At 62.5% G+C, this 458017-nt stretch carries 407 protein-coding genes, 1 other RNA gene and 13 pseudogenes (2 of these 421 only partly in view); 186 read left to right on the forward strand and 235 right to left on the reverse strand.

From position 1 onward, the window contains the following. The 4 genes in view from L1P09_RS23110 to L1P09_RS23125 are tightly spaced (at most 47 nt apart) and all read right to left on the reverse strand, a layout consistent with a single transcriptional unit that may run on beyond the window. A protein-coding gene (locus L1P09_RS23110) for a methyl-accepting chemotaxis protein (RefSeq protein ID WP_225624749.1) crosses the window boundary here: on the reverse strand, positions 1 to 1802 show its 5' portion. Its footprint begins 223 nt before the window's first position; the window shows 1802 of its 2025 coding nt (coding positions 1-1802); the start codon lies at positions 1800 to 1802; its stop codon lies off the left edge, out of view. Positions 1803 to 1849: 47 nt separating this feature from the next. After that, a complete protein-coding gene (locus L1P09_RS23115) occupies positions 1850 to 2404 on the reverse strand; it encodes a chemotaxis protein CheW (RefSeq protein ID WP_029887363.1) in 555 nt (184 codons plus the stop codon). After that, positions 2401 to 2766, reverse strand: coding sequence for a twitching motility response regulator PilH (gene pilH, locus L1P09_RS23120; protein ID WP_054904977.1), 366 nt, complete (start codon positions 2764 to 2766; stop codon positions 2401 to 2403). Before pilH ends, L1P09_RS23115 begins: the two co-directional genes overlap by 4 nt. Positions 2767 to 2813: 47 nt before the next feature. Further along, complete coding sequence (locus L1P09_RS23125; RefSeq protein WP_009682818.1) at positions 2814 to 3215, reverse strand: response regulator; 402 nt, start codon at positions 3213 to 3215, stop codon at positions 2814 to 2816. A 242-nt stretch (positions 3216 to 3457) separates the two neighbouring features. On the opposite strand from L1P09_RS23125, the gene gshB reads away from it, so the two are divergent. The 14 genes from gshB (at position 3458) to L1P09_RS23195 (ending at position 17584) form a co-directional block, all read left to right on the forward strand. Continuing rightward, complete coding sequence (gene gshB, locus L1P09_RS23130; protein WP_054904978.1) at positions 3458 to 4411, forward strand: glutathione synthase; 954 nt, start codon at positions 3458 to 3460, stop codon at positions 4409 to 4411. A 91-nt stretch (positions 4412 to 4502) separates the two neighbouring features. Continuing rightward, complete coding sequence (locus L1P09_RS23135; protein WP_054904979.1) at positions 4503 to 5408, forward strand: energy transducer TonB; 906 nt, start codon at positions 4503 to 4505, stop codon at positions 5406 to 5408. Between the two features lie 357 nt (positions 5409 to 5765). Beyond that, a complete protein-coding gene (locus tag L1P09_RS23140; RefSeq protein ID WP_054905285.1) occupies positions 5766 to 6335 on the forward strand; it encodes a YqgE/AlgH family protein in 570 nt (189 codons plus the stop codon). Beyond that, a complete protein-coding gene (gene ruvX, locus L1P09_RS23145; RefSeq protein ID WP_054905286.1) occupies positions 6335 to 6760 on the forward strand; it encodes a Holliday junction resolvase RuvX in 426 nt (141 codons plus the stop codon). The genes L1P09_RS23140 and ruvX overlap by 1 nt, the downstream gene beginning before the upstream one ends. Positions 6761 to 6809: 49 nt before the next feature. Then, positions 6810 to 7328, forward strand: a complete 519-nt coding sequence (gene pyrR, locus L1P09_RS23150; protein WP_054905287.1) for a bifunctional pyr operon transcriptional regulator/uracil phosphoribosyltransferase PyrR — start codon at positions 6810 to 6812, stop codon at positions 7326 to 7328. A 12-nt stretch (positions 7329 to 7340) separates the two neighbouring features. Next, on the forward strand, positions 7341 to 8345 hold the full coding sequence (locus L1P09_RS23155) for an aspartate carbamoyltransferase catalytic subunit (RefSeq protein ID WP_009684474.1): 1005 nt from the start codon (positions 7341 to 7343) through the stop codon (positions 8343 to 8345). Continuing rightward, a complete protein-coding gene (locus L1P09_RS23160) occupies positions 8342 to 9613 on the forward strand; it encodes a dihydroorotase (protein ID WP_029887681.1) in 1272 nt (423 codons plus the stop codon). The genes L1P09_RS23155 and L1P09_RS23160 overlap by 4 nt, the downstream gene beginning before the upstream one ends. 269 nt (positions 9614 to 9882) lie before the next feature. After that, positions 9883 to 10413 (forward strand): ATP-dependent protease subunit HslV, encoded by a 531-nt coding sequence (gene hslV / locus L1P09_RS23165; RefSeq protein ID WP_009682353.1) that lies wholly within the window; start codon positions 9883 to 9885, stop codon positions 10411 to 10413. Positions 10414 to 10489: 76 nt separating this feature from the next. Further along, positions 10490 to 11833: an ATP-dependent protease ATPase subunit HslU gene (gene hslU / locus L1P09_RS23170; RefSeq protein WP_009682354.1), complete on the forward strand. Its 1344-nt coding sequence runs from the start codon at positions 10490 to 10492 to the stop codon at positions 11831 to 11833. Between the two features lie 143 nt (positions 11834 to 11976). Further along, positions 11977 to 12354 (forward strand): gamma-butyrobetaine hydroxylase-like domain-containing protein, encoded by a 378-nt coding sequence (locus L1P09_RS23175; RefSeq protein ID WP_029886361.1) that lies wholly within the window; start codon positions 11977 to 11979, stop codon positions 12352 to 12354. Between the two features lie 267 nt (positions 12355 to 12621). Beyond that, entirely contained in the window at positions 12622 to 14301 is a 1680-nt protein-coding gene (gene phaC / locus L1P09_RS23180) for a class II poly(R)-hydroxyalkanoic acid synthase (RefSeq protein ID WP_235768153.1), read from the forward strand. 62 nt (positions 14302 to 14363) lie between these two features. Continuing rightward, a complete protein-coding gene (gene phaZ, locus L1P09_RS23185) occupies positions 14364 to 15215 on the forward strand; it encodes a poly(3-hydroxyalkanoate) depolymerase (RefSeq protein WP_029886363.1) in 852 nt (283 codons plus the stop codon). A 58-nt stretch (positions 15216 to 15273) separates the two neighbouring features. Next, positions 15274 to 16956, forward strand: a complete 1683-nt coding sequence (gene phaC / locus L1P09_RS23190) for a class II poly(R)-hydroxyalkanoic acid synthase (RefSeq protein WP_054905289.1) — start codon at positions 15274 to 15276, stop codon at positions 16954 to 16956. 13 nt (positions 16957 to 16969) lie between these two features. Continuing rightward, on the forward strand, positions 16970 to 17584 hold the full coding sequence (locus L1P09_RS23195; protein ID WP_029886365.1) for a TetR/AcrR family transcriptional regulator: 615 nt from the start codon (positions 16970 to 16972) through the stop codon (positions 17582 to 17584). A 110-nt stretch (positions 17585 to 17694) separates the two neighbouring features. Here the strand turns inward: L1P09_RS23195 and L1P09_RS23200 are convergent, their stop codons facing one another. Then, positions 17695 to 18486: a phasin family protein gene (locus L1P09_RS23200; RefSeq protein ID WP_235768154.1), complete on the reverse strand. Its 792-nt coding sequence runs from the start codon at positions 18484 to 18486 to the stop codon at positions 17695 to 17697. A 10-nt stretch (positions 18487 to 18496) separates the two neighbouring features. Next, positions 18497 to 18916 (reverse strand): phasin family protein, encoded by a 420-nt coding sequence (locus L1P09_RS23205; RefSeq protein WP_235768155.1) that lies wholly within the window; start codon positions 18914 to 18916, stop codon positions 18497 to 18499. A 40-nt stretch (positions 18917 to 18956) separates the two neighbouring features. On the opposite strand from L1P09_RS23205, the gene L1P09_RS23210 reads away from it, so the two are divergent. Next, positions 18957 to 19676: a hypothetical protein gene (locus L1P09_RS23210; RefSeq protein WP_232892238.1), complete on the forward strand. Its 720-nt coding sequence runs from the start codon at positions 18957 to 18959 to the stop codon at positions 19674 to 19676. Between the two features lie 61 nt (positions 19677 to 19737). Here the strand turns inward: L1P09_RS23210 and L1P09_RS23215 are convergent, their stop codons facing one another. Beyond that, complete coding sequence (locus tag L1P09_RS23215) at positions 19738 to 20013, reverse strand: polyhydroxyalkanoic acid system family protein (RefSeq protein ID WP_009682366.1); 276 nt, start codon at positions 20011 to 20013, stop codon at positions 19738 to 19740. A gap of 124 nt (positions 20014 to 20137) precedes the next feature. Between L1P09_RS23215 and ubiE the strand changes: the two genes are divergently transcribed. The 13 genes and pseudogenes from ubiE (at position 20138) to L1P09_RS26460 (ending at position 30307) form a co-directional block, all read left to right on the forward strand. Next, positions 20138 to 20908 (forward strand): bifunctional demethylmenaquinone methyltransferase/2-methoxy-6-polyprenyl-1,4-benzoquinol methylase UbiE, encoded by a 771-nt coding sequence (ubiE, locus tag L1P09_RS23220; RefSeq protein WP_009682367.1) that lies wholly within the window; start codon positions 20138 to 20140, stop codon positions 20906 to 20908. After that, the gene (locus L1P09_RS23225) at positions 20908 to 21531 is read left to right on the forward strand and encodes a ubiquinone biosynthesis accessory factor UbiJ (RefSeq protein WP_054905292.1); all 624 of its coding nucleotides are present in this window, start codon (positions 20908 to 20910) and stop codon (positions 21529 to 21531) included. Before ubiE ends, L1P09_RS23225 begins: the two co-directional genes overlap by 1 nt. Further along, positions 21528 to 23147, forward strand: coding sequence for a ubiquinone biosynthesis regulatory protein kinase UbiB (ubiB, locus tag L1P09_RS23230; protein ID WP_054905293.1), 1620 nt, complete (start codon positions 21528 to 21530; stop codon positions 23145 to 23147). Before L1P09_RS23225 ends, ubiB begins: the two co-directional genes overlap by 4 nt. A 72-nt stretch (positions 23148 to 23219) precedes the next feature. Next, positions 23220 to 23612, forward strand: a complete 393-nt coding sequence (gene hisI / locus L1P09_RS23235) for a phosphoribosyl-AMP cyclohydrolase (RefSeq protein WP_054905294.1) — start codon at positions 23220 to 23222, stop codon at positions 23610 to 23612. Position 23613: 1 nt separating this feature from the next. Next, positions 23614 to 23949: a phosphoribosyl-ATP diphosphatase gene (locus tag L1P09_RS23240; protein WP_009684306.1), complete on the forward strand. Its 336-nt coding sequence runs from the start codon at positions 23614 to 23616 to the stop codon at positions 23947 to 23949. A gap of 62 nt (positions 23950 to 24011) precedes the next feature. After that, positions 24012 to 24284: a twin-arginine translocase TatA/TatE family subunit gene (locus L1P09_RS23245; RefSeq protein ID WP_029886370.1), complete on the forward strand. Its 273-nt coding sequence runs from the start codon at positions 24012 to 24014 to the stop codon at positions 24282 to 24284. 3 nt (positions 24285 to 24287) lie between these two features. Then, complete coding sequence (gene tatB / locus L1P09_RS23250; protein WP_009684305.1) at positions 24288 to 24665, forward strand: Sec-independent protein translocase protein TatB; 378 nt, start codon at positions 24288 to 24290, stop codon at positions 24663 to 24665. Beyond that, on the forward strand, positions 24662 to 25450 hold the full coding sequence (gene tatC, locus L1P09_RS23255) for a twin-arginine translocase subunit TatC (RefSeq protein WP_009684304.1): 789 nt from the start codon (positions 24662 to 24664) through the stop codon (positions 25448 to 25450). The genes tatB and tatC overlap by 4 nt, the downstream gene beginning before the upstream one ends. Then, on the forward strand, positions 25447 to 26154 hold the full coding sequence (locus tag L1P09_RS23260) for a 16S rRNA (uracil(1498)-N(3))-methyltransferase (RefSeq protein ID WP_054905295.1): 708 nt from the start codon (positions 25447 to 25449) through the stop codon (positions 26152 to 26154). Before tatC ends, L1P09_RS23260 begins: the two co-directional genes overlap by 4 nt. A 217-nt stretch (positions 26155 to 26371) precedes the next feature. Next, positions 26372 to 27316, forward strand: a pseudogene (locus tag L1P09_RS26445) (methyl-accepting chemotaxis protein); the annotation flags it as partial. 141 nt (positions 27317 to 27457) lie between these two features. Then, complete coding sequence (locus L1P09_RS26450) at positions 27458 to 28171, forward strand: methyl-accepting chemotaxis protein (RefSeq protein WP_404940681.1); 714 nt, start codon at positions 27458 to 27460, stop codon at positions 28169 to 28171. A gap of 192 nt (positions 28172 to 28363) precedes the next feature. Beyond that, positions 28364 to 29452: pseudogene (locus L1P09_RS26455) on the forward strand (methyl-accepting chemotaxis protein); the annotation flags it as partial. Between the two features lie 141 nt (positions 29453 to 29593). After that, the gene (locus L1P09_RS26460) at positions 29594 to 30307 is read left to right on the forward strand and encodes a methyl-accepting chemotaxis protein (protein ID WP_425595024.1); all 714 of its coding nucleotides are present in this window, start codon (positions 29594 to 29596) and stop codon (positions 30305 to 30307) included. 123 nt (positions 30308 to 30430) lie between these two features. On the opposite strand, the gene L1P09_RS23275 is transcribed toward L1P09_RS26460, so the two are convergent. The 7 genes from L1P09_RS23275 to pip all read right to left on the reverse strand — a co-directional run bounded on the left by L1P09_RS23275 (position 30431) and on the right by pip (position 39272). Beyond that, positions 30431 to 31165, reverse strand: a complete 735-nt coding sequence (locus L1P09_RS23275; protein ID WP_054905304.1) for an amino acid ABC transporter ATP-binding protein — start codon at positions 31163 to 31165, stop codon at positions 30431 to 30433. Next, positions 31158 to 32120 (reverse strand): amino acid ABC transporter permease, encoded by a 963-nt coding sequence (locus L1P09_RS23280; RefSeq protein ID WP_054905298.1) that lies wholly within the window; start codon positions 32118 to 32120, stop codon positions 31158 to 31160. Before L1P09_RS23280 ends, L1P09_RS23275 begins: the two co-directional genes overlap by 8 nt. Before the next feature lie 153 nt (positions 32121 to 32273). After that, a complete protein-coding gene (locus tag L1P09_RS23285) occupies positions 32274 to 33071 on the reverse strand; it encodes a transporter substrate-binding domain-containing protein (RefSeq protein ID WP_033690660.1) in 798 nt (265 codons plus the stop codon). Between the two features lie 235 nt (positions 33072 to 33306). Then, entirely contained in the window at positions 33307 to 35880 is a 2574-nt protein-coding gene (gene mdoH, locus L1P09_RS23290; protein WP_192441198.1) for a glucans biosynthesis glucosyltransferase MdoH, read from the reverse strand. Further along, a complete protein-coding gene (locus L1P09_RS23295; protein WP_313903869.1) occupies positions 35873 to 37603 on the reverse strand; it encodes a glucan biosynthesis protein G in 1731 nt (576 codons plus the stop codon). Before L1P09_RS23295 ends, mdoH begins: the two co-directional genes overlap by 8 nt. 263 nt (positions 37604 to 37866) lie before the next feature. Further along, complete coding sequence (dtd, locus tag L1P09_RS23300) at positions 37867 to 38304, reverse strand: D-aminoacyl-tRNA deacylase (RefSeq protein ID WP_192441200.1); 438 nt, start codon at positions 38302 to 38304, stop codon at positions 37867 to 37869. Continuing rightward, positions 38301 to 39272 carry a prolyl aminopeptidase gene (gene pip / locus L1P09_RS23305; protein WP_029885408.1) on the reverse strand — a complete coding sequence of 324 codons (972 nt, stop codon included), beginning with the start codon at positions 39270 to 39272 and terminating at the stop codon, positions 38301 to 38303. Before pip ends, dtd begins: the two co-directional genes overlap by 4 nt. A 148-nt stretch (positions 39273 to 39420) precedes the next feature. On the opposite strand from pip, the gene L1P09_RS23310 reads away from it, so the two are divergent. Further along, positions 39421 to 44874: a dermonecrotic toxin domain-containing protein gene (locus tag L1P09_RS23310; protein WP_235768160.1), complete on the forward strand. Its 5454-nt coding sequence runs from the start codon at positions 39421 to 39423 to the stop codon at positions 44872 to 44874. A 28-nt stretch (positions 44875 to 44902) separates the two neighbouring features. On the opposite strand, the gene hutG is transcribed toward L1P09_RS23310, so the two are convergent. From hutG to hutC, 7 genes are all read right to left on the reverse strand, one after another. Further along, a complete protein-coding gene (gene hutG, locus L1P09_RS23315) occupies positions 44903 to 45706 on the reverse strand; it encodes an N-formylglutamate deformylase (RefSeq protein ID WP_235768162.1) in 804 nt (267 codons plus the stop codon). 10 nt (positions 45707 to 45716) lie between these two features. After that, positions 45717 to 46922: an imidazolonepropionase gene (hutI, locus tag L1P09_RS23320; protein ID WP_054905301.1), complete on the reverse strand. Its 1206-nt coding sequence runs from the start codon at positions 46920 to 46922 to the stop codon at positions 45717 to 45719. A 15-nt stretch (positions 46923 to 46937) separates the two neighbouring features. After that, a complete protein-coding gene (locus L1P09_RS23325) occupies positions 46938 to 48341 on the reverse strand; it encodes an amino acid permease (protein ID WP_235768164.1) in 1404 nt (467 codons plus the stop codon). Between the two features lie 135 nt (positions 48342 to 48476). Beyond that, complete coding sequence (hutH, locus tag L1P09_RS23330) at positions 48477 to 50009, reverse strand: histidine ammonia-lyase (RefSeq protein ID WP_192441204.1); 1533 nt, start codon at positions 50007 to 50009, stop codon at positions 48477 to 48479. A gap of 105 nt (positions 50010 to 50114) precedes the next feature. Continuing rightward, on the reverse strand, positions 50115 to 51788 hold the full coding sequence (gene hutU, locus L1P09_RS23335; RefSeq protein ID WP_054905303.1) for a urocanate hydratase: 1674 nt from the start codon (positions 51786 to 51788) through the stop codon (positions 50115 to 50117). Positions 51789 to 52015: 227 nt separating this feature from the next. Next, entirely contained in the window at positions 52016 to 52588 is a 573-nt protein-coding gene (locus L1P09_RS23340) for a HutD/Ves family protein (protein ID WP_235768166.1), read from the reverse strand. Next, on the reverse strand, positions 52585 to 53295 hold the full coding sequence (gene hutC / locus L1P09_RS23345) for a histidine utilization repressor (protein WP_154211989.1): 711 nt from the start codon (positions 53293 to 53295) through the stop codon (positions 52585 to 52587). The genes L1P09_RS23340 and hutC overlap by 4 nt, the downstream gene beginning before the upstream one ends. Before the next feature lie 144 nt (positions 53296 to 53439). On the opposite strand from hutC, the gene L1P09_RS23350 reads away from it, so the two are divergent. Then, positions 53440 to 54804 carry a formimidoylglutamate deiminase gene (locus L1P09_RS23350; protein WP_235768168.1) on the forward strand — a complete coding sequence of 455 codons (1365 nt, stop codon included), beginning with the start codon at positions 53440 to 53442 and terminating at the stop codon, positions 54802 to 54804. Positions 54805 to 55179: 375 nt separating this feature from the next. Here the strand turns inward: L1P09_RS23350 and L1P09_RS23355 are convergent, their stop codons facing one another. From L1P09_RS23355 to L1P09_RS23375, 5 genes are all read right to left on the reverse strand, one after another. After that, positions 55180 to 55752: a lipocalin family protein gene (locus L1P09_RS23355; protein WP_235768170.1), complete on the reverse strand. Its 573-nt coding sequence runs from the start codon at positions 55750 to 55752 to the stop codon at positions 55180 to 55182. Continuing rightward, on the reverse strand, positions 55749 to 56003 hold the full coding sequence (gene bamE, locus L1P09_RS23360) for an outer membrane protein assembly factor BamE domain-containing protein (protein WP_009681214.1): 255 nt from the start codon (positions 56001 to 56003) through the stop codon (positions 55749 to 55751). Before bamE ends, L1P09_RS23355 begins: the two co-directional genes overlap by 4 nt. Positions 56004 to 56230: 227 nt before the next feature. Further along, on the reverse strand, positions 56231 to 56827 hold the full coding sequence (locus L1P09_RS23365; protein ID WP_054906162.1) for a DUF924 family protein: 597 nt from the start codon (positions 56825 to 56827) through the stop codon (positions 56231 to 56233). A gap of 3 nt (positions 56828 to 56830) precedes the next feature. After that, positions 56831 to 57841 carry a class 1 fructose-bisphosphatase gene (locus L1P09_RS23370; RefSeq protein WP_009681216.1) on the reverse strand — a complete coding sequence of 337 codons (1011 nt, stop codon included), beginning with the start codon at positions 57839 to 57841 and terminating at the stop codon, positions 56831 to 56833. Between the two features lie 192 nt (positions 57842 to 58033). After that, on the reverse strand, positions 58034 to 60484 hold the full coding sequence (locus tag L1P09_RS23375) for a glycogen/starch/alpha-glucan phosphorylase (RefSeq protein WP_232892332.1): 2451 nt from the start codon (positions 60482 to 60484) through the stop codon (positions 58034 to 58036). A 186-nt stretch (positions 60485 to 60670) separates the two neighbouring features. Between L1P09_RS23375 and L1P09_RS23380 the strand changes: the two genes are divergently transcribed. After that, entirely contained in the window at positions 60671 to 61075 is a 405-nt protein-coding gene (locus L1P09_RS23380) for a YkgJ family cysteine cluster protein (protein ID WP_003249225.1), read from the forward strand. Positions 61076 to 61260: 185 nt separating this feature from the next. Here the strand turns inward: L1P09_RS23380 and typA are convergent, their stop codons facing one another. Next, a complete protein-coding gene (typA, locus tag L1P09_RS23385) occupies positions 61261 to 63081 on the reverse strand; it encodes a translational GTPase TypA (RefSeq protein WP_009681218.1) in 1821 nt (606 codons plus the stop codon). Between the two features lie 128 nt (positions 63082 to 63209). Continuing rightward, positions 63210 to 64664 carry a tRNA uracil 4-sulfurtransferase ThiI gene (thiI, locus tag L1P09_RS23390; RefSeq protein WP_009681219.1) on the reverse strand — a complete coding sequence of 485 codons (1455 nt, stop codon included), beginning with the start codon at positions 64662 to 64664 and terminating at the stop codon, positions 63210 to 63212. 635 nt (positions 64665 to 65299) lie between these two features. On the opposite strand from thiI, the gene glnA reads away from it, so the two are divergent. From glnA to ntrC, 4 genes are all read left to right on the forward strand, one after another. Next, entirely contained in the window at positions 65300 to 66706 is a 1407-nt protein-coding gene (glnA, locus tag L1P09_RS23395) for a type I glutamate--ammonia ligase (protein WP_009685006.1), read from the forward strand. 155 nt (positions 66707 to 66861) lie between these two features. Then, positions 66862 to 67404 (forward strand): chorismate mutase, encoded by a 543-nt coding sequence (locus tag L1P09_RS23400; protein ID WP_182389455.1) that lies wholly within the window; start codon positions 66862 to 66864, stop codon positions 67402 to 67404. Between the two features lie 263 nt (positions 67405 to 67667). Further along, on the forward strand, positions 67668 to 68753 hold the full coding sequence (gene glnL / locus L1P09_RS23405) for a nitrogen regulation protein NR(II) (protein ID WP_054905873.1): 1086 nt from the start codon (positions 67668 to 67670) through the stop codon (positions 68751 to 68753). Then, on the forward strand, positions 68750 to 70186 hold the full coding sequence (ntrC, locus tag L1P09_RS23410) for a nitrogen regulation protein NR(I) (protein ID WP_009685003.1): 1437 nt from the start codon (positions 68750 to 68752) through the stop codon (positions 70184 to 70186). Before glnL ends, ntrC begins: the two co-directional genes overlap by 4 nt. Before the next feature lie 627 nt (positions 70187 to 70813). On the opposite strand, the gene L1P09_RS23415 is transcribed toward ntrC, so the two are convergent. Next, positions 70814 to 71251, reverse strand: a complete 438-nt coding sequence (locus L1P09_RS23415) for a hypothetical protein (RefSeq protein ID WP_054905874.1) — start codon at positions 71249 to 71251, stop codon at positions 70814 to 70816. Between L1P09_RS23415 and trmL the strand changes: the two genes are divergently transcribed. Then, on the forward strand, positions 71250 to 71711 hold the full coding sequence (gene trmL / locus L1P09_RS23420) for a tRNA (uridine(34)/cytosine(34)/5-carboxymethylaminomethyluridine(34)-2'-O)-methyltransferase TrmL (RefSeq protein ID WP_009685001.1): 462 nt from the start codon (positions 71250 to 71252) through the stop codon (positions 71709 to 71711). The two genes, L1P09_RS23415 and trmL, sit on opposite strands and share 2 nt — an antisense overlap. 119 nt (positions 71712 to 71830) lie before the next feature. Here the strand turns inward: trmL and secB are convergent, their stop codons facing one another. Genes secB through L1P09_RS23435 form a run of 3 tightly spaced genes read right to left on the reverse strand, consistent with a single transcriptional unit; the run spans position 71831 to position 73025 of the window. Then, positions 71831 to 72316, reverse strand: a complete 486-nt coding sequence (gene secB, locus L1P09_RS23425) for a protein-export chaperone SecB (RefSeq protein ID WP_009685000.1) — start codon at positions 72314 to 72316, stop codon at positions 71831 to 71833. A gap of 39 nt (positions 72317 to 72355) precedes the next feature. Next, a complete protein-coding gene (gene grxC, locus L1P09_RS23430; RefSeq protein ID WP_029886544.1) occupies positions 72356 to 72610 on the reverse strand; it encodes a glutaredoxin 3 in 255 nt (84 codons plus the stop codon). Position 72611: 1 nt separating this feature from the next. Beyond that, entirely contained in the window at positions 72612 to 73025 is a 414-nt protein-coding gene (locus L1P09_RS23435) for a rhodanese-like domain-containing protein (protein ID WP_054905875.1), read from the reverse strand. 206 nt (positions 73026 to 73231) lie between these two features. On the opposite strand from L1P09_RS23435, the gene gpmM reads away from it, so the two are divergent. From gpmM to L1P09_RS23455, 4 genes are all read left to right on the forward strand, one after another. Next, positions 73232 to 74767 (forward strand): 2,3-bisphosphoglycerate-independent phosphoglycerate mutase, encoded by a 1536-nt coding sequence (gpmM, locus tag L1P09_RS23440; RefSeq protein WP_054905876.1) that lies wholly within the window; start codon positions 73232 to 73234, stop codon positions 74765 to 74767. 138 nt (positions 74768 to 74905) lie between these two features. Then, positions 74906 to 76219 (forward strand): murein hydrolase activator EnvC family protein, encoded by a 1314-nt coding sequence (locus L1P09_RS23445; protein ID WP_235768173.1) that lies wholly within the window; start codon positions 74906 to 74908, stop codon positions 76217 to 76219. A gap of 78 nt (positions 76220 to 76297) precedes the next feature. Next, positions 76298 to 77614, forward strand: coding sequence for a S41 family peptidase (locus L1P09_RS23450; RefSeq protein ID WP_235768175.1), 1317 nt, complete (start codon positions 76298 to 76300; stop codon positions 77612 to 77614). An 8-nt stretch (positions 77615 to 77622) separates the two neighbouring features. Continuing rightward, positions 77623 to 78390 (forward strand): divergent polysaccharide deacetylase family protein, encoded by a 768-nt coding sequence (locus L1P09_RS23455; RefSeq protein WP_054905878.1) that lies wholly within the window; start codon positions 77623 to 77625, stop codon positions 78388 to 78390. A gap of 34 nt (positions 78391 to 78424) precedes the next feature. Here the strand turns inward: L1P09_RS23455 and L1P09_RS23460 are convergent, their stop codons facing one another. The 3 genes and pseudogenes from L1P09_RS23460 to L1P09_RS23465 form a co-directional block, all read right to left on the reverse strand. Beyond that, a complete protein-coding gene (locus tag L1P09_RS23460; RefSeq protein ID WP_235768177.1) occupies positions 78425 to 83080 on the reverse strand; it encodes a dermonecrotic toxin domain-containing protein in 4656 nt (1551 codons plus the stop codon). Between the two features lie 120 nt (positions 83081 to 83200). After that, the gene (locus tag L1P09_RS26465) at positions 83201 to 83665 is read right to left on the reverse strand and encodes a hypothetical protein (protein WP_390898555.1); all 465 of its coding nucleotides are present in this window, start codon (positions 83663 to 83665) and stop codon (positions 83201 to 83203) included. Beyond that, positions 83610 to 85147 (reverse strand): annotated as a pseudogene (locus L1P09_RS23465) (BCCT family transporter). Before L1P09_RS23465 ends, L1P09_RS26465 begins: the two are co-directional and overlap by 56 nt. A 533-nt stretch (positions 85148 to 85680) precedes the next feature. On the opposite strand from L1P09_RS23465, the gene betI reads away from it, so the two are divergent. The 7 genes from betI (at position 85681) to trxC (ending at position 97040) form a co-directional block, all read left to right on the forward strand. Next, entirely contained in the window at positions 85681 to 86337 is a 657-nt protein-coding gene (gene betI / locus L1P09_RS23470) for a transcriptional regulator BetI (protein ID WP_009684989.1), read from the forward strand. 38 nt (positions 86338 to 86375) lie between these two features. Further along, entirely contained in the window at positions 86376 to 87848 is a 1473-nt protein-coding gene (gene betB / locus L1P09_RS23475; RefSeq protein WP_009684988.1) for a betaine-aldehyde dehydrogenase, read from the forward strand. A 157-nt stretch (positions 87849 to 88005) separates the two neighbouring features. Beyond that, positions 88006 to 89697: a choline dehydrogenase gene (gene betA / locus L1P09_RS23480; RefSeq protein ID WP_009684987.1), complete on the forward strand. Its 1692-nt coding sequence runs from the start codon at positions 88006 to 88008 to the stop codon at positions 89695 to 89697. 155 nt (positions 89698 to 89852) lie between these two features. Continuing rightward, complete coding sequence (locus L1P09_RS23485; protein ID WP_235768979.1) at positions 89853 to 91595, forward strand: potassium/proton antiporter; 1743 nt, start codon at positions 89853 to 89855, stop codon at positions 91593 to 91595. Positions 91596 to 91630: 35 nt separating this feature from the next. Beyond that, positions 91631 to 94939, forward strand: a complete 3309-nt coding sequence (gene mscK / locus L1P09_RS23490; RefSeq protein ID WP_235768178.1) for a mechanosensitive channel MscK — start codon at positions 91631 to 91633, stop codon at positions 94937 to 94939. Between the two features lie 127 nt (positions 94940 to 95066). Then, positions 95067 to 96527, forward strand: a complete 1461-nt coding sequence (gene selO, locus L1P09_RS23495; protein ID WP_054906262.1) for a protein adenylyltransferase SelO — start codon at positions 95067 to 95069, stop codon at positions 96525 to 96527. 78 nt (positions 96528 to 96605) lie between these two features. After that, positions 96606 to 97040 carry a thioredoxin TrxC gene (gene trxC, locus L1P09_RS23500; RefSeq protein ID WP_054904607.1) on the forward strand — a complete coding sequence of 145 codons (435 nt, stop codon included), beginning with the start codon at positions 96606 to 96608 and terminating at the stop codon, positions 97038 to 97040. A gap of 3 nt (positions 97041 to 97043) precedes the next feature. Here trxC and L1P09_RS23505 read toward each other — a convergent pair whose 3' ends face one another. The 4 genes and pseudogenes from L1P09_RS23505 to L1P09_RS23515 form a co-directional block, all read right to left on the reverse strand. Beyond that, positions 97044 to 97400: a helix-turn-helix domain-containing protein gene (locus tag L1P09_RS23505; protein WP_235768179.1), complete on the reverse strand. Its 357-nt coding sequence runs from the start codon at positions 97398 to 97400 to the stop codon at positions 97044 to 97046. After that, positions 97390 to 97521, reverse strand: a pseudogene (locus L1P09_RS26190) (type II toxin-antitoxin system HigB family toxin); the annotation flags it as partial. The gene L1P09_RS23505 and the pseudogene L1P09_RS26190, both read right to left, overlap by 11 nt. 13 nt (positions 97522 to 97534) lie before the next feature. Beyond that, a complete protein-coding gene (locus L1P09_RS23510) occupies positions 97535 to 98308 on the reverse strand; it encodes a ParA family protein (RefSeq protein WP_009684980.1) in 774 nt (257 codons plus the stop codon). 16 nt (positions 98309 to 98324) lie between these two features. Beyond that, on the reverse strand, positions 98325 to 99254 hold the full coding sequence (locus L1P09_RS23515) for a LysR family transcriptional regulator (RefSeq protein WP_235768180.1): 930 nt from the start codon (positions 99252 to 99254) through the stop codon (positions 98325 to 98327). Positions 99255 to 99361: 107 nt separating this feature from the next. Here L1P09_RS23515 and L1P09_RS23520 point away from each other — a divergent pair, with 107 nt between their 5' ends. After that, positions 99362 to 100606, forward strand: coding sequence for an MFS transporter (locus L1P09_RS23520; protein ID WP_054904609.1), 1245 nt, complete (start codon positions 99362 to 99364; stop codon positions 100604 to 100606). 36 nt (positions 100607 to 100642) lie between these two features. On the opposite strand, the gene L1P09_RS23525 is transcribed toward L1P09_RS23520, so the two are convergent. From L1P09_RS23525 to pilM, 24 genes are all read right to left on the reverse strand, one after another. Continuing rightward, positions 100643 to 100990 carry a YgiW/YdeI family stress tolerance OB fold protein gene (locus L1P09_RS23525; protein ID WP_235768181.1) on the reverse strand — a complete coding sequence of 116 codons (348 nt, stop codon included), beginning with the start codon at positions 100988 to 100990 and terminating at the stop codon, positions 100643 to 100645. Positions 100991 to 101051: 61 nt separating this feature from the next. Beyond that, positions 101052 to 101531, reverse strand: a complete 480-nt coding sequence (locus L1P09_RS23530) for a hypothetical protein (protein ID WP_232892338.1) — start codon at positions 101529 to 101531, stop codon at positions 101052 to 101054. After that, complete coding sequence (gene gspL / locus L1P09_RS23535) at positions 101528 to 102637, reverse strand: type II secretion system protein GspL (RefSeq protein ID WP_235768182.1); 1110 nt, start codon at positions 102635 to 102637, stop codon at positions 101528 to 101530. The genes L1P09_RS23530 and gspL overlap by 4 nt, the downstream gene beginning before the upstream one ends. After that, positions 102630 to 103487: a type II secretion system minor pseudopilin gene (locus tag L1P09_RS23540; protein ID WP_054904613.1), complete on the reverse strand. Its 858-nt coding sequence runs from the start codon at positions 103485 to 103487 to the stop codon at positions 102630 to 102632. The genes gspL and L1P09_RS23540 overlap by 8 nt, the downstream gene beginning before the upstream one ends. Then, positions 103484 to 104062: a type II secretion system minor pseudopilin GspJ gene (gene gspJ, locus L1P09_RS23545; protein ID WP_235768183.1), complete on the reverse strand. Its 579-nt coding sequence runs from the start codon at positions 104060 to 104062 to the stop codon at positions 103484 to 103486. The genes L1P09_RS23540 and gspJ overlap by 4 nt, the downstream gene beginning before the upstream one ends. Next, positions 104049 to 104432 (reverse strand): type II secretion system minor pseudopilin GspI, encoded by a 384-nt coding sequence (gene gspI / locus L1P09_RS23550; protein WP_192441218.1) that lies wholly within the window; start codon positions 104430 to 104432, stop codon positions 104049 to 104051. The genes gspJ and gspI overlap by 14 nt, the downstream gene beginning before the upstream one ends. Next, complete coding sequence (gspH, locus tag L1P09_RS23555; protein WP_054904614.1) at positions 104410 to 104874, reverse strand: type II secretion system minor pseudopilin GspH; 465 nt, start codon at positions 104872 to 104874, stop codon at positions 104410 to 104412. The genes gspI and gspH overlap by 23 nt, the downstream gene beginning before the upstream one ends. Beyond that, the gene (gene gspG / locus L1P09_RS23560) at positions 104871 to 105317 is read right to left on the reverse strand and encodes a type II secretion system major pseudopilin GspG (protein ID WP_009684967.1); all 447 of its coding nucleotides are present in this window, start codon (positions 105315 to 105317) and stop codon (positions 104871 to 104873) included. Before gspG ends, gspH begins: the two co-directional genes overlap by 4 nt. A 1-nt stretch (position 105318) precedes the next feature. After that, on the reverse strand, positions 105319 to 106524 hold the full coding sequence (gene gspF, locus L1P09_RS23565) for a type II secretion system inner membrane protein GspF (RefSeq protein ID WP_235768184.1): 1206 nt from the start codon (positions 106522 to 106524) through the stop codon (positions 105319 to 105321). 1 nt (position 106525) lies between these two features. Continuing rightward, complete coding sequence (gene gspE / locus L1P09_RS23570) at positions 106526 to 107989, reverse strand: type II secretion system ATPase GspE (RefSeq protein ID WP_235768185.1); 1464 nt, start codon at positions 107987 to 107989, stop codon at positions 106526 to 106528. Next, positions 107986 to 109827 carry a type II secretion system secretin GspD gene (gspD, locus tag L1P09_RS23575; protein ID WP_235768186.1) on the reverse strand — a complete coding sequence of 614 codons (1842 nt, stop codon included), beginning with the start codon at positions 109825 to 109827 and terminating at the stop codon, positions 107986 to 107988. Before gspD ends, gspE begins: the two co-directional genes overlap by 4 nt. Then, positions 109824 to 110318, reverse strand: coding sequence for a type II secretion system protein N (locus tag L1P09_RS23580; RefSeq protein ID WP_235768187.1), 495 nt, complete (start codon positions 110316 to 110318; stop codon positions 109824 to 109826). Before L1P09_RS23580 ends, gspD begins: the two co-directional genes overlap by 4 nt. 5 nt (positions 110319 to 110323) lie before the next feature. Continuing rightward, positions 110324 to 110836 (reverse strand): cytochrome b, encoded by a 513-nt coding sequence (locus tag L1P09_RS23585; protein WP_235768188.1) that lies wholly within the window; start codon positions 110834 to 110836, stop codon positions 110324 to 110326. A gap of 51 nt (positions 110837 to 110887) precedes the next feature. Further along, positions 110888 to 112351 (reverse strand): N-acetylglucosamine-binding protein GbpA, encoded by a 1464-nt coding sequence (gene gbpA / locus L1P09_RS23590; protein ID WP_235768189.1) that lies wholly within the window; start codon positions 112349 to 112351, stop codon positions 110888 to 110890. 197 nt (positions 112352 to 112548) lie between these two features. Further along, positions 112549 to 113613, reverse strand: a complete 1065-nt coding sequence (gene hemE, locus L1P09_RS23595; protein ID WP_054904621.1) for a uroporphyrinogen decarboxylase — start codon at positions 113611 to 113613, stop codon at positions 112549 to 112551. A 194-nt stretch (positions 113614 to 113807) separates the two neighbouring features. Then, positions 113808 to 115226 (reverse strand): FAD-dependent oxidoreductase, encoded by a 1419-nt coding sequence (locus tag L1P09_RS23600; RefSeq protein ID WP_009684959.1) that lies wholly within the window; start codon positions 115224 to 115226, stop codon positions 113808 to 113810. 123 nt (positions 115227 to 115349) lie between these two features. Continuing rightward, entirely contained in the window at positions 115350 to 119795 is a 4446-nt protein-coding gene (gene gltB / locus L1P09_RS23605; RefSeq protein ID WP_235768191.1) for a glutamate synthase large subunit, read from the reverse strand. Between the two features lie 373 nt (positions 119796 to 120168). Then, positions 120169 to 121758, reverse strand: coding sequence for an SPOR domain-containing protein (locus L1P09_RS23610; RefSeq protein ID WP_054904623.1), 1590 nt, complete (start codon positions 121756 to 121758; stop codon positions 120169 to 120171). Between the two features lie 15 nt (positions 121759 to 121773). Continuing rightward, the gene (gene aroB / locus L1P09_RS23615; protein ID WP_054904624.1) at positions 121774 to 122871 is read right to left on the reverse strand and encodes a 3-dehydroquinate synthase; all 1098 of its coding nucleotides are present in this window, start codon (positions 122869 to 122871) and stop codon (positions 121774 to 121776) included. 97 nt (positions 122872 to 122968) lie between these two features. After that, the gene (gene aroK / locus L1P09_RS23620; RefSeq protein ID WP_009684951.1) at positions 122969 to 123487 is read right to left on the reverse strand and encodes a shikimate kinase AroK; all 519 of its coding nucleotides are present in this window, start codon (positions 123485 to 123487) and stop codon (positions 122969 to 122971) included. Between the two features lie 4 nt (positions 123488 to 123491). After that, entirely contained in the window at positions 123492 to 124760 is a 1269-nt protein-coding gene (locus L1P09_RS23625) for a type IV pilus secretin PilQ (RefSeq protein ID WP_235768192.1), read from the reverse strand. After that, on the reverse strand, positions 124684 to 125682 hold the full coding sequence (locus L1P09_RS23630; RefSeq protein ID WP_054904648.1) for a pilus assembly protein PilP: 999 nt from the start codon (positions 125680 to 125682) through the stop codon (positions 124684 to 124686). The genes L1P09_RS23625 and L1P09_RS23630 overlap by 77 nt, the downstream gene beginning before the upstream one ends. 11 nt (positions 125683 to 125693) lie before the next feature. Further along, positions 125694 to 126230, reverse strand: a complete 537-nt coding sequence (locus tag L1P09_RS23635) for a PilN domain-containing protein (protein ID WP_232892345.1) — start codon at positions 126228 to 126230, stop codon at positions 125694 to 125696. Beyond that, positions 126227 to 127108, reverse strand: a complete 882-nt coding sequence (pilM, locus tag L1P09_RS23640; RefSeq protein WP_232892346.1) for a type IV pilus biogenesis protein PilM — start codon at positions 127106 to 127108, stop codon at positions 126227 to 126229. The genes L1P09_RS23635 and pilM overlap by 4 nt, the downstream gene beginning before the upstream one ends. A gap of 178 nt (positions 127109 to 127286) precedes the next feature. On the opposite strand from pilM, the gene L1P09_RS23645 reads away from it, so the two are divergent. Beyond that, the gene (locus tag L1P09_RS23645; RefSeq protein WP_054904628.1) at positions 127287 to 129740 is read left to right on the forward strand and encodes a penicillin-binding protein 1A; all 2454 of its coding nucleotides are present in this window, start codon (positions 127287 to 127289) and stop codon (positions 129738 to 129740) included. Positions 129741 to 129904: 164 nt separating this feature from the next. On the opposite strand, the gene L1P09_RS23650 is transcribed toward L1P09_RS23645, so the two are convergent. The 3 genes from L1P09_RS23650 to rpmE all read right to left on the reverse strand — a co-directional run bounded on the left by L1P09_RS23650 (position 129905) and on the right by rpmE (position 132391). Further along, a complete protein-coding gene (locus tag L1P09_RS23650; RefSeq protein WP_009684943.1) occupies positions 129905 to 131173 on the reverse strand; it encodes a malic enzyme-like NAD(P)-binding protein in 1269 nt (422 codons plus the stop codon). 178 nt (positions 131174 to 131351) lie between these two features. Beyond that, positions 131352 to 132173, reverse strand: a complete 822-nt coding sequence (locus L1P09_RS23655) for a thermonuclease family protein (RefSeq protein ID WP_110677643.1) — start codon at positions 132171 to 132173, stop codon at positions 131352 to 131354. A gap of 2 nt (positions 132174 to 132175) precedes the next feature. Continuing rightward, entirely contained in the window at positions 132176 to 132391 is a 216-nt protein-coding gene (gene rpmE / locus L1P09_RS23660) for a 50S ribosomal protein L31 (RefSeq protein WP_009684941.1), read from the reverse strand. A gap of 167 nt (positions 132392 to 132558) precedes the next feature. On the opposite strand from rpmE, the gene L1P09_RS23665 reads away from it, so the two are divergent. From L1P09_RS23665 to L1P09_RS23675, 3 genes are all read left to right on the forward strand, one after another. Beyond that, the gene (locus L1P09_RS23665) at positions 132559 to 134778 is read left to right on the forward strand and encodes a primosomal protein N' (RefSeq protein WP_009684940.1); all 2220 of its coding nucleotides are present in this window, start codon (positions 132559 to 132561) and stop codon (positions 134776 to 134778) included. A 295-nt stretch (positions 134779 to 135073) separates the two neighbouring features. Continuing rightward, on the forward strand, positions 135074 to 136810 hold the full coding sequence (gene argS / locus L1P09_RS23670; protein ID WP_009684939.1) for an arginine--tRNA ligase: 1737 nt from the start codon (positions 135074 to 135076) through the stop codon (positions 136808 to 136810). Between the two features lies 1 nt (position 136811). Continuing rightward, positions 136812 to 137510: an SPOR domain-containing protein gene (locus L1P09_RS23675; protein WP_192441223.1), complete on the forward strand. Its 699-nt coding sequence runs from the start codon at positions 136812 to 136814 to the stop codon at positions 137508 to 137510. Positions 137511 to 137606: 96 nt separating this feature from the next. On the opposite strand, the gene L1P09_RS23680 is transcribed toward L1P09_RS23675, so the two are convergent. Then, on the reverse strand, positions 137607 to 138026 hold the full coding sequence (locus tag L1P09_RS23680; protein WP_009684937.1) for an NINE protein: 420 nt from the start codon (positions 138024 to 138026) through the stop codon (positions 137607 to 137609). Positions 138027 to 138192: 166 nt separating this feature from the next. Here L1P09_RS23680 and L1P09_RS23685 point away from each other — a divergent pair, with 166 nt between their 5' ends. After that, positions 138193 to 138816 carry a C40 family peptidase gene (locus tag L1P09_RS23685; protein WP_054904631.1) on the forward strand — a complete coding sequence of 208 codons (624 nt, stop codon included), beginning with the start codon at positions 138193 to 138195 and terminating at the stop codon, positions 138814 to 138816. A gap of 309 nt (positions 138817 to 139125) precedes the next feature. Here the strand turns inward: L1P09_RS23685 and L1P09_RS23690 are convergent, their stop codons facing one another. After that, on the reverse strand, positions 139126 to 140121 hold the full coding sequence (locus L1P09_RS23690; RefSeq protein WP_192441224.1) for a type IV pilus twitching motility protein PilT: 996 nt from the start codon (positions 140119 to 140121) through the stop codon (positions 139126 to 139128). A 65-nt stretch (positions 140122 to 140186) separates the two neighbouring features. Here L1P09_RS23690 and L1P09_RS23695 point away from each other — a divergent pair, with 65 nt between their 5' ends. The 9 genes and pseudogenes from L1P09_RS23695 (at position 140187) to L1P09_RS23730 (ending at position 146427) form a co-directional block, all read left to right on the forward strand. After that, entirely contained in the window at positions 140187 to 140882 is a 696-nt protein-coding gene (locus L1P09_RS23695; protein ID WP_009684933.1) for a YggS family pyridoxal phosphate-dependent enzyme, read from the forward strand. A 38-nt stretch (positions 140883 to 140920) separates the two neighbouring features. Beyond that, entirely contained in the window at positions 140921 to 141739 is an 819-nt protein-coding gene (gene proC / locus L1P09_RS23700; protein WP_029886159.1) for a pyrroline-5-carboxylate reductase, read from the forward strand. Between the two features lie 10 nt (positions 141740 to 141749). Beyond that, positions 141750 to 142340 (forward strand): YggT family protein, encoded by a 591-nt coding sequence (locus L1P09_RS23705; RefSeq protein WP_009684930.1) that lies wholly within the window; start codon positions 141750 to 141752, stop codon positions 142338 to 142340. A gap of 88 nt (positions 142341 to 142428) precedes the next feature. After that, the gene (gene metX, locus L1P09_RS23710; RefSeq protein WP_232892349.1) at positions 142429 to 143568 is read left to right on the forward strand and encodes a homoserine O-succinyltransferase MetX; all 1140 of its coding nucleotides are present in this window, start codon (positions 142429 to 142431) and stop codon (positions 143566 to 143568) included. Positions 143569 to 143575: 7 nt separating this feature from the next. Next, positions 143576 to 144196, forward strand: a complete 621-nt coding sequence (metW, locus tag L1P09_RS23715; protein ID WP_054904635.1) for a methionine biosynthesis protein MetW — start codon at positions 143576 to 143578, stop codon at positions 144194 to 144196. Positions 144197 to 144233: 37 nt separating this feature from the next. Then, a pseudogene (locus L1P09_RS26470) lies at positions 144234 to 144326 on the forward strand (DUF4426 domain-containing protein); the annotation flags it as partial. Next, entirely contained in the window at positions 144323 to 144919 is a 597-nt protein-coding gene (rdgB, locus tag L1P09_RS23720) for an RdgB/HAM1 family non-canonical purine NTP pyrophosphatase (protein ID WP_235768194.1), read from the forward strand. The pseudogene L1P09_RS26470 and the gene rdgB, both read left to right, overlap by 4 nt. Continuing rightward, complete coding sequence (gene hemW / locus L1P09_RS23725; protein WP_054904636.1) at positions 144916 to 146091, forward strand: radical SAM family heme chaperone HemW; 1176 nt, start codon at positions 144916 to 144918, stop codon at positions 146089 to 146091. The genes rdgB and hemW overlap by 4 nt, the downstream gene beginning before the upstream one ends. A gap of 9 nt (positions 146092 to 146100) precedes the next feature. Beyond that, positions 146101 to 146427 carry a DUF3392 family protein gene (locus L1P09_RS23730; RefSeq protein WP_009684924.1) on the forward strand — a complete coding sequence of 109 codons (327 nt, stop codon included), beginning with the start codon at positions 146101 to 146103 and terminating at the stop codon, positions 146425 to 146427. A gap of 347 nt (positions 146428 to 146774) precedes the next feature. Here the strand turns inward: L1P09_RS23730 and trmB are convergent, their stop codons facing one another. From trmB to L1P09_RS23750, 4 genes are all read right to left on the reverse strand, one after another. After that, positions 146775 to 147497, reverse strand: coding sequence for a tRNA (guanosine(46)-N7)-methyltransferase TrmB (gene trmB, locus L1P09_RS23735; protein ID WP_009684922.1), 723 nt, complete (start codon positions 147495 to 147497; stop codon positions 146775 to 146777). 9 nt (positions 147498 to 147506) lie between these two features. After that, a complete protein-coding gene (locus L1P09_RS23740) occupies positions 147507 to 148319 on the reverse strand; it encodes a thiazole synthase (protein WP_009684921.1) in 813 nt (270 codons plus the stop codon). A 54-nt stretch (positions 148320 to 148373) separates the two neighbouring features. After that, positions 148374 to 148574, reverse strand: a complete 201-nt coding sequence (gene thiS / locus L1P09_RS23745) for a sulfur carrier protein ThiS (RefSeq protein ID WP_009684920.1) — start codon at positions 148572 to 148574, stop codon at positions 148374 to 148376. 102 nt (positions 148575 to 148676) lie between these two features. Next, positions 148677 to 149048 (reverse strand): DUF423 domain-containing protein, encoded by a 372-nt coding sequence (locus tag L1P09_RS23750; protein WP_232892350.1) that lies wholly within the window; start codon positions 149046 to 149048, stop codon positions 148677 to 148679. Positions 149049 to 149112: 64 nt separating this feature from the next. On the opposite strand from L1P09_RS23750, the gene mtgA reads away from it, so the two are divergent. After that, entirely contained in the window at positions 149113 to 149823 is a 711-nt protein-coding gene (mtgA, locus tag L1P09_RS23755; RefSeq protein WP_009684918.1) for a monofunctional biosynthetic peptidoglycan transglycosylase, read from the forward strand. A gap of 75 nt (positions 149824 to 149898) precedes the next feature. On the opposite strand, the gene rpoH is transcribed toward mtgA, so the two are convergent. From rpoH to ftsY, 4 genes are all read right to left on the reverse strand, one after another. Next, the gene (gene rpoH / locus L1P09_RS23760) at positions 149899 to 150753 is read right to left on the reverse strand and encodes an RNA polymerase sigma factor RpoH (protein WP_009684917.1); all 855 of its coding nucleotides are present in this window, start codon (positions 150751 to 150753) and stop codon (positions 149899 to 149901) included. Positions 150754 to 150864: 111 nt separating this feature from the next. Next, complete coding sequence (gene ftsX, locus L1P09_RS23765; RefSeq protein WP_029886166.1) at positions 150865 to 151890, reverse strand: permease-like cell division protein FtsX; 1026 nt, start codon at positions 151888 to 151890, stop codon at positions 150865 to 150867. Then, positions 151887 to 152558 carry a cell division ATP-binding protein FtsE gene (gene ftsE / locus L1P09_RS23770; RefSeq protein ID WP_009684915.1) on the reverse strand — a complete coding sequence of 224 codons (672 nt, stop codon included), beginning with the start codon at positions 152556 to 152558 and terminating at the stop codon, positions 151887 to 151889. Before ftsE ends, ftsX begins: the two co-directional genes overlap by 4 nt. A 2-nt stretch (positions 152559 to 152560) precedes the next feature. Next, a complete protein-coding gene (gene ftsY / locus L1P09_RS23775; RefSeq protein WP_235768195.1) occupies positions 152561 to 154033 on the reverse strand; it encodes a signal recognition particle-docking protein FtsY in 1473 nt (490 codons plus the stop codon). A gap of 231 nt (positions 154034 to 154264) precedes the next feature. Between ftsY and L1P09_RS23780 the strand changes: the two genes are divergently transcribed. The 6 genes from L1P09_RS23780 (at position 154265) to L1P09_RS23805 (ending at position 161557) form a co-directional block, all read left to right on the forward strand. Beyond that, positions 154265 to 155620, forward strand: coding sequence for a M16 family metallopeptidase (locus L1P09_RS23780; RefSeq protein WP_029886168.1), 1356 nt, complete (start codon positions 154265 to 154267; stop codon positions 155618 to 155620). Continuing rightward, the gene (locus tag L1P09_RS23785; RefSeq protein WP_232892353.1) at positions 155613 to 157103 is read left to right on the forward strand and encodes a M16 family metallopeptidase; all 1491 of its coding nucleotides are present in this window, start codon (positions 155613 to 155615) and stop codon (positions 157101 to 157103) included. Before L1P09_RS23780 ends, L1P09_RS23785 begins: the two co-directional genes overlap by 8 nt. Continuing rightward, positions 157103 to 157705: a 16S rRNA (guanine(966)-N(2))-methyltransferase RsmD gene (gene rsmD / locus L1P09_RS23790; protein ID WP_232892354.1), complete on the forward strand. Its 603-nt coding sequence runs from the start codon at positions 157103 to 157105 to the stop codon at positions 157703 to 157705. Before L1P09_RS23785 ends, rsmD begins: the two co-directional genes overlap by 1 nt. Before the next feature lie 70 nt (positions 157706 to 157775). Then, the gene (locus L1P09_RS23795) at positions 157776 to 159110 is read left to right on the forward strand and encodes a M16 family metallopeptidase (RefSeq protein WP_235768197.1); all 1335 of its coding nucleotides are present in this window, start codon (positions 157776 to 157778) and stop codon (positions 159108 to 159110) included. Further along, entirely contained in the window at positions 159107 to 160504 is a 1398-nt protein-coding gene (locus L1P09_RS23800) for a M16 family metallopeptidase (protein WP_235768198.1), read from the forward strand. The genes L1P09_RS23795 and L1P09_RS23800 overlap by 4 nt, the downstream gene beginning before the upstream one ends. A gap of 60 nt (positions 160505 to 160564) precedes the next feature. Then, positions 160565 to 161557: a hydrolase gene (locus L1P09_RS23805; RefSeq protein ID WP_192441239.1), complete on the forward strand. Its 993-nt coding sequence runs from the start codon at positions 160565 to 160567 to the stop codon at positions 161555 to 161557. 33 nt (positions 161558 to 161590) lie between these two features. Here the strand turns inward: L1P09_RS23805 and L1P09_RS23810 are convergent, their stop codons facing one another. Together L1P09_RS23810 and L1P09_RS23815 are read right to left on the reverse strand one after the other, a co-directional pair. Next, entirely contained in the window at positions 161591 to 162445 is an 855-nt protein-coding gene (locus L1P09_RS23810) for a sulfurtransferase (RefSeq protein WP_235768201.1), read from the reverse strand. A gap of 48 nt (positions 162446 to 162493) precedes the next feature. Beyond that, positions 162494 to 163159 (reverse strand): TetR/AcrR family transcriptional regulator, encoded by a 666-nt coding sequence (locus L1P09_RS23815; protein ID WP_029887460.1) that lies wholly within the window; start codon positions 163157 to 163159, stop codon positions 162494 to 162496. 151 nt (positions 163160 to 163310) lie between these two features. Here L1P09_RS23815 and L1P09_RS23820 point away from each other — a divergent pair, with 151 nt between their 5' ends. The 5 genes from L1P09_RS23820 to L1P09_RS23840 all read left to right on the forward strand — a co-directional run bounded on the left by L1P09_RS23820 (position 163311) and on the right by L1P09_RS23840 (position 167808). Further along, positions 163311 to 164741 carry a coniferyl aldehyde dehydrogenase gene (locus L1P09_RS23820; protein WP_235768203.1) on the forward strand — a complete coding sequence of 477 codons (1431 nt, stop codon included), beginning with the start codon at positions 163311 to 163313 and terminating at the stop codon, positions 164739 to 164741. Between the two features lie 10 nt (positions 164742 to 164751). Then, positions 164752 to 165237: a twin-arginine translocation pathway signal protein gene (locus tag L1P09_RS23825; RefSeq protein WP_115294992.1), complete on the forward strand. Its 486-nt coding sequence runs from the start codon at positions 164752 to 164754 to the stop codon at positions 165235 to 165237. Positions 165238 to 165257: 20 nt separating this feature from the next. Continuing rightward, positions 165258 to 166856: a GMC family oxidoreductase gene (locus tag L1P09_RS23830; protein ID WP_154211505.1), complete on the forward strand. Its 1599-nt coding sequence runs from the start codon at positions 165258 to 165260 to the stop codon at positions 166854 to 166856. Positions 166857 to 166968: 112 nt separating this feature from the next. Beyond that, the gene (gene coaD, locus L1P09_RS23835; RefSeq protein WP_009683358.1) at positions 166969 to 167454 is read left to right on the forward strand and encodes a pantetheine-phosphate adenylyltransferase; all 486 of its coding nucleotides are present in this window, start codon (positions 166969 to 166971) and stop codon (positions 167452 to 167454) included. Positions 167455 to 167556: 102 nt separating this feature from the next. Next, positions 167557 to 167808: a YfhL family 4Fe-4S dicluster ferredoxin gene (locus tag L1P09_RS23840; RefSeq protein WP_009683359.1), complete on the forward strand. Its 252-nt coding sequence runs from the start codon at positions 167557 to 167559 to the stop codon at positions 167806 to 167808. Between the two features lie 178 nt (positions 167809 to 167986). Here the strand turns inward: L1P09_RS23840 and mutM are convergent, their stop codons facing one another. Both mutM and L1P09_RS23850 read right to left on the reverse strand, forming a co-directional pair. Further along, complete coding sequence (gene mutM, locus L1P09_RS23845; protein WP_009683360.1) at positions 167987 to 168799, reverse strand: bifunctional DNA-formamidopyrimidine glycosylase/DNA-(apurinic or apyrimidinic site) lyase; 813 nt, start codon at positions 168797 to 168799, stop codon at positions 167987 to 167989. Between the two features lie 3 nt (positions 168800 to 168802). Beyond that, the gene (locus tag L1P09_RS23850; RefSeq protein WP_172828440.1) at positions 168803 to 169621 is read right to left on the reverse strand and encodes an HDOD domain-containing protein; all 819 of its coding nucleotides are present in this window, start codon (positions 169619 to 169621) and stop codon (positions 168803 to 168805) included. A gap of 178 nt (positions 169622 to 169799) precedes the next feature. On the opposite strand from L1P09_RS23850, the gene L1P09_RS23855 reads away from it, so the two are divergent. Together L1P09_RS23855 and ilvD are read left to right on the forward strand one after the other, a co-directional pair. After that, positions 169800 to 170996, forward strand: coding sequence for a class I SAM-dependent rRNA methyltransferase (locus L1P09_RS23855; protein ID WP_054906221.1), 1197 nt, complete (start codon positions 169800 to 169802; stop codon positions 170994 to 170996). Positions 170997 to 171287: 291 nt separating this feature from the next. After that, positions 171288 to 173129, forward strand: coding sequence for a dihydroxy-acid dehydratase (ilvD, locus tag L1P09_RS23860; protein WP_009683363.1), 1842 nt, complete (start codon positions 171288 to 171290; stop codon positions 173127 to 173129). A gap of 168 nt (positions 173130 to 173297) precedes the next feature. Here ilvD and L1P09_RS23865 read toward each other — a convergent pair whose 3' ends face one another. Then, positions 173298 to 174353, reverse strand: coding sequence for an HAD family hydrolase (locus tag L1P09_RS23865; RefSeq protein WP_009683364.1), 1056 nt, complete (start codon positions 174351 to 174353; stop codon positions 173298 to 173300). Between the two features lie 244 nt (positions 174354 to 174597). Here L1P09_RS23865 and L1P09_RS23870 point away from each other — a divergent pair, with 244 nt between their 5' ends. Further along, entirely contained in the window at positions 174598 to 175989 is a 1392-nt protein-coding gene (locus L1P09_RS23870) for an L-cystine transporter (RefSeq protein ID WP_235768205.1), read from the forward strand. 398 nt (positions 175990 to 176387) lie between these two features. On the opposite strand, the gene L1P09_RS23875 is transcribed toward L1P09_RS23870, so the two are convergent. After that, positions 176388 to 176903: a dihydrofolate reductase gene (locus L1P09_RS23875; protein WP_029887255.1), complete on the reverse strand. Its 516-nt coding sequence runs from the start codon at positions 176901 to 176903 to the stop codon at positions 176388 to 176390. A gap of 54 nt (positions 176904 to 176957) precedes the next feature. Between L1P09_RS23875 and L1P09_RS23880 the strand changes: the two genes are divergently transcribed. Together L1P09_RS23880 and L1P09_RS23885 are read left to right on the forward strand one after the other, a co-directional pair. Continuing rightward, a complete protein-coding gene (locus tag L1P09_RS23880) occupies positions 176958 to 178349 on the forward strand; it encodes a DUF2868 domain-containing protein (protein ID WP_235768207.1) in 1392 nt (463 codons plus the stop codon). Next, complete coding sequence (locus L1P09_RS23885; protein WP_029887257.1) at positions 178342 to 179706, forward strand: GTPase/DUF3482 domain-containing protein; 1365 nt, start codon at positions 178342 to 178344, stop codon at positions 179704 to 179706. Before L1P09_RS23880 ends, L1P09_RS23885 begins: the two co-directional genes overlap by 8 nt. A gap of 44 nt (positions 179707 to 179750) precedes the next feature. Here L1P09_RS23885 and L1P09_RS23890 read toward each other — a convergent pair whose 3' ends face one another. Further along, on the reverse strand, positions 179751 to 182009 hold the full coding sequence (locus L1P09_RS23890) for a heavy metal translocating P-type ATPase (protein WP_235768209.1): 2259 nt from the start codon (positions 182007 to 182009) through the stop codon (positions 179751 to 179753). An 82-nt stretch (positions 182010 to 182091) separates the two neighbouring features. On the opposite strand from L1P09_RS23890, the gene cadR reads away from it, so the two are divergent. Continuing rightward, positions 182092 to 182535: a cadmium resistance transcriptional regulator CadR gene (gene cadR / locus L1P09_RS23895; protein ID WP_182369553.1), complete on the forward strand. Its 444-nt coding sequence runs from the start codon at positions 182092 to 182094 to the stop codon at positions 182533 to 182535. A gap of 190 nt (positions 182536 to 182725) precedes the next feature. Here the strand turns inward: cadR and L1P09_RS23900 are convergent, their stop codons facing one another. Genes L1P09_RS23900 through L1P09_RS23910 form a run of 3 tightly spaced genes read right to left on the reverse strand, consistent with a single transcriptional unit; the run spans position 182726 to position 185354 of the window. After that, a complete protein-coding gene (locus L1P09_RS23900) occupies positions 182726 to 183697 on the reverse strand; it encodes a thymidylate synthase (protein ID WP_029887260.1) in 972 nt (323 codons plus the stop codon). Positions 183698 to 183748: 51 nt separating this feature from the next. Further along, positions 183749 to 184555 (reverse strand): prolipoprotein diacylglyceryl transferase, encoded by an 807-nt coding sequence (gene lgt, locus L1P09_RS23905; protein ID WP_009685084.1) that lies wholly within the window; start codon positions 184553 to 184555, stop codon positions 183749 to 183751. A 16-nt stretch (positions 184556 to 184571) separates the two neighbouring features. Then, entirely contained in the window at positions 184572 to 185354 is a 783-nt protein-coding gene (locus tag L1P09_RS23910) for a sulfite exporter TauE/SafE family protein (protein ID WP_054882076.1), read from the reverse strand. Between the two features lie 129 nt (positions 185355 to 185483). Here L1P09_RS23910 and L1P09_RS23915 point away from each other — a divergent pair, with 129 nt between their 5' ends. Next, a complete protein-coding gene (locus tag L1P09_RS23915; protein ID WP_235768211.1) occupies positions 185484 to 186230 on the forward strand; it encodes an NRDE family protein in 747 nt (248 codons plus the stop codon). Between the two features lie 57 nt (positions 186231 to 186287). Here L1P09_RS23915 and ptsP read toward each other — a convergent pair whose 3' ends face one another. From ptsP to ilvA, 4 genes are all read right to left on the reverse strand, one after another. Then, a complete protein-coding gene (ptsP, locus tag L1P09_RS23920; RefSeq protein WP_009685081.1) occupies positions 186288 to 188567 on the reverse strand; it encodes a phosphoenolpyruvate--protein phosphotransferase in 2280 nt (759 codons plus the stop codon). A 22-nt stretch (positions 188568 to 188589) separates the two neighbouring features. Continuing rightward, entirely contained in the window at positions 188590 to 189069 is a 480-nt protein-coding gene (locus tag L1P09_RS23925) for an RNA pyrophosphohydrolase (RefSeq protein WP_003249017.1), read from the reverse strand. A 148-nt stretch (positions 189070 to 189217) separates the two neighbouring features. Then, entirely contained in the window at positions 189218 to 189643 is a 426-nt protein-coding gene (locus L1P09_RS23930) for a DUF2269 domain-containing protein (RefSeq protein WP_232892951.1), read from the reverse strand. A gap of 43 nt (positions 189644 to 189686) precedes the next feature. Continuing rightward, positions 189687 to 191201 carry a threonine ammonia-lyase, biosynthetic gene (ilvA, locus tag L1P09_RS23935; protein WP_235768212.1) on the reverse strand — a complete coding sequence of 505 codons (1515 nt, stop codon included), beginning with the start codon at positions 191199 to 191201 and terminating at the stop codon, positions 189687 to 189689. A gap of 133 nt (positions 191202 to 191334) precedes the next feature. On the opposite strand from ilvA, the gene rpiA reads away from it, so the two are divergent. After that, a complete protein-coding gene (gene rpiA / locus L1P09_RS23940) occupies positions 191335 to 192009 on the forward strand; it encodes a ribose-5-phosphate isomerase RpiA (protein ID WP_047150262.1) in 675 nt (224 codons plus the stop codon). Positions 192010 to 192112: 103 nt separating this feature from the next. Here rpiA and L1P09_RS23945 read toward each other — a convergent pair whose 3' ends face one another. From L1P09_RS23945 to L1P09_RS23960, 4 genes are all read right to left on the reverse strand, one after another. Further along, positions 192113 to 193015, reverse strand: coding sequence for an SdiA-regulated domain-containing protein (locus L1P09_RS23945; RefSeq protein ID WP_054905146.1), 903 nt, complete (start codon positions 193013 to 193015; stop codon positions 192113 to 192115). A gap of 90 nt (positions 193016 to 193105) precedes the next feature. Continuing rightward, positions 193106 to 194026 carry an SdiA-regulated domain-containing protein gene (locus L1P09_RS23950; protein ID WP_029887617.1) on the reverse strand — a complete coding sequence of 307 codons (921 nt, stop codon included), beginning with the start codon at positions 194024 to 194026 and terminating at the stop codon, positions 193106 to 193108. A gap of 211 nt (positions 194027 to 194237) precedes the next feature. Then, positions 194238 to 194903, reverse strand: coding sequence for a fumarylacetoacetate hydrolase family protein (locus L1P09_RS23955; RefSeq protein WP_029887616.1), 666 nt, complete (start codon positions 194901 to 194903; stop codon positions 194238 to 194240). 25 nt (positions 194904 to 194928) lie between these two features. Continuing rightward, on the reverse strand, positions 194929 to 196326 hold the full coding sequence (locus L1P09_RS23960; protein WP_235768213.1) for an FAD-binding oxidoreductase: 1398 nt from the start codon (positions 196324 to 196326) through the stop codon (positions 194929 to 194931). 171 nt (positions 196327 to 196497) lie between these two features. Between L1P09_RS23960 and serA the strand changes: the two genes are divergently transcribed. Beyond that, the gene (gene serA, locus L1P09_RS23965; RefSeq protein WP_009683687.1) at positions 196498 to 197727 is read left to right on the forward strand and encodes a phosphoglycerate dehydrogenase; all 1230 of its coding nucleotides are present in this window, start codon (positions 196498 to 196500) and stop codon (positions 197725 to 197727) included. A gap of 152 nt (positions 197728 to 197879) precedes the next feature. Here the strand turns inward: serA and L1P09_RS23970 are convergent, their stop codons facing one another. Continuing rightward, positions 197880 to 198356: a DUF4399 domain-containing protein gene (locus tag L1P09_RS23970; protein WP_054905149.1), complete on the reverse strand. Its 477-nt coding sequence runs from the start codon at positions 198354 to 198356 to the stop codon at positions 197880 to 197882. 224 nt (positions 198357 to 198580) lie between these two features. On the opposite strand from L1P09_RS23970, the gene L1P09_RS23975 reads away from it, so the two are divergent. Continuing rightward, positions 198581 to 199069 (forward strand): transporter substrate-binding domain-containing protein, encoded by a 489-nt coding sequence (locus L1P09_RS23975; RefSeq protein WP_009683689.1) that lies wholly within the window; start codon positions 198581 to 198583, stop codon positions 199067 to 199069. An 83-nt stretch (positions 199070 to 199152) separates the two neighbouring features. Here the strand turns inward: L1P09_RS23975 and L1P09_RS23980 are convergent, their stop codons facing one another. Beyond that, positions 199153 to 199785, reverse strand: a complete 633-nt coding sequence (locus L1P09_RS23980) for a 2OG-Fe(II) oxygenase (protein ID WP_054905165.1) — start codon at positions 199783 to 199785, stop codon at positions 199153 to 199155. 113 nt (positions 199786 to 199898) lie between these two features. Between L1P09_RS23980 and L1P09_RS23985 the strand changes: the two genes are divergently transcribed. Then, positions 199899 to 200651, forward strand: a complete 753-nt coding sequence (locus L1P09_RS23985; RefSeq protein WP_054905150.1) for a DUF2059 domain-containing protein — start codon at positions 199899 to 199901, stop codon at positions 200649 to 200651. Here L1P09_RS23985 and L1P09_RS23990 read toward each other — a convergent pair whose 3' ends face one another. Next, the gene (locus L1P09_RS23990) at positions 200652 to 201578 is read right to left on the reverse strand and encodes a phospholipase BipL (protein ID WP_054905151.1); all 927 of its coding nucleotides are present in this window, start codon (positions 201576 to 201578) and stop codon (positions 200652 to 200654) included. It lies immediately after the preceding gene. A gap of 217 nt (positions 201579 to 201795) precedes the next feature. Here L1P09_RS23990 and L1P09_RS23995 point away from each other — a divergent pair, with 217 nt between their 5' ends. Next, the gene (locus L1P09_RS23995) at positions 201796 to 202365 is read left to right on the forward strand and encodes a DUF6436 domain-containing protein (protein WP_054905152.1); all 570 of its coding nucleotides are present in this window, start codon (positions 201796 to 201798) and stop codon (positions 202363 to 202365) included. Here the strand turns inward: L1P09_RS23995 and L1P09_RS24000 are convergent. Further along, positions 202344 to 202910 (reverse strand): sugar O-acetyltransferase, encoded by a 567-nt coding sequence (locus L1P09_RS24000; RefSeq protein ID WP_054905153.1) that lies wholly within the window; start codon positions 202908 to 202910, stop codon positions 202344 to 202346. The two genes, L1P09_RS23995 and L1P09_RS24000, sit on opposite strands and share 22 nt — an antisense overlap. A gap of 85 nt (positions 202911 to 202995) precedes the next feature. Here L1P09_RS24000 and L1P09_RS24005 point away from each other — a divergent pair, with 85 nt between their 5' ends. Further along, positions 202996 to 205359, forward strand: a complete 2364-nt coding sequence (locus L1P09_RS24005; protein ID WP_054905154.1) for a penicillin acylase family protein — start codon at positions 202996 to 202998, stop codon at positions 205357 to 205359. Between the two features lie 162 nt (positions 205360 to 205521). On the opposite strand, the gene L1P09_RS24010 is transcribed toward L1P09_RS24005, so the two are convergent. From L1P09_RS24010 to L1P09_RS24060, 11 genes are all read right to left on the reverse strand, one after another. Further along, positions 205522 to 206307, reverse strand: a complete 786-nt coding sequence (locus L1P09_RS24010; RefSeq protein WP_054905155.1) for a MetQ/NlpA family ABC transporter substrate-binding protein — start codon at positions 206305 to 206307, stop codon at positions 205522 to 205524. 161 nt (positions 206308 to 206468) lie between these two features. Continuing rightward, complete coding sequence (locus L1P09_RS24015) at positions 206469 to 207311, reverse strand: sigma 54-interacting transcriptional regulator (RefSeq protein WP_054881744.1); 843 nt, start codon at positions 207309 to 207311, stop codon at positions 206469 to 206471. Between the two features lie 49 nt (positions 207312 to 207360). Beyond that, the gene (locus L1P09_RS24020) at positions 207361 to 207942 is read right to left on the reverse strand and encodes an alpha/beta hydrolase (protein WP_054905156.1); all 582 of its coding nucleotides are present in this window, start codon (positions 207940 to 207942) and stop codon (positions 207361 to 207363) included. Between the two features lie 201 nt (positions 207943 to 208143). Beyond that, a complete protein-coding gene (locus L1P09_RS24025; RefSeq protein ID WP_009683702.1) occupies positions 208144 to 209133 on the reverse strand; it encodes a sulfate/molybdate ABC transporter ATP-binding protein in 990 nt (329 codons plus the stop codon). Positions 209134 to 209136: 3 nt separating this feature from the next. Next, positions 209137 to 210009: a sulfate ABC transporter permease subunit CysW gene (cysW, locus tag L1P09_RS24030; RefSeq protein ID WP_009683703.1), complete on the reverse strand. Its 873-nt coding sequence runs from the start codon at positions 210007 to 210009 to the stop codon at positions 209137 to 209139. 11 nt (positions 210010 to 210020) lie between these two features. Further along, positions 210021 to 210839, reverse strand: a complete 819-nt coding sequence (gene cysT / locus L1P09_RS24035) for a sulfate ABC transporter permease subunit CysT (RefSeq protein ID WP_009683704.1) — start codon at positions 210837 to 210839, stop codon at positions 210021 to 210023. A 172-nt stretch (positions 210840 to 211011) separates the two neighbouring features. Beyond that, positions 211012 to 212019, reverse strand: a complete 1008-nt coding sequence (locus L1P09_RS24040; RefSeq protein WP_235768214.1) for a sulfate ABC transporter substrate-binding protein — start codon at positions 212017 to 212019, stop codon at positions 211012 to 211014. 47 nt (positions 212020 to 212066) lie between these two features. Beyond that, a complete protein-coding gene (gene oscA, locus L1P09_RS24045; RefSeq protein WP_009683706.1) occupies positions 212067 to 212249 on the reverse strand; it encodes a sulfur starvation response protein OscA in 183 nt (60 codons plus the stop codon). 244 nt (positions 212250 to 212493) lie between these two features. Continuing rightward, on the reverse strand, positions 212494 to 215547 hold the full coding sequence (locus L1P09_RS24050; protein ID WP_235768215.1) for an efflux RND transporter permease subunit: 3054 nt from the start codon (positions 215545 to 215547) through the stop codon (positions 212494 to 212496). Continuing rightward, positions 215544 to 216611, reverse strand: a complete 1068-nt coding sequence (locus L1P09_RS24055; protein ID WP_235768216.1) for an efflux RND transporter periplasmic adaptor subunit — start codon at positions 216609 to 216611, stop codon at positions 215544 to 215546. Before L1P09_RS24055 ends, L1P09_RS24050 begins: the two co-directional genes overlap by 4 nt. Beyond that, positions 216608 to 217696, reverse strand: coding sequence for an efflux RND transporter periplasmic adaptor subunit (locus tag L1P09_RS24060; protein ID WP_054905161.1), 1089 nt, complete (start codon positions 217694 to 217696; stop codon positions 216608 to 216610). The genes L1P09_RS24055 and L1P09_RS24060 overlap by 4 nt, the downstream gene beginning before the upstream one ends. A 314-nt stretch (positions 217697 to 218010) precedes the next feature. Here L1P09_RS24060 and L1P09_RS24065 point away from each other — a divergent pair, with 314 nt between their 5' ends. Beyond that, positions 218011 to 218466 carry an REP-associated tyrosine transposase gene (locus tag L1P09_RS24065; protein WP_235768217.1) on the forward strand — a complete coding sequence of 152 codons (456 nt, stop codon included), beginning with the start codon at positions 218011 to 218013 and terminating at the stop codon, positions 218464 to 218466. Positions 218467 to 218572: 106 nt separating this feature from the next. On the opposite strand, the gene L1P09_RS24070 is transcribed toward L1P09_RS24065, so the two are convergent. The 7 genes from L1P09_RS24070 to L1P09_RS24100 all read right to left on the reverse strand — a co-directional run bounded on the left by L1P09_RS24070 (position 218573) and on the right by L1P09_RS24100 (position 226883). Continuing rightward, positions 218573 to 219466, reverse strand: a complete 894-nt coding sequence (locus tag L1P09_RS24070) for an ABC transporter permease subunit (RefSeq protein WP_054905162.1) — start codon at positions 219464 to 219466, stop codon at positions 218573 to 218575. Continuing rightward, positions 219463 to 220383, reverse strand: coding sequence for an ABC transporter permease subunit (locus tag L1P09_RS24075; RefSeq protein WP_009681714.1), 921 nt, complete (start codon positions 220381 to 220383; stop codon positions 219463 to 219465). Before L1P09_RS24075 ends, L1P09_RS24070 begins: the two co-directional genes overlap by 4 nt. Then, complete coding sequence (potA, locus tag L1P09_RS24080) at positions 220380 to 221522, reverse strand: polyamine ABC transporter ATP-binding protein (protein ID WP_009681715.1); 1143 nt, start codon at positions 221520 to 221522, stop codon at positions 220380 to 220382. The genes L1P09_RS24075 and potA overlap by 4 nt, the downstream gene beginning before the upstream one ends. A 71-nt stretch (positions 221523 to 221593) precedes the next feature. Continuing rightward, positions 221594 to 222688: a polyamine ABC transporter substrate-binding protein gene (locus L1P09_RS24085; RefSeq protein ID WP_009681716.1), complete on the reverse strand. Its 1095-nt coding sequence runs from the start codon at positions 222686 to 222688 to the stop codon at positions 221594 to 221596. A 159-nt stretch (positions 222689 to 222847) separates the two neighbouring features. Continuing rightward, the gene (locus L1P09_RS24090; RefSeq protein WP_009681717.1) at positions 222848 to 223945 is read right to left on the reverse strand and encodes a polyamine ABC transporter substrate-binding protein; all 1098 of its coding nucleotides are present in this window, start codon (positions 223943 to 223945) and stop codon (positions 222848 to 222850) included. A 169-nt stretch (positions 223946 to 224114) separates the two neighbouring features. After that, positions 224115 to 225476 (reverse strand): aspartate aminotransferase family protein, encoded by a 1362-nt coding sequence (locus L1P09_RS24095; protein WP_144189495.1) that lies wholly within the window; start codon positions 225474 to 225476, stop codon positions 224115 to 224117. 48 nt (positions 225477 to 225524) lie between these two features. Next, positions 225525 to 226883 (reverse strand): glutamine synthetase family protein, encoded by a 1359-nt coding sequence (locus L1P09_RS24100; RefSeq protein WP_009681719.1) that lies wholly within the window; start codon positions 226881 to 226883, stop codon positions 225525 to 225527. Between the two features lie 574 nt (positions 226884 to 227457). Between L1P09_RS24100 and L1P09_RS24105 the strand changes: the two genes are divergently transcribed. Then, a complete protein-coding gene (locus L1P09_RS24105; RefSeq protein ID WP_009681720.1) occupies positions 227458 to 228834 on the forward strand; it encodes a glutamine synthetase family protein in 1377 nt (458 codons plus the stop codon). Positions 228835 to 229135: 301 nt separating this feature from the next. Here L1P09_RS24105 and argA read toward each other — a convergent pair whose 3' ends face one another. Both argA and argE read right to left on the reverse strand, forming a co-directional pair. Further along, positions 229136 to 230434: an amino-acid N-acetyltransferase gene (argA, locus tag L1P09_RS24110; RefSeq protein WP_029888017.1), complete on the reverse strand. Its 1299-nt coding sequence runs from the start codon at positions 230432 to 230434 to the stop codon at positions 229136 to 229138. A 124-nt stretch (positions 230435 to 230558) separates the two neighbouring features. Further along, entirely contained in the window at positions 230559 to 231701 is a 1143-nt protein-coding gene (gene argE, locus L1P09_RS24115; RefSeq protein WP_029888016.1) for an acetylornithine deacetylase, read from the reverse strand. A gap of 230 nt (positions 231702 to 231931) precedes the next feature. Here argE and L1P09_RS24120 point away from each other — a divergent pair, with 230 nt between their 5' ends. Continuing rightward, complete coding sequence (locus L1P09_RS24120; RefSeq protein WP_054905210.1) at positions 231932 to 233299, forward strand: CYTH domain-containing protein; 1368 nt, start codon at positions 231932 to 231934, stop codon at positions 233297 to 233299. A 134-nt stretch (positions 233300 to 233433) separates the two neighbouring features. Here L1P09_RS24120 and L1P09_RS24125 read toward each other — a convergent pair whose 3' ends face one another. Next, complete coding sequence (locus tag L1P09_RS24125; RefSeq protein WP_054905209.1) at positions 233434 to 233907, reverse strand: Lrp/AsnC family transcriptional regulator; 474 nt, start codon at positions 233905 to 233907, stop codon at positions 233434 to 233436. Positions 233908 to 234280: 373 nt separating this feature from the next. Here L1P09_RS24125 and L1P09_RS24130 point away from each other — a divergent pair, with 373 nt between their 5' ends. Continuing rightward, entirely contained in the window at positions 234281 to 235954 is a 1674-nt protein-coding gene (locus tag L1P09_RS24130) for a GspE/PulE family protein (RefSeq protein WP_235768218.1), read from the forward strand. Between the two features lie 86 nt (positions 235955 to 236040). After that, positions 236041 to 236355 carry a DUF2388 domain-containing protein gene (locus L1P09_RS24135; protein WP_009684128.1) on the forward strand — a complete coding sequence of 105 codons (315 nt, stop codon included), beginning with the start codon at positions 236041 to 236043 and terminating at the stop codon, positions 236353 to 236355. Positions 236356 to 236401: 46 nt separating this feature from the next. Here L1P09_RS24135 and gcvP read toward each other — a convergent pair whose 3' ends face one another. The 10 genes from gcvP to L1P09_RS24185 form a co-directional block, all read right to left on the reverse strand. Then, the gene (gcvP, locus tag L1P09_RS24140; protein WP_235768219.1) at positions 236402 to 239275 is read right to left on the reverse strand and encodes an aminomethyl-transferring glycine dehydrogenase; all 2874 of its coding nucleotides are present in this window, start codon (positions 239273 to 239275) and stop codon (positions 236402 to 236404) included. 411 nt (positions 239276 to 239686) lie between these two features. Further along, on the reverse strand, positions 239687 to 240070 hold the full coding sequence (gene gcvH / locus L1P09_RS24145) for a glycine cleavage system protein GcvH (RefSeq protein WP_054905396.1): 384 nt from the start codon (positions 240068 to 240070) through the stop codon (positions 239687 to 239689). Positions 240071 to 240121: 51 nt separating this feature from the next. After that, a complete protein-coding gene (gene gcvT / locus L1P09_RS24150; RefSeq protein ID WP_009684131.1) occupies positions 240122 to 241204 on the reverse strand; it encodes a glycine cleavage system aminomethyltransferase GcvT in 1083 nt (360 codons plus the stop codon). Positions 241205 to 241328: 124 nt separating this feature from the next. After that, the gene (locus tag L1P09_RS24155) at positions 241329 to 242951 is read right to left on the reverse strand and encodes an ABC transporter permease (RefSeq protein WP_054905397.1); all 1623 of its coding nucleotides are present in this window, start codon (positions 242949 to 242951) and stop codon (positions 241329 to 241331) included. Between the two features lie 162 nt (positions 242952 to 243113). After that, positions 243114 to 244115, reverse strand: coding sequence for an extracellular solute-binding protein (locus L1P09_RS24160; RefSeq protein ID WP_235768220.1), 1002 nt, complete (start codon positions 244113 to 244115; stop codon positions 243114 to 243116). Between the two features lie 117 nt (positions 244116 to 244232). Beyond that, entirely contained in the window at positions 244233 to 245450 is a 1218-nt protein-coding gene (locus L1P09_RS24165) for a 2-octaprenyl-3-methyl-6-methoxy-1,4-benzoquinol hydroxylase (RefSeq protein ID WP_166524963.1), read from the reverse strand. Positions 245451 to 245458: 8 nt separating this feature from the next. After that, complete coding sequence (locus L1P09_RS24170) at positions 245459 to 245941, reverse strand: DUF4442 domain-containing protein (RefSeq protein WP_009684137.1); 483 nt, start codon at positions 245939 to 245941, stop codon at positions 245459 to 245461. Then, positions 245938 to 247137: a 2-octaprenyl-6-methoxyphenyl hydroxylase gene (ubiH, locus tag L1P09_RS24175; RefSeq protein ID WP_054905399.1), complete on the reverse strand. Its 1200-nt coding sequence runs from the start codon at positions 247135 to 247137 to the stop codon at positions 245938 to 245940. Before ubiH ends, L1P09_RS24170 begins: the two co-directional genes overlap by 4 nt. Beyond that, positions 247134 to 248468 (reverse strand): Xaa-Pro aminopeptidase, encoded by a 1335-nt coding sequence (gene pepP / locus L1P09_RS24180; RefSeq protein WP_009684140.1) that lies wholly within the window; start codon positions 248466 to 248468, stop codon positions 247134 to 247136. The genes ubiH and pepP overlap by 4 nt, the downstream gene beginning before the upstream one ends. A 21-nt stretch (positions 248469 to 248489) precedes the next feature. After that, positions 248490 to 249044: a YecA/YgfB family protein gene (locus tag L1P09_RS24185; RefSeq protein WP_054905400.1), complete on the reverse strand. Its 555-nt coding sequence runs from the start codon at positions 249042 to 249044 to the stop codon at positions 248490 to 248492. A gap of 181 nt (positions 249045 to 249225) precedes the next feature. On the opposite strand from L1P09_RS24185, the gene L1P09_RS24190 reads away from it, so the two are divergent. From L1P09_RS24190 to L1P09_RS24205, 4 genes are all read left to right on the forward strand, one after another. Then, positions 249226 to 249408, forward strand: a complete 183-nt coding sequence (locus L1P09_RS24190) for a TIGR02449 family protein (protein ID WP_029886233.1) — start codon at positions 249226 to 249228, stop codon at positions 249406 to 249408. Continuing rightward, positions 249405 to 249725, forward strand: a complete 321-nt coding sequence (locus L1P09_RS24195; RefSeq protein ID WP_009684142.1) for a cell division protein ZapA — start codon at positions 249405 to 249407, stop codon at positions 249723 to 249725. Before L1P09_RS24190 ends, L1P09_RS24195 begins: the two co-directional genes overlap by 4 nt. 17 nt (positions 249726 to 249742) lie before the next feature. Continuing rightward, positions 249743 to 249922, forward strand: a non-coding RNA gene (gene ssrS, locus L1P09_RS24200) — 6S RNA. Positions 249923 to 250002: 80 nt separating this feature from the next. Further along, on the forward strand, positions 250003 to 250611 hold the full coding sequence (locus L1P09_RS24205) for a 5-formyltetrahydrofolate cyclo-ligase (RefSeq protein WP_009684143.1): 609 nt from the start codon (positions 250003 to 250005) through the stop codon (positions 250609 to 250611). Positions 250612 to 250630: 19 nt separating this feature from the next. Here L1P09_RS24205 and L1P09_RS24210 read toward each other — a convergent pair whose 3' ends face one another. Next, positions 250631 to 250783, reverse strand: coding sequence for a hypothetical protein (locus L1P09_RS24210; protein ID WP_009684144.1), 153 nt, complete (start codon positions 250781 to 250783; stop codon positions 250631 to 250633). A 179-nt stretch (positions 250784 to 250962) separates the two neighbouring features. Between L1P09_RS24210 and L1P09_RS24215 the strand changes: the two genes are divergently transcribed. Next, a complete protein-coding gene (locus L1P09_RS24215; protein WP_009684145.1) occupies positions 250963 to 251412 on the forward strand; it encodes an EVE domain-containing protein in 450 nt (149 codons plus the stop codon). 22 nt (positions 251413 to 251434) lie between these two features. Here the strand turns inward: L1P09_RS24215 and L1P09_RS24220 are convergent, their stop codons facing one another. After that, complete coding sequence (locus tag L1P09_RS24220) at positions 251435 to 251839, reverse strand: flagellar basal body-associated protein FliL (protein ID WP_009684146.1); 405 nt, start codon at positions 251837 to 251839, stop codon at positions 251435 to 251437. A gap of 169 nt (positions 251840 to 252008) precedes the next feature. On the opposite strand from L1P09_RS24220, the gene L1P09_RS24225 reads away from it, so the two are divergent. Further along, positions 252009 to 252986 (forward strand): NADPH:quinone oxidoreductase family protein, encoded by a 978-nt coding sequence (locus tag L1P09_RS24225; protein ID WP_009684147.1) that lies wholly within the window; start codon positions 252009 to 252011, stop codon positions 252984 to 252986. Between the two features lie 119 nt (positions 252987 to 253105). Here L1P09_RS24225 and L1P09_RS24230 read toward each other — a convergent pair whose 3' ends face one another. The 5 genes from L1P09_RS24230 to trxA form a co-directional block, all read right to left on the reverse strand. Further along, the gene (locus L1P09_RS24230; protein WP_009684148.1) at positions 253106 to 253756 is read right to left on the reverse strand and encodes a gamma-glutamylcyclotransferase; all 651 of its coding nucleotides are present in this window, start codon (positions 253754 to 253756) and stop codon (positions 253106 to 253108) included. Between the two features lie 245 nt (positions 253757 to 254001). Beyond that, complete coding sequence (locus L1P09_RS24235) at positions 254002 to 254970, reverse strand: CDP-6-deoxy-delta-3,4-glucoseen reductase (RefSeq protein WP_232892098.1); 969 nt, start codon at positions 254968 to 254970, stop codon at positions 254002 to 254004. Next, entirely contained in the window at positions 254970 to 256436 is a 1467-nt protein-coding gene (gene ubiD, locus L1P09_RS24240; RefSeq protein ID WP_054905402.1) for a 4-hydroxy-3-polyprenylbenzoate decarboxylase, read from the reverse strand. The genes L1P09_RS24235 and ubiD overlap by 1 nt, the downstream gene beginning before the upstream one ends. Before the next feature lie 205 nt (positions 256437 to 256641). Continuing rightward, positions 256642 to 257901, reverse strand: a complete 1260-nt coding sequence (gene rho / locus L1P09_RS24245) for a transcription termination factor Rho (protein ID WP_029886229.1) — start codon at positions 257899 to 257901, stop codon at positions 256642 to 256644. A 226-nt stretch (positions 257902 to 258127) separates the two neighbouring features. Next, the gene (gene trxA, locus L1P09_RS24250; protein ID WP_054905403.1) at positions 258128 to 258457 is read right to left on the reverse strand and encodes a thioredoxin TrxA; all 330 of its coding nucleotides are present in this window, start codon (positions 258455 to 258457) and stop codon (positions 258128 to 258130) included. A 242-nt stretch (positions 258458 to 258699) separates the two neighbouring features. Between trxA and ppx the strand changes: the two genes are divergently transcribed. Next, positions 258700 to 260202 carry an exopolyphosphatase gene (gene ppx / locus L1P09_RS24255; protein WP_029886228.1) on the forward strand — a complete coding sequence of 501 codons (1503 nt, stop codon included), beginning with the start codon at positions 258700 to 258702 and terminating at the stop codon, positions 260200 to 260202. Here the strand turns inward: ppx and ppk1 are convergent. Then, positions 260189 to 262438: a polyphosphate kinase 1 gene (gene ppk1, locus L1P09_RS24260; RefSeq protein WP_054905404.1), complete on the reverse strand. Its 2250-nt coding sequence runs from the start codon at positions 262436 to 262438 to the stop codon at positions 260189 to 260191. The two genes, ppx and ppk1, sit on opposite strands and share 14 nt — an antisense overlap. Positions 262439 to 262649: 211 nt before the next feature. On the opposite strand from ppk1, the gene L1P09_RS24265 reads away from it, so the two are divergent. Together L1P09_RS24265 and elbB are read left to right on the forward strand one after the other, a co-directional pair. Further along, entirely contained in the window at positions 262650 to 263252 is a 603-nt protein-coding gene (locus L1P09_RS24265) for a DedA family protein (RefSeq protein ID WP_054905406.1), read from the forward strand. A gap of 187 nt (positions 263253 to 263439) precedes the next feature. Then, entirely contained in the window at positions 263440 to 264099 is a 660-nt protein-coding gene (gene elbB, locus L1P09_RS24270; RefSeq protein WP_054905405.1) for an isoprenoid biosynthesis glyoxalase ElbB, read from the forward strand. 194 nt (positions 264100 to 264293) lie between these two features. Here the strand turns inward: elbB and L1P09_RS24275 are convergent, their stop codons facing one another. Further along, on the reverse strand, positions 264294 to 264746 hold the full coding sequence (locus tag L1P09_RS24275; protein WP_009681655.1) for a YaiI/YqxD family protein: 453 nt from the start codon (positions 264744 to 264746) through the stop codon (positions 264294 to 264296). A 168-nt stretch (positions 264747 to 264914) separates the two neighbouring features. Here L1P09_RS24275 and L1P09_RS24280 point away from each other — a divergent pair, with 168 nt between their 5' ends. Continuing rightward, a complete protein-coding gene (locus L1P09_RS24280; protein WP_235768221.1) occupies positions 264915 to 267764 on the forward strand; it encodes a class I adenylate cyclase in 2850 nt (949 codons plus the stop codon). A 39-nt stretch (positions 267765 to 267803) separates the two neighbouring features. On the opposite strand, the gene rnk is transcribed toward L1P09_RS24280, so the two are convergent. The 3 genes from rnk to cyaY form a co-directional block, all read right to left on the reverse strand. Then, complete coding sequence (gene rnk, locus L1P09_RS24285) at positions 267804 to 268214, reverse strand: nucleoside diphosphate kinase regulator (protein WP_009681653.1); 411 nt, start codon at positions 268212 to 268214, stop codon at positions 267804 to 267806. 146 nt (positions 268215 to 268360) lie between these two features. Continuing rightward, positions 268361 to 268585, reverse strand: coding sequence for a DUF1289 domain-containing protein (locus L1P09_RS24290; RefSeq protein ID WP_009681652.1), 225 nt, complete (start codon positions 268583 to 268585; stop codon positions 268361 to 268363). Between the two features lies 1 nt (position 268586). After that, entirely contained in the window at positions 268587 to 268919 is a 333-nt protein-coding gene (gene cyaY, locus L1P09_RS24295) for an iron donor protein CyaY (RefSeq protein WP_054905168.1), read from the reverse strand. A gap of 250 nt (positions 268920 to 269169) precedes the next feature. On the opposite strand from cyaY, the gene lptM reads away from it, so the two are divergent. The 6 genes from lptM to L1P09_RS24325 are packed head-to-tail and all read left to right on the forward strand — an operon-like array spanning position 269170 to position 273790. Beyond that, positions 269170 to 269382, forward strand: coding sequence for an LPS translocon maturation chaperone LptM (gene lptM, locus L1P09_RS24300; RefSeq protein ID WP_054905169.1), 213 nt, complete (start codon positions 269170 to 269172; stop codon positions 269380 to 269382). A gap of 10 nt (positions 269383 to 269392) precedes the next feature. Beyond that, entirely contained in the window at positions 269393 to 270640 is a 1248-nt protein-coding gene (gene lysA / locus L1P09_RS24305) for a diaminopimelate decarboxylase (protein WP_235768222.1), read from the forward strand. A 4-nt stretch (positions 270641 to 270644) separates the two neighbouring features. Next, positions 270645 to 271475: a diaminopimelate epimerase gene (gene dapF, locus L1P09_RS24310; protein ID WP_192441268.1), complete on the forward strand. Its 831-nt coding sequence runs from the start codon at positions 270645 to 270647 to the stop codon at positions 271473 to 271475. 13 nt (positions 271476 to 271488) lie between these two features. Then, positions 271489 to 272199, forward strand: a complete 711-nt coding sequence (locus tag L1P09_RS24315) for a DUF484 family protein (protein WP_009681647.1) — start codon at positions 271489 to 271491, stop codon at positions 272197 to 272199. Continuing rightward, positions 272199 to 273098, forward strand: coding sequence for a tyrosine recombinase XerC (xerC, locus tag L1P09_RS24320; protein WP_054905171.1), 900 nt, complete (start codon positions 272199 to 272201; stop codon positions 273096 to 273098). Before L1P09_RS24315 ends, xerC begins: the two co-directional genes overlap by 1 nt. Beyond that, positions 273095 to 273790, forward strand: a complete 696-nt coding sequence (locus tag L1P09_RS24325) for an HAD family hydrolase (RefSeq protein ID WP_054905172.1) — start codon at positions 273095 to 273097, stop codon at positions 273788 to 273790. Before xerC ends, L1P09_RS24325 begins: the two co-directional genes overlap by 4 nt. Before the next feature lie 152 nt (positions 273791 to 273942). On the opposite strand, the gene sutA is transcribed toward L1P09_RS24325, so the two are convergent. The 3 genes from sutA to glnK form a co-directional block, all read right to left on the reverse strand. Further along, entirely contained in the window at positions 273943 to 274272 is a 330-nt protein-coding gene (gene sutA / locus L1P09_RS24330; protein WP_009681644.1) for a transcriptional regulator SutA, read from the reverse strand. A gap of 431 nt (positions 274273 to 274703) precedes the next feature. After that, positions 274704 to 276035, reverse strand: a complete 1332-nt coding sequence (locus tag L1P09_RS24335; RefSeq protein WP_029887805.1) for an ammonium transporter — start codon at positions 276033 to 276035, stop codon at positions 274704 to 274706. Positions 276036 to 276081: 46 nt separating this feature from the next. Beyond that, complete coding sequence (gene glnK / locus L1P09_RS24340; RefSeq protein ID WP_002555808.1) at positions 276082 to 276420, reverse strand: P-II family nitrogen regulator; 339 nt, start codon at positions 276418 to 276420, stop codon at positions 276082 to 276084. Between the two features lie 382 nt (positions 276421 to 276802). Between glnK and L1P09_RS24345 the strand changes: the two genes are divergently transcribed. Beyond that, positions 276803 to 277069 (forward strand): accessory factor UbiK family protein, encoded by a 267-nt coding sequence (locus L1P09_RS24345; protein ID WP_235768223.1) that lies wholly within the window; start codon positions 276803 to 276805, stop codon positions 277067 to 277069. Positions 277070 to 277092: 23 nt separating this feature from the next. Here L1P09_RS24345 and L1P09_RS24350 read toward each other — a convergent pair. After that, positions 277093 to 279105: pseudogene (locus L1P09_RS24350) on the reverse strand (DUF4034 domain-containing protein). Positions 279106 to 279362: 257 nt separating this feature from the next. Between L1P09_RS24350 and L1P09_RS24355 the strand changes: the two are divergent. The 4 genes and pseudogenes from L1P09_RS24355 to L1P09_RS24370 form a co-directional block, all read left to right on the forward strand. Continuing rightward, a pseudogene (locus L1P09_RS24355) lies at positions 279363 to 280325 on the forward strand (YifB family Mg chelatase-like AAA ATPase); the annotation flags it as partial. A gap of 40 nt (positions 280326 to 280365) precedes the next feature. Then, entirely contained in the window at positions 280366 to 282096 is a 1731-nt protein-coding gene (locus tag L1P09_RS24360) for a recombinase family protein (protein ID WP_235768224.1), read from the forward strand. Between the two features lie 728 nt (positions 282097 to 282824). Next, positions 282825 to 283187 (forward strand): plasmid mobilization relaxosome protein MobC, encoded by a 363-nt coding sequence (gene mobC / locus L1P09_RS24365; protein ID WP_235375573.1) that lies wholly within the window; start codon positions 282825 to 282827, stop codon positions 283185 to 283187. Then, positions 283184 to 284791, forward strand: a complete 1608-nt coding sequence (locus L1P09_RS24370; protein WP_235768225.1) for a relaxase/mobilization nuclease domain-containing protein — start codon at positions 283184 to 283186, stop codon at positions 284789 to 284791. Before mobC ends, L1P09_RS24370 begins: the two co-directional genes overlap by 4 nt. Positions 284792 to 284813: 22 nt before the next feature. Here L1P09_RS24370 and L1P09_RS24375 read toward each other — a convergent pair whose 3' ends face one another. The 6 genes from L1P09_RS24375 to L1P09_RS24400 form a co-directional block, all read right to left on the reverse strand. Then, positions 284814 to 285422: a hypothetical protein gene (locus L1P09_RS24375; RefSeq protein WP_235768226.1), complete on the reverse strand. Its 609-nt coding sequence runs from the start codon at positions 285420 to 285422 to the stop codon at positions 284814 to 284816. Between the two features lie 295 nt (positions 285423 to 285717). Further along, the gene (locus L1P09_RS24380) at positions 285718 to 286203 is read right to left on the reverse strand and encodes a hypothetical protein (protein WP_235768227.1); all 486 of its coding nucleotides are present in this window, start codon (positions 286201 to 286203) and stop codon (positions 285718 to 285720) included. A gap of 20 nt (positions 286204 to 286223) precedes the next feature. Further along, complete coding sequence (locus L1P09_RS24385; RefSeq protein WP_235768229.1) at positions 286224 to 286877, reverse strand: hypothetical protein; 654 nt, start codon at positions 286875 to 286877, stop codon at positions 286224 to 286226. Then, positions 286874 to 287212: a hypothetical protein gene (locus L1P09_RS24390; RefSeq protein WP_235768231.1), complete on the reverse strand. Its 339-nt coding sequence runs from the start codon at positions 287210 to 287212 to the stop codon at positions 286874 to 286876. Before L1P09_RS24390 ends, L1P09_RS24385 begins: the two co-directional genes overlap by 4 nt. After that, complete coding sequence (locus L1P09_RS24395) at positions 287212 to 287616, reverse strand: hypothetical protein (RefSeq protein WP_235768233.1); 405 nt, start codon at positions 287614 to 287616, stop codon at positions 287212 to 287214. Before L1P09_RS24395 ends, L1P09_RS24390 begins: the two co-directional genes overlap by 1 nt. Further along, complete coding sequence (locus L1P09_RS24400; RefSeq protein WP_235768235.1) at positions 287613 to 288572, reverse strand: RepB family plasmid replication initiator protein; 960 nt, start codon at positions 288570 to 288572, stop codon at positions 287613 to 287615. The genes L1P09_RS24395 and L1P09_RS24400 overlap by 4 nt, the downstream gene beginning before the upstream one ends. Before the next feature lie 432 nt (positions 288573 to 289004). Between L1P09_RS24400 and L1P09_RS24405 the strand changes: the two genes are divergently transcribed. Next, on the forward strand, positions 289005 to 289388 hold the full coding sequence (locus L1P09_RS24405; protein WP_235768238.1) for a hypothetical protein: 384 nt from the start codon (positions 289005 to 289007) through the stop codon (positions 289386 to 289388). A gap of 2 nt (positions 289389 to 289390) precedes the next feature. Beyond that, positions 289391 to 289837 carry a hypothetical protein gene (locus L1P09_RS24410; protein ID WP_235768239.1) on the forward strand — a complete coding sequence of 149 codons (447 nt, stop codon included), beginning with the start codon at positions 289391 to 289393 and terminating at the stop codon, positions 289835 to 289837. A gap of 4 nt (positions 289838 to 289841) precedes the next feature. On the opposite strand, the gene L1P09_RS24415 is transcribed toward L1P09_RS24410, so the two are convergent. Next, positions 289842 to 290018: a hypothetical protein gene (locus L1P09_RS24415; RefSeq protein ID WP_235768241.1), complete on the reverse strand. Its 177-nt coding sequence runs from the start codon at positions 290016 to 290018 to the stop codon at positions 289842 to 289844. Positions 290019 to 290180: 162 nt separating this feature from the next. Here L1P09_RS24415 and L1P09_RS24420 point away from each other — a divergent pair, with 162 nt between their 5' ends. Then, on the forward strand, positions 290181 to 290888 hold the full coding sequence (locus L1P09_RS24420; protein WP_235768242.1) for a hypothetical protein: 708 nt from the start codon (positions 290181 to 290183) through the stop codon (positions 290886 to 290888). A gap of 294 nt (positions 290889 to 291182) precedes the next feature. On the opposite strand, the gene L1P09_RS24425 is transcribed toward L1P09_RS24420, so the two are convergent. Then, on the reverse strand, positions 291183 to 292142 hold the full coding sequence (locus L1P09_RS24425) for a hypothetical protein (protein ID WP_235768243.1): 960 nt from the start codon (positions 292140 to 292142) through the stop codon (positions 291183 to 291185). Positions 292143 to 292233: 91 nt separating this feature from the next. Here L1P09_RS24425 and L1P09_RS24430 point away from each other — a divergent pair. Continuing rightward, positions 292234 to 292776 (forward strand): annotated as a pseudogene (locus L1P09_RS24430) (ATP-binding protein); the annotation flags it as partial. 45 nt (positions 292777 to 292821) lie between these two features. Here L1P09_RS24430 and L1P09_RS24435 read toward each other — a convergent pair. Together L1P09_RS24435 and L1P09_RS24440 are read right to left on the reverse strand one after the other, a co-directional pair. Continuing rightward, positions 292822 to 293190, reverse strand: a complete 369-nt coding sequence (locus L1P09_RS24435) for a response regulator (protein ID WP_009681637.1) — start codon at positions 293188 to 293190, stop codon at positions 292822 to 292824. Beyond that, complete coding sequence (locus L1P09_RS24440) at positions 293187 to 294179, reverse strand: response regulator (protein ID WP_125854677.1); 993 nt, start codon at positions 294177 to 294179, stop codon at positions 293187 to 293189. Before L1P09_RS24440 ends, L1P09_RS24435 begins: the two co-directional genes overlap by 4 nt. Before the next feature lie 242 nt (positions 294180 to 294421). Here L1P09_RS24440 and L1P09_RS24445 point away from each other — a divergent pair, with 242 nt between their 5' ends. Next, positions 294422 to 299470 (forward strand): trifunctional serine/threonine-protein kinase/ATP-binding protein/sensor histidine kinase, encoded by a 5049-nt coding sequence (locus tag L1P09_RS24445; protein ID WP_232892088.1) that lies wholly within the window; start codon positions 294422 to 294424, stop codon positions 299468 to 299470. A 92-nt stretch (positions 299471 to 299562) separates the two neighbouring features. On the opposite strand, the gene ycaC (L1P09_RS24450) is transcribed toward L1P09_RS24445, so the two are convergent. Together ycaC (L1P09_RS24450) and L1P09_RS24455 are read right to left on the reverse strand one after the other, a co-directional pair. Further along, the gene (ycaC, locus tag L1P09_RS24450) at positions 299563 to 300189 is read right to left on the reverse strand and encodes an isochorismate family cysteine hydrolase YcaC (protein ID WP_009681634.1); all 627 of its coding nucleotides are present in this window, start codon (positions 300187 to 300189) and stop codon (positions 299563 to 299565) included. A 72-nt stretch (positions 300190 to 300261) separates the two neighbouring features. Further along, the gene (locus L1P09_RS24455) at positions 300262 to 300624 is read right to left on the reverse strand and encodes a helix-turn-helix domain-containing protein (RefSeq protein ID WP_054905177.1); all 363 of its coding nucleotides are present in this window, start codon (positions 300622 to 300624) and stop codon (positions 300262 to 300264) included. A gap of 180 nt (positions 300625 to 300804) precedes the next feature. Here L1P09_RS24455 and L1P09_RS24460 point away from each other — a divergent pair, with 180 nt between their 5' ends. Together L1P09_RS24460 and L1P09_RS24465 are read left to right on the forward strand one after the other, a co-directional pair. Further along, positions 300805 to 301779, forward strand: coding sequence for a GlxA family transcriptional regulator (locus tag L1P09_RS24460; RefSeq protein WP_054905178.1), 975 nt, complete (start codon positions 300805 to 300807; stop codon positions 301777 to 301779). Positions 301780 to 301964: 185 nt separating this feature from the next. Continuing rightward, positions 301965 to 303752, forward strand: a complete 1788-nt coding sequence (locus L1P09_RS24465) for a monovalent cation:proton antiporter-2 (CPA2) family protein (protein WP_054905179.1) — start codon at positions 301965 to 301967, stop codon at positions 303750 to 303752. A 4-nt stretch (positions 303753 to 303756) separates the two neighbouring features. On the opposite strand, the gene L1P09_RS24470 is transcribed toward L1P09_RS24465, so the two are convergent. Both L1P09_RS24470 and L1P09_RS24475 read right to left on the reverse strand, forming a co-directional pair. Beyond that, the gene (locus L1P09_RS24470; RefSeq protein WP_009681630.1) at positions 303757 to 304041 is read right to left on the reverse strand and encodes a HigA family addiction module antitoxin; all 285 of its coding nucleotides are present in this window, start codon (positions 304039 to 304041) and stop codon (positions 303757 to 303759) included. 13 nt (positions 304042 to 304054) lie between these two features. Beyond that, complete coding sequence (locus L1P09_RS24475; protein ID WP_082414659.1) at positions 304055 to 304333, reverse strand: type II toxin-antitoxin system RelE/ParE family toxin; 279 nt, start codon at positions 304331 to 304333, stop codon at positions 304055 to 304057. A 394-nt stretch (positions 304334 to 304727) separates the two neighbouring features. Here L1P09_RS24475 and L1P09_RS24480 point away from each other — a divergent pair. Continuing rightward, a pseudogene (locus L1P09_RS24480) lies at positions 304728 to 305000 on the forward strand (hypothetical protein); the annotation flags it as partial. Positions 305001 to 305115: 115 nt separating this feature from the next. Here the strand turns inward: L1P09_RS24480 and ycaC (L1P09_RS24485) are convergent. Beyond that, a complete protein-coding gene (gene ycaC / locus L1P09_RS24485) occupies positions 305116 to 305745 on the reverse strand; it encodes an isochorismate family cysteine hydrolase YcaC (protein ID WP_009681627.1) in 630 nt (209 codons plus the stop codon). 191 nt (positions 305746 to 305936) lie between these two features. Between ycaC (L1P09_RS24485) and L1P09_RS24490 the strand changes: the two genes are divergently transcribed. Next, the gene (locus L1P09_RS24490) at positions 305937 to 306848 is read left to right on the forward strand and encodes a LysR substrate-binding domain-containing protein (RefSeq protein WP_125854672.1); all 912 of its coding nucleotides are present in this window, start codon (positions 305937 to 305939) and stop codon (positions 306846 to 306848) included. A gap of 175 nt (positions 306849 to 307023) precedes the next feature. Here the strand turns inward: L1P09_RS24490 and L1P09_RS24495 are convergent, their stop codons facing one another. From L1P09_RS24495 to ycaC (L1P09_RS24510), 4 genes are all read right to left on the reverse strand, one after another. Beyond that, complete coding sequence (locus L1P09_RS24495; RefSeq protein ID WP_235768980.1) at positions 307024 to 308865, reverse strand: amidohydrolase; 1842 nt, start codon at positions 308863 to 308865, stop codon at positions 307024 to 307026. A gap of 387 nt (positions 308866 to 309252) precedes the next feature. Then, a complete protein-coding gene (locus L1P09_RS24500) occupies positions 309253 to 310071 on the reverse strand; it encodes an alpha/beta fold hydrolase (RefSeq protein WP_235768244.1) in 819 nt (272 codons plus the stop codon). Between the two features lie 37 nt (positions 310072 to 310108). Then, the gene (locus tag L1P09_RS24505) at positions 310109 to 310417 is read right to left on the reverse strand and encodes a hypothetical protein (protein WP_192441278.1); all 309 of its coding nucleotides are present in this window, start codon (positions 310415 to 310417) and stop codon (positions 310109 to 310111) included. A 114-nt stretch (positions 310418 to 310531) separates the two neighbouring features. Beyond that, positions 310532 to 311161: an isochorismate family cysteine hydrolase YcaC gene (ycaC, locus tag L1P09_RS24510; protein ID WP_009681621.1), complete on the reverse strand. Its 630-nt coding sequence runs from the start codon at positions 311159 to 311161 to the stop codon at positions 310532 to 310534. 289 nt (positions 311162 to 311450) lie between these two features. Between ycaC (L1P09_RS24510) and L1P09_RS24515 the strand changes: the two genes are divergently transcribed. Beyond that, on the forward strand, positions 311451 to 312878 hold the full coding sequence (locus tag L1P09_RS24515; protein ID WP_235768245.1) for a mechanosensitive ion channel family protein: 1428 nt from the start codon (positions 311451 to 311453) through the stop codon (positions 312876 to 312878). Positions 312879 to 312986: 108 nt separating this feature from the next. On the opposite strand, the gene amaA is transcribed toward L1P09_RS24515, so the two are convergent. After that, the gene (gene amaA, locus L1P09_RS24520) at positions 312987 to 314273 is read right to left on the reverse strand and encodes an L-pipecolate oxidase (RefSeq protein ID WP_054905183.1); all 1287 of its coding nucleotides are present in this window, start codon (positions 314271 to 314273) and stop codon (positions 312987 to 312989) included. A gap of 166 nt (positions 314274 to 314439) precedes the next feature. Further along, the gene (gene amaB, locus L1P09_RS24525) at positions 314440 to 315930 is read right to left on the reverse strand and encodes an L-piperidine-6-carboxylate dehydrogenase (RefSeq protein ID WP_290129188.1); all 1491 of its coding nucleotides are present in this window, start codon (positions 315928 to 315930) and stop codon (positions 314440 to 314442) included. 136 nt (positions 315931 to 316066) lie between these two features. On the opposite strand from amaB, the gene L1P09_RS24530 reads away from it, so the two are divergent. Then, positions 316067 to 316957, forward strand: a complete 891-nt coding sequence (locus L1P09_RS24530) for a LysR family transcriptional regulator (protein WP_054905184.1) — start codon at positions 316067 to 316069, stop codon at positions 316955 to 316957. A gap of 179 nt (positions 316958 to 317136) precedes the next feature. Beyond that, the gene (hglS, locus tag L1P09_RS24535) at positions 317137 to 318531 is read left to right on the forward strand and encodes a 2-oxoadipate dioxygenase/decarboxylase HglS (RefSeq protein ID WP_054905185.1); all 1395 of its coding nucleotides are present in this window, start codon (positions 317137 to 317139) and stop codon (positions 318529 to 318531) included. A 130-nt stretch (positions 318532 to 318661) separates the two neighbouring features. Here the strand turns inward: hglS and L1P09_RS26475 are convergent, their stop codons facing one another. The 3 genes and pseudogenes from L1P09_RS26475 to L1P09_RS24545 form a co-directional block, all read right to left on the reverse strand. Continuing rightward, a complete protein-coding gene (locus L1P09_RS26475) occupies positions 318662 to 319522 on the reverse strand; it encodes a methyl-accepting chemotaxis protein (protein ID WP_371105801.1) in 861 nt (286 codons plus the stop codon). Continuing rightward, positions 319517 to 320761: pseudogene (locus tag L1P09_RS26480) on the reverse strand (Cache 3/Cache 2 fusion domain-containing protein); the annotation flags it as partial. The pseudogene L1P09_RS26480 and the gene L1P09_RS26475, both read right to left, overlap by 6 nt. After that, entirely contained in the window at positions 320736 to 321662 is a 927-nt protein-coding gene (locus L1P09_RS24545; RefSeq protein ID WP_054905187.1) for a LysR substrate-binding domain-containing protein, read from the reverse strand. The pseudogene L1P09_RS26480 and the gene L1P09_RS24545, both read right to left, overlap by 26 nt. 153 nt (positions 321663 to 321815) lie before the next feature. Between L1P09_RS24545 and L1P09_RS24550 the strand changes: the two genes are divergently transcribed. Beyond that, positions 321816 to 323204, forward strand: a complete 1389-nt coding sequence (locus L1P09_RS24550) for a NorM family multidrug efflux MATE transporter (protein ID WP_154211411.1) — start codon at positions 321816 to 321818, stop codon at positions 323202 to 323204. 84 nt (positions 323205 to 323288) lie between these two features. Here the strand turns inward: L1P09_RS24550 and L1P09_RS24555 are convergent, their stop codons facing one another. Further along, entirely contained in the window at positions 323289 to 324956 is a 1668-nt protein-coding gene (locus L1P09_RS24555) for a putative bifunctional diguanylate cyclase/phosphodiesterase (RefSeq protein ID WP_047150067.1), read from the reverse strand. Positions 324957 to 325253: 297 nt separating this feature from the next. Here L1P09_RS24555 and rep point away from each other — a divergent pair, with 297 nt between their 5' ends. Together rep and L1P09_RS24565 are read left to right on the forward strand one after the other, a co-directional pair. After that, positions 325254 to 327263 (forward strand): DNA helicase Rep, encoded by a 2010-nt coding sequence (gene rep / locus L1P09_RS24560; RefSeq protein WP_029887601.1) that lies wholly within the window; start codon positions 325254 to 325256, stop codon positions 327261 to 327263. Between the two features lie 64 nt (positions 327264 to 327327). Then, positions 327328 to 327900 (forward strand): xanthine phosphoribosyltransferase, encoded by a 573-nt coding sequence (locus L1P09_RS24565; protein WP_009683322.1) that lies wholly within the window; start codon positions 327328 to 327330, stop codon positions 327898 to 327900. Between the two features lie 123 nt (positions 327901 to 328023). Here L1P09_RS24565 and L1P09_RS24570 read toward each other — a convergent pair whose 3' ends face one another. The 5 genes from L1P09_RS24570 to dadA form a co-directional block, all read right to left on the reverse strand. Then, complete coding sequence (locus tag L1P09_RS24570; RefSeq protein WP_235768246.1) at positions 328024 to 329880, reverse strand: acetyl-CoA hydrolase/transferase C-terminal domain-containing protein; 1857 nt, start codon at positions 329878 to 329880, stop codon at positions 328024 to 328026. Positions 329881 to 330044: 164 nt separating this feature from the next. After that, a complete protein-coding gene (locus tag L1P09_RS24575) occupies positions 330045 to 330449 on the reverse strand; it encodes a c-type cytochrome (RefSeq protein ID WP_033690433.1) in 405 nt (134 codons plus the stop codon). Between the two features lie 154 nt (positions 330450 to 330603). Then, a complete protein-coding gene (locus L1P09_RS24580; protein ID WP_009682929.1) occupies positions 330604 to 331152 on the reverse strand; it encodes a cupin domain-containing protein in 549 nt (182 codons plus the stop codon). A 109-nt stretch (positions 331153 to 331261) separates the two neighbouring features. Continuing rightward, positions 331262 to 332335: an alanine racemase gene (alr, locus tag L1P09_RS24585; RefSeq protein ID WP_235768247.1), complete on the reverse strand. Its 1074-nt coding sequence runs from the start codon at positions 332333 to 332335 to the stop codon at positions 331262 to 331264. 144 nt (positions 332336 to 332479) lie between these two features. Continuing rightward, a complete protein-coding gene (dadA, locus tag L1P09_RS24590) occupies positions 332480 to 333784 on the reverse strand; it encodes a D-amino acid dehydrogenase (protein WP_232892083.1) in 1305 nt (434 codons plus the stop codon). A 156-nt stretch (positions 333785 to 333940) separates the two neighbouring features. Here dadA and dadR point away from each other — a divergent pair, with 156 nt between their 5' ends. Then, positions 333941 to 334429 (forward strand): transcriptional regulator DadR, encoded by a 489-nt coding sequence (gene dadR, locus L1P09_RS24595; RefSeq protein WP_003258963.1) that lies wholly within the window; start codon positions 333941 to 333943, stop codon positions 334427 to 334429. 2 nt (positions 334430 to 334431) lie between these two features. Here the strand turns inward: dadR and L1P09_RS24600 are convergent, their stop codons facing one another. Further along, a complete protein-coding gene (locus tag L1P09_RS24600; protein WP_054905192.1) occupies positions 334432 to 334785 on the reverse strand; it encodes a YkgJ family cysteine cluster protein in 354 nt (117 codons plus the stop codon). A gap of 196 nt (positions 334786 to 334981) precedes the next feature. Between L1P09_RS24600 and L1P09_RS24605 the strand changes: the two genes are divergently transcribed. Then, a complete protein-coding gene (locus L1P09_RS24605) occupies positions 334982 to 336274 on the forward strand; it encodes an NAD(P)/FAD-dependent oxidoreductase (RefSeq protein WP_235768248.1) in 1293 nt (430 codons plus the stop codon). A 247-nt stretch (positions 336275 to 336521) separates the two neighbouring features. Here the strand turns inward: L1P09_RS24605 and L1P09_RS24610 are convergent, their stop codons facing one another. Further along, positions 336522 to 336752: a DUF1127 domain-containing protein gene (locus tag L1P09_RS24610; RefSeq protein WP_029885735.1), complete on the reverse strand. Its 231-nt coding sequence runs from the start codon at positions 336750 to 336752 to the stop codon at positions 336522 to 336524. Between the two features lie 179 nt (positions 336753 to 336931). Here L1P09_RS24610 and L1P09_RS24615 point away from each other — a divergent pair, with 179 nt between their 5' ends. Then, a complete protein-coding gene (locus L1P09_RS24615; RefSeq protein WP_161893043.1) occupies positions 336932 to 338362 on the forward strand; it encodes an aminotransferase-like domain-containing protein in 1431 nt (476 codons plus the stop codon). Positions 338363 to 338422: 60 nt separating this feature from the next. Next, a complete protein-coding gene (locus tag L1P09_RS24620; protein ID WP_054905195.1) occupies positions 338423 to 339976 on the forward strand; it encodes a phospholipase D family protein in 1554 nt (517 codons plus the stop codon). Between the two features lie 37 nt (positions 339977 to 340013). Here the strand turns inward: L1P09_RS24620 and L1P09_RS24625 are convergent, their stop codons facing one another. Together L1P09_RS24625 and L1P09_RS24630 are read right to left on the reverse strand one after the other, a co-directional pair. Next, positions 340014 to 341153 (reverse strand): MFS transporter, encoded by a 1140-nt coding sequence (locus tag L1P09_RS24625; protein ID WP_235768249.1) that lies wholly within the window; start codon positions 341151 to 341153, stop codon positions 340014 to 340016. A gap of 144 nt (positions 341154 to 341297) precedes the next feature. Beyond that, positions 341298 to 342791 (reverse strand): aldehyde dehydrogenase, encoded by a 1494-nt coding sequence (locus L1P09_RS24630; RefSeq protein ID WP_144189520.1) that lies wholly within the window; start codon positions 342789 to 342791, stop codon positions 341298 to 341300. Positions 342792 to 342987: 196 nt separating this feature from the next. Here L1P09_RS24630 and L1P09_RS24635 point away from each other — a divergent pair, with 196 nt between their 5' ends. Both L1P09_RS24635 and L1P09_RS24640 read left to right on the forward strand, forming a co-directional pair. Continuing rightward, positions 342988 to 343347 carry a cupin domain-containing protein gene (locus L1P09_RS24635; protein ID WP_009682916.1) on the forward strand — a complete coding sequence of 120 codons (360 nt, stop codon included), beginning with the start codon at positions 342988 to 342990 and terminating at the stop codon, positions 343345 to 343347. An 82-nt stretch (positions 343348 to 343429) separates the two neighbouring features. Next, positions 343430 to 343633, forward strand: a complete 204-nt coding sequence (locus tag L1P09_RS24640) for a hypothetical protein (RefSeq protein WP_009682915.1) — start codon at positions 343430 to 343432, stop codon at positions 343631 to 343633. 67 nt (positions 343634 to 343700) lie between these two features. Here the strand turns inward: L1P09_RS24640 and rpmG are convergent, their stop codons facing one another. Then, the gene (gene rpmG, locus L1P09_RS24645) at positions 343701 to 343856 is read right to left on the reverse strand and encodes a 50S ribosomal protein L33 (RefSeq protein ID WP_003253507.1); all 156 of its coding nucleotides are present in this window, start codon (positions 343854 to 343856) and stop codon (positions 343701 to 343703) included. A gap of 11 nt (positions 343857 to 343867) precedes the next feature. Next, positions 343868 to 344104: a 50S ribosomal protein L28 gene (rpmB, locus tag L1P09_RS24650; protein WP_003253504.1), complete on the reverse strand. Its 237-nt coding sequence runs from the start codon at positions 344102 to 344104 to the stop codon at positions 343868 to 343870. 361 nt (positions 344105 to 344465) lie between these two features. On the opposite strand from rpmB, the gene L1P09_RS24655 reads away from it, so the two are divergent. Next, entirely contained in the window at positions 344466 to 346070 is a 1605-nt protein-coding gene (locus L1P09_RS24655) for an ABC transporter substrate-binding protein (RefSeq protein WP_192441292.1), read from the forward strand. 121 nt (positions 346071 to 346191) lie between these two features. Here L1P09_RS24655 and radC read toward each other — a convergent pair whose 3' ends face one another. Beyond that, the gene (gene radC, locus L1P09_RS24660; protein WP_029885730.1) at positions 346192 to 346872 is read right to left on the reverse strand and encodes a RadC family protein; all 681 of its coding nucleotides are present in this window, start codon (positions 346870 to 346872) and stop codon (positions 346192 to 346194) included. A 129-nt stretch (positions 346873 to 347001) separates the two neighbouring features. Here radC and coaBC point away from each other — a divergent pair, with 129 nt between their 5' ends. Then, a complete protein-coding gene (coaBC, locus tag L1P09_RS24665; RefSeq protein ID WP_235768250.1) occupies positions 347002 to 348213 on the forward strand; it encodes a bifunctional phosphopantothenoylcysteine decarboxylase/phosphopantothenate--cysteine ligase CoaBC in 1212 nt (403 codons plus the stop codon). 5 nt (positions 348214 to 348218) lie between these two features. Then, positions 348219 to 348674, forward strand: a complete 456-nt coding sequence (dut, locus tag L1P09_RS24670) for a dUTP diphosphatase (protein WP_029885729.1) — start codon at positions 348219 to 348221, stop codon at positions 348672 to 348674. On the opposite strand, the gene L1P09_RS24675 is transcribed toward dut, so the two are convergent. Continuing rightward, positions 348656 to 348796: a hypothetical protein gene (locus L1P09_RS24675; RefSeq protein WP_165944130.1), complete on the reverse strand. Its 141-nt coding sequence runs from the start codon at positions 348794 to 348796 to the stop codon at positions 348656 to 348658. The two genes, dut and L1P09_RS24675, sit on opposite strands and share 19 nt — an antisense overlap. Before the next feature lie 16 nt (positions 348797 to 348812). Between L1P09_RS24675 and L1P09_RS24680 the strand changes: the two are divergent. Together L1P09_RS24680 and argB are read left to right on the forward strand one after the other, a co-directional pair. Further along, a pseudogene (locus L1P09_RS24680) lies at positions 348813 to 350186 on the forward strand (phosphomannomutase/phosphoglucomutase); the annotation flags it as partial. Positions 350187 to 350216: 30 nt separating this feature from the next. Then, entirely contained in the window at positions 350217 to 351122 is a 906-nt protein-coding gene (gene argB, locus L1P09_RS24685) for an acetylglutamate kinase (RefSeq protein ID WP_009681993.1), read from the forward strand. A 118-nt stretch (positions 351123 to 351240) separates the two neighbouring features. Here argB and pyrE read toward each other — a convergent pair whose 3' ends face one another. After that, the gene (pyrE, locus tag L1P09_RS24690) at positions 351241 to 351882 is read right to left on the reverse strand and encodes an orotate phosphoribosyltransferase (protein ID WP_054905201.1); all 642 of its coding nucleotides are present in this window, start codon (positions 351880 to 351882) and stop codon (positions 351241 to 351243) included. A gap of 80 nt (positions 351883 to 351962) precedes the next feature. On the opposite strand from pyrE, the gene L1P09_RS24695 reads away from it, so the two are divergent. After that, on the forward strand, positions 351963 to 352742 hold the full coding sequence (locus L1P09_RS24695; RefSeq protein ID WP_003253401.1) for an exodeoxyribonuclease III: 780 nt from the start codon (positions 351963 to 351965) through the stop codon (positions 352740 to 352742). Between the two features lie 140 nt (positions 352743 to 352882). Here the strand turns inward: L1P09_RS24695 and rph are convergent, their stop codons facing one another. After that, positions 352883 to 353605 (reverse strand): ribonuclease PH, encoded by a 723-nt coding sequence (gene rph, locus L1P09_RS24700; RefSeq protein WP_009681991.1) that lies wholly within the window; start codon positions 353603 to 353605, stop codon positions 352883 to 352885. Between the two features lie 205 nt (positions 353606 to 353810). Between rph and L1P09_RS24705 the strand changes: the two genes are divergently transcribed. Together L1P09_RS24705 and gmk are read left to right on the forward strand one after the other, a co-directional pair. Continuing rightward, the gene (locus L1P09_RS24705) at positions 353811 to 354674 is read left to right on the forward strand and encodes a YicC/YloC family endoribonuclease (protein WP_009681990.1); all 864 of its coding nucleotides are present in this window, start codon (positions 353811 to 353813) and stop codon (positions 354672 to 354674) included. A gap of 13 nt (positions 354675 to 354687) precedes the next feature. Next, positions 354688 to 355308: a guanylate kinase gene (gmk, locus tag L1P09_RS24710; RefSeq protein WP_235768252.1), complete on the forward strand. Its 621-nt coding sequence runs from the start codon at positions 354688 to 354690 to the stop codon at positions 355306 to 355308. 123 nt (positions 355309 to 355431) lie between these two features. Here the strand turns inward: gmk and L1P09_RS24715 are convergent, their stop codons facing one another. From L1P09_RS24715 to L1P09_RS24725, 3 genes are all read right to left on the reverse strand, one after another. Then, complete coding sequence (locus L1P09_RS24715; protein WP_047149774.1) at positions 355432 to 356973, reverse strand: APC family permease; 1542 nt, start codon at positions 356971 to 356973, stop codon at positions 355432 to 355434. A gap of 79 nt (positions 356974 to 357052) precedes the next feature. Continuing rightward, complete coding sequence (locus L1P09_RS24720; RefSeq protein WP_235768254.1) at positions 357053 to 357826, reverse strand: gamma-glutamyl-gamma-aminobutyrate hydrolase family protein; 774 nt, start codon at positions 357824 to 357826, stop codon at positions 357053 to 357055. A gap of 4 nt (positions 357827 to 357830) precedes the next feature. Further along, positions 357831 to 359174 (reverse strand): glutamine synthetase family protein, encoded by a 1344-nt coding sequence (locus tag L1P09_RS24725; RefSeq protein ID WP_370593786.1) that lies wholly within the window; start codon positions 359172 to 359174, stop codon positions 357831 to 357833. A gap of 246 nt (positions 359175 to 359420) precedes the next feature. Between L1P09_RS24725 and L1P09_RS24730 the strand changes: the two genes are divergently transcribed. The 5 genes from L1P09_RS24730 to L1P09_RS24750 all read left to right on the forward strand — a co-directional run bounded on the left by L1P09_RS24730 (position 359421) and on the right by L1P09_RS24750 (position 364124). After that, complete coding sequence (locus L1P09_RS24730) at positions 359421 to 360293, forward strand: LysR family transcriptional regulator (RefSeq protein WP_009684533.1); 873 nt, start codon at positions 359421 to 359423, stop codon at positions 360291 to 360293. Between the two features lie 205 nt (positions 360294 to 360498). Next, positions 360499 to 360762: a DNA-directed RNA polymerase subunit omega gene (rpoZ, locus tag L1P09_RS24735; protein ID WP_003253383.1), complete on the forward strand. Its 264-nt coding sequence runs from the start codon at positions 360499 to 360501 to the stop codon at positions 360760 to 360762. 59 nt (positions 360763 to 360821) lie between these two features. Further along, on the forward strand, positions 360822 to 362930 hold the full coding sequence (spoT, locus tag L1P09_RS24740; RefSeq protein ID WP_009684532.1) for a bifunctional GTP diphosphokinase/guanosine-3',5'-bis pyrophosphate 3'-pyrophosphohydrolase: 2109 nt from the start codon (positions 360822 to 360824) through the stop codon (positions 362928 to 362930). 23 nt (positions 362931 to 362953) lie between these two features. Then, the gene (locus L1P09_RS24745) at positions 362954 to 363334 is read left to right on the forward strand and encodes a RidA family protein (protein ID WP_009684531.1); all 381 of its coding nucleotides are present in this window, start codon (positions 362954 to 362956) and stop codon (positions 363332 to 363334) included. Between the two features lie 58 nt (positions 363335 to 363392). Then, on the forward strand, positions 363393 to 364124 hold the full coding sequence (locus tag L1P09_RS24750) for a hypothetical protein (protein WP_009684530.1): 732 nt from the start codon (positions 363393 to 363395) through the stop codon (positions 364122 to 364124). A 142-nt stretch (positions 364125 to 364266) separates the two neighbouring features. Here L1P09_RS24750 and L1P09_RS24755 read toward each other — a convergent pair whose 3' ends face one another. Further along, complete coding sequence (locus L1P09_RS24755) at positions 364267 to 365124, reverse strand: SDR family oxidoreductase (RefSeq protein WP_054881210.1); 858 nt, start codon at positions 365122 to 365124, stop codon at positions 364267 to 364269. A gap of 191 nt (positions 365125 to 365315) precedes the next feature. Here L1P09_RS24755 and exbB point away from each other — a divergent pair, with 191 nt between their 5' ends. The 6 genes from exbB to L1P09_RS24785 all read left to right on the forward strand — a co-directional run bounded on the left by exbB (position 365316) and on the right by L1P09_RS24785 (position 372026). Continuing rightward, a complete protein-coding gene (exbB, locus tag L1P09_RS24760; RefSeq protein ID WP_009684526.1) occupies positions 365316 to 366281 on the forward strand; it encodes a tonB-system energizer ExbB in 966 nt (321 codons plus the stop codon). Between the two features lie 3 nt (positions 366282 to 366284). Next, entirely contained in the window at positions 366285 to 366713 is a 429-nt protein-coding gene (gene exbD / locus L1P09_RS24765; protein WP_009684525.1) for a TonB system transport protein ExbD, read from the forward strand. Further along, a complete protein-coding gene (locus L1P09_RS24770) occupies positions 366710 to 367441 on the forward strand; it encodes an energy transducer TonB (RefSeq protein WP_033690730.1) in 732 nt (243 codons plus the stop codon). Before exbD ends, L1P09_RS24770 begins: the two co-directional genes overlap by 4 nt. A gap of 94 nt (positions 367442 to 367535) precedes the next feature. Next, a complete protein-coding gene (locus L1P09_RS24775) occupies positions 367536 to 368462 on the forward strand; it encodes a hydrogen peroxide-inducible genes activator (protein WP_009684523.1) in 927 nt (308 codons plus the stop codon). Between the two features lie 3 nt (positions 368463 to 368465). Beyond that, the gene (gene recG, locus L1P09_RS24780) at positions 368466 to 370544 is read left to right on the forward strand and encodes an ATP-dependent DNA helicase RecG (RefSeq protein WP_009684522.1); all 2079 of its coding nucleotides are present in this window, start codon (positions 368466 to 368468) and stop codon (positions 370542 to 370544) included. Between the two features lie 78 nt (positions 370545 to 370622). Beyond that, entirely contained in the window at positions 370623 to 372026 is a 1404-nt protein-coding gene (locus L1P09_RS24785) for an aminoacyl-tRNA deacylase and HDOD domain-containing protein (RefSeq protein WP_235768257.1), read from the forward strand. A gap of 31 nt (positions 372027 to 372057) precedes the next feature. Here L1P09_RS24785 and L1P09_RS24790 read toward each other — a convergent pair whose 3' ends face one another. The 4 genes from L1P09_RS24790 to L1P09_RS24805 form a co-directional block, all read right to left on the reverse strand. Then, positions 372058 to 372435: an SCP2 sterol-binding domain-containing protein gene (locus L1P09_RS24790; protein ID WP_009684520.1), complete on the reverse strand. Its 378-nt coding sequence runs from the start codon at positions 372433 to 372435 to the stop codon at positions 372058 to 372060. Positions 372436 to 372581: 146 nt separating this feature from the next. Next, positions 372582 to 372887 carry an HU family DNA-binding protein gene (locus tag L1P09_RS24795; protein ID WP_009684519.1) on the reverse strand — a complete coding sequence of 102 codons (306 nt, stop codon included), beginning with the start codon at positions 372885 to 372887 and terminating at the stop codon, positions 372582 to 372584. A 187-nt stretch (positions 372888 to 373074) separates the two neighbouring features. Continuing rightward, a complete protein-coding gene (locus L1P09_RS24800) occupies positions 373075 to 374223 on the reverse strand; it encodes an NAD(P)/FAD-dependent oxidoreductase (protein ID WP_054905394.1) in 1149 nt (382 codons plus the stop codon). A 16-nt stretch (positions 374224 to 374239) separates the two neighbouring features. Next, the gene (locus L1P09_RS24805; protein WP_003253349.1) at positions 374240 to 374407 is read right to left on the reverse strand and encodes a rubredoxin; all 168 of its coding nucleotides are present in this window, start codon (positions 374405 to 374407) and stop codon (positions 374240 to 374242) included. A gap of 190 nt (positions 374408 to 374597) precedes the next feature. On the opposite strand from L1P09_RS24805, the gene L1P09_RS24810 reads away from it, so the two are divergent. Both L1P09_RS24810 and ubiA read left to right on the forward strand, forming a co-directional pair. Then, entirely contained in the window at positions 374598 to 375155 is a 558-nt protein-coding gene (locus L1P09_RS24810) for a chorismate--pyruvate lyase family protein (protein ID WP_054905393.1), read from the forward strand. Then, positions 375155 to 376045: a 4-hydroxybenzoate octaprenyltransferase gene (gene ubiA, locus L1P09_RS24815; protein ID WP_054905392.1), complete on the forward strand. Its 891-nt coding sequence runs from the start codon at positions 375155 to 375157 to the stop codon at positions 376043 to 376045. Before L1P09_RS24810 ends, ubiA begins: the two co-directional genes overlap by 1 nt. A 64-nt stretch (positions 376046 to 376109) precedes the next feature. Here the strand turns inward: ubiA and L1P09_RS24820 are convergent, their stop codons facing one another. Next, a complete protein-coding gene (locus tag L1P09_RS24820) occupies positions 376110 to 376478 on the reverse strand; it encodes a COG4315 family predicted lipoprotein (protein WP_033690727.1) in 369 nt (122 codons plus the stop codon). A gap of 173 nt (positions 376479 to 376651) precedes the next feature. On the opposite strand from L1P09_RS24820, the gene phoB reads away from it, so the two are divergent. From phoB to L1P09_RS24835, 3 genes are all read left to right on the forward strand, one after another. Further along, positions 376652 to 377341 carry a phosphate regulon transcriptional regulator PhoB gene (gene phoB, locus L1P09_RS24825; protein WP_003253341.1) on the forward strand — a complete coding sequence of 230 codons (690 nt, stop codon included), beginning with the start codon at positions 376652 to 376654 and terminating at the stop codon, positions 377339 to 377341. Between the two features lie 163 nt (positions 377342 to 377504). Beyond that, the gene (gene phoR, locus L1P09_RS24830) at positions 377505 to 378812 is read left to right on the forward strand and encodes a phosphate regulon sensor histidine kinase PhoR (protein ID WP_054905391.1); all 1308 of its coding nucleotides are present in this window, start codon (positions 377505 to 377507) and stop codon (positions 378810 to 378812) included. A 117-nt stretch (positions 378813 to 378929) separates the two neighbouring features. Then, positions 378930 to 380270 (forward strand): hemolysin family protein, encoded by a 1341-nt coding sequence (locus tag L1P09_RS24835; protein ID WP_009684513.1) that lies wholly within the window; start codon positions 378930 to 378932, stop codon positions 380268 to 380270. Between the two features lie 94 nt (positions 380271 to 380364). On the opposite strand, the gene L1P09_RS24840 is transcribed toward L1P09_RS24835, so the two are convergent. From L1P09_RS24840 to L1P09_RS24875, 8 genes are all read right to left on the reverse strand, one after another. Continuing rightward, positions 380365 to 381261 (reverse strand): peptidoglycan DD-metalloendopeptidase family protein, encoded by an 897-nt coding sequence (locus L1P09_RS24840; protein ID WP_054905390.1) that lies wholly within the window; start codon positions 381259 to 381261, stop codon positions 380365 to 380367. Positions 381262 to 381341: 80 nt separating this feature from the next. Beyond that, positions 381342 to 382238, reverse strand: a complete 897-nt coding sequence (locus L1P09_RS24845) for a response regulator (RefSeq protein ID WP_235768259.1) — start codon at positions 382236 to 382238, stop codon at positions 381342 to 381344. A 162-nt stretch (positions 382239 to 382400) separates the two neighbouring features. Beyond that, entirely contained in the window at positions 382401 to 383171 is a 771-nt protein-coding gene (gene phoU / locus L1P09_RS24850; RefSeq protein ID WP_029886885.1) for a phosphate signaling complex protein PhoU, read from the reverse strand. A gap of 130 nt (positions 383172 to 383301) precedes the next feature. Beyond that, complete coding sequence (pstB, locus tag L1P09_RS24855; protein ID WP_009684509.1) at positions 383302 to 384135, reverse strand: phosphate ABC transporter ATP-binding protein PstB; 834 nt, start codon at positions 384133 to 384135, stop codon at positions 383302 to 383304. A 101-nt stretch (positions 384136 to 384236) separates the two neighbouring features. Beyond that, complete coding sequence (pstA, locus tag L1P09_RS24860) at positions 384237 to 385853, reverse strand: phosphate ABC transporter permease PstA (RefSeq protein WP_154211365.1); 1617 nt, start codon at positions 385851 to 385853, stop codon at positions 384237 to 384239. A 71-nt stretch (positions 385854 to 385924) separates the two neighbouring features. Next, entirely contained in the window at positions 385925 to 388213 is a 2289-nt protein-coding gene (locus L1P09_RS24865; protein WP_235768262.1) for an ABC transporter permease subunit, read from the reverse strand. Between the two features lie 139 nt (positions 388214 to 388352). Then, positions 388353 to 389351 (reverse strand): phosphate ABC transporter substrate-binding protein PstS, encoded by a 999-nt coding sequence (locus L1P09_RS24870; protein WP_009684506.1) that lies wholly within the window; start codon positions 389349 to 389351, stop codon positions 388353 to 388355. Between the two features lie 140 nt (positions 389352 to 389491). Next, positions 389492 to 390781: an MFS transporter gene (locus L1P09_RS24875; RefSeq protein WP_009684505.1), complete on the reverse strand. Its 1290-nt coding sequence runs from the start codon at positions 390779 to 390781 to the stop codon at positions 389492 to 389494. A gap of 361 nt (positions 390782 to 391142) precedes the next feature. Between L1P09_RS24875 and L1P09_RS24880 the strand changes: the two genes are divergently transcribed. Beyond that, positions 391143 to 391541, forward strand: a complete 399-nt coding sequence (locus L1P09_RS24880) for an acyl-CoA thioesterase (protein ID WP_003253317.1) — start codon at positions 391143 to 391145, stop codon at positions 391539 to 391541. A 71-nt stretch (positions 391542 to 391612) separates the two neighbouring features. After that, positions 391613 to 392509 carry a D-hexose-6-phosphate mutarotase gene (locus L1P09_RS24885; RefSeq protein WP_235768264.1) on the forward strand — a complete coding sequence of 299 codons (897 nt, stop codon included), beginning with the start codon at positions 391613 to 391615 and terminating at the stop codon, positions 392507 to 392509. A 333-nt stretch (positions 392510 to 392842) separates the two neighbouring features. Here the strand turns inward: L1P09_RS24885 and L1P09_RS24890 are convergent, their stop codons facing one another. From L1P09_RS24890 to purE, 4 genes are all read right to left on the reverse strand, one after another. Then, on the reverse strand, positions 392843 to 393376 hold the full coding sequence (locus L1P09_RS24890) for a DUF3299 domain-containing protein (protein ID WP_033690729.1): 534 nt from the start codon (positions 393374 to 393376) through the stop codon (positions 392843 to 392845). A 48-nt stretch (positions 393377 to 393424) separates the two neighbouring features. Continuing rightward, positions 393425 to 393670: a GlsB/YeaQ/YmgE family stress response membrane protein gene (locus L1P09_RS24895; protein WP_009684502.1), complete on the reverse strand. Its 246-nt coding sequence runs from the start codon at positions 393668 to 393670 to the stop codon at positions 393425 to 393427. Positions 393671 to 393766: 96 nt separating this feature from the next. After that, positions 393767 to 394849 carry a 5-(carboxyamino)imidazole ribonucleotide synthase gene (locus L1P09_RS24900; protein ID WP_029886439.1) on the reverse strand — a complete coding sequence of 361 codons (1083 nt, stop codon included), beginning with the start codon at positions 394847 to 394849 and terminating at the stop codon, positions 393767 to 393769. Positions 394850 to 394859: 10 nt separating this feature from the next. Beyond that, a complete protein-coding gene (gene purE, locus L1P09_RS24905; protein WP_009684500.1) occupies positions 394860 to 395351 on the reverse strand; it encodes a 5-(carboxyamino)imidazole ribonucleotide mutase in 492 nt (163 codons plus the stop codon). Positions 395352 to 395620: 269 nt separating this feature from the next. Between purE and L1P09_RS24910 the strand changes: the two genes are divergently transcribed. Further along, positions 395621 to 396238, forward strand: coding sequence for a zinc metalloprotease (locus L1P09_RS24910; protein WP_009684499.1), 618 nt, complete (start codon positions 395621 to 395623; stop codon positions 396236 to 396238). 6 nt (positions 396239 to 396244) lie between these two features. Here L1P09_RS24910 and L1P09_RS24915 read toward each other — a convergent pair whose 3' ends face one another. Then, positions 396245 to 397150 (reverse strand): LysR substrate-binding domain-containing protein, encoded by a 906-nt coding sequence (locus L1P09_RS24915; protein WP_161891645.1) that lies wholly within the window; start codon positions 397148 to 397150, stop codon positions 396245 to 396247. Between the two features lie 182 nt (positions 397151 to 397332). On the opposite strand from L1P09_RS24915, the gene aspA reads away from it, so the two are divergent. From aspA to L1P09_RS24935, 4 genes are all read left to right on the forward strand, one after another. Further along, on the forward strand, positions 397333 to 398757 hold the full coding sequence (aspA, locus tag L1P09_RS24920) for an aspartate ammonia-lyase (protein WP_029886441.1): 1425 nt from the start codon (positions 397333 to 397335) through the stop codon (positions 398755 to 398757). Between the two features lie 234 nt (positions 398758 to 398991). Beyond that, positions 398992 to 399984: an AraC family transcriptional regulator gene (locus L1P09_RS24925; RefSeq protein WP_047149778.1), complete on the forward strand. Its 993-nt coding sequence runs from the start codon at positions 398992 to 398994 to the stop codon at positions 399982 to 399984. Positions 399985 to 400147: 163 nt separating this feature from the next. Beyond that, entirely contained in the window at positions 400148 to 401191 is a 1044-nt protein-coding gene (locus tag L1P09_RS24930) for a histone deacetylase family protein (RefSeq protein WP_029886443.1), read from the forward strand. Continuing rightward, entirely contained in the window at positions 401191 to 402294 is a 1104-nt protein-coding gene (locus L1P09_RS24935; protein WP_054904323.1) for a polyamine ABC transporter substrate-binding protein, read from the forward strand. The genes L1P09_RS24930 and L1P09_RS24935 overlap by 1 nt, the downstream gene beginning before the upstream one ends. Positions 402295 to 402416: 122 nt before the next feature. Here L1P09_RS24935 and pdxR read toward each other — a convergent pair whose 3' ends face one another. Continuing rightward, positions 402417 to 403949, reverse strand: a complete 1533-nt coding sequence (pdxR, locus tag L1P09_RS24940; protein ID WP_235768267.1) for a MocR-like pyridoxine biosynthesis transcription factor PdxR — start codon at positions 403947 to 403949, stop codon at positions 402417 to 402419. A gap of 90 nt (positions 403950 to 404039) precedes the next feature. Here pdxR and L1P09_RS24945 point away from each other — a divergent pair, with 90 nt between their 5' ends. Genes L1P09_RS24945 through L1P09_RS24955 form a run of 3 tightly spaced genes read left to right on the forward strand, consistent with a single transcriptional unit; the run spans position 404040 to position 405805 of the window. Then, the gene (locus L1P09_RS24945) at positions 404040 to 404669 is read left to right on the forward strand and encodes an FMN-binding negative transcriptional regulator (RefSeq protein ID WP_054913819.1); all 630 of its coding nucleotides are present in this window, start codon (positions 404040 to 404042) and stop codon (positions 404667 to 404669) included. 12 nt (positions 404670 to 404681) lie between these two features. Further along, positions 404682 to 405128: a GNAT family N-acetyltransferase gene (locus L1P09_RS24950; protein ID WP_054904320.1), complete on the forward strand. Its 447-nt coding sequence runs from the start codon at positions 404682 to 404684 to the stop codon at positions 405126 to 405128. 5 nt (positions 405129 to 405133) lie between these two features. Beyond that, positions 405134 to 405805, forward strand: coding sequence for a GNAT family N-acetyltransferase (locus L1P09_RS24955; RefSeq protein WP_192441305.1), 672 nt, complete (start codon positions 405134 to 405136; stop codon positions 405803 to 405805). A gap of 48 nt (positions 405806 to 405853) precedes the next feature. Here L1P09_RS24955 and L1P09_RS24960 read toward each other — a convergent pair whose 3' ends face one another. The 4 genes and pseudogenes from L1P09_RS24960 to L1P09_RS24975 all read right to left on the reverse strand — a co-directional run bounded on the left by L1P09_RS24960 (position 405854) and on the right by L1P09_RS24975 (position 410992). Next, positions 405854 to 406132, reverse strand: coding sequence for a helix-turn-helix domain-containing protein (locus L1P09_RS24960; RefSeq protein ID WP_054904328.1), 279 nt, complete (start codon positions 406130 to 406132; stop codon positions 405854 to 405856). Then, positions 406129 to 407454, reverse strand: a pseudogene (locus L1P09_RS24965) (type II toxin-antitoxin system HipA family toxin). The gene L1P09_RS24960 and the pseudogene L1P09_RS24965 overlap by 4 nt, the downstream one beginning before the upstream one ends. Positions 407455 to 407669: 215 nt before the next feature. Next, positions 407670 to 409478 carry a sodium-extruding oxaloacetate decarboxylase subunit alpha gene (gene oadA / locus L1P09_RS24970; protein ID WP_047149780.1) on the reverse strand — a complete coding sequence of 603 codons (1809 nt, stop codon included), beginning with the start codon at positions 409476 to 409478 and terminating at the stop codon, positions 407670 to 407672. A gap of 98 nt (positions 409479 to 409576) precedes the next feature. After that, positions 409577 to 410992, reverse strand: a complete 1416-nt coding sequence (locus L1P09_RS24975; protein WP_009684483.1) for an acetyl-CoA carboxylase biotin carboxylase subunit — start codon at positions 410990 to 410992, stop codon at positions 409577 to 409579. Between the two features lie 204 nt (positions 410993 to 411196). Here L1P09_RS24975 and L1P09_RS24980 point away from each other — a divergent pair, with 204 nt between their 5' ends. Beyond that, a complete protein-coding gene (locus tag L1P09_RS24980) occupies positions 411197 to 412144 on the forward strand; it encodes a LysR family transcriptional regulator (protein ID WP_165944129.1) in 948 nt (315 codons plus the stop codon). On the opposite strand, the gene L1P09_RS24985 is transcribed toward L1P09_RS24980, so the two are convergent. Together L1P09_RS24985 and hexR are read right to left on the reverse strand one after the other, a co-directional pair. Beyond that, positions 412086 to 412304, reverse strand: coding sequence for a PA3496 family putative envelope integrity protein (locus L1P09_RS24985; protein WP_082437917.1), 219 nt, complete (start codon positions 412302 to 412304; stop codon positions 412086 to 412088). The genes L1P09_RS24980 and L1P09_RS24985 overlap by 59 nt on opposite strands. Before the next feature lie 152 nt (positions 412305 to 412456). Then, positions 412457 to 413323, reverse strand: coding sequence for a transcriptional regulator HexR (gene hexR / locus L1P09_RS24990; RefSeq protein ID WP_192441307.1), 867 nt, complete (start codon positions 413321 to 413323; stop codon positions 412457 to 412459). Between the two features lie 103 nt (positions 413324 to 413426). On the opposite strand from hexR, the gene zwf reads away from it, so the two are divergent. The 5 genes from zwf (at position 413427) to L1P09_RS25015 (ending at position 419133) form a co-directional block, all read left to right on the forward strand. Further along, a complete protein-coding gene (gene zwf / locus L1P09_RS24995; RefSeq protein WP_197884907.1) occupies positions 413427 to 414869 on the forward strand; it encodes a glucose-6-phosphate dehydrogenase in 1443 nt (480 codons plus the stop codon). Between the two features lie 88 nt (positions 414870 to 414957). Then, positions 414958 to 415266 (forward strand): hypothetical protein, encoded by a 309-nt coding sequence (locus L1P09_RS25000; protein WP_235768269.1) that lies wholly within the window; start codon positions 414958 to 414960, stop codon positions 415264 to 415266. A gap of 133 nt (positions 415267 to 415399) precedes the next feature. Next, on the forward strand, positions 415400 to 417586 hold the full coding sequence (uvrD, locus tag L1P09_RS25005; protein ID WP_235768271.1) for a DNA helicase II: 2187 nt from the start codon (positions 415400 to 415402) through the stop codon (positions 417584 to 417586). A 176-nt stretch (positions 417587 to 417762) separates the two neighbouring features. After that, on the forward strand, positions 417763 to 418611 hold the full coding sequence (locus L1P09_RS25010) for a Tim44 domain-containing protein (protein WP_054904314.1): 849 nt from the start codon (positions 417763 to 417765) through the stop codon (positions 418609 to 418611). 114 nt (positions 418612 to 418725) lie between these two features. Beyond that, positions 418726 to 419133: an SMI1/KNR4 family protein gene (locus L1P09_RS25015; RefSeq protein WP_009683533.1), complete on the forward strand. Its 408-nt coding sequence runs from the start codon at positions 418726 to 418728 to the stop codon at positions 419131 to 419133. Positions 419134 to 419234: 101 nt separating this feature from the next. Here the strand turns inward: L1P09_RS25015 and L1P09_RS25020 are convergent, their stop codons facing one another. Continuing rightward, on the reverse strand, positions 419235 to 420995 hold the full coding sequence (locus tag L1P09_RS25020) for a cation:proton antiporter (RefSeq protein WP_009683534.1): 1761 nt from the start codon (positions 420993 to 420995) through the stop codon (positions 419235 to 419237). On the opposite strand from L1P09_RS25020, the gene L1P09_RS25025 reads away from it, so the two are divergent. Beyond that, a complete protein-coding gene (locus L1P09_RS25025) occupies positions 420990 to 421199 on the forward strand; it encodes a hypothetical protein (RefSeq protein ID WP_125854445.1) in 210 nt (69 codons plus the stop codon). The two genes, L1P09_RS25020 and L1P09_RS25025, sit on opposite strands and share 6 nt — an antisense overlap. A gap of 136 nt (positions 421200 to 421335) precedes the next feature. Further along, positions 421336 to 421821 carry an acyl-CoA thioesterase gene (locus L1P09_RS25030; protein WP_009683536.1) on the forward strand — a complete coding sequence of 162 codons (486 nt, stop codon included), beginning with the start codon at positions 421336 to 421338 and terminating at the stop codon, positions 421819 to 421821. Here the strand turns inward: L1P09_RS25030 and pdxY are convergent. Continuing rightward, positions 421818 to 422690 (reverse strand): pyridoxal kinase PdxY, encoded by an 873-nt coding sequence (pdxY, locus tag L1P09_RS25035; RefSeq protein ID WP_235768272.1) that lies wholly within the window; start codon positions 422688 to 422690, stop codon positions 421818 to 421820. The genes L1P09_RS25030 and pdxY overlap by 4 nt on opposite strands. A gap of 121 nt (positions 422691 to 422811) precedes the next feature. Here pdxY and L1P09_RS25040 point away from each other — a divergent pair, with 121 nt between their 5' ends. Further along, positions 422812 to 423204, forward strand: coding sequence for a DUF3301 domain-containing protein (locus L1P09_RS25040; RefSeq protein ID WP_009683538.1), 393 nt, complete (start codon positions 422812 to 422814; stop codon positions 423202 to 423204). Here the strand turns inward: L1P09_RS25040 and L1P09_RS25045 are convergent, their stop codons facing one another. From L1P09_RS25045 to zigA, 3 genes are read right to left on the reverse strand one after another with little or no spacing between them, the layout of a single operon-like run. After that, a complete protein-coding gene (locus L1P09_RS25045; protein ID WP_192441317.1) occupies positions 423205 to 424176 on the reverse strand; it encodes a CobW family GTP-binding protein in 972 nt (323 codons plus the stop codon). A gap of 39 nt (positions 424177 to 424215) precedes the next feature. After that, complete coding sequence (locus tag L1P09_RS25050; RefSeq protein ID WP_192441319.1) at positions 424216 to 424842, reverse strand: DUF1826 domain-containing protein; 627 nt, start codon at positions 424840 to 424842, stop codon at positions 424216 to 424218. Next, positions 424839 to 426047: a zinc metallochaperone GTPase ZigA gene (gene zigA, locus L1P09_RS25055; protein ID WP_192441321.1), complete on the reverse strand. Its 1209-nt coding sequence runs from the start codon at positions 426045 to 426047 to the stop codon at positions 424839 to 424841. Before zigA ends, L1P09_RS25050 begins: the two co-directional genes overlap by 4 nt. A gap of 115 nt (positions 426048 to 426162) precedes the next feature. Here zigA and L1P09_RS25060 point away from each other — a divergent pair, with 115 nt between their 5' ends. Together L1P09_RS25060 and folE2 are read left to right on the forward strand one after the other, a co-directional pair. Further along, positions 426163 to 426543 carry a hypothetical protein gene (locus L1P09_RS25060; RefSeq protein ID WP_054913670.1) on the forward strand — a complete coding sequence of 127 codons (381 nt, stop codon included), beginning with the start codon at positions 426163 to 426165 and terminating at the stop codon, positions 426541 to 426543. A 23-nt stretch (positions 426544 to 426566) separates the two neighbouring features. Further along, positions 426567 to 427472 (forward strand): GTP cyclohydrolase FolE2, encoded by a 906-nt coding sequence (gene folE2, locus L1P09_RS25065; protein WP_235768273.1) that lies wholly within the window; start codon positions 426567 to 426569, stop codon positions 427470 to 427472. Here the strand turns inward: folE2 and L1P09_RS25070 are convergent. Continuing rightward, on the reverse strand, positions 427456 to 427983 hold the full coding sequence (locus tag L1P09_RS25070; RefSeq protein ID WP_009683544.1) for a DUF3617 domain-containing protein: 528 nt from the start codon (positions 427981 to 427983) through the stop codon (positions 427456 to 427458). The two genes, folE2 and L1P09_RS25070, sit on opposite strands and share 17 nt — an antisense overlap. A gap of 131 nt (positions 427984 to 428114) precedes the next feature. On the opposite strand from L1P09_RS25070, the gene cls reads away from it, so the two are divergent. Next, a complete protein-coding gene (cls, locus tag L1P09_RS25075) occupies positions 428115 to 429554 on the forward strand; it encodes a cardiolipin synthase (RefSeq protein WP_235768276.1) in 1440 nt (479 codons plus the stop codon). A gap of 26 nt (positions 429555 to 429580) precedes the next feature. Here the strand turns inward: cls and cfaB are convergent, their stop codons facing one another. Then, complete coding sequence (gene cfaB / locus L1P09_RS25080) at positions 429581 to 430765, reverse strand: C17 cyclopropane fatty acid synthase CfaB (RefSeq protein ID WP_235768278.1); 1185 nt, start codon at positions 430763 to 430765, stop codon at positions 429581 to 429583. Between the two features lie 207 nt (positions 430766 to 430972). On the opposite strand from cfaB, the gene lpdA reads away from it, so the two are divergent. Then, on the forward strand, positions 430973 to 432373 hold the full coding sequence (gene lpdA / locus L1P09_RS25085) for a dihydrolipoyl dehydrogenase (protein WP_235768280.1): 1401 nt from the start codon (positions 430973 to 430975) through the stop codon (positions 432371 to 432373). A 157-nt stretch (positions 432374 to 432530) separates the two neighbouring features. Here lpdA and L1P09_RS25090 read toward each other — a convergent pair. The 6 genes and pseudogenes from L1P09_RS25090 to L1P09_RS25115 all read right to left on the reverse strand — a co-directional run. After that, positions 432531 to 434503, reverse strand: a pseudogene (locus L1P09_RS25090) (GMC oxidoreductase); the annotation flags it as partial. A 93-nt stretch (positions 434504 to 434596) separates the two neighbouring features. Next, positions 434597 to 435436, reverse strand: a complete 840-nt coding sequence (locus tag L1P09_RS25095) for a DUF3800 domain-containing protein (RefSeq protein ID WP_235768281.1) — start codon at positions 435434 to 435436, stop codon at positions 434597 to 434599. 95 nt (positions 435437 to 435531) lie between these two features. After that, positions 435532 to 436953, reverse strand: a complete 1422-nt coding sequence (gene ltrA, locus L1P09_RS25100) for a group II intron reverse transcriptase/maturase (protein WP_222186725.1) — start codon at positions 436951 to 436953, stop codon at positions 435532 to 435534. Between the two features lie 473 nt (positions 436954 to 437426). Then, positions 437427 to 440588 (reverse strand): CusA/CzcA family heavy metal efflux RND transporter, encoded by a 3162-nt coding sequence (locus L1P09_RS25105; RefSeq protein WP_100852539.1) that lies wholly within the window; start codon positions 440586 to 440588, stop codon positions 437427 to 437429. Positions 440589 to 440612: 24 nt separating this feature from the next. Continuing rightward, entirely contained in the window at positions 440613 to 441893 is a 1281-nt protein-coding gene (locus tag L1P09_RS25110; protein ID WP_013974879.1) for an efflux RND transporter periplasmic adaptor subunit, read from the reverse strand. A 69-nt stretch (positions 441894 to 441962) separates the two neighbouring features. After that, entirely contained in the window at positions 441963 to 443234 is a 1272-nt protein-coding gene (locus L1P09_RS25115) for a TolC family protein (RefSeq protein ID WP_080563836.1), read from the reverse strand. 401 nt (positions 443235 to 443635) lie between these two features. Here L1P09_RS25115 and L1P09_RS25120 point away from each other — a divergent pair, with 401 nt between their 5' ends. From L1P09_RS25120 to L1P09_RS25130, 3 genes are all read left to right on the forward strand, one after another. Beyond that, positions 443636 to 444979 carry an OprD family porin gene (locus L1P09_RS25120; protein WP_013974881.1) on the forward strand — a complete coding sequence of 448 codons (1344 nt, stop codon included), beginning with the start codon at positions 443636 to 443638 and terminating at the stop codon, positions 444977 to 444979. 490 nt (positions 444980 to 445469) lie between these two features. Next, the gene (locus L1P09_RS25125; RefSeq protein WP_013974882.1) at positions 445470 to 446144 is read left to right on the forward strand and encodes a heavy metal response regulator transcription factor; all 675 of its coding nucleotides are present in this window, start codon (positions 445470 to 445472) and stop codon (positions 446142 to 446144) included. Between the two features lie 355 nt (positions 446145 to 446499). Next, positions 446500 to 446895, forward strand: a complete 396-nt coding sequence (locus L1P09_RS25130) for a hypothetical protein (RefSeq protein WP_230384856.1) — start codon at positions 446500 to 446502, stop codon at positions 446893 to 446895. Positions 446896 to 447477: 582 nt separating this feature from the next. On the opposite strand, the gene L1P09_RS25135 is transcribed toward L1P09_RS25130, so the two are convergent. The 8 genes from L1P09_RS25135 to L1P09_RS25170 all read right to left on the reverse strand — a co-directional run bounded on the left by L1P09_RS25135 (position 447478) and on the right by L1P09_RS25170 (position 456733). Further along, complete coding sequence (locus L1P09_RS25135) at positions 447478 to 447804, reverse strand: four-helix bundle copper-binding protein (RefSeq protein ID WP_371928162.1); 327 nt, start codon at positions 447802 to 447804, stop codon at positions 447478 to 447480. Between the two features lie 159 nt (positions 447805 to 447963). Then, positions 447964 to 448317: a copper-binding protein gene (locus L1P09_RS25140; RefSeq protein WP_094010849.1), complete on the reverse strand. Its 354-nt coding sequence runs from the start codon at positions 448315 to 448317 to the stop codon at positions 447964 to 447966. Next, positions 448314 to 451472 carry an efflux RND transporter permease subunit gene (locus L1P09_RS25145; RefSeq protein WP_104963039.1) on the reverse strand — a complete coding sequence of 1053 codons (3159 nt, stop codon included), beginning with the start codon at positions 451470 to 451472 and terminating at the stop codon, positions 448314 to 448316. The genes L1P09_RS25140 and L1P09_RS25145 overlap by 4 nt, the downstream gene beginning before the upstream one ends. Beyond that, entirely contained in the window at positions 451469 to 452932 is a 1464-nt protein-coding gene (locus tag L1P09_RS25150) for an efflux RND transporter periplasmic adaptor subunit (protein WP_100852537.1), read from the reverse strand. The genes L1P09_RS25145 and L1P09_RS25150 overlap by 4 nt, the downstream gene beginning before the upstream one ends. Then, positions 452929 to 454179, reverse strand: coding sequence for a TolC family protein (locus L1P09_RS25155; protein ID WP_100852536.1), 1251 nt, complete (start codon positions 454177 to 454179; stop codon positions 452929 to 452931). Before L1P09_RS25155 ends, L1P09_RS25150 begins: the two co-directional genes overlap by 4 nt. Before the next feature lie 86 nt (positions 454180 to 454265). Further along, on the reverse strand, positions 454266 to 454613 hold the full coding sequence (locus tag L1P09_RS25160) for a hypothetical protein (protein WP_060519763.1): 348 nt from the start codon (positions 454611 to 454613) through the stop codon (positions 454266 to 454268). A 36-nt stretch (positions 454614 to 454649) separates the two neighbouring features. Further along, the gene (locus L1P09_RS25165; protein ID WP_100852535.1) at positions 454650 to 456056 is read right to left on the reverse strand and encodes a heavy metal sensor histidine kinase; all 1407 of its coding nucleotides are present in this window, start codon (positions 456054 to 456056) and stop codon (positions 454650 to 454652) included. Further along, positions 456056 to 456733 carry a heavy metal response regulator transcription factor gene (locus L1P09_RS25170; protein ID WP_100852534.1) on the reverse strand — a complete coding sequence of 226 codons (678 nt, stop codon included), beginning with the start codon at positions 456731 to 456733 and terminating at the stop codon, positions 456056 to 456058. The genes L1P09_RS25165 and L1P09_RS25170 overlap by 1 nt, the downstream gene beginning before the upstream one ends. A 165-nt stretch (positions 456734 to 456898) precedes the next feature. On the opposite strand from L1P09_RS25170, the gene L1P09_RS25175 reads away from it, so the two are divergent. After that, positions 456899 to 457105, forward strand: a complete 207-nt coding sequence (locus L1P09_RS25175; protein WP_100852533.1) for a co-regulatory protein PtrA N-terminal domain-containing protein — start codon at positions 456899 to 456901, stop codon at positions 457103 to 457105. Between the two features lie 181 nt (positions 457106 to 457286). Beyond that, positions 457287 to 458017, forward strand: the 5' end (the start) of a protein-coding gene (locus tag L1P09_RS25180; protein ID WP_100852532.1) for a copper resistance system multicopper oxidase. The gene runs 1135 nt beyond the window's last position; the window shows 731 of its 1866 coding nt (coding positions 1-731); the start codon lies at positions 457287 to 457289; the stop codon falls past the right edge of the window.

Genomic DNA, 458017 nt, shown 5'->3' on the forward strand with positions numbered 1-458017 from the left:
TTCTGCGACACCCCTTCGATCTCGGCCAGCGCCACCCCGGCATCCTGGGCCAGGCGGGCACCGCGCACCACCTCGGCGGTGGTTTGCTCCATGGATATGACGGCTTCGTTGGTGTCGGCCTGGATGGTGCGCACCAACGCCTCGATCTGGCGGGTGGCCGACGACGAGCGCTCGGCCAGGCGCTGCACTTCGTCGGCGACCACGGCAAAGCCGCGCCCGGCTTCGCCCGCCAGCGAGGCCTGGATCGCCGCGTTCAGGGCAAGGATATTGGTCTGGTCGGCGATATCGTCGATCAGGCTGACGATATCGCCGATTTCCTGGGACGACTCGCCCAGCCGCTTGATGCGCTTGGCGGTGTCCTGGATCTGCTCGCGAATGTTGTCCATGCCGTTGATGGTGTTGTGCACCACCTCGTTGCCCTTGTTGGCGATGGCCACCGAGCGCTCGGCAACCTTGGCAGATTCATAGGCATGTGCGGAAACCCGGTCGATCGACTCGACCATGTCGCCCACCGCCTCGGACGCCTCGCTGATCTGCTCAGCCTGCTGCTCGGAGGCCTTGGCCAGCTGCCGCGCGGTGTTCTGCGTATCCTGCACGGCGGCGGCAACCTGCACCGCACTGTGGTTGATGGTAGCGACCAGGTCACGCAGCTGGTCGACCGAATAGTTGATCGAGTCGGCAATGGCGCCGGTAAAGTCTTCGGTGACCGAAACCGTCACCGTCAGGTCGCCATCGGCCAGCTCTTCGATTTCATCGAGCAGGCGCATGATTGCCTGTTGGTTGCGTTCGTTCTTTTCTGCCGTCTCGCGCAGCTGGCGGTTGGTGGTACGCACCATCACCAGGCCGATGAGGATGATCGAAGCCAGGGCCAGCAGGCCCAGGGCGTAGCCACCCACGGTATCGAGGGTGCGCCCGCCGGCCAGGTTTTCAAAACCGTTGGCCAGGTGCGAGGCCTCGTCGAGCAGGGTTTGCGACAGGCTGAAGATATTGCCCGCCGCCTCGCGCACCCGGAACAGCTCTGGGGAGGTTTCGAGAATTTCGTCCACCGAACCGGCAACGAACTGGAACAGCTCGGCAATTTCGGCCAAGCGGGCACGGGCGTCGGCATCTGCAACTCGGGTTACCTGGATGCCCGCATCGCCGTTGAGCATCCCTTGCAGCACCTGGCCGAAACGCCCGGCATCACGCCCGAACGCATCGGCCGCCTGGGCTGCCGCGTCATCACCGGCCAGCACGGTGTTGACCGAGCCGAGGATCCGCTCGGCCAGCAACAATTGGCGCTGGGCCACCGCCACCTGGTTGGCCGGGGCGCCGCTCTGCAGCAGGATCTCGACGACCTTTTCGTACTCCACCTGCAGTTGCGGCACGGTTTCGGCCAGGGTCGCCGCCACCTGGTGCAGCGACAGCACCGTCTGTTCAGTGGCCAGGATGGTATCGGTGTTCTTGCGCAGGTTTTCCCAGTCACGCCGCACCGCTTCCATTTCATCACGCACGGCGGGCGGCGCCGGCGGCAGGCCGGTGGCCTTGTCACCTTGGCGCAGGTAGCCCCAGCGCCGCTCGAAATCGTTGCGCGCATCCGACAGCAACTTGAACGCCAACGCCTTGCCTGCAGCGGCTTCGGTGGCGTTCTTGGCGATGCGCTGCGACAGCACGCGCAACTCGCCGGCATGGCCGATGTACTGCTTGTCGTAGTTGGACTGGGTGTTCAGGTAAGCGAAATTGGCGAACAGCAGGATGATCGACAGGATCAGGATCAGGAACAGCACGGTGATCTGCGCGATGCTGCGGGTACGCGGGGTCACGGTGGTGGCCGTGACGGGGGCGGCGGGTGTGTTCACGTTCGCAGGTCCTATAGCGCCACATCGAGAAAGCCCGGCGCCTGGGCCAGGGCGAAGGGGCTGAAGATCGCCCAATTGCGTTCACGCGGGAAGTGCCCTTGCACAAAGCGCGCAGCGGCACGAATCAGCGGCTGTGGCGGGGACAGTTGCAGGCTGTCGAGGGTAAAGTGCTGCAAACCGAGCACTTCGTCCACCAGCAGGCCGACGAACAGGTCGTCGTGGTCCACCACCAGCACCCGGCGCTGCTTGCCCGGGGCGGCGTGGCCCAGGCCAAAGAAGCTGCTCAGGTCCATTACCGGCAACAACCGGCCACGCAGGTTGGCCACGCCGCAGACCCATGGCTGCACCCCCGGTACCCGGCTGCTACGCGGCTCGCGCAGCACCTCGGCCACCTCGCCCATGGGCGCGACGAACCATTGCCCGGCGGTGCGAAAGCCAATGCCACTCCACTCTTGCAGGCGGTTGTCTTGCGGCGGCTGGTCAGCGACCAGCAAACGGCAGCGCCGGTCGATGTCCAGCAACAACTCGAAGGCGGTCAGTGACGCGCCCTGCGGGCGGCTGGTCAAGCCCCCAGCACTTCTTTGAGCTTGGCGATCAGCGCCTCTTCGCCCACCGGTTTGGTGAGGAAGTCGCGGGCGCCCTGGCGGGTGGCCCAGATGCGGTCGGTCTCCTGGTCCTTGGTGGTGACCATGATCACCGGGATGGCACTGGTTTCCGGGTCTTTGCTGAGCTGGCGGGTGGCCTGGAAGCCGTTCATGACCGGCATGACGACGTCCATCAGCACGGCGTCCGGCTTTTCTTGCCGGGCCAGGGCCACGCCATTGGCACCGTTTTCGGCCTTGCTCACTTGATGGCCATGCTTTTCAAGAAACTCGGTCAAACGTTGCATCTCTGTCGGCGAGTCGTCGACAATCAGAACTCGGGCCATGCTGTTACCCCATCAGGAAAGTAGAACCGTGCCATGGCGGGGCGCGGTCAGGGTGCTTGTGGTTCAGGTGCCGCAAAACCGGGCACATGGGCACGGATTGCGTCGAGCAGTTCTTCCTTGCTGAACGGCTTGGTCAGAAACTGATCAGAGCCGACTACCCGGCCGCGGGCCTTGTCGAACAGCCCGTCGCGCGACGACAACAGGATCACCGGGGTGTCCTTGAAGGCGCTGTTGTGCTTGATGATGGCGCAGGTCTGGTAGCCGTCCAGGCGCGGCATCAACACGTCGACGAAGATGATGCCGGGGCGGTGATCGACGATCTTGGCCAGGGCATCGAAGCCATCGCTGGCGGTGATCACCTCGCAGCCGGCTTCACCGAGCAACATCTGCGCAGTGCGGCGGATCGTGCGCGAGTCGTCGATCACCATCACCTTCAGGGGTTGTTCCATAGACGCCTACCCGTAGGAATTGAGCTGCAAGTTGCAAGCGGCAAGGTACAACAAAAGCCCAGCCGGCACGCGGCTGCTTTGCTCTTGAGGCTTGGAGCCAAGGGCTTGCAGCTGCATTTTTAACACACTCCGGGTGGCCGTTCCATCTGCGCCGCCCCTTGACCAGCGGCGTTCACAGCGCCACCCTGAGCCACTTTTCTTCCGACCCATCGCGGCAACGCGCCGCCAAGAGGAACCACCCCATGAGCGTTCGCCTCGGCATTGTCATGGACCCGATCGCGTCCATCTCCTACAAAAAGGACAGCTCGCTGGCCATGCTGCTGGCCGCCCAGGCACGCGGCTGGAGCCTGTTCTACATGGAGCAGCGCGACCTGTACCAGGGCGAAGGCAAAGCCCGTGCACGCATGCGCCCGCTGAACGTTTTCGCCGACCCGGCCCGCTGGTTCGAGCTGGGCGAAGAACAGGACAGCACCCTGGCCGAGCTGGACGTGATCCTGATGCGCAAGGACCCGCCGTTCGACATGGAGTTCGTCTACAGCACCTACCTGCTGGAGCAAGCCGAGAACGATGGCGTGCTGGTGGTCAACCGCCCGCAAAGCCTGCGTGACTGCAACGAAAAACTGTTCGCCACGCTGTTCCCGCAGTGCACGCCACCGACGCTGGTCAGCCGCCGCCCGGACATCATCCGCGAGTTTGCCGCCAAGCATGGTGACGTGATCCTCAAACCGCTGGATGGCATGGGCGGCACGTCGATCTTCCGCCATCGGGTGGGCGACCCGAACCTGTCGGTGATCCTCGAAACCCTGACCGCGCTGGGTGCCCAGCAGATCATGGCACAGGCCTACCTGCCGGCGATCAAGGACGGCGACAAGCGCATCCTGATGATCGACGGCGAGCCGGTCGACTACTGCCTGGCGCGCATTCCGGCCAGCGGCGAAACCCGTGGCAACCTGGCTGCCGGTGGCCGCGGCGAGGCGCGCCCGCTGAGCGACCGGGACCGCTGGATTGCCGCCCAGGTGGGGCCAACCCTGCGCGAGAAAGGCCTGTTGTTCGTGGGCCTCGACGTGATCGGCGATTACCTCACCGAGATCAACGTCACCAGCCCGACCTGCATTCGCGAAATCGACAACGCCTACAACACCGATATCGGCGGCAAGCTGATGGATGCCATTGATCGCCAGTTGCAGGCGCGCTGACCGCCGACGCACGGCATTTACCCGGAGTGGGGTATGATGCGGGTCCCATTTGCCTGGCCTGCTGCCCCGCCCTGCGGTTGCTGGATACCCGATGACGCTGCCCGCTGATATCCCTTCCGACCTGCTGCCCCCACGCGTTCGCCCAGTGGACCGGCTCGGTTTCACGCTGTTCCTGGCTGCGCTGGTGCACCTGGCGCTGATCCTCGGCGTCGGTTTCACCGTGGTCAAGCCTGCCGAAATCCGCCATACCATGGACATTACCCTGGCCACCTTCAAAAGCGAAAAACCGCCGGAGAAAGCTGATTTTCAGGCCCAGGACAACCAGCAAGGCAGCGGCACCCTGGACAAGAAGGCGGTGCCCAAGACCACCGAAGTGGCGCCGTTCCAGGACAGCAAGATCAACAAGATCACCCCCCCGCCGGCAGCCAAGCCGGAAGTAGTGCCGCCACCAACCCCGCAGAAGTCGGCGGTGGTGACCACCGCGCCCAAGGCGCACAAGGTCGAGCCCAAGCCCAAGCCCAGCAAGGCGCAACCCAAGCCAGCCGCGCCCGCCCCGGACTTCGACAGTTCGCAGCTGTCCAGCCAGATCGCCAGCCTGGAGGCAGAGCTGTCCAACGAACAGCAACTGTACGCCAAGCGCCCGCGCATCCACCGCCTGAACGCTGCCTCGACCATGCGCGACAAGGGCGCCTGGTACAAGGAAGAGTGGCGCAAGAAAGTCGAGCGGGTGGGCAACCTCAACTACCCCGACGAGGCGCGCCGGCAGCAGATCTACGGCAACCTGCGCATGATGGTCTCGATCAACCGCGACGGCTCGCTGTACGAAGTGCTGGTACTGGAGTCGTCCGGCCAGCCGGTGCTGGACCAGGCAGCGCAGCGTATCGTGCGGCTGGCGGCGCCGTTCGCACCGTTTACCGGGGACCTGGCCGAATTCGACCGCCTGGAGATCATCCGCACCTGGCGCTTTGCCCGTGGGGACCGTTTGTCCAGTAACTGAGTTATGCCTTGGGTTTAGGGCTTGCGATATGCGGTGGCGCGGATATCGAGCGCCGCCCGCGCGGCGCATCGCGAGCTGCGCTCGCTCCTACGTTTGTTTCGGGCCAGTCATGCCTGTGATGGCGGCGCGCGACCGCCTTGTCTGTACCCTTCCATAGTGAGCCATGCGCCAAGACGGTCGCGCGCGATGGGCACAGGATTTATTGGCCCGAAACAAACGTAGGAGCGAGCGCAGCTCGCGATGCGCCGCGCGGGCGGCGCTCGATCTCACAACCAACAAAACCCTCAAGACACTGACCAACCAAACGACACAAAGCGGACCTTGTCAGCCCCGCCACCTGGCGCCACACTATCCCCCATGAAAACCCTCGCCCCGAGCTACCTCAAGCATCAGTTCCTGATCGCCATGCCGCACATGGCCGATCCGAACTTCGCCCAGACCCTCACGTACATTGTCGAGCACAACGCCCATGGTGCCATGGGCCTGGTGGTGAATCGGCCGCAGGAACTGAGCCTGGCCGATATTCTCGAGCAATTGCGCCCGGACGAAACGCCGCCGGACAGCACTTTGCAAGTGCCGATCTACCAGGGCGGCCCGGTGCAGACCGACCGTGGCTTCGTGCTGCACAGCAGCGAGTGCAGCTTCCAGGCGAGCGTGGCGCTGGAAGGGCTGACGCTGAGCACGTCGCAGGACATCCTGCTGGCCATTGCCGCCGGGGTCGGCCCCAAGCAAAGCCTGATCACGCTCGGCTATGCCGGCTGGGAAGCCGGCCAGCTGGAAGCGGAGCTGGCCGAAAATGCCTGGCTCAACTGCCCGTTCGACCCGCAAATCATCTTTGAAATGGCCAGTGACCTGCGCCTGGAGGCCGCCGCCGCCAGCCTGGGCATCAACCTGCACCTGCTGACCAGCCAGGCGGGCCACGCCTGATGACCGAACTACGCCTGCTGCTGGGTTTCGACTATGGCAGCAAACAGATCGGTGTGGCCGTCGGCCAGGTCATCACCGGCCAGGCCCGTGAGCTGTGCACGCTGAAGGCGCAGAACGGCGTGCCGGACTGGGCCCAGGTGGAAAAGCTGATTGCCGAATGGAAGCCGGACGCCATCGTCGTCGGCCTGCCATTGAACATGGACGGCACGCCCAGCGAAATGAGCGCCCGCGCCGAAAAATTTGCCCGCCGCCTCAATGGCCGCTTCAACCTGCCCGTGCACACCCACGACGAGCGCCTGACCACTTTCGAGGCCAAAGGCGAGCGCATGGCCCGTGGCGGCCAGCGCGGCAGCTACCGCGACAACCCGGTCGATGCCATCGCCGCGGCCCTGTTGCTGCAAGGCTGGCTGGAGGCCAATACCTGATCATCTTTGCCGCCGGCCACGCCCGGCGCACCCTTCCGAGGAGCCCGCAATGAGCCTACCCAACCCCGCCGAGCTGGTCCGGCAGATGGCTGTCGACCTTCGCGCCCACCTGGCCCGCCGCAGCATCAGCGGGCCGCGTTACATCGGTATTCGTACAGGTGGTGTCTGGGTTGCCCAGGCCCTGCAGGAGGCCATGGGCGACGAGAGTGCCATGGGTACCCTGGACGTCTCGTTCTACCGCGATGACTTCAGCCAGAATGGCCTGCACCCGCAGGTACGCCCGTCCGAGCTGCCGTTCGAAGTCGAAGGTCAGCACCTGGTGTTGGTGGATGACGTGCTGATGAGCGGCCGCACCATCCGCGCGGCGCTCAACGAACTGTTCGATTATGGCCGCCCGGCCAGCGTCACCCTGGTCTGCCTGGTGGACCTGGATGCCGGCGAACTGCCAATCCGCCCGAATGTGGTCGGCACCACCCTGTCGCTGGCCCCCGATGAACGGGTAAAATTGACCGGACCCGCACCGCTCGCCCTCGAGCGCCAGGACCTCGCCCCCGCTTCCGCCCTTTAAGAGTCCCCCGCGATGACGCCAATCGACGCCAAGCGCCCGCTGCAGCTCAATGACCAGGGCCAGCTGCGCCACTTCCTCTCGCTTGACGGTTTGCCCCGCGAACTGCTCACCGAGATCCTCGACACCGCCGACTCCTTCCTGGAAGTCGGTGCCCGGGCCGTGAAAAAAGTCCCTTTGCTGCGCGGCAAGACCGTGTGCAACGTGTTCTTCGAGAACTCGACCCGTACCCGCACCACCTTCGAGCTGGCAGCCCAGCGCCTGTCTGCCGACGTGATCAGCCTGAATGTGTCGACGTCCTCGACCAGCAAGGGCGAGACCTTGTTCGACACCCTGCGCAACCTCGAAGCCATGGCCGCCGACATGTTCGTCGTGCGCCACTCCGACTCGGGGGCTGCGCATTTCATCGCCGAGCACGTGTGCCCGCACGTTGCCGTGATCAACGGTGGTGACGGCCGCCATGCGCACCCGACCCAGGGCATGCTCGACATGCTGACCATCCGTCGCCACAAGGGCAGCTTCGAGAACCTGTCGGTAGCGATCGTCGGCGATATCCTGCACTCGCGGGTAGCCCGCTCCGACATGCTGGCGCTCAAGGCCCTGGGTTGCCCGGACATTCGCGTGATCGGGCCGAAAACCCTGATCCCGGTCGGTATCGAGCAGTACGGCGTGAAGGTCTACACCGACCTCGCCGAGGGCCTGAAGGATGTCGACGTGGTGATCATGCTGCGCCTGCAGCGTGAGCGCATGGCCGGTGGCCTGCTGCCCAGCGAAGGCGAGTTCTACCGCCTGTTCGGCCTGACCACCGCCCGCCTGGCCGGGGCCAAGCCGGATGCCATCGTCATGCACCCAGGCCCGATCAACCGGGGCGTGGAGATTGAATCGGCGGTGGCCGACGGCAAGCATTCGGTGATCCTCAACCAGGTTACCTACGGCATCGCTGTACGCATGGCAGTGCTGTCCATGGCCATGAGCGGGCAAAACGCGCAACGTCAATTCGACCAGGAGAACGCCCAGTGACCATCAGCATTCTTGGCGCCCGGGTCATCGACCCCAACAGCGGCCTGGACCAGGTCACCGACCTGCACCTGGACGGTGGCCGCATTGCTGCCATCGGCGCCGCCCCGGCCGGTTTCAGCGCCAGCCGCACGATCCAGGCGCAAGGCCTGGTTGCCGCGCCTGGCCTGGTCGACCTTGGCGTGTCCCTGCGCGAACCGGGCTTTAGCCGCAAAGGCAACATCGCCAGCGAAACCCGCGCAGCCGTGGCCGGTGGCGTGACCAGCCTGTGCTGCCCACCGCAAACCAAGCCGGTGCTGGACACCTCGGCCGTGGCCGAGCTGATTCTCGACCGTGCCCGCGAAGCGGCCAACAGCAAGGTCTACCCGATCGGCGCCCTGACCAAGGGCCTGGAAGGCGAGCAACTGGCGGAACTGGTGGCCCTGCGTGACACCGGCTGCGTGGCATTCGGCAACGGCCTGAAGGAAATCCCCAACAACCGTACCTTGGCCCGCGCCCTGGAGTATGCCGCCACCTTCGACCTGACCGTGGTGTTCCATTCCCAGGACCGCGACCTGGCCCAGGGCGGCCTGGCCCATGAAGGCGCCATGGCCAGCTTCCTTGGCTTGCCGGGCATTCCGGAAAGCGCCGAAACCGTGGCCTTGGCGCGCAACCTGCTGCTGGTCGAGCAGAGTGGCGTGCGCGCGCACTTCAGCCAGATCACCAGCGCCCGTGGCGCGCGCCTGATCGCCCAGGCCCAGGCACTTGGCCTGCCGGTAACCGCTGACGTGGCGCTGTACCAGCTGATTCTCACCGACGAGTCGCTGCGCGAGTTCTCCAGCCTGTACCACGTGCAGCCACCGCTGCGTACTGCTGCTGACCGTGACGGCCTGCGTGAAGCGGTCAAGTCTGGCGTGATCCAGGCGATTTCCAGCCACCACCAGCCGCACGAACGCGATGCCAAGCTGGCCCCTTTCGGTGCTACCGAACCGGGTATCAGCAGCGTCGAGTTGCTGCTGCCGCTGGCCATGACCCTGGTGCAGGACGGCCTGCTCGACCTGCCCACCTTGCTCGCCCGCCTGAGCAGCGGCCCGGCTGCCGCCCTGCGCCTGCCTGCGGGTGAGTTGAAAGCAGGCGGCGCGGCCGACCTGGTGCTGTTCGACCCGCAAGCCTCGACCGTTGCCGGCGAGCAATGGCTGTCGCGGGGTGAGAACTGCCCGTTCATCGGCCACTGCCTGCCGGGTGCAGTGCGTTATACCTTGGTCGATGGGCACGTTTGCCACGAGGCCTAAGGGCTAGCTGCAAGCTGCAAGTCGAAAGTCGAAAGTCGAAAGTCGAAAGTCGCAAGAAGAAGCAAGCCTCCCACGGATCTGCTTTTTCTTGCCGCTTGTAGCTTGTAGCTTGCAGCTTGCAGCTTGCAGCTTGCAGCTTGAAGAAGAAGCAAGCCACCCACCGATCTGCTTTTTCTTGTCGCTTGTAGCTTGAAGCTTGAAACTCTCCCCCCCACCCCCATATGAGTCTGCATCAGGCACTTTCGCCCCGCTGCGTGGAGACTCTCCCCTTGACCACCATCGTTTCTGTCCGCCGTAACGGCAAAGTCGTCATGGGCGGCGACGGCCAGGTATCCCTCGGCAACACGGTAATGAAAGGCAACGCCAAGAAAGTGCGCCGCCTGTACCACGGCCAGGTCATCGCCGGCTTCGCCGGTGCCACCGCCGACGCATTCACCCTGTTCGAGCGCTTTGAAGGGCAGCTGGAGAAACACCAGGGCCACCTGATCCGTGCTGCCGTCGAGCTGGCCAAGGAATGGCGTACCGACCGTTCCCTGAGCCGCCTGGAAGCCATGCTGGCCGTGGCCAACAAGGATGCCTCGCTGATCATCACCGGCAACGGCGACGTGGTCGAACCCGAAGATGGCTTGATCGCCATGGGTTCCGGTGGTGCCTACGCCCAGGCTGCCGCCCGCGCACTGCTGAACAAGACCGACCTCTCGGCCCGTGAAATCGCCGAGACCGCCCTGAACATCGCCGGCGACATCTGCGTGTTCACCAACCATAACCTGACCATCGAGGAGCAGGACCTGGCCGACTGACTCAGCTGTTCTGGCGCCCCATCCCGGTGATGGGGCTTTTCCACGCTGACTCATCTGCCCAAGGACCCAATTGATCATGTCCATGACCCCCCGCGAGATCGTCCACGAACTCAACCGCCACATCATCGGCCAGGACGACGCCAAGCGCGCCGTGGCCATTGCCCTGCGCAACCGCTGGCGGCGGATGCAGCTGCCGGCTGAGCTGCGCGCCGAAGTGACGCCGAAGAACATCCTGATGATCGGCCCGACCGGTGTCGGCAAGACCGAAATCGCCCGCCGCCTGGCCAAGCTGGCCAACGCCCCGTTCCTCAAGGTCGAAGCCACCAAGTTCACCGAAGTCGGCTACGTCGGCCGTGACGTCGAGTCGATCATCCGCGACCTGGCCGATGCCGCACTGAAGATGCTGCGCGAGCAGGAGATCATCCGTGTGCGCCACCGCGCCGAAGACGCCGCCGAAGACCGTATTCTCGATGCCCTGCTGCCGCAGGCGCGGGTGACCAGCTTCAACGAGGAAGCCGCGCAGACCAGTAGCGACTCCAACACCCGCCAGCTGTTCCGCAAGCGCCTGCGCGAAGGCCAGCTGGATGACAAGGAAATCGAGATCGAAGTCGCCGATGCCGTAGGTGTCGAAATTGCCGCGCCGCCCGGCATGGAAGAAATGACCAACCAGCTGCAAAGCCTGTTCGCCAACATGGGCAAGGGCAAGCGCAAGGCGCGCAAGCTGAAGGTCAAAGAAGCGCTGAAGATGGTCCGCGATGAAGAAGCGGGCCGCCTGGTCAACGAGGAAGAGCTCAAGGCCAAGGCCCTGGAAGCGGTCGAGCAGCACGGTATCGTGTTCATCGACGAAATCGACAAGGTCGCCAAGCGCGGCAATGTGGGCGGTGCCGATGTGTCCCGTGAAGGCGTGCAGCGCGACCTGCTGCCGCTGATCGAAGGCTGCACCGTCAACACCAAGCTGGGTATGGTCAAGACCGACCACATCCTGTTCATTGCCTCGGGCGCGTTCCACCTGAGCAAGCCCAGCGACCTGGTACCCGAGCTGCAAGGCCGCCTGCCGATCCGTGTAGAGCTCAAGGCACTGACCCCGGAAGACTTCGAGCGTATTTTGCGCGAGCCGCACGCTTCGCTGACCGAGCAGTACCAGGCGCTGCTGAAAACCGAAGGCCTGAACATCGAGTTCGTCGCCGACGGCATCAAGCGCCTGGCCGAAATTGCCTATCAGGTCAACGAGAAAACCGAGAACATCGGTGCCCGTCGCCTGCATACCCTGCTGGAGCGCCTGCTTGAAGAGGTGTCGTTCAGTGCCGGTGACCTGGCCAGCGCCCATGACGAAACGCCGATCCAGATCGACGCGGCCTATGTGAACAGCCACCTGGGTGAGCTGGCGCAGAACGAAGACCTGTCGCGTTACATCCTGTAAGCGGCAAGCTGCAAGCGACGAGCTGTTAGGCGTCGCTTGCAGCACCGCAAAACATGGCCGTTACATGTCTTGGCCATCTCCTCTTGCAGCTTGAGGCTCGAAGCTTGAAGCTTGAGTCTTGTCGCCAAGAAGAGATTCAGCCCATGGCCCGCATGCCCACCGCCATCAACCTGCACAAAGCCTCGAAAACCCTCAGCCTTACCTATGCGCCCGGTGAGGTCTACACCCTGCCCGCCGAGTTCCTGCGCGTGCACTCCCCCTCCGCCGAGGTCCAGGGCCACGGCAACCCCATTCTGCAATTCGGCAAGCTCAACGTCGGCCTCAGCGGCATCGAGCCAGCCGGCCAATATGCACTGAAACTGACCTTCGACGACGGCCATGACAGCGGCCTGTTCACCTGGGAATACCTGGAACAGCTGTGCCTGCGCCAAAACGAGCTGTGGGCCGAATACCTCGACGAGCTGCACAAGGCCGGCAAGTCCCGCGACCCGGCGGAGTCGGTCGTCAAATTCATGCTCTAGCGCAAGGGCTGCAAGGTTTAGAGCGCATTTTCTAGTTTCATCTGTTTGAATGATTGGCAGACGGCCCAGTGACGGGCTGTCTTGCGCATTACATGAAAGTCGGGTAACCAATGTGAGTGGCAAGTTCCCTGCATCACGCTGCAGGTATTCAGAACCCCGCAGCACCGCTGTTCCTTATCACTGGTCACCCGAGTAGCAGTACCGGGCTCAGGGCTGTGCCCCCGTCACAGCAACCGGTACTCGTCTCAGGACAACGGAGCGTCGTAGATGAGTAACAAGAACAACGATGAGCTGCAGCGGCAGGCCTCGGAAAACACCCTGGGGCTGAACCCGATCATCGGCATTCGCCGCAAAGACCTGCTGAGTTCGGCACGCACCGTATTGCGTCAGGCCGTGCGCCAACCGCTGCACAGCGCAAAGCACGTGGCCCATTTTGGCCTGGAACTGAAAAACGTCCTGCTGGGCAAGTCCAGCCTGGCCCCGGAAAGCGACGACCGACGCTTCAACGACCCGGCCTGGAGCAGCAACCCACTGTACCGCCGCTACCTGCAGACGTATCTGGCCTGGCGCAACGAACTGCAGGACTGGATCGGCAGCAGTGACCTGTCACCTCAGGACATCAGCCGCGGCCAGTTCGTCATCAACCTGATGACCGAAGCCATGGCGCCGACCAACACTTTGTCCAACCCGGCGGCGGTCAAGCGCTTCTTCGAGACCGGTGGCAAGAGCCTGCTCGACGGCTTGTCCAACCTGGCCAAGGACATGGTCAACAACGGCGGCATGCCTAGCCAGGTGAACATGGACGCCTTCGAGGTGGGCAAGAACCTGGGCACCAGCGAAGGCGCGGTGGTGTACCGCAATGATGTGCTGGAACTGATCCAGTACAGCCCGATCACCGAACAGGTGCACGCCCGGCCACTGCTGGTGGTGCCGCCGCAGATCAACAAGTTCTACGTATTCGACCTGAGCCCGGAAAAGAGCCTGGCTCGTTTTTGCCTGCGCTCGCAGCAGCAAACCTTCATCATCAGCTGGCGCAACCCGACCAAGGCCCAGCGTGAATGGGGCTTGTCCACCTACATCGACGCACTCAAGGAAGCCGTCGACGCCGTATTGGCGATTACCGGCAGCAAGGACCTGAACATGCTCGGTGCCTGCTCTGGCGGCATCACCTGCACGGCACTGGTAGGGCACTACGCAGCCCTCGGCGAGCACAAGGTCAATGCCCTGACCCTGCTGGTCAGCGTGCTGGACACCACGATGGATACCCAGGTGGCGCTGTTCGTCGACGAGCAGACCCTGGAAGCCGCCAAGCGCCACTCCTACCAGGCCGGTGTGCTGGAAGGCAGCGAGATGGCCAAGGTGTTCGCCTGGATGCGCCCCAACGACCTGATCTGGAACTACTGGGTGAACAACTACCTGCTCGGCAACGAGCCGCCGGTGTTCAACATCCTGTTCTGGAACAACGACACCACGCGCCTGCCCGCCGCCTTCCATGGCGACCTGATCGAAATGTTCAAGACCAACCCGCTGACGCGCCCCAACGCCCTGGAAGTGTGCGGCACCCCCATCGATCTGAAAAACGTGCAGTGCGACATTTTCAGCGTGGCGGGTACCGCTGACCACATTACCCCGTGGCAGTCGTGCTACCGCTCGGCCCACCTGTTCGGGGGCAAGATCGAGTTCGTGCTGTCCAACAGCGGGCATATCCAGAGCATCCTCAACCCACCGGGCAACCCCAAGGCACGCTTCATGACCGGTGACGACCGCCCGGGTGATCCGCTGGCCTGGCAGGAAAATGCCACCAAGCATGCCGACTCCTGGTGGCTGCACTGGCAAGGCTGGCTGGCCGAGCGCGCAGGCGAACTGAAAAAAGCGCCGACCCGCCTGGGCAACCGTGCCTATGCTGCGGGCGAGGCGGCCCCAGGCACCTACGTTCACGAGCGTTGAGTGGCAGCGCCGTGGCGGCCCTCAGGGCGCCACGGTGTTCATTTCACCCAAGAGTCACGCGCATGACGCAACCGTATATCTTCCGGACCGTCGAGCTGGACAACCAGTCCATCCGCACCGCCGTCCGCCCCGGCAAGCCGCACTTGACGCCGCTGCTGATCTTCAATGGCATCGGCGCCAACCTGGAGCTGGTATTCCCGTTCATCGAAGCACTGGACCCGGACCTGGAAGTGATCGCTTTCGACGTTCCCGGTGTCGGCGGCTCGTCCACCCCGCGCCACCCGTATCGCTTCCCCGGGCTGGCCAAGCTGACGGCACGGATGCTCGATTACCTCGATTACGGCCAGGTCAATGTGATTGGGGTGTCCTGGGGCGGCGCCCTGGCCCAGCAGTTCGCCCACGACTACCCCGAACGCTGCAGGAAGCTGATACTCGCCGCCACTGCCGCCGGTGCCGTGATGGTACCCGGCAAGCCCAAGGTGCTGTGGATGATGGCCAGCCCCAGGCGCTATGTGCAGCCATCGCATGTCTTGCGCATTGCCCCGCTGATCTACGGTGGCGGTTTTCGCCGGGACCCAGAGCTGGCCATGCACCACGCAGCCAAGGTGCGCTCCGGCGGCAAGATGGGCTACTACTGGCAGCTGTTCGCCGGCCTGGGCTGGACCAGCATTCACTGGCTGCACAAGATCCAGCAGCCGACCCTGGTGCTGGCGGGCGACGACGACCCGCTGATCCCGCTGGTTAACATGCGCCTGCTGGCCTGGCGGATTCCCAACGCCGAGCTACATATTATCGACGACGGCCATTTGTTCCTGATTACCCGAGCCGAGGCTGTCGCGCCAATCATCATGAAGTTCCTGCAGCAAGAACGTCAGCGCGCCGTGATGCACCCGCGCCCGGCCTCGGGAGGGTAAGCGCCAGCACCGCGAAAGGGGCTATAACGCGCAATGGGTCAGACAAGGGAGTGTTGCCATGACAGACAAACCGGCCAAAGGATCGCAAACGGTCCCTGCCGGCAGAATGACCGTGCAGCATGCCATGCTCGGCCTGCGCGGCCGCGACCTGCTGGCCACGCTACGCAATGTCGGCCGCCACGGCCTGCGCCACCCGTTGCATACCGCCCATCACCTGCTGGCCCTTGGCGGGCAACTGGGGCGGGTGATGCTGGGCGATTCACCGCTTCAACCCAACCCGCGTGACAACCGGTTCAGCGACCCTGCATGGAGCCTGAACCCGTTCTACCGCCGAGGCCTGCAAGCCTACCTGGCCTGGCAGCAGCAGACCCGCCAGTGGATCGACGAAAGCCAGCTGCATGACGATGACCGGGCCCGCGCCCACGTTCTGTTCAACCTGCTCAACGATGCGCTGGCCCCCAGCAACTCGCTGCTCAACCCGCTGGCCGTGAAGGAACTGTTCAACACCGGTGGCCAGAGCCTGGTGCGCGGCCTGGCCCACCTGCTCGAAGACCTGCGCCACAACGATGGCCTGCCGCGCCAGGTCGATGAGCGGGCCTTCGACGTGGGCCGCAACCTGGCCGCCACCCCTGGGGCCGTGGTATTTCGCAACGAGCTGCTGGAGCTGATCCAGTACCGGCCGATGAGTGAAAAACAGCACAGCCGCCCGCTGTTGGTGGTGCCGCCGCAGATCAACAAGTTCTATATCTTCGACCTGAGCACGAACAACAGCTTCGTCCAGTACATGCTCAAGAACAACTTGCAAGTGTTCATGGTCAGCTGGCGCAACCCAGACCCGCGCCATCGTGAATGGGGCCTGTCCAGCTACGTGCAGGCGCTGGAAGAAGCCCTGGATGCCTGCCGCCGCATCAGCGGCAACCGCGACCCCAACCTCATGGGCGCTTGCGCCGGCGGCCTGACCATGGCCGCCTTGCAAGGCCACCTGCAAGCCAGGAACCAGTTGCGCCGGGTGCGCAGTGCCACCTACCTGGTCAGCCTGCTGGACAGCAAGTTCGACAGCCCGGCCAGCCTGTTCGCCGACGAGCAGACCCTGCAGGCAGCCAAACGCCGCTCTCACCAGCGCGGCGTGCTGGACGGCGCCGAAGTGGCGCGGGTGTTTGCCTGGATGCGCCCCAACGACCTGATCTGGAACTACTGGGTCAACAACTACCTGCTCGGCAAGACACCGCCTGCGTTCGACATTCTCTACTGGAACGCCGACAGCACGCGCCTGCCTGCCGCATTGCATGGCGACCTGCTGGATTTCTTCAAGCTCAACCCGTTGACCTACCCGGCCGGGCTGGAGGTCTGCGGCACGCCAATCGACCTGCAACAGGTCAGCGTGGACAGTTTTACCGTCGCCGGCAGCAACGACCACATCACCCCCTGGGACGCGGTGTACCGGTCGGCCTTGCTGCTGGGCGGTGAGCGCCGCTTCGTGCTGGCCAACAGCGGGCATATCCAGAGCATCATCAACCCGCCAGGCAACCCCAAGGCCTATTACCTGACCAACCCCAGCCTGAGCAGTGACCCGCGCGCATGGTTCCACGAGGCTACGCGCAGCGAGGGTAGCTGGTGGCCGTTGTGGCTGGCGTGGATCACCCAGCGCTCCGGTCCGCTCAAGGCGCCACGCAACGACCTGGGCAACGCCACCCACCCGCCCCTGGCCCCTGCGCCCGGCACCTATGTGCTGACCCGATGAGCAGACCGACCGGATGAAAACCCGCGATCGTATCCTTGAGTGCGCCCTGCAGCTGTTCAACCAGCAGGGCGAGCCGAACGTATCGACCCTGGAGATTGCCAACGAGCTGGGTATCAGCCCGGGCAACCTCTACTACCACTTCCACGGCAAGGAGCCCCTGGTACTGGGGTTGTTCGAGCGCTTCGAGGAAGCGCTGATGCCGCTGCTGGACCCGCCGCTGGAAGTGCGCCTGGATGCCGAGGACTACTGGCTGTTCCTGCACCTGATCGTCGAGCACATGGCGCAGTACCGGTTTCTGTTCCAGGACCTGTCGAACCTGACCGGGCGCCTGCCCAAGCTGGCCCGCGGCATGCGCAGCCTGATCAACGCCCTGAAGCGCACGCTGGCGGCACTGCTGGCCAGCCTCAAGGGCCAGGGCCTGGTACAGAGTGACACCCAGGCCTTGGGGCAACTGGTGGAACAGATCACCCTGACGCTGCTGTTCTCGCTGGATTACCAGCGGGTGCTGGGGCGCGAAGGGGATGTGGGGATCGTGGTGTACCAGGTGATGATGCTGGTGGCGCCGCACCTGCAGGCTCAGGCCAGGGGGGCAGCCGAGCAGTTGGCGATGAAGTATCTGGAGGACTAGCCCTGCAGGGGCTGTGCTGCCGCCGCCGACGCATTCGCGGGTGAACCCGCGCCTGCAGGGTTGTGCTGAACCTGAGGCGCGGGGCCACCCGCGAAGAGGGCGTTGCGGTATCAGATCAGGGTACCGGTCCCGTTGGCCGCCGACGGCGTGTTGCTGGCCGGGGCTGCAGCCGGGGCAGGGGCATCGGTTGCGGCAGGTGCAGCGCTGGCCGCCGGCTTGGCCGGTGCTTTCTTCGCTGCAGGCTTCCTGGCTGCTGCCGGTTTGGCTGCTGCCGGCTTTGCCGCAGGCTTGGCGGCGGGTTTCGCTGCTGCCGCCTTGCTTGCAGGTTTGGCAGCCGCAGGCTTGGTCGCAGGTTTTGCCGCGGCCGCCTTGGCTGCAGGTTTCGCCGCAGCGGTTTTGGCTGCGGGTTTGGCCGCTGCCGCCTTGGCCAGTGGCTTGGCTGCCGCCTTGCTGGCTGCCGGCTTGGCTGCGGCCCCTCGCGACGAAACCGGCGCCACCGAGGCACCGGTCAGCTTCTCGATCTGCTTGGTCAGGCTGTCTACCTGCTGGTGCAGGACCTTGATTTCGTTGCGGCTCGGTACACCCAGGCGCGAGATGGCGCTGTTCAGACGTTTATCGAAAGCCTCTTCGAGTTCGCTCCACTTGCCCAGCGCCCGGTCCTTCACGCCGGACACCCGCGAAGTGGTCGAAGACTTGGCGCTTTCGGCCACATCTTCGGCGCTCTTCTTGGCCTGCTTTTCGGCCTTCTCGCCATCTTTCACCAGCGAGTCGAAAAGCTTGGGGCCGTCCTGGTCGATCTTCGAATAGATACCCAGCCCCGCCAGCCAGATCTTGCGGGAGTACTTTTCGATCCCGCCGACCCAGGTGCTGCCTGCTTTGTCGGTATTCTTCTTGCCAGCCATCCTGCTCTCCTTATGGTTTGTGCGCGACGCGCTCAAGCAGCTCGTGCAGCTGTTCAAGCTTGATCGACAGCGCCTCAACGTCATGTTTAGACGGTATGCCAAGGCGATTCAAGGCGCGCCCTACCCGTGCGTCGAAAGCTTTTTCGATCTTGTCGAGTTGAATTTCAACCTTGCCACGTACGCGGCTCACTTCCTGGGCGGCGTCATCGATCTGCTGGTTGGCGGCGTCCAGCTCTTTATCAATGCGCTTCTTGCCCCGCTTCTCGACACCTTCGCCGGCCTTGACCAGCGCCTGGAAATAGTCGGCGCCTTCGTGGCCGACACGCGCATAGGCGCCGATGCCCGCCAGCCAGATCTTGCGTGCGTAACCCCGCACCTCACCCAGCGTGCCCGGCGCGTCCGCCTTTTTCTTCACATTCACTTTGGTCATGCTCTGTACCTCATGCTCATGAGTGGAGGAGGAACCGCCCATGGAGGGTGGGCTTGAGCATAAGGTAGAGGCAGGAATTAGAATCTTCACCCTAAGATCGGCGCACTGCTTTATCTACCACAGGGCCCAGATCATCAGTGACCTGCATCAACTCGTCGTCCGCAGGGACCGGCTCAGCGCAGACGATTTCGAAAGTACCCTGCTCGCCCAGCAAACCCTGCGCGGCAAGCATTTTCACGAAGCACTGCTGAGCCACGACAGCCTGGCTGCCGCCGGCCTGACGCCCGAACAACAGAAGGCGCCCCTGGAGAGCGCCCTTCGCGAATACAAGCTGGCCCTGAGCAATGCCCAGTACCTGCTTTCACGCAACATGCCTGCGGTGGACAGCAGCCAACTCGAGGCCTACATCGTTGAGCTCAATATACTGATAAGCCTGGGCGAGGATGACATGGCCAACCTGGCGGCCGCGACCGATCGCCAGGATGCAGTACCCGAGCAACCACTGACCCACAGGGCGCGCAAACAGCTCAAGCCCAATGACTTTCTGGATGTGTACGACATCTATCGCCTGCAGCCCAGGCAGATATCGCCTGCAGCCCAGGCAGAAGCTCTGGGAGGCGCACTTCCACTACACCACCGCCACCGCCAATGCCCGGCGCTTTGCCAAAGGCCATTTGAAGTTTCCGGAGGCCATGGGCCGCGACGAGCGCTTGCAACGGGCACAGGCTTCGGCGGAGCGTTGCCAGGTGTACCGGGGTGACCTGCGCCTGGACCAGATCGAAGACCTGATCCCGTTCCCCGCCAGCTGAATAAAGCGGGCGTCAGGCCAGTGCCTTGTCCAGCGCCCGCTCGATCTCGCCCTTGATGGTGCCGCTCATCATCGACAGCATCATGCCCAGTTTCAGCTCCACGCGGATGCTGTCTTCGCCGATCTGCACGCTACCCTTGGCGCCGCTGCGCGCCACATCGACCCGGTCACCGTTCCAGGTGGCCTGGAGGTCGTACTCGCGGCTGAGCTTGTCGACCAGCGCCTGGGCCTTGGCACGGGCGGCGTCACGGCCGAGGGAGTGTTTGCGTTCGACGCTGATCTGGGTCATGCAGGTGTTCCTGAAGATGTAGACATAATCGGCATTATGCCCGCCCCCGGCCACAGGCACACCCTGCCAAGACAAATCCGCCCGTTCGCCCTAGAATGGCGGTAATTTTTTCCGGTGAAGCGATATGAACGACCAGCGCAAAGGCGACCACGCCGAACCCACCACCCATTTCGGCTACCAGGACGTCCCTGAAAGCCAGAAAGCCAAGAAAGTTGCCGAGGTATTCCATTCGGTAGCTGCCAAGTACGACCTGATGAACGACGTGCTCTCCGGCGGCATGCACCGCCTGTGGAAGCGCTTCACCATCGAGCTCTCGGGTGTGCGCAGCGGCAACCGCGTGCTGGACATCGCCGGTGGTACCGGCGACCTTGCCGCCAAGTTTTCGCGCCTGGTCGGCCCGACCGGGCAAGTGGTACTGGCCGACATCAACGACTCGATGCTCAAGGTTGGCCGTGACCGCCTGCTGGACCGCGGCGTGGCCGGCAACATCGAATTCGTGCAGGCCGACGCGGAAAAGCTGCCGTTCCCGGACAACCACTTCGATTGCGTGACCATCGCCTTCGGCCTGCGCAACGTCACCCACAAGGATGCAGCCATCCGTTCGATGCTGCGTGTACTCAAGCCCGGTGGCCGCTTGCTGATCCTGGAGTTCTCCAAGCCGACCAACAAGCTCATGTCCAAGGCCTACGATGCCTACTCGTTCGCCTTCATGCCCCTGGCCGGCAAGCTGATCACCAACGACTCCGAAAGCTACCGTTACCTCGCCGAGTCGATCCGCATGCACCCCGACCAGGAAACCCTGAAAAGCATGATGGTCGAGGCCGGCTTCGACCGCGTCACCTACCACAACATGACCAGCGGCATTGTTGCCGTGCACCGGGGAATCAAGCCCTGATGCTGCTGGCCGGGCTGCTCGCCAGTGTCGAACAGGGCCTGAACCGCGTCCTGCGCATGGACAGCACGGCCCTGCCGCGGCTGGGCGCGCTGGCGGGCAAGGTCATCGAGATAGACTGCCGCCAACCGGCCTTGCAGGTGTTCATCCTGCCCGATGAAGAGGGCCTGATGCTCGCCGCCCACTGGGAAGGCGAGGTCGACTGCAGCCTGCGCGCCCCGGCCGGCAGCCTGGTGCAACTGGCCGTGACCAAGGACAAGACTGGCGTGTTGCACAGCCCGCAGGTCGAGCTGCACGGCGACAGCGCCGTGCTGCTCGACCTGTTCGGTGTGCTGCAGGACCTGGAACTGGACTGGGAGCACGAGTTGCAACGCTGGCTCGGCCCGGTGGCCACGGCCATGCTGGCCGGCCACATCCGCCTGCGCGCACGCTGGACCCGCCAGGGCCTGGCGCGCTTCAGCCAGAATTTGTCCGAGTACCTGGCCGAAGAGTCGCGCACGCTGGTCGGCAAGCGCGAAGCCGAGGCTGCCTTCAGCGAACTCGATGCCCTGAAACTCGACACCGAACGCCTTGAGGCGCGCCTCAAGCGCCTTTCCCGATCCCTTGATTCCAGCGATAACGCATGAAGCTGCTCGCCGTCCGCCGCCTTTTCCGCATTCAGCGTGTGGTCATCCGCTACCGCCTGGATGACCTGCTGTTCGATCAACCCCTGCTGCCCTGGTGGCTGGCCAGCCTGCGCCTGCTGATGCCGTGGCGCTGGCTGCCACGCAAGCCGTCCGAGCTCAACCGTGGCGCACGTCTGCGCCTGGCGCTGCAGGACCTGGGGCCGATCTTCATCAAGTTCGGCCAGTTGCTGTCCACCCGCCGCGACCTGCTGCCCCCCGACATCGCCGACGAGCTGATGCTGCTGCAGGACCGCGTGCCGCCATTCGACCCGAAACACGCCGTGGCGTTGATCGAAGCGCAACTGGGTGCCAAGGTGGGCGAGCTGTTCAGCCGCTTCGACGTCGAGCCGCTGGCCTCGGCCTCGGTCGCCCAGGTGCATGCCGCGCGCCTGAAAACGGGCGAAGAGGTGGTGGTCAAGGTGGTACGCCCCGGCCTCAAGCCGGTCATCGCCCAGGACCTGGCCTGGCTGTTCCTGATTGCCAAGGCCGCCGAGCGCGCCTCGGCCGATGCCCGCCGCCTGCACCCGGTGGACATCGTCGGCGACTACGAAAAAACCATCTACGACGAGCTCGACCTGTTGCGCGAAGCGGCCAATGCCAGCCAGCTGCGGCGTAACTTCGAAGGGTCCGAGCTGATGTACGTGCCCCAGGTGTACTGGGACCTGTGCCGCCCCAAGGTGCTGGTCATGGAGCGCATCTATGGCGTGCCCGTGACCGACATGGCTACCCTGGCCGACCAGCGCACCGACATGAAGCTGCTGGCCGAACGGGGTGTGGAGGTGTTCTTCACCCAGGTGTTCCGCGACAGCTTCTTCCATGCCGACATGCACCCGGGCAACATCTTCGTCAGCACGGTCAAACCGTGGAGCCCGCAGTACATCGCCATCGACTGCGGGATCGTCGGCAGCCTCACCGCCGAAGACCAGGACTACCTGGCGCGCAACCTGTTTGCCTTCTTCAAGCGCGACTACCGGCGTGTGGCCGAGCTGCACATCGATTCGGGCTGGGTCCCGGCGCATACCAAGGTCAACGAATTCGAAGCCGCGATCCGCACCGTGTGCGAACCGATCTTCGAAAAACCGTTAAAGGATATTTCCTTCGGCCAGGTGCTGATGCGCCTGTTCCAGACCGCACGGCGCTTCAACATGGAAGTGCAGCCGCAGTTGGTGCTGCTGCAAAAAACCTTGCTCAACATCGAAGGCCTAGGCCGCCAGCTGTACCCTGACCTGGACCTGTGGAGCACCGCCAAGCCCTACCTGGAACGCTGGATGCGCGAGCGCTACAGCCCCAAGGCCATGTTCGGCAACCTGCACAGCCATGTCGAGCAGTTGCCGCACCTGGCCGGTATGACCCGCGACCTGCTCGAACGCCTGTCGCAACCGCATTTGCATGACCCGCAACTGCCAGAGCGCCGCAAGGGCGACCGCTGGGCGCTGCGCCTGCTGGGTGCCGGCCTGCTGGGCGGGGGCGCGGTACTGGCCGCGGGTGCTGCCGAGGCCGCCAGCCTGGCCGCGCCTGCAGCCTGGCCAGCCTGGCTGATGCTGGCCGCCGGCCTTTACCTGATCGTGCGCCAATAGCCAGCCGCGCCTGTGGCTGGCACACTAGCGCAAATGGCCCGGTACAGGAGCGGGCTCGCTTTGGAGTCGACGATGAAAGACTGGCTGGACGAGATCAAGTGGAACAGCGATGGCCTGGTGCCAGCGATCGCCCAGGACCACAAGACCGGACGGGTGCTGATGATGGCCTGGATGAACCGCGAATCGCTGGCGCTCACGGCCGCCGAGCAACGCGCCATCTACTGGTCGCGCTCGCGTGGCAAGCTGTGGCGCAAGGGCGAAGAGTCCGGGCATGTGCAGAAGCTGCATGAGCTGCGCCTGGACTGCGACGCCGACGTCATCATCCTGATGGTCGAGCAACTGGGCCATATTGCCTGCCATACCGGCCGTGAAAGCTGTTTCTATCGCGTCTACGAAGACGGCCAGTGGAACATCGTCGACCCGGTCCTCAAGGACCCGGGTGCCATCTACAGCGCAGGACACTGACATGAGCGACACCCTCAACCGCCTGGCCGCCGTGCTTGAAGAACGCAAGCAAGCGGCGCCCGACAGCTCCTATGTGGCCAGCCTGTACCACAAGGGCCTGAACAAGATCCTTGAAAAGCTCGGCGAAGAGTCGGTCGAAACCATCATCGCCGCCAAGGACGCCGCGCACAGCAAGGATTACAGCGATGTCATCTACGAAACCGCCGACCTGTGGTTTCATAGCCTGGTGATGCTCAGCGCGCTGGGCCAGCATCCGCAAGCGGTGCTGGACGAACTGGAGCGCCGCTTCGGGCTGTCCGGGCATGATGAGAAGGCTGCGCGAACGCCTTCTGCCTGATGCATTTGCGGGGGGCGCCGGGCGCCCCTGAAGCTTCACTGACATTTTTTCAGGAGTACGAAATGGGTATCTTTGACTGGAAACACTGGATCGTCCTGCTGGTGGTCGTGGTGCTGGTATTCGGCACCAAGAAGCTGAAGAACTTCGGCAGTGACCTGGGCGAGTCGATCAAGGGCTTCCGCAAGGCCATGAACGATGAAGAGCACAAGCCGGCCGAGCAAACCCCGCCGCCTGCCCAGCCTGTGCCGCCGGTGCAGAACACCGCCCAGCCGCAGCCAGGCCACACCATCGAGGGCCAGGCACAGCCGGTCCAAGAGCCACAGCGGAAAGACTGACCCATGTTCGGCATCAGTTTCAGCGAGCTGCTGCTCGTCGGCCTGGTCGCCCTGTTGGTGCTCGGCCCCGAGCGCCTGCCAGGCGCCGCCCGCACCGCAGGTTTGTGGATCGGGCGGCTCAAGCGCAGCTTCAACAGCATCAAGATGGAAGTGGAGCGTGAAATCGGCGCCGACGACATCCGCCGTCAGCTGCACAACGAGCACATCCTGCAGATGGAAGAGGAAGCCAAGCGCATCCTCAACCCGCTGACGCCACCGGCACAGCCGCCCGTGACCACCGCCACCGTGCAGCCACCCGCCGGGGTCGCAGCCAGGCCAGTGGAAACACCGGCCACCCCGGGCACAACCACTGAACCGCCTCAACCGCCGCGAGCCCCATGAGCGAGAATCCGGAACACGACCAGCCAATGCCGCTGGTTTCGCACCTGACCGAACTGCGCACCCGCCTGCTGCGCTGCGTTGCGGTCATTTTCCTGATCTTTGCCGGGCTGTTCTCCTTCGCCCAGCAGATCTACACCCTGGTCTCCGCCCCCCTGCGTGATCACTTGCCGGCCAACGCAACGATGATCGCCACCGACGTGGCCTCGCCGTTCCTCACGCCGTTCAAGCTGACCATGATCGTGTCGCTGTTCCTGGCCATCCCCTTCATCCTCCAGCAGATCTGGGGCTTCATCGCGCCTGGGCTGTACCGCCACGAAAAGCGCATCGCGATCCCGCTGCTGGTGTCGAGCATCCTGCTGTTCTATGCCGGTATGGCGTTCGCCTATTTCCTGGTGTTCCCGCTGATGTTCAAGTTCTTCGCGGCAGCCACCCCGGCAGGCGTGGCCATGATGACCGACATCGCCAACTACCTCGATTTCGTGATGACGTTGTTCTTCGCCTTTGGCGTGGCCTTCGAGATCCCGGTGGCGGTGGTGCTGCTGGTGTGGATCGGCGTGGTCGACGTGAAGTACCTGAAGAAGATCCGCCCTTACGTGATCATCGGCTGCTTCGTGGTCGGCATGATCCTCACGCCACCGGACATCTTCTCGCAGACCCTGCTGGCCGTACCCATGTGGTTGTTGTTCGAAGTCGGCGTGCTGTGCGGCAGCCTGGTGCGCAAGCGCAGTGCCCACGACGAAACTGCCGACGATTCCAACGACCAGCCGCCAGCGACTCAACCGTGAACCTGCTGCTGCTTGAACAGGCCGACTTCGTTGCGGCCGACCGCGTTGTGCTGGCTGACCGGCGCTTCACCCACATGCAGGAAATCCACCGCGTGGCGGTCGGCGACCAGCTGCGCGTGGGCCGCGTCAACGGCTTGATGGGCAAGGCCACGGTGCTGCGCCTGGCACCGCACCAGGCCGAGCTGGAGGTAGCCTTCGACCAGCAACCGCCGGCCAAACTGCCGCTGACCCTGGTGCTGGCTGTACCCCGCCCGAAGATGCTGCGCCGGCTGTTCCAGACCGTGGCCACACTGGGTGTACCGCGGCTGATCCTGCTGAACAGCTACAAGGTCGAGAAAAGCTTCTGGCAAACGCCGTTCCTGCAGCCGGAGAGCATTCGGGACAACCTGATCCTCGGCCTGGAACAGGCCCGCGACACGGTACTGCCCGAGGTGATCATCGAGAAGCGCTTCAAGCCGTTCGTCGAAGACCGCCTGCCCGCGATCGCTGCTGGTACCCTGGGCCTGGTCGGTCACCCCGGCCCGTACCCTGCCTGCCCGCGCGCCGTGGACCAGCCCGTGACCCTGGCCATCGGCCCCGAAGGTGGCTGGATTCCTTACGAAATCGACCTGCTGGGCAAGGCAGGCCTGGCGCCCGTGCAGCTGGGTGAGCGCATTCTGCGCGTGGAAACGGCCGTCACTGCGCTGCTTTCGCGCATTTTCTGACGCAAACGCCACCTAATCGCCCATCAAGTTTCCCCTTCCCGGGCCGATGGCCTTGGCAACACAACAAAGTTTCGTGCTGCCAAGCCGACCGGGAGTCTACATGTATCAATGGTTAGCCCAATCGCTGGGCAATATGAGCGTGAACCGCAAACTGGGAATGGGTTTCGGCCTGGTCCTGCTATTGACCGTGGCCATCACCCTGACCGGCTGGCACGGCATGGACAGCATCACCGCCCGTGGCGACAAGCTGGGGAATATCTCGGTCATTCAGCAGCACACCCAGGAACTGCGTATCGCCCGCCAGCGCTATCAACGCGAGCGCGACGAAGCCTCGATCGCAGACGTGGAAAAAGCCCTGGCTACGCTGGACCGCCAAGTGCAAGTGATGCTCGGCCAGATCGAGCAGCCCGCCGACCACCAGCGCCTGGAGCAGCAGCGCGAGGCCGTGCGCGGCTACCAGCAGGCCTTGGGCGAGCTGAAACAGGCCGGCCAACGCCGCGAGGCAAGCCGCGCAGTGCTCGGCGATAGCGCCGACAAGGCCGTGGAACTGCTGAGCCGGGTGCAACAGCGCCTGCGCCAGGGCGGCGACATAAGCCAATACCAGTCCGCCGTGGAGGTCAGCGCCCTGCTGCAGCAAGCCCGCTTCCAGGTACGCGGTTATACCTACAGCGGCAATGCCGAGTACCAGCAAACCGCTTTGAAAGCCATTGACCAGGCCTTGCTCGAACTGCGCGCGCTGCCGGCCAAGGTGCCGGCCGACTACGCCGCCAGTCTGGACGATGCGACCACCGCCATGGGCGGCTACCGGGATGCGGTCAGCCAGTTCGGCGCTGCCCAGACGGCCAGCGATCAAGCCTTGCAACGCATGGTCGAGTTCGGCGCGGCGCTGCTGCAGACCAGCGAGGCGATGACCACCTCCCAGACCGCCGTACGGGATAGCGCTGCCGCCCAGGCCAAGACCCTGCTGCTGATCGCCACGGTGCTGGCGCTGGCCCTTGGCCTGCTGGCAGCCTGGGCGATTACCCGGCAGATCGTCGTGCCCCTGCGCCAGACCCTGAGCGCCGCCGAGCGGGTAGCCAGCGGCGACCTCAGCCACAACCTGCAGGTAGACCGCCGTGACGAGCTGGGCCAGTTGCAAGCCAGCATGCAGCGCATGACCCAAGGCTTGCGCGAGCTGATCGGTGGCATCGGCGATGGGGTAACGCAGATCGCCAGTGCGGCCGAGCAACTGTCGGCGGTGACCGAGCAGACCAGCGTCGGGGTCAACAACCAGAAGGTCGAGACCGATCAGGTGGCGACTGCCATGAACCAGATGACCGCGACCGTGCACGACGTGGCACGCAATGCCGAGCAAGCCTCGGAAGCGGCCTTGATGGCCGACCAGCAGGCCCGTGAAGGTGACCGGGTGGTGGGCGAAGCGGTGGCGCAGATCGAGCGCCTGGCCGGCGAAGTGATCAACTCCAGCGAAGCGATGAACCAGCTCAAGGCCGAGAGCGACAAGATCGGCAGCGTGCTCGACGTGATCAAGTCGGTGGCTCAACAGACCAATTTGCTGGCGCTCAACGCAGCGATCGAGGCTGCCCGTGCAGGCGAAGCCGGGCGCGGCTTTGCCGTGGTGGCCGACGAGGTACGCAGCCTGGCCCAGCGCACCCAGCAGTCGACCGAAGAAATCGAAGAACTGATTGCCGGCTTGCAAAGCGGAACCCAGCGGGTGGCCAGCGTGATGGACAGCAGCCGCCAACTGACTGACAGCAGCGTCGAGCTGACCCGCCGCGCCGGCAGCTCGCTGGAAACCATCACCCGCACCGTGTCGTCCATCCAGGCGATGAACCAGCAGATCGCCACCGCGGCAGAAGAGCAAACGGCCGTGGCCGAAGAGATCAACCGCAGCGTGATGAATGTGCGGGACATTTCCGACCAGACCTCGGCGGCCAGTGAGGAGACGGCCAGCTCCAGCGTGGAGCTGGCGCGGCTGGGCACCCATTTGCAAGGGTTGGTGGGGCGCTTCAGGCTCTGATCGGGTGTGCCTGGCCTCTTCGCGTCAGTTCGGCGCGGAGCGGCCAGGCACAAGCGACACATTTCCTACTAGCCGCAGCGAAATTTCCTACCTGATTATCAGGTCAAGTCCTACAGCTCCGCTGCCGATGGGCAAAGGTGTCATGCCGGCAATACGCCTGCATGCCCTCCCCCTTTCGCACGGAGACTCACCATGCTCGGCTACCTCAACCGCAAGCTCGGCAACATCAGCGTGGCTGCCAAGCTGGCCCTCGGCTTCGCTGTGGTCCTGCTGCTTACCCTGGCCACCACCATCAGCGGCTGGCGTGCGTTGGACGACGCCATCGTCCGCTCGCAACAGCTCAGCGAAATCGGCCGGATCAACGACCTGACCAAAGACCTGCGCGCAGAGCGCATCACCTTCCGCGTGCTCAACGACGACGCCAGCAAGGCCACTATCGGCAACATCCTCGACCAGCTCAACAGCATGCTCAACACCCTGCAGCAGCGCAGCAACGTCGATGAGTCGCGCCAGATGCTGACCGATAAGCTGACCCTGCTGCAGCGCCTGCGCGATGACTTCACCGAGTTGCAGCGCACCGTCGCCAACCGGGTGGCCTTGCGCCAGGCAATGCAGGAGCAGGAGCAGAAGCTCAACGATGCCATCGACGAGCTGCAGACCCAGGCGTTGCTGAACATGCCGGCCCACAGCCAGCAAAATGGTGCCCTGGCGCAAATGGACACCCTCAGCCGGCAAGTGGACGGTGCCAACCAGCAAAGCCTGGTACCCGCCTACACGTTCGCCCCGGTCGAGGACTTTGCCAAAGTCGGCGACAGCGCCCTGGACGCAGCCCAGGCCAGCCTCGAGCAACTGCTCAAAGGCCTGGCGCCGCTTGGCCTGCCACGCGCTGTCAGCGAGCAGCCCGGTGTCGAGCTGGCCAAGTACCGCGCCAGCCTGGACCAATACCGGCGCGCCGCCGTGCGGGTCGAGCAATTGCAGAACAACATGGAGCGAATGGGCAACGAGTTGCGCGCGCTCAGCCTGGAACTGGGTAAACGCAAGGTCGAGCAACGTGACCGCGAAGCCTTGGCCGCCCGCTCGCTGCTGACCAGCGTTGCGTTGCTGGCACTGGTAGCGGGGGCCCTGGCTGCCTGGCTGATCACCCTGCAGATCACCCAGCCCTTGCGCCAGACCCTGGCGGTGGCGGCGCGCATCGCCAAGGGCGACCTGAGCCAGGTCGACACCGTGCAGCGCCGTGACGAAATGGGCCAGTTGCAGACCAGCATGCGGGAGATGACCTTGAGCCTGCGCGAACTGATCGGGGGCATCGACCAGGGCGTCGGCCAGCTGTCGCAGGCGGCCTCGCAGCTGGCGACCAGCAGCGAAGACACCAAGCTGCGCATCAACCAGCAGCGCGAGGAAACCGACCAGGTTGCCACCGCCATGAACCAGATGAGCGCCACGGTTCAGGAAGTGGCGCAAAACGCCGAGCAGGCCTCGCAGGCCGCCACCAGCGCCGACCAGCAGGCCCAGGTAGGCGACCAGGTGGTGGCCGAAGCCATCGGCCGCATCGAGCAACTGGCCGGGCAGATGGACCATTGCCTGGCGGCCATGCATCACCTGGCGGGCGAAAGCCAGCGGATTGGCAGCATTCTCGATGTCATCAAGTCGGTCTCCGAGCAGACCAACCTGCTGGCCCTGAACGCTGCCATCGAAGCGGCACGGGCCGGTGAAGCCGGGCGCGGTTTTGCCGTGGTGGCCGATGAGGTACGCGGCCTGGCCCAGCGCACCTCCACGGCAACCGAAGAGATCGGCCAGTTGATCGACAGCCTGCACAGCGGCACCGACGAGGTCACCCGCTTGCTGGACAACAGCAAGCAGCTGACCGAACAAAGTGTGGAGCTGAGCCGCAGGGCCGGCGATGCCTTGGGCCAGATCACCAACACGGTGTCGAACATCCAGGGCATGAACCAGCAGATCGCCACGGCCAGCGAAGAACAGAGCGTGGTGGCCGAGCAGATCAACCGGAGCGTGCTGAATGTGCGGGATGTGTCGGACCAGACCAGTGCGGCCAGTGAGCAGACAGCGATGTCGAGCGGCGAGCTGGAACAGCTGGGGCAGCAGCTGCGGGGGATGGTCGGGCGGTTCAATATCTGAGGGTCGCGACGCGGACATCGCAGTGGATGGCACCGGCATTGCCGGTGTTCGCGGCTAAAGCCGCTCCTACACCGACCACGTTGCGTGTAGGAGCGGCTTTAGCGGCGAAGAGGCCGGTGCAGGTTAAAGCACCTGGCGCAGGAAGGCCTGCGCGCGCGGGTCTTTCGGCGCGGCAAAGAACGTGGCCGGGGCCGAGTCTTCCAGCAATTTGCCGTGATCGAAGAACAGCACCCGGTCGGCCACTTCGCGGGCAAAGCCCATTTCGTGGGTGACGCAGACCATGGTCATGCCTTCCTGGGCCAGGGTTTTCATCACGTCCAGCACCTCGCCGACCATTTCAGGGTCCAACGCAGAAGTCGGTTCATCGAACAGCATGACCTTGGGCTCCATGCACAAGGCGCGGGCAATCGCTACACGCTGCTGCTGACCGCCGGAAAGCCGTGAGGGGTATTCGTTGGCCTTCTGTGCAATGCCCACCTTCTCCAGCAACGCCCGGGCCTTGGCCTCGCGGTCCGCCTTGTTGCGCTTGCGCACCACCTTCTGCGCCAGGCACAGGTTTTCCAGCACGGTCATGTGCGGGAACAGGTTGAAATGCTGGAACACCATGCCGACTTCACGGCGGTAGGCGTTGATGTCGGTCTTCGGGTCAGCCAGTTGCAGGCCGTCGATGGCGACATAACCCTGGTCGAAGTGCTCCAGCCCGTTAAGGCAACGCAGGAAGGTGGACTTGCCCGAGCCCGACGGGCCCAGTACCACCACCACTTCGCCCTTGGCCACCTGGGTGGTGACGTTATCCACAGCCCGGACCACCTGGCCGCGGGTGTCGAATATTTTCAGCAGGTCACGGACTTCAATCACTTTGCGCAAGCCTCCGCTCGAGCCGGCTGGCAATGTGCGACAGCGGCAGGTTGATCAGCAGGTACAGGCCTGCCACGCAGAACCAGATCTCGAAGGTGGAGAACGAGGTGGTAATGGCCTCGCGGCCGCTCTTGGTCAGTTCGGTAATGGCGATCACCGACACCAGCGAGGTGTCCTTGACCAGGCTGATGAACTGGCCGGCCAAGGGCGGCAGTACGCGTTTGAAAGCCTGGGGCAGGATCACGTGGCGCATCGACTGGCCGGCATTCAGGCCCAGCGAGCGTGCAGCTTCGTTCTGGCCTTTGGCGATCGACTGCACCCCGGCACGGACGATTTCTGCCACGTAGGCGCCCGTGAACAACGCCAGTGCAGCCACCCCGGCAAATTCGCGGGACAGGTTGAGCACGGTACCGATGAAGAAGTAGAAGATGAAGATCTGCACCAGCAACGGGGTGCCACGCACCAGTTCGACGTACACCGTCGACAGGTCGCGCAGGGTCGGGTTGGTCGACAACCGGCACAGGCCGGCGAACAGGCCGATCACCAGGCCCAAGGCGCCGGACACGACCGAGATCCATAGCGTGGTCCACAGGCCCCAGGCCAGCGGCCCGGCGGCCCAGTGGCGGGTCACACCGATCTGGTCGCCCTCGGCAACATCATCGCCGCGGCTCAGTTGCAGGCTGTCCGCGTCCACATCCAGCACCTGCTCGGCGCCGCTTTCGTCCTTCAGCGTCACGCGGGCGTTATCGCCGGAAATGACGATTTCCTGCACGGTGCCATAATCGGCTGCACGCTGGGTTTCCTCGGCCTTGTACGCGAAGTACTGCGGAACGCGGTTCCAGCGCCACTCGTAGGAAATCATCGAGGTGGCCATGTACAGGCTGAACGCCAGGCCCACCAGGACCAGCGCGGTCAGCCCGTGCCAGGGCCACTGGGCTTTCTTGTGTTTGATCACGTGGGTACTCCAGAAAGCGTCAAGCCGCAAGCTGCAAGCTGCAAGCACAAGCAGATCGGTGCACGGTCCGCTTGCGCTTGAAGCTTGAAGCTTGTGGCTTGTGGCTTGTGGCTTGTGGCTTGTGGCTTGCGGCTTGCGGCTTGAAGCCAGCTTTTATTCCATTTCCTTCAGCCAGTCCTTGTTCTTGAACCACTTGTCGTGAATACGATCGTAGGTCCCGTCGTGCTTGATCTGGTGCAGGAAATTGTTGATGAAGTTGATGCTGTCGTAGTCGCCTTTCTTCAGGCCGAAGGCCAGCGGCTCGTAGGTGAAGGGCTCTTCGAGGAACAGCAGCTTGCCGGCACCGGCCTTGTCCACCGCCACCACGTTATAGGGCGCGTCGTAGACAAAGGCGTCAGCCTTGCCGTTGACCACATCCATCACGGCTTCCTGCTCGTTGTCGTAGCCATGGTACTTGGCTTTGCCGATCAGCTTCTTGGAAACCATTTCGCCGGTGGTGCCAAGCTTGGAGGTGAGGCGGTACTTCTCGTTGTTCAGGTCCTTGTACGACTTGATCTCGCCTGCCAGCTCCTTGCGGATCAGCAGGGTCTGGCCAACCACGATGAAGGGTTCGCTGAAGTTCAGGCGCAGGTTGCGTTCCTGGGTAAGGGTCATGCCGCTGCCGATCATGTCGAACTTGCCGGTCAACAGCGCCGGGATGATGCCGTCGTAAGCGGTGGACACCGCCTCGAACTTGACGCCCATCGACTTGGCCATGGCTTTGAGGATATCGACCTCGAAGCCGATGATCTCGCCACGCTTGTTGGTCATCTGGAACGGCATGTAGGTCGGGTCCATGCCCACCCGCAAGGTGCCGCGCTTGACCGCATCATCGATGGCGCCGGCCTGCGCCGCTGTCACGGCGACCAGGGCGGTGACACCGACCAGCAGTCGCGAAAGGTATTTCTTGATCATCACCAAGTCCCCTAGCAAGAAAAGTAGCGAATCTTATTGTGTTGGCACGGCCGTACCGGCCGATGCTTCGTATCGGAGAGGGATGCTAACGCATGCCGGCCCGGGGACCTAGCACTGGGGGGGACTTTGTTGGCCAAAATCAGGGTTGGGCCCTTGAAGCATCGCGGGCACGCCCGCTCCCTCAGGGAAATGCGGATCCCTGTGGGAGCGGGCGTGCCCGCGAAAAGGCCGGTCAGGCGCCGGCGAGTGCCGGCTGGCCTTCATTCTCCGGATGCAACGGCAGCAGCGGCGAATGCGGGTCGTTCTTGATCGAGGCACGCCACACATCGATCCACGCCGCATTTTGCCCGGCCCATACCTGCTCGTGCAGGCGGCTCAAGGCGACCGGGTCGCTGAGCAACGCCAGGCGGGTATTGAGGTCCAGCCCTTTCGGCCCGACCTCGATGGCCTTGGCCACGCGCTCGGCACGCAGCGCCTCGATCGGCGCCGCCTGCCCGTGGCGGGCCGTGGCCATGGCGCAGGCCAGGGCGTTCTGCCGCGGGTCGACCACAGCACGCACGAAACCGTCATGCAGGGCGTGCCAGCGGTTTTCGTGGGTGTACTGGTCGGTTGCCAGCAACTCCTGCGGCGTCGCGTACTCCTCGGGGATCAGGAACAGCTTCTCGTCCTTGGCCGCCAGCCCCAGGCGGGTGCGGCTGGAAATGACCGATACCGGAATCGACAGCATCAGCGAACCGACGATCGGCGCCAGCCACCACAGGAAGCTTGGGTTCAGCCATGCCACCAGCCCGGCCCAGGCAATGCCCAGCAGCGTCTGCGGGCCATGCCGGCGTAGCGCTTCGCTCCACGGTGTGGAGTCGTCGTCGCGCTGCGGCGAGTTCCAGGTCGCCGCCCAACCGAGGAACGCGGCCAGGACGAAGCGGGTATGGAAGATCATGCGCACAGGCGCCAGCAGCATGGAGAACAGCATCTCCATCAGCATCGACAAGGTGACCTTGATTCGCCCGCCGAACTCGACGGCGCCCTTGGCCCAGATCAGGATGACGCTGAGCAGCTTGGGCAGGAACAGCAGCACGATGGTGGTGGAGAACAGCGCCACGGCCTTTTCCGGGTGCCACTGTGGCCACAGCGGGTACAGCTGGTACGGCTCGATGAAGTACTGCGGCTCCATCAGCGTGTTGGTCGCCAGCAGCGCGGTCGAGAGCACCAGGAACAGGAACCACAACGGTGCCGACAGGTACGACATGACCCCTGTGAGGAACACCGCACGGTGCACCGGGTGCATGCCCTTGACCAGGAACAGGCGGAAGTTCATCAGGTTGCCGTGGCACCACCGACGGTCACGCTTGAGCTCGTCAAGCAGGTTCGGCGGTAGCTCTTCGTAGCTGCCCGGCAAGTCGTAGGCGATCCACACGCCCCAGCCGGCACGGCGCATCAACGCCGCTTCGACGAAGTCGTGGGACAGGATGGCGCCGGCGAAGGCGCCCTTGCCCGGCAACGGCGCCAAGGCGCAGTGCTCGATGAACGGCTTCATGCGGATGATCGCGTTGTGGCCCCAGTAGTGCGACTCGCCCAGTTGCCAGAAATGCAGCCCGGCAGTGAACAGCGGGCCATACACGCGGGTGGCGAACTGCTGCATGCGCGCATACAGGGTGTCCATGCCCGAGGCTTTCGGCCCGGTCTGGATGATACCGGCATCCGGGTTGGCCTCCATCAGGCGCACCAGGCTGCTCAGGCATTCGCCACTCATGACACTGTCGGCGTCGAGCACGACCATGTACTTGTACTCGCCACCCCAGCGACGGCAGAAGTCGTCGAGGTTGCCGCTCTTGCGCTTCACGCGCCGCCGGCGGCGGCGGTAGAAGATCCGGCCAAAGCCTTTGGTTTCACGGCACACGTCCAGCCAGGCCTGCTGTTCGGCCACGGCGATGTCGGTGTCGTTGGTGTCGCTGAGCACGAAGAAGTCGAAACGGTCGAGGTTGCCACTGGCGGCCACCGATTCGAACGTCGCCCGCAGGCCGGCAAATACCCGCGGCACGTCCTCGTTGCAGATCGGCATCACCAGCGCGGTACGCGCCTCGGGCGCAATCGGCTCGTTGCCGGCGCTGCTGCCGGAGATCTTGTACTTGTCGCGCCCAGTGAGCAGCTCCAGGAAGCCCATCAGCGCGGTCCAGAAGCCCGCCGACACCCAGCAGAACAGGATGCCGAAGAGGATCAGGATGGAAGTCTGCAAGGCATAGGGCCATACCTGCACCACCGTATCCCACAACGGCTGGTTGAGCACTTCGTCGAGGTCGACGAACGACCAGCCCTGGTACGGCAGGATGCTCTTCATGTACCAGCCGGCAACGATGGTCTGACCGATCATCAGGGCCAGCAGGATGTAACGGCGGATCGAGCCGACCGTGCGCCAGCGCGCTGCCGGGAGCTCGCGCTTGGGCGGCTGCGGTGCATTGGGGCGGCCGGTCATGCGGCGCCACATGCGGACCAACAGGTTGGTGCGCCACGGCTCCGGCACGACCTTGGTACGCTTGATAGGCGGGGCAATCTTCAGGCACAGGCGGCCGCTGCCGTCGACGCCGAGCATTTCGGCCTCTTCCAGCTCCGCGGCGCTGCCTACGGTAAGGCGCGGGCCCACCGAGGCCTGCACGGCCTCAGCAGGGCTGGCGGCCGGGTTGGCCGCCAGGCGTTGGTGCAGCTCACTGAACGAGGTGCAGCTGGCCAGTTCTGCCCGCTGCTCGTCGCCAAGTGGTAGGTGGGCCAGGTACTCGCCAAGCGATTCCGGCCTTGCGCTTGAGTTACTCATCGGCAGGCAACTGATAGCTCCAGGTCTCGGTCAGCACCTTCTCGGTGGTGGCCGGGGCCCCGTTGGTGGGCGCCGCGTCGGCGGCAGGTTGTTCGGCCTTGGCGGCCTTGTCCGCTTTGTCGGCCTTGGCAGGCTTGGCGGCGGCCTTGTCCTGCTTGGCGTCCTGGGCAGGCTTGGCCGGTTCGGCTGGCACATCACGCACCAGCGCGGCACGCATTTCAGTCGACTTGTTGGCCTCTTTGACCTTCAGCCGCAGGGTCAGGCGCCAGCCCTTGGTCTCTGGGTTATAGCGCAGGTTGTTCTCGACCACATCGGCGTTGTCGCCCACGCTGACCTGGCTGCGCAGCGGAGTGTCCTCAGGCAAGGCAGCCAGCGCCGGGCCGGCGAAGTCGACCACGAAGGCCACGCTGCCGTCTGGCTGGCGGATCAGGTTGGACTGCTTGACGTCACCCGTGGAGCGCAGGGTCTGCTTGACCCAGCCCAGGTCAGGGGCCTGGAACCTGGGTTCATCGATGGTGAAGTGCAGACGGTAAGCGTACTCGAACGGCTTGCCGGGTTCAGGCAGCTTTTCCGGGCTCCAGAATGCCACGATGTTGTCGTTGGTCTCGTCGGCAGTCGGGATTTCGACCAGGTCGACGGTACCCTTGCCCCAGTCACCCTTCGGCTCGATCCAGGCGCTTGGGCGCTTCTGGTAGTTGTCGTCGAGGTCTTCGTAGTCGCTGAAGGCACGCTGACGCTGCATCAGGCCGAAACCGCGCGGGTTTTCCACGCTGAAGTTGCTGACCGACAGGTGTTTCGGGTTGTTCAGCGGGCGCCAGATCCACTCGCCGTTGCCAGCGTGGATGGACAGGCCTTCGGAGTCATGCAGGGCCGGCCGGTAGTTGAGCACTTTGGACGGCTGGTTAGGGCCGAACAGGTACATGCTGGTCAGCGGGGCAATGCCCAGGCGGCTGACCTGATCACGCAGGAACACGCGGGACTGCACGTCGACCACGGTGTCGGTGCCTGGGCGCAGGATCAGCTTGTAGGCGCCGGTGGAACGCGGCGAGTCCAGCAGGGCGTAGATCACCAGGTGCTTGTCAGCCGGCTTGGGCTTCTCGACCCAGAATTCGGTGAAGCGCGGGAACTCCTCGCCCGACGGCAGCGCGGTGTCGATGGCCAGGCCACGGGCCGACAGGCCGTATACATGGCCCTTGCCGACTACGCGGAAGTAGCTGGCACCCAGCAGGGTCATGATTTCGTCCTGCTTGTCTGCCTTGTTGATCGGGTAAAGCACGCGGAAACCGGCGTACCCCAGGTTCTTGGTGGTATCCGGGTCGTGTGGCACGTCACCGAACTCGAAACGGCTCGGGTCGTACTTGATTTCCTCGACCTTGGTCGCGGTGACTTCGTTGATTTTCACCGGGGTGTCGAAGTGCATGCCCTGGTGGTAGAAGGACAGCTTGAACGGGGTCTTGTCCTTGGCCCACTCGGCCTTTTCCTGCAGGAAGTGGATCTTCTGGTAGTCCGCGAACTTCATGTCGCGGAACACTGCCGGCAGGTTGCTTTTCGGTGCCTCGTACTTCTGGCCGGCCAGATCCTTTGCCTTGGCTGCAACATCGTCAAGATTGAATGCCCACAGCTGGCCCGCGCTCATCAGGCCAACCAGGGCCATGCTGGCCATCAGGGCCTTGCGCAACCGGATGCCGGGGATTCTTGATGCTTTTTGGGGACTAACAATCACGAGCAACCCTCGCCGAAAACAGATCATGAAACCAACGGCCAGCGACAAATGCCGGGTTGGCGAGCACTGTTCGGACCCCGAGAGGGCGTAATGATTCCCCAAACGGTTCCAGACAATGCTCGAGTCAGAGTGAAACGAACCTGCGAACGCAGGTCCATGCAGCGCGCGATTATCCAGCAGGTCGCGTGACAACGCATCAGGCTGGAACAACTATTTATCGTACAAAACCCCTTGTTTTCCTGTGAACAAGGGGTTTATTGACCTCAAATTTGTAACATAAATGTCACGGGGCCATCATTTACCAGGTGCACCTGCATGTCTGCGCCAAAACGGCCGCTGGCCACAGGGGCGTATTGGCTGTTGGCCTGCTGCAAAAGATAGTCGAACAACTCGGCCCCGAGCGCCGGCGGCGCTGCCGTCGAGAAGCTCGGGCGCAGGCCGTTGCGGGTATCTGCCGCCAAAGTGAACTGCGACACCAGCAGCAAGCCGCCGCCCACATCCTTGAGCGACTTGTTCATCTTGCCCTGCTCGTCGCTGAACACCCGGTAGTTCAACAGCTTGTGCAAAAGCTTATCGGCGTGCTCGCGGGAATCTCCAGGCTCTACGGCAACCAGTACCAGCAACCCCTGGTCGATGGCACCTACCACCTCGCCCGCGACTTCTACCCGCGCCCCACGCACCCGTTGCAGCAGGCCCCTCATGCTTCTTCCAGCGGCAGGTCGAGCAAGCGGCGTGCCATTTGGTCGGCGGCACGGACCAGTGCATCGGTAATGCCAGGCTCGGAGGCCGCATGGCCAGCGTCACGGATCACCTTCAGTTCGCTGTTCGGCCAGGCCTGGTGCAGGGCCCAGGCGTTGTCCAGCGGGCAGATCACATCGTAGCGGCCGTGCACGATCACTGCCGGCAAATGGGCGATTTTCGGCAGGTCGCGGATCAGCTGGTCCGGCTCGAGGAACGCGTTGTTCATGAAGAAGTGACATTCTATACGGGCAATCGACAGGGCCCGCTGCGGCTCGGAGAAGCGGTCGACCACCAGCGGATTGGGGCGCAGGGTGGCGGTGCGACCTTCCCAAGTGGACCAGGCCTTGGCCGCGTGCATCTGGGCGATCTGGTCATTGCCGGTAAGGCGCTTGTGGAAGGCCGCCACCAGGTCTCCACGCTCCTGCGCGGGGATCGGCGCAATGTAGTCCTGCCAGTAGTCGGGGAACAGGCGACTGGCGCCCTCCTGGTAGAACCACTGGATTTCCTGGGGCCGGCACAGGAATATGCCGCGCAGGATCAGGCCATGCACCCGCTCGGGGTGGGTCTGGGCGTACGCCAGGGCCAGGGTGGAGCCCCACGAGCCACCGAACAGCACCCATTTATCGATACCCAGGTGCTCGCGGATACGCTCCATGTCCTCGACCAGGTGCCAAGTGGTGTTGTTCTCCAGGCTGGCATGGGGCGTGGAGCGGCCACAGCCGCGCTGGTCGAAGGTGATGATGCGATACAGGTTGGGGTCAAAATAGCAGCGGCTCTGGGCGTCGCAACCAGCGCCAGGGCCACCGTGGATGAACACCACGGGCAAACCTTCCGGCGAGCCGCTTTCGTCGACATACAACACATGCGGCGCTTCCACGGCCAGATCGTGCCGGGCGTAGGGTTTGATCTGCGGGTAGAGGGTCTGCATCGCGCACTCCGTGTGAGGATATATTCGGCCGTTGGCCATCATAAACCTGAATTGCGCTTAGAGCATGTACCTAAGCGAGATCATCTTATGTGCAGGGCGCAGGCGAGCCTCCCTAGCATCGGGGAACACCCTCGAAGTGAGACTCCCCATGATCGACTCCACCAAACCTGCAGCCTGCGAGCCCGACTTCTACCACCAGTTGGTCAGCAGCAAGCTACCCGCCTGGGTGGTCGACGCCCGGCCAGAGCAGCGCCGCCAGCTGCGCCAGGCGGCCAGCCAGCGCGACCCCAGGCTGGAACGCGCATGCCTGGCACACCCAACGGTGGCCAAGGCCCTGGTGCAAACCTATGGCCAACATGTGCAAGCCGAGGCCAACCTGAGTGCCCTCCTGGCCACCCTGCCGGACCTGCAGCGCTATGCCACCGAGCTGCTGTCCACCGCGGTCAGCCAGCGCTTGGGCACCACACTCGATGTCGAGCGTACCTACCTGATGAACCTGAACAGGGCGGCCGCCCTTACCGAGGCGCTCTCCAGCCCTGGCGGCGATCCTTTCGTCACTTCGTCCCGCGCGCTGAAGCTGGCAACCCAACCCCTGCTGCACAGTGCCTTGCAGAACTTCGAGGCCTTCGAGGCCCAGCCCGACGGCTTGCGCGCCGGCGGCCACGCCTCGGCGATTCTCGATAGCAACGACGTTGGCCTGGCCTCCCAAGCGGTGCCACTGCCCATCGTCGCGGAAGCGTTCGCGGCCCTGGCACGCGAGCTGGATATCGGCGGCAAGTATCAACGGCTGCTCGACGCGCTCGACCCACCGGCCGAGCAGCCCAACGCGCCGGCCATTGCCGGCGTGTTCAAGGCTGCCGAGCGCTCCACATTCGAGTTGCAGGTTCACCACGCCTGCCTGCTGGGCCGGATCGACACGGCCCTCCATGAAACCTTGCTCAAGCTCGCCACTGAGCCAAAGGTTGAACACGATGGCCGCCCGGTCCTGTGTGCGGGCATCGAGTTGCTGCATGTTCCGCTGACCGGGGCCATGGCGATTGGCCTCGACGCACGCCGGCCGGTGGGCGCCGGCCGATTCCCACCAGGGCCGGTGTACCCGTATGCGGGCTGGGTGGTGCTTTACCTGCCGGGCATGCCCGAGCCGCTGACCCGGCACGCCAGCAGGGCCGATGCCGAAGCGTTCCTGCGTGAACAGCTGCCAGCCTTCCGCCGCCCGGAATGCCAGCGCCTGCTACCCGATCGGCACAAGCGCCCCTTCCTGGAGCGCATCGCCAACGCGCAGGTGCGTCTGCACGTGCAGCCCTTCACCCGCCCGTACCCGGACGAGCTGGCCTGCCAACGGCAGAAGCGGATGAGGGATGACGGGCTGTTCCATGCGGTGCCGACAGCCATGCAAAACGGCAAGACTGCGCAACGCCACCTTGACTACTTCAAGGCCCTGGCCTTCGTCAGCCTGAACGTTGCCGCCCTGTTCATCCCCCCGCTTGGCGCCGCGATGCTTGGGGTAACGGCCCTGCAGCTGGCCAATGAAACGTTCGAGGGCATCGACAGCTGGCTTGACGGTGATCGCCAGCAGGCAGTCGACTACTTGATGGACGTGATCGACAACGTCGCCATCATGGCCGCGCTCGCGGCAGCCGGCGGGGGGCAGGCTACGCCGGTGGTCGAGCGGATCCCTGTGGAGACGCCCTCCTTCATCGAAGAACTGCAGCCGATCGACCTGGCCGACGGCGAGCGACGCCTGTGGCACGCGGACCTAGCGCCCTTCGCCCACGACCGGGTATTGCCGGGTGGGCTGGAGCCAGACGAATCCGGCCTGCTGCACTATGGCGGCAAAACCTGGCTGCCCGTGGAAAACCGGGTTTACTCGGTGACCCGCGCTGCGACGGGTTACCGCCTTGAACACCCGACCCGCCCGGCAGGTTACCAGCCCAAAGCGCTGCACAATGGTGCAGGGGCGTGGTTGCTGGAGTCCGAGCAGCCGCAAAGCTGGGACGGCGCACGCCTGCTGCGCCGCCTGGGGCACCTGAGCGGGTCTTTCGATGAAGCGACCTTGCAGCGGATCCTGCACGTCTGCGATATCCACGAAGACACGCTGCGCCACTGCCTGGCCCACAACCGGCGGCTGCCCGCACTGCTGGAAGACACCCTGCAGCGGTTCAAGCTGGATGCCCACATCCGCCAGCTGCCAGACCAAAGCGCCTGGCCTGCAGCGTTCACCACGGCGTACGCGCGCATCGCTAGCCCCCTGCCGGCCAACGGCGAGGTGATCCGCCGGGTCTACCCCAGCCTGCCAGCGCCGATCATCGATGAGCTGGTGCGCGACGCAAGTGCCATTGACCTGCAAGCCCTTGGTGCCGGCAAGGTGCCCCTGCACCTGGCCGAGGAAATTCGCGCCTACCAACAACACGTGCGCCTTGCCCGCGCTTATGAGGGCCTGTACCTGGCCGGCGCGCAAAGCTGGGACAGCGACCGGCTGATCATGCAAACCCTGCCCCACCTGCCGGGCTGGCCCGCAGACACGCGGCTGCGCCTGTTGCAGCGCAGTCACTGGCCCGACCAGGACCATGCCATCGGCGCGCAGGGCAGCAGCCCCTGGGCGACCATCACCCACTCGCCAGCCGGCTACATCGTTCACGCGCAGGGCGAGCCCGGGGCGGTGGTGCGTCGCTACCCGCAGCTCTTCAGCGCGCTGCATGCGGCCTTGCCCGACGCCATGCAAGGCCTGGGCGTCACCAGCGGCGAGGCCCTTCAGCACCTGCTGCAACAGAGCCCGCTATTACCCCGCCCGGCCTTGCGCGATGCGTTAGGCATGCAACCGCCCCGGTCCGGCTATCGCTCGCCGATGCGCCTTGCCGATGGCCGCGTTGGCTACCGTTTGAGCAGCGGTGATGACCAAAGCCAGGGCAGCATGCGCCAGCACCTGCTGAGCACGCTGAGGGCCACCGGCATTCCGGAACGCACCGGCAGGCCGGCCGAGCAGGTGCTGATGTCGCTTGCCGCCAACGGCCGCACCCGGCTGCAGATCCTCGGATACCTGACCACGCTGATGGAGCAACGCAACGCCTTGCAACGCAGCCTGGACGACTGGAGCGAAGCCATTTCACCGGCCTCCGACCAGGCGGCCCGCACCTATGACACCCTGCGTGAAGCGATCATGCAGCACTGGTACGACACCGCCCTGGAGGATGATGCCGCGCTCGGTGCCGAGCTGCGCGTGCAAGGCGTACCGCTGACCGACATCCCGCTGACCCTGCCCGATTTCTTCTACCGCGGCGTGCGCAGCCTGCACCTGCTCGACCTGCCAAGCGGCACCCTGGCAGGTTGGGGCCAGAGCGAGCGGCTGATGCAACGCTTGCTGCGGCTGATGCCCGGGCTGGAAGCACTGGAAATCAGCAGACCGTATAACCCCAGGGCAACCCCCTCGCTACTGCTGCCCAGCGTGCCGACCATTGCCTCGACCCTGCCGAACCTGCGCAGGCTGGCCATGACCAACCAGAACCTGGCGTTCAGCAACAGCCACCTTGGCGAGCTGGCAGGCCATGCACGGCTTGCCCATCTGGACCTCAGTGGCAACCGGCTGCAGCAAGGCATCGACAGGGCCAGCTTCCACTGGTTTACCCTGGATTACCTGGGCTTGAACCGGATGCAACTGAGCCAATGGCCCACCGGTATCGACAGCGAAACCCTGAGCCGTATCGGGCACCTGTCGTTACAGGACAACAACCTGACGTCACTGCCCGCGTTCCTGCTGGGGGAAACGCCGCTGCAACGCGCGCCGGTGATTTCGCTGCAAGGCAACCCCATCAATGAAGCGCACCTGCAACGCCTGCTGCTGAACGAACGCCCGGAAACCGCCCAGGTCACCGTGGATCAGCCCCCGGCGCTGAACCAACGGCTGGAACGCCTCCGCAGCGAGCGGCAACTCATGCGCGATGCGATCGATGGCTGGGTCCATGCCTCGAGTTCGAGCAACCCGTTGACCCAGGCGGCCCTGACCGACCGGCAGCGTATGGCAGCAGCGATAAACGCATTCTGGGAGCGCCAGGAGCAGGGCCAGCAATACCTTCGCCTGCAACTGGAGGACGTTGCCATCGAACACTTCCCGCGCCGCCTCCCGGCGTTCTTCGGCGAGCGTGTGCATGCAATGACCCTGACCCGCCTCAGTGGCACCTCAGCACAACTCAGTGAACTGCTTGCACGCTTTCCGAATATAACCCGCCTGACCATCGATGCTCACCAAGGTGCTACGCCTGCACTGGCATCGGCCTTGCCACGCCTGCCGCGCCTGACCTACCTGGAGTTTCGCAACATGGGCCTGGAGGTCGACCAGGCCATGCTGGAAACCTTTGCCGAGCTTGAGCACCTGACCTCGCTCGACCTGTCTGGCAACCGGGTCGGCAACATCACCCAGGTGCCTGCGCGGTTGTCCGCCAACCTGACGTCCCTCGAACTGACCAACATGAACCTGCACGCGTGGCCAGACTGGTGCGACGCGCTGCTACCCCTGGAGTTGCTGGACCTCAGCTCGAACAACATCACCCAACTGCCCGAGCACATCCTCTCCAACCTGAACAACGCCATGCCGATTTCGTCGATTTCGTTGTTCGACAACCCCTTGCCCGACGCCACCATCCTGCGCGTGCGGGCCTACTCGGATAGCCAGCGCAGTTACTCGTTCGCCCTGGACATTCCAGACAACCTGATGCTGGTCAACTCGTCCAGTGAAGGCTCGCTCGACCATCCGCACTTCCCGTTGCAGGGCGACGACACCCCCAGGCTCGAAGACTGGCTGCTGGGTGACGAGGCTCAGAACGAAGCCTTGCGCAGCTGCTGGCAACAGCTGGAGGGCAGCGACCTGTTGCGGCTAGCAGGCCGTTTGCACAACGCCGCGCCGTTCGTCGACCCTACCACCCGGGGCGACTTCTGTGCGCGGGTGCGCCTGATGCTGGTGGCAGCCGCAGCCAACCAGGATGAACGGCCGATCATGGAAAGCATTGCCGCAGCGGCGCTGCCCGACCCAGAGACGGGATCGCAGACATGCCACGACGGCGCACTTCAGGAGTTCAACAACATCGAACTGTACCTCATGGCCAACCGCCTGCTGATCGACGCTGGCGATACCCTGCACAGCCTGCACCAGCGCCTGTTACGGCTGTTCCGCGTGGACCAGCTGGAAAAGCTTGCCGCCACGCGCACCGGTTCGGGCGACCTGGTCTCGGTGCGCCTGGCCTACCGTCGCGAGCTGGCCAGGGAGCTGGACCTGCCGATCGCCGACAGCATGCGTTTTCGCGGGGCCGCAAACCTGGCCCGTGGCGAGCTGTCGCGGGTACTGGAAAGCGTGCGCCAGAGCGAACACAGTGAAGTGTTCATCGATTACCTGCTGGCCAATAGCGGCTGGGCCCAGCGCCTGCGCGGCGAATATGCGCCGCGCTTCGCGCAGATAGAGGCCCGTTACCGCCAGCGGGTACTGGAGCTGTCCGGCAGCGGGCACCCGCTGCACGAGGAAGTCGCTCTGCAGCAGGGCCTTTGGGAGGACAAGCAGCAGGAAGAGCTGGCGCTGCTGCGCGAACTCACCCTCACCTTCGTGGGTAATAGCTGAGCCAACCCACGCGACTGCGCGCCGCCCATTACTTGCCGTAATGCGCCCGGCCCCACGCCAATGCGGCCTGGAGCAACGCCGTCAATACCTCGCGCGTCGGCTGGGCGCGGTCTTCGCGGTAGGTAAACGGCTCCTGCTCTTCCATGTAGGTGCTTTGCGCCAGCTCCAGCTGTACGGCATGGATGTCATGCGCCGGGTCGCCGTAATGCCGGGTGATGTGGCCGCCTTTGAAACGCCCGTTAAGCACATGGCTGTAACCCTGGGCTTGGCTGCACACCTGCACCAGCCGCTCGGCCAGGCCCGGGTCGCAACTGGCGCCATTGAACGTGCCCAGGTTGAAGTCCGGCAGCCTGCCATCGAACAGGTGCGGGATCAGCGAACGAATCGAGTGGGCATCCCACAGCAGCGCGTAGCCGTGGGTTTCCCGCAGGCGCGCCAGCTCGTTGCGGATCGTTTGGTGATAAGGCTGCCAGATCGTCGCCAGGCAGGCCTTGCGCGCTTCGGCAGTGGGCTCCAGCCCCTGCTTGAACAAAGGCACGCCATCGAACAGCGTGGCCGGATACAAGCCGGTTGTAGCACCGGCATATAACGGTTTGTCGTCAGCCGGGCGGTTCAGGTCGATGACGAACCGCGAATATTGCGCGGCGACCACGCTGGCCCCCAGTTCCTGGGCAAAGTCGTAAAGACGTGGTATGTGCCAATCCGTGTCGGGCAGGCTGCGCGCTTGGTCGACCAGGCCCTGGTCCACGGCCGGGGTGAGCTTGAGGCCGGCGTGGGGCATGCTGATCAGCAACGGCAAATGCCCTTGGTGGAAACTCAATACCTTGTCCATCTAGCCTCCCTCAATTGGTAATTTCATGGCCACTGCGCACCACGCGCTTGGGCAGGTCGCCGCCGAGCCAGTACGCCAGGTCGGCGGGGCGCTCGACCTGCCAGGCGACGAAGTCGGCCACCTTGCCAACTTCCAGCGAGCCGTGGCTGTCACCCAGGCCCAGCGCGGTGGCGGCATGCACCGTGACGCCGGCCAGGGCTTCTTCCGGCGTCATACGGAAGCACGTGCAGCCCATGTTCAGCATCAACCGCAGCGACAACCCGGGCGAGGTACCCGGGTTGAGGTCGCTGGCAAGGGCGATCTTCACCCCATGGCGGCGCAAGGCGTCCATCGGCGGCAGTTGGGTTTCGCGCAAAAAATAGAAAGCGCCCGGCAGCAGCACCGCGACCGTGCCCGCCTTGGCCATGGCGATGGCGTCTTCTTCAGTCATGAATTCCAGGTGGTCGGCCGACAGCGCCTGGTAACGCGCAGCCAGGCTGGAGCCGTGTAGCGAAGACAATTGTTCGGCGTGCAGCTTGACCGGAACCCCCAACGCCCGCGCCTTGATGAACACCCGCTCGACCTGGGCCGGGGTGAACGCCAGGTGCTCGCAGAAGGCGTCCACTGCGTCCACCAGGCCTTCGCCGACCAGGCATGGCAGCAGTTCGTCGCAGATGTGCGTGATGTAGTCGTCCGCCCGGCCGGCGTATTCCGGTGGCAAGGCGTGGGCAGCCAGGCAGGTGGCCCGTACCGTCAGTGGCAGGGCATCCGCCAGCCGCCTGGCCACGCGCAGCATCTTGCGTTCGTTGGCCAGGTCCAGGCCGTAGCCGGACTTGACCTCAAGGGTTGTCACGCCGTCGCGCATCAAGGCTTGAACCCGCTGGCGCGCACTGGCGAACAGTTCATCCTCGCTGGCCGCGCGGGTGGCCCGCACGGTGCTGGCAATGCCCCCGCCCTGGGCGGCGATTTCGGCATAGCTGACGCCTTGCAGGCGCTGTTCGAACTCGCCACTGCGGTTGCCACCGAATACCGCGTGGGTATGGCAGTCGATCAGCCCGGGGGTGACCCAGGCGCCGCCCAGGTCCACCGTGCGCTCGGCCTCGACCGGGCCCAGCCCGGCCCGCGGGCCGATCCATTCGATCAGCCCGGCGTGGGTGACGATGGCCGCATCTTCGATCAGCGAATAACGGCCTTCGGCCATGGTTGCCGCATGGCAGTGCTGCCAGAGGGTTCTCATGCACAATCTCCTGTACTAGCGGTGTAGCTCGGCCGGCTCTGCAACTGGCTGGCCCTGCCCTGCCCGCGGCTTGCACCACAGCAGGTAGGACGCCACCAGGAACACCACCCAGACCACCCCGACGACCAACGCCGCCTGGGTGTCCGGGAAGTAACCGAGCACGCCAAAGATGAACACCATGAAGGCAATGGCCATGGCCGGGCCATAGGGCCATAACGGTACCGGGAACTTCAGCTGGGCGACCTCTTCACGGCGCAGGCTGCGGCGCATGGCCACCTGGGTAACCAGGATCATCAACCACACCCAGACGGTGGCGAAGGTGGCGATCGAGGCGATCAGCAGGAACACGTTCTCGGGGATAAGGTAGTTGAGCAGCACGCCGACCAGCAGTGCCGCCCCCATCACGACCACGGTCATCCACGGCACGCCGTGCCTGGACAACTTGCTGAAGCCGCGCGGCGCATGGCCTTGCTGGGCCAGGCCATACATCATGCGGCCGGCACCGAAGATGTCGCTGTTGATGGCCGAGATCGCCGCCGAGATCACCACCACGTTCAGCACCGCGGCCGCCGAACCGATACCCAGGTTGCTGAAGATCTGCACGAACGGGCTGCCCTGGCTACCGATCTGCGGCCATGGGTACAGGCACATCAGCACGAACAAGGTGAGCACATAGAACAGCAGGATGCGCAGCGGCACCGCGTTGATCGCCTTGGGGATCACGCGCTGTGGGTCTTTGGCCTCACCGGCCGTGACACCGATGATCTCGATGCCGCCAAAGGCGAACATCACCACGGCGAACGAGGCGATCAGGCCACCGACGCCATTGGGCATGAAGCCGCCATGGTCGAACAGGTTGCTCACGCCAACGGCATGCCCGCTGCCCACCTGGCTGAAGCCGAAGGCCATGATGCCCAGGCCGGCCAGGATCATCGCCACGATGGCGCCGACCTTGAGCAACGACAGCCAGAACTCCATTTCGCCAAAGACCTTGACGTTGCACAGGTTCAGGCCGCCAATCAGGAACACGATGCCCAGCACCCAGATCCAGCGGGCGACCTCGGGGAACCAGAACCCCATGTAGATGCCGAAGGCGGTCACGTCGGCGATGGCGACGATGACCATCTCGAAGGCGTAGGTCCAGCCGAGGATGAAGCCGGCCATGGGGCCGAGGTAGGTGGTGGCGTAGTGGCCGAACGAGCCGGCCACCGGGTTGTGCACGGCCATTTCGCCGAGGGCGCGCATGACCATGAACACGGCGGCGCCGCCGATCAGGTAGGCCAGCAACACGGCCGGGCCGGCCATCTGGATGGCCGAGGCAGAGCCATAGAACAGCCCGGTGCCGATGGCCGAGCCGAGGGCCATGAAACGGATGTGGCGGGCGCTTAGCCCACGCTTTAGACCTTGAGCTTGTTGCATGTCACGTCCTTGAATTGTTTTTGTGGTCGTGAGGTCGAGAGGGGGCTGCCTTGCAGCCAGATCGCCGGCAAGCCAGCCCCCTCACTGGGGGAGCCGGCTTGCCGGCGAGTGGGCCGCGTGGCGGCCCCAGGGGCATTACAGGCTTGGCAGCACACCGGCCGGCAGCAAACCGGTCAGGCTCCCCTTGGCCAGCAGTTCCACGGCCTTTTCGATGTCTGGCGCAAAGAAACGGTCACGGTCATAGTGCGGCACTTCGCTGCGCAGCGCCTGGCGCGCCTGCTCCAGCTTGGTGGAGGTCTTCAGGCCCTTGCGCAGGTCGAGGCCCTGGCAGGCACCCAGCCATTCGATGGCCAGGACGCCTCGGGTATTCTCGGCCATTTCCCACAGGCGCTTGCCGGCAGCCGGGGCCATCGAAACGTGGTCTTCCTGGTTCGCCGAGGTGGGCAGGCTGTCGACGCTGTGCGGGTGGGACAGGGCCTTGTTCTCGCTGGCCAGCGCAGCAGCGGTCACCTGGGCAATCATGAAGCCGGAGTTGACCCCGCCATTTTCCACCAGGAACGGCGGCAGCTGGGACATGTGCTTGTCCATCATCAGCGAAATGCGGCGCTCGCTGAGCGAGCCGATTTCGGCGATGGCCAGGGCAATGTTGTCGGCGGCCATGGCCACCGGCTCGGCGTGGAAGTTGCCGCCGGAAATCACGTCCCCTTCGGCAGCGAACACCAGCGGGTTGTCGGATACGGCGTTGGCTTCGACCGCCAGCACTTCGGCGGCCTGGCGCAACTGGGTCAGGCACGCACCCATGACCTGCGGCTGGCAGCGCAACGAATACGGGTCCTGCACCTTGTCGCAGTTCTTGTGCGACAGCGACACTTCGCTGGCGTCGCCCAACAGGTCGCGGAAGCACGCCGCGGTGTCGATCTGGCCACGCTGGCCCCGCACTTCGTGGATACGCGCATCGAATGGCGAACGCGAACCCAGCGCGGCTTCGACGCTCAGGCCACCGCAGGCAATGGCGGCGGCGTACAGGTCTTCACCCTGGAACAGGCCGCGCAGCGCATAGGCGGTGGACGCCTGCGTGCCGTTGAGCAGGGCCAGGCCCTCCTTGGCGGCCAGGGTCAATGGCTCGAGGCCGGCCACCGCCAAGGCTTCGGTCGCTGACAGCCACTGACCCTTGTAACGTGCCTTGCCTTCGCCCAGCAGCACCAGCGACATATGCGCCAAGGGGGCGAGGTCACCGGAAGCCCCGACCGACCCTTTCAGCGGTATGTGCGGGTAGACTTCGGCATTGACCAAGGCGATCAGCGCGTCGATGACCTTGCGGCGAATGCCGGAGAACCCGCGGCTGAGGCTGTTGATCTTCAGCACCATGATCAGCCGCACCAGGTCGTCATCCAGCGGCGCACCGACACCGGCAGCGTGGGACAGCACCAGCGAGCGTTGCAGGTTTTCCAGGTCGTGGCTGGCGATACGGGTCGACGCCAGCAGGCCAAAACCGGTGTTGATACCGTAGGCGGTGCGGTCTTCGGCAATGATCTGCTCAACGCAGGCCACACTGGCGTCAATGGCTGGCGCGGCGCTGGCATCCAACTGCAAGCGCACGGGCGCGGCGTGAATGGCGCGCAGCTGGGCCAGGGTCAGGGTGCCTGGCTTGAGGAAGAATTCGGTCACGTTGCTACTCCAGTCGCTTGGAGCCACAGGCCCGTCTGTGGTGCCTGTGCGCTCCTTCTTGTTGTTCAGTATCACCCCTGGCGGGGTGCGAGCCAAAGCCGGGGGTCAGCCCGTAATCATCGGCAGGTCCAGGCCCTGCTCCCTGGCGCAGTCGATGGCGATGTCGTAGCCGGCATCGGCGTGGCGCATGACACCGGTCCCCGGGTCGTTGGTCAGCACGCGGGCGATACGCTCGGCGGCTTCGTCGGTACCGTCGCAGACGATGACCATGCCCGAGTGCTGCGAGAAGCCCATGCCCACGCCGCCACCGTGGTGCAGCGAGACCCAGGTGGCGCCGCCCGCGGTATTGAGCAAGGCGTTGAGCAGCGGCCAGTCGGAGACAGCATCCGAGCCGTCGCGCATGGCTTCGGTTTCGCGGTTGGGGCTGGCCACCGACCCGGAGTCCAGGTGGTCGCGGCCAATCACTACCGGCGCCGACAGCTCGCCGCTGCGGACCATTTCGTTGAACGCCAGGCCCAGCTTGGCACGCAGGCCCAGGCCAACCCAGCAGATACGCGCCGGCAAGCCCTGGAAGCTGATGCGCTCGCGGGCCATGTCCAGCCAGCGGTGCAGGTGGGCGTCGTCGGGGATCAGTTCCTTGACCTTGGCGTCGGTCTTGTAGATGTCGTCGGCCTCACCGGACAGCGCCGCCCAGCGGAACGGGCCAACGCCGCGGCAGAACAACGGGCGGATGTAAGCGGGTACGAAACCTGGGAAGTCGAAGGCGTTCGCTACGCCTTCTTCCTTGGCCATCTGGCGGATGTTGTTGCCGTAGTCGAACGTCGGGATGCCCTGCTTCTGGAAGTCGAGCATGGCCTGCACGTGCACGGCCATCGACTGCTTGGCGGCCTTGACCACTGCCGCAGGTTCGGTCTGCGCGCGGTCGCGGTACTGTTCCCAGGTCCAGCCGGCGGGCAGGTAACCGTTGAGTGGGTCGTGGGCACTGGTCTGGTCGGTGACCATGTCCGGGCGCACGCCGCGCTTGACCAGTTCGGGCAGGATTTCGGCGGCGTTGCCGTGCAGGGCGATGGAGATTGCCTGGCCTTCGGCGGTGTACCTGGCGATGCGTGCCAGGGCGTCGTCGAGGTCGGTGGCCTGCTCGTCGACGTAGCGGGTTTGCAGGCGGAAGTCGATGCGGCTCTGCTGGCATTCGATGTTCAGCGAGCAAGCCCCGGCCAGGGTCGCCGCCAGTGGCTGGGCACCGCCCATGCCGCCCAGGCCGGCGGTGAGTACCCACTTGCCCTTCAGGTTGCCGCCATAGTGCTGGCGACCGGCTTCGACGAAGGTTTCATAGGTGCCCTGGACGATGCCCTGGCTGCCGATGTAGATCCAGCTGCCGGCGGTCATCTGGCCATACATGGCCAGGCCTTTGGCATCCAGCTCGTTGAAGTGCTCCCAGCTGGCCCAGTGCGGCACCAGGTTGGAGTTGGCGATCAATACACGCGGGGCGTTGCTGTGGGTCTTGAACACCCCGACCGGCTTGCCCGACTGCACCAGCAGGGTTTCGTCGTCTTCCAGGCGGGTCAGGGTTTCGACGATCTTGTCGTAGCACGCCCAGTTGCGCGCGGCGCGGCCGATGCCCCCATAAACCACCAGCTCCTTCGGGTTCTCCGCGACCTGCGGGTCGAGGTTGTTCATCAGCATGCGCAGTGGCGCTTCGGTCAGCCAGCTTTTGGCGGTGAGCTTGTTGCCACGTGGGGCACGGATTTCAACGTCACGGTATTTATTGTTGTCGGTCACGGGAAGGGTCCTCTGCGGTCGTCCGCGGGCGGGTATGTCGTTGTCGATATACAAACACACCTTTACTTGTATGTACAAGCATGGACAACCAAAATAATCGTCGTTCCCCTTTACGGCCCATCGCGACACAAGGCCGCTCCTACAGAGGGCCGCGGTAGTCAGTGCATGCGCGGTCGCTGTAGGAGCGGCCTTGTGTCGCGATGGGCTGCAAGGCAGCCCCGGCTATCTCAAGTTGGAATGAGTTCGATCAGGCAGCACCGCCCTTGCACATCCAGCTCCAGCAACGCTTCGTTGCCCTCCAGCCGCAGGCAGTCAAACAACCCCAGCCGCTGCGTCTCACGGCCAGCCAAGGCCACCTCGACCTGGTTACAGGCCGCAAACAGCAACACCGTCGACGCCGAGGTGTACATTCGCTGGGTACCGTCCAGCCACTGCAACCGCGCCCGGTAACGCTGCGGCGCATAGATCAGGTTGAAATCCCGAATCGCACCGCCCAGCAACCTGCAACTGACCTGGCTCTCGCCACTGAAGGCAAATGCATCGCAGGCCAGCAATGGCCGGCTGGCCTGGCCGTCCACCACCAGGCGCATGCCGTCGCCCTGCAGCACAGTGATGATCCGCTGGTAACCGGCAAACGTGGAAAAGCCGCCCGAGTCCTCGATATCGGCGATCGACAGGCGCCAGCCGAAGCCGTCCAGGCCTTCGCCGCTGTCGCGGGTGATTTCTTCAGTGAAACCGCCACCGTTCTTCCATGGCATGCGCGGGTAATCCTGCGCGCGCAACACCTGCAACTGGCTCATTTGCTGAAACGCCCCTCCAGGCGATGACGGGATCCGGGGTGGATCAGCCGCGCGGCAGTCACCGGCTGGCGGCCCGACCAGGTGCGGCGCCGAATCAGCAGGCAAGGCTCGCCCCGCTCGATCTGCAACAGCCGGCATTCCTCCGGCTCGGCGAGGATCGCCTCGACCACGTGCTCGCCTTCGGTCAACGGCGCGACCTGGGACAGGTAGGCGTAGGGCGTCTGCCGGGTGAAATCCTGCTTGAGGTAGTCGGGGGCGATCGCCGCATTGACGTAACGGTCCTCGATCTGCACCGGCACGCCGTTCTCGAAATGCACGATCAGCGAATGAAACACCCGCTGGCCCTCGCGCATGTCCAGGGCCAACGCGCGCTCGGAGCCGGCCGCTTCCTCGGTGAGGGTGATGACCTGACACGTATGCTTGTGGCCACGGGCGGCAATTTCGTCGGCGATGTTGTTGACCTCGAACAGCGCCGACCGACCTTTGGGCTCAGCCACGAAGGTGCCCACCCCTTGCATGCGCACCAGCAGGCCTTCGGCCGTGAGTTCACGCAGGGCGCGGTTGATGGTCATGCGACTGAAGCCGAGCTCGTTGACCAGCTCGCTCTCCGAGGGGACCCGGTGATGCGGCGGCCAGCTGCCGTTGTCGATCTGCTGGACGATCATCTGTTTGACCCGCGCATACAGCGGCGCCGGGCCCTCGCCCATCTGGGCAACCAGCGCGGAGACAGGAGGTGTCGGCACGGCGTTGGATCCTTGTGCAAATGTAATGGGCGGTAGCTTGCCGCAGTTTACCCGGCAGGCAAACGCCTGTATATGTATATACAAGCTAACAATAACAGGATTCGCATCATGCCCGCCTACTTCGCCGAACGTGCCCTGCTGCCCAGCGGCTGGGCCCGCCATGTCCGCATCGAGGTCGCCGGCGATGGCTACGTGGCCAGTATCGAGCCAGGGGCTGCGCCCGAGGGTGCCGAACGGCTCGCCGGGCCCTTGCTGCCCGGCATGCCCAACCTGCACTCGCATGCCTTTCAGCGCGCCATGGCAGGGCTGGCCGAGGTTGCTGGCAACCCCAACGACAGCTTCTGGACCTGGCGCGACCTGATGTACCGGCTGGTCGGCCAGATCAGCCCAGAACAACTGCAGGTCATTGCCCGCCAGCTGTACATCGAGATGCTCAAGGCCGGCTACACCGCGGTCGCCGAGTTTCACTATGTGCACCATGACCAGGCCGGCAAGCCCTACGCCGACCCCGCCGAGTTATCCCGCCGCATCAGTGCGGCCGCCGCTGACAGTGGTATCGGCCTGACCTTGTTGCCGGTGCTGTACAGCCATGCCGGGTTCGGCGGCCTGGCACCGAATCACGGCCAGCGGCGCTTTATCAACACTACCGACCAATACCTGCAACTGCAGGCGCAACTGGCCCCCGCGCTGGCCACACAGCCCGCGCAGCGCCTGGGCCTGTGCTTCCACTCGCTACGGGCGGTGGCGCCGGCGCAGCTCGCCGAAGTGCTGGCGGCCAGTGACACGCAAGCACCGGTGCATATCCATATCGCCGAGCAGCAGAAGGAAGTCGACGACTGCCTGGCCTGGAGCGGCCTGCGGCCCCTGCAGTGGCTGTATGAGCATGTCGACGTCGACCGGCGCTGGTGCCTGGTACACGCCACCCACGCAGCACCCGACGAAGTGGCAGCCATGGCCCGCAGCGGCGCGGTGGCAGGCCTGTGCCTGACCACTGAAGCCAACCTGGGCGACGGGATTTTCCCGGCCGTGGAGTTCCTGGCCCAGGGCGGGCGCATGGGCATTGGTTCAGACAGCCATGTATCGCTGAGCGTGGTCGAGGAATTACGCTGGCTGGAATATGGCCAGCGGCTGCGTGACCAGCGCCGCAACCGCCTGTATCGGGGTGATCAGCCAATGGTCGGGCGCACCCTTTATGACGCCGCGCTGGCGGGCGGCGCCCAAGCGCTGGGGCAGCCAATCGGCGCGCTGGCCGTGGGCAAACGTGCCGACTGGCTGGTGCTCGACGGGCAGGACCCTTACCTGGCGATGGCCGAGGATGATGCCATCCTCAACCGCTGGCTGTTTGCCGGCGGCGATCACCAGGTGCGCGATGTGATGGTGAATGGGCAGTGGGTAGTGCGCCAGGGGCGGCATGCACAGGAGGAACAAAGCCGGATGGCGTTTGCCGAGGTGCTGCGGCAGTTGCTGGGGTAATGCAGGGCCGTCACCAAGCTTGAGAACTGTGTAGTAGCCGCCGCATTTTCAGCGCCTGTGAGATTGAACGCCGCCCGCGCGGCGCATCGCGAGCTGCGCTCGCTCCTACGTTTTTTTCGGGCCAATTATGCCTGGGGGATTTGCGCGCGAACCCTTTGGCGCATGCCTCAATGTCGCGTCGTATGAACCAGGCGGTCGCGCGCGCATCTCAGAGGCCTCACTGGCCCGAAACAAACGTAGGAGCGAGCGCAGCTCGCGATGCGCCGCGCGGGCGGCGCTCGCTCTAACAGCCGCTGTATATCTTGTGACAAACACCTGTCGGCCCTGATGCAATCCCTGTGTGGCTTGCCGGCGATAAGGCCGGCAATGCTGCCATCAATGCATCTTGACGATCTGCTGGTCGGAAGCGCGCCAGATCAAGCGGCTGGTGTCATAGCCCTGCTGACGAGCCTTGGCCAGTAGGTTCTCGCGCTGCCAGGCCGGCAGGGTCGGCGTGCGTGACAGGATCCACAGGTACTTGCGGTCCGGGCTACCGACGATAGCAGTGCGATAGTGTTCGTCAACGTACAGAATCCAGTATTCACCCCGCGCCACGCCCGGCACCAGCTGGGTGAACCAGTTATCGAACTCGACCCACAACTTGTCGGTATGGCCCGGCTCCTGGATATTGGCATGCCCTTCTGCGCGCAACCATTCGTCACCCATGGTGCGGCAACGGTTGAGTACCCCGTAGCTGCCATCGGGCTTGAGGTTGTAATGGGCCTCGGACTGTTCGCAGCCCTCCTGGAAGCGCATGGGCAGGCGTGCCAGCTCGTACCATTTGCCCTGGTAACGCTTGAGGTCTACATTGCCGGCGGTTTTCGGCGCCAGCGGGTCATGCACAGAGCCTGCGCAACCGCCCAGCAGCACCGCCAGGCATACCGCCATCAGCAGGTACACACGCCTCATTTGAGGCCCTGCCCTGAGTACATCAATACTTTGTCAGCTGCATACTGCACGCTGATGAAGCTCTTCTCGTCCCCCCAGGTGCAGCTGCTCATGCCCAACGCGCCGGAACATTCGGTCGGCGTGCCGAGCAGCTGCTCGACCTCGGCCTTGCTCATACCGGCCTTGATCTTGGAATAGTTTTCCTGGTTGATCTTGCTGCAGGCAGTCAGCACGACGCACAGCGACAACAGGGCGAGGGAACGCAACGACATTGAAGGACACTCCTGGGAAGATGAGACAGGCGAGTGGCCTGCAGTGACCTTCGACGTGAAAATCCCTCCTTTGTTCCCTTCCCTCCCCCCTATACCCCTACACCATTGGTCGGGTGGCCACTACTGTGCGATTAATCACAAAGCATTAGTTAACGGCCAATAAAAAAGCCGCCCCTTGTAGGGGCGGCCTTGTGTGGCGATGGCCTGCGCAGCAGGGCCCTGCAATCTCAGAACCTGGACCCGGGCTCCAGCAGGAAGTCCATCTCTTCGCTGGTGCTCGGGCGATCCAGCACCAGGTTGCGGTGCGGGAAGCGACCGAACCGGGCGATCACCCGCTGGTGCTGCTCGGCGTAGTCGAGGAAGCCTTCGAACAACCGGCGGCTGGCCTCGGGCTGTTCGCCCAGCAGCACCTGAAAGCGCTCGACGCACAGGTTTTGCCAGTCCAGCACCTCGGCGTGCTCCAGCACCACCAGCACGAATACCCGCTGGATCGGTAGCAGCTGGTAGTCCCAGCCCTTCTGCAGGCCCTGCATGGCCACCACCTGGGCACGCCGGTCACCCTCGAAGGCGCGCGGCGTGTCGCGGTAGATCATGCGTGGCAGCTGGTCGAGCAGCAGCAGCAGGCCCAACCAGCCCTGCGGGCTTTGCTGCCACTCGTCGAGCCCGCCGGCCAGGGCCTGCTCCACCAGTTCACCGAACTGCGCATGGGCCTCGGCATCGTGGTGCTTGCCGAACCACAGCGTGCTCTTCTCGTCAGCCACGGCCTGGGCACTGGTGCCCCAACCGAACCACCATTCCAGCAACGGCTGCCAAGGTGCGAGCATGACTTACTCCTTGTGGTAGGCGGTAACGCGCTCGACCTCTTCTTTCGAGCCAAGAATGACCGACACACGCTGGTGCAGGCTTTCTGGCTTGATGTCGAGGATGCGATCGTAACCATTGGTAGAGGCGCCACCGGCCTGTTCGATGATGAACGACATCGGGTTGGCTTCGTACATCAGGCGCAGCTTGCCCGGCTTGCTTGGCTCGCGGGCGTCACGTGGGTACATGAACAGGCCGCCACGGGTCAGGATACGGTGCACGTCGGCCACCATCGAGGCGATCCAGCGCATGTTGTAGTTCTTTTTCAGCGGGCCGGTCTCGCCTGCCAGCAACTCGCCGACGTAGCGCTGCACCGGGGCTTCCCAGTGGCGCTGGTTGGACATGTTGATGGCGAACTCGGCGGTGGTTTCCGGCACGCGGATGTTCTCGTGGGTAAGCACGAAGCTGCCCAGCTCGCGGTCCAGGGTGAAACCCTTCACGCCGTTGCCCAGAGTGAGGATGAGCATGGTCTGCGGGCCGTAGATGGCGTAGCCGGCAGCCACCTGCTGGGTGCCTGGCTGCAGGAAGGCGTTTTCGTTCAGGGTTTCGTTCTGGCTCAGGTACTCGTTAGGGCAACGCAGTACGGAGAAGATGGTGCCGACCGACACGTTGACGTCGATGTTCGACGAACCGTCCAGCGGGTCGAAGACCAGCAGGTAGGCGCCTTTGGGGTACTTGCCCGGAATCTGGTAGGCGTTGTCCATTTCTTCCGAGGCCATGCCGGCCAGGTGGCCGCCCCACTCGTTGGCCTCCAGCAGGATATCGTTGGAAATCACGTCCAGTTTCTTCTGGACTTCGCCCTGCACGTTTTCCGTGCCCATGCTGCCCAGCACACCGCCGAGGGCGCCCTTGGACACGTGATGGCTGATTTCCTTGCACGCACGCGCCACCACTTCGATCAGGAAGCGCAGATCGGCAGGGGTATTGTTGCTGCGGGTCTGCTCAATCAGATAGCGACTCAGGGTAACGCGGGACATGTATGGCTCCGAAAGGATGGGGGAGATGAAAAACCCCCGCAGTTTACAGGGAGAGTTGCAGGCTAGCGAGTGATGAGACTCGCCACGGCACTCTGACGGCACAATAGGTCGGTAGTTCAGCGTGTGCCAGGCCGGTGGTCGGCGCCCGCCTTCTTCACGAGCGAGCCCGTGAAGAAGGCGGTGCAGGCACCTTCAATCCAGCGCCTTCCAGATCTGCGTAGCATATTCGCGAATGGTCCGGTCCGACGAGAACCAGCCCATCCGCGCCGTGTTCAGCACCGCCATGCGCCACCATTGCTCCGGCGTGTGCCACAAGTCCTCGACGCGCTGCTGGGCATCCCAGTAGGCATCGAAATCGGCACATACCAAGAAGCGGTCATAGGCCACCAGCCCATCGATCAAGCCGGTGTAGCGCGAAGGGTCGTCCGGCGAGAACACACCGCTGCGAATCGCCTGCAGCACGTCGTTGAGGCGGTTGGACGCAGCAATCGCCGCCGTGGCGCCAAAATCACCCGCCCGCTTGCGCGCCTCGACCTGCTGGGCGGTCAGGCCGAATATGAACATGTTGTCGGCACCGACCTGCTCGCACATTTCCACGTTGGCCCCATCCAGGGTACCGATGGTCAGTGCGCCGTTCAGGCCGAACTTCATGTTGCTGGTACCCGACGCTTCGTAACCGGCCGTGGAAATCTGCTCGGAGAGGTCCGCAGCCGGAATGATGCTCTCCGCCAGGCTGACGTTGTAGTTGGGCAGGAACACCACCTTCAACTGGCCACGCACGGTCGGGTCGTTGTTCACCACCCGGGCGATGTCGTTGGTCAGCTTGATGATCAGCTTGGCCTGGTGGTAGCTGGCCGCCGCCTTGCCGGCGAAAATCTTCACCCGCGGCACCCAATTGGTGCCAGGGTCGTTGCGCATGGCCTGGTACAGGGCCACGGTATGCAGCAGGTTGAGCAACTGGCGCTTGTACTCGTGAATACGCTTGACCTGCACGTCGAACAGCGCTTCGGGGTTGACCGTGACGCCAACGCGGTCCTGGATGATGCTGGCCAGGGCACGCTTGCTGTGCAGGCGCTGAGCCGCGAACTGCTTGCGGAAACCCGCCTTGTCGGCGAACGGCACCAAACCGGCCAGGCGCCCCTCCGGGTCGTCCTTGAGCTCCGGCCCCAGCGCCTCCACCAGCATGTCGGTGAGTTGCGGGTTGGACTGGTACAACCAGCGGCGGAAGGTAATGCCGTTGGTCTTGTTGTTGATACGCTGCGGATACAACTTGTGCAGCTCGGCGAACACCGTGCTCTTCATCAGCTGGCTGTGCAACGCCGAAACGCCGTTGACGCTGTGCGAGCCGAGGAATGCCAGGTTGCCCATGCGAACTCGGCGGCCGTTGTCTTCCTCGATCAGCGACACCGCCCGCAGCACGTCGAAGTCGTGCAGGCCTTTGGCACGCAGGCTGTCGATATGGTACGCGTTGATCAGGTAGATGATCTGCATGTGCCGCGGCAGCATGCGCTCCATCAACGCCACCGGCCAGGTTTCCAGCGCTTCGGGCAACAGGGTGTGGTTGGTGTAGGCCAAGGTGCCGACGGTCAGCTCCCAGGCCTTGTCCCATGGGATTTCGTGCTGGTCCACCAGCAAGCGCATCAGCTCCGCCACGGCAATGGACGGGTGCGTGTCGTTGAGCTGGATGGCGGCCGCATCGGGCAGGTTGAGCAGCGAGTCATGCTGGTTCAGGTGGCGGCGCAGCAAGTCCTGCAGTGACGCCGATACGAAGAAATACTCCTGGCGCAGGCGCAGCTCCTGCCCGGCCTCGGTACTGTCCGCCGGGTACAGGACCCGCGAAATGCTCTCGGCACGTGCCACCTCGGCCACTGCGCCCAGGTGGTCACCGGCGTTGAAGCGCTCCAGGTGCAGCTCTTCCAGCGCCCGTGCCCGCCACAGGCGCAGGGTGTTGACGCTCGAACCCCGCCAGCCGACCACCGGCGTGTCGTACGCTACCGCACGCACGGTCTCGCCAGGTGACCACACCTGGCGTTGGTTGCCATGGTTGTCGTGCACCGTTTCGACGCTACCGCCAAAGCTGATCGGGTAGATCACTTCGGCACGCTCGAACTCCCACGGGTTGCCGAAGTCCAGCCAGTTCTCGGTCTGCTCCTGCTGCCAACCATCGACCAGTGCCTGGCGGAACAAGCCATGCTCGTAGCGGATACCGTAGCCATGGGCGGCAATGCCCAGGGTCGACATGCTTTCCATGAAGCAGGCGGCCAGACGCCCCAGGCCACCGTTGCCCAGTGCGGCATCGGGCTCCAGCAGGCGGATGCGCTCCAGGTCCACGTCCAGGTCTCGCAGGGCCTCTCGGGCGATGTCCAGCAAGCCCAGGTTGCTCAGGCTGTCGTAGAGCAGGCGGCCAATCAGAAACTCCAGGGAAAGGTAGTAGACCCGTTTCTGGCTACGCCGGTAGGCCTGTCGGGTGTGGTCCATCCAGTGGTCGACCATGTGATCGCGCGCTGCCAGGGCGATGGCTTCGAACCAGTCATGGTCGAAGGCGTGCTCCGGGTCCTTGCCAACCGCATAGGTCAGCTTGTTCAGTACGGCAGCGCGAAAATCCGCGACTTCGGCGTCACGAGCTTCAGGTTCCTGGGACATGGGGCATCCTCGGGCAAGTTGACGAAAGCGGAGGGAGAGTGTTCAGACTAGACCCTTCGACAGGGAGAGACAGTTACGGTTCGCAGTTTTCATGCCGACTTGGTGATTCCGGCAAAAGGTTGTTCATAAATTGAACAATTCCGGTATCATCGCGCGCCCCAAGACCGTGATCCGCCCCTTATAAAGATGAAAACGACCCTGATCGCCGCAGCCGAAGTCGACCGCCTGGAGACCTGGCAGCGCTACACCAGCAACATGTGCCATGGCTGCCATTCGACCTGCTGCACCCTGCCGGTGGAGGTGAAGATCAAGGATCTGATCCGCATCGGCGTAGTCGATGAATTCGAGAAAGACGAACCGCCGAAGAACGTGGCCAAGCGTTTGCAGAAAGAAGGCATCATCGAGCGCTTCAACCAGAAGTCAGGCATCTTCACCCTGACCCGGATGAGCAACGACGACTGCATGTATCTGGATCGCAAAAGCCGCCTGTGCACCATTTATGACAAGCGCCCGGACACCTGCCGCAACCACCCCAAGGTTGGGCCGCGGCCGGGTTATTGTGCGTACAAGCCCAAGGTGGTCGGGCGCTAAGCGTTAGCCATCAAGGGCCTCTTCGCGGGCTTGCCCGCTCCCACAGGATCTGCGCGATCCTCAAGGCCTGTGCAGTACCTGTGGGAGCGGGCAAGCCCGCGAAAAGGGCCAACGCAAATTCTGCAAGCATAAAAAAACGCCCCCGGCCTTTCGACCGGGGGCGCTTTCATTCAGCCTGAGCTAACTCAGTTCTTGGCTTTCTTGGCAGCGCGGGTACGCTCGCCTTCGTCCAGGATCTTCTTGCGCAGACGGATCGACTTAGGCGTGACTTCGCACAGCTCGTCGTCCTGGATGAATTCCAGGGCCTGTTCCAGGGTGTGGCGAACTGGCGGTACCAGGGCGATGACTTCGTCTTTGCCCGAAGCACGCATGTTGTCCAGCTTCTTGCCCTTGGTCGGGTTCACGCCCAGGTCGTTGTCACGGCTGTTCAGGCCGATGATCTGACCGTTGTAGATCTCCTGGCCGTGTTCAACGAACAGCTTGCCGCGAGCCTGCAGGGTTTCCAGCGAGTAGGTCAGTGCCTTGCCGGTTTCGACCGACACCAGAACACCGTTCAGGCGGCCAGACATCTGGCCCGACTTCATGGTGTCGTAGCGGTCGAAGATCGAGGTCAGGATGCCTGCACCGTTGGTCAGGGTCAGGAACTGGTTACGGAAGCCGATCAGACCACGGGCTGGAATGTTGTATTCCAGGCGAACACGGCCCTTGCCATCCGGCACCATGTTGGTCAGGTCACCCTTACGCAGGCCCATCTCTTCCATGACCTTGCCCTGGGATTCTTCAGGGATGTCGATGGTGACGTTCTCGAACGGTTCCTGCTTCACGCCGTCGACTTCGCGGATGATCACTTCAGGGCGGCCAACAGCCATCTCGAAGCCTTCACGACGCATGGTTTCGATCAGTACCGACAGGTGCAGCTCGCCACGGCCCGATACCTTGAACTTGTCAGGGGAATCGGTTTCCTGAACGCGCAGGGCCACGTTGTACAGCAGCTCCTTGTCCAGACGGTCCTTGATGTTGCGGCTGGTAACGAACTTGCCTTCTTTACCGCAGAATGGCGAGTCGTTGACCTGGAAGGTCATCGAAACGGTTGGCTCGTCAACGGTCAGCGGCTTCATCGCCTCTACCGCGTCCGGGGCGCACAGGGTGTCGGAGATGAACAGCTCGTCGAAACCGCTGATGCAAACGATGTCGCCAGCCTGGGCTTCTTCGACGTCGACGCGGTGCAGGCCGTGGTGGCCCATCAGTTTCAGGATACGGCCGTTACGCTTCTTGCCGTTGGTGTCGATGGCGACAACCGGGGTGTTCGGCTTGACGCGACCACGGGCGATACGGCCAACGCCGATAACACCGAGGAAGCTGTTGTAGTCCAGTGCGGAGATCTGCATCTGGAACGGGCCGTCACGGTCAACAGACGGTGCTGGTACGTTGTCGACGATCGACTGGTACAGCGCAGTCATGTCTTCGCCCATGGCGGTGTGGTCCAGACCGGCAATGCCGTTCAGGGCCGAGGCGTAGACGACTTTGAAGTCCAGCTGTTCATCGGTGGCACCGAGGTTGTCGAACAGGTCGAAGATCTGGTCCAGAACCCAGTCCGGACGCGCGCCCGGGCGGTCGACCTTGTTGATCACGACGATTGGCTTCAGGCCGGCTTCGAAGGCCTTCTTGGTCACGAAGCGGGTTTGCGGCATCGGGCCGTCCTGGGCGTCGACCAGCAGCAGCACCGAGTCGACCATCGACATTACACGCTCGACCTCGCCACCGAAGTCGGCGTGGCCGGGGGTGTCGACGATGTTGATGTGGTAGCCGTTCCAGTTGATGGCGGTGTTCTTCGCCAGAATGGTAATACCGCGCTCTTTTTCCTGGTCGTTGGAGTCCATGACGCGCTCGTCGTTGAGCTCGTTACGCTCCAGGGTGCCGGACTGACGCAGGAGTTTGTCGACCAGGGTGGTTTTACCATGGTCAACGTGGGCGATGATGGCGATGTTACGCAGATTTTCGATCACAAGTGTATCTCGATCAGAGGATTCGGTTGCCGCCCAGTGTAGGCGGCGAACATGTACTGTTTAAGGCTCAGCGGGCCCGGCGGTCGGGAGGGCGATGGCGGATACTGCCGCCATACAGCCCCGGCGTCTTATGTCGGACGATAAACACGCACATTGGCATGTCCCTCACTGAGCAGGTGGTGTGCGTGCAAACGGCTCATCACACCCTTATCGCAATACAGCAAGTACTGGCGCGTGGGGTCCAGGTGCTTGAACTTGCTGTTGATGGCATAGAACGGCATGGCCTGCACCTCGATACCTTCCAGTACCAGAGGCTGATCTTCCTGGGCGTCGGGGTGACGAATGTCGATGACGATCTGGCCTGGCAGCGCCTCGGCCACTTCCTCGATTTCGATGTCCTTGCCCAATTCATCGATCACGTGGTCGATGGAAATGAACTTGGCGCGCTCCAGGGCGCGCTCCAGCACGGCCATGTCGAACTGCTTTTCTTCGTGCTCCATGCGGTGGCGCTTGGCATGGGTGGTCGGGTTCACCGAGATCACGCCACAGTATTCCGGCATGTGCTTGGCGAAGTCGGCGGTGCCGATTTCGGTGGCCTGGTCGATGATGTCCTGCTTGTGCGTGGCCAGCAGCGGGCGCAGCACCAGCTTGTCGGTGGCCGAGTCGATGATCGACAGGTTCGGCAAGGTCTGGCTCGATACCTGGGAAATCGCCTCGCCGGTCACCAATGCGTCGATCTGCAGGCGGTCGGCCATATGCGCGGCGCCGCGCAGCATCATGCGCTTGAGGGTCACGCCCATGTAGCTGTTGTCGACCTTGTTGAGGATTTCGCCAACCACTTCCTCGAACGGCACGCTGATGAACAGCACGCGCTGGCTGCTGCCGTACTTCTTCCACAGGTAGTGGGCCACTTCCATCACGCCCAGCTCGTGGGCACGGCCGCCGAGGTTGAAGAAGCAGAAGTGGGTCATCAGACCACGGCGCATCATCTGGTAGGCCGCCACGGTAGAGTCGAAGCCACCGGACATCAGCACCAGGGTCTGCTCCAGCGCACCGAGCGGGTAACCGCCAATGCCATTGTGCTGGTTGTGGATCACGTACAGGCGCTGGTTGCGGATCTCGATGCGCACCATCACCTCGGGGTTCTTCAGTGCGATACCGGCAGCGCCGCACTGCTGGCGCAGCTGGCTGCCGACGTAACGGTCGACGTCCATCGAGGTGAAATCATGGTGACCACCGCGCTTGCAGCGCACGGCGAAGTGCTTGCCGGCCAGCAGGTGGCCAAAATGGTGCTTGCACTTGGCGACGATATCGTCGAAGTCACCCAGCGGGTATTCCTCTACCTGCAGGAAATGGGTAATACCCGGGGTGCAGGTGAGGCGCTCGATCATCTCGCGCTGGACTTTCTCGTCTTCGACGCGGGTAACCACTTCGAGGTTGTCCCACACACCATCCACCGCAAGCTCAGGGTCGAGGTCCTTGAGCACGTTGCGGATATTCTTGCCGAGCTGGCGGATGAAGCGCTTGCGCACCGGCCGGCTCTTGATGGTGATTTCTGGGAAGACTTTGACGATGAGTTTCATTGGTTAACAGCGCGCGCAGGGCCTGCCGAAAATGAGGGGCGCGAATTATATCGGAAATTGCTCAGGATTTGACCAACTTTTGATCAGAAGCTTTGAGATAAATGTCAGCGCAGGATTTTTTGGTGCCCGTGAGACCGAGCGCCGCCCGCGCGGCGCATCGCGAGCTACGCTCGCTCCTACGTTTGTTTCGGGCCAGTAACCCCTGTGCCAGGTGCGCGCGACCGCCTTGTTTGTACCGCGCGATAATGAGGCATGCGCCAAGGCGTTCGCGCACAAATCCCACAGGCATAATTGGCCCGAAACAAACGTAGGAGCGAGCGCAGCTCGCGATGCGCCGCGCGGGCGGCGCTCGATCTCACAGGCGATGAAGCCCTCAAAGAAAGCACACCCTCCAGGTCGTGCACCATACCGGTGCACCAATACCAAAATCCGCATCTAAAAAGTGCACATTCCAAGCCCAGCCCCCCGCAAAATGCCTGCAAACGCCCCCTTTTATCCCGCCCTCGCCATTTTCGGGCACTGGCATGCAATTTGCTCCCTTGTGAGGCAGGTAAGCTTGGCCGACTATCCGCGCCCGGCAACACCCTTTTTCCAGGGCAGCGGCCCACCGCGCTCTAGACCATCCGGAGGACAACATGTCGAAGTCGGTTCAACTCATCAAAGATCATGACGTCAAGTGGATTGATCTGCGTTTCACGGACACCAAAGGTACTCAGCACCACGTGACCATGCCGGCGCGCGATGCGCTGGACGAAGACTTCTTCGAAGTCGGCAAGATGTTCGACGGTTCCTCCATCGCTGGCTGGAAAGGCATCGAAGCTTCCGACATGATCCTGATGCCGGTTGACGAAACCGCCGTGCTGGACCCGTTCACCGAAGAACCAACCTTGATCATCACCTGCGACATCGTCGACCCGTCGAGCATGCAGGGCTACGACCGCGACCCACGTGCCATCGCCAAGCGTGCCGAAGAGTACCTGAAGAGCACCGGCATCGGTGACACTGTCTTCGCCGGCCCGGAGCCAGAGTTCTTCATCTTCGACGAAGTCAAGTTCCAGTCGGACATCTCCGGCTCGATGTTCAAGATCTTCTCCGAGCAAGGCTCGTGGATGACCGGCGCTGACGTGGAAGGCGGCAACAAAGGCCACCGCCCAGGCGTGAAAGGCGGCTACTTCCCAGTTCCGCCGTTCGACCACGACCACGAAATCCGTACTGCCATGTGCAACGCACTGGAAGAAATGGGCCAGACCGTCGAAGTTCACCACCACGAAGTGGCAACTGCCGGCCAGAACGAAATCGGTGTCAAGTTCAACACCCTGGTGAAGAAGGCTGACGAAGTCCAGGCGCTGAAATACGTTGTGCACAACGTTGCCGACGCCTACGGCCGTACCGCTACCTTCATGCCGAAGCCACTGTACGGCGACAACGGTTCGGGCATGCACGTCCACATGTCGATCTGGAAAGACGGCAAGAACACCTTCTCCGGCGAAGGCTATGCCGGCCTGTCCGACACCGCCCTGTACTTCATCGGCGGTATCATCAAGCACGGTAAGGCCCTGAACGGCTTCACCAACCCGTCGACCAACTCGTACAAGCGTCTGGTTCCAGGTTTCGAAGCCCCGGTGATGCTGGCCTACTCGGCGCGCAACCGTTCCGCTTCGATCCGCATTCCTTACGTCGGCAGCCCTAAAGCCCGCCGTATCGAAGCCCGCTTCCCGGACCCATCGGCCAACCCGTACCTGGCCTTCGCAGCGCTGCTGATGGCTGGCCTGGACGGTATCCAGAACAAGATCCACCCAGGCGACGCGGCCGACAAGAACCTGTACGACCTGCCGCCAGAAGAAGCCAAGAACATCCCGCAAGTGTGCGGCAGCCTGAAAGAAGCGCTGGAAGAGCTGGATAAAGGCCGTGCGTTCCTGACCAAGGGCGGCGTGTTCTCCGACGACTTCATCGACGCCTTCATCGAGCTCAAGAGCGAAGAAGAAATCAAGGTCCGCACCTTCGTGCACCCGCTGGAATACGAGCTGTACTACAGCTGCTGATCTGATCGGCGCCCGGCGCCGGTGAGCTGATCAAACGGCCTCCCTCGGGAGGCCGTTTTCGTTTCTGCCGTCACTATTTTCGGAAGCGTCCTACCCCCGAGGATCAGCCAACACCGCCACACTCGGGCCTTCACCCTATGCTCTGGAGGTCTGTCATGCGTCATTTCCCCTTCGCCGCAGTGGCTGTATTGGCCCTGACCGGTTGCACTGCAGAAGCCCCGCCGGATACGGCGCTGTCCGCCCTGCTCGACAACATCGAACGGCGCCTGGCCCTGGCTGAAGCCGTGGCGCTGCACAAGTGGGACACTGGCCAGCCCGTGCAGGCAACGCTGCGCGAGCAACAAGTGCTGGCGAATGTCCGTGCTGCCGCACCTGGCCACGGCCTGGCACCACAACGCGCCGAGGCGTTTTTCGCCGACCAGATGGAAGCCAACAAGTTGCTGCAATACACCCTGCTGTCCGACTGGCACCGCGAGGGCGCGGCGCCGCACACGCAACGCCGCGACTTGCAGACTGACATCCGCCCGCAACTGGATGACCTGCAGGGCACACTCCTGCAAAGGCTGGCAGCCTTCGACCGTGAGCCCGGGGCAGGCTGCAGCACACGGCTGGCCAAGGAACTGGCCGGCCGGTCCGCGCCCCAACCACTGCACCAGGCCTTGGTTCGCGCCACCGGTCAATTGTGCGATAAATCCTGAAAGCTCTATGCTCCTTATTGGTGCATTCTTGCGAGCGACGCCCTTGAATGCACCCCAAAAAAGGTCACAAGAAACGTTAAACCAGGACATTCTGGTGCGAATCTGCGCGATTTCGGGTGCTGATCGGACAATTCCGCTTCTTTTCGGAGCTTTGGTTTGTTTCTTGCATTTTATGCACTGAAACTGGAATCAGCGGATTCACTGCGCCCCGGGTTCTGGCTGCACCCTGCCAGACAAGCGCCAAAAGAGGTCAACGACGCCTTATGACCATCAGCGATGCACAGCACCGTCTGCTTCTGGACAACCTGACCACCGCCACGCTATTGCTCAACGGTGAGCTGCGCCTGGAATACATGAACCCAGCTGCAGAAATGTTGCTGGCGGTCAGTGGCCAGCGCAGTCACGGGCAGTTCATCAGCGAACTGTTCACTGAATCGACCGAGGCGCTCAGCTCATTGCGCCAGGCGGTGGAACAGGCGCACCCGTTTACCAAACGCGAAGCACAACTGACGTCCCTGACCGGGCAGACGATCACGGTCGACTACGCGGTAACGCCAATCCTGCACCAGGGCCAGACCCTGCTGCTGCTGGAGGTGCACCCGCGCGACCGGCTGCTGCGCATCACCAAGGAAGAGGCGCAACTGAGCAAACAGGAAACCACCAAGATGCTGGTGCGGGGCCTGGCTCACGAAATCAAGAACCCCCTCGGGGGCATCCGCGGCGCCGCCCAGCTGCTGGCCCGCGAGCTGCCCGAAGACGGCCTGCGCGACTACACCAATGTGATCATCGAAGAGGCCGACCGCCTGCGCAACCTGGTCGACCGCATGCTGGGCTCGAACAAGCTGCCTTCGCTGGCCATGACCAACATCCATGAAGTACTGGAGCGGGTCTGCAGCCTGGTCGAAGCCGAAAGCCAGGGCTGCATCACATTGGTGCGCGACTACGACCCAAGCCTGCCGGATGTCCTGATCGACCGCGAACAGATGATCCAGGCCCTGCTCAATATCGTGCGCAACGCCATGCAGGCGATCAGTTCGCAGAACGAACTGCGCCTGGGCCGCATCACCTTGCGCAGCCGCGCCTTGCGCCAGTTCACCATCGGCCACGTGCGCCATCGCCTGGTGGCCCGGGTGGAGATCATCGACAACGGCCCGGGCATCCCGCTGGAACTGCAAGACACCCTCTTCTATCCCATGGTCAGCGGTCGCCCGGACGGTACCGGGCTCGGCCTGGCCATTACCCAGAACATCATCAGCCAGCACCAGGGCCTGATCGAGTGTGAAAGCCACGCTGGCCATACCGCCTTCTCGATCTACCTGCCTCTGGAACAAGGAGCCACCGCCTCATGAGCCGAAGTGAAACCGTATGGATCGTCGACGATGATCGCTCCATCCGCTGGGTCCTGGAAAAAGCCCTGCAACAGGAAGGCATGACCACCCAGAGCTTCGATAGCGCAGACGGTGTCATGGGCCGCCTGGCCCGCCAGCAGCCGGACGTGATCATTTCCGACATCCGCATGCCGGGGGCCAGCGGCCTCGACCTGCTGGCGCAGATTCGCGAGCAGCACCCACGCCTGCCGGTCATCATCATGACCGCCCATTCCGACCTGGACAGCGCCGTGGCATCGTACCAAGGCGGCGCTTTCGAGTATCTGCCCAAGCCGTTCGACGTGGACGAGGCGGTTTCGCTGGTCAAGCGGGCCAACCAGCACGCCCAGGAGCAGCAAGGGCTGGACGTGCCACAAAGCCTGGCGCGCACGCCGGAGATCATCGGTGAAGCCCCGGCGATGCAGGAGGTGTTCCGCGCCATTGGCCGCCTCAGCCACTCCAACATCACCGTGCTGATCAATGGCGAGTCCGGTACCGGCAAAGAACTGGTAGCCCACGCCCTGCACCGCCACAGCCCGCGCGCAGCGGCACCGTTCATTGCCCTGAACATGGCCGCCATCCCCAAGGACCTGATGGAGTCCGAGCTGTTCGGCCACGAAAAAGGCGCTTTCACTGGCGCCGCCAACCTGCGCCGGGGCCGCTTCGAGCAGGCCGATGGCGGCACCCTGTTCCTCGACGAGATCGGCGACATGCCCGCCGAAACCCAGACCCGCCTGCTGCGGGTGCTGGCAGATGGCGAGTTCTACCGGGTCGGCGGCCACGTGCCGGTCAAGGTAGATGTGCGTATCATCGCCGCTACTCACCAGAACCTTGAGTCACTGGTGCAGGCTGGCAAGTTCCGCGAAGACTTGTTCCACCGCCTGAACGTGATTCGCATCCATATCCCGAGGTTGGCTGACCGGCGCGAAGACATCCCCGCACTCGCCCGCCATTTCCTTGCCCGTGCCGCTCAAGAGCTGGCGGTCGAGCCGAAGGTGCTCAAGCCGGAAACCGAGGAGTTCATCCGCAACCTGCCATGGCCGGGCAACGTGCGGCAGATGGAGAACACCTGCCGCTGGATCACCGTCATGGCCTCCAGCCGCGAGGTACTGATTGGTGACTTGCCGCCGGAGCTGCTGAACCTGCCCCAGGACGCTGCCCCCGTGACCAACTGGGAGCAGGCGCTGCGCCAGTGGGCTGACCAGGCACTGGCGCGTGGGCAATCCAACCTGCTGGACAGTGCGGTGCCAAGCTTTGAGCGGATCATGATCGAGACCGCCCTCAAGCACACCGCCGGCCGGCGCCGCGATGCGGCGCTGTTGCTAGGCTGGGGCCGCAACACCCTGACCCGCAAGATCAAGGAACTGGGGATGAATGTGGCGGGTGGCGATGATGAGGAAGGTGACGAGCACTGAGCGCTAGGTTAACCCTCGAGATCTTTGGGGCTGCTGCGCAGCCCTTTCGCGACACAAGGCCGCTCCTACACGGACCATCTGTGCCTCCGGGCTGATGGGTTACCTGTAGGAGCGGGTTCACCCGCGAAAGGGCCGGGCCTGCGGGCCAGTTTCTGCCAGGCAATGTGCATTGCCGGTACTACCGTATTCGCGGGTGAACCCGCTCCTACATCGATTGATGATGCCGGCCCGGCTCCGCAGGACTGCCGGCCACCCCCGCCCATTGTAAGCGGCCTTGTGCCGCGACAGGGCCGCAAAGTGGCCCCAGCTGTTTCAGCCTTCCGATGCACCGTTCCTGTGCCCGCTGCACCTCGCCAAGGCACAAACCCCCTCAAAAACCGGCCGAATCCCCCTCAAAGCCCAGTATTTCCGGGTTTTGCAAAACTGGCACGCCCCCTGCAATAGCTAATACATACCCAGTTTCGGGGGCCCTGGTACAGGCAGGCCGGGTGAACCCCTCTTTTATTAGCAACACCGCCGTTTTTTGGGGACCTCGGTACAGGCAGGCCGGGCCATCCCCCCTTTACACGCAGTACGCCGTAGCCCTTTTGGGGACCCTGGTACAGGCAGGCCGGGATATCCCCTCTTTTATTCCTGCAGGCTCACCTGCAGCCGCCAGCGCCCAGCGTCTTCTGCACCGGCCCATTGGCCGTGCAGGGGGCGCGCGGCCACCACCGTCAGCAACAACCCCTCCTGGCTGTTCTGCAGCCGCCAGCTTACCGGTTTGCCGTTCAGGCTCAACTGGCCCTGCCGGGCCGTGCCCTGGGCCTGGAACAGCACAGCCACTGTGCCTTGGACGTTCTCGGCATGCAGCTTGGGTTCTTCGTTGAACCACAGCGCCAGCCCATCCGGCAACACCTCTACCTGCTGCAACTGACGCTCTACAGGGGCGGTCAGGCGGCCGATCATCAGCCCCACCATCACCCCGACGATCGCCAGCGACAGCAGCATGCGCGGCAACGCCTTCGAACGCACATCCGGTTCGGGGGTAGAATGCCCGTCATCCTCTTGCTTGGAGCCGTGCATGTTTCACGTCATCCTTTTTCAACCAGAAATTCCGCCGAATACCGGCAATATCATTCGCCTGTGCGCCAACAGCGGCTGCCACCTGCACCTGATCGAACCCATCAGCTTCGAACTGGATGACAAGCGCCTGCGCCGCGCGGGGCTGGATTACCACGAGTATGCCACGCTCAAGCGCCACCAGAGCCTGGCCGAATGCCTGGAAAGCCTGGGCAACCCACGGCTGTTCGCCTTTACCACCAAGGGCTCGCACCCGTTCCACGAGGTCGCGTACCAGCCGGGTGACGCGTTCCTGTTCGGGCCGGAGAGCCGCGGGCTGCCGGCAGAAGTCCTCGACAGCCTGCCCGCCGAGCAACGCCTGCGCCTGCCCATGCGCCCAGGCTGTCGCAGCCTGAACCTGTCCAATACAGTGGCGGTGACGGTGTATGAGGCCTGGCGGCAGAACGGGTTTGCCGGGAGCTGATGTGTAAGCCTGCACTGGCCCTATCGCCGGCAAGCCGGCTCCCACAGGGACCACGTGCGGCTTCCCACACAGCCAACAAAAAAGCGCCCCTAGAGGCGCTTTTCCGATACCGGCAGCAGTTACTGAACGGTTGGCGCTTCGCCGGCTTCCTGCATGCGCTGCATTTCCTGCGCGTACAGGGCGTCGAAGTTGACCGGCGACAGCATCAGCGCCGGGAACGAACCACGGGTCACCAGGCTGTCCAGGGTCTCGCGGGCATACGGGAACAGAATGTTCGGGCAGAACGCACCCAGCGTGTGGCTCATCGAAGCCGCATCGAGGTTGGCGATGAGGAAGATACCCGCCTGCTGCACTTCAGCGATGAACGCGACTTCGTCGCCGTTCTTCACGGTGACCGACAGGGTCAGCACCACCTCATGGAAGTCGCCTTCCAGGGCCTTTTGCTTGGTGTTCAGGTCCAGGGCAACGCTTGGCTCCCAGGTCTGACGGAAGATCTGCGGGCTTTTCGGGGCCTCGAACGACAGGTCGCGCACATAGATGCGCTGCAGGGAGAACTGAGGGCTGTTGTCTTCAGCAGCAGCGCCGTTGGTCTGTTGGTCAGTCATGGCAGATCCTTATCCTAATGTTTTCGAATGCAGTGCAAATCAGGCCGCCAGCAACGCGTCGAGCTTGCCGGCGCGTTCCAGGGCATAGAGGTCATCGCATCCACCGACATGGGTACTGCCGATCCAGATCTGCGGCACCGACGTGCGGCCGGCTTTCTGGGCCATCTCGGCGCGCAGTTGCGGTTTGCCGTCGACCTTGATTTCCTCGAATGCCACGCCCTTGCTCTCGAGCAGGTACTTGGCACGCATGCAGTAGGGGCAGTAGTCGCTGGAATAAACGATGACGGGCTTCATATCACTTCACCAGGGGCAGGTTATCGGCTTTCCAGCTGGAAACGCCACCGCTCAGCTTGGCGGCGTTGTAACCGGCCTTGAGCAGATCGCGGCAAATGCTGCCGGACTGCTGGCCCATCGCGTCGACGACGATCAGGGTCTTCTCTTTGTGCTTGTCCAGCTCGGCCATGCGGTTGGCCAGCTTGTCCTGCGGAATGTTCACCGCACCCACGATGTGACCGGCGGAATACTCCTTGGCCGGGCGGATATCGATCACCAGCGCCTTGTCGGCATTGACCAGGGCAGTCAGCTGACCGTTGCTCAGGCTCTGCCCGCCACGGCGGATTTCATTGATGAGCAGCAGGACCAGCAGAATGAAGAAGATCGCAACCAGGATGTAGTGATCTGTCGCGAATTGAATCAGGTGAGCAACCATCAGCGGTGTTCCAGGCGATTGAAAATGCCGGCCAGTATACACAGCCCCTTGGTACCACCAAAGCCCGACGGGCCGGCCATCAGACCAGCTTCATGTTGCCATTGCGCGCGCGCCGGTCGGGGGATGGGACGATTATTCGCCGCACGTGGCGTATTTGCCCTAAAATGCGTTTCTTTATCATCTTTGAACAACCGTGAGTTTGATTGATGACGAGTACGCCCAAACCCCTGGTCCTGATCATCCTGGATGGCTTCGGCCACAGCGAAAGCCCTGAATACAACGCCATCTACGCCGCTAACACGCCGGTCTACGACCGCCTGCGCGCCAGCCAGCCGCATGGCCTCATTTCCGGCTCGGGCATGGATGTCGGCCTGCCGGACGGGCAGATGGGCAACTCCGAAGTCGGTCACATGAACCTGGGCGCGGGCCGCGTCGTCTATCAGGACTTCACCCGGGTGACCAAGGCCATCCGCGACGGTGAGTTCTTCCAGAACCCGGTGCTCACCGGTGCGGTGGACAAGGCTGCCGGTGCCGGCAAGGCCGTGCACATCCTTGGCCTGCTGTCCGATGGTGGCGTGCACAGCCACCAGGACCACATCGTTGCCATGGCCGAACTGGCCGCGCAGCGCGGCGCGGAAAAAATCTATCTGCACGCCTTCCTCGATGGCCGTGACACCCCGCCACGTAGCGCGCAGTCGTCCATCGAGCTGCTCGACGCCACCTTCGCCAAGCTGGGCAAGGGCCGCATCGCCAGCCTGATCGGCCGCTACTACGCCATGGACCGCGACAACCGCTGGGACCGCGTCAGCGCCGCCTATAACCTGATCGTCGACAGCAGCGCCGAATACACCGCTGACACCGCCGTGGCAGGCCTGCAAGCGGCCTACGCCCGTGACGAGAGCGACGAGTTCGTCAAGGCCACGCGCATTGGCGCAGCAGTCAAGGTCGAAGACGGCGATGCCGTGATCTTCATGAACTTCCGCGCCGACCGCGCTCGCGAGTTGTCGCGCGCCTTCGTCGAGCCCGATTTCACCGAATTCGCCCGTGCACGCCTGCCAAAAATGGCGGCCTACATCGGCCTGACCCAGTATTCGGCGAAAATCCCGGCACCCGCTGCCTTTGCCCCGTCCAGCCTGAACAATGTACTGGGCGAGTACCTGGCAAAGCACGGCAAGACCCAACTGCGTATCGCCGAAACCGAAAAATACGCCCACGTCACCTTCTTCTTCTCCGGTGGCCGCGAAGAGCCATTCGAAGGCGAAGAGCGCATCCTGATCCCATCGCCGAAGGTCGCCACCTACGACCTGCAGCCGGAAATGAGCGCACCGCAAGTGACCGACCGCATTGTCGAAGCCATCGAGCAACAGCGCTTCGACGTGATCGTGGTCAACTACGCCAACGGTGACATGGTCGGCCACACCGGCGTGTTCGAAGCGGCAGTCAAGGCTGTCGAAGCGCTGGACAACTGCGTTGGCCGCATTGTCGAGGCGCTGGACAAGGTCGGTGGCGAAGCGCTGATCACCGCCGACCACGGGAACGTCGAGCAGATGGAAGACGAGTCCACCGGCCAGGCCCACACCGCACACACCACCGAGCCGGTGCCGTTCATCTATGTCGGCAAGCGCAACGTGAAAGTGCGTGATGGCGGCGTGCTGGCCGATGTTGCGCCGACCATGTTGAAGCTGCTGGGGCTGGAAAAGCCTGCCGAAATGACCGGCACTTCGATTCTGGTAGACGCCTGACGGCTGCAAGCTGCAAGCTGCAAGCGAGAGGTGGCGCGCTTTTTCTTGCCGCTTGTAGCTTCACGCTTGCAGCTGATTCAATTTGCCCGCCCAGGCGGGCATACTAGGCCAGTCTCCATCCTTGGTACGCCAAACCCCATGCTTCGCGCCCTGATCCTCCTAGCCTTGTCATGCCTGCTCAGCCCGGCCGTCGCCGATGAGCGCGCACAGACCCAGCAGCAACTGGACGCCACCCGCCAGGACATTGCCGAGCTCAAGAAAACACTGGGCAAGCTCCAGGAAGAAAAAGCCGGTGTGCAAAAGGACCTGAAAGCCACCGAGACCGACATCGGCAACCTCGAAAAGCAGGTGGAGGCACTGCAGCAAGCGCTAAAAAAGACCGAGGGCGAGCTGGAGCGCCTTGAAACCGAGAAAAAAAAACTCCAGACCGCCCGCGTTGAACAGCAACGGCTGATCGCCATTCAGGCCCGCTCGGCCTACCAGAACAACGGTCGCGAGGAATACCTCAAGCTGCTGCTCAACCAGCAGAACCCAGAGAAATTCGCCCGCACCCTGACCTACTACGACTACATGAGCAAGGCGCGCCTGGAGCAGCTGCGCACCTTCAACGAAACCCTCCGCCAGCTGGCCAGTGTCGAGCAGCAAATGTCTGCCCATCAGCAGCAGTTGCTGGCCCAGCGTGCCGACCTCGACAGCCGCCGCCAGGCCCTGGAGAGCGAACGCGGCAAGCGCCAGCAGGTATTGGCCAAGCTCAACAGCGACATGAAAGACCGCGACCAGAAGCTCCAGGCCCGTCAGCAGGACCAGGCCGACCTGGCCAAAGTCCTCAAGACCATCGAGGAAACCCTGGCACGCCAGGCCCGCGAGGCTGAAGAGGCACGCAAGAAAGCCTTGCTGGCGCAGCAGGAAGCGGAAAAACGCCGGCAGCAAGAGGCCCTGGCCGCCGCTGCGCGCAACCAGGCGCGCGAGCCTGAAGCGCCGGCAGAGCCGCCGAAAAAGGCCCGTACCACCCTCGGGCCGATGGTTTCCAGCGACGGCGCCAACTACGGCGGTGCATTTTCTGCAGCACGGGGCAAACTTCCTTGGCCAGTCAATGGTCGATTGCTGGCACGCTTCGGCGATGCACGCGGCAACGATGCCCGGGCCAAATGGGACGGCGTGATGATCAGCGCCAACCCCGGCACACAAGTGCGCGCCGTGCACGGCGGGCGTGTGGTGTTCGCCGACTGGTTGCGCGGCGCCGGGCTTCTGGTCATTCTCGATCATGGCAACGGTTACCTGAGCCTGTACGGCCATAACCAGAGCCTGCTGAAAAGTGCCGGTGACATCGTCAAGGCCGGTGAAGCCATATCCACCGTCGGCGACAGCGGTGGCCAGGACGCGGCAGGCTTGTACTTCGCCATCCGCCAGCAGGGCCGGCCTACCGACCCTTCGCAGTGGTGCCGGGGTTAGTCAACTTTCTACGGCGCGGCCCAAACGCTGCACCGATGCTCCGCAGGGAGCGCTTACAGGATCAGGAGTCCGTTCGACATGCTGCACTCGCCTCGTCTCACCCAGTTGGCCCTGTCCATCGCCCTGGCGGTCGGCGCGCCCCTGGCCACTGCCGCGGAGCCGGCCAAGGCGGCAGCTGTGCCGGCCACCGAGGTCACTGCCAAGGCGTCACTGCCACTGGAAGAGCTGCGCACCTTCGCCGAAGTCATGGACCGCATCAAGGCGGCCTATGTCGAGCCGGTAGACGACAAGACCCTGCTGGAGAATGCCATCAAGGGCATGCTCAGCAACCTCGACCCACACTCGGCCTACCTGGGCCCCGAGGACTTCCAGGAACTGCAGGAAAGCACCAGCGGCGAGTTCGGTGGGCTGGGTATCGAAGTGGGCCAGGAAGACGGCTTCATCAAGGTGGTCTCGCCGATCGATGACACCCCGGCCTCGCGTGCAGGCGTCCAGGCCGGCGACCTGATCGTCAAGATCAACGGCGCCCCGACCCGCGGCCAGACCATGACCGAAGCGGTGGACAAGATGCGCGGCAAGGTCGGCGACAAAATCACCCTGACCCTGGTCCGCGACGGCGGTAACCCCTTCGACGTGACCCTGGCCCGCGCGGTGATCCAGGTCAAGAGCGTGAAGAGCCAGCTGCTGGAAAACGACTACGGCTATATCCGCATCACCCAGTTCCAGGTCAAGACCGGCGACGAGGTGGGCAAAGCCCTGGCCAAGCTGCGCAAGGACAACGGCAAGAAACTGCGCGGGGTGGTGCTCGACCTGCGCAACAACCCGGGTGGCGTGCTGCAATCGGCCGTGGAAGTGGCCGACCACTTCCTCACCAAGGGCCTGATCGTCTACACCAAGGGCCGCATCGCCAATTCCGAGCTGCGCTTCTCGGCCGACCCGGCCGACGCCAGCGAAGGGGTGCCACTGGTGGTGCTGATCAACGGCGGCAGCGCATCGGCTTCGGAAATTGTGGCGGGCGCACTGCAAGACCAGAAGCGCGCCGTGCTGATGGGCACCGACAGTTTCGGCAAAGGCTCGGTACAAACCGTGCTGCCATTGGCCAATGACCGCGCCCTGAAGCTGACCACCGCACTGTACTTCACCCCCAATGGCCGTTCGATCCAGGCCCAGGGTATCGTCCCCGACATCGAAGTACGTCAGGCCAAGCTCACTGCCGAGGTCGACACCGACAACTTCAAGGAAGCCGACCTGCAGGGCCACCTGGGCAACGGTAACGGCGGCGCCGACCGCCCGACCGGCAGCAGCAAGCGCAAGGAGCGCCCACAGGACGACGACTTCCAACTGAGCCAGGCACTGAGCCTGCTCAAAGGCCTCAACATCACCTCGGGCAAATGATCCAGCCCGTGCGGTACCTGCTGTGCCTGGTATTCTGCCTGTTGGCCGGGGTCGCGCAAGCGGCGCCGGCCGGCAAAGCCTACATGAGCATCATCATCGACGACCTTGGCCAGAGCCCCGAGCGGGACAGCCGCACCTTGGCCCTACCCGGCCCGGTGACCATGGCCATCATGCCCGACACCCCGCATGCAACCGACTTCGCCCGCCAAGCGCACAGGGCTGGCAAAACGGTGATCCTGCACATGCCCATGGACCCGGCCACCGGGCCCTATGCCTGGCACCCCGGCATCGCCGGCGAAGAGCTGGCCCGGCGCCTGGACAGCGCGCTGCTCAAGGTGCCTTACGCGGCCGGCATCAACAACCACATGGGCAGCCGCATGACGGCCCAGCGCGAACCCATGGCCTGGCTGATGGGCGAATTGCAGCGCCGCCACCTGTTCTTCGTCGACAGCCGTACCAGTGCCGCCACCGTCGCGGCTGCAGAAGCACAGGCGCAAGGCCTGGCGCATGTCTCGCGGGATGTGTTTCTCGATGACGTGCGCACCACCGAAGCCATTGCCGGGCAGTTGCAACAAGGCGTGGCCCTGGCGCACAAGCAAGGCTCGGCAGTGCTGATCGGCCACCCTTACCCGCAAACGCTGGAGGTGCTGGCCCGCGAACTGCCCCGCCTGAAAAGCCAGGGCATCACGCTGCTGGGTCTGCCACAGATGATTGCCGAGCGGAGCAACCAGGCCATGCCGGCGCATGGCCGGCACGGCCGCTACAGCAACCGATGAACCTGGGTTCGGCCAGAAGCAAGCCGCCCCGAACCTACTGTGCTGTTGGACGATCGAAAGGAATGATCCCCGTGGCTTGCTGTAGTGTCAGCTTGCCGCGGTAAAGCTGCTGCCCTGTATCCCTGGCAACCTGGCTGCTCAGGTAACGCTGGGCCCACACCTTCAGGTGCCCCGAAGTAAAATCCCGGGCGTAGGCAGCCTGCGACCGCAAATGGAAATGCACAGCCCAGAGTTTACGGTTGTTTGACAAGAGCTGGACCAGGTACTCATCGAAAGCGCTACCGTCCGCCATGACATGCCGCTTGAGGTATACGACCTTGATCGCCTTCAAATCGTGAAGAAAGCGCAGGGCTTCGGCAGTGGGGCGGCGGGTGCGGGTGTACAGGGTGGTAAGTTGCACCTCCTTCTCTGTACGCAGCGCATCCACTTCCTGTTCCAAGGTCCTGATCAGCGCATCGTCGCCACCGGCATCGCGCACTACGCTCACAGCCTCGGTCAGTTTGTTCAGCTGAAGATCGTATATCCTGGCCACCAGCGACCCGCTGATATCGATCTCGACATAGGCCTTGGCTGAGGCTCGATGGTCATTGCTCTTATTCAGTAGAGACTGCACCCAACTAGCGAGATCGGCTAGGGGGGCTTCGTCGGACAACGATGGCTGCTGGACCTCGCGCCACTCGCCATCTACTTGTTCAAAGGTGGCCAATACCTTATCGCTGATCTTCTCACGCACCTCGAGCAAGGGTTGCCCTTCGATAACGTTGCCGATCATCAGTTGGCCCTGGCCGTTACGCACCAACCGCTGCGGCACGCGGGACGCCGGATAAGGCCTACGCCCGGTCGGTAGAAGGGGGTGATCCTGCTCATCATACGCTATGCCCAGACGTACGTTCACATCGAGCTTGAGCTTGCTGATGTGCTCCCGATAGCGCTTGATCATGGCCGGTTCGATCAACGCCCCACCCTCTCGGCAAACGCGATCGCTGTTGACCAGTGCAGCACTGTATTCGTCCCAGGCTTCGTGGAGGATGACGACCCTGTCCTGCGCCGGCAGGTTGGAGAAGGCCAGCTCGCCGTGGGCTTCGGCCGCGTTGCGCAGGCTTGAGCTGGCCAGGTCAGCTTTGTAGCCTGCAAGTACGTCTGGCCGGTCGCTTTCCAGGTGCAGCGCCAGCTCGGCCAGATTCACGACCTGGTGTAAACGCAGTTGAACTGTACTGACGCGGCGCTTGGCAATTATGTCTGCGACGGTGCGTTTGGCGTTGCCCCCCCAATCCTGTACCTCGAAATCTTCCGGCGTTTCGGTCAACAATTGATCCAGCTGCTCACTCCCGACCAACATGCGATCCTGCACGTCGATCACGACTTGCTGTTTGACGCGTAACTTCTCATACAAATCCGCGAATTCACGGACTGGCCGCCCATCCAGCGCGTTTTGCATCTCCACAAGTTCGGGGTAATTCGCAAGGCTCCAGAGCTCGGTGAAAATAATCTCGGCATCGTTGATAGCGCTGTTGCGAACAACTTTATCGTGCTCGGCAAGCACCCCGTCCCAGCCCCCCTTTTCCCGCTCACGGGCAAATTTGTCTTCTCGCATGGTCGCGTGCAGCGCCAGTATTTCAATATCGGCGCCGACCGCAGCTTCCAGCTCCTTCAGCATCAGGTTCATCTGTGTGAAGTGGTCCTGCTCGAACGTAATCTTGCGCTCATCGTAAAGCGCGAGCGTTGTGCGCAACTGCGACTTCCCCGCCTCGTCTTCGGCGGGCAACGCGGCCAGCCTTTCGGATGCGTTGGCCCGAAGTTCCCTGAGTTTCAGCAGTTTTTCGCGCAATTCCTGCGCAGCTCTGGCAAAAGGCCCGGCTTGCTCTCTGGCCTCCCGGGCGCGGTTGTCAAGGCGACTTATCTTTTGGTGCAAGTCGCGAAACCGAGCACTCAGCCTCTCTTGAGTAAATTTTGGCCCCATGCCACCCCGCAGACCAAGCGCCGTGTCCACACGCCACGCGCCGTCGACGAAACGCAGCCAGGGCCCCGCGGCTCCGCCACCATCGACCACCCGTACACCCTCTGGCAACCGCTCCACGCGGTAGGTATCACTGGCCAGGGCTACATAATGATCGCCGTCGATCAGGTACAAGCCCGTCGCCGTACCTTGGTTCAAGGGCTGCACGCCCGCAAGCGAGACCGGTGCACGCATGGCCCTGAGTGCTTCGCGCTGTTCGCGCGGCAACCAGTTGAAGCCACTCTGGCCTCGCCATGAAAAATCGAGCCAGCGGCTCGGCAGCGCTTGGCCAGGCACAGGCGTTTCCTCGATAGGCGCGATTGCAATTTCGGCAAATGCGCCGCGCTGCGCCTCAGGCCCCTCGACCTCCGCCGCACCGGGCAATGCATAGGCGGGAAAGGCTTTGGCGGGTTGCCTGGCATGCAGCAACACCATGCCCAGGTTCAATATCAGGTCAACCGTTGCCGCCGACCGATCAAACTCATTGCCACGCTCCAAGGCCTCAATGTCTTGCTGCAACGCGTTGAGCAATTGCACCAACCAGGCCACCGAGGCCACAGGCCCCCGAAGCGCCAAGGTCACGACATCGAACAACAGCCATGCCCCCTCGCACAAGGTCTGCCAGCGGCTCTCGGCGTTGGACACAGACTGTTCATCAGCGAGCGTCAGCAGCAGGTCCCGATTGGCTGTATAAAGTTTCTCGTCAATGTTGCTACGCCAGAATTCGATCGCCAGCCTGGCAGGTTCCGGACGCTCAGGCAGCGCATAGGGGTCGATGCCGATGACGCTGATGTGCGGTTCGCGGAAACCACCATGGTCGTAGACAGGCCTGGCGCTGGGCTGCATCCAGTCAAGAATACTCTCCTGCAAAATCTCCGATTCACGCACGTGTTCGAGCAAAGCCGAGAGGCTGGCATATTCACGCAGCGTGTCTTTGGCGAACAAGGGCCGGTACAGCAACACCAGCGAGGGTTCCGCGCAAAACAGAATGTACATGCAGCGTACCGGGTCCGTGACCCTGGACGCTGCGCTACGCCTGAACGCCAGCGGAAACAGGATCATGCGCGGCGCGTCGGGGTCGACGTGCCCCGCACAATAGTCGACCACGCATTGCAGGCCTGGCTCTTTGATCTTGCCGTCCATCTTGGCAGTGAGTGCAGCGGCCAGCAGTGCTGCACGCCATTCCCGCCCCAGGCGCGTGACCCGGTCCGCGCGCTTGGCCGGATCGTCCAGTTGCGCCGCGACATAGGCAGGATAATGGCTACCGATATCCACTTTGGTCACGAGGGCTCTGGCGGCGTCGGCATCGAGCCATGCCGGTGCCTCACCCCCGCCACGCAGGTAAATGCGCTCGATTGCCGCCCCCTTGAGCGACGCGAGGTTGCCAATGGCAAATTCGGTGAGCGTCTTGCTCCCGGCGAAGGCCAATGGCTCGCCGCCGCCGGTGCCTGTGCCCGCCCCACCAGGGATCCCACGGGCCAGGTAAAGGTCGAATACAAGATCGTCCGGCGAGTTGTCTGCCCCGTGATCCTCGCGGATCTGCCTGGTCAGCCGTTGACGGGCGTAATCGGTCAGCGACTGAACGCCATCCAGTGCTGAGACCCCACCCGAGTCGAGCTGGTAAAGCGCGAGCTGCAGCAAGGCAGCGCTGCAGGCAAAACTGTCCTGCGCACTGGCCATCAACCCAGGGGGAGGTTGCACTGCCGGGGTTTCATCCGGGTACCCCACGAACCACGAAGAAGGGTCGCCAAGCTGGTCAAAACGCTGCTCAAGGGCCGGAACATCCTGGATATCGGCATAACGCGCAAGCTCGACCCTGGCGAGCACCGTATCGAGCAGCAGCGAGACCTGCTGGGCAAACACATTGCCAGTGGCGGGATAGCGTTGCCAACTCATCCGTTCGAAGGCGTAGCGTTGCGCCAGTTCGTCACGCAAGGCCAGGCCAAACGCGTGCAACGACTTGAAACTGCGTACTATCCCCGAAGGTGCGCACCACAGGATGACCTCACGCTCATCCCACTCGGCGGCAATCAGCATCTGGCATTGCAGTTGATCGTATTGCATGGAGGCACTGGTCAGCCGGGTCTGCACGAAGTACACCGCGGGCTGCTCATCACCGCCGTGCAGCAGGCCGCGGATACAGGCCTGCTCCTGCGGGTCCAGTCCCTGCCAGGGCAAGCTGCGCAGTAGCGCGAGCTTGAGCAGCAACTGCAACCATTCGTCGCGACTCACCCCGGCGCTGCCCTTGCCTCGCCAGAACTCGAGCTGGGCCTCGCAGAAGTGTCGTGGCAAGTCCTCAACCAGCTGGCTCAGGGCAGCTGACAAGTCAGGCAACTGCCGGGTGTCGAACTCGCTCGACGAGCCGGCAAAACGATGGCTGCCGGTGAGCCCGAGGTTGTAATGGCGCCCATCCGCCAGTGGCGCCAGGCTCAACGCCTGGGGGTCGAGCAAGGCTTCCAGAACCCGGTCCACAAAGGGTGTGGTGGTCCAATACGCAGTAGCGGGGTCTGGGCTGTCCAGCATCAGTGGGTCAGCATTTGTCAGGGCTGGCGTGGTGTTGGCCAACCATGGCAAGTGCGGCAGCAGCACGCGCAGTAGCTGCGCACTGGCGACCTGGCGCAGGGTCGGCCGGCCGTCGAACTGCCCGGCCACGGCCTGGCGGAAATCGAAGGGGGGTATCTTGTAACTCGTCATGCTGGGTGCCTCCGCTGAAAAAACGCAGGCTGCGGTATTCAGGTGCGATACCCGCGCTACATATTGCTCAAAAAAAAGGCCTTGCACGGTGGGCAAGGCCTTTTCTTCATTGCAGCAGCGTCAGCTGTACACTCGCCCCAGCAACTGGCGATGGCTTTCGAACTGGTCCAGCACGTCACGCACGATCTGCTCGGGCGCAAAGCCCATCAGGTCGTACTCCTGGCTGCCGTCGTGCAGGTACACCTCGGCACGGTAGAAGCGTTGACGGACTTCCGGCTCGCCTTCCACCGGCGCCTCGCTGGGTGCCGCCAGGTAGCCGTCCAGGCTCACTTCGTAGACGAACGGGTTACCTTCTTCCATCATCACCCGCAGGCCCATCATGTCGCGCGCCTGGCCGACACGGGACTCCACGTCGAAGCCCAGGGTCTGCAACTGCGCAGCAGCCTCTTTCAGGGCCGGGCTGACCTGCTTGTCCATGAAGCGCTGCACCACGGCCTGGGTCGGCTGCAGCTCCAGCTGGGTCAGCCGCTCACTGAACCCACGTCGGCCACGGGCAGCCAGTTCGGCGCGCTCCTGCTCTACCACCACGTCCTGTTTCATGGCCTTGTACAGGCCGAACATGAACAGCACCAGCACCACCGAGAATGGCAAGCCCGCCAGCACGACCATGGTTTGCATGGCCTCGAAATTACCGGCGAACAGCAAACCGATGGTCACCAGGGTGATCACCACCGACCAGAACACCACCATCCAGTGCGGGGCATCCTCGTCGACCTTGCCGCCTTTGCAGGACAGGTTGGCCATCATCACCGCACCGGAATCGGCCGGGGTCAGGAACAGCACGAAGCCAACGAACACCGCCACCCCGATCACGAGCTTGGCTGCCGGGAAGTATTCCAGCAGTTGGTAGATCGACATCGAGGGTTGTTCCAGCGCAGTCTTGCCCAGCTCGACCGCGCCCTGGTTGATCACCAGGTCCAGCGCCGTGTTACCGAAAATCGACAACCAGGCCAAGGTGAAGCCCAGCGGGATCAGCAGCACACCCATGACCAGCTGGCGCACGGTGCGGCCTTTGGAAATACGGGCGATGAACATGCCTACGAACGGGCCCCAGGAGATCCACCAGGCCCAGTAGAACACGGTCCACAGGCCCAACCAGCGTTCGGACTTGCCAGCCTCGCCCTCATACACGTACAGGTCGAAGGTTTTCAGCACGATACCGTTGAGGTAATCGCCTACGTTCTGCACGAAGCCGTTCAGCAGGTGCAGGGTTTCGCCGCCCAGCAGGACGAAGATCAGCAAGCCGCTGAACAGCATGATGTTCAGGTTGGACAGGCGGCGAATGCCGTTTTCCACACCCGAAACCGCCGCCACGGTAGCCACGCCAGCCATCACCAGGATCACCACCAGCAGGTTGGTCTTGCTGTGGTCCATGCCGAACAGGTACTCCAGCCCGGACGACACCTGCATGGCACCGATGCCCAGGTTGGTGACCAGGCCCAACAGGGTGACGAACATGCCGAAGATGTCCACGGCATTGCCGGCGGCACCCTTGACCCAACGTTCGCCGACCAGGGGGTACAACGCCGAGCGCAGCGCCAGCGGCTGGTTATGCCGGTAGGCGAAGTAGCCCACGGCCAGGCCGACCAGCGCATAGATCGCCCAGCCATGCAGGCCCCAGTGCAGGAAGGTCAGCTGCAGGCCCTGGCGCGCAGCTTCGAGGCTTGCCGGGGTGCCCTCCGGTGGGTTGAAGTAGTGGTCCAGGGGCTCGGAGGCGCCAAAATACAGCAGCGAAATACCGATGCCCGAGGAGAACAGCATGCCGGCCCAGGCGCCATAGCTGAAGTCGGGCTGGTCGTCCTTGCCGCCGAGCTTGAGGCTGCCGTAATCGGAGAAGGCCAGGTAGACGACGAACAGCAGGTAACCGCAGATCACCAGCATGTAGTACCAGCCAAAGGTGCGCGTCAGCCACTTCTGGGCCACGCCCAGCACCTGGCCGGCAGTTTCGGGTACAGCGATCAGCAAGGCAGTCAGAACAAGGATCATCAGCGCCGAGGTGAAGAACACCACGCGGTTGACCCGTACCCTCTCGGCGGGGGGCTTGGTAAGTGAGGCAGAACTCATTGCACGAATGCTCCGGGCAGTGCGGCTGTGGAGGCTAATCATTCTTTCCCGAGCAATTGGTGGAATATCCCCACTGCATCAGGTGTTATAAAAGCACCCTGGAAACCGTGATCCCGAATCGATACGTTGCAAAAAACAGACAGGTGGTCTGCTGCAAATGCCACGCTTTACCCGCTGGGTGCGCGCATTTGTCACAGATCACCCCGCCCGCTCCAAGGGCCCGCCGCAGGGCCGGGGCCACGTGGCAGAATCTGCATTTCGCATCGCTGATGCCCGTCAACGCCTTGTATTACGGGGGTTACGCGATTTCCTGGGGTGTCAATTCGTGCCTGCTCGACGACCTGAAAGACTGTCAATGGCACAAATTGTCGCAGAGCTTATTCTTTATTGATTGAACGTTCAATCAAAACAAAATAGACTGGTCTTCGCCGAGTCAGCCGCCTGTCGCCTGCTCGCAGGCCTGAGGAGATAGCAAGATGCCCAAGGTCGGTATGCAACCCATCCGCCGCCAGCAGTTGATCGAAGCCACGTTGCAGGCTGTCGACCAGGTCGGCCTGGGGGACGCCAGCATTGCGCTGATTGCCCGTTTGGCCGGGGTGTCGAACGGCATCATCAGTCACTACTTTCGGGACAAGAACGGCCTGATAGCAGCGACGATGGGTTACATCATGAATATGCTCAACGAAGGCGTTCGAGCACGTCGCCAGGCCCTGACGGACGACAGCCCGCGCGCTCACCTGAAAGTGATCATCGAGGGCAACTTCGATGCCAGCCAGGTGAACGGCCCGGCGATGAAAACCTGGTTGGCCTTTTGGGCTTCCAGCATGCACCAGCCCGATTTGCACAGGTTGCAACGGATCAACGACCACCGTTTGTACTCTAACCTGTGTTGCCAGTTTCGCCGTGCCTTGCCGCTTTACCATGCGCGCAAGGCCGCCCGTGGCCTGGCAGCCCTGATCGACGGTCTGTGGCTGCGCGGTGCCTTGTCGGGTGATGCATTCGACACTGGCCAGGCAGTACGGATTGCTTACGAATACATGGATCTACAACTGGCTAAGCAGCACACCCTGGGCACCAACGACCCGGCTGCTGAACAAGCGCGCACGGCCCTTGCCCACCCGGCAGGAGCGTGACGCAAAGCCAAACCACACACTGCACTTGCGAGGACACTATGGCCCGTTTCGGAACGCAAAAACTCTACATCGATGGCGCTTACGTCGACGCTGGCAGCGATGCCACTTTCGAAGCCATCAACCCGGCTACCGGCGAAGTCCTTGCCCACGTGCAGCGTGCGACCGAGGCTGACGTCGAGAAAGCCGTCGAAAGCGCCGAGCGTGGCCAGAAAGTCTGGGCTGCGATGACCGCCATGCAGCGCTCGCGCATCCTGCGCCGCGCCGTCGACATCCTGCGTGAGCGCAACGACGAGCTGGCCATGCTGGAAACCCTGGACACCGGCAAGTCGTACTCGGAAACCCGCTATGTCGACATCGTCACCGGCGCCGATGTGCTGGAGTACTACGCAGGCCTGGTGCCGGCCATCGAGGGCGAGCAGATCCCGCTGCGTGAGTCGTCCTTCGTCTACACCCGCCGCGAGCCGCTGGGCGTGACCGTAGGTATCGGTGCCTGGAACTACCCGATCCAGATCGCCCTGTGGAAATCCGCCCCGGCCCTGGCCGCTGGCAACGCGATGATCTTCAAGCCATCGGAAGTCACGTCGCTGACCACCCTCAAACTGGCCGAGATCTACACCGAAGCCGGCCTGCCCAATGGCGTGTTCAACGTGCTGACCGGCAGCGGCCGTGAAGTCGGTACCTGGCTGACCGAGCACCCCCGCATCGAAAAGGTCTCCTTCACCGGCGGCACCACCACCGGCAAGAAGGTCATGGCCAGCGCCTCGAGCTCGTCGCTCAAGGAAGTCACCATGGAACTGGGCGGCAAGTCGCCGCTGATCATCTGCGCCGATGCCGACCTGGACAAGGCCGCCGACATCGCCATGATGGCCAACTTCTACAGCTCGGGCCAGGTATGCACCAACGGTACCCGCGTGTTCATCCCGGCTGAAATGAAGGCTGCCTTCGAAGCCAAGATCGCCGAGCGCGTTGCGCGCATCCGCGTCGGCAACCCGGAAGACGAAAACACCAACTTCGGCCCGCTGGTCAGCTTCCAGCACATGGAAAGCGTGCTGGGCTACATCGCCAAGGGCAAAGAGGAAGGTGCCCGCCTGCTGTGCGGCGGCGAGCGTCTGACCACCGGTGAGTTCGCCAAAGGCGCCTTCGTGGCCCCGACCGTGTTCACCGACTGCAGCGACGACATGACCATCGTCAAGGAAGAGATCTTCGGCCCGGTGATGAGCATCCTCACCTATGAAACCGAGGAAGAAGTGATCCGCCGCGCCAACGACACCGACTACGGCCTGGCCGCCGGTGTCTGCACCAACGACATCACCCGCGCCCACCGCATCATCCACAAGCTCGAAGCCGGTATCTGCTGGATCAACGCCTGGGGTGAATCGCCGGCCGAGATGCCGGTCGGTGGCTACAAGCAGTCGGGCGTAGGCCGTGAAAACGGCGTCAGCTCGCTGGCCCAATACACCCGTATCAAGTCGGTTCAGGTCGAACTGGGCGGCTACAACTCGGTCTTCTGACCGACAGTTGCAAGCCGCAAGCTTCAAGCTGCAAGAAAGAGCCGGTCGGCGTCAGACCGCCGGCCCTTGCAGATACCATCCATTCGCAAGCTTCGCCCAGCTGCTTTTTCTTGCAGCTTGTAGCTAGAAGCTTGCCGCTGCATTTCGGAGAAATGCCATGGAATACGATTACATCATCGTCGGTGCCGGCTCCGCCGGTAACACACTGGCCACCCGCCTGACCGAAGATGCCGGCGTCACCGTACTGCTGCTGGAAGCCGGCGGCCCCGACTACCGCTTCGACTTCCGCACCCAGATGCCAGCAGCCCTGGCCTTCCCGCTGCAAGGCCGCCGCTACAACTGGGCCTACGAGACCGACCCGGAGCCGTTCATGGACGGCCGCCGCATGGAGTGTGGCCGCGGCAAGGGCCTGGGTGGTTCGTCGCTGATCAACGGCATGTGCTACATCCGCGGCAACGCCATGGACTTCGACGGTTGGGCAGAACTGCCAGGCCTGGAAGACTGGACCTACCTCGACTGCCTGCCGTACTTCCGCAAGGCCGAAACCCGCGACATCGGCCCCAACGACTACCACGGCGGTGACGGCCCGCTCAGCGTCGCCACGCCCAAAGCAGGCAACAACCCGCTGTTCAACGCAATGGTCGAAGCCGGTGTACAGGCCGGTTACCCGCGTACCGAAGACCTCAACGGCTACCAGCAGGAAGGCTTTGGCCCGATGGACCGTTCGGTGACCAAGAACGGCCGCCGCTCCAGCACCGCCCGTGGCTACCTGGACCAGGCCAAGAAACGCCCGAACCTGACCATCGTGACCCACGCCCTCAGCGACCGTGTGCTGTTCGAAGGCAAGCGCGCGGTTGGCGTCACCTACCTGGTGGGCGACAGCGAAGAGCGCGTAGAAGCCCGTGCCCGCAAGGAAGTGATCGTCAGCTCCGGCGCCATCGCTTCGCCGCAGCTGCTGCAGCGCTCCGGTGTTGGCCCGCGTGCCCTGCTGGAAAGCCTCGACATTCCGGTGGTGCACGACCTGCCGGGCGTGGGTGAAAACCTGCAGGACCACCTGGAGCTTTACCTGCAGTACGCCTGCACCCAGCCGGTGTCGCTGTACCCGTCGCTGCTGTGGTGGAACCAGCCGGCCATTGGTGCCGAGTGGCTGTTCAACGGCACCGGCATCGGCGCCAGCAACCAGTTCGAGGCTGGCGGTTTCATTCGCAGCCGCCCTGAATTCAAGTGGCCGAACATCCAGTACCACTTCCTGCCGGTGGCGATCAATTACAACGGTTCCAATGGCGTGAAGGAGCATGGCTTCCAGGCGCACATGGGTTCGATGCGCTCCCCGTCCCGCGGCCGCATCCAGGCCAAGTCGAAAGACCCGCGCCAGCACCCGAGCATCCTGTTCAACTACATGTCCTCCGAGCAGGACTGGCAGGAATTCCGTGACGGCATCCGCCTGACCCGCGAAATCATGGCCCAGCCGGCACTGGACCCGTACCGCGGCCGCGAAATCAGCCCCGGCGCGCATGTGCAAACCGATGAAGAGCTGGACAAGTTCATCCGCGAGCACGCCGAAACCGCCTTCCACCCGTCCTGCTCGTGCAAAATGGGCACCGACGACATGGCGGTGGTCGATGGCGAAGGCCGTGTGCACGGCATGCAGGGCCTGCGCGTAGTGGATGCCTCGATCATGCCGTTGATCATCACCGGCAACCTCAACGCCACCACGATCATGATTGCCGAGAAAATCTCGGACAAGATCCGTGGTCGCAAGCCGTTGCCACGCAGCACCGCCAAGTACTACGTGGCTGGTGATGCCCCGGTCAAAGGCAAGCCGATGCGTGAAGTGAAGCAGGCGTAAGCCTGCACCGGCAGCATGACAAAAGGCACCCACCGCGGTGCCTTTTGCACATCTGCAGAAACGCTTTACATGCTGCCAATTCATCAGGTTAGAATCGATTGGCACGCGACTTGCCAGTCATTCCCCTTTCCAGCGTTATCCCGGAGTACCTGCCTTTGGATGCCAGCACCATCAACAGCCTGTTCCTGATCGGCGCATTACTGGTGGGCGCGAGTATTCTGGTCAGTTCGCTGTCGTCGCGCCTGGGCATCCCTATTCTGGTCATCATTCTCGCCGTGGGCATGGTCGCCGGTGTCGATGGTGGCGGCATCATCTTCAACAACTACCCGACCGCCTACCTGGTGGGCAACCTCGCCCTGGCGGTGATCCTGCTCGACGGCGGCCTGCGCACACGGGTGGCGAGCTTTCGCGTAGCGCTATGGCCGGCACTGTCGCTGGCCACGGTCGGGGTCATGATCACCACCGCCCTGACCGGCCTTGTTGCTGCCTGGCTGTTCAACCTGAGCCTGATCCAGGGCTTGCTGATCGGCGCCATCGTCGGCTCCACCGACGCCGCAGCGGTGTTTTCGCTGCTGGGCGGCAAGGGCCTGAACGAACGGGTTACCGCCACCCTGGAGATCGAGTCGGGCAGCAACGACCCGATGGCGGTCTTCCTGACAGTTACGCTGATCGACATGATTGCCAGCGGCCAGACCGGCCTGCACTGGAGCCTGCTCACCCACCTGCTGCGCGAGTTCGGCATCGGCGGGTTGCTGGGCCTGGGCGGCGGCTGGCTGATGCTGCAAATGGTCAACCGGATCAACCTGGCCGGTGGCCTCTACCCCATTCTGGTGGTGGCCGGTGGCCTGGTGGTGTTCTCGCTGACCAACGCCCTGCACGGCAGCGACTTCCTGGCTGTGTACCTGTGCGGCCTGGTGCTGGGCAACAAGCCGATTCGCAGCCGCCATGGCATCCTGCACATGCTCGACGGCATGGCCTGGCTGGCGCAGATCGGCATGTTCCTGGTACTGGGGCTGCTGGTGACACCGCACGACCTGCTGCCCATTGCCCTGCCGGCACTGGGCCTGGCGTTGTGGATGATCCTGGTGGCGCGGCCTCTGTCGGTGGTGGCGGCATTGCTGCCGTTCAAGGCCTTCCACGGCCGCGAAAAAGGCTTCATCTCGTGGGTTGGCCTGCGCGGCGCGGTGCCGATCATTCTCGCGGTGTTCCCGCTGATGGCCGGCCTGCCGGACGCCCAGCTGTTCTTCAACCTGGCTTTCTTCATCGTGCTGGTGTCGCTGCTGGTGCAAGGCACCAGCCTGCCGTGGATGGCCAAGCTGCTGAAGGTGACGGTACCACCGGATCCGGCGCCCATCTCCCGCTCTGCGCTGGAGGTGCACATCACCAGCGAGTGGGAAATGTTCGTCTACCGCCTGGGCAAGGAGAAGTGGTGCATCGGCGCCGCCCTGCGCGAGCTGAAGATGCCGGAAGGCACACGCATCGCCGCCCTGTTCCGCGGCGAGCAGTTGCTGCACCCCTCTGGCAGCACCGTGCTGGAGGTCGACGACATGCTCTGCGTGATCGGCCACGAACACAACCTGCCGGCGCTGGGCAAACTGTTCAGCCAGGCGCCGCAGCGTGGCCTGGACCTGCGCTTCTTCGGCGACTTCGTTCTTGAAGGCGATGCCGAACTGGGTGCGGTGGCCGCACTGTATGGCCTGAAACTCGATGGCCTGGACGCGAAAATGCCGCTGGCGCAATTCATCCGACAGAAGGTCGGAGGCGCTCCAGTAGTAGGTGACCAGGTGGAATGGCACGGCACGATCTGGACCGTGGCGACCATGGTCGGGAACAAGATCCAGAAAGTGGGCGTCAGATTCCCCGAAGGAACGCGACCCGGACCAGGATTGTTCCTCTAAACTTCGTTTCTGCCGGATCCACAAGTAGTCTGCCTATGTCCCTGCGCGCATACCTTCGCCCAGCCCTGCTCGGGCTGTGCCTGGCCCTTTCCTTCGCGGCCACCGCGGCAGAGCCGCCAACGGCTGCCAGCATTCAGAACAGCCTCGACAAGATCGCCGAGCGCAAGCTGCCCGAGGCCGACCAGAAGGCCTTGCAGCAGGTGCTGGAACAGACCCTGAGCCTGCTGGCCAGCAAGGACGACAACGAGAAGAAGCTGGCCGCCCTCAAGCAGCAACTCAGTGCCGCACCCAAGGAAACCGACGACAGCCAGAAAGAGCTGGCCCGGCTCAAGCAAACCAAGGTTCAGCCGGTTGCCCAGCGCTATGCCAACCTCAACGTGCAGCAGCTCGAACAGATGCTCAGCGAGCGCAACACCCAGCAGGGCGAGCTGCAGAAGTCGCTGTCCGACGCCAACAGCCTGATCATCAACTCGCAGACCCGCCCCGAACGTGCCCAGGCCGAAATCAGCAGCAACCAGACCCGCGCCCAGCAGATCAACAGCATCCTCAAGACCGGCAAGGACGGTGGCAAGTCGATCAACGCCGACCAGCGCAACCAGCTGAACGCAGAACTGGCTTCGCTCAACGCGCTGACCCTGCTGCGCCGCCAGGAACTGGCCGGCAACAGCGTGCTGCAGGACCTTGGCAACGCCCGCCATGACCTGCTGATCGAGCGTGCCGCGCGTCTGGAGCAGGAAATCCAGGACCTGCAGACGCTGATCAACGACAAGCGCCTGGCCCAGTCCCAGGAAACGGTCACCCAGCAATCGATCGAGGCGCAGAAGGCGGGCGGCAGCAGCCTGCTGGCCACCGAAAGCGCAGCTAACCTGAAGCTGTCCGACTACCTGCTCAAAAGCACCGACCGCCTCAATGAGCTGACCCAGCAGAACCTACGCACCAAGCAGCAACTGGACAGCCTGACCCAGGCCGACCAGGCGCTGGACGAGCAGATCAACGTGCTCAAGGGCAGCCTGCTGCTGTCCAAGATCCTCTACAAACAGAAACAGACCCTGCCACACCTGAAACTCGACCGTGACCTGGCCGACCAGATCGCCGACACCCGCCTGTACCAATTCGAGGTCAGCCAGCAGCGCGAGGTGATGAGCAACCCGGTGACCTATGTCGACAAGCTGCTGGCAGCCCAACCGCAGGAACAGGTTACCCCGCAGCTGCGCAAGGCCCTGCTGGAGCTGGCGATCACCCGCAGCGACCTGCTGGAGCGGCTGAACCGCGAGCTTTCGGCGCTGCTCAACGAATCGATCACCCTGCAGCTCAACCAGAAACAATTGCTGGGCACTGCCCAGAGCCTGCGCACCACCCTCGACGAGCAGATGTTCTGGATCCCCAGCAACAAGCCCCTGGACTGGGACTGGCTGCGCACCGTGCCGCAACGGCTGGCCGACCAGGTCGCCAACCTGCCGTGGGCCTCCAGCCTGAGCGAGCTGACCGACGGCCTCAGCCACCGGCCGCTGCTGTTCCTGCCGCTGTTGCTGGTGATCGGCGCTCTGTTGTGGCGGCGCAAGTACCTGTACCAACGGCTGGGCAAGGTGCACCAGGACATTGGCCATTTCCGCCGCGACAGCCAGTGGCATACGCCACAGGCGATTCTTATCAATATCCTGCTGGCGATGCCGGTCAGCCTTGTCCTGGCGTTGTGCAGCTACGCCCTGCAAATCGACGCCCGCGGGCAGAACGCCAACCTCGGCGCGGCCCTGTGGCAACTGGCCCAGGCGTGGCTGGTGTTCTATACCGCCTACCGCATCCTTGCACCCGGCGGCGTGGCGGAAGTGCATTTCCGCTGGTACAAACCGCAGGTCGAGTTCCTGCGGGGCTGGGTACGCCGCCTGGGCACCGTGGTGCTGGCCCTGGTCGGGGTAGTGGCGGTGGCCGAGCACCAGCCGTCGGCGCTGGCCGACGATGTACTGGGTATTGGCGTGGTGCTGGCCTGCTATGCGCTGATGGCCTGGCTGCTCAGCCGCCTGCTGCTCAGCAGCCCGGCGCACCGTGACACTTCGCTGTTCCGCAAGGCGGTCGGCGTGGCGTTCACTGCGCTGCCTATCGCCCTGTTCGTCGCGGTGTGCTTCGGCTACTACTACACCGCCCTGAAACTCACCGACCGGCTGATCTACACCCTCTACCTGCTGCTGTTCTGGCTGGTGATCGAGGCCGCCTTCGTGCGCGGCCTGTCGGTTGCGGCCCGCCGCCTGGCCTACCAACGGGCACTGAGCAAGCGCGCGGCGGCCAAGGAAGGGCTGGACGGCGAAGTGGTCGTCGAAGAGCCGACCCTGGACATCGAGCAGGTCAACCAGCAATCGCTGCGCCTGATTCGCCTGGCCCTGCTGGGCGGTTTCATCGCTGGCCTGTACTGGGTATGGGCCGACCTGCTCTCGGTGTTCGCCTACCTCAACAACTTCGTGCTGTACGAATACACCAGCGGCACCGGCGCCGCTGCCAGCATGGTGCCCATCAGCCTGGGCGACCTGTTGGGGGCACTGGTGATCGTCGGCATTACCTTCGCCCTGGCCGGCAACCTGCCAGGCCTGCTGGAGGTGCTGGTGCTGTCACGCCTGAACCTGGCCCAGGGCAGCGCCTACGCCACTACCACCCTGTTGTCGTACACCATCGTCGGCGTGGGTATCGTCAGCACCCTGTCGACCCTGGGGGTCAGCTGGGACAAGCTGCAATGGCTGGTGGCGGCGCTGTCGGTGGGCCTGGGCTTCGGCATGCAGGAAATCTTCGCCAACTTCATCTCCGGCATCATGATCCTGTTCGAGCGCCCGGTACGCATCGGCGACACCATCACCATCGGCAACCTGTCGGGCACGGTGAGCAAGATCCGTATCCGCGCCACCACCATCACCGACTTCGACCGCAAGGACATCATCGTCCCCAACAAGACCTTCATCACCGGCCAACTGATCAACTGGTCGCTGACCGACACGGTCACCCGGGTCACGCTGAAGCTGGGCATCGACTATGGCTCCGACCTCGACCTGGTGCGCGAGCTGCTGCTCAAGGGCGCGCATGAAAACCCACGGGTGCTCAAGGACCCGGAACCGATCGTGTACTTCCTCAACTTCGGCGAGAGCTCGCTGGACCACGAACTGCGCATGCACGTGCGCGACCTGGGTGACCGCAACCCGACGCTGGATGAACTCAACCGCTTCATCAGCCGCGAGTTCAAGGCGCACGACATCAAGATCTCGGTACGCCAGGTCGAGGTGTTCCTGATGGACGCAGCCGGCGGCAAGCAGCAGCTGATACCGATGGAGCAGCCCAAACCCGATGGCACCCAACCTGTGTGAGTGGACGCCATAGGGCATGAACGCCCAGAATGCCTGCGAGGGCTTGGCCCTCGATCGCCGGCAAGCCAGCCCCCACAGCTGGGCCCCGCAAAGCGGCCCCAATGGCACCGACTTCCAGGAGCAGCCCGTGAAAGCCCTCGACCAACTCACTTTCGACAACCGCTTCGCCCGCCTGGGCGATGCGTTTTCTACCCAGGTGCTGCCCGAGCCCCTCGCCGAGCCCCGCCTGGTGGTGGCGAGCGAGTCGGCCATGGCGCTGCTGGACCTCGACCCGGCCCAGGCCGAACTGCCTCTGTTCGCCGAACTGTTCAGCGGCCACAAGCTGTGGGACCAGGCCGACCCAAGGGCGATGGTGTACTCCGGCCACCAATTCGGCTCGTACAACCCGCGCCTGGGCGATGGCCGCGGCCTGTTGCTGGCCGAGGTCCTGAACGAAGCCAATCAGCACTGGGACCTGCACCTCAAGGGGGCCGGCCAGACGCCGTACTCGCGCATGGGCGACGGCCGCGCCGTGCTGCGCTCATCGATCCGCGAGTTCCTCGCCTCCGAAGCCCTGCACGCCCTGCACATTCCCACTAGCCGCGCGCTGTGCGTCATCGGCTCGAGCACCCCGGTATGGCGCGAAACACGGGAAAGCGCGGCCATGCTCACCCGCGTGGCGCAGAGCCACGTACGCTTCGGTCATTTCGAGTATTTCTACTACACCAAGCAGCCTGAGCAGCAACGGGTGCTGCTCGACCACGTCTTGCAACAGCACTACGCCGAGTGCGGCACCGCCGAGCAACCTTACCTGGCGATGTTCCGCACCATCGTCGAGCGCAACGCCGACCTGATCGCCCGCTGGCAGGCCTATGGCTTCTGCCACGGGGTCATGAATACCGACAACATGTCGATCCTCGGCATTACCTTCGACTTCGGCCCGTACGCCTTCCTCGACGACTTCGACGCCAATTTCATCTGCAACCACTCCGACGACCGTGGTCGTTACAGCTACGCCAACCAGGTGCCCATCGCCCACTGGAACCTCAGCGCGCTGGCCCAGGCGCTGACCACGGTGGTCGAGGTGGAGCCGTTGAAGCAGGCGTTGAGCCTGTTCCTGCCACTGTACCAGGCCCATTACCTGGACCTGATGCGCAGGCGCCTGGGCCTGACCACGGCTGAGGATGACGACATGGCGCTGGTCGAGCGCCTGCTGCAGTGCATGCAGCGCGGTGGTGTGGACTACAACCTGTTCTTCCGCCGGCTGGGCGAGCAACCGGTGGCCGAAGCGTTGAAGGTGGTGCGCAATGACTTCATCGACCTGGCCGGCTTCGATGCCTGGGGCGCCGATTACCTGGCCCGATGCGAGCGTGAAGCCGGCAATGCCGAGGGGCGCCGCGAACGCATGCATGCAGTGAACCCGTTGTACGTGCTGCGCAACTACCTGGCGCAGAAAGCCATCGAGGCAGCTGAAGCGGGGGATTACAGTGAAGTGCGGCGGCTGCACCAGGTACTGAGCAACCCCTTCGAGGAGCAACCCGGGATGCAGGCCTACGCCGAGCGCCCACCGGAATGGGGCAAGCACCTGGAAATCAGCTGCTCTTCCTGATTGGCGCTTCCCCCCTGTGGGAGCGGCCTTGTGTCGCGATGGGCTGCAAAGCAGCCCCAATAATCTCGAGGAACCAACATGTCCGAACCACTGGTCATCCCCTGCCCCCACTGCAACGGCCTCAACCGCTTGCCTGCCGAGCGCCTGGGCGACGCGCCGAAATGCGGCCGCTGCAAACAGCAGGTCCTGCTGAGCGCCCCTTTCGAACTCACCGAAGCCAGCTACGCCAGCCAAATCAAAGGCGACCTACCGCTGTTGGTGGATGTCTGGGCCGACTGGTGCGGCCCGTGCAAATCGTTCGCCCCCACCTTCGAACAAGCCGCCCGCCAACTGGCCGGCCGCTGCCGCCTGGCCAAGCTCGACAGCGAAGCCAACCGCAACCTGGCCGGGCAACTGGGCATCCGCTCGATCCCCAGCCTGCTGCTGTTCAAGAACGGCCGCGAAGTCAGCCGCCAGGCCGGGGCGTTTCCACTCCAGGCGTTGTTGGAGTGGGTGCGCAGCCAGGGGGTTTAGTTTTCAAGCGCTTGCCAGCAGCGACTCATAGGGAATGCGAAGGCCATCATGCAGGCGCTTGATCATGGAAAGGCTCAGCCCGCGCTTCCCGCTCAGTACTTCCGAAACTCGCCCGCTTGGACCGATGTACGGTTCAAGATCTCTTGGCGTGAGCCCCTGCTGATCCATACAAAACTTGATAGCCTCGATGGGATTGGCGGGGTGAATGGGATAGTGCCTGTTCTCGTACACTTCGATCAGTGTCACAAGCACTTCCAATTCATCAGCCTCAGGCGTGCCCGCCTCAGACTGAAAAATGGCTTCGAGGCGCTGGAATGCTGCTCGGGGATCGTCCTCGTTACGAATCGGCTTAATATTCACAGATTGTCTCCACGTCAATCTCGTCATAGCGCTTGTGCGTACCGACGAACTTCACCCAGGCGATACCGGCGCGGTACTGCATCTCAACCACAAGCCGGTACTTGTTACCCCCAATAAGGAAGCGGGCTAGATACCTACTCGCTGCGCTCCAGCAAATCATGCAACTCGACAAACTGCTGTGTCAGCTTGTGCCTGGGCTCCAGGTGAATCAGCGGCAGGCTGGCGTGGTGCGATTCACGCATCTTCACCGAGCTGCCAAGGTACACCGGCAGCACCGGCAGCCCTTCGGCCAGCAGTTCGTCGAGCATCTGCTGCGGCAGGCTGGCACGCGACTGGAACTGGTTGACCACGATGCCTTCGACTACGAGGTCTTCGTTATGGTCTTCCTTGAGGTCTTCAATTTCGGCCAGCAGGCCATACAGGGCCTGGCGCGAAAAGCTGTCGCAGTCGAAGGGAATCAGCACACGGTCAGCCGCGATCAGCGCCGAAACTGCATAAAAATTAAGCGCCGGCGGGGTGTCGATATAGATCCGCTCGTAATCCTCGTCTAGCTCATCGAGCAGCTTACGCAGCTTGTTGATCTTGTGCTTGGCCTCGAGCTTGGGCTGCAGGTCGGCCAGTTCAGGCGTTGCAGTCACCACATGCAGGTTGTCGAACGGGGTTTCATAGATATCCACCTTGTTCTTCTTGCTGAATGGCCCGCTGGACAGGCTCTGCTTGAAGAAATCGGCGATACCCATGGGGATATCCTCACCCGTCAGCCCGGTGAGGTACTGTGTCGAGTTGGCCTGGGCATCCAGGTCGACCAGCAGGGTCCGGTAGCCTTCATTGGCACTGACCGCCGCCAGGTTGCAGGCGATGCTCGACTTGCCCACGCCACCTTTCTGATTGAACACCACGCGCCGCATGGTTGACCTCCGTGTTTCAACGAATGCCCGAGTATGTGGCGGTGTCGCCGCCATGGCCAGTGCTATTCGCCTGAAGCAGCTGCGCAAACGCCTTGGCCATGGCCGACCCGCCGCCTTCGCGCTGCACCAGCCACACCGCGGTCATCGCCCCCTCGTCGAGCAAGGTGCGGTACACCACCCCTTCGATACGCATGCGCTGGAACGAGGCCGGCAGCACCGACACCCCCAACCCCGCCGACACCAGGCCGATGATGGTCATCGCCTCCCCTGCCTCCTGGGCAAAATGCGGGCTGAACCCGGCCTGCCGCGCCAGGCTCAGCAACTGCGCATGCAAGCCGCTGCCATAGCTGCGCGGGAAGAACACGAACGGCTCATGGGCCAGCGCCGCCATGTGCACGCCTTGCCCGCTGGCTTCGGCCAGCGGGTGTGAGGCATTGATCACCGCCACCAGTGGCTCGCGGAACAGCTCGGTGGCCAGCAACCCTTCCGGCAGCGGCATTGGCCGCATCAGGCCGATTTCGATGGACTCATCGAACACCCCTTCGGCAACATCGCGGCTGCTCAACTCCTTGAGGTTCAGGTGCACTGCGGGGAAGCGCTGGCGAAAGGCATGAATGGCCTTGGGGATCTTCGATGTGAACGGGGCCGAGGAGGTAAAGCCGATCTTCATCTCGCCCAATTCACCCAGTTGTGCACGCCGCGCCACATCCGCCGCCTTCTCCACCTGCGCCAGCACCTGACGCGCCTCGCCCAGGAACAGCCGGCCTGCCTCGCTCAGCTCGACCCGGCGGTTGGTGCGCTCGAACAAGCGCGCCCCCAGCTCCTGTTCCAGCGCCTGGATCTGCTGGCTCAGCGGCGGTTGCGAAATGCCCAGTTGCTGGGCGGCGCGGCCGAAGTGCAGCTCTTCTGCCACGGCAATGAAATAACGCAGATGGCGCAGTTCCATGGTTCGCTCCAAACAAGTCGCACAACGTCTTAAATAGGTCGAACAATATATTGGATCTAATCATTAGCCAGCTATATGCTTTTTTCATTGCACCAGAGGTACCCGCCGTGAAAACTGCTGTAGCCGCGCAGCCCATCCAACTCGAACCTGCCACCTTGACCGACATGTGGATCGAAAAAGGCACCCCCGCCTTCATGAAGACCGTGCTGGCCCTGTTCAGCGGCGGCTTCGCTACCTTCGCCCTGCTGTATTGCGTACAGCCGATGATGCCGTTGCTGTCTAAAGAATTCGCCATCAACGCCGCACAGAGCAGCCTGGTGCTGTCGGTGTCGACCGCGATGTTGGCGTTCGGCCTGCTTGTCACCGGTCCGATCTCGGACCGCATCGGCCGTAAGCCGGTGATGGTGTTCGCCCTGGTGTGCGCCGCGCTCTCCACCCTGGCCAGCGCGGTGATGCCGAGCTGGGAACTGGTGCTGGCCACCCGCGCGCTGGTCGGCCTGTCGCTGAGCGGCCTGGCAGCAGTGGCCATGACCTACCTGAGCGAAGAGATCCACCCCCAGCACATTGGCCTGGCCATGGGCCTGTACATCGGCGGCAACGCCATTGGCGGCATGAGCGGGCGGCTGATCACTGGCGTGTTGATCGACTTCGTCAGCTGGCACACAGCCATGCTGACCATCGGTGGCCTGGCCCTGGGCGCCGCCCTGGTGTTCTGGAAGGTGCTGCCGGAGTCACGCAATTTCCGCCCGCAAACGATGAGCCCGCGCAGCCTCCTGGACGGGTTCGTCATGCATTTCAAGGATGCCGGCCTGCCCTGGCTGTTCCTGGAGGCCTTCCTGCTGATGGGTGCCTTCGTCACCCTGTTCAACTACATCGGCTACCGCCTGCTGGCCGAGCCCTACCACATGAACCAGGCACTGGTCGGCTTGCTGTCGGTGGTGTACCTGTCCGGCATCTACAGCTCGGCGCAGGTCGGCGCCTTGGCGGACAAGCTGGGCCGACGCAAGGTGTTCTGGGCCAGCATCGTGGTCATGGCGTGTGGTTTGCTGATGACCCTGGCCAGCCCACTGGCCATGGTGATCGTGGGCATGCTGGTGTTCACCTTCGGCTTCTTTGGCGCGCACTCGGTGGCCAGTAGCTGGATCGGCCGGCGGGCGCTGAAGGCCAAAGGGCAGGCGTCGTCGCTGTACCTGTTCAGCTATTACGCCGGCTCGAGCGTGGCCGGTACGGCGGGCGGGGTGTTCTGGCACCAATGGGGCTGGAATGGCATCGGCCTGTTCATAGGCAGCTTGCTGGCAGTGGCGTTGCTGGTAGCGCTACACCTGAGCAAGTTACCACCGAAGTCGGCGTGAGGCATTCGCGGGCACGCCCGCGAACTGGCCCGGGAATCAGTTGATGATTTCGACGATATCCACATCCACTTCACGGCTCATCAGGTGTTTCTCCACCTCACCGGTCAGCTTGACCTTGGTCTTGTCGTTGAATGGCGTCGGTGGCAGGTCTTCATCATCGATTTCCACGGTGATGGTGCCGGTGTTGTCCTTGAATTCGTATTTGTCGTCGTTGTTGATCTTCTTGGTGACGAAGCCCTGCAGCACCACCGGCGTGTCATCGGCGGCATCGTTCGCAGCGGCCACGGTGGTTACCGCTTGTGCACCCGGGCCGGTATAGCCGGCAGCCAGGGCAGCAGTGCTGAACAGCGGGGCGAGGATCAGGGCAAGGTAACGGGCTTTCATGGAGGCAGGTCCTGTTTCGGTTTGGATGGGAACAGCCTACCGAAGCTGGCTGAATCCAATCTTAATCGCCCCAGGCTTCGTCCAGTTCCAGCGCCAGCTGCACCTGCAACTGCGCGCCAGTCACCTGTAGCTGCACACTGCGCAGCTGTGCGCCGTCACGTTCCAGCGTGTGCAGCCAGCTCAGCACTGCCGTGGGCTGGCCTTCGAGGCTGACGTCGAGCTGCGTGGCCCGAGCCTGCAGCGCGACAACGCGCAAACCGGCGGCCAAGGCACGCTCATTGAGCGCGGCGGGCGTCAGTGCCCGCACCGCTTTGCGCCCCCCGACCGGCGCTGACGCCACCTGCTGCAACTGCCCGGCCAGCTCCAGCGCCTGCCCATGGGCAAGCTCGGCCTGCAGCAAGCGCTGCTTGCCAGGCACCCAGGCCAGTTGCCAGAGCACCAGCATGGCCACACCCCATAGCGTGACCCTGATCAGTGCCCGGCGAGTGGCAGGTAGCGTTTGCCATTGGCGAGCAAGGGCCTGCTCAAACCTGCGCTTCATCGAGTCCCGCTCCAGGTCAGGGTTGCCCGCACCCCTTGGGCGGTCTGCCGGGCCTGGTCCATCAGCACGGCAGGGGCCAGCAGGCGCAAGCGCTCGAGGTCATCGAACCCTAGGGCCAGCACATCCATTCGCCACCCTTGCGCCGGGCTGAACGCGGCCCGCTCGAGGGTGATGTTGCCGGTTTCCACCAGCGGCTGCGCGACGGCCGCCAGGCCTTCCACGCGGGTGGTCGCACGAGGGCCGGCCTGCAACGCCCTGACGCGCACCGCCAGGTCACCGGTGACGGGCTGCCCGGGCGCCCACCGCTGGAATGCCTGAACGTTTTCGGCATGCTGTTGAGCCACGCGCTGCAACAGCCCCTCGACACGCCAATGATCGGCCACGCACAGCATGGCGAAGCCCAGCAGCACTGCGCCCGCCAACGCCGACCAGGGTAACGCCAGGCGCTGACGGCGGAATGGCCCCTGGCGCAGGTCCAGCGCCTTGGCTCGCCCTTGCAGCAAGGTCTGGAAGGCATTGTCGACCCCGTGGTTGACCAGCGGTTGCCCGCCATCGGCAGCGGCCGCCTGCCAGGCCATCGGCGGCAATTGCCGTGCCACGATTTCGGCTGCCTGGGGCGTGGCGACCAGCCACGGCCCACCTCGACCGCCCACCAGCCAGCGCCCGTCAAGCCACAGTGCACTGGGCTGCTCGCCACCCAGCAGGTCGGCGTCGACATGGACCGCGGCCGGGTCGATACCCAGGGTTTGCAACAAGGCCAAGACATTGCGCAGCACCTGACGCTCTACCACCAGCGCACGGCGGTGCCCTTGCATATCCGCTGCGGCAAAAACCAGGTGCACCGATTCCAGCGCCGCTGCCAACTGCTCTTCGGCGGCGTAGGCCAATGCTTCAGGCTTCGGCCGCTTGCCTGGCACGGGGCCGATTTCGCAACTGCCGAGCATTTCCATCGGCAAGACAAGGATCACAGGGCCGGCCAGGGTCGCCCCGAGCGCGTCCAGACGCGTCTTGCGCACGCTGCCATCGGCTGCTCGCAGCCACACCGGCCATTGCGCATCGGCCGCCGCAACGCCCGCGGGCAATAGGTACAGCCAGGTTTCACTCATCTGCTCTTCGCTCCCGCATTGCAGTAAACACACGCCGCACCACACGAACCTGGTGCGTGTTCAAGTCGATCTCCAGGTCGCTGTACAGGTACATGCGCCTCCCTGCCTGCTGCGCCTGCACCTCAAGGCGAAACCAGCGGCTGGTCACGGCAAGCCCGCGCCTGTTCACGCCCACGCCTTCCAATTGCGCAGAGGCCAGAAAACGCTCCACCGTCGGGTAGCCCGCCTCGGGGCGTTGCCGTACCAGGTCGGCGGCCACCGCTGGCGACAACTCCGCCAGTGCTGCCAACAGGCGTGCCGGGGCCGTGTTGATGTTGAGCCGCGCCTCCTTGGGCAACACCACTACCCAAGGCTGCAAACGCGCCATCACCTCGGCAGTGACGCCCGGCAGGGCCCGCAACTGGGTAGGGTCCAGCAGCGGCTGGCCCGCCAGCGCCTCCAAGGCCGGCGGCGCCACCTGCAGTGCATGGCACAGGCGCTGCCAACGCTCGAGCAGCAAGGGGTCGGGGGTTTTACCTGCGGTCAGGGCGCCGAGGTTGAAGCGCCCTGCAAGGTCCTCCAGCTGTAGTTGCACCCGGCCTTCGCCCAAGGTCAACACACGGGGTTGGCCCCAGCCCTGCCGCCCGTGGGTCACCTGCAGGATCTCCCCTACCTCACCCCGCAGGCTCGCAAGCGCCTGTTGTTCGCCGGCTTGCGCCAGGCGCAACAGGCGCGTGGCTTCGAGCTGCTGGGCAACACTGCCAAGCAGCAGGCGATGGCTGTGCAACATGCCGGCTACCAATAACGTCAGCAGCGCCATCACCAGCAGCACGGTAATCAGCGCCAGCCCCTTCTGCCGTTGACGCTTCACTGGCTGGCCCCGCCAAGCGGCAGTACCCGCCGAATCTGCGCCAAGCGCCGGGTGGACAGGGTCACCTCCAGCGCCTGCGGTGGCAGGGCCCGGCGCTGGGCCATTGGCCAATGCGCCTGCCAGCCGCTACCGGGTACATGCAGGCGCCACTGCAGTTCGCCCACACCTTCGAGCAAACGCTGCGGGCGCGGCTGGCCCTGCCCCTGGGTGCGCCGCTGGCGCCACAGCACGCCGTCGGCGAGCCAGTATTCGACCACCCTCAGTTCGCTGCGCTTGAGCGCCTGGTGGTCGGGTTCGCGGGTCAGCCAATGGGCCCGGTCGCCGTTCAACAGGATGCCGTAACCGCCCTTGCCCAGGCTCGCCGGCAAATACCCTTGCAAGGCATCGCGCTGGATCAGGCTCATGGCCCTGCCCAACGCATGCAACTGCTCGGCCTGGGCCTGGCGCGCACGCTCGGCCCGCATGACCACATCCAGCACACGCGCACTGCCCACCGCCAACAAGGCAAAGAGGGCCATGGCCAGCAGCAGTTCGATCAAGGTGAAACCGTGCTGGCGGGGCCTAGCGTGACGCATCGCTGCCCCCCTGCCACCCGGTGGCCTGGTGCAACACCTGGCGATCGGCCGCAAGGCCCACGCGCACCTCGACCTCCAGCAGGCCAGCCCCGCCCAGCCGTCGGCGGCTTTCCTGCAGCGTCCAGCGACGCTGGCCGAACATCACCTCCACACTGCGCTGGCCGGGCGCCAGGGCCGGTTGCAGGCGCATTTCCAGCAGGTGGTTGTCGGCGACCCAGCTGGCAAAAAGACGCTCCTGCAACCCCTGCGACTGCACCAGTATGCGCTGGCTGGCCGTGCTCACCGCCACGGCCAGCACCGCGAAGATCGCCAGCGCCACCAACACCTCGAGCAGGGTGAAGCCGCGTTCAGGGCTGGAACTGCGGGGCATTGAGGCCATCGCTCGACAGGGAGACCAGGCGCACGGTGTCGGCCTCGAAATACAGGGAAAACGGCGTGTGCTCGTCATTGCCGTACATCACCAGTTGCGGCGCCTTGCCAGGCACGGCGGGTGGCACTGGCAGCCCATCGATCTGCAGGCGCAGGTCCAGGCCAATATCGCGCTGCTGGCCCGCGGGCTCCCAGCTGTCACCGCGGGCCTTCAGCAGCTGATAGCCTTGCGGGTCGATTCGGATACCCAGCGCCACGCCCTCCAGCACAGCCTGTTGCCGTGCGTGTTGCACCAGTTGCAGGAACAGGTTGGCCTCCTGGCTGGCCAGGCGCTGCGGGTCGCGCCCGATACCGAGCCCCGCCATGCCCATGACGATGCTCAGCAGCAGCAGGACCAGCAACAGTTCCAGCAGTGTGAAGCCTTGCGCGCGGGGCCGTTTCATTCAGACCAGTTGCCGATATCGGCATCCATCTGTTCGCCGCCCGGCTGCCCGTCGGCACCCAGCGAGTAAAGGTCATACCCCTGGTTCGAACGGCTGCCCGGGTTCACGTACTGGTAAGGCGAGCCCCAAGGGTCGGTAGGCGTACGCTTCAGATAGCCCTGGGCACTCCAGTTGCGCGGCAATGGCGCCACGCTGGGGCGTGTGACCAAGGCGTCCAGGCCCTGCGCGGACGTTGGATAACGGCCGTTGTCCAGCCGATAGATTTCCAGCGCGGTGGCGATCGACTGCAGGTCGGTGCGGGCCGCGGTCAGCTTGGCATGGTCGGGACGGCTCATCACGTTGGGCAGTACCAGCGCGCCAAGCACGCCCAGGATGATGACCACCACCATGATTTCGATGAGTGTGAAGCCACGTTGCGCGTGGCGTGTAGCACGAAGGGACATGTCAGTTGACCAGTTGGTTGAGGTTGAGGATCGGCAGCAGGATGGCCAGCACGATGAACAGCACGATGCCCCCCATCACCAGCAGCATCAGGGGTTCGCAGAGGCTCACCAGCAGCGCGATACGCCCTGCCAGTTGCCTGGCCTGGAGGTCTGCGGCACGTTCAAGCATGGTGTCCAGTTCACCGGCGCGTTCGCCGCTGGCGATCATGTGCAGCATGAGCGGTGGCAGGGTGTCGCTGCGTGTCAGGCAACTGGCCAAGGCGCTGCCCTCGGCCAGCTCGCGGGCGGCCTGCAGCAGACGCTCGCGCAGGGTGAGGTTGCCGATCACCGCCGTAGCGATGTTCATCGCTTCTACCAAGGCCACGCCGCTGCGCCCCAGGATCGCCAAGGTGCTGATGAACCGCGCCGCCTCGCTGGCCCGCGCGAATTCGCCATAACCTGGCAGGCGCAGTGCCAAGGCATGCCACCGGCTACGCCATGGCGGTTGTTGCAGGGCCCACGCGCCCAGAGCAATGCCGGCCAGCAGCAGCGTGAGCGCTGCCAGGCCGTACTGGTTGGCGGCATCGCTCAGGGCAATCAGCACTTGCGTGGCCAACGGCAGGCGCGCCTGGTCGCGGGAGAATGCCTGCACCACATCAGGCACGACATAGCCCAGCAGAAACCCCACCACCAGCAACGAGACGGCCAGCAGAATCACCGGGTAGACCATGGCCAGCTGCACTTTCTGCCGCAAGGCTTGCTCGTCCTCGCCATGCGCGGCCAAACGTTCGAGCACGTCCGCCAAGCGCCCGGAGCGCTCCGCAGCGGCCACGGTGGCCCGGTAGATGACCGGGAACGCCCGCGGGTAATGGGCCAGCGCCTGGGCCAGGGCATGGCCTTCGGCAACCCGCTCTGCCACGCCGCGCAACACCTGCCGCTCCTGGCGCCGGGTGCCTTGCTCGGCAACCGCCTGCAAGGCTTCGGTCAACGGCAGCCCGGCCTGCAGCAGGGTCGCCAGCTGGCGGGTCAGCAGCGAGCGCCGGGTCAGGCTCAAACCGCTACGATTCAGCACGCCTGCCAGCAGTGACCGCGGCACGGGGCGCAGTTTCAGCACCTGCCAGCCTTGCTCGCGCAAGGTTTGCCGAGCCTGACGCGCCCCTGGGGCTTCCAGCGTACCGCGCTGGCGGGCGCCCTTGGCATCCTGGGCCTGATAGCGAAACAGCGGCATGTCAGTCCTGCCCGGTCACGCGCAGCAGTTCTGCCACGCTGGTCTGCCCTTGGCAGACACGCTGAACACCGTGCTGGAACAGGCTCGGCGTGTCCTGGCGAATCAGTTCATGCATGGCGGCCTGGGATGCCTGGGTGTGGATCGCCTGAGCCAGTGCAGGCTTGACCACCACCATCTCGTGCAAGGCCAGGCGCCCACTGTAGCCCGCCTGGCATTCATTGCAGCCCTGCGCCTGGTAAAGCTGCGCGGGCAGCCCGGCAGGGTTGCCCAAGGCGCTGGCCATGGCCTGGTCCACCTCGCAGGCCACCTTGCAGTGCGGGCAGAGCCGGCGTACCAGGCGCTGGGCCATCACCCCGGCCAGCGACGAAGCCAGCAGGCAAGTATCGATGCCCATGTCGGCAAGCCGCGTGATTGCGCCCAGCGCGCTGTTGGTGTGCAGGGTGGAAAGTACCAGGTGGCCCGTCAGCGACGCCTGCACCGCGATGTTGGCGGTTTCCTTGTCGCGGATTTCGCCCACCATGACCACGTCCGGGTCCTGACGCAGAATGGCGCGCAGGCCACGGGCGAAGGTCATGTCGACCTTGGGGTTGACCTGGGTTTGCCCGATGCCGGCCAGGTGGTACTCGATCGGGTCCTCCACGGTGAGGATATTGCGCGACTCCTGGTTCAGGTACGCAAGCGCGGTGTACAAGGTGGTGGTCTTGCCCGAGCCGGTTGGGCCGGTGACCAGGAAAATGCCGTGTGGCTTTTCCAGCATGCTCATGAAGCCAGCACGCACAGCCGCCGGCATCTGCATGTGGTCGATGTCCAGGCGCACGGCCTGCTTGTCCAGCAACCGCAGCACCACCCGCTCGCCATGGGTGGCAGGCAGGGTCGAAACGCGCACGTCGACTTCATGGCCAGCCAGGCGCAGGCTGATACGACCGTCCTGGGGCACGCGCTTCTCGGCGATGTCCAGGCGCGCCATGACCTTGATACGCGAAACCAGCAGGGCAGAAAGCTCCCGTGGGGGTGACAGCACTTCGCGCATGACGCCGTCGATGCGCATGCGCACGCGCAGCTGATGCTCGAAAGTTTCCAGGTGGATATCCGAGGCCCGCGAGCGCACCGCTTCGCTGAACAGGGCATTGAGCAGGCGGATGATCGGCGCATCGTCTTGCTGTTCGAGCAGGTCGCTGGTTTGCGGCAAGGCCTCGGCCAGCCGTGGCAGGTCGATTTCCTGGTCCAGGCCCTGGACGATCGATTGCGCGGCATCCCCACCCAGGCCGTAGCAACTGGCCAGGCGCTCGGCGAAGTCGGCTTCGCTCACCTGGCGCAGCGGCCAGGTATTGCCCAGCAAGCGGCAGGCTTCGGCCAGGGCGGCCAGGGACGCGCCTTCTCGCATCATCAGCACCGGCTCGGGCGCCTGGCGGTCGAGCAGGATCCCGTGACGCCGGGCAAAGCCGAATGGCAGCTCAGGGCTCATGGCTGTGGCACTTGCGCGCTTGGCAAGCGACGTGGCTCGAACAGGCGCTGAGCATCAGCCGGCAAGGGCGAATCATCGGCTGCGCGCACCCCGTCGTAGGCCCTGCGCCCTACCTCGACCCGCTCCGCCTGGCTACGCAAAATGGTCGGGCGCAGGAAGACCATCAGGTTGGTTTTCTCCTGAATGTCGCTGCGCCAGCGGAACAGACCGCCAAGCCACGGAATGCGGCTGAGCAACGGTACCCCACGCTCGACCTTGCGCATGCTGTCCTTGATCAGGCCGCCAATCACGATGATCTCGCCGTCGGCGGCCAGGATGGTGCTCTTGAGCGTACGCTTGTTGGTGACCAGGTCGTTCTCGGCCGTGCTCGGCGCGATTTCGGAGCTTTCCTGCTCGACCTCCAGGCGCAGGCTTTGCCCCTCATTGATGTGCGGGCGCACCTTCAGGCTGATACCGATATCCTTGCGTTCGACCGTGGTGAACGGGTTCTCCGAACCACTGCCGGGGGTAACGTAGGAGCCGGTCTTGAAGGCGACGTTCTGCCCCACCAGGATATGCGCCTCCTGGTTGTCCAGGGTCAACAGGCTTGGCGTGGACAACAGGTTGCTGCGGCTGCTGCTGGCCAAGGCCGATATCAGCGCGGCAAAACGGTCCGTGCCAATGGCCAGGGCAGCGCCACCCGGCAGCTTGGCCTCCTCGCCCAGCAGGTCGGCCAGCCCGGTGCCACTTTCGCTGAACGTGACCCCGCCGTTGAGCCCGCCGGTGCCCACGCCCCACTGCACACCCAACGCTTCATCGATGCTGCCGCTGACTTCGACGATTGCCGCATGGATGAGGACCTGTGCCCGTGGCTGGTCCAATTGCTGGATGATCTGCTCGACGCTGTCCAGTGTCTGCGGCTCGCCCAGCAGCACCAGCGCATTCTGGTCGGCATCGGCCTTGACCACGGCGTCGCCAGTGAGGTTGGCGCCCAAGTCACGGGTGCCCGGCGCGCCATCCAGGCGCTTGCCCACCTCACCCAGCACGTCGGCAAGCTGCTCGGCGTTACTGTGCTGCAAGCGCACCACACGCCAGTTCTGCGCGGTGGCGGGTGCCGCCACATCCAGCGAACGGGTCAGTTGTGCCAGGCGCTGCCTGGACTTGGCCGGGCCGAGGATCAGCAGGCGGCTACCGTTGGCGTCGGCCACCACCTGCACACCGCTGTCCGGCCCCCCGGCCGCCGCTTCGACCACGGCGAACACGGCCTCGGTCTGGGCGTTATGCAGGGTCACCAGCTCATAGTCGTGCCGCTGGCCGCTGTCCAGCTGCAAGACCAGGCTCTCCAAGCGTTCAAGGTTGGCTGCAGAGTCGGTCACCACCAAGGCGTTGGCCGAGCTGGAGGGGCCAATGTAGCCGCTGCTGGACACCAACGGCCGCAACAGGCCGGCCAGGTCGGCAGCGACGCTGCCCGACAAGGTAAAGACGCGCGTGGTGAACGCGGCCGGTATGGCCTCCACCTGTTGGTTGGCCCAGGCCTTGGCTTCGCTGGCCGGCAGCACCAGCAAACGGTCGCCATCATTCACGGCGGCAAAGCCCTGGGCATTGAGCACGGAGTAGAACAGCCGGCGTATGCCTTCGCGGTCCAGGGCTTCGTTGGAAAGCACGGTGATGCGCCCCTGCACGCGGGGGTCGAGGATGATGGTCTGGTCGAGGATTTCCCCTACCTCACGCACCACCTCGCGTACGTCGGCATCGCTCATCGCCAGTTGCCAGGTGGGCATTTCAGCCAGCGCCAGGGAACAGCACAGGGTCAAACAGGCGCCGAACGAGGCGCCTTGCAAATATCGCTTGAAAGTCATTGCACCTCCCGCAACAGGCGGGATGAAGGATCAGAAACCGGGCGCGGGCGAGGGGCCGCCCCCATGGGCAGAAAAACGCTGGGGCCAGGGGTAGCCAACGCCACGACTTCCTCGCGGCCGTCGACCCACAGCACGATGGAGCGCACATCGATACGGCGCAGCACACCGTGGCCCGCAATCCGCTCACCCACCCGGTAGACAGTCTCGCCCCCAGCGCTTTTCACCAACGCCCGCGCCCCGCCCTGGCTGGATACGAAGCAGGCCTTGAGCGTGATGTCCGCCCGGCTAGACCGCTGGCGCTCAGGCTGAAAGCCGAATGCCAAGGCCAGGGCGGTCGTCGAGAACGGTTGCTCCGGGGCGGCTGCCGTGGCCAGCGCCGAGGCCGGCAGCAGCGGGGGCGCAGTTAACGGATACAGCCGTTCCCGCGCTATCAGCCCGGCAAGCGTTACCAGTACCAGCGCCAGCCAGATCACATGCGATGAGCGCTTCATCCGAATCAGGGCAGCATGCGCCGCAGTACACGGCGGCCGGCCAGCTCATGCAGCACCACGGCAGCAATGTGCACCGACACGCCCAGGGCCAGCAGCAGGCACGCGCAGATGTGGACCTTGAACCACAGGCCGTGCCAGAACGGTTCGCTCAACAGCGGCGCGAGGGTGAACCAGCCGAACACGTCGATGGGCCGGTCCATCATCAATACGCCGGACAGCAGCACGATCGCGGTGGTCCAGTACAAACCTTCATGGACAAGATGGGCGATCCGCTCGCCCCTGGCTGCACCCTCCAGGCTGCCGGGTTTGAACAGGGTCCGCCGCAGCAGCCAGCGCAGCAGGAATATCGGGATGAACAGGGTGGTCAAGGCCACGTTGACGAACGCAACCAAGTGAAACGTGGTCGGGGTGACGTTCAGGTGCGCCACGTAGAAGCCGCTGAGCAGTACCCAAATGATGACCAAGGCAGAGACCCAGTGCAGGAGGATCTGCTGCCAGGCATATTTTCGTGCTTGCATAAACAGTACTCGAAGGGCCTGGCCCCCCGTCGAGGGGCCAGGTGTGCTGCATTACTTCTCGGTCCAGGCCATGTTCCAGTGAGAGCCGGTACCTGGCTCGAACTGGGCGGCATTGGCGGAGTACTGCACGCAGTAACCCGAGTTCGGGAAGGGCTGGCACTCGTAGACCTTGCCATTCTTGGGCTGCAGTACCTTGGTGCCGGCCAGGTAGCTGGACAGCGACTCCGGGAAGACAAAGTCGTACGAGCCGTCACCCGACGCCTTGAGCTGGACCGTGCGCTCATCCTGCAGCAGCTCGCGCTCGCGCTTGTCCACGCCGACGACCTTGAGGGTGTGCTCACCTGGCACGCTGGCGACGTTCAAGGCGAACGGCGCGCTGCCGTTGACCAGTTGCCGTGCGTAGGCGACCTGCTTGTTGCTGGCGTCGAACAGCCGCGCCGATACGGTCAAGGCCTTGTTGGTCATGACGGTAAAGTCCACGCTACTCTGGCCATCAGCGATGGTGTACTCAGGTTTGACATCATGCAGGTGCAGGGTGGCGGGCTCACCGGCAGCGGCCTTGAAGTCGAGGATGTAGTTGGTCAGGCCACTTTCGGCTTTGGCGAAGATGCTGTTGGAGCCCTGGACAGGCTCGATGTTGCCGTCGGCATCCATTTGCCCGGCACGGACCAGCGTCTGGGTTTCGTTGATCTGCCTGGCGAGCTTGTAAGCCCAGTTGGCAGCGATACCTTCTTCGGCGTTGTCAATGGTGACGCTCACATGGTGCGACGGACGCTCGCCATTGGCATCGAATGCGCGGGCCGTCACCTGGTCGCCCACTTCAAGGTCTCGGCTGGCGCTGATCTCGGCCAGGCGCGGCCATTCGGGCGCAGGCCCGCCGTCCAGTTGAATATCGACGTCAGCCACGCTATGGAAGGCCTTGTCGGTATCCCCCACTTTCCAGACACCCAGGATCACGTGCTGTCCTGCACGGTCGGCTGGCAAGGTGCAGCTATGCTTGGGGTTGGTGCCAGTGCCGCTGGCAGGCACCTGGTTGTTGCCATCGACTACACAGAACGGCGCGTCGTCGAACGAGGCGCGGCTCAGTGCGGTATTGGGGTTCCAGTCGGCTTTGGTGATGAAGTATTCCCACGTGGTTACCGGGTGCGGCGCCTGGTAATGCCAGTCGAACTGAATGTTCCGGTCAACGATGGGGGTCAGATGCCAGCGGTTGGCCGACTGCTCGTCGAGGGCACCGAAATCGCCACGGACACCACCGCTGGCAATTTTCCCATCAACAGGGCCGGCCGCCGGGAAACGCCCAATGGCCTCACCGACCGACCACGGTTCGTACTGAGCGCCGCCACAGTTGCTGTTCAGGTTCTTGTGGTTGGCATGGCACAGCGCTGCACGTGAAGGCGGGTCAGCCAGATGGCCGTGTGCCTGGGCAACCTGAACCTGCAAACCTGCACCTGCGATAGCCATCCACACACCGGTGGCAACAACGCTTCTGCGCAGGGTTTTTGTTGTATTCATCACGAACTCCGAAGGTTGAATGCAAAAGGGCACATTCACGCGCGGCGAATGTGCCCTCTGCTCAAGGGAGGTCGGACATTAGAAGAAACATCTGTGCCTATATGTAGGAATACGGCTGAACGTTCGGCACATTTTCGGAAATGCACGGCAGCGGCAGGCACAGGCTCCCCAAACCCTGGTTCGGGGAGCCTGGAAACTCAAACGTGGTATTGCGCCGACAGCTCGTGCACCGCGTTGATGAACACGCCTGCGTGCTCCGGGTCGACTTCCGGGGTGATGCCGTGGCCCAGGTTGAACACGTGGCCGTTGCCGTGGCCGTAGCTGGCCAGGATGCGCGCCACTTCCTGGCGGATGGCCTCTGGCTTGGCGTACAGCACGGTCGGGTCCATGTTGCCCTGCAAGGCCACCTTGTCGCCCACACGGCGACGGGCGTCGCCAATGTCACAGGTCCAGTCCAGGCCCAGGGCATCGGCACCGGCCTCGGCGATGCTTTCAAGCCACAGGCCACCGTTCTTGGTGAACAGGATGACCGGCACCTTGCGCCCTTCGTGCTCGCGGATCAGGCCGCTGACGATCTTGCGCATGTAGGCGAGGGAGAACTCCTGGTAGGCCGCCGCTGACAGGTTGCCGCCCCAGGTGTCGAAGATCTGCACGGCCTGGGCACCGGCAAGGATCTGCCCGTTGAGGTAGCTGGTCACCGACTGGGCCAACTTGTCCAGCAGCAGGTGCAGCGCTTGCGGGTTGTCATAGGCCATGGCCTTGGTCTTGCGGAAGTCCTTCGACGAACCGCCTTCGACCATGTAGGTGGCCAGGGTCCAGGGGCTACCGGAAAAACCGATGAGCGGAACGCGGCCGTTAAGTTCGCGGCGGATGGTGCTGACCGCATCCATCACGTAGCCCAGGTCTTTTTGCGGGTCGGGAACCGGCAGGGCTTCGATATCGGCCGGGGTACTGACGACCTTCCTGAAACGCGGGCCTTCGCCGGTTTCGAAGTACAGGCCCAGGCCCATGGCATCGGGGATGGTGAGGATGTCGGAGAACAGGATCGCCGCGTCCAGCGGGTAGCGGTCCAGCGGCTGCAAGGTAACCTCGCAGGCGAACTGCGGGTTCATGCACAGGCTCATGAAATCGCCTGCCTTGGCACGGCTGGCGCGATACTCCGGCAGGTAGCGCCCGGCCTGGCGCATCATCCACACCGGGGTGACGTCTACGGGTTGCTTGAGCAGTGCACGCAGGAAACGATCGTTCTTCAGGGCAGTCATGTCGGCATCCGGAAAAATAGTGCGGGCATTTTCTCAGACGCCAGCGCAAAAGGCACGGCCATGGCCATGCGTTTTGTCTATTGGATGCCACAGATCAAGCGTTTTTGTATACAAAAGCTTCGCGGGCACGCCCGCTCCCACAGGTTCTGCGCCGAACCCCGTGGCAGCGGGCGTGCCCGCGAACAGGTCGAGAATCAGACTTCCAGGTAGTCCAGGATACCCTCAGCAGCAGTGCGCCCTTCGAAGATCGCCGTCACCACCAGGTCCGAACCGCGCACCATGTCGCCACCGGCAAACACTTTCGGGTTGCTGGTCTGGTGCTTGAACTTGCCCTTCTCCGGCGCCACCACACGGCCCTGGCTGTCCAGCTGGATGTCATGCTGCTCGAACCACGGCGCCGGACTTGGGCGGAAGCCAAAGGCGATCACCACGGCATCGGCCGGCAGGATTTCCTCGGAACCCGGAATCGGCTCGGGGCTGCGACGGCCACGGGCATCCGGCTCGCCCAGGCGGGTTTCGACCACCTTCACACCCTCGACCTTGTCCTCGCCGACAATGGCGATGGGTTGGCGGTTGTAGAGGAACTTCACGCCTTCTTCCTTGGCGTTCTTCACCTCTTTGCGCGAACCCGGCATGTTGGCTTCGTCACGGCGATAGGCGCAGGTCACCGCCTTGGCACCCTGGCGGATCGAGGTACGGTTGCAGTCCATGGCAGTGTCGCCACCGCCCAGCACCACAACCTTCTTGCCCTGCATGTCGATGAAGTCTTCAGGCGACTTCTCGAAGCCCAGGTTGCGGTTGACGTTGGCAATCAGGAAGTCCAGCGCGTCATGCACGCCCGGCAGGTCCTCACCCGGGAAGCCACCCTTCATGTAGGTGTAGGTACCCATGCCCATGAACACTGCGTCGTACTCGGCGAGCAGTTGTTCCATGGTCACGTCCTTGCCCACCTCGGTATTGAGGCGGAACTCGATACCCATGCCGGTGAACACTTCGCGGCGGTTGCTGAGCACGCTCTTTTCCAGCTTGAACTCGGGAATACCGAAGGTCAGCAGGCCACCGATTTCCGGGTTCTTGTCGAATACCACCGGGGTCACCCCGGCGCGCACCAGCACGTCGGCGCAGCCCAGGCCAGCAGGGCCTGCGCCAATGATGGCGACGCGCTTGCCGGTGGGCTTGACCTTGGACATGTCCGGGCGCCAGCCCATGGCAAAGGCGGTATCGGTGATGTACTTCTCCACCGAGCCGATGGTCACCGCACCAAAGCCGTCGTTCAGGGTGCAGGCACCCTCGCACAGGCGGTCTTGCGGGCACACCCGGCCGCACACTTCGGGCAGGGTGTTGGTCTGGTGCGACAGCTCCGCCGCCGCCAGGATGTTGCCTTCGGAAACCAGCTTCAACCAGTTGGGGATGAAGTTGTGCACCGGGCACTTCCACTCGCAGTACGGGTTACCGCAGCCCAGGCAACGGTGCGCCTGCTCCACGGACTGCTGCGGCTTGAACGGCTCGTAGATTTCCACAAACTCTTTCTTGCGCTGGCGCAGCAGCTTTTTCTTCGGGTCCTTGCGGCCCACTTCGATGAACTGGAAGTCGTTGTTCAGACGTTCAGCCATTTTTCAAAACCTCTTTACAGCAGCTGCAAGCTACACGCTGCAAACTGCAAGACGATCACTTAAGCCGGGCAAACCTCGTGCTGCTTCTGCGTGCAGCTTGAGGCTTGCCACTTGCAGCTGTTGTTACTGCGGGTTGGCGCGAGTGCTGGACAGCAGTTGCTTCAGGTTGGCTGCCTTGGGCTTGACCAGCCAGAAGCGCCGCACGTAGTCGTCCAGGTTCTCCGAGAGCTCACGCCCCCACTCGCTGCCGGTCTCCTCCACATACTCGGCAAGGACCCGCGCCAGATGGCTGCGGTAAGCTTCCATGGCTTCCCCACTGATACGCTGGATTTCCACCAGCTCGTGGTTGAGCTTGTCGACGAAGCTGTTGTCCATGTCGAGCACGTAGGCGAAGCCGCCAGTCATGCCAGAACCGAAGTTGTAACCGGTGTTGCCCAGCACGCAGACAAAGCCGCCGGTCATGTATTCACAGCAGTGATCGCCGGTACCCTCGACAACAGCGTGGGCGCCGGAGTTACGGACAGCGAAGCGCTCGCCGGCAGTACCGGCGGCAAACAGTTTGCCGCCAGTGGCACCGTACAGGCACGTGTTGCCGAGGATGGCGCTGTCCTGGGTGGCGAACGGGCTGCCAGCAGGCGGCACGATGGTGAGCTTGCCACCGGTCATGCCCTTGCCGACGTAGTCGTTGGCGTCGCCTTCCAGGTGCAGGTTCAGGCCACCGGCGTTCCACACACCGAAGCTCTGGCCTGCGGTCCCTTTGAAACGGAACGTGATCGGCGCCGCGGCCATGCCCTGGTTGCCGTGCAGGCGGGCGATCTCGCCCGATACACGCGCGCCGATGGAACGGTCGCAGTTGCAGATGTCGAGGCTGAACTCGCCACCGGCCTGGTCACGAATGGCCGGCATGGCCATTTCCACCATCTTCTCGGCCAGGTGGCCTTCGTCGAACGGCGGGTTCCTGTCGACTTCGCAGAACTGTGGCTTGTCTGCCGGAATGTGCGAGCTGCCCAGCAGCGGCGACAGGTCCAGGTACCGCTGACGCTCGGTGTCGCCTGGCAGCACGTCGAGCAGGTCGGTACGGCCGATCAGTTCGCCGAGGCTGCGCACGCCCAGCTTGGCCAGCCACTCACGGGTTTCTTCGGCGACGAAGGTGAAGAAATTGATCACCATGTCGACGGTGCCGATGTAGTGGTCCTTGCGCAGCTTGTCATTCTGCGTGGCTACGCCGGTCGCGCAGTTGTTCAGGTGGCAGATGCGCAGGTACTTGCAGCCCAGGGCGATCATGGGCGCGGTGCCAAAGCCGAAGCTTTCGGCGCCGAGGATGGCAGCCTTGATCACGTCCAGGCCGGTTTTCAGGCCACCGTCGGTCTGTACCCGCACCTTGCCGCGCAGGTCGTTGCCGCGCAGGGTCTGGTGGGTTTCGGCCAGGCCCAGTTCCCACGGGGCGCCGGCGTACTTGATCGAGGTCAGCGGCGACGCACCGGTACCACCGTCATAGCCGGAAATGGTGATCAGGTCGGCATAAGCCTTGGCCACACCGGCGGCAATGGTGCCCACGCCGGCCTCTGCCACCAGCTTGACCGACACCAGGGCCTGCGGGTTGACCTGCTTGAGGTCGTAGATCAGCTGGGCCAGGTCTTCGATCGAGTAAATGTCGTGGTGCGGTGGCGGCGAGATCAGGGTCACGCCCGGTACCGCATAGCGCAGCTTGGCGATCAGGCCATTGACCTTGCCACCTGGCAGCTGGCCGCCCTCGCCGGGCTTGGCGCCCTGGGCCACCTTGATCTGCAGCACTTCGGCGTTCACCAGGTATTCCGGGGTCACACCAAAGCGGCCGGTGGCCACCTGCTTGATCTTCGAGCTGCGGATGGTGCCGTAGCGCGACGGGTCTTCGCCACCCTCACCGGAGTTGGACCGCGCGCCCAGGCGGTTCATCGCCTCGGCCAAGGCTTCGTGCGCTTCCGGCGACAGGGCGCCAAGGGAAATACCGGCGGAGTCGAAGCGCTTGAGGATGGCCTCCAGCGGCTCGACCTGTTCCAGCGCCAACGGCTGGTCGGCCACCTTGACCTTCAGCAGGTCGCGGATCATCGACACCGGGCGCTGGTCGACCAGCGTGGTGTATTCCTTGAACTTGGCGTAGTCACCCTGCTGCACTGCAGCCTGCAGCGTGTTGACCACGTCCGGGTTGTAGGCGTGGTACTCGCCACCGTGCACGAACTTCAGCAGGCCGCCTTGCTGGATCGGCTTGCGCGCGCTCCAGGCTTCGGCTGCCAGCAGCTTCTGGTCGCTTTCCAGGTCTTCGAAGCGTGCACCCTTGATGCGGCTGGACACCCCCTTGAAGCTCAGGCCGACCACTTCTTCGGACAGGCCGATGGCTTCGAACAGCTGCGCACCCCGGTACGAGGCGATGGTGGAGATACCCATCTTCGACAGGATCTTCAGCAAGCCCTTGGAAATGCCTTTGCGGTAGTACTTGAACACCTCGTCCAGGTCGCCCAGCACTTCACCGGTACGAATCAGGTCGGCGAGCACTTCGTAGGACAGGTACGGGTAGACGGCCGAGGCGCCGAAGCCCAGCAGCACGGCGAAGTGATGCGGGTCGCGGGCTGTGGCGGTTTCCACCAGGATGTTGCTGTCGCAACGCAGGCCCTGCTCGGTCAGGCGGTGGTGTACGGCACCCACGGCCAGCGAAGCATGCACAGGCAGCTTGCCCGGGGCAATGTAGCGGTCGCTCAGCACCAGCTGGGTCTTGCCCGCGCGCACGGCTTCTTCAGCCTGGTCGGCAATGTTGCGGATCGCCGCTTCCAGGCCGACGCTCTGCTCATAGTTGAGGTCGATCAGCTGACGCTCGAAGCCTTCACGCTCCAGGTTCATCAGCGAACGCCACTTGGCCGGGGAAATGACTGGCGAGCTGAGGATCACCCGCGAGGCGTGCTCCGGGGACTCCTGGAAGATGTTGCGCTCAGCGCCGAGGCAGATTTCCAGCGACATCACGATCGCTTCGCGCAGCGGGTCGATCGGTGGGTTGGTCACCTGGGCGAACTGTTGGCGGAAGAAGTCGTATGGCGAACGCACGCGTTGCGACAGCACAGCCATCGGCGTGTCGTCACCCATCGAGCCAACGGCCTCCTGGCCCTGCTCACCCAACGGGCGCAGCACCTGGTCACGCTCTTCGAAGGTGACCTGGAACATTTTCATGTATTGCTTGAGCTGGTCAGCGTCGTAGCTGGCCACGCCCTGGTCGTCGGTCAGCGTCGCCTGGATACGCGTGGCGTGCTGACGCAGCCAACGCTTGTACGGGTGGCGCGACTTCAGGCGGTCGTCGATGGCATCGGTATCGAGGATCTGCCCGGTTTCGGTGTCCACGGCAAGGATCTGGCCCGGGCCCACGCGGCCCTTGGCCAATACTTCCTCAGGCTGGTAGCCCCACACGCCGATTTCAGAGGCGATGGTGATGTAGCCATTGGTGGTGGTCACCCAGCGCGCCGGGCGCAGGCCGTTACGGTCGAGCAGGCACACCGCGTGGCGGCCTTCGGTCATGACGATACCGGCCGGACCGTCCCACGGCTCCATGTGCATGGAGTTGTATTCGTAGAACGCGCGCAGGTCGGCGTCCATGGTCTCGACGTTCTGCCAGGCTGGCGGTACCAGCATGCGCACGCCGCGGAACAGGTCGATACCGCCGGTGACCATCAGCTCCAGCATGTTGTCCATGCTCGAGGAGTCCGAACCGACGCGGTTGACCAGCGGGCCAAGCTCTGCGAGGTCGGGGATCAGGTCGTTGGCGAACTTGGTGCGACGGGCCATGGCCCAGTTGCGGTTACCGGTAATGGTGTTGATCTCGCCGTTGTGGGCGAGGAAGCGGAACGGCTGCGCCAGCGGCCACTTCGGCAGGGTGTTGGTCGAGAAGCGCTGGTGGAACACGCAAATCGCCGTTTGCAGGCGCTCGTCACCCAGGTCCGGGTAGAACGCCGCGAGATCGCGCGGCATCATCAGGCCTTTGTAGATGATGGTCTTGTGCGAGAAGCTGCAGATGTAGTGGTCGGCGTCATCGGCGTTGGCAACCGACGAACGGCGCCGGGCGCTGAACAGCTTGATGGCGAATTCCTGGTCGCTCAGGTCCTCACCGCCGATGAACACCTGCTCGATCTGCGGCAGGCGCTCCATGGCCAGGCGGCCGAGAACGCTGGTGTCGATCGGCACCTTGCGCCAGCCAACCAGCTTCAGCCCGGCAGCGATGATCTCGCGATCCATGTTGGCACGTGCAGCTTCGGCTTTGACCGGGTCCTGGTTGAAGAACACCATGCCAACGGCGTACTGCTTGGGCAACTCGACGGCAAAATGCTCCTGGGCCATGGCGCGCAGGAACTGATCGGGCTTCTGAATCAGCAGACCGCAACCGTCACCGGTCTTGCCGTCGGCGTTGATGCCACCGCGGTGGGTCATGCAAGTCAGTGCCTGCATGGCGGTTTGCAGAAGGTGGTGGCTCGCCTCGCCCGTCATATGGGCGATCAGGCCAAAACCACAGTTGTCCTTGAATTCTTCGGGATGGTACAGACCTGTTTTCATAGACACATTCTCACCAGGTTCACCTCTCAACGGAGGCAAATCTCTTTTTTAACAACCACTTACCATCCACGCCGATCAAACGCCAGCTTTTTTGCGGTGGCCATGGAAAACCATTGTTGCACAGCGACAGCGATGCTCACAAATTTTCATGTCTCACCATTGAAAATTTATGTCGCCATTTTGAATGTTTTTGCGTCATGCGCCGTGATAGGCGCTTGACTTGAGTCTGAAGCGTTTCAGCCATGACTGCAACTCGGGGCTTGTGGCCGGCAGTCTGGGACAGAAAAGCCTGCCGCGCTCGGGCGCAGCAGGCTAGTCGAAAGCTAGAATTCGCTTAGCAACAGGGCAGCGGGGTGGTGCCGCCCGGCAGGTATCAGCGGGCCGAGGCCAGCTCTTGTTGGACGCTGGCGACGGTACGTGGCCAAGGTTTACCAGCCTGGACCTTCGCTGGCAAGTTCTTGATTGCCGCAACCGCGGCATCGCGGCTGGCGAAACTGCCGTAAGTGACCACATACAGCGGCTTGCCTTGCAGGTCTTTCTTGAAGTAGCGATAGTCGCCACCCTGGGCTTTCACGTACGCCTGCGCCGAGGCCTCGGAGCTGGTGCCAAGGATTTGCACCACGTAATTGCCCGGTTTCTGGCCGGCGTACCAGCTGCTGTTGCCAGTGCCGCCAGCGGCTGGTTTTTCAGCAGGCTTGGCGGCCGGCTTGGCCACGGCGACCTGGGTCGGTGCCGGGGCCGGCTTGGCCGTCGCAACCGGCTTGGCAGGCTGGGTTGCGACCGGTTTTTGCGCAGGCGCAACCTGCTGCACGGGTTGCGCAGGCGTCGGCGCGGGGCCCGCCGCTACGCCTTGCGGCGGGGCGATGGTGGTCACGGTCGGCGGCGGGTTGCCAGGCTGCAGGGCGGTATCGCCAGCCGGGCTGCCTTCTTCCCCCTCACCCATGCCTGCGGCCTGGGCCAGCGGCTCGCGCATCACCGGCTGCGACTGGCCTCCCAGTGGCAGCGGCACCGGCTGGGACGAGCCAGAGAACTCGATGTTGGCGCCCTGCTTGCCGTCGCCAAGCGGTAACTGAGCCTGGGCAGCCGGTGCGTCGGCCGGCGCTTTTTCGCCCTTCTTGGGCATCAACACGGCAGCTGCAACGGCAACCACGACCACGGCAGACAACGCGAGCACATGTTTTTTTGGCATCTTGAACCCCATGGATGGTCGCTTGGCCGTCGTCCGGCTGGCGATCATGGCTTCGATCAAAGTGTCACGGGCGACCTGGTTGATGTTGCCAGGCCAGCCGTCGGAGTTTTCATGGATATCGACGATCTGTTCACGGCTGAACACCTCGATGCCCCGGCCTGCGCCTGCCAGGCGCTGCTCCAGGTATTCGCGGGTTTCCTCTTCACTGTAGGGGGCCAGCTCGATGATGTGGAAGCGTTCTTCCTCGACATTGAGCTCGTCCAGCCCTGCAATCAGCGAGGGCTCACCAAACAGGAACACGTGCGGACGCCCTTCCGGCACCCCCGCCGCCAATTCCAGCAACGCTTGGAGTGCCGACTCGTCGAGTTGTTCCGCATCGTCCACCAGCAAGTACACTTCCTGCCCGGTGAGTGCCAGTTGCACCACCTTGGACAGGATCGCCTGCATCTCCGGCTGGGCCACGTCCAGGTTCTGCGCGACCTGGCCCAATACACTGGCAGCATCGCTGGCACCACGGGCGGACACCACGACGCTCTGCACCGCCTGCTTGTTGGTGCTGGCCACCAGCGCCTGGCGCAGCAGGGTCTTGCCGCTACCCTGCGGGCCGGTGACGACCAGCATCAGTTGGCTGTAGCGAGCCAGGTGGTGCAGCTGGCCGAGCACAGGCTTGCGCTGGGCAGGGAAAAACTTGAAGCCGGGCACCCGCGGTGCGAACGGATCGTGGCTCAACTGGTAATGGTCGAGAAAGGCCTCATCGGCATGCAAACTGGTCATTGCGCTGTCACAACCTCAAAGCTGGGCCACGATCGCGCGGTAATCCGCCGACAGCGTGGCCTGTAGAATCTCTTTCGGATAGTCGTCGGTGACCACGGCCTCGCCCATCTGGCGCAGCAGCACCAGACGCAGACGCCCGTCGAGCACCTTCTTGTCGACCGCCATGTGCTCCATGAAATGCGCCGGGGTCATTTCCTGTGGTGGCACCACCGGCAAACCTGCGTCCTGCAACAGGCGGATTCCGCGATCGCGCTCGGCCTGGTCGAGCCAGCCAAGGCGCATGGACATTTCCAGGGCCATGACCGTGCCCGCCGCCACGGCTTCGCCGTGCAGCCACACGCCATAGCCCATGTGGGTTTCGATGGCATGCCCGAAGGTATGCCCCAGGTTCAGCGTGGCCCGCACGCCAGACTCGCGTTCGTCGGCGCCCACCACTGCGGCCTTGGCCGCACACGAGCGGCGAATGGCTTCGGTCAGGGCTGCCGAGTCGAGGGTACGCAGGGCCTGCATATTGTCTTCGAGCCAGGCGAGGAAGGGCTTGTCACAGATCAGCCCATACTTGATCACTTCGGCCAGGCCTGCCGAAAGCTCGCGCGCCGGCAGGGTCTTCAGGCTGGTGGTATCGATCAGCACCGCGTTGGGCTGGTAGAAGGCGCCGACCATGTTCTTGCCCAGCGGGTGGTTGATGCCGGTCTTGCCGCCTACCGAGGAATCGACCTGGGACAACAGGGTGGTCGGCACCTGGATGAAGTCCACACCCCGCTGATAGCAGGCAGCGGCAAAGCCGGCCATGTCACCGACCACCCCGCCGCCCAGGGCGACAACGGTGGTACGGCGGTCATGCCGCGCCGTCAGCAGGCCATCGAAGATCAGTTGCAGGGTTTCCCAGTTCTTGTGGGCTTCGCCATCGGGCAGTACCACTGGCAGCACCGAGTAGGCCCCCAGGGTCTTGGCCAGGCGGTCGAGATACAGCGGCGCGACGGTCTCGTTGGAGACGATGGCAACCTGCCGGCCGGCAATGTGCGGCGCGAGCAGCTCGGGCTGGTCCAACAGGCCTTCGCCAATGTAGATCGGGTAGCTACGCTCGCCCAGGTCGACCTTCAGTGTCTGCATGTATCCCCACAATGTTCTTGGGCGCGGTGCCGTTCTGGCGACCTGCGCGGTAACGTTGAACCTCGCCTCGGCGCTGGTGGCCGAGAATAGTCCCGGGTTAACGGGGCGGCAACTGCTGCAAGCGCTCGAGGATGTCGATCACCACCATGCGTGGTGGCCGCTCGTCGGTTTCTACGACCAGGTCGGCGATCTCGCGGTAGAGCGGGTCGCGGGTTTCCAGCAGGTTCCGCAAGGTGGCCTCGGGGTTGGCGGTGCGCAGCAGCGGGCGATTGCGGTCGCGCGCCGTGCGGCCGACCTGCTGTTCGACCGAGGCGTGCAGGTAGATTACCCGGCCGCCTTGGTGCAGCGCCTGGCGGTTGGCTTCGCGCATGACGGCACCGCCACCGGTAGCCAGGACCACGCCGTCGAGGCCACACAGCTCGGCAATCATCGCTTGCTCGCGATCACGGAAACCCGGCTCGCCTTCCTTGTCGAAAATCCACGGGATGTTGGCGCCGCAACGCAGTTCGATTTCCTTGTCGGAATCCTTGAACAGCAGGCGCAGCTCTTTGGCCAATAGGCGGCCGATGGTGCTTTTACCAGCACCCATGGGCCCCACAAGTATCAAATTTCGCACAGAATCAACGACTCACAGCAATCGCCTGGTCACTCATGATACGCGGAGTCAGGAAGACCAGCAGCTCGGATTTTTTCTCTTGTAATGCATCGCGTCGAAACAGCCGCCCAACATACGGCAGATCACCCAAAAATGGCACCTTGTCGACCACATTGTTTTGCGAAGTCGAGTACACGCCGCCAATCACGATCGTTTCGCCGTCGGCCACGCGAACCTTGGCATTCACCTCGTTCTTGCGGATCGGCGGCACGTCGTTCAAGGCATTGACGTAATCCGGTTCGTCCTTGGTCACCCTGACAGCCATGATTACCTTGTTGTCCGGGGTAATTTGCGGGGTCACCTCCAACGACAGCGAGGCCTCGCGGAACGACACCGAGGTAGCGCCGCTCTTGGTGGTTTCCTGGTAGGGCACCTCGGTACCCTTGAGGATCCTGGCCGTTTCCTTGTCGGCCGTGACCACCTTGGGTTGCGAAATGATCTCGCCATTGCCGCTTTTTTCCATGGCGCTGAGCTCGAGGTCCAGCAGCACATCCCCGCGCAGCAGGCCAAGGCCGATGCTGCTGCCAGCCCGCTCGACACCCAGGTCGACGAACAGCGACTTGCCCGGCAGCGGGTTGTCGCCATACAAAGGGCCGCCCCAGCGCACCCCAAGGGCTTTCTCGTAATCGACGTTGGCCTCGACGATGCGCGCCTCGATCGCCACCTGGCGCACCGGCACATCCAGCTGCGCCACCAGTTGCCGCAGCTCATCGAGGCGTTCGGCCGGCAGGTAGGCCACCAGGGTATTGGTGCGCTCATCGACACTCAGGCTGCCCCACCCGGCGAGCAGGCTTTCGTCGGCCAGGCTGGTCTTGAGCAGTTCCGCAAGTTCGGCAGCCTTGGCATGGTGAACAGGCAACAGCTCCCGGCGCATGGGCTGCAACTGCGCCTCCAGCACCTGCCCCGCACGCGCTTCGGCAGTTTGCGCAGCCAGCGTGGCCGCCGGTGCCACCAGCAGCACATTACCCTCCTGGCGCCGGGCGAGGCTTTTGCTGCGCAAGACCAGGTCCAGCGCCTGATCCCACGGCACATCCTGCAAGCGCAGGGTGACATTGCCCTGCACGTCGTCGCTGGCGACCAGGTTGACGCCGGCATAGTCAGCGAGCACCTGCAAAACCGAGCGAATCTCGACATCCTGAAAGTGCAGCGACAGCGGCTCACCCTGGTAAGGCGTCGCGGTCGCCAGAGGCATGGGCAGCAGGGCCGCCAGCAGGTAGATCATCCTCGTTCTCATTCTGATCCGGGGCCTCCTTGCCCAGGCGTTTTGCGAGGGTGATGAACGCCGTGCGTTCATGCCACACCCCCGCCATGAACAACCGTTCGCGCACTTCGACCTGGCGCGGGCCGATGTGCATCACTATCCCTTGATCACGCCCTACCCGGTCCCCAAGGCGGACGCGGTAGAGCCTGCCGGCCGCCCGCAGCAGCGCTTGATGTTCCTGCCCACGCGTCAGGCTGCCGACCATTTCCAACTGGGCCAGGGGCGCGCGGGTCAAACCACCCGACAGGTGCGTTGCCAACGCGGCGAACGGATCCATGGCCGGTGCTCGCGTTGCCGGCCTGGCAGGCAGCCGCGCAAGCATGGCGACTGCCGCCCCGGCAACCGGCGCGTGATAGGCATCGACCCGCAGTTGCAAACGCAGCAGGCCTGGTTCGCCACCGCCGGCTGCCAAGCGCATGCTGCGACCGTGCATGACACGCGCCTGCCCCAACCACTCTTCCAGCCAGCCCCGCAAGGCTGGGTAGCTGCCCACCACCTGCAACTCCAGTGGCACTACGCTGAAGCCCTGCCGCTGCTGCTGCTCGTGCACATCGAGGCGCTCGACGAGCAGGCCGTGCTCGCGCCCCGAACCCGACAGACGGTCTAGCAGGTCGCTCATGCTTTCGCCGGCAGCCAGCTGCCATAGTGCCTTTTGCAAGCGCTGCCCATCGCTCGCCAGCTGTGCCCGCACCCCCTGCAACTCGGCAATCTGCGCCTGCGTGGCAGCCTGCTGCCGGCTCAGCTCGGCGTGCTTGCCCTCTTCTTCACCCTGCTGCTGCAACATGCCCGGCAGGCGAATCGCGCAGCCCAGGCCGAACAGCAGCACCGCCAGTGCCACAGGTGCCAGCCGCCGGAAGCGGCTGGAGCGCTCGGCTGCGCCAAGCCATGCGAGCAGTTGCACCTTGGTCACGACCAGAACGCCGCCACGCGCGCAGCCAGCAAGAATTCATCGCCGCCTGGCTGGCTCTTGATGTGTTTGAGCTCCAGGTCCAGCAGCACGCCGGAACGCTCCAGGTCGCGCATGAACTGGGCCAGTACGGCGCCGGAGGTGGCGAGCCCGCTCAACTCCAGGCGGCCATTTTCCAGGCTGAGGCCCAGCAGCTGCATGCCCAATGGCAGTGCCCTTTCGAGGTCGGCGAATACGCCAGGCAGAACCCCCTGCTGAGCCTGCAGGCCCTCCAGCACCGCCAGGCGGCCGAGCAGTGCGGCATGCTGGGCACGCACATCAGCCAGTGGCTGAGCCTCCAGGCCCAGGGTTTCCAGGGCTGCCTGGCGCTGGGTGTTGGCCAACGCTTGTTGCTGGCCGCGCTGGCGTGCCTGTTGGTCGACCAGCGTCACGGCGCACAATGCCAGCAATGCGCCAGCCACCAGATGGCTGCGAAACCGGCGCATGGCCGCCTGGCGCTGGCGTTCGCGCCACGGCAGAAGGTTCAGCCGCATCATGGTCGCGCCCCTGCAAGGGCCAGGGCACTCGCCAGCAGCATCGGCCCATCGACCTGGGCAAGCCCGGCCAGCGCAGGCAGTTCTTGGCACGGCAGCGCCAGGCTTTGGCCCAGGGCCTGCAGCCAGCCTGGCTGCAGCGGTGAGCAGTTGCTGACCCACAACCTGGCAGGTAAAAGCCCTTCGGCGAGCAGCGCAGGCAGCCGCTCGGGCAGTTGCGCGGCCATATCCCCGTCAGCTGCCCGCAGCTCCCGACGCTGCAGCGCCCCGCCAGGCGCCCAGGCATGAACAGTCGCCCGGTGGGGTTCGATACGCAGCAACGCCGCCCCAGCCTGCTCACCCGCAGGCAGCATGCGGCGCAGGGCAATGCTGTCGACCTCGACCGCCTCCAGTTGCAGCCCCGCCTGCTGCACCAGCGCCTCGAGGGGTGCCAGTGCACTCCGCCGACACGCTGCAACCAGCACCTCGCTGCAGGCTGGCTGAACACCTGAAGCCCCCAGAACCTGGAAGTCCAGGGCCAGGTCTTCCAGCGGGAACGGAAACAACCGTTCGGCATCCGCCAGCAACTGCGCCTCCAGTTGCTCCTCACTGGGCCCCACTGGCAGGTGACACAACTTGCAGATGACCTGGCTGGCGGGCAGCGCCAGAGCCAGCCGCCGCTCGCCGAGGCCGCTGCGCCGATGAGCGCGCTGCAATGCCGCCGAGACCTGCTCGGGCGCTGCTGCCCAGTCATTGCCTGCCCCGAGCTGCAGCGGCTCATGGGCCCAACCCAGCACCCGCCAGCCGCGTTTGCGCTGTTGCAGTTGCACCAGATGAATGGCGTGAGCGGTAATTTCCACCCCTACCAGTGAACCGGCATCCTTGCCGAAGCGTCCAAGCATTGCGAATTCCTTGCTGTATGTCGCGCCCCCGCGGCAACACTGGGCCGGGGCCACCCGCCAGGGCGACGGGCTGCCTGGCCGGTGGCCCGGAAAGGCGAAAAAATGCGTATAATGCCCAGCGTTTTTTGGTCCGCCGGACCTGCGTGCAATCCACTTTCAACCTGGACACCGAAAAGCCTTGATACGTCTGCTGAAGTTCTTCTGGTGGTCTTCCGTCGCAGTCATTTGCGCGCTCGTACTCGGTGTGAGCGGTGCGTTTCTGTATCTTAGTCCCAACCTGCCCTCGGTCGATTCGCTCAGAAGCATCCAGTTGCAGATCCCCCTCAAGGTGTACAGCAGCGATGGCAAGCTGATTGCCGAATTTGGCGAAATGCGCCGTTCGCCGATCCGTTTCGCAGACATTCCCCCACAGTTCATTCAGGCATTGCTGTCAGCCGAGGACGACAATTTCCTCAACCACTACGGCGTGGACCCCAGCAGCCTGATGCGCGCGGCCACCCAGTTGGTGAAAACCGGGCACATTCAGACCGGCGGCAGCACCATCACCATGCAGGTGGCCAAGAACTTCTTCCTGACCAGCGAGCGCAGCTTCTCGCGCAAGACCAACGAAATTCTGTTGGCCCTGCAGATCGAGCGGGAGCTGACCAAGGACGAGATTCTTGAGCTGTACGTGAACAAGATCTACCTCGGCAACCGCGCCTACGGTATCGACGCCGCGGCCCAGGTCTACTACGGCAAGTCGATCCGTGACGTGAGCCTGGCACAGATGGCGATGATCGCCGGCCTGCCCAAGGCGCCCTCGCGCTTCAACCCACTGGCCAACCCGGTGCGCGCCAAAGAGCGCCGCGACTGGATCCTGGGCCGCATGTACAAGCTGGGCAAGATTGACCAGGCCAGCTACCAGGCCGCCCTGGACGAGCCACTCAACGCCAGCTACCACGTGCCGACGCCCGAGGTGAATGCACCGTACGTCGCGGAAATGGCTCGCGCGGAAATGGTTGGCCGCTACGGCAGCGACGCTTACACCGAAGGCTTCCGCGTTACCACCACCGTGCCCAGTGACATGCAGGAAATGGCCAACAAGGCCATCCTCAATGGCCTGTCCGATTATGACGAGCGCCACGGCTACCGCGGCCCTGAAGCCCGCTTCCCGGGGCGCACCGAGGCTGCCTGGCGCCAGGAACTGGGCAAGCAACGCACCTTGGGCGGGCTGGAGCCCGGCATCGTCACCCGGGTCGAAAAAACCGGCCTTGCGGTGCTGACCCGTGACGGCCAGCAGGTGCATGTGCCCTGGGACACCATGAAATGGGCGCGCCCGTTCATCAACAGCAACGCTCAGGGCCGCACCCCGCAGTCGCCCGCCGATGTCGCCCAGGTCGGTGACCTGGTGCGCCTGCAACGCCTGGACGATGGCACCTTCAAGTTCAGCCAGGTGCCGGGGGCACAGAGTGCACTGGTCACCCTCGACCCTAACAGCGGCGCCATCCGCGCCTTGGTCGGCGGTTTCTCGTTCGAGCAGAGCAACTACAACCGGGCGATGCAGGCCAAACGCCAACCGGGCTCAAGCTTCAAGCCGTTCATCTACAGTGCTGCACTGGACAGTGGCTATACCGCCGCCAGCCTGGTCAACGACGCGCCGATCGTATTCGTCGACGAATCGGTCGATAAGGTGTGGCGACCGAAGAACGATACCAACACGTTCCTCGGCCCGATCCGCATGCGCGAAGCGCTGTACAAGTCGCGCAACCTGGTTTCGATCCGCTTGCTGCAGGCCATGGGCGTGGACCGCACCATCGACTACATCGCCAAGTTCGGCTTCAACAAGCAGGACCTGCCGCGCAACCTGTCGCTGGCCCTGGGTACCGCCACCCTGACGCCGATGGAAATCGCCACAGGCTGGAGCACCTTTGCCAACGGTGGCTACAAGATTGCCCCCTACCTGATCGACCGTATCGAGAGCCGCAGTGGCGAAACGCTGTTCACCGCCAACCCGGCTCGCGTACCCCAAGGTACTGAAGACCAGGCCGGCCTGGCCGCCCCCGAGCAGCCGATCAGCACCGCCAGCATGCCCGGCGAGGCACCGGCGGCCCCCGGCCAAACCCCTGCGGCAGCGCAGCCACCAGCGGTTGCCGAGCGCATCATCGACGGGCGTACCACCTATATTCTCACCAGCATGCTGCAGGACGTGATCAAGCGCGGCACCGGCCGCCGGGCGCTGGCTTTGGGCCGCACCGACCTGGCAGGCAAGACCGGTACCACCAACGAGTCCAAGGACGCCTGGTTCTCTGGCTACAACGCCGACTACGTGACCACCGTGTGGGTTGGCTTCGACCAGCCGGAAACCCTGGGCCACCGGGAGTACGGCGGCACGGCGGCGCTGCCGATCTGGATGAGCTTCATGGGTGCGGCACTCAAGAACAAGCCTGCACATGCGCCGGCCGAGCCAGAAGGCATTCTCAGCCTGCGCGTAGACCCCGTCAGCGGCCGGGCAGCTTCGCCGGGCACACCCAATGCCTACTTCGAGCTGTTCAAGGCCGAGGATTCGCCGCCATCGGTGGACGAACTGGGCAATGGGGCCGTGCCGGGCAGCCCATTGCCAGCGGATGAAGCGACGCCGATGGACCTGTTCTGAGGCAGGGCGCCCGATCCGGGGCAGGTGCACGGCGGCGTTCGACCCTACGGGCGCCGACACTGTCGGCCCCTGCCCCTCACCTCCCGGCCCCGACGCATTCCCACCGCGCATAAAAAAGCCCCGGCTCGAAAGAGCCGGGGCTTTTTACACCGCTACAACAGCAATCAGCCGTTGAACACGTCATCCACGCTCTTGAGCGGGTAGTGCTTTGGATACGGCAGGGTAGCAACGCCGGACTCGATGGCAGCCTTGGCCACGGCGTCGGAAACGACGGTGATCAGGCGGGCATCCAGGGGCTTCGGAATGATGTACTCACGGCCGAACTCCAGCGCTTGCACGCCGTAGGCATCGCACACTTCCTTGGGTACCGGCAGCTTGGCCAGGTCTTTCAGGGCGATGGCCGCAGCGATTTTCATTTCTTCGTTGATGCGCTTGGCGCGTACGTCCAGGGCACCACGGAAGATGAACGGGAAGCCCAGTACGTTGTTGACCTGGTTCGGGTAGTCCGAACGGCCGGTGGCCATGATCACGTCGCTGCGGGTGGCGTGAGCCAGCGCTGGCGAAATTTCCGGATCAGGGTTGGAGCAGGCGAACACGATCGGGTTGGCCGCCATCGACTTCAGGCCTTCTGCGCTCAGCAGGTTCGGGCCGGACAGGCCAACGAACACGTCGGCACCCTCCAGGGCGTCGGCCAGGGTGCGCTTGTCGGTCGCGTGGGCGAACTGGGCCTTGTACTGGTTCAGGTCGTCACGGCCAGCGTGGATTACGCCGCTGCGGTCGATCATGTAGATGTTCTCGACCTTGGCACCCATGCTCACCAGCAACTTCATGCAGGAGATGGCAGCTGCACCGGCACCCAGGCACACGATCTTGGCTTCTTCGAGCTTCTTGCCGGCGATTTCCAGGGCGTTGATCATGCCGGCCGCAGTAACGATGGCGGTACCGTGCTGGTCATCGTGGAACACCGGAATGTCGCACTGTTCGATCAGCGTGCGTTCGATCTCGAAGCACTCTGGCGCCTTGATATCTTCGAGGTTGATGCCACCGAAGGTGATCGAGATGCGGCGAACGGTGTCGATGAATGCTTGCGGGCTTTCCGATTCGACTTCGATGTCGAATACGTCGATACCTGCGAAACGCTTGAACAGAACGCCCTTGCCTTCCATGACCGGCTTGGAAGCCAGTGGGCCGAGGTCACCCAGACCGAGGATGGCAGTGCCATCGGAAATCACCGCAACCAGGTTGCCTTTGCCGGTGTATTTGTATGCCAGCTCTGGATCCCGGCCAATTTCACGCACCGGCTCGGCAACACCTGGGCTGTAGGCCAGGGCGAGGTCACGGGCAGTGGCAGTTGGCTTGGAAAGTTCGACGCTCAGTTTCCCCGGGCGAGGTTGAGCGTGATATTCGAGAGCGGCAGTTTTCAGGTCTGACATGGTGGGCATTCCGCTATTTACTGTTCTGACGGACCGCCGAGGATACGCAAAGAGCCGGGTAGTCACAAGACTGGTCGGTCACTTGTGTCAAGGCCTTTAGCCTACGACTTTCCGCTAAAACCCACGGGGGCATACGGCTAACAGTGTGTACAATCCAATAGCGAACTGTCTACATTTTTTAGCCAGAAGTACGCGCCAGCATGCTCGGGTCGGTCAGTGGCAATACCCAGCGCCGCTGCCCTGGCTTGAGGCCGCCCTTGCGGGAACGGTCCACCACCCAGCCACGCACCTCGACCTGGCGCCCTTTGAGGTTAGCGAAGAAACTGGCCGGGAAGTTGCGCTGCAGACGGGCGGAGACCTGCACCACCACGGCACGGTCAAGGTTCAACCAGACACCACCACGGTTGCGTTCGATGCTCATGATTCGGCCACTGAGCACAGCAAAACCAGGCTGCCTGATGGCATCTGCCGGCACCACGGGCGACTGCCGCCAAAGGCCGGCGCCGGCCTGGCGTGCGGCCTGCTCGGCGCGTTGCTGGCAGCCACTGAGGCGCACATTGGGGGCGACGGCCACCCGGTAGCCCAAGCCTTCACTGAGCAATTGTGCTTCGAGATTGTCGCCATTACGGCCATAAATGTGCGCCAGTGTGCGCCCATACTTGTCTTTGGCTTGCACACCGGGAACCAGCCCTACACGCCCGTCACTGGCCTTGACCAACGCCTGCAGGCGCCGCTTGGCAGCTTCGGCATAGGGCTCGCTGCTACGCCCCTTGCGACCGATCTCCGGGGTGTTGATGCCGATCAGCCGCACACTGCGGCCATCCACCAGACGCACCGTGTCGCCGTCGACCACCTGTCGCACTCGAACCTGCTCGGGTTTGCCCGGCAGCGGGCAGAAGGCCAGGGCGGGCAAATGCCAGATCGCACCCACAAAAAAGGCGCCCACGAGGGGCGCCTTTTTCAGCAACAATGCGAAGCCCGAAGGACTCGCCATGCGCATGATTACTTCTTGGTACCGAACATACCGAAGCGGTCGGCGAACTTCTGTACGCGGCCACCGGTGTCCAGGACTTTCTGCTTACCGGTGTAGAACGGGTGGCACAGGTTGCAAACGTCGATCGACAGGGTGCTGCCCAGGGTCGAACGGGTTTCGAACTTGTTACCGCAGCTGCAGGTGACTGCAACAGCTTCGTAGTTCGGGTGGATACCTTCTTTCATGGTCACTTCCTCGAGCTGCGTGCCGCCACCCAACACCAATTGTTGAATACCGCACGTAATTAGGCGGCGAATAATACCAGAGCACACCGTCAGTGCAAGATGTCGCTTGCACCGACCGTCGTCTGCTAGGCTCGCCAGTTCTTGTAATGCCCTCCGAGACTTTCTGCGTGTCCGACGTCATCCTGCGCCTTGCCCTGCCCTCGCCGTTGCGGCGCCTGTTCGACTACAAGGCGCCAGCGAGCATGGCGCGCCAGGCCCTGGCCCCGGGCATGCGCATTCGCGTGCCCTTTGGCCGCCGCGAAATGATCGGCGTACTGGTCGAAGTGTGCGCGCAGAGCGAGGTGCCCGCCGACAAGCTGAAGCCGGCCAGCGCCTTGCTCGACCCGGTCTCCCCGATTCCGCCTTCGCTGTTCAAGCTGTGCCTATGGACCGCGCAGTACTACCAGCACAGCCTGGGTGACACCTTGAGCTGGGCCTTGCCCACGCTACTGCGCCAGGGCGAGCCCGCAGAAATGCGCCAGGAGCGCTTCTGGCACATTGCCCCCGACGCCCGCCTGGACGACCCGCGCATCGCCCGGGCACCGCGCCAGCGCGATGCCCTCAAGACCCTGGCGCAGCACCCGCACGGGGTGGCGCACAGCCTGCTGGCCAAGCTCAACCTGAACAAGGACAGCCTCGACCTGCTGCTGGCCAAGGAACTGGTGCAGATCGAAGTCCGCCGCCAGAAGCCGGGCTTGCGCCACGAACACTGGCTGGCACAGCCGGAGCTGCCGCTCAATGACGAGCAACGCGATGCCTTCGAGGCGGTGTGCGAGGGCTTCGGCGGTTTTGCGGCCTTCCTGCTGGCCGGCGTGACCGGCAGCGGCAAGACCGAGGTCTACCTGCAGCTGATCCGCGAAACCCTCGAGGCCGGCAAGCAGGCGCTGGTACTGATCCCGGAGATCAACCTCGGCCCGCAAACCCTGGCGCGCTTCGAGCAACGCTTCAACGCCCGGATTGCCTTGCTGCATTCGGCGGTGAACGACCGCGACCGCCTGGACGCCTGGCTGGCGGCACGCGATGGCGAAGCCGACATTATCATCGGCACCCGTTCAGCGCTGTTCACGCCCATGAAAAACCCTGGCCTGATCATCATCGACGAAGAACACGACGGTTCTTATAAACAGCAGGAGGGCCTGCGCTACCATGCCCGCGACCTGGCGCTGGTGCGGGCGCACCAGGAGAACATTCCGATCCTGCTCGGCTCCGCCACGCCCTCGCTGGAAACCTTGCACAACGCCCTCACCGGCCGCTACCGCCTGTTGCGCATGAATCAGCGCGCGGGCGGCGCACGCCCACCGCGCATGCTGCGCCTGGATGTCAAAAGCCTGCCGCTGGACAGTGGCATCAGCGGCCCGCTGCAGCAGGCCATCCGCCTGACACTGGAAGCCGGCCAGCAAGTGCTGGTGTTCCTCAACCGCCGCGGCTTCGCCCCTACGCTGCTGTGCCACGATTGCGGCTGGCTGTCGGAATGCCCGCGCTGCGACGCGCGCATGACCGTGCACCAGCGCTCCGGGGTGTTGCGCTGCCACCACTGCGGCTATGACGAACGCCTGCCACACCAGTGCCCGCAGTGCGACCACGTCGACCTGCGCCCGGTCGGTGCGGGCACCGAACGCGCCGAAGAACGCCTGAAAGTGCTGTTCCCGGACTACCCGATTCTGCGTGTGGACCGCGACAGCACGGCGCGCAAGGACGCCATGCACCAGCTGTTCAGTACCATCCAGAAAGGCCAGCCGAGCATTCTTGTCGGTACCCAGATGCTTGCCAAAGGGCACCATTTCCCGCGGGTAACCCTGGTGGCCATCCTCGACGCCGACGGGGGGCTTTTCTCGGGCGACTTCCGCGCCAGCGAGCGCATGGCGCAACTGATCGTGCAGGTCGCCGGGCGTGCTGGGCGTGCCGAAGAACCGGGCAAGGTCATCATCCAGACCCACCTGGCCGATCACCCGCTGCTGGTGCAACTGACCGAACAAGGCTACTTCGCCTTTGCCGAACAGGCCCTGGACGAACGCCGTGCCGCCGGGCTGCCGCCCTACTCGCACCTGGCCTTGCTGCGCGCAGAAGCGCACAAGCCGGGGCAGGCTGAAGGTTTCCTGGACGAGGCCTGCGCCGCCGCCGAGCGCCTGGTCGCCGAACAGCGGCTGCCAGGCATCGAGCTGCTGGGCCCGGTTCCGGCCCCCATGGAGCGGCGCGCCGGGCGTTTCCGCGCGCAGTTGTTGATACAGGCCAACACCCGGGCGCCTTTGCATCGACTGATCAGTGCCTGGTTGCTAGTGTTGGAGCAGATGCCGAGCGGGCGCCAGGTCCGCTGGTCGCTGGATGTCGACCCGGTCGACCTTTATTGAGCTGCAAGCTGCAAGCTGCAAGCTGCAAGCTGCAAGCTGCAAGCTGCAAGCTGCAAGCTGCAAGCTGCAAGCTGCAAGCTGCAAGCAAGAGCGGAACAGGGCCAGGCGGCGCAGCCAAGCTTTTTCTTGCGACTTGCGACTTGCTACTTGCTACTTGCGACTTGCGACTTGCTACTCGCGCCTTCCAACGTGAAGCCCAAAGGTTGGCAACCCGCTCCCAGGCACGGATAATGCCCAGTTTTTCCACCTGCGCATCCAAGCGCTGCACCGCGCTTGCGGTCGAAAAGAGACCCCCATGAAAGACACCATTCGCCAGCTGATCCAGCAAGCCCTCACCCAACTCGTCACCGACGGTGTGCTGCCTGAAGGGCTGTCGCCGGCGATCCAGGTGGAAAACGCCCGGGACAAGACCCACGGCGACTTCGCCAGCAATATCGCGATGATGCTGGCCAAGCCGGCCGGCATGAAGCCGCGCGACCTGGCGGAAAAACTGATCAACGCCCTGCCGGCCAGCGCCGATATCAGCAAGGTCGAGATCGCAGGCCCTGGCTTCCTCAATTTCTTCCAGAACACCGACGCCCTGGCCAACCGCCTGGACGCTGCCCTGGCCGACGCCCACCTGGGCGCGCGCAAGGCCGGCCCGGCGCAAAAAGTGGTGGTCGACCTGTCGGCCCCCAACCTGGCCAAAGAGATGCACGTCGGCCACCTGCGCTCGACCATCATCGGTGACAGCGTGGCGCGGGTGCTGGAGTTCCTGGGCGACACCGTCATTCGCCAGAACCACGTAGGCGACTGGGGCACCCAGTTCGGCATGTTGATGGCCTACCTGCAGGAAAACCCGATCACCAGCGATGAGCTGTCGGACCTGGAAAACTTCTACCGCGCGGCCAAGCAGCGTTTCGACGAGTCCGAGGCATTCGCCACCCGTGCCCGCGGCCTGGTGGTCAAGCTGCAGGCCGGTGACCCGGAATGCCTGGCCCTGTGGACACGTTTCAAGGACATTTCGCTGTCGCACTGCCAAAAGACGTATGAACTGCTCAACGTCAAGCTGACCATGGCGGACGTGATGGGTGAAAGCGCCTACAACGACGACCTGGCCAATGTCGTGGCCGACCTCAAGGCCAAGGGCCTGCTGGTCGAAGACCAGGGCGCCCAGTGCGTGTTCCTCGACGAGTTCAAGAACAGCGACGGCGACCCGCTGCCAGTGATCGTGCAGAAGGCCGACGGCGGTTACCTGTACGCCACCACCGACCTGGCCGCCGTGCGCTACCGCAGTAACGTGCTCAAGGCCGACCGTGCCCTGTACTTCGTCGACCAGCGCCAGGCCCTGCACTTCAACCAGGTGTTCGAAGTGGCCCGCCGCGCAGGCTTCGTCGGCCACCCGATGCAAATGGAGCACATGGGCTTCGGCACCATGAACGGCGCCGATGGCCGCCCGTTCAAAACCCGCGACGGCGGCACCGTGAAGCTGATCGACCTGCTGACCGAGGCCAAGGAGAGGGCCTACGCGCTGGTCAAGGAAAAGAACCCGAGCCTGGCCGACGACGAACTGCGCCGCATCGGCGAAGTGGTGGGTATTGGCGCAGTGAAATACGCCGACCTGTCCAAACACCGCACCAGCGACTACAGCTTCAACTTCGAGCTGATGCTCAACTTCGAAGGCAATACCGCGCCTTACCTGCTGTACGCCTATACCCGTGTAGCTGGCGTGTTCCGCAAGCTGGGCAAGCGCTTTGACCAAGCCGATGGCAAGATCGTGCTGCAGGCCGCCCACGAGCAGGACCTGGCCGCACGCCTGGCGCAGTTTGGCGAAACCCTGAACAGCGTTGCCGAGAAAGGCACACCGCACGTACTGTGCAGCTACCTGTACGACCTCGCCGGCCTGTTCTCCAGCTTCTACGAGAACTGCCCGATCCTCGCCGCTGAAACCCCCGAGCAGCAACAGAGCCGCCTGCGCCTGGCCGCCCTGACTGGCCGCACCCTCAAACAAGGTCTGGAACTGCTCGGCCTGGAAACCCTGGAGCGCATGTAAGTTGGCTGCCAAGAAAAAACCCGCACCCAAACGCGGCGCCAGCCGCCAGACAGCGCCAGCCAAGCAGCCGATCCCCGGCTGGGTATGGCTGGCGGTCGGCCTGACCGTTGGCGCGTTCATCGTGTTCCTGATGAAGCTCGAACCCGGCGGCGATGACATCAAGCGGGCCAAACCCGAGCAGCAGAAGGCCGACAAAGTGGCCGAAACCAGCAAGCCTGCCCAGGCCACACCGCAACAGCCGGTGAAACCGAAGTACGACTTCTACACCTTGCTGCCAGAGTCGGAAGTCATCGTGCCGCCAGAGGCCGTACCGGAGAAAACACCCCCGGTCCCGGCCCAGCCGGTCACACCGGTTACCCCCGCTGAAGCGGCGAAAATCGACACGGCGCGGGCCCAGGCAGCACTGCTTGGCCAAACCCCGCCTCCGGCCCCGCCAGTGATCAAGCCGGCAGCGACCACCCAGTACTTCCTGCAGGCGGGCTCGTTCCGCAAACAGGCCGACGCCGACAAGGTGCGGGCCCAGATCATTCTGCTGGGGCAGTCAGTGAAGGTGGAGTCGGGTACGGTCAAGGAAGAAACCTGGTACCGCGTGATGGTCGGCCCGTTCAGCAACCGCGAACAGCTGACCGGTGCGCAGAAACAGCTCGCCGGCGCTGGTTTTGCCAACCTGTTGCTGCAACAGCGCCAGACCCGCCAGTAACCTTTGAACGGGGCGCTGTGCGCCCCCGTCAGACTTGAGCCGCCCCGGTGCAGCGGCCTTGCCTAGCGACAGGGCTGCAAAGCAGCCCTTGCCCTCTCAGCCCCGCCCCGCGTTGCGCTCGGACACCTGGCTATTGAGTGTCCAGAAGTCGTACAACACCCCTACCAGGAACAGGCCACCGGTCAGGAAGTAGATGATCGCGGTCACCCACTTGCCCTGATACAGCCGGTGCAGGCCGAACACGCCGAGGAACGTCAGCAGGACCCAGGCGATGTTGTAGTCGATGCGCCCAGACTGGAACCTCAGGTCCGCCTCGCGGTCCATGGCCGGGATCAGAAACAGGTCGATCAGCCAGCCGATACCCAGCAGGCCGAAGGTGAAAAACCAGAGGGTGCCAGTTATCGGCTTGCCGTAGTAGAAACGATGCGACCCGGTGAAGCCGAAAATCCACAGCAGGTAGCCGATGGTCTTGCTGTGCGTGTCGTGGTAGGGCGTTCCCTGTTGATAACTGTTCATGCCTAGCCCTCGTGGGTTATGGAAAAATTTTCTAAGAAAAAATGTGACTTTTTTGTCACAGGCCGACGTATGGCACCCTGCCAATCGACCAACGGATCATAAATTGATCAAAAAGCTGTTATAAAGTTGCGCGCCCAACACATAACTATTCATAAGAGCTTCATCTATGCCGCCTTTACTCAAGACATGGCTGACCCTCTGCCTATTATTGCCCCTGGCCGCCCACGCCACCAATCGTGAGCAACGTCTTCCCAATGGCTTCACCGGCTACACCAGCAATGCCTCCGTGAGGCATGCAGCGGTCAAGCAGACTGCGCCCCATGCTCGCACTGTCAGCGCCGCCAGCACGCGCGGTGGCAAGGTGGCCGCGATGTCGCCCAAGCAGAGCAGCGATGTGCTCAGCCGCGCGGTCAATGTACTCGGTACCCCCTACGTTTGGGGTGGCAGCAGCCCGAAAAAGGGCTTTGACTGCAGTGGCCTGGTCAAGTACGCCTTCAACGACGTGGCCAACGTAGACTTGCCACGCACCTCCAATGCCATGGCCCAGGGCCATGGGGTGAAAGTGGCCAAGGGCGAGTTGAAGCCAGGGGACCTGATCTTCTTCAACATCAAAAGCCGGCGGGTGAACCACGTGGCCATCTATCTGGGCAACGACCGTTTCATCCACGCGCCACGCCGCGGCAAGCGGGTGAGCATCGACAACCTGAGCAAGCCTTACTGGCAGAAGCATTACGTGGTCGCCAAACGGGTGCTGCCGAAAGAGCAGCAGCTGAGCCTGGCCAAGCGCTAAGCTTTTTCCACCTGCAATGGCCCGATCGCCGGCAAGCCAGCTCCCCCACAAATCTGTAGAACTATGGTGAACCTGTGGGAGATCACACAGCCCTACGGGCTGGGCTGTCGCACAGAGAACTCGATTCGTAACCGCGACGCGGCCTGTGTGGGAGCGGGCGTGCCCGCGAAGCAGGCGACGCGGTGGCAGGCACCGGCTATGCCGGTGTTCGCGGGCACGCCCGCTCCCACAAAGATCCCGCTAAATCAATAAGTTATGTACTGTTCTATGAGAGCTGGCTTGCTGGCGAGAGAGCCTGTAGAGGCACTATCAATCGTCAACCAGGCCCCTCTCTCGCAACCCACGCAATGCCCCTTCCATCGTCCGCATCCCTTGCGCACCACCCGCCTGCATCACCGAACACAACTGCGCCATCCGCCCCTCGCGCACCAGGTTGCGCACCGCCGGCGTCGCCACCAACACTTCCCGCGCTGCAACCCGCCCACCGCCCACGCGGCGTACCAGCACCTGCGCCACCACCATTTGCAACGACTCCGCCAGCATCGCCCGCACCAACGGCTTTTCATCGGCTGCAAATACCTCCACCAGCCGCTCGATGCTGCTGGCCGCCGAGCGCGCATGTACCGTCGCCAGCACCAGGTGCCCGGTCTCGGCCGCTTGCAAGGCCAGGCGAATGGTCTGCAGGTCGCGCAACTCGCCGATCATGATCACGTCCGGGTCCTGGCGCAGCGCGCTGCGTAGCCCCTGGGCAAAGCCGCTGCTGTGGCGGCCGACCTCGCGCTGGTTGACCAGGCTACGCTGGCTGCTGTGGATAACTTCAACAGGGTCTTCCAGGGTAATGATGTGCAGCGCCTTTTCGCGGTTCAGCTGGTCCAGCAACGCTGCCAGTGTGCTGGACTTGCCACTGCCGGTCGGCCCACCCACCAGCACCAGACCATCGCGGTACTGGACCACCGCCTGAAACACATCGGTCAGCGCTAGCTCATCCAGCGTGGCAATACGCCCTGGGATCAGGCGGAAGGTCGCCGCAGGCCCATTTAGCTGGCGAAACAGGTTCACGCGAAAGCGCCCTAGGGCAGGCAGCGCCAGCGCCAGGTCCAGTTCAGCCCCTTGCGCCCACTGCTCGCGTTGCGTGTCATCGAGCAGGGTTGCCATGCCCTCGACCAAGGCGCCCGCGGCGAGCGGCGGCATGGCCATGCGCTGCAGCTCGCCGTCCAGGCGCAGCATGGGTGTCTGGCCGGCCGCCAGGTGCAGGTCCGAAGCCTGCACCGCCACGGCCCGTGCCAACAGGTCGGTCACATCCATGAGACTCCCCAAAGGCTTTCAAGTAGGTAGAATGCCGCAAACCCAACACTAGCCGGCCACCCTCCATGTCCACCCTAGCAGACAACCTTTCCGCGATTTCCGCCCGTATCGCCAGTGCTGCACAGGCAGCCGGGCGTGAGCCGGCCAGCGTCCAACTGCTGGCCGTGAGCAAGACCAAGCCAGCCGCTGCGATCCGCGAGCTGTACGCCGCTGGCGTGTGCGATTTCGGGGAAAATTACCTACAGGAAGCCCTGACAAAGCAGCAGGCACTCGGCGATTTGCCCTTGATCTGGCACTTCATTGGCCCCATTCAATCGAACAAGACCAAAGCCATTGCCGAGCATTTCGACTGGGTGCATTCCGTGGACCGCCTGAAAATCGCCCAACGCCTTTCAGAACAGCGCCCTGCCGGGCTGGCACCGCTGAACATCTGCCTGCAGGTGAACGTCAGTGGCGAAGACAGCAAGTCCGGCTGCGCCGCCGCCGAACTGCCGGCCTTGGCCAAGGCCGTGGCGGCCCTGCCCAACCTGCGCCTGCGCGGGCTGATGGCGATCCCCGAACCCACCGACGACCGCGCCGCTCAGGAGGCCGCCTTCGCCAGCCTGCGTAACCTGCTGGAACAGCAGCACCTGGGGCTGGACACCTTGTCCATGGGCATGAGCCACGACCTGGAAGCGGCCATTGCACAAGGTGCGACCTGGGTACGCATCGGTACCGCCCTGTTCGGCGCCCGCGCCCCACTCAACCCCGGCCAGGGGTGATTGCATGCTTTACTCACTCTTTTCCACAAGGACCTGACATGAGCAAGACTCGTATTGCCTTTATCGGCGCCGGCAACATGGCCGCCAGCCTGATCGGAGGTCTGCGTGCCCAGGGCCTGGACGCCTCGCAGATTCGCGCCAGCGATCCGGGCGCCGAGACCCGCAGCCGCATCCAGGCCGAACACGGCATCGAAACCTTCGAGGACAATGCCCAGGCCATCGACGGCGCCGACGTGATCGTGCTGGCGGTCAAGCCACAGGTCATGAAAGCGGTTTGCCAGGCCCTGCAACCCAGCCTGCGTGATGGCCAACTCATCGTTTCCATCGCTGCCGGCATCACCTGCGCCAGCCTGCAAAGCTGGGTGGGCGCGCGCCCCGTGGTGCGCTGCATGCCCAATACCCCCGCGCTCCTGCGCCAGGGCGTGAGCGGCCTGTACGCCACCGCCGAGGTGTCCGCCGCACAGCGCCAGCAGGCCGAGCAACTGCTGTCGGCGGTCGGCACGGCCCTGTGGCTTGAGCAGGAACAGCAACTGGACGCCGTGACCGCGGTTTCCGGCAGTGGCCCGGCCTACTTCTTCCTGCTGATCGAGGCCATGACTGCCGCAGGCGAAAAGCTTGGGCTGCCGCGTGAAACCGCCTCGCAACTGACCTTGCACACGGCCTTGGGCGCTGCCCGCATGGCGGTCGCCAGCGATGTAGACGCCGCCGAACTGCGCCGCCGTGTCACCTCGCCCGCCGGCACCACTGAAGCGGCGATCAAGTCGTTCCAGGCCAGCGGCTTCGAGGCGATCGTCGAGCAGGCCCTGCAGGCTGCCGCGACACGCTCCGCCGAACTGGCCGAACAACTGGGCAAATAAGGAGTTATCGATGAATGCACTCTCCGGCGCCGCGATTTTCGTGGTGCAAACCTTGGTCAGCCTGTACTTGGTGATCGTGTTGCTGCGCTTCGTACTGCAGCTGGTCAAGGCCGATTTCTACAACCCGCTGTGCCAGTTCGCGGTGCGCGCCACCCAGCCGCTGCTCAAGCCGATCCGCCGCATCATCCCCAGCATTGGCGGCCTGGACACCTCGTCGCTGCTGCTGTCGGTGCTGATCCAGGCGCTGCTGATGGCCTTTGTGCTGATGGTCACCTATGGCACCTTCGGTGACGTCTTGCACTTGCTGATGTGGGCGATCATCGGCATTACCTCGCTGTTCCTGAAGATCTTCTGGGTGGCGATGATCGTGATGGTGATCGTTTCCTGGGTTGCGCCCAACAGCCACAACCCCGCCGCCGAACTGGCCTACCAGATCAGCGAGCCGGTGCTGGCCCCCTTCCGCCGCATCGTGCCCAACCTGGGCGGCATGGACATTTCGCCGATCTTCGCCTTCCTGGCGATTCAGGTGATCCAGTCGTTCGTCATGCCGCCGCTGGCTGCCTATGCCGGCATGCCCCAGGAGCTGTGGCGCATGATCTGACCCCGCATGCACCCAGCGGCAAGCCTTCGCTTGCCGCTGGGGGTAGCGCTCTTTAGACTTACGCCTCCGTCAAGCGTGAGCAGGGTCGATGTCCACTGTCTTTCCCGAAGATTCCGTCGGTCTGGTAGTACCGCAAACCGCCCGGTTCGATGAACCGCTGGCGCTGGCCTGCGGCCGCTCCCTGGCCAGTTACGAGCTGGTCTACGAGACCTACGGCACCCTCAATGCCAGCGCGAGCAATGCCGTGCTGATCTGCCATGCGCTGTCTGGCCACCACCATGCCGCCGGCTATCATGCTGCCAACGACCGTAAACCGGGTTGGTGGGACAGCTGCATCGGCCCTGGCAAGCCCATCGATACCAACCGTTTCTTCGTGGTCAGCCTGAACAACCTCGGCGGTTGCAACGGCAGCACCGGCCCCAGCAGCGTCAACCCGGCCACTGGCAAACCCTACGGCGCCGAGTTTCCGGTACTGACGGTGGAAGACTGGGTGCACAGCCAGGCGCGCCTGGCCGATCGCCTGGGCATCCAGCAGTGGGCAGCCATCGTTGGCGGCAGCCTGGGTGGCATGCAGGCGCTACAGTGGACCATGAGCTACCCGGAGCGCGTGCGCCACTGCGTCGACATCGCCTCGGCACCGAAACTGTCGGCGCAGAATATCGCCTTCAACGAAGTGGCACGCCAGGCCATCCTCACCGACCCCGAGTTCCACGGCGGTTCGTTCCAGGACCAGGGCGTGATCCCCAAGCGGGGCTTGATGCTGGCGCGCATGGTCGGCCACATCACCTACCTGTCCGATGACTCGATGGGTGAAAAATTCGGCCGCGAGCTCAAGAGCGACAAGCTCAACTATGACTTTCACAGCGTCGAGTTCCAGGTCGAGAGCTACCTGCGCTACCAGGGCGAGGAGTTTTCCGGGCGGTTCGATGCCAACACCTACCTGCTGATGACCAAGGCCCTGGACTACTTCGACCCGGCTGCCGCCCACGGCGGCGACCTGGCAGCCACCCTGGCCAACGTCAAGGCGGACTACTGCATCATGTCGTTCACCACCGACTGGCGCTTCTCCCCGGCCCGTTCACGGGAGATCGTCGACGCCCTGATGGCAGCGCGCAAGAACGTCTGCTACCTGGAGATCGACTCACCTTATGGGCACGATGCCTTCTTGATCCCCACACCTCGCTACATGCAGGGTTTCTCGAACTACATGAACCGCATTGCCATCTGAGGACAGCATGAGAGCCGATCTGGAAATCATCCACGACTGGATCCCCGCCGGCAGCCGGGTACTCGACCTGGGCTGCGGCAGCGGCGAACTGCTGGCCTCGCTACGTGACCGCAAGCAGGTCACCGGCTATGGCCTGGAGATCGACCCCGACAACATCGCCGCCTGCGTGGCCAAGGGCGTGAACGTCATCGAGCAAGACCTGGACAAAGGCTTGGGCAACTTCGCCAGCAACAGTTTTGACGTGGTGATCATGACGCAGGCCCTGCAGGCCGTGGAGTACCCCGATCGCATCCTCGACGAGATGCTGCGCGTGGGCCGCCAGTGCATCATCACCTTCCCCAACTTCGGGCACTGGCGTTGCCGCTGGTACCTGGCGACCAAAGGCCGCATGCCGGTATCGGACTTCATGCCCTATACCTGGTACAACACACCGAACATTCACTTCTGCACGTTCGCCGACTTTGAAGAGCTGGTGCATGAGCGCCGGGCCAAGGTGCTCGACCGCCTGGCGGTCGACCACCAGCACCGCAATGGGTGGGGTGGCCGGCTTTGGCCTAATCTTCTGGGTGAGATCGGCATCTACCGCGTCAGCAGCCCTAACCTGCAAGAGCGCCAGCTGGCGGTCTGACGCACACCGGGGAAAGCGCCCCATGCGTCGCCCCGTGCGCAGCAGCCCGCTAGGATTCAAGCAGAGTATCGAAACCGGCGGCATCAGCAACTCCCTCAGTTTCAACCAGGAAGTGTTCCCAGGCGAATGATGAATTTCCAGCAACTCGTATTGGCCAGCCACAACGCCGGCAAACTCAAGGAACTCCAGGCCATGCTCGGCCACTCGGTGCAACTGCGCTCGATTGGCGAATTCAGCCAGGTAGAGCCGGAAGAAACCGGCTTGTCGTTCGTCGAGAACGCCATCCTCAAGGCGCGCAACGCTGCACGTATTTCCGGCCTGCCGGCCTTGGCCGACGATTCCGGCCTGGCCGTGGACTTCCTCGGCGGTGCGCCGGGTATCTACTCGGCGCGCTATGCCGATGGCAAGGGTGACGCGGCAAACAATGCCAAGCTGCTCGACGTACTGAAAGACGTACCAGAAGCCGAGCGCGGTGCACAGTTCGTCTGTGTGCTGGCACTGGTACGCCACGCGGATGACCCGCTCCCGATCCTCTGCGAGGGCCTGTGGCAAGGGCGCATTCTGTTCCAGGCCAGTGGCGAGCATGGCTTTGGCTATGACCCACTGTTCTGGGTGCCCGAACGCAACTGCTCCAGCGCCGACCTGGCACCTGTGGACAAGAACCAGCTCAGCCACCGCGCCCGCGCCATGGCCCTGCTGCGCCAACGCCTGGGCCTGGCATGATCGCAACGCTGGCTACCCCTGGCGCGGCGGGCTTTACCAGCCTGCCGCCGCTGGCGCTGTACATCCACATTCCGTGGTGCGTGCGCAAATGCCCTTACTGCGACTTCAACTCCCACGCGGCCGGCCCTGAGCTGCCGGAAGACGCCTACGTCGCGGCACTGCTGACCGACCTGGACCAGGAGCTGGCGGCGGTGCAAGGCAGGCCGATCAGCTCGATCTTCTTCGGTGGCGGTACGCCCAGCCTGTTCAGTGCAGGCGCCCTGGGCCGCCTGCTGCGCGGCGTGGAGCAGCGCATACCGTTCGCAGCGGACATCGAGATCACCCTGGAGGCCAACCCGGGCACCTTCGAGCAGGACAAGTTCAAGGCCTACCGGCAAACCGGCATCAATCGCCTGTCCATTGGCGTGCAGAGCTTTCAGCCGGCCAAGCTGCAGGCCCTGGGGCGCATCCACAATGGTGACGAAGCCGTCCGCGCAGCCGGCATGGCGCGCGCCGCCGGGTTCGACAACTTCAACATGGACCTCATGCACGGCCTGCCCGACCAGTCGCTGGAAGACGCCCTGGGCGACCTGCGCCAAGCCATGGACCTGGGACCCACGCACCTGTCGTGGTACCAACTGACCGTCGAACCCAACACGGTATTCTGGAACCAGCCGCCGGAGCTGCCCGAGGACGACATTCTCTGGGACATCCAGGAAGCCGGCCAGGCGCTGATGGCCGGGCATGGTTTTCGCCAGTACGAGGTCTCGGCCTATGCTCAGGCCGGCCGCGCTGCGCGGCATAACCTCAACTACTGGCGTTTTGGCGACTTCATCGGCATCGGCGCCGGCGCCCACGGCAAACTGACCTTCGCTGACGGCCGTATCCTGCGCACCTGGAAGACTCGCTTGCCCAAGGACTACCTGAACCTGGCCAAACCGTACAAAGCCGGTGAGAAGCTGCTGCCAGTCGACGAGTTGCCGTTCGAGTTCCTGATGAACGCCCTGCGCCTGACCGATGGCGTGGAAGCCCAGCTGTTCACCCAGCGCACCGGCTTGCCGCTGGAGCAGTTGCGCGAAGCCCGTCGGGCAGCCGAACAAAAGGGCCTTTTGCAGGTCGAACCGGATCGACTGGTGGCCACGCCAAGGGGCCAGCTATTCCTCAATGACCTGCTGCAGTATTTCTTGACCTAAGGATGACCCATGGATCTGGTACTTGATCTGCTCGCGACGGTTTCCCGCTGGAGCCGCGGCAACCTGTCAGAAATTTCGCTGGCCTTGGTAGGCTGCCTGCTGGTGCTGTTCGGCAGCGACGTCAAAGGCTGGGCCGAACAACGACTGGGCAGCCTGGGTGGCGCTCTGCGCGTACCGTTCATGGCGGTGATGGTGATGGTCGGCAGCGGCGCGGCACTGATCTATGCCACACCCTGGGTGGTGAAGGGGCTGAGCCAGTTCAACAACTACGCACTGGCGCCGGTGCTGCTGGTGGTCGTGGTGCTGATTGGCGTGGTGGCCGACCGGCGCGGCTGAGACACAGCCTGGGGCTGAACGCTTGTGGGACATTCTGTCTTGCCCAGTTTCTGGAAGCTGGCGCGATCACTGTAGGAGCGGGTTTACCCGCGAAGAGGTCGGCACTGCCAGCAGAAGGCTTGAGATAGCCGGGGCTGCTTTGCAGCCCATCGCGACACAAGGCCGCTCCTACACCGATCGCGCTAGTTGATCAGCGCAGGAAACAAGCGGGGCGCAGATTCTAAAAGCTGCCCCGGCAAACCAGGGCAGCCCTACCACTTGACTAGCCTTTAACGGGCGTCATCGAAGTGGTCGCGCATGCCTGCATTTCTACAGGCCACAGCGTACCGAAAGGCCAATTCAGCCGATCAGTCCACCTTCTCGAACTTCAAATCCCACACCCCATGCCCCAGCCGCTCGCCGCGGCGTTCGAACTTGGTGATCGGGCGCTCTTCGGGGCGCGGCACGTAGGTACCGTCTGCTGCGCGGTTGCGATAGCCCGGCGCAGCGCTCATCACTTCCAGCATGTACTCGGCATACGGCTCCCAGTCGGTGGCCATGTGGAACACGCCACCGGGCTTGAGCTTGCGCCGCACCAGCTCGGCGAACTCCAGCTGCACGATACGGCGCTTGTGGTGGCGCGCCTTGTGCCAAGGGTCGGGGAAGAACAGCATCAGGCGGTCGAGGCTGTTGTCGGCCACGCAGCGGTTCAACACTTCGATGGCATCGCAGTCATACACCCGCAGGTTCTTCAAACCCTGGGTCAGCACACCGTTGAGCAACGCACCAACACCGGGACGGTGTACTTCTACACCAATGAAGTCCTGCTCCGGCGCGGCGGCGGCCATTTCCAGCAGGGAATGCCCCATACCGAAGCCGATCTCCAGGGTACGCGGCGCGCAACGGCCGAATACCTGGTCGTAGTCCACCGGGCTGTCGGCCAACGGCAGGATGTACAGCGGGCCGCCTTGGTCCAGGCCGCGTTGCTGGCCTTCGGTCATGCGCCCTGCACGCATCACGAAACTCTTGATGCGGCGGTGTGGGCGCTGGTCGCCGTCGGCGGCGATCGGCGTATCTTGCGAATCAGTCATCTGGGGCTCTTACTTGATCAGACCATCCAGCGGCGAAGAGGCGCTGGCATAGAGTTTTTTCGGCATCCGGCCGGCCAGGTAGGCCATGCGACCGGCGACGATGGCGTGCTTCATGGCTTCGGCCATCAACACCGGCTGCTGGGCGTGGGCAATGGCCGAGTTCATCAGCACCGCCTCGCAGCCCATTTCCATGGCGATGGTGGCGTCGGAAGCGGTGCCCACGCCGGCATCGACCAGCACCGGGACTTTCGATTCTTCCAGGATGATCTGCAGGTTGTACGGGTTGCAGATACCCAGGCCCGTGCCGATCAGGCCGGCCAACGGCATCACCGCGATGCAGCCCGCCTCAGCCAGCTGGCGGGCAATGATCGGGTCATCGCTGGTGTAGACCATCACGTCGAAACCATCCTTGACCAGCACTTCGGCGGCCTTGAGGGTTTCGATCACGTTGGGGAACAGGGTCTTCTGGTCCGCCAGCACTTCGAGCTTGACCAAGGTCCGCGACTCGTGGGACTTGTAGCCTTGCAGCAGCTCGCGGGCCAGGCGGCAGGTACGCACGGCCTCGGTGGCGTCGAAGCAGCCTGCGGTATTGGGCAGGATGGTGTACTTGTCGGGCGACAACACGTCGAGCAGGTTCGGCTCACCCGCATTCTGGCCAAGGTTGGTCCGGCGCACGGCCACGGTGACGATCTCGGCACCCGAAGCCTCGGTAGCCAGGCGGGTCTCTTCCATGTCACGGTATTTGCCGGTGCCGACCAGCAGGCGCGACTGGAACGTGCGCCCGGCCAGAATGAAGGGCTTGTCGCTGCGAACGTTGCTCATCGTTGTTCCTCGGGAAAAGGTTGCAGGGCTTGCTTGTGAACCACCAGGCTGCTGTCAGCCGCCACCGATCGCGTGGACCACTTCGACCTGGTCGCCGTCGTTCAGCAGGGTGCTCTCGTGCTGGCTACGCGGCACGATATCCAGGTTCAGTTCCACGGCAATGCGGCGCCCACTGAGCTCCAGGCGCGTCAGCAGGGCTGCAACGCTCTCGCCGGCAGGCAGTTCGTAAGGTTCACCGTTCAGTTGAATGCGCATGCGCACGGCCACCATTATTCTTTGGGGCCCGCATTCTAGCGCCGAACCGCCCCGCAACCCAAGGGCGGTGCGCGCCATTAGTCGCGATTGTGGACCAGCTGGTCAGCCCAGCCGCCAGGCCGCCAACCCCAGGCATAGCCAGCCGGCCAGGAAGCACAGGCCGCCGATCGGGGTGATGATGCCCAGCTTGGTCAGGCCGCTGAGGGCCAGCAGGTACAGGCTGCCGGAGAACAGCACGATACCCATCGCAAACAGCCCACCGGCCCAGCCCACCAGGCGCCCGGGCAAGTGCGCCGAGAGCACGGCAACCGCAAGAATCGCCAGCGCATGCACCAGTTGGTAGGTCACGCCGGTGTGGAACACCGCCAGGTAGTCGGCCGTCAGCCGGTTTTTCAGGCCGTGGGCGGCGAAGGCACCCAGTGCGACTCCGGTAAAGCCGAAAAAGGCGGCAAGCATCAGGAAGCTGCGAAGCATGGGACGACTCCTTGGATCGGGTCTGTATAATGGCCCCTTCCACCCGTACGGCCAAGCCATCGTCATGCTGCCATCCCTTGTTCGCCGCCTATTCCGTGCCCTGCTCTGGTTCGCTGCCTGCAGCATCGTGCTGGTGCTGGTGTTCCGCTGGGTGCCCCCGCCCGGCACGGCGCTGATGGTCGAGCGCAAGGTGCAATCCTGGGTCAATGGCGACCCCATCGACCTGCAGCGCGACTGGGAGCCGTGGCAGAACATCTCCGATGAACTCAAGGTCGCGGTCATTGCCGGCGAAGACCAGAAGTTCGCCAGCCACTGGGGCTTCGACATCCCGGCTATCCAGGCTGCGCTGGCCTACAACGAGCGCGGCGGCAGCATTCGTGGCGCCAGCACCCTGACCCAGCAAGTGGCCAAGAACCTGTTCCTGTGGTCGGGGCGCAGCTGGTTTCGCAAAGGGCTGGAAGCCTGGTTCACGGCACTGATCGAACTGCTCTGGTCCAAGGAACGCATTCTCGAGGTTTACCTGAACAGCGCCGAGTGGGGCAAAGGCGTATTCGGCGCCCAGGCGGCGGCGCGCTATCACTTTGGTGTCGATGCCAGCCAGCTCACCCGCCAGCAGGCAGCGCAACTGGCCGCAGTATTGCCCAGCCCGATCAAGTGGAGTGCCAGCCGGCCGAGCGCCTATGTGGCAAGCCGTGCCGGGTGGATTCGTCGGCAAATGAGCCAGCTGGGTGGCCCCAGCTACCTGATGCAGCTCGACTCATCCAGAAAGCTTTGAATGCAGTGCCGGCACAAATGAAAAAGCCGCTCGCTCCGTCGGAGCCAGCGGCTTTTCTGTGCAACAAAGGCCCGATCAGGCTGCGATCAGTGCCTTGACCTTGTTCATCGCATTCTTCTCCAGCTGGCGAATCCGCTCAGCCGAAACGCTGTACTTGTCTGCCAGCTCATGCAGGGTGGCCTTCTCTTCAGCCAACCAGCGCTGGTAGAGAATGTCGCGGCTGCGCTCGTCCAGCCCTTGCAGCGCTTCGTGCAGGTTGCTGGTGGAGTTGTCGCTCCAGTCGGCATCCTCCAGTTGCACCGCCGGGTCGTACCGGTGGTCTTCCAGGTAATGCGCAGGGGACTGGAACGCGCTGTCGTCGTCAGCTTCCGCTGCCGGGTCGAACGCCATGTCCTGCCCGCTGAGGCGGCTCTCCATCTCGCGCACTTCACGCGGCTCGACACCAAGGCTCTCCGCCACGCGATGCACTTCGTCGTTGTTCAACCAGGCCAGGCGCTTCTTCTGGCTGCGCAGGTTGAAGAACAGCTTGCGCTGGGCCTTGGTGGTAGCCACCTTGACGATGCGCCAGTTGCGCAGGATGAACTCGTGGATCTCGGCCTTGATCCAGTGCACGGCGAACGACACCAGGCGCACGCCCATTTCAGGGTTGAAGCGTTTGACGGCCTTCATCAGGCCAACGTTGCCTTCCTGAATCAGGTCAGCCTGGGCCAGCCCATAACCAGCATAGCTACGGGCGATATGTACGACGAAACGCAGGTGGGCCATCACCATTTGACGAGCGGCCTCGACATCCTGCTGATAATAGAGACGCTCGCCCAGATCACGCTCCTGCTCGACCGTCAGCAGCGGGATGCTGTTGACCGTGTGCACATAGGCTTCCAGGTTTGCACCGGGTACCAAGGCATAGGCAGGTTGCAACGATGTGGTCATTCAAGAACCTCCGACTTACTAGACTCGCGCTTTTTGGGCGCTGCCAACATTGACCTGGAACGACGGTACAAGTTCCATCGTGAACAAAATGTCAATGCTGGCCTGTAAAAACTATCGCGGTGCCAGCTCGTTCAAGTGGCGGGCGACTGCAATCCATGCACCGATATACCCCAACAACACCGCTCCGATCAAGAGCGACAGACCATCGGACCCCGGCACTCCGCCCAGGGCGAAGTCACTGCCGTATAGCCCGGAAAGCCCTACCACCGCCTCGTTCAGCCAGTTCAGGCCAAACGCCAGGATCCCCCACGCCAGCAGCCCTGCACCCAGGCCATACAATGCGCCCATGTATAGGAAAGGCCGGCGTACGTAGGCATCGGTGCCGCCGACCAGCTTGATTACTTCGATCTCGATGCGGCGGTTTTCGATATGTAGACGAATTGTGTTACCGATTACTAACAGCAGTGCAGAAATAAGCATCACCGCCAGACCGAAGACGAACCGGTCACCCAGCTTGAGGATCGCCGCCAGCCGCTCGACCCAGACCAGGTCCAGTTGCGCCACATCCACCCGCGGCAGCTCCGCAAGGCGCTGACGCAAGGCTTCAAGGGCGGGCTTGTCGACCTCGGTCGGGGTGACTACCACCACACCTGGCAGCGGGTTTTCCGGCAGTTCGCGCAAGGCCTCGCCCAGACCGGACTGCTGCTGGAATTCCTCCAGCGCCTGCTCGCGGCTGACATACTGCGCGTCTGCCACGCCGGGCATGCCCTTGATCTCGTCGCGCAGCGCCTCGCCATCACGGCTGCCGGCATCCAGCTTGAGGTACAGCGAAATCTGCGCCGCGCGCTGCCACGAACCGCCCAGTTGCTCGACGTTCTTCAACAGCAACGACAGGCCCATCGGCATGCTCAGCGCGACGGCCATCACCAGGCAGGTGAAGAAGCTGCCGATAGGCTGTTTGCCCAGCCGGCGAAGGCTGTCAGCCAGGCTGGCACGGTGGCTTTCCAGCCAGGCGTGCAACAACGTGCGGAAGTCCGGGCCGTCATCGTCTTCGCCGCGTTTTTTCTTGGCCGGCTGCGGGTCGGCTGGCTTCGGCGCAACGCGCTCGGAAACCTTTGGCGTACGTGTAGTGCTCATTGCCCGGCCTCCCCATCGCCGATCAAGCGGCCGCGCTGCAAGGTCAGCATGCGGTGACGCATGCGCGCAATCAGTGCCAGGTCGTGGCTGGCGATCAAAACCGTAGTACCCAGGCGGTTGATGTCCTCGAATACCCCCATGATTTCTGCGGCCAGCCGCGGGTCGAGGTTACCGGTGGGTTCATCGGCCAGCAGCAGCGCGGGCTGGTGGACGATTGCCCGGGCAATGCCGACCCGCTGCTGCTGCCCGGTGGACAGGTCAGCCGGGAACAGCTCGCCCTTGTCAGCCAGCGACACGCGCTCCAGGGCGGAATCGACGCGCTTGGCGATCTCGGCCTTGGACAAGCCCAGAATCTGCAGCGGCAGGGCAATGTTGTTGAACACCGTGCGGTCGAACAACAGTTGGTGGTTCTGGAACACCACGCCGATCTGCCGGCGCAGGAACGGGATCTGGGCGTTGCTGATCTGGCCCAGGTCCTGCCCGGCCAGCATCAGCTTGCCGCTGGTCGGGCGCTCCATGGCCAGCAGCAGGCGCAGCAAGGTGCTCTTGCCGGCGCCCGAGTGGCCGGTGACGAACAGGAACTCGCCCCGGCGCGCCCGGAAACTCAGCTCATGCAAACCGACATGACCATTGGGATAGCGCTTGGCAACCTGTTCGAATCGGATCATGGTCAGTCTCGCTCGGCGAACAGAGCCTTGACGAAAGGCTCCGCTTCGAAGGTGCGCAGGTCGTCGATGCCTTCGCCGACACCGATGAAGCGGATGGGCAACTTGAACTGCTTGGCCAGGGCGAAGATCACCCCGCCCTTGGCGGTGCCATCGAGCTTGGTCAGGGCCAGGCCGGTCAATTCGACACTCTGGTTGAAGTACTTGGCCTGGCTGATGGCGTTCTGCCCGGTACCGGCGTCGAGCACCAGCAGCACCTCGTGCGGCGCCTCGGCGTCGAGCTTGCCGATGACCCGGCGCACCTTCTTCAGCTCCTCCATCAGGTTGTCCTTGGTGTGCAGGCGGCCGGCGGTGTCGGCGATCAGCACATCCACACCGCGGGCCTTGGCGGCCTGCACGGCGTCGAAAATGACCGATGCGGAGTCGGCACCGGTGTGCTGGGCGATGACCGGAATCTGGTTACGCTCACCCCACACCTGCAACTGCTCGACCGCTGCGGCGCGGAAGGTATCGCCGGCGGCCAGCATCACCTTCTTGCCTTCCTGTTGCAGTTTTTTCGCCAGTTTGCCGATGGTGGTGGTCTTGCCGGCGCCGTTCACGCCTACCACCAGGATCACGTAGGGCTTGTTCTGCGCCTGCACTTTCAGTGGCTGCTCGACCGGACGCAGCAATGCCGCCAGCTCTTCCTGCAGCGACTTGTACAGGGCGTCGGCATCGGCCAGTTGCTTGCGGGCGACTTTCTGGGTCAGGTTCTGGACGATGGTCGACGTGGCTTCCACGCCCACGTCGGCGGTCAGCAGGCGCGTTTCGATCTCGTCGAGCAAGTCGTCGTCGATGACTTTCTTGCCCAGGAACAGGCTGGCCATCCCCTCGCCAATGGAGGCGCTGGTCTTCGACAGGCCCTGCTTGAGGCGGGCAAAGAAGCCAGGCCTGGCCTGTTCGGCCGCCGCCGCCGCTGGCTCTGGCACGACCTCGACGGCTGTGGCAGCCACGGCCGGCGGGGCAACCACCTCAGGTGCAGGGCGCTCGGGGATCGCCGGTGGCGCCTTGGGTTCCAGGTCCGGCACCAGCGCTACCGGCTCTTCGGCCACCGGCAGTACCAGGTTGCTGACCGGCGCAGGCTCGGTACGGGCGACGTCCACCACAGCCGCTGGCACCGGCGCAGGGGCAACGGGTTGCGGCGCGGGCGCTACCGGCGGCGGGGAAACCAGCGGCTCGGGTTCAGCGGCCGGCAACGGCGGCACAGCGACCGGCGCCGGCGCTTCGGCTGCCGGGGCAGGCGCGGGCGCCTCAGGCTGCGGCGCTTCAGCAGCGGGGGCCTCGACCGGAGCGGCTACAGGTTGCTCGACAGCGGGGGCTTCACTGGCGGGAACGCCAGCGTCCACAGGTTGTTGCGGCTTCTTGCGAAACCAGCTGAACAGGCCTTTCTTTTCACCAGCCTCGGCCGGCGCTTTCTTGTCGTCGTTGGAACCAAACATGGAAGACGGCTATCTCAGGGTAGCGATGCGCCAGCTACGGCGGATCGGGAATTCTCTCTACGCAGAACAGACTATCTTGAAGCCGGCTGGTTCATGCGCAATGTTTTGTCTTAGTGTCCTGTGGGCCAGAACGGCGACAGGCATGGTCGCCAGGCAACCGGATCAGTATCCTAGCACCTCCTGGCCCGTCGACGCTAAACCCAGCGGGCCGCCGAACAGGTTAAACACCGTATGAATGCTCTAGCCCGCCGCGCCGCTGGCCTGTTGCTCGGCACGCTCTGCCTGCCGCTCGCCGCCTTCGCCGCCGATGTGCAACCCACCCACGAATTCATCCTCGACAACGGCCTCAAGGTCGTGGTGCGCGAAGACCACCGCGCCCCGGTGGTGGTCTCGCAGATCTGGTACAAGGTCGGTTCCAGCTACGAAACCCCGGGCCAGACCGGCCTGTCGCACGCCCTGGAGCACATGATGTTCAAGGGGAGCGCCAAGCTCGGCCCCGGCGAAGCTTCACGCGTGCTGCGCGACCTGGGCGCCGAAGAGAACGCCTTCACCAGCGACGACTACACCGCCTACTACCAGGTGCTGGCGCGTGACCGCCTGCCCGTAGCCCTGGAACTGGAGGCCGACCGCCTGGCCAGCCTGCGCCTGCCAGCCGACGAATTCAGCAAGGAAATCGAGGTCATCAAGGAAGAGCGCCGCCTGCGTACCGACGATCAGCCCACTGCAAAGGCCTTCGAGCTGTTCCGCGCCATGGCCTACCCTGCCAGCGGCTACCATACCCCGACCATCGGCTGGATGGCCGACCTGGAGCGCATGAAGGTCGAGGAACTGCGCCACTGGTACGAGTCCTGGTATGCCCCCAACAATGCCACGCTGGTAGTGGTCGGCGATGTCACCCCCGACGAGGTCAAAGGCCTGGCCCAGAAGTACTTCGGCAGCATTCCGAAGCGCACCGTGCCACCGGCCAAGCTGCCACTTGAGCTCGCAGAGCCCGGCCAGCGCCAGCTGACCCTGCACGTGCGCACGCAACTGCCAAGCCTGATCTACGGGTTCAACGTGCCCGGCCTGGCCACGGCCAAGGACCCCCGCACCGTACACGCCCTGCGCCTGATCTCGGCGCTGCTCGACGGCGGCTACAGCGCCCGCATGCCGGCGCGCCTGGAGCGTGGCCAGGAGCTGGTGGCCGGTGCTTCGTCCAGCTACAACGCCTTTACCCGTGGCGACAGCCTGTTCCTGATTTCGGCCACGCCGAACGTTCAGAAGCAGAAAACCCTGGCCGACGTCGAGAAGGGCGTGTGGCAACTGCTCGACGAACTCAAAACCACCCCGCCCAGCGCCGAGGAACTGGAGCGCGTACGCGCCCAGGTTATCGCCGGCCTGGTCTATGACCGCGACTCCATCAGCAGCCAGGCCACCACCATCGGCCAACTGGAAACCGTCGGCCTGTCCTGGAAGCTGATCGACAGCGAACTGGACGAGCTCAAGCGCGTTACCCCGCAGGACATCCAGAACGCCGCGCGCACCTATTTCACCCGCGAACGCCTGAGCGTTGCCCATGTACTGCCCGAGGAGTCCGCTCATGAGTGATCGTCGCGCACCACGCCCAACCCTGTTGGCCACCGGTATCCGCGCCCTGGCGCTGGCAGCGGTGCTGGCTGCCCCGGCCCTGGCCGACAACGCCGCCAAGGCCGACAACACTGCGGCCCGGCCGGCCAACACCCTGCAGTCGCTGGCCGAGCTGGATGGCAAGGCACCGAGCCGGCGCCAGCTGAACATTCAGCACTGGAACACCGCCGAAGGGGCCCGGGTGCTGTTCGTCGAGGCGCGCGAGCTGCCGATGTTCGACCTGCGCGTGACCTTTGCCGCCGGCAGCAGCCAGGACGGCGGCACGCCAGGCCTGGCTGCCTTGACTAACGCCATGCTCAACGAAGGCGTGGCCGGCAAGGACGTGACCGCCATCGCCGAAGGCTTCGAGAGCCTGGGCGCAGACTTTGGCAACGGCTCCTACCGTGACATGGCCGTGGCCTCGCTGCGCAGCCTCAGCGCCAAGGACAAGCGCGAGCCGGCGCTCAAGCTGTTCACCGAGGTCGCCGGCAAGCCGAGCTTCCCTGAAGACGCGCTCAAGCGCATCAAGAACCAGATGCTGGCCGGCTTCGAGTACGAGAAGCAGAACCCTGGCAAAATCGCTGGCAAAGCGCTGTTCGCCAACCTCTATGGCCACCACCCCTACGCCCACCCCAGCGACGGCACTGCCGAAAGCATCAACGGCATCGGCCTGGCCCAACTGCGCGCTTTCCATGCCAAGGCCTACACCGGTGGCAACGCCGTGATCGCCCTGGTCGGCGACCTCAGCCGCGCCGAAGCCGAAGCCATCGCCGCCCAGGTGTCCGCCGGGCTACCCAAGGGCCCGGCGCTGCCCGCGCCGGCGCAGCCGGCCGAAGCCAAGCCCGGCCTGACCCACATCGATTTCCCGTCCAAGCAGACCCACCTGATGCTGGCCGAGCTTGGTATCGACCGCCAGGACCCGGACTGGCCTGCACTGTCGCTGGGTAACCAGATCCTCGGCGGCGGTGCCTTCGGTACCCGGCTGATGAGCGAAGTGCGGGAAAAACGCGGCCTGACGTACGGCGTTTACTCGGTCTTCAGCCCGATGCAGGTGCGCGGCCCGTTCATGATCAACCTGCAAACCCGTGCCGAACTCAGCGAGGGCACGCTCAAGCTGGTGCAGGGCATTCTCGCCGATTACCTCAAGACCGGCCCCACCCAGCAAGAGCTGGACGATGCCAAGCGCGAACTGGCCGGCAGCTTCCCGTTGTCCAATGCCAGCAATGCCAGCATCGTCGGCCAGCTGGGCGCCATCGGCTTCTACAACTTGCCGCTGACCTGGCTGGAGGACTTCATGCAGCAGTCCCAGGCCCTCACTGTCGAGCAGGTTAAGGCCGCCATGAACAAACACCTGTCAGCCGATAAACTGGTGATCGTCACCGTTGGCCCGAAAGTGCCACAGAAACCGCTGCCAGCACCCACTGACAAGCCCTCCGAGCAGCCGCTCGGGGTACCGGAGCACTAATGCCAAGATCCACCCCTCCCGCCCGCCCGCAAACCGGGCAAAGCAAGGGCCAGGGCCACCTGCGCATCATCGCCGGCGAGTGGCGCAGCCGTCGCCTGGCGGTGCCGGATGGTGAAGGCCTGCGGCCAACGCCCGACCGTGTGCGCGAAACCGTCTTCAACTGGCTGGCGCCCTACATCGAGGGCGCTCGGGTACTGGACGCCTTCACCGGCAGTGGCGCCCTCGTGCTCGAAGCCCTGTCCCGCGGCGCTGAAGACGCGGTGGCACTGGACAGCAACCCGGCGGCCATCGCCAACCTGAAAAACAACCTGGAGATCCTCCGCTGCCCGCGCGGGCAAATCCTGCAAGCCGATGCCCTGCGCTACCTGCAGAACCCGGCCAAGCAGCAGTTCGACGTGGTGTTCCTCGACCCGCCATTCCACCAGGACCTACTGGCCAACACCTGCAACCTGCTGGAGCAGCACCAGTGGCTCAGCGAGCAAGCCTGGGTCTACACCGAGAGCGAAGCAGCACCGTCGGCCCTGCAACTGCCCGGCAACTGGCGCCTGCATCGCGAGAAAAAAACCGGCCAGGTGTATTACGCGCTGTGGCAGCGGGGCTAACTATGTAGCGCTGCCTACGGTGCCATTTCGCTGAAGCTGTTGCGGTTCACCCAACCGGAGCACTTCAGCGATGACTTCACCTGCGCCCGTCACCCTCGACCAGGTCTCGGCAGGACTGGCATCTGTGGCTTCAGCCGCCCCCTTGCCACTGCAGCACTTCACCCTGAGCAACGGTTTGTCCGTCTACCTGCGGCCAGACCACACCAGCCAGCTGGCCGCCGTGCAACTTTGGTATCACGTGGGTTCCAGCCATGAGCCCGCGGGCCACAGCAACCTATCCCACCTCCTGGAACACCTGATTTTCGAAGGCAGCAGCAAACTTGCCGCCGGCCAATACTCGCGAGTGATCGCCCGCCTGGGCGGCAACGCCAATGCCAGCACCCATGAAGAGGCGACGGCGTATGAGATAACGCTGCCGGTCGCTCGCCTGCCAATCGCATTGGAGATCATGGCCGATGCCATGAACAGCGCGACCTTCGGCCAGGCAGAACTGGACCGGGAAAAAAAAGCCGTCGAGGACGAAAGGCGCCTCAAGTTGGACAACCACCCAGACCAACAGGCGTACGACCTCCACCTGGCGCTGGCCCATGGCGGCAATGCCTACGGGCAACCGAGCTTCGGTTCCCTGGCCGACCTTGCCGATATAGGAATGGAAACGCTGCGAACCTGGTATGCAACCTGGTACCGGCCCAACAACGCCACGCTGGTGGTGGTTGGCGGCATCGACCTGGCAACCCTGCGCACCCAGGTAGAGCAGTACTTCGCCAGCCTGCCGAGCGCGCCAGTGCCGCAGCGCCCCGCACCACGGCAAGACCAGCCGTTGCAGGCGCGCACGCAAACCGTGAGCCTGCCTGGGTTACGCGAAGGGCTGTTCATGTCGTTCAACGTTCCGAGCAGGGCCACCGCAGCGGATGCAGCCACTGCCCCTGCCCTCGAGTTGATCCGCGAGGTGCTGGCCGGCGGTTTCAGCGCCAGGCTCTACAGTGACCTGGTGCGCGACAAACGCCTGCTCACCGGCATCAGCATCACCTATCAGCCCCTGCTGCAGGGTGACACGCTGCTGACCCTGTCAGCGTACGTGAACAGCATGAACAGCACGCCAGAACAGGCTGCACACGCTGTTTGCCAGCACCTCGAAGCACTGCGCAACACTGCGGTGCCCACTGCTGAGCTTGAACGCGCGAAATTGCGCATGCTTGCCCGCCGCCTGTTCACTGACAGCCAGGTGGCCCAAGCCGAGCGAATCGGCGAGGCCGCCGCTGCCGGCATCGCCGTCGCGGCCGTGGACCAAGACATCCAGATCATCCGCGACCTCGACAGCCAACAGGTGCAGCAAGTGGCACTTGCCTACCTGGGGCGCGAACGGTTGACCACCAGCTACCTTCAGCCAGGAGCAACAGCATGATCCAGGTACCCTCCCCAACCCCCTTGCCGCTGACGTGCAACGGCCCGGCTGACGACACCGCCTTGGCGGCCATGGCCAACCTGCGCTCGGCACAGGGTATCGACCTTGGCCACATTCCAGACCTGCAGGCCCACCCTGAGCACTGGCGAACGGCAGAAGGCACCCGCGTCAGCTTCCTCGCACGCCATGACCGGCCCATGTTCGACCTGGCATTACGCTTTCGCGCAGGCAGCGTACTCGACGGCGCCCACCCTGGGCTTGCGGCACTTGTGCTGTACAGCCTCGACCAAGGCACCGGGCAACTCGACGCCACGCGGTTCGCCGAGGATATGGCCGGTTTCGGCGCCATCCTGGGCAGGAGGATCAGCGACGACAGCGCCCTTGTCACCCTGCGCGCCCTGAGCCTGCCGGCACTGCGCGACAGCGCGATGCAACTGCTGACCGAGATGCTGGCCCGCCCGGCATTGCGCGCGGGCGATGTGGCCAAAATCGGCGAACGGCTCGTATTCAGCCAGGCCAGGTATGGCAACCATCCGCTGCTGCGGATTACCAAGGCGGCCACCGCGCATATCTTCAGCGACCACCCCTACGCGGCCACCCTGACGGCGCAGACTATCGCCAGCATTGGCGATGACCAGATCCGGGCGTTCCACCAACAGGCGTATTCGGCCAACAACCTCGACATCGGCCTGGTGGGCAACCTGACCCGCGAGGAAGCACGGCAGCTTGTCGACGACCTGGTCCGGGCCCTGCCGCAAGGCTGGGCGGCGCAACGCACGCCATCGGTTCCCGACTACCAGGCATTGGACCTGAATCTCGCTGCGGCCAGCAGTACCACCCAGGCAACGCTCACCCTTGCAACGAACGTATCGGCCCAGGATCCGGTGTTCCCGGCCCTGTATCTGCTCAACGCAATCCTGGGCAGTAGCTACGAGTCGCGCCTTACCCAGGAATTGCGCACCCTGCGCAACCTCACCTACGCCATCTCCTGCGACCTGAGGCCGCTGGATGCCGCCAGCCAGTTGCAGATCCACTGGGATATCGCCCCCCAGTACCGGGACGCCTCTGGCGCGCTGGTGTCGGCGATTCTGGCATGCCTGCGTGAACACGGCCCCAGCCAGGCCGAATGCGACATGGCGGTGAACCAGATCGCCGGTAAACTGCACGACAGCCTGGCAGACCGCGCGAGAATGGCCCAGGCCTTGGCCACCTACAGCCACCAAGGCTTGGCGCCAGACCACCTGGGCACCTTCCTCGGTAAACTGTCGGCGCTTACCCCTGCCAATCTGCGTGAAGCGGCGCAAGTCTGGCTGCAGGCCCCACAGGTATTCGTCACCAGCGGCCCGGTTACCGAGCAATTGCCATTATCCAAACCGACCGCGCTCGACCAATAGCGCAGGTACAAAGGCGCTGTTTCGTGGCACTCTAGGCCGGCACATCACGAGTCGCCCAGCATGCCTAGCCTCAGCGCCCCTTTCCGTCCGGCCATCGGCCTGTCCAACCCGCATCTGCAAACATTGTGGGGCCCCCTGTGGCGCAAGCTGCCGGCGCTTGCGCGCAACCGGGAGCGCCTGTGGCTGGCTGATGGCGACTTCATCGACCTGGACTGGCATGGCCCACACCAGCCGCAGGCGCCGCTGGTACTGGTGTTGCACGGGCTGACCGGTTCCTCTCACTCACCCTATGTGAAGGGCTTGCAGCAAGCCCTGCAAGCCCGGGGCTGGGCCAGCGTGGCGGTGAACTGGCGCGGCTGTTCGGGCGAACCCAACCTGTTGCCCCGAAGCTATCACTCCGGCGCCAGCGAAGACCTGGCGGAGATCATCGCCCACCTGCGCGCCCAGCGCCCACTGGCACCGCTGTATGTGGTGGGCTATTCGCTGGGCGGCAATGTGTTGTTGAAATACCTGGGTGAAAGCGGCGTCGCCAGCCAGCTGGAGGCTGCGGTAGCGGTCTCGGTACCGTTTCGTCTGGACCACTGCGCAGACCGCATCGGCCAGGGATTTTCCAAGGTGTACCAGGCGCACTTCATGCGCGAAATGCTGGCGTATGTACAACTCAAGCAGCGGCACTTCCATGCCCAGGGCCAGCATGACCGGTTGGCCGAACTCGACCGCCTGGGCCAGCTGAGTAACTTGCGCACGTTCTGGGAGTTCGACGGCAAGGTCACGGCACCCTTGAACGGTTTTCGCGATGTACACGACTACTATCGCCGCTCGTCGAGCCACTTCTTTCTTGGCCAGAACCGCACGCCAACGCTGATCATTCAGTCCAGTGACGACCCGTTCGTGTCCAGCCACAGCTTGCCGACCGCGCGGGAACTGGCCCCCCAGACCCGTTTCGAGCTGCACCGCCGCGGCGGCCATGTGGGCTTTGTCGATGGCAGCCTGCGCAGGCCCGGGTACTACCTGGAACGGCGGATTCCGCAGTGGCTGGTGGAGGGCCAGTAACGTCCCTCCATGCCCTGCTCGCGGCAGACTTACCTATTCGCCGGTGGCCACCCCATGCTCCGGATCAGTGATCCACTCACTCCACGACCCGGCATACAGCTTGCCCAACGGGTAGCCTGCCAGCGCCAGTGCAAACAGGTTGTGACATGCCGTCACCCCCGAACCGCAGTAAGACACCACGTGCTCCGGTGCCCGCCCGGCCAGCTTTTCGGCAAAGCGCTGCCTGAGCTGATCGGCCGGCAAAAAGCGCCCATCAGGCCCCAGGTTGTCAGTAAACGCCGCGCACTGCGCGCCGGGGATATGCCCCGCCACCGGGTCGATGGGCTCCACCTCGCCGCGAAAACGCGGCAATGCCCGCGCATCGATCAGGGTCAGGTCTGCATTGCCCAGGCGCTTGGCCAGGTGGTCGGCATCGATCAGCAGCGCGGGGTCTGGCTCGCCGCTGAACGTGCCTTGGCGCTTGGGTGCAGGGTCCAGGCTCAGGGGCAGGTGCGCTGCATGCCAGGCCTTCAGGCCACCGTCGAGGATCGCCACGCCGCTGCGCTTGCCCAACCAGACCAGCAGCCACCAGGCACGGGCAGCAAAGGCACCGGGGCCGTCGTCGTACAGCACCACTTCGCTGTCGTTGTCCACACCCCACTCACGCAAGCGCTCGACCAGCCGCTGCGCATCGGGCAACGGGTGGCGCCCGGTACGCCCCTTGCTCACCGGCCCGCTGAGATCGCGGTCCAGGTCGGCAAAATGCGCACCGGCTATGTGCCCTTGCGCATAGCTGCGTTGGCCATAGTCGACATCTTCAAGGGCAAAGCGGCAGTCGAGGATCACCGATTTGGGCGAGCCCAGACGCTCGGCCAATTGTTGCGGGGTGATCAATTGCGCAAGGGGCATGACAATCTCCTGATCAATGGCACAAAGCAATGACACTGGCGCCCCGGGTTACAGCTCCAGGGCCTGGTTGAACGGTACCTGAAATTCCTGGCACAGCGCGTCCACCGCGTGGCGGGCACTGTCGGTGACGAAACCCAGCTCCAGCACCAGTACCTGGTAGACGCCGCGCATGAAGGCTTCTTCACCCAGGTGCGCGGAGTGCTCGCGGGTGGTACTGAGAAAACGTACCCACGAGGTCAGCACGATCCAGGCGTTGATGGTCAGCGATTCGATCTGCGCCGGCGCCATAGCCAGGATGCCTGCCTCGACGAAGCCGCGATAGATCGCCTGGCCCTGGCGCAGGCAGCGCTCGGAGAAGCGCCGGTAGCGGGCGGCCAGTTCGGCATCGCTGTCCAGCAGATGCTCCAGGTCGCGGTGCAGGAAGCGGTAGTTCCACATCGCCGCCAATAGCGCCTTGAGGTAGAACCGCTTGTCCTCCACGGTCGCCGCACGCCCCTGCGGCGGGCGCAGGAAACTGTCCACCAGTTCTTCGTACTGGCTGAACAACACCGCGATGATCGCCTGCTTGTTAGGGAAGTGGTAATACAGGTTGCCGGGCGAAATTTCCATGTGTGCGGCAATGTGGTTGGTACTGACGCATCTCTCGCCCTGCTGGTTGAACAGCTCCAGGCTGTTCTGCACGATGCGCTCTCGGGTCTTCATGCGCGGGGCCATGCTCAAGCTCCCAGTCTGCAGGCGTTGATAAAGGTTCATCTTACGGCGATTCACCCGGCTGATACACCGGTCTCTGCAAGGGTAATACTCGCGCCAACGCAGAAATTAGAGTATAGACTCTAGAAACTTCAAGCTCAGCCAGGAGACCGCCGTGACCTCGCCCATCGCCTTGCCTGCCGTGCATGCCGACCACGCCCTGGAGGCGACATTCAGCGCCCAGCGCCAGGCGTTCGCCGGCAACCCTCTGCCGCCGGCAACACAACGGCGGCAGTGGCTGAAAAGCTTGCGCGAGGCCCTGCTGGCCAACCAGCAGCAGCTGATCGCAGCAATCGATGCCGACTTCAGCGGGCGCAGCGCCGATGAAACGTTGCTGGCCGAGCTTCTGCCCTCGGTGCAAGGCATACGCCATGCCGAGCGCCACCTGCAACGCTGGATGCGCCCTTCCAGGCGGGCCGTGGGGCTGGCATTCCAGCCGGCCAGCGCGCGGGTGCTTTACCAGCCGCTAGGCGTCGTCGGCATCATCGTGCCGTGGAATTACCCGCTGTTTCTCGCCATCGGCCCGCTCACCTGTGCCCTGGCCGCTGGCAACCGGGTCATGCTCAAGCTCAGCGAGGCCACCCCGGCTACTGGCCAGGCCTTGCAGGCCCTGCTGCAACAGGTGTTTCCCGAGGACCTGGTCAGTGTGGTGCTTGGCGAGGTCGAGGTCGGCCAGGCGTTCGCTCGCCTGCCTTTCGATCACCTGCTGTTCACCGGGGCCACCAGCATAGGCCGCCAGGTCATGCTGGCGGCCGCGCAAAACCTGACGCCGGTGACCCTGGAGTTGGGCGGCAAATCCCCGGCCATCGTGTCGGCCAGCGTACCGCTGGAAACAGCCGCCGAGCGCATCGCCTTCGGCAAGACGCTCAACGCCGGCCAGACCTGCGTCGCCCCCGACTACGTGCTGGTGCCGCGCGAGCGCCTGAATGCTTTCGCCGATGCCTACGGCACCGCCGTGCGGCGCATGTACCCTCGCATTGCCGACAACCCTGACTACAGCGCCATCATCAACCCCCGGCAACTGGCACGCCTTGAGCACCTGCTGCAGGACGCGCGCGGCAAAGGTGCGCAGGTGACCGACCTGTACGCCCACGAGACACGCCAAGGGCGGCGCCTGCCGCCACACGTGCTGACCAAAGTGAACGACACCATGCAGGTCATGCAGGACGAAATATTCGGCCCGCTGCTGCCGCTGATGCCCTACGACACGCTCGATGACGCGCTGGCCTACATCAGCCAGCGTCCGCGGCCCTTGGCGCTGTACTACTTCGGCTACGACCGCGGCGAACAGCAACAGGTGTTGCAGCACAGCCATTCCGGCGGGGTATGCCTGAACGACACCTTGCTGCATGTGGCTCAGGACGACCTGCCGTTCGGTGGCATAGGCCCCTCGGGCATGGGGCACTACCACGGCCACGAAGGCTTCCTGACCTTCAGCAAGGCCAAGGCGGTACTGGCCAAGCAACGCTTCAACGCCGCACGGCTGATTTACCCGCCTTACGGCAAAGCCCTGCAGCGCCTGGTCTACAAGTTGTTCATCCGCTGAGGCCCGGGCCATGCACCGTCGTGACCTGCTGCGTTTCAGCGTTGCCGCGAGCACCTTCCTGGCCGGTGCCAGCCTGGTGGGCTGCAGCGCACAAACGGCCGCGCCGGGGTTTCAGGCGCTGCGCCACGATGACCTGCCACTGCTGCGTGCGCTCATACCGGTGGTGCTCAGCGGCACGCTGGCCACCGATACGCTGGTGCTGCGCAGCCTCGATTACAAGCTGGCAGCGCTGTCGCCGGAGATGCTCAAACTTACCCGGCAATTGTTCGACGTGCTCAGCCTGCCGCTGACCCGCGGCCCACTGACCGGCATCTGGGGGGCCTGGGCCCAGGCCGCGCCCGCCCAGGTCGAGGCTTTCCTGCAGCGCTGGCAGGGCAGCTCGCTGAACCTGCTGCGCATGGGCCATGCCTCACTGCTGCAACTGCTGCAAATGGCCTGGTACGAGCGCCCCGAGTCCTGGGCCGCCTGCGGCTACCCTGGCCCACCGAAAATCTGAACACGACAAGAGCATCGCCAATGCCTGTGCCTGACCCGTTTCGCCAAGGCCTCGACCGCGGCTGGATCACCCACGACGCCTCACGCCTGGAACACGACCTGCAACTGCACGCCGATATCGCCGTGATTGGCAGCGGTGCCGGCGGCGCCACCAGCGCACAGCGGCTCAGCGCCGCGGGCTTCAAGGTCTTGCTGATCGAAGAAGGCCCGTTGAAGACCAGCAGCGACTTCAAGCTGCTGGAGCACGAAGCCTATGCCAGCCTCTATCAGGAGGGCCTGGGGCGCATGAGCAAGGATGGCGCCATTACCATCCTGCAAGGCCGTGCCGTAGGCGGCACCACGCTGGTGAACTGGACGTCGAGTTTTCGCACCCCGCCGCAGACCCTGGCGCACTGGGCCTCGGCCCATGGCGTACAAGGGCTCGGCGAAGATGAGCTGCGCCCTTGGTTCGAGCGCATGGAACTGGAGCTGGGTATCACACCCTGGGCCATGCCACCGAATGCCAACAACGACGTGCTGCGCCGTGGCTGCGAACAACTGGGTTATCGCTGGGCAGTCATCCCGCGCAACGTGCGCGGCTGCTGGAACCTGGGTTACTGCGGCATGGGTTGCCCGGTGAATGCCAAGCAATCGATGCTGGTGACGCGCATTCCCGCCACCCTCGAACAGGGCGGCGAGCTGCTCTACCTGGCCCGGGCCGAGCGCTTCAGCCACAACGGCGAGCGCATCCAACACCTGACCTGCCAGGCCCTGGATACGCAAGGCATCCACCCGACAGGTCGGCAAGTGACGGTACACGCGCGCCATTACATCCTGGCAGGCGGCGGCATCAACAGCCCGGCCCTGCTGCTGCGCTCCAATGCCCCCGACCCGCATGGCCGCCTGGGCAAACGCACCTTCCTGCACCTGGTCAACTTCAGCGCCGCACGCTTCAACGAACGCATCGACCCCTACTACGGCGCGCCGCAGTCGATCTACAGCGACCATTTCCAGTGGCAGCAAGGCACGGAGGGGCCGGTGGGCTACAAGCTCGAAGTACCGCCGCTGCACCCGGCCCTGGCCAGCACCCTGCTGGGTGGCCATGGCCAGGACAATGCCCGGCGCATGGCCGCACTGCCCAATACCCATGTCATGCTGGCCTTGCTGCGCGACGGGTTTCACCCGCAAAGCCAGGGTGGCAGTGTTGAACTGCGCGGCGACGGCTCCCCCGTGCTCGATTACCCGGTCACCGACTACCTGCGTGACGGCTTGCGGCGCGCCTACCGCAGCATGGCGCAGGTCCAGTTCGCCGCCGGCGCGGCCGAGGTAACCCCGGTGCACAGCGATGCCAGCGCCGCTGCCAGCCTGGAACAGGCCTTGGCCATGATCGACCGCCTACCGTTGGAGCCTTTCCGTACGCGCCTGGGCAGCGCCCATGTGATGGGTGGTTGCGCCATGGGCGAAGACCCGCGCCAGGCGGTGTGCGACAGCCTGGGCCGCCATCACCAGCTGGAAAACCTGTCGGTTCACGACGGCTCGCTGTTCCCCACCAGCATCGGCGCCAACCCGCAGCTGTCGGTGTATGCCATCAGCGCCAGGCTCAGCGAAGCGTTGGCTACCCGCCTGGCACACAACGCATGACAACGAATACACGCCCTGTCTATAGTGCCATCAGCCGGCCGCATGGCTTGGCCGGGGCGCCGTCGCTGCGCTACCATCCGACTCCCCAACGCACTCCAGCCAGGATGACGCGATGAACCGAGTGTTGTACCCGGGTACTTTCGACCCCATTACCAAAGGCCACGGCGACCTGGTCGAGCGCGCTTCGCGCCTGTTCGACCACGTGATCATCGCAGTGGCGGCCAGCCCGAAGAAAAACCCGCTGTTCCCGCTGGAGCAACGTGTCGCGCTCGCCCGTGAGGTCACCAAGCACCTGCCCAATGTCGAAGTCATCGGCTTCTCTTCGCTGCTGGCGCATTTCGCCAAGGAACAGGGCGCCAATGTGTTGCTGCGCGGCCTGCGTGCGGTTTCCGATTTCGAATACGAGTTCCAGTTGGCGAACATGAACCGGCAACTGGCACCCGATGTGGAGAGCCTGTTCCTGACGCCGTCAGAGCGCTATTCGTTCATTTCCTCGACCCTGGTCCGGGAAATCGCCGCATTGGGCGGTGATATCAGCAAATTCGTCCACCCTGCGGTGGCCGAGGCACTGACCGAGCGTTTCAAGAAGCAAGCCTGACCGCCTGATTGTCGCGCCCGCGTGCACTGCGGGCGCGAATGCGGCACAATTGTGCCCATTGCGTTGAACATGCCCGGGCGCTGAGCCCCGGCCGGAGTCCCCATGTCCCTGATCATTACCGACGATTGCATCAATTGCGACGTCTGTGAACCCGAGTGCCCGAACGAGGCCATCTCCCAAGGCGAAGAGATCTACGTGATCGACCCCAACCTGTGCACCCAGTGCGTGGGTCATTACGACGAGCCGCAGTGCCAGCAGGTCTGCCCGGTCGATTGCATCCCGCTGGATGAGGCGCACCCGGAAACCGAAGAGCAATTGATGGCCAAGTACCGGCGTATTACCGGCAAGGCCTGAACCCTCAGCCCTGCGCGGTTTCTGTAGGAGCGGCCTTGCGTCGCGATGGGCCGCACAGCGGCCCCGGCGGTTTCCGCGCTAAAGCCGAAGTTTCTGCGCAGACGCTGAAATTTTGGGGGCGCTTCGCACCCCATCGCGACACAAGGCCGCTCCTACAGGACGGCAATCACCTGTAGCCTCAGCGCTGGCAGCGTGGGCAGAACACGCTCGCCCGCTGCCCCAGTTTCACTTCGCGCAGCTCCGTACCGCATACCTTGCACGGCTGCCCAGCCCGCCCGTACACGAACAGGGTCTGCTGGAAGTACCCCGGCTGCCCGTCACCGCCGATGAAATCGCGCAAGGTGGTACCGCCCTGCTCGATCGCCGCCGCCAGTACCCGCTTGATCTCGATCGCCAGCTTCAGGTAACGCGCCCGGGAAATCCCCCCGGCCGCACGGCGTGGATCGATGCCGGCAGCGAATAGCGCCTCGCTGGCGTAGATGTTGCCCACCCCCACCACCACCGCGTTATCCATGATGAACGGCTTGACCGCCATCGAGCGCCCACGGGACAGCTGGAACAGCCGCTCGCCGTCGAACAGGTCGGTCAGCGGCTCCGGCCCCAGGCGCAGCAGCAGCTCGTGGCGCAACGGGTCCTGGCTCCAGAGCATGGCACCAAAACGGCGAGGGTCGGTGTAGCGCAGCATCAGCCCCGACTCCAGCTCGATATCGACATGCTCATGCTTGGCCGCCGGCAAGCCCTGCTCGACCAGGCGCAAGTTGCCCGACATGCCCAGATGGCTGATCAGGGTGCCGACTTCGGCATTGATCAGCAGGTACTTGGCGCGCCGTTCGACAGTGACGATGCGCTGCCCCGACAGGCGCACGTCGAGGTCTTCGGGAATGGGCCAGCGCAAGCGCCGGTCACGCACCACCACGCGGCTGACGCGCTGGCCTTCCAGGTGCGGCGCAATACCGCGCCGGGTGGTCTCTACTTCGGGTAATTCCGGCATGTGTCAGTGCCCGCCCAACTCACGAATGTTCTGCTTGAGGTTTTCGAAATCGTAATCCGACAGGCCAATGTAATCGAGCACCAGCGGGCCGACCACACGCCATTCGTGGTCGACTGCCTGGTTGCCCAGCACCCGGTAGGAGGCACAGATATGCTCGGCCATCTTCAGCACCGCCAGCAGGTTTTTCAGCTGGCTCTGGGTGTTGCGCGCGGTGTCGTCGCGGAACACTGCCAGGGCATTGTGGTGGTTGGCGATGGCGGCAGTGAGGTGCTCCGGCAGGCGCCAGGACTTGGCGGTGAAGTAGCCGACCACCGAATGGTTGGTATTGAAGGCGCGGTTTTCGGTATCCACCACCCGCGTTTCGCCGCCGGCCTTGGCATAGGCTTCTTCCAGCACCTCCATGTAGCTGGGGAAGCGCTTGAGCATCAACGGCACGCCACAGTCGTGGAACAGGCCCAGAGTGTAGGCCTCGTCCGCGGGCTGGATACCGGTGCGCTTGGCCAGGGTCAGGCAGGTCATCGCCACGTCCTGGGCGGTATCCCAGAAGCGGTTGAGGGTAACGATGGTCTCGTCGCTCATCTCGCCTTTGATCGACTGGGCGTTGATCAGGTTGATGATCGAACGGCTGCCCAGCAGGTTCACCGCACGCTGGATCGAACCGATCTTGTTGGACAGGCCAAAATGCGGCGAATTGACCAGCTTGAGCAAGGCGCCGGACAGCCCTGGGTCCTGGGAAATCAACTTGGCGATGGTTTCCAGGTCCGGGTCAGGCATGTACTGCTCGAACTGCAGGTCAACCATGATCTGCGGTTGCGGCGGGATGGTGATGCCTTGCAAGGCTTGCTGGATCTGTTCGGCGCTGAGTTCTTGGGACATACGTGCACACTCGTTTAGGACGGTGGATTCTAACCCAGTTGGCCGTGCCGGCGCTTTGTCGTACCTCGAACCGAAGTGCCGGCCAACAAGGTATAATCCCGCTCTTTTTTCCCGGAGCGACGTCATGTCCCTGCCCAGCCTTCGCCTCAAAGCCAATGCCGACCGCCGCCTGCGCGCCGGCCACCTGTGGGTCTACAGCAACGAAGTCGATGTCAGCGCGACCCCACTGCAAGGCTTCCAGGCCGGCCAGCAGGCCATTCTCGAGGCGGCCAACGGCAAACCGTTGGGCATCGTCGCACTCAGCCCGAACAACCTGATCTGCGCACGCCTGCTGTCGCGCGACATCAAGCTGCCGCTGGACAAGTCGCTGCTGGTGCACCGCCTCAATGTCGCCCTGTCGCTGCGCGAGCGCCTGTTCGACCAGCCGTGCTACCGCCTGGTCTATGGCGATTCCGACCTGCTGCCAGGGCTGGTGGTCGACCGCTTCTTCGACATCCTCGTGGTTCAGCTGGCCTCGGCCACCATGGAAGCGCACAAGGACGACGTGATCGCTGCCCTGGTGCAAGTGCTCAAACCAAGCGGCATCCTGTTCAAGAACGATTCCGCCGCCCGTGACGCCGAAGGCTTGCAGCGCTATGTGGAGACCGTCTATGGCGAGGTGCCGGACTGGGTGCCGCTGGAAGAGAACGGCGTCAAGTTCGAAGCCCCGGTGCGTGAAGGCCAGAAGACTGGCTGGTTCTACGACCACCGCATGAACCGTGCGCGCCTGGCGCCGTACGTCAAGGGCAAGCGTGTGCTCGACCTGTTCAGCTACATCGGTGGCTGGGGCGTGCAGGCAGGTGCTTTCGGCGCCAGCGAAGTGTTCTGCGTCGATGCCTCGGGCTTTGCCCTGGATGGCGTGGAGCGTAACGCGGCGCTGAACGGCATCAGCGAAAAGCTGACCTGCATCGAAGGCGATGTGTTCGAAGCCCTGCGCGAACTGAAGGCTGCCGAAGAACGCTTCGACGTGATCATTGCCGACCCACCCGCGTTCATCAAGCGCAAGAAAGACCTGAAGAACGGCGAGGCGGCCTACCGCCGGCTGAACGAACAGGCCATGCGCATGCTGAGCAAGGACGGCATTCTGGTCAGCGCCTCGTGCTCCATGCACCTGCCCGAGGACGACCTGCACAACATCCTGCTGACCAGCGCCCGCCACCTGGACCGCAACCTGCAGCTGCTCGAGCGCGGCGGCCAGGGCCCCGACCACCCGGTGCACCCGGCCATTGCCGAAACCCGCTACATCAAGAGCATCACCTGCCGGTTGCTGCCCAACAGCTAGCGGCAAGCTGCAAGCTGCAAGCTGCAAGCGCGCCAAGTCGGCTCTGTCTTGTAGCTTGTAGCTTGTAGCTAGCCACTTGTATCTGAAGCATTCCTTCGCCGCGCCAGGGGTGTAGAATCGGCCTATTCATCGCCAGTCATCCCCGGCGGGTTTATGAGCTCTGGTCAAGCCCGCGGCGATCCCGCGCAGTCTTCGGCCTCATCCGTGCCAGTGGCAACCGGCCTGCGGTACAAAGGACAAGAGAAGCTCACTCCCCTTTTTGTGACCTGATTAAGCCGCCAGGAGTGTTTCATGCCTGATTATCGTTCCAAGACTTCCACCCAGGGCCGCAACATGGCCGGCGCCCGTGCCCTGTGGCGCGCCACCGGCATGAAGGACGAAGACTTCAAGAAACCGATCATCGCCATCGCCAACTCGTTCACCCAGTTCGTCCCGGGCCACGTGCACCTGAAGGACTTGGGCCAGCTGGTCGCCCGCGAAATCGAACGCGCCGGTGGCGTGGCCAAGGAATTCAACACCATCGCGGTCGACGACGGCATCGCCATGGGCCACGACGGCATGCTGTACTCGCTGCCCAGCCGCGAGATCATTGCCGACGCCGTGGAATACATGGTCAACGCCCACTGCGCCGATGCCATCGTGTGCATCTCCAACTGCGACAAGATCACCCCCGGCATGCTGATGGCCGCCCTGCGCCTGAACATCCCGGTGATCTTCGTCTCGGGCGGCCCGATGGAAGCCGGCAAGACCAAGCTGGCCAGCCACGGCCTGGACCTGGTCGACGCCATGGTCATCGCCGCCGACTCCAGCGCATCCGACGAGAAAGTCGCCGAGTACGAGCGTAGCGCCTGCCCGACCTGCGGTTCGTGCTCCGGCATGTTCACCGCCAACTCGATGAACTGCCTGACCGAAGCCCTGGGCCTGGCCCTGCCGGGCAACGGCTCGACCCTGGCCACCCACTCGGACCGCGAGCAGCTGTTCCTGACGGCCGGGCGCACCATCGTCGAACTGTGCAAACGCTACTACGGCGAAAACGACGAGTCGGTACTGCCACGCAGCATCGCCAACTTCAAGGCGTTCGAGAACGCCATGATGCTCGACATCGCCATGGGCGGCTCGACCAATACCATCCTGCACCTGCTCGCCGCGGCCCAGGAAGGCGAGGTGGCCTTCGACCTGCGCGACATCGACCGCCTGTCGCGCAAAGTGCCGCAGCTGTGCAAAGTGGCGCCCAACATCCAGAAGTACCACATGGAAGACGTGCACCGCGCTGGCGGCATCTTCAGCATCCTCGGCTCGCTGGCGCGTGGCGGCCTGCTGCACACCGACCTGCCGACCGTGCACAGCCGCAGCATGGAAGAAGCCATCGCCAAATGGGACATCACCCAGACTGACGACGAAGCCGTGCACACCTTCTTCAAGGCCGGCCCAGCCGGGATCCCGACCCAGACCGCGTTCAGCCAGTCGACCCGCTGGGAAACCCTGGACGACGACCGCGAGAACGGCTGCATCCGCAGCTTCGAGCACGCCTATTCGCAAGAAGGCGGCCTGGCCGTGCTGTACGGCAACATCGCGCTGGATGGTTGCGTGGTGAAGACCGCCGGTGTCGACGAGTCGATCCACGTGTTCGAGGGTACCGCGAAGATCTTTGAAAGCCAGGACAGTGCCGTGCGCGGCATCCTCGCCGACGAAGTGAAGGCCGGCGACATCGTGATCATCCGCTACGAAGGCCCGAAAGGCGGCCCGGGCATGCAGGAAATGCTCTACCCGACCTCGTACCTGAAGTCCAAAGGCCTGGGCAAGGCCTGCGCCCTGCTGACCGACGGCCGCTTCTCGGGTGGCACCTCGGGGCTTTCCATCGGCCACGCCTCGCCGGAGGCTGCTGCAGGCGGCGCCATCGGCCTGGTGCGCGACGGTGACAAGGTACTGATCGACATTCCCAACCGTTCGATCAACCTGCTGGTCAGTGATGAAGAGCTGGCTGCGCGCCGTGTAGAGCAGGACAAGAAAGGCTGGAAACCGGCTGAAGTCCGCCCGCGCAAGGTGACCACCGCACTGAAGGCTTATGCGTTGCTGGCGACCAGTGCCGACAAGGGTGCTGTGCGTAACAAGGCGATGCTCGAAGGGCTGTGAGGCTTCGAAAGCATGAAAGAAAAACCGGCGCACTGTGCGCCGGTTTTTTTATGCCTGCACCGGCCTCTTCGCGGGCTCGCCCGCTCCCACAGGGACCGCACAGCATCTGAAAGTCATGCAATGCAAGTGGGCGAGCCCGCGAAAAGGCCGGCCCACTCTACACAAGCCTTACTGGATCTGCTCCGGCGTCACGATCACCCAGTTCTTGTCCGCGGTCACCGGCAACCCTTCCTTGGCCTGCGCCGCCGCCTGCTTGGCAATCATGCCGTTCAACTGGTCCATGTACTTGGCCTTGCGGTTGATCCACAGGTGGATACCGCCCTTGCCGACGTCTACCCCATGAAACTGCATGTAGCCATCACTGGTTGGCGTGTCGCCGCCCACCAGCACCGGCTTCTTCCACTCATCGATGTAAGTCAGGATCGCCGCCTGCTTCCCCGCCATCCAGGTGGCCGGGGTCCACAGGTACGGGGTCAGTTCCAGCCCTTCGTTGGCTTTGGCGTCATAGTGCCCGGCACTGATCTGCTTGCGCGCGGTGGTCAACTGGCCATTGGCGCGGTCCTTGAGCAGCAGGCTCACGCCAATCACATTCTGCGGCTTCACGTTGTAGCCGTATTTGGGGTCCGAAGCGACCATGCGCACCAACTCCTCAGAGGCGGCCGAAACCACATAGACCTCGATGCCGTTTTCCATCAGCTTGTTGTACAGCTCGGCCTGGCCCTTGAACACCTTGGGCGGCTGCACGTCGATCGCCTTCACCTGGTCGCCATCGTAATAGGTGCTGGGAATCGGCTGGGTCGAAGCCATCAGTTCGTCCACCTGCACCTTCAACTCCTTGAGGGTGAAGCCGGAAAACACCTGGGCGACCCACGGGTAGCACACCATGTCGTCGATTTCGCACAACCGGTAGTAGTAGCTGAACAGGCTTTCCTTGTGCTCGGCGGTGTCCTTGAACGGTATCAGCTTCAGCGACGGGTCGAGCTTGTCACGGCTCAGCAAGCCTTTGTTTTCCATGAACGGCAGCAAGGCTTCTTCCAGGTCATAGCGGTAACTGGTGTTGTCCATGTCGAACACCGCATAGTTACCTTTGTTGGCATTGGCAGCGATCATGCTGTCGAGCTGCCTGGCTGCATCGGCAGGCCAGTGCTTGAGCTCGGTGGCGAAGGTTTCGATACTGAACAGCAGGGACAAGCCGATAGCGGCAGCTTTCACGGCGACTTTCATGTACGAATCTCCTGAAATGATCTGCCAACGCTAGTGCAACCCGGCCGATGGGCGGCAGTCCACACCGACCTTCAGGCAGCAGTAAACGCCGTGTTCATTGCAATTTGCGACATGGCGTTATTCCATAAACGACTATGCACATTCCATTTGGGTATAAATTCGTTCGTTTTCAGGCTGTTAGCATTTCCGTTCGCAATCGCTCACAGAGGCGATGCCACCCTTTGCCTTCTCTGCTGGAGCTTCAATGAATCTGCCGCTGTCACTCAACCTGCTGGCATTCCTGGCCCTGTTGCTGGGCCTGGCACAAACCCGCCGCACCGACTGGAGCCTGGCCAAGAAGGTCTTGCTGGGCCTGGCGCTGGGGGTGCTCTTCGGCTTGGCCCTGCACACCGTGTATGGCGCCGGTCACCCGGTGCTCAAGGCCACCATCGCCTGGCTCGACCTGGTCGGCAATGGCTATGTGGGCCTGTTGCAGATGATCGTCATGCCGCTGATCTTCGCCTCGATCCTCAGTGCCGTCGCGCGCCTGCACAACGCATCGTCGCTGGGCCGTATCAGCGTGCTGAGCATCGGCACCCTGCTGCTGACCACGGCCATTGCCGCGTTGATCGGCATCGTGCTGACCAACCTCTTCGGCCTCAGCGCCGAGGGCCTGGTGGCCGGCGCCCAGGAAAGCGCCCGCATGCAGGTCATCCACAGCGACTATGCAGGCAAGGTCGCCGACCTCAATATCCCGCAGTTGCTGTTGTCGTTCATTCCCAGCAACCCGGTAGGCGACCTGGCGCGGTCCAAGCCGACGTCGATCATCAGCGTGGTGATTTTTGCCGTGTTCGTCGGCCTGGCGGCCCTGCAACTGATCAAGGACGACGCCGAGAAAGGCGCACGTGCGCTGTCGGCCATCGACACCCTGCAAGCCTGGGTCATGCGCCTGGTGCGGGTGGTGATGAAACTGACCCCATATGGCGTGCTGGCCCTGATGACCAAGGTGGTAGCCAGTTCGAACATGGAAGACATCCTCAAGCTGGGCAGCTTCGTGGTGGTGTCCTACCTGGGCCTGGCGCTGATGTTCGTGGTTCACGGCATCATCCTCGCCGCCACCGGCGTCAGCCCGCTGCGTTTCTTCCGCAAGGTGTGGCCGGTGCTCACCTTCGCCTTCACCAGCCGCTCCAGCGCAGCCAGCATTCCGCTGAACATCGAAGCGCAAACCCGCCGCCTGGGCGTGCCGCAGTCGATTGCCAGCTTCAGCGCCTCGTTCGGCACCACCATCGGCCAGAACGGCTGTGCGGGGCTCTACCCCGCCATGCTGGCGGTCATGGTCGCGCCTGCGGTAGGCATCGATACCTTCGACCCGCTGTGGATCGCCACCCTGGTGGCCATCGTCACGCTGAGTTCGGCAGGGGTTGCCGGCGTGGGCGGCGGCGCCACCTTCGCCGCGCTGATCGTGTTGCCGGCCATGGGCTTGCCGGTGGAACTGGTGGCGTTGCTGATTTCGGTCGAGCCGCTGATCGACATGGGCCGTACAGCGTTGAACGTGAATGGCTCGATGACTGCCGGGGTGGTCACCAGCCAGTTGCTGAAAGAGACCGACAAGGACGTGCTGGCCGACGATGAACATGCCGAGCTGAGCCATACCTGACAGATTGCCGGGGCCCACAGGGATTGCATCAGGGCTGACAGGTGTTTGCCACAAGATATGCGGCGCCTGTGAGATCGAGCGCCGCCCGCGCGGCGCATCGCGAGCTGCGCTCGCTCCTACGTTTGTTTCGGGCCAATTATGCCTGTGGGATTTGTGCGCGAACGCCTTGGCGCATGCCTCAAAATCGCGTCGTACAAACAAGGCGGTCGCGCGCACCTGGCACAGGGGTTACTGGCCCGAAACAAACGTAGGAGCGAGCGCAGCTCGCGATGCGCCGCGCGGGCGGCGCTCGATCTCACAGGCACTGCATATCTTGTGGCGACCACCTGTCAGCCCTGATGCAATCCCTATGGGAGCTGGCTTGCCCGCGATGGGCCGCCAAGCGGCCCCCAGAAATCTCAAACCCTGTCCCAAACCTCGAAGTGATACCCAGGCTTGCCTTCTTCACCCTGTGCCTCGCTCGACACCAGCTTCCACTGCCCCTGGTCGAACTCGGGAAACCAGGCATCCCCCTCCGGCGCCAATTCCACCCGCGTCAGGTACATCCGGCTGACCAGCCCTTTCTCCAGCGCCTGCCCATAGAGCTGCGCCCCGCCAATCAGCATCAGCTCATCGACGCCTTTTTCGCGCGCCCACTGTTCGGCCCGCACCAGCGCCTGCTCCAGCGAGCCGAAGACTTCGGCGCCCTGCAGCTGCAGCCCAGGCTGCCGGCTGACCACGATATTCAACCGCCCGGGCAGCGGCCGGCCCAGTGAGTCCCAGGTCTTGCGCCCCATGATGATCGGCTTGCCCAGGGTGGTGGCCTTGAAGTACTTGAAGTCCCCCGGCAGATGCCAGGGCATGGAGTTGTCGATGCCGATCACACGGTTCTCGGCGTGAGCCGCGATCAGGCTGAGGGGGAGTGATGTATTCATGCCAGCGAGGATAGCACCGGGCGTGTGGGTTATGCTTCTGCCCTGACCTGTGCAATGGAAGACCTTGTGACCGCACCGACTCCACTGGACAAACGCTGGCTGACCGAAGCGGTCCGCCTGCGCGAAGAACACGCCGGCCTGCTGGAAGACCAGGCCGCCAACCGTCATGCGCGCCAGCGCGGCGGCGACTTGGCGGCGCGCATCGAAAGCCGGGCGCTGTTCCTGGCCGAACGCGACGGCATGGCCACGGCCCTGCGCCACTGGAAACAGGGCGCACGCCTGGCGGTGCTGGCCCTGCTGCTGCTAGCCGTGCTCAGCGGCGCCGGCCTGGCCCTGGCGGCGCTTGGCGACGGCCAGCGCCCGGTCAACGTCTTCTGGGCGTTGGGCAGCCTGTTGGGGCTGAACCTGCTGACGCTGCTGGGCTGGGCCATTGGTTTTGCCCTCAGTGGCGAACACGGGGCGGGGTTGGGCCGTTTGTGGCTATGGCTGAGTGAGCGCTTCGCCCGCGATGCCAAGGCCGCGCACCTGGGCCCGGCACTGCTGGTACTGCTGCAGCGCCAGCGCCTCAACCGCTGGCTGCTGGGCCTGCTGGTACACAGCCTGTGGCTGCTGGCGATGCTCTGCGCGCTGGGCATGCTGCTGGCTCTACTGGCCACCCGTCGCTATGGCTTCGTGTGGGAAACCACCCTGCTCGCCGCCGACCCGTTCATCCAACTCACCCAGGCGCTGGGCGCGCTGCCTTCGCTGCTGGGCTTTGCCGTGCCCGACGAGGCCATGATCCGCGCCAGTGGCGACAGCCAGCCGGCCCTCGACGTGGCGCGCCAGGCCTGGGCCAGCTGGCTGCTCGGCGTGGTGCTGGTATATGGCCTGTTGCCCCGCGTGCTGCTGGCCGGGTTGTGCCTGTGGCGCTGGCGCCAGGGCCGTCAGCGCCTGACCCTGGACCTGAGCCTGCCGGGTTACGCCCAACTGCGCGAAGCGCTGATGCCGCGCAGCGAGCGCATCGGCGTGCAGGATGCGGCCCCCGAGGCGTTGCCAGGGTTCGCCGCCGAGCAGTTGCAAAGCGCCAGCAGCGGCGCCCTGCTGGTGGGCCTGGAACTGGACGACCAGCGGCCCTGGCCACCCCGCCTGCCCCCAAACGTGACCGATGCCGGTGTGCTCGACAGCCGCGAGTCGCGCAACCGCCTGCTCGAGCAACTCAGCCGCTTTCCGCCGGCACGCCTGGCCATCGCCTGTGACCCGCGCCGCTCGCCCGACCGCGGCAGCCTGGCGCTGCTCGCCGACCTGGCACGCAATGCTGGTGCCACAAGGGTCTGGCTGCTGCAGGCAGCACCCGGCCAGGCGCTGGACGCTCGGCGCCTGGGCGACTGGCATGAAGCCCTCGAGCGGCTGGGCCTGCCCTATGCCGACACCTCACCGCTGACCTGGCTGGAGCATGGCCATGACTGAGCCGCTGAAATTGGCCGTGGTCGGCCACACCAACGTTGGCAAGACCTCGCTGCTGCGCACCCTGACCCGCGACGTGGGCTTCGGCGAGGTGTCCCACCGCCCCAGCACCACTCGCCATGTCGAAGGCGCGCGGCTGTCGGTGGACGGCGAACCGTTACTGGAGCTTTACGACACGCCAGGGTTGGAGGACGCCATCGCCTTGCTCGACTACCTGGAGCGGCTGGAGCGCCCGGGCGAGCGCCTGGACGGCCCTGCCCGCCTCGAGCGGTTCCTGCAAGGCAGCGAAGCGCGCCAGCGTTTCGAGCAGGAAGCCAAGGTGCTGCGCCAGTTGCTGGCCAGCGACGCCGGCTTGTATGTGATCGATGCCCGCGAGCCAGTGCTGGCCAAGTACCGCGACGAACTGGAGGTGCTGGCCAGTTGCGGCAAGCCACTGTTGCCGGTGCTCAACTTTGTCGCCAGCCACCAGCACCGCGAGGCGCAATGGCGCGAAGCCCTTGCCCGGCTTGGCCTTCACGCGTTGGTACGGTTCGACAGCGTAGCCCCACCCGAGGACGGCGAACGCCGCCTCTACGAAAGCCTGGCCCTGCTGCTGGAAAGCGCCCGCCCGGCCTTGCAGCGGCTGATCGACGACCAGCAGGCCCAACGCCTGGCTCGCCAGCACAGCGGCAAGCGCCTGATTGCCGAGCTGCTGCTGGACTGCGCTGCCTGCCGGCGCAGCGTCGATGCCGAACCGGCGGCCGAAGCCCGGGCCATCGAAGCGCTGCGCCAGGATATTCGTCAGCGTGAGCAACGGTGTGTCGAAGCCCTGCTCAAGCTGTATGCCTTCCGCCGCGACGATGCCCACGCCAGCGACCTGCCGCTGCTGGATGGGCGCTGGGGCGATGACCTGTTCAACCCCGAAACCTTGAAGCTGCTGGGCGTACGCCTGGGCAGCGGCGTAGCCGCCGGCGCAGCGGCCGGTGCCGGGGTCGACTTGCTGGTTGGCGGGCTTACCCTGGGGGCAGCGGCACTGGCCGGGGCGCTGGCCGGCGGTGCGTTGCAGACGGCGCGCAACTATGGCGCGCGCTTGCTGGGCAAACTCAAGGGCAAGCGCGAGTTGACCGTGGACGATACGGTGTTGCGCTTGCTGGCCTTGCGTCAGCAGCAGTTGATGGTGGCCCTGGACAGCCGCGGGCATGCAGCGCAGGACAGCATCAGGCTGGGTGAACTGGATGAAAAGGCCTGGCGTGAGGGCAAGCTGCCAGAGGCACTGGTCAGGGCGCGGGCGCATCCACAGTGGTCCACCCTGAACCCGGGGGCGAAGCTGAACCAGGCCGAGCGCCAGGAACAGCTGGAGGCGCTGGTGTCTCAGTTTTGAACGGGCGGCGAGCCTGAACCGCCCCATACGCACCAGGCAGGCCTTTATTTGCGCAGCAGGCGCAAACCGTTGAACACCACCAGAAGGCTCACGCCCATGTCGGCAAATACCGCCATCCACATGGTGGCCATGCCGGCAAAGGTGATCGCCAGGAATATGGCCTTGATGCCCAGCGCCAGAACGATGTTCTGCAGCAGGATCGCCCCGCTTTGCCGCGACAACCGAACGAAGGCCGGGATTTTCCGCAAGTCATCGTCCATCAGCGCCACATCGGCGGTTTCGATGGCGGTATCGGTGCCGGCCGCGGCCATGGCGAAACCGATCTCGGCACGGGCCAGTGCCGGCGCATCGTTGATGCCGTCACCGACCATACCCACCCGGTGGCCCTGGGCGTACAAGGCCTCAATGCTTTGCAGTTTGTCGGCCGGCAGCAGGTTGCCCTCGGCGCGGTCGATGCCTACCACGGCGGCAATGGCCTGGGCGGTGTGCGGGTTGTCACCGGTCAGCATCACCGTCTTGATGCCCAGCTCATGCAGTTCGGCAATCGCCTGACGGCTGCTTTCCTTGACCGTGTCGGCCACTGCAAACAGCGCCAGCGGGCCGCTGCGGTCGAGTAGCAGGACCACGGTCTTGCCCTGGCGCTCCAGCCCATCCAGGCGGGCCTCCAACTCGGGCGAACACAGCCCCAGCTCCTCGACCAGGCGGTGATTGCCCAAGTGGTAGACCTGGCCGTCGATGGTGCCACGCACGCCCCGCCCGGCCAGGGCGGCAAAGTCGTCTACCTCGCTCAAGGCCAGGCCTTGCTGCCTGCCGAACTGGGCGATGGCTCGCGACACCGGGTGGTCCGAACGCTCGCCCAGGCTGGCGGCCAAGGCCTGGGCGCGGCCTTCGAACAGCGGCGCCAGCACCTCGGCGTCGGTCTGGGCAGGTTTGCCATGGGTGATGGTGCCGGTCTTGTCCAGGGCCAGGAAGTCCAGGTGGCGGCCGCCTTCCAGGTAAATGCCCCCCTTGACCAGAATACCCTTGCGCGCAGCGGCGGCCAGGCCGCTGACGATGGTCACCGGGGTGGAGATCACCAGGGCGCACGGGCACGCCACTACCAGCAGCACCAAGGCGCGGTACACCCAGTCGAACCAGGCACCGGCCATGAACAGCGGCGGCACCGCCGCCACGGCCAAGGCGATGGCGAACACCACCGGCGTGTAGATGCGCGAGAAGCGGTCGACGAAGCGCTGGGTCGGCGCCCGTGCCCCTTGCGCCTGCTCCACAGCCTTGATGATCCGGGCCAGGGTCGACTGCCCGGCAGCAGCGGTCACGCGAAACTCCAGCGCCCCTGCCTGGTTGATGGTGCCGGCAAACAACTTGTCGCCGACCGCCTTCTCCACGGGCAGGCTTTCGCCGGTGATCGGCGCCTGATCGACGCTGGATTGCCCGCTGGTCACTTCACCGTCCAGGCCAATGCGCTCGCCAGGGCGCACCCGCACCTGTGCACCGATGGCTACCTCACGCACTGGCACTTCACGCCACTGGCCATCGGCTTGCTGCACCGTCGCCATGTCCGGCGTCAGTTGCATCAGGCCGCTGATGGCATTGCGCGCACGGTCCAGCGAGCGGGCTTCGATCAGCTCGGCGATGGTGAACAGCACCATCACCATGGCTGCCTCCGGCCACTGCCCGATCAGTACCGCACCCGTGACGGCGATGCTCATCAGTGCGTTGATGTTGAGGTTGCGGTTTTTCAGGGCGATCCAGCCCTTTTTATAGGTGCCCAGACCGCAGCCGAGTATGGCTGCGAGTGCCAGCGCGGCCACCACCCACTCCGGCGCAAGCGCAGAAAAGTGCACGATTTCCGCGGCGATTGCCGCAGTACCCGCCAACGCCAGCGGCCACCAACGGGTTTTCGCCGGTACCGATGCGCTGGCGCTGCCGTCGTCTTCGGCGCCCAGCGGCTCGGCTTTCATGCCCAAGCTGTCGATAGCCCGCTCGATTTCGGCGGTACCACCCAAGGTGTGGCGCACGCCAAGCACGCGGTTGATCAGGTTGAATTCCAATTGCTCGACGCCAGCCAGCTTGCCGAGCTTGTCCTGGATCAAGGTCTGCTCGGTGGGGCAGTCCATGGCATCGATGCGGAAGCGGCTGAGGCGCGCGTGGCCACTGGCCTGCTCGCTCAACTGCACCAGCGCCGGCGCAGCTTCGGCACTGCAGCAGCTGTGCCCATGGGCAGCATGGCCATGGTCGTCTTCGCCATGGGCATGATCGTGGTGGTGACCGTGCTTGTGTTCGTGGCTGACAGGCTGGTTCATGGGGGGTCCTTAAAGTGAGCCTGTTGCCAAGTGAACACCCTGTAGCCACTATAGGGTCAAGCCATTAGCGGGGAATTTGGTAATGAAGATCGGTGAACTGGCCAAAGCCACTGACTGCGCGGTGGAAACCATCCGCTACTACGAGCGGGAAAACCTGCTGCCCGCACCTGCGCGCAGCGACGGCAACTACCGCCTCTACACCCAGGCGCATGTCGAGCGGCTGACGTTCATTCGCAATTGCCGCACGCTGGACATGACCCTCGATGAAATCCGCAGCCTGCTAAGCCTGCGCGACAGCCCGGCTGACGCGTGCGGCAGCGTCAACGCGCTGATCGACGAGCATATCGAGCATGTGCAGGCGCGCATCGACGGGCTGGTAGCGTTGCAGGCGCAGTTGATGGAACTGCGCCGGCGCTGCAGCGCACAGGGGGCAGAATGCGCGATCTTGCAGCAACTGGAGACGAATGGTGCGGTAACGGTGCCGGAAACCGAGCATTCGCACGTGGGCCGCAGCCACGGGCATTGAGGAACACGATCTCCCGTGGGAGCAGTTTCAGCCGCGAACACCGGCAACGCCGGTGCCAGCCACCGCGTCGCCTGCTTCGCGGGCGCGCCCGCTCCCACAGGTTAGGGTGCTGGCTTCAAGCTCACGCTGCAGATGTAGGAGCGGCCTTGTGTCGCGAAAGGGGCGCAAAGCGCCCCGGCCATCCAGGTACCTACACCGCCATCGGTGCCGTCATCGGCGCATGGTGCTCATAGCCTTCCAGCCAGAAATCACTCGGCTCGATCTTCTCCAGCCACTCGGGCTCGTACTTGCCCGTTTCGGCAAACGCCGGCACCCGGTCACTGATCACCAGCTTCGGCGCTTCCAGCGGCTCGCGCTTGAGCTGCTCGTTGAGCATGTCCAGGTGGTTTTCATACACGTGGGCATCGCCGATAAAGTAGGTGAACCAGCGCGGGGTGTACCCGGTCAGGCGGCCGAACAGGGCCAGCAGCGCCGCACCTTCGGTAAGGTTGAACGGTGTCCCCAGGCCCAAGTCGTTGGAACGGATGTAAAGCGTCAGGGAAATTTCCCTGGTCTCGACATTCGGATGGAACTGGTACAGCAGGTGGCACGGCGGCAGCGCCATCTCGTCGAGCTGCGCGCAGTTCCAGCCGTGGAACAGGATGCGCCGGCTGCCCGGGTCGTTGGCGATGGTGTCCAGGCACTGGCGCACCTGATCGATAGCCTTGTACAGGATGACGAAGGCGACACCGTCTTCCTCGTCCTGGGCAATACGGCGGAAGCCCGCCTGCTCGGCCATGGCGATAGCGGCGGGGTTGCCCAGCGGGATGCGCTTGTAGCCAGGCCACTGGCGCCATTGCACGCCATAGATTTCACCCAGGTCATCATGGCCCTGGCGGAACGGGTTGGCCAACCACTGGGCGTTTTCGTTGGCATTCTGGTCCCACACCTTGCAGCCCAGCTCGCGGAACTCACCGGCGTTCTTCACGCCGCGCAGGAAGCCGACCATCTCGCCGATCGCCGACTTGAACGCCAGCTTGCGCGTGGTAATGGCCGGGAAGCCCTTCTGCAGGTCGAAACGCAGCATCGCACCCGGCAGGCTGATGGTGCGGATGCCGGTGCGGTTGCCCTGCAGCGTGCCGTTTTCGATAACGTCGCGGACCAGGTCCAGATACTGTTTCATGGCTTACCTGTAGCAGATACGGCAGGGGGATCGCCCCTGCCGTGGGATTAATCAGGCGGGATTCGCCGTGGGCTTGCGATTATAAGCCCACCAGATCAGGCCGAGGCCAGCGAGGATCATCGGCACGCAGAGAATCTGACCCATGGTCAGCCAGCCCCACGCCAGATAGCCCAGCTGGGCGTCCGGTACGCGAACGAACTCGACGATGAAACGGAAAATGCCATAGAACAGCGCGAACATGCCGGACACGGCCATGGTCGGCCGCGGCTTGCGCGAGAACAGCCAGAGGATCACGAACAGCGCCACGCCTTCCAGCGCAAATTGATAGAGCTGCGACGGGTGGCGCGGCAGTTGCGCGGGGTCGCTGAAGGGCGGGAAGATCATCGCCCACGGCACGTCGGTCGGCTTGCCCCACAATTCGGCGTTGATGAAGTTGCCGATACGCCCGGCGCCCAGCCCGATCGGCACCAGCGGCGCGACAAAGTCCATCAGCTCGAAGAACGACTTGTTGTTGCGCTTGCCGAACCACAGGGCTGCCAGCATCACCCCAATGAAGCCGCCGTGGAACGACATGCCACCCTTCCACACTTCGAAGATCAAGGTCGGGTTGGCCAGGTAGGCGTGCAGGTCGTAGAACAGCACGTAGCCCAGGCGGCCACCGACGATTACCCCCATCGACAGCCAGAACACCAGGTCGGAGAGCTTTTCACGGGTCCAGGTCGGGTCGAAACGGTTCAGCCGACGGGAGGCCAGCAACCAGGCGCCACCGATGCCGATCAGGTACATCAGGCCGTACCAGTGAATTTTCAGCGGGCCAATGGCCACGGCCACGGGGTCTATCTGCGGGTAAGGCAGCATGGAACTTCCTCTCGATTCAAATCAAAAAGCTGAGGCCAACACAGAACAGCAGGGCTGCGAACAGGCGTTTCAACAGGCGCGGCGACAGCTTGTGCGCCAGGCGCGCGCCAAAGCGCGCGAAAAACATGCTGGTCACGGCAATGCCGACCAGCGCCGGCAGGTACACGTAACCCAGGCTGTGGGGCGGCAGGTGCTGCTCATGCCAACCTAGCAGCATGAAGCTCAAGGCACTGGCCATGGCGATCGGCAGGCCGCAGGCAGAGGATGTGGCCACTGCCTGTTGCATGGGCAGGCTGCGCGAGGTCAGGAAAGGCACGGTCAGCGAGCCACCCCCAATGCCGAAAATGGCCGAGGCCCAACCGATCACCCCACCCGCGCCGACCAGCACAGGCTTGCCAGGCACACCATGGCTGGCCTTGGGCTTGAGGTCCAGGGCCATTTGCGCAGCGATGACCAGTGCGAAGACACCAATGATCTTTTGCAGGAGCGGGCCCTGGATCAGCGAGGCGGTCTTGGCGCCGACCCCGGCCCCCAGGAGGATGCCCAGGGTCATCCAGGCGAATATCGGCCATTGCACCGCACCCTTGCGGTGGTGTTCGAGCACGGCATTGATCGAGGTGAACACGATGGTCGCCAACGACGTACCCACCGCCAGGTGGGTCAGTACCGAGGCGTCGAAACCCTGCAGGGTGAAGCTGAACACCAGCACCGGCACGATGATGATGCCGCCGCCCACGCCGAACAGCCCCGCCAGCACGCCGGCACAGGCGCCCAACAGCAGATAGAGCACGAATTCCATTCGGCATCCCCGAGAAATCAATCCGGCATGGTAACGGAAGCCGGGTTCGAGGCTCTAGTGAAGTCTGTGTCAGGATGGATCCTGCCCGCAGCTGTGGGTACAGTGGCAGAAAACACAGAGGCCTGACCGATGTGCCTGATCGTATTCGCCTGGCGGCCGGGGCACGCCCTGCCGCTGATCGTCGCGGCCAACCGCGACGAATTCTACGCCCGCCCTGCCCAGGCCCTGGCGGCCTGGGAGGATGCGCCCGGGGTGCATGCCGGGCGGGACCTGGAGGCCGGTGGCACCTGGCTGGGTGTGGGCCCACAGGGGCGCTTTGCAGCGCTGACCAATATCCGTGACCCGCGGCAGGCGCAGGGGCCCCGCTCGCGCGGCGAGCTGGTGGCGGGGTATTTACGGGGTGAGCTGGGGGTTGAGGCTTACCTGGACGAGGTGGCCAGCCGTAGCGGGCAGTATTCGGGGTTCAACCTGCTGGTGGGTGATGGGCGCCAGCTGGGTTACCTGCATGGCCCAGACGTGGCGCCGCGCCTGCTGGAAGCCGGGGTGTACGGGCTGTCCAATGCCGGGCTGGATAACCCATGGCCAAAGCTGGTGAAGGCGCGAAGCGGGCTGCAGAGGTTGCTGGAAACGCCGGAGCCGCCACAGTTGCTGGCGCTGCTGGCCGATGGCGAGCCTGCAGCTGACGGGGAGCTACCGGACACAGGCGTGGGCATGGCGACCGAGAAGCTGCTGTCGAGTGTGTTTATTGCCAGCCAGAGTTATGGGACACGCGCGAGTACTGTGCTGATTGTGGATGATCAGGGCAGAAGGCGCCTGATCGAGCGCAGTTTCGGGCCGTTTGGAGGGCACCTGGGGGAGGTTGAGCTGTCGGTCTGAACAGCGCCTTCGTGGGAGCGGGCGTGCCCGCGAAGAGGCCCGAACAGGCACCCCCCCTTACAGGGTTTTATTGGCTCCAGGCCCGATCATCCGCGCCAGCCCCAGGTTTTTCAGCGCCAGCTGCAACGAGCTGTGGATAACCTGCGGGTTGTCGTGGCTCAAGGCTTCGACCAGCAGCTCCTTGGCCTTGCCCATGTTCACCTGGCGCAGCATCCACTTCACCTTGGGCAGGTTGGTGGCGTTCATCGACAGGCTGTCGAAGCCCATCGCCATCAACAGGATCGCTGCCGCGGGGTCACCCGCCATCTCGCCGCAGATGCTGACCGGCTTGCCCTCGCCATGGGCATCACGCACCACGGTGTTCAGCGCCTGCAGCACCGCCGGGTGCAAGTAGTCGTACAGGTCGGCGACCCGTGGGTTGTTGCGGTCCACGGCCAGCAGGTACTGGGTAAGGTCGTTGGAACCGACCGACAGGAAATCCACCTGCCGCGCCAACTCCTTGGTCTGGTACACCGCCGCAGGGATCTCCACCATGACGCCAACCGGCGGCATCGGCACGTCGGTGCCTTCGTCGCGCACCTCGCCCCAGGCCCGGTGAATCAGGTGCAGCGCCTCTTCCAGCTCGTGAATACCGGAAATCATCGGCAGCAGGATGCGCAGGTTGTTCAGGCCCTCGCTGGCTTTGAGCATGGCGCGGGTCTGCACCAGGAAGATTTCCGGGTGGTCGAGGGTCACACGGATGCCGCGCCAGCCGAGGAACGGGTTGTCTTCTTTGATCGGGAAATAGGACAGCGCCTTGTCGCCACCAATGTCGAGGGTGCGCATGGTCACCGGCAGTGGGTGGAAGGCCGCCAACTGCTCACGGTAGATGGCCAGCTGCTCTTTTTCGCTGGGGAAGCGCTGGTTGATCATGAACGGCACTTCGGTGCGGTACAGGCCCACCCCTTCGGCACCGCGTTGCTGGGCCCGGGCCACATCGGCCAGCAGGCCGGTATTGACCCACAACGGCATGCGGTGGCCGTCGGGGGTGATGCAGGGCAGCTCGCGCAGGGCATCCAGGCCCTGGGCCAACTGGCGCTCTTCCTCGACCACGTCGCTGTATTGCTTGCGCAGCACTTCGCTCGGGTTGGTGAACACCTCGCCCTTGTAACCGTCGACGATCAGCTCGATGCCGTCGACCTTGGAGTAAGGCAGGTCGACCAGGCCCATTACCGTGGGGATACCCATGGCACGGGCCAGGATGGCAACGTGGGAGTTGCCCGACCCCAGTACCGACACCAGGCCGACCAGCTTGCCTTCCGGCACTTCGCCGAGCATTGCCGGGGTCAGCTCTTCACTGACCAGGATGGTGTTGTCGGCGTAGACCAGCGACTGCGAGCGGGCCTCTTGCAGGTAGGCCAGCAAACGCCGGCCCAGATCCTTCACGTCGGAGGCACGCTCGCGCAGGTAGTCGTCGTCCATCAGCTCGAAACGGTTGACGTGCTCGCCGACCACCTGGCGCAGGGCGCCCTGGGCCCACTGGCCGGTCTTGATGACCGCGGTCACCTCGCCGCCCAGCGCTGCGTCTTCGAGCATCATCAGGTACACATCGAAAAGAGCGCGCTCTTCCGGGCGCAGCTGCGTCGCCAGTTTGGCCGACAGCTTGCGCATGTCTTCGCGCACGCCTTCAAGGGCGTTTTCGAACAGCTTGAGCTCGGCGTCGATGTCATCGACGGCCTTGTCGGGCACCACTTCGAGGTCGGCAGGCGGCAACATGACCACGGCACGCCCTACGGCAGCGCCTGGCGAGCCAGGCACGCCGACGAAACGCGCTTCCTGGATGCCCTTGCCCTGCCGGCCCAGGCCACGGATCGAGCCGGTGGCCTCGGCGTGGGCGATAACCCCGGCAAGCTGGGCGCTCATGGTGACCAGGAACGCTTCTTCGCCCTCGTCGAACTGGCGGCGCTCCTTCTGCTGGATGACCAGCACCCCGACCACGCGGCGGTGGTGAATGATCGGTGCCCCGAGGAACGAGGCGAATCGCTCTTCGCCAGTTTCGGCAAAGTAGCGGTAACGCGGGTGGTCGGCGGCGTTTTCCAGGTTCAGCGGCTCTTCGCGGGTACCGACCAGGCCGACCAGACCTTCGTTGGGCGCCATGCTGACCTTGCCGATGGAGCGTTTGTTCAGGCCTTCGGTGGCCATCAGCACGAAGCGATTGGTTTCCGGATCAAGCAGGTACACCGAGCAGACCTGGCTGCCCATGGCCTCCTTGACGCGCAAGACAATGATCCCCAACGCCGACTTGAGATCTTTGGCGGAGTTTACTTCCTGGACGATCTTGCGCAGCGTATTGAGCATGGCTCGGGGTCGAACTCCGTCGTCAGTCGCGCGTCAGAAGACGCGGTGCTAGCTCTTTCAGGGCGCGCCGGTATACCTCGCGCTTGAATGTCACAACCTGGCCCAGCGGGTACCAATAGCTCACCCAACGCCAGCCGTCGAACTCCGGCTTGCCGGTGAGGTCCATTCTTACCCGTTGTTCGTTGCTGACCAGGCGCAGCAGGAACCACTTCTGCTTCTGGCCGATGCACAGCGGCTGGCTGTGGGTCCGCACCAGGCGCTGCGGTAAACGATAACGCAACCAGCCACGGGTGCAGGCAAGAATTTCCACATCATCGCGTTCAAGGCCAACTTCTTCGTTCAGCTCGCGGTACAGGGCATCTTCCGGCGTTTCGTCAGGGTTGATACCACCCTGGGGAAATTGCCAGGCATCCTGGTTGATCCGTCGAGCCCATAGCACCTGCCCGGCATCATTCGTGAGAATGATCCCGACATTGGGGCGAAAACCATCCGGGTCGATCACGGCAGCAACCTCGCAAACGCATGTCACCGCATTGTTCCACAAAGCTTGCGAGCGCAGCAACGCGCCCGCCACGCTTATGTGCCGCGGCGTGAAAACTCCTTGTTCGGTGAAGGCAAGGTGATGCTGGCAAGCGTTGGCCGCTGCTGCGTCAGACTGGCTTGGCGCCCATCAGCCCGGCGATGGACAGCAGGCAGACGCCACTGAACACCGCCAGCGCCAAGGTGAAGCGCAACCCTACCGGCTCGGCCTTGCGCAGCCGGTTCAGCCGCACCAGCAGCCACCACATGGCAAACGCACCAAGCGTATAGATGACGCTGGACGCCAGCACCCAGGTCTGCCCCAGCGGCCAACCGACCAGGTGCACCAGCCACCAGCCGGTGAAGGGCATGCTTACCAGGCACAGCACCATTACCAGCCACACGAACACCAGCGGCCGGCGCAGCAGCTTGGCATAGGCCTGCGCATCGCCCTGGCGGCGGGCGCGCACGGTCCACACCGCCAGGCCCAGGGCACCCAGCAGCAGGAGTGCAGTGGCGATGATGTGCAGTGTTTTCAGGGTGGTCAGATGTTCCATGTGTGCGTTGTCCTTGAGCAGGCCTTAGGCCCAGCTTAGCTGCTCAGCCCAGGAACAGCTTGTAAGCCGGGTTCTCGGTTTCGTCCCAGTAGGGGTAACCAATCTTGGCCAGTGCCGCTGGCACCAGGTGGCGCTCGTCTTCCGGCACCTGCAGGCCCGCCACCACACGCCCGTCTGCCGCGCCGTGGTTACGGTAGTGGAACATCGAGATATTCCAGCGCCCACCCAGCTTGTCGAGGAAATTGAACAGCGCCCCCGGCCGTTCCGGGAACTCGAAGCGCAGCACCATTTCATCGCTGGCGCCAGCCGAGTGGCCGCCGACCATATGACGAATGTGCAACTTGGCCAGCTCGTTGTCGGTCAGGTCCGTTACCGGGAAGCCCTGCTCGCTCAAATGCTGCACCAAGGCTGCGCGCGGGTCGTTTTCCGGGTGGGTCTGCACGCCCACGAAGATATGCGCCTCGTCCGAGGTGTGCTTGCGGTAGTTGAACTCGGTGATCTGGCGTTTGCCAATCGCCTGGCAGAACGCCTTGAAGCTGCCCGGGCGTTCAGGAATGGTAACGGCGATGATCGCCTCGCGCTTTTCACCCAGTTCGGCACGCTCGGCCACATGGCGCAAGCGGTCGAAATTGACATTGGCGCCGGAGTCGATTGCCACCAGGGTCTGGCCGGTCACGCCGTACAGTTCGACGTAACGCTTGATGCCCGCCACACCCAACGCGCCGGCAGGCTCGGTGATCGAGCGGGTATCGTCGTAGATATCCTTGATTGCGGCACAGATTTCATCGGTGCTGACCGTGACCACTTCATCCACATGGTGGCGGCAGATATCGAAGGTGTGCTGGCCGATCTGCGCCACCGCCACGCCGTCGGCGAACAGCCCGACCTGCGGCAGCACCACGCGCTCACCCGCGGCCATGGCCGCCTGCAGGCAGTTGGAGTCATCCGGCTCAACACCAATGACCTTGATATCCGGACGCAGGTACTTCACGTAGGCGGCAATACCGGCGATCAGGCCACCGCCGCCCACCGGCACGAAGATCGCGTCCAGCTGGCCAGGGTGCTGGCGCAGGATTTCCATGGCCACGGTGCCCTGCCCGGCGATGGTGTGCGGGTCATCGTAAGGGTGGACATAGACCAGGCCCTTTTCATCGACCAGCTTCAGCGAATAAGCCAGCGCCTCGGGGAACGAGTCGCCATGCAGCACCACCTTGCCGCCACGCGAGCGTACGCCTTCGACCTTGATCTCCGGGGTGGTCTTGGGCATCACGATGGTGGCCTTGATGCCCATTTCCCGCGCGGCCAGGGCCAGGCCCTGGGCGTGGTTGCCGGCCGAGGCGGTGACCACGCCGCGGGCCAGTTCTTCCGGGGTCAGCTGGGCCAGCTTGTTGTACGCCCCGCGGATCTTGAACGAGAACACCGGCTGCAGGTCTTCGCGCTTGAGCAGAATCTGGTTGCCCAGGCGCTTGCTCAGTTGCCCGGCGCTCTGCAACGGGGTTTCGACGGCAACGTCATAGACGCGCGAGGTGAGGATCTTCTTGACGTACTGTTCGAGCATCGGGAAAGCATCACTGGGCCGCGGGACAAGGGCTGGAAGTCTACCCCAGCGCTACGTCGGGCGACCACAGCAAAGCCGTGCGAGCCGTTATACTAGGCAACTTTGAAACCGCCCTGCCCCTTCCGGAGCCCGCATGACCCAGGACCAACTCAAACAGGCCGTCGCCCAGGCCGCTGTCGACTTCATTCTGCCCAAGCTGGATGAAAAGAGCGTCGTCGGCGTCGGTACCGGTTCGACCGCCAACTTCTTCATCGATGCCCTGGCTCAGCACAAGACCGCCTTCGACGGTGCCGTCGCCAGCTCCGAGGCCACGGCCCAGCGCCTGAAGGGGCATGGTATTGCGGTGTACGAACTGAACAGCGTCAGCGAGCTGGAGTTCTACGTGGACGGCGCCGATGAAAGCGACGCGCACCTGAACCTGATCAAGGGCGGCGGCGCAGCCCTGACCCGTGAGAAGATCGTTGCAGCAGTAGCCAAGACCTTCATCTGCATCGCCGATGCCAGCAAGCTGGTGCCGGTGCTGGGCGCCTTCCCACTGCCGGTCGAGGTGATCCCGATGGCCCGTAGCCACGTGGCCCGCCAACTGGTCAAGCTGGGCGGCGACCCGGTGTACCGCGAGGGTGTGGTGACCGACAACGGCAACGTGATCCTCGATGTGTACAACCTGCAGATCACCAACCCGGTGGAGCTGGAAGCACAGATCAACGCCATTGTTGGCGTGGTGACCAACGGCCTGTTCGCGGCGCGGCCGGCGGACCTGCTGTTGCTGGGTACTGCTGAAGGTGTGAAGACCCTGACGGCCAATTAAACCGCTTCGCGGGTAACCCGCTCCTACAGCGATCGCCACTGGCATGGAGCCTGGCGAGCTATCTGTAAGAGCGGGTTTACCCGCGAAGGGCCCTGACAGACGATCAGTCAGCCGGCTGCTTGAACACATAGAACAGGTTCGGCTCACTGACCAGATAAAGGGTTCCCGCCTCGTCCATCGCAATCCCCTCCGCCTGCGGTACGGTCGCCTGCAAGCCCTGGTAGCCCTTGCGCAGCGACAGGGTACTCAGCGGCCTGCCCTCGATATCCAGCTCCAGCAACAGCCGCGACTCGTCGGACAATGCCAGCAGGTGCCCACTGCGCTCATCGAACTGCAAGCTCGACAAGTCCCGCACGAACAACCGTGAATCGCGCTTGCGGTCCTGTACTACATGCACGGCATAGGGCCTTTCCGGGTTGTCATGCGGGAAGCCGTGAACCTCGTAGATGAGCATCGGGTCGCGTTCCTTGGCCACGAACAAGCGCTTGCCCGCTGAGTCGTAGGCCAGCCCTTCGAAGCCTTTGTTGCCGTTCAGGCCAATGCCCAGGCTGAGCTGCTCGGCATCGCCGGCATCGAGGAACAACGTGTCGTCGTCCAGGCGCACCCGGATCAGCCGTTGCTGACGCTCGTCGGAAATCACATAGCTGTTTGGCCCGACATACTCCACGGCCTCCGGGTCGCCGAAGCCCGTCAGCGGCACGCGGCGCAGGATGCGCCCGTCCAGCGACAGCTCGATCAACTCCGAACGGGCGTTGGTGACGGTAAACAGGGTCTTGCGGTCAGGGTCGTAGGTCAGCGCCGATATATCGTCGTTCAACCCTTCGATAGGCTGCGCTTCCAGCACCACCCGGTAGCGCTCCAGGCCCATGCTCTGCTCGGCGGGCTGCCACCAGGTCTTGAAGTTGAACCAGGCGCGCTCGTAAAGGCGGAACTCATGCCCGGCCCAGCCGAGCAGGCACAGGCAGACAACGGCTATTACCAGGGATAGACGAACAAAACCACGCATACAGGCAGACTCGGCACAAGGATGGCGAATCTAACCATGAATGACTGAAATAAAGCTTAATGCCAGCATCCGCAAAAGCGGATTGTTGGCTCAGGGTTTTCTGAAGCGATAGAACAATGCCGGCTCACTGACCATGTACAGATTGCCCTGGTCGTCCATCGCCACCCCCTCGGCCCGCGGGATGGTGCCTTGCAGGCCGTTGAACCCGCCGAGCAAAGTCATGAAGCTGACCTGCTGCCCCTGCTGGTCCAGTTCCAGCAGCATGTTGGAGTCGGCCGACAAGACCAACAGGTGGCCTGTACGCGGGTCGACACCCAGCGCCGAGAGGTTGCGCAAGTCGAGCTGATCGCTTGGCAGCGGCTGCTTGTCGCCCTTGAGCTGGCTGCGGCCATCGGTGTTCCAGGTGTACAGCTTGGGCGGGCGCTCCTCGCCGATGACCAGGCGCTGGTGCAGCGGGTCCCAGGCGACGGCCTCGAAGCCTTTGTTGCTTTTCACCGACTGCCCCAGGTCATAGCTTTTGAAGTCGGCGTGGTTGAGCACCGCCGTGTGCCCGTCCACCTTGACCAGGGTCAGGTCATGCAGGCGCTCGTCGGTGATGGCCAGGTAACCGTCTTCCAGCACGGCAACGCCTTCCGGGTTGTTCCAGCCGTTGAGCGGGATCTTGCGCAGCACATCGCCGTCCAGGCTCAGTTCGACCAGGAACGGGTTCTTGCCCATGACCGCGAACAGCGTCCGGGTCTGCGGGTTGAACGCCACGTCCGACGCTTCGTCATCGTCCATGCCCGGCAGGGGCTTGGCATCGATGTCTACCTGATAATCCGGCAGCCATACGCTTTCGCTGCGCTCGGCGCGGCTTTCAAAACCTTCCTTCAGCCATAGCGCACCACGGTCATCCCAGTGCATCGCCATGGCCACGCCATAGCCAATCACCGCCGCCACCGCCAGGCCAAAGGGCCAGCGCAGGTAGAAACGACGCTTGGGGGTTGCCGGGGCGTTGGGGGGTGATGGCATGCAGCGGTCCTGAAGCAGTGGGCGTAGATGCGCGCATTATCCGCATTCGGTGTGAAAAAAACGCCAAATCCTGCCTGGACGCGCATTCTTTGTGGGAGCGGCCTTGTGTCGCGGAAAGGGGTGCGAAGCGCCCCCGGGATTCATGCGTCAAGCACCTATTGCCGGGGCCGCACTGCGGCCCTTTCGCGACGCAAGGCCGCTCCCACAGGGCTCAGAGCACCCGGCTTTCGAAGCGGCTGACACCCGGCAGCTCCAGCACCAGCTCGTCACCGACATTGAACGGCCCCACGCCCGCCGGGGTGCCGGTGAGGATCACATCCCCCGCCAGCAGCGAAAAATGCGCGGCCATGTGCTGAATCATCGGCACGATAGGGTTGAGCATCATTGCGCTGTTGCCGTCCTGGCGTACTTCGCCGTTCACCGTCAGCCGTACCGGGATGTCGGTCACGTCCGGGAAGCTGGCAGCCGAGACGAACGGCGGCAGTACGCAGGCACCGTCGAAGCTCTTGGCCAGCTCCCATGGCAGGCCTTTTTCCTTCAGTTTGGCCTGCACGTCGCGCAGGGTCAGGTCCAGGGCCGGGGCGTAGCCGGATATGGCGTCCAGCACCTCTTCCTCGCTGGGGTGCGAGGACAGTGACTTGCCCAGCAACACGGCGATTTCTGCCTCGTAATGCACCGAACCGCGCTCGGTCGGGATCTTGAAGCCGCCTTGCGCGGCGACCACGCAACTGCCGGGCTTGATGAACAGCAGCGGTTCGCTGGGGATCGGGTTGTCCAGTTCCTTGGCGTGTTCGGCATAGTTACGGCCAATGCACACCACCTTGCCCAACGGGAAGTGGATGCGCGTGCCGTCTACATACTGGTGCTGGTAACTCATGGCCGACTCCTTTGCATGCTGCTTTTTATTCAGGAGCGAAGATCTTACCCGGATTCATGATGCCGTTAGGGTCGAACACGGCCTTAATCGCCTTCATGCAGGCAATTTCTTCGGCCGAGCGGCTGTAGCCCAAGTAGTCGCGCTTGGTCATGCCTACGCCGTGCTCGGCAGAGATCGAGCCGTTGTAGCGTTCGACGATCTCGAACACCCACTTGTTGACCTCGGCGCACGAGGCAAAGAACGCGTCTTTGTCCATGTGCTCGGGCTTGAGGATGTTCAGGTGCAGGTTGCCATCGCCGATATGGCCGTACCACACCACTTCGTAATCCGGGTAATGCTCGGCCACGATGGCATCGATATCGCGCAGAAACGCCGGTACTTTCGAGACCGTGACTGAAATATCGTTCTTGTACGGGGTCCAGTGCGAGATGGTTTCCGACAGGTACTCACGCAGCTTCCACAGGTTTTTCAGCTGGGTTTCGCTCTGGCTCATCACCCCGTCCAGTACCCAGCCCTGCTCGACGCAATGCTCGAAGGTGGCCAGTGCCTGGTTGGCGACTGCCTCGGTGCTGGCCTCGAACTCCAGCAGCGCATAAAAGGGGCAGTCGGTGGCGAATGGCGCCGGCACATCACCACGCGCAAGGATCCTGGCCAGGCCCTTGTCCGAGAAAAATTCGAAGGCCGTGAGGTCGAGCCCGCCCTGGAAGGCGTGCAGCACCGGCATGATCGAGTCGAAGTCCGGCGTGCCCAGCACCATGGCGGTGAGGTTGCGCGGGGCGCGGTCCAGGCGCATGGTGGCTTCCACCACGAAACCCAGCGTGCCTTCGGCGCCAATGAACAGCTGGCGCAGGTCATAACCGGTGGCGTTCTTGATCAGGTCCTTGTTCAGCTGCAGCAACTCGCCCTTGCCCGTCACCACCTTCAGCCCGGCCACCCAATTGCGGGTCATGCCGTAGCGGATCACCTTGATGCCGCCGGCATTGGTGCCGATGTTGCCGCCTATCTGGCTGGAACCGCTGGAGGCGAAGTCTACCGGGTAATACAGGCCCTGCGCTTCGGCGTAGCTTTGCAACTGGCGGGTGACCACCCCGGGCTGGCAAACCACCGTGCGGTCGAAGGCATTGAAGTCGAGAATCCGGTTCATGTTGTCGAAGGCCACCACGACTTCGCCATTGGCCGCCACGGCCCCCGCGGAGAGCCCGGTGCGCCCACCCGACGGCACCAGCGCCACCCTGTGCGCATTGGCCCAACGGACAATGGCCTGCACCTGCTCGATGGTCTTGGGCAGCACGATGGCGCTGGGCGCCGGTGCATAGTGCTTGGTCCAGTCCTTGCCATAGGCGTCGAGGGATGCCGGGTCGGTCAGGACCTTGCCAGGGTCGACAAGGGTCATCAGTTCTTCAATTGCAGCGGGGTGGGTCATCGCTGGAACTCTCGACTTATTCATAGTCACCCTGAGCACTCTTCACCTGTCGGGATAAGCTCAGATTGTGTCGCGTATGCTAGCATAGCGCTCCCGCTGTTCATGCTAAGGCCGCCCTCGCGCCTGGCATCACCCCTCGCCATTTTTTCTCCGGGATACAGGTTTACGCAGATGAGCAAGACTTCTCTCGACAAGAGCAAGATCCGGTTCCTTCTTCTTGAAGGTGTGCACCAGAACGCGGTCGATACCCTCAAGGCCGCCGGCTACACCAACATCGAATACCTCACTGGTTCGTTGCCGGAAGCCGAGCTGAAGGAAAAGATCGCCGATGCCCACTTCATTGGCATCCGTTCGCGCACCCAGCTCACCGAAGAGATCTTCGACTGCGCCAAGAAACTGGTCGCCGTTGGCTGCTTCTGCATCGGCACCAACCAGGTAGACCTGGAAGCTGCCCGCGAGCGCGGTATCGCCGTGTTCAACGCGCCCTACTCCAACACCCGCTCGGTCGCCGAGCTGGTACTGGCCGAAGCGATCCTGCTGCTGCGTGGCATCCCAGAGAAAAACGCCTCCTGCCACCGTGGCGGCTGGATCAAGAGCGCAGCCAACTCGTTCGAGATTCGCGGCAAGAAACTCGGCATCGTCGGCTACGGCTCGATCGGTACCCAGCTGTCGGTCCTGGCCGAAAACCTGGGCATGCAGGTCTACTTCTACGACCCGCTGACCAAGCTGCCACTGGGCAACGCCGTACAGGTCACCAGCCTGCACGAACTGCTGGGCCTGGCCGACATCGTCTCGCTGCACGTGCCTGAGCTGCCCTCCACCCAGTGGATGATCGGCGAGAAGGAAATCCGCTCGATGAAGAAGGGCGCGATCCTGATCAACGCCGCCCGTGGCACCGTGGTCGAGCTGGACCACCTGGCCGCCGCCATCAAGGACAAGCACCTGATCGGCGCTGCCATCGACGTGTTCCCGGTCGAGCCACGCTCCAACGACGAAGAGTTCGAGAGCCCGCTGCGCGGCCTGGACAACGTGATCCTCACCCCGCACATCGGTGGTTCCACTGCCGAAGCCCAGGCCAACATCGGCCTGGAAGTGGCCGAGAAGCTGGTCAAGTACAGCGATAACGGTACTTCGGTGTCTTCGGTCAACTTCCCTGAGGTGGCACTGCCAGCGCACCCAGGCAAGCACCGCCTGCTGCACATTCACGAAAACATCCCGGGCGTACTCAGCGAGATCAACAAGGTATTCGCCGAGAACGGTATCAACATCTCCGGTCAGTTCCTGCAGACCAACGAGAAAGTCGGTTACGTGGTAATCGACGTAGACGCCGAGTACTCCGACCTGGCGCAAGAAAAACTGCAACAGGTCAAAGGCACCATCCGTTCCCGCGTACTGTTCTGAGTTTGCTTGCAGCATGAAAAAGGGAGGCCCTGGTGGCCTCCCTTTTTTTTGCCGGTGGAAGCGGCGTCGCCTGCTCTCACAGGATCACCGCAAACCCGAAGCTTGCGGCCCCCCCCCTGTGGGAGCGGGCGAGCCCGCGAAAAGCCCAACACCTATTTCACGTCGACAGTAATCTTCTGCGACTCGACGCTCGGCTTGAACGGCACGTGATACTGGTCACCCAGCACCAGTTGCAGGGTGTGCTTGCCCGGGGTCAGGGTAATGCTGGTTTCGGTCTGTGCCTTGCCGAAATGCAGCACCTGCGGCCCGGCTGGCAGTGCGGTGCCGGCCTCTGGCATCAGGCTGGTCGGCAGCGGCATGTCGGCGACGGGCTCTTTGTCCACATCCACCAGCAAGTGGTGGTGGCCGGTGTGCGGGGTCTGGTCACCAGCAGGCTTCAGGCCCATGCCTTCAATGCCGAACTTGACGGTAAAGGTCTTGTCGACGGTGGCACCATCGGCGGGGGAAACGATGAAGACCTTGGCATCCTTGGGCGGCTCCTGGCTCTTCAGGGCGTCTGCGGCACTGGCCAACACCGACGCTCCCATCAGCAAACCGGCAACGGCAGCACGCGAAAATAGGCTGTTCATTCACTTCTCCTGTGATTCACTCATTGACCGCAGCTTGTCATCCAACAGCGGCGGTAGTTCACCTTAGTTGAAATATGCGCCAAGGTGTTCACGTTGCCTGACAGAAAAATTTGAGTCAGGGTTAAACAATGCCGAGGCGCCAAGGTCTTAGGCTGCGTTCGATCATGGCGAGGAATAAAGCCATGACGAAAGTTATTCACCTGTAAAAGAAAAAGGGGCCTTCAATGCGTTCGACCATAGGGGTACTGCTGGCAGTACTGATCAGTCCATTGGCCCAGGCGGAGCTGATCGACGAAATCGCCGACCGGGGCGAACTGCGCATTGCCGTACAAGCCGACAACCCGCCTTATGCGTTCAAGCAAGACGAGCGGCTGAGCGGTTTCGATGTGGAGTTTGGCCAGGACCTGGCCCGCGAACTGGACCTGCGTGCCGAATTTGTCGAGGCGCCTGCGGACGAGGTACTGCCAGGTGTGGAAAGCGGCAAGTATGATGTCGCGCTGACCCCAGCGAGCGAAGCACTCAAGAGTGACGGTCCGCTTGACGCGAGCCTGCCGTTTGGCGAGAAGAAGCTGGTGATCCCGTTCCAGAAGGACAACCCGGCGTTTGAAAGTGCCGTTAACAATGCGCTGCAGCGGTTGAAGGACAGTGGCCGCACGGCCGAGCTCGAACAGAAGTGGTTCAAGGGTGTGCAGGAGACTGCGGCCGGGCAATGAGGTTTGTGCGGTCTGTGCCGCCCTCATCGCACTACGTGGCTTATTGATTTGGCAGGCAAGCGCTGACCAGCATCTTGGGCAAATCAGAACGGGTCATTGCCACGCCGCCGGAACCAGCCCGTCAACGACAAGCGCTCACGCCCGGCGGGCAGCACTTCGTGAGGCACCTCACCCGACAGGAACACCACCAGGCAACCTGCCAGCGGCTCGACCAGGGGCTCGGCACCGTCGGCGAGGAACATGCGCAGCTGCCCACCATCCTGCGGCTGCCAGTCTTCGTTCAGGTAAAACACCGCCGAGACCATGCGCCGATCATCGTCACGAAAGCGGTCCAGATGCCGGCGATAAAATGCACCGGGTGGGTACAGGGCAAAATGGCACTCGAAATCCTGCAGGCCGAGAAACAGGCCCTGGTTGATGGCCAGCCGTAACTGGTCCATGGCCGCCAGGTACCGGTCGCAAGCCTCGGCCTGGCCAGGGTCGATCCACTGGATCTGGTCGCCGCGAATGGTTTCGCGTACTTCCTGGGCATCACCGCGCCCCACCCCGGCCGGGTTGAGTTCGCCTTCGGCATAACGGCGCCGGCACTCGACCGCCAACGCGCGCGCAAGGTCGACAGGCAGAAACAGCGCCTGTTGGGACCAGCCATGGGTGGCCAGATCGTCAACGACGGCCGCGAGCATCGGGTTTTCGGGGGAAGTATGCATGGCGCGCATCATATCCATTCGCCCTGGCGGCGCACAGCGCCACTTGGCCGAGAAACACGCACATATCTCGACAAACCGGCGCCGGGCCAAGGACAATGGTCGCCTGCCGACAGGAGTCCTGAATGCGCCGTCTGTTTTCCCTGATTCTGCTGATGATCTGCACCACGCCTGTCTGGGCAGATAACCTGGATCAACTGTACAAGGCTGCCGGCTGGCCCGACCAGCGCGCCCACTTCAACGATGCCCTCACCGCCGCCCAGGCGCGCTACCGCAACAGTTTACCGCCCGCCGTGTACCAGGCGCTGGTCGACAACAGCAACCAGCGCTTCCAGGCCCAGGCGGTAGACCGTCGTGCCCAGGCAAAGCTGCGCGCCAGCCTGGCCAACCCGGCACCGGCCCTGGCGTTCTTCCAGTCGCCGCTGGGGCGCAAGGTGGTAGCCGCCGAGCTCAAGGCCACGCGCAAGGATGAACTGGCCAGAAACGCCAAGGGCTTGCCGAAAATGCAGGCCAGCGATGACCGCCTGCTGATCATTGGCCACCTGGCTCAGGCCTTGCCAGCACGCGAAGCCGGCGCCGAAGTCAGCCTGGCCATCGCCGGCGTGGCGGCCGACAGCCTCAGCTCGATGATCCCCGGCCTGTTGGGCGGCGGCCAGGCGCAAGGCCTGCTCGACGGTCAGCGCCAGCGGCTCATGGGGCAAATTGGCGAAGACCTCAACAATACGTTGCTGTACGTGTACCGCGACCTGTCCGACGCCGAGCTGGAAGAGTTCGCCACCTTTGCCGAGTCGCCCGACGGCAAGGCCTACTACCAGGCGGCACTGGCCGCGGTGCGTGCCGGCCTGGCAGTGGGCCAGAGCAGCAACGAGCTGAGGTGATCAGCCCAGGCGCTGGTCGATGAAATCGAAGTAGCGCTGGCGAATGCCTGGCAGCTCGTTGGCCAGGTGGTGACGCGCGTCGGGCAGCATCAGGATCTGCGGCTCAGCGAACTTGGCCTTCAGCACCTCCAGGTTGTATGGCCAATCCACCGTGCCGTCGGCCTCTCCCTGTACGATCAATGGCCGCCGTGTACTTTTGGGCGCAGCCTCGATGCGTTTGACCCAGGCGATCAGGGCACCCACCCAGGCAGTGGGCAGCCGGCGCGGTTGCAGGGGGTCGGCCTGGAGAAACGGCAGGAAGGCAGGGTCGTTGGTATTCTCACTGAAGCGCCGCTCGATACCATTGACGAAATGGCGCAGCACGCGATAGCTGAACTTGGACCAACGCCAGGCACATGGCCGCACCAGTGGCGCCAGCAGAATGACCTGGCCATCCACAGGGCTATGGGCACCTTGGTACAGCAAATGGTCCACCGCGATCGCCCCACCCGTGCTCTGCCCGCACAAATGCCATGGCCGCGGCAGCTGCAACGCACGCGCCTGTTCGAACAGCGCCTGCAGCACCTGCTGGTACACCGCGAAGTCGCTGATGCTCGCCCGCTCGCCGCTGGACAGCCCATGGCCGGGCAGGTCGCAGCTGATGACCGCAAAACCTTGCCCGAGCGCCCACTCGATCACATGCCGATAGAGGCCCATGTGGTCGTAATAGCCATGCAGCAGGAACAGCGTCGCGCTTGGCTGCTCGGGTAGCCAAGCCTGCCCGGCCAACTCGAACCCCGCGGCCTGGAAACCGCCCAGCCAGCTGTGGGCCGACAGGTTCAGGCCATAGAAACGCTGGTAATCCTGCGCTTGAGTCGACAGCGGATGGCGCGCGGTGAACGGCGCCAGGCTGGCACGCAGGCGGTCGGGCTGAAAGTCAGGGGGCATCGGGTACATCCACAGTGAAGCAAGTATTGATCTGGGATATTCAGCTCTGGCCGGCATCGTGGCAAGCTTCGGCCATGCGTTACCTGTACTGGCGCTATCGCCGGCAAGCCAGCTCCCATAGGGATATCACCAGGCCTCAGGCCGTTGACAACCTGTGGGGGCTGCCTTGCGGGCGACAGGGCCAGTGAACCCACCACAAAAATACCAGCAGATATCCATGCAAACCCGCCTCGCCAAACCTGCCCTGATGAGCCTCGCCCTGCTGCTCTGCGCCGCCACCCTTTGGCAGGTCTACACCACCTTCCAGGCCCGCTACCTGCGCCCGTTCGACAACCAGGCCACGCTGTTCGACGGCAGCCAGTTGCAGCTCCCCGCCGAGCTGGCCGGCCCGGGCCCGATCCGCGTGGTGCACTTCTGGGACCCGGCCTGCCCGTGCAACGTCGGCAACCAGCAACACCTAGGCGACCTGGTCAGCCAGTTCGCCAAACAGGGCGTGGCCTTCCACGTGCTGCAAAAGCCCGGCAGCCATGGCCAGCTGCCAGCCAACCTCACCGGGCTGCAACCGCTGGGCAGCCTGCCCGGTAGCGAACACCTGCCCGCCTCGCCGGCCGTGGCTATCTGGGATCGGCGAGGTCACTTGGCCTATTTCGGCCCCTACAGCGAAGGCGCTGTCTGCAATGCCAGCAACAGCTTCATCGAACCTATTCTCAAGGCACTGCTCGACGACCGCCAGGTCAGTGCCTCCAATACCCTGGCGGTTGGCTGCTATTGCCCTTGGGCAGGTTGACGCACCCGTGCAGGGTTACCCACCACCGTGGCACCGGCCGGCACATCCCGGGTCACCACGCTGCCGGCACCAACCACCGCGTTATCGCCAATGGTCACACCCGGCAGAATGACCGCCGCACCGCCGATCCACACATTGTTGCCAATGGTCACGGGGCGCCCGCTTTCCAGCCCGCTGCGCCGCACGTCGGGGTCCAGCGGGTGGTCGGCGGCGTAGATCTGCACATTGGGGCCGACCTGGCAGTCATCACCGATAGACACCGGCACCACGTCGAGCATCACGCAATTGAAATTGATGAAGGTGTTGCGGCCGACGCGGATGTTGTAGCCATAGTCGCAGTAGAAGGGTGGGCGGATCACGGTGCCCTCGCCCACATGGCAAAAATGCTCGCGCAGCAAGCCATGACGGGCGTCGTTAAGCAGTTCCACGCTGTTATTGTAGCGGTGCATCCAGTGCTTGCTGGCGATCTGCTCGGCCTGCAATTCAGGGCAGCCAGCGTGGTAGAGCTGGCCGGTAAGCATCTTCTGTTTTTCGCTGAGTGCCATGGAAACTCCTTCCTGGGGCAGTGCTCGTTCGCGCATCCACCCAAGGTCGGACCCTTTTTTTTCGTAGATTGCTCAAGGAGTCTGCATGAAGCGCAGCCTGACCCTACTGGCCGTGGTTGTTGCCGTGGCCGCTGGCGCTGGTTACTGGTATGCACAGGGCAAGCTGCCACAGCGTGAAGGCGAAGTGGCGATGGCCGGCCTGCAGGCGCCGGTCAGCGTGCGCTACGACAGCCGCGGGGTGCCGCACCTGCAAGCGCAGAACGAGGCGGACCTGTACCGTGCGCTGGGCTATGTGCATGCCCAGGACCGGCTGTTTCAAATGGAGATCATGCGCCGCCTGGCACGTGGCGAACTGGCCGAGGTGCTGGGCGACAAGCTGCTGCCCACCGACACGCTGTTCCGCAGCCTGCGCATACGCGAGCAAGCCGCCCTGATGGCCAGGCGCCAGGACCCGCAATCGCCGGCCGCCCTGGCTTTGCAAGCCTACCTCGACGGGGTCAACCGCTGGCAGGCCAGCCACCCCAAGCCGGTGGAGTTCGACCTGCTCGGTATCACCCCACGCCCGTTCACCGCCGAAGACACCCTGAGTATCGCCGGCTACCTGGCGTACAGTTTTGCCGCAGCGTTTCGCACCGAACCGGCGCTGACCTACATCCGCGACCAGTTGGGCCCTGACTACCTGAACATTTTCGACCTGGGCTGGCAGCCCGAGGGGGCCCTGGGCAAACCGCTGGCGGCGGCCGACTGGCGCAGCCTCGAAGGCCTGGCCCGGCTCAGCCACGAAGCACTGGGCGATGCCGGCATTCCGCAGTTCGAGGGCAGCAATGCCTGGGCCGTCGCCGGTAGCCGCACACGCAGTGGCAGGCCGTTGCTGGCAGGCGACCCGCACATCAGTTTTGCAGTACCGGCGGTGTGGTACGAGGCCGAACTGTCGGCACCCGGCTTCAACCTGTACGGCTACTTTCAGGCGCTCAACCCGTTCGCCCTGCTCGGCCACAACCGCGACTTCGGCTGGAGCCTGACCATGTTCCAGAACGATGATGTCGACCTGATCGCCGAACGCACCAACCCGGCCGACAGCAACCAGGTCATGGTCGATGGCCGGTGGCACACACTGGAAACCACCCAGCAGCAGATTGCGGTAAAGGGTGAAGCGCCAGTCACCCTCAACCTGCGTCGCTCGCCCCATGGCCCCATCGTCAACGATGTACTGGGCAATATCGCCGGCACCACGCCAGTAGCCCTGTGGTGGGCGTTTCTCGAAACCGAAAACCCGATCCTCGAGGGTTTCTACCAGCTCAACCGCGCCGACTCCCTGGGCAAGATGCGCGAAGCCACAGCCAAGGTCCATGCGCCGGGGCTGAACTTTGTCTGGGCCAACGCCCGCGGTGATATCGGCTGGTGGGCGGCAGCGAAGTTGCCGATACGCCCAGCCGGCGTCGACCCGGCGTTCATCCTCGACGGCGCCAGCAGCCAGGCCGACAAGCTCGGTTTCTACCCCTTCAGCGCCAACCCGCAGCAGGAGAACCCGGCCCGCGGCTATATCGTCTCGGCCAATTACCAACCACCGGCGGCGGTGCCGATACCGGGGTACTACAACCTGCCCGATCGTGGCCGCCAGCTCGATCGCCAGCTGGCCAACCCTGAGGTGAAGTGGGACACCCAGAACAGCCAGGCGCTACAGCTGGACACCACCAGCGGCTATGGCCCGCGCACGCTGGCCCCGCTGCTGGCGACCCTGCGCGCCATAGCCGAAGGTGATGAGGAAAAGGAACTGGTGGAACAACTGGCCGCCTGGGCGGGCGATTACCCGCTGGACTCGACCAGCGCCACCCTGTTCAACCAGTTCCTTTACGAGCTGGCCTACTCGGCCCTGCATGATGAACTGGGCGATACCTGGTTCCCGGTACTGATCAGTACCCGCGCCATCGACGCGGCCTTGCCACGGCTGGCGGCGGATGCCGATTCGCCCTGGTGGAATACCCGGGGTGGCAGCCAGCGCACCGACAGGACCCAAGTGGTGCGTACGGCATGGCACAACAGCCTGAAGCACCTGCGCGACACCCTGGGCGACGACCCGTCGCGCTGGCAGTGGGGCAAGGCCCATACCTTGACCCACAACCACCCCCTGGGGGTGAAAAAGCCGCTGAACCTGCTGTTCAACGTTGGGCCATTCGCCGCCCCCGGTACACATGAAGTACCGAACAACCTGTCGGCGAAAATCGGCCCGGCGCCATGGCCGGTCACCTACGGCCCCTCGACGCGGCGGCTGATCGACTTTGCCGATGCCGGGCAGGCGCTGACCAGCAACCCGGTAGGGCAGAGTGGCGTGCCCTTCGACCGGCATTACGCAGACCAGGCCGAGGGGTATGTGCAAGGGCGGTATCAGAAGGCGCAGATGGGGGTGATTCCGGCGCAGAGCACGCTCAGGCTGGTGCCGGCGCAGTGATTGCTCTGGTTGGTATGTCGCTTTGAGATTGCCGGGGCTGCTTTGCAGCCCATCGCGACACAAGGCCGCTCCTACAAGATGGCGCTTTGGTAGGGGCGCTGCGGCCGGAAGCAAAAACGCCGACACATGGGGGTCGGCGTTTTTTCGTTGACTGCTGGCGGATCAGAACGCCGGCAGTACGGCGCCCTGGTACTTCTTGGCGATGAATTCCTTCACTTGCGGGCTGGTCAGGGCCTTGGCCAGTTTCTGCATGGCATCACTGTCCTTGTTGTCCGGGCGCGCGACCAGGAAGTTCACGTACGGCGAGTCGGCACCTTCGATCACCAGCGCATCCTTGGCCGGGTTCAAGCCGGCTTCGAGGGCGTAGTTGGTGTTGATCATGTCCAGGTCCACCTGGTCCAGCACGCGTGGCAGCATGGCCGACTCAAGCTCGCGGAACTTCAGGTTCTTCGGGTTCTCGGCAATGTCCTTGGGGGTGGCCAGGGCGTTCTTCGGGTCCTTCAGGGTGATCAGGCCGGCCTTCTGCAGCAGGATCAGAGCACGCCCGCTGTTGCTCCCTTCGTTCGGAATGGCAACGGTGGCGCCCTCTTTCAGCTCGCTCAGGCTCTTGACCTTCTTCGAATAGCCACCGAACGGCTCGACGTGCACGCCCACCACGGTTACCAGGTGGGTGCCCTTGCCTTCGTTGAAGCTCTTCAGGTAAGGCAGCGTCTGGAAGTAGTTGGCGTCCAGGCGCTTCTGGTCCACCTGCACGTTCGGCTGCACGTAGTCGGTGAAGACCTTGATCTGCAAGTCCACCCCTTCTTTGGCCAGGGTAGGCTTGATCAGCTCGAGGATTTCGGCGTGCGGTACCGGGGTAGCGGCAACCACCAGTTTCTCGGCAGCGGCGGCCAGGCCGGAAAACGCGAGGGCGGCGGCCAGGGCGGTGGTCAGCAGGGTCTTCTTCATGGTGGTCCTTATTCTGAATCTGGGCCATCGGCGATGGCGAATCGGCTGCCCAACCGCTTCACCAGTGGGCGTGAAGCGGACAATACCTAGAATTTTTATTCCGTAACAATATCTTTTATTTCGCTAGTTATTCCAAAAAATACAGTCACTACGGGTTTTGCTTATGAGCCATGGCTAGCCAGGGGTCTTGGCAGGTCGAGGTCATGGGGCAACAGCTCGTCGCTATCATTTACCAGCAGGGCAAAGTGAATGACATTCTCCAGCTCGCGGGTATTGCCCGGCCACGGGTGGGCTTCCAGCACCTGCTGCGCGGCCTCGCTCACCAGGGGCACCGGGCGCTGCAGCCGGGCACTGTAGATACCCACGAAATACTCGGCCAACGGCAGGATATCGCCTGGCCGCTCGCGCAAGGGCGGCAGCTCCAGCGCGCCTTCATGCAGGTAGTGGTAGAGCCGCTCGTGGAAGCGACCGGCACGCACCACCCGAGCCAAGTCGATACTGCTGGCGGCTACCAGCCGTACATCCACCGGCTGTGGCTGTTGCGCCCCAACACGCATCACCTCACGGTTCTCCAGCGCTGCCAGCAGCTTGCCCTGGATGGCCAGCGGCAAGTCGGCGATTTCGTCCAGGTAAAGCGTGCCGCCGTTGGCCGAGCCAAACCAGCCGGCGCGGCTGCTGGCCGTACCGCCATGGCTGCCAGCGCTATAGCCGAACAACTCGGCGTCGGCATAGGTCGGGCTGATGGCCGCGCAGTTGACCGACACGAACAGCCCGCTACGGTCGCTGGTACGGTGGATTTGCCGCGCCAGCAGCTCCTTGCCGGTACCGGTCTCGCCACGAATCAGCACCGGCAAGGGTTGCGGCGCCAGGAGCTCAAGCTCATCGCGCAGCCGCTGCGAGCGTGGGTCGATGAACACCAATGCCTTGGCACGGATGCTCAAGGGGCTTTTGTCCAGTTCAGGAAAGGTCAGCAGCGGCTGGCCAAACGGGTTTTGAAAAGTCATGAAGAAACTCCCGCCCCAGGCCTGAGGTGGCCGGGCGTACAGGGGCCAATCAGGCGCGGCGCAGTGCGCGCTGCTCGACCCGGCTTTGCAAGCGATACAAGTAGGCGAAGCCTTGTTCCCAGCGCTCATGCCCGGACTTGACGTTGATGTGCCCGGCGTTGCTCAGCAACCCCGCTTCGGCACCCCAGGCCTGGGCCAGGTATAACGCCCGCGGCACGCTCACGGCAGGGTCGTTGTCCGAGCTGACAACCTGGCTGGGAAATGGCAACACCCCGAGCGGAATCGGCGCAAAGTTGCGCAGGGCCGACGCACAGGCGGGCCGCTCGACGTCCGCAGGCGCCACCAGCAACGCCCCCCTCACCCGCCGCAGCAACGCCGGGCTGGCCTGCGCGGCCCAATGGGCGACGGTGATGCAGCCTAGGCTATGGGCGATCAGGATGACTGGCGAGGGCTCGGCGGCAATCGCCTGTTCCAGCGCCTGCACCCAGTCCTGGCGTTGCGGGGTCAACCAGTCATGCTGCTCGACCCGCGCGCTGTTGGGCAGGGTGCGCTGCCAGTGGCTTTGCCAGTGGTTGTCTGGCGATCCTTGCCAGCCCGGCACAATCAGGTATCGAATCGACTCATTGCGCATGGGACGCCTCCAGTAAGTTTGCGTGCTTGGAGGCCAGTATAAAGACGGGGTTATATTCGTAAAGGAATAAGAAGCTATTTATTAATAACCAAAATACCAGTATTGGCGTTGCGTTGCGGTGGGCTGCAAAGCAGCCGCGGCAATCTCACAGGTACAAAAAAGCCCGGGACCAACCCCGGGCTTTGCATCAGCCACCGCGACTCAGATATCCGCCACCTTCTGCCAAACCTTCGGCCGGAAGAACAGCGTCTCCCCACGCGCCAGGCCGGTCAGGCTATCGTGGTCCTTGACCACTTCGGCTTCGATCAACTCGCTCTGCCCTTCCACCTTCAGGGTCACCCGGGTAGTCGCGCCCAACGGCCGAATGTCGCGCACTTCGGCCGCATGGTGGCCTTCGGTTTCATGGCGCGACAAAGACACCTCGTGCGGCCGGAACAGCACATGGTGCCCTTCGCTCAACGCCAGGCGGTTGGAGTCACCGAGGAAGTGGTAGACGAAATCGTTGGCCGGTTGCTCATACACCTCGCCCGGCGAACCGATCTGCTCGATCACGCCTTTGTTCATCACCACGATGCGGTCTGCCACCTCCATGGCTTCTTCCTGGTCGTGGGTGACGAATACCGAGGTCAGGTTGATGTCCTCGTGCAGCCGCGCCAGCCAGCGGCGCAGCTCTTTGCGCACCTTGGCATCCAACGCACCGAACGGCTCATCCAGCAGCAGCACCTTGGGCTCCACCGCCAGTGCCCGGGCCAGGGCGATGCGCTGGCGCTGGCCACCCGACAACTGCTCAGGGTAGCGGTCGGACAACCAGTCCAGTTGCACCATGTTCAGCAGCTCATGCACTTTCTCGGCGATCCTGCTTTCGCTAGGGCGCTCGCCCTTGGGCTTCATGCGCAGGCCGAACGCCACGTTGTCGAACACGCTCATGTGGCGGAACAGTGCGTAGTGCTGGAACACGAACCCCACGTTGCGGTCGCGCACGTCGCGGCCCGACACGTCCTCGCCATGGAACACGATGTTGCCCTGGTCCGGGGTTTCCAGGCCGGCGATGATGCGCAGCAGGGTGGTCTTGCCGCAGCCGGACGGGCCGAGCAAGGCCACCAGCTCGCCGCTGTTGATGTCCAGGGTGATGTTGTCCAGGGCCTGGAAGCTGTTGAAGCGCTTGCTGACGTTACGAACTTCGATCGACATGAGTCATTCCTCCGCGGCGCCGTGGCGCAGGCGGTTAATACGGTTCTCGCTCCACTGCTTGAGCAGCAGGATGAAGAGCGCCAGGATCAGCAACAGGCTGGCCACGCTGAAGGCTGCGACGTGGTTGTACTCGTTGTAGAGAATTTCCACGTGCAGCGGCAGGGTGTTGGTCACGCCACGAATGTGGCCGGACACCACCGACACCGCGCCAAACTCGCCCATGGCCCGCGCAGTACACAGCACCACGCCGTAGATCAGCCCCCACTTGATGTTCGGCAGGGTCACGTGCCAGAACATCTGCCAACCGTTGGCGCCGAGCAGCCGCGCGGCCTCCTCCTCTTGCGTGCCCTGCTCCTGCATCAGCGGGATCAGCTCACGGGCCACGAACGGTACGGTGACGAAAATGGTCGCCAGGACGATGCCCGGCAGGGCGAAGACGATCTGGATATCGTGGTCTTGCAGCCACGGCCCGAACAGGCCCTGCGCGCCGAACATCAGCACGTAGACCAGGCCGGCGATCACCGGCGACACCGAGAACGGCAGGTCGATCAGGGTGACCAGGATGCTCTTGCCGCGGAAGGTGTACTTGCTCACGCACCAGGCGGCGCTTACCCCGAACACCAGGTTCAGCGGCACCGAGATGGCCACGGCGAGCAGGGTCAGTTTCAGCGCCGACAAGGCGTCGGGTTCGAGGATCGCCTCGAAGAAGGTGCCAAAACCGTTCTTCAGCGCCTGCGATACCACAATGACCAGGGGCAGCAGCAAAAACAGCACGAACACCAGCCAACCAAGGCCGATCAGGATACGCCGCGAAGTGGCGCTACCACGGCGGGCGGCGTTGGCGGCCGCGCTTGCACTCAGGGATGAACTGGACATGCCGGCCTCCTTCAAGGGGTTTCGATACGGCGCTGCAGCAGGTTGATCAGCAGCAGCAGGATGAAGGAAACCACCAGCATCAGCACGCCAATGGCGGTGGCCCCGGTGTAGTCGTACTGGTCGAGCTTGACCATGATCAGCAGCGGCAGGATCTCGGTCTTCATTGGCATGTTGCCAGCAATGAAAATCACCGAACCGTACTCGCCCACGCCACGGGCGAAGGCCAGGGCAAAGCCGGTCAGCCAGGCGGGCAGCAGGGCCGGCGCCAGGATGTGGCGGAACACCTGCAGCGGCTTGGCACCCAGGCAGGCCGCAGCCTCTTCCACTTCACGCGGGATGTCGGCCAGAACCGGCTGCACGGTGCGGACCACGAACGGCAGGGTGACGAACGTCAGCGCCAGGGTGATGCCCAGTGGGGTGTAGGCGATCTTGAAGCCCAGGTCGGTGGCGAACTGACCGACCCAGCCCTGGGGGGCGTAAAGCGCGGTCAGGGCAATACCGGCAACGGCCGTGGGCAGGGCGAACGGCAGGTCGATCATCGCATCGATGACCTTACGCCCCGGGAAGGTGTAGCGCACCAGCACCCAGGCCAGCAGGGTGCCAATCACACCATTGATGATGGCCGCGAACAGGGCAGTGCCGAAACTCAGTTTGAGCGCGGCGATTACCCGCGGCGCACTGATGATGTTCCAGAACTGCTCGAAGGTCAGCTGCGAGGCATGGATGAACATGGCCGCCAGCGGTATCAGCACGATCAGGCTGAGGTACACCAAGGTGTAGCCCAGCGTCAGCCCGAAGCCGGGTATGACGGGGGAAATGCGGCGTGACATAAATATCCCTGGTTGAATGCACTCGGCCCAGTATCGATCCGGGGCCGGTACAGGCTTTTGAAGCGAGGTCCTTGTGGGAGCGGGCATGCCCGCGAACACCGGCGTAGCCGGTGCCGGCCACCGCGCTGGATTCTTCGCGGGCACGCCCGCTCCCACAGAGACCGCGTCGCCGTTACTGTGCCTGATAGATCTGGTCGAACACACCGCCATCATTGAAGAATTTCGGTTGTGCAGTCTTCCAGCCACCAAAGTCCTTGTCGATGGTCACCAGGTCCAGTTTCGGGAACTGCTTGCCAAACTCGGCCGCGACCTTTTCATCACGCGGGCGGTAGAAGTTCTCGGCGGCAATCTTCTGCCCGGCCGGGCTATACAGGTGCTTGAGGTATTCGGTGGCAATCTCGGTATTGCCTTTCTTCTCGGCGTTCTTGTCCACCACCGCCACCGGCGGCTCGGCGAGAATCGACAGCGACGGCACGACGATCTCGAACTTGTCGGCACCGCCGTCTTCCTTCAGTGCCAGGAACGCTTCGTTTTCCCAGGCCAACAACACATCGCCCTGGCCATTGTTGACGAAGGTGATGGTAGAGCCGCGCGCGCCGGTATCCAGCACCGGCACATGCTTGAACAGTTCCTGCACATAGGCCTTGGCCTTGTCTTCACTGCCGCCGGCCTTCAGGCCGTAAGCCCAGGCGGCAAGGAAGTTCCAACGTGCGCCGCCAGATGTTTTCGGGTTGGGGGTAATCACCGACACGTCGTTCTTGATCAGGTCGCCCCAGTCCTTGATGCCTTTCGGGTTGCCCTTGCGCACCAGGAACACGATGGTCGAGGTATAGGGGGTGCTGGCGTCCGGCAGGCGGGTTTGCCAGTTCTCCGGCAAGCTCTTGCCCAGCTTGGCGATTTCGTCGATATCACCGGCCAGCGCCAGGGTCACCACGTCAGCGCGCAGACCGTCGATCACCGCCCGGCCCTGCTTGCCCGAGCCACCGTGGGATTGCTGGATCTTCACCGTGTCGCCCGGGTGCGCCTGCTGCCAATGCTGGATGAACTCGGCGTTGTATTGCTGGTACAGCTCACGGGTGGGGTCGTATGACACGTTCAGCAGTTCGTAATCCTTGGCGATGGCGGAACCGGCAAAAACGGCACTGGCCAGAGCGGCGAGCGCATAACGGCGGATGGACATGGTGAAGCTCCCGATGGCACTTGTTCTAGTTTTGAAAGGGTGTGGGCTCAGCCGGCCTTGTTTCCCGGCTGTTGCAGACGGAACTTCTCCTTGCGCTCGATCTGCACGACCTGGGCGTTATGCACCGTGATCTCCACCGCGCCAAAGCGCAGGTCGCGCAGGGCGTTCTGGATCTCCCGCAAAAGGCTGGCTTCGTCCTGACCATCGATATTACGCAGCGGTGCACTCATGCTCGTTCTCCTTGGCGTGAGATGCCGGGCGGGGATTTGAAGGGGTATTGCCTGGCTTGAGGGCAATAGTAGCGAGGGGTTTTTATTCTTAAAAATACTATTTAAGAATTTTTATATAACCGTTTTATTTTTCTGGTTCGAGGGCCCTATCGCCGGCAAGCCGGCTCCCACAGGCGTGTCACTGCCTCTCAGTTTTGTGAGGCCCCTGTGGGAGCTGGCTTGCCGGCGATAGAGCCTTGAGCCTTCAGTTTTGCTTCTGTGGCTCGCGGATTTTGTACCAGGCCACGTACAAGGCCGGCAGGAACAGCAGCGTCAGCAGCGTTGCACTGATGATGCCGCCAATCATGGCGTAGGCCATCGGCCCCCAGAACACTTCACGTGCAATCGGGATCATGCCCAGGCTCGCTGCGGCTGCCGTCAGCAGGATCGGCCGGCGACGGTGGTTGGTGGCCTCCACCACCGCGTCCCAAGGGGCATAGCCCTGCGCCTCGAACTCATCGATCTGGGTAACCAGAATCACCGAGTTGCGGATGATGATACCGACCAGCGCCAGGATGCCGAGAATCGCCACGAAGCCCATCGGCGTACCGGTAGGCACCAGCGCCAGCACCACGCCGATCAGCCCCAGTGGCGCCACGCTGATTACCAGGAACAGCTTCTGCACGCTGTGCAGCTGGATCATCAGGAACGTGGCCATGAGGAACAGCATCAGCGGGATGACCTTGGCGATCGGCCCTTGGGCCTTGCCACTCTCCTCCACGGTACCGCCCGTGGCCACTTCGTAGCCTACCGGCAGTTTGCTGGCGAACTCGTCGATTTTCGGCTTCAGTTGCGCCACCAGGTCGGTGGGTTGAATGTCGCCGTTGACCGAGGCCTTGATGGTGATGGTTGGCTTGCGGTCACGCCGCCATACTAGTGGCTGCTCCAGCTCGTAGCGCACGGTGGCAAACGACAGCAGCGGAATCGAGGTGCCGTTGGAGGTCAGGATCTGCAGGTTCTGCAGGGTATCGGGCGAACCACGCTCGCTGTCCTCGGCACGCGCGACCACGTCGATCAGGTAGATGCTGTCGTTGACCTGGGTGATCTGCACACCGCTGACGATGCTGTTCATCACGTTGGCCACATCTTCCGACGACAGCCCCAGCTGGCGCGCCTTGTCCTGGGCAATGTCCACGCGCAGTACTTTGCCAGGCTCGTTCCAGTCGTAGATCATCTCGCCTATGTTGCGGTTCTGGTTGAGCAAGGTCGCCAGGTCGATGGCGTGCTTGCGCACCTCGTCGATACTGGTGCCGCTGACCCGGTACTGGATCGGCCGCCCCACCGGCGGGCCCATTTCCAGCGATTGCACGTTGGTGCCGATGCCGACGAACTCTTCATGCAGGATTTTCTGCAAACGCTCGATCATGCCCTGGCGCTCTTCCAGGCCCTTGCTGACAATCACCAACTGGGCGTAATACGGGTTTTGCAACTGCTGGTCGAGCGGCAGGTAGAACCGCACGGCGCCCTGGCCGATGTAGGTGCTCCAGTGCACCAGGTCCGGGTCGTCCTTGAGGCGCGCCTCGAAGCGGTCGACCACCTTGCGCGTCTCCTCGATCGAAGCGTTCTGCGGCAGGTTCAGGTCGACCAGGATCTCCGGGCGGTCCGACGCGGGGAAGAACTGGTTCTGCACGAAGCGCATGCTGAACAGCGCCAGGGCAAACAGCAGGATGGTACCGATGATGGTCAGCCAGCGATGGCGCATGCACCACAGCAGCCCACCCTCGAACGCCCTGGCCACGCGCCCAGGCTTGGCTTCGTGAGCCTTGACCTTGCTGCTGCTCAGGATGTGCACCCCCAGCACCGGGGCGAAGAACACCGCCACCACCCAGGACACCAGCAAGGCCACGGCGATTACCGCGAACAGGGTGAAGGTGTACTCGCCTGCAGAACTGGCGTTAAGGCCGATCGGCACGAAGCCGGCCACCGTGACCAGGGTACCGGTAAGCATCGGGAAGGCCGTGGAGGTGTAGGCGAACGTGGCCGCCTGCTCCTTGCTGTCGCCCATTTCCAGCCGGGTGACCATGACCTCCACGGTGATCATCGCATCGTCCACCAGCAAGCCCAGGGCAATGATCAGCGCGCCCAGCGAAATCCGCTGCATGGTGATACCGCTGTATTCCATGAACACGAACACCATCGCCAGCACCAAGGGTATCGAGCAGGCCACCACCAGCCCCGCGCGCATGCCTAGGCTGACAAAGCTTACCGCCAGCACGATCACCACCGCTTCGAACAACGCACTGGTGAAGCCGCCAACCGCCTTCTTGACGACTACGGCCTGGTCCGACACGGTATGCACGCCAACGCCTATCGGCAGGTCCTGGGTCACCTGGTCCATGCGTTTTTTCAGTGCGGCGCCGAACGCCTGCACGTTGCCGCCGGCCTTCATGCCAATGGCCAGACCAATGGCGGTCTGGCCGTTGTAGCGGAACATCGGTGAAGGCGGGTCGACATAACCGCGCTCGATAGCGGCGATATCGGCCAGGCGGAAGAAGCGGTCATTGATCTTCAGGTTGACGGTTTGCAGGTCCTTTTCCGAGGCAAACTGCCCGGAGGTTCGCACCGAGATGCGCTCTGGTCCGGCCTCTATCACCCCCGCCGGGGTGACCGCGTTCTGCGCTTGCAGGGCCTGCATCACCTGGCGCTGGTCAATGCCCAGGGCGGCCAGCTTGCGGGTGGAGAAGTTCAGGTACAGCACTTCATCCTGGGTGCCGATGAACTCGATCTTGCCGATATTGGGTACATCGCGCACTTCTGCACGGGCCTGCTCCACATAGTCACGCAGCTGGCGCAGGGTAAGGCCGTCGGCGGTGAAGGCATAGATCGAACCGAACACATCGCCGAACTCGTCGTTGAACCCAGGCCCCTGGATGCCAGCAGGGAACTGGCCACGGATGTCCTGGATCTTCTTGCGCACCTGATACCAGATTTGCGGGATATCCTCGGCCTTGGTGGTATCACGCAGGTACACGTAGACCGTGGATTCGCCCGGCCGGGTGTAGCTCTTGGTGTAGTCGAGCGAGTCGAGTTCTTCGAGCTTTTTCTCGATACGGTCGGTGACCTGGTACAGGGTCTCGTCCTGGGTCGCACCGGGCCATCGGGTCTGGATGACCATGGTCTTGATGGTGAACGACGGGTCTTCTTCACGGCCCAGGTTGAAGTAGGAAAAAATCCCCATCAACAGGGCAACGAACATCAGGTACCAGACGAACGATTGATGCTTGAGTGCCCAGTCGGACAGGTTGAAGCTTCCTTTCATTGCGCATCCTCGTCGAAAGCGACCTTCTGGCCAGGCTTGAGGCTGTTCACGCCCGCAGTCACCACACGTTCATCAGGCTGCACGCCAGAGGCCACGACGATGCTGTCGGAAGTACGGTCGATCAGGGTCACGTCACGGGTGCCGACCGTTTTCTGCCGGGTGTCGATGACCCACACCTGGGTCTTGCCGTCGCGTTCGAGCAAGGCACTCAAGGGCAGCTCGCTGCGCGGCGACACTTGCGAGGTCAGCGTCACACTGACCGCGGTGCCCAGGTGGAAGGCTGCCGGGGTGTTTGCCAAGGTCAGGCGCGCACGGCGGGTACGGGTCGTGGGATCGGCCTGCGGCTCCAGCTCGCGCAGGGTAGCGGTGGTGTTGATGGTCGGGTCGAGTTGCGAAGCGACGGTGAATGTCAGCCCTTTGTCCAGTTGCTCTGCCAGGCTGATCGGCAAGTCGATCACCGCCTCCTTCACATCAGGCCGGGCCAGGGTCACCACGGCCTGCCCGGCGGTGACCGTCTGCCCGGCCTCGGCCTGCCAGGCCGTGATGACCGCTGCATGGTCGCTACGCAGGGTGCTGTAGCCGAGCTGGTCACGGGCCTGGCTGACAGAGGCGCGCGCCTGCTCCAGCGTCGCGCTGGTGGTTTTCAGGTTGGTCTGGGCGACATCCAGCTGCGCCTGGGCACCCACCCCACGGTCGTACAGCTGTTGCTGGCGACGGGCATCGGCCTGGGCATTGATCCATTGCGCCTGCACCCTGGCCAGGTCGCCTTCGGCGGCACGCAGTTGGTTCTGCTGGTCGGTGGGGTCGAGGGTGGCCAAGGTATCGCCCGGCTTGACCTGGGCTCCCACGTCCAGCCAACGCCGGGCAATGCGCCCGGCTACGCGGAAGCCCAAGGTGCTCTCGAAGCGTGCCTCGATATTGCCAGCGAAGCGGCCCAGTTGCGTCTGCACCTGCGGCTCGACCTTCACCGACAGCACCGGCCGGATCGGCTCTGGGGCTTGCTCGTCACCCTCGCAGGCAGCCAGCAGCATGCCGGCTGACAGTATCAGCAGCAGCCGTGTCATAGCTCACCCCCTGGGCGTTTGGCATCCACCTTCTCCACCTGCATGCCGGGGTGCAACAGCTGGCTGCCGTTGACCACCACGGTTTCGCCCGCCTGCAAGCCGCTGGCGATGACCACCTTGCCAGTCAGGTAGCGGCCGACTTCGACCTTGCGCAGTTCGACCTTGTCACCCTCACCCACCACCCACACGGCAGGTGCGTGCAGGGCCTTGGTCAAGGCCGACCACGGCAGCTCGATGCTCGGCCGCCCCACGGTACTGGTGCTGGCCGTCACCGGCGCGCCCAGCTGCATTTCGGCGGGTACATCCTTCAGGGCCACCTTGACCTGTACCGTGCCGCTTTGCGCCGACACGGTGGGCGTGATTTCGCGGATCACGCCGCGCGCCTGGACCTTGGGGTCGTCCAGCAGGCGGACGAGTATTTCGGCGTTGCCGGGCGGTGCCACCAGCAAGGATTCGTACACATTGAACACGGCATCGCGGTCGCCATCGACGGCCAGGCTGAAGATCGGCATGGTCGCCTGCACCACCTGGCCTACTTCGGCCTGCCGCGCGGTGATCACCCCGGCGGCGTCGGAGACCAGCGCGGTGTAGCCGAGTTGTTCATTGGCACTGGCCAGTTGCGCCTGGGCCGCCTTGAGCGCGCTCTGGTTGCTGCGCAGCGCCGCTTCGGCGGCATCGTATTCGCTTTTGCTGGTGTAGCCCTTGGGCAGCAGTTTTTGCTGGCGCACGAAGGCCGCACGGGTCTGGGTGACCCGCGCCTGCGCGGCAAACACCTCGGCCTTGGCCGAATTCACGTTGTTCTGCAGGTCTTTCGGGTCCAGGCGTGCGAGCACCTGGTTGGCCTTGACGTGGTCACCCACATCGACGCTGCGCGAAATGATCTTGCCCCCCACACGGAACGACAGGTCCGTCTGCACCCGCGCCTGTACATCGCCAGTCAGGGTGACCCTGGCGGCGAAGTCGGTGGGTTGAACCTGCTGCACGCCCACCCGCGGCAATGTTTCAGGCACCTCTTCCTTACTACACCCGGCGAGCATGCACAGCAGCCCCAGGCAAACGACCGACAGCGGACGTATCAACGTCATGCAGGCTCCTTGCTTGCGCACAAATGGTTTGTGGGATGCGACTGTCAGCGTAGTTCAGGGTTCGATAAACATCACTGACGGGGGTCAGTTCGGCAGTTTCGGCGCTTGCGCCGGCCTCTTCGCGGGCACGCCCGCTCCCACCGGGTAAGCGCAAGTCTCAGGGCCTGCGCTTTTCCTGTGGGAGCGGGCAAGCCCGCGAAAGGGCCGGCACAGCCAAGCACGTGCTTCAGTTATATCCGGAAACCACCAACCACCCGGCCACCCCGCTTCAGCCACTACTTTCAAAGGGAGGTTCAATTTCAAGGAAGATCACAATGCCGTTAGCCGAATCCCATCTGCTGCGCCGTGGGCGCTTTTCCGAGCCAGGCAGGCTTTACATGCTGACCACCAAAACTCACCTGCGGCGGCCACTGTTCAATGACTTCGTCCACGCTCGCCTGGTGGTCAGACACCTGCGGGTCTCCGATGGCATCGAGGACTGCCGGTCATTGGCCTGGGTAGTGATGCCCGACCATCTGCATTGGTTGATCGAACTGAAGGAAGTGGCATTGGCGACACTGATGCGCAAGTTCAAATCACGCACAGCCATTGCCTTGCGCAAGGCAGGTGTCAGGCACAAGCCGATATGGCAACCGGGGTATCACGACCATGCACTGCGGCGGGAAGAGAATGTGGTGCATGTGGCCCGGTACATCGTTGCCAATCCCTTGAGGGCAGGCTTGGTCCGGAGTGTCAGGGATTATCCACACTGGGATGCGGTATGGCTTTGAATCGGTGCTGGGGCCTTCGCGGGCTCGCCCGCTCCCACAGGTACAGCGCAGGCCTTGAGACTTGCGCTGTACCTGTAGGAGCGGGCAAGCCCGCGAAAAGGCCGGATCAGGCCGAAGCCGCCACTTGCGTCGGGCGCTTGACCTGCGGCTGTGAAGCGTTCGCTGCTGCACCCTCTTCAATCGCCTGCTGAATCGCCCGGCGGCGGTTCTCTTCGGCACGGCGGCTGAAGAACCAGACAAAGAAGGTCACCAGCGACACCGACAGCAGAATCAGGCTGGCCACGGCGTTGATCTCGGGCTTCACACCCAGGCGCACCGCCGAGAACACTTCCATCGGCAAGGTGGTCGAGCCAGGCCCGGAAACGAAGCTGGCCAATACCAGGTCGTCCAGCGACAGCGCGAACGACATCATGCCGCCCGCCGCCAGCGATGGCGCGATCATCGGGATGGTGATCAGAAAGAACACCTTCCAAGGCTTGGCACCCAGGTCCATCGCCGCTTCCTCGATCGACAAGTCCAGCTCACGCAGGCGCGCCGACACCACCACCGCCACATACGCGGCGCAGAACGTGGTATGGGCGATCCAGATGGTGACGATGCCACGCTCCTGCGGCCAGCCGATCATTTGCGCCATGGCCACGAACAGCAGCAACAGCGACAGGCCGGTGATCACCTCGGGCATTACCAACGGTGCGGTGACCAGGCCGCCGAACAGCGTGCGGCCCTTGAAGCGGGTGACGCGGGTCAGCACGAACGCGGCCAGGGTACCCAGCGCCACCGCTGCCACCGCCGTGTAGCAGGCAATTTCCAGCGAGCGCATCACCGAACCCATCAGTTGGGTGTTGTCGAGCAGGCCGACATACCACTTCACCGACCAGCCGCCCCACACCGTCACCAGCTTGGAGGCGTTGAACGAGTAGATCACCAGGATCAGCATCGGCAGGTAGATGAACAGCAAGCCCAGCACCAGCATCAGCTTGGAGAAACTGAAGCGTTTCATGCGCGGCCCTCCATCTCTTTGGCCTGGCTACGGTTGAACAGCAGGATGGGCACGATCAGGATCGCCAGCATCACTACCGCCAGGGCAGAGGCCACCGGCCAGTCACGGTTGTTGAAGAACTCTTGCCACAGCACCTTGCCGATCATCAGGGTTTCCGGGCCGCCGAGCAGCTCGGGGATGACGAACTCGCCCACCACCGGGATGAACACCAGCATGCAGCCGGCGATGATGCCGTTCTTCGACAGCGGCACGGTGATCTTCCAGAAGCTGTTGAAGGTACTCGAACCCAGGTCCGAAGCGGCCTCCAGCAGCGACGGGTCGTGCTTTACCAGGTTGGCGAACAGCGGCAGGATCATGAACGGCAGGTACGAATAGACCACGCCGATGTACACCGCCAGGTTGGTGTTGAGGATCTGCAACGGCTGGTCGATCAGCCCCGTCCACATCAGGAAGCCATTGAGCAGCCCGTTGTTGCTGAGAATGCCCATCCAGGCGTAGACGCGGATCAGGATCGCCGTCCAGGTCGGCATCATGATCAGCAACAGCAGGACCGTCTGCGTTTCCTTCTTGGCGTTGGCAATGGCGTAGGCCATCGGGTAGCCGATCAGCAGGCACAGCAGGGTGCTGAAGAACGCCATCTTCAGCGAACCCAGGTAGGCGGAAATATACAGCTCATCCTCGGTGAGCAAGCCGTAGTTGGCCAGGTTCAGGACCAGCTGGATCTTGTCTTCGACGTAGGTGTAGATCTCGGTGTACGGCGGGATCGCCACGTCGGCTTCGGCGAAGCTGATCTTCAGCACGATGAAGAACGGCAGCATGAAGAACAGGAACAGCCAGATGAACGGCACGCCGATCACCAGGTGCCGCCCCTCCGGGGTTATGCGCTGGAAGGCTCGCTTGAGCTTGCGCAGTTTCATGACCGCAGTACCACGCCGCTGTCGTCTTCCCACCACACATACACTTCATCGCCCCAGGTCGGCCGCGCGCCTTGGCGCTCGGCGTTGGCGACGAACGACTGGACCACCTTGCCGCTGGGCAGCTCGACGTAGAACACCGAGTGGCCACCCAGGTAGGCGATATCGTGCACCTTGCCACGCGACCAGTTGTGCTCGAACTCCGGCTGCTTGGTGGTCACCAGCAGTTTCTCCGGGCGCAGGGCATAGGTGATGTGCTTGTCTTCCACCGAGGTGGTGATGCCGTGGCCAACGTAGATCTTGCGCTCCAGTTCCGGGCTGGCAATGATCGCGTAGCCCTCGGCGTCATCGACCACATCGCCTTCGAACAGGTTGACGTTGCCGATGAACTCGCACACCAGGCGGCTGGTAGGCGTTTCGTAGATATCGACCGGCGAACCGATCTGGGCAATCCAGCCCAGGTGCATGATGGCGATGCGCTGGGCCATGGTCATGGCCTCTTCCTGGTCGTGGGTCACCATCACGCAGGTCACCCCCACGCGCTCGATGATCTCGACCAGTTCCAGCTGCATCTGCGAGCGCAGTTTCTTGTCCAGCGCGCCCATTGGCTCGTCAAGCAGCAGCAGCTTCGGGCGCTTGGCCAGCGAGCGGGCCAGGGCCACGCGCTGGCGCTGGCCGCCAGACAGCTGGTGCGGCTTGCGCTTGGCGTACTGGGTCATGTGCACCAGCTTGAGCATCTCGGCCACGCGGGCGTCGATCTCGGCCTTGGGCATTTTGTCCTGCTGCAGGCCGAAGGCGATGTTCTGCGCCACGCTCATGTGCGGGAACAAGGCGTACGACTGGAACATCATGTTGATCGGCCGCTCGTACGGCGGCATGTCGGTGATGTCGACGCCATCGAGGTAGATCCGCCCTTCGGTCGGGCGTTCGAAGCCTGCCAGCATGCGCAGCAAGGTGGACTTGCCGGAACCGGAGCCACCGAGCAGGGCGAAGATCTCGCCCTTGCGGATTTCCAGGGACACATCGTCCACGGCTACGGTTTCGTCGAATTTCTTCGTGACCCGGTCGATCTTGACCAGCACCTGCTTGGGTTGCTGGCCACCCTCGAGGGCTTTTTTATAGGCACCGGAGGCAACTGCCATGAGTGAAACTCCCAACAAGATTTTTGTGCCCGCGCGGCCTGCCTGGCAGGCGCCGGCGCGGGTCTGGATTGTTACTTGCCCGACTTGACCTTGGTCCAGCTGCGGGTCATCAGCCGTTGCACCTTGGGTGGCAACTCTGAATTGACGAACATCTTGTCCAGCACTTCCTGCGGTGGGTAAACCGCGGCGTCAGTCCTCACGGCCTGGTCCATCAGGTCGCCAGCCTTGGGGTTCGGGTTGGCGTAACCGACGTAATCACTGACCTGGGCGATAACCTCAGGTTTCAGCAAATAGTTGATGAAGGCATGCGCCTCTTTGACGTTCTTGGCGTCCTTGGGAATCGCCAGTACATCGAACCAGAGGTTGCCGCCTTCCTTGGGAATGGCGTAAGCCAGGTTCACGCCCTTCTTCGCTTCTTCAGCGCGGGCCTTGGCCTGGAACACATCACCCGAGAAACCCGCCGCGACGCAGATGTCGCCATTGGCCAGGTCGGTGATGTACTTGGACGAATGGAAGTAGGTCACGTAAGGGCGCACGGCCAGCAGCTTCTGCTCGGCCTTGGCGTAATCCTTGGGGTTGGTACTGTTAGGGTTCAGGCCCATGTAGTTGAGCACCGCCGGGAGCATTTCGTCCGCCGAGTCGAGGAAGGCTACCCCGCACTTGGACAGCTTCTTCATGTTCTCGGGCTCGAACAGCACGGCCCACGAGTCGATGGTGTCCACGCCCAGGGCGGCTTTCACCTTGTCGACGTTGTAGCCGATGCCGTTGGTGCCCCACAGGTAGGGCACCGCGTACTGGTTGCCCGGGTCGTTCTTTTCCAGGCGCTTCATCAGCGCCGGGTCGAGGTTCGAATAGTTGGGCAGCAGGCTCTTGTCGAGCTTCTGGAACGCGCCCGCCTTGATCTGCTTGCCGAGGAAATGGTTGGACGGCACGACCACGTCGTAGCCGGTATTACCGGCCAGCAGCTTGCCTTCCAGGGTTTCGTTGGAGTCGAACACATCCTGCACGGGCTTGATGCCCGTGGCTTTCTCGAAGTCCGCGAGTGTGGTCGGGCCGATGTAGTCGGACCAGTTATAGAAGTGCACCGTTGGCGCCGCTTGGACGCTGCATGCCAGCGTCAGGCCCGCGCCGGCCAGCAAGGCCTTGCGGAATACAGAAATAGACAAGTGGGTGGTCCTCACAATCAGTGCCTGGGTAGCGACAATGCTGCCGCACACGCAAAACCGGCGCGCAACTTACCTTCGCAGCTTCGATGCCGCAATGAACAATTGCCTTCCAAAGCCTCTGGGCCGGCATTTACCGGCCCGGAGGTACTGCCACCGGGCTTATTTGCCCGATTTGATCTTGGTCCAGCTGCGGGTGATCACACGCTGTACCGAAGCATCAGGCGCGGCGATCGCGTACAGCTTTTTCTTCACGTCGGCAGGCGGGTAGATGCTCGGGTCGCTGGTGATGTCTTTGTCGACCAACGGGGTCGCGGCCTGGTTACCGTTCGGGAAGCGCACGGCGTTGGTGATTTCAGCCATGATTTCCGGCTGCATCAGGAAGTTCATGAACTGGTAGGCAGCGTCTTTATGCTCGGCATCCTTGGGGATGGCGACCATGTCGTAGAAGGTACCGGCGCCTTCTTTCGGAATCACGTAGTCCACTTTGACCTTGTCGCCGGCTTCATGGGCACGGGCCTTGGACTGCTCCAGGTCACCCGAGTAGCCAACGGCCACGCAGATGTTGCCGTTGGCCATGTCGCCAATGTACTTGGACGAGTGGAAGTAGGTGATCGAAGGGCGGATCTTGAGGAACAGGTCCTCGGCAGCCTTCAGGTCATCCTTCTTGGTGCTGTCGGTCGGCAGGCCCAGGTAGTGCAGCGCGGCCGGCAGCATCTCGGTCGGCGCGTCGAGGAAGCTCACGCCGCAGCTTTTGAGCTTGGCGATGTTCTCTGGCTTGAACACCACGTCCCACGAGTCGATTTTGTCCACACCCAGCGCGGCCTTGACCTTCTCCGGGTTGTAGCCGATGCCGATCGAGCCCCACATGTACGGGAAGGCGTGCTTGTTGCCCTTGTCACTGGCATCGCCCACGGCCTTGAGCAGGTCGGGGTCGAGGTTTTTCCAGTTCGGCAGCTTGGAGCGGTCCAGCTCTTCGTACACACCAGCCTTGATCTGCTTGGCCAGGAAGTTGTTGGACGGCACCACGATGTCGTAGCCCGACTTGCCGGCCAGCAGCTTGGCCTCGAGGGTTTCGTTGCTGTCGAAGACATCGTACTTGACCTTGATGCCTGTCTGTTTCTCGAACTTGGCGATGGTGTCCGGAGCGATGTAGTCCGACCAGTTGTAGACGTTCAACACCTTGTCTTCAGCCTGAACAGCGGAGGCCATGGCGCCCATCAGGGCGGCGGCCAGCAACGTCTTGCCCATTTTCTTCATGCGTAATGCTCCAGAATTTTTGTTTAGCCTTCCGTTCAGCTGCCAGAACCCACGGTGCAGAGCGTGCGGCGACTGAAACAGTCGCTAGTCTGGCAAGTTACCGGGCCCTGTATCAAGGAAAGCAGGGCCTGGTAACGACTTAATGTCACTTCGCTAGCCTAGCAAACGCTCACCGAATCGCTTCGAGTGTCAGGTCCAGGCATTTGCGCGCCTTTTCTACCAGCTCATCAATCTCTGCATGGCTGATCACCAGCGGCGGCGCGATGATCATGGTGTCACCCACAGCGCGCATGATCAGGCCGTTTTCGAAACAGAAGTTGCGGCAGATCATGCCCACACCCTTGCCTTCGTAACGGCTGCGGGTGGCCTTGTCCTTGACCAGCTCGATCGCGCCGAGCAGGCCCAGGCCGCGTACCTCGCCCACCAGCGGGTGGTCCTGCAGCTCACGCAAACGCTTTTGCAAATACGGTGCCGCTTCCGTGCGCGCCTTCTCGACGATGTGCTCGTCGCGCAGGATGCGCAGGTTTTCCAGGCCTACGGCGGCGGCCACCGGGTGGCCCGAATAGGTGAAACCGTGGTTGAACTCACCCCCTTCGCTGATGACCTTGGCCACGGTGTCCCGCACGATCACCCCGCCCATGGGGATGTACCCGGAGGTCAGGCCCTTGGCGATGGTCATCAGGTCGGGCTGCAGCCCGTAGTAGTCGGAACCGAACCACTCGCCGGTCCGGCCAAAACCGCAGATCACTTCGTCGGCGACGAACAGGATGTCGTAACGGGCCAGAATCTCCTTCACCTTCGGCCAGTAGGTCTCAGGCGGGATGATCACGCCGCCGGCCCCCTGGATGGGCTCGGCGATGAACGCAGCAACGTTGTCCTCGCCGACCTCCAGAATTTTCTGCTCCAGCTGTTCGGCAGCCCACACCCCGAATTCGTCCGCCGTCATGTCGCCGCCTTCGCCGAACCAGTACGGCTGCGGGATGTGCACGATGCCCGGAATCGGCAGGCCACCCTGCTCGTGCATGCCGCTCATGCCACCCAGGCTCGCGCCGGCGACGGTCGAACCGTGGTAACCGTTGACGCGGCTGATGATGGTCTGCTTCTGCGGCTTGCCCTGCAGCGCCCAGTAATGGCGGACCATACGCAGCACCGTGTCGTTGCCTTCGGAGCCGGAGCCGGTGAAGAACACATGGGTCATGCCTTGCGGCGCCACCTCGGTGATCGCCTTGGCCAGCTCCAGCGCCGGCGGGTGGGCGGTCTGGAAGAACAGGTTGTAGTACGGCAGTTCACGCATCTGCTTCTCTGCCGCCTGCACCAGCTCTTCGCGGCCATAGCCCACGGCCACGCACCACAGGCCGGCCATGCCATCGAGAATCTTGTGCCCCTCGCTGTCCCACAAATGCACACCCTGGGCCTTGGTGATGATGCGTGGCCCCTTCTCTTTCAGCTGCTTGTAGTCACTGAAAGGTGCCAGGTGATGCTCCCCGCTCAGGGCTTGCCATTCACGGGTTTGCGGGTTGTTGACGCTCATGGGCTTCTCCGTAGTTCGGCCGCCGCGCACCTGCGGCGCCAGGGTTGATCAGACAGCAAACAGCAGGAACTCACGCTCCCAGGAGCTGATTACACGTTTGAAGTTCTCGTGCTCGGCGCGCTTGGTGGCGACATAGCCGGTAATGAATTTCTTGCCCAGGTACTGCACCAGCGCACGGCTGTTCTCCATGCGCTCCAGGGCATCTTCGATGGTCAGCGGCAGGCGCAGGTTGCGCCGTTCGTAACCACGGCCCTGCACCGGCGCACTGGCTTCGATACCTTCGACCATGCCGATGTAGCCACACAGCAGGCTGGCGGCGATGGCCAGGTAGGGGTTGGCGTCAGCGCCCGGCAGGCGGTTCTCGACCCGGCGGCTCTGCGGGCCGGCATCCGGTACACGCAAACCGACGGTGCGGTTTTCTTCGCCCCACTCCACGTTGACCGGCGCCGATGTGTCGGGCAGGAAGCGGCGGAAGGAATTGACGTTGGGGGCGAACAGCGGCAGCGCCTCGGGGATGAACTTCTGCAAGCCGCCAATGTGGTGCAGGAACAGTTCGCTCATGCTGCCATCTGCATTGCTGAAGATGTTCTTGCCCGTGGCCACGTCGACCACGCTCTGGTGCAGGTGCATGGCACTGCCCGGCTCGCCGGTCATCGGCTTGGCCATGAAGGTGGCCGCCACGTTGTGCTTGAGCGCTGCTTCGCGCATGGTGCGCTTGAACACCAGGATCTGGTCAGCCAGGTGCAGGGCGTCGCCATGACGGAAGTTGATTTCCATCTGCGCCGTGCCGTCTTCGTGGATCAGCGTGTCGAGGTCCAGTTGCTGCAGCTCGCACCAGTCGTACACGTCTTCGAACAACGGGTCGAATTCGTTCGCCGCTTCGATCGAGAACGACTGTCGGCCGGTTTCCGGGCGACCGGAACGGCCTACCGGCGGCTGCAGCGGGAAGTCCGGGTCTTCACTGCGCTTGGTGAGGTAAAACTCCATTTCCGGCGCGACGATCGGCTGCCAGCCTTTGTCGGCGTAGAGCTTGAGCACTTTTTTCAGCACGTTGCGCGGCGACAGTTCGACCGGGTTGCCCTTCTTGTCGTAGGTGTCGTGGATCACCTGCGCGGTGGGCTCGATGGCCCACGGCACGAGGAACACGGCGTTTTCGTCAGGGCGGCAGATCATGTCGATGTCGGCCGGGTCGAGCAATTCGTAATAGATGTCGTCGTCGACGTAGTCGCCGGTCACGGTCTGCAGCAGCACGCTCTCGGGCAGGCGCATGCCCTTTTCGGCAATGAATTTGTTGGTAGGCGAAATCTTGCCGCGCGTGATGCCGGTCAGGTCACTGATCATGCATTCGACTTCGGTGATCTTGTGCTCTTTCAACCAATCGGTGAGCTGGTCGAGGTTGTTACTCATAAATACCTCAGGAGGTAAGGTGGTCCGCGACTTGATTCTGGATGGAGAAGATTGCTAAAGCAAAAACCCCCGCGCAGAGCCACAGTGGATACACTGAAATCAGCTGTGTCCGAAATGAGTTCAAAAGGCAGGAAGATGAAACGAAGGGCGGCAAGCCGCTGCGAGGGCAGGTCCGGGAACGCCAAACGTCAATTATTGCGGCCAGGGCGGCAGCAACAGCGACGCAGCTTGCATGAACGGCGGAGGTACCCGATGGCACTGCGCACGCAGTGCTTTCAGGTCGCGGCAAGCGGACCATGTGACCCTCGTATTATTGTGTTCTGGGTTGAGACCGAGCTTAGCCTTGTTCATTTTTTTACACAACACCCGCGTAAAAAATAAAACACGGCACGCTTGAGATAGCTCTTTACCGGGGAAATAGCGGATAATGCCATGCCCCGATTTGCAGCAAATCTGCCGTAGATGGGCCATTTCAGGGCATCATGGGGTTGGCTTGACATCAGTATGGCTTTTCGGTTGACTGGTCTTGCAAGCCCCCCTTGATTGATATTTTTAACAACAAAGGTGTTGCATCATGTCGGTACCCCCGCGTGCCGTTCAGCTTAACGAAGCGAACGCGTTCCTTAAGGAACATCCTGAGGTTCTCTACGTTGACCTTCTGATTGCAGATATGAATGGTGTGGTGCGCGGCAAGCGCATAGAGCGCACCAGCCTCCACAAGGTTTACGAGAAAGGCATCAACTTGCCGGCCTCCCTCTTCGCCCTCGACATCAACGGTTCCACCGTCGAAAGCACTGGCCTGGGCCTGGATATCGGCGATGCCGACCGCATCTGCTATCCGATCCCAGACACACTCTGTAACGAACCGTGGCAAAAGCGCCCCACTGCCCAGCTGCTGATGACCATGCACGAGCTGGAAGGCGAGCCGTTCTTCGCCGACCCGCGCGAAGTGCTACGCCAGGTGGTGAGCAAGTTCACCGACATGGGCCTGACCATCTGCGCCGCGTTCGAGCTGGAGTTCTACCTGATCGACCAGGAGAACGTGAACGGCCGCCCACAGCCACCGCGCTCGCCAATCTCGGGCAAACGCCCGCAGTCGACCCAGGTGTACCTGATCGACGACCTCGACGAATATGCCGACTGCCTGCAGGACATCCTCGAAGGCGCAAAGGAACAAGGCATCCCGGCCGACGCCATCGTCAAGGAAAGCGCCCCGGCGCAGTTCGAAGTCAACCTGCACCACGTGCCAGACCCGCTCAAGGCCTGCGACTACGCGGTACTGCTCAAGCGCTTGATCAAGAACATTGCGTACGACCATGAAATGGACACCACCTTCATGGCCAAGCCCTACCCGGGCCAGGCAGGCAACGGCCTGCATGTACACATTTCCGTGCTGGACAAAGATGGCAACAACATCTTCACCAGCGAGGATCCCGAGCAGAACGCCGCGCTACGTCACGCTGTCGGCGGTGTGCTCGAGACCCTGCCAGCGTCCATGGCGTTCCTCTGCCCGAACGTCAACTCCTACCGCCGCTTCGGTGCGCAGTTCTACGTACCGAACGCGCCAAGCTGGGGCCTGGACAACCGTACCGTGGCGTTGCGCGTACCGACCGGCTCGGCCGATGCTGTGCGCATCGAGCACCGCGTAGCCGGTGCCGACGCCAACCCGTACCTGATGATGGCTGCCGTGCTGGCGGGCGTGCACCATGGCCTGACCAACCAGATCGAGCCAGGCGCGCCGATCGAAGGCAACTCGTACGAGCAACTTGAGCAGAGCTTGCCGAACAACCTGCGCGATGCCTTGCGTGAGCTGGACGACAGCGAGATTCTGAACAAGTACATCGATCCGAAGTACATCGACATCTTCGTCGCGTGCAAGGAAAGCGAGCTGGAGGAGTTCGAACACTCGATCTCCGACCTCGAGTACAACTGGTACCTGCATACCGTGTAAACAAAACGCCGCCGCCAAGATGTTCTGTACACGCTGAGATTGCCGGGGCCGCTTTGCGGCCCTATCGCCGGCAAGCCAGCTCCCACAGGGATCGCCTTAGGGCTGACAGGTGTTTGCCACAAGGTATGGCAGCGCCTGTTAGAGCGAGCGCCGCGCGGGCGGCGCTCGATCTCACAGGCGCTGAAGATGCTCCGGCTACCCTTGCCAGGAACCATAGAATCTCCCACAGGTACTGCACAACCTTCAGGGCTGGCGCTTTCCCTGTGGGAGCCGGCTTGCCGGCGATAGGGCCGGTACAGGTTTACAAAGACTTCTCGAAAATCTTCGAATTACGCTGGTAGTTGTACAGCGATGCCCGCGCTGCCGGCAGCCGCTCCACGCCACTCGGCGCAAAGCCACGTTCGCGGAACCAGTGCGCCGTGCGCGTGGTAAGCACGAACAGGGTACTCAAGCCCATTTGCCGCGCACGGCTCTCGATACGCTCCAGCAATTCGTCGCCCCGCCCACCATGGCGGTACTCCGGGTTGACCGCGAGGCACGCCAGCTCGCCGGCCTCGGAATCGGCAATCGGGTACAGCGCCGCACAGGCGATGATCATGCCTTCGCGCTCGACCACACTGAATTGCTCGATCTCACGCTCCAGCACCTCGCGCGAGCGACGCACCAGGATGCCCTGCTCTTCCAGCGGGCTGATCAGGTCGAGCAAGCCACCGACGTCTTCGATGGTCGCCTCGCGCACCACCTCGAACTGCTCCTGCGATACCAGCGTGCCGCCCCCGCCGCGGGTGAACAGCTCGGTCAGCAGGGCGCCGTCTTCGGCATAACTGACGATGTGGCTACGCGCGACGCCGCCCTTGCAGGCTTCAGCCGCAGCATCCAGCAACTCGCCCTGGTAATCGCTGCCCAGGCGCTGCAGGTGCGGGGCCACCTGTTGTGGGCGCAGCTCGCGTATCAGCTTGCCGTCTGCGTCCAGCAAACCTGGCTCGGCGCCGAACAGCAGCAGCTTGTCGGCACCCAGGTCGATGGCCGCGCGGGTAGCGACGTCCTCGCAGGCCAGGTTGAAGATCTCCCCGGTGGGTGAGTAACCCAAGGGCGACAACAGCACGATGGAGCGCTCGTCGAGCAGGCGGCTGATGCCCTTGCGGTCGACCCGGCGCACTTCGCCGGTATGGTGGTAGTCCACCCCTTCGAGCACACCGATCGGCCGTGCGGTGACCAGGTTGCCGGACGCCACGCGCAGGCGAGAGCCCTGCATCGGCGAGGCCGCGATGTCCATCGACAGGCGCGCCTCGATGGCCAGGCGCAGGGCGCCGACGGCGTCGATCACGCAGTCCAGGGTGGCGGCATCGGTGATGCGCAGGCCGCGGTGGTAATGCGGCGTCAGGCCGCGCTCAGCCAGACGGCTTTCGATCTGCGGGCGCGAGCCGTGCACCAGTACCAGGCGCACGCCAAGGCTGTGCAGCAGGACCAGGTCGTGGACGATATTGCCGAAGTTGGGGTGCTCTACCCCATCGCCAGGCAGCATGACCACGAAGGTGCAGTCGCGATGGGCATTGATGTACGGGGAGGCATGACGCAGCCAGTTGACGTAATCGGGCATGACAGGGCCTGTGGATAAGTGGACGGAGAACGGCGATACACGGGGCGTTCAGGATCATCGTCGGAACAGGCTTGCGGTCACGCGCGGTCTCCTCTAGGCAGGAACGAATCAGTACGATTGACGTTTAGTGCAGGCAATAGTGCCGGATCAGGTCACGCAATAGACGCACGGTAGGCTCGATTCGTGACATTTCAAGGTATTCGCCAGGCTGGTGGGCGCAGGCGATGTCGCCGGGGCCCAACACGATGGTCTGGCAACCCAGCTGCTGAAGATAAGGTGCTTCGGTGCCGAACGCCACCGCTTCGGCGCGATGGCCGGTCAGGCGTTCGGCTACCTGCACCAGCTCGGCATCGGCCGCCTGCTCGAACGGCGGCACCTCCGGGAACAGCGGTGCGTAGTCGATACGGACCTCGTGGCGCTCGGCCAGCGGCTGCAGTTTCTCGCGGATGGCCGACCGCAACTGCTCGGCATCCATGCCCGGCAAAGGCCTAAGGTCGAACTCCAGTGCGCACTGGCCGCAGATACGGTTTGGGTTGTCGCCGCCGTGGATGCAGCCAAAGTTCATGGTCGGGGTGGGCACGCTGAACTGTGGGTTGCGGTAGGTTTGCTGCCATTGCTGGCGCAGGCCCATCAGCTCGCCCATGACCGCGTGCATGGCTTCCATGGCGCTGTGGCCCAGGCTTGGGTCCGAGGAATGGCCGCTGCGCCCCAGGATATCGATGCGCTCCATTAGGATGCCCTTGTGCATGCGGATCGGCCGCAGCCCGGTCGGTTCGCCGATCACCGCCGCTCGCCCCAACGGCTGGCCGGCCTCGGCCAGGGCGCGGGCACCAGACATGGAGCTTTCTTCGTCACAGGTGGCGAGGATCAGCAGGGGCTGCTTGAAATCGTGCTCCAGCAGCGGAATGACGGCTTCGATGATCAGGGCGAAGAACCCTTTCATGTCGCAGCTACCCAGGCCAACCCAGCGCCCGTCGGTTTCTGTCAGCTTCAGCGGGTCACTGCGCCACAGTTGTTCGTCGTAGGGCACGGTGTCGCTGTGCCCCGCCAGCACAAGGCCGCCCGGGCCGGTGCCGCGGCTGGCCAGCAGGTTGAACTTGCCGGGGCTGACCTGCTGAATGTCACACTGGAACCCCAGGTCGCCCAGCCAACCGGCCAGCAGCTCGATGACCTGGCGGTTGGACTGGTCCAGCGCTGGCTGGGTGCAACTGACCGAAGGCGCGGCGATCAAGGCGGCAAACTGGTCTTTCAGCGTCGGCAACGGCATGCGCGTACTCCTGGGAAGCGTTGCCCATCATAACAATGCCTATCGTTCCCAGGGCAAGCGTGTGGGCTTCTTCGCGGGCTTGCCCGCTCCCACAGGGATTTCAATGCCTTCAAGGGCTGCGCTTTGCCTGTGGGAGCGGGCGAGCCCGCGAAGAAACCACCGCGACCCGACAGAGCGCGGCCGACTGCTGTAAACTCCTTGCCAACCACGCCCCCTCCTTCGAGTCTGTGATGCACAAAGAAACCGAACTCAAGCTACGCGCCAGCCGCGAGACCCTTGCCGCCCTGCGCGAGCACCCTCTGCTGAAAAAGCGCAACAAGTCCGGCTGGCAGACCCGCGAACTGACCAACCAGTACTTCGACACCCCCGAGCGTGAGCTGTCCGCCGCGCGCGTGGCCCTGCGCCTGCGTCGCGATGGCGATGTGGTCATCCAGACCCTCAAGTGCCGCGGCCAGAGCGTAGCGGGCCTGTCGGAGCGCAATGAGTACGAGTGGAACCTGGACAAGCCCAAGCTGGACCTGAAAAAGCTCGATGCCACCTGCTGGCCCGAACAACTGGCCGGCCTGGACAAAAAGACCATCAAGCCACTGTTCACCACGGACTTCACCCGCGAGTTCGCCGAAATCGCCTGGGGCCGTGGCAAAAGCAAGGTGGTGATCGAGGCCGCGCTGGACCAAGGCTTCGTGGTCGCCGGCAAGCGCAAGGAAGCCATCTGCGAGCTGGAGCTTGAGCTGCGCGAAGGTGAGCCGCAGGCACTGCTGGAACTGGCCGCCGAGCTGGCCGCCAGCCTGCCGTTGATGCCGTGCGACATCAGCAAGGCCGAGCGCGGCTACCGCCTGCTGGAGCCAGACAGCTATGAGCTGGGCCTGCCAGATGCCGAGCTGGACGCAGAAATGGCCGTGGACGACGCCTACGCCGCCCTGGCCTGGCAACTGCTGGGCAGCAGCCAGCGCCTGGCCGAGCAGTACCGCCACAATGGCCACTGGCGCCTGTTGCAGGACTGGGTCGAGTGCCTGAGCGAACTGCGCGCGTTGACCGCCAGCCTGGGCCAGGCCGCACCGCGTGCCGCTACCCGTGAACTGCGCAGCAGCCTCGACGCCCTGCTGGAAGACTGGCGCCCGCTGGTGCAGGCCGGTAACGACGACGAAGACATCCGCCGCGCCGCGCCCGAGCAGTTTGCCGAAGAGCTGGAAGACGTGCGCTGGGGCCAGTTCTCGCTGGAAACCTCACGCTGGCTGCTGGCCCGCACCTGGACAGTGGAACGTAAGGGCCGTGGCGAACGCCAGGGCAAGGCGCAGCTGGCCAGCTGGATGGGCCATTTGCTGGGTGAAGAAGGCCGTGCACTGAAGCTGCCGCTGTACACCCAGCGCCCCGAAGACCTGGCTGAGCAGCTGCCGCGGATCGAACAACTGCTGGCCTGGCTGCACCACGCCCGCCAGGTGCTGGAAGCACCGCAGATGGACCGCCTGTATGGCGACCTGAAGAAGCTGCACGAGCTGGCCGAACTGCCGATCAGCGATGAAGTGCTGGAAGCACGCATCGACCAGGCTCGGGCAGTCGACCAGAGCCGTGGCTGGAAGCACCTGCTCAAGGCCTGATGCGGCCCTGTAGGAGCGGCCTTGCGTCGCGAAAGGGGTGCGAAGCGCCCCCGGGATCTGCGCTTCAAGCACATACTGCCGGGGCCGCTTTGCGGCCCTTTCGCGACGCAAGGCCGCTCCTACACGAAACCACGTCAGCGAGTCTTGAGCGGCAGGCTGGTCGTGGACTTGATCTCTGAAAGCGCCACAATCGAGTTCACTTCCTGAATCCCCGGCACGTTCGACAGCTTTTCGAAGAAGAACCGCTCATAGGCCTCGATATCCGAGGTAACGATGCGCAGCAAAAAATCCACCGCGCCCATCAGCACATAGCATTCCAGCACCTCCGGGAAGCCGCGAATGGCCTCGGTGAATTCGGTGAAGTTGGAGCGCCCGTGGGCATTGAGCTTCACCTCGGCGAATATCTGGGTGTTCAGGCCGATCTTCTTGCGGTCGAGCAAGGTCACCTGCCCACGAATCACCCCCTCGTCCTTCAAACGCTGGATACGCCGCCAGCACGGTGACTGTGACAGCCCCACACGCTCGGCAATCTGCGCGCTGGAAAGCGAAGCGTCCTCTTGCAGCAGTTCAAGAATGCGCCGATCGTAGGCGTCCAGCTCGCTATGCATTGCTGTTTCTCCATAGTGGGTGCTGACGAATTGCTCAATTCGACAGCCAAGCAAAATGGTCAAATCATAGCGAATAAAGGCTGCCTAATGCCTGTCAGTTAAGCGTTACTGGGGCTGCTTTGCAGCCCTTCGCGGGCACGCCCGCTCCCACACATTAGGCGCTGAACTCAAGAAATGCGCGATCCCCTGTGGGGCGTGCCCGCGAAGGGTCGCAAAGCGGCCCCAAATTACTTAACTGACTGGCATTGGCCTATAGCCTCGCGGAATGCCTCTACACCGTACGTGTAAAACCCCGAAACCCTTCCCCCGTGATGCCCGCGCCCCGCCCGGCTAGCCTGATCGGCACATTCCCGATCAGGCACGGACGCCCAGCATGCATAGCCCCCACACAATGACCCTCGACCTTGAACGCGTGCTCGCCGCCCTGGTCGCCGACCAGCACCTGCACGCCAACGACGCCGAGCACGTGCTCGACAACGCCGCCGCCCACCCCGCTTGCCATCCGCTCGAACAGATCGCCGCCTGCAGCCTGGAACACCGCCAACAGCCTGGCCAGCAGCTGGACCTTGAGCACCTTTGCCAATGGCTGGCCCGCAAGGTCGGCCAGCCTTACCTGCGCATCGACCCCATGCAGCTCGACCTGCCCCAGGTCAGCGGCCTGATCGCACCGGCCTTCGCCCAGCGCCACGGCATCCTCATCGTCGCAGCCGACGCCCTCGGCGTTACCGTCGCCAGTGCCGAGCCCTACCAGAACGACTGGCAGGCCGACCTGGCCCGCAGCCTGGGCCGGCCGATTCGCCGGGTGCTGGCCAGCCCGTTGCAGATCCGCCAGGCAGGGCAGTCGTTCGAGCACCTCGCCCAGTCGGTAAAAGGCGCGCAATACCAGCAGGCCGCCGGCCTGGGCGAACTCGAGCAACTGCTGGAACTGGGCAAGCGCCAGGCCGAAGCCAGCGCCGACGACGCGCACATCGTGCACATCGTCGACTGGTTGCTGCAGTACGCTATCGAACAACGTGCCAGCGACATTCACCTGGAACCCCGCCGCGATCAGGGCCAGTTGCGCTACCGCATCGACGGCCTGCTGCATAACGTGTACGCCTTTCCTGCCGGCGTAACCTTGGCACTGGTCAGCCGCCTCAAGCACCTGGGGCGCATGGATGTGGCGCAAAAGCGCCGGCCGCAGGACGGCCGCCTGCACAGCCGCCTGCCCGGCGGCGGTGAGGTCGAGCTACGGCTGTCGACCCTGCCAACCGCCTACGGCGAAAAGCTGGTGCTGCGCCTGTTCGACCCGCAGCAACTGCACGAGGGCTTCGACCGCCTCGGCCTGCAAGGCCAGCAACTGGCCCAGTGGCAGCGCCTGCTGGGCAAGCGCCAGGGCATCATCCTGGTGACGGGCCCCACCGGCTCCGGCAAGACCAGCACGCTGTATACCAGCCTCAAGCTATTGGCCACGCCACAGGTCAACCTGTGCACCATCGAAGACCCCATCGAGCGCCTGGAGCCGGCGTTCAACCAGTTGCAGGTGCAGCCCGCCCTGGACCTTGGTTTTGCCGCCGGGGTACGCGCCCTGCTGCGTCAGGACCCGGACATCATCATGATCGGCGAAATTCGCGACCGCGAAACGGCCCTGGTGGCTGTACAGGCCGCACTGACCGGGCATTTGGTGCTGTCTACCCTGCACACCAACGATGCCTGCGCGGCCATCACCCGCCTGCAGGAACTGGGCGTGGCCGACTACCTGATCAAGGCGACGCTGGTCGGCGTCATGGCCCAGCGCCTGGTACGCACCCTGTGCCCGGACTGCCAAGCGAATACCTGCGCCCACTGCCGTACCTGCCGAGGCACCGGCTTTCATGGCCGCACCGGTTTATTTGAACTGCTCGAGCCCAGCGACCAGCTGCGCGCGCTGATCGGCCGGGATGCCGACCTGACCATTCTGCGGCAACAGGCCCGGGCCGATGGCCTGGTGGACCTTCGCCGTTGTGGCGAGGCCAAGGTGACCACTGGGCAGACCTGCATGCATGAGGTGCTGCGCGTCTGCGGCTGACGAAAAGCCCCGGCATTCAGGAACTTGCCCCATTGGAAAAGATCCAACGGCGCATCTTCAACCCCCACCCTTCGAGGTGTTTCAACATGCGTCTCAAAACTGCCGTTGCCGCCGCTGCCCTGCTCTCGCTGCCTATGGGCTCGGCCATGGCTGATACCTTTTGGCGTAACGTGATTTCTTCCGGGGCAACGACTGGTTCGACCTACCTGACGTCGCGGGACCACAAGCTTGTCCTCGCCGCGCAGGACGACGCCAGCAGCTTCGTTGCCAGCGAAGGTGCGATTCGTGGGCCGTTCCTGGAAGCCGCCATGCACCAGGCGCGGGCCGAGAACCCGGGGCTGCAGGCCTCGGACATGGAGCTGGCCAATGCCATCCTGGCCAAGAATGCGGTAGCCGAGTAAAACCCCGGGGCGCGCGCTGCGCGCCCAATCGGTCACCCCTGCGCTATCAGCGATAAGCCTCCACCGGCACACAGGCACAGAACAGGTTGCGGTCCCCATACACGTTGTCGACCCGGTTAACCGCCGGCCAGTACTTGTGTTGGCGCACATGCGCAACCGGCGCCACCGCCTGCTCCAGGCTGTAGGGCCTGTCCCATATACCCAGGACATCGGCCAAGGTATGCGGCGCATGCCTGAGCGGGCTGTTCTCTGCCGGCCACTTGCCATCCTGAACGTCCGCGATCTCCGCGCGAATTGCCAGCATCGCTTCGATAAAGCGGTCCAGCTCGGCCTTGGACTCACTTTCGGTCGGTTCCACCATCAGCGTACCCGGCACCGGGAACGACATGGTCGGTGCATGGAAGCCGTAGTCCATCAGGCGCTTCGCCACGTCCTCCTCGCTGATGCCCGTCAGCGCCTTCAACGGCCGCAGATCGAGTATGCACTCATGCGCCACGCGCTGGTTACGCCCGCGGTAGAGCACCGGGAAGGCTCCAGCCAGCTGGCTGGCCAGGTAGTTGGCAGAGAGGATCGCCACCTCGCTGGCGTCCGCCAGTTGCGGGCCCATCATGGCAATGTACATCCAGCTGATCGGCAGAATGCTGGCGCTGCCCCAGGGCGCAGCGCTGACCGCACTGTTGTTCGGATCCAGGCCGGGGACCGGTACCACCGGGTGGCTGGCGACGAAGGGTTGCAGATGAGCGCGAACACCGATCGGCCCCATGCCCGGACCACCGCCGCCGTGGGGGATGCAGAAGGTCTTGTGCAGGTTCATGTGCGACACATCGGCACCGATGTCGGCAGGGCGCGCCAACCCCACCTGGGCATTGAGGTTGGCGCCGTCCATGTACACCTGGCCGCCGTGCTGGTGCACCACGTCACAGATTTCGCGAATGCCCTCTTCGTACACACCGTGGGTTGAGGGGTAGGTGATCATCAGGCACGACAGGCGCTCACCGGCTGCACCGGCCTTGGCCTTGAGGTCTGCCAGGTCGACGTTGCCGCCCTGATCGCAATCGACTATCACCACCTCCATGCCAGCCATCTGTGCCGACGCTGGGTTGGTGCCGTGGGCCGACGACGGGATCAGGCACAAGGTACGCTGCGGTTGCTGGCAGCTGCGGTGGTAGCGGGTAATCGCCATCAGGCCAGCGTACTCACCCTGGGCCCCGGAGTTGGGCTGCATGCAGATGGCATCGAAGCCGGTAATGGTGCACAGCCAGCTTTCCAGCTCGTCGATCATCGCCTTGTACCCGACGGCCTGCCCCGCCGGGGCGAACGGGTGCAGCTGAGCGAAAGCAGGCCAGGTGATCGGGATCATCTCGCTGGTAGCATTGAGCTTCATGGTGCAGGAGCCCAGCGGAATCATCGACTGGTTCAGCGCCAGGTCCTTGTTCTCCAGCTGCTTGAGGTAGCGCAGCATCTCGGTTTCGCTGTGGTGCAGGTTGAACACCGGGTGGGCAAGGAACGGCGAATGCCGCACCAGGCTGGGCGGAATGCCTTCGGCCAGGGCCGACTGGTCAAGCGCGGCGATGTCCAGCCCGTGGTCAACCCCCACGAAAATGTCCAACAGGCGCAGCACTGTCTGCTCGTTGCAGGTTTCATCCAGGCTCACGCCCAGGTGGCCGCGGCCCAGTATGCGCAGGTTGACCTGTGCGGCTTCAGCGCTCTCGATGATGGCTGCCTGTGCGCCACCCACGTCGAGGGTAAGGGTGTCGAAGAAGTGCTGGTTGAGGCGCTTGATGCCTTTGGCCGCAAGGCCGGCCGCCAGAATGACCGTCAGCCGGTGCACGCGCTGGGCAATGCGCTGAAGGCCTTGCGGGCCGTGGTAGACCGCGTAGAAGCCGGCGATGTTGGCCAGCAGCACCTGCGCCGTGCAGATGTTGGAGTTGGCTTTTTCACGGCGGATATGCTGCTCGCGGGTTTGCAGGGCCATGCGCAGCGCGGTGTTGCCACGGGCATCACGCGACACGCCGATGATGCGCCCGGGCATGGCCCGCTTGTAATCGTCGCGGCAGGCGAAATACGCCGCATGTGGCCCGCCGTAACCCATCGGTACACCAAAGCGCTGGCTGGAACCCAACACCACATCGGCGCCCAGCTCGCCGGGCGGCGTGAGCAGTACCAGGCTGAGCAGGTCGGCAGCCACGCAGGCCAGGGCGTGCTGGCCATGCAAGTGCTCGATCAGCGGGCGCAGGTCGCGCACCTCGCCGTGGGTATCGGGGTACTGCAGCAAGGCGCCGAATACCGCATGCGTGTTCAGGTTATCCACAGAGTCGATGATCAGTTCGAAGCCGAAGCCTTCGGCGCGGGTCTTGAGCACTGACAGGGTTTGCGGGTGGCAGTGCTCATCGGCGAAGAATGCATTGCTCTTGCTGCGCGCCACGCGCTTGGCCAGGGCCATGGCCTCGGCGGCGGCAGTCGCCTCGTCCAGCAGCGAGGCGTTGGCCAGGGCCAGCCCGGTCAGGTCGATGACCATCTGCTGGTAGTTCAGCAGCGCCTCCAGCCGGCCCTGGGCTATTTCAGGCTGGTAAGGCGTGTAGGCGGTGTACCAGCCGGGGTTTTCCAGCACGTTGCGCAGGATGACCGTGGGGGTGATGGTGCCGTGGTAGCCCATGCCGATCAGGCTGGTCCATACCTGGTTTTGCGCAGCATAACCCGCGAGTTTGGCCAAGGCCGCCTGCTCGTCGAGTGCCGGTGGCAGGTCGAGGGGGCGCTTCAGGCGGATGCCTGGCGGAACGGTTTGCTCGATCAGCTCGGCGCGGCTCGCCACGCCCAGTGCATTGAGCATGGCCTGCTGCTCGGCGGCATCCGGGCCCAGGTGGCGACGCAGGAACGGGTTGAGCTCTTGCAGTTGATGCAGGGACGGCGACTGGGACATGACCACGCTCTCTTCCTGGAACAGCTCTCATGGAGACTACAAGTCTAGGAAGGGATTGCCGGTTGTGCGGGGAAACTTGTTTGGTCAGTACCGGCCCTATCGCCGGCAAGCCGGCTCCCACAGGGATCGCATCAGGGCTGACAGATGTTTGTCAGAAGACATGCAGCGCCTGTGAGAGCTAGCGCCGCCCGCGCGGCGCATGCCTCATTATCGCGCGGTACAAACAAGGCGGTCGCGCGCAGGTGGCACAGGGGTTACTGGCCCAAAACAAACGTAGGAGCGAGCGCAGCTCGCGATGCGCCGCGCGGGCGGCGCTCGATCTCACTGGCACTGCATATCTTGTGGCGACCACCTGTCAGCCCTGATGCAATCTCTGTGGGAGCTGGCTTGCCGGCGATCAGGCCTGAAGCCTTATTCGCCGATAGCGGCCTTGTAACCAGCAGCATCCAGCAGCTTGTCCAGCTCGGCCTTGTCGCTTGGCTTGAGCTTGAAGATCCACGCCCCGTAAGGCTCTTCGTTGAGCAGCTCCGGGCTGTCAGCCAGCGCTTCGTTCACCGCGATCACTTCGCCACCCACTGGGGCATAGATGTCCGAAGCGGCCTTGACCGACTCGACCACACCGGCAGCGTCGCCCGCGGCGAACACCTTGCCGACTTCGGCAAGTTCGACGAACACCACGTCACCCAAGGCCTCCTGGGCGTGGTCGCTGATGCCCACGGTGACGCTGCCGTCAGCTTCCAGGCGGGCCCACTCGTGGCTTTCGGCGAAACGCAGTTCGGCGGGGATATTGCTCATGTCTTGAATTCCTCGATTGGCTCAGCGGTACGCCCGCCGGTAAATAATGGTTCAGATCAGGATCTTGCCGTGGCGCACGAAGGTCGGTTTGACCACCCGCACCGGGTACCACTTGCCGCGAATTTCCACCTCGGCCCGGTCACCAGTGGCCATGGGCACGCGCGCCAAGGCAATGGACTTGCTCAGCGTAGGCGAGAAACTACCACTGGTGATCTCCCCTTCGCCAATACCGGCGACACGCACGACCTGATGGGCGCGCAGCACGCCGCGCTCTTCCAGTACCAGGCCGACCAGTTTTTCCTGCACACCGTGCTCGATTTCCGCCAACAGGGCAGCGCGGCCAATGAAGTCACGCTCGGCAGGCTCCCAGGCAATGCTCCAGCCCAGGTTGGAGGTAAGCGGGGTGTGCTGCTCGTCAATGTCCTGGCCGTACAGGTTCATGCCGGCTTCCAGGCGCAGGGTGTCGCGGGCGCCAAGGCCGCTGGGGGCGATGCCAGCACCCACCAGGTCGTTGAAGAAGCCCACGGCCTGGTCGCCAGGGAAGATGATCTCGAGGCCGTCTTCACCGGTATAACCGGTGCGGGCAATGAACCAGTCGCCTTCGGCAAAGCCCTCGAATGGGCGCAGTTCGCGGATCAGCGCGGCACGCGCGGCGCTAAGCAGGGGCGCAACCTTTTCTCGGGCACGCGGGCCCTGGATGGCAAGGATGGCCAGGTCGGGGCGGACCTTGAAGTCCACGGCAAAACCGTCACGCTGCTGCTGCAGCCAGCCCAGCACCTTGGCGCGGGTGGCGGCGTTGGTGACCAGGCGATAGCCATGTTCCGTGCGGTATACGATCAGGTCGTCGATCACTCCGCCCTGCGCCTGCAGCAGCGGGCTGTATAGCGCTTTGCCAGTGTCGACGAGGCGGGCCACATCGTTGGCCAGCAGGCGCTGCAGCCAGGCGGTGGCATCGCTACCATCGACATCGATCACAGTCATGTGGGAGACATCGAACACCCCGCAATCGCTGCGCACCTGATGGTGCTCCTCGACCTGCGAGCCATAGTGCAGGGGCATGTCCCAGCCACCGAAATCGACCGTTTTGGCGCCTAGCGCCAAGTGCAGGTCGTACAAAAGCGTGCGCTGTCCCATGGGTTTCTCCTTCCGGGCGTGGCGAAGCGGCGGCGGTCGATGACGTTGCGCGTCAGCTCTTGTTGTTTGACACCCGCCGCGCGAATGCCGCGCATTGTAGCCGCAAGCCCGCGCGCTGGCACCCTCAGTGACCGTGGCAGGGTCGACGGGCCGAACGGCGGATCAGGCCGATGACCGGCAACAGGCCCACCAGCACCAGCGTCAGGGCGGGCAACGACGCTCTCGCCCATTCGCCTTCACTGGTCATCTCGAAAACCCGCACAGCAAGCGTGTCCCAGCCGAACGGCCGCATCAGCAAGGTGGCCGGCATTTCCTTGAGTACGTCGACAAACACCAACAAGGCGGCGCTGAGGGCGCCAGGCAGCAACAGCGGCAGGTAGACCTTGAGGAACAACCTGGCACCGCCGACACCCAGGCTGCGTGAAGCCTCGGGCAAAGAAGGCCGAATGCGCTCCAGGCTGCTTTCCAGTGGCCCGTAAGCCACGGCGATAAAGCGCACCAGGTAAGCCAGCAGCAAGGCCGACAGGCTGCCCAGCAGCAACGGTTTGCCGGCCCCGCCCAACCAGCCGGACAACGGGATGACCAGCTGGTTGTCCAGGTAACTGAAGGCCAGCATGATCGACACCGCCAACACCGAACCGGGCAAGGCATAGCCCAGGTTGGCCAGGCCGACCCCGGCGCGTATGCCGGCGCTCGGCGCCTGGCGCCGGGCGAAGGCCAGCAGCAATGCTGCGCTCACGGTGAGCAGCGCGGCCATGGCGCCCAGGTACAAGGTGTGCGACACCAGGCCGACATAGCGCTCGTCCAGGTCATGCCGCCCGCGCTGCCAGAACCACACCAGCAGTTGCAGCAGCGGGATGACGAAGGCGCAGGCGAACACCAGCAGGCACCAGCCGCTGGCCAGCAACGCCTTCAGCCCGCGCAAGCGGTACAGCGCCTGCCCGCGTGGCCGCTCGTTGCCACTGCGGCTGGCGCCGCGGGCACGGCGCTCGCCGTACAGCACCAGCATCACCGCCAGCAGCAAAAGGCTGGCCAGCTGGGCTGCGCTGGACAGGCTGAAAAACCCGTACCAGGTCTTGTAGATGGCTGTGGTGAAGGTGTCGAAATTGAACACCGCCACCGCGCCGAAATCGGCCAGGGTTTCCATCAGCGCCAGGGCGACACCGGCGCCGATCGCCGGCCGCGCCATGGGCAGCGCCACCCGCCAGAAGGCCTGCAAGGGTGATAACCCAAGCACCCGCGCGGCCTCCATCAAGCCTTTGCCCTGTGCCAGGAACGCCGTGCGCGCCAGCAGGTAGACATAGGGGTAGAACACCAGCACCAGCACGATGATGACCCCGCCGGTAGAGCGCACCCGGGGCAGGCGCATGGGGCCGAATACCTCGCGCAGTGCGGTCTGCACCGGGCCCGCGAAGTCCAGCAGGCCGACGAACACGAAAGCCAGCACATAGGCGGGTATGGCGAACGGCAACATTAGCGCCCAGTCCAGCCAGCGCCGGCCGGGGAACTCACAGAGGCTGGTGAGCCAGGCCAGGCTGACGCCCAGCACGGTGACGCCGATGCCCACCCCCAGAACCAGCGTCAGGGTGTTACCCAGCAGGCGGCTCATCTGGGTGTCGAGCAGGTGCGACCAGATCTGCACGTCTATGGATTGCCACGACAGCAGCAGCACGCTGAGGGGCAGGAGCACCAGGGCAGCGATCAGCGATACCGGCAAGTACCAGCGGCGTTGGGGGGTGTGGGACAAGGTGAATGTCTCTATGGCTGGTTTGCGACCGCTTTGCGGTCGTTCGCGGGCTCGCCCGCTCCCACAGGGACTGCCCAAATCTCAAGGGCAGTGCAGATCCTGTGGGAGCGGGCGAGCCCGCGAAGAGGCCCTTTCAGGCCCCGAGAGGATAAAGCCCGGCGCTTAATTCCAGCCAGCCCGATCCATCAGGCGGATGGCTTCAGCCTGGCGTTTGCCGGCAATTTCCACCGGAATGCTGTCTGCCTTGAAGCTGCCCCACGCTGCCACTTCTTCCGATGGCCTGACCTTCGGGTTGGCCGGGAATTCCTGGTTGATGTCGGCGAACAGCTTCTGCGCTTCTTCACCCGTCATCCACTCCACCAGCTTGGTCGCCGCCTCGGGGTGCGGTGCATGTTTGGTCAGGCCAATGCCCGACAGGTTCACGTGCACGCCACGGTCGCCCTGGTTGGGCCAGAAGAGCTTCACCGGCAACTGCGGGTTCTGCTTGTGCAGGCGGCCGTAGTAGTAGGTGTTGACGATGCCCACGTCGCACTGGCCGGCCTCGATGGCCTGGATCACCGCGTTGTCGTCGGAGAACACATCGGTGGACAGGTTGTTGACCCAGCCTTTGACGATTTGCTCGGTCTTCGCCTCGCCATGGGTTTCGATCAGGGTGGCGGTCAGCGACTGGTTGTAGACCTTTTTCGCCGTGCGCAGGCACAGGCGGCCTTCCCATCGCTTGTCGGCCAGGGCCTCGTAGGTGCTCAACTCTGCCGGTTTGACCCGCTCGCTGGAGTAGACGATGGTGCGCGCGCGCAAGCTGAGGCCGGTCCAGTCATGGGACGAGGCGCGGTACTGCGGCGGAATGTTCTGGTCGATGGTGGCGGACTTGATCGGCTGCAGGATGCCCATTTGCTCGGCCTGCCACAGGTTGCCGGCATCGACGGTCAGCAGCAGGTCGGCCACGCCATTGTCGCCCTCGGCCTTAATGCGCTGCATCAGCGGCGCTTCCTTGTCGGTGATGAACTTGATCTTGACGCCGGTTTTGGCGGTATAGGCATCGAACACCGGCTTGATCAGCTCATCGATGCGCGAGGAGTACACCGCCACTTCTTCCGCTGCCTGGGCGGTGCCGCCGAACAAAGTCAGGGCCAGGGCGGCCAGTAGGGGCTTGCGTGGCAACATGGAAAGCGCTCCTCGGAAGGTATGAGAGGCGCAAATGGTAGTGAATCCCATTTTCTTGCTCATCCATTGAGCCGTTACCGGATGTTGCAGAGGGGCCGCAAAGCGGCCCCGGCCATCTCAAGCCCTGGCCAATTCCGGCAAATCCCCGGACAGCCCCAACGCCTGGCGCACGAACATCGCCTTGGCTTCGGGCATCTGCTGCACCAGCTTCAGCCCACTGTTGCGCAACCAGCGCAACGGCAGCGGGTTGGCCTGGAACAACCGCTCGAACCCTTCCATCGCCGCCATCAGCGCCAGGTTATGCGGCATGCGCCGGCGCTCGTAACGGCTCAGTACCTTCACATCCGCCAGCCGTTCGCCACGCTCGCAGGCCTTGCCCAGTACGTCGGCCAGCACCGCCGCATCCAGAAACCCCAGGTTGACGCCCTGCCCGGCCAAGGGGTGGATGGTGTGGGCCGCATCACCCACCAACGCCAGGCCGTGCTCCACGTAGCGCTTGGCGTGTCGCTGACGCAGCGGTACACACACACGTGGGTCGGCCTGCAACACGCTCCCCAGGCGCCCCTCGAAGGCCCGCTCCAGGGCCTGCACGAAGGCAGCGTCATCCAGCGCCATCAACCGCTCGGCCTGCTCCGGCGTGGTCGACCAGACGATCGAGCACCAGTCTTGCTGGCCATCCCGGGTCAACGGCAGGAAGGCCAGCGGCCCCTCATCGGTGAAGCGCTGCCAGGCTGTGGCCTGGTGCCCGGCGCTGCAACGCACGCTGGTCACGATGGCGTGGTGCAGGTAATCCCATTCGCGGGTGTCGCAACCGGCCAGCCGCCGCACGGCCGAATGGGCGCCATCGGCCGCGACCACCAGCGGCGCGCGCAGGCGCCGGCCATCGGCCAGGGTCAGCAGCCAGTCATCGCCAGAGCGGCGCAGTTGTTCCAGCCGCGCGTTGGCCAGCAGGCCGACATCGCTGTCGTGCAGGCGCTCCAGCAGGCTGTCCTGCACCACGCGGTTCTCGACGATATGGCCGAGCACCTGGGCGTGCACGCTGGCTGCCGAAAAGTGGATCTGCCCGGTGCCGCTGCCGTCCCACACATGCATGTCGGAATACGGCGTGGCACGCCGCTGGGCGATGCCTTCCCAGGCCCCGAGGCGTTCGAGAATGCGCTGGCTGGCGGCCGACAATGCGCTGACCCGCGGTTCGAACGGCGCCTGGGCATCGAACGGCTTGACCGTCAGCGGGCCGCCGTCGAGCAAGAGGATTTGCAAGCCACTGTGGCGTAACGCCAGGGCCAGGGCGCTGCCGACCATACCGGCACCGACAATCAACAGATCTGCGCGCATTTCCATGCCTACGCCAGCCTCGCTTGCGGCTTGAGCCGCACATATAGGGTTTTATCGACCCGCGCCACCAGTTCGCCGGCGCCATCGCGGATATCGACCTGCACACGCGGCAGGCACTTCTTGCCGGTAGCGGTCTGCTGGCGAATGTCGTCCAGCAGCGCGTCATCGACGTGGAATTCGGCAAACACCGGGCCTTTGCCCGGCGCGATGAAATCGATGCTGGCGGCCTTGTCCCAGACAATGTAGTCGCGCCCCAGCTGCTCGATCAGCAACAGCATGTAGAACGGGTCGACCATGGCATACAGGCTGCCGCCAAACTGGGTACCGACGTAATTGCGGTTCCAGCGCGTCAGCTTCATCGCCACCTTCACGCTGCGCAGGTCCGGGCTGATGTGCTGCACCCTGATACCTGCCCCCAGGTAAGGCGGGTAAAGGTTCAACAGCCAGCGCAGCATGCGCGCCCGGCGTGCGCGTTTACGGGGGTTGCTCATGCCTGGCCCTGCCGGTCGGGGCGGGTGCCCAGGCCCATGGCCTGGCGAGCGAACCAGCTTTTGGCCGGTGGCAGCAGGTCGAGCCCGAGCAGGCCCAGGTTGCGCCCGGCGGCCAGCAACGGCTGCTGGCTGCCGAACAGGCGGGTGACCTGGTCGGAGAAGCCGATGGTCATGGCCTGGTCCAGGCGCTGGCGCTGGTGATAGGCCTGCAGCGTGGCCAGGTCGCCCGGGCGCTGCGGGCCGGCAAGCAGCGCCTCGGCCAACGCCTGCACGTCACGCAACGACAAGTTGAACCCCTGCCCGGCAATCGGGTGCAAGCTGTGCGCAGCGTTGCCCAGCACCACCAACTGTGGCCGCACCTGCTCCTGGGCTTCGATCAACGACAGCGGGTACAGATGCCGTGCACCCACCTGGCGCAGCGCGCCCAGCCGGTAGCCGAACACCCCCTGCAACTCGCGCAGGAAACTGCGCTCGTCGATCGCGGCCAGGCGTTTTGCGTCCATGCCCTGGCGGGTCCATACCAGCGCGCAGCGGTTATCCGGCAATGGCAGCAGGGCCATGGGGCCGTCTTCGGTGAAGCGCTCGAAGGCCTGGCCGCCATGGGCCTCGCCAGGGCTGATGTTGGCGATCAGGGCGCTTTGCTGGTAGGGCGTATGGCGTACCTGGATGCCCAGTTGCTCGCGCAAACCAGAACGGCCGCCGTCGGCCAGCACTGCCAGGTCGCATTGCAGCTGGGTGTCGTCGTTCAAGCGCAGCTGGTAGCCACCGTCGACCGCCTGCAGCGCGGTCACTTCTGCCGGGCAGCGCCAGCTGACCACCTCGCGGTCCAGGCCTTGCCACAGGCACTGGCCCAGCCAGGCGTTCTCCACCACGTAACCCAGCGCCGGCACGCCTTCTTCCTGGGCATCCAGGCGGGTGGCGCCAAAGCGGCCACGGTCGGAGACGTGAATCTGCCGGATCGGCTCGGCGCGCTGGCCAATGGCCTGCCACAGGCCCAGTTGCTGGTAGATCTGCTGGGTGCCGAAGGACAAGGCCGAAGAGCGGGCATCGTAGCTGGGCTGGTAACTGTCGCCAGGGGCGAACGGCTCGATCAGCAGGATTTTCCAGCCTCTGGCCTTGGCCCCGGCCTGCAAGGCCAACGCCAGGCTGGCACCCACCAGGCCGCCACCAATGATTGCCAGGTTTACCCGGTTCATGCGGCGTCCTTGCGTGCAGCCTGCATCAGCGCCTCGATCTCGGCGACCGTGCGTGGCACGCCCGAAGTGAGGATTTCACAACCTTGCCTGGTCACCACCACGTCGTCCTCGATCCTTACGCCAATGCCGCGCCACTTCTTGGCCACGGCCTGATTGTCGGCACCAATGTAGATACCCGGTTCGACGGTCAGCGCCATACCCGGTTCCAGCACCCGCCATTCACCCCCCACCTTGTACTCGCCCACATCGTGCACATCCATGCCCAGCCAGTGGCCGGCGCGGTGCATGTAGAAGGCGCGGTAGGCTTCGCTGTCGATCAGCGCCTGCACATCGCCTTCCAGCAGGCCCAGTTCCACCAGCCCGGTGGTGATGACCCGCACGGTCGCCTCATGGGCATGGTTCCAGTGCTTGCCGGGGGCGATTTCGGCGAACGCGGCCGCCTGCGCCTTGAGCACCAGCTCGTAGATAGCCTTCTGCTCGGGTGAAAAGCGCCCGCTGACCGGGAAGGTGCGGGTGATGTCACTGGCGTAGCAGTCGATTTCGCAGCCGGCGTCGATCAGCACCAGGTCGCCCTCCCTGAGCGGTGCGTCATTCTGCTGGTAGTGCAGGATGCAGCCATTGCGCCCAGCGGCAACGATGGAACCGTAGGCCGGCATCTTCGCCCCGCCCTTGCGGAACTCGTAGTCCAGCTCGGCTTCCAGGCTGTATTCGTACAACCCGGCCCGGCAGGCCTGCATGGCCCGCACATGGGCACGCGCAGAAATGTCTGCAGCTGCGCGCATGACCTTCACTTCCGCTGCCGATTTATACAGGCGCATGTCATGCAGCAGATGATCCAGCGCAACGAACTCGTTCGGTGGCTGGGCACCCAGCCGGGCCTTGGAGCGGATCACGTTGATCCAGTCCATCAACCGGCGGTCGAATTCAGGGTTGCTGCCCATGGCGCTGTACACCCGCTCGCGGCCTTCGATCAGGCCAGGCAGGATTTCGTCGATGTCTGCGATGGGGAATGCATCGTCGGCGCCATAATCACTCACCGCGCCTTCCTGGCCGGCGCGCAGGCCATCCCACAGCTCCCGCTCGGGGTTGCGCTCTCGGCAGAACAACACGTACTCACCGTGCTCACGCCCGGGGATCAGGGCAATGACCGCCTCTGGCTCGGGGAAGCCGCTGAGGTACTGGAAGTCGCTGTCCTGGCGGTACACGTGCTCGACGTCGCGGTTGCGGATGGCAACCGCGGCGGCGGGCAGGATGGCGATGCTGTTGGGGACCATCTGCGCCATCAGCGCCTTGCGCCGCCGGGCATACTCGGCCTTGGGAATGTGGCTCATGGGCAGACTACCCCTGGTTGATCAGTGCAGCGATGGCTTGGGCGCGGGTGCGGAAGGCTTGGCCAGCTCGGAGAACAGCAGCAGCGGCGCAACGCGCAGGTACTCCATGACTTCCATGTAGTCGCTCTCGCCGTCCTCGGATTCTTCGAGGGCTTCCTGCACCTGGGAAATGGCCACCAGGTCCTGCAGCACTTCCTTGGCCTCGTCGGACAAGTCCTTGCCGCCGGCGTTCAGGCCAAAGCCGGTGATGAAGCCCTGGCACCACTGCCCCAGCGCGGTGGCGCGGTCGGCCAGCGCGGCATCGTCGGAAGGCAGCAGCAGAACGATGGCCATGTCGTCGCTGGTGAGCTCGCCCTTGACCATTTCCTGCAGGCCAACCAGGGCGTTACGCACGGTGTCACCGGGCTCGGTTTCCAGCAGTTGGGCCGCGTCGGCCAGCCAGCCGTCGGCATCGAAGCCGGCACCGGCGCAGCTGCGGCCAATCAGCAGGCCGTGCAGTTCGGCCGGGGTGACAGGGTGGCCATTGCTGGACAGCAGCATGGCGAAAGCGATGTAGGGCGATTGGGTATTGGGCATGGGCAGCTAGGCGCCAGACGGCGCAAATGACTAGAATGAGGCCTTGTATCCTAGCACCGGCAGGCGCGCCAAGACCATCGGCACTGGCCGTCGCCACCCAGGGAGAGGCATCATCGCCAGGTGACCGAACGACGGAGCGAATCGAGTGCAACCCACGCAAGAGAACGACCTGCAGGCACTGATGAGCCGTTTCGAGCTGCTGATCGAACGTGTCGAGCAACTAAAACGGCAAAATGCACTCCTAGTAGCTCAGGAAAAGTCCTGGCGCGAAGAGCGCGCCCACCTCATCGAAAAAAACGAGATAGCCAAGCGCAAGGTCGAGTCGATGATTTTACGCCTCAAGGCTCTGGAGCAAGACTCATGAGTTCAAGCAATAGCGTCACCGTGCAGATCCTCGACAAGGACTACTCGATCATCTGCCCGCCGGAAGAGCGCAACAACCTGGTCAGCGCAGCCCGCTACCTGGACAGCAAGATGCGCGAGATCCGCAGCAGCGGCAAGGTGATCGGCGCCGACCGCATTGCCGTCATGGCCGCGTTGAACATCACCCACGAGATGCTGCACCGCCAGGAAGACCGCAGCGCGGCGCCCGTCAGCGGCACCAACCGCGAACAGGTGCGCGACCTGCTGGATCGGGTAGACAAGGCTTTGTCCGACGACACGGATACCAAAATCGGCTGAGATTGGTATACTGGCGCCACTCCCTGGGGGATGCGCCAGTCGGTTATGTCCCTGAGCCGATACGCACAACCACGGGGGTTGCACGCTGGGGCCGGTGTGCATGTCCGCCCGACGGAAAGCCTTAACGCCCCCTGCAATCTCCACCTTGAACTTTCGGGTTCAAGGGCTACACCGATAGCGGTCTTATCGGGGAGCCTGAATTCCTTGCCCGCCCCCTGTGGCGGGCAATTCGTTTGTGCCGCGTCTGGCGGCCAGCACCCCTGGGATCGCCTGTGCCATGACCGACACCGCGCCGCTTACCCGCCCTCAGCTTCGCCGTTTGCTGCGCAATGCCCGTCGCGCCCTCACCCCCGCCCAGCAACGCCAGGCGGCCCGTGGGCTGTACCGGCAACTGGCCCAGCACCCCCTATTCCGCCGCGCCAGGCACATTGCCCTGTACCTGCCCAACGACGGCGAAATAGACCCGCGCCTGTTATTGCGTGAAGCCCAGCGCCGCGGCAAGCGCACCTACCTGCCGGTACTGCATGCCTGGCCGCGCACGCGCATGGTGTTCCAGCGTTTCGAGCCAGGGGAAAAACTGCGACCCAACCGTTTCCGTATCCCCGAACCGGTTATCGAGCGCAAACGCCAACGGCCCATCTGGGCACTGGACCTGATTCTGTTACCGCTGGTGGGCTTTGATGAGGTGGGCGGCCGCCTGGGCATGGGTGGCGGCTTCTATGACCGCAGCCTGGCCTACCAGGGGCGCCGGCAAAGCTGGAAAAAACCGTTGCTGCTGGGCTTGGCGCATGAGTGCCAGAAGGTCGAGCGGCTGGCGCAGGCCAGTTGGGACGTACCGTTGCAGGGCACGGTCTCGGACCGTGGCTGGTACCTGGCGCCGCGGTAATCGGCGCCAGCAGGGGGCATCAACGTTGTGGCTGGCTGGCGTCTGCCGACGTTTGGTAGGCGTTGTCCAGCTTGCGCTCCCATAGCCCTTGCGCATAACCGGTAGTGACCACACCCAGGCCAAAAATAAACACCAGGACCCACAGCAGATCCGGTTTTTTACGTTGATACATGGAAGATTGCCCCCCAAGGCAAACTGTTCAGGCTCGGCGGCTTTCTGAGTGCCGCCGGAGCATCGCGCATTAAACGGGGCGCATTTTCCGACAACCTGCGTCTGCAAGCAAACCTTGACGCCAACCGGCTGTCGGTTTCGTGCAACAGGTTATTACAAACCTTTTCAGGAGCAACACGCATGGCCTACTGGCTGATGAAATCCGAGCCCGACGAACTCTCCATCGAAGCGCTGGGGCGCCTGGGCGAAGCGCGCTGGGACGGCGTGCGCAATTACCAGGCGCGTAATTTCCTGCGGGCCATGAGCGAGGGTGACAGGTTCTTTTTCTACCATTCCAGCTGCCCGCAGCCTGGCATCGCCGGTATTGGCGAAATCATTCGTGCGGCTTACCCCGACCCGACTGCCCTGGACCCGCAAAGCCCATACCATGATGCCAAGGCCACAGCCGAGAAGAACCCGTGGAGCGCAGTGGACGTGGCGCATGTGCAAACCCTGCCACGGGTACTGGAGCTGGGCCAGCTGAAGCAGCAGGCCGGCCTGGCCGAACTGCCGCTGGTGCAGAAGGGCAGCCGCCTGTCGGTCATGCCGGTAACCGCCGAGCAATGGGCGGTGATTGTCGCGTTGCGCTGAAACCGCGCGCCAGCGGCGCCGTTTACTGCACGATCAGGTTGTTGAACAGCAGGTCCTCAACGATCGGCTTGCCCTCTTCGGCTTCCATCACCTGCTGCACTTGTTTCAGTGCCTCCTGGCGCAGGTGCTCCTTGGCCTCGACATTGCTCATGCTGTCGACAGTCTGTTGGGTGAACAGCGCCACCAGCTGGTTACGGATCAGCGGTTCGTGGTGCTGAACGGCCTTGGCGGCTTCATCACCGGTCACACGCAGGGCCACATCGGCCTTGTACACCCGCAGGCGGGGGCCGCCATCCAGGGCATAGTTGCCGACAAAAGGCGGGCTCAGGGTGATGTAGGCAACCTTGGGGGCACCCTCCTTGGCTTCTTCGGCCATGGCCGCAGTTGGCAGCAACAGCGCCAGTACCATCAAGATCCACGCTTTCACGAATTCGCTCCTCATTCCAATTGGCGCCAGCTTACCCAGCGCTGCGCGCAAACCCAAGCCCAGGCTCACGCCGCCGCTTATGCCTGCCCATCAGGGCGGGCCATGCTCGTTGACCCGGTACGCCGCCCTCCTACACTTATCGGCCACGACCCGCAAAGGAATAGCCCCAATGAAAGCTGTGTTGTGCAAAACCCTTGGCCCGGCGGGCAACCTGGTGCTGGAAGAAGTCGCCAGCCCACTGCCGAAGAACAACGAAATCCTGCTGGACGTGCAGGCTGCCGGGGTCAACTTTCCTGACACGCTGATCATCGAAGGCAAGTACCAGTTTCAGCCACCGCTGCCGTTCTCCCCCGGTGGTGAGGCGGCCGGTGTGGTAGCCGCGGTCGGGGAAAAGGCCGGCGCCTTCAAGGTCGGTGACCGGGTCATGGCGCTGACCGGCTGGGGGGCGTTTGCCGAGCAGGTGGCAGTGCCGTTCTACAATGTGCTGCCGATCCCGGCGAGCATGGACTTCACCACGGCAGCGGCGTTTGGCATGACCTATGGCACCTCGATGCATGCCCTGCGCCAGCGTGGCCAATTGCAAGCGGGTGAGACCTTGCTGGTGCTGGGCGCGTCCGGTGGCGTCGGCCTGGCAGCGGTGGAGATCGGCAAGGCCATGGGGGCACGGGTAATCGCGGCCGCCAGCAGTGCCGACAAACTGGCGGTGGCCAAGGCAGCCGGGGCAGATGAGCTGATTGACTACAGCCAGGCCAGCCTGCGCGAGGAAATCAAGCGCCTGACCAACGGCCAGGGGGTGGACGTGATCTACGACCCGGTCGGTGGAGAGCTGTTCGAGCAGGCGGTACGCGGGCTGGCCTGGAATGGCCGATTGCTGGTGGTGGGGTTCGCCAGTGGCACCATTCCACAGCTGGCAGCCAACCTGGTGCTGCTCAAGGGCGCGGCGGTGCTTGGGGTGTTCTGGGGTGCGTTTGCCCAGCGCCAGCCGCAGGACAATGCGGCCAACTTCCAGCAGCTGTTTGCCTGGCATGCCCAAGGCAAGTTGAAGCCGCTGGTGTCGCAGACTTATCCACTGGCCGAGGCCGGGGCTGCCATTGAGAAACTGGGGCAGCGGCAGGCTGTGGGTAAGTTGGTGGTGCTGGCAAGGTAAGGCTTTAGATCTTCATCTGCCGTTGCGGCCTTTTCGCGGGCGCGCCCGCTCCCACAGGTTCAAAAAGCATGGATTCCTGTGGGAGCGGGCGTGCCCGCGAATAGGCCGGCACAGGCTGATCAAACCTCGCGCGGGTTATGGCAACGGCGGAACCGCGCCTCCAGGTTGCGATCAGGCATCTGGTGGCTGCGCAGGGCCTGCAAGGTCTGTTCGACATAGTCGCGGGTGGTGCCGTAGCGCCCTTTGGCGCTGGCCAGGATATGGCTGAGCAAGGTATCCGGCAGATCGCCGGCATAGCAGGGTAAATGCCGCTCCAGCACAAAGCCCAGCGCCTGCACTTTGGTGCCATCGCCCAGCCGGCAGTTAAGCCAATGCGGCCGATAGGCCGGGTAAGGCATCTCGCGTTGCCACAGGGCCATGAGCGAGTCGTCCAGGTTGCTTTCATCCAGCCGGTAGGCAAAGCCACTGCAGGACCCGCCACGGTCCAGGCCGAATACCAGCCCGGGGGTTTCCGGGGTACCGCGATGCTCATGCGACCACAAGTAGAGCCCCCGGTGATAACCATGTACGCGTGCGCGCTGGCGCTCCACCGAATTGCACTCGGGGCGCCAGATCAACGAGCCATAGGCAAACAGCCACACCGGCCCACCCGGGTGCCGAGACATGGTGGTCTTCATGGAGTTGAACAACTGTTCGTGCGTATGTTGCTGACCAAAGTCGAGTGTCGGTGGATATGAAACTTTCCACGACATGCTTTCAAGTGCCGACATAAGCTGCCGCCAGGATTCCTGTGAACTACGGATGTAGCGAAATTCGATGAGGTTAAGCGCCAAGGCCTCTATACCAAGGCGCTTGCACTAACCATAGGCCAGAACCGCAGGAATACTCAAGCCTTCGTAGCCAGGTTTCATACGCGTAGCCGACGACTGGGAATGATTGTTTCAACAACAGGGAAAGTTATTAATCAAGGCGGTAACAGTTACCGCCTTATAACCTGACTTGCCAACTTGGGTTATTAGCCACGTGGGGCATAGGCAAATACATCGGCACGCATGCGGTGCGCATCCATGCCGGCTTCGACCAAGGCGTCGAGTGTGGCGTAGATCATGTTTGGCGAGCCACTGGCATACACATGCACAGTATTGAGGTCGGCGATGTCCTCGCAAACGGCTTCATGCAACATGCCGCAACGCCCTTCCCAGCCGCACAAATCGCTGACCACCTGGTGCAGGTACAGGTTGGGCAGGCGCTGCCATTCGTCCCAATGCTCGATCTGGTAAAAATCTTCAGGCCGACGCACCCCCCAGTACAGGTGCACCGGGTACTGGAAACCCTTGGCGCGGCAATGCTCGACCAGGCTGTGCATCTGGCCCATGCCGGTGCCGGCGGCAATCAATACCAACGGGCACTTGGGCAACTCGGCCAGGTGGGTGTCGCCAAACGGCATTTCGATACGCGCCAGGCCGTCGCGCCTGAGCTGCTCGATCAGTTGCTGGGCACTGGGCTCGCGCGCCAGTACGTGCAGCTCCAGTTCACGCCCGCCGTGCGGCGCAGACGCCAGCGAGAAGGCCGCCTGCTTGCCGCCCTCACGCTCGATCATCAGGTACTGCCCGGCGTGGTAACGCGGGGGTTTGCCCGCCGGTGCACGCAAGCGCACCCGCCACACGTCGCCACCGACGTCAACGCATTCACTCACGCTGCACGCCAGCTTGCGCACAGGCAACTCGCCCAGGGCGAGCACACCGTCCCAGAGCAACACGCAGTCCTCCAGCGGTTCGGCAATGCAGGTGAACAACTCGCCATGGTCGCGGATTTCGCCGTCCTGACGGACCCGGCCCTCGACCAACAACGCGGCGCAGACATGGCAATTGCCATTGCGGCAGCTGTTCGGGCAGTCATAGCCCAGCCGCCGCGCTCCATCCAGGATCCGTTCCCCGGGTTCGAGCGCCAGCACCGCCCCGGACGGCTGCAACGTTACCTGCATCAATCTATTCCCAACTGATCCCACAGCTCATCGATACGCCGGGTGACGGCTTCGTCCTTGACGATGACCCGCCCCCATTCGCGTGTAGTCTCGCCTGGCCACTTGTGCGTGGCATCCAGGCCCATCTTCGACCCCAACCCCGAAACCGGCGACGCGAAGTCGAGGTAGTCGATCGGGGTGTTGTCGATCATCACCGTATCACGCTTGGGGTCCATGCGTGTGGTGATTGCCCAGATCACATCGTTCCAGTCCCGGGCGTTGATATCGTCATCGGTGACAATAACGAACTTGGTGTACATGAACTGTCGCAGGAACGACCATACACCCAACATCACGCGCTTCGCATGGCCGGGGTACTGCTTCTTCATGGTCACCACCGCCATGCGGTACGAGCAACCTTCCGGCGGCAGGTAGAAGTCGGTGATCTCCGGGAACTGCTTTTGCAGGATCGGCACGAACACTTCGTTCAGCGCGACACCGAGAATGGCCGGCTCATCAGGCGGGCGACCGGTGTAGGTGCTGTGGTAGATCGGCTTGAGCCGGTGGGTGATGCGCTCGACGGTGAACACCGGGAAGCTGTCCACTTCGTTGTAGTAGCCGGTATGGTCACCATACGGGCCCTCGGGGGCCATTTCGCCAGGGTGAATCACGCCTTCCAGGATGATTTCGGCGGTGGCCGGCACCTGCAGGTTGCTGCCACGGCACTTCACCAGTTCCGTGCGGTTGCCGCGCAGCAGGCCGGCGAAGGCATATTCGGAGAGGGTGTCCGGTACCGGCGTCACGGCGCCCAGGATGGTTGCCGGGTCTGCGCCCAGGGCGACCGCAACAGGGAAAGGCTGGCCCGGGTTCTTCTCGCACCATTCGCGGTAGTCGAGCGCACCGCCCCGGTGGCTGAGCCAACGCATGATGACCTTGTTGCGGCCGATCACCTGCTGCCGGTAGATACCCAGGTTCTGGCGGTCCTTGTTCGGCCCGCGGGTCACGGTAAGCCCCCAGGTGATCAGCGGCGCCACGTCGCCAGGCCAGCAGTGCTGGATAGGCAGCGCGCCAAGGTCGACGTCGTCACCCTCGACCAGCACTTCCTGGCAGACCGCGTCCTTGACCACTTTCGGCGCCATCGACACGACTTTCTTGAAGATCGGCAGCTTCGACCAGGCGTCCTTCAGGCCCTTCGGCGGCTCGGGCTCCTTGAGAAACGCCAGCAATTTGCCGATTTCCCGCAGTTCACCGACCGACTCGGCGCCCATGCCCATGGCCACGCGCTCTGGGGTGCCAAACAGGTTGCCGAGCACCGGGATGTCGAAGCCTGTGGGGTTTTCGAACAATAACGCCGGGCCTTTGGCACGCAGGGTGCGGTCGCAGACCTCGGTCATTTCCAGGACGGGGGAGATCGGAACCTGGATGCGCTTGAGCTCGCCGCGCTGTTCCAGGCCACGGATGAAGTCGCGCAAGTCGCGATACTGCATGCGGGAGCCTCGTATTGGCCGTATCGGTCGGGGGTGCAGAGTGTAGCGCCGTTCGGGATCTGTTTGGGGGCAAAAATGCAGTGGGGCCGCTTCGCCCCCCTTCGCGGGCACGCCCGCTGCCACAGGCTCAGTGTGATCCTTGTGGGAGCGGGCGTGCCCGCGAAGGGGCGCGAAGCGGCCCCATTCAGTTCCGGTCAGGAAACGCTTACTTGCGCTTCATCGACAGGAAGAACTCGTCGTTGGTCTTGGTCTGCTTGAGCTTGTCGACCAGGAACTCGATGGCGGCGATTTCATCCATCGGGTGCAGCAGCTTGCGCAGGATCCACATGCGCTGCAATTCGTCGTCGGCGGTCAGCAGCTCTTCGCGGCGGGTACCGGAGCGGTTGATGTTGATGGCCGGGAACACGCGCTTCTCGGCGATGCGGCGGTCCAGCGGCAGCTCCATGTTGCCGGTGCCCTTGAACTCTTCGTAGATCACTTCGTCCATCTTCGAGCCGGTTTCGACCAGCGCGGTGGCGATGATGGTCAGCGAACCGCCTTCCTCGATGTTACGTGCCGCACCGAAGAAGCGCTTCGGCTTTTCCAGGGCGTGGGCGTCGACACCACCGGTCAGTACCTTGCCAGAGCTCGGGATCACGGTGTTGTAGGCACGCGCCAGGCGGGTGATGGAGTCCAGCAGGATCACCACGTCTTTCTTGTGCTCGACCAGGCGCTTGGCCTTCTCGATCACCATTTCGGCAACCTGCACGTGGCGCGCTGGCGGCTCGTCGAAGGTCGAGGCAACCACTTCGCCGCGCACGGTACGCTGCATTTCGGTCACTTCTTCCGGGCGCTCGTCGATCAGCAGGACGATCAGGTGGCACTCAGGGTTATTACGGGTGATGTTCGCCGCGATGTTCTGCAGCATGATGGTCTTGCCCGCTTTCGGCGGAGCAACGATCAGGCCGCGCTGGCCCTTGCCGATCGGGGCGCACAGGTCGATGACGCGGCCGGTCAAGTCCTCGGTGGAACCGTTGCCGGCTTCCATCTTCAGGCGCTTGTTCGGGAACAGCGGTGTCAGGTTTTCGAACAGGATCTTGTTCTTGGCGTTTTCCGGGCGGTCGAAGTTGATGGTGTCGACCTTCAGCAGCGCGAAGTAACGCTCCCCTTCTTTCGGTGGGCGGATCTTGCCGACGATGGTGTCGCCGGTGCGCAGGTTGAAACGGCGGATCTGGCTGGGCGAGACGTAGATATCGTCAGGGCCGGCCAGGTAGGACGCATCAGCCGAACGCAGAAAACCGAAACCATCCTGGAGAATCTCCAGCACGCCATCACCGGAGATCTCTTCGCCGCTTTTCGCGTGCTTTTTCAGCAGGGCGAAAATCACGTCCTGTTTGCGCGAACGGGCCATGTTTTCGATGCCCATCTGTTCGGCCATTTCCAAAAGATCGGTAATCGGCTTTTGCTTGAGTTCAGTCAGGTTCATAAGGGGAATGACGTAATCATGTAAGAAGGGAGAATTAAGCTTTGGCTTAATGAAGCCGCGCCGCTAGATGGCGACAGGATCGCGTACTGATTCGAATTGGGGATGCTTCGGCGACGGCATGTAGAGGGCACTGGAGAAGCAGTGCGAGGCCGAATGTAACACTTGCTTTTTTCTGCGTCTAGTGCTCTGAAAAAGAAAAGCCCCGCATTCGCGGGGCCTTTTCACATCACAGGTGGGCGTCGAGGAACGCGGCCAGCTGGGATTTGGACAGCGCGCCCACCTTGGTGGCCTCGACGTTGCCGTTCTTGAACAACATCAGCGTCGGGATGCCACGCACGCCATGCTTGGCCGGGGTTTCCTGGTTATCGTCGATGTTCAGCTTGGCGACGGTCAGCTTGCCCTCGTAGGTGGAAGCGATGTCGTCCAGTACCGGCGCGATCATCTTGCACGGGCCGCACCATTCAGCCCAGTAGTCGACCAGCACCGGGCCTTGAGCCTTCAAGACTTCGTCTTCGAAGGTGGCATCGGTGACATGTTTGATCAGATCGCTGCTCATGGATATCTCCAGGGTCGTAAGCAAAAAAACGTGGCTCATGATAGCCGCACCCACGCTCGACAGGAAGCTGCGGTCGATTGAGTGTAACTATAGTTGGGCAAGACGCCACGAATCGAAACTGTCATCTGCGTGTAATAGCATCGGATGGCACATTGCCTTGCATCAAGGCCTGGCGTGGCACGCGTTGGCGACAGCCTGCTATCGTGGCACGATTGCCGGGTTAACGACCGAGAACACACAGCATGCCGCACAACATCGCGAAGAACCTGTCTCTGATCGCCGCCATCGACCTTGGCTCCAACAGTTTCCACATGGTCGTGGCCAAGGCCCACCATACCGAAATCCGCATCCTCGAGCGGCTCGGCGAGAAGGTTCAGCTTGCCGCCGGCATCGACGAAGAGCGCAAGCTCAGTGAAGAGGCGATGGAGCGGGGCCTGGACTGCCTCAAGCGCTTTTCCCAACTGATCCACGGCATGCCGGCTGGCTCGGTGCGCATCGTCGGTACCAATGCCCTGCGCGAAGCGCGCAACCGCAACGAATTCATCCAGCGTGCCGAAGCCATCCTCGGGCACCCGGTCGAGGTCATCTCCGGCCGCGAAGAGGCGCGCCTGATCTACCTGGGTGTGTCCCACACCTTGGCCGACACCCCCGGCAAGCGCCTGGTCGCCGACATCGGCGGCGGCAGCACCGAGTTCATCATTGGCCAGCGCTTCGAGCCGCTGCTGCGCGAAAGCCTGCAAATGGGTTGCGTCAGCTTCACCCAGCGCTACTTCCGCGACGGCAAGATCACGCCGGCCCGCTACGCCCAGGCCTACACCGCCGCGCGCCTGGAGCTGATGAGCATCGAAAACGCCCTGCACCGCCTGACCTGGGACGAGGCCATCGGCTCGTCCGGGACCATCCGTGCCATCGCTGCCGCCATCAAGGACGGCGGCCTGGGCAACGGCGAGGTCAACGCCGAGGGCCTGGCCTGGGTCAAGCGCAAGCTGTTCAAGCTGGGCGACGTCGACAAGATCGACTTCGAAGGCATCAAGCCGGACCGCCGTACCATCTTCCCTGCCGGCCTGGCGATTCTGGAAGCCATCTTCGATGCCCTGGAACTGCAGCGCATGGACCATTGCGACGGCGCGCTGCGCGAAGGCGTGCTGTTCGACCTGCTAGGCCGCCACCACCATGAAGATGTGCGCGAACGCACCCTGAACTCACTGATGGAGCGTTACCACGTCGACCAGGGCCAGGCAGCGCGCGTCGAGCGCAAGGCCTTGCACGCCTTCGACCAGGTCGCGGATGCATGGGGGTTGAAGGATGGAAATTGGCGCGATCTGCTTGGCTGGGCAGCCAAAGTGCATGAAATCGGCCTGGATATCGCCCACTACCACTATCACAAGCATGGCGCCTACCTGATCGAACACTCCGACCTGGCGGGCTTCTCGCGCGAAGACCAGCAGATGATGGCCCTGCTGGTACGCGGCCACCGCCGCAACATTCCCAAGGACAAGTTTGCCGAACTGGGCGAGGAAGGCGTGAAACTGCTGCGCCTGTGCGTGCTGCTGCGCTTCGCCATCCTGTTCCACCACATCCGTGGCAACCAGCAGATGCCGAAGGTCCAGCTCAAGGCTGCCGGGGAAAGCCTCGACATCGCCTTCCCTGAAGGCTGGCTGGAACAGAACCAGCTGACCCAGGCCGACTTCGCCAACGAGGCGGAGTGGCTGACCCGGGTCGGCTTCGTCCTCAGCGTACGTTGAGGACCGGGTTGCTCAGGCGCTCCAGCAGGGTCGCCTGAACGCTGCGCGGGTTCTGGTTGCCGGTTGGGGTGCTGCGCACGTAGCGCCCGTCGGGCTGCAAGGTCCAGGCATGGGTGTTGTCGGTCAGGTAGCCTTCCAGCTCTTTCTTCACCCGCAGCAACAGCTTCTTGCCTTCGACCGGGAAGCAGGTCTCGACACGCTTGTCGAGGTTGCGCTCCATCCAGTCGGCGCTGGACAGGTAGATCTGCTCTTCGCCGCCATTGAGGAAGTAGAACACCCGCGTGTGCTCCAGGAATCGACCGATGATCGAGCGCACCTGGATATTGTGCGAAACCCCCGGAATACCTGGGCGCAGGCAGCACATGCCACGCACCACCAGGTCGATCTTCACGCCAGACTGGCTGGCCTTGTACAACGCCTTGATCACCTTGGCGTCGGTCAGCGAGTTGAACTTGGCGATGATGTGCGCCGGCTTGCCGTCGAGGGCGAACTGGGTTTCCCGCGCGATCATGTCGAGCATGCCCTTCTTCAGGGTAAACGGCGCGTGCAGCAGCTTTTTCATGCGCAGGGTCTTGCCCATGCCGATCAGCTGGCTGAACAGCTTGCCAACGTCCTCGGTGAGGGCGTCGTCTGAGGTCAGCAGGCTGTAGTCGGTGTACAGGCGGGCGTTACCGGCGTGGTAGTTGCCGGTACCCAGGTGGGCGTAGCGCACGATCTCGCCGTGCTCGCGGCGCAGGATCAGCATCATCTTGGCGTGGGTCTTGAAACCGACCACGCCGTAGATCACCACCGCACCCGCGGCTTGCAGGCGGCTGGCCATCTGCAGGTTGGACTCTTCGTCGAAACGCGCACGCAGTTCGATCACCGCGGTGACCTCCTTGCCGTTTCGCGCTGCATCCACCAGGGCATCGACGATTTCCGAGTTGGCCCCGGAGCGGTAAAGGGTCTGGCGCACGGCGAGCACGTGCGGATCCTTGGCGGCCTGGCGCAGCAGGTCGATCACCGGGGTGAAGGACTCGAAGGGGTGCATCAGCAGGATGTCCTGCTTGCCGATCACGCTGAAGATGTTGTCGGCGTTCTGCAGCAGCTTGGGGATCGCCGGCGTGAACGGCGTGTATTGCAGCTCCGGGTGGCTGTCCAGGCCGGTGATGCTGAACAGGCGCGTGAGGTTGACCGGGCCATTGACCTGGTACAGCTCGCTTTCGCTGAGGCTGAACTGCTTGAGCAGGTAGTCCGACAGGTGTTTCGGGCACGTGTCGGCGACCTCCAGGCGCACGGCATCGCCATAGCGGCGCGAGAACAGCTCGCCGCGCAAGGCGCGGGCCAGGTCGTCAACCTCTTCGGAGTCCAGTGCCAGGTCGGCGTTACGGGTAAGGCGGAACTGGTAGCAACCCTTGACCTTCATGCCCTGGAACAGGTCGTCGGCATGCGCGTGGATCATCGACGACAGGAACACATAGTTGGCACCCGGGCCACCGACTTCCTCCGGCACGCGAATCACCCGCGGCAGCAGGCGGGGGGCAGGGATGATCGCCAGGCCCGAATCACGGCCGAACGCGTCCACCCCTTCCAGCTCGACGATGAAGTTCAGGCTCTTGTTCACCAGCAGCGGGAACGGGTGGGTCGGGTCGAGGCCGATGGGGGTGATGATCGGGGCGATTTCGTCGCGGAAGTAGCGGCGCACCCAGGTCTTGAGCTTGGGTGTCCAGTAACGGCGGCGAATGAAGCGGATCTGGTGTTTTTCCAGCTCCGGCAGCAGCACGTCGTTGAGAATGGCGTATTGCCGGTCGACTTCCAGGTGCACCAGCTCGCTGATGCGCGCCAGTGCCTGGTGCGGCTGCAGGCCGTCGGCGCCGGCCAGTTCGCGGGCAAAATTGATCTGCTTCTTGAGGCCGGCCACCCGGATTTCAAAGAACTCGTCAAGGTTGCTGGAGAAGATCAGCAGGAACTTGAGCCGCTCCAGCAGTGGGTAGCTCTCGTCCAGCGCCTGCTCCAGCACACGGATATTGAACTGCAACTGCGAGAGTTCGCGATGAATGTACAGGCTGCTGTCGTCCAGGCCAGGCACCGCGATTGCCGGGGCCGGCGGCGGCGCAGGCACCGGGGCGGCAGGCTCGGCCGCCTGCCCGGCTTCCGGCGCGGTGGCCGGCGGCAGGTCTGGCGGGGTCTGCAGCATCTCTTCGGGGAGCTCCTGGGCATCCTTGATCGCGACAGGGCTAAGCACTTCATTATTCATCTGACGTTCCTGAGGACGTTAACGCCCTATCATCAATTGAGCGGCAAGATAAGCGCCCATTATGACGCCTGTGTGACATGGCAGGGCAAGCCATGACGCGTGGCTATGGCAATGTGGTGTAGGAATTGTTCATGTGGAGACACATTTGGACACTTTCCCGAATGCCCGCGAAGGGGTAGGCTGCGCGTTCATTTCGCCAGCACCTCAGAAAATGCTTCAACAATTCCTGCAGGATTTCGGCTACTTTGCCCTTTTTCTAGGCACCTTCTTCGAAGGCGAGACCATCCTGGTGCTTGCAGGATTCCTTGCATTCCGCGGTTACATGGACATCAACCTGGTGTGCCTGGTGGCGTTCTTCGGCAGCTATGCCGGCGACCAGTTGTGGTATTTCATGGGCCGGCGCCACGGCCGCAAGATTCTGGCCCGCAAGCCGCGCTGGCAGGCGATGGGCGACCGGGCGCTGGCCCACATTCGCCGCCACCCCGACATCTGGGTACTGAGTTTCCGCTTCGTCTACGGCCTGCGCACGGTCATGCCCGTGGCCATTGGCCTGTCGGGCTATCCGCCACGCCGCTACCTGCTGCTGAACGGCATTGGCGCAGCGATCTGGGCCATTGCCCTGGGTGCGGCGGCCTATCACTTCGGCGCCATCCTCGAAGGCCTGCTGGGCAACGTCAAGCGGTACGAACTATGGGTGTTGGCCGCCCTGCTGGGGCTGGGCGTGCTGTTGTGGCTGCGCCGTCGCTTCCGTGCCCTGCGCGCAGAGCGCAAGGCCGCCGCCCAGGCGGCGGACGAACAGCGCGACCAGCAGTGACCCCGAGGCGCCAGTGCGGCGCATCGGGTTGCACACAGCGTGTCGGGTTGCCGGACGAACAAGGCAGCCGCGCGCCTGTCACAAGCATGACTGGCCCTGAAAACCAACCCGGCGAGCGCCCGCTCGCAATGCGCCGCGCAGGCAGCGCTCGATCTCCCAGGCGCGACACAACACTGGAGCTTCAAACATGACTAAAAAAGTAGCGGTGGTTCTTTCCGGCTGTGGCGTGTACGACGGCGCCGAAATTCACGAAAGCGTGATCACCCTGCTGCGCCTGGACCAGCGCGGCGCGCAAGTGCAGTGCTTCGCGCCGAACATTGCGCAGATGCATGTGATCAACCACCTGACCGGCGAAGAGATGCCCGAGTCGCGCAACGTGCTGGTGGAATCGGCGCGCATTGCCCGGGGCGAGGTCAAGGACATCCGCGAGGCCAAGGCCGAAGACTTCGATGCGCTGATCGTGCCGGGTGGCTTTGGGGCGGCGAAGAACCTGTCCAACTTCGCCGTGGAAGGCGCCAACTGCAGCGTCAACCCAGACGTGCTGGCCCTGGCCGAAGCCTTTGCCGCTGCCTGCAAGCCTGTTGGCCTGATCTGCATTTCGCCGGCACTGGCGGCGAAGATCTACGGGCCGGGGGTGGTCTGCACCATTGGCAGCGACGCGGGTACTGCGGCGGCAGTGGTGAAGATGGGCGGCACCCATGAAGAATGCGACGTGCACGACATTGTCGAAGATACCCAACGCAAGCTGGTGACGACCCCGGCTTACATGGAGGCCAAGTCGATCAGCGAGGCGGCTGGCGGCATCAACAAGCTGGTGGACCGGGTGCTGGAGCTGACCCACGAGTAAGGCCCGCCTACGCGCAGCCCAGAATCCGGCGCGGTCAATGGCCTGCGTACGCCGATCAATGTGGGAGCGGCCTTGTGTCGCGAAAGGGCCGCGCAGCGGCCCCAGGATTTGAGCTTCGCCGCATAAATTACCGGGGCCGCTGCGCGCCCCTTTCGCGACACAAGGCCGCTCCCACAAAAGGGCCGCGTTACACTTCAGGCCCTCGATAGTCGCGAAATGATCCGGTCCAGCGCATTGGCGAACGCCTGCTTGTCGCGCTCCCCATAAGCCGCCTGCCCTCCCCCGACCTGGCCCTGCTCGCGCAAATCGGTGAACAGGTTGCGCGCGGCCAGCCGATCACCCATGTTGCGCTCGTCGAACTCGCGCCCGCGTGGGTCCAGCACCGCCACGCCCTTCTTGACCAGGCGGTCGGCCAACGGCACGTCACTACAGATCACCAGCTCGCCCGGCACGGCATGCTCGACCAGATAATCGTCGGCCGCATCCATGCCACTGGGCACCACGATCAACCGCACGATCGCAAACGCAGGCCTGGCCACTGCCTGGCCCGCCACCATCACCACCTCGAACTTGCGCTTGAGGGCGAACTTGACGATCAGATCCTTGGCTGCCTTGGGGCAGGCATCGGCATCGATCCATACACGCATCGGATAATCTCTTCATCAGCTCAATGTGCTCATGATGCCTCATGCACGGCAACAGCCGGAACCGGCCGGCGCGCTGGAAAAATGGCGCCAATATTCCAATTAGCGCTTATCCGCCCCTGTTACTCAGGCTAAACTCGCCACAGCTTCACTGGCCTGCCCGAGCGCGCAATGAACCACCCCCACGAAATCCGCCCCGACCTGGACCAAGGCATCGACCGCAAAGTCCTGGCGACACTGCGCGCGCGTTTCCTGCACTTGAACCAGGCTCGGCTGCAGCGGGCAATGGAGGGCCTGTCGACACGTCAGCAACAAGTGCTGCTGCTGTTGCCCTTGCTGTTTCACGTGAACCACCCGCTATTGCCGGGTTACGTCTCGGGCAGCACCCCCGCAGGCGTCTCGGGCTACGAGCCCGGTAGCGAGCTGGTCGCAGAAGCCCAGCGCCTGGCCCGCTCATTCACCTACAAGGCCCAGCACGGCAACCCGCCACGGCCGATACACGGCCTGTTCCTGATGGGCAGCCTGGGCTCGCTGGCGCAGGCCGAGCACAGCGACATGGACGTATGGGTATGCCACGCCCCCGGCTTGCCCGAGCCGTTGCTCGAAGAGCTGCGCCGCAAGTGCCAACTGCTGGAAACCTGGGCGGCCAGCCTGGGCGCGGAGGCACACTTTTTCCTGATCGACACCCAAGGGTTTGCCCAAGGCCAGCGTGATGGTCAGCTTGGCTCAGACAATTGCGGGACTACCCAGCATTACCTGCTGCTGGACGAGTTCTACCGCACCACCGTGTGGCTGGCCGGGCGTACGCCGCTGTGGTGGCTGGTGCCGGTCTACGAAGAAGGCAATTACCAGGCCTATACCCAGACCCTGCTGGCCAAGCGTTTTATCCGCAGCCAGGATGTGCTCGACCTGGGCAACCTGGCGCACATTCCGCCCGGCGAGTTCATTGGTGCCGGCCTGTGGCAACTGTTCAAAGGCATCGACTCACCCTACAAGTCGCTGCTCAAACTGCTGCTGACCGAGGCCTACGCCAGTGAATACCCTGGCGTGCGCTGCCTGAGCCTGGACTACAAGCAGGCAGTGTTCGCCAACCAGCTGGACCTGGACGAGCTGGACCCGTATGTCATGGTCTACCGGCGCATCGAACGCTACCTGCTGCAAAAGGGCGAGCCTGTGCGCCTGGAACGGGTACGGCGCAGCCTGTACCTGAAGGTGAACAAGAAGCTCAGCGACCAGAACCGTAGCAATGGCTGGCAGCGCCGTTTGCTTCAGCGCCTGGCTGACCAGTGGGGGTGGGATGAGCGGCAGCTGGCGATACTGGACAGCCGCAGCCAATGGAAAGTCCAGCAGGTTGCCGTGGAGCGCCGCGAACTGGTGGCCGAGCTGAACCACAGCTATCGCTTCCTTGGCCAGTTCGCACGCACCCGAAACGCCAGCAGCCGCGCCGACCAACGCGAGCTCAACGTGCTGGGCAGGCGCCTGTATGCAGCCTTCGAGCGCCGTGCCGGCAAGGTCGAGGTGATCAACCCGGGTATCGCCCCGGACCTCGCCGAAGACACCCTCACCCTGGCTCAGTTACCTAACCGCAAGGAATCGGGGAGCTACCACTGGGAACTGTACAGCGGCAACCTGAGCCCGCACGACATCGAGTGCTTCAACCCGATAAAACGCTGCCGCGAGCTGCTGGAACTGCTGGCCTGGGCCCATCGCAACGGGGTCATCGACAGCGGCACGCGCTTGGCGCTGCACCCGGGTGTCAGTGACCTGAGCGAGTTCGAGCTGGTCAACCTGCTCGGTTGCCTGCAGCAATGCATCCCCCTGCCCTTGCCGACCGTGAGTGAGGTGCGCCTGCTGCAACCCAGCGTTGCCGATGAAGTGCTGCTACTGGTCAACGTGGCCATCGACCCACTGCGCCACCACCGCGACCTGAACATCCTGATGACCACCGAGCGCACCGACTCACTGAGCTATGCCGGGGTGCGGGAGAACCTGGTGCTGACCTTGGACCAGGTCACCCTGAACAGCTGGAACGAAGTGCTGGTTCAGCGCTTTGACGGCGAACACGCGCTGGTGCGCTGCCTGCGTGACTTTCTCAACAGCCCGGTGGCGCATGGCCACCGGCCGCGGGTACGGGTGCATTGCTTCTGCCCGAGCCGCGCACAGGCCATCAGCCAACGGGTGGAAGAGATCTTCGACACCGTGCAGCTGTTGCAAGCCCAGGGCCTGCAGCACCGCTACCTGCTACAGGTCGCCCGGCACACCCATGTGCTGGAGCTGCAAACGGGGCATGTCAGCCTGAGCACCCTGGCCGAGCACGATGCCCTGCTGGCCTACCTGGGCGAAGAACGCAGTGTCTACAGCCCGTTGTACCTGGACGCCAACGCCCTGCAAGATCAGGACCTGCGCCTGGTGCTGGAGCAGGGCCGGCCGGCGTGCATTCAGGTGTTCTACCGCCTGCAGGACGAATGGGCCGAGCTGTACGTGCTGGATGAATGCAACGCGTTATGGCAACAGCGCCTACCGCTGCATGACGAGGCGCACCTGCTGTTGCCGCTGCAGCGCTTTTTGCGCTCGGTGGTGATGCGCCGCGAGGCTCGCCTGCCGCTGGATGACCTTGGGCAGGCGGCCCTGGATATCCAGTACGCGCAGCTACTGCCTGGCGGCCCGGGCAAGGCCCGCAGCATCGAAGCGCGCGTGGCGCCGCAGGAGGGCAGTGACCAGCCTTACTATGAAGTGCAGGCCATCATCCAGGCCGGTGTAGGGGGTGCTGCGCATGTGACACTGTACTGCGACCAGCAGGAGTTTTCCGAGCTGGAGCATGGGCCGCAGCTGTATGCGGTAGTGGCGCGGCAGATCATTGGCCAGCGGCGCGGGGCCGGGAAGTACCGGTGCTATATCACCGACCTGGATTTGTCCGAGCTGCTGGATGACCGGCTGGGGGCAACGCAGGTTTACCTGAGCTACAAGCGGGTGCTGGAGCAGGCATTGAACGAGGGGTTGGAGCAGGTGCTGTGCCAATGACCGGGCTGCTCCAACATGGGCCGCATGGCGGCCCAGGCCTCAGAGGTCGAAATCACCCGCCGCTTCAGGCTGGTACTCGACTTCCAGCAGTTTCAGCTTGAGGGTTTTGCCCCCCGGCGCCGGCCAGTCGATCTGTTCACCCACCGACAACCCCAGCAAAGCGCAGCCAATTGGCGCCAGCACCGAAACCTTGCCTTCCGCCCCGGCATCCTTCGGGTACACCAGGGTCAGGTGGTAGTCCTTGCCGCTGGCTTCCTCACGGCAGTGCACGCGCGAGTTCATGGTCACCACGCCTGCGGGTACTTCCTCATGACCGACGACCTGAGCGGCACGGTCCAGCTCCTCCTGCAGGGCGAACACACCCGGCGTACTCTCGTCGAGGCTGTCGATCAGACGCTCCAGACGCTGTACGTCCAATCGGGTGAGGATAAGGGAAGGCTTGGTGCTCATGATCCAGTCAGACTCCTTTGAACAGGCAATTTTCAATGCACAGATAAAGCAAAACCCCGCCCAAGGGCGGGGTTTGAAAAGGCTTTGGCGTCATCGACGCAGAACCCGACACTACCACAGACGGGCAAATACTCAAGCCCCTGCGGTCAGTGTGCCTTTGCCTGCGCACGCAGGACCTGTGCCTCGCGGCAGATCTGCCGGCGCCGCTCGTCATCGGCCGAGCGCCACTCGCGAATATGCTCGACATGCCGGTGGCAACCGGTGCAGACACGCTGCTCGTCGAGCCGGCAGACACTGATGCAGGGTGATGGCACCGCGGGGCTGACATTGCTGTACAACGGCTTGGGTGGCCGCGGCTGGGCGCTGCTCATGTCAGATCTCGTCGAAGTCCAGCTTTTCGCCAGCCCGCTCCCAAACGATGCGTTCGAGCATTTCGCCCAGCAGCTCTTCGCTCTTTTCGCAGACCCACTTTTTAGTCTCTTCGTCGTAGTCGAAGTGGAAACCACCGGAACGGTCAGCCAGCCACAGTTGGCGCAGCGGCTCCTGACGGCTGAAGATCAGCTGGGCGCCGCCTTCGAACTTGACGGTGAGCACGCCAGCGGAATTCTCCGTGTCCAGGTCCAGGCCGCTCTCGTCGAACAGGTCTTCCAGGGCCTGTTGGGTCGCGTCGACCAGATCGTGGAAACGCGCTTCACTCAAACTCATTGCAGGAACCTCGAAATTGGCGGCATTACAGGCAAGCCGGGGAAGATACGGGCGCAACGCGCCAGCCGCAAGCTGCTAGCTACAAGCCGCAAGAAAAAGCCCAGCCTACACCCGATCGCTTTTTCTTGCCGCTTGAAGCTTGAAGCTTGCCGCGTCTGCTGCCCGCCCGGCGGACCGGCCCTTGCATAGGCAAGCCGCCGGTCGCTCGGTATACTCGGGCGCAATACTGCATTTTCTAAGGATTTCACCCATGAAGCGCCTGATTTCCTCCTTCGCGGCGCTGGTCGCTGTTGCCTGCCTCGTTTCGGCCTGCGGCCAGAAAGGCCCGCTGTATCTGCCGGACGACGGCGATAACGGTAAAGCGCACAAGTCGCACCAGCACTCGTCGAAAGCCAAGCCGACCGCGGTCCAGGAGCAGCCGCCAGCGCTCGAGTCCGAGCCCGAGCAGTCGCCTGCGCAGTAAAGGAAACCAGATGAACGCTTTCAACTACCGCGACGGCGAGCTGTTCGCGGAGGGTGTAGCCCTGTCAGCCATCGCCGAACGCCATGGCACGCCTACCTACGTGTACTCGCGCGCTCACATCGAGGCCCAGTACCGCAGCTACACCGACGCCCTGCAAGGCGCCGAGCACCTGGTGTGCTTTGCGGTCAAGGCCAACTCCAACCTCGGCGTGCTGAACGTGCTGGCACGCCTGGGTGCAGGTTTCGACATTGTCTCCGGCGGCGAGCTGGAGCGTGTGCTGGCGGCCGGTGGCCGCGCTTACCGCGTGGTGTTCTCCGGCGTGGGGAAAACCCGCGAAGACATGCGCCGCGCCCTGGAAGTGGGTGTGCACTGCTTCAACGTGGAGTCCACTGACGAGCTGGAGCGCCTGCAGGTGGTGGCCGCCGAAATGGGCAAGGTTGCCCCGGTATCGCTGCGGGTCAACCCGGACGTGGACGCCGGTACCCACCCTTACATCTCCACTGGCCTTAAAGAAAACAAGTTCGGCATCGCCATTGCCGACGCCGAAGCCATCTACGTGCGTGCGGCGCAGTTGCCGAACCTTGAAGTGGTCGGTGTCGACTGCCACATCGGCTCCCAGCTGACCACCATCGACCCGTTCCTCGACGCGCTCGACCGCCTGCTGGTGCTGGTCGACCGCCTGGCCGAGTGCGGCATTCACCTGCGCCACCTGGACCTGGGCGGCGGTGTCGGGGTGCGCTACCGTGACGAACAGCCGCCGTTGGTGGCCGACTACATCAAGGCCATCCGCGAGCGCGTTGGCGACCGCGACCTGGCCCTGGTGTTCGAGCCTGGCCGCTATATCGTGGCCAATGCCGGCGTGTTGCTGACCCGCGTGGAATACCTCAAGCACACCGAACACAAGGACTTCGCCATCATCGATGCGGCGATGAACGACCTGATCCGCCCTGCCTTGTACCAGGCCTGGATGGGCGTCAGCGCGGTCAAGCCGCGTGGCGGTGAAGGCCGTGCCTATGACCTGGTCGGGCCGATCTGCGAGACCGGCGACTTCCTCGGCAAGGACCGTGTCCTCGACCTGGCCGAAGGTGATTTGCTGGCTGTCGAGTCGGCGGGCGCCTATGGTTTTGTCATGAGCTCCAACTACAACACCCGTGGTAGATGCGCCGAAATCCTGGTTGACGGTGACCAGGTGTTCGAAGTACGCCGCCGCGAGACCATCGCCGAACTGTACGCTGGCGAAAGCCTGCTGCCGGAGTAAGCCCATGCTACTGCGTTTTACCAAGATGCATGGGCTGGGCAACGACTTCATGGTCCTGGACCTGGTCAGCCAGCACGCCCACATCCAGCCCAAGCACGCCAAGCAATGGGGTGACCGCCACACCGGCATCGGCTTCGACCAGTTGCTGATCGTCGAGGCGCCGAACAACCCGGAAGTAGACTTCCGCTACCGTATCTTCAATGCCGACGGCTCCGAAGTGGAGCAGTGCGGCAACGGTGCGCGCTGCTTCGCCCGTTTCGTGCTGGACAAGCGCCTGACCGCGAAAAAACGCATCCGCGTGGAAACCAAGAGCGGCATCATCGTGCTGGACGTGCAAAACGACGGCCAGGTGAGTGTCGACATGGGCCCACCGCGCTTCACCCCTGCCGAAATCCCCTTCGTCGCCGACGCGCAGGCGCTGAGCTACCCACTGGAAGTCGACGGCCAGTTGCATTCGATTGCCGCCGTGTCCATGGGTAACCCGCATGCCGTGCTGCGTGTCGACGACGTGCGTACTGCCCCCGTGCATGAACTGGGCCCGAAGATCGAAAACCACCCACGCTTCCCGCAGCGGGTGAATGCCGGCTTCCTCCAGGTCATCGACCGCCACCGGGCCAACCTGCGCGTGTGGGAACGCGGCGCGGGCGAAACCCAGGCCTGCGGCACCGGCGCCTGCGCCGCCGCCGTGGCGGCGATCAGCCAGGGCTGGATGGACTCCCCGGTATCCCTCGACCTGCCAGGTGGCCGCCTGCACATCGAATGGGCCGGCCCCGGCAAGCCCGTGGTGATGACCGGCCCGGCCGTACGCGTCTACGAAGGACAGGTTCGTCTCTAAGCGAGTAACCGCCATGACCGATCAGCCCAAGGTTGTACCCCAGCAGTCCGCCGAGCTCGATGCCGAGGCGGTGGTCGCCTACCTGCGCGCCCACCCTACCTTCTTCAGCGAGCACGACGAGTTGCTGATCGAACAGCGTATTCCGCACCAGCGTGGCGACAGCGTGTCGCTGGTCGAGCGCCAGCTCAAGCTGCTGCGCGACCGCAACATCGAGATGCGCCACCGCCTGTCACAACTGATGGACGTGGCCCGCGACAACGACCGGCTGTTCGACAAGACGCGCCGGCTGATCCTCGACCTGCTTGATGCCGGTAGCCTGGAAGAAGTGGTCATGGCCGTCGAAGACAGCCTGCGCCAGGAGTTTCAGGTGCCCTTTGTCAGCCTGATCCTGTTCGGTGACAACGTTGCCCCCGTGGGGCGCTGGGTCAGCAATGCCGAGGCCCAACAGGCCATCGGTGCCCTGTTGGGCGGTGGCAAGACGGTCAGCGGCAACCTGCGCGAACATGAACTGGCCTTCCTGTTCGGCGAGGAACAGCGCCGCGAGGTCGGCTCCAGCGCCGTGGCCGCGCTGGAGTACCAGGGGTTGCATGGGGTGCTGGCAATCGGTAGCCGAGACCCGCAACACTACAAGAGCAGCGTCGGCACGCTGTTCCTCGGCTACATCGCCGAAGTGCTCGGCCGTGTCGTGCCAAGGGTGACCCAGACCCTGCGTTCGGTACGCTGATGGAACGCCAGCTGGAGGCTTATTGCGCACACCTGCGCAGTGAGCGCCAGGTGTCGGAGCATACCTTGCTGGGCTACCGTCGCGACCTGGACAAGGTCATTGCCTATTGCAAGGAGCACGGTATTGCCGACTGGCAAGCGCTGCAGATTCAGCAGTTGCGTCAGCTGGTCGCCCGCCTGCATCACCATGGTCAGGCCTCGCGCAGCCTGGCGCGGCTGCTGTCCGCTGTACGCGGCCTGTACCGTTACCTGAACCGCGAAGGCCTGTGCCAGCACGACCCTGCCGCCGGCTTGAGCGCCCCCAAGGGCGAGCGCAAGCTACCCAAGGTGCTGGACACCGACCGTGCGCTGCAGCTACTCGATGGCGGCGTGGACGACGACTTTATTGCCCGCCGTGACCAGGCCATGCTGGAGCTGTTCTATTCCTCGGGCCTGCGCCTGTCTGAGCTGACCAACCTCGACCTGGATCACCTGGACCTTGCCGCCGGCCTGGTGCAGGTACTGGGCAAAGGCGGCAAGGCGCGGGTGCTACCGGTCGGCCGCAAGGCCCGCGAAGCGCTGAAGGAATGGTACCGCCTGCGCGGCATCGGCAACCCGCGCGACCGCGCCGTGTTCATCACCCGCCAGGGCAACCGCATCAGCCCCCGTACTGTACAGCAGCGGGTCAAGGCCGTGGGTGAACGTGAACTGGGCCAACACCTGCACCCGCACATGCTCCGCCATTCCTTCGCCAGCCATGTGCTGGAATCGTCCCAGGACCTGCGCGCAGTGCAAGAGATGCTCGGCCATGCCGACATCAGCACCACGCAAATCTATACCCATCTGGACTTCCAGCACCTGGCGGCGGTGTACGACAGCGCCCACCCCCGGGCCAAACGCAGCAAAGGCACAGACTCATGAGCATCAAGCTGATCACCTTCGACCTCGACGACACCCTGTGGGACACCGCGCCAGTGATTGCCAGTGCGGAAGTCGTGCTGCGCGACTGGCTCGAAGCCAACGCCCCCCTCCTGGGCGGGGTGCCGGTGGAACACCTGTTCGCCATCCGCGAACGCCTGGTGCAGGCCGAGCCCGGCCTGAAACACCGCATCAGTGCCCTGCGCCGGCGGGTACTGTTCCATGCCCTGGAAGAAGTCGGCTACAGCGAGAAACACGCACAGGACCTGGCAAATGAAGGCTTCGAGGTATTCCTGCATGCTCGCCACCAGGTGCAGATCTTCCCCGAGGTGCAGCCAATGCTGGAGATCCTGCGGCATCAGTACACCCTGGGCGTTGTCACCAATGGCAATGCCGACGTCAGCCGGCTAGGGCTGGCGGATTACTTCCGCTTCGCCCTGTGTGCCGAGGACCTGGGCATTGGCAAGCCGGACCCGGCGCCGTTTTTGGAGGCCTTGCGGCGTGGCGAGGTCGACGCCGGTGCGGCGGTGCACATTGGTGATCACCCGGCTGACGACATTGCCGGTGCCCAGCGCGCCGGGTTGCGTGCGGTTTGGTTCAACCCGCAGGGCAAGGCCTGGGCGGGCGAGCAGGCGCCGGATGCCGAGATCCGGCACCTGTCGCAGCTGCCCGACGTGCTCGCACGCTGGCGCTGACAGGGGCCGCTTTGCGGCCCATTCGCGGGCACGCCCGCTCCCACAGGGACCGTGCAGGTCCCAAGACCTGTGGGGGCGGGCTTGCCCGCGAGGCGGCCGGCACAGGCACAAAAAAGCCCGCAGCGACGGCGGGCTTCTTGACGATCAGCCAATCAGATAGGGCGGCTGCCGTACTTGTTGTCCGGCTTCTTGGGCGGGTCGGCGACCACGTTGGCCTCGACTTCCTGCACCTTGCCACCGCGCGACAGAAATTCTTCCATCGCCTTGGCCAGTGCATCACGCTCTTTCTGCTTGGCTTCCATGCTCGGCATCTCGTCTACCGAGACTGCCGCCTTGGATTTGCCCTTGGCAGCGGGTGCCGGGCTGCTGTCGTCATCGCCAGCGTCTTCGACGCCGTCATCAGCCGCCGCTTCGAGGCCTTCATCGCCCTCGTCTTCGTCACCTACTTCGAGGTCATCATTTTCCAGATCGTCGTCGCTCATGTTCTACCTCATGACTTGCGAAAAGCAGGTTAGTTATAGACCAGTGCAGCCGTAGACCGGCAGCTACCAGTGAAAATTCAACTGGCCGTGGGTTAGGCCACTGCCCTTGGGGCCGGCGCTCCTGATGGGAGGCGGTACCCAGCAGGCCCTGCTCCTGGCAGAACCTGACAAATCCATTAGCCCCTGCTGGCCACTCGCTATTGGCAAGCCTAGCAAAGGCTGGTTGAAGTGCGCGGACTGCTTGCCAAACACCCTTCGGCGCGCATTCTAGCGCGCCGGTAGAAAAAGCAAAGCACCATAAATGCCCTACGACCTGTAAGTTTTTTGCCTACGTCGCGAACGTGCCGGATAAACCGTTTGCCGAGCGGGAAATGTTAAAAATCTGGCAAAAAAATGCCCGGCAAGCCGGGCAAGTTTTTACCGCGTCGCAGTTACAGGTTGTAGCCGCGCTCGTTGTGCTGAGCCAGGTCGAGACCGACCGACTCTTCTTCTTCGTTGACCCGCAGGCCCATCACCAGGTCCAGCACCTTGAGAATCACGTAGGTGACGATGGCGGTGTAGACCACGGTAAAGATCACGCCTTTGGCCTGTACCCAGACCTGCATGCCGATGTCGGTGACAGTACCGAAGCCGCCCAGTGCCGGGGCTGCGAACACGCCGGTGAGGATGGCGCCGATGATGCCGCCCACACCGTGAACACCGAAGGCGTCCAGCGAGTCGTCATAGCCCAGCTTGCGCTTGAGGGTGGTGGCGCAGAAGTAGCAGATCACACCCGAAGCCAGGCCGATTACCAGGGCACCCATGGGGCCCACGGTACCCGCGGCCGGGGTGATGGCGACCAGGCCGGCAACCACACCCGAAGCGATGCCCAGGGCGCTCGGCTTGCCGTGGCCGATCCACTCGGCGAACATCCAGCCCAGTGCCGCAGCGGCGGTGGCGATCTGGGTCACCAGCATGGCCATGCCGGCGGTGCCGTTGGCCGCTGCAGCAGAACCTGCGTTGAAGCCGAACCAGCCGATCCACAGCATGGCCGCGCCCATCAGGGTGTAGCCCAGATTGTGGGGCGCCATCGGGGTGGTCGGGTAGCCTTTGCGCTTGCCCAGTACCAGGCAGCAGACCAGGCCGGCGATACCTGCGTTGATGTGCACCACGGTGCCGCCAGCGAAGTCCAGTACGCCCCAGTCCCACATCAGTGCACCGTCACCGCTCCACACCATGTGCGCGATTGGCGCGTATACCAGGGTGAACCAGATACCCATGAACACCAGCATCGCGGAGAACTTCATGCGCTCGGCGAAGGCACCGACGATCAGCGCAGGGGTGATGATGGCGAAGGTCATCTGGAAGGTGATGAACACCGCTTCAGGGAACAGCGCAGTGGCCGAAGTCAGGCTCTCGGGCGTGACACCGCTGAGGAAGGCCTTGGAGAAGCCGCCAACGAACGAATTGAAATTGAGTACGCCTTTTTCCATACCGGCGGTATCGAAGGCCATGCTATAGCCGTAGACGACCCAGAGAATGCTCATCAGGCCGGTGATTGCAAAGCACTGCATCATCACCGACAGCACGTTCTTGGAACGCACCATGCCGCCATAGAACAGGGCCAGGCCCGGAATGGTCATGAACAGCACCAGCGCCGTCGCGGTCAGCATCCAGGCGGTGTCGCCGGAGTTCAGCGCTGGGGCAGCTTCCTCTGCCAGGGCGAGCCCGGGGGTTACGAGGGACAATAGGGCTCCTAGCCCTGCGATCTTACGCAGAGTCATGTTGTTTTCTCCTGGGGCTTTGGGTTTGGTGAGGCTTTGTTGTTGCTTAGATCGCGTCGGTATCGGTTTCGCCGGTACGGATACGGATCGCCTGCTCCAGATTCACCACGAAAATCTTGCCGTCACCGATCTTGCCGGTGTTGGCTGCCTTGGTGATGGCTTCGATTACCCGATCAAGGTCCTTGTCATCGATGGCGACATCGATCTTCACCTTGGGCAGGAAATCGACCACATACTCAGCACCGCGGTACAGCTCGGTGTGGCCCTTCTGGCGACCGAAACCTTTGACTTCGGTGACGGTGATACCCTGCACGCCGATTTCCGACAGTGACTCGCGCACGTCGTCCAGCTTGAACGGCTTGATGATGGCTGTGACTAGCTTCATGAAACTCTCTCCCGATTTGGTGGACTTGCCCCAGGAAAACAAACCCGTCTCAAGTCTAAGCGCAGCGGTTGGCTTTGTAACGCGTCGTCGGCATCCGGCTCCGCGTGCGCACTGCCTGGTCACAAGGAACTGCATCAGTGCATGGCTCGAACTGGTCTTTGCAGAAACCTTGCCAGTTCCGCCAAAGCCACGAAAAACAGCGAGTTATGTGATTTAGTCAGGATTGGCCAGTCGCCAGCATGCAGATCATGCACAGTTTCGGTGCGCGCAGGCGGGGCCTGCTGCTCGAAAAACGTGCAGTAGCGCGAGCGTCTGTTAAAGAAAGGCCCATGTGCGTGCGTGCTACACTGCTGGCCATTTCTCGGTTTCAATGGAAAGCCCCATGCTCGCGCCCAAAGCCCTTCTCGATGCCCTGAGCGACCAGGCCTCGCGCCTGTTCAGCAGCGATACCGCACAGCCTCGCGCCGAACTGGAAAGCCAGTTCAAAGTGCTGATGCAAGGGGCGTTCAGCAGACTGGACCTGGTCAGCCGTGACGAATTCGACAGCCAGATGGTCGTGCTGGCGCGCACCCGTGCACGCCTCGAGGCCCTGGAGCAACAGGTAGCAGAGCTGGAAGCGCGGCTGGCCCCTACTGCCCAGCAGGACTGAACCAGCCCTGCCGCTGCCACACGTCAGGCAGAAACCCGCAGGGCGTTCAGCTCAGGCGGCCTGGGCGGTAGCTCACTGGCATGCAGGGTGCCGCGCAACAGCGCTGCACCACATTGGGTGAACACTGTTTTCACCCGGTTGTGCGAGTTGAGAATCTCGGCCTGGATACGCGCGATGGCGGCGTCTGTTGGCTGCAAGCTGGCCGCACGGTTGGCCCACTCGATGGCGGCAAAGCGGCTTTGCTTGCGGGTGCCGCGCCCCTGCATCCAGGCCAGCCCCAGCTCGGCACTGGCGCGTGCGGCAATTCCCAGGTCAGGGTGCTCGACCAGGCTCAACAGGTACGCCACAGCCTCGGCCCGCTCCCGAGAGTTGCCGAACTGGCGCAACAGGATGCCCAGATGCAAACGCGCGCGGGCATTGGTTTGGGAATCGCCCAGCGCGTCGACCAGCAGGTGCCTGACGGCCAGCATGGCGCTGCGCTCGCTGAGGTCCTCGCCACCCTTCATGCGCAGGCACGCCAGCTTGTATTTGGCCCGGCGGCTGCCCGCTGCCACTGCGCGCCGTAGCCAATGTTCAGCGGCCTGGCGATCAATGTACTCCTGCGGGGTATTCGCCTGGCCACCACAGTACAAGTCATACAAGCCAAGGGCTGCCCCCGGCAGGTTCAGTTCGGCACAACGCTCATACAGGTAGACGGCCACTTCATGGCGGTTGGCAGCCAACAGCAGGCGCGCCGCCGCAAGCACCGTGAACCCCGGCGCATGGCCTGCCAGCTGGCGTTTCACCGCCCGCTGCGACCATGCCCGGGCCTGCTCGGCCGAGCGTGGCAGCCCCCACAGACCAAAGCAGTGCCCTGCGGCGCGCAAGGCACAGGCGCCCGCATGGCAGCGCCCGTCGCACAGGCGCTCGAGGGCGCGGCGCAGCAACTGCTGCTGATCCGCCAGGCCGTCGCGCAGTATCAGCTCGGCCAGGCAACGGAACGGCTCGCCCATGGCCCCGATGGCTCCATGATCGGCATTGCATGCCAGGCTCGCGGCAAAGTCGCCAATCGCGCCGGCCTGATCGTGCAATGCAGTACAGCGCAACGCCCCCTGCCAAGCCAGCAGTACTGCGCGCTCCCTTGGCCTCAGCGGGCGCTGTGCCCAGGCGTCGAACAACTGCTGCCAGGTGGCCACGGCCTGCAACTGGTCGGCAGCCGGCAACAGTAGCTGTTCTTCGACGGCCATCCAGCGCAAGGCGTTACGCAGGCGCTCGTCCCAACCGGCGCACAACGGGCCGCTGGCCAACAGTTCAAGCGCATCGGCACCGGCGCCCGACCGCGGCAACAGGTAGATAGCCAGGGCCTGGATGGCTTCGAAGCAACCGGGGCGCAGGCCCAGTGCGTGGCGGAGCCAGTAGTAACGCGGGTCCTGGATGTCCTGGTAGGTCCGCTTGGCCAGGCACGCGGGCAAGCTGCTTGGCAGTTCCGCCAGCGGTTGCACCCCATGCCTGACCAACAGCGGCGCGGCGGCTTCCTGCACCTCCACGTCGGCATGGGCACTGGGCCGATAGCGCGCAGGCCGCCCGTTGAACAACTCGGCCAACCAGCCAGGCTCGCGCAACTGCGCACTGACGCGCAGCATGCCGATGGCCGCTGCCAGCGGTTGCGCCGAACGCTCCAGCGCCTGCAGCAGGTGCGCAGTCGCGGTTTCGCATATCTGCCCTACGGCCAGCACACGCGCAGCGTTGGGTTGGCCATCAGCCTGTACCCGGCAAGCGCGGTGGAAGCAGTGCATGCCCATTACCACGTGCGGGTGGTAAGCCTTGGGGCAGGCATCGACCCAGGCTTTGAGCACCTGGCTCGGGGCTTTGTCGCCCTGGTTGTCGAGGTCGGCGAACATGTGGCCTTACAGGGCCGCCAGGTAGGCCGGAAACTCGCCGGGCGGCGCCTGATACCACTGCGCCTCGAGGCGGTCGAAAAAACGGGTAAGTTCAACGAATGCGCGGGCCTGCACCAGTTCGCGGATTACCTGGTGAGTGTGGGTGAGCGTTTGCACGGAGCAATTCCTCAAGTCCATTTGGAAGATGGGACAGTGCCATTCCATGGCAACTGCAGTTGCCCAACAACACTAAGCCATACCCGGCCCCTGCGCAAAGAATATTGGATCCACCTTTTGCTCAGAGGTGTAAAAATCCGCGATAAATCCCTGCCCGGAAAAACCACGACGCACACTTCTTGCGCCGGCAGTAGGAGCGCTGGCTATCCTGTGCGCTACCGCAGGAAGCGGCCTTCACCCGCGACAACGGAGCGTCCATGTCCCTAGCCCTCGTCCATAGCCGCGCCCAGGTGGGCGTACAGGCACCGGCGGTCAGCGTCGAAACGCACCTGACCAATGGCTTGCCGCACCTCACCCTGGTCGGCCTACCGGAAACCACCGTCAAGGAAAGCAAAGACCGGGTACGCAGCGCCATCGTCAATTCCGGGTTGAACTACCCACAACGGCGCATCACCCAGAACCTCGCCCCCGCCGACCTGCCCAAGGATGGCGGGCGCTACGACCTGGCCATTGCCTTGGGCATCCTCGCCGCCGACGGTCAACTGCCAATCGCGGCCCTTGCCGAGCTTGAATGCCTGGGCGAACTGGCACTGTCTGGCACGTTGCGCCCGGTGCAGGGGGTATTGCCGGCGGCACTCGCGGCCCGCGAAGCAGGCCGGGCGCTGGTGGTGCCACGGGAAAACGCCGAGGAGGCCAGCCTGGCCAGCGGCCTGGCGGTGTATGCCGTGGGGCACTTGCTGGAGCTGGTTGCCCACCTCAACGGCCAGGTGCCCCTGGCGCCCTATGCGGCCAACGGTTTGATCCTGCAGCAACGGCCTTACCCGGACCTGAGCGAGGTGCAAGGGCAACTGGCAGCCAAGCGCGCCTTGCTGCTGGCAGCCGCCGGGGCGCACAACCTGTTGTTCACCGGCCCGCCCGGCACCGGCAAGACCTTGCTCGCCAGCCGGCTGCCCGGGCTGCTGCCGCCGCTGGACGAGCACGAGGCGCTGGAAGTGGCGGCGATCCAGTCGGTCAGCGGCCATGCACCGCTGAGCAACTGGCCGCAGCGCCCCTTTCGCCACCCGCACCACTCCGCCTCTGGCCCGGCACTGGTGGGGGGCAGCAGCCGGCCGCAACCTGGCGAAATCACCCTCGCCCACCACGGTGTGCTGTTCCTTGACGAGCTACCGGAATTCGAGCGCCGCGTGCTGGAGGTGTTACGCGAGCCATTGGAGAGCGGATAGACGTATCATACACTTTTGAACGTCGGGACTAGGACACATGGAAACCCTGAAAATCGACCGATCCAAGCCTTTGGCAATCGCTTACGTCCGTTGGTCTAGCACCGTGCAGGGTGGTGACGACAAGGACAGTTATGACCGGCAGACAAGCCCCTTGGAATTCTTCACATCGTCTACGGGCGTCCCAGTCGTAGAAACCATTATCGATCCCGGTCAGTCAGCGTTCACCGGGGAAAACTCAAAAAAAGGGAAGCTCAAAGGAATTCTTGATCGGATCGAATCCGGGGAAATCAGGAAGGGTGATTTTTTGGTCGTTGAAAGCATCGACAGGATCACCCGTATGCGGGTGCTTGATGGCGTCGCACTGATCCAAGACGGAATCTTGAAAAAAGGTGTGAAGCTCTACACTACGACAGACAACAAAACCTATTCGTATGAAGACCCTGAGAAAGATTTTGAAAATCTTTTGATGATAAGTCTTATTGCTAAACGTGCAAACGAAGAAAGCGAAATCAAGTCAAAGCGTCGGCGTTCGGCTTGGAACAAAGCAAAGACAAAAGCAACAGATGGCGTGCCTTTCAACGCTCATAATCCGCCGTACGGCTTACGATATGACCCCGAAGAAAACCGCTTTGAAATTGTAGAGGATGAAGCCATTGAGATTAAAAAAATCTTTGAAGGCTTGAAATATGAAGGCGTGTCAAACACGCTGAAAAAAGTAAATCTCACATCAAAACGCAAATGGTCACGTAAAACTGTCCATTTAATGCTCACTAGCCGCTACCCCATCGGCACTCTTATGTCACAAAAAAGAGACGGCAAAACGAAGGTATTTGAGCGTTACATTGAAAACTACTATCCCGCAATTCTGACGCACAAAGAATTCCAAGATGCGTTGCAAGCAATGAAGCAACGCGGCAAAGTAAAAGATTATGGACGTAACACCGAAGGATATTTGAATATCTTTAAGCATTGCGTCAAATGTGCTGTTTGCGGTCAAAGCCTTATGTTTGAAAAATCAATGAATAAAAAAGGTATCAAATATGGCTACTTCCACTGTTGGACACGTAAAGAGACCTTAAGTCATTGCGATGTTCCCCGATTCCGATTTGATTTTGCTTTTGGCACTTTACTGCAACTAGTTAAGCAATTGACTTGCGAAGAAGACTTTGATGCTCACCCATGGGCGAGTGAAATGCCAGCAGACTACGATAGCACGCTAGCGGATGATGAAATTAATATAGAAAATTTCGGAAATCAATTTCTGTCGTTATTCAGCAAATCAACAGCGACGGAAGCAGTAAAAACAGAATTCTACAAAGCAGAAAACGAACTTGCGAAAGCCAAATCAATCTATGAAAACTTAACAGCTTCATTCTCACAGTTCAGTGATGGCCGTATTCCTTCATTTTTCATAAAACAAATGTCGGATGCAGAGCAAGCATATGAAAACGCTAAAGCTGATGTAGATGCGTTAAGCGTTCAAATAGACAATGCTGAAAGCAGCCTTGAAATCTATTCTTACAAAGACATTATCGACCTTTACAGCAGTGATGAAGGCCGCTTGAAACTTAACTACTTCTTTAAGTCCAATGGCTTCAAATTCATCTTCAACTATGAAGCCAAAACCCGCACCCTGTTCATGACGGTCAGGGACAAAGCAGACGCAGAAATTTATCGGGTTGGTAAAAAGTTCACGCTTCACAATCCATTGAAAGAATTTGGCATTGATAATTTGAACGAGCAGATGAACTCAGTTTTAAAAGTCTAACCATCAAACGATTATAGAGGCTGTCCGATCTTGGATGGCCTTTTTTATGCGGTCTAAAAATCAAACGGTTAAAGATTGCATTGATGGTCTAACAATCAAACGGTTTATGTCGGACGTTTTGTCATACGCTTTCTAAAATGTCGGACGCTTTCTATGTCGTACAGATATGTCGGACGATATTGAAAACATTAAAATATATGATACAACATTATTATAGGTTGCTTTAAAAGACAGGCAAGCAATGGAAACGTCCGACATTTAACTTCGTTAAATTGTCGGTCATAAAAAACACTTCGTGCTTTTTTATTCCGTTTCCGAGCTTGATTTTCTGCACTTCGTTTGAAAATTAAAAGTCAAAAGCAAAGTCAAAAGCAAGCCTAATGTAACGCCTTCGGACGTTACAGAAAAAACAAAACCTAACTGTGAGGATTACGATGGATGAATACAATTGCTACTATGACAGTGAAGCGTTCGACAATACAGATGAAGATGATGATGGTGCTTATTATAACGATGGTGAGAATGACGTAAGGACGTGCAAAAGCTGCTTAGAGTTCAAAGCAAACAAACATAGCCACGCATATCTAAAAGCTGGCCTTTGTTGGGATTGTTACGAACAAGGCGGTGAATAACTTGAAGAATGACGGGCAACCGTCAACCTTCAACAAAAAACTATTAACAACAGGCCCCGGCCTTTGTTCACCAAATAAATTTAGATCAGGAGACACATGGCACAAGACAAAATCTCAATAAGAGCTAGCAAAGAAGACATTGCAAAAATCAACAAGCTCGCTTCGAACCTTTCAATAACTAAAACAGCATTGATCAAAAAAATCGTCAATGATGGATTTGATCAAATCATCGAAATCAATAACCCTACATTGCTCGCCTCTTTCGAAAAAATCGAAAAAATGCTTGGCTCAATTGGTAACAACCTAAACCAGATGGCTAGGAAGGTGAACGCCGGGGAGGCATTCACAGAGCAAGACATAAAAACCCTCGAACAAGTCATCGCTAAGTTTGACGCTCTTGAAACCGTTGTGATTGAAAAAAACACAAAGGCGGTGATTAAAAAGAGAGGTTCAAAATGATCAGGAAAGAATTAAGCAAATTACCTGACAGCGGATCAATGGGCCGTGCGATGAATTACGCACTTGAAAAAGCCGCGTTGGTTGGCGGTAGCCAAGCGAAATTTGAAAAAACCAACGTTGCAGACTTCGTGAAGCTCGGCGTAAAAAAGTGCGATCAGGTCAACAACAAATATGAAAATAAGTCAGGTAGAAAACAAGAAAATGTAGGCATGCACGAAATGATCAGCTTTGACGCTGACGACAACCTCACACCCGAGCAAGCCGCCGAGTTGGCGTTAGGCGTATGGCGTGAAGTGCTCGACATAGACAACCACCAGCACCGCTGGGGCGTGCATACTGACACCGATCAAATTCACGTTCACTTGGTATGGAACAAGCGAGACAACGCCGGGAAAATCTACAACCAGAAAAACGACTACGAGCTATTTGAAAAAGCCTTGCACAAGACAGAAATGGCGAATGGTTTGAAGATCGTTGAAAACAGGAAATTTCTAAAACCAGATATGCCGACGAATCCGCAATCATCGAACGAATGGCGTTACGAGAAAAAAGGCAAAAAATCCGAAAAAACCTTGTTCAAGGAAGCCGTAGCCGCAGCTACTGACAAGGCTATGACGGCTGGCGAGTTCCTCGAATTCCTTGACCGCGATGGCTACACGTTGATCACCAACGGCAACAATGCCTATTCGCTCGAAAAAGACGGGATGGTATTCAAAGCCTCAGATGTTGGTGGCTCCTACAAGGCCCTAAAAGCCCGTTTTGGCGACGATCCCCAGTTCAGTGACACCCTTGCACGTCTAGGCGTGAAAAAGGCCCCAGAACGCGAAATGGGCGGCATCAGCTTTGACATGTATGTCACACAAGCAGACCTCGACCAGTACGAGGCGAAGAAAAAGAAATCCAATCGTGTTTTGGATACCCGATTCGATAGCCGCAACGGTCATGATTTCTTCTTCAAGGACACCAACAAGAAAGCCTTTAAATACGACGCAATGCGTGGCCGTGTGGATTTCAACAACAACAGCCCAACGGCTGTGAAAGCGGGCTTGCAGAAGCTCACAGAGAACGTCAAAAAGCCCACTGCTTTCAAGATCGGCGGTAGTGACTATGCGAAAAGTCAAATATGGCTTCAATTCCATCTTATGGGGCTGGATAAAAAAGGCCATACGCTGTTAGGTTATTCACCAACCCAAGCGGACAAATTTAAGCTTGAACAAGAAAAGCAAAAATTCGGAAGCTCATCGTATAAACAAGACGGAAGCAATCCGCTTAGCAATAAAGCAAAAGATCCAGATGAACAGAATAAATCAAAGTCAGGAGCAGCCGCCGTCATTGGTGAATTGGTAGACGCTGGTAAGCTTCATGATGAATTCAAAAACGGCAAAGTCCATGGAAGCGGCCCAGTGGGCGGCGTGCTTGCTGGCCTAGTTAATGCAATGACTGACTTAACTAATAGTTTTTCGGCTAACAGTATTGAAGACAAGTTTTCGGAAATGCGTGTATTGGAAAAGGGAATTAAAGACAAAAACGAGGAAGCTGAAAGCCAGCGTCATGAGCAGAAAAAACAAAATCGACGTAGCCGCAACATTCCAAAGCCTCAATAAAAAAACGCCACAAGGCGTTTTCTCATTCTGTTTTAGGGTTGTCGTAAATCATGACACCGCTTAGGAAATTCCCACCCGTAACCCAGTCTTTTCGCACTGTCAAACACGAAGCCGCTTCGCTAGGTCTGATGGACAAAATTGTGTATTGACCACTTAGACTAGCTTTTGAATAGACGCAATTTTTGTTCATTGTGCAAACGTCAGCAATAAACGCACATTCTTTGTTTCCGTTGTTGCTGATGTAGTAGTTACGTCCATGTTCTAACTCCCCTTTAATGGCAAATGTTGATGTATTCAACACAAAGCCATTCAGTCTATTGCTTGTGAATAAATTGGTTTCACCGGACACAGGGCCGAAATCCATTGTGGCGACTAGGTTACGCACTGGCTCAGTCTCTGATCCATCATCAGTATTTTCACCCGGATTTTCCGGGGTTACTGGTGTTTCTGGATTAGACGGATTAGACGGATTGGAAGGGTTTGAACCAGCGTCACCCGGTTTGACGAATGCGATACTGCTATCTGTTAAGAAACCACCAGACGCCTGCTCGACTGGGATTTTCACAATGTATGCAGCATGAGCAGACATTGAAGCGACTAAAACTGTTATTAAAAATATTGGCTTTTTCATTGTATTTCCTCGTTGGTTTTGTTTGTTTTGGTTTTCTCTTTACAGATTACTGACTTCATCTGGAAAAGATTAAAAATAGCGAAGCATTCCAAGAAAATTAAAAACACTAAATTCTTGTTCGATATGGCTTCTGGATATTGAATTGCAATAGAAATTAAAAACGCACACGATGCTATGACCGCGAGTGTTGAAAGAAAAAATAATCTGGATTGAAACATGGCGTAAAATGATGTTGTTAATATTATTATATATAATAATATTAACAAATCAAATCACGCTAAAAATCTGTCGGGTATTACTTGAAAAACTCGTTTTCTAAATCCAATTTGCAAGTTTTGTTTTTAGCATCATATGTTTGGAAAATTCTAAATGATTGACTAGCAGCACTCAAAAACGCAGAGTTTTCACAAAGCTCGGATTTTTGAACGTTTAAGTAACATTCATTCTTTACACTGTAAATAATAAAATCACGATATGTAATCGGTCTAGAAATTACACGCGTAGGGTTTGACAAAATCATTTCAATCTCAAATCCGCTTTCAAGCAAAGAATTTACACCGGCTTTAGTTTCATCACTCGATAAGCAGATGCAACTTTTGAAATTTTCATCAACTCGTTCTGTTGCGTCTTTTGATGACCAGCCATCTTTTAGCAACTTCAAGTATGTTAAGTTTCTTTTGTGTCTACATTCGCTTGTAGACCACCAGTCGGGGGCTTCATTATTAGAAGCGAAAACCTCAGCTGAGAGTAAAAGCGATAAAAGCAATATCATTTTTTTCATAAAATTCTCCGTAGTATTTTCTAAAAGTTAATTCCTATGTTTGTGAGCGTATTGATAGCCATTTGGGCGGTGTGTGGTAGATCATAAATCAGAGCCGACGCAAACATTGTGATGACAGGTTTGCCGTATCCATTTTGAGCAGAACCCTTGGAAACCTCATATAAACCCCAAATGCCTATGCCAAAATAAATCAATCCAATTGATTGAAAAACGGCTAAAACAATTTTTATATTTCTGACGAATTCCTCAGCGGTGCTACCGCTCGAAAGCTTTTCAACTCGTGCTTTGAGTTCGCCCGTTAATCCGCTAATTTCTGTGTCCATACAAGCACTGTTTATAGATCCGCCATCAGTGATGATGAAGCATGCCTCACTAGCGTCAAAATATGTATTCCCGAAGACACCAAGGGTTGCCGTTACGTTCATAAGTAAAACGCCAGAAAATAACGCCATTAAAGGAACGGTCTTAGCATTCTTTTGACCTTGCTCGCCCACTAGCGTCAACTTACAACCAGCGACCACCATAAGGCCTAAACCGAGTAAAAAGAAAAAAACCAAAACTAAGCGTTGCCATGCGAAAATCGTTTCGCCTCTGGCTTGCGTAACGTCATCAGCGAATGCGATGACTGGAAGGAAAAGCAGCGTTAAAAATGTGATTAAATTTCTTGCATTCATTGTTCTCCTGATCGATGTTCAATCATTTTCTTTATTTTTACATGAAACACGCAATGTTCTTCAAGACGTTGATCGCGTCCCTTCTCAAATTTACAAAAACTTTCTGGCGAAAAATAGTTGAATACAATTTTTTTTGTAACGCCGGGGCTTATTAATAGAAGCAGACCAACGGCCATCAAGATCCAAGTGATTTTAATTTCTTTTGATGTGAAATTTTTTTTGCTTTCGGATTCAATTAATAAATGCACGGAAACAACAAAGCAACAAAGACCCAAAACCACAGCGATTGGGATCAGATCATGTAACACATAAAACACAGAAAATTCGTCGTTCATCATTCTCCTGATCGTTGTGGATTGTTAGGTTTTTGCGTTGCTTTTGGCGGTGTTTTCTCTTTTACCTCTTTCATGACTTTGATCACAGCATCAACGGCTGGAATGACGTTTAACTCACTCATGATTTCACCCGTGATCGGGTTAAATTCAACATCATTGGTTGCTATCTTGTGCTCTATCAACTCACTTTTTTCTATCGCTGTAACCGCCAATAAGAGGATTTGACGCAGCAATTTTTCATTCCCACCCTGAGCTATGGCCTGACCCAATTTCATCGCTACAAGCTGGCGTACACGCTCGCTTGGGATCTTCGGCAATATGCTTTCAATGTGTTGAATTAAAGCCGTAGCGGCAGCACTAACATGCTTTAAGTCGATTTCTCTGATTTCTTTTTGCTCCATCATTTCACCTCGTTATTTGTGTTGTTTTGGCGTTCTATTTCTTCTTTGAACTTATCATCTATATCACTAGCAAAAGCGTCTAAATTTAGTTTTTTTACGGCTTTCTTTTCGGCTTTCGAAACTTTAATTTTCTCAGCAATTTCTTTCTTTTCTTTAAAGTCTTTGTATAGCGAGTTATAGCTATAATTGACTAAAAATCTTGTAGTTGCTCGATTGGCTTTTTCTTCGTTAAATCCTTCAATTAATCCCATTTCTTTAAGGGATTCATTTGCCTTTCTTATTTTCATTACGAATGTTTTATCAGGCATTTTGTCGCTGATGCGGAAACGTTCTTTCAACATCTCAACGCTGAAATAATTTGTTTTGTTGCGTCTATTGCAAACGTACAACACATAAAGAATACGCTGATATTCATTGGTTAATAAGCTCAGCATTTTAGTGTCTATTTCATAAAGCTCTTTAAGGCTCCCAAAAAACTCAATAAAACGCTTTGATACTTCAATTTTTCCACCTTTTTTAGTCAGTTCGCCGGTGATGAAGTTAAGAAAAACGGTTTTAGTTCCTTCTTCTGTTTCTTCTTCATACTCAATATTGATTTTATTGAGCTTTCTAATTGACTTCTTGAATATCGAAAAATACATTGTTCTATGCGATGTTTTAACATCGAAGTCATTCATAATTTCATCAAGGGTGAATTCAAACTCATTGCTTTTACTGCTATATACCTTTCTCAAAATAAAAAGAAACACCTCAAAGTCATTGAATATAGTCAATGATGTTGAAGCAATATGTATGTTTTTAGCATTGTGATTTTTAGCTATTTCAAAGCCCCTTGGCTCTTTGTGAGCATTTATTGTATTGAACAATGGTAAGGCTAAAAAAATGCGAGGTACTGATACGTAACCTTTGAGCTTGAACACTTCTTTTTCTTTGCCGTTTTCCTTTAAAATGTATTTCATGGTTATTTTTTTACCTTGTTATACACTAATTAGACCATATAATTTTCTTTTTACAAGATTAAAACAGCAAAAAATTAACAAATGCTATTAACCGTATTATCATGCTTTGAAATTATCCATATTTTAAAAGATAAACCTCTTGAAAAAATAAAGAGCGTTAACCGAAGGCTTCTTTTTTAGCGTGAAAAAATAAAGAGCGTTAACCGAGATTTTTGAAGTTTCCTTATTCTCTAAGCTTTATTTGCACGTTTCACGAAAAGAAAAGATATTTACTTCGTAAATCTATATATAAAATATGTAAGCGAAGGTCAAAAGCCATTCTGGTGGATCTATAATCAAAACCCTAAAATCTTTGACCTTGGCGGTTTATTTTGACAAAGCTACGAACTGATTTTAAGATCCTGATTTTGTCCATGGAGAGGCTAGAAAATCTTGATCCTTGAAAAGCTAGTCGTTAATAAATCAATCATTTTAGAAACGTTGCACAGCCAATGGGCGAGAGATCCTCGGGACGGTAAAGCGTTGGATTGCCTCCATTTCGATGAATATTGTGTCGAAGTGCTAGACGTTAAGTCAGGCGTTGACCTGAGCTTGTTTGGCGTTGAAACAGCCTTAAAATCGGCATTAAAACCATTCGCTCTTTATGTCATACTTTACACCCTAGGCTATCGACAGTCAGAAATCGAAAGCCAAGAAAATCTTGAAAATGTAAAAGATACAATTTCAAAAATTGTTGATGATCATTGGTCAGAGTTCTACGCCAAGATTAAAAAAAGCTACTCCCCATTCCTCCATGATCTCAATAAGGATCGTTGAAAATGTCAAAATTGCTTGACCTACTTGCACAGCAAAAAGCTCTGGTTGAACAAATCAAGAAGCTTGAAGCTGATGAAAATGAAGCAAAGGTAATCAAGTTTGTCGAAGAGCTTGATGCTCTACGCGAAAAATACGGTTATGAAGTGCCTCAATTTGTGGGCGTGGTGCATTCCTACTACAACGTAGAAAGCCCCGCCAAAAACGCCAAGAGCGTGAGCGAGAAGACACCAAAAGAGGCAAAACCACAATATAAGGTCGTGATTGATGGTGTTGAGGTTGTGCTGAAAGAAGCATCACAAGGCAAGATGAAGCCCGAACTTGAAAAAGCCGTTAAAGCGGCAGGCTTCACTAAATACGGCGATTATTTGAAAAGCTTGAAAGAGAAATACAAGGTCGCGGACTTCGATGCTTTGATCAAGAAACTGGGAGGCGTCCCGGCGACCGCCTGACGTTTTACAGCGATACCGAAGCCCCTTCACTGGGGCTTTTTTTGTGCTTGTGATTTTCTTGGCGGTTTATTTTGACAAAATATTTTTCATGAAAAACACGGCGAAATATTTTCAACGAATTTTCGATTTTTTCGTGTTTTGAGATTTTTCTAACCGCTAATTTTTGGCTTTCGTAAGCCATAAAACTCTTGTCAATAGCAGATTGAAAATATATTTAAGGTTCGACCTTAACTTTAAATAGGGTTCAACCATACCGCTTTAATCATTAAAAAGTTTGGCGGTTTAATTTGACAAACATTTATCATATGTTCTAATGGGAGTAACAACACAAGAAAGGAGATTTATGCTAAATACTATTATCACTAAACCAAAAAAATTTAACGTTAGAGATCTGGCTTATGACGCATTTCGTTCATCAGCTCTTTTAGGCGTCGATAAAACTTACACAAATAAAAGATCGGGCAAATATTTTATCGTTAGCAATTCATTGAATGGATTAAATATAGCTAACGCTGTATTTAGAGACTATTTCAAATCAGATGAATATACAGAAGCCAGATCCAAGAAAATACACATCATCGATCTTGATGAACATGATTATGATTTTGCCGCGATAAAATTTTGCATTGAAAAGACCTACAAGCCAGTGTCTTCTTTGTCGCAGATGCAAAGATATACAAAGCTCATTGAAGCGGGTGAATTGAAGCCAATAAATGGCATTCCATTTGTTCCAGCAGTGCTAGAAGTTTTTCACGACAACGCCGAAGTCGACTTTTTCAAGTTTCAAGAAGTTAGGAAAGAGTATGTCGCTAGGATTTCATTGGTAAAAGGCGGCAGGGTGATCAAGAAAATAAAATGTAACATCGGTCATTTTACGTTGATCGCAGGTAGCAAACCTTATGACTATGAAAAAGTAGAAAGCACGCCAAAAAAAGCCACAAGGCCCGCGTTATTTCACCCGTGCTTTGAGGTAGATGGTGTTGAGTTTATGGCGGTATTCAACGAGAAAAATCAGCGTTATAAAATGCTAGTCGATATGGTCGGTTACTAAAAACGCAGTAGAAAACAGAAGCCCATAAAAAGGGCTTTTTTTGTGTCCGGCGTAAATTTCCGTTCTTATCTCATACGGACATTTATTGACGCCTTGGCGGTTTATCCCGCCGACGATGGTTGTTTTTTCAAAGCGAAGCGACCACCAGCTTAGCCGGGCCACCGCACGGCACCGCGTAGCGTCTCATAACACCTATTCCGGCGATTTCTCGCACCGGTACAAGTCCCGGCACTCAAAACCGCCTCTATCTAAAATACCGTGGCACGAAGCCTTTAAGGACGGCAAAATACGCCGTTACTTATGATCTACAAAGTATTGACGCTTTTCTGGCCAACTGGCTTTAATGTCATACCCCGCCGTAAATATCGGCGAACTAACGAGGTTACATGCCCATTTCGGCCGCGTTGTGGTTTTGAAAATACTTCTATCTTCAGTCCGCCCACTCCAACGCTCAAATATATCTTTCCCGTATTGGCTCTCAAGTAAAATGTGTATTGCAGACATGGCATCTAGTAAATGCTCAAAATTTGCGTCTGTGATGTTATCACTTCGATTATGTTTCACCGAATTATAAGCATTATACCAAGGAAGCGTTTTTGTCGGGTTTCCATCATCCCAACCGTGAAATGGCTTGAATGCTTTTAGGCTTGGATACTGAGTTAGCTTCACCTCAAATCTATCTAAACCGAGGATGCTCTTGAGTTTTACATAGTCATTTGTTGAATACCTGTCTCTTTGCTGATATCCGTTTTCAAGAAGAGTTTTTACTAAAAGACATTCAACCTCCGTGCATGCGAGTATCAAAAGTTCTCGTATTTTATGGCCATATGCAGACAGATTGGCAATTGACGGTTCGATATAGTTGAATAGCTGGTCAAGACTGGCTTGGATATTTTGGTATGCCCTAACGTCTTGTAAAAATTGCTCATTCACGTAATTGAAGTAAATATTCTCCCGATCTATTCTTGGGTAGTAACTTCCCGGACGCGTTACATCTGCAATTTCGACGATATTTATATTTATTGTTTCAAAATAACCGTGCAAGAAGTATTCTATTGACGCTTTTGTAATGGTTTCTTTATCGCCAGAGAGATATCCGCCCTCGACCTGTTGAACCCAAGATTTCCAGCTATTTGTTCCGTTTACTGAATAGAGTTCATTATCCGTATTCACGAAATAATTTATTGTGTCACCGTCCTTTTGAATGAATCCCAAATGTCCTGTTGCATTTCGAAAAGCCATTGCCTGCAGCATAAGTGTGAATCCTTTCTTATCGGTAGGTGATCTCATCGTAGCCGCCTGAATCATCCCCGACTAGCTTAGTAAATGTGTGAGAAAAGACTATCCTTTGGAGTCCGGTGAAATCGTGATTGCCCGGGCCCGCGACAAGGTACGCTTTCCCGCGCGCTTTCAGCTGGTGGCGGCCATGAACCCCTGCCCTTGCGGCTACCTCGGCGACCCGACCGGCCGTTGCCGCTGCAGCACCGAGCAGATCGCCCGCTACCGCAACAAACTGTCCGGGCCACTGCTGGACCGCATCGACCTGCACCTGACCGTGGCCCGCGAAAGCACCACGCTGAACAACCAGCCTAGCGGTGAAACCAGTGCCGCTGTGGCTGTGAAAGTGGCACAGGCCCGAGCGCTGCAACACGGGCGTCAGGCCTGCGCGAATGCTTTCCTCGATCTCGAAGGTTTACGCCGGCATTGTGCCTTGAAAGCCGCCGACCAGGTCTGGCTTGAAAATGCCTGCGAGCGGCTGACGTTATCGCTGCGCGCGGCACACCGGTTGTTGAAGGTGGCGCGAACGCTGGCGGACCTGGAGGGGTGCGAGACCATTGGCCGGGCGCATCTGGCCGAGGCCCTGCAGTATCGGCCGGGGAGCAGTTAGGTTGCGCAGTGGCCTTGCAGGCAAGGGCCTGCACCACCCCCTGGTTTACTGGCGGCCAGCCAATGCCCGTTCAACCACCGCCAGCAATACCTCTTCAGAAAACGGCTTGCCCAGGCACTCCAGCGCCCCCAGCCGCGTCGCCGCGTGCATGGCGGCATCATCCCAATGCGCCGACATGCAGATCACCACTATCGGCCATTGCCGAAGCGCCAGCTCACGCTGCACGTGCAGCCCGCTCATGCCGGGCATCTTCAGATCGAGCAGCACGCAACCGGCCTGCCCTGCCCGTTCAGACGCCAGGAACGGGGCACCGCCGGCGAAGGTCAGGGTCTCGAACCCGGCTGAACGCAGCAGGTTGGCCAGGCTCTTGCGCACCGAAGCATCGTCATCGACGATGCATACCCATCTGCTCATGCGCCGCCCATGCCCTCCTGCTGTGTGCCGAGCACGTTGTGCATGGCCACCAACTCCACCAATGAGCGCGACTGCATCTTGTTCATGATGCTCTTCTTGTGCACCTTGGTGGTCACCTCACTGGTGCCGATCTGCCTGGCGATCTGCTTGTGCGACAGGCCGTCGACCACCAGCGAGAACACCTGGCGCTCACGCGGGGTCAGGCGCTGGTACTTTTCCGCCACGAGCCGGGCATGGCGCCACTTGCGCCCTTCGGCCACGGCACGCACCCGCAGCGTCCCCAGCAGGGCCAGCAACTGCTCCTCGTCAAAAGGCTTGGTGAGGAACTCCACGGCACCTGCGCGCATCGCCTGCACGGTCATCGCAATGGTGCCAAAGCCGGTCATGAACACGATCGGCCAGGGCAGCGCCAGCTGGCGCAGCGTTTCCTGCACTTGCAAGCCGGTGATATCGGGCAGGTGCATGTCGAGCAACAGGCAGGCGTAAGGGGTTTCCAGCCGGGCTTCAAACAGCGCCTCGGCACTGGCGAACAGATGATGGGGTATGCCCTGCGAGCGCAGCAGCCGGCCGAGCGCCGTGCGTACCGATGGGTCGTCATCAACCACCAGCACTGGCACATCCGCACTTTCGCCGGATGGCTCCAGGGTGTCGGCGCCTGCGCACAACGGCAAAGCCCCCAATGCCCGGCCTGGGGCCGCGAAGCTGATCTCGGCCGCCAACCGGTAGCCACGCCGAGGTACGGTCTGAATCAGCCCACGGTCGCCAAATGCCTTGCGCAGCAACGACACCTGGACCTGCAGGTTGTTGTCCTCGACCACGGTGCCGGCCCACACCTGGCTGAACAATTCTTCCTTGTCGACCACCCGGCCCTTGGCCCTGATCAGTGTGGCCAGCACCTCGAACGCACGCCCGCCCAGCAGCATGGGCTTACCGTCGAGCAACACTTCGCGGCGCTCCAGGGACACCAGGGCATTGCCTATTCGGATCATGGCTTCCTCGCACGGGCACGGGCATTCGCGCAGCCACGAACAGCCTAGGCCAGCGGATGCGGTGGAACAATTATCCCGAGGGATAGGGTGTTCAAGGCACTATACAAGCGCCCGGAAAAGGCCAGGGGACGATAACGGACAACAGCGTGCCCGTTCCTGCCAAGCGGGCTGCAACCCGCATTCCCCTTGGGCTGGCTGCGTATACTCACGTCTCAGGATGTCGCCAGCAGGGGGGGTGTTTCATGCGCGATGAACGCCTTGCTCACAGGCCCATCGATTACGACCAGACAGTCGACGAAAGCTGGCTCAACAACTGCGACATCACAGCGTTGGGCCAGGATGGCGAGCTCAGTTGCTTCCGCCTGTGCGACCCCACCAGCGGGCAAGCCTGGCTCGCCATGCGCGCACCGCTCGAAGCGCCCGCCGCCTGTCAGCGCCTGGAGCGCGACTACCGGCTGAAACTGGACCCACAGTGGGCAGTGGTGCCGTGCGCGTTCGTGCGTTCCCCCGAAGGCCCACTGCTGGTGTACCCGGCCGGTCACTCCATCGCCGACCTGCTCAGCGAAGGCCGGCTGGCGCTGGAGCCGTTCCTGGAGATTGCGCTGAACGCCGCCACTGCCTTGGCCCAGGCCCACCAAAGCCATGTACTGCACGGCGCCCTGCAGCCAGACCATGTGCATGTGCAGGACAACTTGCAGGTGCGGCTGGGCGGGTTCCGTGCAACACCTGCGCATCCGCTCGGCAAGCAAGGCATGCCGCTCGGCAACTGGACCTACCTGGCGCCCGAGCAAGTCTGCCCGCACGGCAGCAACAACGACCTGCGCAGTGACATCTATGCCCTGGGGGCGATCCTGTACCAGCTCCTGCTCGGTGAATTGCCACTGACCGGGCGCGATACCCAGCACTGGCGTCAGCTGCATGCCGGGGTACAACCCAAGACCGCCTGCGAAGTCGACAACCGCGTGCCGCAGCCGCTGAGCAGCGTGCTGGCCAAGGCCCTGGCCAAGGAACCGGACGCACGCTACCAGAGCGCACACGCCCTGGCCGTGGACCTGGGCTACTGCCACCGGCAATGGGCTGCCAGCAAACACATGGCGGCCTTTGAACCAGGTTGCGCCGACCCGGTCGCCGCCCATGGCAGCCGCCTGTATGGCCGCGATGCCGAACAGCAGGCCATTGCGCTGCTGCTCAAGGGGTTGCGCCGCGACAGCACGCCGCAAGTGCTGCATATTCAAGGCGCCGCAGGCATGGGCAAGTCGAGCCTGGTGGCCGCTGCACTCAAGGCCAATGCTCAAGGGTACTGGGCGGTCGGCAAGTGCAACAGCGTGTCGCAGGCTGCGCCCTACGCGCCCTGGGTGGAAATCCTCGGCGCCCTGACCACCCAGTTGCTGGCCAAGGACAGCCACGAACTCGACGCCCTGCGCCACGACATCCTGCGCCGCATCCAAGGCCACGGCCGGCTGCTGGGCAAACTGGCGCCAGACCTGCAGCTAGTGCTCGGCGCGTTGCCGCCACTGCCAGGCAAACTTACCCCCATGGCGCTGCAGAAGGAGCTGCGGGCCGTGGTCGAATTCCTTGCAGTATTCAGCCGCCCCGGCCTGCCACTGGTGCTGTTCATCGACGACATCCAGTGGGTCGATGAGGCCTCGCGCCAGCTCCTGGCGCAACTGCTGGCAAACGCGCCCGGCAACCTGCTGCTGATCTTTGCCCAACGCAGCGACACCGGCACTACCCAAGGCCCGGCCAGCGTCCCTCACACACTGCGCAGCACCACCCTGAACCTGCGCCCGCTGGCCGTTGGCGCGGTGGCCGAGTTGATCGCCGAGCGCTACCACGTGGATGCCGAAGCCGCCTTGGCACTGGCTGCACAGGTACATGAAAAGACCGCAGGCAACCCGTTCTTCATCCACCAGATCCTGCGCGCCATGGTCGAAGACCAGTTGTTCTTCTTCGATACCCAGGCCATGCGTTGGTCGTGGTGCCCACAGGCCGTGGCCCGGCACCGTTACGCCGACAATGTCGCCGAGCTGATGATCCACCGCCTGGCGCGCCTGCCCGCGCCACAGCGCGACGTACTGCGCATCGCCAGCGCCGCAGGCAGCCGCTGCGACAATGGCGTATTGCAGCGGGTGCTGGGGCGGGCGCCAGGCACTGCGGTGCAGGCCCTGATTGCCGCGGGCTTCCTGCTGTCGAGCCAGAGCGGCCTGGGCTTCGTGCATGACCGCGTGCAGGAAGCGGCGTATCAACTCACGCCAGGGCACGAGCGCGAAGCGCTGCATGCGCGCATTGCCCTGGCCATGCTCGGGGCTTGGCCAGACCGCTTGCAGGCGCTGCTGTTCGAGATTGCCCATCAGCTGCAACGCGCCAGCCCGTGCGGGTTTGCCGCAAATGACTGCGCAACCTTCCTGCAGCTTACGTACGAAGCGGCACAGCGGGCGCGTGACAGCCGCGCCTATGAGCAGGCCGCCGGCTACCTGCACACGGCACAACAGCTGCTCGAAGCCTGCAGTACGCTGGAAAGCCGCGCCACGCTTGGCTTTGCCATTGCCAGCATGGCAACGGAGTGCGACTTGCAACTGTCGCGCACGGTCGCCGCCCAGGCCCGCCTGGCTGAATGCCGCCAGCGTGCCGGCTCGACGCTGGAGCGGGCCAGGGTGTGCCAGTTGCAGGCACGCCTGGAGACCTTGCAGGGTAACTGCCAGGCTGCCATCGCCAGCGCGCTTGGCGGCCTGCGGATGCTGGGTATCGAACTCGCGCCAGGCCTTGACCCACACCAGGTGCAAGCCAGCCATGCCCGTGTGCAAAGCCTGATCGAGCAGAAAGGCCTTCACTGCCTGGAGTCGCTGCCACGCACCGACTCGCAAGAGGTGGTAGTGGCAGTGGGTTTGCTGGCGACCCTGTCGTCATCCTTCCTGGTGCAGGACGACCTGTGTTTCCTGCACCTGGCCAAGCTCACGGAGCTGGCGTTGCTGCATGGCGTGGCGCCAGGGAGCACCTACGGCCTGGCCTGGTACGGGGTGATGTGCGCCGAGCGTTTTGGTGCCTATCACGATGGCCATGGTTGCTGCCTGGCGGCGCTCAAGCTGATCGAGCGCCACGGCCTGGAGGCCGACCTGAGCAGCGCGCTGCTCGCTCTGGACCAGCTCAGTGCCTGGACGTCGCCCATGGAGCTGGCCCGCCGCACCGCCGTGGAGGCCGTCGATTCGGCGCACCTGAGCGGCGACCTGGCCATGAGCTGCCATGCCTGCAACCACTTGGTTTCCGACTCGCTGATCATGGGCCGCTACCTGCCGGAAGTGGCCGAGGAAGTCGCCCAGGGCCTGGCCACTGCGCGCCGGCATGGCTACCTGGAGGTGGCGCAGACCCTGCTGGCCCAGCAAGCGTTCGTCGCCGCCCTCAGCGGCACCACCGGCACGACCGCAACCGCACCCTCGAACTCGCCCATTACACGGTTCTTCGAGTACCTGTTCGCCGGCATGAGCGCCTTCTACCTGGGCAACCATACGCAGGCCATGGCCGACCTGGCGCGGGCCGGCGACTACGCCTGGGCCGCGCCGGCCCACATCAACCTGGCCGACTATCACCTGTTCCGTGGCTTGCTCCTGGGCAGCCCGGAGGCCCCCGGCAGCCTTGCCGACAAGCTGCACGCACTACAGGCATTGCGTGAGCGCTTCGCTCACTGGGCAGGCTTCAACCCGGCCACGTTCCGCAACAAATTGCTGCTGATCGAAGGGGTGATCGCCAAGCTGGAGGGCGACGGGTTGGCCGCCATTCGTTGCTTCGACCAGGCCCAGATCGCCGCCACCGCTGCCGGCTTCATCCACGAACAGGCGCTGGCCCATGAGCAACTGGCGGAAGTGTGCATCCCCAGCGGCCTGATTTCCGGTGCCAACCTGCACCTGCGCGTCGCTCGCGATTGTTTCCACATCTGGGGCGCAACCGGCAAGGTGCAGCAACTCGAGACCCTGCATCCGTTCCTGCGCACCCAGCCGATCCAGGAAACCCAGCGTGCCACGCAGCAGGCCAGGCTGGACCTCGAGGCCGGTATCGAAGCGGCGCGAGCGCTGTCCGAGGAGGTGCTGCTGGAAGGCCTGATCGAAACCCTGATGGGCCACCTGACCGAGCACTCCGGCGCCGACCACGGTGCGCTGCTGATCGTCAGCGGTGCCGAATTCCAGATGGCCGCCCTCGCCTACATCGACGATGCCGGGCTGCACGTGAACATGGACAATTGCCAGAAATTCATGACCCAGGCACCGTTGTCGGTCATCAACACCACCATGCGTACGCGCAAGCCGCTGGTGCTGAGTGATGCGCAAAGCGATTGCCCCGAAGCCTTTCGCCAGGACCTGCAGGCACGTGGTGCCCGCTCGGTACTGTGCCTGCCCCTGGTGATCCAGGGGGTGCTGATCGGCCTGGTGTACCTGGAAAACCGCCTGGTACCCGGCCTGTTCGGCAGCCAGCGCCTGGCCATGCTGGAGATCCTGGCGGCGCAGGCCGCGGTGTCACTGCAGACGGCCAAGTTCTACACACGCCTGGCCGAAGACAACCAGAGCCGGGCGCAGATAGAGGCGGAACGGCGTCATTCTCGCGCAGAGCTTGCGCGCACTGCCCACCTGCAAGTCATGAACGAACTGTCGGCCTCGATTGCCCACGAAATAAGCCAGCCGTTGCTGGGTATCGCTGCCAATGCCGCCGCCAGCCTGCGCTGGCTGAAGCGTGCAAAGCCCGACCTCGAAGAAGCGATGGCCGGGCTGGAGGACATCCGCAACGATAGCGAGCGTGCTGCCAACATCCTGCGGGCGTTGCGCTCGCTGGCCAAGCAGGCACCGCTGCAGCGCCAGGCGGTGAAGCTGGACGCGGTGATCCGCGAGGTGGTGCGCCTGACCTCGACCGATGCCGCCAAGGGTGCAGTGCAGGTGCAAACCCACTTGCACGCGGGGGTCAGCGTGGTGGCCGACCCGGTGCAGTTGCAACAGCTGATGTTCAACCTGATCACCAATGGCCTGGAGGCGCTGGCGGGGTACCGTGCCGATGGCGTGCTGCGCATTGCCTCGGCGGTAGTTGCGGGGCAGGTAGAGATCTGTGTGGACGACAACGGGCCGGGCATTGCGGTTGAAGAACGCGAGCGCGTGTTCGATGCGTTCTACACCACCAAGGGCAGCGGCATGGGCATGGGGCTGGCGATCTGCAATTCGGTGGTACAGGCCCACGGCGGCCAGTTGCAGGCGTTGGTGTCGGAGCTGGGCGGCTGCCGGATTAGCTTCACCCTGCCGGTCAGTGACCGCTAGCCTGTGCCGGCCTGTTCACGGTGCACCCCGCACCTGCGCATACCACGCTGCAGAAACGGGTGTACCCGCTGCAAGGCCGGTTCAGGGCTGAATCAGCGCGACGTCAGCGCCGCATAGCTGTTCATCAGGTTGCGATAGTTGGGTATGCGCTGCGACAGCAGGTTGCCCAGCCCTTCGATGTCGTTGCGCCAGTCGCGGTGCAGCTCACAGGCCACCGAGAACCAGTTCATCATCTGCGCGCCCGCCTGGGTCATGCGCACCCACGCTGCCTGCTGCACGGTTGGGTTGAAGGTGCCCGAGGCATCGGTGACCACGAACACCTCGAAACCTTCCGCCAGCGCCGACAGGGTCGGGAAGGCCACGCACACGTCGGTGACCACGCCGGCAATGATCAGTTGCTTGCGCCCGGTCGCCTTGATCGCCTTGACGAAATCCTCGTTGTCCCAGGCGTTGATCTGGCCTGGGCGGGCAATGTAGGGCGCGTCCGGGAACATGGCCTTGAGCTCCGGCACCAGCGGGCCGTTCGGGCCTTGCTCGAAACTGGTGGTGAGGATGGTCGGCAGGCCGAAGAACTTGGCCAGGTCACCCAGGGCCAGCACGTTGTTCTTGAACTCGTTGGGGGCGAAGTCCTGCACCAGCGAGATCAGGCCGGTCTGGTGGTCCACCAGCAGTACCACGGCGTCGTCTTTGTTCAGGCGCTTGTAATCGGGTTGGCTCATGGGGGTGACTCCTCGGTTGGAAAAGCGGCGCGGTACTACCCGCAGGGGGCTATACCCGTGAATAGCTCCGGCTTAAGAATAGGCCTGGGCCTGGCGCCACGCATTCGGCGGCTGGCCGACCAGGCGGCTGAAGGCACGGGTGAAGTGGGCTTGGTCACAGAACCCGCATTCCAGGCTCACGTGGGTAATGGGCGCCTCGGTGGCAAGCAGGCGCTTGGCCTTTTCCATGCGTGCCAGCAGGCGCCAGGCCTGGGGCGAAAGCCCGGTATTGACCTTGAAAGCTCGGGAGAAATGGCTGCGTGTGAGGTTGCACAGGCCGGCGATCTCGATGATCGGCAGCGAGCTGCGCAGCATCAGTTCCTTGGCCAGGCGCAACCGTGCAGGCGTCAGGGCCCCAGGGGGTTGCAGCGGCATTTGAGGCGTCCCGTCGTGCATGGCGACTCTCCTGTTCAGTAGGGAAAGTCTCACCCCCGGCACATGACAAAGTCCTGAGCCAAAGCTGAATTGTTCTTAATTGTGCGGTGCTGGCCCTGGCGGGTTTGCCGCTACCATAAGATGCGTTTCATATTCAGTTACAGGCCGTCAGCCGCACCCAGGATTCAAGGTATAAAAGCAATGCAGGAAAAAACCGCCCACCGCACCGTAGCCATGGTGCTGTTCAACGATGTGCTGTTGCTGGACGTGACGGGGCCTATGGATGCATTCGCCATCGCCAACCGTTTCCTGCCGGCCGAGCGGCGCTACCAGTTGCTCACCCTGGCCGAGGGGCAGGCGGCGGTGCGTGGCTCGTGCGGGCTGAAGGTGGTGGCCGACCTACGCCTCGAAGACCTGCCTGCCGCCGTGGATCTGCTGCTGGTGCCCGGTGGCCCTGGCGCGTACGACATCGCGCTGCCAGTGCTCGAGCGCTGGTTACCCCACGCCGTGCGCAGTGCCAAGCGGTTCGGGGCGATTTGTACCGGGGTATTTTTGCTGGGCCGGGCCGGGCTGCTGGACGGCTACCGTTGCACCACCCACTGGAACTACGTGGAGCGCCTGGCGCAGGCGTTTCCCGCGGCCAAGGTTGAAACCGAGCAGATCTATGTCATCGATCGCTGCCTGATCACGTCTGGTGGCATTACGGCGGGCATTGACCTGGCACTGGCAGTTATCGCCGAAGACCACGGCAAGGCACTGGCCCTGGAAGTGGCCAAGGTGCTGCTGGTGGCGCGCCACCGGCAAGGAGGGCAAACGCCGTATGGGCCGCTGCTGGCGGCAGTGCCACGCGACGACTCGCCAGTGGCGAGGGTGCAGGCATACATCGTCGATCATATCGAGCAGGCCTTCACCGTGCAGAAAATGGCCGACCTGGTGGCCATGAGCGGGCGCAACTTTGCCCGCACGTTTCAGCGCGAGGTGGGGATTACGCCACTGCAATACCTGCAGAATGCGCGCATCGACCGCGCCCGCCAGTTGCTCGAATGCGGCGACCTGCCACTGAAGGTGGTGGCGGCGCAGTGCGGGTTTGGCAGTGACCGGCACATGCGCAAGGTGTTCTGCGAACGGATTGGCATGACGCCGGCGCAGTATCGGGCACAGTTTGGTGGGGCCTGAGTCAGTGTGTTTCCTGTGCGGGCCGCTTCGCGGGGAAACCCGCGCCCACAGGGCTGCACAGGTTGTCTCATTTTTCAGGACAATCTTTCTCCCCGATGGCGGATTGTCTAACACCACCCCCGGCCCTCAGAATTGTCCGCCAACCCGTTCGAACGCTGCCCCGGCAGCTCATGGAGTACGAGCCCATGCCACATGAAGGCAGCCTTCTACAAACCGCGGTGATCTTTCTGCTCGCCGCCGTCCTTGCCGTGCCCTTGGCCAAGCGCCTGCAACTGGGTGCCGTGCTTGGCTACCTGCTGGCCGGTGTGGTCATTGGCCCGCAGGCATTGGGTTTGATCCGCGATACCGAAAGCGTGGCGCACATTTCCGAGCTGGGCGTGGTGCTGCTGTTGTTCATCATCGGCCTGGAATTGTCCCCCAAACGCCTATGGCTGATGCGCAAGGCAGTGTTCGGCGTCGGTACCGCCCAAGTGGTGCTGACCGGCGTGCTGATCGGCGCCATTGCCCTGTTCGGTTTCGGTCAGGCGCTACCTGCGGCCATCGTGCTCGGCCTTGGCCTGGCGCTGTCATCCACTGCCCTCGGCCTGCAAAGCCTGGCCGAAAGCAAGCAACTCAATGCCCCGCACGGCCGCCTGGCCTTCGCCATCCTGCTGTTCCAGGACATCGCCGCCATACCGCTGATCGCCCTGGTGCCGCTGCTGGCCGCCAGCGGGCCGGACACCAGCCACGGCGACAGCCTGCAACACGGCTTGCAGATCTTCGCCAGCATCGCCGTGGTGATCGTCGGCGGCCGCTACCTGCTGCGCCCGGTGTTCCGCACGGTGGCCCGCACCGGCCTGCCAGAGGTGTCTACCGCCACTGCGCTGCTGGTGGTGATCGGTACCGCCTGGTTGATGGAGGAAGCCGGCATTTCCATGGCGCTGGGTGCCTTCCTCGCCGGCTTGTTGCTGGCGGACTCGGAGTACCGCCACGAGCTGGAATCTCAGATCGAGCCTTTCAAGGGCCTGCTGCTGGGGTTGTTCTTCATCAGTGTCGGCATGGGTGCCAACCTGCGGCTGCTGCTGGAAATGCCGCTGGTGGTGCTGGGCCTGACCCTGCTGCTGGTGGCAGTGAAGCTGGTGCTGCTGGTTGGCGTTGGCCGCCTGGCCGGTGGCCTGAGCGGCGCCAGCGCGCTACGCCTGGGCATGGTGCTGGCGGCCGGCGGCGAGTTCGCGTTCGTGGTGTTCAAGCTGGGCAAGGACCAGGGCCTGTTCGACGCCCAGACCTACGACCTGCTGCTGATGACCATCACCCTGTCGATGGCCATTACCCCGCTGCTGATGATTGCCTGCGCCCGCGCCCTCAAGCGGCCGCAACCTGCGCGTGAAGTGCCTGAGCAATACAAGCAGATACAGGCGGATACGCCTCGGGCGGTAATCGTCGGCATGGGGCGTATGGGGCAGATCGTTGCACGCATCCTGCGCGCGCAGAAGATCCCGTTCATTGCCCTGGAAACCTCGGTCGATGCCATCGAGATGACCCGTATGTTCGAGCAGGTGCCGGTGTTCTACGGCGACCCGCTGCGCCAGGAAGTGCTGCATGCCGCCAAGGTGGGTGAAGCGGAGTACTTCATCATCACCATCGATGACCCTGAAGCTGCCATTCACACAGCCGAGCGGGTGAAGCGCCTGTACCCGCACCTGAAAGTGCTGGCCCGTGCGCGCAACCGCCAGCATGTGCACAAGTTGGCGGATGTCGGTGCCGAGCCAATCCGCGAGACGTTCTATTCCAGCTTAGAGATGACCCGCCGCGCGCTGGTGGGGCTGGGTTTGAGCGATGAGCAGGCGGCGGACCGGATTGCACGGTTCACCCAGCATGACGAAGAAGTGCTGGTGGCCCAGGGGCAGGTCCGCGATGACCGGGCCAAGGTGATGCAAACGGCCAAGGAGGCGCGGGTTGAGTTGGAGCGGTTGTTTGATTCGGATGCGGACTGAACAATCAGGCAAATATCAACCGCTCTATCTTAGGATGCTCACGGTGGGCCGCTTGCCAAAGATCGTAGGCCGCCTGTTCGGCAAGGTACTGCCGGGCAGGACCGAGGCCAGCCAATTCAAGTCGATAAGCAAGATCGGCAGATATTGCGGCACGCCCATTGAGCACCGTGGATAATTGCCCCCGTGAGTAGCCCAGGTGACGAGCTAACTCAGAGACGTTCATTCCAATTGCGGGCAACACATCCTCTCGCAATGACTCCCCGGGATGGGGAGGATCAAACATAGGCATGGCTGAGGCCTCCTTAGTGGTAATCGAGATAGTCAACAAGCTCCACATCGGTACCAATGAAGCGAAACACGAGGGGCCAGTTACCCGAAACATTCACCGCCCAAAAGCTTTCCAGCTTTCCATGCAGGGGATGAAGACGATAACCAGGGCGATTCATATCTGAAGCCGTTTTTGCTACGTCAAGGGAAGCAAGCAAACGCCGCAAGCGATTGACATGATCCGCACGCACCCCAGATGTGTCACGTAGCTGATGGAGCAGCCTCAGGCCCCTGTGCCTGAAACTTCTGATCATTGAAGGGTTAGTGTAAGGTCATGCCTTACACCTTCAAGCTGGCAGTGGAGCGGAACATGGGGTTACTCCTGAAGGATTTCCGGGTTGCCCAGTTTGCTCTCGACGTTGCTCAATGGCGCCGTCATGCCATCCTTTTTCACTGTCAGAAATTGCCCAAAGCGGAATGGGGCACTCGCCAATCTGGGGGCTCTGAACGCCCTCATCCTGTCTCCTGACGATCACCGGGTCGCTGTCGGTTCAGCGATCGGGTATGGAAACCCGGATGTGATAAAGGGCTGCCGTAATGGCAGTTGTGCGCGTGTAGCCGTTTGGCCAACCGGCTTGCCTGCCCACCGGTTTTCCACCCCGCGTACAACTTCCGCCTTCTGCGGGGAAATGGGTCGTTACAGTTCAGCCCGACACAGCCCAACGCGCCTTCAACCGCTGCGATGCTGGCCACCCACACTTGTTCACCGTAAACCCGGGCATCTGCGCCCGTGACGCCCTGGTCCATGTCGCCCAGTACCTGCGGGGCGCTTACGGCTGTGGCTACAAAGCCCTGGAACACCTGGGCGAAACCGGCAAGAGCCTGTTCTGGGGCAACCTGAATGCAGTCAGTGAATTGAGATTGCCGGTGCCGGCCTCTTCGCGGGCATGCCCGTTCCCACAGGTTCTGCAGTGGGTTTGAAGCTTGCGCGACACCTGTGGGAGCGGGCGAGCCCGCGAAAGGGCCGGTACAGTAAACAAAAAAAGCCGGCCCCTTATGCAAGGAGCCGGCTTGTATGCGTACTGCTAGTGATCGGTTACTTACCCGCAGTCAACGCGTTATAGCTGGTCATCAGATTCCGATAATCCGGAATGTGGTTGGAGCACAGCGCCGCCAGCCCTTCCACATCATTGCGCCAGTCACGGTGCAGCTCACAGGCCACGCCAAACCAGGTCATCATCTGCGCACCGGCCTGGCTCATGCGGTCATGCGCCGCATCGCGGGTCATTTCGTTGAAGGTGCCGGAAGCATCAGTCACCACGAACACGTCAAATGCCTCTTCCAGCGCCGACAGCGCCGGGAATGCCACGCACACCTCGGTCACCACACCCGCAATGATCAGTTGCTTCTTGCCAGTCGCCTTCACCGCCTTGACGAAGTCTTCGTTGTCCCAGGCGTTGATCTGGCCGGGGCGAGCGATGTACGGCGCGTCCGGGAACAGCTCCTTCAGCTCGGGTACCAGCGGGCCGTTGGGGCCTTGTTCGAAGCTGGTGGTGAGGATGGTAGGCAGGTTGAAGAACTTCGCCAGGTCGGCCAGCGCCAGGACGTTGTTCTTGAACTTGTCCGGCTCTATGTCACGCACCAGCGACAGCAGGCCAGCCTGGTGGTCTACCAGCAGTACAGCGGCGTCGTCTTTGTTCAGGCGGTTGTAGGTGAATTTGCTCATGGTCTGCGCTCCAAAGGTTTATGAATTTTTCAGCTATTCGGGGTGTTTCGCGTTGATGGGCACAGATTAAAATCATCACCTTTGTGGCGGTAGTCAGCAGAATCTGGCTTTAGCGTTCCGTTTCGTGAACGATGGCTGTGTAGGGGCTGTGCTGGCCTTATCGCCGGCAAGCCAAACCCGGAGACCGATCATTGGAAGACCTCAACTCCCTCTACTACTTCACCCAGGTAGTCGAGCACGGTGGCTTCGCCCCGGCAGGCCGGGCGCTGGACATGCCCAAGTCGAAGCTCAGCCGGCGCATCGCCGACCTGGAGGAGCGCCTGGGCGTGCGCCTGCTGCACCGCACCAGCCGCCATTGCTCGCTCACCGAGATCGGCCAGGCCTACTACAACCGCTGCCTGGCCATGCGCGTGGAGGCCGAGGGCGCGGCGGAGATCATCGAGCGCAACCGCAGCGAACCGCGCGGGCTGGTGCGCATCAGCTGCCCGACCACCCTGCTCAACTCCTGGGTCGGGCCGATGCTGACCCGCTACATGCTCAAGTACCCGCAGGTGGAGCTGTTCATCGAAAGCACCAACCGCCGCGTCGACCTGCTGCACGAGGGCTTCGACATCGCTTTGCGGGTGCGCTTTCCACCGTTGGAAAACACCGACATGGTGATGAAGGTGCTAAGCAACAGCACCCAGTGCCTGGTCGGCCAGCCTCAATACCTGGAGCAGTTGCCCAAAGGTTTCGACCCGCAGTTGCTCAGCACGCTGCCCAGCCTTCACTGGGGCAGCGCCCAGCGCGAGTACCAGTGGGAGCTGTTTCGGGGTGAAGACAGCAGCCGCAGCATCGTCATCCCGCACAAACCACGCATGGTGACCGACGACCTGTTTGCCCTGCGTCATTTCGTGGTGGCCGGGGTTGGCATTGCGCACTTGCCAAGGGTGGCCGTGCGCGAGGACCTGGCGGCGGGGCGGCTGGTGGAACTGATCCCGGACTGGCACCCGCGCTGTGGCATCGTGCATGCCATATTCCCGTCGCGGCGTGGGTTGTTGCCTTCGGTACGGGCGTTGATCGATCACTTGGCCGAAGAGTTTGCGGTCAGCGACATGGCTTGAGTCCTGAGCTGGCTTCTTCGCGGGCATGCCCGCACACAGGGTATCGCGCATTTCTTGAGTTCAGCGCCTAACGTGTGGGAGCGGGCGTGCCCGCGAAGGGCTGCAAAGCAGCCCCAGTAACGCTTAACTGACAGGCATTACCCGCGCAGCCCCTTCTTCTCGACATCACATCAGCTTAGAAAGCAAAGCACGAACAGCCCAGCGCCCCCCAGAACCCCTGGAAGTCATTGACCGGAACACTCGATTTGCGCGCCTTGTCATGGCTGTGCGCATGCACCCCGCACGGCCCCGAACACTGGTGCACGGCTGCCGCCAGCGACGGCGTACCCACGCGCCAGTGCCCCGGCACCTTGGCTACTGGAGACCACTCCGGCAGCACCGGCACCTGCGGTGGCCCGAGGCGGTCAAACTCGCCGGCACCGTACACGACCTTGCCATCGACAATGGTCAGCACCGATTCGATGCCCTTGATCGCTTCTTCATCAACGCTGAAGAAGTCCAACGACAAGGCCGCCAGGTCGGCCAGTTGGCCTACTTTGATCTGGCCCTTCTTGCCTTGCTCGCTGGAGAACCAGGCACTGCCCTGGGTGAACAGCTGCAGCGCGGTCTCGCGGTCCAGGCCTTCCTTGTACAGCTCCATGCCGCCAACGGTCTTGCCGCTGACCAGCCAGTACAGCGAGGTCCAGGGGTTGTAGCTGGACACGCGGGTAGCGTCGGTGCCCGCGCCGACCGGCACGCCCATCTCCAGCATGCGTTTGATCGGCGGGGTCTGCTCGGCAGCCTTGGCGCCATAGCGGTCCACGAAGTACTCGCCTTGGAAGGCCATGCGGTCCTGGATGGCGATGCCGCCGCCCAACGCACGCACGCGCTCGATGTTCTGCGGGGTGATGGTTTCGGCGTGGTCGAAGAACCACGGCAGGCCATTGAACGGGATATCGCGGTTGACCTTCTCGAACACGTCGAGCATGCGCGTGATCGATTCGTTGTAGGTGGCATGCAGGCGGAACGGCCAGCGCTGCTCGACCAGGTGGCGCACCACCGGCTCCAGCTCTTCTTCCATGGTCTGCGGCAGGTCCGGGCGCGGCTCGAGGAAGTCCTCGAAGTCGGCGGCGGAGAACACCAGCATTTCGCCAGCGCCGTTGTGGCGCAGGAAGTCGGTACCGCTGTGCAGCTTGACGCTGGATGTCCACTTCCTGAAGTCGTCCAGTTCTTCCTTGGGCTTCTGGGTGAACAGGTTGTAGGCAATGCGCACTGTCAGCTGGTTGTCGTCGGCCAGCTCCTGGATCACCGAGTAGTCGTCGGGGAAGTTCTGGTAGCCGCCGCCAGCGTCGATGGCACTGGTCAGGCCCAGGCGGTTCAGCTCACGCATGAACTGGCGGGTCGAGTTGACCTGATACTCCAGCGGCAGCTTCGGCCCTTTGGCCAGGGTGGCGTAGAGGATCATCGCGTTCGGGCGGGCAATCAGCATGCCCGTCGGGTTGCCGAACTTGTCACGCTGGATTTCGCCACCCGGCGGGTTCGGGGTGCTCTTGTCGTAGCCGACGGCCTTGAGTGCGGCACGGTTGAGCAATGCGCGGTCGTAGAGGTGCAACAGGAACACCGGCGTATCGGGTGCAGCCTGGTTGATTTCTTCCAGGGTCGGCATGCGTTTTTCAGCGAACTGGAACTCGTTCCAGCCACCCACCACACGCACCCACTGCGGGGTAGGCGTGCGCGCAGCCTGGTCCTTGAGCATGCGCAGGGCATCGGCCACCGACGGCACGCCTTCCCAGCGCAGCTCCAGGTTGTAGTTCAGGCCGCCGCGGATCAGGTGCAGGTGCGAGTCGTTCAGGCCGGGAATGACCGTACGCTGCTTGAGGTCGACGATTTGCGTGCTGGCGCCCTTGTGGGCCATGGCCTCGGCGTCGTTGCCCACGGCGATGAAACGGCCGTCCTTGATGGCGACGGCGGTGGCAGTGGGCTTTTCGCGGTCAACGGTGTGCAGCTTGCCGTTGAACAGAATCAGGTCGGCGGTCATGGAACCTCCTTGCGTGGATGCGTGAGCGGAACCGGCGGCGCCGGTGAAGGGCAATGCAGACCAGAGCGCGCCGGCAGCACCCAGTACGGTGCTGCTGGCGAGGAACTGGCGACGAGTCTTGTCGTGGCGGTCCTGGGGCATGGTGTTCTCCGTCTCTGGGCGCGGCGGCGGCAGGCGCGACTGCAGAGCATGCCGCCCGATACAGGGGCAAGGCTTGGATGGATGTGCGGTGGGGCTGTTGAAGGTTAGCCCTGATCAAGTTTTGTGTTGCCAGGGCTGGCCCCATCGCCGGCAAGCCAGCGCCCACAAGGGCTTCACAGCTTCTGAGCCCTGAACAGCCCCTGTGGGCTTGCCGGCGGTTGGGGCCGCAAAGCGGCCCCGGCTTGTTCAGCGACTCAAGAACGCCAGCAGGTCCTCATTCAGCTGCTGCGCATGAGTCACGGCAAACCCATGCGGCGCGCCGGCGTACACCTTCAGCTCAGCCCCACGAATCTGCGCCGCCGCCTGCTTGCCGGTAGTCTCGAACGGCACGATCTGGTCGTCATCGCCATGAATCACCAACGTCGGTACATCGACCTTGGCCATGTCCGACCGGAAGTCGGTTTCGGAGAACGCCGTCACACAATCCAGGGTGGCCTTGAGCGACGCCATCAGCGCTATGTTCAAGGTCTGCGTCTGCACGCCCTGGGATACCTGCTGCCCATGGTTGATGCCATAGAACGGTGTGGCGAAGTCGGCGATGAACTGCGCCCGGTCGGCACGCAGACCAGCCACGATACCTTCGAACACCGACAGGTCGACACCCTCGGGGTTGTCGTCGCGCTTGCCGAACACCGGCGTAACGGCGCCCAGCAACACCAGCCCGGCGACCCGCTCGGTGCCGTAGCGACCGATGTAGCGGCTTACGTCACCGCCGCCCATGGAGAAGCCCACCAGGGTCACATCACGCAGGTCGAGGTGTTCGATCAGCTGGGCGATGTCATCAGCGAAGGTGTCGTAGTCGTAGCCGTTCCATGGCTGGCTCGAGCGCCCGAAACCGCGGCGGTCGAAGGCAATGGCGCGGTAACCGCGGCTGGCCAGGAACTCCATCTGCGTGTCCCACATGTCGGCATTCAGCGGCCAGCCGTGGCTGAACAGCACGGGCTTGCCGGTGCCCCAGTCCTTGAAGTAGATCGAAGTACCATCGCGGGTAACGAACGTGCTCATAGCGGTATCTCCTGGATTATCGAGGTCAGGGGCTGGCTCAGCCGCGCAGCCAGTTGGCGCAGCGACGGGTCACCCAAGGCATGATGTAGAACACCACGGGCAGAATGACGAACAGGTTGACGATCAGGTTGCCGGTGATCGCGCCCCCCAGTTGCGGGAAGCGGGCAAACAGCGGCGCCAGCAGTTGCGGCACGACCATGGTCATCGGGCAGATCACCAGGTAGGTTAGCAGCGCCTGCTTCCAGCGCGGCGGTTGCGCGGCCGAGGTATCCGACGTGCTATCGAGCACCTGGTGCTGCAGGCATACGGTCACCACTTCGCGGTTGTCTTGGAGTGCGGTGTTCATCGGCGTTCCTTGGGTGAGCTTGCCCACAGCCACTGTGCAACGGCCAACGGGCGCTGGATTGGATAAGTGTGCTGCCCTGCGTGGGCACCGGCTGAGGGTGCCCGCGGCTGCGGCTTACTTGTTGGCGTTGAAGGCGTTGTAGCTGGTCATGAGGTTGCGGTAGTCCGGGATATGGTTGGAGCACAGCGCGGCCAGGCCTTCAATGTCGTTGCGCCAGTCGCGGTGCAGCTCGCAGGCAACCCCGAACCAGGTCATCAACTGGGCGCCAGCGCGGCTCATGCGGTCATGGGCGGCGTCGCGGGTCATGGCGTTGAAGGTCCCGGAGGCATCGGTAACCACGAACACGTCGAACTCTTCTTCCAGGGCGGCCAGCGCCGGGAAGGCTACGCACACTTCGGTGACCACGCCGGCGATGATCAGCTGCTTCTTGCCGGTGGCCTTCACCGCCTTCACGAAGTCTTCGTTATCCCAGGCGTTGATCTGGCCTGGTCGGGCGATGTACGGCGCGTCCGGGAACAAGGCTTTCAGTTCCGGGACCAGCGGGCCGTTGGGGCCTTGTTCGAAGCTGGTGGTGAGGATGGTCGGCAGGTTGAAGAACTTGGCCAGGTCAGCCAGGGCCAGTACGTTGTTCTTGAAGGCATCCGGCTCGATGTCGCGCACCAGCGACAGCAGGCCAGCCTGGTGGTCGACCAGCAGTACGGCGGCATCGTCTTTGTTCAGGCGGTTGTATTTGAAGTTGGTCATGGTCGTTGCTCCATAGGGTTTGAAGTTCAGCAAATTGGGTGTTTCGCGTTGATGGGAGAAGATTAAAACCGTCACCTTTCGAGCGGTAGATAGCGGTTTTTGGCTTTAGCGTTCTGTTTTGGGAACGATAGATTGGCGCTGGATTTGCTGGCCTCTTCGCGGGCTTGCCCGCTCCCACAGGGACCGCATCTCGCTCAGGGCGGGTTTACCCGCACGCAGGCGCCCATTGCCTGCCCGGCCAACCTGCTCTATTACTACCCACAGCCCTCCCCTCACTCCCGAGACCACCATGCTGGCGTTCATCCAGTCGTCCCCGTTGCTGCTCGGTACTGCCCTGATCCTGCTCGACCTCGTAATCTGGCAGTTGATCCCCCTCCAGCACCGGGCCTGGCGCATCGGTATGCGGCTGGTGCTTTTCCTGTTGTTCAGCGCGGTGCTGGTGGCCGCCGGCATGAGCCCGCTGCAGCCACCGCCCTGGCCGGACGATGTGCCGCGCAACCTGATGGCCACGGTATTGGCCATCGGCTGGTGGCTGTTTGGCGCGCGCACGGTCACCGTGGTGTTCGGCCTGTTGCTGGTAGCGCGGGGTAGCCACGGCGGGCGCTTGCTGCAGGACGTGCTGGGGGCGCTGATCTTCCTTGCCGCGGTAGTCGCGGCCGCAGGCTATGTGCTGCAGCTGCCAGTCAAGGGCCTGCTGGCCACCTCGGGCGTGATGGCCATCGTCATAGGCCTGGCGTTGCAGAGCACGCTGGCTGACGTGTTCAGCGGCATCGTGCTGAACACCACGCGGCCTTACCAGATTGGCGATTCGATCGCGATCGACGGCACCGAAGGCAAGGTGCTGGATATCGACTGGCGGGCCACGCGCCTGCTCACGGGCACAGGTAGCCTGGCGGTGATCCCCAATTCGGTGGCGGCCAAGGCGCGCCTGCTCAACCACAGCAGGCCGGCGGATGTGCATGGGGTGTCGATCAACGTGGTAGTGCCGGCCAAAGTGCGGCCCAGGCGGGTGTTCGACGCACTGGAAAAAGCCCTGCAGGGCACCAGCGCGATCCTTGCTTCACCTGCGCCCAAGGTGTCGGTCAAGGCCTCGACACTGGAGTCGGTGGAGTACGAGGCCAGCGGGTTCATTGCCGACATGGGCGGCAAGACTGCGGCACGCAACCAGTTGTTCGACCTGGCGCACCGCCACCTGGAGGCGAGCGGGGTGATGTGGAACGTCGACCTGGCCATGCCGCCACGCAGCCGCCAGCGCGAAGTGCTGGACGAGGTACGGGTGTTCCGTTCGCTAAGCGCTGAAGAGCGTGACGCATTGAGCCAGCGCATGACGACGGTGGAGTACCTGGCGGATCAGGTGATCCTGGAGGTAGGCGCGCATTCCGACCATTTGCTGGTGATTGGCAGCGGCGTGGTGTCGGCCTCTGTGCGCGATGGCGACAAGCTGCTGGAGGCCGGGCGCATGGGGCCGGGCGAGGTGCTGGGGGTGGAGGGGATCATCGACGAAGACGAGTCACTGGCCGAGTTCCGTACACTGACCAGCTGCGTGCTGTACCGCATCGACAAAGAGCAGGTGAAAAGTTGCCTGGCGCAACGTGGCGATGTGCAGGCGGCGCTGAGCAAGTTGCAGCGGTTCCGGCGCCAGAGCCGGGAGTCGTTGTTGCAGCAGAAGCCGGCCCTGATCAAGAAGGGCGGCTTCCTCAGCTGGTTGCACAAGTAAGCCTGTACTGGCCTCTTCGCGGGTAAACCCGCTCCTACAGGTACAACACAATATTCGAGACTTGTGTTGTACCTGTAGGAGCGGGTTTACCCGCGAAGAGGCCGGTACTTACAACACAACCCGCAGGCATTGCCCCGCGTGGTACAGCGAGAACCCGGACTCATAGAACGCGGTGCGCAGCGATGGCGCGCTCACGCCACTCATTGGCGAGAACGGAATCGGCAGGCTGCCCGCCTCACCCTTGAGCAGGAACTCGGCAAACGCCCGGCCAATCACGGTGCCGGTGGTATTCCCACGCCCGTTATACCCGGTCACCGCCACCAGCCCCGGCGCCGGCTCGAACAGGCGCATCAGGTGGTCGGGGGTGAAGTCGATGCAACCGGTCCAGTGCATTTCCCACTCGACCTTGCCCAGGCCCGGGTAGTAATGGCTTTGAATGCGGTCGGCCCAGCTGCGCACGAACCAGGCGGGCTTGTTGTCGACCCGGCCCAGGCTGCCGAGCAACAGGCGGCCCTGGTCGTCACGGCGGATACTGCTGAGCACGGTGCGGGTGTCCCATGAGCCCTGGCCGTGCGGCAGTACCTTGTCGGCCTCAACGCCTTGCAGCGGCTTGGAGGCGACCTGGTAGTAATAACCGCGGAAGAACTGCTTCTGCAGGTTGCTCCAGTCGCCTTCGGTGTAGGCACCGGTGGAAATCACCACCTTGTCGGCCCGTACCGAGCCACGGGCCGTCTTGACCCGCCAGGCGTCGCCCTCGCGCGCCAGGCCTTCGACAGCCGACTGCTGGAACAGCTGGCCACCCAGGCGCACCACGGCCGCAGCCAGGCCCTGGGTGTAGCCCATGGGGTTGATGGTGCCGGCGCGGCGGTCGAGCAACGCGGCGGAAATCTTGTCGGTGCCACAGTATTCCTGGCACTGCGCGCCGGTCAGCAGCTCCACGTCGGCACCGCGACGGCGCCACTGCTCGTGGCGGGCCTCAAGGTCGGCGATGCCGGTGGCGTTGTGCGCCATGTGCAACGTGCCCTTGTGCTGGGCCTGGCAGTCGATGCCCAGGCGCTCGATCATTGCGAACACTTCAGCCGGGGCTTCACCCAGCACCTGGTTAAGGCGGCTGCCCTGCTTCTGGCCAAGGGTCGCCTCGACGTCGTCGGGGCGGATCCAGGTACCGGCATTGACCAACCCGACGTTGCGCCCGGAGCCCCCGTGGCCGACCTTCCAGGCCTCCAGCAGGATCACCGACTTGCCCTGCTCGAGCAGGTGAATGGCCGCCGACAGGCCGGTAATGCCGCCACCGATCACGCACACATCGGCCTTGTGCTCACCGGCCAGGGCCTGGGCGGCCACGCTCGGTGTGCTGACGAATTCCCACAAGCATTGTTGACGCAGTTCGGACATGGCCCGGCTCCAGCAATTTGTTCTTGTTGGGGCTGCCTTGCAGCCCATTCGCGGGTAAACCCGCTCCTACGGGCACTGCACAGGTTCGAAAAGCTGTGCAGTGCCCGTAGGAGCGGGTTCACCCGCGAACCGGGGGCAAAGCCCCCGGCCATGCAGCATCAACCGATCAGTCGAACACGATACCCTGTGCCAGCGGCAGCTCGCGCGAGTAGTTCACAGTGTTGGTCTGGCGGCGCATGTAGCCCTTCCAGGCATCCGAACCGGATTCCCGGCCACCACCGGTCTCTTTCTCGCCACCGAACGCACCGCCGATCTCGGCACCGCTGGTGCCGATGTTGACGTTGGCAATGCCGCAATCACTACCCGCAGCGCTCTGGAAACGTTCGGCCTCACGCAGGTCGGTAGTGAAGATGCACGACGACAGGCCTTGTGGCACTTCGTTGTTCAGGCGCAGGGCCTCTTCAAAGTCGTCGTAGGCCAGTACGTAGAGGATCGGGGCGAAGGTTTCGTGGCGGACCACGTCGCTTTGCGCCGGCATTTCAGCGATGGCTGGCGACACGTAGTAGGCATTCGGGTACTGCTCGGCCAGCTGACGCTCACCACCGAATACCTGGCCGCCTTCGTCGCGGGCCTTGGCCAGGGCGCCCTGCATGGCGTCGAACGACAGCTTGTCGATCAACGGGCCAACCAGGTTGTCCTTGCGCGGGTCGCCAATGCGGACTTTGCCGTAGGCAGCTTTGACCCGGGCAACCACTTCGTCCTTGATCGAACGGTGCACGATCAGGCGGCGCAGGGTGGTGCAGCGCTGGCCGGCGGTACCGACCGCCGAGAACAGGATGCCGCGCACGGCCAGGTCGAGGTCGGCGCTGGGGGCCAGGATCATGGCGTTGTTGCCGCCCAGCTCAAGGATGCTGCGGCCGAAGCGTGCAGCCACACGTGGGCCAACTTCGCGCCCCATGCGGGTGCTGCCGGTGGCGCTGACGAGCGGCACACGCGGGTCGTCGACCAGGGCTTCACCGGCTTCACGGCCACCGATGACCAGCTGCGCCAGGCCCGCCGGGGCGTCACCAAAGGCTTTCAGGGCTTTTTCGAACAGTGCCTGGCACGCCAGGGCGGTCAGCGGGGTTTTCTCGGACGGCTTCCATACCACGGAGTTGCCGGCCACCAGGGCCAGTGCGGTGTTCCAGGCCCACACCGCGACCGGGAAGTTGAAGGCGCTGATCACGCCGACCACCCCCAGCGGGTGCCAGGTTTCACGCATATGGTGCCCTGGGCGCTCGGAAGCGATGGTCAGGCCGTACAGCTGGCGCGACAGCCCCACGGCGAAGTCGCAGATGTCGATCATTTCCTGAACTTCACCCAGGCCTTCCTGGGTGATTTTGCCGGCTTCGATCGAGACCAGCTCGCCGAGGTCGGCCTTGTGCGCACGCAGCACTTCGCCAAACAGACGCACCAGCTCGCCGCGGCGTGGTGCCGGTACGCTGCGCCAGGCTTCGAAGGCGCTCTGGGCCTGGTCGATGCAGGCGGTGGCCTCGGCCTTGCCGAGCAGTTTCACCGAGGCGATCTGGCTGCCGTCGATCGGCGTGTGAACAGGGTAATCGCCCTGGGTGTAAGCCTCGGCGGCAACGCCAAGGCGCTCGAGCAATCCAGCAACCATTTGTGCTTCTCCTACATCGGGTGATGGGGTGGAAAAATGATGTGGATCAGTATTAATCCGATCACATAGGTACAACAAACGACCTTTATTCCGCATATCATTCCACCAGGTAATGATCCGTATCGCAGAGACCGCTATGTCCAAACGCCTGGTGCCCTCCATGACCGCCCTGCAGTGCTTTGAAGCTGCAGCCCGCCATTTGAGTTTTACCCGTGCCGCTGAAGAGCTGCACCTGACCCAGAGCGCGGTCAGCAAGCAGGTGGCGCAGCTGGAGGACATGCTGCGCCATCACCTGTTCCTGCGCATTCGCCGGCGCCTGCAACTGACCCCGGCCGGCAGCCTGTACCTGGCCGAGGTCAACAAGATCCTTACCCAGGTGGATATGTCCAGCCGCTACGTGCTCACCTATGGCGAGCAGACCGAGATACTGAAGGTCGCCACTCAACCGAGTTTTGGCGTGCGCTGGCTGATCCCGCACCTCAAGGGCTTTGGCAAACGGCACAGCAATATCCACCTGGATATCCGCAACGAGATGGAGCCGTTCGCCCTGCTGCAGGGTTCGGCGGACGTGGTGTTCTTCTATGGTCAGGGCACCTGGCCGGGTGCCACCTGCGTGGCGCTGTTCGGCGAAGAAGTGGTGCCGGTGTGTGCGCCGGAGCTGCTGGCCGGGCGTGAGTTGGCGGGCGCCGAACAGCTGGCTGAGTTGGTGCTGTTGCAGAGTACCTCGCGCCCCGAGGCCTGGCACGAGTGGTTCCTGGAGCAGGGCCTGCAAAGCGTCAACGCCTACCACGGGCCGCGCTTCGATACCTTCTATATGGCATTGAGCGCCGCGCAGACAGGCTGCGGGGTAGCACTGGTGCCGCGCTACCTGGCAGCCAAGGAGCTGGCCGACGGCAGCCTGGTGGTGCCATGGGATCACGCCATGCGCAGTGCCGGGGCGCATTACCTGGCGTATGCCGAGCATGCGGCGGAGGTGCCCAAGGTACGGGCGTTGGTGGAGTGGATCGGCGAGCAGTTGCAGGTTTGAGGTTGCCGGGCCTACCTCGACCTGTAGGAGCGGCCTTGTGTCGCGATGGGCTGCAAAGCAGCCCCAATGGCCCTTGAGGTCGATCAAAAAAGGAATGACACACTCACTTTTTTTCGCTTGTGAGCAAGGTGCATTCCCAGCTTTCATGTAAGCGTCCGAACCTAACCAGGAAGCTAGCGATGCCCGCCCACGATTTCGTCAGCCCCGACAGCATTCGCGCGCAGTTTTCTGCCGCCATGTCGCTCATGTACAAACAGGAAGTGCCGCTGTACGGCACGCTGCTGGAGCTGGTGAGCGAAATCAACCAGCAGGTCATGGCCCAGCAGCCCGACGTTGCCGAGGCCCTGCGCTGGACCGGCGAAATCGAGCGCCTGGACCACGAGCGGCATGGCGCCATCCGGGTTGGCACCGCCGCAGAACTGGCTACCATCGCCCGCCTGTTCGCGGTGATGGGCATGCAGCCGGTTGGGTACTACGACCTTAGCTCTGCCGGTGTGCCGGTGCACTCCACCGCCTTCCGCGCGGTGCACGAGCAGTCCCTGCACATCAGCCCGTTCCGGGTGTTCACCTCGCTGCTGCGCCTGGAACTGATCGACAACCCGCAACTGCGCGAACTGGCCCAGAGCATCCTGGCCAAGCGCCAGATCTTCACCGCGCGCGCCCTCGAACTGATCGCCCAGTGCGAGCGCGACGGCGGCTTGAATGCCACCGATGCCGCCGCATTCGTGCAGGAGGCCCTGCACACCTTCCGCTGGCACCAGGACGCCACCGTCACCGCCGAGCAATATCAGCAGTTGCACGATCAGCACCGCCTGATTGCCGACGTGGTGGCCTTCAAGGGCCCGCACATCAACCACCTGACCCCGCGTACGCTGGACATCGATGCCATTCAGGTCGGCATGCCGGCCAAGGGCATTCCGCCCAAGGCCGTGGTGGAAGGCCCGCCCACCCGCCGCCACCCGATCCTGCTGCGCCAGACCAGCTTCAAGGCCCTGCAGGAAAAGGTCGCCTTCAGCGACCAGCAGGGCAGCGAAGGCAGCCACACCGCGCGCTTTGGCGAAATCGAGCAACGCGGTGCGGCCCTGACACCCAAGGGCCGCCAGCTGTACGACAAACTGCTCGATGCCACCCGCGCTGCCTTGGGCGGTGCGCCTGCCGAGGCCAACGCTGAACGTTACATGACACTGCTGAAGGACAGCTTTGCCGAATTCCCGGACGACCTCGCGCAGATGCGTGAGCAGGGCCTGGCGTATTTCCGTTACTTCGCTACCGAGAAAGGCCTGGCTGCGCGGGATCAGGACGGTCGCCCGACTACCCTGGAGGGCTTGATCGAGGCCGGCCATGTGCACTTCGAAGCGCTGGTCTACGAGGACTTTCTGCCGGTAAGCGCGGCGGGCATCTTCCAGTCCAACCTGGGTGACGATGCGCAGGCCGAGTACGGCAGCAATGCCAACCGCGATGCCTTTGAAGCAGCATTGGGGCTGCAGGTGCAGGATGAACTGGCGCTGTATGCGCAAAGCGAGCGGCGGTCGCTGCAGGCTTGTGCGCAGGCGTTGAACCTAGGTTCGATGTAAGCCGGTAGATCGCCGGGGGCGCTTGGCGCCCCATTCGCGGGCACGCCCGCTCCCACAGGTTCAAGGCTTGCGCTGTACCTGTGGGAGCGGGCGTGCCCGCGAATGGGCCGCAAAGCGGCCCCCTGCGGTATCAGCGAAAACGGTCGACCTCCTGCCGCAGCTGCGCCGCCAGCCCTTCCAGCTCCCGCGCGGTAAAGGCCAGCTCATTGGCCACCTCGCGCTGCTCGCCGTTGGCCTGGGCAATGCTCTGCAAATTGCGGCTGAGCACCGTCGCCGTGCTGCTCTGCTCCTGAGTCGCCGTACTGATCACCGTGAACTGCTCACCCGCCGCACGGCTCTGCTCGTCGATACGCGCCAGCGCTTGCGCCACCTTGTCATTGCGCTGCAGACCTTCCTGCATCAGCTGGTTACCCTGCTCCAGCGTCGTGATGGCGTGCCCGGTCTGCTGCTGGATGCTGGTGATCATCCCGGATATTTCATCCGTGGCCTGGCGGGTTCGTGCGGCCAGGCTGCGCACTTCGTCCGCCACCACCGCAAAGCCGCGGCCCTGCTCACCGGCGCGGGCAGCCTCGATGGCCGCATTCAACGCCAGCAGGTTGGTCTGTTCGGCGATGGCAGTGATCACGCTGATGATGCCGCCGATTTCCTGCGAGCGTGCCCCCAGGCTGTCCATCACCGTGGCCGTACCGCCGAGGGCATCGGCGATCTGCTTCAGCGAACGCGATGCTTCATCCATGGCGCTGCGGCCGATGCGGGTCTGCTGGGCATTGTCACGCGCCATGCGCTCGGTGCCCGCCATGTTGTCGGCGATGTTCATCGAGGTGGCGCTGAACTCCTCCACCGCACCGGCCATGCTGGTGATTTCACCGGACTGCTGCTCCATGCCCTCGCAGGCCCCGGCCGACAGGCCAGACAACGATTTGGCGCGCGAGCTGACTTGCTCGGACGCACTGCGAATGTGCTCGACCATGCCTGACAAGGCCTCGCCCATCTTGTTGAAGCTGCTGGCCAGTTGGCCGATTTCGTCGTGGCTGGTCACGCTTAGCCGCGCGCTCAGGTCACCTGCGCCCAGCGCTTCGGCCTGGCGCACCAGCGCGTCCAGCGGCCGCAGCTTGCGCCGCAACAGCCATAGGGTAGCCGCCACCGCCAGGACCATCGCCAGCAGGCTACCGATGGCCAGGCGCAGGCCTACACTCCAGGTCACCTCACGGATTTCCGCCATCGGCATGCTCGCCACCACCGTCCACGGGCCTTCGGCAAATGCGGCAGTTGCGCTGTACAGCGGTTGATCGGCATTGGCTGGTGGCACCAGCCACTGGCCGTTCTCGTCCTGCAGGGCCAGCGAACCGGTCTGGCCAATGCGGAAACGCTTGAGGTTGGCAAACTGGGTGTTCTGCGCATCGGTGTAGTCGAAGCCAACGAACAATACGGCAATTACCCGGCCGTTGCCGTCACTTACCGGCACATAGCGGGTCATGTAGTTACGCTCGAACAAAACGGCGCGGCCAACGTACATCTGCCCGGCCAGCAACTTGCGGTAGGCCGGGTGCTGACGGTCGAGCTGAGTGCCGATGGCGCGGCTGCCGTCCTGCTTCTTCAGATTGGTGCTGATGCGCACGAAGTCTTCGCCACTGCGCACGAACAGCGTGGCGATGCCAGCGGTCATCTGCTGGAATTCGTCAACCTGCTGAAAATCGTTGTTCAGCAAATGATCACCCAGGTACAGCGCCGGTGTTGCCTGCCCGGCGACCTGCACCGTTTCACCGGCATGCAGCGACAGGCCCGAGGCGAAGCGGCGCTCGAACAACCCGCTGAGGCGCTGGGTATTGTCCTTGAGCGAACTGTGGAAGGTTTCGAGCTGGTCGGCCAGCAGGCGCGCTTCACTGCCCAGGTGCGCCTGGCGTGTGGCGAGGTTGGCATCGTCCAGCGAACGCAGGGCAAACAGGGTACTGCCGGAAATCACCAGCGCCAGCACGATGGCGAGGGCGACACCGAGCTGCGAGGCTATGCGGGCACGGGGTTGAGACATGTGAAGCTCCTGGCAAGAGGCCGGGATCGTCCTGATCACACTGACCGCCCGCTTTCTATCGACGGGAAGTGCGCCCTCTTCCGGGACGCTGGTGCCAGTGAATCGGCGTCGCGGGCGAATACTTGAGTGTCGGGCCGGGATATTCGCAAACGTTTTCTGTCGCCTCCACGGGCCATCAAAGGGGCGGGAGAATTTCCACATCCGGGAGATCCATGGCCGCTACCTCCTGTTCCAGAAATGCACTCAACCGGCGCAACCGCTCGCCCCCGCGCCGGGTACGCGGCCACACCAGGTAGTAATCCATGCCACTGGGCACCGCCGTCGGCCAGGGCAGGCTCAGGCGCTTCTGCGCCACGTCCTCGGCCACCATCAGCAAGTCGCCGATGGAGATGCCGTAGCCACGCGCTGCGGCAATCATGCTCAGCTCCAGCGTGTCGAAAACCTGCCCACCCTTGAGCGATACCTTGCCAGCGAGGCCCATGCGCTGCAGCCAGTCACGCCAGTCGCGCTTGTCCACCGTGGGGTGCAGCAGCTCGATACCGGCCAGCCGGGACACGCCCCAGGGCTTTTCGCCAAGCAGGTCCGGTGCGCCGACCGGAATCAACAACTCCGGGAACAGCTTGCGTACCTCCCAGTCTGCCGGGAACACTCCATCGCTGAGCAACACGGCACAATCGAACGGTTCCTGGTTGAAGTCCACATGGTCCACATCCATCCAGGCGCTGGTCAGTTGTACCTCGTTACCGGGTTGCAGGTGGCGAAACCGGCTCAGGCAGGCCAGCAGCCACCGCATGGTCAGGGTCGAAGGTGCTTTCATGCGCAGGATGTCATCTTCACCACACAGGGTTTCACAGGCACGGGCGAACGCGGCAAAGCCTTCGCGCACCCCCGGCAGCAATACCCGCCCAGCTTCGGTCAGTTGCAGGGTGCGGCCACTGCGCACGAACAGGCGGCAGGCGAAATGCTCTTCCAGGGTACGGATATGCCGGCTGATGGCACTTTGCGTGATCGACAGCTCTTCGCCCGCGCGGGTGAACGAACTGAGCCGCGCGGCGGCTTCGAATGCGCGCAAGGCATACAGCGGAGGTAGCTGGCGCGACATGAGGCACCTGCAATCCAGGGACAGAAGCGAATTATCCGAAACTTGCAGGCATGAGTTCAACTCATGCCAACCATCGCTTTTATCCTTTTGTGCAAAGTTGACCAAAGCCTCAGAATCGCGCTTCGTTGATCACCTCAGGAACAAGGACAGCCCATGCACGTCGCGCCCACTACAGAACTCAAGGCTTTACTGCGCCTGGCCGGGCCGCTGATCGCCTCGCAGCTGGCGCACATGCTGATGGTGCTGACCGACACCCTGATGATGGCCCGCATCAGCCCGCAGGCCTTGGCCGGCGGTGGCTTGGGCGCCGCCAGCTATTCCTTCGTGTCGATTTTCTGCCTGGGGGTGATCGCCGCAGTGGGTACCCTGGTGGCGATTCGCAAGGGCGCCAACGACATCGAAGGGGCCACCCGCCTGGCTCAGAACGGCCTGTGGCTGGCCTGGGGCCTGGCGCTGTTCGCCGCGCTGGTGCTGTGGAACCTTGAGCCGGTACTGCTGCTGTTCGGGCAACAGCCCGAGAACGTGGCCTCGGCTGCCCAGTTTCTGACCCTGCTGCCGCTGGCGTTGCCCGGTTACCTGACCTTCATGGCCTTGCGCGGGTTCACCAGTGCCCTTGGCCGTTCGACCCCGGTGATGGTCATCAGCCTGGTCGGCACGGTGCTGAACTACCTGCTCAACGTGGCGCTGATCGAGGGCATGTTCGGCCTGCCCAGGCTCGGGCTGATGGGTATCGGCCTGGTCACTGCGGTGGTGTCGATGGGCATGGCCATTGCCCTGTCGTTGTACATCCGCTGGCACCCGGCCTATGCCGCCTACCCGCTGCGCAAGGGCCTGTCGCGCCCATCGCTGCACGCCCTGCGTGAGCTATGGCGGCTGGGCCTGCCGATTGGCGGCACCTACATGGTGGAAGTGGGCCTGTTCGCCTTTGCCGCGTTGTGCATGGGGGTGCTGGGCAGCACCGAATTGGCGGCCCACCAGATCGCCCTGCAGATCGTGTCCACGGCATTCATGGTGCCGACAGGGCTCTCCTATGCGGTAACCATGCGCGTGGGCTTGTACTACGGCGCCGGCAACCTGCTGGCGGCGCGCAGTGCGGGGCGCGTGGGCATCGGCTTCGGGGCAACCGTGATGTTTGCCTTTGCCGCGCTGTTTTTGCTGTTGCCCGAGGCGCTGGTGAGCCTGTTCATAGACCGTAATGACCCGGGCTTTGCCGCCATCTACCAACTGGCGGTGCAGTTGCTGATGGTGGCGGCCTGGTTCGAGCTGTTCGATGGCATGCAGACCATCGCCATGGGCTCCATACGCGGCCTGAAAGATGCCAAGACCACCTTCCTGATCGGGCTGTGCTGCTATTGGCTGGTAGGCGCGCCGAGCGCCTGGCTGTTCGCATTCAACCTGGGCGGCGGGGCGGTCGGGATCTGGTGGGGGTTGGCGCTGGGGCTGGCGTGCGCGGCGGTGGCGCTGACCTTTGGTTTTGAGTGGCGGATGAAGCGGTTGTTGCGCAAAGCTGGGATTGGTGGAGAGGCTACCGCCTCGGCCTGACTTCAGGGCCTATTCGCGGGCACGCCCGCTCCCACAGGTACAGTGCGCGGCCCCTGTGGGAGCGGGCGTGCCCGCGAAAGGGCCCTAAAGGACAACCCCCAACTGACAGTCAGGCGCCTGCAGCAAAAACTCCATCAACTCCCCCACCGGCAGTGGCTTGCTGACCAGAAAGCCTTGCACCTGGTCACAACCAAACCCGCGCAGCAGCTCCAGTTGCTCCTCACTCTCCACCCCTTCAGCCACCACCTCAAGGTTAAGGTTGTGCGCCAGGTTGATCATGGCGTGCACCAGCTTGCGGTTTTCCTCGCGCATTTCCATTTCGGCCACGAAACTGCGGTCCACCTTGAGCAAGGTGATCGGCAGGCTGTTCAGGTGTACGAACGACGAAAAACCGGTGCCAAAGTCATCCAGCGAGAAGCGCACGCCCAGCCGGCCCAGCGCATCCATGGTCTGGCGTACCAGCTCGTTGCGGCGCATGACCGCCGTTTCGGTCAGCTCGAATTCCAGCCAGCGAGCATCCACCCCGTGCTCGAGGATCAGCCGGCTCAAGGTGGCCAGCAGCTGGCTATCCTGGAACTGGCGGAAGCTCAGGTTGACCGCCATGTGCAGCGGCTCCAGGCCGCGTTCGCACAACGCCTGCATGTCGCGCAGCGCACGGGAAATCACCCAGTAGCCCAATGGCACGATCAGGCCGCTTTGCTCCGCCAGCGGCACGAACTCGCAGGGCGGTAGCAGCCCCCGGTCCGAGTGCCGCCAGCGCACCAGCGCCTCGAGCCCCACGATGCGCCCATCGGCCAGGTTCAGCCGGGGTTGATAGTGCAGTTCCAGTTCATCCCGGCGCAGGGCGCGGCGCAGTTCGCTTTCCAGGTCGGCCAGGCTGCGGGCGTTACGGTTGATGCGCTCGTTGAACACATGGAAGGTGCAGCCCTGGCTACCCTTGGCCTGGCGCATGGCGATGTGCGCGTGCCACATCAGCGGGTCGGCGCCGCCCTGGGCACGGGCATGCGCCAGGCCCAGGCTGCAGCCCAACAGCAAGCTTTCGCCATCGATCCAATAGGGCTCGGCCAAGGCCTCGACGATGCGTTCGGCAATCCATTCGGCGCGGTTCGGGTCGCGGCGCGTGTCGATCAGCAGCGCGAATTCGTCGCTGCCCAGGCGCGCCAATTGGTCCCCCGCTTCCAGTTGGTGTTTCAACCGGGCCACAACCTGCAGGATCAGGCGGTCACCGCTCTGGTGGCCAAGGGCGTCGTTGACGTGGCGGAAGTTGTCCAGGTCGAGGTGGCCGAGGGCAACGCCCCGGCCTTCGTTTTCAGCCAGCCGTGCCGTGAGCAAGGCCTGGAAGCCCTGGCGGTTGGCGATACCGGTCAGTGGGTCTTGCTCGGCAAGGCGCTGCAAGGTGGCCACCAGCACACCGCGTTCGCGCACATGCCGCAGCGAGCGGCGCAGGCTATCGGTGCTGAGCTGTTGGCGCACCAGCCAGTCGCTGACGCCGCTGGGGGCCACCGCGGGCTCGTCGTCCAGCAGCAGGATGGTCGGCAGCTCACAGCGCCCCGGCGCTGGTTGCAGTGCCGCAGTCGCCAGGACCACGGCTTGCCGGTCATGGCTGAAAAGGCTGTCGACGGCCTCCCAGTCAGGCGCCGTCAACAGCACTGCAGTGCCACCCAACCCCTGCACGCACTCGCGCAGCAGCACGGCCCATTCCGGCTCATCAGCCAACAGCAGCAAACGCAGAGGTTCGACAGGCGTGGACAAGCGGGCTCCTTAGGGCTTCACGGCACAACGAGAGAAGATGAATATGCTACTGCATTGATGAAAATGATTTTCAATTTTATACATACACCGGACTCTGCGGCGACCCGACGTATTTTGTCGTGCATCCTGCGCGAAATCAGGCCCGTTCGGCAAATACGATTTTTCCAGTGCCTGGCATTAGCCTGACTAATACAGGGCGCCAATAAAAGTCTGACTCAGACGTCAGACGGTCACGCCACAACGGCCCCATGGCTGTTAGAATGCGCGGCTATTTTCTGGCGACCCCCGGTTTCTAGCATGTCCCGACTCAATCCCCGGCAGCAGGAAGCCCGTGACTATGTCGGCGGCCCTCTTTTGGTGCTCGCCGGTGCAGGCTCGGGCAAGACCAGCGTGATCACGCGCAAGATTGCCCACCTGATCCAGAACTGCGGCATTCGTGCCCAGTACATCGTGGCGATGACCTTTACCAACAAGGCCGCGCGCGAGATGAAGGAGCGGGTTGGCACCTTGCTGCGCCCGGGGGAAGGTCGCGGCCTGACGGTGTGTACCTTCCACAACCTGGGCCTGAACATCATCCGCAAGGAACACGAGCGGCTGGGCTACAAGCCGGGCTTCTCGATCTTCGACGAGTCCGACATCAAGGCGTTGCTGTCGGACATCATGCAGAAGGAATACTCAGGCGACGACGGCATCGACGAGATCAAGAACATGATCGGTGCCTGGAAGAACGACCTGATCCTGCCGCCAGAAGCCCTGGAAAAGGCGCGCAATCCGCGCGAGCAGACCGCCGCCATCGTCTACACCCACTACCAACGCACGCTCAAGGCGTTCAACGCAGTGGACTTCGACGACCTGATCCTGCAGCCGGTGAAGCTGTTCCAGGAACACCCCGAGGTGCTGGAGCGCTGGCAGAACCGCGTGCGCTACCTGCTGGTGGACGAGTACCAAGACACCAATGCCAGCCAGTACCTGCTGGTGAAGATGCTGATCGGCATGCGCAACCAGTTCACCGTGGTGGGCGACGACGACCAGTCCATCTATGCCTGGCGCGGTGCCCGCCCCGAGAACCTGATGCTGCTCAAGGAGGACTACCCCTCCCTGAAGATCGTCATGCTCGAACAGAACTACCGCTCCACCAGCCGGATCCTGCGCTGTGCCAACGTGCTGATCGCCAACAACCCGCACGCGTTCGAAAAACAGCTGTGGAGCGAGATGGGTGTAGGCGACGAGATCCGCGTGATCCGCTGCAAGAACGAGGAAGCCGAGGCCGAACGGGTGGCCATGGAGATCCTCACCTTGCACCTGCGCACCAACCGCCCGTACAGCGACTTTGCCATCCTCTACCGCGGCAACTACCAGGCCAAGCTGATCGAGCTGAAACTGCAGCACCACCAGGTGCCGTATCGCCTGTCGGGCGGCAACAGCTTCTTCGGCCGCCAGGAGGTCAAGGACCTGATGGCCTACCTGCGCCTGCTGGTGAACCCGGACGACGACAACGCCTACCTGCGGGTGATCAACGTGCCGCGCCGCGAGATCGGCTCCACCACCCTGGAAAAGCTCGGCAACTATTCCACCGAGCGCGGCATTTCCATGTACGCCGCCAGCGACGAGCTGGGCCTGGGTGAACACCTGGACGCCCGCTATACCGAGCGTTTGCAGCGCTTCAAACACTGGCTGGACGGGGTACGCCAGAAGGTCGCCCTGGAAGACCCGATTGCCGCGCTGCACGAGATGATCCGCGACATCGACTACGAAAACTGGATCCGCCAGCAGACCGCCAGCGACAAGGCCGCCGATTTCCGCATCAGCAACGTCTGGTTCCTGGTGGACGCACTGAAAAACACCCTCGAAAAGGATGAAGAGGGTGACATGACCATCGAGGACGCCATCGGCAAGCTGGTGCTGCGCGACATGCTCGAGCGCCAGCAGGAAGAAGAAGAGAACGCCGAAGGGGTGCAGATGATGACCCTGCATGCCTCCAAAGGCCTGGAGTTCCCCTACGTGTTCATCATGGGCATGGAAGAGGAAATCCTCCCGCACCGCTCCAGCATCGAGGCTGACACCATCGAAGAAGAGCGCCGCCTGGCCTATGTGGGCATCACCCGCGCCCGCCAGACCCTGGCCTTTACCTTCGCCGCCAAGCGCAAACAGTACGGTGAAATCATCGACTGTACGCCCAGCCGGTTCCTCGACGAATTGCCACCCGACGACCTGGCCTGGGAAGGTCTGGACGACGCCCCGGTCGAGGTGAAGGCGGCACGCGGCAACAACGCCCTGGCCGACATCCGGGCAATGCTCAAACGCTGATCAACCATTACTCTTTAATATTGCCGCCTCCAGCGGCCACCTTTGTTACATCGAGGAAATCACAGTGGAAGCACTGCATCAGAAGATTCGCGAAGAAGGCATCGTGCTTTCCGATCAGGTCCTCAAAGTGGACGCGTTTCTCAACCACCAGATCGACCCGGCGCTGATGCAGCTGATCGGTGACGAGTTCGCCCGCCTGTTCGCCGATGCTGGCGTGACCAAGATCGTCACCATCGAAGCCTCCGGCATTGCCCCGGCAGTGATGACTGGCCTGAAGCTGGGCGTACCGGTGATCTTCGCCCGCAAGCACCAGTCGCTGACCCTGACCGAAAACCTGCTGACCGCCTCGGTGTACTCCTTCACCAAGCAGACCGAGAACACCGTGGCCATCTCGCCGCGCCACCTGAACAGCAGCGACCGCGTGCTGGTGATCGACGACTTCCTGGCCAACGGCAAGGCGTCGCAGGCACTGATCTCGATCATCAAGCAGGCCGGCGCCACCGTGGCCGGCCTGGGTATCGTCATCGAGAAGTCGTTCCAGGGCGGCCGCGCCGAACTGGACAGCCAGGGCTACCGCGTTGAATCGCTGGCCCGGGTGAAGTCGCTGGAAGGTGGTGTGGTCACTTTCATCGAGTAAGCCTGTACCGGCCTCATCGCCGGCAAGCCAGCTCCCACATGGACCGCACAGGCCTCAGGGCTTATGCAGTACCTGTGGGGCTGGCTTGTCGGCGATGGGCTGCAAAGCAGCCCCGGCAATTCATCAGGTAGCCGCCAACCCCGCCAGCAACAGCCGCTGATAAAGTTCTTCCTTCAACCCCTGCGGAGCATCCAGCCCCATCCGCTCCAGATGCTGCTCATACCCCTCCGGCCCCGGCGCATCCAGCGCGGCCTCGCCCAGCTCCAGCACCTCGCTCAACTTGAACTTGCTCTTCAACCAGTTCAGCGCCCGCAACAGGTCCTGCTCTTCGGCAGTGAAGTCCGTACCCAGCGGATACTCGGGGAACAACCGTGCATGCTGCGCCCTTACCGCCTCAAGGCGTTGCGGGGTGTTGTCGGCAAAGCGCGCGTCCAGCTCAAAGCCCTTGTGCAGCTTGCCGGCACTCTTGGCCTGCTCGATCAGCCCCTGCTGGAACCGTGAATCGCTTACCGCCAGCAACCGTGCAATCACTTCGCTGTCGGTCTGCCCACGCAGGTCGGCGATGCCGTATTCGGTCACCACGATATCGCGCAGGTGTCGGGGGATGGTGCAGTGGCCGTACGACCAGAAAATGTTCGACGTCACCTCGCCGCCCGCCTCACGCCAACTGCGCAACAGCAGGATCGAGCGCCCACCCTCCAGCGCATGGCCTTGGGCAACGAAGTTGTATTGCCCGCCCACGCCACTGAGCACTCGACCATCTTCCAGCTGGTCGGCCACCCCGGCACCCAGCAGGGTCATGCCGAATGCGGTGTTGATGAAGCGCGCATCGCGGCGCTGGCGGCGCTTGAGTTCCTCTTGCCCGTAGAGTTCGTTGATGAAGCTGATACGGGTCATGACGAACTGTGCACGCTGCTCCAGCGGCATCTCGCGCAAGCGCTGATAGAACGCCTGCGGGCCAAGGAAGAAGCCACCGTGCAACAACGCGCCCTGCTCATCCGCCGGGCGTCGCAACAAGCCTGCCTCGGCCAGCACCAGCAGGCCGTTAACGAACATCTCGCTGCAGCCGTAGAGGCCTTGAGCGAAGGTATCCAGCCCCCCTTCCCGTTCGATCAGCACCTGCCAGGGGCAGACATCGAGTGCATCGAGCACCGCACGGTAGCCAGCGTTGTCGCCCTGGCGCGCCAGCAATGCCGCGGCGACCGCATCGCCCATGGCACCAATACCGATCTGCAGCGTGCCGCCGTCGCGCACCAGGCTGCTGGCATGCAGGCCAATGCAGTGGTCCTGAATGCCGACCGGCATGTTCGGTGTGGAAAACAGCCGGCGTTGTTCGGCCTCGTCGAGCAACAGGTCGAACGTGTCGATCGGCAGCTCGGCATCGCCAGGCATGTAAGGCAGCTCGGCGTGCACCTGCCCCAGCATGAGGATGGTTTCACCGGCAGCGCGGCGTTTGGCGACCATGGGCAGCAGGTCGAGGGTGATGTCGGGGTTGCAGGCCAGGCTCAGGTGCACGGGCTTTTCGGGCGTGGCAGCCACCAGTTGGGCGATCAGGTTCAGGCCCTTGGCGTTGATATCCCGCGCGGCGTGGCTGTAATTGCTGCTGACGTAGTCCTGCTGCGCCGATTCGCTGTGCAGCAAGCTGCCGGGCTGCATGAAGAACTGCTCGACGCGGATGTTGGCTGGCAATGTGTCGTTGTGCAGGTCGCTGAGGTAGGTGAGCTCTTCATAGTCGGCGAATACGCGCTCGACAAAAGGCTCCAGAAAGCGCCGCTGCAGCCCGTCGCCCAGTGCCGGCCGGCCCAGGGACAGGGCGGTGTAGATGGTCAGCCGCCGTTCGGGCAGTTCGCGCACGCGGGCGTAGAGGGCATTGACGAAGGCGTTGGGCTTGCCCAGGCCCAGCGGCAGGCCCATGTGGATATGAGCTGGCAGGCGTGCCAGGACCTGCTCGACAGCCTGGTCGATGGAGCAGAGGTGCATGGGGCCTCCTGAGACATCCGTGGGTTCAGGGGTTGGACATGAACTCAAGCGAGTTGGTTGCCGGTGCGGGCCCTTTCGCGGCCAAAGCCGCAAAGAGGCCGGCACAGCCGCCACAAAAACAAAGCCCGCCATCAATGGCGGGCCTGGTGAAATTCAGCTGCAGCTCACAGCCCGGACATCTTCTTGATCGCCCCTTTCAGGTCGTCGTCCGAGCAGTCCGCGCAGGTACCTTTCGGTGGCATGGCGTTGATGCCGGTAATGGCCTTGGCCAGGATGCCATCCAGGCCGCCCTGGTGGTCGGCTCGCTCCTTCCAGGCCGCGGTATCACCCACCTTGGGCGCGCCGAGCAGGCCGCTGCCATGGCAGGCATTGCAGTGCTTGGCAATGATCTCGTCCGGGGTCTTGGCACCACCGCCACCCGCGGTCGCCGCCACTTCCATGCCTTTGCACTCCTGGCCCTGCACACAGACCTGGCCAACGGGTTCCAGGCGCTTGGCAATGTCGTCATTGGTCGCAGCGGTTGCGCTCATTGCCCAGAGGGCGAATACGGCTGCTGGTACGGCCAGCATCTTCTTGATTTGGTTCACGCGAACACCCTCATGGTGGCTAATCACGCCCGCGGCCACGAAACAGCGAGCGCTGGAAAGTATAGCGGCAACCTGAAGGCGGTGAAACGACCCTACACGGGAAAGGGGTATTGCCGAATCAATGCACTGCGCTGGATCAAAAGTTTGAGGGCGTAGCGGCACTGATCAGCCGTGCAGGCTGGTCGAACGGGTTGCGAAAGCGGTGCGGGCGGGTGCTTTCGAAGTAGTAGCTGTCGCCTTCCTCGAGGATGAAGATCTCGTTGCCGACCACCAGCTCAAGGCGGCCTTCGAGCAGGATGCCGGTTTCCTCCCCGTCATGGGTCAGCATTTCGGCACCGGTGTCGGCGCCCGGCGGGTAGACCTCGGTCAGGAAGGCAATGGCGCGGTTGGGGTGCGACTTGCCGACCAGTTTCATGGTTACCGCGCCGTCCGAGATATCGATCAGCTCGTGGGCTTTGTAGACAATTTGCGCAGGGCTCTGCGCCTCCAGTTCGACCGAAAAGAATTCGACCATGGACATGGGAATGCCACTGAGCACCTTGCGCAACGAGCTGATGGAGGGGCTTACGCTGTTCTTCTCGATCATCGAGATGGTGCTGTTGGTCACCCCGGCGCGCTTGGCGAGTTCGCGCTGGGACAGGCCCTTGAGCTTGCGGATGGCTTGCAGTCGTTCGCCGACGTCCAAAGCTGGAGCCTCCTGAAACGGTAGAAAGGGGGGGTGGATGTGAACGATATCATGGCAATGCCGTTCAGTATTTACAACACACCGCCCTCAACCTGTCCGCATCAGCGTGTCATTCGCCGACGTAGTCCAGGGGGACCCGTTTCAGGTTGCAGAAGATCTGGTAAGGAATGGTGCCAGCCTGTGCCGCCACTTCGCTGGCCAGTACCTGCTTGCCCCACAGTTCGACCGGGCTACCCACCGTGGCGTCGGGCACATCGGTGAGGTCGATGCTGAGCATGTCCATCGACACCCGGCCGATCAACGGGGCGCGCTTGCCCGCAACCAGCACCGGCGTGCCATTGGGCGCCTGGCGCGGGTAGCCATCGGCGTACCCCATGGCCACCACGCCAACACGGGTCGGCCGCGGGCTGACGAACTTGGCACCGTAGCCCACCGGTTGGCCGGCGGGCAGCTCACGCACGCTGATCACCCGCGATTGCAGGGTCATCACCGGCTGCAGGCGCGCAGCTTCGGCCTGGGCCACCTCGAAGGGCGTGGCGCCATACAGCATGAGGCCTGGGCGCACCCAGTCGCTGGGCGCTTGCGGCCAGCCCAGCACGCCGGGGGAGTTGCGCAGGCTGCACTCGGCGGCAAGGCCCTGGCGTGCGGCTTCGAACACGGCGATCTGCTGCGCGGTGGCGTCAGCATCCAGTTCGTCGGCACGGGCGAAGTGGCTCATCAGTACAATCCGCGCGACCTTGCCGCTGGCCAGCAGGCGCTGGTAGGCCTCGTGGTAATCCTTGGGGTGCAAGCCCACCCGGTGCATGCCGCTGTCCAGCTTCAGCCAGACACTTAGCGGCTTGCGCAGTTGCGCTTTCTCGATAGCCTCCAGCTGCCACAGCGAGTGCACCACACACCACAGATCGTGCTCGGCGATCAGTGCCAGCTCGCTGGCTTCGAAAAAGCCTTCCAGCAGCAGCACCGGGGCCTTGATACCGGCATCGCGCAGTTCCAGCGCCTCTTCGATACAGGCCACGGCAAAGCCATCGGCTTCGGCCTCCAGGGCCAGGGCACAGCGCACGGCACCATGGCCGTAGGCATCGGCCTTGATCACGGCCAGGGCTTTGGCACCGGTCAGTTCACGGGCCAGACGGTAGTTGTGGCGCAGGGCCTGGAGGTCGATCAGGGCGCGGGCGGGACGCATGGCGGCTGCCTTATGGTGGTTCAATTAGAAATCGGTGTTGGATTCATCGCCGGCAAGCCAGCTCCCACAGGACTCACAGGGCCTGAGAACTGCGGAGATCCTGTGGGAGCTGGCTTGCCGGCGATGAGGCCGGTACAGGCGACCTTACTGCTGGTGAGCCGGCGCAGCATGCCCGTGCTTGGCCGCTTCCCGGCTGTTGCCATACCGGGAAATGTCCAGGCCCTCGGCGCTGATCTGCGGCTTCTTGCGCGCGATCAGGTCTGCCAGCAGGCGCCCGGAGCCGCACGCCATGGTCCAGCCCAGGGTGCCGTGACCGGTATTGAGGAACAGGTTGCGGAACGCCGTGGCACCGACAATCGGTGTACCGTCCGGGGTGGCCGGACGCAGACCGGTCCAGAAACTGGCCTGGCTCAGATCACCGCCGCGAGGATAAAGGTCGTTGACGATCATCTCCAGTGTTTCACGCCGACGCGGGTTGAGCGACAGGTCAAAACCGGCGATCTCAGCCATGCCGCCAACGCGGATACGGTTGTCGAAACGGGTGATCGCAACCTTGTAGGTCTCGTCGAGAATGGTCGAGGTCGGCGCCATGTCGCCATTGGTGATCGGCACTGTCAGCGAGTAACCCTTCAGCGGATAGACCGGGGCTTTGATGCCCAGCGGCTTGAGCATGTGTGGCGAATAGCTGCCCAGCGCCAGCACATAGCGGTCGGCGGTTTCCAGCTTGCCGTCGATCCACACGCCATTGATGCGGTCGCCGGCGAAGTCCAGGCGCTGGATGTCCTGGCCGAAGCGGAACTCCACGCCCAGCTTCAGCGCCATGTCGGCCAGCTTGGTGGTGAACAGCTGGCAGTCGCCGGTCTGGTCGTTGGGCAGGCGCAGGGCGCCAGCGAGAATATCCTTCACCCCGGCCAGGGCCGGCTCGACGCGGGCAATGCCATCGCGGTCCAGCAATTCGTACGGTACGCCAGACTGCTCGAGCACGGCGATATCCTTGGCCGCAGCATCGACCTGGGCCTGGGTACGGAACAGCTGGGTGGTGCCCAGGCTGCGGTTTTCGTAATTGATGCCGGTTTCGGCGCGCAGCTCGTCGAGGCAGTCACGGCTGTACTCGGACAGGCGCACCATGCGTTCCTTGTTCACCGCATAACGGCTGGCGGTGCAGTTGCGCAGCATCTGGGCCATCCACAGGTACTGGTCAACGTCACCGGTGAGCTTGATTGCCAAGGGTGCATGGCGCTCCATAAGCCATTTGATGGCCTTCAGCGGCACACCCGGGGCGGCCCAGGGCGAGGCATAGCCGGGCGAGATCTGGCCGGCGTTGGCGAAGCTGGTTTCCATGGCCACCGCCGGCTGGCGGTCGACCACCGTCACTTCGAAACCTTGCCGGGCCAGGTAGTAGGCACTGGCGGTTCCAATCACACCGCTACCAAGTACCAGAACTCGCATCGTTGTATCCCTCACACGCGGCACGCCGCAGACTTTTATGGAAATGGCATTGATGGGCGCAGTATAGAAATTCGAGGGCAGTGCAATTCACTATATAAAAGCCTATTATTGGCGAGAATTCTCGGCATAATCGCCTTTTACGGAGGGGCATCCCCTATGAGAACCCAGCACCAGAGCAAGCGTGAACTGGACAAGATCGACCGCAACATTCTGCGTATCCTGCAGAATGACGGGCGTATTTCCTTCACCGAACTGGGCGAGAAAGTCGGGCTGTCCACCACCCCATGCACCGAGCGGGTTCGCCGCCTTGAGCGCGAGGGCATCATCATGGGCTACAACGCCCGCCTGAACCCGCAGCACCTCAAGGGTAGCCTGCTGGTGTTCGTGGAAATCAGCCTGGACTACAAGTCGGGTGACACCTTCGAAGAGTTCCGCCGCGCGGTGCTGAAGCTGCCGCACGTGCTGGAATGCCACCTGGTTTCCGGTGACTTCGACTACCTGGTGAAAGCGCGCATTTCCGAGATGGCCTCGTACCGCAAGCTGCTCGGCGACATCCTGCTGAAGCTGCCGCACGTGCGCGAGTCGAAGAGCTACATCGTGATGGAAGAGGTGAAGGAGAGCCTCTGCCTGCCGATTCCGGACTGACGCTAGACCAACACCTGGCGGGTGCTGGCAATGAACTGGTGAACGAGCTGCTCCGCGGCAGGGTCGATCATCGGCTCAGGGCCCCGACCACGGGGGCAGGCCATGCGCGGGGTGGTGCCGAACAAGCGGCAGATCATCGGCCGTTCTTCATACACCGTGCAGCCGTTGGGGCCCAGGTGCACACAGTCCAGGCGCGCCAGGGCGGCATCCTGCTCGGCCTGGGACTTGCGCGGCAGGCGGGCCATTTCTTCGGCCGAAGTGGTGACCGGGCCGCAGCAGTCGTGGCAGCCGGGTTCGCACTCGAAGGCAGGGATGAGTTCGCGCAGGAAGTGGATCTTGTGGCGGTTGCAGGACATGGCTAAGTACAAAATTGAAAACCAGGGGTTGGATTATAGGGCCAATCGCCGGCAAGCCAGCTTCCACAGGCACACCACTGGTCTCAGCCCTTGCGCAGACCCTGTGGGCGCTGGCTTGCCGGCGGTGGGGCCGGTTGCCCACCCCAGAGCCCCGGCTTATCCTCCCCCCTCGCCCACCAGCCCCAGGACCGACGCCATGATCCACAGCGCGCAGCACGCCGCCTCCTACTACGCCGCCAGCAGCGCGCCACACCCTGACCACGCTTTCCTGCAGGGCGAGCACAGTGCCGACGTGTGCATCGTCGGGGGTGGCTATTCAGGCCTGAACACGGCCATCGAGTTGGCCGAGCGCGGCTTCTCGGTCATCCTGCTGGAAGCGCGCAAACTCGGCTGGGGCGCCAGTGGGCGCAACGGCGGCCAGCTGATTCGCGGGGTCGGCCATGGTCTGGAGCAGTTTCTGCCGGTGATTGGCGAGGACGGCGTGCGCAGCATGAAACTGATGGGCCTGGAGGCCGTGCAGATCGTGCGCGAGCGGGTCGAGCGGCATGCCATTGCCTGCGACCTGACCTGGGGCTACTGCGACCTGGCCAACAAACCCGCCGAGCTGCTGGGCTTTGCCGAAGACGCCGAAGAGCTGCGTAGCCTCGGCTACCCACACGAGCTGCGCCTGGTCGGCAAGGACGATATCCACAGCGTGGTCGGCGCCGACTGCTATGTGGGTGGGCTGATCGACATGGGCTCCGGGCACCTGCACCCGCTCAACCTGGCCCTGGGCGAAGCGGCCGTGGCCGCGCGCCTGGGGGTGAAGCTGTTCGAGCAGTCCGAAGTTACCCGCATCGACTACGGCACATCAGTGCAAGTGCATACCGCCCAAGGCCGGGTGCGCGCCAAGACCCTGGTGCTGTGCTGCAACGCCTACCACAACAACCTCAACCGCGAACTGGGCGGCAAGGTGCTGCCAGCGGGCAGCTACATCATCGCCACCGAGCCGCTGGGCGAGGAACGCGCCCGCAGGCTGCTGCCGCAGAACATGGCAGTGTGCGACCAACGGGTAGCCCTGGATTACTATCGCCTCTCAGCCGACAACCGGCTGCTGTTCGGCGGTGCCTGCCACTACTCGGGCCGAGACCCGAAGGACATCGCCGCCTACATGCGGCCGAAGATGCTCAAGGTGTTCCCCGAATTGGCCAACGTACGCATCGATTACCAGTGGGGCGGCATGATCGGCATCGGCGCCAACCGCCTGCCGCAGGTCGGCCGGCTGGGCAGCCAGCCGAACGTGTATTACGCCCAGGCCTACTCGGGCCATGGGCTCAACGCCACCCACCTGGCCGCGCGCCTGCTGGGCGAAGCCATCAGCGGCCAGGAAAGCGGGCGCTTCGACCTTTTCAACAAGGTGCCGCACATCACCTTCCCTGGCGGCCAGCACCTGCGCTCGCCACTGCTGGCGCTGGGGATGCTGTGGCATCGCCTCAAAGAGCTGGCCTGAAAGGCCCCATCCTGGTGGCAGCAACTGTCTTGCTTAAAATCTAAAGCTGACTAGCCCCCCTGTGGGAGCGGGCGTGCCCGCGAAGCCAACCCCGTGGTGGATGGCACGGGCTTCGCCCGTGTTCGCGGGCAAGCCCGCTCCCACAGGGATCGCGCCAGCTTTTTGAAATTGAGCAGGACAGTTGCTCCCACAGGTTCGGTGCAAGTTTCAAGTCTGGGGCACAACAGGCCCTCCAGCGACCATCCTGTCAGTCCTTCCAGAAGGGCTTCCGCCCTTCGAGCCGCGCCTGCTCCCAGCTCAGCCCAACATCGCGCAGCTCGGCATCGGTCAACTGCAACAGCGCCCTGCGGGTACGCCAGCGGTGCAGCATCAGGCCCCAGCGCCCCAACCCCTGCGGCGCGTTGAACACCTTGGCCTGCTGCTCGGTTTCCAGTTCCTTGGCCAACAGCTGCAAGCGCACATCGCTCATGCCCCCCATCACCGCACCCTCCCCGTTCAGTCGATACCGTAGGCAAAGCATGCGCGAGGGCGATACCGGCAATACAGATCCAAAACAGCCTTATTATTCCCATACAGCATTGGCCGGCGGCCGACTGAATGCTGTATTTTCCAGGCAACTGTACCGGTCGCTGCCTGCAGGTAGCCCAGGAGTATGCCTTGACCCTTTACCTCAACCTCGCCGAACTGCTCGGTGCCCGCATCGAGCAGGGCCTGTATCGCCCAGGCCAGCGCCTGCCGTCGGTACGCGCCCTGAGCGTGGAGCACGGGGTCAGCCTGAGCACCGTGCAGCAGGCCTACCGCATGCTCGAAGACAGCGGCATGGTCTCGCCCAGGCCCAAGTCCGGCTATTTCGTCAGCGACCACCGCCAGCTGCCAGCGCTGCCTGCAGTCAGCCGCCCGGCCCAGCGCCCTGTGGACATCTCGCAATGGGAACAGGTACTCGAGCTAGTGCGCAGCACCCCGCACAAGGACGTGGTGCAACTCGGCCGCGGCATGCCCGATATCGACAGCCCCACCCTCAAGCCTTTGCTGCGCAGCCTCGCCCAGTTGAGCCGGCGCCAGGACATGCCGGGGCTGTATTACGACAATATCCATGGCAACCTGGCGCTGCGCGAGCAGGTAGCGCGGCTGATGCTCGATTCCGGCTGCCGCCTCGGCCCGGCCGACCTGGTGATCACCACCGGCTGCCATGAAGCGCTGTCATGCAGCATTCGCGCGGTTTGCGAGCCAGGCGACATCGTTGCGGTCGACTCGCCCAGCTTCCACGGCGCCATGCAAACCCTCAAGGGCCTGGGCATGAAAGCGCTGGAGATCCCCACCGACCCGGTCACCGGCATCAGCCTGGAAGCGCTGGAGCTGGCCCTGGAGCAGTGGCCGATCAAGCTCATTCAGATCACCCCCAGCTGTAACAACCCACTCGGCTACATCATGCCCGAGGCGCGCAAGAAGGCTTTGCTCAGCCTGGCCCAGCGCTACGATGTGGCGATCCTGGAAGACGATGTGTACGGCGACCTGGCCTACACCTACCCGCGCCCGCGCACCCTCAAGTCATTCGACGACGATGGCCGCGTGTTGCTCTGCAGTTCGTTCTCCAAAACCCTGGCCCCCGGCCTGCGGGTGGGCTGGGTGGCACCTGGGCGCTATCTGGAACGGGTGCTGCACATGAAATACATCAGTACCGGCAGCAGCGCCAGCCAGCCGCAACTGGCAATTGCCGATTTCATCGCCGGCGGGCACTACCAGCCCCACATGCGGCGCATGCGCAGCCAGTACCAGCGTGGCCGTGACCTGATGAGCGATTGGGTAACGCGCTACTTCCCGGCGGGTACCCGGGTCAGCCGGCCGCAGGGCGGCTTCATGCTGTGGGTGGAATTCCCCGAACATTTCGACACGCTGCGGCTGAACCGCGCTTTACTGGAGCAAGGTGTTCAGGTGGCGGTGGGCAGTATCTTCTCGGCCTCGGGCAAGTTCCGCCACTGCCTGCGCATGAACTTCGCCGCGCGGCCGACGCCACAGATCGAGGCTGCCGTACGCAAGGTAGGTGAAACCGCCCTTCGTCTACTGGATGAAGAAAGCGCCGACGCGTAACTTTGCGCCGCCCGCCACTGTCCAACCTCCACAGCCCTTGCCGCACAGGACGATCCACCCTTGAGACCTCAGCGCGCCTTGTCTTTGTTGCTGATGCTGTTGCTCGGCCTTGCCGGCTGTGCCAGCGTCAGTACCCCACGCGAAACCAGCCAGGCCCTGCCCGCCAACGACTCCGCGTTCGGCCGCTCGGTGCTGCGCCAGGCGGCACCGTATGGCGGGCAGTCCGGCTTTCGCCTGCTGCCCAACAGCAACGAAGCATTTCGCGCCCGCGCCGAATTGATCCGCAACGCCCAAGCCAGCATCGACCTGCAGTACTACATCGTGCACGACGGCCTCAGCACCCGCGCCCTGGTGCACGAACTGCTGCGTGCCGCCGACCGCGGCGTGCGCGTACGCATTCTGCTCGACGACACCACCAGCGACGGCCTGGACACCATCATGGGCACACTCGCTGCTCACCCGAATATTCAGATCCGCGTGTTCAACCCGCTGCACCTGGGCCGCAGCACCGGGGTGACGCGCGCCTTCGGCCGGCTGTTCAACCTGTCGCGCCAGCACCGCCGCATGCACAACAAGCTGTTCCTGGTGGACAACAGCATGGCTATCGTCGGCGGCCGCAACCTCGGCGACGAGTATTTCGATGCCGAGCCCAACCTCAACTTCACCGACATCGACCTGCTGAGCGTCGGCCCTATCGCCGAGCAACTGGGGCACAGTTTCGACCAGTACTGGAACAGCGCGCTCAGCCGACCTATCAGCGATTTTCTGTGGCATGCGCCGGATGCCGACGACCTGCGTGCCAGTCGTCATCGCCTGGAAGTCTCGCTGGCTGAAGCCAGGACCCAGCGCAAGGCCTTGTACGATCGGTTGATGGCCTACCAGTCGCAGCCGCGCCTGGATGTGTGGCGCAACGAGCTGATCTGGGCCCATGCCCAGGCGCTGTGGGATGCCCCAAGCAAGGTACTGGCCGATGACGAGCCGGACCCGCAGTTGCTGCTGAGCCACCAGTTGGCGCCTGACCTGGCCAACGTGCACAGCGAACTGATGCTGACATCGGCTTATTTCGTGCCGGGCGAGCCAGGGCTGCTGTACCTGACCGGCCGCGCCGACGCAGGTGTCTCGGTAAAGCTGCTGACCAACTCACTGGAAGCCACCGATGTGCCGGCCGTGCACGGTGGCTACGCCCCCTATCGCCGGGCCTTGCTCGAACATGGGGTACAGCTTTATGAGCTGCGCCGCCAGCCGGGCGACCCCAGCGCGGGGCGCTTGAGTTTCCGCGGTAGCTCGGACTCCAGCCTGCACACCAAGGCGATCGTGTTCGACCGGCGCAAGACTTTCATCGGTTCATTCAACTTCGACCCGCGTTCGGTCCTGTGGAATACCGAAGTGGGGGTGCTGGTGGACAGCCCGGAACTGGCCGAATACACCCGCGAGCTGAGCCAGCAGGGTATGGCGCCGGCGCTGAGCTATCAGGTGAAACTGCAGGGGGGCAAACTGGTGTGGGCGACTGAGGACAATGGACAGCAGCATGTGCTGACCTCCGAGCCGGGCGGGATGTGGCGCAGGTTCAATGCCTGGGTCAGCAAGGCGGTTGGCCTGGAGAAAATGTTGTAGCGACGATTTTGGGGCTGCTTTGCAGCCCCGAAAACGCTCAGGCAGACACAACCTCAAACGCCCCGCGCCTCTGGGTCAACACCACCAGCCCCGCAGCCCCTGCAGCCATCAGCAACAGCAACGCATGCCCGCTGACCCACTGGCTGCCTGCCCCGGCCAACAATGGCCCCAGCAGGCAGCCAATGCCCCACAACTGCGCCACGTGAGCATTGGCCCGCACCAGTTCATCGTCGCGGTAGCGCTCACCGATCAGCACCAGCGACAAGGTGAAAAGGCCGCCGGCACTGGCCCCGAACAGTACCCACAGCGGCCATATCACCGGCGTGTGCAGCAACAGCGGGATCGCCAGGCTGGAGACCAGTAGCGTTACCGCACAGCCGGTGAACAACGCACGGCGCGACATATGATCGGCCAGCGCGCCGATGGGCAACTGCAGCACAGCATCGCCGACCACCACGGTACCGACCATGAACAAGGCGATTTCAGTGGTGAAACCTTGCTGCAGGCAGTACACCGGCAGCAACGTCAGGATCATTGCCTCGAACGAGGCAAACAGGGCGATGGCCCAGGCAATCACGGGCAAGCGACGGCAGAACCTGAACAGGTCGCCGAAGCCGACACTGCAGGCTTCGGTGCTCGGTGCACCGCCGCGCCCCAACAGCACCAGCGGCGCGAGCAGCAACAGGCCGGTGGCGGCCCAGAAACCAAAATCGTCAGCCGAACCGAGTACGCCCAGCACCAGCGGCCCAGCCAGCTGGCTCAAGGCGTAGCTGCTACCGTACAGCGCCACCAGGCGGCCGCGCCATTGCTCGACCACCAGCTGGTTGATCCAGCTCTCACCCAGGATAAACACCACGGTCAGGGACATGCCGATCATCAGCCGCAACAGCAACCACAGCGGGTAGCTGGGCAATAGCGCGACCAGGCCGATGGACAACGCACCACCCCACAGGCAGATGCGCATGGCCGCAGGTAAGCCGACCCAGCCGGCCAGGCGGCTGGCCAGGCTGGCACCCGCCAGTACCCCCAGCGCAGGCATCGCGGCCATCACGCCGATGGCGAAACTGCCATAGCCCCAGGCTTCCAGACGCAGAGATACCAGGGGCATGCTCACGCCCAGCGCCAGGCCGACACTGAGCACTGATGCCAGTACGGCGAAGTAGGTCCCCCAACGCATTGCTGCCTCCCAGGCCAAGAATTTTCCATGGCCCATTCGCGGGTAAACCCGCTCCCACAGGTACACCACCACCCTTGAAAGCGGTGCAGTACCTGTAGGAGCGGGTTTACCCGCGAATGGGCCGCAAAGCGGCCCCTCCTGGAATTACAGCTTGATCCAGGTCGCCTTCAGCTCGGTGTATTTCTCCAGCGCATGCAGCGACTTGTCACGGCCGTTGCCCGATTGCTTGAAGCCACCGAACGGTGCGGTCATGTCGCCGCCGTCGTACTGGTTGACCCACACGCTGCCGGCGCGCACGGCCCGCGCAGTCTTGTGCGCCTTGGAAATGTCCGCCGTCCAGATACCGGCCGCCAGGCCGTACGGGGTGTCGTTGGCGATAGCGATGGCTTCTTCGGCGGTGTCGAAGGCAATCACCGACAGCACCGGCCCGAAGATTTCTTCCTGGGCGATGCGCATGGCATTGGTCACGCCATCGAAGATGGTCGGCTCCACATAGGTGCCACCGGTTTCCTCCAGGGTGCGCTTGCCGCCGGTCAGCAGCTTGGCGCCATCCTTGTGGCCGGCCTCGATGTACGACAGCACGGTATTCATTTGCTGGGTATCGACCAACGCACCCACGGTGGTCTCTGGATCCAGCGGGTTACCGGGCTTCCAGCCTTTCAGGGCCTCGACCACCATGGGCAGGAACTTGTCCTTGATCGAGCGCTCGACCAGCAGGCGCGAACCGGCAGTGCACACTTCGCCCTGGTTGAAGGCGATGGCACTGGCGGCAGCCGCAGCGGCCGCTTGCAGGTCCGGTGCATCGGCGAAGACGATGTTCGGGCTTTTGCCGCCAGCCTCCAGCCAGATTCGCTTCATGTTCGATTCGCCCGCATAGACCATCAGTTGCTTGGCGATCTTGGTCGAGCCGGTGAACACCAGCGTGTCGACATCCATGTGCAGGGCCAACGCCTTGCCCACGGTGTGGCCGTAGCCTGGCAGCACGTTCAGTACACCCGCCGGGATGCCGGCCTCGATCGCCAGTTGCGCGATGCGAATGGCGGTCAGCGGCGATTTTTCCGAAGGCTTGAGCACTACCGAGTTACCGGTGGCCAGTGCCGGGCCGAGTTTCCAGCAGGCCATCAGCAGCGGGAAGTTCCACGGTACGATGGCACCGACCACGCCGACTGGCTCACGGGTAACCAGGCCAAGCTGGTCGTGTGGGGTGGGCGCGACCTCGTCGTAAACCTTGTCGATGGCTTCGGCGGTCCAGTGAATGGCCTGGGCTGCACCGGGGATGTCGATGCTGGAGGAGTCACCAATCGGCTTGCCCATGTCCAGGGTTTCCAGCAGCGCCAGCTCTTCGACGTTCTGGCGCAGCAGGTCAGCGAAACGGATCAGCGTGGCTTTGCGCTTGGCCGGGGCCAACTGCGACCAGACGCCAGCGTTGAAGGTGGCACGCGCGTTTTCCACGGCACGGTTGGCATCGGCCAGGTCGCAGCTGGCAACCTTGGCCAGGAAGCGTCCGTCGACCGGGCTCAGGCACTCGAAGGTTTCACCGGATACGGCATCGGTGTATTCGCCGTTGATGAAGGCACGGCCTTCGATCTTCAGTTGCTGGGCGCGTTGTTCCCAATCCGCACGGGTCAGGGTGGTCATACGAAACTCCTCCTCTTGTTTAGGTGCAACGCCGCACTGAGGACTCACAGGCGTTGTCAGAATTCTGGCCGGGCGACGAGCGCACACTGGCAAGCGATACCCTAAACCAGCCACTGTAAACTATCAATATATTTGACACGGGAGGCCCAAAAGCCTACTGATGTTAATTTTATTTAACAAGAACAGGAGCCGCACCATGAACATCGCCAGCATCATCGACTTCGCCCAAGTGCTCACTGAAGCCGAACGGTACCGCCCTGCGGCTGAAAAAATCCTCAAGGGTGAGCCAGACCAGGCGGTCTACAACCATTACTCCAGCCCATGCGGGCAGTTTGCCGCAGGCGTTTGGGAGGGTGAGGTCGGCCAGTGGAAAGTGAACTACACCGAGCATGAATACTGCGAGATCGTTCAGGGCGTTTCGGTACTGCGCGACGACAACGGCGGTGCCAAGACCCTGCGCGCCGGCGACCGGTTCGTAATCCCGGCCGGGTTCACAGGCACCTGGGAAGTGCTTGAGCCGTGCCGCAAGATCTACGTCATGTTCGAGCAGAAGTAATTATGTAGCGCAGCTGGCCAGGCGGCATGCGTGAGGATGGCCCTGCCCACAACGGGCCATTCACCTCAACAGGAAGATCACCATGACCAACGATGACGTCAAACAAGCCCTCGCCCACCTGGTCGGCGCCCCTTACGTGCCAGAGCTCAAAGACACCATCTGCGCCATTACCGGTCGCTCCCGCGTGGTCGGCCCCACCGACATGTGCACCCGCGAGTTCGACCCTACCCGCATCCAGATCAGGACCGACGCCAACCAGGTGATTCAGGGCTTCGAATTCAACTGACCTTGCAGCAGGCATAAAAAAACCCGCGTCCTTACGGATGCGGGTTTTTTTTCAGGTCGCCGATCAATTACTTGATCTTGGCTTCCTTGTACACCACGTGCTTGCGAACAACCGGATCATATTTCTTGATCTCGATTTTGTCCGGGGTGGTGCGCTTGTTCTTGTCGGTGGTGTAGAAGTGGCCGGTACCGGCACTCGAAACCAGACGGATCAATTCACGCATGATGCTCTCCCTTAAACCTTGGCGCCAGCTTTACGGATGTCAACCAGAACGGCGTCGATGCCGCGCTTGTCGATGATACGCATGCCTTTGGCGGAAACGCGCAGACGCACGAAGCGCTTCTCGGATTCAACCCAGAAACGGTGGTGCTGCAGGTTCGGCAGGAAACGACGACGGGTTTTGTTGTTTGCGTGGGAAATGTTGTTCCCGGTTACTGGACCCTTACCAGTAACTTGACAGACTCTCGACATGACTCAGCCCTCTAAAACCACATGCCCAACCCGGCATGGGTTGGCCGCTTAATCTCTCAGTCTTTGGCGCCTGGGCGCCGTGATTCTGGAGGCCTTATCGACCGGATCCGCTTATGCGACAGGCCGAGCCCCTAGAAAAGAGCGCTGCTTTATACCAGAAAGACCTGGCTGCAACAATAGTTGATGCACATTGGCGCAAGCCCGATTCAGCCGGGGCAGCATACCTTCAGGCCCCGCCAGCCGTCGACCGCTCGTCGCCACATTTGTAAAAAAGGATGTGGTCATTTCCCGACAGGCACACTAGGGTAGGCTTTTTCCAGACTGCACTGGCAGATGGGCCACTGACAGCCAAGGAGCCACCATGCGTGCCGCCGCCCTTTCCTTATTGTTCAACTCCCTGTTCACCGCCACCCTGTTCGCGGGTGGCATCGCCCAGGCCGCGCCCCTGAGCGTTTGCAGCGAGGCCAGCCCCGAAGGCTTCGACGTGGTGCAGTACAACTCGCTGACCACCACCAATGCCACCGCCGACGTGCTGATGAACCGCCTGGTGGAGTTCGATGCAGCACAGGGCAAAGTGGTGCCGAGCCTGGCGGCCAGCTGGACGGTCTCGGCCGACGGGCTGGTGTACGACTTCACCCTGCGCGACGGTGTGAAGTTCCATACCACCCCGTACTTCAAGCCCACCCGCGAATTGAATGCCGATGACGTGCTGTTCAGCTTCCAGCGCATGCTCTACCCGGCCCATGCCTGGCACAAGACTGCACCCGGCGGCTACCCGCACGCCCAGTCGCTGCAACTGGGTAGCCTGATCAAGGCGATCGACGCCCCGGGCCCGAACACCGTGCGCTTCACCCTCAGCCACCCAGACGCCACGTTCCTGGCCACCCTGAGCATGGGCTTCGCGTCCATCTACTCTGCCGAATATGCCGACAAGCTGCTCAAGGCCGGCACGCCAGAGAAGCTCAACAGCCAGCCGATCGGCACCGGGCCGTTCACTTTCCAGCGCTTCCAGAAGGACGCAGTGGTGCGCTACCGCGCCAACCCGGACTACTTCGGCGGCAAGCCGGCAGTCGACCCGTTGATCTTCGCCATCACCACCGATGCCAACGTGCGCCTGCAGAAGCTCAAGCGCGGCGAATGCCAGGTCGCCTTGTCGCCCAAACCGCTGGATATTGCCGAAGCGGCCAAGGACGACAAGCTCAAGGTGGCCAGTACGCCCGCGTTCATGACCGCCTTTGTCGCCATCAACAGCCAGCACCCGCCACTGGACAAGCCGGAAGTCCGCCAGGCGATCAACCTGGCCTTCGACAAGCAGGCTTACCTCAAGGCCGTGTTTGAAGACTCTGCGGTGGCGGCCAACGGCCCCTACCCGCCCAATACCTGGAGCTACGCCAAAGACTTGCCCGGCTACCCTCTGGACGTGAAAAAGGCCAAGGCCCTGCTGGCCAAGGCCGGCCTGGCGGAGGGCTTCAGCACCACTATCTGGACGCGGCCATCGGGCAGCCTGCTCAACCCCAACCCAAGCCTTGGCGCGCAAATGCTGCAGGCCGACCTGGCCAAGGTCGGCATCAAGGCCGAGATCCGCGTGATCGAATGGGGTGAGCTGATCCGCCGCGCCAAGGCCGGCGAGCATGACCTGCTGTTCATGGGCTGGGCCGGTGACAACGGCGACCCGGATAACTTCCTCAGCCCGCAGTTCTCCTGTGCGGCAGTGGAGTCGGGCACCAACTTCGCGCGGTTCTGCGACAGCCGCCTGGACCAGCTGATCAGTGCCGGGCGCACCACCAACGACCAGAGCGTGCGTAGCCGGCTGTACCAGCAGGCGCAAACCCTGATTCAGCAGCAGGCACTGTGGGTGCCGTTGGCGCACCCGACGGCGGCAACCTTGCTGCGCCAGGAAGTCGAGGGATACCAGGTCAGCCCGTTCGGGCGGCTGGATTTCAGCAAGGTGTCGGTGGCCAGGTAGATCTGCACCGGGCTCTTCGCGGGCACGCCCGCTCCCACAGGGACATCACCGCCTTCAAGGCCGGCGAATATCCTGTGGGAGCGGGCTTGCCCGCGAAGAGGCCAGCACACAACTAAACGGCCTAAGCCACGATCCACCCCTGCTCAACCATCGACAACGGCTCCCCGTCGCCAATGATGATGTGATCCAGCACCCGCACGTCGATCAATGCCAGCCCGCGTTTGAGCGACAAGGTCAGGTGCACATCGTCCTGGCTAGGCTCACTGTTGCCTGAAGGGTGGTTATGGCACAGGATCAACGCGGCCGCGTTGTGCAGCAGTGCCCGCCGCACCACCTCCCGCGGGTAGACGCTGGCCCGGTCGATGGTGCCCCTGAACAGAATCTCGAACGCCAGCGGCCTGTGCTTGGTGTCCAGAAAGAGGCAACCGAACACCTCGCTGGGCTCATGGCGCAGCATGGCCTTCAGGTAACGCCGCACCGCCTCGGGCCCTTCCAGCACCGCTGCGCGCGCGATGTGCTCATCCAGGTAACGCCGGCCGATTTCCAGCAGCGCTTGCAACTGTGCGTACTTCACAGCGCCTATGCCCGGCTCGCGCAGCACCGCCGCGCGCTCGGCCTCAAGAAACTGCCGCAGCCCTCCAAAACGCACCAGCAGCCCGCGTGCAAGGTCCAGCACATTGCGCCCGGCCACGCCCGAACCGAGCAACACGGCCAGCAACTCGGCGTCCGACAGCACCGCCGCCCCCCGTTGCAACAGCTTCTCCCTTGGCCGATCTTCAGCCGGCCACTCTCTGATATTCATCCCTGCCCCTCTGCCCTTGCTGCGGCCCATTTCGGCCCTGTGTTAATCTATTTCGCCTCGTACATGCGACGTTCTGCCGCAGGCATTTGCAAACGTCGCCGCCCGCTCTCACTGGAAAAAGGCAAGCCTATGCAGCGGCTGTATCGCAAGCGCATCGTTCTCGGCGTGGGGGGCGGCATTGCCGCCTACAAAAGCGCCGAGCTGATTCGCCGTCTCCTGGAGCACGGCGCGCAGGTGCGCGTCGTCATGACCCGTGGGGGTGCCGAATTCATCACCCCGCTGACCCTGCAGGCGCTGTCGGGCCACCCGGTGCACATGGACCTGCTGGACCCGGCTGCCGAAGCGGCCATGGGCCACATCGAACTGGCCAAGTGGGCCGACCTGGTCTTGATCGCCCCGGCCACCGCCGACCTGATGGCGCGCATGGCCCAGGGCATGGCCGATGACCTGCTGACCACCCTGGTACTGGCCACCGACGCCACCGTGGCGGTGGCCCCGGCGATGAACCAGGCCATGTGGCGCGACCCGGCGACCCAGGCCAACCTCGACCTGCTCAAAAGCCGTGGCATCCAGGTATTCGGCCCGGCCTCCGGCAGCCAGGCCTGTGGTGACGTGGGCCTGGGGCGCATGCTCGAGGCCACCGAGCTGGCCTGGTGCGCGGCAGAAAGCTTCAAGCGCCAGGCCCTGACCGGCAAGCATGTGCTGATCACCGCCGGGCCGACCCAGGAAAACATCGACCCGGTGCGCTACATCACCAATCATAGCTCCGGCAAGATGGGTTTCGCCCTCGCCGAGGCGGCAGCTGAAGCAGGGGCTCGGGTGACCCTCGTGACCGGCCCGGTGCACCTGCCAACCCCGGACCGGGTAAGCCGTATCGACGTGGTCAGCGCGCGGGACATGCTCGCGGCCTGCGAGGCGGCCATGCCGTGCGACCTGTTCATTGCCTCGGCAGCCGTTGCGGACTACCGCCCGGAAGTCGTTGCCACACAAAAACTGAAGAAAGATCCTACGACCGGCGACGGCATGCTGCTGCAGATGGTGCGCAATCCCGATATCCTTGCCACCATCGCCGGCCGCGCCGACCGCCCGTTCAGCGTCGGCTTTGCCGCCGAGACCGAACACCTGCTCGATTACGCCACGCGCAAGCTCAAGGACAAGAACCTCGACCTGATCGTCGCCAATGATGTGGCCAACCCCAGCATTGGCTTCAACAGCGAAGAAAATGCCTTGACCGTGATCGACCGCCAACAGCACCAAACCCTCTTCGCGCAGACCAGCAAGGGCAAGATCGCCCGGCAACTGGTCGCCTTCATCGCCGAACGGCTCAACCAGGTTCGATAAGTTACATGCACGCTCTTCAAGCCAAGATCCTCGACCCACGCCTGGGCAGCGAATTTCCGCTGCCAACCTACGCCACCCCCGGCTCCGCTGGCCTCGACCTGCGCGCCCTGCTCCAGCAAGACACCGTCCTCGAACCAGGCCAGACCCTGCTGATTCCTACCGGCTTGTCGATCTACATCGGCGACCCGGGCCTTGCCGCCGTCATCCTGCCGCGCTCGGGCCTGGGCCATAAGCACGGCATCGTGCTGGGCAACCTGGTCGGGCTGATCGATTCGGACTACCAGGGCGAGCTGATGGTGTCGTGCTGGAACCGCGGCACCACCCCTTTCACCATCGCCGTGGGCGAGCGTATCGCCCAGCTGGTGCTGGTGCCGGTCGTGCAGGCGCATTTCGATATCGTCGAGGCCTTCGATGAAAGCCAGCGCGGCGCTGGCGGCTTCGGTCACTCCGGCAGCCACTGAGCCGAAACACGACCGTTCAGGCCAAGGATGGCGAACTCTCTGGTGAAACCACCGTCCAAGCGTTCAATTTGCGCCTGCCCAGAAAGCCTTTGATTAATGGAGCTTCCAGAGATGAACGACATGGCCCACCTGGTCCCCGCCACATTGCCAGACAGCATTTTCCGCGCGTATGACATTCGCGGCGTGGTCGGCAAGACCTTGCACGCCGAAACCGCCTACTGGATTGGCCGCGCCATTGGTGCGCAAAGCCTGGCCCAGGGCGAACCGCAAGTCTCGGTAGGCCGCGATGGCCGCCTGTCCGGGCCAATGCTGGTGGAGCAACTGATCAAGGGCCTGGTCGATGCCGGTTGCCAGGTCAGCGACGTCGGCCTGGTGCCAACCCCGGCCCTGTACTACGCGGCCAACGTATTGGCCGGCAAGTCGGGCGTGATGCTGACCGGTAGCCACAACCCGTCCGACTACAACGGCTTCAAGATCGTCATCGCCGGCGACACCCTGGCCAATGAACAGATCCAGGCCCTGCTGACCCGCCTGAAAACCAACGACCTTACCCTGGCTGCAGGGCGTGTGGAAAAAGTCGAGATCCTCGACCGCTACTTCCAGCAGATCGTCGGCGACGTGAAGCTGGCCAGGAAGCTCAAGGTCGTGGTGGACTGCGGCAATGGCGCCGCCGGTGTGATCGCCCCCCAGTTGATCGAAGCCCTGGGCTGTGAGGTGATCCCGCTGTTCTGCGAGGTGGACGGCAACTTCCCTAACCACCACCCGGACCCAGGCAAGCCGGAAAACCTCGAAGACCTGATCGCCAAGGTCAAGCAGACCGGCGCCGACATCGGCCTGGCCTTCGATGGTGACGGCGACCGCGTCGGCGTCGTGACCAACACCGGCAGCATCGTCTACCCCGACCGCCTGCTGATGCTGTTCGCCCAGGACGTACTGGCACGCAACCCGGGCGCCGAGATCATCTTCGACGTCAAGTGCACCCGGCGCCTGACCCCGCTGATCGAACAACACGGTGGCCGGGCGCTGATGTGGAAAACCGGCCATTCGTTGATCAAGAAGAAGATGAAACAGACCGGTTCGCTGCTGGCGGGCGAGATGAGTGGTCACATCTTCATCAAGGAACGCTGGTACGGTTTCGACGACGGTATCTACAGTGCCGCGCGCCTGCTGGAGATCCTCAGCAAGGCCGAACAGAGCGCCGAAAACCTGTTTGCCGCCTTCCCGAACGATATTTCCACGCCGGAAATCAATATTGATGTGACCGACGAGGGTAAATTCAGCATCATTGATGCACTGCAACGCGACGCCGACTGGGGCGAAGCCAACCTGACCACCATCGACGGTGTGCGGGTCGACTATGCCCATGGCTGGGGCCTGGTTCGCGCCTCCAACACCACACCGGTGCTGGTACTGCGCTTCGAGGCCGACAGTGACGCCGAATTGCAACGTATCAAGGATGTTTTCCGTACCCAGTTGCTGCGGGTTGATCCTGAGCTGCAACTGCCGTTCTGACCGATTATCTGTTCCTCACAGGAGCCCTGCATGACCCTCGATCGCGATGCCGCTTCCCATGTAGCCGAGGTTTTGTCCGAAGCGCTGCCCTACATCCGCCGCTTTGTCGGCAAGACCCTGGTGATCAAGTACGGCGGCAACGCGATGGAGAGCGAGGAGCTCAAGACCGGCTTCGCCCGTGACATCGTGCTGATGAAAGCGGTCGGTATCAACCCGGTGGTCGTGCACGGGGGTGGCCCGCAAATCGGCGACCTGCTCAAGCGCCTGTCGATCGAAAGCCACTTCATCGACGGCATGCGCGTGACCGATTCGGCGACCATGGACGTGGTGGAAATGGTGCTGGGCGGCCAGGTCAACAAGGACATCGTCAACCTGATCAACCGCCATGGCGGCAGCGCCATCGGCCTGACCGGCAAGGACGCGGAGCTGATCCGCGCACGCAAGCTGACCGTCAGCCGCCAGACCCCCGAAATGACCACCCCGGAAATCATCGACATCGGTCACGTGGGCGAAGTGGTGAGCGTGAACACCGACCTGTTGAACATGCTGGTCAAGGGTGACTTCATCCCGGTCATCGCGCCAATCGGCGTGGGTGTCAACGGTGAGTCCTACAACATCAACGCCGACCTCGTGGCCGGCAAGGTGGCCGAAGCGCTGAAGGCCGAGAAGCTGATGCTGCTGACCAACATTGCGGGCCTGATGGACAAACAGGGCCAGGTCCTGACCGGCCTGACCACGGAGCAAGTCAACGAGCTGATCGCCGATGGCACCATCTACGGCGGCATGCTGCCGAAGATCAAGTGTGCGCTGGATGCAGTGCAGGGCGGCGTTAACAGCTCGCACATCATCGACGGCCGCGTGCCGAATGCGGTGCTGCTGGAGATCTTCACCGACAGCGGCGTGGGCACCCTGATCACCAACCGCAAGCCGCGCTGAGTGATCGGTTAGCCTGTACCGGCCCCTTCGCGGGCGTGCCCGCGAATAGGCCAAAACAGGCGGCACAAAAAAAGGCGACCTTCACAAGAAGGTCGCCTTTTTCATTTCCGGGCCAGGATCAGATCCCGTACTGCGCCCGGTAAGCTTCGACAGCGGGCAGGTGCTGCTTGAGCTGTGGGTCGTCAGCCAGGAACTCCAGCACCTGGGTCAGCGAAACGATGCTGACCACTGGAATGCCGAAGTCACGCTCCACTTCCTGGATAGCCGACAGCTCGCCATTGCCACGTTCTTCGCGGTTCAGCGCGATCAGCACGCCGGCGGCCTTGGCCTGCTGGGCGTTGATGATCTGCATGACCTCACGGATGGCAGTGCCGGCGGTGATCACATCGTCGATGATCAGCACATCACCGGCCAGCGGTGCGCCAACCAGGCTGCCGCCTTCGCCGTGGTCCTTGGCTTCCTTGCGGTTGAAGCACCATGGCACATCGCGCTGGTGCTGGTCAGCCAGCGCCACGGCAGTGGTCGCCGCCAGCGGAATGCCTTTGTAGGCAGGGCCGAACAGCACATCGAACGGGATCTTGCTGTCGACGATGGCGGCGGCATAGCAGCGGCCCAGTTCAGCCAGGGCAGAACCGGTGTTGAACAGGCCGGCATTGAAGAAATACGGGCTGGTACGCCCCGATTTCAGGGTGAATTCACCGAAACGCAGTACCCCGCGATCGATGGCAAAACGGATGAAGTCGCGCTGATACGGCTGCATGAATAGTCCCGGACACCACGGATTTAGCTAAATGGGTTGAGCTCGGGTATCATACACGCACGAGATTTATGGGGCCATTTATGCGGATCATCAGTGTGAACGTTAATGGCATTCAGGCTGCGGCCGAGCGTGGTTTGCTCAGCTGGCTTCAAGCCCAGAATGCCGACGTCATCTGCCTTCAGGATACCCGCGCCTCGGCCTTTGAACTCGATGACCCAGCTTTCCAGCTCGATGGCTATTTCCTTTATGCCTGCGACGCGGAGGTGCCAGCCCAAGGTGGTGTGGCCCTTTATTCGCGCATGCAGCCCAAGGCAGTCATCACCGGCCTGGGCTTCGAGACAGCCGACCGCTACGGGCGTTACCTGCAAGCAGATTTCGACAAAGTCAGTATTGCCAGCCTGCTACTGCCTTCGGGCATGAACGGCGACGAAGACTTGAACCAGAAGTTCAAGTTGATGGACGACTTCGCCAAGTACCTGGACAAGCAGCGCCGCAAGCGCCGCGAGTACATCTATTGCGGCTCGTTCTACGTGGCGCAGCAGAAGCTCGACATCAAGAACTGGCGCGACAGCCAGCAGTCGCCTGGCTTCCTGGCGCCGGAGCGTGCGTGGATGGATGCGATCACGGGCGAGATGGGTTACGTCGACGCCCTGCGCGAAGTCAGCCGTGAAGGCGACCAGTACAGCTGGTGGCCAGACAACGAGCAGGCCGAGATGCTCAACCTGGGATACCGGTTCGACTACCAGATCCTCACCCCGGGCCTGCGCCGCTTCGTGCGCAACGCCCGCCTGCCGCGCCAGCCGCGCTTCTCGCAGCATGCGCCGCTGATTGTCGACTATGACTGGACGCTGACCATCTGAAGCCATTGGGGCTGCTTTGCAGCCCCGTTCGCGGGCGTGCCCGCGAACGGGGCCACAGAAAATCTATGTGATCGGCCGCCAGATCAGCGGGCCCAGCAGCGCGGAGAGGTGGCAGAACATCTGCACCTCTCCGGCTGGTCTCAATCGGCCAGCGCCGCCTGCTGCAGCTCGAAGATTTCGGTCATGCCTTTCTGCGCCAGGGCGAGCATGGCGTTGAAATCTTCCGGCTGGAACGGCGCGCCTTCGGCAGTGCCCTGCACTTCGATGAAGCCGCCCGCGCTGGTCATGACCACGTTCAGGTCGGTTTCGGCAGCGGAATCTTCCAGGTAGTCCAGGTCGAGCACCGCTTCGCCCTGGTACATGCCGACCGAAACGGCAGCGATCATGTGCTTGAGCGGGTTACCGCCCTTGAGGCCACCGCGCTTCTTGATTACTGCCAGGGCGTCGCACAGGGCAACCATGGCACCGGTGATGGACGCGGTACGGGTACCGCCATCGGCCTGGATCACGTCGCAGTCGACGTACAGGGTGATGTCGCCCAGCTTGCTCATGTCCAGTGCGGCACGCAGAGAGCGCCCGATAAGGCGCTGGATTTCCAGGGTGCGGCCACCCTGTTTGCCGCGGCTGGCTTCACGCTGGTTACGCTCACCGGTGGAACGCGGCAACATGCCGTACTCGGCGGTCAGCCAACCCTGGCCCTGGCCTTTCAGGAAGCGCGGCACACCGTTTTCCACGCTGACCGTGCAGATGACCTTGGTGTCACCGAACTCGACCAGTACCGACCCTTCGGCGTGCTTGGTGTAGTTGCGGGTGATGCGGATCGAGCGGAGCTGATCGGCGGCGCGACCACTTGGACGTTTCATCTGGGATACCTGTACTGGGACTTTGAATCTGGCGAGCATTATAGAGCCGCAAGCCCGGTGAGGACATGCCTATTGTCGCGCGCAGACGGCCCGTCGCCTTTTCCTACCCCGACCACCACCTACCGGTAACATAGGCCGATTGGGCGCCACGCCCCCACTGCGCTACAATCCTGCGCCGTTCACTTATCCAAGCGAGGTACTCCCCATGGTGCATAGCATGACCGCTTTTGCGCGTGTCGAGCGCGCCGGCAGCCAAGGCACCCTGGTCTGGGAGCTGCGTTCTGTCAACCACCGTTACCTGGAGCCGCACCTGCGCCTGCCCGAGGCCCTGCGCGACCTCGAAGGCGGCGTGCGTGAAGGCCTGCGCCAAGGGCTGTCACGGGGCAAGGTGGAATGCACCTTGCGCCTGAATGAAGACAGCACCGGCAAGCCGCTGAAGGTCGACCGCGAGCGCGCCGCACAACTGGTCGCCGCCGCCGAAGAAGTGGCCGGGCTGATCAGGCAGCCAGCCCCGCTCAACCCGCTGGAAGTGCTGTCGTGGCCCGGCGTGCTGGTAGCCGATACCAGTGACCCGCAGGCACTCAACGCTGAAGCCATGGCGCTGTTCGACGAAGCCCTGGCCGAACTCAAGGCCGGGCGCCAGCGCGAAGGCCAGGAACTGGCGCGCCTGATCAACGAGCGCCTGGACAGCATGGCCGGTGAAGTCACGACGCTGCGCGCACTGGTGCCGCAGATGCTCGCGGCACAGCGGCAGAAAATCCTCGACCGCTTCGGCGACATGCAGGCAGAGCTCGACCCACAGCGCCTCGAGCAGGAAATGGTGCTGCTGGCCCAGAAAAGCGACGTGGCCGAGGAACTCGACCGCCTCAGCACCCACGTTACCGAAGTACGCCGCGTGCTCAAGGGGGGCGGCGCCGCCGGCCGGCGCCTGGACTTCCTGATGCAGGAGCTCAACCGCGAGGCCAACACCCTTGGCTCCAAGGCCTTCGACCCACGCAGCACGCAGGCGGCGGTCAACCTGAAGGTATTGATCGAACAGATGCGTGAACAAGTACAGAACATCGAGTAAGGCCACCCCAACCATGAACCACAACAGCGGCACCCTCTACATCGTCTCGGCCCCTTCCGGCGCCGGCAAGACCAGCCTGGTCAACGCCCTGATCAAGGAAGACCGGCAGATCCGCGTCTCGGTCTCGCACACCACCCGCGCCATGCGCCCGGGCGAGCAGCACGGGGTGAACTACCACTTCGTCGTGCACGAGGAATTCAAGGCGCTGATCGCACAGGGTGACTTCCTGGAGCATGCCGAAGTGTTCGGCAATTTCTACGGCACGTCGCGCAGCGCACTGCAGCAAACCCTGGACGAGGGCTATGACCTGATTCTGGAAATCGACTGGCAAGGCGCCCAGCAGGTTCGCCGGGTGATGCCCGATGCGTTGTCGGTATTCATCCTGCCACCGAGCCAGCAGGCGCTGCGCCAGCGCCTGAACGGGCGCGGGCAGGACAGCGAAGAGATCATCAATGGGCGCATGAAAGAAGCGGTCAGCGAGATGGTGCACTACGACGAGTACGACTACGTGATCATCAATGATGATTTCGACGAGGCGCTGGAGGATTTGAAGGCGGTGTTCCGCTCGAATCGGCTGGCGCTGAAGAAGCAGCAGCAGCGTCATGCAGTGTTGCTGAAGCAAATGATCGGCTGAAGATCGATGGGGCCTCTTCGAGGCCCTATCGCGACACAAGGCCGCTCCCACATTAGATGGCGTACGCCGTGCTTTTGTGGGAGCGGCCTTGTGTCGCGATAGGGGCGCAAAGCGCCCCCAGCTTCATTCCTGCAAAGGCAGGGTAGCCTGCTGGCGCAGGGTAGCCCCCAGGAAATACGCCGGCGCACGCAGGCGTGACAGCATCATCAGCCCGATGCCCAGCACCGAGATGATCGCGGCAATCACGAACACCAGCCCCACCCCGCCGACATGCGAGCCGCTGCCGAAGTCCGGCGACGCGCTGTCGATGGCGGTCCGCGCGAAGATCACCGACAGAATCACCCCACCCACCAGCGGGCACATGCCACGCATGAAGAAGTGGCGCACGCTGCTGAACAGGCTGCCGCGGAAATACCAGACGCAGGCAAACGCCGTCAGCGAATAGTAGAAACAGATCATCATGCCCAGCGCAGTGATGGTATCGGCCAACACGTTCTCGCTCAGCGTGCGCATGGTCACGTAGAACAGGCCCGCTGCCACACCTGCGCAAATGGTCGCGTAGCGTGGGGTCTGCGAGCGGGGGCAAACACTGGCGAACTTCGGCGGTACTGCGCCGTAATAACCCATGGCCAGCAGCGTGCGCGCCGGCGCCACGAAGGTCGATTGCAACGAGGCTGCGGTACTGGCCAGCACGGCAATGGACATCAGGATCGCCAGCGGCCCCATCACCGGGCCGGCCAGGTGGGCAAACACGTTCTCCTGGATGCGCGGGTTGTTGAGCCCCAGGCCGGTTTCGCTAATGCCGGCAAACTGCAGGGTGGCAATGGCAGTGAACAGGTACAGGCCGAGGATCAGCATGACGGTCAAGGTGGCAGCCTTGCCCGGCACCTCTTCACTGCCAACCGACTCTTCGCTGACGGTCAGGCAGGTATCCCAACCCCAGAAGATAAAGATCGACAGCGACAAGCCCGCGGCAAAGGCCGAGAACGACTCCACGCCGAATGGATTGAACCAGGCCAGGTCGAACGCCATCGGCGGTGGCGCAGTGGTGCCGCCGAACGCGGCGAAGGCGAAGCCGACCAATACCAGCAGTTGCAGGGCCACCAGGCCATACTGCACGGTCATGGTGGTGGCCATGCCCCGGCAGCAGATCCAAACCGCCAGGGCGATGAACACACAACAGGTGACGATGTTGATCAACAGGTTGTCGGCCAGTCCCGCCAGCGCGTGCCTGCCGGTGATCTGGCCGAGGAACAGGTAGAAGAAGTCGACCGCCACCCCCGCCAGGTTGGACAGCACGATGGTGGTGGCAACCACCAGCCCCCACCCCCCGATCCAGCCGATCATCGGCCCGAAGGCGCGCGCCGACCAGGTAAAGGAGGTGCCGCTGTCCGGCTCTGCCGAGTTCAGTTCACGGTAGCCCAAGGCTACCAGCAGCATTGGCAGGAAGCCGACGATGAACACGGCTGGCAGGTGTGCCCCTACCTCACGCACGGTAGGGCCCAGTGCGCCGGTGAGGGTATAGACCGGGGCGATGGTGGAGATGCCCAGTACCACGCTGGCCAGCAAGCCCAGGCGACCCTTGGCCAGGCCTTTGCTGCGCTGATTGTTGCCCGCTTCGGCCGCCACGTCGGGTGGGCGGGCGGCTTCGGTGTAATTGCTCATGAGTATTTGCCGTAAGTTTTGGAATTGTTCTTACAGGCCTTGCGCACAAGGCCCGCTTTCACTCATTGAAAGCTTGCTGTCAGGGGCGCGTCAGCCGTGCGCCCTTCCGTGCTGCATAGGCAGTGCAGGCCTCGCGAAACGCCTGAAACAGGCGCAGCGAGACCGGGTTTTCGCTGAACCGCCACTCTGGGTGCCACTGCACGCCAAGGACGAAGCCCGGCGCACCGGGCATGGACACCGCTTCGATGAGGCCGTCCGGGGCCCGCGCTTCGACCCGCAGGCACGAAGCCAGGCGCTCGATGCCCTGGCTGTGCAGCGAGTTGACCTCGAACTGCGCTGCCAGCCCCAGGCGCTCGAACAAGCCGCCAGGCTCGACGAACACCGGGTGCCGAAGGCCGTACTGCACCTCCAGGGGCGCGTCTTCGGGCTCGCGATGGTCCAGGTAGCCAGTCAGCGCCTGCACACGCTGGTGCAGGCTGCCCCCCAGGGCCACGTTCAGTTCCTGATAGCCACGGCAAATGCACAACACCGGCACACCGGCGGCGATCGCCGCCTGCAGCAGCGGCAGGGTCAGCCGGTCACGCGCCAGGTCATGAAGGGTGCCCGCGGCACTGGGGGCGCCATTGTAATGATGCGGTTCGATATTTGAAGGCGAGCCCGTAAAAACAATGCCGTGCAGGCAGGCCAGCAACGCTTGCGTGTCGCTACCACCGTCACGGGCCGGCAGAATCAGCGGCAGGCCGGCAAACGCGGCCGCCTCGACATACTTGTCGCCAACCGTGTGCGACGAGTTCTTCCCCACCTGCTGGCGGCAGGCGCTGACACCGATCAAGGGGACCGCAGTTGCGCTCATGGGCTTACACCGTGTGCAGGTACCAGTTGTACTCGAGGTCGGAAATCGACACTTCGAACTCGGCCAGTTCGCTTTCCTTGCAGGCCACGAAGATATCGATGTAGTCCGGGCTGATGTATTGGTTGAGCACCTCACTGTCGTCCAACGCACGCAAGGCATCGCGCAGGTTGTTCGGCAGGCTCTGTTCGAGTTGCTCGTAGGAGTTGCCTTCGATCGGCGCCTGGGGTTCGACCTGGTTGGTGAGGCCGTGATGCACGCCGGCCAGGATGGCCGCCAGCATCAGGTACGGGTTGGCGTCGGCGCCGGCCACGCGGTGCTCAAGGCGCACGTTGTCGCTGCTGTCGGTGGGCACGCGGACGGCTACCGTACGGTTGTCCAGGCCCCAGCTCGGCGCATTGGGCACGTAGAACTGGGCGCCGAAGCGGCGGTAGGAGTTGATGTTCGGGCACAGGAAAGCCATCGATGCCGGCATCGTCTCCAGCACCCCACCAATGGCGTGACGCAGGGTGTCGCTCTGCAGCGGGTCGTCACTGGCGAAGATGTTCTTGCCGGTTTTCTTGTCCAGCAGCGAGATGTGCACGTGCAGGCCGTTGCCTGCCTGGCCTGGGTAGGGCTTGGCCATGAAGGTGGTGTCCATTTCATGGTCGTAGGCCACGTTCTTGATCAGCCGTTTCAGCAGGATCGCGTAGTCGCAGGCTTTCAGCGGATCGGCAACGTGGTGCAGGTTGACCTCGAACTGCGCCGGGGCACTTTCCTTGACGATGGCGTCCGCCGGCAGCCCCTGCTCCTTGGCGGCTTCGAGCATGTCCTGCAGGCAATCTGCATATTCGTCGAGGTCGTCGATCAGGTACACCTGGGTCGATTGCGGGCGCTTGCCGGAAATCGGCGAGCGCGGCGGTTGCGGGCGGCCGTTGAGGTTGTCCTGGTCGATCAGGTAGAACTCAAGCTCGAAGGCGGCGCAGATAGCCAGGCCCAGGTCGTCGAACTTGCTGACCACCTGGCGCAGCACTTCCCGCGGGTCGGCGAAAAACGGCTGGCCATCCAGCTCGTGCATGGTCATCAGCAACTGGGCTGTGGGGCGCTTCTGCCACGGCTCATCCGATAACGTGCCAGGGATCGGGAAGCAGATACGGTCGGCATCGCCGATGTCCAGGCCAAGGCCGGTGCTTTCCACGGTGGAGCCGTTGATGTCCAGGGCGAACAGCGACGCCGGCAGGTTGATGCCCTTTTCGTACACCTTGTGCAGGCTGGCTCGCTCGATGCGCTTGCCGCGTACCACGCCGTTCATGTCGGAGATCAGCAGGTCGACGTACTGCGTATCCGGATGGGCCTGGAGGAAGTCTTTCATCTCGCTGGAAGAACTGGCGCACGGGGTGACCGACGTCATGGCTGTACATCCTTTGATTTGCTGCGGCGATGTGGGGGGGTACGGCTGGCGCCTCATGGGCGACGATGGTTGCAGCTGTTGTTCTTTTCACTTCCCATCGTGGGGATTGTTGACCCGACCGGGCGCATTGATTCCGGGGGGCGGTTTCACTATAAAATGGCCCTGATGCAACAGACATTGGCAATTCGGCAAGCAGAGCGTGCACCAATGCAATATCAGATTACCCACGCCGACCTCACTCTGGTCCTGGCACTGGAGCGTGGCCGCTCGCTGGCGAAGGCCGCCGAGTTGCTCAAAGTTGACGTATCGACGGTCTTTCGCTCGATACGCCGGCTGGAATCGGCCCTCGGTACTGCGCTGTTCGTGAAAAGCCGCAAAGGCTACCTGCCAACCGATACTGCCCAGGCCCTGGCCGAGCAGGCCGAGCGTGCCGAGCAGGCGCTGGAGGCCGCGCGCATTGCCATGACCAGTGGCGAGCAGGTGGTCAGCGGCACGGTGCGCCTGACCTGTACCGAGGCGGTCATGCACAGCCTGCTGCTGCCGGCGCTGGCCGAGTTCATGCCCAACTACCCGGCGCTGTCGCTGGAAATGGGCACCTCCAACACCTTCGCCAACCTCAGCCGGCGCGACGCCGACATTGCCCTGCGCCTGACCAATACACCGCCGGAACACCTGGTGGGCCGCAACCTGGGCTCGACGTCCTATGTCATCTGCGGCCAGCCGCAGTGGCGCGAGCGGCTGGCCGAATCGCCTGCCAGCACCCCGTGGATCGCCCCTGACGACTCCATGCAGGACCACCCCACGGTGGTCTGGCGCAACCAGCAGCACCCCGGGTTGAGCCCGCGCTACCAGTGCAGCAGCATGTCGACCATCGCCCAGTTGGTGACCGCCGGGTTGGGCGTGGCGGCGCTGCCGGACTACATGGTGCATGCGCTGCCCGGCGTCGATGCGCTCAGCGGGCCGCTGGCCGGCTGCGACACCCAGCTGTGGCTGCTGACCCGCCCGGACTGCCGGGCACTGCGCTCGGTGCAGACCTTGTTCGAAGAGCTGACCCCGAGGTTGCGCGGCGCGATGCTCTGAGGTTATCGTCAGGCTCATGCGTCGAGGGTGTCTGTTTCGGCCCTTTCGCGGCTGAAACCGCGCCTGCACGGTGCGGTGGCAGGCTTGGGGATGACGCTGCTCGGCAAAACAGCGCTTCCCTATTGGCTGGTGAATTTTTATACTATCGAGTCCGCCTGCCCACTATTGGGCTGCACGCCCACCGCATTTGCTACTGAGGAAGACCATGGCCCGCGTAACTGTTGAAGACTGCCTGGAACACGTGGATAACCGCTTTGAGCTGGTCATGCTCTCGACCAAGCGCGCTCGCCAGCTGGCGACCGGCGGCAAGGAACCACGCGTAGCGTGGGAAAACGACAAGCCTACCGTCGTTGCCCTGCGTGAAATCGCCGAAGGCATCGTCACCAACGAATTCATCGCCGCTGAAGAGATCGTCACCGAGGATCCGGTGTTCGCCGCGTTCGAGGACGAGAACAACGAGGCTGTCTGATTGATGCCAGGTCGACGTCGCACGGCGCAAGGCCCTCTTCCTCGGCAGGAGGTAAACCCATGCCGGGTATAGAAGCCTTGGCCGAACGGCTGTCGACCTATCTTGGCCCTGAACAGGTCAACCTGGTCCGGCGCGCCTATTTCTACGCCGAACAGGCCCACGACGGGCAGCGCCGCCGCAGCGGCGAGCCCTATGTGACCCACCCGCTGGCCGTGGCCAGCATCCTCGCCGACATGCACATGGACCATCAAAGCCTGATGGCGGCCATGCTGCACGATGTGATCGAAGACACCGGTATCGCCAAGGAAGCCCTCAGCCAGCAATTTGGCGAGACCGTGGCCGAGCTGGTTGACGGGGTCAGCAAGCTGACCCAGATGAACTTCGAAACCAAGGCCGAGGCGCAGGCTGAAAACTTTCAGAAAATGGCCATGGCCATGGCGCGCGATATCCGCGTGATCCTGGTCAAGCTGGCTGACCGCCTGCACAACATGCGCACCCTTGAAGTGCTGTCCGGTGAAAAGCGCCGGCGCATCGCCAAGGAAACCCTCGAAATCTACGCCCCCATCGCCAATCGCCTGGGCATGCATACGGTGCGCGTGGAGTTCGAAGACCTCGGCTTCAAGGCCATGCACCCCATGCGCTCGTCGCTGATTCACCGTGCGGTGAAAAGCGCTCGTGGCAACCGCAAGGAAATCGTCGCCAAGATCGAGCACTCGCTGGCCAACTGCCTGGCTGCCGATGGCATCGAAGGCGAAATCAGCGGCCGGCAGAAGCACCTCTATGGCATCTACAAGAAGATGCGCGGCAAGCGCCGCGCCTTCAACGAGATCATGGACGTGTACGCCTTCCGCGTCATCGTTGACAAAGTCGATACCTGCTACCGTGTGCTCGGCGCCGTGCATAACCTGTACAAGCCGCTGCCCGGCCGCTTCAAGGACTACATCGCGATCCCCAAGGCCAACGGTTACCAGTCGTTGCACACCACGCTGTTCGGTATGCATGGCGTGCCCATCGAAATCCAGATCCGCACCCGCGAGATGGAAGAGATGGCCAACAACGGCATCGCGGCGCATTGGCTGTACAAGTCCAACGACGACGAGCAACCCAAGGGCAGCCACGCCCGTGCCCGCCAGTGGGTCAAAGGCATCCTGGAGCTGCAGCAGCGTGCTGGCAACTCGCTGGAGTTCATCGAAAGCGTGAAGATCGACCTGTTCCCGGACGAGGTCTACGTGTTCACGCCCAAGGGCCGCATCATGGAGCTGCCCAAAGGCTCGACGGCCGTCGACTTCGCTTACGCGGTACACACCGACGTCGGCAACAGTTGCATCGCCTGCCGTATCAATCGCCGCCTGGCGCCGTTGTCCGAACCGCTGCAGAGCGGGTCCACGGTGGAAATCGTCAGCGCCCCGGGCGCCCGGCCAAACCCGGCCTGGCTCAACTTCGTGGTTACCGGCAAGGCGCGCACGCACATCCGCCACGCGCTCAAGCAGCAGCGCCGGTCCGAATCCATCAGCCTGGGCGAACGCCTGCTGAACAAGGTGCTGACCGGCTTCGACAGCAGCCTGGAGAAGATCCCTCAGGAACGTATCCAGGCGATCCTGGCGGAGTACCGCCTGGAACTGATCGAAGACCTGCTCGAAGATATCGGCCTGGGCAACCGCATGGCATATGTGGTTGCGCGCCGCCTGCTGTCAGCCGAAGGCGAACAGTTGCCCGCACCGGAAGGGCCGCTGGCGATCCGCGGTACCGAGGGGCTGGTACTGAGTTATGCCAAGTGCTGTACACCCATCCCGGGCGACCCGATCGTCGGCCACCTGTCGGCAGGCAAGGGCATGGTCGTGCACCTGGAGAACTGCCGCAACATCAGTGAAATCCGCCACAACCCGGAAAAATGCGTGCAGCTTTCCTGGGCCAAGGACATCACCGGCGAGTTCAATGTCGAACTGCGGGTCGAACTGGAGCACCAGCGCGGCCTGATTGCCCTGCTTGCCAGCAGCGTCAACGCGGCCGACGGCAATATCGAGAAAATCAGCATGGACGAGCGCGACGGCCGTATCAGTGTGGTCCAACTGGTGGTCAGCGTACACGATCGCGTGCACCTGGCCCGTGTGATCAAGAAGCTGCGTACCTTGACCGGTGTGGTCCGCATCACCCGCATGCGTACGTAGTCCGCCAACCGCAAGGAGTCATCATGAGCAAGACCGTCATCAACAGCGACAAGGCCCCCGCCGCTATCGGTACCTACTCGCAGGCGATCAAGGCCGGCAATACCGTGTACATGTCCGGCCAGATCCCGCTGGACCCGAAGACCATGGAGCTGGTCGAAGGCTTCGAAGCCCAGACCGTGCAGGTATTCGAGAACCTCAAGGCCGTGGCTGAGGCTGCCGGCGGTTCGTTCAAGGACATCGTCAAGCTGAACATCTTCCTGACTGACCTGAGCCACTTCGCCAAGGTCAACGAGGTGATGGGCCGCTACTTCGAACAGCCTTACCCAGCCCGCGCCGCGATTGGCGTTGCCGCGCTGCCAAAAGGCGCCCAGGTCGAAATGGACGCCATCCTGGTCATCGAATGATGCCTTGGGCGACGGGCACCCTGCCCTTCGCCCCCTCTCCTGCGCAAGGTTTCCCGACATGCGTCACGCACTGCCCCTCGCGCTGGCAGCCCTGCTCCTGAGCGGCTGCGCCAGCCACAAACCCGAAGATTTCAACGGCACCTGGATCAACCAGGCTGCGATCAAGGCCGCGGTAAAGGGCGACAGCCTGCGCCAGGCCCTCAATGAAAATGGTCCGGTATTCGAGTGGAAGCTCGACGTCGCCAACCAGCAGGCCAGCTACAGCAATGGCTTCGAAGCGGCGGACGGCCAGCTGGTCACGCTCGACAAGCAATTGCAGGCCAACTTTGACGGTGGCCAGACCGAGCAGCTTGCGCTGGACGGTGACGAACTGCTGACCACAGACCAGAGCGGCGCAAAGCAGGCTTTTGTCCGCGTACAACCCTCTGCCACCGCCAACGCCTCGCTGGGCAGCAGCTTTGAAAAAGCCCTGTACCAAGCGTATCTGGGCGGTGAATGGACCATTCTCGAAGGCCAGGGCCAAGGCGGAAAAGTACGCTTCAGCGATACCGGCAACGTCACTGGCTTGCCTGGGCCAGACCGTTTCGCCCTGTGCCTGGCCGGCGACTGCGCCACCATGGGCGGCAGCAACGACAGCCTGTGGCTGGAGCGCAACCAACGGGGTGCGCCTTTCATCATCAAGCGTGACGGCGACAAGCTGGAGATCTTCCAGGCGGTGAACCGTGCCCAGGCTGATGACATGCCCCAACTGGCAGCGGGCAAGCGCCAGTGGTTGCTGGAAAAAAACTGAAGCCTGCAGCAGCGGCCTTGTTTCGCGACAGGGCCGCAACACGGCACCAGGGCATCAGCGTCGGCGCGTGGATTGCCAGGGCTGCGTTGCAGCCCAATCGCAACGCCAGGCCGCGCCTACAGAAGTCGCGTCAAGGGTGTGGTCAGGCTTTCGCCGCCAGGATGGCTGCGTAGCCTTCCTTGTAACTCGGATACACCGGTGCCCAGCCCAACGCCTTCACCCGTGCGTTGCTGCAGCGCTTGCTACCGGTACGCCGCACGCGCTGTTCATCTGACCACTCGGTAACCCCCAGGTAGGCCCGCAACCAGGCCACCACATCGGCCAGCGGTGCCGGATCATCGTCAACCCCGATGTAACAGTCGTCCAACGCCTTGCCATCAGCATCTTCCTGCAGCAGAAACGCCAGCAAGCTGGCAGCATCTTCGGCATGAATACGGTTGCCGTACAGCGGCGGCTGCTCAGCCACCCGATAGCCTTGGCGTACCTGGCTCAGCAGCCACTCGCGGCCGGGGCCGTAGATGCCAGTGAGGCGCACCACACTCGCCGGTATGCCGCTGCCAAGGGCCAAGCGCTCCGCTTCCAGCATCACCCGCCCCGAATACCCCTCGGGCTCGGTCGCCGACCCTTCCTCAACCCACTCGCCGTCCTTCTGCGCATACACGCTACTGCTTGACACGAACAGCAAGCGGCGCGGCCGTTGGCCACGCTCGGCCAGCCAGGCCAGCACATGGCGTAAACCGTCGACATAGGCCGCCCGGTAACCCGCCTCGTCATGCTGGCTGGCCGCCACGCAGTACACCAGGTAGTCCAGCGTACCCCGTGGCCATGCGGCTGGCAGCGAAGGCTCGGCCAAGTCCGCAGCCACCGGGTGAACCCCCGCAGGCAATTGCCCCACCGAACGGCGCAGACCGCTGACCTGCCAACCACGTGCCAGCATCTGCCGGGCCAAGCGCCCGCCTACATCACCACAACCCACCACCATCACGGAAAGGTCTGACATCACAAAACTCCCTGGACCAACTGATCAGCCCAACCACGCTACACGATGGATGGCTAGACCATAGGCGAAAAAAGCTACAATATTACTTTTGTTAACAAGAATTACTTGCAATAATGGCGACCAAGTTGTTCTCGGCCCGCCTCGAGGCCTTGGAGAACGTTCGTCTTTTCTCTTCATCAGGTCCGGCCAGCATGACACGTACTAAACCCTCCGCTTCGCCAACCCAGTCGCGCGCCTGGCGCGCCATCGCCGCGCTGACGCTCAGCCTGGTGCTGGCCCCGGCAGCCATGGCCGATGAGCCAACCGCCAATACCACCACGCCGGCCGCCGCCACTGCCGCTGCTGCCCCGAGCACCGCCCCGGCTGGCGAAGCACCCGCCACCAGCGCCACTGCCGGTGCACCAGCTGCAGCAGACCCAAGCGTCGAAGCCCTGGTTGAAGATACCTCGCTGGGCATGGCCCACGACCTGTCCCCATGGGGCATGTACAAGAACGCCGACATCGTGGTGAAGATCGTCATGATCGGCCTGGCTATCGCCTCCATCATCACTTGGACCATCTGGATCGCCAAAGGCTTCGAGCTGATGGGCGCCAAACGCCGCCTGCGTGGCGAAATCGCCCAGCTGAAGAAGGCCACCACGCTGAAAGATGCCAGCGAAGTCTCCAGCAAGGAAGGCACGCTGGCCCATACCCTGGTGCACGACGCCCTTGAAGAGATGCGCCTGTCGGCCAATGCCCGCGAGAAAGAGGGTATCAAGGAACGCGTCAGCTTCCGCCTGGAGCGCCTGGTGCATGCCAGCGGCCGTAACATGAGCAGCGGCACCGGCGTACTCGCCACCATTGGTTCCACCGCCCCGTTCGTCGGCCTGTTCGGCACCGTCTGGGGCATCATGAACAGCTTCATCGGTATCGCCAAGACCCAGACCACCAACCTGGCCGTGGTCGCCCCGGGTATCGCCGAAGCCCTGCTGGCCACCGCCCTGGGCCTGGTCGCGGCAATCCCGGCCGTGGTCATCTACAACGTCTTCGCCCGTTCCATTGCCGGCTACAAGGCTCAGGTGTCCGATGCTTCCGCCCAGGTACTGCTGCTGGTCAGCCGCGATCTGGACCACCAAGGCAGCGAGCGCGCCGCCCCGCACATGGTGAAAGTGGGGTAAGCCATGGGCCTGCATCTCAACGAAGGTGGCGACGACCTCGCCGAAAACCACGAAATCAACGTTACGCCGTTCATCGACGTAATGCTGGTACTGCTGATCATCTTCATGGTTGCCGCCCCCCTGGCCACAGTCGATATCAAGGTCGACCTGCCGGCCTCGACCGCCAAACCGGCGCCGAGGCCCGAGAAGCCGGTGTTCGTCAGCGTCAAGGCAGACCAGAAGCTGTACGTCGGCGACGATCAGGTCCCGGCACCCGACCAGCTTGGCCCGATGCTTGACGCCAAGACCAAGGGTGACAAGGAAACCACCATCTTCTTCCAGGCCGACAAAGGCGTGGATTACGGTGACCTGATGGAAGTGATGAACAACATGCGCTCGGCCGGCTACCTGAAAGTCGGCCTGGTAGGTCTCGAGACGGCAGCCAAGAAATGACAAAACCGCGCTCAAACATGGCGCGCTACGCTGGCAGCCTGGCGATCGTGCTGGGCGTGCACGTGGTCGCCGTGCTGCTGACGCTCAACTGGTCTGTGCCCCAGGCCATCGAGTTGCCGCCAGCAGCCATGATGGTCGAACTGGCACCGCTGCCGGAACCCGCGCCACCGCCGCCCCCGAAAGCGGCGCCGCAGCCACCTGCACCGGTAGAGGAACCACCTTTGCCGAAGCTGGTGGAGGCACCCAAGCCGAAGATCGCCATCCCCAAGCCGCCCAAGCCGAAGGCCAAGCCCCAGCCGCCCAAGCCTGAGAAGAAGCCTGAGCCGCCGAAGGAAGCACCGCCGACCGAGCAGACCGTCGACGCGCCGCCGAGCAATACGCCACCGCAGAAGTCCGCGGCACCGGCCCCGAGCATCGCGTCCAACAGCAACGCCCTGCCGACCTGGCAGAGTGACCTGCTGCGCCACCTGGCCAAGTACAAACGGTACCCGGAAGACGCGCGCCGCCGTGGCCTGCAAGGCATCAACCGCCTGCGCTTCGTGGTCGACGCCGAGGGCAAGGTGGTGTCGTATTCGATGGCCGGTGGGTCGGGCAGTGCCGCGCTGGACCGCGCAACCATGGAAATGATCCGCCGCGCCGGCAAAGTGCCAAAGCCGCCACCCGAGTTGTTGAACAATGGCACCATCGAAGTCGTGGCGCCCTTCGTCTACTCGCTGGACCGCCGCTAAGACTTTTGTTTCTGTCACAAATCGGCAAGTCTGATAACGTGCGTCTATCGATTGCAGCCGCTATGCTGGGGCCGCAACTTCATGGACGCACGTTATGACCCTCACAGAACTACGCTACATCGTCACACTCGCCCAGGAACAGCACTTCGGCCATGCCGCCGAGCGCTGCCACGTGAGCCAGCCGACCCTGTCGGTCGGTGTGAAGAAGCTTGAGGATGAGCTTGGCGTTCTGATCTTCGAACGCAGCAAAAGCGCGGTCCGCCTGACCCCTGTCGGCGAGAGCATCGTTGCCCAGGCACAAAAGGTACTGGAGCAGGCCCAGGGCATTCGCGAACTGGCCCAGGCTGGCAAGAACCAGCTGACTGCGCCGCTCAAGGTCGGTGCCATCTACACCGTGGGCCCCTACCTGTTCCCGCACCTGATCCCGCAACTGCACCGCGTGGCACCGCAGATGCCGCTGTACATCGAAGAAAACTTCACCCATGTGCTGCGCGAGAAGCTGCGCAATGGCGAGCTGGACGCGGTGATCATCGCCCTGCCGTTCAATGAAGCCGATGTGCTCACCCTTCCCCTCTACGACGAACCGTTCTGCGCGCTGATGCCTGCCGACCACCCATGGACGGCCAAAAAGACCATCGACACCGCCATGCTCAACGACAAGAGCCTGTTGCTGCTGGGTGAAGGTCACTGCTTCCGTGACCAGGTGCTGGAAGCCTGCCCTACCCTGAACAAGGGGGGTGAAGGGTCGCGGCACACCACGGTCGAATCCAGCTCGCTGGAAACCATCCGCCACATGGTAGCGTCCGGCCTTGGCGTGTCTATCCTGCCGCTGTCGGCGGTGCACAGCCACCACTACGCGCCTGGGGTCATCGAAGTCCGCCCGCTGACCGCCCCGGCACCGTTCCGCACCGTGGCCATCGCCTGGCGCGCCAGCTTCCCACGGCCAAAGGCCATCGAGATCCTCGCCGACTCGATCCGCCTGTGCTCGGTAGCCAAGGCCCCTGCAGAACAAACGGCCTGAGTCATGACGGAGCTGTCGAACGTCCCGGTCACCGTGCTCAAGGGTGTTGGCGAGGCCATGGCCGAAAAGCTCGCCAAGGTCGGCCTGGAAAACTTGCAGGACGTGCTGTTCCACCTGCCCCTGCGCTATCAGGACCGCACCCGCGTGGTTCCGATCGGCCAGCTGCGCCCAGGCCAGGACGCGGTGATCGAGGGGGTGGTCAGCGGTGCCGACGTGACCATGGGCAAGCGTCGCAGCCTGGTGGTACGCCTGGGTGACGGCAGTGGCGTGTTGAGCTTGCGCTTCTACCATTTCAGCAACGCGCAAAAGGAAGGGCTCAAGCGCGGCACCCACCTGCGCTGCTACGGCGAAGCTCGCCCGGGCGCTTCCGGGCTGGAGATCTACCACCCGGAGTACCGCGCACTGAACGGTGACGAACCGCCACCGCCGGTCGACCAAACCCTCACCCCGATATACCCGTCTACCGAGGGCCTTACCCAGCAACGCCTGCGCCAACTGTGCCAACAGAGCCTGAGCCTGCTCGGCCCGCGCAGCCTGCCCGACTGGCTGCCCGACGAACTGGCCCGCGACTACCAGCTGGCGCCGCTGGATGACGCCATCCGCTACCTGCACAACCCGCCCGCCGACGCCGACGTCGAGGAGTTGGCCCTGGGCCACCACTGGGCTCAGCACCGCCTGGCATTCGAAGAGCTGCTCACCCACCAGCTGTCGCAACAGCGCCTGCGCGAGAGCCTGCGCAGCCTGCGTGCGCCAGTGCTGCCCAAGGCCACCCGGCTGCCGGCGCAATACCTGGCCAATTTGGGCTTCCAGCCGACCGGCGCGCAGCAGCGCGTCGCCAACGAAATTGCCTACGACCTCAGCCAGCACGAGCCGATGATGCGCCTGGTGCAAGGCGACGTGGGTGCCGGCAAGACCGTGGTCGCCGCGCTGGCCGCGTTGCAGGCCCTGGAGGCTGGTTATCAGGTGGCATTGATGGCCCCCACCGAGATCCTTGCCGAACAGCACTACATCACCTTCAAGCGCTGGCTGGAGCCTTTGGGTCTGGAGGTGGCCTGGCTGGCCGGCAAACTCAAGGGCAAGGCGCGGGCGGCGTCGCTCGAGCAGATCGCCAATGGCGCCCCGATGGTGGTCGGCACCCACGCCCTGTTCCAGGACGAGGTGAAGTTCAAGCACCTGGCCTTGGCCATCATCGACGAACAGCACCGTTTCGGCGTGCAGCAACGCCTGGCGCTGCGCAAGAAAGGCGTGGCCGGCGAGCTGTGCCCACACCAGCTGATCATGACCGCGACCCCCATTCCGCGCACCTTGGCCATGAGTGCCTACGCCGACCTGGACACCTCGGTGCTCGACGAGCTGCCGCCTGGGCGCACGCCGGTGAACACCGTGCTGGTGGCCGACAGCCGGCGTTTCGAAGTGGTCGAACGGGTACGCGCCGCCTGCGCTGAAGGGCGCCAGGCGTACTGGGTGTGCACGCTGATCGAAGAGTCCGAGGAACTGACCTGCCAAGCAGCCGAAAGCACTTACGAGGAGCTGGGCAGCGCCTTGGGTGAACTGCGGGTCGGGTTGATCCACGGCCGCATGAAACCGGCGGAAAAGGCCGAGATCATGGCCGAGTTCAAGGCCGGCAACCTGCAGTTGCTGGTCGCCACCACCGTCATCGAGGTGGGCGTGGACGTGCCCAATGCCAGCCTGATGATCATCGAAAACCCCGAGCGCCTCGGCCTGGCCCAGCTGCACCAGTTGCGTGGCCGGGTGGGCCGCGGCAGCGCCGTCAGCCATTGCGTGCTGCTGTACCACCCGCCGCTGTCGCAGATCGGCCGCGAGCGCCTGGGCATCATGCGCGAAACCAACGACGGCTTCATCATCGCCGAAAAAGACCTTGCGCTACGCGGCCCGGGCGAAATGCTGGGTACCCGCCAGACCGGCCTGCTGCAATTCAAGGTCGCCGACCTGATGCGCGACGCCGACCTGTTGCCAGCGGTACGCGATGCCGCCCAGGCCCTGATCGCACGCTGGCCGGAGCACGTCAGCCCGCTGCTGGACCGTTGGCTGCGTCATGGCCAGCAATATGGTCAGGTGTGACGCCTGTCCCATAATGGATCCAGATTTGCGCCCAGGGTGGTTATACTTCGCGTTTAAAAGAATCAGTGGATACGGACCATGACTGAAGTTGCCCTGGACACCGCAACCCCACACACGCCTTCCGTCATCAGGCTGCTGCTCGAGAAACTCGGCGTAGCCTACCGCGAGGTGGTCGAACATCCGCACCTGCCCGCAGCCTCGCGGGTACAGGCCGTGCTGCTGGACGACGAGGTGGGCGCCATGATGGTGCTGTTCCCGCAGAGCCAGCTGCTGGACCTGAACCGCCTGGCCGAACTGACCGGGCGCAAGCTCACCGCCGTGTCGGTGCCACGCCTCAAGCAAATGCTCGACAAACACCAGCTCAAGGCGCTGCCGGGCATCCCGGCGCTCACCAGCTCACCGTGCCAGTACGAAAAAAGCCTGCTGGACGTCGACCTGGTGTACATCAATTCGGGTGAAGCCGGCCTGTTGCTGGAAATAGAGCGCGCGCACTTCAAGCGCATGTTGCTCAAGGCCAGCGCCAGCAGCTTTGGCCAGGAAGTCGGGGCGATCAGCCCCAACCTCGACCGCCCTAACGACGATACCCGCGAAATCACCAATGCCGTGCAAGCCTTCACTGCCCGGCGCATCCAGAAGCGCCTGGAAGAAACCATCGAAATCCCGCCGCTGGCCGATACTGCGCAGAAAATCATCAAACTGCGGGTAGACCCCAACGCCAGCATCGACGATATCACTGGGGTGGTAGAAACCGACCCGGCCCTGGCCGCCCAGGTGGTCAGCTGGGCGGCATCACCCTACTACGCCTCGCCGGGCAAGATCCGCTCGGTGGAAGACGCCATCGTGCGCGTGCTGGGCTTCGACCTGGTGATCAACCTCGCCCTCGGCCTGGCCCTGGGCAAGACCCTGAGCCTGCCCAAGGACAACCCTCAGCAGGCCGCCCCGTACTGGCAGCAGTCGATCTACACCGCCGCCATCATCGAAGGCCTTACCCGAGCCATGCCGCGGGCAGAGCGCCCTGAAGCAGGCCTGACCTACCTGGCCGGGCTGTTGCACAACTTCGGTTACCTGCTGCTGGCACACGTTTTCCCGCCGCACTTCTCGCTGATTTGTCGCCACCTGGAGGTCAACCCTCATCTGAACCACACCTATGTGGAACAACACCTGCTGGGCATCAGCCGCGAGCAGATTGGTGCCTGGTTGATGAAACTGTGGGACATGCCGGTAGAGCTCTCGGCCGCGCTGCGTTTCCAGCACGACCCAGCCTACGATGGCGAGTTTTCGGCATTCCCCAACCTGGTATGCCTGGCCACACGCCTGCTGCGCTCGCGGGGGATTGGTTCGGGGCCGCTGGAGGAGATTCCTGAAGAACTGCTGGAGCGTTTGGGCATTGCCCGGGAAAAGGCCGAAGATGTGGTGAACAAAGTGCTGGAGGCCGAGAGCTTGCTGCGGGAGCTGGCTTCGCAGTTCAACGCACCGCATTGAAGCCCGGGGCCGCTTGGCGGCCCCAAACATTTCAGCCCTGCTTCTTCTTCGGCTTCAGGTACTTCATCAACCCCTGAAACCACATCACCAACGCCGGATTGCCCTTGATCTGGATGTTCTTGTCCTGAATGCCCTGCATGAACGCCAACTGCTTGTTGCTTGCCTGCAAGGTGGCAAAGCCATAGGCGGCATCCTTGAAGGCAATGGCAAAGGCCGGCTGTGAGTACGACCCGCTTTTGCTGCTGACCCGCTCGTTGCTGACGATAAAGTGCCGGGCGACCTTGCCGTCCAGGGTCTGCATCTGGAACACCAGGTCCTTGCCTTTGAGCTGCTGCTGGAATGCCGGATTATTGCGGCTGGCCCGGGCCATCAGCAGCCCCATGGCCCACAGAAGAAAGCGGAACTTCATCGACACGCCTCGATGGAAAAGTGACTAAGTTGCGCAGTTTATCCTCCTAATGACCTTTTTATGCAAGTTCGCAGCAATTACCGGGTGTAAAGCACAACGGGCGCCATCTGGCGCCCGTTCGGGATCAACGCATCCTCAGTGCACAGTTACTTTTTCTTGCTGGCCTTGCTCGGCGCGGCCGGCGTATTGACGCTGTCCCTGAGGTTCTTGCCGGGCTTGAAAGCTACGGTATTGCTGGCTTTGATCTTGACCGGCTGGCCGGTTTGCGGGTTTTTGCCGGTACGCGCGCCGCGGTGGCGTTTTTCGAAAGTGCCGAAACCAACCAGGGTCACGGTGTCCTTGTCCAGGGCGCCCGTGATGCTGTCGAGAATCGCGTTCAGCACTTGATTAGCCTTTTCTTTGGTCAGGTCAGCTTTTTCAGCGATGACGGCGGCGAGTTCTGGTTTGCGCATAGTAAAGCCTCTTTGACGGAATTCTTGTTGTTATGCCGTGCTGCCTTCAGGAGCAGCGCTCAAGGCACCGCAGGCTCTAACCTGCGGCAGACGGGAGTGAGAATGGCACGTGGTTCGGGGCCGCGCCAGTATCTGAGCGGCCATTGTGCAGGCAACAACAGGACAAACCAGACAGAACGCCGGGCAATTACGCCATAACTGCAGGTAGCTGGCGGTTCAGCGCCAGCTTTTCCGTGACCGCAGCCCCGGTCAGGGCGTAACCCAGCAGCCCGCCACCCGCATCGATGCACAGCACCTTCAGGTCATTGCCCTGCCCTTCGACCTGCCAAGTGCCTTCTCGCCCCTGTGGCGGTGGCGAAACCACCAGCGGGCAGGCCGGGGTTTTCACCGTGATCGGCATTGGCCCGTAGGCAACTGCCGTGGGCTTGCCGGCCAGGGTTTGGGCCAGTGCCCGTGCACAACTCATCAGTGGCATCACGTACAACAGGTTGATGCCGTCTACCTCGGCGCAATCCCCGAGGGCGAAGATATTGGCGTGGGAGGTTCGCAGCACACGGTCCACGCTGACGCCACGGTTGACCTGCAACCCGGCCGCGGCAGCCAGGTCGGTACGCGGGCGCAGGCCAATGGCCGAAACGACCAGGTCACAGCCAACCACGCTGCCATCCGACAGGTGCGCCTCCAGGCCGTGGGGCGCCTGCTGCAAGCGGGTCAGAACAGGCCCAAGGTGAAAGCGTACGCCCAGGTCTTGCAACCCACGTTGTACCGCGCCGGCAGCGGCCGGATGCAACAGGGTCGGCATGACCTGCTCGCATGGCGCTACCACGTCTACCTGAAAGCCCCCCAGGCTCATGTCGTTGGCAAACTCGCAGCCGATCAGGCCAGCGCCGAGAATCAGCACGCGTTGCTTGCCGGCGGCGGCAGCACGAAAGCGTGCGTAGTCCTCCAGGTCGTTGATGGGGAACACCAGGTGGCTGGCATCGCCTTCAACCGGCACCTGCACGGTCTGCGCACCCCACGCCAGCACCAGGTCGCGGTATGCCACGGCCTCTTCGCCGATCCACAGGCGTTTGTGCCCAGGGTCGATGCCGCTGATGCGGGTATGGGTGCGGATTTCGGCGTTCAGCTGCTCGGCCATGGCACCGGCTTCGGCCATGCACAGGTCAGCGGCGCCCTTGTGCTTGGCATAGCCCATGGAAAGCATGGGCTTGGAGTAGGAACGACCGTCATCGGCGGTGATCAGCAGCAACGGCGTATGCGCATCGAGCTTGCGAAATTCGCGGGCCAGGTTGTAGCCCGCCAGGCCGGTGCCGATGATTACCACAGGGGACGTCATGTCGTGCTTGCCTCGCTTAGCCGATGGAGATCATTTCAAAGTCGCTTTTGCCAACACCGCAGTCAGGGCATAGCCAGTCTTCCGGCACGTCCTCCCAACGGGTGCCAGGGGCGATGCCGTCGTCGGGCCAGCCTTCGGCTTCGTCGTAGATCAGGCCACAGACGATACATTGCCACTTTTTCATCAGGTTGTTTTCCTCGGGTCAGACTGGGGCTTTGTGTTGCTGCCGACGGCCCTATGGCGGGTGAACCCGCTGCAACAGGGACCAACGCGCAATGCTTGGGGGCTTTGTAGCGGCCCTGCCCGCAGTATGCAAGCAGTCGGGGCAATCATGCTAAGCTCGCCGCCTCTCAGGTTGTAACAAGCAGACCGACGTGTCGTACGAATCCCCGCAAGCAGCCGCTGTCGCGTGGCTGCCGTATTCACGGCTGGCGACCGACATCGACCAGCCCACCCTTGACTGGCTGTTCGACGAAGGCTCACTGACCCGCCGCCTGACGCGCCTGGCCCACGATGACTTCTGCGTCACCCCTTTGTTCGAGGGCTGGCAGCCGCTGCGCGCCGACGAATGCCAGGCACTGGGCATCGCTGTTGGCGCTGAAGGCTGGGTGCGCGAGGTGTACCTGCGCGGCCATGGCCAGCCGTGGGTGTTCGCCCGCAGCGTGGCCAGCCGCAGTGCCCTGGCGCGCGGCGGGTTGGACCTGGAACGCCTCGGCAGCCGTTCGTTGGGCGAGTTGCTGTTCTGCGACCAGGCGTTCATCCGCCACCCAATCGAAGTGTGCAGTTACCCACAGGCGTGGTTGCCGGCAGATGCCGCCCGGCCAGCGCTATGGGCCCGCCGCTCGCGGTTTGAACGTGACGGGCTGGACCTGCTGGTAGCCGAGGTGTTTCTGCCGGCGCTGTGGCAAGCGGCCCAGGAGGAAAACAGCTGATGTACCTGCAACTGCTCAAGTCGCTGAACCGCCTGCACCCGCGTGCCTGGGACTTTGTCCAGCTCAGCCGCATGGACCGCCCGATCGGTATCTACTTGCTGCTGTGGCCCACGCTGTCGGCGGTATGGATTGCCGGCAACGGCTCGCCAACCCTGGCCAACGTGCTGATCTTCGGCCTTGGCGTGGTACTGATGCGCGCCGCCGGCTGCTGCATCAACGATTTTGCCGACCGCAAGGTGGATGGCCACGTCAAGCGTACCGCCGACCGGCCCCTGGCCAGTGGGCGCGTGCGCCCGCGCGAGGCGCTGGCCCTGTTCGCCATGCTTGTCGGGGTCAGTTTCCTGCTGGTGCTGTGCACCAATAGCCGCACCGTGTGGCTGTCGTTCGGCGCGGTGGCGTTGGCGTTCTGCTACCCGTTCATGAAGCGCTACACCTACTACCCGCAAGTGGTGCTGGGGGCAGCGTACTCGTGGGGCATTCCGATGGCGTTCACGGCCGCTGGCGGCGAACTGCCGGCCAGTGCCTGGCTGCTGTACATCGCCAACCTGCTGTGGACGGTGGGCTACGACACCTATTACGCCATGGTCGACCGGGACGACGACCTGAAGATCGGCGTGAAATCCACGGCCATCCTGTTCGGTGAGGCCGACCGCAGCATCATCCTGACCTTGCAGTTGTTGTCGCTGGGCTGCCTGTTGCTGGCCGGTAGCCGCTTTGACCTCGGCGGCTGGTTCCACCTGGGGCTGCTGGGGGCGCTGGCGTGCTTTGCCTGGGAGTACTGGTCTACACGCAAGCTGAACCGCGAGTCGTGCTTCAAGGCGTTCCTGCACAATCACTGGGCGGGGTTGCTGGTGTTCGTGGGGGTGGTTCTGGACTACGCGCTGCGCTGACAGCGTGAGCACCCCACCTTGTGGGAACGGGCTTACCCCGCCCCCACAGGCCTACTGAAAGCCCTTACGGCTTGGCGACGTGCCAAACGTCTTTCATGCCGTCACCGGTCATGTCGCCAGCCTTCTTGTCCTTGACGAAGGTATACAGCGGCTTGCCGTCGTAGGCCCACTGCATCTTGCCGTCGTCCCGCTTGATCTGCGTCCACTTGCCCTCGGCTTTTTCGCCGCCACTGGTCATCAAAGGCGGCCAGTTCTTGGCGCATTCGCCATTGCACATCGACTTGCCGCCGGTATCTTTGTCAAAGGTGTACAGGGTCATGCCGGCATGATCGACCCACATGCCATCCTTTTCCATTGCAGGTTGTGCCGAGGCCACCCCCGGAAGTGCCAGCGCAGTGAAAAGGGCCATCCAGCTCAGCGTATGTCGTGTCATTGGATTCACCATCGTTTCGGGGGGTAATGGGTTCGGGTTGCCAGAACCGCGGCCCTCTGTAGCCTAGTTCAGTCACGCAATGTCGCCAGAACGGCCAACGCCCTGTCACACAGCTGCAATAATTCCGTTATCTAATGCGGGCCAAGACACTGAATCCAGGAGAGGTTTTGAGCATGGTAGGCAGGAACATTCTGATCGTCGACGACGAAGCGCCGATTCGCGAGATGATCGCCGTTGCCCTGGAAATGGCCGGCTATGACTGCCTGGAAGCGGAAAACTCCCAACAGGCCCACGCGATCATCGTCGACCGCAAGCCGGACCTGATCCTGCTCGACTGGATGCTGCCGGGTACCTCCGGCATCGAGTTGGCCCGCCGCCTGAAGCGCGATGAACTGACCGGCGACATTCCGATCATCATGCTCACTGCCAAAGGTGAAGAGGACAACAAGATCCAGGGCCTGGAAGTGGGTGCCGACGACTACATCACCAAACCGTTCTCACCGCGCGAGCTGGTTGCGCGGCTCAAAGCCGTGCTGCGCCGCACCGGCCCAAGCGACAGCGAGGCACCGATCGAGGTCGGCGGCCTGCTGCTCGATCCGATCAGCCACCGCGTGACCATCGACGGCAAGCCGGCTGAAATGGGCCCCACCGAATACCGCCTGCTGCAGTTCTTCATGACCCACCAGGAACGCGCCTACACCCGTGGCCAACTGCTGGACCAGGTGTGGGGCGGCAACGTCTATGTCGAAGAACGCACGGTCGACGTGCACATCCGCCGCCTGCGCAAAGCGCTGGGTGAGGCCTACGAGAATCTGGTACAAACCGTGCGCGGCACCGGCTACCGCTTCTCGACCAAGAGCTAGCTGCAAGCTGCAAGCTGCAAGCTGCAAGCTGCAAGCTGCAAGCTGCAAGAAAGAGCATGTAGCATCAGGCTCAAAAAGGACTATCAGCACCACTGATCCGCTTCATCTTGCAGCTTGCAACTTGCAACTTGCAACTTGCAGCCGGATCCGAAGGACCCATCAATTGAACCAGAACTGGCACGCGACACTGATTCGCCACCTGCTGTTGCTGATCAGCATCTGCCTGATCGGCGGGCTGATCAGCGGCTACTATGGCTGGAGCCTGGCCATTGGCCTGGCACTGTACCTGGCTTGGACCCTCAAGCAACTGCTGCGCCTGCATGACTGGCTCCGCAACCATCAGCCCGACGAGGCGCCGCCCGACGGCTATGGCCTGTGGGGCGAGGTGTTCGACAGCATCTACCACCTGCAGCGCCGGGACCAACGTGTGCGGGGCCGCCTGCAAGCGGTGATCGACCGCGTTCAGGAGTCCACCGCTGCGCTGCGGGATGCGGTGATCATGCTCGACAGCGACGGCAACCTGGAGTGGTGGAACCGCGCCGCCGAGACCCTGCTGGGCTTCAAAACTCCACAGGACGGCGGCCAGCAAGTCACCAACCTGGTTCGCCACCCGCGCTTCAAGGAGTACTTCGAGGCAGAAAACTACCTCGAACCGCTGGAAATCCCCTCACCGATCAACGACCGCATGCGGCTGCAGTTGCACATCACCCGCTACGGCAACAACGAGCACTTGATGCTGGTGCGCGACGTCACCCGCATTCACCAGCTGGAACAGATGCGCAAAGACTTCGTCGCCAACGTGTCGCACGAATTGCGCACACCGCTGACCGTCATCACCGGCTACCTGGAAACCCTGCTGGACAACGTCGAGGACGTGAACCCGCGCTGGCGCCGGGCCTTGCAGCAGATGAGCCAGCAAGGCTCGCGCATGCAGACGCTGCTCAACGACCTGTTGCTGCTGGCCAAGCTGGAGGCCACCGATTATCCGTCGGACAACCAGCCAGTGCCGGTCGATGCCCTGCTGGCCGCCATCAAGAACGACGCCCAGGCGTTGTCTGGGCCGCGCAACCAGCGCATTACGCTGGAAGCAACCCCCGGCGTGCAGCTCAAGGGGAGCGAGTCGGAGCTGCGCAGCGCCTTTTCCAACCTGGTGTTCAACGCCGTCAAATACACCCAGGATGAAGGCGATATCCGCATCCGCTGGTGGGCCGATGCCCAGGGCGCGCATTTGTCGGTGCAGGACTCTGGCGTGGGCATCGATGCCAAACACCTGCCACGCCTCACCGAGCGCTTCTACCGGGTGGATTCCAGCCGGGCCTCGAATACAGGCGGCACCGGGCTGGGGCTGGCCATCGTCAAGCATGTGCTGATGCGCCACCGCGGCAAGCTGGAAATCAGCAGCGTCCCGGGGCATGGCAGTACCTTCATCTGTCATTTTGCCCCGGCACAATTGGTCAACAGCAAGGTCTGAGCAACTCAGGGCCCTTTGCTTTTGCAGCCCCAGCCGCTACATTGGATCCCCTGTGCCAGCAAGAGCTGGCACTTTTTTTCTCTCCATTTCTAAGACGGACCCCGTAAAAACTCCATCATGGACCCTTCCCCTGGTATCAGCCTCAGTTCGTTATTCGCCGATTTCGGCATGATCATCTTTGCCTTCCTGCTGGTGCTGCTCAACGGCTTCTTCGTTGCTGCAGAGTTCGCCATGGTCAAGCTGCGCGCCACCCGGGTGGAGGCCATTGCCGAAGAGCATGGCTGGCGCGGCAACATTCTGCGTAAAGTGCACAACCAGCTGGACGCTTACCTGTCAGCCTGCCAACTGGGTATCACCCTGGCCTCGCTGGGCCTGGGCTGGGTCGGTGAGCCGGCGTTTGCCCACCTGCTGGAACCACTGCTGGCGTATTTCGGCGTCGACTCACCGGAACTGATCAAAGGCGTGTCGTTCTTCGTCGCCTTCTTCGTCATTTCGTACCTGCACATCGTTGTCGGTGAGCTGGCACCCAAATCCTGGGCCATCCGCAAACCGGAGCTGCTGTCGCTGTGGACTGCCGTACCGCTGTACCTGTTCTACTGGGCCATGTACCCGGCCATCTACCTGCTCAACGCCAGCGCCAACACCATCCTGCGCATCGCCGGCCAGGGCGAGCCGGGGCCGCACCACGAGCACCACTACAGCCGTGAAGAACTGAAACTGATCCTGCACTCCAGCCGTGGCCAGGACCCAAGCGACCAGGGCATGCGCGTGCTGGCTTCGGCCGTGGAAATGGGCGAGCTGGAAGTGGTCGACTGGGCCAACTCGCGCGAAGACATGGTCACCATCGACGCCCATGCGCCGCTGAAGCAGATCCTGGCCCTGGTGCGCCGCCACAAGTTCAGCCGCTACCCGGTGTACGACGCCGAGCGCGAGGAATTCACCGGCCTGCTGCACATCAAGGACCTGCTGCTGGAGCTGGCGGAGCTGGAGCACTTGCCCGAAGCCATCGACCTGGACGACCTCGCCCGGCCGCTTGAGCGCGTATCGCGCCACATGCCACTGGCCCAGTTGCTGGAGCAGTTCCGCAAGGGTGGTGCGCACTTTGTGCTGGTCGAAGAAGCCGATGGCAAGGTGATCGGCTACCTGACCATGGAAGACGTGCTGGAAGTGCTGGTCGGCGATATCCAGGACGAGCACCGCAAGACCGAACGCGGCATCCTCGCCTACCAGCCGGGCAAGTTGCTGGTCCGTGGCGACACGCCGCTGTTCAAGGTGGAGCGCCTGCTTGGGGTCGACCTTGACCACATCGAGGCGGAAACCCTGGCTGGCCTGGTCTACGAGACGCTAAAGCGCGTGCCTGAAGAAGAAGAGGTGCTGGAAGTCGAAGGGCTGCGGATCATCATCAAGAAGATGAAAGGGCCGAAGATCGTGCTGGCCAAAGTGCTCAAGCTGGATTGATGGCCATGGGGCTGCCGCGCAGCCCCTCTGGATTTGCGTATACCTGTAGGCGCGGCCTTGTGTAGCGATGGCCTGCCAAGCAGGCCCGACGCTCTCAAGGGTTACCCGCAGTAAAGTCCGGCAAGCCGCTGAGCGGCCTGTCGAACCGGTAAGGGATCGACTCCAGCGCCAAGCCTACGTTGCGCTGTACCACGAAATGCAGGTGTGGCCCGGTGCTGTTGCCGGTATTGCCCGACTTGGCCAGCATCTGCCCCTGGCGCACCCGCTGCCCCTCCTTCACCACCACCGAGTCGCGCATCAGGTGCAGGTAGACGCCCATGGTGCCGTCCGAGTGCAGCACCCTGACAAAGTTGCCCGACGGGTTGGGCTCGCGCCCGCTCTGGCTATTCTGCGTTTTCACCACCACCCCTTCGCGCGCCGCGATAATGGTGGTGCCTTCGGGCATGGCGATATCCATGGCATAGCGCCCCTTAGGCCCGAAATGGCTGACACGGCCATTGGGGCCCTGGGTCACGCGGAATGGCCCGCCAAGCCACGCGAACCCGTAGCGGAAGCCCTGCGGCCGCTTGCCCGGGTCACCCATGGCCTGCAGCAGGGTCGAGCGGTAATTCAGCAACAAACCGGGCCGCCCCCTCAGCACGCTGAGCATTTGCGTGGTGCCCGGTGGCAGCAGCCGGCGCACGATACGCGGGGCATCACCGCCCTGGGCGTTCACCAGGTTGTCCAGGCGCAGCTCGACCTCGACCGGAACATGCAGTTGGTTGCGTGCCGAAAAGCTCACACCGCCGTTGAACACTTTCGCGTTCAGGAACACTTGGCCTTCGAGCGTTTCGACCATGGGCTCAAGCAAATTCAACGGCCTGGCGCCAGGGCCGGGGCGGTCGGAATAGGAAATGACACCGGACTCGTCGGTGCTCTTGTAAAGGGTCACACCCAGGCTCGACGCCGAGGCCATGAAAAGTGCACAGAACAGCAGCAGGCGCCCGGGCATGATAGTGGCTTTTTGACAGTTGAGGTCTGTCGAAGACTAGCAGCAGGTTTAACGGCAAGTGTTGCAGTTGGTCGGATGGCTCAGGCCCCTGGGGTGAAATGCTTCTGCGCGGTGCCACGGGCAATCAGCCGCGACAGGTAATCGAGCTTCTGCGCATCCTGGTCGACGAACTTGAAGGTCAGTTGCAGCCAGTCGCTGTCCGGCTTGGGCTCCAGCGCCGCGACGGCGTGCAGATAGCCGTTCAGGCGGGCGACTTCGGCACTTTCGCCTTGCTCCAGGTCCAACACTGCACCTTCCAGCACCTGTGGCAGCACATCGCCGCGGCGTACCACCAGCAGAGCCTCTTTCAGGCTTAACGCCTTGATCACGCACGGCTGCATGCCATCGGCCAGGCGCAGTTGCCCTTGCCCCCGACCGGTCGGGGTGGCCGCGGCCGGCGTGGGCGTCTTGGCCGCTGGCCTGGCAGCAGCCGGTGCCAGTGCCGGCGCTGCAACCTTTACCGCCTCCGGCTTGCCGGCGGTCAGCGCACTCAAGGAATCGTTGGCGAACGCCGGGTTGGCGCGCGCCGGGGCGATGGCCGTCAGGCTGTCGAGCTTGCCGAGCTTGGTCAGGGCCTTTTTCACCTTGGTCAGCAACTGCTCGTTGGTGAATGGCTTGCCGACAAAATCGGAAACACCGGCCTGGATCGCCTGGATGACGTTTTCCTTGTCGCCACGGCTGGTCACCATGATGAACTGCAGGTGCTTCAACGCAGGCTGCTGGCGGCACCAGGTGAGCAATTCCAGGCCCGACATCTCGGGCATTTCCCAGTCGCACAGCACCAGGTCGAACGCCTCCTTGCCCAGCATGGCCATGGCCTTGCGACCATTGACGGCATCGTCGATCGTCATGCCCGGGAAGGCACTGCGCAGGCACTTGCGGACCAGGTCGCGGATAAACGGGGCGTCATCCACGACCAGCACATTCACTTTACTCATCGAAACTCCTTCTGAACCCGACTAGCCTACTGCCAAATACTGGCTACTTGCTACCACCTGGTAACGCCGGGCGTTCATCCGATCGTTCGCGGGTGCCTGCCGGCTCTCGGCCGTAAACGAAAACGCCCGGCCAAGGCCGGGCGTCGCTGCTCGGGGGCAACCTTACTTATCGTCAGATTCACCAGGAACATTAGCCTTTTCGCCATCGGTGGGCGCGGTGCCCTGCACTTCTGCAGTCATTCGCTTGAGGCCCATGTGACGCACATCGGTACCGCGGACCAGGTAGATCACCAACTCGGAGATATTGCGTGCATGGTCGCCAATACGTTCCAGCGAGCGCAGCACCCAGATCACGCTCAGTACCCGCGAAATCGAGCGCGGGTCTTCCATCATGTAGGTCACCAGTTCACGCAGGGCGGTCTTGTACTCCCGGTCGATGGTCTTGTCGTACTGAGCCACGGACAGTGCCAGGTCGGCGTCGAAGCGGGCAAAAGCGTCCAGCGCATCGCGGACCATGTTGCGCACCTGGTCACCGATGTGGCGCACTTCCACATAGCCCCGTGGCGACTCGCCTTCTTCACACAGCTGGATGGCCCGGCGGGCGATCTTGGTCGATTCGTCACCAATGCGCTCCAGGTCGATCACCGACTTGGAGATACTGATGATCAGGCGCAAGTCGGAGGCCGCCGGCTGCCGACGGGCGAGGATACGCAGGCATTCCTCGTCGATATTGCGCTCCATCTGGTTGATCTGCTCGTCAACCTCGCGCACTTGCTGGGCCAGGCCCGAATCGGCTTCGATCAGCGCGGTGACCGCGTCGTTGACCTGTTTTTCAACCAGCCCGCCCATGGCCAGCAGGTGGCTGCGCACCTCTTCCAGCTCGGCATTGAACTGCTGGGAAATGTGGTGGGTAAGGCTTTCTTTGTTGATCATGCTGTCGCTCCGCGAAGTTGCTAGCCGCTAGCTGCAAGCTTCAAGTGGTTCGTGTCGTTCCCTGGCTCCGCGCTAACCGCTTCATCTTGCAGCTTGCAGCTCGAAGCTTGCAGCTGCGCCAAAGGCGCTCTTAGCCGTAGCGACCAGTGATGTAGTCTTCGGTCTGCTTCTTCGCCGGGTTGGTGAACAGGGTATCGGTGTCGCCAAACTCGACCAGCTTGCCCATGTACATGAACGCGGTGTAGTCCGAAACACGGGCAGCCTGCTGCATGTTGTGGGTCACGATGACGATGGTGTACTTGGCTTTGAGTTCGTAGATCAGTTCCTCGACCTTGAGGGTCGAGATCGGGTCCAGCGCCGAGCACGGCTCATCCAGCAGCAGCACCTCAGGCTCCACGGCGATGGTGCGGGCGATGACCAGCCGTTGTTGCTGGCCACCAGACAGGCCCAGGGCCGACTCGTGCAGGCGGTCCTTGACCTCGTCCCACAGCGCCGCGGCCTTCAACGCCCACTCGACGGCCTCGTCGAGCACGCGCTTTTTGTTGATGCCCTGAATGCGCAGGCCATAGACCACGTTTTCGTAAATGGTCTTGGGAAAGGGGTTGGGCTTCTGGAACACCATGCCCACACGGCGGCGCAGCTCGGCGACATCTTCGCCCTTGCGGTAGATGTTGTTGCCATACAAGTTCACGGCACCCTGTACGCGGCAACCGTCAACCAGGTCGTTCATGCGGTTGAACGTGCGCAACAAGGTCGACTTGCCGCAGCCGGAGGGGCCGATGAACGCGGTCACGCGCTGCTTGGGGATGTTCATGCTGACATCGAACAAGGCCTGCTTGTCGCCGTAGAACAGGCTTAGCCCCGGTACCTCGATGGCCACGGTTTCTTCGGCCAGGCGCAGGCCCTGCTTGCTGCGGCCCAGGGCAGACATGTCGATGCCGTGGGTGTGGGATTCGTTCTGCATGGTTGACTCCGTTTGTAGCTGCAAGCTTCGAGCTGCAAGCTGCCAGTTTGGGCAAAGCGGCAATCTGCTTGGAGCTTGCCGCTTGTGGCTTAAAGCTTCAATCAGCTGTCCAGCGCCTTGTACTTTTCGCGCAGGTGGTTGCGGATCCATACCGCCGACAGGTTCAGGGCCGCGATCACCAGCACCAGCAACAGCGCCGTGGCGTAGACCAGCGGCCGCGCGGCTTCTACGTTGGGGCTCTGGAAGCCGACGTCATAGATGTGGAAGCCCAGGTGCATGATCTTCTGGTCCAGGTGCAGGTACGGGTAGTTACCGTCAACCGGCAACGACGGCGCCAGCTTCACCACACCCACCAGCATCAGCGGCGCCACCTCGCCCGCAGCGCGGGCCACGGCGAGGATCATGCCGGTCATCATCGCCGGGCTGGCCATGGGCAACACAATCCGCCACAGCGTTTCGGCCTTGGTCGCACCCAGCGCCAGCGAGCCTTCACGCACCGTACGCGGAATGCGCGCCAGGCCTTCTTCGGTGGCCACGATCACCACAGGCACTGCCAGCAGCGCCAGGGTCAGCGACGCCCACAGCAAGCCTGGTGTACCCAGGGTTGGCGCGGGCAGCGCTTCGGGGAAGAACAGGCGGTCGATCGAGCCACCCAGCACATACACGAAGAAACCCAAACCAAATACGCCGTAGACGATCGCCGGCACCCCCGCCAGGTTGTTCACGGCAATGCGGATCAGCCGGGTTACCGGCCCCTGCCTTGCGTATTCACGCAAGTAGACTGCCGCAAGCACGCCGAACGGGGTGACGATCACGGCCATGATCAGGGTCATCATCACGGTACCGAAGATGGCCGGGAAGATGCCGCCCTCGGTGTTGGCTTCACGCGGGTCGTCGCTCAGGAATTCCCATACCTTGGCAAAGTAGGTGCGCAGCTTGGTAAAAGCAGACATGCCGTTTGGCTGGAGGGCGTGCACCACCTTGTTCAGGCTGATTTCCACTTCACGGCCGTTGCCATCGCGGGCCACCAGGCTGTCACGCGCGAGAGCCTGGTGCAGGCCGCCGAGGCGCGCTTCGATAGCCTGGTAGCGGCTGTTCAGTTCGGCGCGCTCGGCGTCCATGTCCGCCTGGGCGGTAGCGTCCAGCTTGCCGTCCAGCTCCAGCTTGCGGGCATGCAGCCGCAGGCGCTCCAGGCCATGGTTGATGGCCCCGATGTCTTTCTTCTCCAGTTGCTGCAATTCACCGTTGAGCTGGCTGGCACGCTTGAGCCGCGCTTGCAACTCGCTCCAGGCAGCCGGGCCTTCGGCAACCACCCGGCCCTGTTCCTTGACGCTGACCAGGTAGCCATAGAAGTTGCCCCACTCGCGGCGCTCCAGGGCCATCAGGTCGGCCGGGCGCTGCTCGTCGACCAGCCAATCGCCGACCACCCAGGTGAAATCGCTGCCATAGAGGTCGCGGTTACCGACCTTGATCAGTTCACGGCTCATGAACTCCGGGCCCTGGTCCGGTACCGGCAGGCCGGCACCTTTGAGGCGGGCACGCGGTACGTCCTCCTGCTGCACCACTTCGCCAATCACCACTTGGCCAGCCTGGCCCGGCACCTGGTAGGTGGCCTGCACCAGGTCGGCCGGCCAGAAGTGGCCCAGGCCGCGCACGGCGATGACCGCCAGCAGGCCAACGGTCATGATCACCGCCATGGCCACTGCGCCGCCGCTCATCCACACACCGGGGGCGCCGCTCTTGAACCAGCCTTTGAGGGAATCCTTTTTCACGGATCGCTACCTTTCTATCAAAGCGACGAGTATTTCTTGCGCAGACGCTGGCGAATCAGCTCGGCCAAGGTGTTCATGACGAAGGTGAACATCAGCAGTACCAGCGCGGCCAGGAACAGCACGCGGTAGTGGCTGCCGCCGACTTCCGATTCGGGCATTTCCACGGCCACGTTGGCGGCCAGGGTGCGCATGCCCTCGAACAGGTTCATTTCCATCACCGGCGTATTGCCGGTGGCCATCAGCACGATCATGGTTTCGCCCACTGCGCGGCCCATGCCGATCATCAGCGCCGAGAAGATGCCCGGGCTGGCGGTGAGGATGACCACACGGGTCAGGGTCTGCCAGGGGGTGGCGCCCAGCGCCAGCGAGCCCAGGGTGAGGCTACGCGGCACGCTGAACACGGCGTCTTCGGCGATGGAGTAGATATTGGGGATGACCGCGAAGCCCATGGCGATGCCGACCACCAGGGCATTGCGCTGGTCGTAGGTGATGCCCAGATCGTTGGTGATCCACAGGCGCATGTCGCCAGCAAAGAACCAGTTTTCCAGGTACGGGCTCATGGCCAGGGCGAACCAGCCGATCAGCAGGATCACCGGAATCAGAATCGCCGCTTCCCAGCCGTCAGGTACCCGCAGGCGTATCGCCTCTGGCAGGCGGGTCCAGGCGAAGCCCACCAGCAGAATGCCGAACGGCATCAGCAGGAACAGGCTGAAGACCCCCGGCAGGTGACCTTCCAGGTAGGGGGCAAGGAACAGGCCGGCGAAGAAACCGAGGATCACCGTCGGCATCGCCTCCATCAGTTCGATCACCGGCTTGACCTTGCGCCGCATGCCCGGGGCCATGAAGTAAGCGGTATAGATGGCGGCGGCGACCGCCAGCGGGGCTGCCAGGATCATGGCGTAGAACGCGGCCTTGAGGGTACCGAAGGTCAGCGGCGACAGGCTGAGCTTGGGCTCGAAGTCGGCGTTGGAAGCGGTCGACTGCCAGACGTACTTAGGCTCGTCGTAGTTCTCGTACCAGACCTTGCCCCACAACGCGCTGAAGGAAATTTCCGGGTGCGGGTTGCGCAGGCTCAGCGGCAGCAGCTTGCCGCCTTGTTCGATGATGATACGGTTGGCACGCGGCGACAGGGCCAGGATGCCCGGGCCTTCGGCGACGTGTTCGACCAGCAGCGTACGGTGCGCCGTACTGTGGAACACTCCAAGCTGGCCGTTCGCGTCCAGCGCGATGAAGCCCTTGCGGCGCTCTTCGGCGTCGATCTGCACGATCGGTGCCTTGCCCAGCTGGAAGGTACGGATCTGCTTGAGGCGCGATTCGCCATCCGGGTCGCGGGCCATGAACCACTGGGCCAGGCCGCCCCTGGAGTCACCGACGATCAGCGAAATACCACCCACCAGTTGCCCCGTGGCGGTCACTTCGGTGTCGGCACTGTCGGCCAGTTTATAGCGGCCGTTGAGGCTCCTGTCGCGCAGGCTGAACACGTCGGCCGTGGCCCGGCCGTTGATCACGTACAGCCAGTGCTGGCGCGGATCGATGAAAATGTTCTTCACCACCTCGGTCATCTGCGGCAGGACGATGCGGTTCTGCTCCGTGGTGACTTCTTCGGTCAGCATGTTCTCGCTACGGGTCAACTCCAGCACCTGCAGTTGCGCACCGGTGGAGCCGGCCAGCACCAGGGTGTCACCGTTGGCATTGACGCTCACGTGCTCCAACGCACGGCCCTGCTCGTCGAGCACGAATGGCTGCTCGCCGTAGGGGTAGTCGATGCTGGCGGTAATCGCCTTTTTGTTGTCCGGGTAGGTGATCTTGTAGGCGTGGTGGAACACCAGCGCCTGACCGTTGGACAGGCCCAGCACCACCAGCGGGCTGCCCGGCTGGTCGGCCCCGATCGAAGTGACCTGGGTACCGGCGGGTACCGGCAGGTCGATGCGCTTGAGCGCTTGGCCGGTCTTGGCATCGAAGAACAACGCCTGGCCTTTGTCCGAAACCCGCATGCCCACCAGGTTCTGCTCTTCCAGCGCGATCATCAGCGGCTTGCCGGCATCCTGCTGCAGCCAGGTTGGCTGCAGGGCTTGCTTGCGCGTCAGCTCGGCGCCCTGGAACAGCGGCAGCACTACATAAGCCAGGTAGAAGAAGATCAACGTAATGGCGGCCAAAACGGCAAGGCCGCCCACCAGCACATACCAGCGGGTCAGGCGGTCCTTGAGCGCGCGCAAGCGGCGCTTGCGTTGCAACTCGGGCGTATTGAAATCAATGCGCACGGGCTGGGGTTTTTGGGTCATGTTGGAGTTGGCCAGATCATTCATGCGCACACCCTAGCGGTCCCGTGTGACAAAAACATTACAAAATGGTGACGCGCGAAAGCCCGCCGCACAGGTTACCTGGCTTCGGGCCGGGAATTCGGGGGAGAGGCCGGGCGGTGGCACCGGCCTCCCCTGCAATCACTTACTGCTTGGCAACGCTACCGGCATGGGACAGGCCCAAATCTGCCAGGGTCTTGTCGACGACCTTGGCCGGCAGCGGGATGTAGCCGTCCTTGACCACCACCTGCTGCCCAGCCTGCGACAGCACCAGCTTGACGAACTCGGCTTCCAGCGGCGCCAGTGGCTTGTTCGGCGCCTTGTTCACGTACACGTACAGGAAGCGCGACAGTGGGTAGGTGCCGTTCAGGGCGTTGGCTTCGTTGTCTTCAACGAACGCGCTGCCTTCTTTCTTGGCCAGGGCTACGGTCTTGACGCTGGCTGTCTTGTAGCCGATGCCCGAGTAACCGATGCCGTTGAGCGAAGAGCTGATCGACTGCACGACCGAAGCCGAACCGGGTTGTTCGTTGACGTTAGGCTTGAAGTCGCCTTTGCACAGGGCCTCTTCTTTGAAGTAGCCATAGGTGCCGGAAACCGAGTTGCGGCCGAACAGCTGGATCGGCTTGTTGGCCAGGTCGCCGGTCACACCTACATCACCCCAGGTCTTGACCTCGGCCTTGCCCCCACACAAGCGGGTCGAGGAGAAGATGGCATCGACCTGCGCCATGGTCAGGCCCTTGATCGGGTTGTCCTTGTGCACGAACACGGCCAGGGCGTCGACGGCAACGGGAATAGCGGTCGGTTTGTAGCCGTACTTCTGCTCGAAGGCTTGCAGCTCGACGTCCTTCATCTTGCGGCTCATCGGGCCGAGGTTGGCAGTGCCTTCGGTCAACGCAGGTGGCGCGGTGGAGGAACCCGCCGCCTGGATCTGGATGTTTACGTTCGGATATTCCTTCTTGTAGGCCTCGGCCCACAGCGTCATCAGGTTGGCCAAGGTGTCGGAGCCGACGCTGGAGAGGTTGCCCGAAACACCGGTGGTCTTGGTGTACGTCGGGATCGCAGGATCGACAGCGGCCACCGCGTTGGCGGTTGCAACGCCAGCGGCGGCGAACGTGAGGGCCGCCATCAAACGCTTCAGTTTCATGCCTTGCTCCTAGCAGGAATATTGGGGTGCTGGATGGAACGGGCCCCAGTATCGGCAGGCCGCATGAACACGATATGACCTAATTGTGACAAATGGATTAAAGGCCATCATTTGAGGGCCGCGCCAACCGCCAGCGCAGCTCAGCGTTTGTTGGCGAGCAGATAAACCCCTACGCCCAGCCCGACGGCACACAACCCCGCCACATAGTAGGCCGGCGCCATGGGGCTGATCTTGAGCAGCGCCGTCACCACCATCGGCGTCAGCCCGCCAAAGATCGCGTAGGCCACGTTGTACGAGAACGACAACCCACTGAAGCGCACCACCGCCGGGAACGCCTTGACCATCACATAAGGCACCGCGCCGATCACTCCCACGCACAGGCCGGTTACCGCATACAGCGGGAACAGCAACTCGGGCCGGGTTGGCAAGCTATGGTAGAAGCTCCAGGAGGTTATCAGCAGCAACAGGCTGCCAATCACGAACACTCGGCCCGCGCCAAATCGGTCCGCCAGGCTGCCAGCGCTGATGCAGCCGAAGCTGAGCAGTACGATGGCCAGGCTGTTGGCCTTGAGCGAGTCGGTGGGGCTGATGTGGTAGATGCTCTGCAACAGCGCCGGGGTCATCAGGATGAGCACGACGATGGCCGCCGACAGCATCCAGGTCAGCAGCATCGACAAGATGATCGCGCCACGATGGTCGCGCAGCACCGCACGCAGCGGTAGCTCTTCTGCCAGGGCCTTGCGCTGCTGCATCTCGGCGAATACCGGCGTTTCGTGCAGCCAGCGGCGCAGGTAGACCGAGAACAGGCCGAACACGCCACCCAGCAGGAAGGGGATGCGCCAGGCGTAATCCGCGACTTCTGCAGGGCTGTAGACCGTGTTGATCAGCGTGGCGACCAGCGACCCCAGCAGAATGCCCGAGGTCAGGCCGGCCGTGAGGGTGCCGCAGGCGTAACCGGTGTTACGCGCCGGTACGTGCTCGGAAACGAACACCCAGGCGCCCGGCACTTCCCCTCCGATCGCAGCGCCCTGGATAACCCGCATCAGCAGCAGCAGGATCGGTGCCCACATGCCGATCTGGGCATACGTTGGCAGCAGACCCATGATCAGCGTCGGCAGGGCCATCATGAAAATGCTCAGGGTGAACATCTTCTTGCGCCCGAGCAGGTCGCCAAAGTGGGCCATGATGATGCCGCCCAGCGGCCGCGCCAGGTATCCGGCCGCGAAGATGCCGAAGGTTTGCATCAGGCGCAGCCACTCGGGCATGTCGGCCGGGAAGAACAGCTTGCCGACCACCGTGGCGAAGAACACGAAGATGATGAAGTCGTAGAACTCCAGCGCCCCGCCCAGTGCGGACAGTGAGAGGGTCTTGTAGTCACTGCGGGTCAGCGGCCGCGAGGGCTGCTCGATACTGCTCGGCACGGAAGTCATCGCTGGTTGTTCTCTTTATAGGGCATGCAGGCCGCTGGGCGCGCGGCTTCTGGATTGGGAGACCAGCGAAGATAGCAAATTGCCGAGGCGTGCTGATAGCGCTACAAAAACCCTACAGATATTCACGAATGTGCGGTCGTCGCTGGCCGTTATGCTCTATATACTGGCAACTCGTAGGAAAAGGTTGCGCCTAACGTGGGATGTTGTGCGAAAACGCCGGTCTTTATTGTCAGGCGGTTTCGCAGAGTTTCCCTACGGCCGCCCAGTGAAACGAAATCGGCGTAGTATGTTTCAAGCTGAATCGTTTACCCGGCCCTCGCGCCACACCAACGAAAGCGTCACGGGTCAGAGGCCCCATCGCATGATTGAGCTCGAACAAGAAGATCCTATCCCGCAGGGCGACCTGGCCTTGCAGATCACTGCACTCCCGCGCGAGACCAATGGGTTTGGCGACATCTTCGGCGGCTGGCTTGTCGCCCAGATGGACCTGGCCGGCACTGCCATGGCCAGCCGTGTCGCCGGTGGCCGGGTAGCCACCGTGGCCATCGACCGCATGGCGTTCCTCGTGCCGGTCGCCGTGGGCGCGCAGCTGTCGTTCTATACCCAGACCCTGGAAATCGGCCGTAGCTCGATCCAGATGATGGTCGAAGTGTGGAGCGACGACCCGCTGTCCAGCGAATGGCGCAAGGTCACCGAGGCGGTATTCGTCTTCGTCGCCATCGACGGCAGCGGCCGCACGCGCTCGGTGCCTCGTCGCTGAGCCTTGCCGGCGGTAAACTCATTGCAGGTGCCCGGGTCCAAGGCCCACTGGCAATCAATGAGACAAGTGCAATGGCAACCTTCCAGGTCGTAACCGAGCAACATGGCGAACTGAACTGCTGGCGTATCAGCAGCAACCACGCCGAACTCCTGATCGCCCAGCAGGGCGCACAGATCCTCAGCTACCAGCGGGTGGGCGAGCCGCCACTGCTGTGGCTGAGCGACCAGGCCATCTTCGGCAAGGGCAAGTCGGTGCGCGCCGGGGTACCCGTGTGCTGGCCGTGGTTCGGCAACCTGCAGCGTAACCCCCAGGCTGTGCAGGCCATGTACAACGGAGCGCAGGCGCCTGCCCACGGCCTTGCGCGCGCTCGAGACTGGCAATTGCTGGGTATCGAGGAAGTCGGCCAGCAACTGCAGATCGAATTCGCGCTGCCAGAAGCGCAGGGTCAACTGCCCGACTGGCCGCATTCAGTCGAACTGAAACTGATGGTAGCGCTTGGCGCGGACCTGAAACTGAACCTCACCAGTCGCAACGTGGGCACTGCACCCGTCACCATCAGCCAAGCCCTGCACAGCTACTTTGCGGTCAGTGACGTGCGCCAGGCCCAGGTCGAAGGGGTGGAGGGGCTGAGTTACATCGAAACCTTGGCTGACTGGCAACAGCGCCAGCAGCAGGGGCCGCTCACGTTCACCGGGGAGACTGACCGGATCTACCTCGGCGCCCCGCAAACGCTGAGCATTGTCGACCCGCACTGGAACCGGCGGATAACCCTGACCAGCAGTGGCTCGCGTTCGGCGGTTATCTGGAACCCCTGGACCGAACGGGCCAGGGAGCTGCCGGACATGGCCGATGAGGGTTGGCAACGGATGCTATGCATCGAGACGGCGAATGTGTGGGATGACCTGGTGGAGTTGAAGCCTGGGGCCAGTCATTCGCTGGGCGTGGTGCTGGCTAGCGAAGCGCTTTGAGTACCCGGGACCGCTGCGCGGTCCTTTCGCGACACAAGGCCGCTTGTGTCTTGAGAGGGGATTAGAATCTGCAGTGAGAGCGGTGAATGACAAGCTGAATGCCGCAGGTGCCTAGAGCACGAGCAGGAGCAGAAGCTGTCATTCACCGTTCCACTTGTGGGAGCGGGCGTGCCCGCGAACACCGGCGCAGCCGGTGCCAGACACCGCGTCGCCTGCTTCGCGGGCAAGCCCGCTCCCACAATGAATCGCGCAGGCTCTTCAAATTTTGGGCAAGACAGTTGCTGTTACTGGCGATCGCGAGCCGTTGCAGGTGCGGCCTTGTGTGGGGAGGTCTCAGAGGTCGGCGTCTTCCACCACCCTCACCTTTGCGGCATCCAGCGCATAGGCGGCATCGGCCAGATCATTGCTGACCTTCTCCACCTTCAATTTGCCGGTGACCCACAGTGGGGTGTAGATGTCATCGATCTTCAGGCCTTTCGGGTAGCGCACCAGCACCAGCTGATTGGGCGGCGGAGGCGGTACGTGGATGCACGCGCCCGGGTAGGGCACCAGGAAGAACAACGTGCTGTTACCCTTGGCATCGCTTTCCAGCGGTACCGGGTAACCGCCCAGGCGGATGTCCTTGCCATTCATGGCTGGCACGGTCTTGGTGGAATACATCACCGCCGGCAGACCCTTGCTCTGCTTGAGGCCGCCCTTGTCGGTGAAGGTACCCATGGCTTCCGGCGAGTTATGGTCGATTTCGGGCATCTGCTCGAGCGCCTTCTGGTCCGACTTGGGCATCAGTTCAAGCCAGTCGGTTTCAGGCAGTTCGGCATGGGCCAGGGTGCTGGCCAACAGCAGGGGCAGGAGAAAAAAGGCACGCATGACAATGCTCGGCAACTCGATGGAATTGCCGAGCATTCTAACCGGTATTCAGCGTTTCTTGATGAACCCGTAGATCACCAGAAGGACAATGGCACCGACCAGCGCGCCGAAGAAGCCCGCTGCCTGCCCAGCCTGGTAAATGCCCAGCGCCTGGCCGCCATAGGTGGCCAACAGCGAACCGGCAATACCCAGCAGGATGGTCATGATCCAGCCCATGCTGTCGTCGCCTGGTTTGATGAAGCGGGCCAGTAGGCCGACGATGAGGCCGATGAAGATGGTTCCGATGATGCCCATGGCAATCCCTCTGCAGTGAAAATGGAACAAGCCAAAGCCTAGACAGCGCTTCGACTTGTTGCCATTTCAGAGGGCAAGCCGCTGGTAGAAGTTCGATCAGTTGCTGATCAGGGCCTCTACCTCGGCAATTTTGCGCTCGAGGGTAGCCATGTCGTGGCAGCGCAGGGTGGCGTGGCCAACCTTGCGGCCGGCCTTGAAAGCCTTGCCGTAGTGGTGCAGGTGGCAGCCATCGATGGCGATCACCTTGTCCACGGCAGGCACTTCACCGATGAAGTTGAGCATCGCACTCTCGCCCACCTTGGCGGTGGAGCCCAGCGGCAGGCCGGCCACCGCGCGCAGGTGGTTCTCGAACTGGCTGCATTCGGCACCTTCGATGGTCCAGTGCCCGGAGTTGTGCACGCGCGGGGCGATTTCGTTGGCCTTCAGGCCACCGTCGACTTCGAAGAACTCGAACGCCATCACGCCCACGTACTCCAGCTTTTGCAGTACACGGCCTACATAGTCTTCAGCCAAAGCCTGCAGCGGGTGTGCCTGGCTGGCCACCGACAGGCGCAGGATGCCGCTCTCGTGGGTGTTGTGCACCAGCGGGTAGAAGCGGGTTTCGCCATCACGGGCCCGTACGGCCACCAGCGAGACTTCGCCGGTAAAGGGTACAAAGCCTTCCAGCAGGCAGGGCACGCTGCCCAGCTCGGCGAAGGTATCAACCACGTCTTCAGGCGTGCGCAGCACCTTCTGGCCCTTGCCGTCGTAACCCAGGGTACGGGTTTTCAGCACGGCTGGCAGGCCGATGCTGGCGACTGCGGCGTCCAGGTCGGCTTGCGAGAGGATGTCGGCGAAAGCCGGGGTAGGAATACCCAGGTCGCGGAACATGCTCTTCTCGAACAAGCGGTCACGGGCGATGCGCAGCGCTTCGGCGCTGGGGTAGACCGGTACGAACTGCGAGAGGAAGGCCACGGTTTCGGCCGGGACACTCTCGAACTCGAAGGTCACCAGGTCAACTTCGTCAGCCAACTGGCGCAGGTGCTCCTGATCGCCGTAATCGGCCCGCAGGTGCTCGCCCAGAGGCGCAGCGCAAGCATCCGGCGCCGGGTCGAGGAAAGCGAAATTCATGCCCAGCGGGGTACCCGCCAGGGCCAGCATGCGGCCCAGCTGGCCGCCACCGATTACACCGATCTTCATGGGTTGAGCCTCAAGCCTGGCGCGGGTCTGGGTTGTCCAGCACGGTGTCGGTCTGTTCCGTGCGGAATTGCTTCAGCGCAGCGTGGAATTGCGGGTATTTGGCACCCAGGATGCTGGCCGACAACAGCGCCGCATTCACTGCACCGGCACGGCCGATGGCCAGGGTGGCAACCGGTACGCCGGCTGGCATCTGCACGATCGACAGCAGCGAGTCGACGCCCGAGAGCATCGACGACTGCACCGGCACGCCCAGCACCGGCAGGTGGGTCTTGGCGGCGCACATGCCCGGCAGGTGGGCAGCGCCACCAGCACCCGCGATGATCACCTCGATGCCACGGCCCTCGGCCTCTTCGGCGTACTGGAACAGCAGATCCGGGGTGCGGTGGGCGGACACCACCTTCACTTCGTAGGGAATGCCGAGTTTTTCCAGCATATCGGCGGTGTGGCTAAGGGTGGACCAATCGGACTTGGAGCCCATGATCACGCCAACCAGTGCACTCATCGTCGAGCCTCTCCTGCAAGCGCCTTCTGGCGCGCTATAAAGCAACAAGCCACGCGGGTAGGCCGGCGTGGCTTGTCATACGGATTCTAATCGGCCCGGTGGCCGAAGGCGCGGGATTGTAGCGTACTTGCAGGCGGGCCGCCCACCCCTGCAAGCACATGACAGATAAAAGGGCAAGCTGTCTCGCGGGACAACTTTTTCCGGCTGCGACGCGTAACGGCAGTTGCAAGAGGATTGAACACCCCTGTTCAAACTTCTTGGAGAAAAAGATGGCCAGACCATTTTTCACCTCACTGCTGTTTTGCATGACGATGGCCCTTCAGGCCTCCCCCACATGGGCTGCGAGAACCTTGGTGGTTACTATCTATCCGCACGATGAACTAGCCGATGTGAGCGACAAACAGATCGATAAAGACTACGTGCAGCCGTGGCTGGAAGAAATGCGCAGAATCAGCAATCACTCAATTGAGGTCATCTTCAAGCGTGATGTTGCAGGCATTACCGATATTCCTTATCGCCAGATGCCTCCAGAAGATACCCACAGGGTCTTCAGCGCTGCAGCGCATCCACAGTTCAGGTGGCAGAAATCGATTTTGCTGACGCGCGATAGTTTCGGCCTCAATAGCGAAGGCGCAGAACACCTTGGCCTGGCCAAATTGGGCTATGCCCACGCGATCGCCTCAATGACCAGCTATGGCACCCTGGGGCATGAACTGGGTCACTTGATGAACGCCACTCACGAGGCAGCAGAGCTACGCTACAACCCATGGCCATGCGAGACCTTTGTCTATCCGGCCCGCTTCTCGCTTCGGGCCAATTGCTACCGCTACAGCGACCAGAACAGAGCGGCCATCGCCAATCACCTTGATCACGCGCTTCGTAACTGAAGAGGCTCACTCTGGCGCAGGCGTATTTTCCAGCTTGCGCCAGAGTAACCGCACGTTGGCCTTACGCACCAAGGCGCAGCGGTACAGGCGGATTTCCAGTGGTACATGCCACTGGCTGCCTCCGCAGATCGCCAACTCACCGCGTTCCAGCTCGCCCCGCATCGAAAGCCGGGGCACCCAGGCGATGCCCATGCCTTCCAGCGCCATGCTTTTGAGGCTGTCCGCCATGGCGGTTTCATAAACGGTGGTATAACGCACATTGCGCTGGCGCAGCAGCAGGTTGACCGACCGCCCGAGGAAGGCCCCGGCAGTATAAGCCAGCAGTGGCACGCTACTTTCACCTTCCAGGTCGAACATGGGTCTGCCGTCGGCGCCCACCGCGCATACCGGCACCATTTCGGTATTGCCCATGTGCAGCGACGGGAAAATCTCGGCATCCATCTGCAAGGCGGCGTCCGGGTCGTAGAACGCCAGCATCAGGTCGCAGCCGCCCTCGCGCAGTGCATGCACGGCATCCCCTACGTTAGTCGCAACCAGGCGGGTGGCGATATTCAGGCCGTCATTACGCAGCTGTGCCACCCAACGCGGGAAAAAGCCCGACGCCAACGAGTGCGCTGCAGCCACCTGAATGACCTCCCCCTGGCCACCCTCAAGGTGATGCAAATGGCGGAGAATTTCGCCCAACTGGTCGACAACCGTGCGCGCCGTAACCAGAAACAGCTGCCCGGCCTCGGTCAGCTCTATCGGCGTGCGGGAACGGTTGACCAGTTGCAGGCCCAACGCTGCCTCAAGGCTGCGGATACGCCGGCTGAAGGCCGGTTGGGTGACGAAGCGCCGCTCTGCCGCCTGGGAAAAACTGCGGGTGGCGGCCAGCGCACTGAAATCTTCCAGCCATTTGCTTTCAAGGTTCACGAAGCACATCTCCCGTCGTGCACCAAAATGGAACACGCTCGAATTTCGATTGGCGTCACATGAATCACTATGCCGTTTGTGCATAGGTTAGCGTGCAACAGCATTGGCCGCAAAATCCCCTTAAGGCCTAGGATTGGCGCCATTCCGGCATGTGCCGGGTCAACATCGAGATGATATACATCATGTCCGCTGCTGCATCGTTCCGCGTCGAAAAAGATCTGTTGGGCACCCTGGAAGTACCTGCCGATGCTTACTACGGCATCCAGACCCTGCGCGCTGCCAACAACTTCCACCTCTCCGGTGTTCCGCTGTCGCACTACCCGAAACTGGTAGTGGGCCTGGCGATGGTCAAGCAGGCTGCTGCCGACGCCAACCGTGAGCTGGGGCACCTGAGCGATGCCAAGCATGCTGCCATCAGCGCCGCCTGCGGCCGCCTGATCAAGGGCGACTACCACGAGCAGTTCGTGGTCGACATGATCCAGGGTGGCGCCGGTACGTCCACCAACATGAACGCGAACGAAGTCATCGCCAACATCGCGCTGGAGGCTATGGGCCACCAGAAGGGTGAGTACCAGTACCTGCACCCGAACAACGATGTGAACATGGCGCAGTCGACCAACGACGCCTACCCGACGGCCATTCGCCTGGGCCTGCTGCTGGGTCACGATGCCCTGCTGGCCAGCCTCGAAAGCCTGATCCAGGCATTCGCCGCCAAAGGCAAGGAATTCGACCACGTACTGAAGATGGGCCGCACCCAGCTGCAGGACGCCGTGCCGATGACCCTGGGCCAGGAATTCCGTGCCTTCGCCACCACCATGACCGAAGACCTGCAGCGCCTGCGCTCGCTGGCGCCGGAGCTGCTGACCGAAATCAACCTGGGCGGTACCGCCATCGGCACCGGCATCAACGCCGACCCTGGCTACCAGGCCCTGGCCGTACAACGCCTGGCAATCATCAGCGGCCAGCCGCTGGTACCGGCTGCCGACCTGATCGAAGCCACCTCCGACATGGGTGCCTTCGTGCTGTTCTCCGGCATGCTCAAGCGCACCGCGGTCAAGCTGTCGAAAATCTGCAACGACCTGCGCCTGCTGTCCAGCGGCCCACGCACCGGCATCAACGAAATCAACCTGCCAGCGCGTCAGCCAGGCAGTTCGATCATGCCAGGCAAGGTCAACCCGGTTATCCCGGAAGCCGTCAACCAAGTCGCCTTCGCCATCATGGGCAACGACCTGGCCCTGACCGTTGCTGCCGAAGGTGGCCAGCTGCAGCTGAACGTCATGGAGCCGCTGATCGCCTACAAGATCTTCGACTCGATCCGCCTGCTGCAACGCGCCATGGACATGCTGCGCGAGCACTGCATCGTCGGCATCACCGCCAACGAGCAGCGCTGCCGTGAGCTGGTCGAACACTCGATCGGCCTGGTCACCGCCCTGAACCCATACATCGGCTACGAAAACGCCACCCGTATCGCCCGCGTTGCCCTGGAAACCGGCCGCGGCGTGCTGGAACTGGTGCGTGAAGAGAAGCTGCTGGACGAAGCGATGCTCAACGACATCCTGCGTCCGGAAAACATGATCGCGCCACGCCTGGTTCCGCTGAAGGCGTAACCGGCTGCTGCACACTGTCTCACCAGGTTAAGGGACTAGACACCTCTCAACCTTTCCAAGCCCGGGCTTATGCACCGGGCTTTTTTTTGCCTGCTGGCTTGCGCAGGCGCGTGCCCTGCCTACACCGGTAGACGTGGGAGCGGCCTGGCGCCGCAAAGGGGCTGCACAGCCGCCTTTGAATATCGGCACACAACTTGCTCCATAATGTGTTCCAGGCCCACGGGATTACCCAGCATGCTGCACAGCCACCTGACCACCCTCAACGCGGTTTCGCTGATACTCAACGTCTTCCAGGCAGACGGTGCTGAGGCTTCGGCGCTGCTCGCCGGTAGCGGCATTGGCCCGGCAGACCTGGGGCACGCCGACGCGCGCATCACCACACAGCAGGAACTGCAAGTGTGTGCCAACGCCGTGGCCCGGCGGGAAGACATCGGCCTGGAGCTGGGCCAGCGCATGCATGTGTCGTGCTATGGCATGCTCGGTTACGCCCTGCTCTCCAGTGCCACTTTGGGTGACGCCCTGCGCCTGGCGCTTCAGTATCCGGCACTGCTGGGAACAGTCTTCTCGCTGCGCTTGCGCGACGATGGCCAACGCGTCTGGTTCAGCGCCAGCGAGTACCACGACAACCCGGCATTGAGCGCTTTCAATGCCGAGTTCTGCCTGGTTTCGCTGAAAGTCATCTGTGACGACCTGCTTGGCCGCCCATTGCCGCTGCTGGAGGCACGCTTCGAGCACCCTCGGCCTGACTACCATGCACGCTATGCCGGTGCGTTCCAGTGCCCAGTGGTGTTTGCGGCGCAAGACAATGCCTTTGCCTTCGAGCGGCGCTGGCTGGATACGCCGCTGCCGTTGGCTGACCCGATCACCCACAAAGCCATGAGTGAACGCTGCCGGCGCCTGAACCTGGAATTCACGGGTCGCCAGGCCTGGCTGGGGCGGATTCGCCAGTTGCTTACGCAACAACTGGACGCCGCGCCAGGGCTGGACGGGCTGGCACGGCAGATGAACTGCTCGTCGCGCACGTTGCGCCGGCATTTGCAGGCGCTGGGTAGCAGTTACCAGCAGTTGCTGGACGAACTGCGGTTCGAGCGGGCCAAGCAGTTGCTGGCCGATGAGCAGATGCCAATCTACCGCATTGCCGAAACCCTGGGGTTCAGCGAAACGGCCAGTTTCCGGCATGCCTTTCAGCGTTGGAGTGGTGTAGCGCCCAGCCATTTCCGCGGTTGACCTGTGCTGGCTGCTTCGCGGGCTCGCCCGCGAAGCAGCCAGCACAGGAAAACCCGGCCATAGAGCTTGGCCACATCGATCCCCTTTTGGCCAGTTGCGTCGTTCTCCGCCACTGGCCCACCGCTGAAAATGGCCCCACGCCAGTCCCTACCGGAGAACAACAATGCTGACGATCTATTCCGATGATCACCGCCTGCACCATGGCCGCTGCGAGCTGATCGACGGCAAGCTGATGCCGTGTTTCGAAATGCCCTCGCGCGCTGACCATGTGCTCGACCAGGTCAAAAAACGCAACCTCGGTGACATCCAGGGCCCTACCGACTTCGGCCGCGCGCCCTTGCTGCGCATCCACAGCGCCGACTACCTGGACTTTTTCGAAGGCGCCTGGGCGCGCTGGGCGGCGCTGGGCCAGGAAGGCGACCTGCTGCCGTTCACCTGGCCTGCACGCACCTTGCGCCAGGTAAAACCCACCGGCCTGCACGGCGAGTTGGGCTATTACAGCTTCGATGCCGGTGCGCCGATCACCGCCGGCACCTGGCAGGCGGCCTACAGTGCCGCCCAGGTTGCCCTCACCGCCCAGGCAGCGATCCAGCAAGGCGCGCACAGCGCCTTTGCCCTGTGCCGCCCACCAGGGCACCACGCCGCCGGCGAAGTGATGGGTGGCTACTGCTACCTGAACAACGCCGCCATCGCCGCCCAGGCATTCCTCGACCAGGGTCGGCGCAAGGTTGCCATCCTCGATGTCGACTACCACCACGGCAATGGCACCCAGGACATCTTCTACCGCCGCAACGATGTGTTCTTCGCTTCGATCCACGGCGACCCGCAAGACGAATTCCCGTTCTTTCTCGGCTATGCCGACGAAACCGGCGAAGGCGCCGGCGAGGGCTGCAATATCAACTATCCGCTGCCCGCCGGCAGCGACTGGTCTGCCTGGAGCGCTGCCCTGGAAGAGGCTTGCCAGCGCATCGCCAGCTATGACGCCGACGTACTGGTGGTCTCCCTGGGTGTGGACACCTTCAAGGATGACCCGATCTCGCAATTCAAGCTGGACAGCCCCGACTACCTGGAAATGGGCAAGCGTATCGGCCAGCTTGGCAAGCCGACCCTGTTCGTGATGGAAGGCGGCTACGCTGTGGAAGAAATTGGTATCAACGCAGTCAATGTGCTGGAAGGTTTCCAGCGCGCCCAGCCAGGAGCCCGGTAATGGTCCGACTCAGGCGTCTGCTCGCCCCGTTCATCGCTGCCACCCTGTTCACCGGTGCCCTGCAGGCGCACGCCGAGCAGCGCACCCTGCGTGTGTATAACTGGTTCGACTACATCACACCGCAGACCTTGACCGATTTCCAGAAGGACAGCGGCGTCAAACTGATCTACGACATCTTCGACACCAACGAAGCGCTGGAGGCCAAGTTGCTCACCGGCAACTCCGGCTATGACGTGGTGGTGCCGTCCAACGTATTCCTCGCCAAGCAGATCGAGGCCGGGGTGTTCCAGCCGCTGGATCGCAGCAAGCTGCCGAACTGGCAACACCTGGACCCTGCGCTGATGAAGCTGATCGAGGCCAACGACCCAGGCAACAAGTTTGCCGTGCCCTACATGTATGGCACCGTGCTGATCGGCTTCAACCCGGCCAAGGTCAAGGCCGCGCTCGGCGATAACGCGCCGGTGGACAGCTGGGACCTGATCTTCAAGGAAGAGAACATCGCCAAGCTCAAGCAGTGCGGGGTAGCGCTGCTCGACTCGCCGTCGGAGATCCTGCCGCTGGCCCTGCAGTACCTCGGCCTGCCACCGAACAGCGATAAGCCGGCCGACTACAAGAAGGCCGAAGCGCTGATGCTGAAGATTCGCCCGTACATCACCTACTTCCACTCCTCGAAGTACATGGCTGACATGGCCAATGGGGATATCTGCGTGGCGGTGGGTTACAGCGGCAGCTTCTCGCAGGCTGCCAACCGCGCCCGCGAAGCGAAAAATGGTGTGACGGTCGACATGCGCCTGCCGAAGGAAGGCGCGCCGATCTGGTTCGACATGCTGGCGATTCCGAAGAATGCCGCCAACCCGGCAGACGCCCATGCATTCATCAACTACCTGCTGCGGCCCGAGGTGATTGCGCCGATCAGCGATTTTGTCGGCTACCCGAACCCCAACAAGGATGCCACCGACAAGGTGAGCCCTGCGATTCGCAACAACCCCAACCTGTACCCGACGGCGGAGGCGATGGCCAAGCTTTACACGCTCAAGCCGTTGCAGCGCGATGCGGAGCGGGCGCGAACCCGGGCCTGGACGCGGATCAAGTCGGGGACCTGACGCAGTTGGGGCTGCCTTGCAGCCCTTCGCGGATGAACCCGCTCCTACAGGATATGCGCCGCACCTGAGACCACCCGGCCATACCTGTGGGGGCGGGTTTACCCGCGAAGAGGCAGGCAGCCTCAACCCTTGCGCCACGCCTTGCGCAATTTCATCAATGCCGCGGCAATCTCACCCTCCGGGACCGCGGCAAACCCCAGCACCAGACCTGCACGCTTATCCACAGGCACTTCGCTGTCGGCCAGCCAGAAATTGCTCAATGCTGCCACTTCAACGCCGACCGCCTCTGCCTTGGCCACCAGCGCCTGCTCACGCGCAAAGTTATCCACAGACACCTTCACGTGCAGCCCAGCAGCCACTTCGGGCATGCTGCCCAGCCCGGCAATATCCACAGGCCAGCCGGCCTTGAGCACATTGCGCCGGCTCAACGCCGCTTTGCGCATGCGGCGAATATGCCGCTGGAAATGCCCACGGGCCATGAACTCGGCCATCACACACTGGCTGCTGACCTCCGAATGCCGTACTGCCAACGCCTTACCCTGGCTGAAGGCCTGTGCCAACTGCGCCGGCAATACCAGGTAACCCAAGCGCAGCGCCGGGAAGGCGATCTTGCCGAAGGTGCCCACGTACAACACACGGCCGGCCCGGTCGAGTGCAGCCAGCGGGGCCAGGGGCGCGCCACTGTAACGGTACTCGCCATCGTAGTCGTCCTCGATGATCCAGCCATCGTTGCGTTCTGCCCAGCCCAGCAACGCCAGGCGCCGGGCCAGGCTCATGGTTACCCCGGTCGGGTACTGATGGGCGGGCGTGACATAGGCCAACCGGCAACCCGGCAACTGGCCTAACCGTGCGCAATCCATACCCTCTTCATCCACCGGCACGCCGGCGACCTCAGCACCCGCCACTGAAAAGGCGTGCGCCGCCGCCCGGTAGCCGGGGTTTTCCACAGCCACCCGGTCGCCAGGCTGCAACAGCAACTGTGCACAAAGGCTTATGGCCTGCTGCGCGCCACTGGTGATCACTATTTGCTCAGCGGTACAGGTCAGCCCCCGCGAGCGGCGCAAGTAGGCAGCGATCAACTCGCGCAGTGCCGGTTCACCCGCCGGGTCGCCATAACCCAGCTGTGCAGGCGCAGCGTTACGCCAGAAACCCGCTTGCAGCTTGGCCCAAACGTCGAACGGGAACAGATCGAAGGCAGGTATACCCAAACGAAAAGCCCGCGGCGCGCCCTGTTTGGGGGGCGGCAGATGGTGATTTTTCAAGCGCTGCAAAGGCTCGCTCCAGCTGCGCGGGCTGGATAAATCCTCAGTATTTTCGTGGCCAAATGTGGATAAACCTGTTGATAACCCCCGGTATAACCCTGTGGACAGTTGTGTGGATAGTTTCGGCAGCCGGGTTACGTAGGTGCCGTCACCGACTCGGCTTTCGATATAGCCCTCCGCGTACAACTGGTCATACGCGCGCACCACGCTGTTGCGCGACAGCCCCAGCACGGCTGCCAGGTCGCGGGTGGCAGGCAGCCGTGTGCCGCTGCACAGCCGCCCGTCCAGCACCCGCTCGCGTAGCGCCTGGTAAAGCTGCTGGCTCAACCCGCGGCGGCGATCCAGCGAAATCCCGGCCGGGTCGAAAGGCAGGATGAGGGGCTTTTCGTGCATGGCATTGGACCTATGAAAACAGGCAGTAATGGCTCTTACCCAGAACCATTAGCCTGCCTAGGATGGGACCATTCGACAAGGACTCAGGCCATGTACAACAGTAAGCCTCACCAGGAACACGACCTCGCCCGGCTGCAGCGGCACATGCTCGACACGCGTCTGGCCGTGCTGGTCAGCCATGGCGAGCAGGGCCTGCTGGCAACCCACTTGCCGGTGCTGCTCGACCCCGCAGAAGGCGAGTTCGGCACCGTATACGCCCACTTGGCCAGGGCCAACCGGCAGTGGCAGGACTTGGCGCAGGGGGCCGAAGCGCTGCTGGTGTTTCCCGGGGCCGATGCCTATGTCAGCCCCGGTTACTACCCAAGCAAGGCTGATAACCCCAAGGTGGTGCCAACCTGGAATTACCTGGCCGTGCACGCCTATGGGGTAGCCGACGTGATCCACGACGCCGAGCCATTGCTGGCGATTGTCAGCCGGCTCACCGACCGCCATGAGCACGGCCGCAGTGAGCCATGGCAGGTGAGCGATGCGCCCGCCGACTACATCGACGGCATGCTCCGCGCCATTGTTGGCATTCGCCTGCCGATCCAGCGGTTGCAAGGCGCGCGCAAGCTGAGCCAGAACCGCGCTGAGCAGGACATTGCCGGCGTGCGCGAAAGCCTGAGCGCCAGCCCCGATCACCTGGACAACCAACTTGCCGCGCACATGCGCCTTCTGTGAAGGAGTAGCCCAATGCCCAGCGTTACCCTGTGCCCTGTCACCGCTCAAGATCACGCCGCCTGGCATGCCTTGTGGCAGGCCTACCTGCACTTCTACGAAACCGAACTGGCCGATGACGTCAGCCTCAGTACCTGGCAGCGCCTGCTCGACCCCAACGAGCCAACCCATTCGGCCCTGGCCTGGGTAGATGGCACGGCCGTGGGCATGGTCAACTTCATCTACCACCGCTCCAACTGGAGCATCGAAAATGCCTGCTACCTGCAGGACCTTTACGTGCACAGCGCACAGCGGGGCCTGGGCATCGGCCGCCAGCTGATCGAACATGTCTATGCTGCAGCCAAGGCCGACAACTGCAACAAGGTGCACTGGCTGACCCACGAAACCAACGCCACCGCCATCAGCCTGTACGAGCAGGTTGCCGAGCGCCCGGGCTTCATCCAATTCCGCAAAGGGTTGTAGGCCACATGACTGACGCACTGCACTGGAAACCCGCCGCATCACCCAAGGCCGAGCCCATCGACGGGCGCTTCATCCGCCTGGAAAAACTCGACCCGGTGCGCCACGGCGACGACCTTTGGGCTGCCCTGCAAGGCCCGGGCGCCGACCCGGTACTGTGGGACTACCTGCCCTACGGCCCGTTTACCGAACGCGCTGCCTTCGACCGCTGGCTGCAAGGTAACGCCGCCGGCCACGACCCGCTGTATTTCACCGTGATCGACCGCGCCAGCGGCAAGGCTCAGGGCATCCTCAGCCTGATGTCGATCGTGCCTGACCATGGCCGCATCGAGATCGGCCACATCGCCTTCGGCGCGCCCATGCAGCGCACACCCAGGAGTACCGAGGCCGTCTACCTGCTGGCCAAGCTGAGCTTCGATCTCGGGAACCGCCGCCTGGAATGGAAGTGCAATAACGCCAATGCCCGCTCCAAGCGTGCAGCGCAGCGGTTCGGATTCGTCTTCGAAGGGGTGTTCCGCAAGCACCTGGTGGTGAAGGACCACAACCGTGATACGGCGTGGTACTCGATTACCGATGATGAGTGGCCGCAGGTGGCGGCTGGCTTCGAGCGGTGGTTGAGTACCGAGAACCAGCGCCCGCAAGGGCAGGCACGAACGCTTGAAGCCTGCCGCAGGAACTGACCTGCACCACCGGTCACGGGCTCACGGGCCTATGATCGGTGCAGTGGCTTACCTGATCAGACTCGCGCGCCTGACAACCCCCATCTGCAAGCCAAATGGCTTGAACACGGCGTTCAACGAGTTCAGCGTGGGGTTACCACCGCCCTGCTCGATCTGGATCAGCGTACGCACGGAAATCTTGCACATGCGTGCAAACTGAGTCTGCTGCATCTTCGCCACCCCCACACGCAGCCGCCGCACGGCAGCACCCAGCTCAAGACTGCCGTTGGAGATACCTTCGCGTACTCCGTCGATCAGCAGCCCACGGGCATCGATGGAAACCGTCATGCCAACCCCCATTCAACCATCCGGCGCTCAAGCCTGCCCAGCGCAATTGCCGGGTGATTCATCACCGCATCAGGCAGCCCCAGGGCGGACAAGATATCCGGCAATGCCAACAGGTGCCGGGCATCCAGCCGCAGACGCTCAAAAGCTTCGCCCGGGTCGACAAATTCGGCCAGTGCAGCACAGGCAGCCTGCCAGTCGATATCGCCAGCCCGCTCTATCGAGGCTGGCCACTTCGTCGTTCGCGTTATCCCTTCCTGATCCATCACCATCGGTGCAAGGTCGTAGATCGGTGCGAGGCGCACGGTGTCACGGGTACGGATGATCGCAGTGTTATGCCCGTGGTTATCGGCATTACCCAGGATCTTGTTGATCAGGTCGCGCCGCAGATAATCGGCAACCAGGTCAGGCAGCTGCCTCCCCTGCCCGGCCAGTTTCCACACCGCGGCAAGCGCCTCGATCGCCTCCAGGTGCCCCAATCGGCTGCCAGGCTCGGTCACGCCACACAGGGAGTACATCGACTCCACGGCAAAGCGTTGCACACCCTGCGCGCAAACCTGCCGGTCGAAGCGTTCCAGCCACAGGCTGGGCTTGGAGCCTTCTTCCAGCGCCATGTATTCAGTGGCCACCGTTTCGATGCCAAGCTGCTGCAACGCCTTGTAGTAGAGCTACTCGGCCCGCAGTATCTGCTGATCATCAGCCAGTGCCTGGTTCCTGGCGAACTTGATGAACCAGTGACGCCGGGCACGTTCATCCGCCAGCACCGCGTCCGGATACAACAGGCCGTTTTCTGCCTCGGTCATCAACAGCTTTGGCGCCTCCCCACCGGCGCCTATCGCGCCACCGATGGCCGCACCTCGCTCATAGGCGTATTCGAGAAACCTTTGATCGCGGGTGATCACATCCTGATGGGCAAACCCGATGGGGTCGGCATAATCCAGTAGCTCAGCCGACTCCTTGATGCGCAGGTTGCCGATTGGCGCCGGAGTGGACCGCCCCAGGAGAAACAGGTCATCCCCCATGCCTTCTGGTTTCTCACAGCCGATATGCCGGAGCAGGAAGCGGTTGGCGGCACCAGCGGGTGCGATGTCGTAAAGGAACGCGGGAGCATGCTGCAGACGATGAGAACCAAAATCCACCGGCAGCCTCGCGCTTGCCGCCTGGCAGAACAGGCTGTCGTATGCCTCCAGATGGGTTTTGACGTACTCGGAGGTATAGCCGAACTCGCAGGGGCTGGAGAGGCCCTTTTCAGGCTCGACAAAGGCGATGGCAACAGCATCATGCCACTGCGCCTGATCATGGAGTTGAAGCGTGAGTCTGTACATTGTTCACCTGCAATTTACCGCATGCGGACAACCGACTCGGTTGATGAATCTGCATCATAGTGCAGATTCCCTGATGTTTCAGTGTAAATTCTGCAATTTAATGCAGATATGGACCAAGATTCACGCTATTCCTGCATTAAGATGCATATTCAAGCTCAAAAAAAAGGGGAGCATCCGCTCCCCAGAGGTAAACCGCTTGTAGATGAGGGCCTGTATCAGCCCTCGATCTCGATCAGGATCTCGCCCGGTGTAACGCGATCGCCCTTGGCCACGTGGATGGCCACGACCTTGCCGGCGATGGCCGCCTGCACTTCGGTCTCCATCTTCATGGCTTCGGTGATCAGCACCGCCTGGCCTGCCTTGACCATGTCACCTTCCTTGACCAGCACATCGACGATGTTGCCGGGCATGGTGGTGCTGACGTGGCCTGGGGCGCTGGCCTGCTTGCGCTTGCTGCTGCCGCCGCCGACAAACTCGTTGAGCGGCTCGAACACCACCTCTTCCGGCATGCCATCGATCGACAGGTAGAAGTGGCGTTTGCCTTCGGCCTTCACACCCACACCGGTGATGTCGACGCGGTAGGTTTCACCGTGCACATCGATGACGAACTCGGTCGGTACGCCTTCACCGCCTGGGGCGGCAGCCACACCGGCTTCCGGAATCGGCAGCAGGGCTTCCGGGGTCAGGGTGCCGGCTTCGCGCTCTTCGAGGAATTTGCGCCCGATATCCGGGAACATGGCGAAGGTCAGCACGTCTTCTTCGCACCGGGCCAAGGCACCGATATCGCCACGCAGCTTGGTCATCTCCGGCTTGAGCAGATCGGCCGGGCGCACGTCGATCACCTCTTCGCTGCCGATGGCCTGGCGGCGCAACTGCTCGTTGACTACGCCCGGGGCCTTGCCGTAGCCGCCCTGCAGGTAAAGCTTCACCTCGTTGGTGATGGTCTTGTAACGCTCGCCGGCCAGCACGTTGAAGAACGCCTGGGTACCGACAATCTGCGAGGTCGGGGTGACCAGCGGCGGGAAGCCAAGGTCTTCGCGGACCCGCGGAATCTCGGCCAGCACCTCGTTCATGCGGTTGAGGGCGCCCTGCTCCTTGAGCTGGTTGGCCAGGTTGGAAATCATCCCGCCGGGAACCTGGTTGACCTGCACGCGAGTATCCACCGCGGTGAATTCGCTTTCGAACTGGTGGTATTTCTTGCGCACCGCGTAGAAGTACAGGCCGATTTCCTGCAACAGCTCCAAGTCCAGGCCGGTGTCGAACTCACTGCCCTTGAGCGCAGCGACCATCGATTCGGTACCTGGGTGGCTGGTGCCCCAGGCGAAGCTGGAAATGGCGGTGTCGATGTGATCGGCGCCGTTTTCCACTGCCTTGAGCTGGCACATGGCAGCCAGGCCAGCCGTGTCGTGGGAGTGGATGAACACCGGCAGCGACTGCTCGGCCTTCAGGGCCTTGACCAGTTCACCGGTGGCGAACGGCGTCAGCAAGCCGGCCATGTCCTTGATCGCGATCGAGTCGCAACCCATGGCCTCCATCTGCTTGGCCTGGTTCACGAAGGCTTCGATGGTGTGCACCGGGCTGACGGTGTAGGCAATGGTGCCCTGGGCGTGCTTGCCAGCGGCCTTGACCGCCTCGATGGCCACGCGCAGGTTACGCACATCGTTCATGGCGTCGAAAATACGGAATACATCGATGCCGTTGACTGCCGCCTTGGCCACGAAGGCCCTGACTACGTCGTCGCTGTAGTGGCGGTAGCCCAGCAGGTTCTGGCCGCGCAGGAGCATTTGCAGGCGGGTGTTGGGCAGCGCGGCGCGCAGCTTGCGCAGGCGCTCCCACGGGTCTTCCTTGAGGAAGCGCACGCAGGCGTCGAACGTGGCACCGCCCCACACTTCCAGCGACCAGTAGCCGACCTTGTCGAGCTTTTCGCAGATCGGCAGCATGTCTTCGGTACGCATGCGGGTGGCCAGCAAGGACTGGTGGGCGTCGCGCAGGATCGTGTCGGTTACGTGAATTTTCTTGGACATTGTTATCTCCTCGTAGCGGCAAGCTTGAAGCTACAAGCTGCTAGAAAAAGCTGATCTGCTTCTACTTGCAGCTTGCCGCTTACAGCTTGCTGCTGCATTCATAGGCCTGCGTGGGCGGCGATGGCAGCGGCGATGGCCAGGGCCAGCTCTTCGGGTTTGCGCTTGATCGAGTAGTTGGTCAGTTCAGGGTGGCTTTCGACGAAGCTGGTGTTGAACTGGCCGCTACGGAATTCCGGGTTACGCAAAATTTCCTGGTAGTACGCAGCGGTGGTCTTCACCCCTTGTACACGCATGTCATCCAGGGCCCGCAGGCCGCGGTCCATGGCTTCTTCCCAGGTCAGCGCCCAGACCACCAGTTTCAGGCACATGGAGTCGTAGAACGGTGGAATGGTGTAGCCGGTATAAATCGCCGTGTCGGTGCGCACGCCCGGGCCGCCAGGGGCGTAGTACCGGGTGATCTTGCCGAAGCTGGGCAGGAAGTTGTTCTTCGGGTCTTCGGCGTTGATACGGAACTGCAACGCGTAGCCGCGGTGGTGGATGTCTTCCTGCTTCACCGACAACGGCAAGCCTGAAGCAATACGGATCTGTTCACGGACGATGTCGATGCCGGTGATTTCCTCGGTGATGGTGTGCTCCACCTGCACCCGGGTGTTCATTTCCATGAAGTACACCTCGCCATCGGCGAGCAGGAACTCCACGGTGCCGGCGTTTTCGTAGTCCACTGCCTTGGCAGCGCGCACCGCCAGGTCGCCGATATAGGCGCGCTGCTCAGGGGTGAGCTGTGGGCTTGGGGCGATTTCGATGAGCTTCTGGTTGCGGCGCTGGATCGAGCAGTCGCGCTCGAACAGGTGCACTACATTGCCGAAGCTGTCACCGAGAATCTGCGCCTCGATGTGCTTGGGGTTGACGATGCACTTTTCCAGGAAGACTTCGGCCGAGCCAAATGCCTTGGTTGCTTCGGAAATGACCCGCGGGAAGTTCTGCTCCAGTTCTTCACGGCTGTTGCAACGGCGGATACCACGGCCACCGCCACCCGAAGTGGCCTTGAGCATGACCGGGTAACCGATGCGGTCACCTTCGCTCAGGGCTTCGTGGATATCGGCAACGTTACCTTCGGTGCCCGGGGTTACCGGCACACCGGCGGCGATCATGGTACGGCGTGCTTCGGTCTTGTCGCCCATGCGGCGAATCACGTCGGCGGCCGGGCCAATGAACTTGATCCCGCGTTCGGCGCAAATCTCTGCCAGCTCGGCATTTTCCGACAGGAAGCCATAGCCTGGGTGAAGGGCATCGCAACCGGTTTCCACCGCCAGGTTCACCAGTTTGCGCGGGTTCAGGTACCCGGCCAGCGGCTCGGCACCAATGCTGTGCGCCTCGTCAGCACGCTTGACGTGCAGGGCGTGGCGGTCGGCGTCGGAATAGATCGCAACCGAGCGAATGCCCATCTCGGCGCATGCACGCACGATCCGAACTGCGATTTCACCTCGGTTGGCGATCAGGATTTTTTTTATCACTGGAGTCTTCCCAAAGCCGTAGGAACAGTCGAGCCGGTTCTACCGGTCGGCGCGTGACCAGACGTTGCTGGCCAGTCGCGTATTCACCCTAGCGCCATGGGTTGATAAACAAAAATCAATATTTGTTAGGGGCTGTATTAGCAAAAGCTTATAGTTGGGTAACAAGGTATTGCCGATGAGCCGACAACTATGCGTAAGTCCTTGATGCGTATGACTTTACGACAATTGCAGATCTTCAACGAAGTGTGTGATTTGCGTTCGTACAGCCGCGCTGCGGAAGAAATGGCGCTCACACAACCCGCCGTTAGTCTACAGATCCGGCAGCTCGAAGAGCTGATAGGCCAGCCACTGTTCGAGTACGTTGGCAAGAAACTCTACCTGACCGAAGCAGCCGAGGCCCTGCAGCGTGCCAGCCGAGATATCTTCGGCCGGCTGGAGAGCCTGGACATGCAGCTGTCGGACATGCAGGGCTCATTGCAAGGTCAGTTGAAGCTGGCGGTCGAGTCCAGTGCCAAGTACTTCGTTCCGCACTTGTTCGCGGCCTTCAAGCAACGTCACCCGGAGGTCAACCTGACCTTGACGGTGGTCAACCGTGCCCAGGCCATTCGGCGGCTTTCCGACAACCGCGATGACCTGATCATCATGTCCATGGTGCCCCAGGACATGGGCCTGGAGTTTCTGCCTTTCCTCAACAACCCGATCGTGGCCGTGGCGCCGCCACAGCATCCGCTGTGCAAGCTGGAGCAGCTGCGCCTGCAGGATCTGGAACCGCATACCCTGCTGGTCCGCGAGCAAGGCTCAGGGACGCGCAAGGCGTGCGAGGAGTACTTCAAGGACAAGCGTGTGCATTTCACCCAGACCCTGGAAGTGGCGTCGGCCGATGCCCAACGCGAATGCGTGATCGCAGGTCTCGGGGTGGCGTTGCTGACCCGCCACGCGGTGAACCTGGAACTGGCCACCGGCGTGCTGACCGAACTGCCGGTGGAAGAGCTGCCCCTGTACCGCAGCTGGTGCGTGGTGCAAGCCAAGGCCAAGCGCCAGTCGCCGGTGGCCTTGGCGTTTCTGGCGTTCATCCGCGGCGAACGTGCGCTGATCAGCGGGCTTGTTGAACGTTTTTCGGGGAGGCTGACGCAGACGCGTGCCACACCGTGAGCGCCTGCAGGTCTGGGTAGTCCGCCAGCTCGCGGAGCAATTGACGCTGGTCGCAATAGCTTTCGATCGCCCGCCGGTATTCCATGCGGCGCTGATCCTTTTCCTGCTGCTTGCGAGCCTTGGCGCTGGGTTGATACGTACCGTCGAAGTCACGAGCCATTGCCTGTCTCCCAGATAGGATGCGGGAGCTTCAGACTGGCCTGGCAGGTTTACGGTTTAGCGGTGAAATGGTGACAAAACAGTGAAATCTGCTTTGCCGGTGCCGGCCCCTTTCGCGGGCAAGCCCGCGAAAGGGGCCGGCACAGACTGAATTCAGTCGTCTGTAGCCTTGATCGACTTGGGCGACAAACGCAGGCTGCGCAAACTGCGTTTCACGCTTTTCAGGTGGTTGACCAGGCTCGGCCCACGCGCCATGGCCACACCCATGGCCAGTACGTCGATCACCACCAGGTGGGCAATGCGCGAGGTCAACGGGGTATAGATTTCGGTGTCTTCATGCACGTCGATCGCCAGGTTGACCGTCGACAACTCGGCCAGCGGTGTCTGGCTGGGGCACAGGGTAATCAGGTTGGCCCCGCTCTCGCGTACCAGGTTGGCGGTGATCAACAGGTCCTTGGAGCGGCCGGACTGGGAGATACACACGGCCACATCGCCCGGCTTCAAGGTCACCGCCGACATGGCCTGCATGTGCGGGTCGGAATACGCCGCCGCGCTCAGCAGCAGGCGAAAGAACTTGTGCTGGGCATCTGCCGCTACAGCCCCCGAGGCACCAAAGCCGTAGAACTCCACACGCTGGGCCTGCGCCATGGCGCTCACCGCCTGCTGCAGCGCCTGCGGGTCGAGGTGCTCGCGCACCTCCATCAGGGTGTGCAGGGTGGTGTCGAAGATTTTCAGGCTGTAGTCGGCGACCGAGTCGTCTTCGTGGATGGCGAACTGGCCGAAGCTGGCCCCGGCGGCCAGGCTCTGCGCCAGCTTCAGCTTGAGGTCCTGAAAGCCCGTGCAACCGATGGCCCTGCAGAAACGCACGATGGTGGGTTCGCTGATACCTACGCTGTGCGCCAGGTCGGCCATGGAGCTGTGCATGACGGCAGCCGGGTCGAGCAGCACGTGGTCGGCCACTTTCAGTTCCGATTTGCGCAGCAGGTGGCGCGATTGGGCGATATGTTGCAACAGATTCACGGGCTGGACTCGGTTATGATCGGCTGGCCGGGTTGTAGCTTTCTTGTAGTTATACTACATGGACGCCAACCCGCCCAGTTAAACGAACGTGGAGAGTGGTGGTTTGACTATTCCTTGCGACATTCTGGTATTCGGCGGCACCGGCGATCTGGCCCTGCACAAACTGCTTCCGGCGCTCTACCACCTGTTCCGCGAGGCCCGCCTCAACCCTGCAGTACGCGTCATCGCACTGGCCCGCCGCAACCTGCCACGCAATGACTACCTGAAGCTCGCCGAGCGCCACTGCCGGGCACAGGTTGCCCGTACCGACTTTGACGAAGAAGTGTGGCAGCGTTTTTCCGCACGCCTCGACTACTTCCCCATGGACGCGTCACAGAGCGCCGACTTCGGCCGCCTGGCGCGCTACCTGGGTGAACCCGGCGGGCTCACGCGCATCTTCTACCTGGCCACCGCACCCAAGCTGTTCGTCCCCATTGCCAACCACCTGCACACCGCCGGCCTGGCCGACGGCGAAGCACGCATCGTGCTGGAGAAGCCGATCGGCCACTCGCTGGAGTCGGCCACCGCCATCAACGAAGCGATTGGCGCGGTGTTCGAAGAAACCCAGGTATTCCGTATCGACCACTACCTGGGCAAGGAAACCGTGCAAAACCTGATGGCGCTGCGCTTTGCCAACGCCCTGCTGGAGCCGGTGTGGCGCAACAACCAGGTCGATCACGTGCAGATCAGCGTGTGCGAAACCCTGGGTGTAGAGAACCGGGGCGGCTATTACGACAAGGCTGGCGCGATCCGCGACATGCTGCAAAATCACTTACTGCAGTTGCTGTGCCTGGTGGCGATGGAGCCGCCCGCGCAGTTCGAGGCCGAAGCGGTACGCGATGAAAAAGTGAAAATACTGCGCGCGCTCAAGCCGATCACTGGCCAGGACGTGCAGGACAAGACGGTCCGTGGCCAATACGGCCCGGGCCGCATCGGCGGCCAGGAAGTGCCGGCCTATTACTTCGAAAAAGACGTCGACAATGACAGCGACACCGAAACGTTCATCGCCATCGAGGCACACATCGACAACTGGCGCTGGGCTGGCGTGCCGTTTTACCTGCGCACGGGCAAGCGCATGGCACGGCGCTCGTCGCAAATCGTCATTCAGTTCAAACCGGTGCCCCATGAGCTGTTCAACGGTGGCCAGGTGAACCAGCTGCTGATCCAGTTGCAACCAGAGGAACGCATCAGCCTGCGCATGATGACCAAAAGCCCAGGCAAGGGCATGCGCCTTGAGCCGGTCGACCTCGACCTGAACCTGGCCCAGGTTTTCAGCCAGACCCGCCGCTGGGAGGCTTACGAGCGCCTGTTACTGGATGTGCTGGAGGGCGACTCCACGCTGTTCATGCGCCGTGATGAAGTAGAAGCCGCCTGGGCCTGGATCGACCCCGTGATCAAGGGCTGTGAAGAACACTTCCAGGCCCCACGCCCGTATGCGGCTGGCAGCAACGGGCCAGAGCAGGCTACCAGCCTGCTGGCACGCCATGGCAGGGTCTGGCATAGCTGAAAAGTTTCATGCTGTGGCTGGGCTGGGGCTTGTTGCACGCTCTGGTCGGAAGGCGCATTTCGCCCTTCGTACTAATGGAGCTGCAGACATGATCAACAGCAAGAACTGGAAAGCCCAACATGACAGGATGCCCCCAGGGGCGCGGGTGCGGGTTGCAGGTACCGTCACCGTCGCCAACCCTGGCGTCGACCCCGTGCTGGTCAAGCGCGACGGGCAACCGGGTACCCTGGCCCTGGACCTGGAATTGAAATCGGAAGGCGGCAGCTTCATCCAGGTGCTGTGTGACAAGGAGGTGCATTTCGAGATGCCAACCGGCACTGAAGCCATCGCCAGCGTGAAAATTTTCCACGAAGGCACGCTGCTTGCCGAGATCGACGAAATCCTGATCACTGCTTGATTTCGCTGACAACCGCCACGTCGGCTTGCACGCCCGGCGCGGCGGCCTTGCGCATGCACCGTTCGGCGCTTGGGCAGGTGAGTATTTATACAGTACCATTTACCCCTTCCCTGCCGCGCCCTAGAATGGCCGGATGCACACAGACGACCTCTCCCTCCTGCTGAACTCCCTCAACGATGCCCAACGCCAGGCCGTAGCGGCCGCGCTTGGGCGTCAACTGGTGCTTGCCGGCGCCGGTTCCGGTAAAACCCGCGTGCTGGTGCACCGTATCGCCTGGCTGATCCAGGTAGAGCAGGCCTCGCCGCACTCGATCCTGTCGGTGACGTTCACCAACAAGGCCGCCGCGGAAATGCGCCAGCGGATCGAGCAATTGCTGGGCATCAACCCAGCTGGCATGTGGGTCGGCACCTTCCACGGCCTGGCCCATCGCCTGCTGCGGGCACACTGGCAGGAAGCGCGGCTGGTGCAGAACTTCCAGATCCTCGACAGCGACGACCAACAGCGCCTCATCAAGCGGGTGATGCGCGAGCTGGGCCTGGATGAACAGAAGTGGCCGGCCCGCCAGGCCCAGTGGTTCATCAACGGCCAGAAGGACGAGGGGCTGCGCCCGCAACATATCCAGGCCGGTGGCGATCTGTTCCTGGCCACCATGCGCGAGGTGTATACCGCCTACGAGCAGGCCTGCGAACGCGCCGGGGTGATCGACTTTTCCGAGCTGCTGTTGCGCGCACTGGACCTGTGGCGTGACCACCCCGGCCTACTGGAGCATTACCAGCGGCGCTTCCAGCACGTGCTGGTCGACGAGTTCCAGGACACCAACGCCGTGCAGTACGCCTGGCTGCGCCTGTTGGCGCGCGGTGGCGCCAGCCTGATGGCGGTGGGCGATGACGACCAGTCGATCTACGGCTGGCGCGGCGCCAAGATCGAGAACATCCACCAGTACACCGCCGACTTCCCCGACGCCGAAATGATCCGCCTGGAGCAGAACTACCGCTCCACCGGCGGCATCCTCAAGGCTGCCAACGCGCTGATTGCCAACAACAGCGGGCGCTTGGGCAAAGAGCTGTGGACCGACCTGGGTGAAGGCGAACCCCTGACCCTGTACGCGGCCTACAACGAGCACGACGAAGCACGCTACGTGGTGGAAACCATCGAAGGCCTGATCAAGCAGGGTAACGCGCGCAACGACATCGCCATCCTGTACCGCTCCAACGCCCAGTCACGGGTGCTGGAAGAAGCCTTGCTGCGCGAACGCGTGCCGTACCGCATCTATGGCGGCCAACGCTTCTTCGAGCGCGCCGAAATCAAGAACGCCATGGCCTACCTGCGCTTGATCGAAGGGCGTGGCAACGATGCCGCACTGGAGCGGGTAATCAACGTACCCCCACGCGGCATTGGCGAAAAAACCGTGGAAGCCATCCGCGAGCACGCCCGCCACAGCCAGCTTTCCATGTGGGGGGCCATGTGCCAGCTGATCACCGCCAAGGCGTTGAAAGGCCGCGCCGCCAGCGCATTGGGGGCCTTCATCGAACTGATCGAAGGGCTGGCTGCCAAGGTTGCGGACATGCCGCTGCATACCATGACCCAGACCACCATCGAGCAGTCCGGGCTGATTACCTATCACCAGGAAGAAAAGGGTGAAAAGGGCCAGGCACGGGTAGAAAACCTTGAGGAACTGGTCAGCGCAGCGCGCAACTTCGAATCCACCGAAGAAGATGCCGACCTCTCTCCGCTCTCGGCTTTCCTCGGCCATGCTTCGCTGGAAGCCGGCGACAGCCAGGCGGACGAACATGAGGACAGCATCCAGCTGATGACCTTGCACAGCGCCAAGGGCCTGGAGTTCCCCTACGTATTCCTGGTCGGCATGGAAGAAGGGCTGTTCCCGCACAAGATGAGCCTTGAGGAACCTGGCCGCCTGGAAGAGGAACGTCGCCTGGCCTATGTCGGCATCACCCGTGCGATGCGCCAACTGGTCATGACATATGCCGAAACACGCCGCCTGTATGGCAGCGAAACCTACAACAAGGTGTCGCGCTTCGTTCGCGAAATTCCACCGGGGCTGGTTCAGGAAGTACGCCTTTCCAACAGCGTCAGCCGCCCGTTCGGCGCCCCCAAGACAGCCACCAACAGCCACCTGTTCGACAATGCCAACATCCCGCAAACCGCCTTCAACCTCGGCCAGCGGGTGCAGCACGCGGTGTTTGGCGAAGGTGTGATCCTCAACTTCGAGGGCTCCGGCGCCCAGGCACGGGTGCAGGTGAATTTTGCCGAAGGCAGCAAATGGCTGATGCTGGGGTATGCCAAACTCGAGGCGATCTGACGCCTGTGCCAGTACCGTTCCTTGCAGTGGCTGCCTTTTTGGGGGCGCGCTCAAGGGCGGTGGTGCCGGCGTTGTAACATTCAGGCAAAAGCTGGAAACATTATGTCGCTGGTCATGTGCCCGGGAACCTGTGCACCATGACGCGCGTGCAATCCACAACAGGGGATATCCCAATTATGCAACGTTTTCTTAGCATCGCACTGGCGCTTTGCGTCGGCCTGACGCTGAGCCTGGACGCCAACGCCAAGCGTTTCGGCGGCGGCAAGAGCTCGGGCTCCGCGCCTATTCACCAGACCCGCCAGGCCACACCAACCGCGCCAGCCGCCGCGCCGACCGCACCTGGTCGTGCCGCCCCGGCCGCCAGCGGTGCTTCGCGCTGGTTGGGCCCACTCGCTGGCCTGGCCGCCGGCGGCCTGCTGGCGTCCATGTTCATGGGCGACGGTTTCGAGGGCTTCCAGATCATGGACTTCCTGATCGTGGCGCTCATCGCCTTCCTGGTGTTCCGCTTCATTGCCGCGCGTCGTCGCCAGCAACAACCGCAAATGGCCATGCCAGGCCACGCGCCGATGCAGCGTGAAGCCCACGGCCAGCCTGCACAGCCGTCGGTGTTCGGTGGTTCGGCCGCGCCTGCCGCCGCCCCGGTGATCAACGCACCTGCCTGGTTCAACGAACAGAGCTTCCTGGCTGCCGCTCGCAACCACTTCCAGTCGCTGCAGCAGCACTGGGATGCCAACGAGATGGACAAGATCGCCGAGTTCGTCACGCCGCAGATGCTTGAGTTCCTCAAGCGTGAGCGCGCCGAGTTGGGTGATGGCTTCCAGTCCACCTACATCGATAACCTCGAAGTGCAACTGGACGGCGTCGATGACCGCCCAGACCGCACCGACGCCACCCTGACCTTCCGCGGCGTGTCGAAAAACTCGCGCTTCGACCAGGGCGAACTGTTCAGCGAAAGCTGGCACATGGTGCGTGCCCCAGGTGAGAACCAGCCTTGGCTGGTAGCCGGTATCCGTCAAAACAGCTAACCGCTGCGCGCCGTACCAAGAACCCCGGGCTTGCCCCGGGGTTTTTGCTTTTGTCAGAGTGGCCTACTAGGGTATAACGCGCAAAGTTGTCATCTAGGTCAGAGGAAGTGAACCGTGGAAGAAGTGATCGAACAACTCCGTGAAGCCAACGAGCCGGTGCCGGTACCTTTGGAGCTTCCCGATGAGGACCAGCTGGTAGAGATAGAAGAGCAGCTGTTCATCAACATTCCATACGTGTTCAAAGAGTTTTTGCTGACTGTGAGCGATGTGGTGTACGGCTCACTGGAGCCTGTAACTTGTACCGATCCACAGTCGCACACCTACCTGCCCGAGGTGGCAGCCAACGCCTGGGATGCGGGCGTACCGCGTGAGCTGATCCCGTTGTGCCAGGACGGCGCCAACTACTACTGCGTAGAGGAAGATGGCACCGTGGTGCTGTGGGATGCCGAGGAAGAGCTGGTCGGTGAGGACAGCTGGGAATCGGTATGGCACTGGGCACGGGATGTGTGGCTGGAAAGCTGATCTTCCCCACCAATTCCGGTGCAGCGGCGCCTACAGGTACCCACAACGGCCAAGCGTGTGGTGAACCGGTAGGCGCCGCTGTCGCTGCGGCCGGGTGGCACTCAGTGCGAGTTCTCGCGGCTGTTCTCCAGCGTTTCCAGCAAGGCGATCTGCATGCGCGTGTGCACGCGAATGAGCCAGCGCCACAGCAAGGCCACCACCACCGCAGCGACCACGGCAATCACCAACAGCAATTCGTTGGTCGGCAAGATGCTCGCTGACAATGCCGACAGCAGCAGGAAAATCACCAGTAACGACAACAGCGGAATCACTTCGGCAATCACCCGCCGCACCCGCTGGGTATGCCGCCCGGCCATTTCCGGCTTCACGCCCATCTCGGCCAGCAGCATCGACAGCGCCTTGAGCTTGCGGTAGGCCGCGATCAGGAACGGCAGCGACAGCAATAACGCCGCGCCCCAGATCATCGCCTTCTGCTGGCTGATGTCGCTGACCCATTCGCTGAGCCAGTTACCGATGCGCCCGGCAAAATAGCCGCCGCTGAAGAAGATCGCGATCACCAGCGCCAGGTTCACCCCAACCTGCAGGAGGATGCGCCGGATCATTGCCGCGAGCATGGCACCCTCGCCCTGCGGTTGAATGTTGCGCAACCACTCGCCATACAACGACAGCACCCGCGCCAGGCGCCCGGGCACGACATTGCCCAGTTTTTGCGAAAGCGGGTCGGCTGCGCGGATCAGGTAGGGCGTAAGCAGGGTGGTGATAGCCGATACGGCGACCGCCACGGGGTACAGGAAGTCGCTGGTTACCTGCAGGGTCATGCCCAGTGCGGCAATGATGAAGGAGAATTCGCCAATCTGCGAAAGCCCCATGCCCACGCGCAGCGAGGTACGCCCATCGTTACCGGCAATGAACGCGCCCATGCCGCAGGACACCATCTTGCCCAATACCACCGCCAGGGTAATGACCACAATCGGCCAAGCGTATTCGACCAGCACCTGCGGGTCGATCATCAAGCCGATGGCGACGAAGAAAATGGCGCTGAACAGGTCGCGTACGGGTTCGATCAGGCGCTCGATCTTCAGCAACTGGCGTGACTCGGCCATGATCGCGCCAATCAGGAAGGCGCCCAGGACCATGCTGTATTCGAGCTTGACGACCAGCAGGCAGAAGCCGAAGCACAGCCCCAGCACGGTAATCAGCAACATCTCGTTGCTCTCGAACCGGGCCACGTAGGCCAGCAGGCGCGGCACCAGCAGGATACCGATGACCAAGGCAACGATCATGAACAACGACAGCTTGCCGACAGTGGAGAATACCTCCCCCGAGCTGACCGTGCCGCTGACGGCGATACCTGAGAGCAGGGCAATGATGCCAATGCCAAGAATGTCCTCGACGATGAGCACGCCAAAGATCAGCTGGGCAAAGCGCTCGTTCTTCATCTTCAGGTCGTTGAGCGCCTTGACGATGATGGTGGTCGAGGAAATGGCCAGGATGGCACCCAGGAACAGCGAGTCCATGGTGTTCCAGCCAAACCAGCGGCCGATCTCGAAGCCGATCCAGATCATCAGCACAATTTCGAGGAACGCCGCGATGAATGCCGTGGCGCCCACCTTGAACAACTTGCGTAGGCTGAACTCAAGCCCCAGGCAGAACATCAGGAAGATCACCCCCAGCTCGGCGAGGGTCTTGATGGTGTCTTCGTCGTGGATAAGGCCGAATGGCGGGGTGTGCGGGCCGATGATGAAGCCGGCGACAATATAACCAAGCACGACCGGCTGTTTGAGGCGGTGAAACAGGATGGTGACCACGCCAGCGACCAGCATGATGACTGCCAGGTCCTGGATGAAGCTGATGGCATGCATGGCGTGATACTCCTTTTCTCGTCTTTTATGAATGCCTGGGCAAACCGCTCCTCTGCCGGGGCAAACCTGAGCGAGCAGCAAGTACATACTGTATTGAATGCAGGAACGCCCATGGTGCATGGGCGTACTCAGGTTAACATCGCGATCGGCTGCAAAAAGCCGGCGCAATATGCAGAAACAGATCGGCTGGAAAAGCGCCGCTGATGGCATGATCAGCGTGACCGCTACGCCCCCGGCAACGTCCCGTAGCAACGAGGCAAATTCACAAGAGGGAAAACCCGTGTCAGCAGATCACCCCCTCCATTCGCCCGATTCAGCGCAACCTAACCGTGAGCACCTTATGGAACCTGGAAACGCCCAGCTGAGCATGACCGTCCTGATGACCCCGGACATGGCCAACTTTTCTGGCAACGTACATGGCGGCACCCTGCTCAAATACCTCGACGAAGTGGCCTATGCATGCGCCAGCCGTTATGCAGGCAGCTATGTGGTGACATTGTCGGTGGACCAGGTGATCTTCCGCGAGCCGGTACACGTGGGCGAGCTGGTGACGTTCCTGGCGTCCGTCAACTACACCGGCAATACCTCGATGGAAGTGGGCATCAAAGTGGTGACCGAGAACATTCGCGAGCGCTCGGTGCGCCACTCCAACAGCTGCTTCTTCACCATGGTAGCGGTGGACGACAATCGCCGCCCTGTGCCGGTACCGCCGCGTCAGCCGCAAAGCAGTGAAGAAAAGCGCCGCTTCCTGCAGGGGCAGCAGCGCCGCCAGATCCGCCAGGAACTGGAAAAGCGCTACCAGGACCTGAAAACCGACGCTATTTAAAACGCCAGCGACTGCGCTTCGAAGCGCACACGCGGGTGGGCGATGCGATCCTGGGCCCGTACCAGCTGCAGTTCGTAGCTGGCACAGGCCTGGGTTTCCAACAGCACTTCATGCACCGCGGCGGCAGTGAACTCGAATGCCTGCACCCAGCTGTCGCCCAGCAATACCCTGGCCAGGAACAGCCCGGAAGTCAGGTCGCCGACCCCCACTGGCTGACGCGGAAACGCCAGCAGCGGGCGCCGCAGGTGCCAGCAGTCCTGGGCCGTCACCAGCGGCATTTCGAACTGGTCCTCGCACCGCCCGGGGTAGGCCAGGTGCTTGACCACGACCACCTGCGGCCCGCGCTGCAGCAAGCTGCGCGCCATGTGCACGCAATCCTCCAGCGACTGCGCGCGGCGCCCACAGAAGCTGTCCAGCTCCAGCTGGTTGGGGCACAGGATGTCGGCCTTGGCCACCGCTTCGTCGAGCAGGAACTGGCTGACCTCTGGCGGTACGATGCAACCCTTCTCGGCGTGCCCCATGACCGGGTCACAGAGGTACAACGCCTTGGGGTTCACCGCTTTGATCCGCTGTACCCCGGCCAGAATCGCCCGCCCTTGTTCGGCACTGCCCAGGTAACCGGAAAGCACCGCATCGCAGTGCCCCAGTTCACCGATGTTGGAAATACCTTCGACCAACGCAGGAATTTGCGCTGGAGCAAGCACATCGCCCGCCCACTGGCCATACTGTGTGTGGTTGGAGAACTGCACGGTATTGAGCGGCCACACGTTGACCCCGATCCGCTGCATGGGGAACACCGCGGCGCTGTTGCCGGCGTGGCCGAACACCACATGGGACTGAATGGCGAGCAGGTGCGGAGTACGTTTCATGCGGGTGTTTTCCAAAGCTGTTTCAAAGAATGGTGCGCAACGCAGTATGAACTCGATTGTCACCTGTACGACAGGCCAGGGACGCAGTTAAGCTGGATCTACCTGTTTGGAGCATAAGCAAATGTTGACCCTGGAGAACCTCTTCGTCCTGATGCTGGTAGCCACGGCAGGCGCCTGGTTGTGGCACAACCATGGGTTGCGCGAGAAAGCCCTGGAACGGGTCAAACAGCATTGCGCCAAACTGGACCTCGAGTTGCTTGACGACGCCGTGGCGCTCAAGCGCATCGGCTTTGTGCGCGATGCCAATGGCCGCAAGCGCCTGGCCCGCATCTATGCCTTCGAGTTCACCGTCACTGGCGAGCAGCGCCACCCCGGTAGCGTGACACAGTTCGGTGCGCACAGCGTGCAGATAGAACTGGCACCCTACCCGTTCGAGATCAAGACCCCGCCGCGCACCGACAACGTTATCGAGATGCAGCAGTGGCGCCAGGAACACAACCGCTGGCGAAACTGATCAGCTGATGCGGCACTCGCGCAAGCCGGCCTGCAGCGCCGGTTGCGACTGTGGCTGATCGAAAATCAGCTCGATGCGGCTGTCCCTGCGCCACTCGCTGGGCTGCCAGGCGGGCAGACTCCCATTCAGCCCATTGAAAGCCTGCCACCCCTCCGGGCTGTGGATAACCCCCTTGGCGCGCCGCCAGGGTAAATTCTGCAAGAACGTGCTTAGCCGCTGTGGATAAAACTGCTGGCTGGGGTGCCAGCGCCAGCCAATACTCCAACCACCCTCACCTTGCTGGGCCAGGCAGACCGGCTGGGTGGGGTCGGCCCAGACCGTACCTGGGGTTATTTCCAGATTGTCGACAATCCTGACGGCGGAAAGCGGGCTGTCAACAATCTGTGAAGGTGCCTGGGGTAGGCCACGAAACGCTACTTCACCCTGCACCGCCCACAGCACCATCCTGTCGCTAAATTTATTACTTATCAACAACTTAGATGATTCATCCACAGCCTCTGACTTATTCAGAATCACACATTCGCAGGCGTTCAACGCCTGCTGTTGCGCATCGGTAAGCCGCTGGTTGCGAACCACCGCTTGAGCATCCAAAACCATGACAAGTGGCTGAATTGTCAGCACTCCAGCCCATGGCGCTGCCTGCAGCTGTGCCTGCAATTGCAACGGGTGACCCAAACCTGAAGGCTCGATGAACAAACGGTCAGGGCGTGATTTGCGCAATAGACGCCCTAGCCCGACCTGAAACGGCATACCGTTCACGCAGCACAGACAACCACCGGCCACTTCACCAATGGCAACACCGTCTTCATCCCGGCTGAGCAACGCCGCATCCAGGCCAACCAAGCCGAATTCATTGATCAGCACCGCCCAGCGCTCATTGGGCGGCCGCTGCGCCAGCAAATGGCGGATCAGGGTGGTTTTACCGGCGCCGAGCGGGCCGGCAATCACGTGGGTAGGTATGTTCTGCAGCATGGCCTGGTTCAAACAGTGGCAAAGCCTAACTATGCGCCGTCAGGCCAACCAGTCAAGGCTCAGCAGCAGACGCCCCTGCTGGCCCGAAGGCGAGCGGTGAACCAGACCTGCGCCTTCGTTGCCTTGCCATTTCTCGCCCTTGAGCAGCGCGACATCACCGGCTTGAAGGGTTTGAATTTTATCCACAGGGGGCTGTGCTGTGTGTAACTCTCGCCGGGGGCTGATTGCCTCAGGCAACCATTCACTGCCCGGCCCCACGTAGGTTGTGAGCAAGCGCAATGGCACGTTATCCACATGGAAGCGCGGACACATGGGGCCATCCAGCACGCGCAGGCGTAAACCCACACGGCGCGCACCCACCAGGCAGGTGTAGGCCGCGACCAGCCAGGTCACATCGGCTACAAATGACTCATAGCCATGCAGGTCAGCGGCTTCGCGCAGCAGGTCCGGCAGGACCGGCGCGTGCTGCTCGTGCACCTCGATTACCCGTTGGTCGGTCAGAGGCTGGCCAAGGCTGAGTACCAGTTCGGCAAAGTCCTGCAACTGCGCCGGCAGCCGCCGCCGCCACACGGCCAGGTTGACACCATCCTGCAGGACCTCAGCCAATGTTTGCGGCGTTTCGCCAAACACCTGAAAGATATCCACAGGCCTGAATGCCAGGCTCATGCTGCGGACTCCGCATGCCACGGTCCGAACGGATCGGGCAGCCGCAACCAGCCCATATGCCCAAGCTGCATTTCCTGGTCGGTCAACAGGCACGCGTCAAGGGATGTGGATAACTTGGCAAAGTCGATGTTCTGCCCAATGAACACCAATTCCTGCCGGCAATCGCCGGTTTCAGCGGTCCAGTGTTTAAGGATTGCACTGGTGTTATCCACATCCTCAGGCCACTGGTCGCGCGGTACGAAGCGCCACCAGCGCCCCGCCAGCCCATGGCGCATCATCCCGCCCGCTTGCGACCAGCTACCGGCTTCCTGGTACTTGCTGGCCAACCAGAAAAAACCTTTGGAACGGAGCAAGCGGCCGTTGGTCCAGTGCGTGTGGATAAAGTCGTAGAACCGTTGGGGATGCAGCGGGCGCCGCGCTTGCCAGGTCATGGCTGCAATCCCGTACTCTTCGGTTTCCGGTACGTGCTCGCCGCGTAGCTCCTGCAACCAGCCTGGCGCCTGAGCCGCCTGGTCGAAGTCGAACAGGCCCGTATCGAGAATGCGCTCCAGTGGCACCTGGCCCATGACCATCGGCACGATCTCTGCCCGCGCATTGAGACTGCGCAAAATGGCCACGAGCTCTTCGCGCTCATGCTGGCTGATCAGGTCGATCTTGCTCAGCAGCAGTACATCGGCAAATTCCACCTGTTCGATCAGCAGGTCGCTGATCGAGCGCTCATCGTCCTCGCCCAATGTTTCGCCACGGCTGGCCAGGCTATCTGCAGCCTGGTAATCGCGCAGGAAGTTCAGGCCATCGACCACCGTGACCATGGTGTCCAGCCGGGCCATGTCGGACAAGCTGCGGCCTTGTTCGTCGCGAAAGGTGAAAGTCTCTGCTACCGGCAGTGGCTCTGAAATGCCCGTGGACTCGATCAGCAGGTAGTCAAAGCGCCCTTCTGCGGCTAACCGCGCTACCTCTTCCAGCAGGTCCTCACGCAGGGTGCAGCAGATGCAGCCGTTGCTCATCTCGACGAGCTTTTCTTCAGCGCGGTTGAGGCTGACGTTGCGCTGCACCTCGCTGGCATCGATGTTGATTTCGCTCATGTCGTTGACGATGACGGCAACCCGCAGGTTGTCACGGTTACGCAATACATGGTTGAGCAACGTGCTTTTGCCGGCACCCAGAAAGCCGGACAGCACAGTAACGGGAAGACGATTGGACATGGCGAAACCCCTTCAGGCGAGCGCATTCGAAACGATGCATTGCACAATGTTATAAAGTAACAATACAATTTCGCCAAGTCGTTCTCGACGGACGAATGCTCACCAGGGACAAAACATGAAACTGTCACGCGCCATGGCATTGGTGTTGTTCGCCATGCCCACCTCACTGGTTGCCATGCCGCAGAGCACTGCACTGGCGTTGTGTACCCGCAGCGCCACGCTGCTCTCCTGCCAGGACGGCAAAGGGAGTTACTACAGCGTACGCACACACGGCACTGAGCTTTACCTGCGCGGTTTCGACTCGGTCACGCGGCGACTATGGGCTCAAACCAACAGCCGTTACGGTTCGTTGACCTTCTTCACCGGCCTGGCCAGTGATGGCGAAGCCTGGGTGGGTTACAGCCGCCGCGTAGGCTGGACCACGTTGAACCGGGTGTCCAGTTCCAGCGGGCAACGCTTCAATTTGCATTGCAGCATGATCGGCGGCTGCCGCTGACACCTTTTTCTGTGGAAACCCCAATGAACCAGCACACGCTCCCCGATATCGCCTCACAGACTCATGCATTCGCCTTGCCACTGAACTGGGTGGGCATGTGTGGCATAGCCCTGCCCGTGCAGTTCGAAGGGCGCCCCGCTGCTGCCACCGTCGACGCAGGCGTCAGTCTGATAGACGGCCATTCACGTGGCATCCACATGTCGCGGCTCTACCTTGCATTGGAGGCCCTGGAAAACCAGCCCCTTACGCCGCTGGCAATTCGGCAGCTTTTGGCGGATTTTTTGACCAGCCACGAAGGGCTGTCTTCCGCTGCTTATCTGCGCCTGGGCTTTGATCACCTGCTTAAAAGACCAGCCTTGATCAGCCCATTGGCAGGCTGGAAGAGCTATCCCGTGACCATCGATGCACGCATCGAGAATGAAATGTTCCACGTGGAACTATCCGTTTGCGTGCCCTATTCGTCCACCTGTCCATGTTCGGCGGCGCTTGCCAGGCAACTGATACAACAGCAGTTCCAACAGCAATTCCCCGCGTCGCAGGTCGACACCGCGGCGGTACTGAACTGGCTGGGCACTGCCAAAGGCATCGTCGCTACCCCACATAGCCAACGCAGTAGCGCGAAAATTCAGGTACGGCTGCGCAGCAGCCAGCGTGATCTGCCGATTACCGAGCTGATTGATTGCATCGAAATGAGCTTGGGCACAGCGGTACAGACTGCGGTCAAGCGTGCAGACGAACAGGCCTTCGCTTTAGCCAACGGGCAAAACCTGATGTTCTGTGAAGATGCTGCCCGGCGCCTGCACCAGACGCTGCGACAATTGGAGTGGAGTGCTGCTTTCAGGCTGCGGGTGGAACATGCAGAAAGCCTGCATGCCCACGACGCTGTTGCCACCAGCCAGTGGCAGTGGGACCTCAACTGCGCGGTTTGACCGTGCCGCAATCACTGCCCAGCCACACCGCACGGGTGTTCATGCTGCCCTGCTGCTGAACACCCGACGCGTTGAAGGTGCCGCTGACCTGGGTGGTGAACTCCCGATCACTGAGGAACGTCGCCTGGCCACTGCCCTGTGCCTTCGGGCAACTGAACTCGAACTTCCACACGTTGCCGGTACGGTCAGTGATTTTCTGCGTGCAACCGGATTTGGGATCCTGCAGCGGGATGTCGTTGGTCGCCACCTGTTCGGCGGTCAGGCAGGAACGCACGCCATTACCAGCCACCGTCACCCCTTGTTTGGCCAGCACGCCTTCCATCATCGCGCGCTGCTCCGGCGGCAGGTTCTTGAGCTGCCCCAGCATGAACCCCATGTCAGGTAACGGCTTGCCATCGACCTGCATGTTGCTGGTGGTCAGCTCCCACAAACCCGGTTGAAGCATCTGGGCATGCACCAGCGGGCTGCTCATACCGAGGACAAGGGCCAACAGTGGCAGACGAATCTTCATGGGTGAACACTCCTGAAAAAAGCCGGCCAAGCGGGCCGGGCTGAGCCTTAGACGCCAAAACCATCCGCAGGTTGCAAGGTGTACCGGGAACGTGTTCTGTTAGCCAACAGTACTCGGTGAGCAGGATGCATATGGATTACCACAGCCCCTATTTCTTTGGTTATGTAATTGGCCTGATTCATCTACTGGGTATCGTAGCCGCACTGCATGCGTTGTTCACGGTGCGCACGGCCCAAGGCGCAATTGCCTGGGCGATGCCGTTGTTCTTCATTCCTTATTTCACCCTTATACCGTACCTGGTGTTCGGCGCCCGTTCGTTCAATGCGTATATCAAGGCGCGGCGCCAAGCCAACCAGGAAATGCACGTTGCAATGGCCAACCTCAACTGGCGACCATGGGTTGAAGAAGCCCTGACCGCCCGCGAGTCGGAAAGCTACGCCGCGCTACGCGCCATGCCAAAACTGGGGCGCATGCCTTGCCTGGCGAACAACCAGGTGAAGCTGCTGATCAATGGCAAGGCCACCTTCGATGCCATTTTCGCGGCCATCGAAAAAGCCCGGGATGTGGTGCTGGTGCAGTTCTTCATCATCCATGACGACAAACTCGGCAAGGCGTTACAGCACCTGCTGCTGCGCAAGGCGGCTGAAGGGGTTCAGGTTTTTGTGTTGTACGACCGTGTCGGTAGCCATGCCTTGCCAGCCAGCTATAGCCAGGCGCTGCGTGATGGCGGCGTACAGGTTCACGCTTTCGCCACCCGGCGTGGTTGGTTCAACCGCTTTCAGGTCAACTTCCGCAACCATCGCAAGATCGTGGTGGTGGATGGCTTGGTCGGTTTCATCGGCGGGCATAACGTAGGTGACGAGTACCTGGGTGAAGACCCGCAGCTTTCACCGTGGCGCGATACCCATGTGCAGATCGGCGGGCCAGTGCTGGCCTGCCTGCAAGAGTCGTTCGCCGAAGACTGGTACTGGGCCTCGCGCCAGCTGCCGCCGCTGATTCTGCCAGATGCCTACCCGGACGACGGCGTGCTCTGCCAGGCCTTGGCCAGTGGGCCGGCGGACCCACAGGAAACCTGCGCACTGTTCTTCCTTGAAGCCATCCACTCCGCCACGCGCAGGGTGTGGATAACCACCCCCTACTTCATCCCTGACGAAGCGGTGTTCGCGGCATTGCGCCTGGCAGCACTGCGAGGGGTGGATGTGCGCGTATTGATCCCGGCACGCCCCGACCACCGGGTTGTCTATGCCGCCTCCAGCCTGTTTGCCTTCGAAGCGGTACGCGCAGGCGTACGCATGTTCCGCTACCAGCCGGGTTTCCTGCACCAGAAGGTGGTACTGGTAGATGACGAGGTGAGCGCAATCGGCAGTGCCAACCTGGACAACCGTTCATTCCGCCTGAACTTCGAGATCACCCTGCTGACGGTCGACCGTGGCTTTACCGACCAGGTGGAACGTATGTTGAATGAAGACTTCGAGCAGGCGCGCGAGATAACCGTTGAGGACAGCCGCGACACCCACCGGCTACAGCAATTGGGGATGCGCATTGCACGCCTGATATCCCCAATCCTGTAACCGGTACCGCCGGCCAGAGGTAGGTGTCAGCGGTACAGATCCTCGCGTGTCCAGGGCAGGTCGTGATGCCCGTCGGCATAGGGCTTCACTGCCAGAATCTGGTGCAGGTTGATCCAGCCCTTCTGGAACGCATAGGCACATCCGGCCAGGTACAAACGCCAGATGCGCAGGGTTTTCTCGGGTACCAGTGCCGCCGCCTTGTGCAACTGGTTCTCCAGATTCTCGCTCCAGTGGTGCAGGGTCTTGGCGTAGTGCAGGCGCAAGCTCTCCACGTCCACCACCTCCAGCCCTGCTTCGCAGATGCTGGCACTGATCATCGACAGGTGGGGCAGCTCACCATGTGGGAACACGTAGCGATCGATGAACTCGCCTGCACCTCGCCCCACCGGCCGACCATCCACATGCTTGGCGGTGATGCCGTGGTTCATCACCAGCCCCCCTTCCCTCACCGCACCGAACAGCTTCTGGCAATACAACGCCAGGTTGGCATGGCCGACATGCTCGAACATGCCCACGCTGACAACCTTGTCGAAGCGGCCGTCTTGCGGCAGGTCGCGGTAATCGAGTATCTGTAAATCGACCTTGTCGCTCAGACCCTCTGCCTTGACCCGCTGCCGGCCGAGCTTCAACTGTTCTTTGCTGAGGGTGATGCCGAATACCTTGGCGCCATACTCACGGGCAGCGAAACGCGCCAGCCCTCCCCAGCCACAGCCCACATCGAGCAGATAGTCGCCCGCATCGAGCCGCAGCTTGCGGCACAGGTGCTCGAACTTATCCTGCTGCGCCTGATCGAGGGTATTGTCCGGCTCGCGAAAATAAGCGCACGAGTACACCATGTCCTGGTCCAGCCACAGCTGGTAGAACTCATTGGAAACGTCGTAGTGATAGGAAATGGCCTGGGCGTCGGTGGTCTTGTCATGCGCCAGGCGCTGGGGCGGCGTGTCGTCTTCGTCGGTAAGCAGTGCCTCACTCAGCTCATCGCAAACGCGTATGGCCTCACCGATATCGCCTTCCAGCTCCAACTTGCCTTCGACGAATGCCGTGCCCAACTGGTCCATGCTCGGGTGGGTCAGCTGGTTGATCAACTGGGGTTCCCTGACCAGTATGGTGACCTGCGGGCTGGGCCCGAGATCGAAGTGGTTGCCGTCCCAAAGTTTCAGCCGCAGCGGTAGATGCAAGCTCTGCAGTGCCGGTGGAAGTTGCGCAAGCATGAACGACCCTCCTATCCGTAATTGGCCACGACGCCCGAAATTTCGAACGTCGTCGAATCAGAGTAGTTCATCCATGGGATGTTTCCTCCCGATCAGACCATGGTCTAGACCCTGCCGCGCTGGTATGCGCAGCGAATTGTATACAATTCCACGAGCTCAGCCTAACCTAATGCCCCTGTCGCGTTTCTACATCCCTGGAGTTGAACCATGAAGACCTATGACGTGGTGATCATCGGCGGCGGCCCTGGCGGCTACAACGCAGCCATTCGCGCTGGCCAACTTGGGCTAAGTGTCGCCTGCGTGGAGGGCCGCTCGACCTTGGGCGGCACTTGCCTGAACGTCGGCTGCATGCCGTCCAAGGCACTGCTGCATGCTTCCGAACTCTACGAAGCCGCCAGCGGTGAGGCGTTCGCCCACCTCGGCATCGAAGTCAAACCTACGCTGAATCTCGCCCAGATGATGAAGCAGAAGGACGAGAGCGTGGCCGGCCTGACCAAAGGCATCGAGTACCTGTTCCGCAAGAACAAGGTCGACTGGGTCAAGGGCTGGGGCCGCCTGGATGGCGTCGGCAAAGTGGTCGTGAAGGCGCAGGACGGCAGCGAAACCACGCTGCAGGCCAAAGACATCGTCATCGCCACCGGTTCCGAGCCGACGCCGCTGCCAGGCGTGACCATCGACAACCAGCGCATCATCGACTCGACCGGCGCGCTGTCGTTGCCGCATGTGCCCAAGCACCTGGTCGTCATCGGTGCCGGGGTGATCGGCCTCGAATTGGGGTCGGTGTGGCGCCGGCTGGGTAGCCAGGTCACGGTCATCGAATACCTCGATCGCATCTGCCCTGGCACCGACAGCGAAACCGCCAAGACCCTGCAGAAGGCATTGGCCAAGCAAGGTATGGCGTTCAAGCTGGGCAGCAAAGTGACCCAGGCGACCGCCAGCGCCGACGGCGTGGCCTTGACCTTGGAGCCCGCAGCGGGTGGCGCGGCAGAAACACTGCAAGCCGATTATGTATTGGTGGCGATCGGTCGCCGCCCCTATACCAAAGGCCTGAACCTGGAAAGCGCAGGCCTGGAAACCGACAAGCGCGGCATGCTCGGCAACGAACACCACCGCACTTCAGTGCCCGGGCTGTGGGTAATCGGCGACGTCACTTCCGGGCCGATGCTGGCGCACAAGGCAGAAGACGAAGCAGTGGCCTGCATCGAGCGCATCGCCGGCAAACCGCATGAGGTCAACTACAACCTCATCCCTGGCGTGATCTATACCCGGCCGGAGCTGGCCAGCGTGGGCAAGACCGAAGAGCAGCTCCAGGCCGAAGGGCGTGACTACAAAGTGGGCAAATTCCCCTTCACGGCCAACAGCCGCGCCAAGATCAACCACGAGACCGAAGGCTTCGCCAAGGTGCTTGCCGATGCCAAAACCGACGAAGTGCTGGGTGTGCACCTGGTGGGCCCGAGCGTCAGCGAAATGATCGGTGAATTCTGCGTGGCCATGGAGTTCTCGGCTTCGGCCGAAGATATCGCCCTCACCTGCCACCCCCACCCCACCCGCTCCGAAGCGTTGCGCCAGGCAGCGATGAATGTGGATGGCATGGCCATGCAGGTTTAACGCGAGGTTTTATTGTTCTTCGAGGGGAAAACGCCCCTGACCAGGTGCCCCTACACAGCGACTACGCCGAAGGCTGGCAGGTTATCCACCAAGGTTGAGCGCACGATCCCACGATGCTGCCGCATTACCGGCACATCGTGGGGTTGGCATCACGGGCCTACAACGCGCCGAAGCGTACCTCCACCGACAGGCTTCCCTGGTTATCGCCAAGGCCTGCGCCGTAGCGCCCGGTCAGATCGTCATTGATGCACAACTGCAGCTCATCCTGCTGGCCTCTTGGTAACTGCGCCTGGTTACCCACTAGGAATGGCACACCATTGCTGCCGATACGGCCGATCAACGCCCCTTCGTTCTGCCCGGGCAGCGTGTAACCCGGCTTGGCGATCAACCCTGAATGGCCCTGCGCCACAACCATGCCGGTGGCCGGGTTGGCTGTCCACTGCCCGCCCGTGCAGACCGCCAATTGCCAACTGTGCCCATTGACCTGCATACCCGTGCCTTGCCAGGCCTGGTTTGCCTGGACCTGGACAGTACGCTTGAGCAGGTCGCTGGCGACCACGTCAGCAGCCTGGAAGGTCAGTGCGGTGATGGTCAGGGTCGGGTTCGCCGTGCCCGTGGTGGGGAAGACACCATCACCCACCAGGAACAGGTTGGGGTGGTCCCAGCTGCGCTGGTCTTTGTCCACTACCGAATTGCTGCGGTCCGAGCCCATGCGGTAGGTGCCCATCAGGTGGCCAGCGCCGAAGAACGCGTAGTTCTGGCCGTCGTACTGGAACACCGTTTGGGAGCCGGGCTTGAGTTCAGGTCGGTCAGCTCGGTGGCGCCCATCAGCTCAGTGATGATATGCGTGGCGGCCAGGCGCGCCTGCTTGAAGCCCTCCTTGGTGTAGTCGGACAGTTCGTAGCTGATCTGTGGTCGCGGCAGACCCAACCCGTCGGTGAGCTCCGGCGAGCTCTGCACCCGACACTGCGCATTATTGGGGTCTTTCTCCACTTGCTCGATCAGAAAGCCCAGCCGAAACTGCCGGGTCATCAAGCTGTTGAGCTGCTGCACCAACGCCTGGCCAGACAAGGCCAACTTGCCAGGGTTGGCGCCACCGTTGTTGGTGCCGTCGATAAAATCGCAAACCGAGGTGTAAGGGTCGCCGACCGACCAGTTCCAGCCCTCGTTGCCAATCTCGATAAGCCAGGCCGCACGCTGGCTGCGGAACGGCCCATCGCGCATGTCCTCGATCCCCGAAGTGGACAACGGCCCGCGGAACGGAAACAGCGGCTTGCCTTCAGGCATCAGCCCCCAAGCCAGGTAAACGGGGTGATCGGCCAACGCCTGGCCGACCTGACCGCTGCTGTTGGCGACCCCCTTCGGACTGTTCGGGCTGACCGAGTTGAGCAGCAGCTTGGGCGTCTCGAGGGCGTGAGCAGCGATCACGTAACGTTTGCCTTGGGCCGAGCCGTTCTGGCGCGTGCCGTCGTTTTGATACTGGATGAAATCGATACCCGTGACGCCCTGGGCATCGACCTGCACCCGGCTCGCCACGGTTTGGTAGAGAATGCGCACATTGCCGGTGTCCAGGGCCTTGGCCATGGTCACAGTCGCGTCGTACTTGGCCTGAATCGGGCAAATGGGTGTGCAGCTGGTATTGCCAGCACACACTCGCCGGCCGTTGTCGTTCTGCGAGTTGCGCCCGGCCGGTGTCTGCCTGACGTTGAGAGTGACACCTGGGTATGGCTTGCCGTCGGTGGCCTTTTCCGGACTTTGGTACACCGTACCCGTGACATGTTGGCCCAGGCCCTGATCGACCAGTGACGGCGGGATACCGTGCATGCTGTATGCGTAACCATTGGGGAAGGTCACGCCAAGGTAGCTCTGCGAGGCAACGTCGGCGGACACGCCCATTTCCTCTTCAGCACGGCGGTAGGCCGTTTGCAGGCCATCGTAGCTGATCGGCCAGTCGACGCCGACGTTGTAGGCAGTGCGCATCCGAAAATCGTTGGGCAGCAGGCGCAGAGCTGTGCCCATCCAGTGCCACATGGTGCCGCCGCCGACCCTTTCGTAGGTGCTGGCGAACAGTTGCGGCCCCTTCTGTACCAGGTAGCTCTTCTGCACCTTGTTCGGGTCTTCGCTACCAGCACCTGCGGTAAGCGGTGACATGCGCGTCAGCACGGATCTCACCAGGGAACAGCAAAACCCCTTGGTTTGCTCATTAGCCTTTGCATGTTGGGTTTACTCGCCAACTAGCTCGCCTTCGGCATCTGGAATGGCCTCGTCGGCCTGTTCGGCTGGGACCTCGGTGGTCTTCTGGTGCTCCAGTCCGCTGCTGTCTAGTAGAACCTCCGCGAGGCGTGCCGAGAAAAACTTGTCGAACGGCTCGAGCTCCTGGTACTCCTCCGGCGCTACCATCAGGGCAATCAGGCGCCCGATAAGGCCGCAGATCCAGTCTGCTGCCTGGATCGTCTGGAACAGGTGGCTTTCTGCCTGGATGGGCGGCTCAATCAGCGTCCGGCACTTCTCGGAGGCGTCCTCAAACATGGCCAGCGTGCAGACTTCGACGTTTTTTTCCCGCCACTCGTTGCCGGCGCGCTGCTCATCGAGCATAAGCATGAAAGTGGAGTCGGCCTGGGCACAAAAACGGTCAATTTTGCGCACCGACTGCAGGAGCTGCCGCTTGAACGTCTCGGTTGAGTTGTGTGCATCAGGATCGATGACCTTGTGCACGCCTGTGTAGAAGACGTAGCCGCCGACCTTCTTGATGTGCTTCAAGATCCAGAACGTAGCCCGGCGTAGCTCCGGGTATTTGACAACGTTGCGCAGGGCGTAGAGCTGGGACCCCTTCTTTTCCCACTGGTACGCCGGCAGGCCTCGAGGGTTGTCGTTGTCGAGGTCGTACTTCAGAAGCTGGCATTTCAGCTTGAAGAAAAAAATAGCAAACTCGCGGATTTCGGTAGCCGGGAGTATCAAGCCAGCGAACCCAAAGGCGGGGTGTGTTTTGTACTGCGGGTGGTTGCGCGAGACGTATTGGCCGACGTGTCCGAATTCGTCCAGGTAAGCGACGTAATGCGTCATATCTGCCGGATCCCTTGCCCCAGAATCGAGTAGGAGGCGGGTTCACACCCGCCGTCCTCTCACACCACCGTGCGTACGGTTCCGTACACGGCGGTTCAGGCTATGCGGCTAAGCCGGTTGATCGTATCCAGTATCGAGACCAGTCCGAGTCGATCCCATAGCTTCTTCGGCAGCGCCTGATTCATATGAGATGCTCCCGAGTTCCACCATGGGCCTCGACCATTAGAGGCTGATTTGCAGGCACGCTCTTCACTTAGACCCAGGCGCATCAGGTTGCGCACCCTCGTAGAGGGCTGCTTCCATTGGCGCCAGATGGCACAGCGGAGTTTGTGCCTGAGCCAGCCATCCAGTTCCTCAAGTGGCCGTTTGCTCTGGCTGAGCTTGAAGTAACCCGCCCAGCCTCGTAATACAGGGTTTATCCGCTCGATGGTATTTGCCATCTTGCGACCCCGTGCACCGCGTAGCAGCTCTGCGAGCCGGTCGCGCAGGCGACCCAGGCTCATCGTTGCCACCCGCAGCCTTGGCTGCTGATGCCAGCTCATCCCATAGCCCAAGTAGTCACACTTCCAGGCTCTCGCGACTCGACTCTTCTTCTGATTCACCGTCAGTTTCAAACGTTGGTTCAGGAAGCGCTCGACACTGACCAGTACTCGCTCGCCAGCCCGAGGACTGCGCACATAAATGTTCGCGTCATCGGCATAGCGCACGAAGCGATGGCCCCGCCGCTCCAGTTCGCGGTCAAATTCATCGAGCAGGATATTCGACAGCAGCGGCGAGAGCGGGCCGCCTTGCGGCGTCCCTTCCTGCCGTGGGCTAACGACACCACCTGACATGACTCCCGCTTCAAGGTAGCGACGGATAAGCCTAAGTACGCACTTATCTTTGACCCGGCACTCGATACAGGCCATGAGGATGTCGTGGTTGACTCGATCGAAGAACTTTTCCAGATCGATTTCCACGCACCACCGATGTCCCGATGCCACATGGGCACGGGCCATCTCGACAGCTTGATGTGTGCTTCTGCCCGGACGGAAGCCATAACTGTAGTCCGAGAACAGTGGGTCGAAGATGAGCGTGAGCTGTTGCTGCAAGGCTTGCTGGATCAAGCGATCCACGACGCTGGGGATTCCCAGTTGCCGTGTGCCGCCCTGCGGCTTGGGAATTTCAACCGCTCGCACTGCTTGTGGATGGTATTCACCGGCCAGTAGCCTGGCCTTGAGGGTTGGCCAATACTGTTTCATGTAGCCCGCCAAGTCAGCGACCGTCATGCCATCGGCACCCGGCGCTCCCTTGTTGCTGACCACGCGTTGATACGCACGTCTGAGGTTGGCCGGTGCAAGCACCCGCTCCATCAGCGTGTCCGGCTCCGCGTTCGTCCACGTCGCTGACGCCGCCGGCACCTTTGCACTGTCAGGCATCACCCTCGGCTTCTGGCCGGGATTCGGGATGACAGTTTCCGCTGTGGGAAATTTCTGCATTACGGCTACCAACGAGACAGTGACGCCTACTAGCGGCATAACCTGTTCGGCCCTTGGTGGCGCGGTTATCCGCCACTTACTACGGCTTCGGCTGACTTCTGCACGCTCATCCCGTCGCCTTTCGACGCGCGGTAGCACAATGGCAAACGTACAGATCTCCCAGGGTAATTCGCGTGACCTTCCTGCTTATGCCTGTCGGATTTACGTCACAGCGTTCCGTGCAAGTATTGGGCTTTGGCGATTGTTGCCGCCTAACCCCGCTGTGCCGCCTGATCCGCTTCCTGTTCGTCAGGCCAGCATTTTGCCTCGGGCTTCCTTCAGATTCGCAGTCGCCCGCGACACCCTTGCCTCCGGCTAACACTTCCCCTTGCCGGGTGTGTAGAGGACTTTCACCTCCAAGTCACCCGCTTGGCCACCACAGCCAAGCAGGTTGCGCTTACGCGCAACGCGCCATGCCTGGCGCACAACAAAAAACCCACAACGCGTGTTGTGGGTTTTTGTATCTGGGGGGATCAGCTTACGGCTTCTGCCTCGTCGCCGTCTTCATCCTTGCGATGTGCCCAATGATACAGGGCCGGCAGGACCAGCAAAGTCAGCGCGGTGGAGGAAAGGATCCCACCAATTACCACTGTAGCCAGAGGCCGTTGAACCTCCGCACCGGTACCGGTGGCCAAGGCCATTGGGATGAAGCCCAGGGACGCCACCAAGGCTGTCATCAACACTGGTCGCAGTCGGGTGAGTGCGCCTTCATCGACTGCCTGCCTGAGCGTTCGTCCCTCTTCTCGCAATCCGCGAATGAAGGCAATCATCACCAGGCCGTTCAGTACCGCGACGCCGGAGAGTGCGATGAAGCCTACCCCTGCCGAGATCGAGAGCGGGATATCACGCAGCCAAAGGGCCACGACCCCGCCAGTGAGAGCGAATGGAATACCGGTGAAGACCAGCATGCCGTCCTTCAGGTTGTTGAACATCAAGAACAGCAAGGTCATTACCAGCAGTAAGGCTACCGGAACCACAATCTGCAGGCGCTTGGCTGCCGACTGCAGCTGCTCGAACTGGCCGCCCCAACTGGTCCAGTAGCCTGCTGGAATTTCCACCTTCGTTGACAAGGTAGATGCCGCCTCATCAACGAACGACCCAAGGTCACGGCCCCGGACGTTGGCGCTTACAATAACCAAGCGCTTACCGTTCTCGCGGCTGATCTGGTTCGGGCCCAACTGCAAGTCCAGCTTAGCGACCTGCGAAAGTGGAATGAAACCGATCTGATTAGCGCCCTGAGCCGCATTGGCAGGCACAGGAATCAGCAAACTAGACATACCCGCGACGTCGGTGCGTACAGCCTCAGGCAGGCGCACCACCATGTCGAATCGGCGATCACCCTCGTACAACGTTCCCGCTGTACGACCACCCACAGCAATCGCGATCGAATTCTGCACGTCCGCAATGTTCAGGCCGTAGCGTGCTGCTTTTTCCCGGTCGATGTTAATGGTCAGCACTGGCAGACCTGTGGTCTGCTCAACCTTGACCTCCGAGGAGCCTGGTACCGCTTTGAGCGCTGCGGCGATCTTATTGGCCGTGCTGTTGAGCACATCCATGTCGTCACCATAAACCTTCACCGCAACATCGCTGCGCACCCCGGAGATCAGTTCGTTGAAACGAAGCTGGATAGGCTGGGAGAGTTCATAGTTACTGCCCGGGACACTGGCTGCCGCCTTTTGAACCTCGGCAATGAGCTCCTCCCGCGACTTGTCGGGATCGGCCCATTGGTCCTTTGGTTTGAGCATGACGTAAGCATCGGAGATATTCGGTGGCATTGGGTCAGAGGCGATTTCAGCCGTACCGGTTCGGCCGAACATACGCTCAACTTCCGGTACCTGCTCGATGACTGCTTTTTCCAAACGCTCCTGCATGTCCACCGACTGGCTGAGGCTAGTACCAGGTACGCGCAAGGCTTGAAGAGCGAAGTCCCCCTCACTGAGACTTGGGATGAACTCGCTCCCCATGCGACTGGCAAGTACACCGCTGAGAACGACCAGTGCTACTGCTGCGGAGAAAGCGATATTCCGATGCCCAAGCACCCACTGCAGCACAGGCTCATAACGCAGCCGCGCAGTGCGCATAACAACGCCCTCTTCCTCCTTGACCTTGCCAGTGACGAACATGGCGATCGCTGCCGGCACGAAGGTAACGGAGAGGATCATTGCACCCAATAGCGCCATCACAACGGTGAATGCCATGGGGTGGAACATTTTGCCCTCCACGCCGGTGAGGGCGAAGATAGGCAGGTACACCACCATAATGATCAGTTGCCCGAAGATCAGTGGCCGACGCGCTTCGCGGGCAGCAGCAAAGACCTCATGGAAGCGTTCGGTTTTGGTGAGCATACGGCCATGTTTGTGCTGCGCATGTGCTAATCGACGGATCGCGTTCTCCACGATGACCACGGCCCCGTCGACGATGATGCCGAAGTCGAGTGCGCCCAAACTCATTAGGTTGGCACTGACCTTGTTATTGAACATCCCTGTGAAGGTGAACAGCATGGACAGCGGGATCACCATCGCGGTGATCAACGCTGCACGGATGTTGCCGAGGAACAGGAACAGAATGGCGATAACCAGGATCGCACCTTCAACCAAGTTCTTCTTCACCGTCGCAATGGCTTTTTCAACCAAGTTGGTACGATCGTAAACGGTGACCGCAACCACGCCCTTTGGCAGAGTACGGTTGATGTCCGCAAGCTTCGCTGCGACAGCTTGGGACACAGTGCGGCTGTTCTCACCGATCAGCATGAATACTGTACCGAGCACGACCTCGCGGCCATTCTCAGTGGCAGCACCAGTACGAAGCTCCTTACCGATGCTGACGTCGGCGACGTTGCTGATGCGAATCGGTGCACCATCCACACTGGTGATTACGATGTTGGCGATGTCTTCGATGTTGCCGACTTGGCCCGGTGCACGAATGAGCAACTGCTCACCATTACGCTCGATGTAACCGGCGCCTACGTTGGCGTTGTTGCTTTCCAACGCGGCTACCAGATCATTCAGGGTCAACTTGTAGGTAGCCAGGCGCTTCGGATCCGGCGCAACCAGGAACTGCTTGGCAAAGCCACCGATGGTATTGATCTCTGCCACGCCAGGTACGTTGCGCAGCTGAGGCTTGATGATCCAGTCCTGGATTACCCGCAGGTCGGTGGGCGTGTAGGGCGTACCGTCTTCTTTGACCGCGCCCTCTTCGGCTTCAACGGTCCACAGGAAAATTTCGCCGAGGCCGGTTGAGACCGGGCCCATGACGGCATCTACGCCCTCTGGCAGCTGTTCCTTTGCAACCTGTAGCCGCTCATTGATCAGCTGGCGGGCAAAGAAGATGTCGGTGCCGTCCTTGAAAATCACGGTCACCTGAGACAGGCCCGAGCGAGACAGCGAACGGGTCTGCTGAAGACCTGGAAGACCAGCCATGGCCGTTTCAACTGGAAACGTGATCCGTTGCTCGGTTTCCAATGGGGAATAGCCAGGCGCTGCAGTGTTGATCTGCACCTGGACGTTGGTAATGTCAGGAACGGCATCGATCGGCAGCTTTTGGTAGCTGTAGATGCCGATACCGGCCATGATCAGGACAGCGATCATTACAACGATCCGCTGTTCAATGGCAAATCTGATGATACGTTCAAACATAAGAAATCATCCTGTCAGTTCGCATCAGTGACTGTGCTCGGCAGAGGCTTTGCCGAGCTCAGACTTGAGTGTGAAGCTGCCATTGGTAGCCACTTGAGCGCCCGCTTCGATGCCGTCCGTGATTTCCACGTACCCACTGTCACGGCGGCCCAGCTTTACTGGGCGGGTGTCGAAGCCCTCGGCGGTGCGTACGAAGACCGATGGTTTGTCCTCAACGGTCTGCACGGCGTGTTCCGGGACAGCCACCGCCACGCGATCAGTCTGGGACGTGACTGCGATGTTCACGAAAAGACCAGGACGCCAGGCCCCGTTGGGATTGGTCAACGTAACGCGGACGGTCGCTGCTCGGTTTTGCTCGCCCAACAGGCTGCCGACATAACCCACCTTGCCCTCGACCTCCACGTTCATGTCAGGTGAGGAAACCTTCACGGCGCGGCCGGTAGTGACCTTGGCCAAATCGGTAGGCGGTACAGCGAAAGTGGCCCAAACTTGGTTAAGGTCGGACAGAATAAAGGCGTTAGTCGCCTCGCTGACGACTTCCCCGACGGTCAAGTGTTTCTCCACCACTACGGCGTCAAAGGGAGCCCTGAGTTCGTAACGGTTACCGCCTACCGAATTGACCGAGGCACCGATCGCGCTGACTTTTTGCTTGGCGTTGGCCAGAGAGATTTCGGCTTCCTGCAGCGCCTGGCGAGCCTGGAGGTAGTCCTGCTCCGCAGAAATCTTGTCCTGCCAGAGCTGCTTCTCTCGGCTAAAAGTCACGCGCGCAAGTTCGACACGACGCTGAGCGGCTTGTTGCTCGCTGCGCAGGTCAGAGATCTGCTGGCTGGCAATCACCGCAAGGACTTGACCCTTCTTGACGGACTCACCCAAATTCGCCTGGACTGTTTCGACAACGCCTGGAACGCGAGGAACAACGTGCGCAGTGCGGTCCTCGTCAAAACGAATCTCACCCGGGAAGCTCACGACGGTTCCCAAATCACGAGGCGCTGCCGATTCCAGAGTCACGCCAGCTGCTTTGATCTGTTCAGCACTAAGGGTTAGCTTACCTTCTTCCTCACCGCCCTCTTCACTGTGGCCCTCCTCGCCATGACCTTCTTCACCGTGCCCATCTTCACTATGCTCCGCTTCACTGTTCTCTTTGTTAGCTGATCCGGCCTTCTTGTCATGGCCATGACCATCGTCAGCACCATGTTCTGCGTTAGTCGCCGCTTGTTGATCGGAACTGCTGTTCCAGGCGAGGCTGCCAAATCCAAGGATTGCCACAGCGGCTACCGCGAGGGCGATCTTGCGTTTGTTTTCCATTGCTACTCCTGCTGATCGTAGGCACCGGCAGGTTTAAACGCCGAGTGCCGAGAAAAATGTATGCCCCGTTCAGCGTGCGCCGGCGGTCGAGCCTACTTCGCCATAAACCCTTTCTACTTGCGCACGCGCATTGGTCGCCGCTGCCAGCGAGTCGAGATACTGGCCACGAGCAAGGATCAAGGTGCGCTGGGCGTCCAGTACTTCGATAAAGCCGAATTTCCCCATCTCGAATCCGCGGGTTGCGGTATCCACGGCCTGCTGGGCTGAGGGCAGAATGGTCTTGTCGTAGGACTCAACTTCTTGCATGGCGGTGGACCACTGGTTCAGCGCGGTTTGGGTTTGGGCGCGCAATCTCAACTCGACAGCGTTACGCAGGTCGCGGGCCTGATCGGCACGTCGAGAAGCGGAAAGAATGTTGCCTTGGTTACGATCAAACAGCGGCAAAGGCATGGACAGACCAACGACATTGACTCGCTCGCGCACCGAGCGGTCGTACTGGCTACCCACGCTTACCGTGAGGTTTGGAATACGCTGAGCTTTTTCTGCGCCAAGCGAGGCATCGCTCTTATCAATCTCCACCACTGCCTGCCGCATTTCCGGAGTCTGATCGAGCTTTGCCAGCAACTCTTCAGTGCGCGGCGGCAAGCCAGGAGACAAGGTTGGTGATTCAAGGCGATCGAATATGGTCACAGAACTCCCCGTGACTTGGGCGAGTTGCTGGTAAGCATTCGCTTTTTCCGTTTCGGCGCGACGGACCTGCAACCGGGCTTCAGCCAGTTGAACCTGGGCGCGGGTAGCCTCCACAGGTGAAGATTTACCTGCGCGAACTCGACCATCGACAATGCGAAGGCCGCGCTCAGTAAGTTCAAGGGATTGTTTAGCGAGGTCGAGTCCGGTTTGGGCTCGTAATGCAGCGTAAAACGCCTGCACGACGTCTGCACGCAGACCATTCACGCGTCGGTCCAGTTCCAGTTGTGCAACACTCTGGCCGTATGTGGCGACATCTACGCGGGCTCCCCGCTTACCACCGAGCTCCAAGGTCTGACTTAGCGTAACGGTCGTTGTGCTGGTGTTACGCCGTGTGTCCTCCATCTCATACGAGATTTCGGGGTTTGGAATCAGCCCGGCTTGCTTGCGCGCACCGTCCGCGATGCCGATTTCCTGACGTGCCGCCGCGAGGTCTGGGTTGGCATCCATTGCCGTCGACAGCGCTTGGGGCAAGCTGATGCTTTGGGCAAATGCGGTGGGTGCCAGCAACCCGGAAATCACCGCACAGAGAGCGGCAATTTTCCACGGTGAGACGTAGGTCTTGGATAAGACATTGCGGTTATACCGGAGCACTTTCTTGGTCCTCGTGCACAAACTTCGTTAGCTTGGCCAGAACGCCGAAATAGCTGCCAAGCCCCACTGGATTAGGTGATGGCACTCTAAAGAGCGGTAGCTATCAGAGGGGTGGCTAGAAAATTACAATTTCGTAAGAAAAGCTTGTAATGCCCGAAAACGCTGATGACACAGTCGAACCACCGAATTTCATTGCGAACGCGAGAGATGGCTAGCATGCGGCGTCAATGACCAAAATAACGACCAGATGACGAAATTGTAATTTTCCTATCACCATCCCGTTATCTTCCGCCTGCAAATATGAGCTCGGCGCTACGCGAGGCGCGCCGCCGGCTCAGAACTTATAACGACACCCGCGCCGGAAACATAATAAAAACTGCCGTAAATCAAAGGAGCATCGGATGAAAATCAAAGTACCACTGTATTTGGCGGCAGTTTCGGCGCTGTCTGGAAGCTATGCAGTTACTGCTCAAGCTGAAGATAAGCCCGAAGGTTTCATCGAAGGTAGCAGCCTTACAGTGCTCAACCGCAACTTCTATTTCAATCGTGATAACCGCGACAGCTCAGCTCCCACTTACAACAGCGGCAAGGGCAACACCAATGGCTACTCCGAGGCCTGGGCGCACGGGATCATCACCAAATTCAACTCTGGTTTTACCCAAGGGACGGTCGGCGTTGGTGTTGATGCCTTTGCCATGATAGGGCTTAAGCTCGATACTGGTGACGGGCGCAACGGCGGTCGTAGTTCATTCGACGTCATGCCTGTTGATAACAAAGGCGAAGCTCGCGACGAATACACCAAGGTTGGCGGGGCGGCTAAAGTTCGCTTGTTTGATACGGTCGTGAAAGTGGGTGATGTTTTCCCGTCGACGCCAGTTGTTGCATCAGGCGACTCGCGCCTGTTGCCTGAAAGCTTCCGCGGTGTGACCGTTGAGAACACCAGCATCCAGGGCCTCACCCTGCAGGGTGGCCGACTGCATGCGATGAGCCAGCCGGTCTCCAGCAATCTGAATGATAACTTCGCAACTTTCTACGGTGGCCCGGTTAACTCGCCTTGGGTAGGCTACGGTGGCGGTGATTACGCGATCAACGATAACTGGACCGTGAGCGTATACGCCAGTCAGTTGAAAGAAGTCTGGAACCAGTACTACGCTGGCACCAGCTTCGCCTATCCACTGAATGACGACCTTGCGCTGATTGGCGGCTTCAACTATTACAAAGCCGTGGATGAAGGGAAGCAGCGCCTAGGCGAGTTTGACAACGATATCTGGAGTGCCAAGGTCGGGGTCCGTTACGGCGCTCACACCCTGGCCCTGTCGCACCAACGCAACAACGGCGACGATGATTTCGACTACCTGCGTCAGTCAGACTCGATTTTCGTCGACAACTCTATCCAGTACAGCGACTTCAACTCGCCGAAAGAGCGTTCCTGGATGCTGCGCTACGACCTGAACTTCACCAGCTACGGCATTCCTGGTCTGACGTTCATGACCCGCTACGCTAGAGGCTCGGGCGCAGACTACTCGAACGCCAACCAGTTCTACATGCGCACCGACGCCAACGGTGATCCGCTCACCAATCAGAAACGTTGGGAGCGTGACGTAGAGGTTAAATATGTCGTGCAAACTGGTCCAGCAAAAGACCTGTCCTTCCGGTTGCGCCAGGCCACCACGCGTGCCACTGCATTCGAATCGGATCTGGATGAAACTCGTGTGATCATTGAGTACCCGCTTTCGATCCTGTGATTCTCTAAGGGGATCAGTTTATTCGTAAACTGGTCTCTTCAGAAAAATGTGCATTACGAATTCACCTTGAGTGGCTTAAGTGCTCCTTTGGTAAAAGGTGGATATTTGGCGCCCTTTGGGCGCCTTTTTTTTACCTAAAATTCAATCAACCGTTCGAGTGTACGCATTGCATGCCGGTGAAACTCATGGCTGCACCAATGACCAGTTTCCTCGACATGAGTAACTTCGCCGTCATCTGAACGGAACAAAGTCAACACAAAGAAGAAAACAACCACATACTTCATAAGGTCAAATTACCTATTGGAGAGAGGGCCCGCACCTGTCGAACCCAAACCGCGAAAAGATATACCTCCAGACTATCAATCATATTACCTGGAAATTACAAATCCGTCATTTAGGCCCCACCCAGCTCATTTTGATTTACCATTCCTTTCAATAATGCCGGCGCGCGTGCGCGGTTAATTGCTCAGTGATATCGAGACAAAATCCCATGCGAATTCTGGTAATTGAGGACGAAGTAAAAACTGCGGAATATGTGCGTCAAGGCCTTACAGAATGCGGTTATGTCGTCGATTGCGTGCATACCGGGTCAGATGGGCTATTCCTAGCCAAGCAACACGAATACGAGTTGATTATTCTTGATATCAATCTGCCAGAAATGGATGGGTGGCAGGTACTTGAGCTTTTGAGGCGTAAAAATTGCCCCTCCCGCATCATGATGCTCACGGCGAGAAGTCGTTTGGCAGATAAGGTCCGGGGTTTGGAGAACGGTGCAGATGACTACCTGATCAAACCATTTGAGTTCCCAGAACTGCTAGCCCGGGTTCGCGCCTTAATGCGCAGGTCTGAACACCCTGCATCTGTGGAGATCATTCGTGTCGCTGACCTGGAGCTAGACCAGAGCCGTCACAGGGCCTTCAGGGACGGCCAGCGTATTGATCTGACGACGAAAGAGTTTGCACTTCTGCACTACCTAATGCGCAATACCGGCGTGGTGCTCAGCCGCACACAGATCATCTCACAGGTCTGGGATATGAACTTCGACTGCGATACAAACGTTGTAGAAGTGTCGATTCGAAGACTTAGAGCCAAGATCGATGACCCTTTCGAGACGAAGCTGATCCATACGCTTCGAGGTGTGGGCTATGTGCTTGAGAAGCGTTGATCGCCCGCTCCTTAGTCATGAAAATAGAGCCAGTGATCATGCATGTAAGTCGAGCCATACTGTTTTTGACCCTTAGCGCGCGTTTCCTCACTAAACGTATGAGGTGTGCTGGACAGGAGGTATAGCATAGATTATCAACAGGTAACGGAAGGCCAAGCTTATGCCAGAGCTGACGCACGCTCAGCTGACATTGTCTTCAACAGCCACCAGGCTTACCTCTGATACCGTGTGCCGGCGATGAGGTTAACCTCCCGACTACAGCACCAAGCAGGAAGCTCAGTCGCCGCTCAACGATGATGGCGGCCACCGGCTTTTCTGGCTCGTTGCGGGGCTGCTGACGGTCATTGCCTTCGTCATGGCCACCCTCTCTGTGCATCTTCTCACCTCGCTCAAGGAACTTGGCCTTCCAACGGTCACGGTGTTGGCCGTGGGGATGGTCATTGGGCCGGCCCAGGTGGTGGCCAGAGTATTGGAGTTCTCGCTTGCTCGGCATCTTCACCCAACCTGGTCGGCCCGTGCCGGCGTGTTGGTGAGCTTCATCGGCATCTGCTTATTCATTCCTGGCGTGCCTTCGCTGGCATTCCCTACAGCAGCGCTGTATCGCGCCGGCATCGGGATTCTCACTATTGCAAGAGGCATCTTGCCTCTGGTGCTGTTTGGCCCCAAGGGTATCGCGCACGCATGGGAGCATTGGCTCGCCCAATGCTCCTGGTGCAGGCCGCGGGGCCGTTTGCTATGGCCTTTGTGCTGAGTACTCAAGGCGCACCTGTGATGCACTTGCTCATGGCGGCGATGGTCGCTGTCGCGCTAGGTAGCAGTTTCAAACAGCCCCCTCAACCCAGTGCAACGTAGGCGAAGCTGGTGATTCTGCCCTCAAATGGGGGTACCCGCTAGATTTCACCCCTCGCTTTGCCTTTGACTCTGCCTGGGGGTATACCGCCTGGGGATAATCGGCCTGCTTTGTCTTTGCGGATTGCCCTGCCAATTGACAGGCCTACATAAGCCGCTTCCAATGCCCTCAACGTAGAACCATTCGCTCCGGCCGAAGCTGGCTGGTGGGCGTGAGCCAAGAGGCGTATCCTGCAAGTGCTTGCTCCGAGACTTGTTGGCCTACAGCCTCCCCTTGGAGACATCTGATAGCCCGCCGCCCAGGCGGGCTTCTTTGCTACCAGATCTGTAAACCAGCGCCTTTGGTTGGCTAGCCCAAGCTAGGCTCTGCCAGGGCACTTCCCCATCAGCGATCTACCCGTCGCCCCTAGGCACGACGGTTATCGACGTACCCAAATCCTTTATGAGGCGCGTGGAAAGCAGGCGGAGGTTAGGCGAGATTCGCTTACGCAGCCATTGCTTCGCAGGATTCTGCGCAGGTCATGCAGGCCTGTGCGCACTGCTGACAGTGGTCTGCCTGATGCTTACCGCACTCCTCTCCGCAGGCTCGGCAAATTTTGGCGCATAGGGCACAAAGTTTTTTGGCGAGCACGCTTTCTCGTGCCATCAAGGTAGCGGCAAGCTTGCACATATCTGCGCAATCCCTGTCCAGCTTGATGCAGTCAACCATCATTTTTACGTCCTGTTCTTGCAGGCAGGCTGACGCGCAGCCTTCACAGGCCAGCGCACAGCGCAGGCATTCCGAGATACATTCTTCAAAGCGACTGTTCATGGTCATATCTCCGGTATCGGGTGGATGTGATGCCAACGTACCGTCTCATGACGGTATGTAGCGTTCGACCTGACGGGGTCCTGAAGATTGATTACATTTGTGTAAGCTTGTCCGAATTATCTCGTGTGAAGGCCTGCCCGATCATTTAAGGCTGGATAATCACTGTTTCTGGACGCTCACGATTCTCGCGGTGCTTCCTTCCATACGGAACCCAAATTTCACCTTGTCTCCTACGTTCAAGCCCTTCAAATGCGCAGGCTCAGCTTGGAATCCCATGGTCATCGCCGGCCATTTGAGCTCTGCTACCGGGCCGTGCGCCAAGGTGATTTTCCCGCTTTGAGGATCCAGCGCCTTTATTGTCCCCTCAGCATGCGCAGTGGGTGCCGCCTGGCTGCCTTGGCCACCCTCGGCGGAAGCTGGCATTTTCTTCATGTCCATACCGTTCATGTCCTGGGCTTGCACGCTGGCGGCGAAAGCTGTGACCAGGCCTGCGATAACAATTAGCTTTTTCATTGGATTTTTCCTGAGAGGTTGGGGGTAGTTACAGCAAGTTCGCGGCGACGGATCAGCCAGTACGCCGCAGGGATTACAAAAAGGGAAAGCAAGGGGGCGGTGAGCATGCCGCCCACCATGGGCACCGCGATGCGGCTCATGACCTCGCTGCCGGTACCGCTGCTCCAGAGGATGGGCAGCAGGCCTGCAACGATGACCGCCACAGTCATTGCCTTGGGCCTGATGCGTTGCACCGCGCCCTCACGGATTGCGTCGAGCAGCGCTTCTCGTGTGGTTTCGCCGTTGGCCTGACGCTCAGCCCAAGCGTTATTCAGGTAGATGAGCATGATCACTCCGAACTCCGCCGCTACGCCTGCCAGGGCAATGAAGCCAACGCCTGTGGCCACCGACAGGTTGTAGCCCAGCAGGTACAGCAGCCAAACGCCTCCGGTTAGCGCGAACGGTAACGTGCCCATGATGAGCAGCGCCTCACCGAGGCGGCCAAAAGTCAGATAGAGCAGCACGAAGATGATGGCCAGCGTCGCCGGCACCACCCAGGCCAGACGGGCGTTCGCCCGCTCCAGGTATTCGAACTGCCCGGAGTAGCTCAAGCTCATGCCTGGATCGAGCTTTACCTCGCTGTCGATCGCCTGACGTAGGTCTGCGACAACAGACGAAAGGTCCCGGCCGCGCACATCGATGTACACCCAGCCCGAGGGGCGAGCATTCTCGCTCTTCAACATTGGCGGGCCATCAGCAATACGTATGCGGGCCACGCTGCCGAGCGTCAGCTGGCCACCCTGCGAGGTGTAGATCGGCAGTTGACGCAGCGCTTCCACCGAATCACGCCATTCGCGTGGATAGCGTAAGCTGATGGGATAACGAGCCAAGCCTTCAACCGTTTCCCCAATGGTTTCGCCACCAATGGCGCCGGCCACGATGGCCTGTACGTCGGTAATGTTCAGACCGTAACGGGCTGCGGCATGGCGGTCGATATCCAGATCAATGTAGCGACCGCCAGTCAAACGCTCCGCCAGCGCCGAAGCCACTCCAGGCACCTTCTTCGCTGCCCGCTCCACAGCGAGCGTAGCCCGGTCTATCTGGTCCAAGTCGCTTCCGGCAACCTTTACGCCGATTGGGCTCTTGATGCCGGTGGCCAGCATATCGATGCGGTTGCGGATTGGCGGGATCCAGATGTTGGTCAGCCCAGGCACACGCACAGTGCGATCAAGCTCCTCGATGAGCCTCTCCGTGGTCATTCCAGGACGCCACTCACTCTTGGGCTTGAGCCGAACGGTGGTCTCGAACATTTCCAGCGGTGCCGGGTCGGTAGCTGACTCGGCGCGGCCAGCTTTACCAAAGACACTGGCCACTTCGGGAACGGTTCGAATCAGACGATCCGTTCGCTGCAACAGCTCTGAAGCTTTCTGTGCCGAGAGTCCAGGCAAGGCTGAAGGCATGTAGAGCAGATCACCTTCATCGAGCGGAGGAAGGAACTCGCCCCCAAGATGATTCAAGGGCCACAGACTGCTGAGCAGGATGAGCAATGCTCCAGCGAGGGTAACCAGAGGCCGGCGCAGGACGACCTCCAATGCTGGACGGTACAGCCGGATGAGGCCCCGGTTGAGCGGGTTGCGCTGTTCCGCAGGTAGTGGCCCTCTAATCCAGTACCCCATCAGCACCGGTATCAGGGTCACCGATAGCGCAGCCGCCGCTGCCATCGCGTAGGTCTTGGTAAAGGCCAGGGGTGCAAAGAGGCGACCCTCCTGAGCTTGCAGCGTGAACACCGGGATGAACGATAGCGTGATGATCATCAGACTGAAGAACAGTGCCGGTCCTACCTCGACGGCCGCCTCCGTCATTACCTTCCAATGCGCTTCGCCTCGCAACGGCTGACCAGGATGTCGAGCATGCCAAGCCTCAACGCGTTTGTGGGCGTTCTCGATCATGACCACGGCAGCGTCCACCATTGCACCGATGGCAATAGCGATTCCGCCAAGGGACATGATGTTGGCGTTAATGCCCTGATGACGCATCACGATCAGCGCAATCAGGATTCCGACGGGCAGCGCCACGATGGCCACCAACGACGAGCGCAGGTGCCAGAGAAACGCTGCGCATACCAACGCCACTACCACGAATTCCTCGATCAGCTTGTGACTGAGGTTCCCCACGGCACGGTCGATCAACTGGCTACGGTCGTAGACGGTGACAAGCTCCACCCCGGCTGGCAGGCCTTTCTTCAGGGTTTCGAGCTTGGCCTTGACGTGGGCAATGGCCTCACGAGCATTCTTGCCGCTGCGCAGGATTACCACACCTCCCACGGCTTCGCCGAGGCCGTCCAGTTCGCCTATGCCTCTGCGGGCTGCCGGACCTATCTGCACCGTAGCGACGTCGCCTACTGTCACCGGCACGCCCTTGGTAGCCAGTCGCAGCGGTATCGCCCTGAAATCATCCAGTGATCGCAGATAGCCGGCCGCACGTACCATGAATTCCGCTTCGCCCTGCTCCAGTACACCGCCACCGGTCTCCTGGTTGGCCTTGCCTATAGCCTCCACCACCTCAGCCTGGGTGATACCGAGGCTGGCTATGCGCAGCGGATCGAGCACGACCTGATACTGCTTGACCATACCGCCGATGGTGGCCACCTCAGCGACATCCGGTAGCGTCTTGAGCTCATAGCGCAGGAACCAGTCCTGAAGGCTGCGCAGTTGCGACAGGTCATGGCCGCCGTTGCGATCGACCAACGCATACTGATAAATCCAGCCCACCCCGGTGGCGTCAGGACCCAGTACCGGCTTGGCTGCCGCAGGTAATCGCGATTGCGCCTGGCTCAGGTACTCAAGCACCCGTGAGCGCGCCCAATACAGATCGGTGCCGTCCTCGAACAGCACATAGACGAAGCTGTCACCGAAGGCGGAGAAGCCGCGAACCGTTTTGGCCCCCGGAACCGAGAGCATGGTAGTGGTCAGCGGATAGGTCACCTGATTCTCAACGATCTGGGGAGCCTGGCCTGGGTAGGACGTGCGGATGATCACCTGCACGTCCGACAGGTCGGGCAAGGCGTCGATTGGCAGGCTACGCACCGAGACGAAGCCCCATGCCACCAGAAACAGCGTGGCGAGGAGCACCAGCACACGGTTGCCTACCGACCAGCGGATCAGTTTGGCAATCATGGTTGGCCCTCCACCACGTTGATCTGCTCAACTACCATGCCCTCGTCGCGTTCGCGTATGCCAAAGCGAATCTGCACACCGACCTTGAGGCCATTAAGGAGAGACTGATTAGCCACAGGAAAGGTCATGGTCATCCCTGGCATGCCCAGGGTGATGAAAGGACCGTGGGCAACGGTGAGCTGGGTGCCGTCTATCTGCACGACACGGCCATCCGCTTCATGCAGGGCTGGCCCCGCATTAGGCTGACTATCCTGCGCCGTCGCCGCCTCGATGCCTTTCAAATTAGCGTCGGAGTCCAACAGGAATTGCCCGGACGCGACGATGCGCTGTCCTGCCTGAAGGCCCTGCAACACCGCAACTTTCCCTCTGCTCTCCTGGCCCAACACGACTTCCACCGGCCGGAAGCGACCACCGTCCTCAGCCAGCATCAACAGGTCTCGCTTGCCGGTGCGGATGACCGCCTCGGCAGGCACCAAGAGGCTTTGCTCGGAAGACTCGCCGGGATGGAGAGCCACTTGAGCGGTCATCCCAGGACGAAGCCGTCCATCCGGGTTGGGCAACTCGATACGCAGGCGCAACGTGCGGCTCTGCAAATCGGCATCGGCCAATAGCGCGGTCAACTTGCCCGGTACGGGATCGCCCGGGAACGCTGGCAATCGCGCCTGCACAGGCTGGCCTTCGCGAAGGCCCTGAGCCTGGGCTTCCGGCACAGCCGCTTCCAGCCAGACGTTGGCCACTCCATTGATCCTCGCCAAGGTAGCACCCGGCATCAGGGTCATTCCGGGTCGCAAATCGAGAACCTGGATGACTCCGGCCGTGGGTGCGGAGAGTGTGACCGAGAGCTGCACCTTCCCAGTGCTCGCGACCCGGTTGATCAGGTCGGCCGGCATGCCGGCGAGCACAAGCCGCTGTCGTGCCGCCGCCGTCAGCTGCGCGTCGCCGGAATGCCGCAGCGCCAGGTATTCCTCCTGCAAACCAGCCCACTCCGGGGTTAGCACATCGGCTAGAGGAGCCCCTTTGGCAACGATGTCGCCCGTCGCTCGACCATAGACGCGCTCGACGTAGCCGCCAGTCCGGGCCTGCAATACGCTGAAGTCGCGTTCGTCGAACGTTAGAACGCCGCTCACACTCAGGGTCCGTTCTAGCCGGCCAGCCGTCACCGTCGCCAATCGAATCCCAAGGTTTTGCTGGAGCCCAGCCGAGACCTGAACCGCAGGCTGCTCCTCGCCAGCCGTGTCATCCGAATACTTGGGCACGAGCGGCATGTCCATGAACGGCGATTTTCCGGGCGCCGGGAAGTGCTGCTGGGGATACATCGGGTCATACCAGTACAGCGCTTTTTTTTCCTCACCTACTGGCTGGGATGGGGAATACGCACCTCTTCCACCTAGCCAGAAGCCCGCGCCTATCCCAATAGCAAGGGCAGCAGCCACGAGCAAACCAATCGACCTATTCCTCATGCCCGCACCTCTCCATAAACGAAATGCAGACGCGCTGCTGTTGCCGCCAACTGTCCTTGCAGGTCCACATCCTGTAGCAGCGCTTCCACACGCTGCCGGCGTGCCCACAGCACTTCACTCAACGGCGAATTACCGGCGCGGTAGTCCGCCAGAGCGAGGCGTACCCGGTCCTCGGCCAGGGGCAAAAGTGTTTCGCGACTGCGCCGTACAGCCCGTTGCAAGCGTTGGTACTCGGCAAGGTCTGTTTCAAGCTGAGCTTGATGCTCGCGCAGGGCAGCGTCCTGCTCATTTTCCAATTGGCGAACTTGTGCGCGTCGTGCCGCAATCATTGGGTCTTGCCGGGAGCTGGTGAACAACGGCAACTGGAAGCTGACTTGCAGGCTGACCATGTTGCTGAAGTCCGGGCCACGGCGCTGATAATCCACCCCCCAGGACCAATCCGATTTCTTCTCCGCCTGAGCCTGATGCACCTGGGCTTGAGCCTCGCGTGTCATGGCGTGGTAGGTATTGAGCTCCGGATGGGCATGGACGGAGTGCAGGTATTCAGCTGCGTCTACAGGCCAGACAGGGAACGTCGGCGCGCCTACTTCGGCGTCCTGCCCAATCCAGCGCTTCAGCGCGGCTCGCGCCTGAGCTGATTGACTCAACAGAACGTCTTTCTGCTCGTCCAGCTGCGCGGCTTCTTGCTTGGGAGCCAGCGTATCGGCGGTGGAGCCTGCACCACCGGCCAGGCGGGCCCGCACCGTGGAAGCCAGCAGCTGGTTTTCTTTGTAGAAGGCGTCGAACTGTTCAAGCTTTCGCTGCACGGTGTATGCAGCCACCCAAGCCTGTGCGGTTGCCGCCCGAACTTTCAGCCGTTCGAACAGCGCCTCGGCATCGGCTCGCTCGACCGTAGCCTGCGCTGTCTCTATGCGAGCTTTGCGTTTGTCCCGGTTCGGTACTTCTTGGGACAGGCCAACCACCTGCATGGTCATGAAGTCTCTGTTCATGCTCCAGCGGTCGGTGCCTTCAATCGGCAGGTTCTGTACCCCAAGATTCAGGCGCGGATCGGGAAGTTCGCCCGCTGGAATGACTGCGCTGCGCGCAGCTGATGCCTGCTCCTGGCGGGCCTGTAGAGAGGGAGCGTTGCGTTCAGCCAGTTGCAGCGCATCATCCAGCGACAGCGTTGCAGCCTGTGCCGAGACAGCCGGCAGCAGTATGGAAAAGACGGCCGTGGTTATCCGTCCCTGAAAACGTTGGGGAGTCATGAAAATGATTCCTCGAAAGATCAGCGCCCAGGCGCATGCGATCGCCCCGCTGCTAGGCGGAACGACGATGTGAAATTAAGAGGGAATCAGACGCGGGGAGGCCGCCATGGATCGGGGGGAGAGCCTGTCGCTATGCCTACCGCGTAGGTATCGGCAGGTCGTGGCTTAGCAAAGGTCAGCCCAGGCGTCAGGAAGCTGAGCTGCACGGTACTGGCAGTCCTGCACTCCTGGCCGACCTTGCAGGATTTGGCGTGATCGCCGGCCTTGCCCAGGTCTTGGTCCTGGCAGCAGTCATGATCCATACCCGCCATCATTTCCATGCCCATGGTCTGCATTGGGCAAGGTTCAGTCGCCGAATCGATGCCCGCCATCCCGTTAAGCGGAAGCGCCACGATAAGCATCAGGATGGTGAGCAGTCGAATGAACCGATTCATGATGGGCGAGTATAGGTTACCGGGATGAGTTCAGCATTAAGGGGTTGGGGCTGCACTAACCAACCGCTTGGAGGCTGGGAGACTGATGAAGAAGGTTGTGACACCCTCCGCTGAAGTACACCAGATTCGTCCGCTGTGAGCCTCGATGATAGAGCGGGTTATGGACAAACCCAGGCCTGCATTGCTTGGGCCGCCTTCGCGCCTGGCTGGATCGGCTCGATAGAATCGGTCGAAGATCTTGCCAATGTGCTGGGGATCGATGGTTACCCCGCTGTTACGCACGGAAAGCGTCACCCTTTCAGGCGTCTGCTCGATCTGCACTGATATCTCGTTGCCTTCCGGGGTGTAGCGCAACGCGTTGGATAGGAGGTTGGAAAGCGCCCGGTCAATCATCAGGCGATCGCCACGAACCTTACCCTGCCCGTGCAGGGTCAGCTGGGTGCCTTGATCCTCAGCCAGGAACTGGTAGTACTCGAACAGCTTGGATACGAGTTCAGAGAGCTCCACATCGATCTGCTCGGGCACGATCAGACCGTTATCAGCCTTGGCGAGGAACAGCATGTCGTCGATCATGCGCGACATGCGCTTGAGGTCTTCCAGGTTCGAATAGAGGTTTTCCTCATAGGCATCCAAGTCACGCTTCTTGGTGAGCACCACTTCGGTATGGGTCAGAAGGTTGCTGACTGGCGTTCTCAACTCGTGAGCGATATCGGCAGAGAAGTTGGACAACCGAACGAATGCATCTTCCAATCGTCCCAGCATCCCGTTGAAAGACAGGATGAGCTCCTGAAGCTCTAGCGGCACGGGCTCCAGGGGAATGCGCTCGCGGAGCGATCGTGCCGACATCCCGGTGGCCACTTTGGTGATTTGTCCAACAGGCCGAAGCCCACTCTTGGCCACGACCCAGCCCAAGCCTGCGCTCACAATCGCGCTGATCACCAGGCCAATTCCGAACCACCATTGCAGGGTGACAAAGAAATGCGCGTGAGTGGTGACATCGAGCATCAGCACGGCCGTCACCGGTTCCGGCTCGCCTGCAATGGTCAGCTGGGCGGTAATGCCGCGAAAGTTCTGCGATTCATCCTGCCATTCCCAGACCGCACCCCGGTGCGCCTGCTCGAATCGCTGAGGAATTTGGGAGGCTTTGGGGTCTGAAAAAAGGACCGTACCGTCAGCCTTGGTGATTTTCGCCGACAAATCCTGATGTGCGCCGAGCAATGCCCGCAGCTGCTGCTCCTGATCGTGGAGCCCGCCTCGCGCTGCTGAGATGGACAGGATATGACGCGTTGACTCCAGCTTTTCGGAAAGCGCCTGCTCATCCAGCATCCGGAAATGGTGCTGACTGAGCCCGTAGAAAGCCACGCCGGCAACCACCAGGACAGCAGTCACCGCGAACATGAACATCAGGGTCAGTCGCTTGACGAGCGATGATTGCGGGCGCATCACTCGGGCACATCCATCATGTAGCCCATGCCTCGGGCGGTATGGATGAGCTTTGGCGCAAAGTCGTCATCTATTTTGGCCCGCAATCGGCGAATCGCTACCTCGATCACGTTGGTGTCACTGTCGAAATTCATGTCCCAGACCTGGGAAGCGATCAGCGACTTGGGGAGCACCTCGCCGCGTCGGCGCATGAGCAGCTCCAACAGGCAAAACTCCTTGGCAGTAAGGTCAATCCGCTTGCCGTTTCGCGTAGCTCGACGCTTGAGCAGGTCTACCTCAAGGTCTGCCATCTTCATGGTGGTTTGAGCAGAACCACCATTGCCTCTGCGCAGCAACGTGCGAACCCGAGCCAGTAGCTCCGAGAACGCAAAGGGCTTCACCAGGTAATCATCAGCGCCCAGTTCCAAACCTTTCACGCGGTCGTCTACGCCGTCTCGGGCCGTCAAGAAAAGGACTGGCACATCCTGACCCGCCGCACGGATCTTGCGCAGGACCTCCCAGCCATCGAGCCCCGGCATCATCACGTCGAGGATCAGCAAGTCATACGCTTCGCTCTGTGCCTGTTGCAGGGCGTCAGTGCCTGTCATCACCCGGTCAACGGTGAAGCCGGCTTCTGTCAGGCCTTGCTGGAGGTAGACACCGGTTTTCGGCTCATCTTCGGCTACGAGTAATTTCATCTGCTCTCATCCACGCGGGGTGCATCTCCAGTTTGCAGGAAAAAAGACGCCCAACCAGAAGCTGACGGAAAAGTAATGTCGAGATCAGTTTTCTGACAGCACCGCGAAGCTAACTTGACCCTGTACCTGACGCCATGAGGCGCAGAACCCACTGAGGATCTCCAGATGAACATGGTCAAAGCAATTGTGATGGTCGTCACCTTTGGCGCGGCAGGCCTCGCCCTGGCAGAGGGCGGCGCGGACCGGACCTTTGCGCGGATGGAAGCGGCTCGCCAAAGCTCCATGCAGGCCTACCAGGTTGCGCAGCAGAAGAAAGAGCAGACGCCGGTCGCCGCCCAGTCCAGCAAGCACGCTGGCCACGAGAGCTGCTGATCCGAGCTTACAGAAATGTAATCACCCCGGAATCTGAACTATGGCAGTTTCAGACTACGGCCTCTCATCAGCCTCGCGCAGTGGCGCAAGTCTAAGAGACTGGTGAGAGCTCCAATGAACCCAACGGCTGCGCCATCGAGCAGCCTGGATATCAGCGATCTACCTGACTGGACGCAACGGCATGCAAAGCAAAACCACGAGACGATCATTCGTCAAAGGCCTGGCCGCTACCGGACTTCTGGGTGGGCTGGGCATGTGGCGCGCGCCGGTCTGGGCCGTGACCAGCCCTGGCCAACCGAACGTGCTCACCGGCACGGACTTCGACCTGTATATCGGTGAACTGCCCGTCAACATCACGGGTGCAGCTCGTACGGCCATGGCCATCAACGGCTCCGTGCCAGGGCCGATCCTGCGATGGCGCGAAGGCGACACCGTGACGCTGCGCGTACGCAACCGGCTGAAACAAGACACCTCCATTCACTGGCACGGCATCATCCTGCCCGCCAACATGGACGGTGTGCCGGGCTTGAGCTTCCACGGCATCGCTCCCGATGGCATGTACGAATACAAGTTCAAGGTCCACCAGAACGGCACCTACTGGTATCACAGCCACTCAGGCTTCCAGGAACAGTCCGGGGTCTATGGGGCGTTGGTGATCGATGCCAAGGATCCAGAGCCGTTTGTGTACGACCGTGATTACGTCGTCATGCTCAGCGATTGGACAGATGAAGACCCGGCGCGGGTGCTCTCCAAACTCAAGAAGCAATCTGACTACTACAACTTCCACAAGCGTACGGTCAGCGACTTCGTTGACGATGTGAGCGAGAAAGGCTGGTCGGCCGCTGTAGCGGATCGGAAGATGTGGGCTGAAATGAAGATGAGCCCCACCGACCTCGCTGATGTGAGCGGGTA

Source organism: Pseudomonas juntendi, from assembly GCF_021560075.1.
GTDB lineage: Bacteria > Pseudomonadota > Gammaproteobacteria > Pseudomonadales > Pseudomonadaceae > Aquipseudomonas > Aquipseudomonas juntendi.

Coding starts and splice junctions, on each gene's coding strand:
- rpmG (WP_003253507.1), bottom strand. CDS start 343,856: ATGCGTGAATTGATCCGTCTGGTTTCGAGTGCCGGTACCGGCCACTTC.
- rdgB (WP_235768194.1), top strand. CDS start 144,323: ATGATGAATTTCCAGCAACTCGTATTGGCCAGCCACAACGCCGGCAAA.
- L1P09_RS23400 (WP_182389455.1), top strand. CDS start 66,862: ATGCGTCATTTCCCCTTCGCCGCAGTGGCTGTATTGGCCCTGACCGGT.
- L1P09_RS25070 (WP_009683544.1), bottom strand. CDS start 427,983: ATGAAGATTCGTCTGCCACTGTTGGCCCTTGTCCTCGGTATGAGCAGC.
- lpdA (WP_235768280.1), top strand. CDS start 430,973: ATGAAGACCTATGACGTGGTGATCATCGGCGGCGGCCCTGGCGGCTAC.
- L1P09_RS24605 (WP_235768248.1), top strand. CDS start 334,982: ATGATCCACAGCGCGCAGCACGCCGCCTCCTACTACGCCGCCAGCAGC.
- ntrC (WP_009685003.1), top strand. CDS start 68,750: ATGAGCCGAAGTGAAACCGTATGGATCGTCGACGATGATCGCTCCATC.
- L1P09_RS24935 (WP_054904323.1), top strand. CDS start 401,191: ATGGTCCGACTCAGGCGTCTGCTCGCCCCGTTCATCGCTGCCACCCTG.
- gspD (WP_235768186.1), bottom strand. CDS start 109,827: ATGACTTTCAAGCGATATTTGCAAGGCGCCTCGTTCGGCGCCTGTTTG.
- trmB (WP_009684922.1), bottom strand. CDS start 147,497: ATGACTGATTCGCAAGATACGCCGATCGCCGCCGACGGCGACCAGCGC.
- dtd (WP_192441200.1), bottom strand. CDS start 38,304: ATGAGGGGCCTGCTGCAACGGGTGCGTGGGGCGCGGGTAGAAGTCGCG.
- mutM (WP_009683360.1), bottom strand. CDS start 168,799: ATGCCGGAATTACCCGAAGTAGAGACCACCCGGCGCGGTATTGCGCCG.
- L1P09_RS24385 (WP_235768229.1), bottom strand. CDS start 286,877: ATGAATGCAAGAAATTTAATCACATTTTTAACGCTGCTTTTCCTTCCA.
- L1P09_RS23950 (WP_029887617.1), bottom strand. CDS start 194,026: ATGCCATCACCCCCCAACGCCCCGGCAACCCCCAAGCGTCGTTTCTAC.
- secB (WP_009685000.1), bottom strand. CDS start 72,316: ATGACTGACCAACAGACCAACGGCGCTGCTGCTGAAGACAACAGCCCT.
- gcvT (WP_009684131.1), bottom strand. CDS start 241,204: ATGGGACAGCGCACGCTTTTGTACGACCTGCACTTGGCGCTAGGCGCC.
- trxA (WP_054905403.1), bottom strand. CDS start 258,457: ATGAGCAGCGATCTGATCAAACATGTCACCGATGCCACCTTCGAAGAC.
- L1P09_RS23125 (WP_009682818.1), bottom strand. CDS start 3,215: ATGGAACAACCCCTGAAGGTGATGGTGATCGACGACTCGCGCACGATC.
- ftsE (WP_009684915.1), bottom strand. CDS start 152,558: ATGATCCGATTCGAACAGGTTGCCAAGCGCTATCCCAATGGTCATGTC.
- pyrE (WP_054905201.1), bottom strand. CDS start 351,882: ATGCAGCCGTATCAGCGCGACTTCATCCGTTTTGCCATCGATCGCGGG.
- recG (WP_009684522.1), top strand. CDS start 368,466: ATGACGGAGCTGTCGAACGTCCCGGTCACCGTGCTCAAGGGTGTTGGC.
- ycaC (WP_009681621.1), bottom strand. CDS start 311,161: ATGACCAACTTCAAATACAACCGCCTGAACAAAGACGATGCCGCCGTA.
- L1P09_RS25165 (WP_100852535.1), bottom strand. CDS start 456,056: ATGCGCCCGCAATCATCGCTCGTCAAGCGACTGACCCTGATGTTCATG.
- hutI (WP_054905301.1), bottom strand. CDS start 46,922: ATGAGAACCCTCTGGCAGCACTGCCATGCGGCAACCATGGCCGAAGGC.
- L1P09_RS24495 (WP_235768980.1), bottom strand. CDS start 308,865: ATGACCGCCGACCTGATTCTGTTCAACGGCAAGCTGCACACCGTTGAC.
- cls (WP_235768276.1), top strand. CDS start 428,115: ATGGATTACCACAGCCCCTATTTCTTTGGTTATGTAATTGGCCTGATT.
- L1P09_RS24985 (WP_082437917.1), bottom strand. CDS start 412,304: ATGGCTCGTGACTTCGACGGTACGTATCAACCCAGCGCCAAGGCTCGC.
- ubiH (WP_054905399.1), bottom strand. CDS start 247,137: ATGAACCGGGTAAACCTGGCAATCATTGGTGGCGGCCTGGTGGGTGCC.
- L1P09_RS24375 (WP_235768226.1), bottom strand. CDS start 285,422: ATGAAAAAGCCAATATTTTTAATAACAGTTTTAGTCGCTTCAATGTCT.
- L1P09_RS25150 (WP_100852537.1), bottom strand. CDS start 452,932: ATGAGGAATAGGTCGATTGGTTTGCTCGTGGCTGCTGCCCTTGCTATT.
- L1P09_RS24005 (WP_054905154.1), top strand. CDS start 202,996: ATGAAGCGCAGCCTGACCCTACTGGCCGTGGTTGTTGCCGTGGCCGCT.
- radC (WP_029885730.1), bottom strand. CDS start 346,872: ATGAATATCAGAGAGTGGCCGGCTGAAGATCGGCCAAGGGAGAAGCTG.
- L1P09_RS25145 (WP_104963039.1), bottom strand. CDS start 451,472: ATGATTGCCAAACTGATCCGCTGGTCGGTAGGCAACCGTGTGCTGGTG.
- L1P09_RS24070 (WP_054905162.1), bottom strand. CDS start 219,466: ATGAAACGCTTCAGTTTCTCCAAGCTGATGCTGGTGCTGGGCTTGCTG.
- L1P09_RS24075 (WP_009681714.1), bottom strand. CDS start 220,383: ATGAAACTGCGCAAGCTCAAGCGAGCCTTCCAGCGCATAACCCCGGAG.
- ppx (WP_029886228.1), top strand. CDS start 258,700: ATGCCGCACAACATCGCGAAGAACCTGTCTCTGATCGCCGCCATCGAC.
- L1P09_RS24505 (WP_192441278.1), bottom strand. CDS start 310,417: ATGAACACCGCACTCCAAGACAACCGCGAAGTGGTGACCGTATGCCTG.
- L1P09_RS24745 (WP_009684531.1), top strand. CDS start 362,954: ATGAGCAAGACCGTCATCAACAGCGACAAGGCCCCCGCCGCTATCGGT.
- L1P09_RS23900 (WP_029887260.1), bottom strand. CDS start 183,697: ATGAAACAGTATCTGGACCTGGTCCGCGACGTTATCGAAAACGGCACG.
- gspE (WP_235768185.1), bottom strand. CDS start 107,989: ATGAGCCCTGAGCTGCCATTCGGCTTTGCCCGGCGTCACGGGATCCTG.
- L1P09_RS24820 (WP_033690727.1), bottom strand. CDS start 376,478: ATGACACGACATACGCTGAGCTGGATGGCCCTTTTCACTGCGCTGGCA.
- hutG (WP_235768162.1), bottom strand. CDS start 45,706: ATGGACAAGGTATTGAGTTTCCACCAAGGGCATTTGCCGTTGCTGATC.
- folE2 (WP_235768273.1), top strand. CDS start 426,567: ATGAACCAGCACACGCTCCCCGATATCGCCTCACAGACTCATGCATTC.
- L1P09_RS24090 (WP_009681717.1), bottom strand. CDS start 223,945: ATGAAGAAAATGGGCAAGACGTTGCTGGCCGCCGCCCTGATGGGCGCC.
- alr (WP_235768247.1), bottom strand. CDS start 332,335: ATGCGTCCCGCCCGCGCCCTGATCGACCTCCAGGCCCTGCGCCACAAC.
- L1P09_RS23175 (WP_029886361.1), top strand. CDS start 11,977: ATGGCCCGCATGCCCACCGCCATCAACCTGCACAAAGCCTCGAAAACC.
- L1P09_RS23875 (WP_029887255.1), bottom strand. CDS start 176,903: ATGAATACATCACTCCCCCTCAGCCTGATCGCGGCTCACGCCGAGAAC.
- L1P09_RS23530 (WP_232892338.1), bottom strand. CDS start 101,531: ATGAAGCGCAGGTTTGAGCAGGCCCTTGCTCGCCAATGGCAAACGCTA.
- L1P09_RS24265 (WP_054905406.1), top strand. CDS start 262,650: ATGCTTCAACAATTCCTGCAGGATTTCGGCTACTTTGCCCTTTTTCTA.
- L1P09_RS24235 (WP_232892098.1), bottom strand. CDS start 254,970: ATGCAGGTAACGTTGCAGCCGTCCGGGGCGGTGCTGGCGCTCGAACCC.
- L1P09_RS23650 (WP_009684943.1), bottom strand. CDS start 131,173: ATGTCAGACCTGAAAACTGCCGCTCTCGAATATCACGCTCAACCTCGC.
- L1P09_RS23730 (WP_009684924.1), top strand. CDS start 146,101: ATGGATCTGGTACTTGATCTGCTCGCGACGGTTTCCCGCTGGAGCCGC.
- L1P09_RS23210 (WP_232892238.1), top strand. CDS start 18,957: ATGGAGGGTGGGCTTGAGCATAAGGTAGAGGCAGGAATTAGAATCTTC.
- L1P09_RS23445 (WP_235768173.1), top strand. CDS start 74,906: ATGCTTCGCGCCCTGATCCTCCTAGCCTTGTCATGCCTGCTCAGCCCG.
- L1P09_RS23865 (WP_009683364.1), bottom strand. CDS start 174,353: ATGAAAGTCGCCGTGAAAGCTGCCGCTATCGGCTTGTCCCTGCTGTTC.
- L1P09_RS24900 (WP_029886439.1), bottom strand. CDS start 394,849: ATGAAGATCGGTGTAATCGGTGGCGGCCAGCTGGGCCGCATGCTGGCC.
- L1P09_RS23140 (WP_054905285.1), top strand. CDS start 5,766: ATGAAAACCCTCGCCCCGAGCTACCTCAAGCATCAGTTCCTGATCGCC.
- L1P09_RS25160 (WP_060519763.1), bottom strand. CDS start 454,613: ATGAATCGGTTCATTCGACTGCTCACCATCCTGATGCTTATCGTGGCG.
- rpmE (WP_009684941.1), bottom strand. CDS start 132,391: ATGAAAGAAGGTATCCACCCGAACTACGAAGCTGTTGCAGTCACCTGC.
- L1P09_RS24190 (WP_029886233.1), top strand. CDS start 249,226: ATGAGCCGTTTCGAGCTGCTGATCGAACGTGTCGAGCAACTAAAACGG.
- thiI (WP_009681219.1), bottom strand. CDS start 64,664: ATGAAACTCATCGTCAAAGTCTTCCCAGAAATCACCATCAAGAGCCGG.
- L1P09_RS24225 (WP_009684147.1), top strand. CDS start 252,009: ATGAAAGCTGTGTTGTGCAAAACCCTTGGCCCGGCGGGCAACCTGGTG.
- L1P09_RS24230 (WP_009684148.1), bottom strand. CDS start 253,756: ATGTCGGCACTTGAAAGCATGTCGTGGAAAGTTTCATATCCACCGACA.
- pstB (WP_009684509.1), bottom strand. CDS start 384,135: ATGCAGAACGAATCCCACACCCACGGCATCGACATGTCTGCCCTGGGC.
- L1P09_RS25030 (WP_009683536.1), top strand. CDS start 421,336: ATGGAACCTGGAAACGCCCAGCTGAGCATGACCGTCCTGATGACCCCG.
- L1P09_RS25045 (WP_192441317.1), bottom strand. CDS start 424,176: ATGCTGCAGAACATACCTACCCACGTGATTGCCGGCCCGCTCGGCGCC.
- L1P09_RS24575 (WP_033690433.1), bottom strand. CDS start 330,449: ATGCTGGCCGTACCAGCAGCCGTATTCGCCCTCTGGGCAATGAGCGCA.
- phaC (WP_054905289.1), top strand. CDS start 15,274: ATGACAGACAAACCGGCCAAAGGATCGCAAACGGTCCCTGCCGGCAGA.
- L1P09_RS23995 (WP_054905152.1), top strand. CDS start 201,796: ATGCAAACCCGCCTCGCCAAACCTGCCCTGATGAGCCTCGCCCTGCTG.
- L1P09_RS24275 (WP_009681655.1), bottom strand. CDS start 264,746: ATGCGTGTATGGATCGATGCCGATGCCTGCCCCAAGGCAGCCAAGGAT.
- L1P09_RS23955 (WP_029887616.1), bottom strand. CDS start 194,903: ATGAGTTACCAGCACCAGTATGTAGACGGCACGCGCATCCACTTCCCG.
- L1P09_RS23380 (WP_003249225.1), top strand. CDS start 60,671: ATGAAAACGACCCTGATCGCCGCAGCCGAAGTCGACCGCCTGGAGACC.
- ftsY (WP_235768195.1), bottom strand. CDS start 154,033: ATGTTTGGTTCCAACGACGACAAGAAAGCGCCGGCCGAGGCTGGTGAA.
- L1P09_RS23990 (WP_054905151.1), bottom strand. CDS start 201,578: ATGCCCCCTGACTTTCAGCCCGACCGCCTGCGTGCCAGCCTGGCGCCG.
- oadA (WP_047149780.1), bottom strand. CDS start 409,478: ATGTCCAAGAAAATTCACGTAACCGACACGATCCTGCGCGACGCCCAC.
- ppk1 (WP_054905404.1), bottom strand. CDS start 262,438: ATGAATAATGAAGTGCTTAGCCCTGTCGCGATCAAGGATGCCCAGGAG.
- L1P09_RS24600 (WP_054905192.1), bottom strand. CDS start 334,785: ATGTCCTGCAACCGCCACAAGATCCACTTCCTGCGCGAACTCATCCCT.
- L1P09_RS23215 (WP_009682366.1), bottom strand. CDS start 20,013: ATGACCCAGATCAGCGTCGAACGCAAACACTCCCTCGGCCGTGACGCC.
- L1P09_RS24455 (WP_054905177.1), bottom strand. CDS start 300,624: ATGCACGACGGGACGCCTCAAATGCCGCTGCAACCCCCTGGGGCCCTG.
- L1P09_RS25120 (WP_013974881.1), top strand. CDS start 443,636: ATGAAAATCAAAGTACCACTGTATTTGGCGGCAGTTTCGGCGCTGTCT.
- metW (WP_054904635.1), top strand. CDS start 143,576: ATGAGAGCCGATCTGGAAATCATCCACGACTGGATCCCCGCCGGCAGC.
- L1P09_RS24750 (WP_009684530.1), top strand. CDS start 363,393: ATGCGTCACGCACTGCCCCTCGCGCTGGCAGCCCTGCTCCTGAGCGGC.
- lptM (WP_054905169.1), top strand. CDS start 269,170: ATGAAGCGCCTGATTTCCTCCTTCGCGGCGCTGGTCGCTGTTGCCTGC.
- gshB (WP_054904978.1), top strand. CDS start 3,458: ATGAGCGTTCGCCTCGGCATTGTCATGGACCCGATCGCGTCCATCTCC.
- gmk (WP_235768252.1), top strand. CDS start 354,688: ATGAACCACAACAGCGGCACCCTCTACATCGTCTCGGCCCCTTCCGGC.
- cadR (WP_182369553.1), top strand. CDS start 182,092: ATGAAGATCGGTGAACTGGCCAAAGCCACTGACTGCGCGGTGGAAACC.
- argB (WP_009681993.1), top strand. CDS start 350,217: ATGACCCTCGATCGCGATGCCGCTTCCCATGTAGCCGAGGTTTTGTCC.
- L1P09_RS24470 (WP_009681630.1), bottom strand. CDS start 304,041: ATGCCTATGTTTGATCCTCCCCATCCCGGGGAGTCATTGCGAGAGGAT.
- L1P09_RS24460 (WP_054905178.1), top strand. CDS start 300,805: ATGCAGGAAAAAACCGCCCACCGCACCGTAGCCATGGTGCTGTTCAAC.
- L1P09_RS23855 (WP_054906221.1), top strand. CDS start 169,800: ATGTCCCTGCCCAGCCTTCGCCTCAAAGCCAATGCCGACCGCCGCCTG.
- L1P09_RS26460 (WP_425595024.1), top strand. CDS start 29,594: ATGAACCAGATGAGCGCCACGGTTCAGGAAGTGGCGCAAAACGCCGAG.
- L1P09_RS24160 (WP_235768220.1), bottom strand. CDS start 244,115: ATGTTGCCACGCAAGCCCCTACTGGCCGCCCTGGCCCTGACTTTGTTC.
- L1P09_RS23780 (WP_029886168.1), top strand. CDS start 154,265: ATGAATGCTCTAGCCCGCCGCGCCGCTGGCCTGTTGCTCGGCACGCTC.
- L1P09_RS24210 (WP_009684144.1), bottom strand. CDS start 250,783: ATGTATCAACGTAAAAAACCGGATCTGCTGTGGGTCCTGGTGTTTATT.
- ltrA (WP_222186725.1), bottom strand. CDS start 436,953: ATGCCGCTAGTAGGCGTCACTGTCTCGTTGGTAGCCGTAATGCAGAAA.
- L1P09_RS23610 (WP_054904623.1), bottom strand. CDS start 121,758: ATGACCAGTTTGCATGCCGATGAGGCCTTTCTCGACCATTACCAGTTG.
- L1P09_RS24290 (WP_009681652.1), bottom strand. CDS start 268,585: ATGAGCAGCGCCCAGCCGCGGCCACCCAAGCCGTTGTACAGCAATGTC.
- phaC (WP_235768153.1), top strand. CDS start 12,622: ATGAGTAACAAGAACAACGATGAGCTGCAGCGGCAGGCCTCGGAAAAC.
- ycaC (WP_009681627.1), bottom strand. CDS start 305,745: ATGAGCAAATTCACCTACAACCGCCTGAACAAAGACGACGCCGCTGTA.
- L1P09_RS25000 (WP_235768269.1), top strand. CDS start 414,958: ATGATCAACAGCAAGAACTGGAAAGCCCAACATGACAGGATGCCCCCA.
- L1P09_RS24930 (WP_029886443.1), top strand. CDS start 400,148: ATGCTGACGATCTATTCCGATGATCACCGCCTGCACCATGGCCGCTGC.
- gspG (WP_009684967.1), bottom strand. CDS start 105,317: ATGTCCCTTCGTGCTACACGCCACGCGCAACGTGGCTTCACACTCATC.
- L1P09_RS24885 (WP_235768264.1), top strand. CDS start 391,613: ATGGCAACCTTCCAGGTCGTAACCGAGCAACATGGCGAACTGAACTGC.
- L1P09_RS23960 (WP_235768213.1), bottom strand. CDS start 196,326: ATGACCCACCCCGCTGCAATTGAAGAACTGATGACCCTTGTCGACCCT.
- ubiD (WP_054905402.1), bottom strand. CDS start 256,436: ATGCAGTATCGCGACTTGCGCGACTTCATCCGTGGCCTGGAACAGCGC.
- L1P09_RS24960 (WP_054904328.1), bottom strand. CDS start 406,132: ATGACGGTTTCCATCGATGCCCGTGGGCTGCTGATCGACGGAGTACGC.
- pip (WP_029885408.1), bottom strand. CDS start 39,272: ATGCAGACCCTCTACCCGCAGATCAAACCCTACGCCCGGCACGATCTG.
- xerC (WP_054905171.1), top strand. CDS start 272,199: ATGGAACGCCAGCTGGAGGCTTATTGCGCACACCTGCGCAGTGAGCGC.
- aspA (WP_029886441.1), top strand. CDS start 397,333: ATGTCCGCTGCTGCATCGTTCCGCGTCGAAAAAGATCTGTTGGGCACC.
- L1P09_RS23415 (WP_054905874.1), bottom strand. CDS start 71,251: ATGCACGGCTCCAAGCAAGAGGATGACGGGCATTCTACCCCCGAACCG.
- L1P09_RS23355 (WP_235768170.1), bottom strand. CDS start 55,752: ATGAGGCGTGTGTACCTGCTGATGGCGGTATGCCTGGCGGTGCTGCTG.
- L1P09_RS24570 (WP_235768246.1), bottom strand. CDS start 329,880: ATGCACCTCTGCTCCATCGACCAGGCTGTCGAGCAGGTCCTGGCACGC.
- L1P09_RS23635 (WP_232892345.1), bottom strand. CDS start 126,230: ATGATGCGGCTGAACCTTCTGCCGTGGCGCGAACGCCAGCGCCAGGCG.
- L1P09_RS23510 (WP_009684980.1), bottom strand. CDS start 98,308: ATGCGGCGCGTGGTGTTCAATCAGAAAGGTGGCGTGGGCAAGTCGAGC.
- L1P09_RS24135 (WP_009684128.1), top strand. CDS start 236,041: ATGCGTCTCAAAACTGCCGTTGCCGCCGCTGCCCTGCTCTCGCTGCCT.
- L1P09_RS24130 (WP_235768218.1), top strand. CDS start 234,281: ATGCATAGCCCCCACACAATGACCCTCGACCTTGAACGCGTGCTCGCC.
- hutC (WP_154211989.1), bottom strand. CDS start 53,295: ATGGGCGAGGGCCCGGCGCCGCTGTATGCGCGGGTCAAACAGATGATC.
- L1P09_RS24215 (WP_009684145.1), top strand. CDS start 250,963: ATGGCCTACTGGCTGATGAAATCCGAGCCCGACGAACTCTCCATCGAA.
- L1P09_RS23750 (WP_232892350.1), bottom strand. CDS start 149,048: ATGCTTCGCAGCTTCCTGATGCTTGCCGCCTTTTTCGGCTTTACCGGA.
- L1P09_RS24060 (WP_054905161.1), bottom strand. CDS start 217,696: ATGACGTTGATACGTCCGCTGTCGGTCGTTTGCCTGGGGCTGCTGTGC.
- L1P09_RS24370 (WP_235768225.1), top strand. CDS start 283,184: ATGATCAGGAAAGAATTAAGCAAATTACCTGACAGCGGATCAATGGGC.
- L1P09_RS24050 (WP_235768215.1), bottom strand. CDS start 215,547: ATGAAAGGAAGCTTCAACCTGTCCGACTGGGCACTCAAGCATCAATCG.
- L1P09_RS24315 (WP_009681647.1), top strand. CDS start 271,489: ATGACCGATCAGCCCAAGGTTGTACCCCAGCAGTCCGCCGAGCTCGAT.
- L1P09_RS23515 (WP_235768180.1), bottom strand. CDS start 99,254: ATGGAACTGCGCCATCTGCGTTATTTCATTGCCGTGGCAGAAGAGCTG.
- L1P09_RS24770 (WP_033690730.1), top strand. CDS start 366,710: ATGACAAAACCGCGCTCAAACATGGCGCGCTACGCTGGCAGCCTGGCG.
- L1P09_RS24415 (WP_235768241.1), bottom strand. CDS start 290,018: ATGGCTTACGAAAGCCAAAAATTAGCGGTTAGAAAAATCTCAAAACAC.
- argS (WP_009684939.1), top strand. CDS start 135,074: ATGAAAGACACCATTCGCCAGCTGATCCAGCAAGCCCTCACCCAACTC.
- L1P09_RS23690 (WP_192441224.1), bottom strand. CDS start 140,121: ATGGATGTGACCGACCTGTTGGCACGGGCCGTGGCGGTGCAGGCTTCG.
- rpoH (WP_009684917.1), bottom strand. CDS start 150,753: ATGACCACATCGTTGCAACCTGCCTATGCCTTGGTACCCGGTGCAAAC.
- L1P09_RS23930 (WP_232892951.1), bottom strand. CDS start 189,643: ATGGAACATCTGACCACCCTGAAAACACTGCACATCATCGCCACTGCA.
- elbB (WP_054905405.1), top strand. CDS start 263,440: ATGACTAAAAAAGTAGCGGTGGTTCTTTCCGGCTGTGGCGTGTACGAC.
- L1P09_RS24105 (WP_009681720.1), top strand. CDS start 227,458: ATGTCGGTACCCCCGCGTGCCGTTCAGCTTAACGAAGCGAACGCGTTC.
- L1P09_RS25025 (WP_125854445.1), top strand. CDS start 420,990: ATGCATGGCGTGATACTCCTTTTCTCGTCTTTTATGAATGCCTGGGCA.
- gspJ (WP_235768183.1), bottom strand. CDS start 104,062: ATGCGTCACGCTAGGCCCCGCCAGCACGGTTTCACCTTGATCGAACTG.
- ubiA (WP_054905392.1), top strand. CDS start 375,155: ATGTACCTGCAACTGCTCAAGTCGCTGAACCGCCTGCACCCGCGTGCC.
- mobC (WP_235375573.1), top strand. CDS start 282,825: ATGGCACAAGACAAAATCTCAATAAGAGCTAGCAAAGAAGACATTGCA.
- hisI (WP_054905294.1), top strand. CDS start 23,220: ATGAAAGACTGGCTGGACGAGATCAAGTGGAACAGCGATGGCCTGGTG.
- L1P09_RS24280 (WP_235768221.1), top strand. CDS start 264,915: ATGAACCACCCCCACGAAATCCGCCCCGACCTGGACCAAGGCATCGAC.
- L1P09_RS24040 (WP_235768214.1), bottom strand. CDS start 212,019: ATGTCCATCCGCCGTTATGCGCTCGCCGCTCTGGCCAGTGCCGTTTTT.
- trmL (WP_009685001.1), top strand. CDS start 71,250: ATGTTTCACGTCATCCTTTTTCAACCAGAAATTCCGCCGAATACCGGC.
- L1P09_RS25135 (WP_371928162.1), bottom strand. CDS start 447,804: ATGAACAGTCGCTTTGAAGAATGTATCTCGGAATGCCTGCGCTGTGCG.
- L1P09_RS23870 (WP_235768205.1), top strand. CDS start 174,598: ATGAATCTGCCGCTGTCACTCAACCTGCTGGCATTCCTGGCCCTGTTG.
- gcvH (WP_054905396.1), bottom strand. CDS start 240,070: ATGAGCAATATCCCCGCCGAACTGCGTTTCGCCGAAAGCCACGAGTGG.
- zigA (WP_192441321.1), bottom strand. CDS start 426,047: ATGTCCAATCGTCTTCCCGTTACTGTGCTGTCCGGCTTTCTGGGTGCC.
- ubiB (WP_054905293.1), top strand. CDS start 21,528: ATGAAGCTGCTCGCCGTCCGCCGCCTTTTCCGCATTCAGCGTGTGGTC.
- betI (WP_009684989.1), top strand. CDS start 85,681: ATGCCCAAGGTCGGTATGCAACCCATCCGCCGCCAGCAGTTGATCGAA.
- pilM (WP_232892346.1), bottom strand. CDS start 127,108: ATGCTTGGACGCTTCGGCAAGGATGCCGGTTCACTGGTAGGGGTGGAA.
- pepP (WP_009684140.1), bottom strand. CDS start 248,468: ATGAGCCACATTCCCAAGGCCGAGTATGCCCGGCGGCGCAAGGCGCTG.
- phoB (WP_003253341.1), top strand. CDS start 376,652: ATGGTAGGCAGGAACATTCTGATCGTCGACGACGAAGCGCCGATTCGC.
- coaBC (WP_235768250.1), top strand. CDS start 347,002: ATGCAGCGGCTGTATCGCAAGCGCATCGTTCTCGGCGTGGGGGGCGGC.
- L1P09_RS23350 (WP_235768168.1), top strand. CDS start 53,440: ATGCCCGCCTACTTCGCCGAACGTGCCCTGCTGCCCAGCGGCTGGGCC.
- L1P09_RS24195 (WP_009684142.1), top strand. CDS start 249,405: ATGAGTTCAAGCAATAGCGTCACCGTGCAGATCCTCGACAAGGACTAC.
- hglS (WP_054905185.1), top strand. CDS start 317,137: ATGCCCGCCCACGATTTCGTCAGCCCCGACAGCATTCGCGCGCAGTTT.
- L1P09_RS24705 (WP_009681990.1), top strand. CDS start 353,811: ATGGTGCATAGCATGACCGCTTTTGCGCGTGTCGAGCGCGCCGGCAGC.
- L1P09_RS23225 (WP_054905292.1), top strand. CDS start 20,908: ATGCTGCTGGCCGGGCTGCTCGCCAGTGTCGAACAGGGCCTGAACCGC.
- exbD (WP_009684525.1), top strand. CDS start 366,285: ATGGGCCTGCATCTCAACGAAGGTGGCGACGACCTCGCCGAAAACCAC.
- L1P09_RS24870 (WP_009684506.1), bottom strand. CDS start 389,351: ATGAAACTGAAGCGTTTGATGGCGGCCCTCACGTTCGCCGCCGCTGGC.
- L1P09_RS23525 (WP_235768181.1), bottom strand. CDS start 100,990: ATGAAAGCCCGTTACCTTGCCCTGATCCTCGCCCCGCTGTTCAGCACT.
- L1P09_RS24925 (WP_047149778.1), top strand. CDS start 398,992: ATGCTGCACAGCCACCTGACCACCCTCAACGCGGTTTCGCTGATACTC.
- L1P09_RS24545 (WP_054905187.1), bottom strand. CDS start 321,662: ATGTCGCGCCAGCTACCTCCGCTGTATGCCTTGCGCGCATTCGAAGCC.
- L1P09_RS24895 (WP_009684502.1), bottom strand. CDS start 393,670: ATGGGCATCATCGGAACCATCTTCATCGGCCTCATCGTCGGCCTACTG.
- coaD (WP_009683358.1), top strand. CDS start 166,969: ATGAACCGAGTGTTGTACCCGGGTACTTTCGACCCCATTACCAAAGGC.
- L1P09_RS26475 (WP_371105801.1), bottom strand. CDS start 319,522: ATGGGCGAGGCCTTGTCAGGCATGGTCGAGCACATTCGCAGTGCGTCC.
- L1P09_RS24880 (WP_003253317.1), top strand. CDS start 391,143: ATGATTGAGCTCGAACAAGAAGATCCTATCCCGCAGGGCGACCTGGCC.
- L1P09_RS23460 (WP_235768177.1), bottom strand. CDS start 83,080: ATGACGAGTTACAAGATACCCCCCTTCGATTTCCGCCAGGCCGTGGCC.
- L1P09_RS24785 (WP_235768257.1), top strand. CDS start 370,623: ATGACTGAAGTTGCCCTGGACACCGCAACCCCACACACGCCTTCCGTC.
- L1P09_RS24865 (WP_235768262.1), bottom strand. CDS start 388,213: ATGAATGATCTGGCCAACTCCAACATGACCCAAAAACCCCAGCCCGTG.
- rpiA (WP_047150262.1), top strand. CDS start 191,335: ATGACCCAGGACCAACTCAAACAGGCCGTCGCCCAGGCCGCTGTCGAC.
- amaB (WP_290129188.1), bottom strand. CDS start 315,930: ATGGTTGCTGGATTGCTCGAGCGCCTTGGCGTTGCCGCCGAGGCTTAC.
- L1P09_RS24390 (WP_235768231.1), bottom strand. CDS start 287,212: ATGAACGACGAATTTTCTGTGTTTTATGTGTTACATGATCTGATCCCA.
- L1P09_RS24395 (WP_235768233.1), bottom strand. CDS start 287,616: ATGATGGAGCAAAAAGAAATCAGAGAAATCGACTTAAAGCATGTTAGT.
- proC (WP_029886159.1), top strand. CDS start 140,921: ATGAGCAAGACTCGTATTGCCTTTATCGGCGCCGGCAACATGGCCGCC.
- L1P09_RS24165 (WP_166524963.1), bottom strand. CDS start 245,450: ATGCGCGCAGATCTGTTGATTGTCGGTGCCGGTATGGTCGGCAGCGCC.
- L1P09_RS25175 (WP_100852533.1), top strand. CDS start 456,899: ATGAACATGGTCAAAGCAATTGTGATGGTCGTCACCTTTGGCGCGGCA.
- L1P09_RS25060 (WP_054913670.1), top strand. CDS start 426,163: ATGAAACTGTCACGCGCCATGGCATTGGTGTTGTTCGCCATGCCCACC.
- bamE (WP_009681214.1), bottom strand. CDS start 56,003: ATGTCGTTGCGTTCCCTCGCCCTGTTGTCGCTGTGCGTCGTGCTGACT.
- L1P09_RS23705 (WP_009684930.1), top strand. CDS start 141,750: ATGAATGCACTCTCCGGCGCCGCGATTTTCGTGGTGCAAACCTTGGTC.
- pstA (WP_154211365.1), bottom strand. CDS start 385,853: ATGAGCGGCGGCGCAGTGGCCATGGCGGTGATCATGACCGTTGGCCTG.
- betA (WP_009684987.1), top strand. CDS start 88,006: ATGGAATACGATTACATCATCGTCGGTGCCGGCTCCGCCGGTAACACA.
- serA (WP_009683687.1), top strand. CDS start 196,498: ATGAGCAAGACTTCTCTCGACAAGAGCAAGATCCGGTTCCTTCTTCTT.
- ilvA (WP_235768212.1), bottom strand. CDS start 191,201: ATGCTCGAACAGTACGTCAAGAAGATCCTCACCTCGCGCGTCTATGAC.
- L1P09_RS25020 (WP_009683534.1), bottom strand. CDS start 420,995: ATGCATGCCATCAGCTTCATCCAGGACCTGGCAGTCATCATGCTGGTC.
- L1P09_RS23135 (WP_054904979.1), top strand. CDS start 4,503: ATGACGCTGCCCGCTGATATCCCTTCCGACCTGCTGCCCCCACGCGTT.
- L1P09_RS24125 (WP_054905209.1), bottom strand. CDS start 233,907: ATGCATAGCGAGCTGGACGCCTACGATCGGCGCATTCTTGAACTGCTG.
- aroB (WP_054904624.1), bottom strand. CDS start 122,871: ATGCAGACACTGAAGGTCGACCTGGGCGAGCGTAGCTACCCGATCTAC.
- glnL (WP_054905873.1), top strand. CDS start 67,668: ATGACCATCAGCGATGCACAGCACCGTCTGCTTCTGGACAACCTGACC.
- gspF (WP_235768184.1), bottom strand. CDS start 106,524: ATGCCGCTGTTTCGCTATCAGGCCCAGGATGCCAAGGGCGCCCGCCAG.
- L1P09_RS23695 (WP_009684933.1), top strand. CDS start 140,187: ATGTCCACCCTAGCAGACAACCTTTCCGCGATTTCCGCCCGTATCGCC.
- trxC (WP_054904607.1), top strand. CDS start 96,606: ATGTCCGAACCACTGGTCATCCCCTGCCCCCACTGCAACGGCCTCAAC.
- L1P09_RS23685 (WP_054904631.1), top strand. CDS start 138,193: ATGCCGCCTTTACTCAAGACATGGCTGACCCTCTGCCTATTATTGCCC.
- L1P09_RS23910 (WP_054882076.1), bottom strand. CDS start 185,354: ATGGAATTCGTGCTCTATCTGCTGTTGGGCGCCTGTGCCGGCGTGCTG.
- gspH (WP_054904614.1), bottom strand. CDS start 104,874: ATGAAACGGCCCCGCGCGCAAGGCTTCACACTGCTGGAACTGTTGCTG.
- L1P09_RS24980 (WP_165944129.1), top strand. CDS start 411,197: ATGCGTATGACTTTACGACAATTGCAGATCTTCAACGAAGTGTGTGAT.
- L1P09_RS25155 (WP_100852536.1), bottom strand. CDS start 454,179: ATGACTCCCCAACGTTTTCAGGGACGGATAACCACGGCCGTCTTTTCC.
- ycaC (WP_009681634.1), bottom strand. CDS start 300,189: ATGAGCCAACCCGATTACAAGCGCCTGAACAAAGACGACGCCGTGGTA.
- L1P09_RS24950 (WP_054904320.1), top strand. CDS start 404,682: ATGCCCAGCGTTACCCTGTGCCCTGTCACCGCTCAAGATCACGCCGCC.
- L1P09_RS23580 (WP_235768187.1), bottom strand. CDS start 110,318: ATGAAGCGCTCATCGCATGTGATCTGGCTGGCGCTGGTACTGGTAACG.
- L1P09_RS24055 (WP_235768216.1), bottom strand. CDS start 216,611: ATGACACGGCTGCTGCTGATACTGTCAGCCGGCATGCTGCTGGCTGCC.
- glnA (WP_009685006.1), top strand. CDS start 65,300: ATGTCGAAGTCGGTTCAACTCATCAAAGATCATGACGTCAAGTGGATT.
- gltB (WP_235768191.1), bottom strand. CDS start 119,795: ATGAAAACAGGTCTGTACCATCCCGAAGAATTCAAGGACAACTGTGGT.
- L1P09_RS24675 (WP_165944130.1), bottom strand. CDS start 348,796: ATGTCGTTCATCTCTGGAAGCTCCATTAATCAAAGGCTTTCTGGGCAG.
- L1P09_RS23625 (WP_235768192.1), bottom strand. CDS start 124,760: ATGAGAACGAGGATGATCTACCTGCTGGCGGCCCTGCTGCCCATGCCT.
- mtgA (WP_009684918.1), top strand. CDS start 149,113: ATGCTGCCATCCCTTGTTCGCCGCCTATTCCGTGCCCTGCTCTGGTTC.
- L1P09_RS23155 (WP_009684474.1), top strand. CDS start 7,341: ATGACGCCAATCGACGCCAAGCGCCCGCTGCAGCTCAATGACCAGGGC.
- L1P09_RS24530 (WP_054905184.1), top strand. CDS start 316,067: ATGTCCAAACGCCTGGTGCCCTCCATGACCGCCCTGCAGTGCTTTGAA.
- L1P09_RS24775 (WP_009684523.1), top strand. CDS start 367,536: ATGACCCTCACAGAACTACGCTACATCGTCACACTCGCCCAGGAACAG.
- gspL (WP_235768182.1), bottom strand. CDS start 102,637: ATGAGTGAAACCTGGCTGTACCTATTGCCCGCGGGCGTTGCGGCGGCC.
- rsmD (WP_232892354.1), top strand. CDS start 157,103: ATGCCAAGATCCACCCCTCCCGCCCGCCCGCAAACCGGGCAAAGCAAG.
- L1P09_RS24465 (WP_054905179.1), top strand. CDS start 301,965: ATGCCACATGAAGGCAGCCTTCTACAAACCGCGGTGATCTTTCTGCTC.
- L1P09_RS25095 (WP_235768281.1), bottom strand. CDS start 435,436: ATGACGCATTACGTCGCTTACCTGGACGAATTCGGACACGTCGGCCAA.
- L1P09_RS23810 (WP_235768201.1), bottom strand. CDS start 162,445: ATGCCCCTTGCGCAATTGATCACCCCGCAACAATTGGCCGAGCGTCTG.
- L1P09_RS24945 (WP_054913819.1), top strand. CDS start 404,040: ATGTACAACAGTAAGCCTCACCAGGAACACGACCTCGCCCGGCTGCAG.
- L1P09_RS23805 (WP_192441239.1), top strand. CDS start 160,565: ATGCCTAGCCTCAGCGCCCCTTTCCGTCCGGCCATCGGCCTGTCCAAC.
- L1P09_RS23370 (WP_009681216.1), bottom strand. CDS start 57,841: ATGTCCCGCGTTACCCTGAGTCGCTATCTGATTGAGCAGACCCGCAGC.
- grxC (WP_029886544.1), bottom strand. CDS start 72,610: ATGAAGCCCGTCATCGTTTATTCCAGCGACTACTGCCCCTACTGCATG.
- L1P09_RS24805 (WP_003253349.1), bottom strand. CDS start 374,407: ATGAAAAAGTGGCAATGTATCGTCTGTGGCCTGATCTACGACGAAGCC.
- exbB (WP_009684526.1), top strand. CDS start 365,316: ATGACACGTACTAAACCCTCCGCTTCGCCAACCCAGTCGCGCGCCTGG.
- glnK (WP_002555808.1), bottom strand. CDS start 276,420: ATGAAGCTAGTCACAGCCATCATCAAGCCGTTCAAGCTGGACGACGTG.
- L1P09_RS24445 (WP_232892088.1), top strand. CDS start 294,422: ATGCGCGATGAACGCCTTGCTCACAGGCCCATCGATTACGACCAGACA.
- L1P09_RS23885 (WP_029887257.1), top strand. CDS start 178,342: ATGACTGAGCCGCTGAAATTGGCCGTGGTCGGCCACACCAACGTTGGC.
- cysT (WP_009683704.1), bottom strand. CDS start 210,839: ATGTCACGCCGCATTTCCCCCGTCATACCCGGCTTCGGGCTGACGCTG.
- L1P09_RS23200 (WP_235768154.1), bottom strand. CDS start 18,486: ATGGCTGGCAAGAAGAATACCGACAAAGCAGGCAGCACCTGGGTCGGC.
- L1P09_RS23365 (WP_054906162.1), bottom strand. CDS start 56,827: ATGCTCGCACCTTGGCAGCCGTTGCTGGAATGGTGGTTCGGTTGGGGC.
- L1P09_RS23975 (WP_009683689.1), top strand. CDS start 198,581: ATGCGTTCGACCATAGGGGTACTGCTGGCAGTACTGATCAGTCCATTG.
- L1P09_RS23375 (WP_232892332.1), bottom strand. CDS start 60,484: ATGTCCCAGGAACCTGAAGCTCGTGACGCCGAAGTCGCGGATTTTCGC.
- L1P09_RS23195 (WP_029886365.1), top strand. CDS start 16,970: ATGAAAACCCGCGATCGTATCCTTGAGTGCGCCCTGCAGCTGTTCAAC.
- tatC (WP_009684304.1), top strand. CDS start 24,662: ATGAGCGAGAATCCGGAACACGACCAGCCAATGCCGCTGGTTTCGCAC.
- L1P09_RS24440 (WP_125854677.1), bottom strand. CDS start 294,179: ATGATCCGAATAGGCAATGCCCTGGTGTCCCTGGAGCGCCGCGAAGTG.
- L1P09_RS24635 (WP_009682916.1), top strand. CDS start 342,988: ATGAACATCGCCAGCATCATCGACTTCGCCCAAGTGCTCACTGAAGCC.
- L1P09_RS23970 (WP_054905149.1), bottom strand. CDS start 198,356: ATGAACAGCCTATTTTCGCGTGCTGCCGTTGCCGGTTTGCTGATGGGA.
- L1P09_RS24095 (WP_144189495.1), bottom strand. CDS start 225,476: ATGAGCGTCAACAACCCGCAAACCCGTGAATGGCAAGCCCTGAGCGGG.
- L1P09_RS24550 (WP_154211411.1), top strand. CDS start 321,816: ATGCACGTCGCGCCCACTACAGAACTCAAGGCTTTACTGCGCCTGGCC.
- L1P09_RS26450 (WP_404940681.1), top strand. CDS start 27,458: ATGAACCAGATGACCGCGACCGTGCACGACGTGGCACGCAATGCCGAG.
- L1P09_RS24345 (WP_235768223.1), top strand. CDS start 276,803: ATGCTCGCGCCCAAAGCCCTTCTCGATGCCCTGAGCGACCAGGCCTCG.
- L1P09_RS23840 (WP_009683359.1), top strand. CDS start 167,557: ATGTCCCTGATCATTACCGACGATTGCATCAATTGCGACGTCTGTGAA.
- L1P09_RS24100 (WP_009681719.1), bottom strand. CDS start 226,883: ATGAGTAACAACCTCGACCAGCTCACCGATTGGTTGAAAGAGCACAAG.
- L1P09_RS23915 (WP_235768211.1), top strand. CDS start 185,484: ATGTGCCTGATCGTATTCGCCTGGCGGCCGGGGCACGCCCTGCCGCTG.
- L1P09_RS24065 (WP_235768217.1), top strand. CDS start 218,011: ATGCCGTTAGCCGAATCCCATCTGCTGCGCCGTGGGCGCTTTTCCGAG.
- L1P09_RS24625 (WP_235768249.1), bottom strand. CDS start 341,153: ATGCGTTGGGGGACCTACTTCGCCGTACTGGCATCAGTGCTCAGTGTC.
- oscA (WP_009683706.1), bottom strand. CDS start 212,249: ATGAGTGCACCGCTGCGTAATATCGATGGTCAGGACGAAGCCAGCCTT.
- L1P09_RS24360 (WP_235768224.1), top strand. CDS start 280,366: ATGGAAACCCTGAAAATCGACCGATCCAAGCCTTTGGCAATCGCTTAC.
- argA (WP_029888017.1), bottom strand. CDS start 230,434: ATGCCCGATTACGTCAACTGGCTGCGTCATGCCTCCCCGTACATCAAT.
- rpmB (WP_003253504.1), bottom strand. CDS start 344,104: ATGTCGAGAGTCTGTCAAGTTACTGGTAAGGGTCCAGTAACCGGGAAC.
- gbpA (WP_235768189.1), bottom strand. CDS start 112,351: ATGAATACAACAAAAACCCTGCGCAGAAGCGTTGTTGCCACCGGTGTG.
- L1P09_RS24500 (WP_235768244.1), bottom strand. CDS start 310,071: ATGAGCACGTTCGTTACCCGCGATGGTACTTCGATCTACTTCAAGGAC.
- L1P09_RS24325 (WP_054905172.1), top strand. CDS start 273,095: ATGAGCATCAAGCTGATCACCTTCGACCTCGACGACACCCTGTGGGAC.
- sutA (WP_009681644.1), bottom strand. CDS start 274,272: ATGAGCGACGACGATCTGGAAAATGATGACCTCGAAGTAGGTGACGAA.
- L1P09_RS23980 (WP_054905165.1), bottom strand. CDS start 199,785: ATGCGCGCCATGCATACTTCCCCCGAAAACCCGATGCTCGCGGCCGTC.
- pilH (WP_054904977.1), bottom strand. CDS start 2,766: ATGGCCCGAGTTCTGATTGTCGACGACTCGCCGACAGAGATGCAACGT.
- L1P09_RS24020 (WP_054905156.1), bottom strand. CDS start 207,942: ATGCGCAATGAGTCGATTCGATACCTGATTGTGCCGGGCTGGCAAGGA.
- ftsX (WP_029886166.1), bottom strand. CDS start 151,890: ATGAGCACTACACGTACGCCAAAGGTTTCCGAGCGCGTTGCGCCGAAG.
- L1P09_RS23890 (WP_235768209.1), bottom strand. CDS start 182,009: ATGAACCAGCCTGTCAGCCACGAACACAAGCACGGTCACCACCACGAT.
- L1P09_RS24720 (WP_235768254.1), bottom strand. CDS start 357,826: ATGAGCGCAACTGCGGTCCCCTTGATCGGTGTCAGCGCCTGCCGCCAG.
- ptsP (WP_009685081.1), bottom strand. CDS start 188,567: ATGCTCAATACGCTGCGCAAGATCGTCCAGGAAGTAAACTCCGCCAAA.
- L1P09_RS23785 (WP_232892353.1), top strand. CDS start 155,613: ATGAGTGATCGTCGCGCACCACGCCCAACCCTGTTGGCCACCGGTATC.
- L1P09_RS24630 (WP_144189520.1), bottom strand. CDS start 342,791: ATGACCACCCTGACCCGTGCGGATTGGGAACAACGCGCCCAGCAACTG.
- L1P09_RS24610 (WP_029885735.1), bottom strand. CDS start 336,752: ATGGGGGGCATGAGCGATGTGCGCTTGCAGCTGTTGGCCAAGGAACTG.
- L1P09_RS24515 (WP_235768245.1), top strand. CDS start 311,451: ATGCTGGCGTTCATCCAGTCGTCCCCGTTGCTGCTCGGTACTGCCCTG.
- L1P09_RS23880 (WP_235768207.1), top strand. CDS start 176,958: ATGGAAGACCTTGTGACCGCACCGACTCCACTGGACAAACGCTGGCTG.
- L1P09_RS25170 (WP_100852534.1), bottom strand. CDS start 456,733: ATGAAATTACTCGTAGCCGAAGATGAGCCGAAAACCGGTGTCTACCTC.
- dut (WP_029885729.1), top strand. CDS start 348,219: ATGCACGCTCTTCAAGCCAAGATCCTCGACCCACGCCTGGGCAGCGAA.
- L1P09_RS24845 (WP_235768259.1), bottom strand. CDS start 382,238: ATGAGTAAAGTGAATGTGCTGGTCGTGGATGACGCCCCGTTTATCCGC.
- L1P09_RS24025 (WP_009683702.1), bottom strand. CDS start 209,133: ATGTCGATCGAAGTTCGTAACGTCAGCAAGCGCTTCAACAGCTTCCAG.
- L1P09_RS23240 (WP_009684306.1), top strand. CDS start 23,614: ATGAGCGACACCCTCAACCGCCTGGCCGCCGTGCTTGAAGAACGCAAG.
- L1P09_RS25130 (WP_230384856.1), top strand. CDS start 446,500: ATGGCCACCCTCTCTGTGCATCTTCTCACCTCGCTCAAGGAACTTGGC.
- L1P09_RS24435 (WP_009681637.1), bottom strand. CDS start 293,190: ATGAGCAGATGGGTATGCATCGTCGATGACGATGCTTCGGTGCGCAAG.
- L1P09_RS23205 (WP_235768155.1), bottom strand. CDS start 18,916: ATGACCAAAGTGAATGTGAAGAAAAAGGCGGACGCGCCGGGCACGCTG.
- L1P09_RS24185 (WP_054905400.1), bottom strand. CDS start 249,044: ATGCCCAATACCCAATCGCCCTACATCGCTTTCGCCATGCTGCTGTCC.
- lysA (WP_235768222.1), top strand. CDS start 269,393: ATGAACGCTTTCAACTACCGCGACGGCGAGCTGTTCGCGGAGGGTGTA.
- ubiE (WP_009682367.1), top strand. CDS start 20,138: ATGAACGACCAGCGCAAAGGCGACCACGCCGAACCCACCACCCATTTC.
- ruvX (WP_054905286.1), top strand. CDS start 6,335: ATGACCGAACTACGCCTGCTGCTGGGTTTCGACTATGGCAGCAAACAG.
- L1P09_RS23655 (WP_110677643.1), bottom strand. CDS start 132,173: ATGCGCATGGCGAGTCCTTCGGGCTTCGCATTGTTGCTGAAAAAGGCG.
- L1P09_RS24400 (WP_235768235.1), bottom strand. CDS start 288,572: ATGAAATACATTTTAAAGGAAAACGGCAAAGAAAAAGAAGTGTTCAAG.
- L1P09_RS25125 (WP_013974882.1), top strand. CDS start 445,470: ATGCGAATTCTGGTAATTGAGGACGAAGTAAAAACTGCGGAATATGTG.
- L1P09_RS23815 (WP_029887460.1), bottom strand. CDS start 163,159: ATGGCCCCGCGCATGAAGACCCGAGAGCGCATCGTGCAGAACAGCCTG.
- L1P09_RS24120 (WP_054905210.1), top strand. CDS start 231,932: ATGCACAAAGAAACCGAACTCAAGCTACGCGCCAGCCGCGAGACCCTT.
- phoU (WP_029886885.1), bottom strand. CDS start 383,171: ATGATCAACAAAGAAAGCCTTACCCACCACATTTCCCAGCAGTTCAAT.
- L1P09_RS23825 (WP_115294992.1), top strand. CDS start 164,752: ATGCACCGTCGTGACCTGCTGCGTTTCAGCGTTGCCGCGAGCACCTTC.
- L1P09_RS24655 (WP_192441292.1), top strand. CDS start 344,466: ATGCGTGCCGCCGCCCTTTCCTTATTGTTCAACTCCCTGTTCACCGCC.
- L1P09_RS24015 (WP_054881744.1), bottom strand. CDS start 207,311: ATGACTTTTCAAAACCCGTTTGGCCAGCCGCTGCTGACCTTTCCTGAA.
- L1P09_RS24205 (WP_009684143.1), top strand. CDS start 250,003: ATGACCGACACCGCGCCGCTTACCCGCCCTCAGCTTCGCCGTTTGCTG.
- purE (WP_009684500.1), bottom strand. CDS start 395,351: ATGAGTGCACTGGTTGGCGTGATCATGGGCTCCAAGTCCGATTGGTCC.
- L1P09_RS25040 (WP_009683538.1), top strand. CDS start 422,812: ATGTTGACCCTGGAGAACCTCTTCGTCCTGATGCTGGTAGCCACGGCA.
- pdxR (WP_235768267.1), bottom strand. CDS start 403,949: ATGCACGAAAAGCCCCTCATCCTGCCTTTCGACCCGGCCGGGATTTCG.
- amaA (WP_054905183.1), bottom strand. CDS start 314,273: ATGTCCGAACTGCGTCAACAATGCTTGTGGGAATTCGTCAGCACACCG.
- rho (WP_029886229.1), bottom strand. CDS start 257,901: ATGAACCTGACTGAACTCAAGCAAAAGCCGATTACCGATCTTTTGGAA.
- L1P09_RS23245 (WP_029886370.1), top strand. CDS start 24,012: ATGGGTATCTTTGACTGGAAACACTGGATCGTCCTGCTGGTGGTCGTG.
- pyrR (WP_054905287.1), top strand. CDS start 6,810: ATGAGCCTACCCAACCCCGCCGAGCTGGTCCGGCAGATGGCTGTCGAC.
- lgt (WP_009685084.1), bottom strand. CDS start 184,555: ATGCTGCCTTACCCGCAGATAGACCCCGTGGCCGTGGCCATTGGCCCG.
- dadA (WP_232892083.1), bottom strand. CDS start 333,784: ATGCGAGTTCTGGTACTTGGTAGCGGTGTGATTGGAACCGCCAGTGCC.
- L1P09_RS23325 (WP_235768164.1), bottom strand. CDS start 48,341: ATGCAACAAGCTCAAGGTCTAAAGCGTGGGCTAAGCGCCCGCCACATC.
- L1P09_RS23795 (WP_235768197.1), top strand. CDS start 157,776: ATGACTTCACCTGCGCCCGTCACCCTCGACCAGGTCTCGGCAGGACTG.
- L1P09_RS23340 (WP_235768166.1), bottom strand. CDS start 52,588: ATGAGCCAGTTGCAGGTGTTGCGCGCGCAGGATTACCCGCGCATGCCA.
- ilvD (WP_009683363.1), top strand. CDS start 171,288: ATGCCTGATTATCGTTCCAAGACTTCCACCCAGGGCCGCAACATGGCC.
- L1P09_RS24800 (WP_054905394.1), bottom strand. CDS start 374,223: ATGACGTCCCCTGTGGTAATCATCGGCACCGGCCTGGCGGGCTACAAC.
- L1P09_RS23985 (WP_054905150.1), top strand. CDS start 199,899: ATGCGCCGTCTGTTTTCCCTGATTCTGCTGATGATCTGCACCACGCCT.
- L1P09_RS23450 (WP_235768175.1), top strand. CDS start 76,298: ATGCTGCACTCGCCTCGTCTCACCCAGTTGGCCCTGTCCATCGCCCTG.
- gspI (WP_192441218.1), bottom strand. CDS start 104,432: ATGCCCCGCAGTTCCAGCCCTGAACGCGGCTTCACCCTGCTCGAGGTG.
- hemE (WP_054904621.1), bottom strand. CDS start 113,613: ATGACTGCCCTGAAGAACGATCGTTTCCTGCGTGCACTGCTCAAGCAA.
- hslU (WP_009682354.1), top strand. CDS start 10,490: ATGTCCATGACCCCCCGCGAGATCGTCCACGAACTCAACCGCCACATC.
- L1P09_RS24730 (WP_009684533.1), top strand. CDS start 359,421: ATGCAATATCAGATTACCCACGCCGACCTCACTCTGGTCCTGGCACTG.
- L1P09_RS25010 (WP_054904314.1), top strand. CDS start 417,763: ATGCAACGTTTTCTTAGCATCGCACTGGCGCTTTGCGTCGGCCTGACG.
- mscK (WP_235768178.1), top strand. CDS start 91,631: ATGTCCCTGCGCGCATACCTTCGCCCAGCCCTGCTCGGGCTGTGCCTG.
- L1P09_RS23585 (WP_235768188.1), bottom strand. CDS start 110,836: ATGCAAGCACGAAAATATGCCTGGCAGCAGATCCTCCTGCACTGGGTC.
- L1P09_RS25140 (WP_094010849.1), bottom strand. CDS start 448,317: ATGAAAAAGCTAATTGTTATCGCAGGCCTGGTCACAGCTTTCGCCGCC.
- L1P09_RS23830 (WP_154211505.1), top strand. CDS start 165,258: ATGCCTGTGCCTGACCCGTTTCGCCAAGGCCTCGACCGCGGCTGGATC.
- uvrD (WP_235768271.1), top strand. CDS start 415,400: ATGCACACAGACGACCTCTCCCTCCTGCTGAACTCCCTCAACGATGCC.
- L1P09_RS23600 (WP_009684959.1), bottom strand. CDS start 115,226: ATGGCTGAACGTCTGAACAACGACTTCCAGTTCATCGAAGTGGGCCGC.
- L1P09_RS24755 (WP_054881210.1), bottom strand. CDS start 365,124: ATGTCAGACCTTTCCGTGATGGTGGTGGGTTGTGGTGATGTAGGCGGG.
- L1P09_RS24875 (WP_009684505.1), bottom strand. CDS start 390,781: ATGACTTCCGTGCCGAGCAGTATCGAGCAGCCCTCGCGGCCGCTGACC.
- rph (WP_009681991.1), bottom strand. CDS start 353,605: ATGAAACGTCCAAGTGGTCGCGCCGCCGATCAGCTCCGCTCGATCCGC.
- L1P09_RS24410 (WP_235768239.1), top strand. CDS start 289,391: ATGTCAAAATTGCTTGACCTACTTGCACAGCAAAAAGCTCTGGTTGAA.
- tatB (WP_009684305.1), top strand. CDS start 24,288: ATGTTCGGCATCAGTTTCAGCGAGCTGCTGCTCGTCGGCCTGGTCGCC.
- L1P09_RS24795 (WP_009684519.1), bottom strand. CDS start 372,887: ATGCGCAAACCAGAACTCGCCGCCGTCATCGCTGAAAAAGCTGACCTG.
- cfaB (WP_235768278.1), bottom strand. CDS start 430,765: ATGCTTGCGCAACTTCCACCGGCACTGCAGAGCTTGCATCTACCGCTG.
- L1P09_RS24420 (WP_235768242.1), top strand. CDS start 290,181: ATGCTAAATACTATTATCACTAAACCAAAAAAATTTAACGTTAGAGAT.
- hemW (WP_054904636.1), top strand. CDS start 144,916: ATGATCGCAACGCTGGCTACCCCTGGCGCGGCGGGCTTTACCAGCCTG.
- gpmM (WP_054905876.1), top strand. CDS start 73,232: ATGACGAGTACGCCCAAACCCCTGGTCCTGATCATCCTGGATGGCTTC.
- cysW (WP_009683703.1), bottom strand. CDS start 210,009: ATGTCCAGTTCATCCCTGAGTGCAAGCGCGGCCGCCAACGCCGCCCGC.
- spoT (WP_009684532.1), top strand. CDS start 360,822: ATGCCGGGTATAGAAGCCTTGGCCGAACGGCTGTCGACCTATCTTGGC.
- betB (WP_009684988.1), top strand. CDS start 86,376: ATGGCCCGTTTCGGAACGCAAAAACTCTACATCGATGGCGCTTACGTC.
- metX (WP_232892349.1), top strand. CDS start 142,429: ATGTCCACTGTCTTTCCCGAAGATTCCGTCGGTCTGGTAGTACCGCAA.
- dadR (WP_003258963.1), top strand. CDS start 333,941: ATGAGAACCCAGCACCAGAGCAAGCGTGAACTGGACAAGATCGACCGC.
- L1P09_RS24425 (WP_235768243.1), bottom strand. CDS start 292,142: ATGCTGCAGGCAATGGCTTTTCGAAATGCAACAGGACATTTGGGATTC.
- rep (WP_029887601.1), top strand. CDS start 325,254: ATGTCCCGACTCAATCCCCGGCAGCAGGAAGCCCGTGACTATGTCGGC.
- L1P09_RS25105 (WP_100852539.1), bottom strand. CDS start 440,588: ATGTTTGAACGTATCATCAGATTTGCCATTGAACAGCGGATCGTTGTA.
- rnk (WP_009681653.1), bottom strand. CDS start 268,214: ATGAGCACCAAGCCTTCCCTTATCCTCACCCGATTGGACGTACAGCGT.
- potA (WP_009681715.1), bottom strand. CDS start 221,522: ATGGCAGTTGCCTCCGGTGCCTATAAAAAAGCCCTCGAGGGTGGCCAG.
- L1P09_RS24475 (WP_082414659.1), bottom strand. CDS start 304,333: ATGATCAGAAGTTTCAGGCACAGGGGCCTGAGGCTGCTCCATCAGCTA.
- L1P09_RS23800 (WP_235768198.1), top strand. CDS start 159,107: ATGATCCAGGTACCCTCCCCAACCCCCTTGCCGCTGACGTGCAACGGC.
- L1P09_RS23310 (WP_235768160.1), top strand. CDS start 39,421: ATGATCGACTCCACCAAACCTGCAGCCTGCGAGCCCGACTTCTACCAC.
- L1P09_RS24835 (WP_009684513.1), top strand. CDS start 378,930: ATGGACCCTTCCCCTGGTATCAGCCTCAGTTCGTTATTCGCCGATTTC.
- L1P09_RS25110 (WP_013974879.1), bottom strand. CDS start 441,893: ATGGAAAACAAACGCAAGATCGCCCTCGCGGTAGCCGCTGTGGCAATC.
- L1P09_RS24170 (WP_009684137.1), bottom strand. CDS start 245,941: ATGAGCAACCCCCGTAAACGCGCACGCCGGGCGCGCATGCTGCGCTGG.
- L1P09_RS24840 (WP_054905390.1), bottom strand. CDS start 381,261: ATGCCCGGGCGCCTGCTGCTGTTCTGTGCACTTTTCATGGCCTCGGCG.
- L1P09_RS24000 (WP_054905153.1), bottom strand. CDS start 202,910: ATGGCACTCAGCGAAAAACAGAAGATGCTTACCGGCCAGCTCTACCAC.
- L1P09_RS23680 (WP_009684937.1), bottom strand. CDS start 138,026: ATGAACAGTTATCAACAGGGAACGCCCTACCACGACACGCACAGCAAG.
- thiS (WP_009684920.1), bottom strand. CDS start 148,574: ATGCGCATTCAACTGAACGGTGAACCTTACGAACTGCCTGCCGGCGAG.
- pdxY (WP_235768272.1), bottom strand. CDS start 422,690: ATGAAACGTACTCCGCACCTGCTCGCCATTCAGTCCCATGTGGTGTTC.
- L1P09_RS24955 (WP_192441305.1), top strand. CDS start 405,134: ATGACTGACGCACTGCACTGGAAACCCGCCGCATCACCCAAGGCCGAG.
- L1P09_RS24335 (WP_029887805.1), bottom strand. CDS start 276,035: ATGACTCTGCGTAAGATCGCAGGGCTAGGAGCCCTATTGTCCCTCGTA.
- cyaY (WP_054905168.1), bottom strand. CDS start 268,919: ATGAGTTTGAGTGAAGCGCGTTTCCACGATCTGGTCGACGCGACCCAA.
- mdoH (WP_192441198.1), bottom strand. CDS start 35,880: ATGAGTAACTCAAGCGCAAGGCCGGAATCGCTTGGCGAGTACCTGGCC.
- L1P09_RS24790 (WP_009684520.1), bottom strand. CDS start 372,435: ATGAAGTTCCGCTTTCTTCTGTGGGCCATGGGGCTGCTGATGGCCCGG.
- L1P09_RS24640 (WP_009682915.1), top strand. CDS start 343,430: ATGACCAACGATGACGTCAAACAAGCCCTCGCCCACCTGGTCGGCGCC.
- L1P09_RS23435 (WP_054905875.1), bottom strand. CDS start 73,025: ATGGTTGCTCACCTGATTCAATTCGCGACAGATCACTACATCCTGGTT.
- gcvP (WP_235768219.1), bottom strand. CDS start 239,275: ATGTCCCAGTCGCCGTCCCTGCATCAACTGCAAGAGCTCAACCCGTTC.
- L1P09_RS23945 (WP_054905146.1), bottom strand. CDS start 193,015: ATGCGTGGTTTTGTTCGTCTATCCCTGGTAATAGCCGTTGTCTGCCTG.
- L1P09_RS24010 (WP_054905155.1), bottom strand. CDS start 206,307: ATGAAGAAGACCCTGCTGACCACCGCCCTGGCCGCCGCCCTCGCGTTT.
- L1P09_RS24910 (WP_009684499.1), top strand. CDS start 395,621: ATGGCCAGACCATTTTTCACCTCACTGCTGTTTTGCATGACGATGGCC.
- rpoZ (WP_003253383.1), top strand. CDS start 360,499: ATGGCCCGCGTAACTGTTGAAGACTGCCTGGAACACGTGGATAACCGC.
- argE (WP_029888016.1), bottom strand. CDS start 231,701: ATGCCGTTGCCGACGCTGAAAGACCAGTTTGCCGCCTTGATCGCCGCG.
- L1P09_RS24715 (WP_047149774.1), bottom strand. CDS start 356,973: ATGAGCAATTACACCGAAGCCGCCCGCCCACCCGACGTGGCGGCCGAA.
- dapF (WP_192441268.1), top strand. CDS start 270,645: ATGCTACTGCGTTTTACCAAGATGCATGGGCTGGGCAACGACTTCATG.
- L1P09_RS24890 (WP_033690729.1), bottom strand. CDS start 393,376: ATGCGTGCCTTTTTTCTCCTGCCCCTGCTGTTGGCCAGCACCCTGGCC.
- L1P09_RS25050 (WP_192441319.1), bottom strand. CDS start 424,842: ATGAGCCTGGCATTCAGGCCTGTGGATATCTTTCAGGTGTTTGGCGAA.
- phaZ (WP_029886363.1), top strand. CDS start 14,364: ATGACGCAACCGTATATCTTCCGGACCGTCGAGCTGGACAACCAGTCC.
- L1P09_RS24380 (WP_235768227.1), bottom strand. CDS start 286,203: ATGAAAAAAATGATATTGCTTTTATCGCTTTTACTCTCAGCTGAGGTT.
- L1P09_RS23740 (WP_009684921.1), bottom strand. CDS start 148,319: ATGAGCAACGTTCGCAGCGACAAGCCCTTCATTCTGGCCGGGCGCACG.
- L1P09_RS24725 (WP_370593786.1), bottom strand. CDS start 359,174: ATGAAAGACTTCCTCCAGGCCCATCCGGATACGCAGTACGTCGACCTG.
- L1P09_RS24695 (WP_003253401.1), top strand. CDS start 351,963: ATGCGGATCATCAGTGTGAACGTTAATGGCATTCAGGCTGCGGCCGAG.